The organism is Pseudomonas sp. PDM17 (assembly GCF_014851985.1).
Taxonomy (GTDB): Bacteria; Pseudomonadota; Gammaproteobacteria; order Pseudomonadales; family Pseudomonadaceae; genus Pseudomonas.
The window spans coordinates 224,654-669,823 of sequence record NZ_JACVAT010000001.1; the positions used below are offsets into that span (position 1 = coordinate 224,654).

General features: G+C 64.9%; 424 protein-coding genes, 5 tRNA genes, 4 pseudogenes and 1 riboswitch (2 of these 434 only partly in view). Of the genes and pseudogenes, 252 read left to right on the forward strand and 181 right to left on the reverse strand.

Annotated elements, in window-relative coordinates; genetic code table 11:
- The 4 genes from IB256_RS01085 to IB256_RS01100 form a co-directional block, all read left to right on the forward strand.
- Positions 1–117: the 3' end of an alpha/beta fold hydrolase gene (locus IB256_RS01085; protein WP_192401037.1), read on the forward strand. Its footprint begins 762 nt before the window's first position; the window shows 117 of its 879 coding nt (coding positions 763–879); its start codon lies off the left edge, out of view; the stop codon is at positions 115–117.
- 99 nt (positions 118–216) lie between these two features.
- A complete protein-coding gene (locus IB256_RS01090; RefSeq protein WP_192292006.1) occupies positions 217–510 on the forward strand; it encodes a hypothetical protein in 294 nt (97 codons plus the stop codon).
- Between the two features lie 112 nt (positions 511–622).
- Positions 623–1,534 (forward strand): SDR family oxidoreductase, encoded by a 912-nt coding sequence (locus IB256_RS01095; RefSeq protein WP_081516240.1) that lies wholly within the window; start codon positions 623–625, stop codon positions 1,532–1,534.
- Positions 1,535–1,659: 125 nt separating this feature from the next.
- Positions 1,660–2,427, forward strand: a complete 768-nt coding sequence (locus tag IB256_RS01100) for a crotonase/enoyl-CoA hydratase family protein (RefSeq protein WP_192292004.1) — start codon at positions 1,660–1,662, stop codon at positions 2,425–2,427.
- Positions 2,428–2,468: 41 nt separating this feature from the next.
- On the opposite strand, the gene IB256_RS01105 is transcribed toward IB256_RS01100, so the two are convergent.
- The 3 genes from IB256_RS01105 to IB256_RS01115 all read right to left on the reverse strand — a co-directional run bounded on the left by IB256_RS01105 (position 2,469) and on the right by IB256_RS01115 (position 5,241).
- Entirely contained in the window at positions 2,469–2,816 is a 348-nt protein-coding gene (locus tag IB256_RS01105) for a cupin domain-containing protein (RefSeq protein ID WP_081516238.1), read from the reverse strand.
- 74 nt (positions 2,817–2,890) lie between these two features.
- Positions 2,891–4,312, reverse strand: coding sequence for an NAD(P)/FAD-dependent oxidoreductase (locus tag IB256_RS01110; RefSeq protein ID WP_192401038.1), 1,422 nt, complete (start codon positions 4,310–4,312; stop codon positions 2,891–2,893).
- Positions 4,313–4,425: 113 nt separating this feature from the next.
- Positions 4,426–5,241 (reverse strand): AraC family transcriptional regulator, encoded by an 816-nt coding sequence (locus IB256_RS01115; RefSeq protein ID WP_192291998.1) that lies wholly within the window; start codon positions 5,239–5,241, stop codon positions 4,426–4,428.
- A 241-nt stretch (positions 5,242–5,482) separates the two neighbouring features.
- Between IB256_RS01115 and IB256_RS01120 the strand changes: the two genes are divergently transcribed.
- From IB256_RS01120 to IB256_RS01130, 3 genes are all read left to right on the forward strand, one after another.
- Positions 5,483–7,276, forward strand: a complete 1,794-nt coding sequence (locus tag IB256_RS01120; protein ID WP_192291995.1) for a DUF1302 domain-containing protein — start codon at positions 5,483–5,485, stop codon at positions 7,274–7,276.
- Positions 7,277–7,298: 22 nt separating this feature from the next.
- Positions 7,299–8,669, forward strand: a complete 1,371-nt coding sequence (locus tag IB256_RS01125; RefSeq protein ID WP_081516234.1) for a DUF1329 domain-containing protein — start codon at positions 7,299–7,301, stop codon at positions 8,667–8,669.
- A 195-nt stretch (positions 8,670–8,864) separates the two neighbouring features.
- Entirely contained in the window at positions 8,865–11,408 is a 2,544-nt protein-coding gene (locus IB256_RS01130) for a LuxR C-terminal-related transcriptional regulator (RefSeq protein WP_192291992.1), read from the forward strand.
- Between the two features lie 10 nt (positions 11,409–11,418).
- Here IB256_RS01130 and IB256_RS01135 read toward each other — a convergent pair whose 3' ends face one another.
- Entirely contained in the window at positions 11,419–12,228 is an 810-nt protein-coding gene (locus IB256_RS01135; protein ID WP_192291989.1) for a SirB1 family protein, read from the reverse strand.
- A gap of 155 nt (positions 12,229–12,383) precedes the next feature.
- On the opposite strand from IB256_RS01135, the gene IB256_RS01140 reads away from it, so the two are divergent.
- Positions 12,384–13,418, forward strand: a complete 1,035-nt coding sequence (locus IB256_RS01140; protein WP_192401039.1) for a Leu/Phe/Val dehydrogenase — start codon at positions 12,384–12,386, stop codon at positions 13,416–13,418.
- A gap of 60 nt (positions 13,419–13,478) precedes the next feature.
- Here the strand turns inward: IB256_RS01140 and IB256_RS01145 are convergent, their stop codons facing one another.
- Both IB256_RS01145 and IB256_RS01150 read right to left on the reverse strand, forming a co-directional pair.
- The gene (locus IB256_RS01145) at positions 13,479–13,745 is read right to left on the reverse strand and encodes a YebG family protein (RefSeq protein WP_081516223.1); all 267 of its coding nucleotides are present in this window, start codon (positions 13,743–13,745) and stop codon (positions 13,479–13,481) included.
- 270 nt (positions 13,746–14,015) lie between these two features.
- On the reverse strand, positions 14,016–14,297 hold the full coding sequence (locus tag IB256_RS01150; protein WP_192401040.1) for a DUF3509 domain-containing protein: 282 nt from the start codon (positions 14,295–14,297) through the stop codon (positions 14,016–14,018).
- 169 nt (positions 14,298–14,466) lie between these two features.
- Here IB256_RS01150 and IB256_RS01155 point away from each other — a divergent pair, with 169 nt between their 5' ends.
- The 5 genes from IB256_RS01155 to IB256_RS01175 all read left to right on the forward strand — a co-directional run bounded on the left by IB256_RS01155 (position 14,467) and on the right by IB256_RS01175 (position 19,147).
- Positions 14,467–14,946: a phosphate-starvation-inducible protein PsiE gene (locus IB256_RS01155; RefSeq protein WP_138216096.1), complete on the forward strand. Its 480-nt coding sequence runs from the start codon at positions 14,467–14,469 to the stop codon at positions 14,944–14,946.
- Positions 14,947–15,031: 85 nt separating this feature from the next.
- On the forward strand, positions 15,032–16,003 hold the full coding sequence (locus tag IB256_RS01160) for an HlyD family secretion protein (protein WP_192291980.1): 972 nt from the start codon (positions 15,032–15,034) through the stop codon (positions 16,001–16,003).
- Positions 15,985–17,157, forward strand: coding sequence for an ABC transporter permease (locus IB256_RS01165; RefSeq protein WP_192291977.1), 1,173 nt, complete (start codon positions 15,985–15,987; stop codon positions 17,155–17,157). The genes IB256_RS01160 and IB256_RS01165 overlap by 19 nt, the downstream gene beginning before the upstream one ends.
- A gap of 9 nt (positions 17,158–17,166) precedes the next feature.
- A complete protein-coding gene (locus IB256_RS01170) occupies positions 17,167–18,300 on the forward strand; it encodes an ABC transporter permease (protein WP_192291975.1) in 1,134 nt (377 codons plus the stop codon).
- A 61-nt stretch (positions 18,301–18,361) separates the two neighbouring features.
- Complete coding sequence (locus IB256_RS01175; protein ID WP_192401041.1) at positions 18,362–19,147, forward strand: 3-hydroxybutyrate dehydrogenase; 786 nt, start codon at positions 18,362–18,364, stop codon at positions 19,145–19,147.
- Positions 19,148–19,595: 448 nt separating this feature from the next.
- Here IB256_RS01175 and IB256_RS01180 read toward each other — a convergent pair whose 3' ends face one another.
- Positions 19,596–21,626, reverse strand: coding sequence for a DEAD/DEAH box helicase (locus IB256_RS01180; RefSeq protein ID WP_192401611.1), 2,031 nt, complete (start codon positions 21,624–21,626; stop codon positions 19,596–19,598).
- Between the two features lie 441 nt (positions 21,627–22,067).
- On the reverse strand, positions 22,068–22,964 hold the full coding sequence (locus tag IB256_RS01185; RefSeq protein ID WP_405307051.1) for a DMT family transporter: 897 nt from the start codon (positions 22,962–22,964) through the stop codon (positions 22,068–22,070).
- 128 nt (positions 22,965–23,092) lie between these two features.
- Here IB256_RS01185 and IB256_RS01190 point away from each other — a divergent pair, with 128 nt between their 5' ends.
- From IB256_RS01190 to IB256_RS01210, 5 genes are all read left to right on the forward strand, one after another.
- The gene (locus IB256_RS01190) at positions 23,093–24,490 is read left to right on the forward strand and encodes a PLP-dependent aminotransferase family protein (RefSeq protein ID WP_192291966.1); all 1,398 of its coding nucleotides are present in this window, start codon (positions 23,093–23,095) and stop codon (positions 24,488–24,490) included.
- A 295-nt stretch (positions 24,491–24,785) separates the two neighbouring features.
- Positions 24,786–25,373: a hypothetical protein gene (locus tag IB256_RS01195; protein ID WP_192291963.1), complete on the forward strand. Its 588-nt coding sequence runs from the start codon at positions 24,786–24,788 to the stop codon at positions 25,371–25,373.
- Between the two features lie 131 nt (positions 25,374–25,504).
- On the forward strand, positions 25,505–25,792 hold the full coding sequence (locus IB256_RS01200) for a DUF3649 domain-containing protein (RefSeq protein WP_192291961.1): 288 nt from the start codon (positions 25,505–25,507) through the stop codon (positions 25,790–25,792).
- A complete protein-coding gene (locus IB256_RS01205) occupies positions 25,789–27,312 on the forward strand; it encodes a PepSY-associated TM helix domain-containing protein (RefSeq protein WP_192401043.1) in 1,524 nt (507 codons plus the stop codon). Before IB256_RS01200 ends, IB256_RS01205 begins: the two co-directional genes overlap by 4 nt.
- A complete protein-coding gene (locus IB256_RS01210) occupies positions 27,312–27,635 on the forward strand; it encodes a DUF3325 domain-containing protein (RefSeq protein ID WP_192401044.1) in 324 nt (107 codons plus the stop codon). Before IB256_RS01205 ends, IB256_RS01210 begins: the two co-directional genes overlap by 1 nt.
- A gap of 295 nt (positions 27,636–27,930) precedes the next feature.
- Here the strand turns inward: IB256_RS01210 and IB256_RS01215 are convergent, their stop codons facing one another.
- Positions 27,931–28,806 carry a helix-turn-helix domain-containing protein gene (locus IB256_RS01215; RefSeq protein WP_081516207.1) on the reverse strand — a complete coding sequence of 292 codons (876 nt, stop codon included), beginning with the start codon at positions 28,804–28,806 and terminating at the stop codon, positions 27,931–27,933.
- 137 nt (positions 28,807–28,943) lie between these two features.
- On the opposite strand from IB256_RS01215, the gene IB256_RS01220 reads away from it, so the two are divergent.
- Entirely contained in the window at positions 28,944–29,837 is an 894-nt protein-coding gene (locus IB256_RS01220) for a DMT family transporter (RefSeq protein ID WP_081516206.1), read from the forward strand.
- Between the two features lie 132 nt (positions 29,838–29,969).
- Here IB256_RS01220 and IB256_RS01225 read toward each other — a convergent pair whose 3' ends face one another.
- A complete protein-coding gene (locus tag IB256_RS01225; protein ID WP_192401045.1) occupies positions 29,970–30,944 on the reverse strand; it encodes a 2-hydroxyacid dehydrogenase in 975 nt (324 codons plus the stop codon).
- A 206-nt stretch (positions 30,945–31,150) separates the two neighbouring features.
- Positions 31,151–32,086 (reverse strand): LysR family transcriptional regulator, encoded by a 936-nt coding sequence (locus tag IB256_RS01230; protein WP_081516204.1) that lies wholly within the window; start codon positions 32,084–32,086, stop codon positions 31,151–31,153.
- A gap of 310 nt (positions 32,087–32,396) precedes the next feature.
- Between IB256_RS01230 and IB256_RS01235 the strand changes: the two genes are divergently transcribed.
- From IB256_RS01235 to IB256_RS01250, 4 genes are read left to right on the forward strand one after another with little or no spacing between them, the layout of a single operon-like run.
- A complete protein-coding gene (locus IB256_RS01235) occupies positions 32,397–33,890 on the forward strand; it encodes an efflux transporter outer membrane subunit (protein ID WP_192291949.1) in 1,494 nt (497 codons plus the stop codon).
- 1 nt (position 33,891) lies between these two features.
- Complete coding sequence (locus IB256_RS01240; protein WP_192401046.1) at positions 33,892–36,093, forward strand: FUSC family protein; 2,202 nt, start codon at positions 33,892–33,894, stop codon at positions 36,091–36,093.
- 1 nt (position 36,094) lies between these two features.
- The gene (locus IB256_RS01245; RefSeq protein WP_151189733.1) at positions 36,095–36,295 is read left to right on the forward strand and encodes a DUF1656 domain-containing protein; all 201 of its coding nucleotides are present in this window, start codon (positions 36,095–36,097) and stop codon (positions 36,293–36,295) included.
- 13 nt (positions 36,296–36,308) lie between these two features.
- Positions 36,309–37,214: an HlyD family secretion protein gene (locus IB256_RS01250; RefSeq protein WP_192401047.1), complete on the forward strand. Its 906-nt coding sequence runs from the start codon at positions 36,309–36,311 to the stop codon at positions 37,212–37,214.
- 60 nt (positions 37,215–37,274) lie between these two features.
- Here IB256_RS01250 and IB256_RS01255 read toward each other — a convergent pair whose 3' ends face one another.
- From IB256_RS01255 to yaaA, 20 genes are all read right to left on the reverse strand, one after another.
- Positions 37,275–38,963 (reverse strand): SulP family inorganic anion transporter, encoded by a 1,689-nt coding sequence (locus IB256_RS01255; protein ID WP_192401048.1) that lies wholly within the window; start codon positions 38,961–38,963, stop codon positions 37,275–37,277.
- A 102-nt stretch (positions 38,964–39,065) separates the two neighbouring features.
- Positions 39,066–39,311: a hypothetical protein gene (locus tag IB256_RS01260; RefSeq protein WP_192291936.1), complete on the reverse strand. Its 246-nt coding sequence runs from the start codon at positions 39,309–39,311 to the stop codon at positions 39,066–39,068.
- Between the two features lie 31 nt (positions 39,312–39,342).
- A complete protein-coding gene (locus IB256_RS01265; RefSeq protein WP_192401049.1) occupies positions 39,343–40,230 on the reverse strand; it encodes a TIGR01459 family HAD-type hydrolase in 888 nt (295 codons plus the stop codon).
- A 74-nt stretch (positions 40,231–40,304) separates the two neighbouring features.
- Positions 40,305–40,961 carry a tyrosine-protein phosphatase gene (locus IB256_RS01270; protein WP_192401050.1) on the reverse strand — a complete coding sequence of 219 codons (657 nt, stop codon included), beginning with the start codon at positions 40,959–40,961 and terminating at the stop codon, positions 40,305–40,307.
- Between the two features lie 85 nt (positions 40,962–41,046).
- Complete coding sequence (locus IB256_RS01275) at positions 41,047–41,433, reverse strand: hypothetical protein (protein WP_192291927.1); 387 nt, start codon at positions 41,431–41,433, stop codon at positions 41,047–41,049.
- Positions 41,433–42,263 (reverse strand): SDR family oxidoreductase, encoded by an 831-nt coding sequence (locus IB256_RS01280; protein WP_192291924.1) that lies wholly within the window; start codon positions 42,261–42,263, stop codon positions 41,433–41,435. Before IB256_RS01280 ends, IB256_RS01275 begins: the two co-directional genes overlap by 1 nt.
- Positions 42,264–42,326: 63 nt before the next feature.
- Positions 42,327–42,791, reverse strand: a complete 465-nt coding sequence (locus IB256_RS01285) for a multidrug transporter (RefSeq protein WP_192291921.1) — start codon at positions 42,789–42,791, stop codon at positions 42,327–42,329.
- A gap of 266 nt (positions 42,792–43,057) precedes the next feature.
- Positions 43,058–44,500 carry a mannose-1-phosphate guanylyltransferase/mannose-6-phosphate isomerase gene (locus IB256_RS01290; protein ID WP_192291916.1) on the reverse strand — a complete coding sequence of 481 codons (1,443 nt, stop codon included), beginning with the start codon at positions 44,498–44,500 and terminating at the stop codon, positions 43,058–43,060.
- Between the two features lie 325 nt (positions 44,501–44,825).
- The gene (gene algF, locus IB256_RS01295) at positions 44,826–45,476 is read right to left on the reverse strand and encodes an alginate O-acetyltransferase AlgF (protein WP_192291913.1); all 651 of its coding nucleotides are present in this window, start codon (positions 45,474–45,476) and stop codon (positions 44,826–44,828) included.
- 80 nt (positions 45,477–45,556) lie between these two features.
- Positions 45,557–46,747: an alginate O-acetyltransferase gene (locus tag IB256_RS01300; protein WP_192291909.1), complete on the reverse strand. Its 1,191-nt coding sequence runs from the start codon at positions 46,745–46,747 to the stop codon at positions 45,557–45,559.
- An 11-nt stretch (positions 46,748–46,758) separates the two neighbouring features.
- A complete protein-coding gene (locus IB256_RS01305) occupies positions 46,759–48,321 on the reverse strand; it encodes an MBOAT family O-acyltransferase (RefSeq protein ID WP_192291905.1) in 1,563 nt (520 codons plus the stop codon).
- Positions 48,322–48,664: 343 nt separating this feature from the next.
- Complete coding sequence (locus IB256_RS01310) at positions 48,665–49,780, reverse strand: mannuronate-specific alginate lyase (RefSeq protein WP_192224501.1); 1,116 nt, start codon at positions 49,778–49,780, stop codon at positions 48,665–48,667.
- A gap of 36 nt (positions 49,781–49,816) precedes the next feature.
- Positions 49,817–51,229 carry an alginate O-acetyltransferase gene (locus IB256_RS01315; protein ID WP_192291901.1) on the reverse strand — a complete coding sequence of 471 codons (1,413 nt, stop codon included), beginning with the start codon at positions 51,227–51,229 and terminating at the stop codon, positions 49,817–49,819.
- A gap of 10 nt (positions 51,230–51,239) precedes the next feature.
- Complete coding sequence (algG, locus tag IB256_RS01320) at positions 51,240–52,922, reverse strand: mannuronan 5-epimerase AlgG (RefSeq protein ID WP_192401612.1); 1,683 nt, start codon at positions 52,920–52,922, stop codon at positions 51,240–51,242.
- Positions 52,923–53,026: 104 nt separating this feature from the next.
- Positions 53,027–54,460, reverse strand: coding sequence for an alginate export family protein (locus IB256_RS01325; RefSeq protein WP_192292545.1), 1,434 nt, complete (start codon positions 54,458–54,460; stop codon positions 53,027–53,029).
- Positions 54,461–54,561: 101 nt separating this feature from the next.
- Positions 54,562–55,971, reverse strand: a complete 1,410-nt coding sequence (gene algK / locus IB256_RS01330; protein WP_192401051.1) for an alginate biosynthesis TPR repeat lipoprotein AlgK — start codon at positions 55,969–55,971, stop codon at positions 54,562–54,564.
- Between the two features lie 13 nt (positions 55,972–55,984).
- Positions 55,985–57,157 carry an alginate biosynthesis protein Alg44 gene (locus tag IB256_RS01335; RefSeq protein ID WP_192291891.1) on the reverse strand — a complete coding sequence of 391 codons (1,173 nt, stop codon included), beginning with the start codon at positions 57,155–57,157 and terminating at the stop codon, positions 55,985–55,987.
- A gap of 49 nt (positions 57,158–57,206) precedes the next feature.
- The gene (gene alg8, locus IB256_RS01340; RefSeq protein ID WP_192291888.1) at positions 57,207–58,688 is read right to left on the reverse strand and encodes a mannuronan synthase; all 1,482 of its coding nucleotides are present in this window, start codon (positions 58,686–58,688) and stop codon (positions 57,207–57,209) included.
- Between the two features lie 213 nt (positions 58,689–58,901).
- Positions 58,902–60,212, reverse strand: coding sequence for a GDP-mannose 6-dehydrogenase (gene algD / locus IB256_RS01345; RefSeq protein WP_081516164.1), 1,311 nt, complete (start codon positions 60,210–60,212; stop codon positions 58,902–58,904).
- 1,187 nt (positions 60,213–61,399) lie between these two features.
- On the reverse strand, positions 61,400–62,179 hold the full coding sequence (gene yaaA / locus IB256_RS01350) for a peroxide stress protein YaaA (protein WP_192291885.1): 780 nt from the start codon (positions 62,177–62,179) through the stop codon (positions 61,400–61,402).
- Positions 62,180–62,685: 506 nt separating this feature from the next.
- Here yaaA and IB256_RS01355 point away from each other — a divergent pair.
- The 9 genes from IB256_RS01355 (at position 62,686) to ubiT (ending at position 69,860) form a co-directional block, all read left to right on the forward strand.
- Positions 62,686–64,077: a PhoH family protein gene (locus IB256_RS01355; protein ID WP_192291882.1), complete on the forward strand. Its 1,392-nt coding sequence runs from the start codon at positions 62,686–62,688 to the stop codon at positions 64,075–64,077.
- A 156-nt stretch (positions 64,078–64,233) separates the two neighbouring features.
- Positions 64,234–64,725, forward strand: a complete 492-nt coding sequence (gene moaC / locus IB256_RS01360; protein WP_192291879.1) for a cyclic pyranopterin monophosphate synthase MoaC — start codon at positions 64,234–64,236, stop codon at positions 64,723–64,725.
- On the forward strand, positions 64,722–64,970 hold the full coding sequence (locus IB256_RS01365) for a MoaD/ThiS family protein (RefSeq protein ID WP_138216131.1): 249 nt from the start codon (positions 64,722–64,724) through the stop codon (positions 64,968–64,970). Before moaC ends, IB256_RS01365 begins: the two co-directional genes overlap by 4 nt.
- Before the next feature lie 4 nt (positions 64,971–64,974).
- Positions 64,975–65,427, forward strand: coding sequence for a molybdopterin synthase catalytic subunit MoaE (gene moaE, locus IB256_RS01370; RefSeq protein ID WP_192401052.1), 453 nt, complete (start codon positions 64,975–64,977; stop codon positions 65,425–65,427).
- Between the two features lie 227 nt (positions 65,428–65,654).
- Positions 65,655–66,209, forward strand: coding sequence for a molybdenum cofactor biosynthesis protein B (gene moaB / locus IB256_RS01375; RefSeq protein WP_081516155.1), 555 nt, complete (start codon positions 65,655–65,657; stop codon positions 66,207–66,209).
- On the forward strand, positions 66,206–67,441 hold the full coding sequence (gene glp, locus IB256_RS01380) for a gephyrin-like molybdotransferase Glp (protein WP_192401053.1): 1,236 nt from the start codon (positions 66,206–66,208) through the stop codon (positions 67,439–67,441). Before moaB ends, glp begins: the two co-directional genes overlap by 4 nt.
- Before the next feature lie 55 nt (positions 67,442–67,496).
- A complete protein-coding gene (gene ubiU, locus IB256_RS01385; protein ID WP_138216134.1) occupies positions 67,497–68,492 on the forward strand; it encodes a ubiquinone anaerobic biosynthesis protein UbiU in 996 nt (331 codons plus the stop codon).
- Positions 68,493–68,502: 10 nt separating this feature from the next.
- Positions 68,503–69,393 (forward strand): U32 family peptidase, encoded by an 891-nt coding sequence (locus tag IB256_RS01390; protein WP_192401054.1) that lies wholly within the window; start codon positions 68,503–68,505, stop codon positions 69,391–69,393.
- A complete protein-coding gene (ubiT, locus tag IB256_RS01395; protein ID WP_192401055.1) occupies positions 69,387–69,860 on the forward strand; it encodes a ubiquinone anaerobic biosynthesis accessory factor UbiT in 474 nt (157 codons plus the stop codon). Before IB256_RS01390 ends, ubiT begins: the two co-directional genes overlap by 7 nt.
- A 127-nt stretch (positions 69,861–69,987) precedes the next feature.
- Here the strand turns inward: ubiT and IB256_RS01400 are convergent, their stop codons facing one another.
- From IB256_RS01400 to IB256_RS01410, 3 genes are all read right to left on the reverse strand, one after another.
- The gene (locus IB256_RS01400) at positions 69,988–70,356 is read right to left on the reverse strand and encodes a putative zinc-binding protein (protein ID WP_015478588.1); all 369 of its coding nucleotides are present in this window, start codon (positions 70,354–70,356) and stop codon (positions 69,988–69,990) included.
- Positions 70,357–70,565: 209 nt separating this feature from the next.
- The gene (gene narL / locus IB256_RS01405; RefSeq protein WP_081516145.1) at positions 70,566–71,219 is read right to left on the reverse strand and encodes a two-component system response regulator NarL; all 654 of its coding nucleotides are present in this window, start codon (positions 71,217–71,219) and stop codon (positions 70,566–70,568) included.
- Entirely contained in the window at positions 71,216–73,078 is a 1,863-nt protein-coding gene (locus tag IB256_RS01410; RefSeq protein WP_192291864.1) for a histidine kinase, read from the reverse strand. Before IB256_RS01410 ends, narL begins: the two co-directional genes overlap by 4 nt.
- A 173-nt stretch (positions 73,079–73,251) precedes the next feature.
- Here IB256_RS01410 and IB256_RS01415 point away from each other — a divergent pair, with 173 nt between their 5' ends.
- The 9 genes from IB256_RS01415 to IB256_RS01455 all read left to right on the forward strand — a co-directional run bounded on the left by IB256_RS01415 (position 73,252) and on the right by IB256_RS01455 (position 86,189).
- The gene (locus IB256_RS01415; RefSeq protein ID WP_192401056.1) at positions 73,252–74,553 is read left to right on the forward strand and encodes a nitrate/nitrite transporter; all 1,302 of its coding nucleotides are present in this window, start codon (positions 73,252–73,254) and stop codon (positions 74,551–74,553) included.
- Positions 74,554–74,565: 12 nt separating this feature from the next.
- The gene (locus IB256_RS01420; protein ID WP_192291861.1) at positions 74,566–75,969 is read left to right on the forward strand and encodes a NarK family nitrate/nitrite MFS transporter; all 1,404 of its coding nucleotides are present in this window, start codon (positions 74,566–74,568) and stop codon (positions 75,967–75,969) included.
- A 95-nt stretch (positions 75,970–76,064) separates the two neighbouring features.
- Positions 76,065–79,844: a nitrate reductase subunit alpha gene (locus IB256_RS01425; protein WP_192401057.1), complete on the forward strand. Its 3,780-nt coding sequence runs from the start codon at positions 76,065–76,067 to the stop codon at positions 79,842–79,844.
- An 11-nt stretch (positions 79,845–79,855) separates the two neighbouring features.
- On the forward strand, positions 79,856–81,391 hold the full coding sequence (narH, locus tag IB256_RS01430) for a nitrate reductase subunit beta (protein WP_138216141.1): 1,536 nt from the start codon (positions 79,856–79,858) through the stop codon (positions 81,389–81,391).
- Positions 81,392–81,396: 5 nt separating this feature from the next.
- Complete coding sequence (narJ, locus tag IB256_RS01435; RefSeq protein ID WP_192291855.1) at positions 81,397–82,137, forward strand: nitrate reductase molybdenum cofactor assembly chaperone; 741 nt, start codon at positions 81,397–81,399, stop codon at positions 82,135–82,137.
- Between the two features lie 2 nt (positions 82,138–82,139).
- A complete protein-coding gene (gene narI / locus IB256_RS01440; RefSeq protein WP_024765823.1) occupies positions 82,140–82,826 on the forward strand; it encodes a respiratory nitrate reductase subunit gamma in 687 nt (228 codons plus the stop codon).
- A 102-nt stretch (positions 82,827–82,928) separates the two neighbouring features.
- Complete coding sequence (locus IB256_RS01445; protein ID WP_192401058.1) at positions 82,929–83,747, forward strand: peptidylprolyl isomerase; 819 nt, start codon at positions 82,929–82,931, stop codon at positions 83,745–83,747.
- 116 nt (positions 83,748–83,863) lie between these two features.
- The gene (gene moaA, locus IB256_RS01450) at positions 83,864–84,850 is read left to right on the forward strand and encodes a GTP 3',8-cyclase MoaA (RefSeq protein WP_192291848.1); all 987 of its coding nucleotides are present in this window, start codon (positions 83,864–83,866) and stop codon (positions 84,848–84,850) included.
- Positions 84,851–85,412: 562 nt separating this feature from the next.
- Positions 85,413–86,189 (forward strand): ABC transporter substrate-binding protein, encoded by a 777-nt coding sequence (locus IB256_RS01455; protein WP_081516127.1) that lies wholly within the window; start codon positions 85,413–85,415, stop codon positions 86,187–86,189.
- Positions 86,190–86,572: 383 nt separating this feature from the next.
- On the opposite strand, the gene IB256_RS01460 is transcribed toward IB256_RS01455, so the two are convergent.
- The 9 genes from IB256_RS01460 to IB256_RS01500 form a co-directional block, all read right to left on the reverse strand.
- A complete protein-coding gene (locus tag IB256_RS01460; protein WP_192291845.1) occupies positions 86,573–87,196 on the reverse strand; it encodes a transcriptional regulator in 624 nt (207 codons plus the stop codon).
- An 89-nt stretch (positions 87,197–87,285) separates the two neighbouring features.
- The gene (locus tag IB256_RS01465; protein WP_192401059.1) at positions 87,286–88,416 is read right to left on the reverse strand and encodes an NAD(P)/FAD-dependent oxidoreductase; all 1,131 of its coding nucleotides are present in this window, start codon (positions 88,414–88,416) and stop codon (positions 87,286–87,288) included.
- A gap of 13 nt (positions 88,417–88,429) precedes the next feature.
- Positions 88,430–89,377: an ornithine cyclodeaminase family protein gene (locus tag IB256_RS01470; RefSeq protein ID WP_192291839.1), complete on the reverse strand. Its 948-nt coding sequence runs from the start codon at positions 89,375–89,377 to the stop codon at positions 88,430–88,432.
- Between the two features lie 180 nt (positions 89,378–89,557).
- Positions 89,558–91,516, reverse strand: coding sequence for a methyl-accepting chemotaxis protein (locus IB256_RS01475; protein ID WP_192318810.1), 1,959 nt, complete (start codon positions 91,514–91,516; stop codon positions 89,558–89,560).
- Between the two features lie 289 nt (positions 91,517–91,805).
- Positions 91,806–93,356 carry an ATP-dependent RNA helicase RhlB gene (gene rhlB, locus IB256_RS01480; protein ID WP_285886913.1) on the reverse strand — a complete coding sequence of 517 codons (1,551 nt, stop codon included), beginning with the start codon at positions 93,354–93,356 and terminating at the stop codon, positions 91,806–91,808.
- A 96-nt stretch (positions 93,357–93,452) separates the two neighbouring features.
- A complete protein-coding gene (locus IB256_RS01485; protein ID WP_192401060.1) occupies positions 93,453–94,610 on the reverse strand; it encodes a dipeptidase in 1,158 nt (385 codons plus the stop codon).
- A 76-nt stretch (positions 94,611–94,686) separates the two neighbouring features.
- On the reverse strand, positions 94,687–95,625 hold the full coding sequence (locus IB256_RS01490) for a GGDEF domain-containing protein (protein ID WP_081516115.1): 939 nt from the start codon (positions 95,623–95,625) through the stop codon (positions 94,687–94,689).
- A 151-nt stretch (positions 95,626–95,776) separates the two neighbouring features.
- Positions 95,777–97,669, reverse strand: coding sequence for an acyl-CoA synthetase (locus IB256_RS01495; protein ID WP_192401061.1), 1,893 nt, complete (start codon positions 97,667–97,669; stop codon positions 95,777–95,779).
- 31 nt (positions 97,670–97,700) lie between these two features.
- Positions 97,701–98,354 carry an alpha/beta hydrolase gene (locus tag IB256_RS01500; RefSeq protein ID WP_192401062.1) on the reverse strand — a complete coding sequence of 218 codons (654 nt, stop codon included), beginning with the start codon at positions 98,352–98,354 and terminating at the stop codon, positions 97,701–97,703.
- Positions 98,355–98,867: 513 nt separating this feature from the next.
- Between IB256_RS01500 and IB256_RS01505 the strand changes: the two genes are divergently transcribed.
- The 5 genes from IB256_RS01505 to pcsA all read left to right on the forward strand — a co-directional run bounded on the left by IB256_RS01505 (position 98,868) and on the right by pcsA (position 104,058).
- Positions 98,868–99,896: an amino acid ABC transporter substrate-binding protein gene (locus IB256_RS01505; protein ID WP_081516109.1), complete on the forward strand. Its 1,029-nt coding sequence runs from the start codon at positions 98,868–98,870 to the stop codon at positions 99,894–99,896.
- A gap of 118 nt (positions 99,897–100,014) precedes the next feature.
- Positions 100,015–101,199, forward strand: a complete 1,185-nt coding sequence (locus tag IB256_RS01510; protein ID WP_192291791.1) for an amino acid ABC transporter permease — start codon at positions 100,015–100,017, stop codon at positions 101,197–101,199.
- A 10-nt stretch (positions 101,200–101,209) separates the two neighbouring features.
- Entirely contained in the window at positions 101,210–102,307 is a 1,098-nt protein-coding gene (locus IB256_RS01515; RefSeq protein WP_192291789.1) for an amino acid ABC transporter permease, read from the forward strand.
- Positions 102,308–102,319: 12 nt separating this feature from the next.
- Positions 102,320–103,096 (forward strand): amino acid ABC transporter ATP-binding protein, encoded by a 777-nt coding sequence (locus tag IB256_RS01520; RefSeq protein ID WP_024767156.1) that lies wholly within the window; start codon positions 102,320–102,322, stop codon positions 103,094–103,096.
- Between the two features lie 245 nt (positions 103,097–103,341).
- A complete protein-coding gene (pcsA, locus tag IB256_RS01525) occupies positions 103,342–104,058 on the forward strand; it encodes a phosphatidylcholine synthase (RefSeq protein ID WP_081516103.1) in 717 nt (238 codons plus the stop codon).
- A gap of 132 nt (positions 104,059–104,190) precedes the next feature.
- Here the strand turns inward: pcsA and IB256_RS01530 are convergent, their stop codons facing one another.
- On the reverse strand, positions 104,191–105,147 hold the full coding sequence (locus IB256_RS01530; protein WP_192291787.1) for a GlxA family transcriptional regulator: 957 nt from the start codon (positions 105,145–105,147) through the stop codon (positions 104,191–104,193).
- A 123-nt stretch (positions 105,148–105,270) separates the two neighbouring features.
- On the opposite strand from IB256_RS01530, the gene IB256_RS01535 reads away from it, so the two are divergent.
- The 4 genes from IB256_RS01535 to IB256_RS01550 all read left to right on the forward strand — a co-directional run bounded on the left by IB256_RS01535 (position 105,271) and on the right by IB256_RS01550 (position 107,829).
- A complete protein-coding gene (locus IB256_RS01535; protein WP_192401063.1) occupies positions 105,271–105,753 on the forward strand; it encodes a nuclear transport factor 2 family protein in 483 nt (160 codons plus the stop codon).
- A 73-nt stretch (positions 105,754–105,826) separates the two neighbouring features.
- The gene (locus IB256_RS01540) at positions 105,827–106,528 is read left to right on the forward strand and encodes a glutathione S-transferase C-terminal domain-containing protein (RefSeq protein WP_192291784.1); all 702 of its coding nucleotides are present in this window, start codon (positions 105,827–105,829) and stop codon (positions 106,526–106,528) included.
- Entirely contained in the window at positions 106,525–106,830 is a 306-nt protein-coding gene (locus IB256_RS01545) for a GIY-YIG nuclease family protein (protein WP_192291782.1), read from the forward strand. The genes IB256_RS01540 and IB256_RS01545 overlap by 4 nt, the downstream gene beginning before the upstream one ends.
- A gap of 63 nt (positions 106,831–106,893) precedes the next feature.
- The gene (locus IB256_RS01550) at positions 106,894–107,829 is read left to right on the forward strand and encodes a glutathione S-transferase family protein (protein WP_192291747.1); all 936 of its coding nucleotides are present in this window, start codon (positions 106,894–106,896) and stop codon (positions 107,827–107,829) included.
- On the opposite strand, the gene IB256_RS01555 is transcribed toward IB256_RS01550, so the two are convergent.
- A complete protein-coding gene (locus IB256_RS01555; protein WP_192291744.1) occupies positions 107,810–108,580 on the reverse strand; it encodes a DUF4344 domain-containing metallopeptidase in 771 nt (256 codons plus the stop codon). The genes IB256_RS01550 and IB256_RS01555 overlap by 20 nt on opposite strands.
- 971 nt (positions 108,581–109,551) lie before the next feature.
- Between IB256_RS01555 and IB256_RS01560 the strand changes: the two genes are divergently transcribed.
- Positions 109,552–111,423 carry a sulfatase-like hydrolase/transferase gene (locus tag IB256_RS01560; RefSeq protein WP_192401064.1) on the forward strand — a complete coding sequence of 624 codons (1,872 nt, stop codon included), beginning with the start codon at positions 109,552–109,554 and terminating at the stop codon, positions 111,421–111,423.
- 174 nt (positions 111,424–111,597) lie between these two features.
- Here IB256_RS01560 and yejK read toward each other — a convergent pair whose 3' ends face one another.
- Complete coding sequence (gene yejK, locus IB256_RS01565) at positions 111,598–112,605, reverse strand: nucleoid-associated protein YejK (protein ID WP_192291739.1); 1,008 nt, start codon at positions 112,603–112,605, stop codon at positions 111,598–111,600.
- A 115-nt stretch (positions 112,606–112,720) separates the two neighbouring features.
- Positions 112,721–114,085 carry a TAXI family TRAP transporter solute-binding subunit gene (locus IB256_RS01570; protein ID WP_192291736.1) on the reverse strand — a complete coding sequence of 455 codons (1,365 nt, stop codon included), beginning with the start codon at positions 114,083–114,085 and terminating at the stop codon, positions 112,721–112,723.
- A gap of 133 nt (positions 114,086–114,218) precedes the next feature.
- On the opposite strand from IB256_RS01570, the gene sbcD reads away from it, so the two are divergent.
- From sbcD to IB256_RS01590, 4 genes are all read left to right on the forward strand, one after another.
- The gene (sbcD, locus tag IB256_RS01575; RefSeq protein WP_192401066.1) at positions 114,219–115,439 is read left to right on the forward strand and encodes an exonuclease subunit SbcD; all 1,221 of its coding nucleotides are present in this window, start codon (positions 114,219–114,221) and stop codon (positions 115,437–115,439) included.
- The gene (locus tag IB256_RS01580; protein WP_192401068.1) at positions 115,436–118,894 is read left to right on the forward strand and encodes an AAA family ATPase; all 3,459 of its coding nucleotides are present in this window, start codon (positions 115,436–115,438) and stop codon (positions 118,892–118,894) included. The genes sbcD and IB256_RS01580 overlap by 4 nt, the downstream gene beginning before the upstream one ends.
- Before the next feature lie 11 nt (positions 118,895–118,905).
- Positions 118,906–119,355, forward strand: a complete 450-nt coding sequence (aac(6'), locus tag IB256_RS01585) for an aminoglycoside 6'-N-acetyltransferase (protein WP_405307223.1) — start codon at positions 118,906–118,908, stop codon at positions 119,353–119,355.
- 391 nt (positions 119,356–119,746) lie between these two features.
- The gene (locus IB256_RS01590) at positions 119,747–120,238 is read left to right on the forward strand and encodes a Dps family protein (RefSeq protein WP_138216203.1); all 492 of its coding nucleotides are present in this window, start codon (positions 119,747–119,749) and stop codon (positions 120,236–120,238) included.
- Between the two features lie 46 nt (positions 120,239–120,284).
- Here the strand turns inward: IB256_RS01590 and IB256_RS01595 are convergent, their stop codons facing one another.
- Together IB256_RS01595 and IB256_RS01600 are read right to left on the reverse strand one after the other, a co-directional pair.
- A complete protein-coding gene (locus IB256_RS01595; RefSeq protein ID WP_192401070.1) occupies positions 120,285–121,100 on the reverse strand; it encodes a hypothetical protein in 816 nt (271 codons plus the stop codon).
- Between the two features lie 29 nt (positions 121,101–121,129).
- On the reverse strand, positions 121,130–122,365 hold the full coding sequence (locus tag IB256_RS01600; protein ID WP_192291714.1) for a dienelactone hydrolase family protein: 1,236 nt from the start codon (positions 122,363–122,365) through the stop codon (positions 121,130–121,132).
- Positions 122,366–122,535: 170 nt separating this feature from the next.
- On the opposite strand from IB256_RS01600, the gene IB256_RS01605 reads away from it, so the two are divergent.
- The gene (locus IB256_RS01605) at positions 122,536–123,078 is read left to right on the forward strand and encodes a hydrolase (protein ID WP_192401071.1); all 543 of its coding nucleotides are present in this window, start codon (positions 122,536–122,538) and stop codon (positions 123,076–123,078) included.
- 18 nt (positions 123,079–123,096) lie between these two features.
- Here the strand turns inward: IB256_RS01605 and IB256_RS01610 are convergent, their stop codons facing one another.
- Complete coding sequence (locus tag IB256_RS01610; RefSeq protein WP_151188154.1) at positions 123,097–123,987, reverse strand: LysR family transcriptional regulator; 891 nt, start codon at positions 123,985–123,987, stop codon at positions 123,097–123,099.
- A 158-nt stretch (positions 123,988–124,145) separates the two neighbouring features.
- On the opposite strand from IB256_RS01610, the gene IB256_RS01615 reads away from it, so the two are divergent.
- Positions 124,146–125,669: an MFS transporter gene (locus IB256_RS01615; RefSeq protein ID WP_192401072.1), complete on the forward strand. Its 1,524-nt coding sequence runs from the start codon at positions 124,146–124,148 to the stop codon at positions 125,667–125,669.
- Positions 125,670–125,729: 60 nt separating this feature from the next.
- Here the strand turns inward: IB256_RS01615 and rlmF are convergent, their stop codons facing one another.
- The 5 genes from rlmF to IB256_RS01640 all read right to left on the reverse strand — a co-directional run bounded on the left by rlmF (position 125,730) and on the right by IB256_RS01640 (position 131,300).
- Positions 125,730–126,731: a 23S rRNA (adenine(1618)-N(6))-methyltransferase RlmF gene (gene rlmF, locus IB256_RS01620; RefSeq protein WP_225601575.1), complete on the reverse strand. Its 1,002-nt coding sequence runs from the start codon at positions 126,729–126,731 to the stop codon at positions 125,730–125,732.
- Positions 126,732–126,783: 52 nt separating this feature from the next.
- Complete coding sequence (locus IB256_RS01625; protein ID WP_081516063.1) at positions 126,784–127,362, reverse strand: VTT domain-containing protein; 579 nt, start codon at positions 127,360–127,362, stop codon at positions 126,784–126,786.
- A gap of 10 nt (positions 127,363–127,372) precedes the next feature.
- The gene (locus IB256_RS01630) at positions 127,373–127,669 is read right to left on the reverse strand and encodes a winged helix-turn-helix domain-containing protein (RefSeq protein ID WP_024762881.1); all 297 of its coding nucleotides are present in this window, start codon (positions 127,667–127,669) and stop codon (positions 127,373–127,375) included.
- A gap of 34 nt (positions 127,670–127,703) precedes the next feature.
- Positions 127,704–129,533, reverse strand: a complete 1,830-nt coding sequence (locus tag IB256_RS01635) for an SLC13 family permease (protein ID WP_081516061.1) — start codon at positions 129,531–129,533, stop codon at positions 127,704–127,706.
- 111 nt (positions 129,534–129,644) lie between these two features.
- Positions 129,645–131,300 carry a thiamine pyrophosphate-binding protein gene (locus IB256_RS01640; RefSeq protein WP_192401073.1) on the reverse strand — a complete coding sequence of 552 codons (1,656 nt, stop codon included), beginning with the start codon at positions 131,298–131,300 and terminating at the stop codon, positions 129,645–129,647.
- 248 nt (positions 131,301–131,548) lie between these two features.
- Between IB256_RS01640 and IB256_RS01645 the strand changes: the two genes are divergently transcribed.
- A complete protein-coding gene (locus IB256_RS01645; RefSeq protein ID WP_192401074.1) occupies positions 131,549–133,453 on the forward strand; it encodes a M14 family metallopeptidase in 1,905 nt (634 codons plus the stop codon).
- A gap of 62 nt (positions 133,454–133,515) precedes the next feature.
- On the opposite strand, the gene IB256_RS01650 is transcribed toward IB256_RS01645, so the two are convergent.
- The 4 genes from IB256_RS01650 to IB256_RS01665 all read right to left on the reverse strand — a co-directional run bounded on the left by IB256_RS01650 (position 133,516) and on the right by IB256_RS01665 (position 138,832).
- Positions 133,516–136,365, reverse strand: coding sequence for a valine--tRNA ligase (locus tag IB256_RS01650; protein ID WP_192401080.1), 2,850 nt, complete (start codon positions 136,363–136,365; stop codon positions 133,516–133,518).
- Between the two features lie 132 nt (positions 136,366–136,497).
- Positions 136,498–136,857, reverse strand: a complete 360-nt coding sequence (locus tag IB256_RS01655; RefSeq protein ID WP_192291680.1) for a DNA polymerase III subunit chi — start codon at positions 136,855–136,857, stop codon at positions 136,498–136,500.
- Positions 136,858–136,878: 21 nt separating this feature from the next.
- On the reverse strand, positions 136,879–137,307 hold the full coding sequence (locus IB256_RS01660) for a DNA polymerase III subunit chi (protein WP_192291677.1): 429 nt from the start codon (positions 137,305–137,307) through the stop codon (positions 136,879–136,881).
- A gap of 34 nt (positions 137,308–137,341) precedes the next feature.
- On the reverse strand, positions 137,342–138,832 hold the full coding sequence (locus tag IB256_RS01665) for a leucyl aminopeptidase (RefSeq protein WP_192291675.1): 1,491 nt from the start codon (positions 138,830–138,832) through the stop codon (positions 137,342–137,344).
- A 190-nt stretch (positions 138,833–139,022) separates the two neighbouring features.
- On the opposite strand from IB256_RS01665, the gene lptF reads away from it, so the two are divergent.
- Positions 139,023–140,147 (forward strand): LPS export ABC transporter permease LptF, encoded by a 1,125-nt coding sequence (gene lptF / locus IB256_RS01670; RefSeq protein WP_151188145.1) that lies wholly within the window; start codon positions 139,023–139,025, stop codon positions 140,145–140,147.
- Positions 140,140–141,207 (forward strand): LPS export ABC transporter permease LptG, encoded by a 1,068-nt coding sequence (gene lptG, locus IB256_RS01675; RefSeq protein WP_081516041.1) that lies wholly within the window; start codon positions 140,140–140,142, stop codon positions 141,205–141,207. The genes lptF and lptG overlap by 8 nt, the downstream gene beginning before the upstream one ends.
- A 71-nt stretch (positions 141,208–141,278) precedes the next feature.
- Here the strand turns inward: lptG and IB256_RS01680 are convergent, their stop codons facing one another.
- On the reverse strand, positions 141,279–141,794 hold the full coding sequence (locus IB256_RS01680) for an RDD family protein (protein ID WP_081516039.1): 516 nt from the start codon (positions 141,792–141,794) through the stop codon (positions 141,279–141,281).
- Between the two features lie 161 nt (positions 141,795–141,955).
- Here IB256_RS01680 and IB256_RS01685 point away from each other — a divergent pair, with 161 nt between their 5' ends.
- From IB256_RS01685 to IB256_RS01715, 7 genes are all read left to right on the forward strand, one after another.
- On the forward strand, positions 141,956–143,503 hold the full coding sequence (locus tag IB256_RS01685) for a cyclic diguanylate phosphodiesterase (protein WP_192401082.1): 1,548 nt from the start codon (positions 141,956–141,958) through the stop codon (positions 143,501–143,503).
- 585 nt (positions 143,504–144,088) lie between these two features.
- Positions 144,089–144,478: a type IV pilin protein gene (locus tag IB256_RS01690; RefSeq protein ID WP_192223995.1), complete on the forward strand. Its 390-nt coding sequence runs from the start codon at positions 144,089–144,091 to the stop codon at positions 144,476–144,478.
- 5 nt (positions 144,479–144,483) lie between these two features.
- Positions 144,484–145,035, forward strand: coding sequence for a type IV pilus modification protein PilV (pilV, locus tag IB256_RS01695; protein ID WP_081516432.1), 552 nt, complete (start codon positions 144,484–144,486; stop codon positions 145,033–145,035).
- Entirely contained in the window at positions 145,032–146,150 is a 1,119-nt protein-coding gene (locus IB256_RS01700; RefSeq protein WP_192401083.1) for a PilW family protein, read from the forward strand. Before pilV ends, IB256_RS01700 begins: the two co-directional genes overlap by 4 nt.
- Positions 146,147–146,635 carry a PilX N-terminal domain-containing pilus assembly protein gene (locus IB256_RS01705; protein ID WP_192291669.1) on the forward strand — a complete coding sequence of 163 codons (489 nt, stop codon included), beginning with the start codon at positions 146,147–146,149 and terminating at the stop codon, positions 146,633–146,635. The genes IB256_RS01700 and IB256_RS01705 overlap by 4 nt, the downstream gene beginning before the upstream one ends.
- 2 nt (positions 146,636–146,637) lie before the next feature.
- Positions 146,638–149,688 (forward strand): pilus assembly protein, encoded by a 3,051-nt coding sequence (locus IB256_RS01710; protein ID WP_225601576.1) that lies wholly within the window; start codon positions 146,638–146,640, stop codon positions 149,686–149,688.
- Between the two features lie 11 nt (positions 149,689–149,699).
- A complete protein-coding gene (locus IB256_RS01715; RefSeq protein WP_192291667.1) occupies positions 149,700–150,200 on the forward strand; it encodes a GspH/FimT family pseudopilin in 501 nt (166 codons plus the stop codon).
- A 234-nt stretch (positions 150,201–150,434) separates the two neighbouring features.
- Here IB256_RS01715 and IB256_RS01720 read toward each other — a convergent pair whose 3' ends face one another.
- The 5 genes from IB256_RS01720 to IB256_RS01740 form a co-directional block, all read right to left on the reverse strand.
- Positions 150,435–151,151, reverse strand: a complete 717-nt coding sequence (locus IB256_RS01720; RefSeq protein WP_192291665.1) for a hypothetical protein — start codon at positions 151,149–151,151, stop codon at positions 150,435–150,437.
- 331 nt (positions 151,152–151,482) lie between these two features.
- Complete coding sequence (locus tag IB256_RS30920; RefSeq protein WP_192291663.1) at positions 151,483–152,349, reverse strand: AraC family transcriptional regulator; 867 nt, start codon at positions 152,347–152,349, stop codon at positions 151,483–151,485.
- A 189-nt stretch (positions 152,350–152,538) separates the two neighbouring features.
- The gene (locus IB256_RS01730; RefSeq protein ID WP_192291661.1) at positions 152,539–153,069 is read right to left on the reverse strand and encodes a hypothetical protein; all 531 of its coding nucleotides are present in this window, start codon (positions 153,067–153,069) and stop codon (positions 152,539–152,541) included.
- 59 nt (positions 153,070–153,128) lie between these two features.
- The gene (locus IB256_RS01735; RefSeq protein ID WP_192291659.1) at positions 153,129–154,184 is read right to left on the reverse strand and encodes a c-type cytochrome; all 1,056 of its coding nucleotides are present in this window, start codon (positions 154,182–154,184) and stop codon (positions 153,129–153,131) included.
- Positions 154,185–154,193: 9 nt separating this feature from the next.
- A complete protein-coding gene (locus IB256_RS01740) occupies positions 154,194–154,784 on the reverse strand; it encodes a c-type cytochrome (RefSeq protein ID WP_192291657.1) in 591 nt (196 codons plus the stop codon).
- Positions 154,785–155,215: 431 nt separating this feature from the next.
- Here IB256_RS01740 and IB256_RS01745 point away from each other — a divergent pair, with 431 nt between their 5' ends.
- On the forward strand, positions 155,216–155,620 hold the full coding sequence (locus tag IB256_RS01745) for a glycine zipper domain-containing protein (RefSeq protein ID WP_192291655.1): 405 nt from the start codon (positions 155,216–155,218) through the stop codon (positions 155,618–155,620).
- A gap of 29 nt (positions 155,621–155,649) precedes the next feature.
- Here the strand turns inward: IB256_RS01745 and aspT are convergent, their stop codons facing one another.
- The gene (gene aspT / locus IB256_RS01750; RefSeq protein ID WP_192291653.1) at positions 155,650–157,338 is read right to left on the reverse strand and encodes an aspartate-alanine antiporter; all 1,689 of its coding nucleotides are present in this window, start codon (positions 157,336–157,338) and stop codon (positions 155,650–155,652) included.
- Positions 157,339–157,550: 212 nt separating this feature from the next.
- Here aspT and IB256_RS01755 point away from each other — a divergent pair, with 212 nt between their 5' ends.
- From IB256_RS01755 to IB256_RS01775, 5 genes are all read left to right on the forward strand, one after another.
- Positions 157,551–158,147 (forward strand): paraquat-inducible protein A, encoded by a 597-nt coding sequence (locus IB256_RS01755; RefSeq protein WP_192291651.1) that lies wholly within the window; start codon positions 157,551–157,553, stop codon positions 158,145–158,147.
- Positions 158,144–158,779 (forward strand): paraquat-inducible protein A, encoded by a 636-nt coding sequence (locus tag IB256_RS01760; RefSeq protein WP_192291649.1) that lies wholly within the window; start codon positions 158,144–158,146, stop codon positions 158,777–158,779. Before IB256_RS01755 ends, IB256_RS01760 begins: the two co-directional genes overlap by 4 nt.
- On the forward strand, positions 158,760–160,400 hold the full coding sequence (locus IB256_RS01765) for an intermembrane transport protein PqiB (RefSeq protein ID WP_192291647.1): 1,641 nt from the start codon (positions 158,760–158,762) through the stop codon (positions 160,398–160,400). The genes IB256_RS01760 and IB256_RS01765 overlap by 20 nt, the downstream gene beginning before the upstream one ends.
- Positions 160,401–160,429: 29 nt before the next feature.
- Positions 160,430–160,963: a membrane integrity-associated transporter subunit PqiC gene (locus IB256_RS01770; RefSeq protein WP_192291645.1), complete on the forward strand. Its 534-nt coding sequence runs from the start codon at positions 160,430–160,432 to the stop codon at positions 160,961–160,963.
- A gap of 120 nt (positions 160,964–161,083) precedes the next feature.
- Complete coding sequence (locus tag IB256_RS01775) at positions 161,084–163,057, forward strand: BCCT family transporter (RefSeq protein WP_192291643.1); 1,974 nt, start codon at positions 161,084–161,086, stop codon at positions 163,055–163,057.
- A gap of 98 nt (positions 163,058–163,155) precedes the next feature.
- Here IB256_RS01775 and IB256_RS01780 read toward each other — a convergent pair whose 3' ends face one another.
- A complete protein-coding gene (locus tag IB256_RS01780; RefSeq protein WP_192291641.1) occupies positions 163,156–163,767 on the reverse strand; it encodes a hypothetical protein in 612 nt (203 codons plus the stop codon).
- A gap of 344 nt (positions 163,768–164,111) precedes the next feature.
- On the opposite strand from IB256_RS01780, the gene IB256_RS01785 reads away from it, so the two are divergent.
- The 4 genes and pseudogenes from IB256_RS01785 to IB256_RS30930 all read left to right on the forward strand — a co-directional run.
- On the forward strand, positions 164,112–166,007 hold the full coding sequence (locus IB256_RS01785) for a DUF1302 domain-containing protein (RefSeq protein WP_192291639.1): 1,896 nt from the start codon (positions 164,112–164,114) through the stop codon (positions 166,005–166,007).
- Between the two features lie 16 nt (positions 166,008–166,023).
- Positions 166,024–167,394, forward strand: coding sequence for a DUF1329 domain-containing protein (locus IB256_RS01790; RefSeq protein ID WP_192291637.1), 1,371 nt, complete (start codon positions 166,024–166,026; stop codon positions 167,392–167,394).
- Between the two features lie 1,230 nt (positions 167,395–168,624).
- Positions 168,625–169,764 (forward strand): annotated as a pseudogene (locus IB256_RS30925) (helix-turn-helix transcriptional regulator); the annotation flags it as partial.
- A gap of 111 nt (positions 169,765–169,875) precedes the next feature.
- A pseudogene (locus IB256_RS30930) lies at positions 169,876–170,064 on the forward strand (response regulator transcription factor); the annotation flags it as partial.
- Between the two features lie 12 nt (positions 170,065–170,076).
- Here IB256_RS30930 and IB256_RS01800 read toward each other — a convergent pair.
- On the reverse strand, positions 170,077–171,120 hold the full coding sequence (locus IB256_RS01800) for an AraC family transcriptional regulator (RefSeq protein WP_192291633.1): 1,044 nt from the start codon (positions 171,118–171,120) through the stop codon (positions 170,077–170,079).
- Between the two features lie 128 nt (positions 171,121–171,248).
- Here IB256_RS01800 and IB256_RS01805 point away from each other — a divergent pair, with 128 nt between their 5' ends.
- Entirely contained in the window at positions 171,249–172,832 is a 1,584-nt protein-coding gene (locus tag IB256_RS01805; RefSeq protein WP_192291631.1) for a GMC family oxidoreductase, read from the forward strand.
- A 113-nt stretch (positions 172,833–172,945) separates the two neighbouring features.
- Here the strand turns inward: IB256_RS01805 and IB256_RS01810 are convergent, their stop codons facing one another.
- The 6 genes from IB256_RS01810 to IB256_RS01835 all read right to left on the reverse strand — a co-directional run bounded on the left by IB256_RS01810 (position 172,946) and on the right by IB256_RS01835 (position 177,553).
- Entirely contained in the window at positions 172,946–173,491 is a 546-nt protein-coding gene (locus IB256_RS01810) for an arsinothricin resistance N-acetyltransferase ArsN1 family B (protein ID WP_192401084.1), read from the reverse strand.
- A gap of 7 nt (positions 173,492–173,498) precedes the next feature.
- Positions 173,499–174,200: an arsenical resistance protein ArsH gene (arsH, locus tag IB256_RS01815; protein WP_192401089.1), complete on the reverse strand. Its 702-nt coding sequence runs from the start codon at positions 174,198–174,200 to the stop codon at positions 173,499–173,501.
- Between the two features lie 12 nt (positions 174,201–174,212).
- Complete coding sequence (locus tag IB256_RS01820; RefSeq protein ID WP_192401091.1) at positions 174,213–174,683, reverse strand: arsenate reductase ArsC; 471 nt, start codon at positions 174,681–174,683, stop codon at positions 174,213–174,215.
- Positions 174,684–174,710: 27 nt separating this feature from the next.
- Positions 174,711–175,994, reverse strand: coding sequence for an arsenic transporter (locus IB256_RS01825; protein WP_192401093.1), 1,284 nt, complete (start codon positions 175,992–175,994; stop codon positions 174,711–174,713).
- A 20-nt stretch (positions 175,995–176,014) separates the two neighbouring features.
- Positions 176,015–176,362 carry a metalloregulator ArsR/SmtB family transcription factor gene (locus IB256_RS01830; protein WP_192401095.1) on the reverse strand — a complete coding sequence of 116 codons (348 nt, stop codon included), beginning with the start codon at positions 176,360–176,362 and terminating at the stop codon, positions 176,015–176,017.
- 303 nt (positions 176,363–176,665) lie between these two features.
- Positions 176,666–177,553, reverse strand: a complete 888-nt coding sequence (locus tag IB256_RS01835; RefSeq protein WP_192291617.1) for a LysR family transcriptional regulator — start codon at positions 177,551–177,553, stop codon at positions 176,666–176,668.
- 96 nt (positions 177,554–177,649) lie between these two features.
- On the opposite strand from IB256_RS01835, the gene IB256_RS01840 reads away from it, so the two are divergent.
- From IB256_RS01840 to IB256_RS01860, 5 genes are all read left to right on the forward strand, one after another.
- Positions 177,650–178,150: a lactoylglutathione lyase family protein gene (locus tag IB256_RS01840; protein WP_138216959.1), complete on the forward strand. Its 501-nt coding sequence runs from the start codon at positions 177,650–177,652 to the stop codon at positions 178,148–178,150.
- Positions 178,147–179,118: a zinc-binding dehydrogenase gene (locus tag IB256_RS01845; RefSeq protein WP_192291615.1), complete on the forward strand. Its 972-nt coding sequence runs from the start codon at positions 178,147–178,149 to the stop codon at positions 179,116–179,118. The genes IB256_RS01840 and IB256_RS01845 overlap by 4 nt, the downstream gene beginning before the upstream one ends.
- 11 nt (positions 179,119–179,129) lie before the next feature.
- Complete coding sequence (locus IB256_RS01850; protein ID WP_192291613.1) at positions 179,130–180,227, forward strand: NADH:flavin oxidoreductase/NADH oxidase; 1,098 nt, start codon at positions 179,130–179,132, stop codon at positions 180,225–180,227.
- A 24-nt stretch (positions 180,228–180,251) separates the two neighbouring features.
- The gene (locus IB256_RS01855) at positions 180,252–181,274 is read left to right on the forward strand and encodes a YncE family protein (protein ID WP_225601577.1); all 1,023 of its coding nucleotides are present in this window, start codon (positions 180,252–180,254) and stop codon (positions 181,272–181,274) included.
- A 147-nt stretch (positions 181,275–181,421) separates the two neighbouring features.
- Entirely contained in the window at positions 181,422–181,934 is a 513-nt protein-coding gene (locus tag IB256_RS01860) for an SRPBCC domain-containing protein (protein ID WP_192292536.1), read from the forward strand.
- Here the strand turns inward: IB256_RS01860 and IB256_RS01865 are convergent.
- The 5 genes from IB256_RS01865 to IB256_RS01890 all read right to left on the reverse strand — a co-directional run bounded on the left by IB256_RS01865 (position 181,931) and on the right by IB256_RS01890 (position 185,673).
- The gene (locus IB256_RS01865; protein WP_225601578.1) at positions 181,931–183,385 is read right to left on the reverse strand and encodes a DUF3631 domain-containing protein; all 1,455 of its coding nucleotides are present in this window, start codon (positions 183,383–183,385) and stop codon (positions 181,931–181,933) included. The genes IB256_RS01860 and IB256_RS01865 overlap by 4 nt on opposite strands.
- On the reverse strand, positions 183,382–184,305 hold the full coding sequence (locus IB256_RS01870) for a toprim domain-containing protein (protein WP_225601579.1): 924 nt from the start codon (positions 184,303–184,305) through the stop codon (positions 183,382–183,384). The genes IB256_RS01865 and IB256_RS01870 overlap by 4 nt, the downstream gene beginning before the upstream one ends.
- Before the next feature lie 362 nt (positions 184,306–184,667).
- Positions 184,668–184,913, reverse strand: a complete 246-nt coding sequence (locus IB256_RS01880; protein ID WP_192401101.1) for a helix-turn-helix transcriptional regulator — start codon at positions 184,911–184,913, stop codon at positions 184,668–184,670.
- Between the two features lie 112 nt (positions 184,914–185,025).
- Positions 185,026–185,412, reverse strand: coding sequence for an Arm DNA-binding domain-containing protein (locus tag IB256_RS01885; RefSeq protein ID WP_192401103.1), 387 nt, complete (start codon positions 185,410–185,412; stop codon positions 185,026–185,028).
- Between the two features lie 175 nt (positions 185,413–185,587).
- Positions 185,588–185,673: transfer RNA gene (locus tag IB256_RS01890), tRNA-Leu, on the reverse strand.
- 105 nt (positions 185,674–185,778) lie between these two features.
- Here IB256_RS01890 and queA point away from each other — a divergent pair.
- The 6 genes from queA to IB256_RS01920 all read left to right on the forward strand — a co-directional run bounded on the left by queA (position 185,779) and on the right by IB256_RS01920 (position 191,883).
- Positions 185,779–186,822 carry a tRNA preQ1(34) S-adenosylmethionine ribosyltransferase-isomerase QueA gene (queA, locus tag IB256_RS01895; protein ID WP_192291584.1) on the forward strand — a complete coding sequence of 348 codons (1,044 nt, stop codon included), beginning with the start codon at positions 185,779–185,781 and terminating at the stop codon, positions 186,820–186,822.
- A 12-nt stretch (positions 186,823–186,834) separates the two neighbouring features.
- Positions 186,835–187,953, forward strand: coding sequence for a tRNA guanosine(34) transglycosylase Tgt (gene tgt, locus IB256_RS01900; protein WP_138215487.1), 1,119 nt, complete (start codon positions 186,835–186,837; stop codon positions 187,951–187,953).
- 38 nt (positions 187,954–187,991) lie between these two features.
- Positions 187,992–188,333, forward strand: coding sequence for a preprotein translocase subunit YajC (gene yajC, locus IB256_RS01905; RefSeq protein ID WP_017522301.1), 342 nt, complete (start codon positions 187,992–187,994; stop codon positions 188,331–188,333).
- A 64-nt stretch (positions 188,334–188,397) separates the two neighbouring features.
- Positions 188,398–190,260: a protein translocase subunit SecD gene (gene secD / locus IB256_RS01910; protein WP_081515992.1), complete on the forward strand. Its 1,863-nt coding sequence runs from the start codon at positions 188,398–188,400 to the stop codon at positions 190,258–190,260.
- Between the two features lie 10 nt (positions 190,261–190,270).
- On the forward strand, positions 190,271–191,188 hold the full coding sequence (secF, locus tag IB256_RS01915; RefSeq protein WP_192291583.1) for a protein translocase subunit SecF: 918 nt from the start codon (positions 190,271–190,273) through the stop codon (positions 191,186–191,188).
- A gap of 158 nt (positions 191,189–191,346) precedes the next feature.
- Entirely contained in the window at positions 191,347–191,883 is a 537-nt protein-coding gene (locus IB256_RS01920; RefSeq protein ID WP_017522298.1) for a glycine zipper 2TM domain-containing protein, read from the forward strand.
- Between the two features lie 213 nt (positions 191,884–192,096).
- Here the strand turns inward: IB256_RS01920 and suhB are convergent, their stop codons facing one another.
- Positions 192,097–192,912, reverse strand: a complete 816-nt coding sequence (gene suhB / locus IB256_RS01925; RefSeq protein ID WP_192291579.1) for an inositol-phosphate phosphatase — start codon at positions 192,910–192,912, stop codon at positions 192,097–192,099.
- A gap of 146 nt (positions 192,913–193,058) precedes the next feature.
- Between suhB and trmJ the strand changes: the two genes are divergently transcribed.
- The 21 genes from trmJ (at position 193,059) to IB256_RS02030 (ending at position 211,729) form a co-directional block, all read left to right on the forward strand.
- Positions 193,059–193,838, forward strand: a complete 780-nt coding sequence (gene trmJ, locus IB256_RS01930) for a tRNA (cytosine(32)/uridine(32)-2'-O)-methyltransferase TrmJ (protein WP_017522296.1) — start codon at positions 193,059–193,061, stop codon at positions 193,836–193,838.
- Positions 193,831–194,610, forward strand: a complete 780-nt coding sequence (cysE, locus tag IB256_RS01935) for a serine O-acetyltransferase (RefSeq protein WP_192401105.1) — start codon at positions 193,831–193,833, stop codon at positions 194,608–194,610. Before trmJ ends, cysE begins: the two co-directional genes overlap by 8 nt.
- A 140-nt stretch (positions 194,611–194,750) precedes the next feature.
- Positions 194,751–195,245, forward strand: a complete 495-nt coding sequence (iscR, locus tag IB256_RS01940; protein ID WP_017522294.1) for a Fe-S cluster assembly transcriptional regulator IscR — start codon at positions 194,751–194,753, stop codon at positions 195,243–195,245.
- Positions 195,246–195,273: 28 nt separating this feature from the next.
- The gene (locus IB256_RS01945) at positions 195,274–196,488 is read left to right on the forward strand and encodes an IscS subfamily cysteine desulfurase (RefSeq protein WP_045210541.1); all 1,215 of its coding nucleotides are present in this window, start codon (positions 195,274–195,276) and stop codon (positions 196,486–196,488) included.
- Positions 196,489–196,515: 27 nt separating this feature from the next.
- The gene (gene iscU, locus IB256_RS01950; RefSeq protein ID WP_015478505.1) at positions 196,516–196,902 is read left to right on the forward strand and encodes a Fe-S cluster assembly scaffold IscU; all 387 of its coding nucleotides are present in this window, start codon (positions 196,516–196,518) and stop codon (positions 196,900–196,902) included.
- Between the two features lie 26 nt (positions 196,903–196,928).
- Positions 196,929–197,252, forward strand: a complete 324-nt coding sequence (gene iscA / locus IB256_RS01955) for an iron-sulfur cluster assembly protein IscA (RefSeq protein WP_017522292.1) — start codon at positions 196,929–196,931, stop codon at positions 197,250–197,252.
- A gap of 8 nt (positions 197,253–197,260) precedes the next feature.
- Entirely contained in the window at positions 197,261–197,782 is a 522-nt protein-coding gene (gene hscB, locus IB256_RS01960; RefSeq protein WP_192291575.1) for a co-chaperone HscB, read from the forward strand.
- Positions 197,783–197,826: 44 nt separating this feature from the next.
- Positions 197,827–199,686, forward strand: coding sequence for a Fe-S protein assembly chaperone HscA (gene hscA, locus IB256_RS01965; RefSeq protein ID WP_192401107.1), 1,860 nt, complete (start codon positions 197,827–197,829; stop codon positions 199,684–199,686).
- A gap of 6 nt (positions 199,687–199,692) precedes the next feature.
- The gene (fdx, locus tag IB256_RS01970) at positions 199,693–200,031 is read left to right on the forward strand and encodes an ISC system 2Fe-2S type ferredoxin (protein WP_081515975.1); all 339 of its coding nucleotides are present in this window, start codon (positions 199,693–199,695) and stop codon (positions 200,029–200,031) included.
- 14 nt (positions 200,032–200,045) lie between these two features.
- Positions 200,046–200,246, forward strand: a complete 201-nt coding sequence (iscX, locus tag IB256_RS01975) for a Fe-S cluster assembly protein IscX (protein ID WP_017522288.1) — start codon at positions 200,046–200,048, stop codon at positions 200,244–200,246.
- Positions 200,247–200,496: 250 nt separating this feature from the next.
- Positions 200,497–200,928, forward strand: a complete 432-nt coding sequence (ndk, locus tag IB256_RS01980) for a nucleoside-diphosphate kinase (RefSeq protein ID WP_024762960.1) — start codon at positions 200,497–200,499, stop codon at positions 200,926–200,928.
- 27 nt (positions 200,929–200,955) lie between these two features.
- Positions 200,956–202,104: a 23S rRNA (adenine(2503)-C(2))-methyltransferase RlmN gene (gene rlmN / locus IB256_RS01985; protein ID WP_138215443.1), complete on the forward strand. Its 1,149-nt coding sequence runs from the start codon at positions 200,956–200,958 to the stop codon at positions 202,102–202,104.
- A 16-nt stretch (positions 202,105–202,120) separates the two neighbouring features.
- Entirely contained in the window at positions 202,121–202,879 is a 759-nt protein-coding gene (gene pilW / locus IB256_RS01990; RefSeq protein ID WP_192291570.1) for a type IV pilus biogenesis/stability protein PilW, read from the forward strand.
- A complete protein-coding gene (locus tag IB256_RS01995) occupies positions 202,876–203,913 on the forward strand; it encodes a helix-turn-helix domain-containing protein (protein ID WP_192291568.1) in 1,038 nt (345 codons plus the stop codon). Before pilW ends, IB256_RS01995 begins: the two co-directional genes overlap by 4 nt.
- Before the next feature lies 1 nt (position 203,914).
- Complete coding sequence (ispG, locus tag IB256_RS02000) at positions 203,915–205,027, forward strand: flavodoxin-dependent (E)-4-hydroxy-3-methylbut-2-enyl-diphosphate synthase (RefSeq protein ID WP_192291566.1); 1,113 nt, start codon at positions 203,915–203,917, stop codon at positions 205,025–205,027.
- 18 nt (positions 205,028–205,045) lie between these two features.
- Positions 205,046–206,335 (forward strand): histidine--tRNA ligase, encoded by a 1,290-nt coding sequence (gene hisS, locus IB256_RS02005; RefSeq protein WP_081515967.1) that lies wholly within the window; start codon positions 205,046–205,048, stop codon positions 206,333–206,335.
- A 23-nt stretch (positions 206,336–206,358) separates the two neighbouring features.
- A complete protein-coding gene (locus IB256_RS02010) occupies positions 206,359–207,003 on the forward strand; it encodes a YfgM family protein (protein WP_192291564.1) in 645 nt (214 codons plus the stop codon).
- A gap of 1 nt (position 207,004) precedes the next feature.
- Positions 207,005–208,147, forward strand: coding sequence for an outer membrane protein assembly factor BamB (gene bamB / locus IB256_RS02015; protein ID WP_081515963.1), 1,143 nt, complete (start codon positions 207,005–207,007; stop codon positions 208,145–208,147).
- Between the two features lie 83 nt (positions 208,148–208,230).
- Positions 208,231–209,718 (forward strand): ribosome biogenesis GTPase Der, encoded by a 1,488-nt coding sequence (gene der, locus IB256_RS02020; RefSeq protein ID WP_192291562.1) that lies wholly within the window; start codon positions 208,231–208,233, stop codon positions 209,716–209,718.
- 80 nt (positions 209,719–209,798) lie between these two features.
- Positions 209,799–210,947, forward strand: coding sequence for a pyridoxal phosphate-dependent aminotransferase (locus tag IB256_RS02025; RefSeq protein ID WP_192291560.1), 1,149 nt, complete (start codon positions 209,799–209,801; stop codon positions 210,945–210,947).
- Positions 210,935–211,729, forward strand: a complete 795-nt coding sequence (locus tag IB256_RS02030) for an amidohydrolase (RefSeq protein WP_192401109.1) — start codon at positions 210,935–210,937, stop codon at positions 211,727–211,729. The genes IB256_RS02025 and IB256_RS02030 overlap by 13 nt, the downstream gene beginning before the upstream one ends.
- Before the next feature lie 153 nt (positions 211,730–211,882).
- On the opposite strand, the gene IB256_RS02035 is transcribed toward IB256_RS02030, so the two are convergent.
- A complete protein-coding gene (locus tag IB256_RS02035; RefSeq protein WP_192401111.1) occupies positions 211,883–212,836 on the reverse strand; it encodes an aldo/keto reductase in 954 nt (317 codons plus the stop codon).
- 129 nt (positions 212,837–212,965) lie between these two features.
- Between IB256_RS02035 and IB256_RS02040 the strand changes: the two genes are divergently transcribed.
- Positions 212,966–213,298, forward strand: coding sequence for a DUF5629 family protein (locus tag IB256_RS02040; protein ID WP_081515953.1), 333 nt, complete (start codon positions 212,966–212,968; stop codon positions 213,296–213,298).
- A 53-nt stretch (positions 213,299–213,351) separates the two neighbouring features.
- On the opposite strand, the gene IB256_RS02045 is transcribed toward IB256_RS02040, so the two are convergent.
- From IB256_RS02045 to leuA, 4 genes are all read right to left on the reverse strand, one after another.
- The gene (locus IB256_RS02045) at positions 213,352–214,590 is read right to left on the reverse strand and encodes an OprD family porin (RefSeq protein WP_192401113.1); all 1,239 of its coding nucleotides are present in this window, start codon (positions 214,588–214,590) and stop codon (positions 213,352–213,354) included.
- Positions 214,591–214,670: 80 nt separating this feature from the next.
- Positions 214,671–216,038, reverse strand: coding sequence for a spinster family MFS transporter (locus tag IB256_RS02050; protein WP_192401116.1), 1,368 nt, complete (start codon positions 216,036–216,038; stop codon positions 214,671–214,673).
- Positions 216,039–216,310: 272 nt separating this feature from the next.
- On the reverse strand, positions 216,311–216,787 hold the full coding sequence (locus IB256_RS02055) for a hypothetical protein (RefSeq protein ID WP_192401118.1): 477 nt from the start codon (positions 216,785–216,787) through the stop codon (positions 216,311–216,313).
- Positions 216,788–216,862: 75 nt separating this feature from the next.
- The gene (gene leuA / locus IB256_RS02060; RefSeq protein WP_081515945.1) at positions 216,863–218,533 is read right to left on the reverse strand and encodes a 2-isopropylmalate synthase; all 1,671 of its coding nucleotides are present in this window, start codon (positions 218,531–218,533) and stop codon (positions 216,863–216,865) included.
- 400 nt (positions 218,534–218,933) lie between these two features.
- Here leuA and IB256_RS02065 point away from each other — a divergent pair, with 400 nt between their 5' ends.
- The 5 genes from IB256_RS02065 (at position 218,934) to IB256_RS02085 (ending at position 224,207) form a co-directional block, all read left to right on the forward strand.
- Entirely contained in the window at positions 218,934–219,398 is a 465-nt protein-coding gene (locus IB256_RS02065) for a DUF2946 domain-containing protein (RefSeq protein WP_192291548.1), read from the forward strand.
- Between the two features lie 105 nt (positions 219,399–219,503).
- Complete coding sequence (locus IB256_RS02070) at positions 219,504–221,615, forward strand: TonB-dependent copper receptor (RefSeq protein ID WP_192401121.1); 2,112 nt, start codon at positions 219,504–219,506, stop codon at positions 221,613–221,615.
- Positions 221,616–221,667: 52 nt separating this feature from the next.
- Positions 221,668–223,038, forward strand: coding sequence for a PepSY-associated TM helix domain-containing protein (locus IB256_RS02075; RefSeq protein WP_192401123.1), 1,371 nt, complete (start codon positions 221,668–221,670; stop codon positions 223,036–223,038).
- 138 nt (positions 223,039–223,176) lie between these two features.
- Positions 223,177–223,665, forward strand: a complete 489-nt coding sequence (locus tag IB256_RS02080) for a copper chaperone PCu(A)C (protein WP_192291541.1) — start codon at positions 223,177–223,179, stop codon at positions 223,663–223,665.
- Positions 223,665–224,207 carry a GNAT family N-acetyltransferase gene (locus IB256_RS02085; RefSeq protein ID WP_192401125.1) on the forward strand — a complete coding sequence of 181 codons (543 nt, stop codon included), beginning with the start codon at positions 223,665–223,667 and terminating at the stop codon, positions 224,205–224,207. The genes IB256_RS02080 and IB256_RS02085 overlap by 1 nt, the downstream gene beginning before the upstream one ends.
- On the opposite strand, the gene IB256_RS02090 is transcribed toward IB256_RS02085, so the two are convergent.
- From IB256_RS02090 to xseA, 4 genes are all read right to left on the reverse strand, one after another.
- Complete coding sequence (locus tag IB256_RS02090; RefSeq protein ID WP_192291537.1) at positions 224,188–224,577, reverse strand: DUF2809 domain-containing protein; 390 nt, start codon at positions 224,575–224,577, stop codon at positions 224,188–224,190. The two genes, IB256_RS02085 and IB256_RS02090, sit on opposite strands and share 20 nt — an antisense overlap.
- Positions 224,577–225,413 (reverse strand): M23 family metallopeptidase, encoded by an 837-nt coding sequence (locus IB256_RS02095; protein WP_192291535.1) that lies wholly within the window; start codon positions 225,411–225,413, stop codon positions 224,577–224,579. Before IB256_RS02095 ends, IB256_RS02090 begins: the two co-directional genes overlap by 1 nt.
- Positions 225,414–225,630: 217 nt before the next feature.
- Entirely contained in the window at positions 225,631–226,386 is a 756-nt protein-coding gene (locus IB256_RS02100) for a M15 family metallopeptidase (protein WP_192401127.1), read from the reverse strand.
- 6 nt (positions 226,387–226,392) lie between these two features.
- On the reverse strand, positions 226,393–227,772 hold the full coding sequence (gene xseA, locus IB256_RS02105) for an exodeoxyribonuclease VII large subunit (protein ID WP_192291531.1): 1,380 nt from the start codon (positions 227,770–227,772) through the stop codon (positions 226,393–226,395).
- 148 nt (positions 227,773–227,920) lie between these two features.
- On the opposite strand from xseA, the gene guaB reads away from it, so the two are divergent.
- The 4 genes from guaB (at position 227,921) to tadA (ending at position 233,218) form a co-directional block, all read left to right on the forward strand.
- Positions 227,921–229,390 carry an IMP dehydrogenase gene (guaB, locus tag IB256_RS02110; protein WP_081515933.1) on the forward strand — a complete coding sequence of 490 codons (1,470 nt, stop codon included), beginning with the start codon at positions 227,921–227,923 and terminating at the stop codon, positions 229,388–229,390.
- Between the two features lie 82 nt (positions 229,391–229,472).
- Positions 229,473–231,050, forward strand: coding sequence for a glutamine-hydrolyzing GMP synthase (gene guaA, locus IB256_RS02115; protein ID WP_192291529.1), 1,578 nt, complete (start codon positions 229,473–229,475; stop codon positions 231,048–231,050).
- Between the two features lie 258 nt (positions 231,051–231,308).
- Positions 231,309–232,712, forward strand: coding sequence for a multicopper oxidase family protein (locus IB256_RS02120; RefSeq protein WP_192401129.1), 1,404 nt, complete (start codon positions 231,309–231,311; stop codon positions 232,710–232,712).
- A complete protein-coding gene (gene tadA, locus IB256_RS02125) occupies positions 232,700–233,218 on the forward strand; it encodes a tRNA adenosine(34) deaminase TadA (protein ID WP_225601580.1) in 519 nt (172 codons plus the stop codon). Before IB256_RS02120 ends, tadA begins: the two co-directional genes overlap by 13 nt.
- An 85-nt stretch (positions 233,219–233,303) precedes the next feature.
- On the opposite strand, the gene mltF is transcribed toward tadA, so the two are convergent.
- A complete protein-coding gene (mltF, locus tag IB256_RS02130; RefSeq protein WP_138215416.1) occupies positions 233,304–234,782 on the reverse strand; it encodes a membrane-bound lytic murein transglycosylase MltF in 1,479 nt (492 codons plus the stop codon).
- Between the two features lie 290 nt (positions 234,783–235,072).
- Between mltF and purL the strand changes: the two genes are divergently transcribed.
- The 3 genes from purL to IB256_RS02145 all read left to right on the forward strand — a co-directional run bounded on the left by purL (position 235,073) and on the right by IB256_RS02145 (position 239,811).
- Positions 235,073–238,969 (forward strand): phosphoribosylformylglycinamidine synthase, encoded by a 3,897-nt coding sequence (gene purL, locus IB256_RS02135; protein WP_192401131.1) that lies wholly within the window; start codon positions 235,073–235,075, stop codon positions 238,967–238,969.
- An 80-nt stretch (positions 238,970–239,049) separates the two neighbouring features.
- On the forward strand, positions 239,050–239,310 hold the full coding sequence (locus IB256_RS02140) for a CDGSH iron-sulfur domain-containing protein (protein ID WP_192291522.1): 261 nt from the start codon (positions 239,050–239,052) through the stop codon (positions 239,308–239,310).
- Positions 239,311–239,493: 183 nt separating this feature from the next.
- The gene (locus IB256_RS02145) at positions 239,494–239,811 is read left to right on the forward strand and encodes a YqfO family protein (RefSeq protein WP_045210478.1); all 318 of its coding nucleotides are present in this window, start codon (positions 239,494–239,496) and stop codon (positions 239,809–239,811) included.
- A 49-nt stretch (positions 239,812–239,860) separates the two neighbouring features.
- On the opposite strand, the gene IB256_RS02150 is transcribed toward IB256_RS02145, so the two are convergent.
- Together IB256_RS02150 and IB256_RS02155 are read right to left on the reverse strand one after the other, a co-directional pair.
- Positions 239,861–240,361: a L,D-transpeptidase family protein gene (locus IB256_RS02150; RefSeq protein ID WP_081515923.1), complete on the reverse strand. Its 501-nt coding sequence runs from the start codon at positions 240,359–240,361 to the stop codon at positions 239,861–239,863.
- A 53-nt stretch (positions 240,362–240,414) separates the two neighbouring features.
- On the reverse strand, positions 240,415–240,966 hold the full coding sequence (locus IB256_RS02155) for an NUDIX hydrolase (RefSeq protein WP_192291520.1): 552 nt from the start codon (positions 240,964–240,966) through the stop codon (positions 240,415–240,417).
- A gap of 135 nt (positions 240,967–241,101) precedes the next feature.
- Here IB256_RS02155 and IB256_RS02160 point away from each other — a divergent pair, with 135 nt between their 5' ends.
- From IB256_RS02160 to IB256_RS02180, 5 genes are read left to right on the forward strand one after another with little or no spacing between them, the layout of a single operon-like run.
- Entirely contained in the window at positions 241,102–241,698 is a 597-nt protein-coding gene (locus IB256_RS02160) for a CoA pyrophosphatase (RefSeq protein WP_017522246.1), read from the forward strand.
- A 41-nt stretch (positions 241,699–241,739) separates the two neighbouring features.
- Positions 241,740–242,267, forward strand: a complete 528-nt coding sequence (locus IB256_RS02165) for a gamma carbonic anhydrase family protein (RefSeq protein ID WP_192291518.1) — start codon at positions 241,740–241,742, stop codon at positions 242,265–242,267.
- Entirely contained in the window at positions 242,260–242,448 is a 189-nt protein-coding gene (locus IB256_RS02170; RefSeq protein ID WP_192291516.1) for a DUF1289 domain-containing protein, read from the forward strand. The genes IB256_RS02165 and IB256_RS02170 overlap by 8 nt, the downstream gene beginning before the upstream one ends.
- A 58-nt stretch (positions 242,449–242,506) precedes the next feature.
- Positions 242,507–243,688: a formate-dependent phosphoribosylglycinamide formyltransferase gene (gene purT / locus IB256_RS02175; protein WP_192291515.1), complete on the forward strand. Its 1,182-nt coding sequence runs from the start codon at positions 242,507–242,509 to the stop codon at positions 243,686–243,688.
- Positions 243,685–244,422 carry an SGNH/GDSL hydrolase family protein gene (locus IB256_RS02180; RefSeq protein WP_192291513.1) on the forward strand — a complete coding sequence of 246 codons (738 nt, stop codon included), beginning with the start codon at positions 243,685–243,687 and terminating at the stop codon, positions 244,420–244,422. Before purT ends, IB256_RS02180 begins: the two co-directional genes overlap by 4 nt.
- A 33-nt stretch (positions 244,423–244,455) precedes the next feature.
- On the opposite strand, the gene IB256_RS02185 is transcribed toward IB256_RS02180, so the two are convergent.
- From IB256_RS02185 to IB256_RS02195, 3 genes are all read right to left on the reverse strand, one after another.
- Entirely contained in the window at positions 244,456–245,769 is a 1,314-nt protein-coding gene (locus IB256_RS02185) for an MFS transporter (protein WP_192291511.1), read from the reverse strand.
- Positions 245,770–246,053: 284 nt separating this feature from the next.
- Positions 246,054–247,349, reverse strand: a complete 1,296-nt coding sequence (locus tag IB256_RS02190; RefSeq protein WP_081515916.1) for an HlyC/CorC family transporter — start codon at positions 247,347–247,349, stop codon at positions 246,054–246,056.
- A gap of 42 nt (positions 247,350–247,391) precedes the next feature.
- Entirely contained in the window at positions 247,392–248,192 is an 801-nt protein-coding gene (locus tag IB256_RS02195) for an inner membrane protein YpjD (protein WP_192291509.1), read from the reverse strand.
- A gap of 221 nt (positions 248,193–248,413) precedes the next feature.
- Here IB256_RS02195 and ffh point away from each other — a divergent pair, with 221 nt between their 5' ends.
- The 6 genes from ffh (at position 248,414) to IB256_RS02225 (ending at position 252,436) form a co-directional block, all read left to right on the forward strand.
- Positions 248,414–249,787: a signal recognition particle protein gene (gene ffh / locus IB256_RS02200; protein WP_081515914.1), complete on the forward strand. Its 1,374-nt coding sequence runs from the start codon at positions 248,414–248,416 to the stop codon at positions 249,785–249,787.
- Positions 249,788–249,931: 144 nt separating this feature from the next.
- On the forward strand, positions 249,932–250,180 hold the full coding sequence (rpsP, locus tag IB256_RS02205) for a 30S ribosomal protein S16 (RefSeq protein ID WP_192291507.1): 249 nt from the start codon (positions 249,932–249,934) through the stop codon (positions 250,178–250,180).
- Between the two features lie 5 nt (positions 250,181–250,185).
- Positions 250,186–250,722 carry a ribosome maturation factor RimM gene (rimM, locus tag IB256_RS02210; protein ID WP_192401133.1) on the forward strand — a complete coding sequence of 179 codons (537 nt, stop codon included), beginning with the start codon at positions 250,186–250,188 and terminating at the stop codon, positions 250,720–250,722.
- Between the two features lie 3 nt (positions 250,723–250,725).
- Positions 250,726–251,469, forward strand: coding sequence for a tRNA (guanosine(37)-N1)-methyltransferase TrmD (gene trmD / locus IB256_RS02215; RefSeq protein ID WP_024766884.1), 744 nt, complete (start codon positions 250,726–250,728; stop codon positions 251,467–251,469).
- A gap of 43 nt (positions 251,470–251,512) precedes the next feature.
- On the forward strand, positions 251,513–251,863 hold the full coding sequence (gene rplS, locus IB256_RS02220; RefSeq protein WP_017522234.1) for a 50S ribosomal protein L19: 351 nt from the start codon (positions 251,513–251,515) through the stop codon (positions 251,861–251,863).
- A gap of 159 nt (positions 251,864–252,022) precedes the next feature.
- The gene (locus tag IB256_RS02225) at positions 252,023–252,436 is read left to right on the forward strand and encodes an acyl-CoA thioesterase (protein ID WP_192291503.1); all 414 of its coding nucleotides are present in this window, start codon (positions 252,023–252,025) and stop codon (positions 252,434–252,436) included.
- A 47-nt stretch (positions 252,437–252,483) separates the two neighbouring features.
- On the opposite strand, the gene IB256_RS02230 is transcribed toward IB256_RS02225, so the two are convergent.
- Both IB256_RS02230 and IB256_RS02235 read right to left on the reverse strand, forming a co-directional pair.
- The gene (locus IB256_RS02230) at positions 252,484–253,161 is read right to left on the reverse strand and encodes a hypothetical protein (RefSeq protein WP_081515911.1); all 678 of its coding nucleotides are present in this window, start codon (positions 253,159–253,161) and stop codon (positions 252,484–252,486) included.
- A gap of 98 nt (positions 253,162–253,259) precedes the next feature.
- Complete coding sequence (locus IB256_RS02235) at positions 253,260–255,104, reverse strand: cation:proton antiporter (RefSeq protein WP_081515910.1); 1,845 nt, start codon at positions 255,102–255,104, stop codon at positions 253,260–253,262.
- Between the two features lie 89 nt (positions 255,105–255,193).
- On the opposite strand from IB256_RS02235, the gene xerD reads away from it, so the two are divergent.
- The 5 genes from xerD to IB256_RS02260 all read left to right on the forward strand — a co-directional run bounded on the left by xerD (position 255,194) and on the right by IB256_RS02260 (position 260,446).
- On the forward strand, positions 255,194–256,090 hold the full coding sequence (gene xerD / locus IB256_RS02240) for a site-specific tyrosine recombinase XerD (protein ID WP_192401136.1): 897 nt from the start codon (positions 255,194–255,196) through the stop codon (positions 256,088–256,090).
- Between the two features lie 224 nt (positions 256,091–256,314).
- On the forward strand, positions 256,315–257,043 hold the full coding sequence (locus IB256_RS02245) for a disulfide isomerase DsbC N-terminal domain-containing protein (protein ID WP_081515907.1): 729 nt from the start codon (positions 256,315–256,317) through the stop codon (positions 257,041–257,043).
- Between the two features lie 174 nt (positions 257,044–257,217).
- Complete coding sequence (locus IB256_RS02250) at positions 257,218–258,522, forward strand: homoserine dehydrogenase (protein WP_192401137.1); 1,305 nt, start codon at positions 257,218–257,220, stop codon at positions 258,520–258,522.
- Between the two features lie 51 nt (positions 258,523–258,573).
- Entirely contained in the window at positions 258,574–259,983 is a 1,410-nt protein-coding gene (gene thrC, locus IB256_RS02255) for a threonine synthase (protein ID WP_138525064.1), read from the forward strand.
- Positions 259,984–260,164: 181 nt separating this feature from the next.
- Entirely contained in the window at positions 260,165–260,446 is a 282-nt protein-coding gene (locus IB256_RS02260) for a DUF3509 domain-containing protein (RefSeq protein ID WP_192291497.1), read from the forward strand.
- 52 nt (positions 260,447–260,498) lie between these two features.
- Here IB256_RS02260 and IB256_RS02265 read toward each other — a convergent pair whose 3' ends face one another.
- From IB256_RS02265 to IB256_RS02290, 6 genes are all read right to left on the reverse strand, one after another.
- Entirely contained in the window at positions 260,499–260,831 is a 333-nt protein-coding gene (locus IB256_RS02265) for a hypothetical protein (protein ID WP_192291495.1), read from the reverse strand.
- Between the two features lie 188 nt (positions 260,832–261,019).
- Positions 261,020–261,721, reverse strand: a complete 702-nt coding sequence (locus IB256_RS02270) for an ABC transporter ATP-binding protein (RefSeq protein ID WP_045210454.1) — start codon at positions 261,719–261,721, stop codon at positions 261,020–261,022.
- A gap of 3 nt (positions 261,722–261,724) precedes the next feature.
- Entirely contained in the window at positions 261,725–262,492 is a 768-nt protein-coding gene (gene livG / locus IB256_RS02275; protein ID WP_081515899.1) for a high-affinity branched-chain amino acid ABC transporter ATP-binding protein LivG, read from the reverse strand.
- Complete coding sequence (locus IB256_RS02280) at positions 262,489–263,745, reverse strand: high-affinity branched-chain amino acid ABC transporter permease LivM (protein WP_192291493.1); 1,257 nt, start codon at positions 263,743–263,745, stop codon at positions 262,489–262,491. Before IB256_RS02280 ends, livG begins: the two co-directional genes overlap by 4 nt.
- Positions 263,742–264,665, reverse strand: coding sequence for a high-affinity branched-chain amino acid ABC transporter permease LivH (livH, locus tag IB256_RS02285; protein ID WP_138215390.1), 924 nt, complete (start codon positions 264,663–264,665; stop codon positions 263,742–263,744). The genes IB256_RS02280 and livH overlap by 4 nt, the downstream gene beginning before the upstream one ends.
- A 117-nt stretch (positions 264,666–264,782) precedes the next feature.
- Positions 264,783–265,904 carry a branched-chain amino acid ABC transporter substrate-binding protein gene (locus IB256_RS02290; protein ID WP_081515893.1) on the reverse strand — a complete coding sequence of 374 codons (1,122 nt, stop codon included), beginning with the start codon at positions 265,902–265,904 and terminating at the stop codon, positions 264,783–264,785.
- A 308-nt stretch (positions 265,905–266,212) separates the two neighbouring features.
- Between IB256_RS02290 and IB256_RS02295 the strand changes: the two genes are divergently transcribed.
- Together IB256_RS02295 and IB256_RS02300 are read left to right on the forward strand one after the other, a co-directional pair.
- Positions 266,213–266,530, forward strand: coding sequence for a DUF2288 domain-containing protein (locus IB256_RS02295; protein ID WP_192291491.1), 318 nt, complete (start codon positions 266,213–266,215; stop codon positions 266,528–266,530).
- Between the two features lie 66 nt (positions 266,531–266,596).
- A complete protein-coding gene (locus IB256_RS02300; protein ID WP_138215389.1) occupies positions 266,597–266,962 on the forward strand; it encodes a DUF5064 family protein in 366 nt (121 codons plus the stop codon).
- Between the two features lie 67 nt (positions 266,963–267,029).
- Here the strand turns inward: IB256_RS02300 and phnE are convergent, their stop codons facing one another.
- The 4 genes from phnE to IB256_RS02320 are packed head-to-tail and all read right to left on the reverse strand — an operon-like array spanning position 267,030 to position 270,293.
- On the reverse strand, positions 267,030–267,800 hold the full coding sequence (gene phnE / locus IB256_RS02305) for a phosphonate ABC transporter, permease protein PhnE (RefSeq protein ID WP_081515888.1): 771 nt from the start codon (positions 267,798–267,800) through the stop codon (positions 267,030–267,032).
- Complete coding sequence (locus IB256_RS02310; protein ID WP_151188062.1) at positions 267,797–268,639, reverse strand: PhnE/PtxC family ABC transporter permease; 843 nt, start codon at positions 268,637–268,639, stop codon at positions 267,797–267,799. The genes phnE and IB256_RS02310 overlap by 4 nt, the downstream gene beginning before the upstream one ends.
- Complete coding sequence (locus IB256_RS02315) at positions 268,633–269,439, reverse strand: phosphonate ABC transporter ATP-binding protein (RefSeq protein ID WP_081515884.1); 807 nt, start codon at positions 269,437–269,439, stop codon at positions 268,633–268,635. The genes IB256_RS02310 and IB256_RS02315 overlap by 7 nt, the downstream gene beginning before the upstream one ends.
- A complete protein-coding gene (locus IB256_RS02320; protein WP_081515883.1) occupies positions 269,436–270,293 on the reverse strand; it encodes a putative selenate ABC transporter substrate-binding protein in 858 nt (285 codons plus the stop codon). Before IB256_RS02320 ends, IB256_RS02315 begins: the two co-directional genes overlap by 4 nt.
- 156 nt (positions 270,294–270,449) lie before the next feature.
- Here IB256_RS02320 and IB256_RS02325 point away from each other — a divergent pair, with 156 nt between their 5' ends.
- Together IB256_RS02325 and IB256_RS02330 are read left to right on the forward strand one after the other, a co-directional pair.
- Entirely contained in the window at positions 270,450–271,349 is a 900-nt protein-coding gene (locus IB256_RS02325; RefSeq protein ID WP_192401139.1) for an NAD(P)-dependent oxidoreductase, read from the forward strand.
- Positions 271,346–272,137 (forward strand): hydroxypyruvate isomerase family protein, encoded by a 792-nt coding sequence (locus IB256_RS02330; RefSeq protein ID WP_192401142.1) that lies wholly within the window; start codon positions 271,346–271,348, stop codon positions 272,135–272,137. The genes IB256_RS02325 and IB256_RS02330 overlap by 4 nt, the downstream gene beginning before the upstream one ends.
- Before the next feature lie 16 nt (positions 272,138–272,153).
- On the opposite strand, the gene IB256_RS02335 is transcribed toward IB256_RS02330, so the two are convergent.
- A complete protein-coding gene (locus IB256_RS02335; protein ID WP_192401144.1) occupies positions 272,154–274,316 on the reverse strand; it encodes a putative bifunctional diguanylate cyclase/phosphodiesterase in 2,163 nt (720 codons plus the stop codon).
- 291 nt (positions 274,317–274,607) lie between these two features.
- Between IB256_RS02335 and IB256_RS02340 the strand changes: the two genes are divergently transcribed.
- Positions 274,608–276,266 carry a phosphoethanolamine transferase gene (locus IB256_RS02340; RefSeq protein ID WP_192291482.1) on the forward strand — a complete coding sequence of 553 codons (1,659 nt, stop codon included), beginning with the start codon at positions 274,608–274,610 and terminating at the stop codon, positions 276,264–276,266.
- An 80-nt stretch (positions 276,267–276,346) separates the two neighbouring features.
- Here IB256_RS02340 and IB256_RS02345 read toward each other — a convergent pair whose 3' ends face one another.
- Positions 276,347–276,799, reverse strand: a complete 453-nt coding sequence (locus IB256_RS02345; RefSeq protein ID WP_081515874.1) for a universal stress protein — start codon at positions 276,797–276,799, stop codon at positions 276,347–276,349.
- Positions 276,800–277,015: 216 nt separating this feature from the next.
- Positions 277,016–279,868: an RNA polymerase-associated protein RapA gene (rapA, locus tag IB256_RS02350; RefSeq protein ID WP_192291480.1), complete on the reverse strand. Its 2,853-nt coding sequence runs from the start codon at positions 279,866–279,868 to the stop codon at positions 277,016–277,018.
- Between the two features lie 226 nt (positions 279,869–280,094).
- Between rapA and IB256_RS02355 the strand changes: the two genes are divergently transcribed.
- The 7 genes from IB256_RS02355 (at position 280,095) to IB256_RS02380 (ending at position 284,755) form a co-directional block, all read left to right on the forward strand.
- The gene (locus IB256_RS02355; protein WP_081515872.1) at positions 280,095–280,400 is read left to right on the forward strand and encodes an aspartate-semialdehyde dehydrogenase; all 306 of its coding nucleotides are present in this window, start codon (positions 280,095–280,097) and stop codon (positions 280,398–280,400) included.
- A gap of 48 nt (positions 280,401–280,448) precedes the next feature.
- A complete protein-coding gene (locus tag IB256_RS02360) occupies positions 280,449–281,048 on the forward strand; it encodes an alpha-ketoglutarate-dependent dioxygenase AlkB family protein (RefSeq protein WP_192401146.1) in 600 nt (199 codons plus the stop codon).
- Positions 281,045–281,206 (forward strand): hypothetical protein, encoded by a 162-nt coding sequence (locus IB256_RS02365; protein WP_088419735.1) that lies wholly within the window; start codon positions 281,045–281,047, stop codon positions 281,204–281,206. The genes IB256_RS02360 and IB256_RS02365 overlap by 4 nt, the downstream gene beginning before the upstream one ends.
- Positions 281,207–281,409: 203 nt before the next feature.
- Positions 281,410–281,520, forward strand: a complete 111-nt coding sequence (ccoM, locus tag IB256_RS30850) for a cytochrome c oxidase subunit CcoM (RefSeq protein ID WP_277873429.1) — start codon at positions 281,410–281,412, stop codon at positions 281,518–281,520.
- A 182-nt stretch (positions 281,521–281,702) separates the two neighbouring features.
- Entirely contained in the window at positions 281,703–283,691 is a 1,989-nt protein-coding gene (locus IB256_RS02370; RefSeq protein ID WP_192401148.1) for an FUSC family protein, read from the forward strand.
- The gene (locus tag IB256_RS02375) at positions 283,678–283,887 is read left to right on the forward strand and encodes a DUF1656 domain-containing protein (protein WP_037010214.1); all 210 of its coding nucleotides are present in this window, start codon (positions 283,678–283,680) and stop codon (positions 283,885–283,887) included. Before IB256_RS02370 ends, IB256_RS02375 begins: the two co-directional genes overlap by 14 nt.
- A 13-nt stretch (positions 283,888–283,900) precedes the next feature.
- Positions 283,901–284,755, forward strand: coding sequence for an HlyD family secretion protein (locus IB256_RS02380; protein WP_192291474.1), 855 nt, complete (start codon positions 283,901–283,903; stop codon positions 284,753–284,755).
- On the opposite strand, the gene IB256_RS02385 is transcribed toward IB256_RS02380, so the two are convergent.
- From IB256_RS02385 to IB256_RS02395, 3 genes are all read right to left on the reverse strand, one after another.
- On the reverse strand, positions 284,739–285,914 hold the full coding sequence (locus tag IB256_RS02385; protein WP_192401150.1) for an MFS transporter: 1,176 nt from the start codon (positions 285,912–285,914) through the stop codon (positions 284,739–284,741). The genes IB256_RS02380 and IB256_RS02385 overlap by 17 nt on opposite strands.
- A 142-nt stretch (positions 285,915–286,056) precedes the next feature.
- Entirely contained in the window at positions 286,057–286,527 is a 471-nt protein-coding gene (locus tag IB256_RS02390; RefSeq protein WP_138215376.1) for a MaoC family dehydratase, read from the reverse strand.
- On the reverse strand, positions 286,524–287,477 hold the full coding sequence (locus tag IB256_RS02395) for an alpha/beta hydrolase (protein ID WP_192401152.1): 954 nt from the start codon (positions 287,475–287,477) through the stop codon (positions 286,524–286,526). Before IB256_RS02395 ends, IB256_RS02390 begins: the two co-directional genes overlap by 4 nt.
- 306 nt (positions 287,478–287,783) lie before the next feature.
- On the opposite strand from IB256_RS02395, the gene fadD2 reads away from it, so the two are divergent.
- Positions 287,784–289,472: a long-chain-fatty-acid--CoA ligase FadD2 gene (gene fadD2 / locus IB256_RS02400; protein WP_138215374.1), complete on the forward strand. Its 1,689-nt coding sequence runs from the start codon at positions 287,784–287,786 to the stop codon at positions 289,470–289,472.
- A gap of 79 nt (positions 289,473–289,551) precedes the next feature.
- Here the strand turns inward: fadD2 and IB256_RS02405 are convergent, their stop codons facing one another.
- Positions 289,552–289,788 carry a YdcH family protein gene (locus IB256_RS02405; RefSeq protein ID WP_192291468.1) on the reverse strand — a complete coding sequence of 79 codons (237 nt, stop codon included), beginning with the start codon at positions 289,786–289,788 and terminating at the stop codon, positions 289,552–289,554.
- Positions 289,789–290,232: 444 nt separating this feature from the next.
- Here IB256_RS02405 and fadD1 point away from each other — a divergent pair, with 444 nt between their 5' ends.
- The 4 genes and pseudogenes from fadD1 (at position 290,233) to hrpA (ending at position 297,871) form a co-directional block, all read left to right on the forward strand.
- Positions 290,233–291,918 carry a long-chain-fatty-acid--CoA ligase FadD1 gene (gene fadD1 / locus IB256_RS02410; RefSeq protein ID WP_192291466.1) on the forward strand — a complete coding sequence of 562 codons (1,686 nt, stop codon included), beginning with the start codon at positions 290,233–290,235 and terminating at the stop codon, positions 291,916–291,918.
- Between the two features lie 39 nt (positions 291,919–291,957).
- Positions 291,958–292,830, forward strand: a pseudogene (locus IB256_RS30935) (cache domain-containing protein); the annotation flags it as partial.
- Positions 292,831–293,088: 258 nt separating this feature from the next.
- Positions 293,089–293,688: pseudogene (locus tag IB256_RS30940) on the forward strand (methyl-accepting chemotaxis protein); the annotation flags it as partial.
- Positions 293,689–293,851: 163 nt separating this feature from the next.
- Positions 293,852–297,871, forward strand: a complete 4,020-nt coding sequence (gene hrpA / locus IB256_RS02420; RefSeq protein WP_192291462.1) for an ATP-dependent RNA helicase HrpA — start codon at positions 293,852–293,854, stop codon at positions 297,869–297,871.
- A 78-nt stretch (positions 297,872–297,949) separates the two neighbouring features.
- Here the strand turns inward: hrpA and IB256_RS02425 are convergent, their stop codons facing one another.
- Entirely contained in the window at positions 297,950–298,654 is a 705-nt protein-coding gene (locus IB256_RS02425) for a glutathione S-transferase N-terminal domain-containing protein (protein ID WP_192291460.1), read from the reverse strand.
- A gap of 153 nt (positions 298,655–298,807) precedes the next feature.
- On the opposite strand from IB256_RS02425, the gene IB256_RS02430 reads away from it, so the two are divergent.
- The gene (locus IB256_RS02430) at positions 298,808–299,245 is read left to right on the forward strand and encodes an HIT family protein (protein ID WP_192291458.1); all 438 of its coding nucleotides are present in this window, start codon (positions 298,808–298,810) and stop codon (positions 299,243–299,245) included.
- A 19-nt stretch (positions 299,246–299,264) separates the two neighbouring features.
- On the opposite strand, the gene IB256_RS02435 is transcribed toward IB256_RS02430, so the two are convergent.
- Complete coding sequence (locus tag IB256_RS02435) at positions 299,265–299,684, reverse strand: 3-isopropylmalate dehydratase (RefSeq protein ID WP_138215369.1); 420 nt, start codon at positions 299,682–299,684, stop codon at positions 299,265–299,267.
- Positions 299,685–299,859: 175 nt separating this feature from the next.
- On the opposite strand from IB256_RS02435, the gene IB256_RS02440 reads away from it, so the two are divergent.
- Positions 299,860–300,924 (forward strand): GGDEF domain-containing protein, encoded by a 1,065-nt coding sequence (locus tag IB256_RS02440; protein WP_081515850.1) that lies wholly within the window; start codon positions 299,860–299,862, stop codon positions 300,922–300,924.
- Here IB256_RS02440 and IB256_RS02445 read toward each other — a convergent pair.
- Entirely contained in the window at positions 300,906–301,949 is a 1,044-nt protein-coding gene (locus IB256_RS02445) for an acyltransferase family protein (RefSeq protein ID WP_192291456.1), read from the reverse strand. The two genes, IB256_RS02440 and IB256_RS02445, sit on opposite strands and share 19 nt — an antisense overlap.
- An 87-nt stretch (positions 301,950–302,036) precedes the next feature.
- Complete coding sequence (locus IB256_RS02450) at positions 302,037–303,221, reverse strand: MFS transporter (protein WP_192401156.1); 1,185 nt, start codon at positions 303,219–303,221, stop codon at positions 302,037–302,039.
- A 103-nt stretch (positions 303,222–303,324) separates the two neighbouring features.
- On the opposite strand from IB256_RS02450, the gene IB256_RS02455 reads away from it, so the two are divergent.
- Positions 303,325–304,227: a LysR family transcriptional regulator gene (locus IB256_RS02455; protein WP_192401158.1), complete on the forward strand. Its 903-nt coding sequence runs from the start codon at positions 303,325–303,327 to the stop codon at positions 304,225–304,227.
- A 10-nt stretch (positions 304,228–304,237) separates the two neighbouring features.
- Here IB256_RS02455 and IB256_RS02460 read toward each other — a convergent pair whose 3' ends face one another.
- Positions 304,238–304,741, reverse strand: a complete 504-nt coding sequence (locus tag IB256_RS02460) for an ankyrin repeat domain-containing protein (RefSeq protein ID WP_192401160.1) — start codon at positions 304,739–304,741, stop codon at positions 304,238–304,240.
- 424 nt (positions 304,742–305,165) lie between these two features.
- Here IB256_RS02460 and IB256_RS02465 point away from each other — a divergent pair, with 424 nt between their 5' ends.
- Genes IB256_RS02465 through IB256_RS02475 form a run of 3 tightly spaced genes read left to right on the forward strand, consistent with a single transcriptional unit; the run spans position 305,166 to position 307,131 of the window.
- The gene (locus IB256_RS02465) at positions 305,166–306,287 is read left to right on the forward strand and encodes a beta-ketoacyl-ACP synthase III (protein ID WP_138215363.1); all 1,122 of its coding nucleotides are present in this window, start codon (positions 305,166–305,168) and stop codon (positions 306,285–306,287) included.
- 2 nt (positions 306,288–306,289) lie between these two features.
- Positions 306,290–306,898 (forward strand): RNA polymerase sigma factor, encoded by a 609-nt coding sequence (locus IB256_RS02470; protein ID WP_192291448.1) that lies wholly within the window; start codon positions 306,290–306,292, stop codon positions 306,896–306,898.
- Positions 306,892–307,131, forward strand: coding sequence for a zf-HC2 domain-containing protein (locus tag IB256_RS02475; RefSeq protein ID WP_151188041.1), 240 nt, complete (start codon positions 306,892–306,894; stop codon positions 307,129–307,131). Before IB256_RS02470 ends, IB256_RS02475 begins: the two co-directional genes overlap by 7 nt.
- Before the next feature lie 90 nt (positions 307,132–307,221).
- Here IB256_RS02475 and IB256_RS02480 read toward each other — a convergent pair whose 3' ends face one another.
- The gene (locus IB256_RS02480) at positions 307,222–308,136 is read right to left on the reverse strand and encodes a DedA family protein/thiosulfate sulfurtransferase GlpE (protein WP_192381073.1); all 915 of its coding nucleotides are present in this window, start codon (positions 308,134–308,136) and stop codon (positions 307,222–307,224) included.
- 300 nt (positions 308,137–308,436) lie between these two features.
- Here IB256_RS02480 and IB256_RS02485 point away from each other — a divergent pair, with 300 nt between their 5' ends.
- The gene (locus tag IB256_RS02485; RefSeq protein ID WP_081515835.1) at positions 308,437–309,753 is read left to right on the forward strand and encodes an OprO/OprP family phosphate-selective porin; all 1,317 of its coding nucleotides are present in this window, start codon (positions 308,437–308,439) and stop codon (positions 309,751–309,753) included.
- Between the two features lie 113 nt (positions 309,754–309,866).
- Here the strand turns inward: IB256_RS02485 and IB256_RS02490 are convergent, their stop codons facing one another.
- Complete coding sequence (locus IB256_RS02490) at positions 309,867–310,331, reverse strand: GNAT family N-acetyltransferase (protein WP_192401162.1); 465 nt, start codon at positions 310,329–310,331, stop codon at positions 309,867–309,869.
- Between the two features lie 145 nt (positions 310,332–310,476).
- Here IB256_RS02490 and IB256_RS02495 point away from each other — a divergent pair, with 145 nt between their 5' ends.
- Complete coding sequence (locus IB256_RS02495) at positions 310,477–311,616, forward strand: acyl-CoA dehydrogenase family protein (protein WP_081515831.1); 1,140 nt, start codon at positions 310,477–310,479, stop codon at positions 311,614–311,616.
- A 42-nt stretch (positions 311,617–311,658) separates the two neighbouring features.
- Positions 311,659–312,840 (forward strand): CaiB/BaiF CoA transferase family protein, encoded by a 1,182-nt coding sequence (locus tag IB256_RS02500; protein ID WP_192291440.1) that lies wholly within the window; start codon positions 311,659–311,661, stop codon positions 312,838–312,840.
- A 6-nt stretch (positions 312,841–312,846) separates the two neighbouring features.
- Here the strand turns inward: IB256_RS02500 and IB256_RS02505 are convergent, their stop codons facing one another.
- The 3 genes from IB256_RS02505 to IB256_RS02515 form a co-directional block, all read right to left on the reverse strand.
- Positions 312,847–313,344: a SprT family zinc-dependent metalloprotease gene (locus IB256_RS02505; RefSeq protein WP_138525106.1), complete on the reverse strand. Its 498-nt coding sequence runs from the start codon at positions 313,342–313,344 to the stop codon at positions 312,847–312,849.
- A 169-nt stretch (positions 313,345–313,513) separates the two neighbouring features.
- Positions 313,514–314,110: a Yip1 family protein gene (locus tag IB256_RS02510; protein ID WP_138215354.1), complete on the reverse strand. Its 597-nt coding sequence runs from the start codon at positions 314,108–314,110 to the stop codon at positions 313,514–313,516.
- A 160-nt stretch (positions 314,111–314,270) separates the two neighbouring features.
- Positions 314,271–314,867, reverse strand: a complete 597-nt coding sequence (locus tag IB256_RS02515) for a DNA-J related domain-containing protein (protein WP_192291438.1) — start codon at positions 314,865–314,867, stop codon at positions 314,271–314,273.
- A 101-nt stretch (positions 314,868–314,968) separates the two neighbouring features.
- Between IB256_RS02515 and ttcA the strand changes: the two genes are divergently transcribed.
- The 9 genes from ttcA to IB256_RS02560 all read left to right on the forward strand — a co-directional run bounded on the left by ttcA (position 314,969) and on the right by IB256_RS02560 (position 322,985).
- Positions 314,969–315,796: a tRNA 2-thiocytidine(32) synthetase TtcA gene (gene ttcA / locus IB256_RS02520; RefSeq protein WP_054907441.1), complete on the forward strand. Its 828-nt coding sequence runs from the start codon at positions 314,969–314,971 to the stop codon at positions 315,794–315,796.
- Positions 315,797–315,815: 19 nt separating this feature from the next.
- Positions 315,816–316,487, forward strand: coding sequence for a DNA-3-methyladenine glycosylase I (locus IB256_RS02525; protein ID WP_192401164.1), 672 nt, complete (start codon positions 315,816–315,818; stop codon positions 316,485–316,487).
- A 29-nt stretch (positions 316,488–316,516) separates the two neighbouring features.
- Entirely contained in the window at positions 316,517–317,281 is a 765-nt protein-coding gene (locus tag IB256_RS02530; protein WP_192291434.1) for an NAD-dependent deacylase, read from the forward strand.
- 69 nt (positions 317,282–317,350) lie between these two features.
- A complete protein-coding gene (locus IB256_RS02535; protein ID WP_192291432.1) occupies positions 317,351–317,977 on the forward strand; it encodes a C40 family peptidase in 627 nt (208 codons plus the stop codon).
- 80 nt (positions 317,978–318,057) lie between these two features.
- Positions 318,058–318,588: a C40 family peptidase gene (locus tag IB256_RS02540; RefSeq protein WP_192401166.1), complete on the forward strand. Its 531-nt coding sequence runs from the start codon at positions 318,058–318,060 to the stop codon at positions 318,586–318,588.
- A gap of 15 nt (positions 318,589–318,603) precedes the next feature.
- Positions 318,604–319,269, forward strand: coding sequence for a class I SAM-dependent methyltransferase (locus tag IB256_RS02545; RefSeq protein ID WP_192401168.1), 666 nt, complete (start codon positions 318,604–318,606; stop codon positions 319,267–319,269).
- 236 nt (positions 319,270–319,505) lie between these two features.
- Positions 319,506–320,537, forward strand: coding sequence for a glycosyltransferase (locus IB256_RS02550; RefSeq protein ID WP_225601585.1), 1,032 nt, complete (start codon positions 319,506–319,508; stop codon positions 320,535–320,537).
- 22 nt (positions 320,538–320,559) lie between these two features.
- A complete protein-coding gene (locus tag IB256_RS02555; RefSeq protein WP_192401170.1) occupies positions 320,560–320,955 on the forward strand; it encodes a GtrA family protein in 396 nt (131 codons plus the stop codon).
- Positions 320,956–321,026: 71 nt separating this feature from the next.
- Positions 321,027–322,985: a DUF7024 domain-containing protein gene (locus IB256_RS02560; RefSeq protein ID WP_192401172.1), complete on the forward strand. Its 1,959-nt coding sequence runs from the start codon at positions 321,027–321,029 to the stop codon at positions 322,983–322,985.
- Positions 322,986–323,036: 51 nt separating this feature from the next.
- On the opposite strand, the gene IB256_RS02565 is transcribed toward IB256_RS02560, so the two are convergent.
- From IB256_RS02565 to IB256_RS02585, 5 genes are all read right to left on the reverse strand, one after another.
- Positions 323,037–323,735, reverse strand: a complete 699-nt coding sequence (locus IB256_RS02565) for a pirin family protein (protein ID WP_192401174.1) — start codon at positions 323,733–323,735, stop codon at positions 323,037–323,039.
- A 126-nt stretch (positions 323,736–323,861) separates the two neighbouring features.
- Complete coding sequence (gene tcyN / locus IB256_RS02570; protein ID WP_192401176.1) at positions 323,862–324,629, reverse strand: L-cystine ABC transporter ATP-binding protein TcyN; 768 nt, start codon at positions 324,627–324,629, stop codon at positions 323,862–323,864.
- Positions 324,626–325,297 (reverse strand): cystine ABC transporter permease, encoded by a 672-nt coding sequence (gene tcyL / locus IB256_RS02575; RefSeq protein WP_192401616.1) that lies wholly within the window; start codon positions 325,295–325,297, stop codon positions 324,626–324,628. The genes tcyN and tcyL overlap by 4 nt, the downstream gene beginning before the upstream one ends.
- A complete protein-coding gene (tcyJ, locus tag IB256_RS02580) occupies positions 325,297–326,097 on the reverse strand; it encodes a cystine ABC transporter substrate-binding protein (RefSeq protein WP_192401178.1) in 801 nt (266 codons plus the stop codon). The genes tcyL and tcyJ overlap by 1 nt, the downstream gene beginning before the upstream one ends.
- Positions 326,098–326,207: 110 nt before the next feature.
- Positions 326,208–327,218: a D-cysteine desulfhydrase gene (locus tag IB256_RS02585; RefSeq protein WP_192401180.1), complete on the reverse strand. Its 1,011-nt coding sequence runs from the start codon at positions 327,216–327,218 to the stop codon at positions 326,208–326,210.
- Positions 327,219–327,456: 238 nt separating this feature from the next.
- On the opposite strand from IB256_RS02585, the gene IB256_RS02590 reads away from it, so the two are divergent.
- The 7 genes from IB256_RS02590 to IB256_RS02620 all read left to right on the forward strand — a co-directional run bounded on the left by IB256_RS02590 (position 327,457) and on the right by IB256_RS02620 (position 333,695).
- Positions 327,457–328,422: a glycosyltransferase family 2 protein gene (locus IB256_RS02590; RefSeq protein WP_192401182.1), complete on the forward strand. Its 966-nt coding sequence runs from the start codon at positions 327,457–327,459 to the stop codon at positions 328,420–328,422.
- Positions 328,423–328,482: 60 nt separating this feature from the next.
- Positions 328,483–329,127 (forward strand): class I SAM-dependent methyltransferase, encoded by a 645-nt coding sequence (locus IB256_RS02595; RefSeq protein ID WP_225601587.1) that lies wholly within the window; start codon positions 328,483–328,485, stop codon positions 329,125–329,127.
- Between the two features lies 1 nt (position 329,128).
- Entirely contained in the window at positions 329,129–330,001 is an 873-nt protein-coding gene (locus IB256_RS02600) for a hypothetical protein (protein ID WP_192401184.1), read from the forward strand.
- On the forward strand, positions 330,001–332,313 hold the full coding sequence (locus IB256_RS02605) for a hypothetical protein (RefSeq protein WP_192401186.1): 2,313 nt from the start codon (positions 330,001–330,003) through the stop codon (positions 332,311–332,313). Before IB256_RS02600 ends, IB256_RS02605 begins: the two co-directional genes overlap by 1 nt.
- A gap of 175 nt (positions 332,314–332,488) precedes the next feature.
- Complete coding sequence (locus tag IB256_RS02610) at positions 332,489–332,923, forward strand: hypothetical protein (RefSeq protein WP_225601588.1); 435 nt, start codon at positions 332,489–332,491, stop codon at positions 332,921–332,923.
- Positions 332,924–333,040: 117 nt separating this feature from the next.
- Positions 333,041–333,247: a hypothetical protein gene (locus IB256_RS02615; protein ID WP_045210393.1), complete on the forward strand. Its 207-nt coding sequence runs from the start codon at positions 333,041–333,043 to the stop codon at positions 333,245–333,247.
- Between the two features lie 196 nt (positions 333,248–333,443).
- Positions 333,444–333,695 (forward strand): hypothetical protein, encoded by a 252-nt coding sequence (locus tag IB256_RS02620; protein ID WP_151188007.1) that lies wholly within the window; start codon positions 333,444–333,446, stop codon positions 333,693–333,695.
- 6 nt (positions 333,696–333,701) lie between these two features.
- Here IB256_RS02620 and IB256_RS02625 read toward each other — a convergent pair whose 3' ends face one another.
- From IB256_RS02625 to IB256_RS02640, 4 genes are read right to left on the reverse strand one after another with little or no spacing between them, the layout of a single operon-like run.
- Complete coding sequence (locus IB256_RS02625; protein WP_192291413.1) at positions 333,702–334,331, reverse strand: ABC-type transport auxiliary lipoprotein family protein; 630 nt, start codon at positions 334,329–334,331, stop codon at positions 333,702–333,704.
- A complete protein-coding gene (locus IB256_RS02630; RefSeq protein ID WP_081520119.1) occupies positions 334,328–335,266 on the reverse strand; it encodes an MlaD family protein in 939 nt (312 codons plus the stop codon). The genes IB256_RS02625 and IB256_RS02630 overlap by 4 nt, the downstream gene beginning before the upstream one ends.
- Complete coding sequence (locus IB256_RS02635; protein ID WP_192291411.1) at positions 335,267–336,052, reverse strand: ABC transporter ATP-binding protein; 786 nt, start codon at positions 336,050–336,052, stop codon at positions 335,267–335,269.
- Positions 336,049–337,194 (reverse strand): ABC transporter permease, encoded by a 1,146-nt coding sequence (locus tag IB256_RS02640; RefSeq protein ID WP_192291409.1) that lies wholly within the window; start codon positions 337,192–337,194, stop codon positions 336,049–336,051. Before IB256_RS02640 ends, IB256_RS02635 begins: the two co-directional genes overlap by 4 nt.
- 130 nt (positions 337,195–337,324) lie before the next feature.
- Positions 337,325–337,547: riboswitch (cobalamin riboswitch) on the forward strand.
- A 269-nt stretch (positions 337,548–337,816) separates the two neighbouring features.
- Here IB256_RS02640 and cobO point away from each other — a divergent pair.
- The 10 genes from cobO to IB256_RS02690 all read left to right on the forward strand — a co-directional run bounded on the left by cobO (position 337,817) and on the right by IB256_RS02690 (position 346,975).
- Positions 337,817–338,428, forward strand: coding sequence for a cob(I)yrinic acid a,c-diamide adenosyltransferase (cobO, locus tag IB256_RS02645; protein ID WP_081520122.1), 612 nt, complete (start codon positions 337,817–337,819; stop codon positions 338,426–338,428).
- 28 nt (positions 338,429–338,456) lie between these two features.
- Positions 338,457–339,749 carry a cobyrinate a,c-diamide synthase gene (locus IB256_RS02650; protein ID WP_192401187.1) on the forward strand — a complete coding sequence of 431 codons (1,293 nt, stop codon included), beginning with the start codon at positions 338,457–338,459 and terminating at the stop codon, positions 339,747–339,749.
- The gene (bluB, locus tag IB256_RS02655) at positions 339,746–340,396 is read left to right on the forward strand and encodes a 5,6-dimethylbenzimidazole synthase (protein WP_192291405.1); all 651 of its coding nucleotides are present in this window, start codon (positions 339,746–339,748) and stop codon (positions 340,394–340,396) included. The genes IB256_RS02650 and bluB overlap by 4 nt, the downstream gene beginning before the upstream one ends.
- A complete protein-coding gene (cbiB, locus tag IB256_RS02660) occupies positions 340,393–341,322 on the forward strand; it encodes an adenosylcobinamide-phosphate synthase CbiB (protein ID WP_192401189.1) in 930 nt (309 codons plus the stop codon). The genes bluB and cbiB overlap by 4 nt, the downstream gene beginning before the upstream one ends.
- Positions 341,322–342,323, forward strand: coding sequence for a threonine-phosphate decarboxylase CobD (gene cobD / locus IB256_RS02665; RefSeq protein ID WP_192401191.1), 1,002 nt, complete (start codon positions 341,322–341,324; stop codon positions 342,321–342,323). The genes cbiB and cobD overlap by 1 nt, the downstream gene beginning before the upstream one ends.
- Positions 342,324–342,331: 8 nt before the next feature.
- Positions 342,332–343,771: a cobyric acid synthase gene (locus tag IB256_RS02670; RefSeq protein ID WP_192401617.1), complete on the forward strand. Its 1,440-nt coding sequence runs from the start codon at positions 342,332–342,334 to the stop codon at positions 343,769–343,771.
- A gap of 231 nt (positions 343,772–344,002) precedes the next feature.
- On the forward strand, positions 344,003–344,524 hold the full coding sequence (gene cobU, locus IB256_RS02675) for a bifunctional adenosylcobinamide kinase/adenosylcobinamide-phosphate guanylyltransferase (RefSeq protein WP_192291399.1): 522 nt from the start codon (positions 344,003–344,005) through the stop codon (positions 344,522–344,524).
- Positions 344,521–345,576: a nicotinate-nucleotide--dimethylbenzimidazole phosphoribosyltransferase gene (cobT, locus tag IB256_RS02680; protein WP_192401193.1), complete on the forward strand. Its 1,056-nt coding sequence runs from the start codon at positions 344,521–344,523 to the stop codon at positions 345,574–345,576. Before cobU ends, cobT begins: the two co-directional genes overlap by 4 nt.
- On the forward strand, positions 345,573–346,160 hold the full coding sequence (locus IB256_RS02685; RefSeq protein WP_192291397.1) for a histidine phosphatase family protein: 588 nt from the start codon (positions 345,573–345,575) through the stop codon (positions 346,158–346,160). The genes cobT and IB256_RS02685 overlap by 4 nt, the downstream gene beginning before the upstream one ends.
- A 92-nt stretch (positions 346,161–346,252) precedes the next feature.
- Positions 346,253–346,975: an adenosylcobinamide-GDP ribazoletransferase gene (locus IB256_RS02690; protein ID WP_225601626.1), complete on the forward strand. Its 723-nt coding sequence runs from the start codon at positions 346,253–346,255 to the stop codon at positions 346,973–346,975.
- A gap of 189 nt (positions 346,976–347,164) precedes the next feature.
- Here the strand turns inward: IB256_RS02690 and IB256_RS02695 are convergent, their stop codons facing one another.
- On the reverse strand, positions 347,165–348,997 hold the full coding sequence (locus IB256_RS02695; RefSeq protein WP_192401195.1) for an acyl-CoA dehydrogenase C-terminal domain-containing protein: 1,833 nt from the start codon (positions 348,995–348,997) through the stop codon (positions 347,165–347,167).
- Between the two features lie 208 nt (positions 348,998–349,205).
- Between IB256_RS02695 and IB256_RS02700 the strand changes: the two genes are divergently transcribed.
- The 5 genes from IB256_RS02700 to IB256_RS02715 all read left to right on the forward strand — a co-directional run bounded on the left by IB256_RS02700 (position 349,206) and on the right by IB256_RS02715 (position 352,720).
- Positions 349,206–349,622, forward strand: coding sequence for a MarR family winged helix-turn-helix transcriptional regulator (locus tag IB256_RS02700; protein ID WP_192401197.1), 417 nt, complete (start codon positions 349,206–349,208; stop codon positions 349,620–349,622).
- A gap of 74 nt (positions 349,623–349,696) precedes the next feature.
- Complete coding sequence (locus IB256_RS02705; protein WP_192292518.1) at positions 349,697–350,890, forward strand: MFS transporter; 1,194 nt, start codon at positions 349,697–349,699, stop codon at positions 350,888–350,890.
- The gene (locus IB256_RS30755; protein ID WP_255302887.1) at positions 350,887–351,009 is read left to right on the forward strand and encodes a hypothetical protein; all 123 of its coding nucleotides are present in this window, start codon (positions 350,887–350,889) and stop codon (positions 351,007–351,009) included. Before IB256_RS02705 ends, IB256_RS30755 begins: the two co-directional genes overlap by 4 nt.
- A 48-nt stretch (positions 351,010–351,057) precedes the next feature.
- Positions 351,058–351,615, forward strand: coding sequence for a glutathione peroxidase (locus IB256_RS02710; protein ID WP_192224069.1), 558 nt, complete (start codon positions 351,058–351,060; stop codon positions 351,613–351,615).
- Between the two features lie 169 nt (positions 351,616–351,784).
- On the forward strand, positions 351,785–352,720 hold the full coding sequence (locus IB256_RS02715) for a DUF2167 domain-containing protein (protein ID WP_192291391.1): 936 nt from the start codon (positions 351,785–351,787) through the stop codon (positions 352,718–352,720).
- A gap of 69 nt (positions 352,721–352,789) precedes the next feature.
- On the opposite strand, the gene IB256_RS02720 is transcribed toward IB256_RS02715, so the two are convergent.
- Genes IB256_RS02720 through purM form a run of 3 tightly spaced genes read right to left on the reverse strand, consistent with a single transcriptional unit; the run spans position 352,790 to position 355,228 of the window.
- Entirely contained in the window at positions 352,790–353,506 is a 717-nt protein-coding gene (locus tag IB256_RS02720) for a DUF3108 domain-containing protein (protein ID WP_081520136.1), read from the reverse strand.
- Positions 353,507–353,516: 10 nt separating this feature from the next.
- Positions 353,517–354,167 (reverse strand): phosphoribosylglycinamide formyltransferase, encoded by a 651-nt coding sequence (purN, locus tag IB256_RS02725; protein WP_081520137.1) that lies wholly within the window; start codon positions 354,165–354,167, stop codon positions 353,517–353,519.
- Positions 354,167–355,228, reverse strand: a complete 1,062-nt coding sequence (gene purM / locus IB256_RS02730; RefSeq protein WP_192291389.1) for a phosphoribosylformylglycinamidine cyclo-ligase — start codon at positions 355,226–355,228, stop codon at positions 354,167–354,169. The genes purN and purM overlap by 1 nt, the downstream gene beginning before the upstream one ends.
- 212 nt (positions 355,229–355,440) lie before the next feature.
- On the opposite strand from purM, the gene IB256_RS02735 reads away from it, so the two are divergent.
- Positions 355,441–356,481 (forward strand): DUF2066 domain-containing protein, encoded by a 1,041-nt coding sequence (locus IB256_RS02735; RefSeq protein WP_192291388.1) that lies wholly within the window; start codon positions 355,441–355,443, stop codon positions 356,479–356,481.
- Positions 356,482–356,625: 144 nt separating this feature from the next.
- Positions 356,626–357,330, forward strand: coding sequence for a DnaA regulatory inactivator Hda (gene hda / locus IB256_RS02740; RefSeq protein WP_024764559.1), 705 nt, complete (start codon positions 356,626–356,628; stop codon positions 357,328–357,330).
- A 30-nt stretch (positions 357,331–357,360) separates the two neighbouring features.
- On the opposite strand, the gene IB256_RS02745 is transcribed toward hda, so the two are convergent.
- From IB256_RS02745 to arsC, 3 genes are read right to left on the reverse strand one after another with little or no spacing between them, the layout of a single operon-like run.
- On the reverse strand, positions 357,361–357,810 hold the full coding sequence (locus IB256_RS02745) for a DUF2069 domain-containing protein (RefSeq protein WP_151187994.1): 450 nt from the start codon (positions 357,808–357,810) through the stop codon (positions 357,361–357,363).
- Entirely contained in the window at positions 357,811–358,407 is a 597-nt protein-coding gene (wrbA, locus tag IB256_RS02750; protein WP_192224075.1) for an NAD(P)H:quinone oxidoreductase, read from the reverse strand.
- Positions 358,404–358,757: an arsenate reductase (glutaredoxin) gene (gene arsC, locus IB256_RS02755; protein ID WP_192401199.1), complete on the reverse strand. Its 354-nt coding sequence runs from the start codon at positions 358,755–358,757 to the stop codon at positions 358,404–358,406. Before arsC ends, wrbA begins: the two co-directional genes overlap by 4 nt.
- A gap of 125 nt (positions 358,758–358,882) precedes the next feature.
- On the opposite strand from arsC, the gene IB256_RS02760 reads away from it, so the two are divergent.
- Together IB256_RS02760 and IB256_RS02765 are read left to right on the forward strand one after the other, a co-directional pair.
- Positions 358,883–360,112 carry a YihY family inner membrane protein gene (locus IB256_RS02760; protein WP_081520143.1) on the forward strand — a complete coding sequence of 410 codons (1,230 nt, stop codon included), beginning with the start codon at positions 358,883–358,885 and terminating at the stop codon, positions 360,110–360,112.
- A gap of 157 nt (positions 360,113–360,269) precedes the next feature.
- The gene (locus IB256_RS02765; protein WP_081520144.1) at positions 360,270–360,467 is read left to right on the forward strand and encodes a hypothetical protein; all 198 of its coding nucleotides are present in this window, start codon (positions 360,270–360,272) and stop codon (positions 360,465–360,467) included.
- 4 nt (positions 360,468–360,471) lie between these two features.
- On the opposite strand, the gene IB256_RS02770 is transcribed toward IB256_RS02765, so the two are convergent.
- Entirely contained in the window at positions 360,472–360,867 is a 396-nt protein-coding gene (locus IB256_RS02770; RefSeq protein WP_151187992.1) for a hypothetical protein, read from the reverse strand.
- A 185-nt stretch (positions 360,868–361,052) separates the two neighbouring features.
- Positions 361,053–362,462, reverse strand: a complete 1,410-nt coding sequence (locus IB256_RS02775; protein WP_192401200.1) for a PilZ domain-containing protein — start codon at positions 362,460–362,462, stop codon at positions 361,053–361,055.
- Between the two features lie 30 nt (positions 362,463–362,492).
- Here IB256_RS02775 and IB256_RS02780 point away from each other — a divergent pair, with 30 nt between their 5' ends.
- On the forward strand, positions 362,493–362,963 hold the full coding sequence (locus IB256_RS02780; protein ID WP_138215301.1) for a TlpA disulfide reductase family protein: 471 nt from the start codon (positions 362,493–362,495) through the stop codon (positions 362,961–362,963).
- Positions 362,963–363,238: an acylphosphatase gene (locus IB256_RS02785; RefSeq protein WP_192291383.1), complete on the forward strand. Its 276-nt coding sequence runs from the start codon at positions 362,963–362,965 to the stop codon at positions 363,236–363,238. The genes IB256_RS02780 and IB256_RS02785 overlap by 1 nt, the downstream gene beginning before the upstream one ends.
- Before the next feature lie 3 nt (positions 363,239–363,241).
- Here the strand turns inward: IB256_RS02785 and IB256_RS02790 are convergent, their stop codons facing one another.
- Positions 363,242–364,198, reverse strand: a complete 957-nt coding sequence (locus IB256_RS02790; protein WP_138215299.1) for a hypothetical protein — start codon at positions 364,196–364,198, stop codon at positions 363,242–363,244.
- An 8-nt stretch (positions 364,199–364,206) separates the two neighbouring features.
- On the reverse strand, positions 364,207–365,922 hold the full coding sequence (locus IB256_RS02795; RefSeq protein ID WP_192401202.1) for a proline--tRNA ligase: 1,716 nt from the start codon (positions 365,920–365,922) through the stop codon (positions 364,207–364,209).
- Positions 365,923–366,033: 111 nt separating this feature from the next.
- Here IB256_RS02795 and IB256_RS02800 point away from each other — a divergent pair, with 111 nt between their 5' ends.
- Positions 366,034–366,441 (forward strand): PaaI family thioesterase, encoded by a 408-nt coding sequence (locus IB256_RS02800; RefSeq protein WP_139791665.1) that lies wholly within the window; start codon positions 366,034–366,036, stop codon positions 366,439–366,441.
- An 85-nt stretch (positions 366,442–366,526) separates the two neighbouring features.
- Here IB256_RS02800 and IB256_RS02805 read toward each other — a convergent pair whose 3' ends face one another.
- On the reverse strand, positions 366,527–367,849 hold the full coding sequence (locus IB256_RS02805; RefSeq protein WP_192401204.1) for an OprD family porin: 1,323 nt from the start codon (positions 367,847–367,849) through the stop codon (positions 366,527–366,529).
- Positions 367,850–368,565: 716 nt separating this feature from the next.
- Here IB256_RS02805 and IB256_RS02810 point away from each other — a divergent pair.
- A complete protein-coding gene (locus IB256_RS02810) occupies positions 368,566–368,991 on the forward strand; it encodes an HIT family protein (RefSeq protein WP_138215296.1) in 426 nt (141 codons plus the stop codon).
- A gap of 3 nt (positions 368,992–368,994) precedes the next feature.
- Positions 368,995–369,201: a SlyX family protein gene (locus IB256_RS02815; RefSeq protein WP_045210356.1), complete on the forward strand. Its 207-nt coding sequence runs from the start codon at positions 368,995–368,997 to the stop codon at positions 369,199–369,201.
- 69 nt (positions 369,202–369,270) lie between these two features.
- On the opposite strand, the gene IB256_RS30855 is transcribed toward IB256_RS02815, so the two are convergent.
- A complete protein-coding gene (locus IB256_RS30855) occupies positions 369,271–369,867 on the reverse strand; it encodes a cold-shock protein (RefSeq protein ID WP_192291381.1) in 597 nt (198 codons plus the stop codon).
- Between the two features lie 218 nt (positions 369,868–370,085).
- A complete protein-coding gene (locus IB256_RS02825; protein ID WP_192401206.1) occupies positions 370,086–370,556 on the reverse strand; it encodes a Dps family protein in 471 nt (156 codons plus the stop codon).
- A 245-nt stretch (positions 370,557–370,801) separates the two neighbouring features.
- Between IB256_RS02825 and IB256_RS02830 the strand changes: the two genes are divergently transcribed.
- From IB256_RS02830 to nadA, 17 genes are all read left to right on the forward strand, one after another.
- Positions 370,802–371,071, forward strand: a complete 270-nt coding sequence (locus tag IB256_RS02830; protein ID WP_192291379.1) for an FmdB family zinc ribbon protein — start codon at positions 370,802–370,804, stop codon at positions 371,069–371,071.
- Between the two features lie 43 nt (positions 371,072–371,114).
- Positions 371,115–372,893 (forward strand): aspartate--tRNA ligase, encoded by a 1,779-nt coding sequence (aspS, locus tag IB256_RS02835; RefSeq protein WP_192401208.1) that lies wholly within the window; start codon positions 371,115–371,117, stop codon positions 372,891–372,893.
- Between the two features lie 73 nt (positions 372,894–372,966).
- Complete coding sequence (locus IB256_RS02840; RefSeq protein ID WP_192291378.1) at positions 372,967–373,713, forward strand: YebC/PmpR family DNA-binding transcriptional regulator; 747 nt, start codon at positions 372,967–372,969, stop codon at positions 373,711–373,713.
- A 116-nt stretch (positions 373,714–373,829) separates the two neighbouring features.
- Positions 373,830–374,354 (forward strand): crossover junction endodeoxyribonuclease RuvC, encoded by a 525-nt coding sequence (gene ruvC, locus IB256_RS02845; RefSeq protein ID WP_081520158.1) that lies wholly within the window; start codon positions 373,830–373,832, stop codon positions 374,352–374,354.
- Between the two features lie 34 nt (positions 374,355–374,388).
- A complete protein-coding gene (ruvA, locus tag IB256_RS02850; protein ID WP_081520159.1) occupies positions 374,389–374,994 on the forward strand; it encodes a Holliday junction branch migration protein RuvA in 606 nt (201 codons plus the stop codon).
- A gap of 10 nt (positions 374,995–375,004) precedes the next feature.
- On the forward strand, positions 375,005–376,063 hold the full coding sequence (gene ruvB / locus IB256_RS02855) for a Holliday junction branch migration DNA helicase RuvB (RefSeq protein ID WP_138215289.1): 1,059 nt from the start codon (positions 375,005–375,007) through the stop codon (positions 376,061–376,063).
- A 52-nt stretch (positions 376,064–376,115) separates the two neighbouring features.
- On the forward strand, positions 376,116–376,562 hold the full coding sequence (gene ybgC / locus IB256_RS02860) for a tol-pal system-associated acyl-CoA thioesterase (protein ID WP_081520161.1): 447 nt from the start codon (positions 376,116–376,118) through the stop codon (positions 376,560–376,562).
- A gap of 1 nt (position 376,563) precedes the next feature.
- On the forward strand, positions 376,564–377,259 hold the full coding sequence (gene tolQ, locus IB256_RS02865; protein WP_045210353.1) for a protein TolQ: 696 nt from the start codon (positions 376,564–376,566) through the stop codon (positions 377,257–377,259).
- A 24-nt stretch (positions 377,260–377,283) separates the two neighbouring features.
- The gene (tolR, locus tag IB256_RS02870; protein ID WP_081520162.1) at positions 377,284–377,748 is read left to right on the forward strand and encodes a protein TolR; all 465 of its coding nucleotides are present in this window, start codon (positions 377,284–377,286) and stop codon (positions 377,746–377,748) included.
- Positions 377,745–378,797 (forward strand): cell envelope integrity protein TolA, encoded by a 1,053-nt coding sequence (gene tolA / locus IB256_RS02875; protein ID WP_192291376.1) that lies wholly within the window; start codon positions 377,745–377,747, stop codon positions 378,795–378,797. The genes tolR and tolA overlap by 4 nt, the downstream gene beginning before the upstream one ends.
- Complete coding sequence (tolB, locus tag IB256_RS02880; RefSeq protein WP_192291374.1) at positions 378,794–380,092, forward strand: Tol-Pal system beta propeller repeat protein TolB; 1,299 nt, start codon at positions 378,794–378,796, stop codon at positions 380,090–380,092. The genes tolA and tolB overlap by 4 nt, the downstream gene beginning before the upstream one ends.
- 52 nt (positions 380,093–380,144) lie before the next feature.
- Positions 380,145–380,651, forward strand: coding sequence for a peptidoglycan-associated lipoprotein Pal (gene pal / locus IB256_RS02885; protein ID WP_017522099.1), 507 nt, complete (start codon positions 380,145–380,147; stop codon positions 380,649–380,651).
- Positions 380,652–380,657: 6 nt separating this feature from the next.
- Positions 380,658–381,500, forward strand: coding sequence for a tol-pal system protein YbgF (gene ybgF, locus IB256_RS02890; RefSeq protein WP_192291372.1), 843 nt, complete (start codon positions 380,658–380,660; stop codon positions 381,498–381,500).
- Between the two features lie 196 nt (positions 381,501–381,696).
- Positions 381,697–382,344 carry a 7-carboxy-7-deazaguanine synthase QueE gene (gene queE / locus IB256_RS02895; protein ID WP_192291370.1) on the forward strand — a complete coding sequence of 216 codons (648 nt, stop codon included), beginning with the start codon at positions 381,697–381,699 and terminating at the stop codon, positions 382,342–382,344.
- A 37-nt stretch (positions 382,345–382,381) separates the two neighbouring features.
- On the forward strand, positions 382,382–383,056 hold the full coding sequence (gene queC / locus IB256_RS02900; protein ID WP_192401618.1) for a 7-cyano-7-deazaguanine synthase QueC: 675 nt from the start codon (positions 382,382–382,384) through the stop codon (positions 383,054–383,056).
- Between the two features lie 59 nt (positions 383,057–383,115).
- Positions 383,116–383,191 (forward strand) — tRNA-Lys (locus IB256_RS02905).
- A gap of 158 nt (positions 383,192–383,349) precedes the next feature.
- On the forward strand, positions 383,350–384,408 hold the full coding sequence (gene nadA / locus IB256_RS02910) for a quinolinate synthase NadA (protein ID WP_192401210.1): 1,059 nt from the start codon (positions 383,350–383,352) through the stop codon (positions 384,406–384,408).
- 62 nt (positions 384,409–384,470) lie between these two features.
- On the opposite strand, the gene IB256_RS02915 is transcribed toward nadA, so the two are convergent.
- A complete protein-coding gene (locus IB256_RS02915) occupies positions 384,471–385,907 on the reverse strand; it encodes a M48 family metalloprotease (RefSeq protein ID WP_192291366.1) in 1,437 nt (478 codons plus the stop codon).
- A gap of 227 nt (positions 385,908–386,134) precedes the next feature.
- Here IB256_RS02915 and IB256_RS02920 point away from each other — a divergent pair, with 227 nt between their 5' ends.
- A complete protein-coding gene (locus tag IB256_RS02920) occupies positions 386,135–386,386 on the forward strand; it encodes a sulfurtransferase TusA family protein (protein WP_192291364.1) in 252 nt (83 codons plus the stop codon).
- A gap of 54 nt (positions 386,387–386,440) precedes the next feature.
- Positions 386,441–387,520 carry an AI-2E family transporter gene (locus tag IB256_RS02925; RefSeq protein ID WP_192401212.1) on the forward strand — a complete coding sequence of 360 codons (1,080 nt, stop codon included), beginning with the start codon at positions 386,441–386,443 and terminating at the stop codon, positions 387,518–387,520.
- Positions 387,521–387,572: 52 nt separating this feature from the next.
- Here the strand turns inward: IB256_RS02925 and IB256_RS02930 are convergent, their stop codons facing one another.
- Positions 387,573–388,043, reverse strand: a complete 471-nt coding sequence (locus IB256_RS02930) for a peroxiredoxin (protein ID WP_192291360.1) — start codon at positions 388,041–388,043, stop codon at positions 387,573–387,575.
- A 25-nt stretch (positions 388,044–388,068) separates the two neighbouring features.
- Positions 388,069–388,626, reverse strand: a complete 558-nt coding sequence (locus tag IB256_RS02935; RefSeq protein WP_081520171.1) for a glycine cleavage system protein R — start codon at positions 388,624–388,626, stop codon at positions 388,069–388,071.
- Positions 388,627–388,797: 171 nt separating this feature from the next.
- Here IB256_RS02935 and dapA point away from each other — a divergent pair, with 171 nt between their 5' ends.
- The 5 genes from dapA (at position 388,798) to IB256_RS02960 (ending at position 392,502) form a co-directional block, all read left to right on the forward strand.
- Complete coding sequence (dapA, locus tag IB256_RS02940; protein ID WP_045210343.1) at positions 388,798–389,676, forward strand: 4-hydroxy-tetrahydrodipicolinate synthase; 879 nt, start codon at positions 388,798–388,800, stop codon at positions 389,674–389,676.
- Positions 389,677–389,689: 13 nt separating this feature from the next.
- On the forward strand, positions 389,690–390,880 hold the full coding sequence (bamC, locus tag IB256_RS02945) for an outer membrane protein assembly factor BamC (protein ID WP_192291356.1): 1,191 nt from the start codon (positions 389,690–389,692) through the stop codon (positions 390,878–390,880).
- Positions 390,819–391,577 (forward strand): MBL fold metallo-hydrolase, encoded by a 759-nt coding sequence (locus IB256_RS02950; protein ID WP_081520173.1) that lies wholly within the window; start codon positions 390,819–390,821, stop codon positions 391,575–391,577. Before bamC ends, IB256_RS02950 begins: the two co-directional genes overlap by 62 nt.
- A 29-nt stretch (positions 391,578–391,606) precedes the next feature.
- Positions 391,607–392,317, forward strand: coding sequence for a phosphoribosylaminoimidazolesuccinocarboxamide synthase (gene purC / locus IB256_RS02955; RefSeq protein ID WP_192291351.1), 711 nt, complete (start codon positions 391,607–391,609; stop codon positions 392,315–392,317).
- A 95-nt stretch (positions 392,318–392,412) separates the two neighbouring features.
- Positions 392,413–392,502, forward strand: a tRNA-Ser gene (locus tag IB256_RS02960).
- An 86-nt stretch (positions 392,503–392,588) separates the two neighbouring features.
- On the opposite strand, the gene IB256_RS02965 is transcribed toward IB256_RS02960, so the two are convergent.
- From IB256_RS02965 to IB256_RS02975, 3 genes are all read right to left on the reverse strand, one after another.
- Positions 392,589–392,957, reverse strand: coding sequence for a hypothetical protein (locus IB256_RS02965; RefSeq protein WP_192291349.1), 369 nt, complete (start codon positions 392,955–392,957; stop codon positions 392,589–392,591).
- 98 nt (positions 392,958–393,055) lie between these two features.
- Positions 393,056–393,403 (reverse strand): carboxymuconolactone decarboxylase family protein, encoded by a 348-nt coding sequence (locus tag IB256_RS02970; protein ID WP_017522075.1) that lies wholly within the window; start codon positions 393,401–393,403, stop codon positions 393,056–393,058.
- A gap of 143 nt (positions 393,404–393,546) precedes the next feature.
- On the reverse strand, positions 393,547–394,029 hold the full coding sequence (locus IB256_RS02975) for a GreA/GreB family elongation factor (protein WP_192291347.1): 483 nt from the start codon (positions 394,027–394,029) through the stop codon (positions 393,547–393,549).
- A 124-nt stretch (positions 394,030–394,153) separates the two neighbouring features.
- Between IB256_RS02975 and IB256_RS02980 the strand changes: the two genes are divergently transcribed.
- Positions 394,154–394,597: a hypothetical protein gene (locus IB256_RS02980; RefSeq protein WP_192224089.1), complete on the forward strand. Its 444-nt coding sequence runs from the start codon at positions 394,154–394,156 to the stop codon at positions 394,595–394,597.
- Between the two features lie 6 nt (positions 394,598–394,603).
- Here the strand turns inward: IB256_RS02980 and IB256_RS02985 are convergent, their stop codons facing one another.
- A complete protein-coding gene (locus IB256_RS02985; RefSeq protein WP_192224090.1) occupies positions 394,604–395,059 on the reverse strand; it encodes an RcnB family protein in 456 nt (151 codons plus the stop codon).
- A gap of 264 nt (positions 395,060–395,323) precedes the next feature.
- Between IB256_RS02985 and IB256_RS02990 the strand changes: the two genes are divergently transcribed.
- From IB256_RS02990 to rmuC, 4 genes are all read left to right on the forward strand, one after another.
- Positions 395,324–395,692, forward strand: a complete 369-nt coding sequence (locus IB256_RS02990) for an antitoxin Xre/MbcA/ParS toxin-binding domain-containing protein (RefSeq protein WP_045210335.1) — start codon at positions 395,324–395,326, stop codon at positions 395,690–395,692.
- Complete coding sequence (locus IB256_RS02995) at positions 395,693–396,457, forward strand: RES family NAD+ phosphorylase (protein ID WP_192401214.1); 765 nt, start codon at positions 395,693–395,695, stop codon at positions 396,455–396,457.
- A 77-nt stretch (positions 396,458–396,534) separates the two neighbouring features.
- Positions 396,535–396,744 carry a hypothetical protein gene (locus IB256_RS03000; RefSeq protein ID WP_139791670.1) on the forward strand — a complete coding sequence of 70 codons (210 nt, stop codon included), beginning with the start codon at positions 396,535–396,537 and terminating at the stop codon, positions 396,742–396,744.
- 570 nt (positions 396,745–397,314) lie between these two features.
- Complete coding sequence (gene rmuC / locus IB256_RS03005; protein ID WP_192401619.1) at positions 397,315–398,679, forward strand: DNA recombination protein RmuC; 1,365 nt, start codon at positions 397,315–397,317, stop codon at positions 398,677–398,679.
- Positions 398,680–398,805: 126 nt separating this feature from the next.
- Here the strand turns inward: rmuC and IB256_RS03010 are convergent, their stop codons facing one another.
- The 4 genes from IB256_RS03010 to IB256_RS03025 form a co-directional block, all read right to left on the reverse strand.
- Positions 398,806–400,152 (reverse strand): NAD(P)/FAD-dependent oxidoreductase, encoded by a 1,347-nt coding sequence (locus IB256_RS03010; protein WP_192401216.1) that lies wholly within the window; start codon positions 400,150–400,152, stop codon positions 398,806–398,808.
- Between the two features lie 87 nt (positions 400,153–400,239).
- A complete protein-coding gene (locus IB256_RS03015) occupies positions 400,240–401,130 on the reverse strand; it encodes a metal-dependent hydrolase (RefSeq protein WP_192291341.1) in 891 nt (296 codons plus the stop codon).
- An 8-nt stretch (positions 401,131–401,138) separates the two neighbouring features.
- A complete protein-coding gene (locus IB256_RS03020; RefSeq protein ID WP_192291339.1) occupies positions 401,139–402,911 on the reverse strand; it encodes an SDR family oxidoreductase in 1,773 nt (590 codons plus the stop codon).
- Positions 402,908–403,807, reverse strand: coding sequence for a M24 family metallopeptidase (locus IB256_RS03025; RefSeq protein WP_192291337.1), 900 nt, complete (start codon positions 403,805–403,807; stop codon positions 402,908–402,910). Before IB256_RS03025 ends, IB256_RS03020 begins: the two co-directional genes overlap by 4 nt.
- Before the next feature lie 392 nt (positions 403,808–404,199).
- On the opposite strand from IB256_RS03025, the gene IB256_RS03030 reads away from it, so the two are divergent.
- Positions 404,200–404,898 (forward strand): MerR family transcriptional regulator, encoded by a 699-nt coding sequence (locus tag IB256_RS03030; RefSeq protein ID WP_285887123.1) that lies wholly within the window; start codon positions 404,200–404,202, stop codon positions 404,896–404,898.
- 4 nt (positions 404,899–404,902) lie between these two features.
- Here IB256_RS03030 and IB256_RS03035 read toward each other — a convergent pair whose 3' ends face one another.
- The gene (locus IB256_RS03035) at positions 404,903–405,817 is read right to left on the reverse strand and encodes a LysR family transcriptional regulator (protein WP_192401620.1); all 915 of its coding nucleotides are present in this window, start codon (positions 405,815–405,817) and stop codon (positions 404,903–404,905) included.
- A gap of 82 nt (positions 405,818–405,899) precedes the next feature.
- On the opposite strand from IB256_RS03035, the gene IB256_RS03040 reads away from it, so the two are divergent.
- The gene (locus IB256_RS03040; RefSeq protein WP_192291335.1) at positions 405,900–406,358 is read left to right on the forward strand and encodes a DMT family transporter; all 459 of its coding nucleotides are present in this window, start codon (positions 405,900–405,902) and stop codon (positions 406,356–406,358) included.
- A 95-nt stretch (positions 406,359–406,453) separates the two neighbouring features.
- On the opposite strand, the gene IB256_RS03045 is transcribed toward IB256_RS03040, so the two are convergent.
- On the reverse strand, positions 406,454–409,930 hold the full coding sequence (locus IB256_RS03045; protein WP_192401224.1) for a PAS domain-containing hybrid sensor histidine kinase/response regulator: 3,477 nt from the start codon (positions 409,928–409,930) through the stop codon (positions 406,454–406,456).
- A 261-nt stretch (positions 409,931–410,191) separates the two neighbouring features.
- On the opposite strand from IB256_RS03045, the gene IB256_RS03050 reads away from it, so the two are divergent.
- From IB256_RS03050 to IB256_RS03065, 4 genes are all read left to right on the forward strand, one after another.
- Positions 410,192–410,761 carry a GNAT family N-acetyltransferase gene (locus IB256_RS03050; RefSeq protein ID WP_081520201.1) on the forward strand — a complete coding sequence of 190 codons (570 nt, stop codon included), beginning with the start codon at positions 410,192–410,194 and terminating at the stop codon, positions 410,759–410,761.
- A gap of 125 nt (positions 410,762–410,886) precedes the next feature.
- Complete coding sequence (locus IB256_RS03055) at positions 410,887–411,738, forward strand: helix-turn-helix transcriptional regulator (RefSeq protein WP_138215256.1); 852 nt, start codon at positions 410,887–410,889, stop codon at positions 411,736–411,738.
- Between the two features lie 205 nt (positions 411,739–411,943).
- The gene (locus IB256_RS03060) at positions 411,944–414,115 is read left to right on the forward strand and encodes a TonB-dependent receptor family protein (protein WP_192291331.1); all 2,172 of its coding nucleotides are present in this window, start codon (positions 411,944–411,946) and stop codon (positions 414,113–414,115) included.
- Between the two features lie 168 nt (positions 414,116–414,283).
- The gene (locus IB256_RS03065; RefSeq protein ID WP_192401226.1) at positions 414,284–416,158 is read left to right on the forward strand and encodes an MFS transporter; all 1,875 of its coding nucleotides are present in this window, start codon (positions 414,284–414,286) and stop codon (positions 416,156–416,158) included.
- A 63-nt stretch (positions 416,159–416,221) separates the two neighbouring features.
- Here IB256_RS03065 and IB256_RS03070 read toward each other — a convergent pair whose 3' ends face one another.
- From IB256_RS03070 to rdgC, 4 genes are all read right to left on the reverse strand, one after another.
- Positions 416,222–416,431 (reverse strand): cold-shock protein, encoded by a 210-nt coding sequence (locus IB256_RS03070; RefSeq protein WP_045210321.1) that lies wholly within the window; start codon positions 416,429–416,431, stop codon positions 416,222–416,224.
- Positions 416,432–416,636: 205 nt separating this feature from the next.
- A complete protein-coding gene (sugE, locus tag IB256_RS03075; RefSeq protein ID WP_017522056.1) occupies positions 416,637–416,951 on the reverse strand; it encodes a quaternary ammonium compound efflux SMR transporter SugE in 315 nt (104 codons plus the stop codon).
- Between the two features lie 134 nt (positions 416,952–417,085).
- Positions 417,086–418,042 carry a bile acid:sodium symporter family protein gene (locus IB256_RS03080; RefSeq protein ID WP_081520205.1) on the reverse strand — a complete coding sequence of 319 codons (957 nt, stop codon included), beginning with the start codon at positions 418,040–418,042 and terminating at the stop codon, positions 417,086–417,088.
- 72 nt (positions 418,043–418,114) lie between these two features.
- Positions 418,115–419,035, reverse strand: coding sequence for a recombination-associated protein RdgC (gene rdgC / locus IB256_RS03085; protein ID WP_017522054.1), 921 nt, complete (start codon positions 419,033–419,035; stop codon positions 418,115–418,117).
- A 177-nt stretch (positions 419,036–419,212) separates the two neighbouring features.
- Between rdgC and IB256_RS03090 the strand changes: the two genes are divergently transcribed.
- From IB256_RS03090 to IB256_RS03105, 4 genes are all read left to right on the forward strand, one after another.
- Positions 419,213–419,288, forward strand: a tRNA-Val gene (locus IB256_RS03090).
- A 13-nt stretch (positions 419,289–419,301) separates the two neighbouring features.
- Positions 419,302–419,378, forward strand: a tRNA-Asp gene (locus tag IB256_RS03095).
- A gap of 286 nt (positions 419,379–419,664) precedes the next feature.
- Positions 419,665–420,411 carry an FKBP-type peptidyl-prolyl cis-trans isomerase gene (locus tag IB256_RS03100; RefSeq protein WP_081520206.1) on the forward strand — a complete coding sequence of 249 codons (747 nt, stop codon included), beginning with the start codon at positions 419,665–419,667 and terminating at the stop codon, positions 420,409–420,411.
- 374 nt (positions 420,412–420,785) lie between these two features.
- Positions 420,786–421,211 (forward strand): YkvA family protein, encoded by a 426-nt coding sequence (locus IB256_RS03105; RefSeq protein ID WP_192291325.1) that lies wholly within the window; start codon positions 420,786–420,788, stop codon positions 421,209–421,211.
- On the opposite strand, the gene IB256_RS03110 is transcribed toward IB256_RS03105, so the two are convergent.
- Complete coding sequence (locus tag IB256_RS03110) at positions 421,199–421,957, reverse strand: substrate-binding periplasmic protein (RefSeq protein WP_192292501.1); 759 nt, start codon at positions 421,955–421,957, stop codon at positions 421,199–421,201. The two genes, IB256_RS03105 and IB256_RS03110, sit on opposite strands and share 13 nt — an antisense overlap.
- A gap of 85 nt (positions 421,958–422,042) precedes the next feature.
- On the opposite strand from IB256_RS03110, the gene IB256_RS03115 reads away from it, so the two are divergent.
- The 3 genes from IB256_RS03115 (at position 422,043) to IB256_RS03125 (ending at position 423,209) form a co-directional block, all read left to right on the forward strand.
- A complete protein-coding gene (locus IB256_RS03115) occupies positions 422,043–422,360 on the forward strand; it encodes a helix-turn-helix domain-containing protein (protein ID WP_192401228.1) in 318 nt (105 codons plus the stop codon).
- The gene (locus tag IB256_RS03120; protein ID WP_081520209.1) at positions 422,357–422,722 is read left to right on the forward strand and encodes a hypothetical protein; all 366 of its coding nucleotides are present in this window, start codon (positions 422,357–422,359) and stop codon (positions 422,720–422,722) included. Before IB256_RS03115 ends, IB256_RS03120 begins: the two co-directional genes overlap by 4 nt.
- 70 nt (positions 422,723–422,792) lie before the next feature.
- Positions 422,793–423,209, forward strand: a complete 417-nt coding sequence (locus IB256_RS03125; RefSeq protein WP_225594682.1) for a tetratricopeptide repeat protein — start codon at positions 422,793–422,795, stop codon at positions 423,207–423,209.
- Between the two features lies 1 nt (position 423,210).
- On the opposite strand, the gene IB256_RS03130 is transcribed toward IB256_RS03125, so the two are convergent.
- A complete protein-coding gene (locus tag IB256_RS03130; protein ID WP_192401230.1) occupies positions 423,211–424,959 on the reverse strand; it encodes a bifunctional diguanylate cyclase/phosphodiesterase in 1,749 nt (582 codons plus the stop codon).
- Between the two features lie 91 nt (positions 424,960–425,050).
- Positions 425,051–427,129, reverse strand: a complete 2,079-nt coding sequence (locus IB256_RS03135) for a carboxy terminal-processing peptidase (protein ID WP_081520212.1) — start codon at positions 427,127–427,129, stop codon at positions 425,051–425,053.
- Between the two features lie 138 nt (positions 427,130–427,267).
- Here IB256_RS03135 and IB256_RS03140 point away from each other — a divergent pair, with 138 nt between their 5' ends.
- Together IB256_RS03140 and IB256_RS03145 are read left to right on the forward strand one after the other, a co-directional pair.
- The gene (locus IB256_RS03140; protein ID WP_192401238.1) at positions 427,268–428,230 is read left to right on the forward strand and encodes an NAD(P)H-quinone oxidoreductase; all 963 of its coding nucleotides are present in this window, start codon (positions 427,268–427,270) and stop codon (positions 428,228–428,230) included.
- Positions 428,231–428,258: 28 nt separating this feature from the next.
- On the forward strand, positions 428,259–429,425 hold the full coding sequence (locus IB256_RS03145; protein ID WP_192401240.1) for a site-2 protease family protein: 1,167 nt from the start codon (positions 428,259–428,261) through the stop codon (positions 429,423–429,425).
- 27 nt (positions 429,426–429,452) lie between these two features.
- Here IB256_RS03145 and IB256_RS03150 read toward each other — a convergent pair whose 3' ends face one another.
- From IB256_RS03150 to IB256_RS03175, 6 genes are read right to left on the reverse strand one after another with little or no spacing between them, the layout of a single operon-like run.
- Positions 429,453–430,106 carry an HAD family hydrolase gene (locus IB256_RS03150; protein ID WP_192291317.1) on the reverse strand — a complete coding sequence of 218 codons (654 nt, stop codon included), beginning with the start codon at positions 430,104–430,106 and terminating at the stop codon, positions 429,453–429,455.
- Complete coding sequence (locus IB256_RS03155; protein ID WP_192381130.1) at positions 430,106–431,101, reverse strand: ABC transporter ATP-binding protein; 996 nt, start codon at positions 431,099–431,101, stop codon at positions 430,106–430,108. Before IB256_RS03155 ends, IB256_RS03150 begins: the two co-directional genes overlap by 1 nt.
- Positions 431,098–431,886, reverse strand: a complete 789-nt coding sequence (locus tag IB256_RS03160) for an ABC transporter permease (protein WP_045210308.1) — start codon at positions 431,884–431,886, stop codon at positions 431,098–431,100. Before IB256_RS03160 ends, IB256_RS03155 begins: the two co-directional genes overlap by 4 nt.
- Positions 431,870–432,712 (reverse strand): ABC transporter permease, encoded by an 843-nt coding sequence (locus tag IB256_RS03165; RefSeq protein ID WP_192291313.1) that lies wholly within the window; start codon positions 432,710–432,712, stop codon positions 431,870–431,872. The genes IB256_RS03160 and IB256_RS03165 overlap by 17 nt, the downstream gene beginning before the upstream one ends.
- On the reverse strand, positions 432,709–433,518 hold the full coding sequence (locus IB256_RS03170) for an alkaline phosphatase family protein (protein ID WP_151187962.1): 810 nt from the start codon (positions 433,516–433,518) through the stop codon (positions 432,709–432,711). The genes IB256_RS03165 and IB256_RS03170 overlap by 4 nt, the downstream gene beginning before the upstream one ends.
- Before the next feature lie 56 nt (positions 433,519–433,574).
- Positions 433,575–434,633 carry an ABC transporter substrate-binding protein gene (locus IB256_RS03175; protein ID WP_192401242.1) on the reverse strand — a complete coding sequence of 353 codons (1,059 nt, stop codon included), beginning with the start codon at positions 434,631–434,633 and terminating at the stop codon, positions 433,575–433,577.
- Between the two features lie 331 nt (positions 434,634–434,964).
- Between IB256_RS03175 and IB256_RS03180 the strand changes: the two genes are divergently transcribed.
- Positions 434,965–435,681 carry a UTRA domain-containing protein gene (locus tag IB256_RS03180; protein WP_081520219.1) on the forward strand — a complete coding sequence of 239 codons (717 nt, stop codon included), beginning with the start codon at positions 434,965–434,967 and terminating at the stop codon, positions 435,679–435,681.
- Positions 435,682–435,735: 54 nt separating this feature from the next.
- Here the strand turns inward: IB256_RS03180 and IB256_RS03185 are convergent, their stop codons facing one another.
- The 5 genes from IB256_RS03185 to minC form a co-directional block, all read right to left on the reverse strand.
- On the reverse strand, positions 435,736–437,025 hold the full coding sequence (locus IB256_RS03185) for a M18 family aminopeptidase (protein WP_192401244.1): 1,290 nt from the start codon (positions 437,023–437,025) through the stop codon (positions 435,736–435,738).
- 115 nt (positions 437,026–437,140) lie between these two features.
- The gene (locus IB256_RS03190) at positions 437,141–437,776 is read right to left on the reverse strand and encodes an RluA family pseudouridine synthase (RefSeq protein ID WP_017522036.1); all 636 of its coding nucleotides are present in this window, start codon (positions 437,774–437,776) and stop codon (positions 437,141–437,143) included.
- 77 nt (positions 437,777–437,853) lie between these two features.
- Positions 437,854–438,108 (reverse strand): cell division topological specificity factor MinE, encoded by a 255-nt coding sequence (gene minE / locus IB256_RS03195; protein WP_045210300.1) that lies wholly within the window; start codon positions 438,106–438,108, stop codon positions 437,854–437,856.
- The gene (gene minD / locus IB256_RS03200) at positions 438,105–438,920 is read right to left on the reverse strand and encodes a septum site-determining protein MinD (protein ID WP_017522034.1); all 816 of its coding nucleotides are present in this window, start codon (positions 438,918–438,920) and stop codon (positions 438,105–438,107) included. Before minD ends, minE begins: the two co-directional genes overlap by 4 nt.
- A 61-nt stretch (positions 438,921–438,981) precedes the next feature.
- Positions 438,982–439,929, reverse strand: coding sequence for a septum site-determining protein MinC (gene minC, locus IB256_RS03205; protein WP_192291309.1), 948 nt, complete (start codon positions 439,927–439,929; stop codon positions 438,982–438,984).
- Positions 439,930–440,073: 144 nt separating this feature from the next.
- Between minC and IB256_RS03210 the strand changes: the two genes are divergently transcribed.
- Positions 440,074–441,006, forward strand: a complete 933-nt coding sequence (locus IB256_RS03210; protein ID WP_192291307.1) for a lipid A biosynthesis lauroyl acyltransferase — start codon at positions 440,074–440,076, stop codon at positions 441,004–441,006.
- Positions 441,007–441,052: 46 nt separating this feature from the next.
- Complete coding sequence (locus IB256_RS03215) at positions 441,053–442,249, forward strand: patatin-like phospholipase family protein (protein ID WP_192291306.1); 1,197 nt, start codon at positions 441,053–441,055, stop codon at positions 442,247–442,249.
- 76 nt (positions 442,250–442,325) lie between these two features.
- On the opposite strand, the gene IB256_RS03220 is transcribed toward IB256_RS03215, so the two are convergent.
- The 3 genes from IB256_RS03220 to IB256_RS03230 form a co-directional block, all read right to left on the reverse strand.
- Positions 442,326–443,186, reverse strand: coding sequence for a pirin family protein (locus tag IB256_RS03220; protein WP_192401246.1), 861 nt, complete (start codon positions 443,184–443,186; stop codon positions 442,326–442,328).
- Positions 443,187–443,326: 140 nt separating this feature from the next.
- Positions 443,327–444,139 (reverse strand): VacJ family lipoprotein, encoded by an 813-nt coding sequence (locus tag IB256_RS03225; RefSeq protein WP_192209764.1) that lies wholly within the window; start codon positions 444,137–444,139, stop codon positions 443,327–443,329.
- Between the two features lie 4 nt (positions 444,140–444,143).
- On the reverse strand, positions 444,144–445,170 hold the 3' portion of the coding sequence (locus IB256_RS03230; protein ID WP_081520236.1) for a serine/threonine protein kinase. 323 nt of this gene lie beyond the right edge of the window; the window shows 1,027 of its 1,350 coding nt (coding positions 324–1,350); its start codon lies beyond the right edge, outside the window; it ends in the stop codon at positions 444,144–444,146.

Sequence of the window (445,170 nt, forward strand, 5' to 3'; positions counted from 1 at the left end):
CTGATCCCCCAACCGGACACCGTCGAACTGCCCGGCATCGGCCACTACCCGCAGGTCGAGGCGCCGGAACAGGTGCTACAGCACTATCTGGCGTTCCGACAGGAAAGAGTGTCGTAGCTACGGACCGATCTGGGCGAAGATTCGGAACTGACTGATAGATTGGCCCTGCGTGGCAGCGGTAGCTTCCCCGGCTTTGTCCAGCCGGAGGTCGCTGCCATGCCACTCAGATCCGTCATTCCCGTCCGCCAGCCGCAAGGGTCGCTGCTGTACCGGGCGCTGCTGCACCTGCGCCGTGACTTCGTCTTCGTCGCCATTCCGGTGCTGCTGGTACTGGGCGGAATCTGCGCGGCCGGCGGCTATTACGCCTGGCTTACCCAGGACTGGGTGCCCGCTGCCTTCGGCGCGCTGGCGCTGCTGCCGGCCTTCGGCCTGCTGCTGTTCTGGAGCGAGTACGACTGGTGGCTGTTCAAGCTCGGCCCGCGCTCGGAGCTGAACCTGCCGATGCGCTGACCGATCATCCCCTGGCCTTATCGAGCACCATTCAGCCTGGGTCGTCTTGGTTGTGACCGGATCGTGACTGCCGGACACTCGACGAAAAACCATCCTGCCTGGAGCCCCAATCATGAGTGATGCCCTGCGTTTCGACGGAAAAGTCGTGATCGTTACCGGAGCCGGTGGCGGTATCGGCCGCGCCCACGCCCTGCTGTTCGCCAAGCACGGCGCCAAGGTGGTGGTGAACGACCTGGGCGGCAGCACCCATGGCGAAGGCGCCAATGCCTCGGCTGCCGACCGCGTGGTCGCGGAAATCCGCGAAGCCGGCGGAACCGCCATCGCCAACCATGACTCGGTGACCGACGGCGAGAAGATCGTCCGCCAGGCCGTCGAGGAATTCGGTCGCATCGATGTGGTGGTGAACAACGCCGGCATCCTGCGCGACAAGACCTTCCACAAGATGGAAGATGCCGACTGGGACCTGGTCTACAAGGTCCACGTCGAAGGCGCCTACAAGGTGACCCGCGCCGCGTGGCCGTTCATGCGCGAGCAGGGCTACGGCCGGGTGATCTTCACCTCGTCCACCTCCGGCATCTACGGCAACTTTGGCCAGAGCAACTACGGCATGGCCAAGCTGGGCCTCTACGGCCTGACCCGCAACCTCGCCATCGAAGGCCGCAAGAACAACATCTTCGTCAACGCCATCGCCCCCACCGGCGGCACCCGCATGACCGAAGGCCTGATTCCGCCGCAGGTGTTCGAGGCGCTCAAGCCCGAACTGGTCAGCCCGCTGGTGGTGTACCTGGGCAGCGAAGCCTGCCAGGAAACCTCCGGCCTGTTCGAAGTCGGCGGCGGCTGGATCGGCAAGGTGCGCTGGGAGCGCAGCCTGGGCGTGGGCTTTGACCCGCGCGAAGGCTTCAGCGTTGAGGACGTGGCGGCCAACTTTGCGCAGATCTGCGACTTCGAGAACGCTGCACACCCCAAGGACAACGTCGAAGCGCTGCGCGAGATGATGGCCAACCTGCAGAAATACGCCGGTTGATCCGGCCAGCCTGACCGGTGGAACGGCCAGCAGGGCTGTTCCACGGCGGCGAACGCAGTAAGGTGAAAGGGCCGGCTCAATGCCGGCCCTTTTGCTTTTCCGCTTCCAGGCCCAAGGAGTTCGCCATGAGCGTGATAATCCAGAAGAACGGACCGGTGACCACCCTGGTCATCGCCCGACCTGCGGTGCGCAACGCCGTGGACTTGCCGACCGCCCAGGCGCTGGCCGATGCCCTGCGTGACTTCGAGCAGGACGAGGAAGCCCGTGTCGCCGTGCTCACCGGCGCCGGCGGGACCTTCTGCGCGGGCGCCGATCTGGCGGCGGTGGCCGAGGATGGCGAGCGGCGCAACCGTCTGGAAATGGAAGGCGATGGGCCCATGGGGCCGAGCCGTATGCAGCTGTCCAAACCACTGATCGCCGCCATCGAGGGCTATGCCGTGGCCGGCGGGCTGGAACTGGCGCTGCTGGCGGATCTGCGGGTGATGGCCGAGGACGCGGTTTGCGGGGTGTTCTGCCGTCGCTTCGGCGTGCCGCTGATCGACGGCGGCACCGTGCGCTTGCCGCGCATCGTCGGTCAGGGACGGGCGCTGGACCTGATCCTCACCGGTCGCCCGGTGGGCGCGCAGGAGGCATTGGCCATGGGCCTGGCCAATCGCGTGGTGCCCAGCGGGCAGGCGCTGGAGTCAGCGGAGGAGCTGGCGCGGGAGATTGCCGAGTTTCCGCAACGCTGCATGCTGGCCGATCGTGACAGTGTGTTCGCGCAGTGGAACCTGTCGTTCGACGTGGCGCTGGCCAACGAATTCCAGGGCGGGATGGCGGTGATCGAAAGCGGCGAGACGGTGGACGGGGCGAAGCGTTTCGCTGGCGGGGAAGGGCGGCACGGCCGCTTCTAGAAAGAGAAAAGCGGAGGCCTTGCGCCTCCGCTTTGCTTTGATCAGTCGCGCTCGATGATCACATAGGTCTTGCGCGTGGTTTCCTGGATGTCCCAGATGCCCAGGCTGTTCTGCGGCAGCAGGAAGGCGTCGCCTGCCTGGAAGGCGATCGGCTCGCCGCCGTCCGGAGTGAAGGTGCCGCGACCGGCGATGAAGTGGCAGAACTCCTGCTCGACGATCTGGCGGCGCCAGCGGCCGGGGGTGCATTCCCAGATGCCGGTTTCCACGCGGTCGGTGCGCTCGATGGATTCCACGCGGGTTTCCGAAATCGGCTCGCCCAGGGGCACGGCAACCGGGTTGGCTTCACCGAGTTCGGCGTGCAGGGTGTTCTTCAGGTGGGTCAGTTTCATACGGGGGGCTCCAGTGGGCTTTCTATTCGGGGCTGACTGTTCGGGGGCTGACTGTTCGCAAGCAGGTCAGCGTGTCAGCCGACCTTCCAGGTCATCAGGTTTTCCATGCTGGCGGCGACTTTCTCGGCCAGGCGGCGGCGCCAGGGCGCGCTGTGGGGGTTGGCCAGCACATCGTCCTCGTGCACGAAGCTGCGGATGATGGCGTTGTAGCCCAGCCAGCGGCAGGGTTCGGGTTCCCAGCCGCGCAGGCCGTCCTGCACGCTGCGATCATTGATGACCCAGGGCTGGCGGGTGAGGGCGCTGTCCTGGCCGAGGATCAGGTCGGCGAGGGTGCGGCCGCCCAGGTTAGTGGCGCCGACGCCTTCGCCGCCGTAGCCGCCGGCGAGGGCGATGCCGTTGCGACGGTCGATCAGCATGTGCGGGTGGAAGCGCCGCGACATGCCCAGGTTGCCGCCCCAGGTGTGGGTGATGCGCACGTCCTTGAGCTGCGGGAACAGTTCGCTGAACAGGTAGCGGCGCAGGCCGACTTCATCCTCGGTCAGACTGAAATCGTTGCGCAGCTTGCCGCCGAAGCGGTAGCCACCACGGGCGCCGAAGGCCAGACGGTTGTCCGGAGTGCGCTGGCCGTAGGTGACCTGGCGGCTGAATTCGCTGAAGGCCTGGCCCTTGTCGAGGCCGATTTCGGCCCACACCGATTCGGGTAGCGGCTCGGTGGCCACCAGCAGGCTCTGTACCGGCAGTTGGTAATTGCCCAGCGGCGGCAGGTCGGCGGCGTAGCCTTCGATGGCCGGCACCACCCAGTGAGCCTTCAGCTCTCCCCGGTCGGTGCGCAGCAGGCCGGGCGCCCAGTGGGTGACTCGGCTCTTCTCGAAAATCTGCGTGCCCTGGCGTTCCACGGCGCGGGCCAGGCCACGGACCAGCTTGGCCGGGTCGATGGTGGCGCAGTGCGGGGTGTGGATGGCGCCCAGCGAGCTGGGAATGCGCAGCTGCTCGTCCAGCTCGCTCTTGCTCAGCCAGCGGTAGTCATCCTCGGTCAGGCCTTCGGCGTGCAGGTGGGCGAGGTACTCGCGCAGGCGGGTTTCCTGCTCCGGGTAGCGCGCGGCGGTGTAGAGCACGCCGGCCTTGCGGTAGTCGCAGTCGATGCCTTCGCGGTCGAGCACGCGGGCCACTTCATCGGGGATGTCGTGCAGCAGGTCGTAGGACGCGCGGCGCTGATCGGGCGACAGGCCGGCGAGCAGGCGATCCTCGCCGAGCATGTTGCCCATCAGCCAGCCGCCGTTGCGGCCCGAAGCGCCGAAGCCGGCGGTCTCGGCCTCGACGATGGCGATCTTCAGCTGCGGTGCGCGCAGCTTCAGGTAATAGGCGGTCCACAGGCCGGTGTAACCGGCGCCGGCGATGGCCACATCGACGTCCAGGGTGCCCTGCAGGGACGGCCGCGGGACGAGATCATCGTCCAGCTGGTTCATCCACAGACTGATATGACGCCATGCCGACATAGACGACTCCGAAAGGAAGAAGGGGGAATGTCGGCAAGCCTAGATTTGGCGCGGGGTTCTGTCGTGCGCGCGGGTACGCGAGGATTGCTCGCGTACCCGCCGGCAGGGGCGCATCAGGCCTCCTGCTGTTCCTCGCGCAGGCGCTTGAGGTACTCGCGGGGAGACTGGCCGGTCTGTTGGCGGAAGCAGCGATAGAAGGCCGACAGCGAGTTGAAGCCGGCGGAGAAGGCCAGTTCGTCGATGCGCGAAGGCAGCGGCGGGCGCAGCTGGCTGAGCAGGTGGGTCAGGCGCGTCTGGTTGACGTACTGGTAGAAGCTCAGCCCCATCACCTGGTTGAGCAGGTAGGAAATCTGGTTGCGCGTGTAGCCGGTGGCGGTGGCTACCTGGGTCAGGTCCAGGTCCGGCGCAAGGTAAGGCTGGCTCTTGCTGAAGTAGTCTTCCAGGTCGCTGGCCAGCTGGCTGAGCTGGCGTGGCGAGAGGCCCAGGCGGCTGGTGGCCGGTCGCGGGTCGATGGCCTGCGGGCGGCTTTCACCGCCTTCGCGGACCACCGAGGCGTACTCGTTGATGCGCCAGATCAGGCCTTCGCGCACGGTGATCGCTTCGCTGGAATGGAAGGTCGCCAGGCGGCCGCTCAAGGTGACCGCGATGCGGTACTGGATGAAGGCGGTGTCGCCGTCCACGCGGATGCGGTCGATGTGGTCGAGGAACTCTTCCGGGCGACTGGGCATGGTGCCCTGCACGTAGTCGCGCAGGTCGGTATAGCCCAGTGTGCGGTTCTGGAAGAAGTCGTTGTACTGCACCTGCGGATGATACAGCGCGAGCACCGCTTCGAGGTCGCGTTGCTTCCAGCACTGGTGGTAGCGCAGCACCACCTCGCGGGTCTGCTCGGTCAGGTGACTGTCGGTCGGGCGTTGGTCGATGGCTTGCATAGGAAGCTAAGGATGCCCCAGACAGCGCTTCTCGGGTAGTGGCAAAGCACCTGTCGGGCTCAAGGCACTATCCATCGTCTCGATGATCCGTCATCGCCTGCACCAATATCGCCCGCCAGAGCCCGTTCCAGAGGGGGGATTCACTCTTTCGGGCGACACGCCAAATACCACCTTGGAGCGCTTACTCCCTGTCAGGTCGCTCAGTAGGGTAAGGCCACCTAGACACCGTCAGGAGAGCCGCATGACAACAAAAACAAGGCGCGGATTCTTCCAACCGCAACTTCTCGCCACTGCTGTCGCCCTGGGATGCGCCACCCAGGCTCAGGCAATCAACTTCAATATCGGGGAGATCGAAGGGCAGTTCGATTCCAGCCTGTCCGTGGGGGCCAGCTGGAGTACCCAGAGTCCGAAAGAGGATCTGATCGGCGCCGCCAACGGCGGCCACGGCATGACCCAGACCAACGACGACGGCCGGCTGAACTTCCGCAAGGGGCATACCTTTTCGAAGATCTTCAAGGGCATCCACGACCTGGAGCTGAAGTATGGGGACTTCGGCGTCTTCACCCGTGGCAAGTACTGGTACGACTTCCGCCTGAAGGACGAGAGTACCGAGTGGAAGCAGATTTCCGACGATGGCCGCAAGGAAGGCGCCAAGTCCTCCGGCGCCCAGTTGCTGGATGCCTTCGGTTACTACAACTACTCCATCGCCGAACTGCCAGGCACCGTGCGTCTGGGCAAGCAGGTGGTGAGCTGGGGTGAAAGCACCTTCATCGGCAACAGCATCAACACCATCAACCCCATCGACGTATCCGCCTTCCGCCGGCCCGGTTCGGAAATCAAGGAAGGCCTGATCCCGGTGAACATGGTCTACCTGTCGCAGAGCGTCACCGATGCGCTGTCCGTGGAGGGCTTCTACCAGCTGGAGTGGGACCAGACGGTGCTCGACAACTGCGGCACCTTCTTCTCCACCACCGACGTCGCCGCCGACGGTTGCAACACCAACTACAACATCCTCGATCCGGCCACCATCAATACGCTGAACTCGCCGGGCATCCACTCGCTGCTCAACTCCATGGGAGTCACCGTCACCCAGGAAGGCCTGATGGTGCCGCGTGGCGCCGACCGCGATGCCCGCGACTCCGGTCAGTGGGGCCTGGCCCTGCGCTGGCTGGGCGACGATGTGGAATACGGCGCCTATGCCATGAATTACCACAGCCGTACGCCGATCGTGAGCATGAAGAATGCCGGCAGCGCCGACATCATCAACGCGCTGCGCGTCTCGGCGCTGGCCCAGCCAATCCTGCTGGGACGTGGCAACTACTTCCTCGAATACCCCGAGGACATCCGCCTGTATGGTCTGAGCTTCTCCACCACCCTGCCCACCGGCACTGCGTGGAACGGCGAGATCAGCTACCGGCCGAACATGCCGCTGCAGCTCAACACCACCGACCTTACCCCGCTGCTCGCCACCACCGTGGCCGGTGGGTACGCCAGCGGTGGGGTCGCGGGCGCGCTGGCCCAGGCCAACCAGATCAACCATGGCTACATCCGCAAGGAAGTGACCCAGGCGCAGACTACCTTCACTCACTTCTTCGACCAGACCATGGGCGCGGACCGCGTCACCCTGGTGGGTGAAGTCGGTGTGACCTACGTCGGTGGCATGACCAACGAGGTCGGCGAGCGTTACGGCCGTGACTCGGTGTACGGCGTGCCGGAGAACGCCACTGCCGACGCCGAGTACGGCGACGGCGGCTTCTACACCTCGTCCTCCTGGGGTTACCGCGCCCGCGCGATCTGGGACTACAACAACGTTTTCGCCGGGGTGAACCTCAAGCCGAACCTGGCCTGGTCCCACGACGTGCACGGCTACGGCCCGGTCTTCAACGAAGGCAGCAAGGCCGCCAGCATTGGTCTGGATGCGGAGTACCAGAACACCTACACCGCGAGCCTGAACTACACGAACTTCTTCGGCGGCGACTACAACACCATCGTTGACCGTGACTTCGTTTCGCTCAGCTTCGGCGTGAACTTCTGACCTGCCTGCTCAAGGAATCGACATGAGAACGACAAGAATCCTCCAATGCGGCGCGCTGGCCCTGAGCCTGCTGTCCTGCGGCGTAATGGCGGCGGTGTCCGCCGACGAAGTGGCCAAGCTGGGCACCAGCCTGACGCCCATGGGCTCGCAGAAGGAAGGCAACGCCGACGGCAGCATCCCGGCCTGGACCGGCGGTATCTCCCGCACCGCCGGCAAGCTGGACGCCAAGGGCTTCCTCTCCAACCCGTTCGCCGACGAGAAGCCGCTGTTCACCATCACCGCGCAGAACGTCGACCAGTACAAGGACAAGCTCTCCGCCGGCCAGCTGGCGATGTTCAAGCGCTACCCGGATACCTACAAGATTCCGGTGTACAAGACCCACCGCACCTTCGCGCTGCCTGACGACATCTACGCCGCCATCAAGCGCAGCGCCGAGTTCGTCCAGCCGATCAACGACGGCAACGGCCTGGAGAACTTCGAGAAGAGCCGCTACTACGCCTTCCCGCTGCCCCAGAACGGTGTGCAGGCGCTGTGGAACCACCTGACCCGCTACCACGGCGGCAACATCTCCCGCTCGGTGGTGCAGGTCGTGCCGCAGACCAACGGCAGCTACACGCCGATCCGCTTCGAGGAATCGATCGCGGTGCCGCAGAACATGGGTGACCAGGATGTCAGCAAGACCGGCAACATCCTCACCTACTTCAAGCAGCAGGTAACGGCTCCGGCGCGCCTGGCCGGTAACGTCCTGCTGGTGCACGAGACCCTGGATCAGGTGAAGGAGCCGCGCCTGGCGTGGATCTACAACGCCGGCCAGCGTCGCGTGCGCCGTGCCCCGCAGGTTGCGTACGACGGCCCGGGCACCGCTTCGGATGGCCTGCGCACCTCGGACAACTACGACATGTTCTCCGGCGCCCCGGACCGTTACGACTGGAAACTGGTGGGCAAGCGCGAGATGTATATCCCGTACAACAGCTACCACCTGAACTCGCCGGAGCTCAAGTACGACGACATCGTCAAGCCGGGCCACATCAACCAGGACCTGACTCGTTACGAACTGCACCGCGTGTGGGAAGTGGTGGGCACCCTGAAGTCCGGCGAGCGCAATATCTACGGCCAGCGCCACTTCTACCTCGACGAGGACAGCTGGCAGATCGCGGTGTCCGAGCTGTATGACGGTCGCGGCCAACTGTGGCGCGTCGGCGAAGGCCACGAGATGACCTTCTACACCGAACTCGCCACCGGCTACGCCGCCGAGTCGCTGTACGACATCCTCGCCGGCCGCTACGTGACCTTCGGCCTGAACAACGAAGAGAAGCGTGGCTACCAGTTCGGCAACAAGGCCAGCATGGCCGATTTCACCCCGGCAGCACTGCGCAACACCGGCGTGCGCTGAAGCAACACTCCGCTCCTTGGCCCCGGCATCCCTCGTGGATGCCGGGTTTCTTTTTTTTAGCCGTCGGCAAGGCGTGCAGCCTCTGTTCCGGCCCGGGGGCGGCCTGCGCTATACCGTCCCATGAATCTGGCTGATGGTCCTTTGCCCGCTTCGCCCGGCGGCATAGTCTGGCCTGCAAATGGCCGGAAGAAGCCCATGTCGACAATCGCCCTGCACAGTCTTACAGAGCACGGTGCGGCGCTGCCTCGCCTGCCCCGCCAGCACCTGCCTCGCGAACGGCTGCATGCCAGCCTGAGCGCCACCGAGTGCCGCCTGCGCCTGCTGGTGGCGCCGCCTGGTTGCGGCAAGACGGTGCTGATGAGCGAGTGCGCGCGGCTGGCGCCAGCCGGCACCCGCGTGGTCTGGTTGGGCCTGGGCGGTCGGGCGCTCGAACCCGAACAGTTCTGCGAACGCCTGGGCGAGGCGCTGGGCGTGCCCTGGTCAGGCGAAGCGGCGCTGGCGGCCTGGCTGGAGAGCGCCAGCGAGCCGGTCTGGCTGATGCTCGACGACTATCCCCGTGCCCCCGATCCCGCCCTCGACGACTGCTTCGATCGCCTGCTCGCCGTAGCCTCGCCGCAGATCGGCTGGTGGCTGGCCAGCCGCCGTCGCCCTGCCTGCAACCTCACCCGCCTGCTGCTCGAAGGCGAACTGCTGGAGCTGGCCGCCAGCACCCTGGCGCTGACCCAGTGCGAGCTGGATGCCTACCTGCAGACCGCCGGCCTGGAATGGCCGCAGGCCCAGCGCCAGGCCCTGCAGGACGCCACCCATGGCTGGTTCGCCGGCGTGCGCCTGCGCCTGCTCAGCCTGGGCAGCGAGCCCGTCGCACCCTGCGCCACCCAGGTGGCCGAGACCGGCAATGGCCTGCTGCAGGACTACCTGCAACGCGAAGTCCTGGCGAGCCTGCCGGCGGAGCTGGCGGAAACCCTCTGCGGTCTGGCACAGATCGCCCGCTTTAACCGCGAACTCTGTGATTACCTGTTCGACGAACCCGGCCTTGGCCTGGATGGCCTGCAGGCCTGGGGCGTGTTGATCGAAGCGGTGGACAACACCCAGCACTGGTTCCAGGTGGCGCCGATGCTTGCGGCGGCGCTGGCGAGCCTGTCGCGCTGGCCAGCGGCGACCTTGCACCGGCGCGCCTGCCAGTGGTTCACCCAGTGCGGGGAAATCCACTCGGCTTTCGAACATTCCCTGTACGCCGAGCAGCCGGACGTGTCCGCCAGCCTGCTGCAACGCCTGACGGAGGAGCAGTTGCTGCACGGGCGCAATGTCGAGCGTGTACTGCAACTGCGCGAGTCGCTGCCCGAGGAGCTGCTGTGCAGCACACCACGCCTGCTCATCCTCAATGCCTGGACGCTGTTGTTCGTCGGCCGCCTGGATGACGTGGAAGCGCTGCTGACCGGCTTCGACCGCTTCCTGCCGATGCCCGGCGAACACCGCCAGCGCGCGCTGATCGCCCAGTGGCAAGGGCTGAACGGCATGCTCACTCACGCGCGCGGCCTGCCCGGCTCCCGCGAGCAGCTACGCGAGGCCTTGCAGCACCTGCCGGAGGAAGCCTGGTCGCAGACGCTGATCTGCCTGTCCGCGCTGACCCAGCAGGCCCAGGCCGAGGGGCGCCTGGCCGAGGCTCGACTGATCAACCGTGAAGCGCTGCGGCGCGCTCGCCTGCAAGGCAGCACCACCTTCGAAGCGCTGCTGGAACTGGACCGTGCCCAGTGGCTGGAGCAGCGCGGCGAATTGCAGCGCGCCGATGCGCTGCTGGCGCGGGTGCAGGAATACCTCGACGAGATGCGCATCACCTGCAATGCCATGGCCGGCCGCGTCGCGCTTCGTCGTGGCTGGCTATGCCTGCGCCAGGGACGTGACGAGGAGGCCCGCGAGCTGTTCATCGCCGGCCTCAACGAAACCCGCCGCAGCCACGACCCGAGCCTGATCTACGGTTTCACCGGCATGGCCTGGCTGGATGCACTGGACGGCGATACGGACGGCGCCTTCAGCCGCCTGCTGGAAGTCGAGCGGCTCATGCAGCTGCAGCATGTGCCCGAGCCGATCTACCGGGGGCCTCTGCTGCTGGCCAGCGGCGCGCTGAACTTGCGCCAGAATCGGGCGGGGCCGGCGCGGGAAGTCCTGCAGCGCGTGGCCTCGCGCTATCGCGTTGACCGTCTCAGCCCGCCCGCGGCGGCGCCGGACCAGATACTGCGCGTCGAACATCACCTGGCCCTGGCCGAACTCTATGACGGGGACGTTGACGCCGCCCTGCAGCGCTTGCTGGCGATGCTGCCGGACCTGCTGCGCCAGGGCCGCAACACCCTGGCCTGCGACGTCTGGCTGGCCCTGGCCGAGGCGCACTTCATCGATGGCAGCCTGGACGAAGCGCGCAGCGCGCTGGATGAGGGGGTATCCCTGGCCCAGCGCTTCGGGCTGCTCTCGACGCTGCGCGACACCCAGCGCCGCCAGCCCGGCCTGTTCGGCCTGCGCCCGCATGCCGGCGAGATGGCGCCGCACAACCTGCTGAGCCTGCGCGAACTCTCGGTGCTGGAACTGATCGCCCGTGGCTGTTCCAACCTGGAAATCGGCGAGCGGCTGTACATCTCCCTGCACACGGTGAAGACCCACGCACGCCGGATCAACGGCAAGCTCGGCGTGGAGCGGCGGACCCAGGCGGTCGCGCGGGCAAAAGAACTGGGCCTGCTGAAAGTCTGAACCGTGAGTATCAGTGCAGCGCCTTGGGCGGCAGACTGATCTCCGCCAGGCGCTGGGCCAGGCGCAGTTGCTCGGCGGCGTCGTCGCTGAGCAGCATGGCGCGCTCCAGGTCGTAGCGCTCCGCCTGCGGGCAATCCAGCACATGGTAGAGGTCGGCGCGGGCGAGGTGATCGCTGGCATTGGGCGGTCCCAGTTCCAGCACGCGCTGAGCATCCTTGAGCGCCCCCAGCGGTTCCCCGGCGGCCAGGTGCAGCTGGCGCAGATTGCGCGACAGGCGCTGCAGCATGTCGGCGGCGCTGGCGGTGCGCAGGTGCTCGGCGGACAGCTCGGCGCTGGCGCCCATCTGGCGCGCCAGCAGGTCGCGGCAGTCGCGTGTATAGAGGCGGCGGCCGGTGGCGGGGTCAAGCAGGTGGTCGGCGCCGGGTACGCGCAGCAGGAAGCGTCCGGGGAAGTTCACCCCGACCAGAGTGATGCCGTTGCGCCGTGCCATCTCCAGGGCGATCAGCGCCAGCGACAGCGGCTGGCCATGGCGGCGCTGCAGTACCTGGGGGAGCAGTGCGGCGCGCGGGTGCAGCGGGTATTCGTCGTCCTCGGCGAAGCCCAGCTCGCTCAGTCGGCGCAGCAGGAACTGCGCGCGCTCCGCATCGCCCGTGCCTTGCGGAAGGGCCACCGCGACCTGGTGCGCGAGCGAGTCGAACAAGCGCAGCGTCTGGTCCGGCGGCAGGTGCGGTTCGTGCTCGGCGGCGATCCACAGGGCCGCTTCGAACAGGGCGGGCGGGTCCTGGGCAAGACAGGCAAGACAGGCTTGACGCGGGTCCATGGCGTTCTCCGGCTGACTCTGCGGTTGTAACCGGAGCGCCGGGCGCTCGTCCAGTGGTGCAGTCGTCGCCCGTGAAGGTGTTGTGACAGGCGCTGCCTATACTGAAGAGGGTCCGCCTTCGGACCGCCGTCCACCCCCAGCAAGGGAGCGCCGCCATGTTCGACATGATGGAAGCCACCCGGCTCGAGTCGCTGCATCTCTTCCAGGACCCGGCCACGGGACTCAAGGCCATTATCGCCATCCACAATTCCCGGCTTGGCCCTGCACTGGGTGGTTGCCGCTACCTTCCGTACCCCAGCGACGATGCCGCGCTGCGCGATGCCTCGCGTCTGGCCCAGGGCATGAGCTACAAGGCGGCGCTGGCGGGACTGCGCCAGGGCGGCGGCAAGGCTGTGATCCTGCGCGCCCCGCACGTCAACAACCGTGGCGAACTCTTCGAAGCCTTCGGTCGTGCGATCGATTCTCTGGGCGGCGCGTACATTACGGCGGTAGACAGCGGTACCTCCAGCGCCGACATGGACTGTATCGCCCAGTTCACCCGCCATGTCACCAGCACCAGCAGTGGCGGCGATCCTTCACCGCACACCGCTCTGGGGGTGTTCTCCGGTATCCGCGCCAGCGCTCAGGCACGCCTGGGCAGCGATGATCTCGATGGCTTGCGTGTGGCGGTCCAGGGACTGGGCAATGTGGGCTATGCGCTGGCCGAACACCTGTCGGCCGCAGGGGCGGAATTGCTGGTCAGTGATATCGATGCCGGCAAGGTGCAACTCGCCGTCGAGCAACTGGGCGCCCGCCCCGTGCCCAACGAAGCGCTGCTCACTACGCCTTGCGACATCCTTGCGCCCTGCGGGCTGGGCGGTGTGCTGACCTCGCACGTGGTCGGCCACCTGCGCTGTGCCGCTGTCGCCGGGGCGGCCAATAATCAGTTGGCGCATCCGGAGGTCGCCGATGAGCTGGAGGGGAGGGGCATCCTTTATGCCCCGGACTACGTGATCAACTCCGGCGGGTTGATCTACGTCGCCCTGCAGCACCAGGGCGAGGCGCTGCCGATCATCACTGCGCACCTGTCACGCATCGCCGAGCGGCTGACCGAGGTCTACGCCCACGCCCAGGCCGATCACCTGTCGCCGGCGCGGGTCGCCGACAAGCTTGCCGAGCGAATTCTCTACGGCGAGTATTCGGGGCACTGACGCTGTTGCATCTTGCAGGAGCGAGCCATGGCGTGCCCCTGCATGCCTGGCCGCCGGGTGTCACTCCTCGGCGGCAGGCTCGCTGAAGATATCGCTCAACGCATCGGGCTGGTTCTTGAAGGCGCGGGCGAACGCATCGCGGTTCCTGGCCATGAAGATACCGATCTCCTCGACCTGATCCTCCTTCAGCGAAGGCACCGCCTTCTGCAGCACGTCGGCCAGCGTTTCCGCCAGCTCCAGCATCTTGTCGTGCCGGTCGGCTTCTGCCTTATCCATGAACAGGCGCTCCGGATCGCGGCTGCTGCGGTACACCACTTCGACGGCCATTCATCACCTCTGTGCCTTCTCTTTGATTGGGGGAGTTCGATATTACTGTTTATTTATACAGTAAAATGATTGCGCAATGCTACTGCTGCTGCGCGAATCGTTGCCAGCAGCGTAGACGCCGGAAAGGGATGTGCCTGTAGTTGGCCAGTATTGGCGGCGGCCCAAAGCAGTGCGCGCGCCCCGTCGGCGCGCGCAAAGCAGCCGCGTGACTGGCGCAATGAATCGTCAGTCAGATGGCTCTGTAGGAAGGAATTCTTGCAGAAGGGGGCGTCAGGACGCGATCGGCAGGCCGTTATCGCCGCGCGTCATGGCAGCCAGCAGCTGCGGCGCCGTGCCGCCTTGCTCGATGGCGATGCCGAAGCGGATGCTCTGGATGAAGCGCTGCAGCTGTTCCGGGTCCTGCAGCTGGGTATTGCGGATCAGACGGCGCGCGGCGACACCTGCCTCGGTGGAGAGGGTCAGGACAATGCTGCCGTCTGGCCGTTCAAGGCTGAAATTGACGCGGTATTGGTCCTGGAAGGCGTCGGTCAGCTTCTGAAAGGGACTTTCCATCACTCGTTCCTGCCTGTTTTGTGGCATGCCCCTGAATGGACTCGGGGCGGGCCGAAAAAGTTCGCAGTCATATTCGCGCAGCCCATCTGTGCCATGACTGCGCAAGATCAATGGCGTAGCACTTGCAGGCTTCACGCCAACAAAGCCTTGTATTGCGGAGAACCGACGAATGAAACAGAACTGGGCCGAGCGCCTGAGCGAACGGATGCACGGCTGTGCCGAATCCCTGGGCAACCTGCTGGTGGAGGGCTTCCACTACCTGGCACTGTTCGCCATTGGCGGCACGGTGTTCTGGTCGGCGGCGGTGGCCTTCGGCGAGATGGTCAGCAAGGGGCATGCGAGCATCGACGACATTTTGCTGCTGTTCATCTACCTCGAGCTGGGCGCCATGGTCGGCATCTACTTCAAGACCAACCACATGCCGGTGCGCTTCCTGATCTATGTGGCGATGACCGCGCTGACCCGCCTGATGATCGCCGACATCCAGCACAACCATGTGCCCGACGACGGCATCATCCTGGTCTCGGTGGCCCTGTTGCTGTTGGCGCTGGCAATCCTGGTGGTGCGTTATGCCTCCTCGCGCTTCCCTTCGCCCAGCGGCAAGCTGCGCGGTGGCGAGCACGACCTGATCAGCGACGACGAGCGCTGATCGCCCGGCGGCTTTGATCCAGAGCCGCCGCTTGGCCAGCGGATGCACTACCATCGGTGCATCCGCTGCCTGAGAAGACCGCTCCATGAAGGGATGGAAACTGTTCGCACCCCTGCTGATCCTGGTGATCATCGCCGTCACCCTTTACCTGCGCCTGCACACCCAGCCGCTGTTGCTGCAGGGTGAGGCGGACGCCACCAACGTCATCGTCGCGTCCAAGGCCAAGGGCCGGGTCGAAGTGTTGCACGTGCGGCGCGGCGACGACGTAAAGCAGGGCCAGGTGCTCATATCCCTCAGCAGCCCCGAGCTGCAGGCCCAGCTGGACTCCCTGCGCGCCGCGCGCAACCAGGTGCAGGCGAACCTCGACGAATCCCTGCATGGCACCCGCGAGGAAACCTTGCGCGCCCTGCAGGCCAGTCTGTCCCAGGCCCAGGCCGAGCTGCGCAACGCCGAGCTGGAGTACCAGCGCAACGAGGAACTGGCTGGCCGTGGCTTCGTGTCCCAGGCGCAGTTGGATCTGTCCCGCCGTGGTCGCGACGTGGCGCGCAACCGCGTCGCCGAGGCTCAGGCCAACCTCGATGAAGGCACCCAGGGCGACCGCGAGGAACGCCGCCGCGCGCTGGAAGCCGCCGTGCGCCGGGCCGATGCACAGATACTCGAACTCCAGGCGCAGACCGACGATCTCAACGTGGTCGCGCCGGTGGACGGCGAGGTCGGGCCGATCCCGGCAGAGCAGGGCGAGCTGGTCAACGCCTACAGCCCATTACTGACGCTGGTGCGGCTGTCCGACGCCTACTTCGTGTTCAACCTGCGCGAAGATATCCTCGCCGACGTGAAGAAGGGCGACGAAGTCTCCATCCAGGTGCCGGCGCTCAAGGGCGCTGAAGTGAAGTCCCGAGTCGCGTACATCGCGCCGCTCGGCGACTTCGCCACCAAGCGCGCCACCCGCGCCACCGGTGATTTCGACCTGAAGACCTTCGAGGTACGCCTGTATCCGGACCAGCCGGTGCAAGGCCTGCGCCCCGGCATGAGCGCGCTGTGGCAGTGGAAGCAGTAAGGCGCAACCTGCTGCGTTTCGCCCAGGCCTTCGGCAGCGAAACGCGGGTCGCCCTGCGCAGCTGGACCATCCACTGGCTCGGCTGGCTCTGGCCGTTGCTGTTGTTTGTGGTGATCAGTGGCGTCTACCAGGCTGGTACGCTGCTGGACATGCCGGTGGCCGTGGTCGATGCCGACCACAGCAGCCTGTCGCGGCGCATCGTCCGCGAGCTGGACGCCGGCTCCCACGCCAAGGTCGAGGTGCTCGGCGGCGGTCTGCAGGAGGGCTTGCGCCGCCTGCGCATGGCCGATGACTATGCGTTGCTCTACATCCCGCGTGACTTCGAGGCGGACGCGCTGTCCGGCCGCCAGCCGGTCGCCGAGCTGTACTACAACTCGCTGTTCTATTCCGCCGGCTTCTACTCGACCCAGGATTTCAGCGGCCTGATGAGTTCGCTCAACGCCGAGCTGCGCCCGCGCCTGGCCACCGGCATGGACCGCGCCGTGCCGGCGCTGGCCAGCATCAGCGTGTCCTATGAAAGCCTGTTCAATGCCAGCGGCAACTACATCTACTTCCAGCAGTTCGCCGCCATCGTGCACCTGCTGCAATTGTTCGTGATCGTCGCCACCGTGCATGTGCTGGCACGCGAAGCGCCGGAGCTGCGTGCGTCGTCGCCGCACATCCTGCGCGCCCAGGCCCTCGGTGCGCGGCTGCTGGGCAAGCTGGCGCCCTACACGTTGCTGTTCAGCACGCTGCTGATGGTCGAGCTGTTCCTGCTGGTGGAGCTCAATGGCGCGCGGATCAACGGCAATTCGTGGTGGATGCTGGCGATCACCGTCTGCTACGTAGCGGCGGCGCAGAGTGTCGGGCTGATGCTGTTCATCTTCACTGCCAACCGCTACAGCGCCTATTCCCTGATCGGCCTGCTGATCGGTGTGGCGCAGACTTATTCCGGTGTGCTGCTGCCGGAACTGGCGATGCCGCAGATCGCCCGGATCATCTCTGAAGCCGAACCGTTGACCCACACCCTGCACGGTCTGTTCGACCAGTTCCTGCGCCGGGCGCCGGCCGAGTCCGGGCTCTACACCTGCTGCAAGCTGCTGCTCTATCCGCTGATCGCCTACATGATCGCCAAGATGCGCCTGCGCCGGCGTCTCGACCTGAGTCCGGCGTAAGGAGCCGCCATGGAGAATTTCTGGAAGGTCTTCCGCGAGTCCCTCAGCAGCATGCTCGGCAAGCCGATGTGGTTGCTGATGGTGCTGTCCGTGGCGTTGACTACGTTGCCCTACGCCCATCGCACCATGGACGACCTGCCAGTGGCGGTGATCGACATGGACCACAGTGCGGTATCCCGCGAACTGGTGCGTCAGCTGGATGCCGCGCCGAAGATCGCCACCGTTGGCTACGACCAGTTGCCCGATGCCCAGCACGACCTGGCCTGGCGCAAGCTGTTCGCCATCGTGGTGATTCCGCTGGACTTCGAGAAGCGCGTGCTGCGCGGTGAGGCGGTGACCGTGCCGATCTTCGGCGACGCCACCAACCGCATGGCCAACGGGCAGATCCAGCAGGACATCAGTGCTACCTACACCGAGCTTTCACTGCGCTACAACCGCGAGCGGCTGATGCGCGGCGGCTTCTCCGAGGTGCAGGCGAACGTGTTGCTGCAGCCGGCCATCGGCCAACTGACTGATCTGTTCAACCCCGGCACCAGCTTCGCCGCCATCGTCCTGCCGGGGCTGGTGACGCTGATCCTGCAGCACAGCCTGCTGCTCTCCTGCACGCGGGTTAACCTCAACCTGCGCGGCGGCACTCCGCGCTCGCTGCGCCAGCCTACCTCCACGCGCTTCGGTCGTTACGCCGCGCAATTGCTGATCTGGACGGCGCTGGCGATGCTCTTCTACGTGATCTGGCCGTGGATCATGGGCTACCGGCAGACGGCCTCGTTCTTCATGCTGATGGGCCTGGTGCTGCCCTTCCTGCTGGCGGTGATCGCCATGAGCGAGTTCATCGCCGAGCTGCTGCCCTCGGAAGAGGCGGTGTACCTGACGATGACCTTCATCACCCTGCCGCTGTTCTACATGGCCGGCTTCACCTGGCCGCCCCAGGCCATGCCGCAGTGGGTGCAACTGTTGGCCGACGCGATTCCGTCCACCTGGGCGATCCGCGCGGTGGTGGAGATGAACCAGATGAACCTGCCGCTTTCCGCCGTGGCTGACCGCATCCTGATCCTTTTCGCCATGGCGGCAGCCTATGGACTGCTGGGTACGCTGATCTACCAGTACCGCAACTGGCGCTGGGACCAGCTCAAGGGCTGGTGACCGCGGCGCTCGGCTCCGGGCCGTCTAGAGTGAGAGTTCCAACTTCCCCGGGAGCTCTCTGATGAACGCATTGAACGGCAAGGTCGCGGTGGTCACCGGTGCGGCCAGCGGCATCGGCAAACAGATTGCCCTGACCCTGGCGCAGGCCGGTGCCGCAGTGGCCATCGCCGACCTGCAGCAGGACGCCGCCCAGCGCGTGGTGGCCGAGATCGAAGCCGCCGGCGGCAAGGCGCTGGCGGTGGCCATGGACGTGACCGACGAGCAGGCCGTGGACCGCGGCATTGAGCAAGTAATCGCCACCTTCGGCGGGCTCGACATCCTCGTCTCCAACGCTGGCATCCAGATCGTCAATCCATTGCAGGACTATGCCTTCGCCGACTGGAAGAAGATGCTCGCCATCCACCTCGACGGCGCTTTCCTCACTACCCGCGCAGCGCTACGCCACCTGTACCCGGCCGGGCGCGGCGGCGTGGTGATCTACATGGGCTCGGTGCACTCCCACGAAGCCTCGCCGCTCAAATCCGCCTACGTCACTGCCAAGCACGGCTTGCTCGGCTTGGCCCGTACCCTGGCCAAGGAAGGCGGGGCGTACGGCGTGCGCTCCCATGTGGTGTGCCCCGGTTTCGTGCGCACGCCCCTGGTGGAAAAGCAGATTCCCGAGCAGGCGAAGGAGCTGGGCATCAGCGAGGAGGCAGTGGTGAAGCAGGTGATGCTCGGCGGGACGGTGGATGGGGAGTTCACCACCGTGGAAGACGTGGCGCAGACGGTGCTGTTCCTGGCCAGTTTTCCCTCGGCGGCGCTCACCGGGCAGTCGGTGCTGGTCAGCCATGGCTGGGGCATGCGCTGACAAGGCGGCGCAAGAACAACGACCCCGTCTCGTAAGGGGACGAGCGGGGTCATTGGGTCGACTTGCTTGCGCCGGCTGGGGCCCCGGTGTGCCCGGGGCGTCTGCCTCTGCCGGGTCCGGGCTCGTTGCGTCGGTGCAGGGGTAGATTCCTACATGCCAGTGCTTGGCGATGTAGTGGATTTCCCCTTCGTGGTGTCAGGTGCTTCTTCAATGTCGGAACAACTGTCTTTTCTCGGCGACTGATCTCTGGCACCCGTAGGGCGAATAACCCGGAACCGGTTATCCGCCAGGACGGCAGATAACGCCGCGGGCGTTATGCGCCCTACACGGGATATCGAGGCATGGAGCTATTGAAGGGACGGGCCAAGCGGGTGATCGCCAGCATGGCCCGTACTTCGCAGTCAGGTGTGTTCGCGAGCAAGCTCGCTCCTACAGGGAGCGCGGCGGGTCAGACCGCCTTCGGCAGCGGCGCGAACAGCGCGTCGATATCCGCGTCGTCGAGCTGCCAGTCGCTGCCCGAGCCGTCGAGGATGCCGGCGGCCAGGGCAGCCTTGTCGCGCTGCAGCAGCTGGATCTTCTCTTCCACCGTGCCACGGGCGATCAGCTTGTAGACGAACACCGGCTTGTCCTGGCCGATACGATAGGCGCGGTCGCTGGCCTGGTTCTCGGCGGCCGGGTTCCACCAGGGGTCGTAGTGGATCACGGTGTCGGCGGCGGTGAGGTTCAGGCCTACGCCACCGGCCTTGAGGCTGATCAGGAACAGCGGCACGCGGCCTTCCTGGAAATCCTTAACCGGTGCGCGGCGGTCGCGGGTTTCACCGGTGAGCAGGGCGTACTCCAGGTTGCGCTCGGCCAGCGCCTCGCCGATCAGCGCGAGCATCGAGGTGAACTGCGAGAACACCAGCACCCGGCGGCCTTCGGAGAGCAGCTCTTCGAGCATGTCGAGCAGGTAGACCAGCTTGCCCGAGGTCACCGCACGCGCGGATTTGCCGGTGGGCGGCGGGGCTTCCTTGTTCACCAGGCGGATGTCGCAGCAGACCTGGCGCAGCTTGAGCAGCGCCTCGAGGATGATGATCCGGCTGCGCGCCAGGCCACGGCGGGCGATCTCGTCGCGCACCTTGCGGTCCAGCGCCAGGCGCACGGTCTCGTAGAGATCGCGCTGTGCCTCGCTGAGCTCGATATGCTGGATGAACTCGCTCTTGGGTGGCAGTTCCGAGGCCACCTGCTCCTTGGTGCGACGCAGCAGGAACGGGCGGATGCGCGCGGCCAGGTGTGCCAGGCGGCCCTGGTCGCCATGGCGTTCGATGGGGGTCCGGTAGTCCACGGCGAACTGCCGCGCATCGCCCAGCCAGCCCGGCAGCAGGAAGTGGAACAGCGACCACAGCTCGCCCAGGTGATTCTCCAGCGGCGTGCCGGTCAGGCACAACCGGTGGCGCGCCCGCAGGTGGCGCGCGGCCTGGGCGGCCTTGGTGGTGGCGTTCTTGATGTTCTGTGCCTCGTCGAGGATCAGCAGGTGATACTCGTGCTGCGCGAGCTTCTCGGCATCGCGCGGCAACAGGGCGTAGGTGGTGAGGATCAGGTCGTGCTCGGCAATCTTCGCAAATGCCTTGCGCCGCCCGGCGCCATGCAGGGCGAGCACGCGCAGGTCGGGCGTGAAGCGCTCGGCCTCGTCCAGCCAGTTGGGAATGAGGCTGGTGGGCATGATCACCAGGGCCGGGCTGGTCAGGCGCCCGGCCTGCTTTTCCAGCAGTACGTGGGCAAGGGACTGCAGCGTCTTGCCCAGCCCCATGTCGTCGGCGAGGATGCCGCTGGCGTCGACTTCGCGCAGGGTCTGCATCCAGCTCAGGCCTTCGTGCTGGTAGCCGCGCAACTCGGCGTTGAGGCCGGCGGGGATCTGCGCCGGCTGGGCGCGGTAGTCGCGCAAGCGATGGGCGATCTCGCGCAGCTGCTCGCCGCCCTGCCAGGTCAGCGGCAGTTCTTCCAGCTCGGTGAGGCGCGCAGCGTCCGGTGCGCCCATGCGCAGTCGGCGTACCGGCGGCTGTTCACCGATGTAGAACTCGGAGAGCGTGCCCAGCATTGGCTTGAGCTTGCCGAACGGCAGCGAGACGCGCAGCGGACGGTCGGAGGCGGTCTGCCAGGTGTGGACTGGGTTGCGCCCGGCATCCAGGCGCAGCACCAGTTGTTCATCGTCGGCATGGCGGGCGAGGGCGACCGGGTCGAGCAGCGCCGGCATGCGCCGGATCAGTTCGATCAGCGCTGGCAGCAGGCTGATGCGCCGGCCCTCCACTTCGATGCCCAGCTCCAGGTCGAACCACTGGCGGTCGTCGGTTTCCTCGATCTCGGCGTACCAGTTCTCCACTGGCGTGAGGTCGAAGACGAATTCGGGACGGATGTCGATTTCCCAACCCTGTTCGCGCAGGTGCGGCAGGCCTTCGCGCATGAACTCCTGCCAGGCACTGTCGTCGGGCAGTTCGAACATTTCCCCGGCACTGTCTTCCAGCGCGTCGCTACGGCGCATCGCCGGCTTGAAGCCCAACTCGCGAAGGTCCAGGCGCCAGGCGTGTTCCAGTTCGAGCTCACGGCTGACGCGGACGATCTGGTCATCGCGGAACACCCGGATCTCGCGGCCCGAGCGCGGCGTGACGCTGCCCGAGACCGGCATGTCCCCATACAGGAACGCCAGCGCGGCGCGGTGCCGGGAGATGTTCTGCATGCGCCCGCTGCGCAGGTCGAAGCCGCTATGCACGTGGCTGCCCAGGGTCAGCCGTGGCCGGGGCGCGAGTTCGTCGCGCTCCACGACGGGCAGTGGAGATTCGGCGGGTGGCTTCATCCGAGTGTCCTTCCGGCAGTCCAGCCGAGTACGCAAACGCCCGATCATACCGCGATTTTTCTCGGGCGGGACGCGGAAGGAAGCCGGCGGTCAGCGGGCGAAGCGTTTTGCCCCCGCGACGCACAGCACGACAGCGACGGTGGCGCCGGCCATCAGCGGGCTGATCTGCTCGTGGAGCAGAAGGCCGGCCAGCGCCAGGCCAAAGAATGGCTGCAGCAGTTGCAACTGGCCGACCGCGGCGATGCCGCCCGTGGCCAGGCCGTGGTACCAGAAGAAGAAGCCGATCAGCATGCTGAACAGCGAGACGTAGCCCAGGCTGATCCAGGCCGGCCAGCTGGCGCCGCTGAAGGATTCCGGCTGGGTGTACCACGCCAGCGGCAGCATCAGCGGCAGGGACAGCACCAGCACCCAGCAGATTACCTGCCAACTGCCCAGGTGGCGTGCGATGCGCCCGCCTTCGGCGTAGCCCAGGCCGCAGACCGCCACGGCGGCGAGCATCAGCAGGTCGCCGGTGAAGTTGCCCGCACCGCTCTGCGACAGGGCGAAGCCGGCGACGACGGTGCTGCCCAGCAGCGAGCAGATCCAGAACGCCGGACGCGGCTGTTCGCCGGCGCGGACCACGCCGAACAGCGCGGTGGCCAGCGGCAGCAGGCCGACGAAGACGATGGCGTGGGCCGAGTTGACGTGCTTGAGCGCCAGCGCGGTGAGCAGCGGGAAGCCCACCACCACGCCACCGGCGACCACCAGCAGGGGGATCAGGTCCCTGCGCGCCGGCAGCTTCTGCCGCAGCACGATGAGGATTGCCGCCGCCAGCAGGCCGGCGATGCTGGCGCGGGCCAGGGTGAGAAAGGTCGGGTCGAAGTCGGCCACTGCTACCCGCGTCGCCGGCAGCGAGCCGCTGAAGATGAGTACGCCGAGGAAGCCACTGAGCCAGCCACCGAGGTGGCTGTTCGTGGTCAGGGTGTGGGTGTTGTTCATGGTGGGCATCCGGTAGGAGAGCGAGCTTGCAGATTGCGCGTGGAGCCGCCGGACGGCCAGTGACAGGAAGGTACAATTCGAGCAAACTGTCCGTAAATTATATCGGTACACCTTATCCGGTCGCAGGCGAGGGCAGCATGGGCAGACCAAGGAGCACACGGGTCGATTCGGTGATGCACCACGTGCGCGAACGACTGGCTGCGCGGGCGCTGGTGCCCGGTGAACGGTTGCCGTCGATTCGCCAGTTGGCCGAGCAGCTGGAAGTGTCCAAGACCACCGTCGTGGAAGCCTATGACCGGCTGGCCGCCGACGGAGTGATCGCCGCACGCCGGGGCTCCGGCTTCTATGTCGCCGGTCATGCGCCGCCGCTGTCGCTGGCGGATGTCGGCCCGGCGCTGGACCGCAGCATCGATCCGCTGTGGATATCCCGGCAGTCGCTGGAAGCCGCGGATACTTCGCTCAAGCCCGGCTGCGGCTGGCTGCCGCCGTCCTGGCTGCCGGAGGAAGAGTTGCGCCGTGCGCTGCGGCAGATTGCCCGCGCGCCACAATCGAGCCTGCTGGAATACGGTCGCCCCTATGGCCACATCGGTCTGCGCGAACAGCTCGCACGCCGGCTGGCGGACTACGGCGTGCCGGTCGGCCCGCAACAGGTGGTACTTACCGACAACGGTACTCAGGCGATCGACCTGGTCTGTCGCTTCCTGCTGGAGCCGGGCGACTGCGTGCTGGTGGACGACCCCGGCTACTTCAACTTCCAGGCGCTGCTGCGTGCGCACCGCGTGCAGGTTGTGGGTGTGCCCTACACGCCGACCGGGCCGGACGTCGCCGCCATGGCAACCCTGCTGGAGCAGCACCGGCCGCGGCTGTACATCACCAATTCGGCCTTCCATAACCCCACCGGCGCAGTGCTCTCGCCGCTGGTTGCCCATCGCCTGCTGAAGCTCGCCGAGGCCCATGACCTGCTGATCGTCGAGGACGACATCTTCGGTGACTTCGAACACGAGAGCGCGCCGCGCCTGTCGGCCTTCGACGGGCTGGAGCGGGTGATCCAGGTCGGCAGCTTTTCCAAGACGCTGTCGGCTTCGGTGCGCTGTGGCTACATTGCCACCAGGCCCGAATGGTGTGAGCGCCTGGTGGATCTGAAGCTGGCCACCAGCTTCGGCAACAGCCCGTTCAGCGCGGAGATGCTCTACGAACTGCTGCGCAAGGGCAGCTATCGCCGCCACCTGGACAGCCTGCGCGGGCGTCTGGCGGACGCCATGGGCGAGACGCTGCTGCGCCTGCGCGCGCTGGATATCCAGCCCTGGCTGGAGCCGCGTGGCGGGGTGTTCGTCTGGGCCTGCCTGCCCGGTGGGCTGGATGCCGCCGAAGTCTCGCGGGCGGCGTTGGCGGACAATCTGGTGCTGGCGCCCGGCAATGTCTTCAGCCTGAGCCAGAGTGCCGCGGGCTACCTGCGCTTCAACGTCGCCCAGTGCCTGTCGCCGCGCATTTACGAGGGGTTGGAACGGGCCATGGGGCAGGCGCGCGGGCGCTGACAGAAAACAAGCTCAGAAATGACCGGCTTTTCGTTTTCTTCACGTGAATCCAGTGCGTTTCCCTCTCCTGGAACCGTCAGAAAAAGGGGAGGGAAGGACAATAAGCCCTGAGCCGACTGAAAAGCCTGCGGAAAGTTGAACAGCTGTACAACGCGATCTGAAAAATACCACCTCACGGTCGAAAAGGTAGGGCGAACCGCTCACAGGCCAAGCCTCTAGGATTATCGATTCAGCACCTCAGGCTCGCGACAAGTGATGCGAGGTGAATCGTTGGATCAGAAGAAGAGGACACTCTATGGCCGAGCCGTGCCAGCTGTACCTGAAGGTTTCCATCAGTCGTTCCAGACTCGAGGACTTTCTCTCCCGGGAGGCGGGTTCCGCCGCCTGCTTCAGGGATCTCGAACAGTGGCTGGACGGCAATCATCATCGACGAGGCGGCCTGACCTGGGGCGAACTGTGCGAATTGGGGCAGGGCACTACTGCGGCGGCCTGGGTGGCGGGCTGGAGCCAGCATCTGCGCTCGCCGGCCTGGAACCACTACGACGAGACAAGCCAGACCTGGAGCCTTGGCGTGCTGGAGTTCACCGAAAGCCGCGACTGGATACTGGGGTCGATCAACGTGCTGCGGCGCATCGCCGAATTCAAGGACAGGCCTGGTACGGACTACCTGTTGATCTACGAATACCTGTTCGGCAAGGGCAATGTAGTGGCTGCCGTCGAACTGACCTCCGGCGCTTCCCGCATCCTCGAGGAGCAACCGCCCCCGCGGGTTACGGCCGAGGCGGACCTGATGATGAACAGCTTGCTGCGCGCCATGGATGTGAGCGCTACCTATGCCGTTCAGCGAATTTACGACACAGATACTCACAAACGGCGTTGCTGAGTTCTTTTAATTGAGAATTAATATCATATAATTCCGCTTTTCAATCGCGTGCCTGGGCGATGCCCGGGCCGCCTCGCAGGACTCAACTCGATGTGCGTTTCCCCGCGCCAGATCCAACCGAGAGCCGACGCATGAGCGCGACCCAAGCCGGCGCCCTTGTGGCCCGCATCCTGAGTGCCGTGGTCGGCGGCTATGCGCTGGCCTACACGGCGACTGCGTTTCTCAGCGTCTACCTGCCGATGTCACGGCCGGACCGCGTCTCGCTGTCGAGCCTCGCCTGCTTCATCGTCTGGGTCGCGGCGATCATCTACGCCTTCGGCGCGAAGAGCCCTTGGCGTGCGGTCTGGATCCCGGTGGCAGTGAGTGTTGTGCTTGGCGTCGCGGCCTTCCTGCCGAGCGGCTACGGAGTGCGTCCATGAGCCTGCGTCAATCGATGTCCGGCCTGCACACCTGGGCCGGGCTTCTGGTCAGCTGGATTCTCTTCGTCGTGCTGTTCTCCGGCACCGTCGCGGTGTTCGACAAGGAGCTCACCCGCTGGATGACCCCGCAGTTGCACAAGCTGGAGCAGGTCAAGGTGGGCGCCGACCAGGTGCGCGAGCTGATCGTTGAGCGTGCGCCCAAGGCCCACGGCTACTGGATGCACCCGCCCACCGAGCGCATGCCCTACTGGACGGCGGGCTGGGAGCCGGCGGACTTCAGCGAGTTCCAGTCCTTCCTGGTGGATGCCCAGAGCGGCGAGGTGCTGCCCAAGACCGTTGGTGGCAACTTCTTCCTCGAACTGCATTACGAACTCCACGGCGGCATCCTCGGCCTTTACGTGGTCGGCGTGGCCGGCGTGTTCATGCTGGTGGCGCTGGTCAGCGGGGTGATCGTCCACCGACGCATCTTCAAGGATTTCTTCACCCTGCGCCCGCAGGCGGCCAAGCAGCGGGCCTGGCTGGACGCGCATAACGTGCTGGGCGTCCTTGGCCTGCCGTTCCACCTGCTGATGGCCTACACCGGCCTGGCAATCTTCATCACGTTCTACATGACCGCCGGCATCAAGGTGGCCTACAAGAACGACATGGAGCACTTCTTCCATGACGTGCAGGGCGCCTTCGAGCGCGAGGCGCTGGGCAAGCCGGCCAAGGCGACCAAATCCATCGACAACATGATCCTCAAGGCGCGCGAGGCCTGGGGAGACGACAGTCAGGTGGGCTGGATCAACATCGAGAACCCCGGCGATGCCGCGGCGATGGTGCAGATCCGCAGGGCGGTGGACAAGAGCATGGTCAACGACCAGCGCACCGTGTCCTTCGATTCCGGTACGGGGGCGCTGATCCACCTGCAGAAGCCCTACAGGCCGGGTTACAAGACCTACGCCTGGCTGACCGGCCTGCACATGGCGCAGTTCGGCAACGACCTGCTGCGGGTGATGTATTTCGTCCTCGGCCTGGTGGGTTGCGTGATGGTGTTCGGCGGCCTGCAGGTCTGGGTCAGCAAGCGTGAAACGCGCGGCCACCGTGGCGTGGCGCTGGTGCGAACACTCAACGGCGCGGTCTGCGGCGGTCTGCCGATTGCTTCCCTCGGTCTGCTGGCGGCGTCGCGCCTGCTGCCGGCCGACCTGCTCCAGCGCACCCGCTGGGAAGCCACGGCCTTCGTGGTCATCTGGCTGCTGGCGCTGGCCCACGCGCTGTTGCGTCGTGGCAGCCGTGCCATGGCTCGCGAGCAGTTCATCGCGCTGGCGGCACTGGCGCTGCTGCTGCCGGTGCTGAGCTTGTTCGGCCCCGAGCCGGGCCGGGTGACGACGCATGTCGCCAATGGCGACTGGATGATGGTCGGTATCGATCTCGGCTTGCTGCTGATCGGCGGTCTCTGCGTATTCCTCGGCTGGCGCCTGGGACAGGAGCGTGCCGAGCCGGCTCGCGCCCGTCGCGTCCGTAACGAGGAGTATGCCTGATGCTGCTGGTGTTCGGTCTCAACCTGCTGGCGCTGGCGGCGGCCTGTCTGTCGCTGTCCCGTCATCATCGCGATCTGTTCGGCAGCGCGCCCTCGCCGTCGCGGGTGCGTCTGCTGCGAGTCGCTGCGCTGGTGGATGGTGCGCTGGCGCTGGCGTTCTCGATTCACCGCATCGGCATCGAACTGGGCATCGTCTACTGGGCGTGCCTGCTGATGATTGCCTGTGCTGTGCTGGTCCTGCTGCTGGCCTGGCGGCCGCGCTGGGCGTTGCCGACAGCGGCGGCGATGCCGGTGATCGGTGGCGTGCTGGCGGTGCTGGGCTGAGGCTCCGGTAGGAGTCGTTCGGTCCTTGCTCGCGAACCATCCCGGCGCCGTGCCTGTGCTTTTGTCGGAGTGGCCCTGATCCAAGATCGGGGTTTCCATCCACATCGACATCACGGCGAAGCACGAACGTAGGATGGCGTGGAGCGCAGCGATACCTATCGATGGCGACGCGCAGGACAGCATGGGTATCGCAAGCTCCACCCATCCTACAAAGAGCTCGCTGAGGCGGGCGGCAGAATGCGGTGATGCGAGTCGCGAGCTAGCTCGTTCCTGCGAAGAAATGCCCCAGCTCTGGCTACTCCTCGAACGCCTGCCGGTATTCCCCCGGCGTCCCGCCTACCACTGACCTGAAGCGGTTGGCGAAGTGGCTGGCGCTGGAGAACCCGCAGGCCAGGGCAACCTGGCTCAGCGGCTGGCGGGTGTCGCGCAGCAGGCGCTGCGCCAGTGCCACGCGGCGGGCTAGTACGTACTGGTGCGGCGGCATGCCGAAGCTTTCGCGGAACATCCGCGCGAAGTGGTATTCCGACAGCGCTGTCTGCATCGCCAGCTCACCCAGCGACAGCGGCTGGTCGAGGCGCTGCTCGATGTAGTCGGCCACGCGCCGGCGCATGGTCGGCGCCAGTCCGCCCTTGAGCTTCAGGCCTTCGCGCATACCCACCTGGTTCAGCAGCAGGTGGTCGATCAGGTCATGGGCCAGTGTGCTGGTGCGGATACGTTCACCGGGCTCGTGCCAGTCGAGCTTCACCAGTTGGCGGAAGCGCGCGGCCTGCTGCGGGTCGTCGAGGAAGGTGCGTTCGTGCAGCTGCAGTTCGCGCGGCTCGCGGTCGAGCAGGCGGATGCAGCCGAGGGAGAACTGTTCCTGGCCGATGTAGAGGTGCGCCAGGCGAATGTCGCCGTTGACGATCCAGGCCGACTCGGCGCCGGCTGGCATCACGCAGAGCTTGTCCGGCGCGCCGGTGGTGCCGGGGGCGCCACGGCGGAAGGTGCCGGTGCCGTCGTTCAGGTAGCAGGACAGTGTGTGGTGGCTCGGCGCGTGGTAGTCGCGGGCGTCGTGGCTGTTGCTCCAGATCGCCGCGGACAGCCCGTCGCCCAGCTCCGCGCAACGCTCCAGGCGGGCGTTGGGCGAGGCGTTCATCGACTGAAAGACTTCGAGCTGCGAAATGGCTGACATGGGTGTTCCTCTGTTGCCTTCACTCTACCCGCGCGGGCGCGCCTTGCCAGCCCGGTTGTCGCAATAAGCGCAAGAATCTGCAAGCCGGCGCCGGGGGCGGGCGGGAGACTGTTTGCGTAGGATTTCCGGAGACCGCCATGAACCTCTCGCTCTACCTGCTCACCGTGCTCATCTGGGGCACGACCTGGATCGCCATCAAGTTGCAGGTCGGCGTGGTCGCCATTCCGCTGTCCATCGCCTATCGCTTCAGCCTGGCGGCGCTGGTGCTGTTCGCCCTGCTGCTGGTTTCGCGCCGGTTGCAGCCGCTGGGACGGCGTGGGCAGGCGATCTGCTTCGCCCAGGGACTGTGCCTGTTCTGCGTGAACTTCCTGTGCTTCTACACCGCCAGCCAGTGGATCCCCAGCGGGCTGGTCGCCGTGGTGTTCTCCACCGCGACGCTGTGGAACGCGCTGAATGCACGGGTTTTCTTCGGCCAGCGAATTGCACCCAACGTCCTGGGCGGCGGCGCATTCGGTCTGGCGGGGTTGGCGCTGCTGTTCTGGCCGGAGCTGTCCGGGCATCAGGCCTCGCGGGAAACCTTCTACGGCCTGGGGTTGGCGCTGCTCGGCACGCTGTGTTTCTCGGCGGGTAACCTGCTGTCGAGCCTGCAACAGAAAGCCGGGCTGCGGCCGCTGTCGACCAACGCCTGGGGCATGCTCTATGGCTCGCTGATCCTGCTGGTGATCTGTCTGGTGCAGGGTGTGCCACTGACTTTCGACAGCAGCCCGCAGTACGTCTGGTCGCTGCTGTACCTGGCGATCCCCGGCTCGGTGATCGGCTTCACCGCCTACCTGACGCTGGTCGGGCGCATGGGGCCGGAGCGCGCGGCCTACTGCACCGTGCTGTTCCCGGTGGTGGCGCTGAACGTCTCGGCCTTCGCCGAGGGCTACCAGTGGAGCCTGCCAGCGCTGGCCGGGCTTGGGCTGGTGATGGTGGGCAACGTGCTGGTGTTCCGCAAGCCCAGGCCGGTGTTGCAGCCGGCGCGGGCGTGAAGGTCCTTGTGGGAGCGAGTTTGCTCGCGAACCGCCCCGCAGCTATGTAGGGCGAATAACGCGCCAGCGTTATCCGCCGCCGAGATGCCGGCGGATAACCTGTTCCGGGTTATGCGCCCTAAGAAAAGTGCGTCAGGCTTTCCAGGTCTGCGGGTTGACCAGGTTCTTTGGCCGCTCGCCGCGCAGGGCGGCTTCGAAGTTGTCCAGCGCGCACTCGGCCATGGCCTGGCGGGTTTCGTGGGTGGCCGAGCCGATGTGCGGCAGGGTCACGGCGTTGGGCAGGGCGAACAGCGGCGACTCGGCCAGCGGTTCCTTCTCGTAGACGTCCAGGCCGGCGGCGAGGATGCGCTTCTCCTGCAGCGCTTCCACCAGCGCGGCTTCGTCGATCACCTGGCCGCGGGCGATATTCACCAGGATGCCGGTGGGCTTCATCAGCTCCAGCTCGCGCTTGCCGATCAGCTTGCGGGTCTTGTCCGACAGCGGCACCACCACACAGACGAAATCCGCCTCGCCCAGCAGTTCCTCGAAGCCGCAGAAGCGCGCGCCGAACTCCTGTTCCAGCTCCGGCTTGCGGCTGTTGCCGTGGTAGAGGATGTCCATGTTGAAGCCGAAGTGGCCGCGACGGGCGATGGCCGCGCCGATGCGGCCCAGGCCGAGGATGCCGAGCTTCTTGCCGTGCACGTCGACGCCGAAGTGCTGGGCATCCACGGTGCGCTTCCACTGCCCGGCCTTGGTCCAGGCATCCAGCTCGGCGGTGCGCCGGGCGGCAGCCATGATCAGGGCGAAGCCCAGGTCGGCGGTGGTTTCGGTCAGCACGTCCGGGGTATTGGTCAGCGGGATGCCGCGCTGGTTCAGGTAGTTCAGGTCGTAGTTGTCGTAGCCGACCGAAACGCTGGAGATGACCTCCAACTGGGTGGCCTGGGCCAGTTGCTTCTCGCTCAGCGGGCGGCCGACGCCGATCATGCCGTGGGTGGTCGGCAGGGCGGCGGCCAGCTGCGCTTCGACATCGCCCTGCTTGGGGTCGAGCACGGTAACGTTGAACTGGCTGCGCAGGCGGTCGAGGTGTTCCGCGGCAAGGCGGCTGAAGACGAACACATTCTTTTTCATGGCTCTCGGACGGCAGGGAGGCGGAGGGGGCTTAACCCTACCATTGCCGAGCCAGAGCGGCGCAAGGCCTGCGTGCGTGCCGGGCGATTATCGAACGTGGGGTGGTGTGCGGCGGGGAAGAAGATGGGTTCGCGGGCAAGCTCACTGAACACCGGGGTAAGGAGTTACACAGTGAGCTTGCCCGCGAAACACGACGAAAAGGGTGGTCAGGGTCCCACATCGGCGAGCCCGGCGCCATCGGCCTGGAGCACACCGGGGAGATTTTCTCGCAGGTACGCGACCCAGGTCTTGATCTTTGCGTCCAGGTACTGGCGAGACGGATACAGCGCGTAGACGTTGAGGATCTGCAGTTTGTAGTGCGGCAGCACGCGCACCAGCGAGCCGTCGCGCAGGCCGTCGATGGCCGAGTAGACGGGCAGGGCGCTGATACCCATGCCCGAGCCGATGGCCTCGGTCATGGCGTCGCCGACGTTCACCTGGAAGGGCGAGGGGCCGAGGGTGATCATTTCCTGGCCGTTGGGGCCGTCGAACAGCCACTTGTCCAGCGGCAGCACCGGGCTGATCAGGCGCAGGCAATCGTGGTCCATCAGCTCCGTCGGGGTTTTCGGCGTGCCGCGCCGGGCCAGGTAGTCGGGCGAGGCGCAGAGGATGCTGTAGGTCTCGCCGATGCGCTGGGATACCAGGCCCGAGTCGGGCAGTTCGGAGGCGACTACGATGGCCACGTCGAAACCTTCGTCGAGCAGGTCCGGCACGCGGTTGGCCATGGTCAGCTCGAAGGTCACGTCCGGGTGCAACTGGCGGTAGTTGGCGATGGCGCGGATCACGTAGTGCTGGCCGATGCCGGTCATCGAGTGTACGCGCAGGCGGCCGGCGGGGCGGGCATGGGCGTCGCTGGCCTCGGCTTCGGCTTCCTCGACGTAGGCGAGAATCTGCTCGCAGCGCAGCAGGTAGCGCTGGCCGGCCTCGGTGAGGGCGATCCGCCGGGTAGTGCGGTTGAGCAGGCGGGTCCGCAGGTGGGACTCCAGATTGGCGACCGCGCGGGATACGTAGGCGGTGGTGGTGTTCAGCTGCTGCGCGGCGGCGGTGAAACTGCCGGTTTCCGCAACGCAGGCGAACGCACGCATGGTCTGCAGTGTGTCCATTAGGGCCTCGTCAGTGGGGCGTCTGTCCCGGGTGGCGACGCCAGTGAAGCGATACGTCGCCGCCGGCGGCATGTCCTTGATGGGTGGCAATGCGCGGAGCAGAGCGGGGGCGGCCTATTGTCACATGGATGGCGACACACATTGTTTCATTATCGGTAATAAACAATCACAAATCAGCCGGCTTATCCGTTCCCTTCCCCATCCCTAGAATTCAATCGCCGCCATTGGCTTTGCCGGCATCTCCACGCTTAAAAGCCCCACGCTGAAAAGCTAGACCACTTCCAGGACCTCCACCGTGTCGCGTCACCTCATGAAAGGACTGACGTTCGTCGGCTCCTTTGTCATTTTTTCAACAATCGCCGGATGTATCAGCACCAACGGCATCGCCCCGCAGGAACAACGCCTGGGCGACACCGAGCTGGCCACCGACGCCGCCATCGCGCACGCCAACCAGGAAGCTGGCTGGCCGGCCGAGCAGTGGTGGCGCGCCTATGGCGATCCGCAGTTGAATGCCTGGGTGCAGACCGCGCTGGAGGGCAGCCCGACCCTGGCCCAGGCCGAGGCGCGGGTGCGCATGGCCATGGCCATGGCCGGCATAGCCGAGTCCGCCGAGTCGCCGCAGATCGGCGTGGACGCCTCGCTGACCCGCCACCGCTGGCCGACCGACTACTTCTACGGTCCGGGCGACCTGGCCGACAGCACCACGTTCAACAACAACGCCGCCCTGGGCTTCAATTATTCGCTGGACCTCTGGGGCCGCGAGCGCAGCAACACCGAGCGCTACGTGAACATCGCCAAGATGACTGCCGCCGAGGCGCGCATGGCCCAGCTGGAGCTGGAGGGCAATATCGTCCGCGCCTACATCCAGCTGTCGCTGCAGTACGCCAAGCTGGACATCGGCAAGGCCATGCTGGCGCAGCAGCAGGGCATCCTGGCCCTGGCCCAGCGCCGCCTCGACGGTGGCATCGGCACGCACTTCGAAGTCAGCCAGGCGGAAGTCCCGCTGCCGGAAACTGAACGCAAGATCGAGGCGGTGGACGAGGAAATCCAGCTTACCCGTAACCAGATCGCTGCCCTGGCCGGCAAGGGCCCCGGCGCCGGTGCCTCGATCCAGCGGCCGAGCCTGAAGCTCGCCGAAGGGCCGGGGCTGCCCAGCAAGCTGCCGATGGAATTGCTCGGCCACCGCCCGGACGTGGTCGCCAGCCGCTGGAAAGTCGCCGCGCAAGCCAAGGGTGTGGATGTCGCCCGCGCCGAGTTCTACCCCAACGTCGACCTGGTCGCGAGCATCGGCTACAGCGCCGTCGGTGGCGGCGTGCTGGAGTTCCTCAACGCCGAGAAATTCACCTACGGCGTCGGCCCGGCCATCTCCCTGCCGATCTTCGACGGGGGCCGCCGCCGTTCGCAGCTGAGCCAGGAATCCGCCGGCTACGACGCCGCCGTGGCGCAGTACAACCAGACCCTGGTCAATGCCCTCAAGGGCATCTCCGACCAACTGATCCGCATGCACTCCATGGAGCTGCAGGAAGGTTTCGCCGCCAAATCCGTGGCCTCGGCCCAGCGCACCTACGACATCGCCACCAAGGCCTATCGTGGCGGCCTGACCGACTACCTCAACGTGCTCAACGCGCAGACCCGGCTGTTCCAGCAGCAGTTGGTGGAGCAGCAGGTGCGCGCCGCGCGCCTGGCTACCCATGCCGGCCTCGTCGTCGCCCTGGGCGGCGGTCTGATGGACAAGCAGGAAGGCCCGAAAGAGGCGAAGATGGTCCCCGAGACCGTCGACGTCCGCGCGGCCAGCGAGCGCTGAGATGGCCGGCGACTCCTTCAACGGCAGCACCGCCACCCGCCAGCTGGCGCCGCTGGACGCCCTGCGTCGCGCGCTGCTGGAGTGGGGCCGCAGTGACGGCGTCACCTGGGTGTACATCGCCAAGGTGCTGCTCGCCGCGCTGCTGACCCTGTGGCTGGCGATGCGCCTGGAACTGCCGCAGCCGAGCACGGCGACCATCACCGTGTTCATCGTCATGCAGCCGCAGAGCGGCCAGGTGTTCGCCAAGAGCTTCTACCGGATTCTCGGCAGCCTGGTCGGGCTGACCGTGATGGTCGCGCTGATCGCCATCTTCGCCCAGCAGCGTGAGCTGTTCCTGCTCGTCTCGGCGCTGTGGATCGGCCTGTGCACCGTCGGCGCTGCGCGCTACCGAGACTTTCGCTCCTACGCCTGTGTCCTCGCCGGCTACACCGCCACGCTGATCGGCCTGCCAGCCACCCTGCACCCGGAAGCTGCCTTCATGTCGGCCATCTGGCGTGTGCTGGAAATCAGCCTCGGCATCCTCTGTTCCATGGTGGTCAGCGCCACGCTGTTCCCGCAGACCTCCAGCACCGCCATGCGCAGTGCGCTGTACCAGCGTTTCGGCGCTTTCGCCGGATTCGTCCTGGACAACCTCGGCGGCGGCGAGCGGCCGAAGTTCGAGGCCGCCAACGTGGCCTTCGCCGCCCAGGCCGTTGGTCTGGAAGCGCTGCGCAGCGTTACCCGTTTCGAAGACCCGCACATGCGCCTGCGCTCCGGCCGCCTGTCGCGGCTGAACAACGAGTTCATGGTCCTCACCACCCGCTACCACGCGCTGCACCAGTTGCTTTCGCGCCTGCGCGCGCAGGAAGCCGAGGCCGTGTTGCGTGCGCTGCAGCCGTGCCTGGACGAACTCGCCCAGGTGCTCGCTCCGTGGCGTGGCCAGTCGGTCACCGACCGCGACGCCGAACGCCTCGCCGCCCAGCTGGAAAGCCACCGCACGCGGATGATGCAACGCATACGCTCCGGTCGTGCGCAACTGCTGGATGAACAGGACGATCCGTCCGCGCTGCTGGACTACAACACCGCCGGCGAACTGCTCTACCGCCTGGCCGACGATCTCTACAACTACGCCCTGACCCACGCTTCCCTGGCCGCGCACAAGCACGAGCGGGAGAACTGGAAGCACGGCTTCTCGCCCAAGGCCAACCTGGTCGCCTCGCTGGTGGCCGGCGGGCGCACCGCGTTGATGGTGCTGGTGTTCGGCATCTTCTGGATCGAGACCGCCTGGCCCAGTGGCAGCACCTTCGTGCTCAACGCCGCCGCCGTCGCCGCTCTCGTATCGGCCGCGCCGGACCCGGCGAAGATGGCCATGCAGATGGCCGTGGGCACCTTCTTCGCCGCCATCCTCGGCTTCTCGGAAACCTTCTTCGTGTTCCCGCACCTGGACGGCTTCCCCCTGCTGGCCTTCGCCCTGGCGCCGGTGTTCGCGGTGGGCGCGTTCTTCTCGATCAAGCCCAAGTACGCCGGCTACGGCCTGGGCCTGCTGGTGTTCTTCAGCTTCGGCGCAATTCCGGCAAACCTCACCGTCTACGATCCGGGCCGTATGCTCAACGAGTACATCGCCCTGGTGATCTCGCAGAGCCTCGCGGCCGTGGTCGCCGCGGTGATCATGCCGCCCACCAGCGCCTGGCTGTGGCGCCGCCTGGAGAAGGACCTGCGCCTGCGCGTGGTGGAAGCCATCAGCGGCAAGCTCGACGGCCTCGTCTCGTCCTTCGAGAGCGGCACCCGCGACCTGCTCAACCAGGCTTACGGCGTCGCCGCGCGCAGCCCGCAGATGCAACGCCGCCTGCTGCGCTGGACCTTCGTGGTGCTGGAGATCGGCCATTCGATCATCGAGTTGCGCGTCGAGCAGGAAAACCTGCCGAACGAGCCCTGCTATGCGCAATCGTCGCCCTGGCGGCAGTCGATCCGCGCCATGGGCCGCGCGCTGATCCGCCTGTTCGTCAAGCCGTGCGAGGCCAACCGCGAGCGTGCCCTGGCCGCCGTCGAGCAGGCCATCGACTGCGTGAGGACCACCGACGAGCCTCGCGCCCCGGACTTCGAAAGCTCGCCGCTGCGCCGCGTGCTCAGCTACCTGCACTTCATCCGCAGCAGCCTGCTCGATGCGCAGTCGCCGCTGCGCGATGGCGAAACCTCTTCTGGAAGATCGACCCATGTTGCCTGACCTGCCCCGCGAGATCGCGTTCCACGGGGTCTACATGCCGACCCTGACCCTGATGTTCCTCGTTGCCGCGGTGATCTGCTGGGGCATCGACCGCGTCTTCGCCTCCATCGGCCTGTACCGCTTCACCTGGCACCCGGCGCTGTTCCGCGTGTGCCTGTTCGCCTGCCTGTTCGGCGGCCTGTCTCTCACTATCTATAAGTAACGAGCGTGCACCCATGACTCTCAAATCCATCATCAGCCTGCTGGCGACCCTGATCATCCTGGCGGTCGCCGCGTTGATCGGCCGCGCCCTCTGGGTGAACTACATGGATACGCCCTGGACCCGCGACGGCCGGGTGCGCGCCGACATCATCAACGTCGCCGCCGACGTCTCCGGCGTGGTGGTCGACGTGCCGGTGCGCGACAACCAGCAGGTGAAGAAGGGCGACCTGCTGATGCAGATCGATCCGGACCACTACCAGATCGCCGTGAAGCAGGCCCAGGCCCTGGTCGACTCGCGCAAGGCCACCCTGCAGATGCGCCTGCTCAACGCCAAGCGCCGCCGCGCCATGGACGAGGAAGTCGTCTCCCGCGAGAGCCTGGACGACGCCAGCAACACCGCCGCTGCCTCCGAGGCCGACTACCAGCAGGCCCTGGCCGCGCTGGACGCCGCCAAGCTGAACCTGGAACGCACCCAGGTGCGGGCCTCGGTGGACGGCTACGTGACCAACCTCAACGTGCACCGTGGCGACTACGCCCGCGTGGGCGAGGCGAAGATGGCCGTGGTCGACGAGAACTCCTACTGGATCTACGGCTACTTCGAAGAGACCAAGCTGCCGCACATCCGCGTCGGTGACCCGGCCGAGCTGCAACTGATGAGCGGCGAGCGCCTGAAAGGCCATGTCGAGAGCATCGCCCGCGCCATCTACGACCGCGACAACCCGGAAAGCCGCGAGCTGGTGGCCGATGTCAATCCGACCTTCAACTGGGTACGCCTGGCCCAGCGCGTGCCGGTGCGCATCCATATCGACGACGTGCCGGAAGGCGTGCTGCTGGCGGCAGGCATCACCGCTACCGTGATCGTCAACCCGCAGAGCCGCAACGCGGAACACTCCGACGGCGCGGCTGCGGCGGCGCAGTGATCGGAGCGGGTGAATGAAGAACGGGAGCTGCGGCTCCCGTTTTCATTTCCCGAGGTGGCCTCAGCGTGGGCCTGTGGATTCTTCCTGCGGTGCAACGCCAGTGAGTGCCAGAGCTTCATGCAGTGTCGGCAGCAGATAGCGAGACTCGACGACCTGATCGATGGCGTGCCTGGCCATGTCCGCGCGCAGGTAGCTATTGACCCGCCCGAACAGCAATTGCACACCCTGCTGCGAAAGGTTGCGATACAGCTCCAGCAAGGTGCGCGCAGCGGAGTAGTCCAGGCTGGTGATGGCGCCAGCATCCACCACGAACCAGCGCAGCCCGGCTGGCGCCTGGCTGGCCAGCTGCGCTACCTGGCTGGCGAAGAATGTGTCGTTGGCATAGAACAGGTCGGCGCCGAAACGAAACACGATCAGCCCCGGCGCCGTCTCCCGGCCCGGCTGCACGGCCAGGGGCTGCCAGCGGCCGCCGGCGTCCGGCGCCAGCATCAGGGTGTGCGGACGGTAACTATGGCGAACGTGGTGCAGCAGCGAGAGAGCCATGGCCAGCAGGATGCCCTGCTCCACGCCCACCAGCAGTACGGTGAGGGTGGTGGCCAGCGCCATGCGGAACTCCATCGGGCTTTCCTGGCGCATGGCCCGCAGGGTCTTTACGTCCACTAGCCCGATGGCGATGGCGAACACCACCGCCGCCAACACGCAGTGCGGCAGGTACTGCAGCCACTGGCAGAGGAACAGCAGCACCAGCGCCACCACCAGGACGAAGCCCAGCTGGGCGAACTGGCTGCGCGCGCCGGCCTGCTCGGCCATGGCGGTCTGGGTCGGGCTGCCGTTGACCACGAAGGCGCCGCTGAAGGCCGCCGCCGCGTTGGCCGTCGACAGGCCGAGGATATTGGCGTTCTGGTCATCGTGCTCATGGTGGCGGTCGGCGTAGACGCGGCTGGCCGCGGAGCTCTGGGCGATGATCATGACGAAACCGGCGCCGGCGGTCGGCAGCAGGGCGACGATGTCCTGCCAGCCAAGCCGGGGCAGAGTCAGCGATGGCAGACCGCCGGCCACCGGGCCGAGCACCTGGATTCCTTTTCCGGCGAAGTCGAACAGGGCACTGGCGGCGATGCAGCCGACCAGCACCAGCAGCGGAACGGGCAGACGCGGTGCCCAGCGCCTGGCGGCGAACAGTACCAGCAGCAACGACAGCGCCAGCGTGGCGGTCAGCACGTGGACCTGCGGCAGGTGACCGAGCACGTAAAGCAGTTTGCCCACCGAGGTGCGAGCGTCGACCGCAAGACCCAGCAGATCGCCGGACATCGCCAGTGCGACCTGCACGCCAACACCCGCGAGGAAACCGGTCAGCGCTGTGCGCGACAGGAAGTCGGCGAGGAAGCCCAGCCGCAGCAGGCGTGCAATCAACAGCAGCACGGCCGTGAGCAGCGCCACGGTGCCGGCGAGGGAGACGTACTCCGGGCTGCCGAGGCTGGCCATGCCGGACAGCTGGCTGGAGAAGATGGTGGCGGTGGCCGAATCCGCCGCCACCACCAGATGCCGTGAGGCGCCGAAGAAGGCGAAGGCCAGCAGCGGCAGCAGCGCGGTGTAGAGCCCGGTGACTGCCGGCATGCCGGCGATGCGTGCGTATCCGAGCAACTGGGGGATGTCCATCGCCGCCAGCGAGACGCCGGCCAGCGCATCGCGCAGCGCGCCTTTGTGGGTGATGGGGCGAATGCCCTGGAGGAGTTTTACGGGAGACGCCATGGGTGCTCTGCCTTGAATGTGGTAGGGCATTCGAGCAATGGCGCCGGCCGGCGAACAGCGGGCGACTTCCCAAGGGCCTATCGGAGTCTTCGCGGCAATCCGTCAGGCGTCACCGCGCTGGCGGTTCTTGTAGCTGCCGCGAATGTTCATCGCCGCCAGGCACAACTGCAGCAGCACCAGCGCGTAGGCCTTGGCCGGAATGCCCCAGGCGATCCACAGCGCATTGCTGGCGAGAAAGACCCAGAAACCGATCTCTCGCCGTTTGCGCGCACGCGAGCCGACCAGCCAGGCGGCGAGGACGGTAACCAGCATGGCTGGCCATTGCAGCAGGTCGATCAGCTCGTTCATCGGCGGTCGGGCTCAGAAGGGTGTCCTGAACTCAGACCAGCCCCGGCGCGGCAAAGTGCGGACGAACTGGGTAGCCATCGAGCAGTGCGTTGGTTTTTTCCGGGTCCAGTTCGCCGTTGAAGGCCACGCCCAGCGCCTGGCGATGGATACCGGTGGACGCCAGCCACAGGGTATCGATACGCGCGGCCAGTGCGCCGGGCACGTCGGTCACCAGCGAATCGCCGACGAACAGGATGTGCTTCGCGCCGCGCGCTTCCAGTTGCCGCTGGGCGATGCGGAAGGCCGACGGATCGGGTTTGCCGTACCAATGGACGCTGCCACCTTCCTCGGCGAAGGCTTCGGCCAGGCGACCGGCGCCGAATACTGTCTTGCCGCCGGACACCACCACGCGGTCCGGGTTGGCGCAGAGGAAGGGTTTGTCAGTGGCGCTGCGCAACGGGGCAAAGCGCTCTTCCAGCTCATCCTGCGGAAAGCTGCCGACGCCGAGGATCAGTGAAGCGGCGTGGATGTCGTCGCAGAAGCGCTCGCGGATCTCCGCCGGCCAGGTGGTCAGTGCATCGCCGACGCCGACGGTGTAGATGCCGCCGCGCTGGAATTCCCGCTCATGGGTGAAGGCGTCGATGGCCAACTGGCCGGAGGTGGTGATGCCGGCGAACAGCTCGCGGGAGACGCCCAGCCGCACCAGGGTGTCGGCCATTTCCGGGACGCTACGCGAGGCATTGCTGAGAAACCACACCGGCTTGCCTTCGGCGGCGCGGCGGGCAAGCCAGTCGAGGGCGCCGGGGAAAACGTCGACGCCGTCGATCAGCACGCCCCAGAGGTCGAGCAGGAAACCGTCGTAGTCGGCGCAGAAGGTATCCAGGCCGGCGTGGTCGATGTAGCGGGTGTGGGTGACGGCACTGAAGCGGGAGGTGGTCATGGCTTGCCTGTAAAGCGGTGGGAGTGCGCCCACGTTAGCGCACTCTCGCCATGACGGTGTGACAGATACGCCGATCAGTGCGCCGGGTGCGGCGGACGGTCCTCGCCGAAGGTGTCCGCCAGCCAGCCCTTGAGCTGGCAACCGGCGAAGGCCGAGGTGCTGCACTCGCCGCTGGCCAGGGCCTGTTGCAGCTTGCCGATGTCGGCCTTCTGTACGTAGGCAATAGCGTCCGTCATGTCGTCTTCGGCGCCGTAGCCGCCCTGGACCATCTCCTTGAGCGCGTCTTCCTTGCTCCAGCCCTGGATCACCGTGCGGTACATCGCGGCGAACAGGCCGGTGCGGTCGCGTCCGTGCTTGCAGTGCATCAGCACCGGGCCGTTCTGTTCGGCCTGCTGCAGGAGGCGCAGGACCTTCAGCACGTCGGCATCATCGACGCGGTCGGCGTGGGTCGGGAAGCTCACTGCCTGCATGTCGTGCTGGCCGATCCATTCGCGGTCGTCGTCCTTGATGAAGCTCACCACAGTCTTCACCTGCAGGCGCTGCAACTCGGGCAGGTTGGCGCTGCCGGGCAGGGCGCTGCGGTAGAGGGTCGGCGACATCTGGTAAAGGTTGAACGATTTGTCCACCGGCTTGGCCCAGTCGGTCGGCGTCTCGCCAGCGGCCAGGGCAAGCGGGCCGAAGGTCAGGAGGGCGGCAGCGATGGCGCCACGGAAAATCGAAGGCAGGGACATGGGGACTCCTCTAAGGTCCGCGTCACCTTAGGTGGGGGCCGGTTGTGCCCGGATGAAAAGCAGGTGAAGAAAGCGTGAATACCCGTCAGCGTGAGCCGCTTGGCAGGAAGCGCACGAGCACGCCGGGGCGGAAGAACCACCAGACGCACAGCGGGTAGCACAGGTAGTTCAGCGCGTAGATCAGCAGCGCTGCCGGGCTCGGGGTGTTCTTCCACGCGGCCATTCCGACAAGGATGGCGTAGAGCACTGCCAGCCCACCGCCGTACAGCGCAGTCAGCCGCCAGCGCTCGCCGGTTTCCGCCAGCCGCTCGTGCCGGCGGGCGAACCAGAAGGCCATGGCGGCGGCGATTACCGCGGCGACCAGCAAGGTCGCCGGAACACCGCCGACCCGTAGCAGGCCGCGTGCCACCACGTTGAGGAAGAAGGCGGCGAGGATGCCGGCGAGAGCGAGGTAGCGGACCTGGTAGGTCATCAGAGTTGCCCGTCGAGGCCGAAGCGCTTCTTCAGCACCTTGTCCAGCAGGCCGGTGGGCAGCCAGCGCGAGAGCAGCGGCAGGGCCCGGCTGCCGTTGCCGATGCGCAGCAGGCGCGGACGCGGGGATTTCTGCGCGGCGGCCAGCAGTTCGCGGGCGAAGTCGCTGGCCGGCGTGGGTTTGTCCTGGGAGGCCGCGGCGCGCGCCTGGATGAATTTACGCAACGGCCACCAGGCGGAGTCTTCGCTGACCACCGCGGCCATCTCGCGGCTGGCGTTGGCGCCGAAGTTGGAGGCGATGGCGCCGGGCTGCACCTCCATCACCCCGATGCCGAAGGGCGCCAGTTCCAGGCGCAGAGCGTCGTTGAGCGCGTGCACCGCCGCTTTCGATGCGCAGTAGGCACCGGCGAAGGGCGTGACCAGCACTCCGGACACGCTGCCGATGTTCACCACCAGCCCGCGCCGCGCGCGCAGCGCGGGGAACAGCGCGCGGGTGACGCCGACCACGGCGAACACGTTGGTTTCGAACTGACGGCGGATCGCCTGGCTGCCGCCGTCCAGCAGCGGGCCCATGGCGCCGTAGCCGGCGTTGTTGATCAGCACATCGAGGCCGCCGGCTTCGCGCTGCAGCAGCTCGGCGAGACGCTCGACGGCGGGCTCGTCGTTGACGTCCAGCAGCACGCCACGCAATCCCGCCTGGCCGAGGGCGGCGACGTCTTCATCGCGGCGGGCGGTGGCCCAGACCTGGTAGCCGGCGGCCTGGAAGGCATCGGCGAGGGCGCGGCCGATACCGCTGGAGCAACCGGTGATGAGGGCGACGGGTTGGGGCATGGTCTGGCAGTCCTTTGGGCTATGAGCGCGGACTACCGTACCGGATTGTGCGGGGCAGGTGAATCAGTTGCCGAAACGGCCGCTCACCCGTTCAGCGCGGAATTCCAGGGTGCTGGCGCGGTAGCCGGGGCGCACCGGCGGCAGCGGCAGGCAGTCGCTCCAGCTGTCGCCGGCGAGCAGCGCGCCGGGGCCGCGGTAACGCGGGGCTTCGTAAAGGTTTTCGGCGAGGTCGGTGGTATCGCCGGGACGGTAGGCGGCGACTTTCCAGCGCAGTTCCAGCAGAGGTCGGGAGGCGCCGTTCTTCAGGCTGACGGCCAATGGGCGGCCGGGCTGGCACTGGTCGGGCTGGTAAGTGATGCGCAGTTCCAGGTGCTGGAGTTGGCGGGCGTCGCTGTTGTCCTGCCAGATGGCGATGGCGATCACCGAGGCCAGCCCGACCAGCCCGGCGCCGGAGATCGGCAGGGCACGGGAGGGGTAGCGGATCAGCAGGATGATCCAGGTGACGATCAGCAGGATGCCGTACAGCATGGAGCGCTCCGCGCAGGGTATCGGGCATTACCTTAGCAGGCGGCGGGGTGGGGCGGGTTGATGTAGCGCGGGGAGCTTACTCGCGAACAGACCGTGGGGCGGACAACGCGTCAGCGTTATCCGCCGTCAGGGCATCGGCGGATAACCCGTTCCGGGTTATCCGCCCTACGCAGGTACCTCGGCAGGCGACCATAAAAAAGCCCCCGCACCGAAAGGTGCGGGGGCATTGGCGCTGATGGGGGGAAGCGCCGGATCCTCGCGTGGAATCAGCGCACGACCGCGCGCAGCTCCACGTTCTCGGTGGTACGGCCGTAGACGTCTTCCAGACGCTCGATGTCGTCTTCACCCAGATAGCTGCCCGATTGCACTTCGATGATCTCCAGCGGAATCTTGCCTGGGTTGGCCAGGCGGTGGACCGAGGCGATCGGGATGTAGGTGGACTGGTTCTCGGTGAGGAGGAAGGTATTGTCGTCACAGGTCACCTGGGCGGTGCCGGAGACGACGATCCAGTGCTCGGCGCGATGGTGGTGCATCTGCAGCGACAGGCGAGCGCCCGGCTTGACGGTGATGTGCTTGACCTGGAAACGGCCGCCCATGTCCACCGAGTCGTAGGAGCCCCACGGACGGTAGACCTGGCAGTGGTTCTGGGTCTCGCTGCGGCCAGCGGCGTCGAGCTGGTTGACCACCTTCTTGACGTCCTGCACGCGGTCCTTGTGGGCGATCATCATGGCGTCCTTGGTTTCGACCACCACGATGTCCTCCAGGCCGACCACAGAGACCAGCTTGCCGTTGCCGTGCACCAGGCAGTTGTGGCTGTCGTGCACCACCACGTCACCCATGGTGACGTTGCCGTCGGCGTCCTTTTCGTGGACTTCCCAGATCGAGGACCAGCTGCCCACGTCGTTCCAGCCGGCGGCCAGGGGCACCACGCAGGCGCGGCGGGTCTTTTCCATCACGGCGTAGTCGATGGAGTTGTCCGGGCAGCACTCGAAGGTGGCGGCGTCGATGTTGATCAGCTCACCGTCGTGCTGGCTACGCTCCAGGGCCAGCAGGCAGGTGTCGTAGATGTCGGCGTCGTGCTTCTTCAGTTCTTCCAGGAAGCGGCTGGCGCGGAACAGGAACATGCCGCTGTTCCAGAAGTAGCCGCCTTCCTCGACGAACTGCTGGGCGCGTGCTTCATCGGGTTTCTCGACGAAGCGCTCGACGCGGATGACGCCATCCGGCAGGCCGCGCTCGTCACCGGACTTGATGTAGCCGTAGCCGGTTTCCGGGCGGTCGGCGGGGATGCCGAAGAGCACCATCTCGCCCTTTTCGGCGGCGTTGGTGGCCAGTGCCAGGGCGCGCTGGAAGGCGCGCTGGTCTTCGATCACGTGGTCGGCCGGGAGGATCAGCAGCAGTTCGTCACGGCCTTCGGACATGAGCTTCATGGCGGCGATGGCGACCGCCGGGGCGGTGTTGCGGCCAAAGGGTTCGAGCAGGATCGACTGGGTCTTCAGGCTCAGCGCTTCGAGCTGTTCCTGGACGATGAAACGGTGTTCCTGGTTGCTCACCACCACCGGCGGCTCCATGCCTTCGAACACCAGGCGCTCCAGGGTCTGTTGGAACAGGGTGTGTTCGCCGGTCAGGGCCAGGAACTGCTTGGGATACTGTTTGCGCGAAAGAGGCCAGAGTCGCGAGCCGCTACCACCGGAAAGGATTACTGGGATCATCGGGTTTCTCCTAAAGCGTTTGCGTTCTGTCGGCCGGACCACGTCATGCGGGCCGGCGTGCGGTTTGGGTGACCTCTCCTGTGCTTGCCGTCGTTGCGGCGCACGGGTCTTGCTGCCGGTGTGGGGCCGGTCTTGTTGTTTTGCATATTTGTTTGGGAGCGGGGTGTAGCACCCTCTCCCCAGCCCTCTCCCTGAAGGGAGAGGGAGTTGTTCGTGCCGGCTGATGCCATGGTTTCCACCTGCGCCAATCCAGTCCCATCTCCCTTCAGGGAGAGGGTTAGGGAGAGGGCGAGTGGTACGCGTTGGCACGTCATCGTTGACTGACTCAGTCCGCCTTGACCGGGCGCTTGACCCACACCGGGTTCAGCTTGCCGCCGTCGCCGGTGACGTAGAGGCAGACCACTTCGCCGCGTTCGAGGGTGACGGGCTTGAGGTCGCTGACCTTCTTAGCGCCGTCGAACAGCGCCAGGTTCACCTTCACCGGGTTGATCTCGCGGTCGCCGTGGCTTTGCGGGGCGACGTTGCTGACCACTTCGGTCTTGCCGTCGGCGGTCTTCAGGGTGAGGGCCTTGCCGCTGAGGTTCTGTACGCGGACGAGGGCTTTCTGCTTGTTCTTGAACGGCGGCTCGGGCACCAGGCGCGGCTGGCCGCCGGGCTGGCTGACGAGGGTGTAGTAGGCGTCCGGATCGAGTTTCACCGGCAGGCTCTGGGTACCGACCTTGGCGGTGTAGTTGCCCGGCGGAAGGAACTTGAAGTCGCTGGAGCCCAGCGGCGAGATGTCGTTGAGGGTGGCGTTGCCGACGCTGACGGACAGCTCGCCGCTGCCGGCGTTGTAGGCCCGCACGAAGGTGGAGCCCTTGGGAGCCTGCGGGCCGTACAGCGCGCCTTCACCGCCGGCGAAGGCGCCGAAGGATGCGGCGCCCAGAGCCAGTGCGAGGGCGGACGACTTCAGGGTGCGAATGGTCAGTCGGTTCATGGGGTGTACCTCCGTCTACTTTCTCTTGTGGGCACGGGTGGTGCCCCGTTCAGCGCTCGGTGCGCCGTGGGTTCGTTGGATCAGTGTGCTGCGGCTTGGTTGGAAGCCAGGCGTTCGTCGCGGCTGCCCGCTGCCCGCAATTGCGCCACCCAGTCCGGGTTGAACTGGCTCAGGTCGCTGTGCATCGGCAGGTAGCGTTCGGGAAATTCCCAGACCAGCAGTTGTGCCGGCTTCTGCTTGAAGCCCTCGTCCTGCAGGAGTTCGAGCATCGGTTCCAGGGGGCCCTTGCCCTCCTTGGCGTAGTTGATGACATCCGCCGAGAGCGCCTGCTTGAGGGCGCCGGCGAAGTTCCAGCGCGCATTGGCGCTGTAGCTGGTGCCGACCAGGGCGACCTGCGGCTGGGCGCTGTCGCCGAACAGGTCGCCGCCACCGCTGTTGTCAGCGGAGCCGGCAGCGTCCTCGGCCGGATGGGTCTGGCGCTGCTGCAACTGGTCTTCTTCGGGCAGCAGGTTGGTGAACAGCGGGTCCAGGGGCAGGAAGGTCAGCAGGTCGCCCTTGTGCGCTCCGCTCTTGCCGGCTTCGGTGACGAAGCTCTGGGTCGGCAGGTCGGCACCTTGGCCGGCGCGGATGCTTTCGCCCAGTCGCTGGGCCACGGCTTCGGCGCCCAGCGGGGTCCAGTGGGTGTCGGTGCGCAGGAAGACCTGACCGTTGTCCTTGGCCTTTTCCATCGTCTCCAGCAGCTCGGGCGCGGCCATGCCGGCCTGGCGGGCGCGCTGCAGGAAGTCGGTGTAGAGCGAGGCGTGCAGGGCAGCCGGTTGCTCCTTGCCGACGTATTCGGGATACAGACGGGTCTTGGCCGGGATGATCGCCAGCACCAGCTTCACACCACGGCGCTCCAGCTCCTGCTGCACGCCGCGCACCAGCGCCCAGTTGTCTTCCAGTTGCTGCTGGGTGGGCGCGGGCTTGAACTCTTCATCGGTGAACAGCCAGCCGTCCTTGCCGATCACCACGCCGGGCCGGCCTTCGTCGAAGACGGTGTAGTCCAATGCGGCCCAGAGGTTGGTGCCCAGGCGCTTGATGGGGAATTCGTCGTCGTAGTGGCCTTCGAAGGCGTGGGCCAGCTTGCCGTTGAGTACGGTAGTACCCTCGGCGGCGGAGAAGCTGGGGAAGGCCTTCAGCGACCAGCCGGCGAGGCCCAGCAGCATCCCGCCGAAGGCGGCGATGTAGGCGTACTGGAGGGGCCTGGCGATTCTCTTGGTATCAACTGACATGATTGCCTCGCTCAGAACTGGAAGTAGAGGAACGGCGAGTAGCTCTGCGCCGAGAGCTTGAGCACCGAGGCGGCGAACAGCAGGAGCAGGGCGACGCGGGTGGCCACTACCGGCAGCTGGGTCATCCAGTGCGGCTGGTAGACGGCGGCGCCGCTGGGCGAATAGGCGATCGCCGCCGGGTCCTGCTGGGCCATGGCCGGGGTGCGCGGCTGGGCGCTGGCCGGGCCGTCGGCGTCGACCTGTTCGGTCTTCGCGGCGGCCTTGGGCGCCTTGCTCTGCATCGGCTGGTTGTAGAACTGGCGCAGGCCGAAGAAGGCGAGCACGAGGTAGGCGATTACCAGGGTGCCGACCTGCAGGCCGGTGAGGCTGGCGCGGTTGAGCTCGGAGAGCTTCCAGTCGCCGAAGCTGAACATGGCTTCGTACATGCGCCAGGCCACGTGCAGGTTCTCGGCGCGGAAGATCACCCAGCCGACGATCACCAGCAGGAAGGTGAACACCCACTTCAGCGGATTGAGCACGCGGGGTGCGGCGTTCACGCCCAGGGCGCGCTCGATGGCCAGCCACACGCCATGCCAGGCGCCCCAGATGATGTAGGTGACGTTGGCGCCGTGCCACAGGCCGCCCAGCAGCATGGTGAGGATCAGGTTGCGATAGGTCTGGAAGGTGGTGCCGCGGTTACCGCCCAGGCTGATGTACAGGTAGTCGCGTAGCCAGGTGGACAGGCTGATGTGCCAGCGCCGCCAGAACTCGGTGATGGACTGGCTGATGTAGGGCTGGTTGAAGTTCTCCATGAAGCGGAAGCCCATCATCAGGCCGAGGCCGATGGCCATGTCGCTGTAGCCGGAGAAGTCGAAGTACAGCTGCGCGGTGTAGGCCAGCGCGCCGAGCCAGGCATCGCCGGTGGTCGGGTCCTGCAGGGCGAAGCAGTGGTCGGCCACCGCCGCCAGGGTGTCGGCGATGAACACTTTCTTGACGAAGCCCTGCATGAAGCGGGTGCAGCCTTCGGCGAACTTGTCGACGGTGTGGGTGCGGTGGTTGAACTGGTCGACCAGGTCCTTGAAGCGCAGCACGGGGCCGGCGATCAGGTGCGGGAAGATCGCCACGAACGCCGCGAAGTCGATCAGGTTGTGCGTGGCCGGGGTGTCGCCGCGGTACACGTCGATGATGTAGCTGATCGATTCGAAGGTGTAGAAGCTGATGCCGATGGGCAGCAGGATGTGGGTCAGCACGAAGGGCTGCATGCCGAACGAGGTGATGATCTCGTTGAGGCTTTCCACGCCGAAGTTGGCGTACTTGAAGTAGCCCAGCACACACAGGTCGACCACCACGCCGAGCAGCAGCCAGCGCTGGGCAGCCTTGGTCCGGACACCGGCGGCGCCGATGCGCAGGCCGATCCAGTAGTTGAAGACGGTCACGCCGGCGAACAGCAGGAGGAAGTCCACCCGCCACCAGGCGTAGAAGATGTAGCTGGCGACCAGCAACAGGAGGTTCCGGTAGCGGTTCCCGCTCAGGTAGTACAGGCCGAGGAAGACCGGCAGGAACAGGAACAGGAACACGTTGGAAGAAAAGACCATTCCGCGTCTCTCTCTGGAGCTTCAAACCTTGAGTGGCTCCGGACCTTCCGGCGTCTTCGCGACGCCCTGAGGAAAGGCCGGGGCAACCCGCCAATTCCTCCCCATGTGATGCTCAATCTGTTGCGCCCGCCCGCGTCTTTATTGCGTGGGTCGGGTGGTGTTCATGCCGAAGGTTCGGCGTTGGGAGAACCCTCTCCCTAGCCCTCTCCCTGAAGGGAGAGGGGACATCCGTGCCGGCTGTTGTTTTCGTGCAAGCCGGCTGACTCAGTGCTTCCCGAACACTCGGAAAGCTCCCTCTCCCTTCAGGGAGAGGGCGGGGGAGAGGGGCTCTTGCCTTTCGGCTTCAGCTCCCCGCCCCCTGACGGTTGAAAACCTTGGTCACTTCACCCCCCAGGCGGAAGCTGTTGAACGGCTCCATCTTCTTCTTCCAGTCCTGGGTCTTCGGCGCGCAGCTGTAGAGCGCGCAGTAGGGTTCCAGCCAGGCGAACTTGCTGTTCTCCTTCAGGTCGCCCATGTCCTGGTCGTTGCCGGTCTTCTCGTCGAACGCGTCCTGGTCGTCCACGCCTTGCATCACGCGGTTGGCCAGGCGCTGCAGGGCGCCGTTGTTTTCCTGGCGCAGGTCGACGCCGTTCACCTGGGCGAAGGCGGCGATCATGGTCAGCGGCGGCAGCGAGTAGTTGTGGTACGACAGGGCGCGCTGACGGCGCTTGAGTTCGTTGGGCAGGTAGCCGTCGTTGTCCACCTGGTTGGCGGCGACCTTGAACTCCTGCACGGACCAGTCGAACAGGTCGCGGCGGTTGGTCACCACGGCGGTGGACATCACCGACCAGGCAGCCCAGTAGGAGTGGTTGTTGATCTTCTTCAGTGGCAGGTCGCTCCAGTCGCGCACCACCTGGCTGCCCAGGGTGCTGAACCAGTTCTCGATCTCCTTCGACTGCTCGGAGTAGGAGGCCAGCGGGCGGCTGCTGGAGAATTTCAGGCGCATGTAGGAGGACGACAGGCTGCCCAGTGCCCATTTGCGCATGGACTTGCCGGTGTGGTTGTAGTCGCTGCTCTCCAGCGCACCCGCCTTGGCCCAGCTATCCAGCCAGCTCATGGCGCAGTCCAGGTCGCCCTTGTTGCCGCTGCGCATGTACTGGGTGATGAGCTTGGTGGCGCCGCGCTCCATGTCGGTGATGTCCTTGATCTGGCTGCGGAACTCTTTCTCCGCATCCGCATTCAGGGTGGAGCGTGCCGAGTCCGAGCCCTTGTACTTGCTGGTGAACTGCAGGCTGCCGGTGTACGGCGTCGGTGCGGTGGGGCAGCGGTCGGCGTCCTTCTTGCTGCCCTTGTCGCCGACGGCGGAGAAGTAGCCCGGTGGCGGCATCAGGTCGGCCGCGTAGGTGGCGCTCTCGCCGCCGAACAGGGCGCCGAGCACGGCGATGGTCAGGCCGATGCGGGCGACCACGGGGGTCTTGATCTTGCGTAGGCTGGGCATGGAATTCACTCCCTCGCGTCAGTTGGCGGCCACGTCGGCCGACTTGGCTTTGGGCGTCTGACAGAGCTTGGCCTCGACTTCCAGGCCCGCCGGCATGTCGTCCGGCGCCTCGATCTCCAGGGAGAGGAACTGCTGGTTCGACCAGTCCTCGTCGTTGCGCAGTTCGAAGACGTAGCGTCCGCCGGTATCCACGGCCTTGGACTGCTCGATCTTCAGCTGCTCGCGACGACCGTTCATGTACCAGATGGTGTTCTTGAGCTCGTGCACGCCGGGGTCGGAATAGGTGACGTCGGCGGTGTAGCTGCCCGAACGGATCGGCAGGGCGCCGCTGTTGAGCAGCACCTCGTTGCTGCCCGCGTGCAGCTTGACCTTGCGACTGATGGCCGGCTTGCCGTCGGCGCAGCCGTTGTCCACCAGTGGCATGGCCTGGCGGTAGAAACTCTTCTGCGCCATGTCGTAGTGGGTGGCGAACTCCCAGACGAGGATCTTCGGCGGCTTGTCGTGGAATTCCTTGCTGGTCATGTAGGCCAGCAGGGAGCTGTCGAAGCCGCCGCCGGACACGGCGTTGTTGAGGATGTCGACCTTGCCGTACTGCTCCAGGAAGCCGGCGAAGTTGTAGGCCGGGCCGCTGTTGGAGGTGCCCACCAGCGCAACCTGGGCGTCGCCGCCCTCACCGAACAGGTCGCCGCCGCCGGAGTCGCCCACCGGCTCGGTCTCGAAGCGGTCGACGTACTGCGGTGCGTAGCTGCTGCCGCACAGTTGCGCGGCAGCCTTGTGGAAGGTGCCCAGCTTGGACAACAGGCCCACGCGCTTGCTCTCGAATTCCTTCTTGGGAATGTCGTTGTAGGCGGGGATCTCCTTCAGGGTCTCGGCGACGATCTTCGCGCTGCGCATGGCGCCGTACGGCGTCCAGTGGTGGTCGCCCTTGAAGTAGTACGGGTGCTCTTCCTTCTCGTCGAACAGCGGCGAGAAGTCCGGGGTGTAGATGCCGGCCTTGCGGAACTGGGCGATGGTCGCCTGGTAGTTCTGCTTGGCCAGGTCAAAGTTGAAGCTGGCCTTCTCCTGCGGGTTGAGCTTCTCGCGGTTCACCAGGCCACGGGTGGGCTGGTAGACGACGACCAGGTCGATGCCCTTGCGCTTGAGTTCGTCGCGCAGTTGCTTGAGCTCGCGCCAGCCTTCGGCGCTGGTGCCGAAGTCGGTGCGCAGGTCGTAGGTGGTACGGAACAGCCAGTCTTCCTGGGCCGGCACCAGATGGGTGAAGAAGCCCAGGTACTTGGTGTTGTACGCCGCGTTGTTGGCGGCGGTCGGGCACAGCCCGGCAGCCGGCTGCGCGGAGTAGCTCGGCGCGTCGGCGGCGCTGGCCTGGTGGGCGAGCAGCAGGGCGGCAGTGAGGCCCGACAGGCGCAGCAGGTTGATGGTCAGTTTGTTCATGTGTCGGTCCTCAATTCTGCAGTTCGGCCTGGCTTTCGACGGGGTCGATCAGCACCGCGCGTTGCTGGCGCACCAGCAGGTCCAGGATCTGGTCCTGCTTCTCGCCGAGCACGCCGTTGAAGGAGATGCCGGAGGATTTGGTCGGGCCGAGCATGGCCACCTTGTAGAGCTCCAGCGACAGCGGTGAATCCACCGACAGCGGGCCCGAGCCGTTGCCGGCCAGCTTGCCGCCGACCACGATCAGCGAGACCTTGGTGTCGAAGGGATCGAGGTCGATGTTGCGGTCGGTGTCGGACAGATCCTTGATGTGGCCGTAGACGCCGATCAGCTTGTTGCCGGCCGCGAGGTTCTCGTACAGGCGGATGTTCACGCTGTTACGGATGCGGATGCCGTGGCGCAGGTTGGCCAGCACCTGGTTGCCGTAGATGAGGTTGTCGCCCGACTCGTAGAGGGTGATGCCGTCGGAGTGGTTGCGATAAACCTCGTTGTAGGCCACCAGGTTGCGCTCGGAATTACGGTCGAGGACGATCCCGGAGAGGTGGTTGTCGTAGGTCTTGTTGTGGATGATCCAGCTGTCGTTGACCTCACGGGAAACGATGATGCCGTGCTTCTTCTTCGTCCCGTAGACGGTGTTCTCGGCGATGATCAGGCGATGCGAACGGTCATGCGGGTCGATGCCGTAGACGATGTTGTTCTTGTAGGTGTTGCCGCGCACCACCAGGTCGTCGGCCTCGTAGCAGTAGAAGCCGTACCAGGCGTCCTCGAAGGTCGAGCCGATCACCCAGCCTTTGGGGCGCGGGCGCTTCATGGTCTTGTCCATGCCCGGGCTGTACTGCGAGATGGAGATGCCGTAGGCCTTGGAGGCGTTGTAACCGAAGCTGGTGAAATGGCTGTTCACCAGGTAGGCCTCGGCGCCGCCCCAGGAGATCAGGAAGGGGCGGAACTCGTTGGGCGTCTTGTACCAGGCCGGTTCCTTCTTCGCCTCGTTCCAGGCGGTGACCTTGGTGTCACGCACGAACAGCTTGCCGTCGTTGACCAGGAACGCGCCGCGGTCCTGGGACAGGCGCAGTTCCTTGACCTTGCCGTCGATCTCCAGGGTCGCGCCCTGGCTGACAACGATGGGCAGGCGGGCGATGTAGACGCCCGGTTCGACCTGCTCCAGCGCGGTCTTGGGCAGCTTGCCGGCCAGCTCCGCGAGGTCGACGTAGCCGCCGTCGATGAAGATCGCCTGGGGCATCTGGCGCTGGCGCTTCACCCACTCGGCGAGACGGTTCTTGCCGCCGGTGAATTCCTTCAGCGGCTGCTGCTGGACCATGCGCTGGACCTGCGCCTTGCCGCGCTTGTTGCGCTCGATCTTCTTCTCCACCGCCTCGGCGGTATAGCCGGCGAGGTCGGGCAGCTTGGGCGGCTCCAGGTGCAGCGGCTCGCTGGGAGCGGCGGTCACGGTGTAGTTGCCGGACTCCTTCAGCGTCTGGGTATGGCCCGGCTCGTTGCCCGGTTGTTCTGCCGGTGCCTTTTCGCCCTCGGCGGTCTTGCCGGCTTCGGCTTTCGCGGCGTCGGCCTTCTTCGCATGGGCAGCGCTGGCTTCGGCCTTGGCCGCGGGTTGCGCCGCCCAGGCCGGTGCGCTGGCGCTGAGCAGGCCGCCGAGCAGCAGGGCGGTCAGCGGCAGGGCGTTTATCGGGTGGCGGTTCATGGCCGTGTCTCCTTGCGCGCGGGCCCCCACCGGATACCCGGCCACGCAGCGAGTGCGGCGCAGGGCGAGCTTGGGAATCGGGTGGAGGGTCATCGCTACAGTCCTCAGAAGTGCCAGATCACATCGACGAAGGCGTGGTGCATGGTCGAGTCGACGTGGCTGCCGTAGGCGTCGCCGGGCTTGAACACGCCGCCGCGGAAGCGGATCAGCGCCGACGGTTCGTCGATCGCCTGGCTCATGGAGGCCGGCAGCAGGCCCTGCTTGAAGTACTTGGTGACGACGAGGTCGACTTCCTGGCCGATGTCCTTGGAATCGTTGACCAGCGGAGCGGTGATGCCGCTGCTGCCGATGTCCGAGTCGCTGTCCACGCGGCGGAACTTGTTGTAGATGACGCTGGCGTCGTAGTCGTCGCGTAGCTGCCAGGAGCCGAACAGGGTGGCGGCCTCGAGGTTCGACAGCTCGCCACGGAATGCCTCGCCGAAGCGGTGCGCGCGGGCGCGGGTGCCAGTGAAGTTGGAGCGGTTGCTCTCAAGGCCGGTCTGTTCGAACTGGTCTTCACCGTTCTTGCCGCCGCCACTGCCTCGGGCATAGGCGCCGCCGACGCGCCATTGCTCGTCGATGTTCCAGCGCAGGCCGAGGTCGGCGCCGTAGGCATCCACGTCGCCACTCTGCTTGCCGGCAGCGACCCGCTCGCCGTTCACCGGGACGGTGGTCAGGCGGTCACGGTTGCCGGTCAGCCAGGTGGCGCTGGCCCAGTAGTTGATGGGCATCTGCGAGCGCCAGTTGTAGCCGTCGCCGTTGGCCTCGATGCCGACCCAGGTGAGGTCGCCGGTGGAACGCTTGTCCAGCGAGTCGACGGTGTCGCCCGGGTCCGGCAGGCTGCCGCTGTCGTCGGAGTGGTGCAGGCGCAGGCCGACCCAGTGCTGAGGCATCCACTGCGTGGAGATATCGCCGAACACATGGGTGCGGTCCTTGTCCTCCGGCGCGAGGTCGGTGATGTCGGTGCGGTAGTCGGAGAAGCGCTGGGCGGCGCCGAGGTGGGCACGCAGCAGGGTGGTGTCGAAGGTCCAGTTCAGCGCTTCGATGTTGGTGTCCTGCCACATCCCGCTGTCTTCGCGCAGGCGCTGGCGACCGAAGCGCAGGTGCTCGCCGGGGTACTGGGTGAGGCCGGCGTAGTCCACCCAGAACTCGCGCAGGGCGAGGTAGGCATCGTCGGGCTCACGCTTGTTGTCGTTGCCGCCGCTGCTGGTGTTGTTGACGTCGTCGTTCTGCAGGGTGTCGGTCTGGATGGTGTCGGTGGCGGCGACTGCCTGGCCCATCACGTAGGCGCTCCAGTCGCCCCACTGGCCGAAGGCCCAGGGGCGCACGTCCAGGCCGATACCGTTGAGATCGCCGCCGCGGGCGGTGCCCAGGTCGCGGTCGTCCTCGGATTCTGCGGTCACCTTGATGTCGAGGCCGAAGTTCTTCGGTGGCTCTTCCGCCGCGTGGGCGAGGCTGCCGAACAGGGTGCCGGCGAGGCTCAGGCCAACGCCGAGCATGGCGGGGAACAGGCGGGCGCGGCGGACAGCGGAAGCCAGAGCGCGCGGCTGAACTCCATCGACGAGAGCAAACAGCGGGGTGGTCATCGGGTCGGTGCGCTTCATAGATTTTCTTGTTCCTGGTTGTTCTGCAGAAGGCTGACGGTGGCTTGCCAGTTGGCGCCGCGAGCCTGTTCTTCACGCTTGAGCAACTGCTGGGCCGCACTGCGGTCGGCCGGCTGGATCTGCGGTTCGATCTGCGCCATCAGGTCGCTGGCGGTGGGCACCTGCTGGCGCTGCGCGAGCTCGCCGAAGACGTAGGCATTGACCAGGTTCGGGCGGATGCCGCGACCCTGCGAATAGAGCTGGGCGAGGGCCATGTCGGCGCTGGCCTGGCCGGCGCGGGCGGCGATGATCAGGTGGTCCACGGCCTTCTGCGGGTAGACCTGGCCGAGGAAGCCGCGGCGGTAGATCTGGCCCAGGTAGTAGTGCGCCTGGGGTTCGGTGGCGGCGGCCTTGAGCAGGTGCTGCTCGGCCTTCTGCGGCTCCTGCGGGGCCCACTTGCCGTCGTAGTAGAGGCGCCCGAGCAGCAGCTCGGCGCGGGGCTGGGCGGCGTCCTGGGCTTTCTTCAGGTAGTCGAGCATCTGGTCGAGGTCGCCCAGGTCGGGATTGTCGTACTGCAGCTTGGCGAGGCTGACCCAGGCGGCCGGGTAGGTCGGCGCGATCTCGTTGAGCAGCGTCTGTGCGGCCTGTGGGTCGGCGGTGCCGATGTTCGGATCGGCCAGCACGCCAGCCACCGATTCGACACGCTCGGACGGTACGCGGCCGGCCTTCCAGCCTGCCTTGAGCGCTTCGAGGTGGGCCTTCTGCTTATCCGCGTTGCCCTGCTTCTGGTACACGGTGGCCAGTTCCATCCAGCACACGTCCATGCGGTTCAGCCAACGCTGGCAGACCTGCTCGACTTCGGTGAGGTGCTGGTCGTAGGTGCCCTGGGTGCGGTACAGGATGATCTGCGCCAGGTCCGCCTGCGGCAGGCCCTGGGCGCGCCACTGGTCGATGCGCTGCTGCGGATTCACGTTCGGCCAGGCCTGCGGGTACTGCAGGTAGAGGACGATCAGCGGAACCAGCGCGCTGTCCTCGCCTTCGTTGAAGGCGCGGGTCAGCAGCTGCTCGGCTTCGCGGTGCTCGGCGTCGGTGCCGCCGGGCTTGGCCGCCAGCCATTTGCCCAGACGGGCGCGGGCGCGCGGGGAGCTCTCGGCTGCTTCGCGGTAGAGCTTCTCGGCGCGGGCCTGTTCATCGGGGTCGCCGGTGGCGGCCTGCATGTCGGCCAGTCCGACCTGTGCGTCGGCGTAACCCAGGGTGGCCAGGGCCTGGAAGTTGGCCTGGGCGGTGGCGATGTCACCGCGGTCCAGGGCCTCCTGGGCCAGGCGCTGGTCAGGCAGGCCGGCGCAACCGGCCGCTGCAGCGATGGCCAGTGCCAATCCAATGTGTCGGCCGAGGTGCGGGGCGTGTCGCAGGACAGGTCGATTCATGCGGGCGGTCCTCTTAGCGGGCGGTGGCCAGGGCCATCGCCTTGTTCAGCAGGGTGCGGCCCGGCAGGCCGCCGATGCTGACTTCAGTCGGGCGGCCAGCCATCTGGCTGTCGAGCGGCTGGTCGGGGGTGATCTGCACACGGATTTCCGAGGACAGGTCACCGTCCACCGGTGCAGTGCGCAGGATGCGGCCGCCGCGCACTTCACTGTCGCCGGCGACCTGGAAGTTCACGTGGGTGCCGGGGGAAAGCTCGGCGGCGTTGCGGTAGGGGAAGCGCGCCTCAACGGTGGCGGTGCTGTCGCGCGGGGTCAGGGTGAATATCACGTCGCCCTTGTTGGCGAACTGGCCGTTGGCGACGCGCTGCTCGACCACACGGCAGTCGCACGGACTGGTCAGGGTGCCCTTCATCTGGTGGCCGAAGAGCTTCTCGATGTTGCTCGGATTGAGCTGCTCTTCGGTCAGGTTGCCCTTGAGCAGGTCCAGCAGGTTGGCGGAGAAGGACGCGATCGGCGCGCCCTTGGCGACTTCCGCGCCCGGCTCCACCAGGCTTTCCACGGTGCCCTCGCGGGGCATGGTGATCTGCTGGTTGGCCACGCTGACCACGCCCGAGTCGGCGTGGGTGACGAAGTACAGGTTGTAGATCTGGTTGAGGATCACCGCGAAGGCGCCGACGCCGACCACGAAGATCGCGGTGCTCACGGTGACCGCGCGGAAGCGGCCGAAGAAGCCCATACCGCCAGAGCCTGCACCGTGCTTGCGGGCCTTGGTGAAGTTCTCGCGCTGCAGGGTGTTGAGCATGTCGCCAACGCTCACCACTTCACCGGCCAGGTAGGAGGTGATCAGGTAGCGCAGGGCGGCGATCTCGCGCGGCTTCAGGTGCTGGAATTCGCAGCCGACGCGGGCGCTTTCGCGGTCATAGGAGCGCACCTGGAATTCCACTTCGAGGGAGAAGCTGATGCTGTCGATCTGGAACAGCAGCTTGCCCTTGTGCAGGTCGCCGACCTGCACCGGCGTGTTGTTGGCGGAAGTGAACGCGAAGCCGCCGGCGGACAGGTCCAGCAGGCGGGCGTCGACGCCCTCGCGGTGGGATCCGATGTAGCGGATACGGGCGGGCAGCTTGACCCGGGCGTGCTGGCGCTGGGCTTCGGATTCATGCACGACATTGACGTTGACGGCGGTATTCATGAGGTCGAGTCCTGTTCGTAATTGGGAGATGCTTTGCCCAAGAGAGTCTTCAGACGATGGTCAGCAGTACGGCGACGAAAACGCTGGCCGCGGAAAAGGTCATGGCTCGCGAAGACCAGGTGTTGAACCAGCGCTGGAAGCTGGCTAGGCCGCGGTCGAGCTTGGTGTTCTGGCGGGTCCACGACTGCTGGTCGAGGCGGAAGAACACGTAGATTTTCACCAGGGCACCGACGATCTGGTTGTAATAGAGGATCGCGGGGTAGGCCGGCCCGATGTGGTGGCCCGAGAGCGACAGCAGAAGGGTCAGCACGAAGCGGGTGATGCCGATCCACAGCAGGTAGATGAGCAGGAAGGCAATGCTGTACTTGATGCTGGCGATGATCGCGGCGACCAGGCCGAGCAGGCAGGTCCACATCGACAGGCGCTGGTCGAACAGCACCACGCTGGTGAACCAGCCCAGGCGTTGCGGGCCCAGGGCGAGGGCGCGGGAGTTCTGCCGCAGGTTGTTGCCGTACCAGCGGAACATCAGTTTGCGGCTGGCCTTGATGAAGCTCTTCTCCGGCGGGTGCTCGACCGTGTTGATCGCCGCGTCGGGCACGTAGAAGGTGTCGTAGCCCAGGCGCATCAGGCTGTACCAGCTGGACTTGTCGTCACCGGTGAGGAACTGGAAGCGGCCCAGGCGCCAGTGGTCCAGGTGGTCGCTTTCCACGTCGGTGATGAAGTCCGGGTCGGTGACCACGGCGGCGCGGAACACCGACATGCGCCCGGTCATGGTCAGCACGCGCTTGGACAGGGCCATGGAGCACATGTTGATGTGGCGCTGGGCGAAGCGCAGCTTGTGCCACTCGCTCATCACGTAGCTGCCCTGCACTTCGCAGAATTCGTTGGTGGTCAGGCCGCCGACGTTGGGGAAGAGCTTGAACCAGGGCACGGTCTTTCTCACCACGCCCGGTTCGAGCACGGTGTCGCCATCGATCACCGCGACCACGGCGTCTTCGTCCGGGAGGTGGCGGGAGATGGCGCGGAAGCCGTGGGCCAGGCCGTCGCGCTTGCCGGTGCCGGGGATGCGCACGAAGTCGAGTTCGACGTGTTCTGGCGGGTTGAGCTTCTGCCACTGCTGCTTGATCAGCACCTCGTCGGACATCTCGACGATGGAGCACACCACGGTGGTGGGGTAGCCGCAGGCAATGGCTTCTTCGATGACCGAGCGATAGACCATCGAGGTGGTCAGCGCGTCGATACGGAAACTGGTGACCATCAGGTACACGTGGGACGGGTCGGCCGCGTCGCCGAGCTTGCGCATCCTGCGGCGGTAGTGCGGGTAGACCACGTAGAGGAACAGCATGCCGCGCAGGAAGTGCAGGCCGCCCATGGAATAGCGCCAGATGCCGACCGCGCCGATGAGCAGCAGGAAGTCCTTGGATTCGGCGTCGAATACGGTCGGCGGCACGAGCAGTGCCAGCAGCATCAGCAGGCCGAGAAAGACCAGCCAGCCGGTGGCCTCACCGATGATTCGTTTGTAGGTTTCCATCGTCGTCTATCCGTCTGGTTGGGCTTGGTCATCGGCCCGCCTGGGCGGGCCGGTGACCGGCGCTTTTAGGGTCTGAAGGCATGGACTCGATTGAGCGAGCTAGAGTCCGGTTAGGCGGAGAGGGACGAGGAAGCGGAGTTCACTGAAGTGAATGAGCATTTCCGAGTTCCTCTCCAACGACACCGGGCCGACGCGCAGCCAATCGAAACCCAATTACCAGCAGATGCCTTCGGCGCGCTCGTCTGTGACGCTCGGCATGAAGCCGATCAGGTCGACGACCTTCTTGCCTTCGGGCGCCTGCTTCACCACGTCGACGAACAGCTCGTCACCGTTGCCCAGGACCAGGACATCGGAGGACTTCACGACGGCGTCGAGGTCCGAGACCAGCAGCGAGGAGACGTGCGGGATCTTCGATTCGATGTACTCCTTGTTCGCGCCATGGACGCGGGCGTACTCGACGTTGCGGTCGAAGATCTGCAGCTCGTAGCCCTTGCCGATGAGCATCTCGGCCAGTTCCACCAGCGGGCTTTCGCGCAGGTCGTCGGTGCCGGACTTGAACGACAGGCCGAGCAGGCCGACCTTGCGGCTGCCGTGGGCGGCGATGATGTCGAAGGCCTTCTGCACCTGGTGCTGGTTGCTGCGCATGATCGAGCCGAGCATCGGGTGCTCGATGTCCAGCTGGCTGGCGCGGTAGGTGAGGGCGCGCACGTCCTTGGGCAGGCAGGAGCCGCCGAAGGCGAAGCCGGGCTTCATGTAGTAGCGCGACAGGTTCAGCTTGCGGTCCTGGCAGATCACATCCATCACTTCGCGGCCATCGACGCCGACGGCCTTGGCGATGTTGCCGATCTCGTTGGCGAAGGTGACCTTGGCGGCGTGCCAGACGTTGCAGGTGTACTTGATCATCTCGGCGACCTCGATGGTCTTGCGGATGATCGGCGCGTCCAGCTCGCGGTAGATCTCTTCCAGCAGGTCGCCGGTCTGGGCGTCCAGCTCACCGATGACGGTCATCGGCGGGAAGTCGTAGTCCTTGATCGCGGTGGATTCGCGCAGGAACTCAGGATTAGTACCCACGCCGAAGTCGGCGCCGGCTTTCTTGCCTGAGCAGTCTTCGATGATCGGGATCACCACGTTGTTCACGGTGCCCGGCAGCACGGTGCTGCGCACCACCACGGTGTGGCGCTCTTTCTTCTCGCGGATGGCGTAGCCGATCTCGCGGCAGACGGACTCGATGTAGCCCAGGTCCAGGTCGCCGTTCTTCTTGCTCGGGGTGCCGACGCAGATGAACGACACGTCGGTGTCCAGTACGGCCTTCTTGAAGTCGGTGGTGCCCGACAGGCGACCGGTGCGGATGCCCTGCTGCAGCAGAGGCTCCAGGCCCGGCTCGACGATGGGCGATTTCCCGTTGTTGATCAGATCGATCTTGGTGGTGGACACGTCCACCCCAACGACTTCATGGCCCCGTGCGGACAGGCAGCCGGCACATACTGCGCCAACATACCCAAGACCAAAGATGCTGATACGCATCGCATTCACCTCTTCAATGGTCGAACTGTTTAAAGTTGCCCGGTAGGGCGATTTATTCAGGTTGCAAGAGTCCCCGGAGTTCACTGTAAAAGTGTTCTCCGTACTTCCTTCCAGGCAGGCATGGGAATCGAGTGCTAAACTTTCGAGCACGGTATTGGCGCAAACTTTGGATGTTTGCCCTGTTATGTTTCAGGCAGATTGCAAAGTTGGTGCAGTGTCTGCCTGGCGTGCTCCAGTCTGGTTAGATGATTGCCTCGTCATCTGAAAAGTTCAGTTATTTCATTGGGTTGCGTTTCAAGGGTGAATCGACAAGAACTGATCGAAATAACCTTGGAAGCAAAACTCCAATTTCCATCGGGGCATTTCTGTTTTGCCAACGATGGTCGTTGCGCAAATAGGATTTATCCGAAATGCGGTTAGTTCCTTCCGCCCATCCCGCCCCTGAAAGAATGTGAAATATCCAATTGATATCACTTGATGCTGAGTTAATGGCAAATTGCACGGCGCTTTGCTTAGTGCAAAGTGCATGATTGAATAAAGTTCCATTGAATTTTTCGTTAAAAACGACCGTGTATCGTCGTCAAGACATTCGTTCAGCTGCCGTTCAGCTTTCTCTCTTGCAAAGTGCAATCGTGAAATGCATGTCATGGCCAAAGGCTGTTAATGGCCAATGGATTACAACGGAGAGGGCGAATCAGGACGATTTCCATCCTTCCGACCGGTCCGGGCGGTCGAAAAATTTTCTCACGATTAATCCTGAAGCAGACGAACGGTCATTTTGTCCATTTGGAAAGTGTGGTCTTCAGGGGGCGTTTTGGGCAGGAAACGTACAGATCCGCCACCCGTGACCGGGTAGTTCCATGGTCAATGGCTTACAGGCCACTTGGAATCAGCGGTGATTTTGGGACGAAACAGAGGCGAAGCGGTGCGGTTAATCGCCCCCTGTAGGAGCGGGCCGCGCCCGCGAACCGTCGGCAGGGCTGCCAGTTGCACCAGCTTCGGTCTTGCAGGGGCTTTCGTAGGAGCGAGCTTGCTTGCGAACCGCCCAACGCCGGACGTCCCGGCAGGACGAGCGGGGCGCCTGGCCCATGCCCGCAACCGCACCCATGGGGCGTTCCCGCAGGTTCTGCGCGGAAACGAAAACGGGAGCCCTCAGGGCTCCCGTTTGGTGCAGCAGAAAAGGCGATTCAGTCTTCGGCGTGGTCGCGCAGGAACACCAGCTGGTCAGCTTTGGAGTGCTCCGCGCTATACGCGTAGCCCGCGTAGTTGAAGTCCTTCAGGCCCTCGGGGTTGGTCAGGCGCTCCTTGATCACGTAGCGCGCCATCATCCCGCGGGCCTTCTTGGCGTAGAAGCTGATGATCTTGTACTGGCCGTTCTTCAGGTCCTTGAACTCGGTGTCGATCACCCGTGCGTTCAAGGCCTTGCGTTTGACTGCGCCGAAGTACTCGTTGGAGGCCAGGTTCAGCAGTACGTCGTCGCCCTGCTCGGCCAGGGATTCGTTCAGCCAGGCGCTGATGCGCTCGCCCCAGAAGGCATAGAGGTCCTTGCCACGGGTGTTGGCCAGCTTGGTGCCCATTTCCAGTCGGTACGGCTGCATCAGGTCCAGCGGGCGCAGCACGCCGTAGAGGCCGGAGAGCATGCGCAGGTGGCGCTGGGCGAAATCGAAGTCGTCTTCGCTGAAGTCCTCGGCCTGCATACCGGTGTAGACGTCGCCCTTGAAGGCCAGCAGTGCCTGCTTGGCGTTGGCGGGGGTGAAGTCCGGGTGCCAGCTCCCGAAGCGCGCGGCGTTGAGGCCGGCCAGCTTGTCCGACAGGTGCATCAGCTCGGCGATCTGCGCCGGGGCCAGTTCCCGCAGGATGCCGATCAGCTCCTGGGCGTCGTCCAGGTGCTCGGGCAGGGTAAAGCGCTGCGTCACCGGCGCGGTGTCGTAGTCCAGGGTCTTGGCGGGCGAAATCACCATCAGCATCGTGCGGTCTCCTACAAGCGAGCGGCGATTGTAAGGAGTCGCGGGCGTTGGCTCCACCTATGGGGACGATTAGCGTCGGGCCAGTGGCACAGGCGACATCTATATAGGCAGGCGAGGAAGCGGTGGCAGTCGGCGGCGAGTGCCGGTGCAGATGCGGCGTGCAGGGCTAAGGGACTGATCCTGCGAAAAAAGCGGAGGGCGTTACGAGGGGTAGGACTCCTAAAACTAGCGCTGTCCGGAGCCCCCGCCAAGGTATTTCGTCGTACGACGAAAAAAACTTTCGTAGGAAGGAAAAAGACTTTTTATCGTCATGTTTTTTCCTGTATTTGTTGAGTCGTAGACCGCCGAACCCTGCAGACAGGTGGCGGCCCCGGCCCGGCCAGTCCCTTGTATGCAGTGCTCTCGAATCCTGCCAATCCCAGGAATCCGAGAGCCGGTGGCTCACCGCACGGCGGAGCGCTGTAAAGGCATTCCGTCGTAACGCTCCTACAAGAGGTGACCTGCGTATGGATGACCACGGACGCTCCCGCCCCACCCAGCCCACCCTGTACGTCCTCGACACCAACGTCCTGATCCACGATCCCAACGCCTTGCTGAACTTCCAGGAGCACCACGTCGCGATACCGATGACGGTGCTGGAGGAACTGGACAAGCTCAAGACCGGAAAACACACCGTGGCTGCGGAATGCCGCCAGGCAATCCGCCTCATCGACCAGGTGCTGGGTGAGGCCTCGCCCGAGCAGGTAGAGGATGGCGTGCCCATCCAGCGCGGCAAGAGCGGGCCGTGCGGCAGCCTGTCGATCCTCATGAGCAAGCGCGCCGAGCCGATCACCTGGCTGCCCGAGCACCTCAACGACAACAAGATCATCAACCAGTTGGTGGAGCTGAAGAGTCGCCATAGCAGCAAGCGTGTGGTGCTGGTCACCAAGGACATCAACATGCGCCTGAAGGCGCGTGCCTGCGGGGTATTCGCCGAGGATTACCACACCGACCAGCTGGTCGATGACATCAACCTGCTGTCGCGTGGTTATCACTCGCTGAGCGGATCGTTCTGGGACCGCGTCAGCAAGGTGGAGACCCGCCAGGACCGCGGTCGCACCTGGCACCGCGTGCAACTCACCGACAACCTGCCGGCGGTGCACATCAACGAGTTCATCGTCGATGAGCAGGGTTTCGTCGGCTGGATCAAGGGCATCGACCAGGACGAGCTGACCATCCTCGACCTGCACCAGGAACCGCTGCTGCACCAGGAAGCCTGGGGCCTGCGTCCGCGTGACGTGTACCAGTCGCTGGCGCTGTACGCGCTGCTGGACCCGGACATCCACCTGGTCAACCTGTCCGGCGCCGCTGGTTCGGGCAAGACCATCCTCGCCCTGGCTGCCGCCATCGAGCAGACCATGGTCACCAAACGCTACAAACGCATCATCGCCACCCGCAGCGTGCAGGGCCTGGACGAGGACATCGGCTTCCTGCCCGGTACCGAGGCGGAGAAGATGGAGCCCTGGCTTGGCGCGATCACCGACAACCTCGAAGCGCTGCATTCGGATGATGAGTGTACCCATGGCAGCGTCGACTACATCCTCAGCAAGGTGCCGCTGCAGTTCAAATCGCTGAACTACATCCGCGGCCGCAGCTTCCAGCAGAGCCTGATCCTGATCGACGAGTGCCAGAACCTCACCCCGCACCAGATGAAGACCATCATCACCCGCGCGGGCAACGGTTCGAAGGTGGTCTGCCTGGGCAACCTGGCGCAGATCGATACCCCCTACCTGTCGGCCACCAGCTCCGGCCTGACCTACCTGACCGAACGCTTCAAGGACTTCCCCCACGGCGTGCACGTGACCCTGCAAGGGGTGCCGCGCTCGGTGCTGGCGGAGTTCGCCGAAGCCCACATGTAACACCAGCCAAGGCCCGCCATCCGGCGGGCCTTTTCTTTGCGCCCCGTCTACCTCTTCTTGTATACAATCCCCCCTCCAATGCGCCGTCCGCCGGCCTGCCGGCTGCGCGCACCGGGAGTACACTGTTCCCCCTGATCCACCGGAGAGTTCCCAGCCGTGCTGACCCATCTCGATTCTCAGGGCCGCGCCAACATGGTCGATGTCACCGAAAAAGCGGTGACGTCCCGTGAGGCCGTGGCCGAAGCCCGGGTGCGCATGCTCCCGTCCACCCTGCAACTGATCCAGGACGGCGGCCACCCTAAGGGTGACGTGTTCGCCGTGGCGCGCATCGCCGGCATCCAGGCGGCGAAGAAGACCCATGATCTGATCCCGCTTTGCCACCCGTTGCTGCTCACCAGTGTGAAGGTCGAGCTGGCCGCCGAGGGTGAAGACACCGTGCACATCGTCGCCCGTTGCAAACTGGCCGGGCAGACCGGTGTGGAGATGGAAGCCCTGACCGCCGCCAGCGTCGCCGCGCTGACCATCTACGACATGTGCAAGGCCGTGGACCGTGGCATGACCATCGACAGCGTGCGCGTGCTGGAGAAGCTCGGCGGCAAGAGCGGTCATTACATTGCTGCAGAAGGCGTAGCAGGAGACACCCCATGATCCGCGTGCAGTACTTCGCCCGCTACCGTGAAGCACTCGGCCTGGATGGTGAGCAGCTGAACTGGAGCCAGTCTCTGGCCAGCCTGGACGACCTGCGGCGCCTGCTGCTGGAGCGCGGCGGCGTCTGGGACGTGCTAGGCGAGCAGAACCTGATGTGCGCGCGCAACCAGGAGCTGTGCTCCCTGGACGAGCCCCTCGCCGACGGCGACGAGGTGGCGTTCTTCCCCACCGTTACCGGAGGCTGAGCCCATGGCGATCCGCGTCCAGCCGGCGGCGTTCGATCCGGGTGCCGAACTCAACGCGATGCACGCCGCCAACGTCGGCGTCGGAGCGGTGGTCGGCTTCGTCGGCTACGTGCGTGATTTCAACGATGGCCGCGAAGTGGGCGGCATGTTCCTCGAACACTACGCCGGCATGACCGAGAAGGCGCTGGCGAAGATCGAGGTCGAGGCCAATGAGCGCTGGCCGCTGCTGCGCCTGGAAATCCTCCACCGCATCGGCCGCCTGGAACCGGGCGAGCCCATCGTCTTCGTCGGTGCTGCCAGTGCACACCGCCAGGCGGCGTTCGATGCCTGCAACTTCGTCATGGACTACCTGAAGACCCGCGCGCCGTTCTGGAAGAAGGAAGACACCACCGAAGGCCCGCGCTGGGTCGAAGGGCGCTGCAGCGACCAGGCAGCCGCCGACCGCTGGAAGGGCTGATCCCCCCATTCACGGGATGGCGCATAACGCCGTAGGCGTTATGCGCCCTACGGGGTGTGCCAACGCTCAGCATAGGGCGCATAAAGCGGAACGCTTTATCCGCCGCCCCTGCAGAGCAGCGATGCCCCGCTCGCGCCGGGGCAGTACCTCCTAGGAGGAATGGGCGGTAGAGGGGAAGGGGCGCAGGCTGGCGCCAGCCCTTTTTGCTCCGAATCGGAGAGCCCCTCATGAGCCATCTCAGCACCCCGGAATTCCTGCCGCTGGAGATCGCTGTCCTCACCGTCAGCGATACCCGCAGCCTGCACAACGACACCTCCGGCCAGGCCCTGGTGACCTCGCTGCAACGCGCCGGCCACGCCCTCGCCGAACGCCAGCTGGTGATCGACGACATCTACCAGATCCGCGCCGTGGTTTCGGCCTGGATCGCCGACCCCAAGGTCCAGGTTGGCCTGATCACCGGCGGCACCGGCTTCACCGCCCGCGACAACACCCCGCAAGCCGTCGCTCCGTTGCTCGAACGCACCGTGGATGGCTTCGGCGAGCTGTTCCGGCAGATTTCCCGCGAGGAAATCGGTACCTCCACCATCCAGTCCCGTGCCATCGCCGGCATCACCAACGGCACGCTGATCTGCTGCCTGCCCGGTTCCACCGGTGCCTGCCTGACCGCCTGGGAAAAGATCCTCCTGCAGCAGCTCGACAGCCGTACCAAACCGTGCAATTTCGTTCCCCATCTCAAGCGCCTGCCCGAGCGCCCGGTGCTGGCCTGCGGTACACGCTCATGAGCGCCTGCGGCTGTTCCGGCTCCGGCCTGCGTCCGGTGGACGAAGCCATTGCCGCGTTGATGGACTTCGTTCCGCTGGCGCCGCCGACCGTGCGCGTCGATCTGGAGAAGGCCCTGGGCCGCATTCTGGCCGAGGACATCCATTCACCCATCGACCTGCCGCTGTGGGACAACAGCGCGATGGACGGCTACACGCTTCGCAGTGCCGACATGGGACCGGCGGGCGCACGGTTGCGAATCGCCGGCTATATCGCCGCCGGCGATGCCGCCCAGGTCGAACTGCAGCCTGGCCAGGCGATGCGCATCTTCACCGGCGCGCCGTTGCCGCCGGGGGCGGACAGCGTGATCGCTCAGGAAGACTGCGAGGTCGATGGCGACTGGCTGCAGGTGCCCGTGGTCGGGCATGGCAGCCATGTGCGTCGGCGCGGTGAAGAGCTGTGCGAAGGTGATGCCTTGATCAGTGCCGGGAAGAAACTGCGCGCCCAGGACCTCGGCCTGCTCGCCAGTGTCGGCCTGGACCGCGTCAGCGTCTATCGCCCGCTGCGTGTCTGTCTGCTGAGCAGCGGCGACGAGCTGCGCGAGCCCGGTGAGCCCCTGGCTCCGGGGCAGATCTACAACGCCAACCGCTTCAGCGTCGGCGCTTTGCTGCGCGGCTGGGGCATCGAAGTCCACGACTACGGCGTGCTCGCCGACACTCTGGCAGCCAGCCGCGATGCGCTGAGCCTCGCCGCGTCCGAATGGGACGTGCTGATCACCAGCGGCGGCGTGTCGGTGGGCGACCGCGACTACCTCAAGCAGGCGATCCGCGAACTGGGTGAGCTGCACTTGTGGAAGCTGAAGATGCAGCCGGGCAAGCCGCTGGCGTTCGGCAGCATCGCCGGCAAGCCGTGGATCGGCCTGCCGGGCAACCCGGCCGCCGCGCTGGTCACTGCACTGGTGGTGGCGCGGCCGTTCCTCTGGCGCGCCCAGGGGCGCAGCTCGGTCGAAACCTTGCCGGCCATGCTGCCGGCGGGCTTCGACTGGCCCACGGCCAACTCGCGGCGCCAGTACCTGCGCGCGCGCCTGGAGCTGGACAGCAGCGGCGTCGCCCGCATCTGTCTGCATCCGCAGCAGGGCTCGGCCATGCTGCGCGCAGCGAGCTGGGCCGATGGCCTGGCGGTGGTGGAGGCCGGGCGTACTCTGCACGCCGGCGAACCGCTGCCCTTCCTGTCTTTCAGCGAATTCGGCGCCTGACGCCGTTCCCGGCTGCCGGCGGGGGCCGGCAGCCACCGCAATGCCTGGGGGAAGCATGCAACTGGTCTGTCCGGCGGGGAGTCTGCCCGCCCTGAAATCGGCCCTGCGCGAGGGCGCCGACGCCATTTACGTCGGTTTTCGCGATGACACCAATGCCCGGCACTTCGCCGGCCTCAACCTCGATGACCGCCAGTTGCGCCAGGGCGTGGAGCTTATCCACAGCGCCGGCAAACAGATGTACGTGGCGGTCAACACCTATCCCGGCGCGGCCGGCTGGGCCCGCTGGCAACGCGCGGTGGACCACGCCGCCGACCTCGGCGTGGATGCACTGATCGCCGCCGACTGCGCGGTACTCGGCTACGCGGCCAGGCGCCACCCGAACCTCGCCCTGCACCTCTCAGTGCAGGGCTCGGCCACCAACGTCGCGGCGCTGGCCTTCTACCACGAGCGCTATGGCATCCGCCGCGCCGTGCTGCCGCGCGTGCTGTCCCTGGCGCAGGTACGCCAGGTGGCGGCGAACAGCCCGGTGCCCATCGAGGTCTTCGCCTTCGGCAGCCTGTGCATCATGGCCGAGGGGCGCTGTCACCTGTCGTCCTATGTCACCGGCGAGTCGCCCAACCTCTGTGGCGTCTGCTCGCCAGCCAAGGCGGTGCGCTGGAGCGAGGAGCCCGAGGGTCTGACCTCGCGCCTCAACGACGTGCTGATCGACCGTTACGCGCCGGATGAGCCGGCGGGCTACCCGACCCTGTGCAAGGGCCGCTTCGTGGTCAATGGCGAGCGCTTTCACGCCCTGGAAGAACCCACCAGCCTGAACACCATCGACCTGATTCCGCAGCTGGCGGAAATCGGTGTGGCGGCAGTGAAGATCGAGGGCCGGCAACGCAGCCCGGCCTATGTCGAGCAGGTCACCCGCGTCTGGCGCCAGGCGCTGGATGCGTGGCAGCGCGCACCCGAGAATTACCGCGCGCTGACCCAGTGGCAGGACGCCCTGGACAAGCTTTCCGAAGGCCACCAGACGACCCTGGGCGCCTACCATCGCTCCTGGCAGTGAGGACCTCGTGATGAAACTCAGCCTGGGACCGGTGCTGTTCTACTGGGACCGCCGGACACTCCTGGATTTTTATGCGCAGATGGCCGAACAGCCGCTGGACGCCATCTACATCGGCGAGACCGTCTGCTCCAAGCGGCGCGCCATGTCGCTCGACAACTGGCTGGGCCTGGGGCGCGAGCTGCAGCAGCAGAGCGGGGCGCAGATCCTCATCTCGGGCCTCGCGCTGATCGAAGCGGCCTCCGAGCTGTCGTCACTGCGCCGCCTCTGCGCCAACGGCGAGCTGCAGGTTGAAGCCAGTGACATGGGCGCGGTGCAGATTCTCGGCACCCTGGGCGTTGAATTCGTCGGCGGCCCGGCGCTCAACGTCTACAACGGCCACACGCTGGCCGAGCTGCACGCGGCTGGCTTGCGCCGCTGGGTGCCGCCGGTGGAATGCTCCGGCGAGCAGATCCACGCGGTGATCGAGCAGGCGCGCGAGCTGGGCATCAACGACGTGGAGACCGAGGTGTTCGCCTACGGTCATCTGCCGCTGGCCTACTCGGCACGTTGCTTCACCGCTCGGGCGGAGAACCGGCCCAAGGACGACTGCCAGTTCTGCTGCATGAACTACCCCGAAGGCATGTCAATGCTCAGCCAGGAAGGCATGCCGCTGTTCACCCTCAACGGCATCCAGACGATGTCCGGCGAGGCCAGCAACCTGCTGGCGGACTACGCCTCGCTGCGTGACTGCGGTGCCGATCTGCTGCGCCTGAGCCCCCGAGCCGAAGGCATGGTGGAAGTGGTGCGAGCCTTCGACCGCGTGCGCAAGGGCGCCACGCCGCCGCTGGCGGTGGAGGGTTGCAACGGATACTGGCATGGCCGCCCAGGCATGCTGCGCAGCGATGAGGTGAACCTGTGCTGACACTCGAAACCGGCGCCCTGCGCGTCGCCGACCGCCTGCTGCCCCTGGCCGCGCGCGTCCCCTCGGGGCTGCAGCGCGCGGTACTGCAGCGCGCCGCCAACCGCCTGTTCGCCGATCCGCTGGCGGACGGTGCCTTCGACATCCTCGACGGCCACTGGCTGCGCCTGGAAGTCAGCGATCTCGGTCTGGCCTGGAGCTTCACCCACGACCGTAATGGCTTGCGCTTTGCCGATGCCTGCACGCCGAGCGTGACCATCCGTGGCAGCTGGCGCGACTTCCTGCTGCTGGCGGGGCGGCAGGAGGACCCGGACACGCTGTTCTTCCGGCGTCGTCTGGTGATCGAGGGCGATACCGAGCTGGGCCTGGCGGTGAAGAACCTGATCGACAGCTTCGACCCGGACAGCCTGCCGGCGTGGTTGTGGAGCGCCATGCGCCGCGCCAGCCGGGTGGTGCAGGAGAGCGCCTGAGTCGCTCACCCTCTGCGATATCCATGCTGTTTTGGGGCGCCAATCGATGGGTATCGCTTCGCTCCACGCCATCCTACGCTGGAGCCGTCCTTCGGCTTTGAGCCGGGTCTGGGCGACTGACTAAGGCTCAGGCCGGGACGCGGACGAGGAACTGCAATTCCTCGTAGAGCATCTCGAAGTCCTGCACCGGCGCGTCCTGGCCGTAGCGCTTCTTCAGGCCGTACTCGGTCAGGGTGATCTCGTGCTCGGCCTTCACCCCGTGGCGCGCCAGGCAGTTCTGCACGCAGTGCAGGTGGCAACCGTCCACGGCGATGATCGGCCGGCCGGAGCAGGCCTTCTTCACCAGCGCCGGCACGTCGCCGCCCACTCCCGCGATGCAGGACATCTCCGCCAGGCCGTCACGGTCCAGGCGCAGGGCGAGGTCGTTGGCCAGCTGCGCGAGGTTCGAGCAGCCGGAACAGGAATAGACAAGGGGCAGGTGCGGCGAGGGCGGCATGGGGACCTCCAGGGTGAGTCCCGCAGTGTCCTGCCGCGACGGCTTGTCGCGACATGATCTGAATCAAGTCGGCGAGTGGACTACTACCTGGTAGGTAGGGCGAATAAAGCGGAACGCTTTATTCGCCGTCGCAGGCAGTTGGCGGATACCGCCTGGGGCGTTATCCGCCCTACGTACGGGATCAGCTTTTCGTAGGGGGGGAAGTGTGGTCAGACGAGGTGGTTCTCCACCGCCCACACCGCCGCCTCGACGCGCGAACGCATGCCCAGCTTGTGCAGCACGCGCTTGACGTGGACCTTCACGGTGCCTTCGGTGATGTCGAGTTTGCGCGCGATCATCTTGTTGCTGTAGCCGTGGGCGAGCTGGCGGAGGATCTGCCGCTCGCGATCGGTGAGCTCCTCGATGCCCTTGGGGCGGTCGTCGCCGCGCAGGGCCTGGGCCAGTACCTGGGTCAGCTGCGGGCTGATGGTGAGCTGGCCGGTGGCGGCCTGGCGGATGTGCTCGAGCAGGCGCTCGGGCTCCATGTCCTTGAGCAGGTAGCCGTCGGCGCCGGCGCGCAGCACGTTGATCACGTCGTTGCGGTCGTCGGAGACGGTGAACACCACGATGCGCGCATCTTCGCCGTTCTCGCGCATGGCGCGCAGGGTATCCAGACCGGTCATGCCCTTCATGTTGAGGTCGAGCAGGATCATGTCCGGCTCCAGCTCCGCGGCCATGCGCAGCGCTTCCTCACCGCTGCCGGCTTCGCCCACCACTTGCAGGTCCTCTTCGAACTCCAGCAACTGGACGACACCCTTGCGCATCATCGGGTGGTCGTCGACGAGCAGGATGCGTGCGCGGTCATCGGTGGGGGTGGCCGTCATGGGTGGGTCTCCGGGTGTTGCGACAGGGGTTTGTGGGTGAAGCGCACGCTGACACGGGTGCCCTTGGGCTCGCGCGGGGCGATGTTGAAGGTGGCTTCCAGGGTCTGACTGCGCTCCCGCATGATGCTAAGCCCATAGTGCCCATTGCGGCTCTGCGCTGGGTCAAAGCCGACTCCATCATCGTCCACGGTGATGCACACCTGGTCCTCGGCGTCCTCGAACAGGATGACCTTCGCGTGATGTGCCTGGGCGTGGCGCACCACATTGGACAGCGCCTCGCGGACGATCTGCAGGATGTGGATTTCCTCGTTGGGGTTGAGCGGGATGTGCGCCAGGCGGTTGTCCAGCTCGATGGACAGATCGCCGCGCTCGCCGAACTCCTCCACGGTTTTCACCAGTGCCGCTTCCAGGCTGGATTGCTCCAGGCTCAGGCGGAAGGTGGTGAGCAGCTCGCGCAGCTGGCGGTAGGCGCTGTTGAGGCCCTCGCGCAGCTCGTCGATTGTCTCGTCGATCTTCTCTGCTGGCACGTCTCGCTTGAGCAGGGTGGCCAGCCGGCTGACCTGGATCTTCAGGTAGGACAGCGACTGCGCCAGCGAATCATGCAGTTCGCGGGCGATGGTGCTGCGCTCGGCGAACAGCGCCAGGCGGTTCTCCTGTTCCTGCTGCAGTGACAGGGCGAAGGTGCGCGCGATGTTGTCGCAGAAGCCTTCGACGAACTGCTGCTGCCAGTCTTCCAGGTGGCCGTCGGGGGTCTCGATGAACAGCTCGCCGAAACGGTGCTCGCCGATGGACAGCGGCTGCATCAGCAGCGGGTTGATGCCGCGGATCGGGTTGTTGCAGTGGTCGGCCTGGGCGCGGCACTCGCCGCAGTTGCCCTGCAGGCAGAAACTGCCGGTGATGCCGTCGGTGGTCAGCGAGGAGTAAGCGCGCTCGACGCCGTCCTTGTTCAGGCACAGCGTCACCTTGCCGGCCTGCAGCACCCGTTCGAGCTGGTTCAGCAGCGGCTGCAGCGAGCGCTCGTCGTACGGATCCTGGCCCAGACGGCGGGCGCTGTCGTAGAGCAGCTCCAGGCGCTGGTGGCTGTTGGAGAGGTCGCGGGTCTTGTCCTCCACCCGCGCTTCCAGTTCGCGGTAGCTGGTCTGCAGTTCCGCGGCCATCTGGTTGAAGCGCTCGCCAAGCTGGCTCAGCTCGTCTTCGCCGCTGCTGCTGACGCGCGCGTCGAGGTCGCCTTCGCCCAGGCGGCGCGCGGTGGTGGTCAGTTCGCGCAGCGGGCCGACCACGTGGTAGCTCAGGTCGTAGAGGCTGATGAACACCACCAGCAGGCTGAGGAACAGGCACAGGCCCTGCACCGTGCTGAGCATCTGCGAACGGTACTCGGCGTTGCGTTGCAGGGTGCCGACGAAGCCGTCGATGTGCCCGACGAAGGTGTCCAGCGTCGCCAGGGCCGGGGCTTCGGAGAGGTCGAGGTTCTGCAGTTCCTCGCGCAAGCGGTCGTGCTGCTGGCGGATCGGCGCGTCGGCGTCGGAGCGGCGCAGCAGACGGGTGATCTCGTCGTTGTCCAGGCGCGCGGCGAGGGTCGATTGCAGGGCCTGGCGGTTGATCGGCGACGGGTCCAGCGCCAGGCGGTAGGTGAGCATCCGCAGCGAGCCGGCCTGGTTGATCACCGCCGCATCCTGGTGTGAATAGTCGGCGAACAGCAGGGCGCTGAACATCCCGGCCAGGGCCAGCGATACCAGTAGCGTGAGGTAGCAGCCGAAGCGCACGACGATGGATTTGCGCAGGGAAGGGCGTCCGGCAGGGGGACTACCCACAAAGAGTCGGTCGTTGCCGGCAGGGTCGGCAGTGCGTGCCGTATTCATAGAAAATGCCTTTTAAAACAATAAGTTAAGCATTCATTTCGGTGATACCCACAAGGAGGTAGCGGCGCGCATCTGCTCATGAATCGCCGTTTGGCTCATTGATGGCGATCAAGAGAAGGCGGCTAGTCCTTACCTAACGTGCGGGCAAAGGCCGTCAGGAAGTGAGCTTAGCCATGTTGTCCCACCGTCAGAAACAGTACTCCGTGCTCGGCATGAGCACACTGGCGTTCGCCGTGAACTTCGCGGTCTGGACGATGTTTTCGATCATCGGTATCCGCATCAAGGAAGAGCTGGGCCTGTCCGAGGCGCAGTTCGGCCTGATGGTGGCGCTGCCGATTCTGACCGGTTCGCTGGTGCGTCTGCCGCTGGGGCTGATCACCGACCGCTTCGGCGGTCGCATCGTGTTCTTCATCCATATGCTGCTGGTGGCCATCCCGATCTACGGCCTGGCCTTCGCCACCCTCTACTGGCACTACCTGGTGCTGGGCCTGTTCGTCGGCCTGGCCGGAGGCTCCTTCGCGGTGGGCATCGCCTACACCTCCTCGTGGTTCGAGAAGGAACGCCAGGGCACTGCCATGGGCATCTTCGGCGCCGGTAACGCGGGCGCGGCGATCACCAACCTGGTGGCGCCGATGATCGTGGTCGCCTTCGGCTGGCGCATGGTTCCGCAGATCTACTCGGTGGCCATGCTGGTGACCGCGCTGCTGTTCTGGTTCTGTACCTGGACCGACCCGGCCCACACCAAGGGCGGCGACGCCGACTCGAGCCGTCCGCGCCCGACCCTGGCCAAGCAGCTGGCGCCGCTGGGCGAGCTGCGCGTGTGGCGCTTCGGTCTGTACTACTTCTTCGTCTTCGGCGGCTTCGTCGCCCTGGCCCTGTGGCTGCCCAAGTACTACATCGCCGAGTACGGCCTGGACCTGCGCACCGCCTCCTTCATCACCATGCTGTTCACCCTGCCGTCGGGCCTGATCCGCGCCCTGGGCGGCTGGTTCAGCGACAACTACGGCGCCCGTGCGGTGAACTGGGGCGTGTTCTGGATCTGCCTGGTCTGCCTGTTCTTCCTCTCGTATCCGCCGACCACCATGACCATTCATGGCATCAAGGGCGACGTCAGCCTCGGCATCGGCCTGAACGTCTGGCTGTTCACCTTCCTGGTGTTCGTCGTGGGCATCGCCCAGGGCTTCGGCAAGGCCAGCGTGTACCGGATCATCCACGACTACTACCCGCAGAACATGGGCACCGTTGGCGGCATGGTCGGGGTCATCGGCGGCCTCGGCGGCTTCTGCCTGCCCATCCTGTTCGGCTACGCCGCCGACCACATCGGCGTGCGCTCCTCCTGCTTCATGTTGCTGTTCGGCCTGACCGTGATCTGCATGGTCTGGATGCACTACGCGATCAAACAGCAGCAACGCCTCGATGGCCAGGCTCACGCGGCTGACGTCGACGCTACCCCCATTCCTTCTCGTCAATCCTGAGGTAGTGCCGTCATGGGCATGATCAACTCCCAACTCAAAGCCGCCAGCGGTCCGCTGCTGATCGACTGGCGCCCCGAGGACTCCGAGTTCTGGGCGCGCAACGGCAAGCGCATTGCCGCGCGCAACCTGTGGATCTCGATCCCCGCGCTGCTGCTCGCCTTCGCCGTCTGGATGATCTGGAGCACCGTCACCGTGCGCCTGAACGCCGCCGGCTTCAGCTTCAGCAACGAGCAACTGTTCCTGCTTGCCGCGCTGCCGTCGATCTCCGGCGCCACGCTGCGGGTGTTCTACTCCTTCATGGTGCCGATGGTCGGTGGTCGTCGCTGGACGGCGCTGTCCACCGCGTCCCTGCTGATCCCCTGCCTCTGGCTGGGTTTCGCCGTGCAGGACCCGACCACCCCGTACTGGGTGTTCGCGACCATCGCTCTGCTGTGCGGTTTCGGTGGCGGCAACTTCGCATCGAGCATGTCCAACATCAGCTTCTTCTACCCGAAGAACCAGCAGGGAACCGCCCTGGGCCTGAATGCCGGCCTGGGTAACCTGGGCGTCTCGGTGATGCAGTTCGCCGTCCCCCTGGCCGTGGCCGGCGGCCTGTTCGGCGCCTTCGGTGGCGAGCCGCAGCAGCTGTCCGACGGTGGTCGGCTGTTCCTGCAGAACGCCGGCTGGATCTGGGTGCCCTTCATCGCCGTGGTGGCCATCGCTGCCTGGTTCGGCATGAACGATATCGCTGACTGCAAAGCCTCGTTCCGCGAGCAATCGGTGATCTTCAAGCGCAAGCACAACTGGCTGATGTGCTGGCTGTACGTGGCCACCTTCGGCTCGTTCATCGGCTTCTCCGCCGGCTTCGCCATGCTCAGCAAGACCCAGTTCCCGGACATCAACCCGCTGCAGTACGCCTTCCTCGGCCCGCTGGTGGGCGCCCTGAGCCGGCCGCTGGGCGGCTGGCTGGCAGACAAGTTCGGCGGCGCGCGCATCACCCTGTGGAACTACGCGGCGATGATCGCCGGCGTATTCGCAGTGATCAGCTTCCTGCCGGGTGCGAATGGCACGGGCAGCTTCTTCGGCTTCCTCGGCTCCTTCATCGGCCTGTTCTTCTTCGCCGGCATCGGCAACGGCAGCACCTTCCGCATGATCCCGGTGATCTTCCGCAACGAGTGGGCCGCACGCCTGAAGCAAGGCGGCTTCACCGAGGCCCAGGCGACCAAGAACGCCAGCATGGAATCGGCCGCGGTGATCGGCTTCTCCGCCGCCATCGGCGCCTTCGGCGGCTTCTTCATTCCCAAGGCGTTCGGCACCTCGCTGGCCATGACCGGAAGTGCCGAGGGCGCCCTCTACGTCTTCGTCGCGTACTACCTGAGCTGCATCGTCGCCACCTGGTGGTGGTACGCCCGCAAGGGCGCTGAAAGCCCCTGTTGATTGCTGCGGCGGGGCGCCCTGCGCCCGCCGCCAAACCGTTCCGCGAGCTTGATTAGCGTTTGAACGCCCGGCGCAGACCGGGTGAGGAGATACAGATGAGTTACCTGCTCGACCGCCTGCAATTCTTCAAGAAGAAGCAGGGTGAATTCGCCGATGGTCATGGCGAGGTCACCAACGAAAGCCGTGCCTGGGAAAACAGTTACCGGCAGCGCTGGCAGCACGACAAGATCGTTCGCTCTACCCACGGGGTGAACTGCACCGGCTCGTGCTCCTGGAAGATCTACGTGAAGAACGGCCTGATCACCTGGGAAACCCAGCAGACCGACTACCCGCGTACCCGCCCGGATCTGCCCAACCACGAGCCGCGCGGCTGCCCCCGTGGCGCCAGCTACTCCTGGTACATGTACAGCGCCAACCGCCTGAAGTACCCCAAGGTGCGCAAGCCCCTGCTCAAGCTCTGGCGTGAAGCCCGCGCCACCCACAACGACCCGGTGGACGCCTGGGCCAGCATCGTCGAGGACAAGGCCAAGGCCAAAAGCTACAAGAGCGAACGCGGCCTGGGCGGCTTCATCCGTTCGAGCTGGAGCGAGGTCACCGAGATCATCGCCGCGTCCAATGTCTACACCGCCAAGGTCTACGGCCCGGACCGCGTGGTCGGCTTCTCGCCGATCCCGGCCATGTCGATGGTCAGCTACGCCGCTGGCGCCCGTTACCTGTCGCTGATCGGCGGCGTGTGCCTGTCCTTCTACGACTGGTACTGCGACCTGCCGCCGGCCAGCCCGCAAATCTGGGGCGAGCAGACCGACGTGCCGGAGTCGGCCGACTGGTACAACTCCAGCTACATCATCGCCTGGGGCTCGAACGTCCCGCAGACCCGTACCCCCGACGCGCACTTCTTCACCGAAGTCCGCTACAAGGGCACCAAGACCGTGGCCGTTACCCCGGACTATTCCGAAGTGGCCAAGCTCACCGACCTCTGGCTCAACCCCAAGCAGGGCACCGACGCTGCGCTGGGCATGGCCTTTGGTCATGTCATCCTCAAGGAATTCCACCTCGAGAAACCCAGCGCTTACTTCGTCGACTACTGCCGCCAGTACACCGACATGCCGATGCTGGTGCTGCTCGAACCGCACACCGACGGCGTACTCAAGCCGACCCGCTACCTGCGCGCGGCAGACCTGGCGAACAACCTCGGCCAGGACAACAACCCCGAGTGGAAGACCATCGGCCTGGACGAAATCTCCGGCGAGCTGGTCTCCCCCACCGGCGCCATCGGCTATCGCTGGGGCGAGTCGGGCAAGTGGAACATCGAGGAAACCGAAGGCGGCGAGAAGCGTGAGACCCGCCTGGCCCTGACCCTCATCGACGGCCCGGAAAAAGCCTGCGACGTCGGCTTCCCGTACTTCGCCGGCCAGGAACACCCGCACTTCAAGGGCGTGGAGAACGACGAGGTGCTGGTGCGCCGCGTACCCTTCCGCGAAGTGACCGGTGCCGAGGGCCAGACCCTGCGCGTCGCCACCGTGTATGACCTGCAGATGGCCAACTACAGCGTCGACCGTGGCCTGGGTGGCCGCAACGTCGCTGCCTCCTACACCGACGCTGACGTGCCCTACACCCCGGCCTGGCAGGCCCGCATCACCGGCGTACCGGCTGCCCGCGCCATCCAGGTGGCCCGCGAGTTCGCCGACAGCGCCGACAAGACCCACGGCAAGGCCATGGTCATTATCGGCGCGGCGATGAACCACTGGTACCACATGGACATGAACTACCGCGCGGTCATCAACATGCTGATGATGTGCGGCTGCATCGGCCAGAGCGGTGGTGGCTGGGCGCACTACGTGGGCCAGGAGAAACTCCGCCCACAGACCGGCTGGGTCCCGCTGGCCTTCGGCACCGACTGGAGCCGTCCGCCGCGCCAGATGAACGGCACCAGCTTCTTCTACCTGCACAGCTCGCAGTGGCGCCACGAGAAGATCTCGATGCACGAGGTGCTGTCGCCGCTGGCCGACACCAGGCAGTTCCCCGAGCACGCGCTGGACTACAACATCCGCGCCGAACGCATGGGCTGGCTGCCGTCCGCCCCTCAGCTCAACCGCAACCCGCTGCACATCGCTGCCGACGCCGAGCGTGCCGGCATCCCGGTACAGGACTACGTGGTCCGCGAGCTCAAGTCCGGCAACCTGCGTATCGCCAGCGAGCAGCCGGATGATCCGCAGAACTTCCCGCGCAACATGTTCATCTGGCGTTCCAACCTGCTCGGCTCCTCGGGCAAGGGCCACGAGTACATGCTCAAGTACCTGCTGGGTGCTAAGAACGGCGTGATGAACGCCGACATCGGCAAGGACGGCGGTCCCTGCCCGGGCGAAGTGGACTGGGTCGACGAAGGCGCCGAAGGCAAGCTGGACCTGGTCACTACCCTGGACTTCCGCATGTCCTCCACCTGCATGTACTCGGACATCGTCCTGCCGACCGCGACCTGGTACGAGAAGGACGACCTCAACACCTCCGACATGCACCCCTTCATCCACCCGCTGTCGGCCGCCACTGACCCGGCCTGGGAAGCCAAGAGCGACTGGGAGATCTACAAGGCGATTGCCAAGAAGTTCTCCGAGGTCTCCGTCGGCCACCTGGGCGTGGAGAAGGACCTGGTCACCGTACCGCTGTTGCACGACACCGCCAACGAACTCGCGCAGCCGTTCGGCGGCAGCGACTGGAAGAAGGGCGAGTGCGAACCGGTTCCCGGCCGCACCATGCCGACCCTGCACGTGGTCGAGCGTGACTATCCCAACACCTACAAGAAGTTCACTTCCCTCGGCCCGCTGCTGGACAAGCTCGGCAACGGCGGCAAGGGCATCGGCTGGAACACCGACAAGGAAATCAAGCTGCTCGGCGAGCTGAACCACAAGGTTACCGAGACCGGCATCAGCGAAGGCCGCCCGCGTATCGAAAGCGCCATCGACGCCGCCGAGGTGATCCTCGCCCTGGCACCGGAAACCAATGGCCAAGTGGCCGTGAAGGCCTGGGATGCGCTGTCGAAGTTCACCGGTCGCGACCACACCCACCTGGCGCTGCCCAAGGAAGAAGAGAAGATCCGCTTCCGCGATGTCCAGGCGCAGCCGCGCAAGATCATCTCCAGCCCCACCTGGTCGGGCCTGGAAGATGAGCACGTGAGCTACAACGCCGGCTATACCAACGTCCACGAGATGATCCCGTGGCGCACCATCACCGGTCGCCAGCAGTTCTACCAGGATCACCCCTGGATGCAGGCCTTCGGCGAAGGCTTCGTCAGCTACCGGCCGCCGGTCAACACCCGCAGCACCGACAAACTGTTCAACAAGAAGCCCAACGGCCACGCCGAGATCACCCTGAACTGGATCACCCCGCACCAGAAGTGGGGCATCCACTCCACCTACAGCGACAACCTGCTGATGCTCACCCTGTCGCGCGGTGGCCCGATCATCTGGATGAGCGAGCACGACGCGAAAAGCGTAGGCATCGAGGACAACGACTGGGTCGAGGTCTTCAACGCCAACGGCGCCGCCACCTGCCGCGCGGTGGTCAGCCAGCGCGTGAAGGACGGCATGGTGATGATGTACCACGCCCAGGAACGCATCGTGAACCTGCCGGGCAGCGAGACCACCGGCACCCGCGGCGGCCACCACAATTCGGTGACCCGCGTGGTCCTCAAGCCCACCCACATGATCGGCGGCTACGCCCAGCAGGCGTGGGGCTTCAACTACTACGGCACCGTCGGCTGCAACCGCGACGAATTCGTCGTGGTGCGCAAGATGAACAAGGTCGACTGGCTCGACGGGCCGGAGCAGGGCGGACTGGGCGGTGACGCTCTGCCGCAACCGCTGCCCCAGGACATTTGAGGATTACTGCCATGAAAATTCGTTCGCAAGTCGGCATGGTGCTGAACCTCGACAAATGCATCGGTTGCCACACCTGCTCCATCACCTGCAAGAACGTCTGGACCAGCCGCGAAGGCGTCGAGTACGCCTGGTTCAACAACGTCGAAACCAAGCCCGGCATCGGTTACCCGAAAGAGTGGGAGAACCAGGAGAAGTGGAAAGGCGGCTGGAAGCGTAACGCCGACGGCTCCATCGTCCCGCGCATCGGCGGCAAGTTCCGCGTGCTGGCGAACATCTTCGCCAACCCGGACCTGCCGGAAATCGATGACTACTACGAGCCCTTCGACTTCGACTACCAGCACCTGCACACCGCGCCCAAGGCCCAGCACCAACCGGTTGCCCGTCCGCGCTCGCTGGTCTCCGGCCAGCGCATGCAGAAGATCGAGTGGGGCCCCAACTGGGAAGAAATCCTCGGCACCGAGTTCGCCAAGCGCCGCAAGGACAAGAACTTCGACCAGGTCCAGGCGGACATCTACGGTGAGTACGAAAACACCTTCATGATGTACCTGCCGCGCCTGTGCGAGCACTGCCTGAACCCGGCGTGCGTGGCGTCGTGCCCGAGCGGCGCGATCTACAAGCGCGAGGAAGACGGCATCGTCCTGATCGACCAGGACAAGTGCCGCGGCTGGCGCATGTGCATCAGCGGCTGCCCGTACAAGAAGATCTACTTCAACTGGAAGAGCGGCAAATCCGAGAAGTGCATCTTCTGCTACCCGCGCATCGAGGCCGGCCAGCCGACCGTTTGCTCGGAAACCTGCGTGGGCCGTATCCGCTACCTCGGCGTGCTGCTGTATGACGCCGACCGCATCCACGAAGTGGCCACCTGCGAGAACGAGCGCGACCTTTACCAGAAGCAGCTGGAGATCTTCCTCGATCCGTTCGACCCGAAAGTGATCGAGCAGGCCCGCAAGGACGGCGTACCGGACAGCGTCATCGAGTCCGCGCAGAAGTCGCCGGTGTACAAGCTGGCCATGGACTGGAAACTGGCCCTGCCGCTGCACCCGGAATACCGCACGCTGCCGATGGTGTGGTACGTGCCGCCGCTGTCGCCGATCCAGAACGCCGCTTCCGAAGGCCACATCGGCAACGACGGAGTGATCCCGGATGTCGAGTCCCTGCGCATTCCCGTGCAGTACCTGGCCAACCTGCTGACCGCCGGCGACACCGCCCCGGTGTTGCTGGCCCTCAAGCGCCTGCTGGCCATGCGTGCCTACAAGCGCTCCGAACACGTGGAAGGCAAGCAGGACCTGGAAGTGCTGAAGAAGGTCGGCCTGACCGTGAACCAGGTGGAAGAGATGTACCGCTACCTGGCGATCGCCAACTACGAAGACCGCTTCGTCATCCCCACTGCGCACCGTGAAGAGGCGCTGTCGGATGCCTTCGCCGAGCGTTCGGGTTGTGGCTTCAGCTTCGGCAACGGTTGCTCCAGCAACTCCGGCGTGAACCTGTTCGGCGGCAAGGCCGTGGACAAGCGCAACGTCATCCAGACCGTGCAGATACAGGAGTGATCGATATGGACACTCACAGCCAACTGCTCAAGCTCAGCGCGCTGATGCTCGACTATCCGCGCGTCGAACTGCGCGAGGAAAGCCTGGCGCTGCATGCCCTGATCCGCACCTGCGACCTGCCGGAAAAGCAGCGCGACGGCCTCGCCGCGCTGCTCAACGAGCTGTGCAAGGGCGACATCCTCGATGTCCAGGCCCGTTACGACGGGCTGTTCGAGCGCGGCCGCTCGGTCTCCCTGCTGCTGTTCGAACACGTGCACGGCGAAAGCCGTGACCGTGGCCAGGCGATGGTCGACCTGATGGACCGCTACACCCAGGCGGGCCTGGTCATCGACGTCAACGAGCTGCCGGACTACCTGCCGCTGTACCTGGAGTTTCTCGCTCTGCAGGACGCCGATTCGGCCCGCGTGGGTCTCGCCGAAGTCGCCCACATCCTCGCGCTGATCGCCCTGCGCCTGGAAGAGCGCGGCAGCAGCTATGCGGCGATCTTCAACAGCCTGCTGGAGCTGTCCGGCGAGCAGCCCGACCTCGGCGCGCTCAAGCGTGACCGTGAGCAGGAAGTGCGCGACGACAGCCTGGAAGCCATCGACAAGGCCTGGGAAGAAACCCCGGTGAGCTTTACCGAGCCCGCCGCCGGTTGCCCGTCCACCAGTGCCCGGCGGATTTCCTCCGCCGCAGAACAACCCATGCAGTGGGTCGCCCAGCCGGTGCCGCAGATGCAGTACCGGGCGGCCAGAGAAGGAGTCTGAACATGTCCCTCGATCTTCTAGCGTTCGGGATCTATCCCTACGTCGCGCTCGCCATCTGCCTGATCGGCAGCTGGGCGCGCTTCGACCTCTCGCAATACACCTGGAAAGCCGGCTCCAGCCAGATGCTGAGCAAGAAGGGCATGCGCGTCTACAGCAACCTGTTCCACGTCGGTGTGCTGTTCATCCTCGCCGGTCACTTCGTTGGCCTGCTGACCCCGCACTCGGTCTACGAGCACCTGATCAGCACCGAGCAGAAGCAACTGTTGGCGATGGTCTCCGGTGGCTTCTTCGGCATCCTCTGCTTCATCGGCCTGACCGGCCTGATCCTGCGCCGCCTGACCAATGAGCGCGTGCGCGCCACCGGCAATGCGTCGGACCTGATGATCCTGCTGGTGCTCTACGTCCAGCTGATCCTCGGCCTGTCCACCATCGTCGCCTCCACCCATCACCTGGATGGTTCGGTGATGGTCATGCTCGCCAACTGGGCGCAGTCCATCGTCACCTTCCAGCCGCTGGCCGCCGCCGAAGCGATCGCGCCGGTCTCGCTGGTCTACAAGCTGCACGTGACCCTCGGCCTGACCCTGTTCGTGCTGTTCCCCTTCACCCGCCTGGTGCACATCGTCAGCGCCCCGGTGTGGTACTTCGGCCGCCGCTACCAGGTGGTCCGCACCAAGCGTCGCGCAGCGTGATGAAGCGGCGGATGGCGCTGGTGCGTTATTCGCCCAACCCAACCTCGAACCCGTGGGGCGGATAACGCCATCGGCGTTATCCGCCATCCGGAGGTGATCGAAATGAGTTGCTCCCACTACGAAGCCAAGGTCGAACACGTCGACCTGCCGAAAATCGAAGTCAACGGCATCGCCATCGCCGAGGACGAACTGGCCCGCGAGCTGCAATACCATCCCGCGTCCAGCCACGCCGAGGCGCTTTACTCCGCCTGCCGCGCGCTGGTGGTACGCCAGCTGCTGGTGCAGCGCGCCGATGCGCTGGGCCTTGAGGCTGAAGCGGAAGAGGGCGAGGCCCTGGAAGAAGCGCGCATCCGCACCCTGATCGACCGTGAAGTCGGCGTGCCCGAAGCCGACGAAGCCAGTTGCCGCCAATGGTACAAAGCCAATCCCACCCGCCTGACCGCACCCTGGCGCATGCGCCTGCGCCATGTCCTGCTGGGCTGCGCGCCGGACGATCTGGAAGGCCGCGCCAAGGCCCGCGAACAGGCCGAGGAGCTGCTGGCCGAACTGCGTGAACATCCCGAACGTTTCGCCGAGAAGGCGATGCGCTTCTCCGACTGCCCGTCCAAGGACGACGGCGGTGAACTGGGCTGGATCGAACCGGGGCAGACCGTCCCCGAGTTCGAGAAACGCCTGCTGCAACAGCAACCCGGCCTGCTCGGCCATCCGCTGGAAAGTCGCTACGGCCTGCATGTGGTAGAGCTGATCGAGCGTGATGGCGGTGAGCCGCTGGACTTCGCGCAGGCGCGCCCGCGCATCGCCGCCTACCTGCGCGCCCAGGTGCTGCAGCGCGCGGTCAGCCAGTACATCAGCGTGCTGGCCGGCGAGGCCCGGATCGACGGCTTCGTCTTCGACGGGGCGGAGTCGCCGCTGGTGCAGTGAACCGGTTCCGGGCCCCTCTCTCCCAATTCCTCCCCCAGAGGAGGGAGGGGCTTCGGAAACGGCCATGAATTTCGGCTTTCACCGTGGATAGTGAAGGCCGGCCGGAGTGAAACACCATGTCCGAATGGATCGACGGCCAGGGCCGCAAGATCGACTACCTGCGCCTGTCCGTAACCGACCGCTGCGACTTCCGCTGCGTCTACTGCATGTCGGAGAACATGCGCTTCCTGCCGCGTCAGCAGGTGCTGACCCTGGAAGAGATCGAGCGGGTAGCGCGCCTCTTCGTCGAACGCGGCGTGAAGAAGCTGCGCCTCACCGGCGGCGAACCACTGGTGCGCCCCGGCATCGTCCATCTCTGTGAACGCCTCGCGGAGCTGCCCGGCCTGCGCGAACTGTGCATGACCAGCAACGGCTCGCAGCTTGGCAAACTGGCCGGCGACCTGCACGCCGCTGGCCTGACCCGCCTGAACATCAGCCTCGATACCCTCGATGCGCAGCGCTTCGCCGCCATCACCCGCACCGGGCGCCTGGAGCAAGTGCTGCGTGGAATAGACGCCGCCCAGCAAGCCGGGTTCGAGCACATCAAGCTGAACTGCGTGGTGATGAAGGGCCGCAATGCCGACGAAGTGCCGGCGCTGGTGGATTACGCCATCGCCCACGGGCTGGACATCAGCTTCATCGAGGAGATGCCGCTGGGGCAGGTCGGCCGCGAGCGCGAGGAGAGCTTCTGCTCCAGCGACGAAGTCCGCGCGCTGATCGCCGAGCACCACGAGCTGCTGGACAGCACCGAATACAGTGGCGGTCCGGCGCGCTACGTGCGTCTGGCGCAGCATCCGGGCACGCGCATCGGCTTCATCTCGCCGCACTCGCACAACTTCTGCTCCACCTGCAATCGCCTGCGCCTGACTGCCGAAGGCCGCCTGCTGCTGTGCCTGGGCCACGAGAACTCCCTGGACCTGCGCGGGCTGCTGCGCCGCCATCCGCTGCACGACGAACCCATCCTCGAAGCTCTGCGCGGCGCCCTGCAGCGCAAGCCGGCGCGCCACGAGTTCACCGTCGGCGACGTACAGGTGCTGCGCTTCATGAACCTCAGCGGCGGCTGAAGCCGACCTCCCTCGGCGGGCCTCGCGCCCGCCCTTTGCCTTGCCTGCCTTGCTCCCGGAAGCGGCAGATGATGCCCAGCGTCATCTGCCGCTTTCGCATCTTTCGCCAGGCAAAAGAAAAGCCCCTGCGACATGAGCGTATCGCGGGGGCTTCGGGCATCTGCCAAAGGTATAACCGTGGAAGCTACGGTAAATCATGCGAAAGAATCGTTTCGAATCCTCCTCGGATCGCTTCGGAACGCTTCCAGACTAAGGCGCCAGCCCGGTGCGAGACATTCCTCCGAAGGAGTAGCGCAGGGCGCGCAAAGGGGAGTGTGCCGTGCGGTCGCAGGGCGATTGACGTTGTGTACTTTTTAGTCCAGATTGGATTTTAAGTTTACGCGCGCCCGCGTGTGGACGGACCAGAACAAGCCAGAACAAGAAGTCGTTCGCCTGGGTCAGGGCAAGGCAATGCCGCCGCAACCTCCCGCGTTGCGCCCCGGACGAACCCAGACATGCCGTACTCACTGCCAGGACGTACCGGCCGGCGCTCGCCCCGGCGACCACACAACGGAGTTCATCGATGAATCGCAAAGCCCTGCTGGGCGGCCTGATGCTGGCCGCCTTCGCCACCTTCTCCCACGCCGACGACAAGCCGCTGCGCATCGGCATCGAGGCGGCCTACCCACCCTTCGCCTACAAGACCCCGGAAGGCGGCATCGCCGGCTTCGACTACGACATCGGCAATGCGCTGTGCGAAGAGATGAAGCGCAAGTGCCAGTGGGTCGAGCAGGAATACGATGGCCTGATCCCCTCGCTGAAGGTGCGCAAGATCGACGCCGCGCTGTCCTCCATCACCATCACCGAAGAGCGCAAGCACTCGGTGGACTTCACCCACAAGTACTACTTCACCCCAGGCCGCCTGGTGATGAAGGAAGGCTCGCAACTGGACGAGCAGTTCAGCCAGCTCAAGGGCAAGAACATCGGCGTGCAGCGCGGCTCCACGGCTGACCGCTTCGCCACCGAGGTGCTGGGCAAGGCCGGCGCCAACGTGGTGCGTTACACCAGCCAGGACGAGATCTATCTGGACCTGCTGGCGGGCCGCCTGGACGGCACCTTCGCCGACTCCATCCCGCTGGAGATCGGTTTCCTGGAAACCCCGCGCGGCAAGGGCTTCGCCTTCATCGGGCCGGAGTTCAAGGACCCGAAATACTTCGGCGAGGGCGCCGGGATCGCGGTACGCAAGGGCAATACCGAGCTGGTCGGCCAGCTCAACGCCGCCATCGACGCGCTGCGCGCCAATGGCAAGTACAAAGCCATCGAGGGCAAGTACTTCAAGAGTGATATCTACGGCGATTGATCTTCCGCCGAGTCGTCGAAAAGGCCGCCTTCGGGCGGCCTTTTTCGTTGGCGCTGGCGTCTTCCTGTAGGAGCGAACCATGCTCGCGAACCGAGCTCCCACCCACGCTAACCTCACGGCGGAGCACGAACGTAGGATGGTGTAGAGCGAAGCGATACCCATCATTTCCCCTGCCACGTCTGCATGGGTATCGCTGCGCTCCACCCATCCTGCGCAAGCGTTCGCCGGGGACGTCGGCAGGATGCGTTCCGCGAGCATCGCCAAGCTTCCTTGTAGGGGCGAACCCTGCACCCGATCCGCCAGCAGGGCCGGCGTTTCAGGTGAGTTCGGAGGCGGGGAGCGCCGTCCGCGATTGCGCGAGAAAGCAGAAGAAGAGAGTCCCCTCAGACCTCCTCCTTCAACTCCTTCAGGTGCTTGTACACCGTCGCGCGGCCCATGTTCAGCACGTTGGCCACATAGTTCGCCGCGCTCTTGCCCTTGAACGCGCCCTCGGCGTGCAGCGCCAGGACCAGTTCGCGCTTGTGGTCGCGGCTGAGGGTGGAGAGGCTCAGCTGGCGCTGCTGCAGCCAGCCGTGCAGGAAGGTGTTGATGCGCTCCTGCCAGTCGTCGCGGAACAGCGCGTCCGGTTGCGGGATGACCTTGCTGGAGGAGAGGAACAGGTCGAGCGCCGCCTTGGCGGTCTCGAACAGGGTGATGTTGAGGTTGATGCACAGCACCGCCAGGGGGTCGCCCTTGCCGTCGCGCAGCACGGTGCTGATGGAGCGGATCTTCTGGCCGTCCCAGTTGAGCTTTTCGTAGGGGCCGATGTTGCGCTCCTCGCTGCCGCCTTCGAGCATGTCTTCCAGCGCGGAGTCGTCGCCGATCTCGCGCTTGGAGATGTTGTTCGCCAGGTAGGCCACGCGCTGGTTGCGCAGGTCGTGGATGACCACTTCGGCGTGGGGGAAGAACAGCGCAGCGATGGCGTCGGCGATGGCCTTGTAGTTGTCCAGCGGATCAGCGGCGGTCATGGGCAAGGCTCTCGGGGCGATTAGGCGGGCGATGGCACGGGCGCTGGCGAGTGTGCCGCAAGCGCCCGCAGGCTGTCACGAACGACGGCTCACTCGGCCAGCAGGCGCGCGGGGGACAGCATTTCGGCGGTGAGGCCATGGCGGGTGAGGTGCTCGGGCAGGGCCTCGCGGCGGATCAGCGCGGCACTGGCCTCGCCCATCGCCGCCGAAGTCTGGATGCCATAACCGCCTTGCCCTGCGACCCAGTACAGGTTGGGCGTGGCCGGGTCATAGCCGGACACCAGGTCGCCATCAGCGAAGAACGAACGCAGGCCCGCCCAGGTGTGGCTCGGGCGGCGGATGCTGAGGGTGGTGTGCTCCTCGATCTGGTAGATGCCCAGGGCGATGTCCAGCTCTTCGGGCTGCACGTCGTGGGGCTCCACCGGGTCGGCGTTGGCCGGCGAGCCGAGCAGCAGGCCGGCATCGGGCTTGAAGTAGAAGGATTCATCCAGGCTCACCAGCACCGGCCAGGCGTGGCTGTCGACACCCTCCGGCGGGCTGAACAGGAAGGCGGCGCGACGCTTGGGCGTGAGGCCCAGGGGAGTGGCGCCGGCCAGTTCGGCGATCTTGTCGGACCAGCTGCCGGCGGCGTTGACCAGCACCGGCGCACGGTAGGTCTGCTGTGCGCAGCGTACTTCCCAGGCGTCATCGATGCGGCGGATTTCCAGCGCTTCGCTGTCCAGCTGCACGCTGCCGCCGTTTCGCCGGATGCCGCGCAGGTAGCCCTGCAGCAGGCCGTCGGTGTCGATGTCGGCCGCGCTGGGGTCGAGCATCGCGCCGTGGACTTTCTCGCGGCGCAGCACCGGGACGATGGCGCAGGCTTCGTCGGCATCCAGCAGGCGCATTTCCGGCACGCTGTCGCGGGCGCTGGCGAACTGGCGCTGGAGTTCTTCCGGGTTGCCTTCGAAGTCCACGGTCATCTCACCGCGCGGGGTGAGGATCGGGTGCTCGACGAAGCCCTCCGGAGGGTTGTCGAAGAAGGCGCGGCTGGCGGCGGTCAGGGCGCGCACCTGCGGCGTGCCATAGGCGACGGTGTAGAGCGCTGCCGAGCGTCCGGTGGAGTGGTAGCCGGCGTGGGACTCGCGCTCGAGCACGGCGACCTTGCCGTGGCGGGACAGAAAGTAGCCGGTGGAGGCGCCGGCAATACCGCCGCCAATGATGAGGAAGTCGACTTCGATCATGTTCGTCTCCGGCTCAGGCGTTGTCGCGTTGCAGATGGTAGAGCGCATTGGCCAGGGCGACGTCTTCCAGGCCCAGGCCGATGGAGCGGAAGAAGGCGTGGCGCTGGTAGTCCGGTTTGGCGGCCTGCCCGCTGACCAGCTCCGGCAGGTCACCGCGGATGGCGCCGTCCCAGCCGTGCTCGTCGCGGGCCAGGCGCATCTCGCCGGCGGAGGCCGGGGTGGTGGCGCGGTAGTCGCAGTACACGTCCATCTGCGCCAGCCACTGCGGCGGAACTTCGTGGGCGCGGGCGACGTTGGTGCTGATGGAGGTGATCAGCGCCGGTTTGGTCAGGATCGCCGGATCGAGCACCGGGGTGCCGGACGAGGTACACAGCAGCACCACATCGGCGTCTGCCACGGCGGCTTCGACACTGGTGGCCGGTTCGGCGCGGGAATCGATGGCGCCGAACTGGGCCAGTACGCCAGCGCTCAGGTTCGGCGAGTAGACGCGGATGCTCTGCCAGTCACGCAGGCCGGCTGCGTAGCGCAGGTGTGCACGGGCGATCGGGCCGCTGCCGACGATGGCCAGACGCCTGGCGTCCGGGCGGGCCAGCTCCTGCACAGCCAGGGCGGTGGTGGCGGCGGTGCGCGCGGTGGTCAGGCTGCCGGCGTCGCACAGCAGCAGCGGTTGGCCGCTGTCCATGGACATCAGCAGGCTCCACGCGGTGACCAGCGACTTGGGCTGGCGCACGATGTACGGCGAGGTCTTGACGCCGTAGACCTTCTGCGAGGCCAGCACGCCCAGGTAGTTGATGAAGTCGCCACCGCCGTTGGGGAATTCCACCAGTTGCTGTGCCGGCTGCACGGCGCTGCCAGCGGCCAGCTCGACGAACATGTCGCGCATCGCCTGGAGCACGTCGACCTGTGCCAGCAGGCGTTCGGCGTCAGCCTGATTGAGGGTGAAAGGCGTGGCGGCGGACATGGTGAGACTCCAGGTATGGATTTATTTTTCCATTCTGGACTCGATTGTCTTGATCGGCAAGGGTAGGTGGTCGGGTGGTGTATGTGTTTTCGCAGGGCTCAAACCGGTAGCGCTGGCCTGTAGGAGCGCCCCATGGGCGCGATCGCGGGCATGGCCCGCTCCTACAGGGAATGACGCAACTTACAGCTTGAACTGCGCCACCAGTTCTTCCTGGCTGCCGGCCACGCGGCGCAGGTGCTCGCCGCAGTCGCGGGTGTGCGCGGCGGTCTTGCGGTTTTCCACGGTCATGTCGCTCAGGCGGTGCATGTGCTGGTTCACTTCCTGGGTCGTGGCGGCCTGCTGTTCGGCGGCGGCGGCGATCTGGAAAGCCATGGCGTGTACGCCCTGCAGCGAATCGTCCAGCGCGCCGAGGGCTTCCAGCACGGCCTGGGTGTCCTGCTCCAGGGTATGGGCCTGTTCGCTGGCACCACTCATGCTCGACTGCGCCTGGACGGAGGAGTCGCCCAGGCTGCCAACGATGGCGACGATCTCGTCGGTGGCGCTGCGGGTGCGCTGGGCCAGACTGCGCACCTCGTCGGCGACTACGGCGAAACCACGGCCCGCCTCACCGGCGCGGGCGGCTTCGATGGCGGCGTTGAGGGCGAGCAGGTTGGTCTGTTCGGCGATGGAGCGGATCACGTCCAGCACCGAGCCGATCTGCTGGCTCTCGCCGGCCAGGGTCTGCACCACGCCGTCGGCCTGGCGCAGGCCGACCAGCAGTTGGTCCTGGCGGCCGATCATGTGCTGCAGGGTGCCCTGCATGGCGACGAAGGCTTGCCGCGCGGCGGCGCTGCCATCGGCGCTGCGGCTGGCGCTGCCGGCAATTTCCTGCACGGTGGCGGCCATCTGGTCGACGGCGCTGACCACCATTTCCAGTGCTTCCTGCTGCTGGTCGAGGTGGTGGCTGGTGCGCCCGGCGGCGTCGAGAATGTCGCCGCTGGCATCACCTACAGCCTCGCTGGCCTGGCGCAGGCGCTCGACCACCTGGCGCCAGGCCGTGGTCATCTCGCGCAGGGCCTGCATCAGGCCGCTGCTGGCGCTGGCGTCGTCGCTCAGGCGCAGCTCGCCGCTGGCCAGGCGCTGGGCCAGGGCGGCCATGCTGGCCGGCTCGCCACCCAGCGGGCGCATCACGCTGCGGCTGACCAGCCAGGTGCCGGCGGCGACGCCGAGCAGGGTCAGCACGCCGAGCACGAGGATCTGCCACATCAGCTTGCGCACCGGGGCGAAGGCCTGGGCCTGGTCCATTTCCGCCACCAGCGCCCAGTGCAGGCCGTCCAGGTTCAGCGGGACGAAGGACTTGAGCGCCGGCTCGTTGCTCAGGCCCGTCTCGGAGAGACGACCCTGCTCGCCGGCCAGGGCTTTCTCGATGGCCTGGCCGGGCAGGGCGGTGGGGCTTTCCTTGTCGCGGCGCACGTGGTGATCGGCAAAGCGCACCGAGTCCGAGCGCAGGCTGCCGTCGCCGCCGACCAGGTAGGTCTCGCCGTCGTCGCCCAGGCCCTGGCGGTTCTGCATCACTTCGTTGATCGAGGCGAGCGGCAGTTCCAGCACCAGCAGCAGTTGCAGCTTGCCATTGTCCTTGATCGGCGCGGCCAGCCATTGCACCGGTTGCTGGTCGTTGGGCGCCTGCTCCAGGTCGCTGATGCTGGCCTTGCCGCTGTCCAGAGCCTTGCGGATGAACTGGCCGAACGGCGTGTCGCGCCACTGCGGATCGCCGATGTTCTGCTGGTAGTCGACGCCACGGCCGAGGCTGAACACCACCTTGCCGTCGCCGGCCACCAGGCGCAGTTCGCGGTAGCCGAAGGTCTTGATGAAGTTCTCGAACACCGGGCGGTCGTAGTTGGCGGTGGTCACCAGGGATTCGCTGTCCAACCCGGCGTAGTTGCTGCCCAGGTTGGTGGCGAGGCTGCTGAGCTGGTCGTTACGGGCCTTCCAGGCGTCCATCAGCTGCCGCTGCTTGATGCTGGCGACCGCCTCCAGGGCGTTCAGGCTTTGTTCTTCGAGGGCACGGCTGGCCTGGAGATAGACCACGATGGCCATCACCAGCACGGGAATCAGGCCGACCGAGAGGAAACTCAGAGCAAGTTTGGCGCGCAAGGGCATGGGAGGATTCCGACGAGTTCTTGGAATTGTTCTCGCGTGCTTTGCAAGAAGCGTGCGAATTTTTTTACGTCTGTAAATAAAACTGAGCAGAAACGGCCGGGGGCAGGCCTATTGCGCGGATAATGGCGCGTGGCCATTGTTTGCGGGGGGATGCCGCACGGTCGTCCCAGCGGGTCCGGCAGGAGGAATGGCAGGCTCTAGGAAAGGGAATTCGTCACCCGCGGTAACGCCGGTGGAAACAAAAAAGGCGAAGCCATGTGGCTTCGCCTTCTTCTGGTGCAACAAGCGATCAGTGCTTGCGCGGTACCGGCTTGAGCAGCTCGGTGGGCGGCATTTCGCAGTTGATCTTGCGGCCCAGCAGTTCCTCGATCGGCGGCAGGGCAAAGGCATCGTCCTCGCCGGCGAAGCTGATGGAGGTGCCGGTACTGCCGGCGCGGCCGGTACGGCCGATGCGGTGCACGTAGTCGTCCGGGTCTTCGGGCAGGGTGAAGTTGATCACGTGGCTGATGCCGTCAACGTGGATGCCACGGCCGGCGACGTCGGTGGCGACCAGGACGCGGATCTTGCCTTCACGGAAGCCTTCCAGGACCTTGATGCGCTTGTGCTGCGGCACGTCGCCGGACATCTGGGCGGCACTGATGCCGTCCTTGGTCAGGCGTTCCTCGATGCGACGCACCTCGTCCTTGCGGTTGGCGAAGACCATCACGCGGGTCCAGTCGTTCTGCGCGATCAGGTTGTACAGCAGCTTGTACTTGTCGCTGCCGGCAACGGCATAGACGTGCTGCTCGACGGTATCGCTGGCAACGTTTTCCGGCTCGATCTCGACGATGGCCGGGTCGACGGTCCACTGCTTGGCCAGGTTCATCACGTCGTCGGTGAAGGTGGCGGAGAACAGCAGGGTCTGGCGCTCGCCCTTGTACGGGGTCTGGCGGATGATCTGGCGGACCTGCGGGATGAAGCCCATGTCGAGCATGCGGTCGGCTTCGTCCAGCACCATCACCTCGACCATGTCCAGGTGCACCTCGCCGCGCTGGTTGAAGTCCAGCAGGCGGCCGGGGGTGGCGACCAGGATGTCGCAGAAGCGCGATTCCAGGGTCTTGAGCTGCTTGTCGAAGTCCATGCCGCCGACGAAGCTCATGACGTTCAGGCCGGTGTACTTGGCCAGGCCCAGGGCGTCGTTGGCGATCTGCACCACCAGCTCGCGGGTCGGCGCGATGATCAGCGCACGCGGTTCGCCCATGTAGCGCTCTTTGGGCGGCGGGGTCTGCAGCAGCTGGGTGATGATCGAGATGAGGAACGCGGCGGTCTTGCCGGTGCCGGTCTGGGCGCGGCCGATGGCGTCCTGGCCACGCAGGGTGAAGCCCAGTACCTGTGCCTGGATCGGCGTGCAGTACGGGAAGCCCAGGTCATGGATGGCATGCATCAGGCGCGGGTCGAGGTTGAAGTCGTGGAAGCGCGTCTTGCCTTCGGCCGGTTCGACCACGAAGTCTTCCAGCTTCCAGTTGTCCACCACCGGCGGGCGCGGCTTGCGCTCGCGGCGCGGTTTCGGCTCGCGGGGCTTGTCGGCCCCCTCGGCCTTGGCATGCTCCTGCTTCGGCGCGTGCTCGCGTTTTTCGCCGCGTTCGCCTTTGTCGGAACGCTCGGTGCGGGGTTTGTCGCTTTTCGGACCGCGGGCCGGCTTCTCGCCGTTGTCGCCTTCGGGGCGCGGATTGCGCGGTTTGCGCGGACGCTTTTCGCCGCTCGGGGCGGGCTGGGAGGCAGCGGGTGCGGGGGCTGCCGGCGTGGTGACGGGCTGCTCGCCATCACCCTTGCTGAAGATTTTCTTGAGTGCTTTGAGCACGTTGGTCTCGTACTGGTTAAGGAATGAACGGCCGCCAGTGTAATGCAAGATGCCCGCAGGGCGAAGTGCCACGGGCATTCTGCCTATTGACTTGGGCTACGGAAGGTTCTCCAGCAGCAGCCGGCGGACGTTTCCGCCCATGATGGCGGCGATGTCCTGGTCGCTGAAGCCGGCTTTCGCCAGGCCCTGGGTCAGTTGCGCGAGGCCGGTGGTGTCGAAGGGCGCATTCACCGCGCCGTCGAAGTCCGAACCCAGCGCCACGTGCTCGACGCCTACTTTGTCGGCGGCGTAGCGCATGGCCTTGACGATGGCCTCCACCGAGGTTTCGCAGACCGCGCCGTCCCAGTAACCGATGCCGATCACCCCACCCGTGTTGGCGATGCCCCGCAGGTGGGCGTCGGTCAGGTTGCGCGGGCCGGGGCAGGTGCCGGCGACGCCGGTGTGGGAAACGATCACCGGGCGCCTGGCGATGGCCAGCACGTCGTCGATCAGCGGGCGAGAGGCGTGGGCCAGGTCGATCAGCATTTTCTTGTCTTCCAGGCGCGGGATGACCTCGCGGCCGAACGCGGTCAGGCCGCCTTTCTTCAGACCGTGGGCGGAGCCGCCGACCTCGTTGTCGAAGAAATGGGTCAGCCCCATGATGCGGAAGCCTGCGTCGTACATGCGGTCGATGTTCCCGAGCTTGCCTTCGAGCGGATGCAGGCCTTCGGTGGCGAGCACGGCGGCGAGCTGCTTCGGGTCTTTCTGCCAGGCGGCGAGGTAGCGGGTAAGGTCGTCGCGGCTGCGCACCAGGGTGAGCTTGCCCTGGCTGTCGGCGGCGGCCTTGTCCAGCAGTTCGCCCTGGTAGAGCGCGCGTTCGAGCAGGCTGTTCCAGGTGCGTGCCGGCCAGCGCTGGGCAATGACCAGCGGGGTGATGTTGTCGCTGTCGGCGCTGTTGCTTTCGTAGTTCAGGCCGCGCGGGGTCTTGGTGACGGTGGAGAAAACCTGCAGGCCGACATGGCCTTCGAGCAGACGCGGCAGGTCGGTGTGGCCGTGGTCGTGGCGTTCCAGCAGGTTGCGGTCCCAGAGCAGGGCGTCGTCATGAAGGTCGGCGACGAACAGGGTCTGATGTAGCGCCTGGGCCTGCGGCGAGGCGGGGTAGGGCGGCGGGCTGGCCACGGTGTTCATCTTGCGGTCCATGTAGCCCGGCAGGTTGAAGAAGATCCCCAGGCCAACGGCCAGCAGGACGAGCAGGATGATCAGCAGTTTGCGCATGTCAGCTTCCCAGCTTTGTTATTGGTTTTCTTGCTGGGGCGCAATCTAACAGAAGGGCAGGTGAAGGGAAGCGGCCTCAGCCGCAGAGGCAGTTGCGGCCCTTCTGCTTGGCTTGGTAGAGGGCGCCGTCTGCCCGCAGGATCAGGCTCGGCAGGTTTTCCTGGATGTCCATCTCGGCCAGCCCCAGGGACACGGTGACGCCGGGCAGCACGCCCACCGGCGAGTAGAAGGAGGCGACCTGCTCCAGGCTCTGACGCAGGCGATTGCCGATGCGCCGGGCCTCATCGATGGCGATTTCCGGCAGCAGGATGACGAACTCCTCGCCGCCATAGCGCGCCATGCTGTCTTTGGGCCGCAGCTGGCTGCGCAGTGTATGGGCGACCAGGCACAGCGCGTAGTCGCCGGCCAGGTGGCCGTGCTCGTCGTTGTAGTTCTTGAAGTGGTCGACATCGAGCATGAGCATGCACATGGGCTGCTCGTTGAAGGCACAGCGCGTGCTCTCGCGGTCGTAGATGTGCTCCAGCCAGCGCCGGTTGAACAGCCCGGTGAGGGTGTCGATGTTGGCGTTCTGCTCGGTGTCGAGAATGATCCGGTTGCCTTCGCGCACCCGTTCGCAAAGCACCGAGAGGAGGTTCTGCATCACCTGCGGGGAGTGCTCGAACAGGCCGATCAGCGCTTCGCGGTGCAGACGCAGGACGGTGGTCGGTTCACTGGCGACGACATAGGCAGAAGGATGGTCGCTGTCGATGAAGCTGATCTCGCCGGCGCAATCACCCGGATGCAGGGTGCTCACCGGCTGGTTGTCCAGCGACCCCAGGTACACCGTCAGGTGCCCGGAGAGGACCATATAAAGGAAGTGGTTGCGGTTGAAGGGCGACAACAGGATTTCGCCGCGCTCCAGTTCGCAGGCGCGGAAATCCTTGAGCAACTGCTGCAGGTTGGCCGCGGCCACGTTCTGGAACAGGCGCAAGTGCTGGAGTTGGCGGATGTCCTCTTTCCACTGCGCGGCTTTCATGGCACGGCGGACGTCGGGTGGCGGCTGATGATGTGCACGACTGACTCTCCCTGTAGTCCTCTTCGCACATTGAGCCATCAGTATTAGTCAGATTTGACTACTGGCAATTCGCACCCAGACCCGGCCGACCGGCGGTCGGCCGGGTGTTTCATCAGTGTTCCAGCAGCTCCACGTGCACCGCGTAACCGCCCAGACGGTCGACCAGGGCGGCGCGTGAGTCTAGGTCGAGGCCGCCAACGAAAAGACGCGCTTTCTGACCAAAGCGATCATCGGCGATCACCTCGACGCGCGGTGCCGGGGACAGGTGCCGGATCTCGTCCTCGAACACGCGACGAATGGCATCCAGCCGGAGCGCCGGCTTGAAGGTCTTGCCCACCGCGGTGACCGGGATGGCGTCCAGCAGCCAGACGTCCTTGGGCACCGCGGCGCGCTCGGGCACATGCTGCGCGGCGTGTTCCAGCAACTCCGCCTCGCTCGCCTGCATGCCCGGCTTGAGCTGGATGTACACCACCGGCAGCTCGCCGGCCTTCAGGCACGGCTTGCCCACGGCGGCGGCCATGGCTACGGCGGGGTGGCGGTGCAGGGCTTCCTCGATCATCTGCGGGTCGATGTTGTGCCCGCCCCGGATGATCAGGTCCTTGCTGCGGCCGGTGAGCCAGATGTAGCCGTCGGCGTCGATGCGGCCCAGGTCGCCGGTGTTGAACCAGTCGCCGTCGACCCAGATGTCCTTGTTCTTGCTGGCCTGCAGGTAGCCCTTGAAGACGGTGGGGCCGCGCAGGCAGATGTTGCCGATCTCGTCCACGGCCGCGTCGCGCAGGTACTGGCCGTCGCCGTCGAGGACCGCCGATTTGAGCTCGCAGTAGGGTAGGCGCAGGCCGATGGAGCCGGGGCGACGTTCGCCGCCGCGCGGGTTGCAGCTGGTACCGCAGGTGCCTTCGGTCATGCCATAGCCTTCGATGACTTTCAGGCCGGTCTTTGCCTCGAACTGGCGGATCAGCTCCACCGGCATGGGCGCCGCGCCGCACAGGGCGAAGCGCAGGCTGGAGAGGTCGCGGCCCTCGCTGGGCACCTGCAGCAGGGCGGCGTAGATGGTCGGCACGCCGCTGAAGCTGGTGACCTTGTAGCGCTCCACCAGCTTCCAGAAGTCCTGGATCAGCGTCGGGTTGCGATAGCCCTGGGTGCCGGCCAGCAGCACTTCGCCGCCGCGCATGAAGGGCGCAAGGCCGGTGACCATCACGCCGTTGACGTGGAACAGCGGCAGGCCGCAGAGCAGCACGTCGTTGCCGTCATAGTCGGAGTTCAGGCCCATGATCTCGGCCATCGCCACTTCATTGAAATGGCTGTGCGGCGCGAGCTTGGGGGTGCCGGTGGTGCCGCCGGTGTGGAAATAGGATGCGACTTCGTCCGGGCCGATCACCCGGCCGCTTTCCAGGTGGTCCGCCGGGCACTGGGCGAGCAGTTCGTCGAAGTCCAACACGCCTTCGGGTAGCGCGCCGCGAGCGGCCTTGACCGCCGAGCGCTGCGGCTCGGGCAGCAGGTTGGCGATGTCGACGGTGACGATGGCGTTCAATTCCGGCAGGTGCTCGCGCAGACCGGCGACCTTGTCCCATAGATCGGTACCGGGGAAGGGCGCCAGGGTGACGAGCACGCGGGAGTCGGCGGCGCGCACCAGTTCGGCGATGTGCTCGGGATCGAGCAGCGGGTTGATCGCGTTGACGATCCCCGCCGCTTCGCCGCCCCAGATCACGTAGTGGGTCTGCGGCAGGTTGGGTAGCAGGAACGACACCGAAGTGCCCGGCCGCACGCCAAGGCGGTGGAAGGCATTCGCCGCCTGGGTGACGCGGGCGAACAACTGCTCGTAGCTGACCTTGACCGGTTCCTCCTCCGCCGAACCCTGCAGCAGGAAGCTCAGGGCGGTGGACGGGCCGTACTGCTGCGCCGAACGGCGCAGCAGTTCATAGGTGCTGGGCGGCAGGTCGCGGTCTTGCAGGGGGACCTGTTCCAGGGCTTCGACGTCACGCAGGCTGCTGATCGGGGCGTTCATGCTTCTTCTTGTTCTCCGCAGGGTCAGGGGATCACAGGCGCTCCCGCAGCCAGGCGCCGATATCGCCAAGTTCCTCGTTGCTCACTTCGTGGCTCATCGGGTAGGTGCGCCACTGGGCGGGCACCTCGTTGGCCTGCAGGAAATCGTAGGCGGCGCGGCCCATGGCCGGCGTCACCACGTCATCGAAAGTGCCATGCAGGCAGAGGGCGGACAGTTGTCTTTTTGTAGCCGGCAGGCTTATGCCTTCGCTGAATGTCGGGCCATAGGTGGAGAGGGCCATGACCCCGCCCAGCTCGCCGTCCCAGCGCAGGTAGCCGGTGTGCAGCACCACCGCGCCACCCTGGGAGAAGCCGGCGAGGATGATGCGTCTGGGCGCGATGCCCTGGTCGATCTGCCCCTGGATCAGAGCGATCACGCTGTCGGCCGAGGCTTCCAGTTGCGCGTCGTCGATGGCGCGGGCAGGGGCCATGGCGAGGATGTCGTACCAACTGGGTGCGGGCATGCCGTTGAACACGGTGACCGGGCGGGTCGGTGCCTGGGGCAGGATGAAACGCGTCGAGGTGAAGCTACGCTGCAGCATCTGTGCTACCGGCTCGAAGTCGTAACGGTCGGCGCCCAGGCCGTGCAACCAAATGACGCAGGAGTCGGCGCTCAGGCTGGGTTCGAGGATCAGGGGCTGGGTCATGGAGGCTCCAGGATGGGGCAGGCGCTCTAGGAAGGGGCGCTGCGTGGGAAAAAGGGAGGAGGGGCGATGCAAGAAGATGTCGCATGGCCATAACTTGTGGGACTTGACTGCACGAAATTGCACGAACGTTCCTAGGCTGGTACGCCCCTTGCTATCGCTACTGGCAGGCTGTGCGGCCCCACTTCCGGTAACACTCTACCGACCCCATCCGGAAAGCTGTACCGGAAGTGGCGCCGCGACAGCCTTGGGCTGCTTCAGGGCCCGCCATGCCGGCTGCGGTCAACAGCCGGCATGGCGGGCCTTCGCCTTCACGCAATGATCCCTTGATGACCCGTTCCAGCGCGCAAGACCTGCGCGCTCGAAGGTGTGTTCGCGGCTTGCCGAAGGAAATTTCGCAAGCCGTCTAGACTCACTTTCAGGTCTCCATCCCGTTTGTTGTCTTGCTGGTGCCTCACGAGGGTACGGCGGTGGAACCGGGACTCCAAAACACTAAAAAAGCAACGGAGAAGATCGATGAAGATGGTGAAATCCACCCTGGCAGTGCTGACCACCGCCGCCGTGTTCGGCATCAGCGGCCTCGCGCATGCCGGCGCCACCCTGGATGCAGTGAAGAAGAAAGGCTACGTGCAGTGCGGTATCAGTGACGGTCTTCCCGGCTTCTCGTACGCCGACGCCAAGGGCCAGTACAAGGGCATCGACGTGGATGTCTGCCGCGCCGTGGCGGCGGCCGTGTTCGGCGACTCGACCAAGGTCAAGTACAGCCCGCTGACGGCCAAGGAGCGCTTCACCGCGCTGCAGTCCGGCGAGATCGACATCCTCTCGCGCAACACCACCTGGACCAGCTCCCGCGACAGCGCGATGGGCCTGAACTTCGTCGGCGTGACCTACTACGACGGCCAGGGCTTCCTGGTGAACAAGAAGCTCGGCGTCTCCAGCGCCAAGGAACTCGACGGCGCCACCGTGTGCATCCAGGCCGGCACCACCACCGAGCTCAACCTGTCCGACTACTTCCGCTCCAACAACCTCAAATACACCCCCATCACCTACGACACCTCCGACGAGAGCGCCAAGTCGCTGGAGTCCGGCCGTTGCGACGTGCTGACCTCCGACCAGTCGCAGCTCTATGCCCAGCGCATCAAGCTGGCGGCGCCGGATGACTACGTAGTGCTGCCCGAAGTGATCTCCAAGGAGCCCCTCGGCCCGGCCGTGCGCCAGGGTGACGAGGAGTGGTTCGACATCGCCCGTTGGACGCTCTTCGCGATGCTCAACGCCGAGGAACTGGGCATCAACTCGAAGAACGTCGAGGAACAGGCCAAGAGCACCAAGAACCCGGACGTCGCGCGCCTGCTCGGCGCCGAGGGTGACTACGGCAAGGACCTCAAGCTGCCCAAGGACTGGGCGGTACAGATCGTCAAGCAAGTGGGTAACTACGGCGAGATCTTTGACCGCAACGTCGGCGACGGCAGCGACCTGAAGATCAAGCGTGGCCTCAACGCCCAGTGGAACAAGGGTGGTCTGCAGTACGCACCGCCGGTGCGCTGACCTGACCCGCTCCGGCGCCCGGAGTGTGGGCGCCGGACTGTTTCGAACGACGTGAAGCCTTCCGGGCGATCTCGGGCGTAGCCCCCTGGTCGCCCGGCGGCCTTCCGAGAGGGCTTACATGCAGAATTCCGTCAAGGCCCAGCGTCCGCGGGGGGTATCGCTCAACGATCCCGTCGTGCGCGGCTGGGCATTCCAGGTCATCGCCGTCATCCTCGTCGTGGCGGTCGGCTGGTTCCTCTTCGACAACACCCAGACCAACCTCGCCCACCGTGGCATCCAGTCCGGTTTCGGCTTCCTCGACCATAGCGCCGGCTTCGGCATCTCCCAGCACCTGATCGACTACAGCGAAAGCGACACCTACGGACGGGTGTTCATGGTCGGCCTGCTGAACACCCTGCTGGTCACGGTGATCGGCATTGTCTTCGCCACCATCCTTGGCTTCATCCTCGGCGTGGCGCGGTTGTCGCCCAACTGGCTGATCCGCAAGCTGGCGACCCTGTACATCGAGACCTTTCGCAACATCCCGCCGCTGCTGCAGATCTTCTTCTGGTACTTCGCCGTGCTCGGCCCCCTGCCGAACCCGCGGCAGAGCATCAGCTTCGGCGACCTGTTCTTCATTAACAACCGCGGCCTGCAGATGCCCGCGCCGATCGCCGCCGACGGCCTCGGCCCGTTCATCGTCGCGGTGATCCTGGCGCTGGTCGGCTGGGCGGTGATCTGGAAGTGGGCCAAGGCCCGTCGCCATGCCACCGGAAAGGCCTTCCCGGTGTTCCTCAGTGGCCTGGCGTTGCTGGTCGTGCTGCCGGGCCTGGTGTCGCTGGTGGCCGGCGCGCCGTTCCACTGGGACATGCCGGTGCTGCAGGGATTCAACTTCCGTGGCGGCTGGGTGGTGATCCCGGAGCTGGTGTCCATCGTGCTCGCGCTGTCGGTCTACACCGCCGCCTTCATCGGTGAGACGGTGCGCGCTGGCATTCAGGCGGTCAGCCACGGCCAGACCGAGGCCGCGGGCTCCCTGGGCCTGCGTCCGGGACAGACGCTGCGCCTGGTGATCATCCCGCAGGCGCTGCGGGTGATCATTCCGCCGCTGACCAGCCAGTACCTGAACCTGGCGAAGAACTCCTCGCTGGCCGCCGCCATCGGCTACCCGGACATGGTCTCGCTGTTCGCCGGCACGGTGCTCAACCAGACCGGCCAGGCTATCGAGACCATGGCCATCACCATGAGCGTGTACCTGGCCATCAGCATCAGCATTTCGCTGCTGATGAACTGGTACAACAAGCACATCGCGCTGGTCGAGCGGTAAGGGGATATCCATGACAACTCATACCTTCAAGCCCGACCTGCCGCCCCCCGCGCGCAGCGTCGGCGTGCTCGCCTGGCTGCGCGGCAACCTGTTTTCCAGCTGGTTCAACACCCTGCTGACGCTGGTCGGCCTCTACCTGGTCTGGCTGATCCTGCCGCCGCTGCTGGAGTGGGCGATCATCAAGGCCGACTGGAGCGGTACCACCCGTGCCGACTGCTCCCGCGAGGGCGCCTGCTGGGTGTTCATCGGCTCGCGCTTCGGCCAGTTCATGTACGGCTTCTACCCCGAGGAACTGCGCTGGCGCGTGGACCTCACCGTGCTGTTCGTGGTGTTCGGCGCAGCGCCGCTGTTCCTCAAGCGCTTCGCCTACAAGGTGAAGTACGGCCTGGGCTTCCTCGTGGCGCTGCCGATCGTGGCCTACTGGCTGCTGCACGGCGGTTTCCTCGGCCTGGAAAGCGTGCCGACCAGTTCCTGGGGCGGACTGATGCTCACCGTGGTGATCGCCGCGGTCGGCATCTGCGGGGCGATGCCGCTGGGCATCCTGCTGGCGCTCGGGCGGCGTTCTAAGATGCCGGCGATCAAGGTCATCTGCGTCACCACCATCGAGTTCTGGCGCGGTGTGCCGCTGATCACCGTGCTGTTCATGTCCTCGGTGATGCTGCCGCTGTTCCTGCCCGAGGGGATGAACCTGGACAAGCTGCTGCGCGCGATGGTGATGGTGGTGCTGTTCGAGGCCGCGTACATCGCCGAGGTGGTGCGCGGCGGCATGCAGGCCATCCCGAAGGGGCAGTACGAAGCCGCGGCCGCCATGGGCCTGGGCTACTGGCGGACCATGGGCCTGGTGATCCTGCCACAGGCGCTCAAGCTGGTGATCCCCGGCATCGTCAACACCTTCATCGCGCTGTTCAAGGACACGAGCCTGGTGATCATCATCGGCCTGTTCGACTTCCTCAATAGCATCAAGCGCGCCACCGCGGACCCGGCCTGGCTGGGCATGGCCACCGAAGGCTATGTGTTCGCCGCGGTCGTCTACTGGATTTTCTGTTTCGGCATGTCCCGCTACTCCATGCACCTGGAGCACAAGCTGGACACGGGCCACAAGCGTTAGGAGCGATTCATCATGTCTGAAGCCACCAACAAGACCGCTCAGCCGGCCATCGGCGATCACGTGATGATCACCATGAAGGGTGTGAACAAGTGGTACGGCCAGTTCCACGTGCTCAAGGACATCAACCTGGAGGTCAAGCAGGGCGAGCGCATCGTGCTCTGCGGACCGTCCGGCTCGGGCAAGTCCACCACTATCCGCTGCATCAACCGTCTGGAGGAACACCAGCAGGGCAGCATCGTGGTCGACGGTACCGAGCTGACCAACGACCTCAAGCAGATCGAGGCGATCCGCAGCGAAGTCGGCATGGTGTTCCAGCACTTCAACCTGTTCCCCCACCTGACCGTGCTGCAGAACTGCATCCTGGCGCCCATGTGGGTGCGCAAGATGCCCAAGCGCCAGGCCGAGGAAGTCGCCATGCATTACCTGGAGCGCGTGCGCATCCCGGAGCAGGCCAACAAGTTCCCCGGCCAGCTCTCCGGCGGTCAGCAGCAGCGGGTGGCGATCGCCCGCGCGCTGTGCATGAAGCCGAAGATCATGCTGTTCGACGAACCCACCTCGGCGCTCGATCCGGAAATGGTCAAGGAGGTGCTCGACACCATGATCGGCCTGGCGCAGAGCGGCATGACCATGCTCTGTGTGACCCACGAGATGGGGTTTGCGCGCACCGTGGCGAACCGGGTGATCTTCATGGACAAGGGCGAGATCGTCGAGCAGGCGCCGCCGGACCAGTTCTTCGACAACCCACAGTCGGACCGCACCAAGCTGTTCCTCAGCCAGATCCTGCACTGATATCCGAACCTGCCCCTCTCCTTGGGGAGAGGGGCAGGTGATCGCTTGCAACGCTCGTCTCCCCCGATGGCAAGCCAGCGCCGCAACGGCGTATGCTGCCGATTCCACCGCAACAAGGTGCGCATCGGGAAAACCGGCTGAACTCGGCCGCCCCATCGGTGTTCCCATGTGCAGTGGTTTGCCAGGGATGGACTACCGTTTCAGGTAGCTCCCCTGCATCCGCCGTCCAAAGGAAGAGAGCCGACGTGAACCTGATCCTATCGCCATTGAACCTCAGCAAAGCCAAGGCCTGGGGCGCCCACGCGGTGACCTCCAGCGGTGTCATCCTCGCGCTGCTCGCGCTTCTCGCGCTGGTCGACAACAAGCCGCAGGCCTGCCTGCTGTGGTTGGGGGCAGCCTTGCTGGTGGACGGCCTGGACGGCACCCTGGCGCGCAAGTTCGACGTCAAGGCGGTGCTGCCGCACTTCGATGGCTCCACCCTGGACCTGGTGATCGACTACCTCACCTACGTCTTCATCCCCGCGATCTTCATCTACCGCTACGTGCCGCTTCCGGTGCACACCGAGCTGCTGGCGGTGGGGGTGATCCTGGTGTCCTCGCTGTTCTGCTTCTGCAACGTCAACATGAAGAGCAAGGACAACTACTTCGTCGGTTTCCCGGCCGCCTGGAACGTAGTGGCGGTGTATTTCTTCGTGCTCGACCTGAACCCCTGGGTGAGCTTCGTCACCGTGCTGGTGCTGGCAGCGCTGACCCTGACCCGCATGAAGTTCCTGCACCCCTTCCGCGTACGCCAGTTCATGCCGCTGAACATCGCCGTCACCTTCGTCTGGATGCTCAGCAGCGCGCTGCTGATCCTCCAGCACCCGGTGGACCAGCCCTGGCTGCTCGGCCTGTGGTTCGTGGCTTCGGCCTACTTCGTCGGCGTCTGCGTGTGGCGCACGGCGATGGAGTGGTTCAGCTGACCGAGCCGGAATCGCGGTTTGCTTCCACGTAGGATGGTGTGGAGCGAAGCGATACCCATCGATACCCATGCATCCAGCAGCATGGGTATCGCAAGCTCCACCCTTCCTACGTTCCTGCACCTCTCAGACGTCTTACGCCTGCCGCCCCATCAGCCGCTGCCGGAAAGCCCCCGGCGTCTCCCCGCACACCTGCTTGAACAAGCGCGCGAAGCTGGCCCGGTCGGCATAGCCGACATCGCTGGCGATGCGCTCCAGTGAACGCCCCGGATCACCCAGTGCCTCCTGCGCCGAAGCGATGCGCAGGCGTTGCACGTAATCGTTCGGCGACATCCCGACCTGCTCGCGGAAGCGCCGCAATAGCGTGCGCGTGGAGCAATGCACGCGCTGTGCCAGGCTGGCGAGGTCGAAGGGCTGCGCGTAGTTGTCCTCCAGCCAGGCCAGCAGTGGTTCCAGTGGCGAGCCAGCGGGCAGCGGGTCGGGCAGCAGCGGGGTGAAGCGCCGCTGGCGGCCGCGCCCGTGCTCGAACACCAGGGTCGCCGCCGCGCGACGCGCCAGTGCCGCGCCGGCATGGCGCTCGATCAGGTACAGGCACAGGTCCAGCCCGGCCTGAGCGCCGCCGGAGCAGAGCCGGCCATGGTCGTCGGTGCAAAGGGCGTCGATGTCCAGCCGTACCTGGGGATAACGTTCGCGGAACGCCGTTTCCAGCGCCCAGTGCGTGGTGGCGCGGCGGTCGTCGAGCACGCCGGCTTCGGCCAGCAGGAAGGCGCTGCTGCACAGGCTGCCCAGTTGCACGCTGGGGGGGGCGCGGCGCAACCAGTCCAGCAGCGGTTGATTGGCGGCGAAGGTGGTGTCGATATCCGCGCCCGTGGCGGGAATCAACAGCAGGTCGCAGCGCGCGGCGAGGTCGAGCCCGCCTTCCACTGCCACGTGGCCGAAGGGCAGCGCCACCGGCCGGCCGTCGGCGCTGACCCGCAGCACCTCGAAGCGTCGCTCACCGGCCAGGCGGTTGGCGAGGTGGAAACTGTCCATGGCCAGGCCAAGGCTGGAACACAGGGTTTGCGGGCAGACGAACAGGGCTATCCTGAACATGGCGTCTCGCTTTGCTCTGTCGATGGAAGTGGCGCTATTGATCATAATGTTGTCGATATTGCCAATCGTGTCCAGCCGATCCATCCCCGATACTGCGTCATCTCTCCTGACACGAGCTCTACCATGGCCCACCCCAACGCCCAGCTGATCGAACGTTTCTACCAGGCTTTCCAGCGTCGCGATGGCGAGGCCATGGCCGCTTGCTACAGCGCCGATGTGCAGTTCAGCGACCCGGTCTTCACCGACCTGCGCGGCGCCGAGGCGGGCGATATGTGGCGCATGCTCACCGCCCGCGCCCAGGATTTCTCGCTGACCTACGAAGGCGTCGAGGCCGATGAGACGCGCGGTTCGGCACGCTGGGTGGCGTCGTACACCTTCACCCAGACTGGTCGGAAAGTGATCAATCACATCCGGGCACATTTCCACTTCCGCGACGGATTGATCTGTCAGCACGTGGACAGCTTCGACCTGTGGGAATGGTCGCGCCAGGCCCTCGGCGCCAAGGGCGCCCTGTTGGGCTGGGCGCCGCCGGTGCAGGGTGCGATCCGTGCCCAGGCCGCCAAAGGCCTCGCGGCGTACCGCGCACATCGGGTGGCGAAGGCCTGATCGCGGGCTTTCGGGCTCGCCCGTAGCGGCCGGATAGGCTTAAATGACAGGCGACTGAGAGCCGGACGCCGCCATGATCACACTTTTCCAGTTCCCGCCCGCCTTCAACGTACCCAACGTCAGCCCCTTCTGCCTGAAGCTGGAGACCTTCCTGCGCCTCGCCGGGCTGGAGTATCAGATCAAGCACGTGATGGACCCCCGCAAGGGCCCCAAGGGCAAGCTGCCGTTCATTACGCTGGACGGCAAGTCCGTTGCCGATACAGCGATCATCATGCGCACGCTGCAGCAGTACTACGAATTCGACCTCGACGCCGGCCTCGATGCCCGCGGCCGTGGCTGGGCGGTGTCGATCACCCGCCTGTGCGACGAGCACCTGGTGCCGCTGCTGGTGTACTTCCGCTGGCTCGACGAGCAGGGCTTCCGCCAGGTGAAGGACGTGATGTTCCGCGGCGTGCCCGGGCCGCTGCGGCCGGTGGTAGGCGCGATGCTGCAGCGCAAGATTCGCGGCGACCTCAAGGGCCGCGGCCTGCTGCGCCACAGCCGCGACGAGCTGCTGAGTTTCGCCCGCGACGATCTCGAAGCCCTGGACGGCATGCTCGGCGACCTGCCGTACTTCGGCGGCGCCCAGCCGTGCAGCGCCGATGCGGCGACCTACGGCGTGCTGGCCAACCTGATCCTCAGCACCCTGGAAACCCCGCTCAACGATATGGCGCGCAGCTACGAGCGTCTGGTCGCCTATTGCGACCGCATGCAGGCGCGAGTCTGGGCGTCGTGACCGCCGCCGAGCCCAAACCCTGGTTCGTCTACCTGGTGCGCGCCGAGAACGGCGCGCTGTACTGCGGCATCAGCGACGACGCGCAACGGCGCTTCGAAACCCATCGCACCGGCAAGGGCGCGCGCTTCTTCCATTCCAGCCCGGCCCAGGCGCTGGTCTATGTGGAAGCCTGCCCCGGCAAGGGCGACGCCCTGCGCCGCGAGCGCGCAATCAAGGCGCTGACCAAGAAGGCCAAGGAGCGCCTGGTGCTGGCCAATCCCTTCACCATCAGCGCCGTGGATGTCGTCCTATCCGAGGGATGAGGTAGGACTCGTCCTACGTAAGGGTTAAGCTGCCGGACCACCTTCCGGCCGCTGGAGCCCACCATGTCCGAGCTGATCCTGCACCACTACCCGACTTCGCCCTTCGCCGAAAAGGCGCGTCTGATGCTGGGCTTCAAGCAGCTGTCCTGGCGCTCGGTGACCATTCCGCCGCTGATGCCCAAGCCGGACCTCATGGCCCTCACCGGTGGTTACCGCAAGACTCCGGTGCTGCAGGTCGGCGCCGACATCTACTGCGACACCGCGCTGATCGCCCGCCGTCTGGAGCAGGAAAAGGCCGTGCCGGCACTGTTCCCCGAAGGCCACGAATTCACCTCGGCCAGCTTCGCCCTGTGGGCCGACTCGGTAATCTTCCAGCATGCCGTCAGCCTGGTGTTCCAGCCCGAATCCATCGCCATGCGCTTCGGCAAGCTGCCGCCGCAGTTCCTCCAGGCCTTCGTCGCCGACCGCAGCCAGCTGTTCAGCGGCGGCACCGCCAGCAAGCTGCCGGCCGAGCAGGCCAAACACCAGTGGCCGGCCTTCATGGCTCGCGTCGAGGAGCAACTGGCCCGAGAAGAGGGCGACTTCCTGTTCGGCGAACCCTCCATCGCCGATTTCGCCCTGGCGCACTGCCTGTGGTTCCTCAAAGGCACGCCGGTCACCGCGCCGCTGGTGGACGATTACCCGTCGGTCGCTGCCTGGCTCGGCCGCGTCCTGGGCTTCGGCCACGGTGCCGCCAGCGAGATGAGTGCCGAGGAAGCCATCGCCGTGGCTCGAGACAGCCAACCGGCGGCACTGCCGGAAGAGGCCTTCGTCGATCCCAACGGCTTCAAGGCCGGCCAGCGCGTGGTAATCGCCGCCACCGACTACGGCTGCGACCCGGTGGAAGGCGAGCTGCTGCACGCCGGGCTGGAAAGCCTGATCCTGCGCCGCGAAGACCCGCGCGCCGGGACCGTCCACGTGCACTTCCCGCGTATCGGCTTCAGCATCCGCCCGGCCTGAGTCCTGCCGGGCCGGGGCACTGCCGCGTCACCGGCGTACGCAGACGCGGCAGGTTTTCGGCCATTTCGCGGAAGTGCTGCAGGCGCTCGTAACAGAGCGCCATTTCCCCGCTGTTGCTGTTGTACCAGGCGTCCGGTGCGCCACAGCTGACCAGCCGCAGGTTCAGCGGGCGCGGCGGGTGAAACAGGCGGAAGACCTCGTTGACCATCAGCTGCAGGTGATCGCCGTCGCGCAGCAGGGCGATCAGCGGCCCGACTTGCTCCAGGTTCATCGAGGGCGTGTCCCAGCTCAGGCGCCAGGCCGTGTGGTGCTGGATCGAGGACGTGCGCCGGGTGTGCCGGATCCATTCGAACGCCTTGCTCGCCTGGCGGAACTCCCGGTCGCAGTAAACCGCCCGCTCGTAAGGCAGGCCGGTGAGCGGCGGCAGCCAGTCCAGCCGCGCCATGTCGCTGCCATAAAGCAGGCAGGCGATGTTGTAGTAGCGCTGCTCGTCCAGCGGGTGGCTGTCCCAGGCCAGCACCTGGTCCGGCGGCAGCTTGGGCGTCTGCCATTCCAGCCGCCAGTAGTCGGCGATATCCAGCAGGCGTGCGTCCACCTCGTCGCGCGGCAACCGGGCGTAGAGGTGGAACAGCAGGATAAAGCCGAGCTGGTCCGCCGCATCCTCCTCACGCCCGAGCACCGGCAGGTCGTACTCGGCGATCAGTACATGCCCCATCTCGTGCATCACGCTGAACTCGGCGTTGGCCAGCACGAAGCGCGCGACGTTCGGTGTAAGTGCGGCGGACGGGGGGCCAGCGCCAGCGAAGTTGAAGCACAGCAGCAACAGAAGTGCGAGATACGAGAGGTGTGTCCGGAGGATCCCGGGGAGTGTTTCTGCGGCTCTTGCTGGGAATGGGCCGGACATAGCGGCCACCAAGAAGTGGGGCGGTTCTTTTGACTCTAGCATTCCGTTGCGGGGCAACCTGCGTTGAACCGACGGGGTTACTGTATGCCGTTGATTATATGCCTGTCTGATTGAGCGCTGAGGTGTATAAAACATCTGAGCCACCCCTGAAGCAGCTCATTTACTACGAAGAGACTCCCGGTCTTAGTAGCAATCGATTCCTGTTGTCGTTGATGCTGCGCTTATGAATCGGCACAGGGTTGCCGGTGATCACTTTGATCGCCGAGGCGAACCGCCGCTTCCTCTCTTTTGGCTGCTAGCAATGAAATTGATAGTTCATCGTGAAGGAGCGGCCCGCCTCAAGCAGGTCAATGGGTAAAAGAACGCCTCGTGACTAATTGCTTAGCCAGCTAAATAAAAAGGTGGAAAATTTCCGAGGTCGTCCGTGGCTTTGGTTGAGTGTGGGAAACGAGAGCACCGCCGAAAACTCGAATAATAGGATTTGCTTTTTTATCAGGAATAAAGAAAATCTCAAGGTTGCGAACAGGGTAAGTGGGCTTCTGGCTGCTGCTATTCTTGTAGTAAGAGCGCGTTCCTTGGGCAGTGGGTGCGTGTCGCTACGGGCAAAGGCGGAAATGGAAGGGTTGTTGATTAGGATGATTGTATAATGATTTGTATTAACTTAATGGAAGGCTCCTTTGTGCCTTTGCCGGAGTTGGAGTAGGGGCGGAGGAGGCCGGATTGGCTCAAATAAATATTTTGGCGGATTTATGAACGATTATCTCCAGGGGTGACCTGGTAGAGAGATTTAACCTGCCTTGTTGGGGTGTGTGCCAAGAATGTCCGTTTCCTTTTCTAAAAGTTGGCCGGAAATAGTGCGTCAGCTTGGTATTTCGACTGCTATTTTTCTGATGGTTCCGCTGCTTTTTCTCTTGGTGTATTTTGAGTGGCTACATGCGCCTTTGAGTGTGTTTGGTATTCATGTGCGCGTGGTCGCCTGGTTTGCAATGGCCTTGGCGGGGGTCCGCATTTTAATAAGCCTGTTACCAATTGAAACGGCTCTGAGGCGAATGTTGTCATCTTTGGCAGTCGGTTGCGTGTTTTTCGGATTTGTCGCTCTGTACAGTGGCGTTGTCGTCGGGGTGAAGCTATGGGGAAGGCCAGCTTCGTTGCAACTCGTTTCCATCTACTTTTCACAGGCTGCAGCTACTTTAAGGGTGATGGATATAAGTATTTACTGGGTGGTCGGTGTCGCCGGTTTGTTTGCTTTGATCGTTGTGGGTTCAGCATATTCTTATCTTAAAAAATATGATTGGGCTCTGAGATTTCGCGAGAGTATGTCACCTATTACTAGTGGGGTAGTGGCTGCCAGCCTTTTGTGTCTGTTCTCGGTTTATGCACTTTCCTTCGAGAACAGGGAGTGGGGGGCTCAAGGAGAACCACTGAGCCTTGCCCTTTTTCCTAATCAGGGTGACCTGGTGGCTCAGAGTCATCATGTTGGACTTTTACGCATGGCAGAGTTGCAGAGCAAGCACGATGCTGCTCGAGCTTCATACGTTCCCAGCGCAGGTGTGCACAAGAGCAACATTATTTTCATAGTCGTTGATGCATTGCGTGCGGACCATCTTTCCTTGTTCGGGTATAACCGAAAGACATCCCCGGGCCTGGAGCGCATCAGATCTGAAGGCGCCATGAGTGTGGCGACATCAGCGGTAGCAGTTTGCAATGAGTCATTTTGTGGCTTACGTGGGTTGGCAAGCTCTCAAACTGTAGCTAACCAGGCGGAGCACCCGTTCTCCGTATATGATGTTGTAAGAAAGTACGGGTACAAGGTCAACCTCGTCCTGTCTGGTGATCATACAAATTTCTACGGATTGGCGAATATGTATGGCCGGGTGGATAGCTATTTTGATGGTGCCAGCCAGAAGGGTCGCTATATAAATGATGATCGGATCCTGCTTGATCGTTTGAATGCTCAGCCGAAGTGGGATGGTACTCCCACAATGTTTCAGTTTCACCTGATGTCAGCGCATTTTCTTGGGCTGCGTTTAGATGAGACACCAGAGTTTGGTCCCGGGCGCCCTTATGGGGTGATTCGAGACTGGTCGACGAGTACAGTTGAATCAGCAAATAATTATTACGATAGAGGTGTACTCCAGGCTGACGCAGTTATTGGGAGTTTATTGGAAAGATTAAAGGCGCTTGGATATCTTGAGGACGCTCTGGTGGTCGTTACCGGGGATCACGGTGAGTCTTTGGGGGAGCGTGGTTTGTATGGCCATGTTCGAGGTGTTTGGGAAGAGTCTCTACGAGTTCCTTTTATAGTGATTGCCTTTGGCAAGGCTGATCCGGTTTTGCTTCGATCTTCCGAGGTAATCTCGCAGATTGATATTGCACCAACAGTGCTTCAGGCTCTTGGTATGAAGGTTCCAGATGTCTGGATGGGGGCTGCGCTGCAAACACCGTACAGTCGTCGATATATAGATTTTCAACAGGCAAAACTGCTGGGTTTGATAGATACTCAATCGCGTGAGCAATATAAGTTCTGGGTCGATACTCAGTCTGGTAATACTTTTACATATAGTCTTTTATCTGATCGCAAGGAGGAGTTTGATATTTCCGGTAAAATCGCGCCGGAGCTCATGAATGAGTGGCGTGAACATTTGAAGCAGCAGTCGGGGGCACTGCCTGCGGGTGTTCAGTATCGCTGAAGATGTCGTTGACAGGCGCCGTACAACGTCTTGGGAGAGCGTCGGTGATGTTGGACATTGTACGGCAGGCGTCACCCAATACGACTGGTAATGCCGGGATTTTGTACCTGTATCGGGTGAGACCCATACTGGGGATGCCCATTTCTCCAGGGGCATTCCCGTGGTAGCAGGCATTTAGTCCTTGCGGCGCTTGAGCTGGTCCTGCAACTGAGTCGGCAGGCCGCGGATGATCAGCATGTCGCGGGCCTCGTCGTACTCCACCTTGCTGCCCAGCAGGTGCGCCTCGAAACTGATCGACAGCCCCTCGGCGCGGCCGGTGAAACGGCGGAACTGGTTGAGGGTGCGCTTGTCCGCCGGGATCTCCGGCGACAGGCCGTAGTCCTTGTTGCGGATGTAGTCGTAGAAGGCGCGCGGCGCCTGGTCGTCCATCAGCTCGGAGAGCGCGTCCAGGGCCATCGGCTCGCCGATCTTGGCCTGGCTGGTGGCGTAGTCCACCAGCACGTCGGTCTTCTCGCGGGCCTGTTCTTCGGGCAGGTCTTCGCTCTCCACGAAGTCGCTGAAGGCCTTGAGCAGGGTGCGGGTTTCGCTCGGGCCGTCGACGCCCTCGGTGCAGCCGATGAAGTCGCGGAAGTAGTCGGAGACCTTCTTGCCGCCCTTGCCCTTGATGAACGAGATGTACTGCTTGGACGTCTTGTTGTTCTGCCACTCCGAGATATTGATCCGAGCGGCCATGTGCAGCTGGCCCAGGTCCAGGTGGCGCGACGGGGTCACTTCCAGCGCGTCGGTCACCGCCACACCTTCGCTGTGGTGCAGCAGGGCGATGGACAGGTAATCGGTCATGCCCTGCTGGTAATGGCAGAACAGCACGTGGCCGCCGGTGGAGAGGTTGGATTCTTCCATCAGCGTCTTCAGGTGCTCCACCGCCTGCTTGGAGAACGCGACGAAGTCCTTGCCGTTGTCCAGGTACTCGCTCAGCCAGCCGCTGAACGGGTAGGCGCCTGACTCGCTCTGGAACAGGCCCCAGGCCTTGTTCGGCTTGGCGTTGTAGCTCTCGTTGAGGTCGGCCATCAGGTTCTCGATGGCCTGGGAGTCGCCCAGCTCGGCGTCGCGCGCGTGCAGCGTCGCGGGATTGCCGTCGGGCTTCTTGTCGATCAGGTGGACGATGGCGTGACGAATCGGCATGGCGGACCCGGAAGTTCAGTGCCGGCGGCGCCGCAGGCGTCGAAGCGGCGGCGGGGCGGGCGGATTGGAAAACGCCAGAGTTTACCCGACCCGGCGCCGGGATGCGCGACGCCGATCAGTCCGCCGCCGGCACCAGCCCCTCGTCGCGCTCGCGGCGGTTGCGGCGCAGCTGGCGCAGTCGGCGGATCACGTAGTTCAGGTGCAGGTGCAGTTCGTATAGCTCGTTGTAGTAGGAGAGCGGCACCTCGACCTTGGCCAGTTCGGCCTCCAGCTGCTCCAGGCGTTCAATCTCGGTGCTCAGCTCGGCGCTGCCGGTGCGCTCGTCCAGGCGCCGGTCGATCTCGCGCAGGTAGCGGTACCAGCGGTAGATGCGCGCACGGATGCGCCAGCGATACAGCGGGCCAATGGACTTGAGCAGCGGGATGAGGATGGCGATGAAGGGGATCAGCAGGATGATGTAGCGGTCCGCCAGCGAGGCGATGCGGAACGGCAGGAAGCGCTGCAGCAGCGGCGGGCCGCTCTTGTAGTAGCGCTCGGCGTCTTCCTGCAGGGCCAGTGTGCGCGGCTCGGCGCTGGGGAAGGCGCCGGCTGCGTCGAGCAGGGTGCCGCTCTTCATCACCGCACGCGCGGCTTCGAGGATCAGCGGGGTGAGCGCCGGATGGAAGTCGCCGTTGACCACCAGGGTGGCGACCGGCGAGAGGGTCGCAAGGTCCTCGTCCGGCACGTTCTGCGCCAGGTTCAGCAGGCCCTCGCTGACCTCCACGCGCTTGAGGAAGGGAATCCGCGCCTCGTAGGCATGGGCGCGGCGAAATCCGGTGAGCTTGAGCTCGGGGCTCGCCGCCAGGCGCTGGATCAGCGGGTTCTCCGCCGGGCCGACGAAGAAGGCGGCGTCCAGTTCGCCGGCCAGCAACTGGTTGGCCACCGCGTTGCCGCCGTGCGCTTGCCAGCCGGCGGGCAGGGGATCGGTGGGAATCTCGTTGGCCTTGAGGATGGCCTCGGTCACCGCCTCGGTGCCGCTGCCGGAACCACCGATGGCGACGCGCAGGGCGAGCAGGTCGGCCAGTCGGTCGATCTTCGCTTCGCGGCGCTGAAACAGCCACAGCGGCTCCTGGAACACGGCGCCCAGTGTCTGCAGGTGCGCGCGTTGCTTGGGTTCGAGCTGTTGCTCCTGGCCGCTCTGCACCAGCGCCAGGTCCACGCCGCTCTTGCCGTCCAGCAGCTTGCCGAGGTTGTCGCGGGAACCTGCGGTGCGTACCAGCTGCAGGTCGAAGCCCTGCTTGGCCAGTTCCTCCTTCAGCCGTTGGCCGAACACCGCATAGCCGCCACCCGGCGCGCCGGTGGCCAAGGTGGCGCTCATCGGCGGCGGCGGCGCGACGAAGTAGAAGACCGCGGCGACCAGCGCGGCCAGCACCGGCACCAGCCAGAGGTTGGCGCGGACCAGGATGGCGAGGTCCTTGAGCATGTTCAGAAGGCGTTGCATGGGGAGTCCTTGTGACGACGTGCTGTCCTGAAAAGATAGCCAGCCTGCGCGACGGCGGCCGGCGAATCCGCCATCGGCAAGGCGCAAACCGCTATCATCGCAAGCCTCGAAACACGGCTGCGGACTTCACGGCATGCGCATTCTCCACACCTCCGACTGGCACCTGGGCCAGCATTTCATGGGCAAGAGCCGCGAGGCCGAGCACCAGGCGTTCTGCGCCTGGCTGGTCGAACAGGTGCGCGAGCAGGCCGTGGACGCGGTGATCATCGCCGGCGACGTGTTCGATACCGGCGCGCCGCCCAGCTACGCCCGCGAGCAGTACAACCGCTTCATCGTCGAGCTGCGCAGCACCGGCGCGCGCCTGGTGGTGCTGGGCGGCAACCACGACTCGGTGGCGATGCTGGAGGAGTCCCGCGACCTGCTGGCCTGCCTGGATACCCAGGTGATCGCCGCCGTCGGCACCGACCTCGACCGCCAGTTGCTGGTGCTGCCGCAACGTGACGGCCAGCCCGGCGCCATCCTCTGCGCGATCCCCTTCATTCGTCCGCGCGATGTGCTCACCAGCCAGGCCGGGCAGAGCGCGCAGGACAAGCAGCTGGCCCTGCAGCAGGCGATCCAGACACACTACCGCGAGCTGTTCGAGCGCGCCGAGGCACAACGTGCAGCCCTCGGCCGACACCTGCCGATCATCGCCACCGGCCATCTCACTACCGTCGGCGCCAGCGCCAGCGAGTCGGTGCGGGAAATCTACGTCGGCACCCTGGAAGCCTTCCCCACCAGCGCCTTCCCGGCGGCGGACTACATCGCCCTCGGCCACATCCACCGGCCGCAGAAGGTCGGCGGCCTGGAGCACATCCGCTACTGCGGCTCGCCCATCGCGCTGAGCTTCGACGAGGCGACCCAGGGCAAGGAAGTGCTGCTGGTGGACCTGGATGACGGCGGCCTGCGCAGCGTCACCGCGCTGCCGGTGCCGCGCTTCCAGCCGCTGAAGTCGGTGTCCGGCAGCCTCGCCGAGCTACCCGCCGAGCTGGCCCGCGTCGCCCGCGAAGGCAGCGCGGAGCAGCCGGTCTGGCTGGAAGTGATGGTGCACACCGACGACTACCTGACCGATATCCAGTTGCGCGTCGAGAAGCTCTGCGAAGAACTGCCGGTGATCGTCCTGCGCACCCGCCGCGAGCGCGGTACAGCACAGGCGGCGCTGTTCAGCGAGGCCAAGGAAACCCTCGACGAACTCAGCCCCGAGGACGTGTTCCGCCAGCGCCTGGACGCCGAGGACCTGGAGGCGCCGCTGCGCGAGCGCCTGACCGGGCTCTACCGGGAAGTCGTGGCCGAGCTGCAGGAGGAACGCCCGTGAGAATCCTCAGCCTGCGCCTGAAGAACCTCAACTCGCTCAAGGGTGAATGGAAGATCGACTTCACCGCCGAGCCCTTCGCCGGCAACGGCCTGTTCGCCATCACCGGGCCGACCGGGGCGGGCAAGACCACGCTGCTCGATGCCATCTGCCTCGCCCTGTACCACCGCACGCCGCGCATGAGCGTGCTGTCGCAGAGCGGCAACGAACTGATGACCCGGCACACCGCCGACTGCCTTGCCGAAGTGGAATTCGAGGTGAAGGGCCAGCCTTACCGCGCCTTCTGGAGCCAGCGCCGCGCCCGCGACAAGGCCGAGGGCGCATTGCAGGCGCCGAAGGTCGAACTGGTGCGTATCGACCGCGCCACCGGTGAAGGGCAGATTCTCACCGACAAGATCAACGACAAGCTGAAGCAGACCGAGACGCTCACCGGCCTCGACTTCGAGCGCTTCACCAAATCCATGCTGCTGGCCCAGGGCGGTTTCGCCGCCTTCCTCGAAGCCAACGCCAACCAGCGCGCGGAGCTGCTGGAGGAGCTCACCGGTACCGAAATCTACGGGCTGATTTCCCAGCGTGTATTCGAGCGCACTCGTGAAGTACGCGGCGCGCTGGACCAGTTGCGCGCCCGCGCCGAAGGCTTCGAGCTGCTCAGCGCCGAACAACGCGGCGAACTGGAACAGCAGGGCCGCGACGCCGCCGTGCAGGAAACCGCCTGGCAAGCACAGCACGCAGCACTCCAGGCACAACGCCGCTGGCGCGAAGACCTGACCCGCGCGCAGCAGCAGGTCGAGCAGGCCGGTGCGAAAGAGGCAGGCGCGCGCCAGGCGCTGGAGCAGGCGCAACCCGATCTGCAACGTCTGGCGGACAGCGAGCCCGCCGCACGACTGCAACCGTTGCACCACGCCTGGCGCAGCACCCACGAGAGCGTTGAACAGGGCCGCGCGGCGCTGGAGGACAACCGCACGCAGCAGGCGTCCAACCGCGAAGCGGTCGCCCAGGCGCTGTGGGAGGCCAGCCAATACGCGCAGCAGATGCTGGCTGCGCGCGAGGGCGAGCGCAAGGCTGTCAGCGAACAACACCAGGAGCTGCAGGCGCGTCTGGCGCAGCATCCGCAGCGCGCGAAACTGGGAGAACTGCTCGGCGGCTGGCGCGCGCTATTCGCCCAGCGCTCGCGTCTGGCCCAGACCATTGCCGATCTGCAGCGGCAGGCGCAGGCAGCCGACCAGGCATTGCAGAACGCGACCGCGCAGCGCCAGACGCTGCAGGGCACCGTCGCCTTCATGCAGCAGCAATTCGACGCGGCCGGTGCGCAGGAGCGTCAGCACGAGCAGCAGCTCGATGCCTTGCTGGGCGGCGTAACTGAAACGGGCCTGCGTGAACGTCTGCAACAGGCGCAACTGCAAAGCCGGGGGCTGGACCGTCTGGAGCAACTGGCTCAGGCCCGCGCTCAAGCGACTGCGCAGCTGTCACGCTGGCAGCCCGAACGGGATGCGCTGCGCCAGAAAAAAACCGAGCGCGACACGGCCATCGTCGCGCTGCGCGAGCGTTATCAGGTGACCAAGCAGCGGGTCGCCGACAAGGAAAAACTCCTGCAGCAGGAGCAGCGCATCCACCAGCTGGAGCATCTGCGCGCGCAGTTGCAGCCCGGCGAGGCCTGCCCGCTGTGCGGCTCGCCGGAGCACCCGGCGGTGGCGGCCTACCAGGCGCTGGATGTGTCCACTACTCAGCAGGCGCTGGAGCAGGCGCGCCAGCATTTGGCCGAGCTGGAAAGCCAGGGCATCGCCCTGCGTGGCGAGCTGGCAGAACTGGATGCGCAACTGCAGCAGGGTCAGCGTCAGCTGGACGAAGCCCAGGCCGCGCTGGCACAGCACCAGCAGGCTTGGCAGCAACAGTGTGCAGCGCAGGGCATTGTGCTGAAGGACGATCAGCAGCTCAGCGCCGAGCGCGAGCGCCATGAGTCGTCGCTGGATGCCTTGCAGCAGCAACTGAAGGCGCTGGAAGCGCTTCGGGTTCAGCTCCAGCAGGCGCAGCAGCAACGCCAGCGCGCCGAGCGCGATCACGCCGAAGCCGCACAGCAGCTGGCGCTCTTCGAGCAGCAACAGACCCACGAACACCAGCGCCAGGAAGAGCGCGCGCAGCAACTCGCGGTTCAGCGTACTGACCTGCAACAGCAGGACCAGACACTGGCCACCACGCTGGGCGAACTGGGCTACAGCGTGCCGGACGACGGAGAGCAATGGCTTGCCGAGCGCACCGCGCAATGGCAGCAATGGCAGCAGGACCAGCAGCGTGGCCAGGAACTGGCTGCGGCCGAGCGCGACGCCGAACAGGCTGCCCGCGCGGCGCAACAGATTGCCGCGCAATGGCAGCAGCGTTGGCAGACGGCTGGCTTCGATGCGCGCGAGCCGCTGGCGATTCACGCAACTCCACAACAGGCATTGGTACAGGCCGAGGAGCAGCTTGCTGCCGCCCAGCGTCAGGCCGATGCCTTGCAAGGGCGCGAGCAGTCGCTGGCGGAACGGCTGGAGCAGGAGCAGGCGCGCCTTGCCGAGCGCCTGGCGAGTTGGCAGCAGGCGCTGGCGGTGAGCCCGTTCGCCGATGAGGCGACCTACCTCGCCGCGCTGCTGGATGATGTGCGGCGCAGCGAACTCAGTGAACTGCGCCAGCGTCTGGAAACGGCCATCACCGAAGCCGTTACCCTGCGCACGGCCGCGAATCAGGACGTCGAGCGCCTGCAGGCCGAGCCCCATGGCGAACACGCGCTGGAAGAACTCGACCAGCAGTTGCAGGCACTCGCCACGCAGCTGCGCGAACTCGGCCAGCGCCAGGGCGAGATTCGTGCCCAGCTGCAAGGCGACGACAGCCGTCGCGCCAGCCAGCAGAGCCTGTTTGCGGAAATCGCCCGGCAAGAGGAAGAACACGATCTCTGGCAGCGCCTCAACAGCCTGATCGGCGCCTCCGACGGCGCGCGCTACCGACGCTTCGCCCAGGGCCTGACCCTCGACCACCTGGTGCACCTCGCCAACCGCCAGCTGCAGCGCCTGCACGGTCGCTACCAGCTGGCCCGACGCAGCGACGGCGAGCTGGAACTGGAAGTGGTGGACACCTGGCAGGGCGACACCGCGCGTGACTGCAAGACGCTGTCGGGCGGCGAGAGCTTCCTGGTCAGCCTGGCTTTGGCGCTGGCGCTGTCCGACCTGGTCAGCCACAAGACCAGCATCGATTCGCTGTTCCTCGACGAAGGCTTCGGTACCCTCGATGGCGAGACGCTGGAGGTTGCGCTGGACGCCCTCGACAGCCTCAACGCCACGGGCAAGACCATCGGCGTGATCAGCCACGTCGAGGCGCTGAAGGAGCGTATCCCGGTGCAGCTCAAGGTGCACAAGGGCGTCGGCATGGGCTACAGCCAGCTCGACGCACGCTTCCGCTTCAACCCGGAACGATTCGAGCCGGAGTAAGCCTGATGGACATGCCCGTGCGCCACTGCGAAGAGAACGATCTGGCCGACTGGATCGACCTGCGCCTGCAACTCTGGCCGGGCGACCACGCGGAAGCATTCTTCGAGGAAGCGCGCGACATACTTGCGCAGCCGCATCGCTTCGGCGCGTGGTTGGCTCGCGATGAACAGGGCAGGGCGCTCGGGTTGGCGGAAGCCTCGGTGCGCAGCGACTACGTGAATGGCACGGAAGGATCGCCCGTGCTGTTTCTCGAAGGCATCTACGTGCGTGAGGACGCACGCCGGCAAGGCGTGGCGCGGGCGCTGGTGCGTGCGGTGCAGGCCTGGGGTCTTGCGCGCGGCTGCGTGGATTTCGCCTCCGATGCGGCGCTGGACAACAGCGTCAGCCATGCCTTGCATCGTGCGCTGGGCTTCGTCGAAACCGAGCGGGTCGTGTACTTCCGCAAACCCCTCAACGATTGATTCACATCAGTCGGAACGCGTGCGCGGCACTGCGGTCAACTTGCAATCGACGTCAGGCGAGATAGGCTCAAGACCGCGTAAGTCAGCCGTTCCCGCCCGGGTCGGCATCCACAGGTATCGTGATCTTTCGTAGAGGTGATTTGTGATGAAGCAATCCGCATCGGCTCCGAAGAAACCCGCAGCGGCCAAACCCGCCGCGAAGCCGGCTGCGAAAGCGGCCAGCAAACCTGCCGCAAAACCTGCCGCTGCCAAGCCGGCCGCCAAGCCTGCTGCCAGCAAACCCGCTGCCGCCAAGACTGCCGCGGCCAAGCCCGCTACCAAGGCCGCTGCTGCCAAGCCAGCTGCTGCCAAACCGGCTGCCGCCAAGGCCGCGCCGCGCCGCGCCCCTGCGCTGGCCACGCCGTCGGACCTGAGCAAGAACGCCACCCGCGATCTGTCCGCGGCGCTGAACCGCCTGCTGGCGGATGTCTTCGCGCTGTACCTGAAGACCAAGAACTTCCACTGGCACGTGAGCGGTCCGCACTTCCGCGACTACCACCTGCTGCTGGATGACCACGCCACCGAAATCTTCGCGATGACCGACGCCATCGCCGAGCGCAACCGCAAGATCGGCGGCAATACCATCCGTTCCATCGGCCATATCTCGCGGCTGAAGCGCATCCTCGACAACGATGCCGAGTTCGTCCAGCCGCTGGACATGCTGGCCGAGCTGCAGGAGGACAACAAATCGCTGACCTCCTACATGCGCGAGGTCCATGACCTGTGCGACGAGTACCACGACATCGCCACCGCCAGCCTGATCGAGAACTGGATCGACGAGACCGAGCAGCGCACCTGGTTCCTCTTCGAGACCAGTCGCCGGGGTGACAACACCGGTCACTGATCCTGGTGCCGGCAATAGAAAAAGGCCCCGCGAGGGGCCTTTTTCGTTACTGCGCCGCCGCGGGCTGGCTCTGCCAGAAGGTGGAGAACTCCTCGAACGGATAGCGCGTGCCGTCGTAGCTGACGGTCTTGCGCACGGTCTTGGGCGCGCCGACGTTGTCGCCTTCGTGCTCGCGCTGCACCTTCGAAGTCACGATCAGGTCGGCATAGCCGTGATGACTGTCCTTGCCCATGGCCAGGGTGAGTTGCGAGCGCTCGATGACCAGCTTGTCGGCGCCCCCGCAGACCACACCCTCGAGCGTCGTCCACTGCCGCAGGTAGGTGCGGAACACTTCCCTGAGCTGGTCGCCCTGCGGCGCGTAGAGGCTGAAGTCGTCATAGGACCAGGCGTCCGGGCAGCTTGCGCCGCGCGCCACGCTGCCGATGATCAGGCCGAAGCCGCGCACCTCCGGCGCCAGGCGATAGCGTGCGGTGTCGAGCCACAGGCTGGAGCTGTCGATCTCCACCAGGGCGTCCTCGCCGATGCTGTCGTCGCTGCGCGTCACCAGCTTGCCGCTTTGTGTGTCGAGCTGGCCGACCAGCAGGTTCAGGTTGCGCTCGCCCGGTTCAGCCTTTTCGCCCGCCGCGCTGTAGGCGACCGCAACCACCTTCAGCTTCGGGTCGTCCGGCCAGGGCTTACACGCAGCGGCTACCACGGGTGTTGCCGCTCCTGACTCCGGTGCCTGCCAGCCCTGCTGGCCGAGCAGCCCCGCTAGCGTCTGCAGGGTGGCTGCGTCGCAGGGCTGCGCGGTGCGCTCCGCTGCGCCGGCGCTGGCGGCAAGGGTCAGCAGCGCGGCGCAGGTCCATTTCCCTATGGGGTACATCGGGTGCTCCTTGGGTTCTTCGAGGAGGATCAGCGGCCTTCGCTGTCCTTCCACTTGGTCATCAGGGTGTTCGACTCCAGGCTCTCATCGAGCAGCTTCTTCGCTGTCTCCACGCCGGCCACCGGCAGCCCGGCGGGGTCGAGCAGGCCGATCTGCACCAGCACGCTGGCCTGGTCCCAGTAGATGTGCTCGTGGCACAGCTTGTCGCCACGGAAGCGGATCACGCCGAGCATGGGGATCTCCACGTACTTGCCGGTGGGCGGCACGCCGGGAAGCATCCAGTCGATCTCGCTGGTGTGGGTGAAGCACATGACGAATTCGTCCACCACCTGCAGCGCGCCGACGGTGCGGGAGATCGGCACCAGCTTCATGTCCGGCGGGTTGCCGTGGACGAAGTGGTTGCGGTAGAAGCGCGCCAGTTCATCCTGGCCGACGCCGCCGGTCATGGTCGGGATGTGGTTGACGTAGGGCTGGGCGACCATGGTCGCCATGGTGGCGGGCACGTCGCGGGCAGCGAACTCGTGGTGGATGTGGTCTTCCCACAGCTGCGACAGGTCGAAGTCCGGGCCGATCTCGCGTTTCAGCGCGCCGATGCTGCGCTCGTGGGCCATCAGCGCGGCGGGCTTGTCGAAGTGCATGCCGTTGGGGCGGGCGAAGGCGTGGTCGACGCCGGGGTAGCTGTAGATTTCCGCCTTCGGCAGTTTGCCGAGGACTTCGCCGATGGCGTCGCGGGCGCTGGCGTCGCAGTACACGTCCTGCTCGGCGAAGTGCAGCACCAGGCGGCCCCGGATGTTCTGCGCCTCGTCGAGCATCTGCTCGATGCCCATGCCGTAGTAGCCCACCGAGCAGGCCGCGTCGGTACGCGCGGCGGTCAGGTAGGCGAGCTTGCCGCCCAGGCAGAAACCGACGTAGCCGATGCCGCGCTCCTCAACCTCCGAAAGGGCACGTAGCGCGTCCATGGCAGCGGCGATGTCATCCACGCCCTTGTCCACGTCGAAGCGCTGGAACAGGCCGATGGCCTGGCCGAACTCGGCTTCGCTGTAGCCCAGTTCCAGGTTCGGCTGCAGGCGCCAGAACAGGTCGGGCACCAGGGCGACATAGCCTTCCTCGGCATAGCTGTCGGCGATGCTGCGCATGTTGGCGTTGACGCCGAAGATCTCCTGGCCGATCACCACGCCGGGGCCGTGCCCGCTGGCCGGTACCGCGAGATAACCGCTGAAGCTGCCACTGCCGTCGCGTGCGGCGATGCTGATGTTCTTGCCCATGTTCCCTTTTCTCCCAGGCTCGTTGTTGTGTTGTTCTGGCGCCGCATAGGGTGCGTGCTGGAGCAGCGCCTGCCAAGTGGCCGATGGTGCGATGGCGGTTGACAGTGCGTCGCCGTGGGACCACAACTCGGGTTTGAATTCCCGCTCTCGAACGCAAGGAGGACACCCCGATGCTGCTGCGCGCCCAGGCCTCGACCCTGCTGATCATCGACATCCAGGAACGCCTGTTCCCGGCCATTCACGACAACGAGGCAGTGCTGGAGCACAGCGCCTGGCTGCTGGCGATCGCGCGGCGGCTGGGTGTGCCGGTGCTGGCCAGCGAGCAGTACCCCAAGGGCCTCGGCCCGACGTTACCGGCGCTGCGCGACGAGCTGGCCGAAGGCGAGGTGCTGGAGAAGATTGCCTTCTCGGCCGTCACCGATCCCGGCCTGTCACAGTTGCCCGGCGGTGATCGCCGGCAGTTCGTGGTGTGCGGCACCGAGGCCCATGTGTGCGTGCTGCAGACGGTATTGGGCCTGTTGGCGGAGGACCGCGAGGTGTTCGTGGTGGCGGAGGCCGTCGGCTCGCGCCGCCCGCAGGACAAGGAGCTGGCGCTGGAGCGGATGCGCCAGGCCGGCGCGGTGATCGTCTCGCGGGAGATGGTCGCCTTCGAGTGGATGGAGCGCGCCGGGACGGAAGTCTTCCGCGAGATCAGCAAGCAGTTCATCCGCTGAACCGCCCGTGAGTGCCCCTCAACGGGTGACGAACAGGCGGTCGCCGAGGAAGTCGAGGAACACCCGCAGCTTCAGCGGCATGCGCCGGCCCGCCGGCCACAGCGCGTGGAAGCTGCCCTGGTGCGTGGTGTGTTCGCTCAGCACCTGCACCAGCCGGCCGTCGTTGAGTGCGCTGCGCACTGCGAAATCCGGCAGGCAGGCGATGCCCATGCCCTGGCTGGCGACGTTGATCAGCATGTCGGCGGTGTTGCAGATCAGCCCGCCGTCCAGGCGTGGCTCCGTTTCGCCGGGTGCCAGCTTGAGCGGCCAGCGCTGCACCAGCCCGCTGCTCGGGTAGCGGTAGTGCAGGCACAGGTGCTGGTTGAGGTCCGCCGGCCGCCGCGGCGTGCCGTACTGCCTCAGGTAGCCGGGCGAGGCCACCAGCAGCAGGCTGAAGTCGCCCAGCTTGCGCGCCTTCAGCCGTGAGTCGCGAAGATCGCCACCGCGCACCACGAGGTCGAAGCCCTCTTCGATGACGTCCACCAGGCGGTCGGTGAAGTCGATGTCCAGCTGGATGCGCGGATAGCAGCGGAGGAACTCCGGGAGCACCTGCGGCAGCAGCCCGGCCACCAGCGGCATGCTGATCTTCAGCCGGCCGCGAGCCTGCTGGGTCGACAGCGCCAGTTCCTGCTCCGCTGCTTCCAGCTCGTCGAGGATGCGTCGGCAGCGTTCGAGGAACAGCTGGCCTTCGTTGGACAGGCTCAGGCTGCGCGTGCTGCGGTGGAACAGGCGCACGCCCAGGCGCTCTTCGAGGCGCGCGATGCTCTTGCCCACCGCCGAGGCGGAAAGGCCGAGCAGGCGCGCGGCCTGGGCGAAGCTCAGGGAGTCGGCGACCTGGAGGAAGACGCGCAGGCCGTTGAGGCTGTCCATGGAAAGGTGTCCGTGCGAGCGGGCAGCCATTGTGCCGCGCGATGGGGGGGCGATTGCGGACTCAAGCGTCCGTTTTGTTCGGAATCCTAGCCTGTTTTTCCGTAATGCCGGGTTGATTAGCTTTGGGCAGATCTTCCTCGACTCCTTGCGGACCCACCATGAAGTCTTCCCACGACACCCCTGAGAACCGATCCGAGGCCTCACGCTGGCTGCTATTGCTCGCTGCCAGCCTGACGGCGGTGCTGATTCCCCTGTGCTTCACCGGCCCGGCCGTGGTGCTGCCGGCCATTGCCCATGAGCTGGGCGGGTCGGCTGTGGCGCTGAACTGGATCGTCAACGGTTACGTGCTGGCCTACGGCGCGGCAATGATGGCGGCGGGCAGCCTGGCGGATGTCTACGGGCGCAAACGCGTCTGGCTGGTCGGCCTGGCGCTGTTCTGCGTGACCACCCTGGCGATCCCGCTGGCCGGCTCGGTGGCGGCCATCGATGTGTTGCGCCTGGTCCAGGGCGCGGGCGGTTCGGCCGCCTTCGCTGCTGCCATGGCGGCGCTGGCGCAGGAATTCGACGGGCCGATCCGCACACGGGTGTTCAGCCTGCTGGGCACTACTTTCGGCGTCGGCCTGGCGTTCGGCCCGCTGCTCGCCGGCTGGCTCACCGACGGGCCGGGTTGGCGTTGGGTGTTCCTGGTGCCGGCGGTGTGCGCGCTGGCCTCGGTGCCGGTGGTGGTGCGCTTCTGCCGCGAAACCCGTGACCCGCAGGCGTGCGGCCTGGACTGGCCCGGCGCGCTGAGCTTCACCGCCGCTCTCAGCCTGTTCACCTACGGCCTGCTGCTGGCGCCCGAGCAGGGCTGGGCAAGCGTCCCGGTAATCGCGACGCTGGTGCTGAGCGGCGTGTTGCTGGTTGTGTTCATTGCCGTCGAGCGCCGAGTGGAGCGGCCGTTGCTGGACCTGTCGCTGTTCCGTCAGTGGCGCTTCGTCGGCGTGCAGTTGCTGGGCGCGTCGCCGGCGTTCGCCTATGTGGTGCTGATCGTGCTGTTGCCGGGGCGCTTCATCGGCATCGAGGGGCAGGGCGCGCTGCAGGCGGGCTGGACCATGCTGGCGCTGTCGGCGCCGCTGCTGGTGGTGCCTTTCCTGGCGTCACTGCTGGCGAAGCACTTCAGTGCTGGCAGCCTGTCTGCCATTGGCCTGCTGATCGTCGCGGGTGGCTTGCTCTGGCTGGCGCGCAACCTGGCGGAAGGTGTCGCGCCGGATATTCCGCTGCTGGTGATCGGCATCGGTATCGGTCTGCCGTGGGGGTTGATGGACGGCCTGGCGGTAAGCGTGGTCGAGCGCGAACGCGCCGGTATGGCGACGGGCATCTTCAACACGGTGCGGGTGTCCGCCGATGCGGTGGCCATCGCCGTGGTCGGCGCCTTGCTGGCGACCCTGCTCGCGGCGCAACTGCAGCCGCTGGGCCTGGCCGCGGCGGAGCGCCTGATGAGTGCGAACCAGCTGGCCATCGGCAACCTGGCGGTGGTGGTCGAGCAACTGCCGCAGCTGGCGCCCGAGCAACTGCGCAGCGACTACGTGGCGGTGTTCAGCCGGGTGCTGGAGCTGCTGGCGGGGGTGACCTTCGTGGTCGCTGGGCTGGTGTTCCTGCTGCTGGGTCGGGAACGCGCGCCGGTGCTCGCCGCCGAAGCGTAGGTCGAACAACAGCTTGCGGTTATCCGCCGAGCCGTTGTGCGCGGTGTGTGGCGGCTTGATTCAGTAGCGGCGGTGTTCCGGCTCGAAGAAGGTCCAGGCGACGAAGCGGCTCTGCTTCTGCCCCTGGGCCATGTCCACGGTGCGGATGGAAATGGCGCCGGCCTTTTTCAGCGCGCGGCGGAAGTCGTCCAGGTTGCCGGCCTTGGACACCAGCGAGCTGAACCAGCGGACCTGCTGGCCGACCTCGGCGCTTTCCATCGCCAGCTTGCGCAGGAAGGCGATCTCGCCGCCTTCGCACCACAGCTCGTTGCTCTGCCCGCCGAAGTTCAGCTTGGGCAGCTGGCGCGACGGGTCGAGCTTGCCGAGGTTCTTCCATTTGCGCCGGCTGCCACTGCTGGCTTCCTCGGGCGAGGAGTGGAAGGGCGGGTTGCACAGGGTCGCGTCGAAGCGCTCGTCGGTACTGAGCAGGCCGCGGAAGATGTGTTTCGGATCGTGCTGCTGGCGCAGTTCGATGGCATCGCTCAGGCCCGGATTGCCGTTGACGATGGCGTGGGCGGAGGCCAGGGCAGCGGGTTCGATGTCCGAGCCGAGGAAGCGCCAGCCGTAGTCGCGGTGGCCGATCAACGGGTAGATGCAGTTGGCGCCGACGCCGATATCCAGCATGCGCACGTCCGGCCCGCGCGGCACGCTGCCGCCGTTTTCCTCGGCGAGCAGGTCGGCGAGGTAGTGCACGTAGTCCGCCCGGCCGGGGATCGGCGGGCAGAGGAAGCCGGCGGGGATGTCCCACTGGCCGATGCCGTACTGCGCTTTCAGCAGCGCGCGGTTGAACACCCGCACCGCCTCCGGGCTGGCGAAATCGATGCTCGGCTTGCCGTAGGGATTGGTGATGACGAAGCGACCCAGCTCCGGGCAGCCCTCGATCAGCGCGGGGAAGTCATAGTGCCCCTGGTGGCGGTTGCGCGGGTGCAGCAGGTTCGGCCGCTTGGCGGCAGGGTCGCGCAGCGGTTGGGCAGGCTTTGCCGGGGCGGCGGGGCGTTTGGGCGGTCTGGGTGCTTTCGACATGAGGGCGCGCGGGGCTGGGATGCGGTGGGCGATTTTCCCACAGTTGCGCGCTTCAGCCGAGCAGCACGTTGCCCAGGCGGTCGAACAGCAGGCAGCAGAGCAGCAGCGGAATCGGCAGGCCGAGCAGGGTGCCGAGCATGTAGGGCCAGAAACCGATGCCCGAAAGCGCGAGGCTGTAGTTCAGCGTCGGCGAGGTGATGAAGGCGTGGCGCAGCAGGAACACGCTGCTCGCCGGTCGCTGGTCGAGGTGGCTGAACACCGCGCGGGTCAGTTTGTTGTTCAGCAGGCGCAGGCCATTGCCGCCGACGGCGCGCACGATCAGGAAGGTGAAGCCGCAGGAGAATACCGCCGCGCAGTAGGTGATCAGCCCGCCCCACAGCTTGCCCATGGCCAGCACGGCGGCGGCGAGGAACAGCAGGCCGGGGATGTGCAGCAGGTTGCCCAGGGCGAACAGGCCGACGAACAGCAGCAGGCCGCGCAGGCGGTTGTCAGTCAGCTCGTTGCGCAGGTAGTCGAGGCTGAACTCCTCATGCAACCCGCTGGCGCGGTAGAGCAGCACCAGCACCACGGCGAAGGCGAGCAGCAGGATCAGTCGGCGAAAGCGCCAGAGGGTGGGGGGGACGGCAAGCATGCGGGCGGGCTCAGGGATACTGCAGAATGTCCTTGATCTTCGGCAGGTGCGCGGCGATCCAGCGCGGATCGATGGCGCCCCAGTCGCGGATGCGGTAGTGGCCGGCGTTGTTGCGCTCGCCGTCGTGCTGCTCGAAGGCGCAGTCGATGTCCAGGTCGGCCAGCGCGGCCAGGGTGTCCTGGGCGGTGCGCCGGGGCATGCCGGTGGCTTCCATCAGCGCCGGGACGCTGGTCGCAGTGCCGCTGTCGATCAGCCAGGCGACGTAGAGGCGGCGGTAGAAACTGCTTTTGGTCTTGCTCACTTCCATCGAGACGATTCCTTGGCGATCTTGTAATGGGCGGCTACAGCGGCAGCAGCCAGGGTACCAGCACAACGCTGACGATCATCACCAGAATCGTGAAGGGTACGCCAACCTTGACGAAATCGGCGAAACGATAGCGCCCCGGCCCCAGCACCAGGGTGTTCACCGGTGAGGAAATCGGCGTCATGAAGGCGGCCGACGCGGCCAGCGCGACGATCATCGCGAAGGCTTCGGGGGAGGCGCCCAGGGCCTTGGCCGTGGCGATGGCGACCGGCGCCATGAGCACGGCGGTGGCGGTGTTGGAGATGAACAGGCCGATCACCGCGGTCAGCACGAACAGGCTGGCGAGGATGGCGTAGGGGCCGGCGCCGCCGAGTGCACCGACCAGGCCGTTGACCGCCAGGGTGATGCCGCCGGTCTTCTGCAGCGCCAGGGCGAAGGGCAGCATGCCGACGATCAGCAGCAGGCTCTGCCAGTGGATGGCGCGGTAGGCGCTGTCCATGTCGATGCAGCGGAACGAACCCATCAGCAGGCAGGCGATCAGTGCGGCCATGACGTTGGGCACCAGCCCGCTGACCATCAGGACCACCATTACCGCCAGGCTGAACAGTGCGTGGGGCGCCTGACTGGCGGCAGGGGCGGCTTCGTCCACCTCGGCGGGCAGGCTGAGCACCAGGAAGTCGCGCGCGCGCGCCTGCAGCTGGCGGATTTCCTTCCAGCCGCCGATCACCAGCAGGGTGTCGCCGACCTTCAGCTTGGCGTCCAGCAGGCCTTCCACCAGGGCTTCGCGGTTGCGCCGCAGGCCGACCACGTTGAGGCCGAACTGGCTGCGGAACTCCAGGTCCAGTACGCTCTTGCCAAGCAGGACGGACTCCGGCGGCATCGTCACCTCGGCCATGCCCACTTCGTGGGCGCGTTCGGTGAAGTAGTCACCCTGCAGGCTCAATGGCTCGAGGCCGAACTCGTGGTACATGCCCAGCAGGTCGCTGCGCTCGCCGTAGATATCCACCAGCAGCACGTCGCCGGCGTGCAGCACGATATTGGCGCCGGGGCTCAGTATCTTCAGGCGGAAGTGCACCATGCGCTCGATGGCCACCACGTTGGTGCCGGCACGGGCGCGCAACTCGATGTCGCCCAGGCTCTTGCCCACCAATTGCGAATCGGGGCGGATGCGCAGGCGGCGCTCGCGGCCGGCGAGCTGGTAGTCGCGGATCAGGTCGCCCAGGGTTCGGCGCTTGACGCGCTGCCCGTCGTCGTCGCCGTCATCGCCCAGCCAGCGCCGCGCCACCAGCATATAGCCGACGCCGAGCACCAGCACCACCAGGCCGAACGGCGTGAAGCTGAAGAAGCCGAAACCCTTCGAACCTTCGCGCACCAGCTCGCTGTGGATCACCACGTTGGGCGCGGTGGCGACCAGGGTGAGCATGCCGCTGATCAGCCCGGCGAAGCTCAGCGGCATCATCAGCCGGCGCGGCGACACGTGCAGGCGCGCGGCGATGCTCAGCACCACGGGAATGAAGATGGCGACCACGCCGGTGGAACTCATCACCGAGCCGAGCCCAGCCACGGCGAGCATCAGCAGCACCAGCAGGCGCGTCTCGCTGGCGCCGGCGCGGCGGGTCAGCCATTCGCCGATGCGGTAGGCCACGCCGGTGCGCACCAGGCCTTCGCCGATGACGAACAGCGCGGCGATCAGAATGACGTTGGGATCGGCGAAGCCGGCCAGTGATTCCTGCACGCTGAGGATGCCCGACAGCGGCAGGGCGACCATCACCAGCAGGGCGACCACGTCCATGCGCGGACGGTTGATGACGAACAGCCCGACGGCGGTGGCGAGCAGGGCGAGGACCCAGATCAGTTGCAGACTCATGCGCTTCCCTAGCGATTTCCCGGCGCCATTGTGCCCGCAGGAGCGGGCGCAATGCCTTGACCCGGTGCAGCTTAGCGAAGCCTGCGCTGCTGCGGGGGAAGCGAAAGGTCCTCAGGGCAGCCGTGCGACCGGGGTGATCTGCTGTGGATCGGTGCGCAGTTCGATCAGCGCGGGCTTGCCGCTGGCCTGGGCACGCTCGAAGGCGGCGGCGAAGTCCTCGGTTCTCTCCACCAGCTCGCCATGGGCACCGAAGGCGCGGGCGAGGGCGACGAAGTCGGGGTTGCGCAGCTCGGTCGCGCTGATGCGGCCGGGGTATTCGCGCTCCTGGTGCATGCGGATGGTGCCGAGCATGCCGTTGTTCACCACGATGACGGTCAGCGCCGCGCCGTACTGCACGGCGGTGGCCAGCTCCTGCGGGTACATCATGAAGCAGCCGTCGCCGGCGAAGCACACCACGCTGCGCTGCGGGTCGCGCAGCTTGGCGGCGATGGCGGCGGGAAAGCCGTAGCCCATGGCGCCGTTTGTGGGGGCGAGCTGGCTGCGCGGCGAGCGATAGCGGTAGAAACGGTGCACCCAGACGGCGTAGTTGCCGGCGCCGTTGCTGATCACCGCGTCGTCCGGCAGGGTTTCGTTCAGGTACTGGACGACCCGGGTGAGGTCCACACCCTTCGGCGATTCTGCGTTCTGCGGCGGGGTGATATAGCTGAGGTAATCGGCGCGTGCCGCGGCGGTCCAGTCAGCCCAGGGCGTCTCGGCAAGGGGAGCGAGGTCGGCGAGGGCGGCGGCGATCTCCGGCATGCCGGCCTGGATGCTCTGGTCCGCCTGGTAGACGCGGCCCAGCTCGCTGGCGTCGGGGTAGACGTGGATCATGCCCTGCAGCGGGCGTGGGCTCTGGATCAGGCTGTAGCCGGCGCTGGGTGTTTCACTCAGGCGCGAGCCGAGCACCAGCAGCAGGTCGGCTTCCTGCACGCGCGCGGTGAGCCTGGGCGAGGCGCCGAAGCCGAGCTGGCCGGCGTACTGCTCGTCGCGGTTGTCGATCAGGTCCTGGCGGCGGAACGAGGCCACCAGCGGCAGGCGGTTGGCGTGGGCGAAGGCGCGCACCTGCGCGCAGGCCTCCGCTGTCCAGCCGGTGCCACCGACGATCAGCAGCGGGCGCCGGGCCTGGCCCAGGCGCTCGCGCAGTTCGGCCAGTGCGTCGGCGCTGGGGGCCGCACGCGTGATGGGCGTGGGCAGTACATCGGCGACCTGTGCTGCGCCGAACAGCACTTCCTCCGGCAGCCCGATCACCACCGGGCCGGGCCGCCCGGACTGGGCGACGCGGAAGGCGCGGGCGACGATCTCGGGCAGGCGACGGATGTCGTCGACCTCGGTGGCCCACTTGGCCAGGCCGCCGAACATCTGCCGGTAGTCCACTTCCTGGAAGGCTTCGCGGCCCTTGAAGGCGCTTTCCACCTGGCCGATGAAGAGAATCATCGGCGTCGAGTCCTGCATCGCCGTATGCACGCCGTTGGCTGCGTGGGTCGCGCCCGGCCCGCGGGTGACGAAGCAGATGCCGGGGCGGCCGGTGAGCTTGCCGTAGGCATCGGCCATGTTCGAGGCGGCGCCTTCGTGGCGGGTGACGATGGTCTGGATGGCGGCCGCGTCGTGCAGGGCATCGAGCACCGGCAGGTAGCTTTCGCCGGGGATGCAGTAGACGGTATCCACCGCGTGGCGCAGCAGGGCATCGACGAGGATCTGGCCGCCGTTGCGGGCCGGAGTATCGGACATGGGCGTGGGGTTCCTTGGCAGGGGAGCGGGTGCAGCTGTGCGCTGATCTTCGGCGAACCGGCGCGGTGATCCAAGCGAGCATTCTTCGCAAGGTCATTCCTCCGGGGAATGAACGGCATTTGAAGAAGGTGCATGCCAGAGCGGGCGCGACGACGAACCGCGCTGGCATTTCCCCATGGTTGTCTATGGTTGTTGCACGGGCGCGGACGCGTCCGCAGGACGATATTGCTGCAAAAGGAGAACCTCCCATGTACCACCTCTCGTCCCGAGCGCTGCTCGCCGGCCTCTTCGCCACCTCCAGCCTGCCCCTGTATGCCGCCCTGCCTTCGGCGCCGGGGTACGTCGATGACAGCGGTTACAGCGCCGCCGCGAAAAGCCGCATCCTCCCGGCGATGTTCGAGCAGAAGCTCACCAGCACGAAGTACATCGCCAAGACCGACAACCCGCTGATCACCCTGGCCGAATCCACGGGCTTCAAGCAGACCTCCGATTACCACCAGACCCGCGCCTGGCTGCAGAAGCTGGCCGATGCCTCCGGCGGCGCCATCACCCTCAGCGACCTGCCGGAGAACAGCGCCACCGGCGAGCCGATGCTGCTGGTGACCGCCAGCCGCGAGGCGGACAAGTCGGCAGCGGGGCTGAACAAGTCCGGCAAGCCGACGATCTTCGTCGAGGCGGAAATCCACCCCGGCGAGGCCAACGGCAAGGACGCCATGTTCATGCTGCTGCGCGACATGACCACCGGCGACAAGCCGCTGGCTGCTCTGCTGGACAAGGTCAACATCCTCTTCATCCCCACCGTGAACATCGACGGCGACCTGCGCCGCAGCCCCTACGGGCGGATCAACCAGAACGGCCCGGACGTCACCGGCTGGCGGGTCAACGGGCTGAACTACAACCTCAACCGCGACTTCACCAAGCTCGACAGCGCGGAGATCCGCAACGTTGCCTCGGTGTTCAACCAGTACGACCTGAGCTTCTTCGCCGACACCCATTCCACCGACGGCGCCATGTATCCCTACGACAGCTCCTATTGCCACAACGGCAACGGCTGGTCGCCGGCTTCCAGCGAGTGGATGGACAAGGTAATGCGCGGCCCGGTGTACAAGGAGCTGGAGGGCGACGGGCATGTGGTCCATGAGTGCATCAGCTTCAACGACAACCAGGACCCGACCCAGGGTTACTACCCGTACCGCACCGACCTGGCGCGCTTCTCGAATCAGTACGGCGATATTCGCAACGTGCCCTCGATCCTCATCGAGCAGCATGCCCTGCACCCCTATGAAACCCAGGTGCTGGGCAACTACGTGATGCTCAAGGCGATGCTCCAGGTGATCGGCGACAACGCCGACTCGCTGAAACAGGCCATTGGCAAGGACCGCGAACGGCTGGCGGCGCAGAAGGAGGTGATCCTCACCTGGAAGCCAGGCGATCCGCAGCACACGCCGTTCACCGTGGGTGATTACCGCTATGAGGTGTCACCGATCACCGGCAAGAAGACCATCGTCTGGAGCAACAAGCCCAAGCAGCTGAACGTGCCGGTCACCGACAACTCGGTGCCCGACCTGGTGGTGAAGCGGCCGAAGCAGTACGTGGTGCCGGTGCAGTGGAGCGAGGTGATCGCGCGCCTGAAGTCACACGGCATCCAGATGAAGACTCTGGACAAGGCCACGCCCATCGAAGTGACCCTGTACCGCATGGACGACATCAAGCTGGCCGGTGGATTCGAGCCCGACCGCGCCGCCACCAACGAGATTCCCGGTTATGAGGGGCATCTGCTGGTCAGTGGCGTCGGCAAGCCGTTCCAGCGCCTGCAGACCTACCCGGCAGGCTCGGTGGTGATCGATACCGACCAGCCGCTGGGCGTGCTGGCGGTCAACCTGCTGACGGCGGAGAGTCCGGATTCGTTCTGGTCCTGGGGCTTCTTCAACTCGACGCTGGTGGTGGCCGAGGAGCCAGAGGAGTACGTGATGGAGCCGATGGCGCGCAAGATGCTCGCCGAGGATCCGAAGCTCAAGGCCGAGTTCGAGAAGAAGCTCAGGGACGACAAGGCCTTCGCCAAGGACGCCCAGGCGCGGCTGCAGTGGTTCTTCGAGCGCACGCCGTTCCATGACGTGAATGCCTACGTGTACCCGGTGGGGGCGGTGTACTGAAGCCCGACCTGCAGAAATGACAACGGCGCCCTCGGGCGCCGTTGTTTATACCGTTCCAGGCCTTACAGGCTGGCGATCTTCTCGCGCTGCTGGATCAGGTTGGTCACGGCCTGCTCGGCTTCAGCCAGCTTGGCGCGCTCCTTCTCGATCACTTCCGGCGGGGCCTTGGCGACGAAGCCTTCATTGGACAGCTTGCCGCCCACGCGTTTGACTTCACCTTCCAGACGCTGGATTTCCTTGTCCAGGCGCGCCATCTCGGCGGCCTTGTCGATCAGGCCGGCCATCGGCACCAGCACCTGCAGGTCGCCGACCAGTGCGGTGGCGGACATTGGCGGCTCTTCGCCTTCGTCCAGCACGCGGATGGTCTCGAGCTTGGCCAGCTTCATCAGCAGCGGCTCGTTGTCGGCCAGGCGACGGTGGTCTTCGGGGGAAGCGTTGTTCAGCACCAGGTCGATGCGCTTGGCCATGGAAATGTTCATCTCGCCGCGGATCTGGCGGATGCCCAGCATCAGGGCCTTGACCCACTCGATGTCGCCTTCGGCGGCGGCGTCGATCTTCGCCTCGTCGGCGATCGGCCAGGGTTGCAGCATCAGGGTGTCACCGGACTTGCCAGCGGCGGTCTTGATGCGCTGCCAGATTTCCTCGGTGATGAATGGCATGAACGGGTGCGCCAGGCGCAGTGCGGTTTCCAGCACGCGCGCCAGGGTGCGGCGGGTGCCGCGCTGACGCTCGATCGGCGCGTTCTCGTCCCACAGTACCGGCTTGACCAGTTCCAGGTACCAGGCGCAGTACTCGTCCCAGATGAACTCGTAGAGGGCCTGGGTGGCGAGGTCGAAGCGGAAGGCGTCGAGCTGGCGCGCGACTTCGATCTCGGTGCGCTGCAGGGCGGAGATGATCCAGCGGTCCACCGAGGACAGCTCGACCGGCTCGCCATTCACGCCGGTGTCCTTGCCATCGGTGTTCTCGATGACGAAGTTGGCGGCGTTCCACAGCTTGTTGCAGAAGTTGCGGTAGCCCTCGACGCGGCCCATGTCGAACTTGATGTCGCGACCGGTGGAAGCCAGCGAGCAGAAAGTGAAGCGCAGGGCGTCGGTGCCGTAGCTGGCGATGCCTTCGGGGAACTCGGCTTTCGTCTGCTTGGCGATCTTCTCGGCGAGCTTGGGCTGCATCATGCCGCTGGTGCGTTTCTCCAGCAGCTCGTCCAAGGTAATGCCATCGACGATGTCCAGCGGGTCGAGCACGTTGCCCTTGGACTTGGACATCTTCTGGCCCTGGCCGTCGCGCACCAGACCGTGGACGTAGACGGTCTTGAACGGGATCTGCGCGGTGCCATCGCCATTCTTGATCAGGTGCATGGTCAGCATGATCATGCGCGCAACCCAGAAGAAGATGATGTCGAAGCCGGTCACCAGCACGTCGGTGGGGTGGAAGGTCTTCAGGTAGTCGGTCTGCTCCGGCCAGCCGAGGGTGGAGAAGGTCCACAGGCCCGAGCTGAACCAGGTGTCGAGGACGTCTTCGTCCTGGCGCAGGTTGGCGTCGCCCAGGTTGTGCTTGGCGCGCACTTCGGCTTCGTTGCGGCCGACGTAGACGTTGCCGGCATCGTCGTACCAGGCCGGGATGCGGTGGCCCCACCACAGCTGACGGCTGATGCACCAGTCCTGGATGTCGCGCATCCAGCTGAAGTACATGTTCTCGTACTGCTTGGGCACGAACTGGATGCTGCCGTCTTCCACGGCGGCGATGGCGGGTTCGGCCAGCGGCTTGGTGGAGACGTACCACTGGTCGGTCAGCCACGGCTCGATGACGGTGCCGGAGCGGTCGCCCTTGGGCACTTTCAGCGCGTGGTCGTCGATCTTCTCGAGCAGGCCGGCGGCTTCGAAGTCGGCAACGATCTGCTTGCGCGCGACGAAGCGGTCGAGACCGGCGTAGGCGGCCGGCAGGCTGGCGTCCAGCTCCGCGTTGACGCTGCCGTCGAGCTTGAACACCTGGGCGACGGCGAGGACGGCGGCGTCCTTGTCGAAGATGTTGATCAGCGGCAGGTCGTGGCGCTTGCCGACTTCGTAGTCGTTGAAGTCGTGGGCCGGGGTGATCTTCACGCAGCCGGTGCCGAATTCGCGGTCGACGTAGTCGTCGGCGATGATCGGGATGCGCCGGCCCACCAGCGGCAGGTCGATGAAGGTACCGATCAGCGCGGCGTAGCGCTCGTCTTCCGGGTGAACGGCGACGGCGCTGTCACCCAGCACGGTTTCCGGGCGGGTGGTGGCGACGACCAGGTAGTCCTTGCCGTCGGCGGTCTTGTTGCCGTCGGCCAGCGGGTAGCGCAGGTGCCAGAGGTGGCCCTTCTCGTCGTGGTTCTCCACTTCGAGGTCGGAGATGGCGGTGTGGAACTTGGTATCCCAGTTGACCAGGCGCTTGCCGCGGTAGATCAGGCCGTCCTCGTGCAGGCGCACGAAGGCTTCCTTCACGGCGTTGGACAGGCCTTCGTCCATGGTGAAGCGCTCGCGCGACCAGTCCACGGAGGAGCCCAGGCGGCGAATCTGGCGGGTGATGGTGCCGCCGGACTGATCCTTCCACTCCCAGACCTTCTCCAGGAACTTCTCGCGGCCCAGATCATGGCGGGCGATGCCCTGGGCGGCCAGCTGGCGCTCCACCACCATCTGGGTGGCGATGCCGGCGTGGTCGGTGCCCGGCTGCCACAGGGTGTTGCGGCCCTGCATGCGGCGGTAGCGGATCAGCGCGTCCATGATGGCGTTGTTGAAGCCGTGGCCCATGTGCAGGCTGCCGGTGACGTTCGGCGGCGGGATCATGATGGTGTACGGCTCGCCGGAACCTTGCGGGGCGAAGTAGTTCTCTCTCTCCCAGAGGGGGTACCAGTGGGATTCGATGGCGTGGGGCTGGTAGGTCTTGTCCATGAGCGCGGCGGGACCCTGATAAGGCTAGACGGAAAACCGCTGAGTATAACGGGAGGCGGGCAGTTCAGGCCACCGGGGCGGTTTTCCGTGTGGCCACTGGGCGGCTACAAAAAAGCGGAATGGTTTGGGGCGTCAGGTCTTGCGCTGGGCCAGCAGGCGCTGCATGCGCGCTTCGAGCCGGCGTTGCAGTTCGGCTTCGATCTGCGGGGCGAAGTCGTCGAGGACGTCCTGCAGGATCAGCTGGGCCGCGGCGCGCAGTTCGAGGTCCAGGCGGTTCAGCTCGCTGGCGGCGGGAGTGGCCGGCGGCGCGGCGGCAGGCTCCGGCGCCTGGGGCGCCGGCGTGACAACGTCGGAGAGCAGGGGAATGTTGTCCGGCTCGAAGGATTCAGTGAGGAGGGGCGGCTCGGCGCCCGACTCGTCCAGCAGGTCCTGGATCTTCTTCAGGTCTTCCAGCAGGTGGTCGGGGTCGTGCGGGGGCTTGTGGTTGTCCATGGTGTCTTGGCTGAGACGCTCTCAAGGGCGCGGCAGGCGGTGATCCTGCAAAGGATAGCCCTGCTCGCGGTAGCGACGGAAATTCTCCCGAGCGGCCTGACGAATCGCCGGTTCCTCGATCACCAGCTCGGCGACCCGGTTGAAGCGGTCGACGAAGTCGGGAATGGCCAGGGTCAGGTTGATCAGCAGGTCCCGGTGGCTTTCCGGCGGCTCGCCGAGGGCGAGAACGATCGGCGAGTCGGCATCTTCTTCCACCGCGTTGTGTGGGATGAAGGTTTCGCCCCGGAAGTTCCACAGCCGGGCATCCAGCGCATCGCGCTGGGCTTCGTCGCTGCACAGCACGAAGATACGCATGCCTTGCCGCCAGGCTTTTTCAGCCAGGCGGCAGGCGATGGTCAGGCGTGCGTCGGGATCGGCGCTGGGAATGACGTAGAAATCCACACGCGTCATGCGTTCGATCCCATCGGCAGGTTGCACTGTGCCATTACTTGGCGCGGTCCAGCAGGTACTGGGTCAGCAGCGGAACCGGGCGGCCCGTGGCGCCCTTGTCCTTGCCCCCGCTGATCCAGGCGGTGCCGGCGATGTCCAGGTGCGCCCAGTGGAACTTCTTCGCAAAGCGCGACAGGAAGCAGCCGGCGGTAATGGTGCCGGCCTTCGGCCCGCCGATGTTGGCGATGTCGGCGAACGGGCTGTCCAGCTGTTCCTGGTACTCGTCGAACAGCGGCAGCTGCCAGGCGCGGTCATCGGCGACTTCACCGGCCTTGAGCAGTTGCTTGACCAGTGCGTCGTTGTTGCCCATCAGGCCCGAGGTGTTGGAGCCCAGGGCGACGATGCAGGCGCCGGTCAGGGTGGCGATGTCCACCACCGACTGCGGTTTGAAGCGCTCGACGTAGGTCAGTGCGTCGCACAGCACCAGGCGGCCTTCGGCGTCGGTGTTGAGGATTTCGACGGTCTGGCCGCTCATGGTGGTGACGATGTCGCCCGGACGGGTGGCGCCGCCGCTGGGCATGTTCTCGGCGCAGGCCATCACGCCCACCAGGTTGATCGGCAGCTGCAGCTCCAGCACGGCGCGGAAGGTGCCGAACACGGAGGCAGCGCCGCACATGTCGAACTTCATCTCGTCCATGCCCAGGCCGGGCTTCAAGCTGATGCCACCGGTGTCGAAGGTGATGCCCTTGCCGACCAGTACGTGCGGGGCCTCGTCCTTCTTCTTCGCGCCGTTGTACTGCAGCACGATCAGGCGCGGCGGCTGGTCGCTGCCCTGGGCGACGGCGAGGAAAGAGCCCATGCCCAGCTCGCGCAGTTTCTTCTCGTCGAGAACCTCGACCTTCAGGCCCTTGTATTCCTTGCCCAGCGCCTTGGCCTGTTCGCCGAGGAAGGTCGGGTGGCAGAGGTTCGGCGGCAGGTTGCCCAGGTCACGGGTCAGGGCCATGCCGTTGGCGATGGCCTGGGCTTCTTTGGCGCCTTGTTCGACAGCGGTGGCGTCTGCCTTGTCGGCGAGCAGGGTGATTTTCTTCAGCTTCGGCGCTTCGGCCTTCTGGCTCTTGAAGCGATCGAAGACGTAGGTGCCGTCGGCCAGGGTTTCCACCTGCAGGCGGGCCTTGCCATGGGCATTGCGGCCTTTGACGGCCAGGTCGCCCAGGGCCAGGACGGCGTCGGCGCCACCCAGGTTCTTCAGATTGCCCAGGACGGCGGAAACCAGTTTGCGGTAGGCGCGGTCGGAGAGTTCGCGCTCTTTGCCGGCGCCGACCAGCAGGACGCGCTCAGCCTTAATGTTGGGTAAATCTTGCAGCAGTAGAGTCTGGCCCACCTTGCCTGCCAGATCGCCACGCTTGAGCAGGTTGGCGATGGCGCCGCCAGTGGCTTCGTCGACGGCCTTGGCGGTGGCGCCAAGCTTGCGGCCTTCGCCCACGGCGATGACCAGGGTGGCGGTCTTGAGAGTTTCCGGACGTACGCTTTTTACAAGGAATTCCATGGCTGAGTGTCCCCGGGACAAAGAGCAGAAGGGTCTGCGAATGAAGGTGGACTGCGCAGTGACAGGCCTGGCGAATCGCAGGATAATGCCGGCTATTTGCGCTGGGTCGCGTCCGCGCGCACCCGGCAATGCTTCACGGCGGCTAGTTTGAGCGTAGCCGCCTGAGCGTGACAACCCTGGAGTGTCCGGTTTGATTGTCTTCCGTTACCTGTCCCGTGAAGTGCTGATCACCATGAGCGCGGTGAGCGCCGTGCTGCTGGTCATCATCATGAGCGGCCGTTTCATCAAGTACCTGGCGCAGGCGGCCCAAGGCCTGCTCGATCCGGGTTCGCTGTTCATGATCATGGGCGTGCGCCTGCCGGGCTTCCTGCAGCTGATCCTGCCGCTGGGCCTGTTCCTCGGCATTCTGCTGGCCTATGGCCGCCTGTACCTGGACAGCGAGATGACCGTGCTCACCGCCACCGGCATGAGCCAGCAGCGCCTGCTGGCCATTACCCTGGCGCCGGCGCTGTTCATCGCCCTGCTGGTGGCCTGGCTGAGCCTGTGGCTGGCGCCCCAGGGCATCACCCAGATGCAGTTGCTGCTGAACAAGCAGGATGCGATGACCGAGTTCGACACCCTGGCGCCGGGGCGCTTCCAGTCGATGCGCGATGGCACGCGGGTGACCTATACCGAGACCCTGGCCAACGAGCGCACCGAGCTGGGCGGCGTGTTCATTTCGGACAAGAACCGCCCGCGCAATGGCAAGGACGGCGGCACTTCGGTGCTGGTCGGCACCACCGGCGTGCAGGAAATCCATGCGGACGGCAGCCGCTACCTGATTCTCAAGGACGGCTATCGCTACGACGGCACGCCCGGACAGGCCGATTACCGCGAGATCAAGTACGACACCTACGCCGCCCTGCTGCCCAAGCCGGAAGTGAGCAGCGAGATCGACGACCGCGACGCCATTCCCACCTCCGACCTGCTGGGCAGCGACGATCCTCGCATGAAGTCGGAGCTGCAGTGGCGCCTGTCCATCCCGCTGCTGGTCTTCGTGGTGACCGTGCTGGCCGTGCCGCTGTCGCGCGTCAACCCGCGCCAGGGCCGCTTCCTCAAGCTGCTGCCGGCCGTGCTGCTGTACATGGCCTACCTGGCGCTGCTGATCGCCGGGCGCGGCATGCTCGACAAGGGCAAGATTCCCATGGCCCTGGGCCTGTGGTGGATCCACGGGATATTCCTGGCCATCGGCCTGTTGTTGTTGTACTGGGAGCCGCTGCGTCTGAAGCTGGCCGCCAAGCGAGCGAAGTCGGGCGGAGTGCTGAAGCATGCGTAAGCTGGATCGTTACATCGGCACCACTGTCTTCGTTTCCATTCTCGCGGTACTCGGGGTGATCCTCGGGTTGGCCGAACTGTTCGCCTTCGTCGACCAGCTGGGGCAGATCAGCGACACCTACACCCTCGGCGAGGCGCTCAAGTTTGTCCTGCTGACCGCGCCGAGCCGTGGCTACGACATGCTCCCCATGGCCGCGCTGATTGGCTGCCTGGTGGGCCTGGGTACCCTGGCCAGCAACAGCGAGCTGACCATCATGCGCGCCGCTGGCGTGTCGCTGCAGCGCATCGTCTGGGCGGTGATGAAACCGATGCTGGTGCTGATGTTCGCCGGCATCCTGGTGGGCGAGTACGTGATTCCCTACACCGAAACCGCTGCCCAGAGCGGTCGCGCCCTGGCGCAGAGCGGCAATGGTTCGCAAAGCTCGAAGTCGGGCCTGTGGCACCGCCAGGGGCATGAATTCATCCATATCAACGTGGTGCGCCCGGATGGCGTGCTGCTGGGCGTGACCCGCTACAACTTCGACGACAACCGTCGCCTGCAGAGCGCGAGCTTCGCCCGTCAGGCGGTGTTCGAGAACGACCAGTGGCAGTTGCAGGATGTGACCACCTCGGTGCTGCACGCGGCTGAAAAGCGCAGCGAGGTCGTAAGCAAGCCCAGCGAGACCTGGAACATCCAGCTCAGCCCGCAACTGCTCAACACCGTGGTGATGGAGCCGGAGGCGCTGTCGATCACCGGCCTGTGGAACTACATCCATTACCTGCAGGACCAGGGCCTGAGCTCCAACCGCTACTGGCTGGCGTTCTGGACCAAGATCCTGCAGCCGCTGGTGACCGCTGCCCTGGTGCTGATGGCGATCTCGTTCATCTTCGGCCCGCTGCGCAGCGTGACCCTCGGCCAGCGCGTGTTCACCGGTGTGCTGGTGGGCTTCACCTTCCGCATCGCCCAGGACCTGCTTGGCCCGTCCAGCCAGGTGTTCAACTTCCCGCCGCTGCTGGCGGTGCTGGTGCCGGCGGCGATCTGCGCCTTCCTCGGCACCCTGTTGCTGAAACGAGCAGGCTGAGTCCCATCGCGGGGTAGAACCCGCGCCCGCAAAAAAGCCGGCAATCGCCGGCTTTTTTATTGCCCGGGGTTTCAGCCCCGCCCCTGCGATGCCTTGCGTACCGCCTTGGGGATCTGGATCACCACGCTTTCCGAGTAGCGGTCCTGCCAGGTGCGCTGGTCCTTGTCCCAGAGCATCCAGAGGAAGCCCAGGCCGGCGCAGCCCCAGGAGGCGATGGCGATCACAAAGCGCAGCAGCGCCTGCATCAGGGTGATGCGCGTGCCGTTGGCGTTCTGCACACGAACGCCCCAGACCTGCATGCCCAGGGTCTGGCCACTGTGGGTCCAGAACTTCGCGAAGAAGGCGAACACGCTGATGAACAGCAGGCTGGACAGCAGCGGGTCGCCGGTCAGAGCCCCCTGGTCGGCCAGCATCCGGAGCTTCTCGCTGCCGTAGATCAGGCGCAGGAAACCCTGCTGATAGGCCAGCGTCACCACCATCAGCAAGGCCACGCAGAGCAAGAAGTCATAGAACATCGCGGCAAAGCGACGGAGGAGCGTGGCGGGCGGGAAGTTACCCGCGGGCTGGAGCTGCTGCGGCTTGGACATGGGCGTCTTCTGTGGCGATCAGGATGGATGGGGCGGGGATTATACGGATTCCGCCGCGTGGCGCCCGGCGGCGGTGGCTGTTCTAAGCTCAAACCACGTCGCTGCCCATGGGGGAGTGGCAATGCGTCGCAGGTCGCGGCGCCGTCAAGCAAGGAACAAGGATGCCGCTTCGCAACTACACCCGGCGCCGGCTGCTGCCTCGCCTGGTCTTCTCCCTCTCCATGGCCCTGCTGCCGTTGCTGCTGGGCAGCGCCATCATCTATTGGCAGGCCTTGCGCACCCTGAGCGTCGAGGCGCGTACTGCCTCGAACGAGGCTGTTCGGCTGTTCGACGTGATGCTGAACAATGCGGCTGGGGCCGCCCAGGTGGCTCTGCTGCATGTGGATGAGGGCTGCGACGAGGCGACACTCGTCCTGCGCGAACAGGTGGCGGTGGTGCCGTTCGTCCGGTCGGTCAATCTGACTCGCGATGACCAAATCTATTGCACCTCGCTGTTCGGCGACTTCGAGGCGCCGCTGGATTCGAGCCTGTATGTCGCCGGCCGGCTGCGGATGATGGCCGGTAACGAGATCACGCCGAACTACGCGCTGTTGATCCTGCGGCGTGTCGAAGGACGCCACGCCGCGCTGGCGACGGTGGATGGACGTTACCTGAGCAACACGCTGCAACTGGTCGATCAACGCAGCGACCTGCAATTGCAGGTCGGCGGGCAGTGGATGGATGAGGAGGGCAGGGTGTTCGACGGCAAGCCTGTCCGCCTGCCGCTGGGGCATGTCGAGCTGACCTCCGAGCGATTCCCCTACAAGGTTATCGGCGGCTTCCCCGAAGGGGCGCAATGGCGGCACATCCACGAAGACGCGTTGCCGCTGGTGGCGTTGATGCTGATGCTGGGTGGTGCATCGGGCGTGGCCTGCTACTGGCTCTGGGGGCGTTCGGCGACGCCAAGCCTGGAGCTTGAGCGTGCCTTGCTCGCCGGGGAGTTCGTGCCGTACCTGCAGCCGCTGGTCGATGCCCGGGACGGCCGCTGGGTCGGCGCGGAAGTGCTGATGCGCTGGGTCCATCCGCGCGAAGGCATGGTCGGCCCGGACCTGTTCATCCCCATGGCCGAGCGCTCCGGGCTGATCGTGGCGATGACCCGCGAGCTGTTCCACCAGGTCGCCGATGGGCTGGCACCGCACGGGCACCTGCTGGGCGAGGGCTTCCATCTGAGCTTCAACATCAGCGCCCGGCATTGCACGGAGCCGGGGTTGTTCGGTGATTGCCGCGATTTCCAGGCGCGCTTCCTGCCCCATCGGCCGGAGCTGACCCTGGAGCTGACCGAGCGCGAGCTGATTGTTTCCAGCGAGGTGACCGACGAACTGTTCGACAACCTGCATGCTCTGGGCGTCAAGCTGGCCATCGATGACTTCGGCACCGGCAATTCCAGCCTCGCCTACCTGCATCGCTTCAAGGTGGACGCGCTGAAGATCGACAAGAGTTTCGTGGCGATGATTGGCGTGGATGCCCTGTCTTCGCACGTTCTGGACAGCATCGTCGAGCTGTGCGGCAAGCTGGATCTGATGATCATTGCCGAGGGCGTGGAAACCGAGGAGCAGCAGGATTACCTCGCCCTGCGCGGTGTGGAGGTGCTGCAAGGGTACCTCTTCGATCGACCCATGCCGCTGGCCGCATTTGTCCAGGCACTTCAGGGACGGTCACTCGGGGGCTGATGCCGGCTTGCCGTCCCTGTTGCGGTGAGGGGGCGGCGCGCTGGGAAGTTTTCCAGCCTGTGGAGTGGATGTGAACAGCCGGCTGTTCCTGTCTGGGAGCTGATTGACTCGATAGTTAGCTGATGAATAGTCGGATAAGCATAGTTTTAAAGATGTAATGGTTTCTCGTTCGTTATTGCGAGATGGCTACTTTTTAATAGGTTATCAGTGCTGATGTTATTAACTTGAAATGCACTATTGAGAGTTTGATTTTACGTTTTTTTCACAACTTCTTCATGTGTATTTCATGAATGGTGCGGTTGTTCTTTATATAGCTTTTCTGGCTGGCTGCCGGGTGTTTATTTTGATGCGTAAGTGACTGATTTTCAGGGATTTTGGCCCTGGCGATGTTTCGTTCTAATACCCCGGATTCAGCGGGTGTTGGTATTTTGGCGCTCCGGAATTGGCCCTCTTTTCGTTAGCTATTTTTATATATGGCGATACGTCGGCGACGACTGGTATTGAATTACTGTGTCGGCGGGGTGGCGATTCGCCATTTAACTAATAGAGTCTTTGAAAAAGGCCCCGGCAAAGAGAGTCTCGATAATGCCTGTTAGTTCCCGTGGTTTTACCCTGATCGAGTTGATGGTGGTGGCGGCGATAGTAGCGATCCTGGCTGCAATCGCTTACCCCAGCTATCAGCAGTACGTCATCCGGGGCAAGCGGTCCGCGGCCCAGGCGCAGATGATGGATATCGCCAACCGCCAGCAGCAGTACCTGCTGGCCAACCGCGCCTACGCCAGCAAGTCGGCGCTGGAAAGCGGTGGCTATGCGCTGCCCAGTGAGGTGTCGGGCAACTACAGCTACGACATCACCGTGGGCAGCGGCACACCGCCGACTTTCACCATTACCTTCACCCCGAGCGGCGGGCAGGCCAGCGACGGCAACCTGACCCTGGCCAGCGACGGCACTCGGACGCCATCGGCGAAGTGGTGATCAACATGATGACCTCCCGGCACCGCGGCTTCACCCTGATCGAGCTGCTTGTCAGCATCCTCATCATCTCGCTGGGCCTGCTCGGCCTGGCCAAGCTGCAGATGCGCATGCAGCTGTCGGACATGGAGTCCTACCAGCGCGCCCAGGCGCTGCTGCTGCTCAATGACATGTCCAGCCGGATGAACGCCAACGCGAAGAACTCCTCCAGCTATGTCACCGGCAGCAGCTCGCCGGTGGGAGCGGGCATGTCCTGTCCGACCAGCAGCGGGACCCGTCAGCAGGCGGACCTCGCTGACTGGTGCAACAGCCTGCAGGGCGCGGCGGAAGTGGGCGGCGGCAGCGTGAAGGCCGGCGCCATGCTCGGCGGGCGAGGCTGCATCGAGTCGCTGGGCAGCAATCAGTACCTGATCACCGTGGCCTGGCAGGGCATGTCGCCGATCTCGGCGCCGCCTTCGAGCGTGGCGTGTGGCAGTAACAGCTACAACGGCAGCTCCGGATGCAGCAGCGACCTGTGCCGGCGCGTGGTCACCACGGTTGTGCGGGTGGCCTCGCTATGAGGGGCGCATCCCGCCACAGGGGCTTCACCCTGGTAGAGATGATGATCGCAGTGACCATCAGCCTGCTGATCATGGTCGCGGTGCTGACGCTCTACCTGAACCTGCGCCGGACCAGTGACGACATGGCCCAGACCAACTCGCTGATCGAGAATGGGCGCTTCGCCGTGGGCCTGCTGCAGGAAGACCTCGCCCACGCCGGGTTCTGGAATGGCTATGTACCGCAGTTCGATGACCTGACCGCGACCGATCCGCCGGCCGATTACCCGACGGCGTTGCCGCCGGTGTGCTCGGCCTTCTCGACCTGGACGCAGCAGGACAGGATCAACTCCGTCGGCATCGCGGCACAGACCTTCTCCGCGGTGCCCCCCGGTTGCTCGGCGATAGTCACCAACCTGGCGAGCAACTCCGATGTGCTGGTGGTGCGGCATGTCGATACCTGCTCACCGGGCGTTGGCAATTGCGATGCACTGGCAGCCGGCAAGGTGTATTTCCAGTCGTCCTTCTGCAAGAACGAGACCCTCGGGGCCTTTGTGCTGGACACCACCGGGTTCACCCTGACGAGCCTCAATTGCCTGACCATCGCCGAGCGTCGCAAGTTCGTCATCGATCTGTATTACGTGCGCGATTACGCGGTGAGCGCAGGCGATGGCATACCGACCCTGATGCGCTCCACCTTCGATCTTTCCGGTGGGGCCACGCCGGCCAACGCGCTGCAGGCAGCAGTACCGCTGATCGAGGGGGTCGAGGCCTTCCGCGTCGAGCTGGGCCTGGACAGCCTCAGCAAGTCGAACGATCCGACCGATTACCTCGCGGCGCCGCACTGGGATGACCCCAACACCCGGGTCACTGTGACCAACCGCGGCGATGGTTCTCCCGACGGCAGCTTTGTCCATTGCGGGGCCAGTTCCTGCACGCTGGACCAACTGGCGAACGTGGTGGAGGCCCGGCTCTACGTTCTGGCCCGCGCCCGTACCCGGACGGCAGGCTACACCTCGGACAAGACCTATGCCCTGGGAGGCTCCACCCTGGGCCCGTTCACCGATGGCTATAAACGGCATCTGTTCACCTCCAGCGCCACGCTGGTGAACATATCCCGGCGGAGGCAGACGCCATGACGACGCAGCGCAATTCGAAAGCCCAGCGGGGCGCGACCCTGGTGGTCGCCCTGGTGATGTTGCTGATGCTGATGCTGATGGTCGGCAGCGCCTACACCCTCAGCGGCACCAATCTGAAGGCAGTGGGCAACATGCAGTTCCGAAACGAGGCCATCGCTGCGGCTGATGTGGGTATCCAGCGGGTCATCGGCTCGGCCTTCACTGCGGCGCCGACCGCCGAGCAGCTCAATGTCGACATCAATAACGACGGCACCACCGACTACCAGGTTTCCATGGCGTCGCCGGTGTGCATGAGCGCCAGGCCGAGTCCCTCCAATCTGGCTTGTGGTGGTGGTCAGGCAGCCATGTGTTCCACGGGGTGGGACACCGTCTGGGGGCTCAACGCCAATGTCACCGATGCCGTGACCGGCACCTCGGTAAGAGTGCGTTCCGGGGTGCGGGTGCACCTGACCGATTCGCAGAAGATCGCCGCGTGCGGAGCATGAACATGAACAAGAGCTGCCAGGCCGGAATGCTCCGGCGGATAGTTGCCCTCTGCCTTCTGTGCGTCGCCCAGTCGGCTGTACGCGCCGAGGACATCGACCTGTTCGTCGGCACTCCCACAGGCGCCACGGATGCGCCGAACGTCCTGATCATCCTGGACAACACCGCCAACTGGACCACGCCGTTCAGCAACGAGATGACTGCGCTGGCGTCGGTGGTCAACGGGCTGCAGGTGAACAAGTTCCGCGTCAGCCTGATGCTGTTCAGCGAGACCGGGAGCGGCAACAAGGGTGACGACGGCGCCTATGTGCGTGCCGCCATGCGTCTGCTCGACAGTTCGACCAAGCCCAAGTACCAGGCGCTGGTCAGCAGCCTGGATGTGGGGAGCGACAAGTCCAATGGCGGCAAGATCAGCAAGGCGATGGAGGAGGCCTGGCTGTATTACTCGGCGGGCACGCCCAACTCCGGCAACCAGAAGGTCAAGACCGATTTCACCGGCAATGCCAGCGGCACCACGGCGTCCAAAGCCATCTATGCCCTGGGTGGCAACGCCCTGGCATCGAAGGACGCCACCACCTACAACAATCCGATCGTCGCTGGCTGCGCGAAAAACTTCATCATCTACATCAGTAACGGCGCGGCGCAGGACAATACCAACGATATCAAGCAGGCTACCAGCGCATTGACTACTGCCGGGGGCAACACCACGGCGATCCCCATTTCCCCCAGCGGCTCGCAGGACAACATGGCCGACGAATGGGCGCGCTTCATGAAGAAGAGCACCCAGGCCATCACCACCTACACCGTGGATATCAACAAGGAAACCACCGGGCAGGGCCCGGGTTGGACCGCCCTGTTGAAGAGCATGGCCAACGTCAGCAGTGGCAAATATTTCGACGTGACGGCCAGTGGCACGCAGATCTCCGATGCGCTGAATGCGATCTTCTCCGAGATCCAGGCGACCAACAGCGTGTTCGCCTCCGTCACCCTGCCGATCAGCGTCAGTTCGCAGAGCACGTACCTGAACCAGGTGTTCGTCGGCATGTTCCGTCCGGATTCCGACTCCTTCCCGCGCTGGCCCGGCAACCTCAAGCAATACAAGGTGGGCGTGGTCAGCAGCCAGCTCACCACGGTGGACGCCAACGGCGACAGCGCAATCAACAGCGGTACCGGTTTCATCACTGAATGCGCCCGTAGCTTCTGGACGCCGACGTCGCTGGACAGCTACTGGGCGTTCAAGCCCCAGGGCAACTGCCTGACCGTGACCGGGTCCGACGTATCCAACTATCCCGACGGCAACATCGTCGAGAAGGGCGCCCAGGCCTATGTATTGCGCCAGGCCAGTTCGCGGACCATGAAGACCTGCAACCCCACGACCTGCACGGCGCTCACCAACTTCAACACCGCCAACACCGCAGTCACCCAGGCCCTGCTGGGCGCGGCAGACGCCACCGAGCGGACCAACCTGATCGGCTGGGCCATCGGCGCCGACAATCAGGATGAGAACCTCAACGCCAATGTCACCGAGATGCGCTCGTCGGTCCACGGCGACGTCGTGCATTCACGCCCCGCAGCGGTCAACTACGGCACCACGTCTTCACCGCTGGTGGTGGTCTACTACGGCGCCAACGACGGACTGCTGCACGCCATCAACGGCAACCGCAGCGGAACCGTCGCAGGCGTCTCGGCCGGCAGTGAAATCTGGTCGTTCATGCCGCCGGAGTTCTACCCGCGGATCAAGCGCCTGCGCGACAACACCACCACCATCAGCTTCCCCGGCCATACCACGGGTACGCCCACGCCGCAGCCCAAGGACTACGGCATGGACGGCTCGGTTTCCGTGGTGCAGCAGGGCACCAGCACCTGGATCTACTCCGCCATGCGCCGTGGCGGTCGCTCCATCTACGCGTTTGACGTAACCACCCCGGCCAGCCCGACTCTGAAGTGGAAGATCGGTTGTCCCAACATGGCCAATGACACCGGCTGCGGTACTGGCCTCAGCGGCATGGGGCAGACCTGGGCGACCCCAGTTCCTGTCCTGGCGCAAGGCTACGGCAGCGGTGCGTCGACGATCCTGGCCATGGGCGGTGGCTATGATAATTGCGAGGATGCCGACCCCAATACCTGCACGACGTCCTCCAAGGGCAATCACATCTATCTGCTGGATGCCGACACCGGCGCCTTGCTGAAGACCTTCGACACTGATCGCGGAGTCGTCGGCAGCGTCGCCCTGGTCACCAACAGCAGTGGCTTGATCGCCTACGGCTATGCCTCCGACCTGGGGGGTAACGTCTACCGGATCTCCGGCGTCGATGCCTACAGTGCCATCGGCAGCACCGCACCGGCCAACTGGACCATGACCAAGATCGCTTCCCTGGGGTGCGCGACGGCGACCTCCTGTACGGCCAACCGCAAGTTCCTCTACGGCCCGGAGGTGGCCTCCGTCAACGGCGAGTACGTGATCCTGCTGGGCTCCGGCGACCGCGAGAAGCCGCTGCTCACCTACACTTCCGCCGCCAGCGTGGCGAACCGCTTCTATGTCCTGCGCGACAAGCCCAGCGACGTCAACTGGCTGACCCTGGAGAACGCCACCTGCGCCGCCAACCTGATCTGCAACAACTCGCTGCTGCCCATTACCTCCACGGCCACGCCCACCAATACGCAGATCGCGGCCTACCCCAAAGGCTGGTACCTGGGCCTGCAGTCCACCGAACAGGTAGTGACTTCGGCGCTGCTGCTTTACAACAACATCACCTTCAGCACCCACCAGCCTGCCGTGGCCAGCCCCACCAGCTGCTCCAGCCTGGGCACCGCGCGCGTCTACAACATCAGCTACCTGAACGCCGCAGGCACCGGTGACCAGCGCTTCGGCGTCATCTCCGGCGGCGGCCTGCCTCCGTCGCCGGTGGCGGGGCGCGTGCAACTCGACGACGGCAGCCTGAGGGACTTCATCATCGGCGGTTCTTCCGACTCGCCGTTGAAGGTCTCCGAGCCGACTGCGCCGGGCACCAGTCCTCAGCCCAAATCCTGGGTGTTCTGGGATATCGAGCGATAGGAGGGCGAGCCATGAAAGCGACCAACAGACGCCCTGCCAACGGTTTCACCTTGCTGGAACTGATGGTGACACTCGCGGTGCTGGCAATCCTGGTCGGCATCGCCGTGCCTTCGCTTAGTGATGCGACCCTTGCCGGCAAGCTTGCCTCCAGTGCCAACGATCTGGTGGCGGGCGTCGCCGTGGGGCGCAGCGAGGCGATCAAGCGCAACACGGTGACCAGCCTGTGCGTATCCAGCAATGGCACCAGTTGCGGCTCGGGCGGCTGGGAACAGGGCTGGATTGTCATTTCCGGATCTACCGTGATCCAGAAGCATCCCGCCGCGCCGACGGGGTTCAAGGTTACTTCCAGTGTCGCCAAGATCGATTTCCAGCCCAGCGGCGTGGGCAATACCCAGGCAAGCGTCACCGTGTGCCGCTCCGCGCCGTCTGCTGGTGCCCAGGAGCGAGTCGTCAACGTCAGCGCCACGGGCCGTGCCTATGTCAGCAAGACGACGACAGGTTCCTGTTCCTGATGCGATGAAATGCTTCTGCCAGCACCCGGCAGGGCAAATCGCAGACAACAAAAAACCGGCCCGAAGGCCGGTTTTTCGTGGGTTTCGACAGTTCATCGGAACTGCCGGAACGATGTGGTGGTGCCCCGGGAGGGACTCGAACTTATTGATGGAAGGCTCGTGGCATCTGACTTATGTTGAGAGTGGTTCGGGTCAGTGCCCCCAATTATGCCCCCAAAGAGAATTGTGCCCTGGCTACTGAGGTTCGGTAACGGTGGCCATCGTCGAGTTGCGGTCCTCTCGGATGCCGCTGGGAATATGTTCTGGGGTGCTCGGCCCATTGTCTGTGGGTGCTTCATTGCGTTCCAGGTACTTGCGAACGTTGTTCGCGCACTTGGCGCTTAAAAAGTCCTCACCGAGTAGGCGCGCGAGAATAACCAGACCGCCGAATGCAAGCAGCCCAAGCGCCAAGCCGTATGGCATTGTCATAGACAGGGAGAGGTACGCAAAAAAGAAGATGCCGGCGGTGATGCAGTAGAAGAGCGAGAATAGGCCGATCGCGGCGCCAACCCAATCGAGTCGAGTGATCCGGATGACGGGCGCGGCATCTTGTGGCCCTTGCTCAAGGTGCTTTGCCACCCAGCGTAGCTGCGTGCGGTTCCACAGTCCTAGCGAGGCAAGCTCTACTAGAAAATCCATCTTCTGCTTGCTTGCTGTTACGCCAGAGGCGACGCGGAAAGCCTCAAGCTCGATGGCGTCATCCAGGTACTGGGCGAGTGGGCGGTCATCCTTCTTAACACCTGCCCGCAACTCGTTGAGCCGCTTGAAGCGCTTCTGTACGAAGTTCTTGTCGTGAAAGTCGAAGGCAGAGCCAAGTGTCGAGATGGTTTTGGCGAATACCAGCGCGGCTATTACCAGCACGCTGTAGCCGCTGCCTAAAACACTCTGCGCCTGCTGAAGTAACGCTTCCATACACGGACTCCCTTTTCTTCCCTGAGGGTGCTGCTTCTCTTGGGCCGCATCGTACCGCATCAGAGCTCATAAACCCCGGACGAGCACGGCCCATTCTGGCGACCGTTTCCGGTTGGTATAGTGCCGCGCGCCCAGTCATTGCGCGGGTTCCGCTTCAAACCGGAACCGGAAACGGCTTGCCCAGGAAAAGCTGGTATGTAGTCCGAATTCGGGGCTCGAATTACCCGCATCTGCTCCTAATACTCTAGGGACCCTCGTTCGATTCCGACGGCAGCTTCCGACCCATAGCGGACGTCTCAGGAGACAAACAACAGGAATCGATTCTTTCCCGTCAAGCTTGCCCCGCACTTACCAACTGTGCCGAGAACTGGCTGCGAAACTCCGCTGGAGAGACTCCAAACCATCGCTTATGAGCTCTACAGAAGGAGCCTGTACGCCTATAGCCAAGCGCGCTGGCGATCTCGTTAATTCCTATGTTCGTTTGCTGGAGCAAATGGAGCGCTTGGCTGCGACGCACATTGTCTAACAGTTGCTCGAAGTCGGTTCGCTCATCAGCGAGTCGTCGCTGCAGCGTTCGAGGGTTCATACCGAGAGCTTGGGAAACAAGGTCAAGCGTCCCTTGGTGAAGGGGCATGAGTCTCAGAATGTGGGCTGTGACTAGCTCCTGTATATGACCTGAATAACTGGTCTGCGATTCAATGTAGAAGCGCATGATGGAGTGAAGTGTGGGGTCTCGCTCCGTGCAGACCTCATCGAGCGTTGCTGAGGACAGTACCAGCGAATTATTTCTCTGCCTGAAAAGTGCTGGGCAACCGAATCTCTTGAGGTAGTTGCCACGGTCACCTAGGGGCCCGTGGCGAAAGGTAGTCTGTTGAGGAGAGAACGGCCGGCCGAGAAGTATCCCGATCAAGCGGGTTGTGTGGAGCATCCAGGTTTCGACCACCAGTCCATCACCTTGAGAGGGACAGGCGCACTCGAAATGCATCTGAGCATGAGACGGTACGCGCTCCAAACGGCATTGGACTGTCTTTATGCAGCTGCTCATGTATCGAGCGAGTGATTCAAGGGCATCGCCGACTGTCGGGGCAGAGGTCATCAGATAACGAAGCTCACCAAAATGAGCTAGTTGGGAGCCTTCTTTGTCGGAGCATCCGATTGATGGACGGTTGAGATTTACCTTCGTCAAAGAAATTCGCATTGGCCTGACCTTGAGCTGTTCAGAGTATGCCTCTCTTCGGAATCGAAGATGGCATATGTCTAGGCTAGACCATTGGCGCGCAGGTCTACTGTGCCTGCAGCAAGTCGCATCTGCTCAACACCTTATTGAAAAATCGCCATTCACCGCCCTTTGATAGCTGTTACCTGATTTGTTTGGAAGATGCGCCGCCTATGGGACTGGGTTGTCGTTGGCGGTACGAGGTGGAAGCGGGCCGAGGAACATCTTCCTCAGGCGCTCATGGCCGATCACCCGTGCCAGCTCCGAAATGACGCAGTACATAAAGATCAGGGTGATTAACAGTATCTGCACCGCCCAGAAGCGCGGCCAGTTCATGGACGTCCACAGCATGGAGTTGGCGTCCAGCAGGCTGGGCGCTTCCTTCCAATACTCGTAGAGCCGCTCCAGGTAGTGCACGAACAGGGCGACCAGTGCGTACATCAGGGTCTTCCAAGTGACGTTCCAGATCAGAGGCTTCTCGGGAAAGCGATTGATGAAGGGCAGCATGTCGGCCACCAGTACCGACTTGCCGAGCACCAGCGAGGCGATCAGAACCGAAGCCGTCACGGGAAGCGGAACGCCGGTTCCCTTGATCATCAGCGCGCGAATGGCTGCGACGATGTGCAGGATGACGAAGAAGAAAATGGTCGGCGGCAACGCCTTCATGAACTCGTGCTTTGCCTTCTTCAGTATCGATGACATGCGGTCCCCTATTGGTTGTGATCTCTTGAAATTCGCATGGGTGGCGCGGCCTGCGTGGTTCAGTGACCGACGCCTGCTGGGTAGGCCTTGCTGCCCAGCAGCACGCCGTCGACGGATTGGCCGTAGTAGCCCTGGTCGGAGCCGTGAAAGCGTTTGGCTGTGCTGGCGACATTGCCGTCGAAGCGCGGGTCTTGCGGTCGCTCCCGGCTGTTCAGGTAGGCCGCAACGTCCCAGGCCTGCTGGACGTTCAGTTGCACCGCCTTGCCCAGCGGCATGTTCTCGTAGATGAAGGTGGCCGCTGTGTTGACGCGGTGCATGCCGGCGCCCCAGTTGTACGAGTCGGCTCCCCACAACGCCGGGATCACCGGCACGTCGGCCATCTTGCGTCCTTCGCCTTGCGCGCCGTGGCAGACGGCGCAATATTGCGTGTAAACCTCTTCACCACGCTGCGGCGAATACGCCTGGGGCGGCTCGGGCAGGGCGGCGAAGGCGCGCCCAGGCATCCGTTCGCGGCCTTCCATCTTCACCTTGCCGGTCAGCGGTCCCGGCAGCTTGAAGGATTCGTCGCGACCACCGCGCTGCAAAGCTTCATCGCTGAGTTCGGGCACCGGCTTGTCCTGCATGCCGTACATGTCCAGCAGGCCGCCCATGAGCAGCCAGTAGGAGTAGGCGGAGATGGCCACCAGCTCGGGTGAGCCCAGCTCGGGGGCCTTGCCATTCATGGAGTAGTTGAAGCAGCCCTGCACGCGTTCGGCGAAGTTGTTCACCCGGTTGTCTTTCTTGCGGAACGCCGGGTAGGCCAGGTAGGCCGCCCACAGGGGGGCGGCATAGGCCTTGGTGCCCGCATCCAGGTGGCAATTGGTGCAGTTGAGCTGGTTGCCGACGTAGCGCCCCTTGAGCTGTTGGGTGTTGACGATCAGCTGATAGCCGCGGCGGATCTTGTCGCCGAAGGCACCGTCCGGGATTCGTGAAAGATCGCGTGGTGTGAAGTAGTGGGCGTCCCTGGCCTTGGGCTGCGCACTGATTTCTTCCATGGCGGTGGTCACTGCATCGGCGGCATGTGCCGGCAGCGCGATGCATCCCGCCAGCGACAGGTAGAGCAAGGGCCTGTTCATGAGCGCTCCTCAGCGAATCGCTGCCAGATAGCTGGCCAGCGCAGTGATGTCCTTGTCGTTCAGACGCTTGGCGATGGCCGCCATCATGCCGTCGGGATCGCCGCTGCGTTCGCCCTTGCGCCAGGCGTTCAGCTGGGCTTCAAGGTAACTCGCCTGCTGCCCGGCCAGCCTCGGGAAGGGGCCGCCGCCGATGGCCGAGGGGCCGTGACAGCTGAAGCAGGCCGGGATGTCGCGAGCCATGTCGCCCTCGTAATAGAGCTTCTCGGCCGGGGAGGCCGCCAGATTCTGCCCCCGCACCTGCAGCGCTGGGGCCTTGCCCTGGGCGGCAAAATAGGCAGCGGCAGGCTGCAGCAGATCGGCCGAGGCGTAGGCTTCGGCCATCGGCCCCATCAGCGCATTGCTGCGACGTCTTGAATTGAAGTTCGCGATCTGCGCGGAGATGTAGCTGGCCGACAGCCCGGCCAGCACCGGGCCTTGCGCGGTGCCCTCGCCATGCATGCCATGGCAGACGCCACAGGCTTGGACGGCATCCGGGATTTCGTCGGCGACGGCCGCTCCGGCAATACATGAAATCAGTACGACAGAAGGCCATCTGAGCATCGAGTTTCCCGCCTCTACATGCTGCGACTGCGCTGAGTGTAGACGGCGTGATCCAGCGTGGAAGGAGTCCGGTCCTGCGCGAGGACGGACCTTGCTCCGTGGGCGCTGATGCAATAGACCTCAGGGCGCCGGGGTTCAGATGCGCGGCTGCTCGGGTCGGTTGGTCAGGGCCAGTCTTTCAGAAACATCGAGACGGTCGACTGCGTGGCCCGCAAATTGGCAAAAGGCAAGAGTGGGTGCGTCCGGGGTGAGGCGCATGCGAGCCACTGAACGGCCCAGCGCAGATCCCCGTGGAGGGTTCGCCGAAGCGACGGGCGGGGGCAGGGTGGACCAATCCATTGACTCAGGTCCATGAACCGCGAAGGTCGATTTGTTCGTAGGTTTCGCATCCTGCAGACTGGTCGACTTGTATACAGTTTCTGGAGTCGATGATGCGGAAGTCCCTCTCAGCACTTGCTTTCACCATCCTGGCGTCACAAGGCGTCATGGCCGGCGAGAACACCACCACGGCTGTTGGTGGAGGTATCGGAGGCGCCTTGGGCAGCGTAGTGGGTAATGCAGTCGGCGGCAGCACTGGCGCTGCGATTGGCGCCGGAGTCGGCGGTGCGGCGGGCGGTGCGATGTCGGCGAAGGATGGGAAGAAGACCGAGGCAGCACTGGGTGGCGGCCTGGGGGCGGCGGGTGGCCAGGTCATCGGGAGCAAGGTGGGCGGGTCCACGGGCGGCCTGGTGGGTGCAGGGCTAGGCGGCGCGGCAGGCAGCGCCATCGGCAACAATCTGGCCGACGACAAGCACGACCACCACGACAATCACCACAAGCACAAGCATCATCACTGACGCGCTCGCGGGTTCCGGCCGGCGACCATTCAGGGCGCAGTGAAGGCCACGATGATGGGGCCGCAGACTGCCAGCAACACGTTCGAAATGGCGTAGCAGACGGTGAAGCCGATGACCGGGGTGTTGCTGCCGGACTGCTCGATGATCTTGTTCATCGATGCAGCTTCCGTCTGGGCGCCGGCCAGGGCGCCGAACAGGATCATCGGGTGCAGCCCGAGCACATAGCGGCCGAAGTAGAGCGTTACCAAGGGCGGGACGATCGTGACTATCGCGCCTGCGATCAGCAGGGCGGCGCCCTGTTCCTGGATGGCGGTGATCGCGGCAGGCCCGGCCAGTAAGCCGACAACGGCGCCGAACGCCGTCAGACCGAACTCGGAGAAGGCCCATTGAGCGGCCGGAGGCAGCGCACCGAGTTCGGGGTGCCGTGAGTTGAACCAGCCGATCAGCAGGCCCGCCAGCAGCACGCCGCCGCCAATTCCCAGTTCTATCGGAATCATGCCGATATGCGTTGAGAGCATGCCGGCCAGGGAGCCGATCACCATCCCCAGAGCGTGGATGGCGATGTCGCTCTTGTAGTTGCTCGTGCGGATGCGGCCAATCTGCTCTGCCAGCGCTTCCACGCTGGCGGTACGGCCGACCAGGGTAATCACATCGCCCCGGTGCAGGACGGTTTCGGGAAGCAGCGGCAGGTCCAGTCCCTGGCGGGTAATGGTGCGGATGTAGCAGCCCATGCGCTCGGAGCCGATCAGCAGGGTCTTGATCTGGTGAATGGTCTTGCCGGCCAGCCTGCGGGAGGTCAGCACGATGTCGGCATCACGGGTGGGAAAGGACATGCTTTCCGGATTGTCTATTTCCGGGCCGATCCACTGGTTCAGCTGCGGCACGGCCTCGCGCAATGCGTAGACGGCGAGTATGTCGCCGGCGCTGAGCGTCAGCTCCGGTGTGCGCTCCAGTATCCGCCCATCTCGAATGACCCGTTCGATGCTCAGCGATGCATGCAGCGCTTCGATGTCCTCGATGCGCTGGCCAATGGCGGCAGGCACGCTCAGGCAGTGGGCCCGCACGACGATACGGGTATAGGGGATGCTGATGGCGTTTTCTTCCCGCTCGATACCCAGTTGAAGTTCCAGTTCCCTGGCCGAGTCCTTCAGGTCGACCCGCAGCAGTCCGGGGGCGATGGTCCCGACGAAGACGACCAGTCCGATGGTGCCGAATACATAGGTAATGGCGTAGGCGACCGCCATGTGGCTGTTGAGTTGGGATTTTGCGGCTTCATCGATGGCCAGTTGGGCAATCGCGCTGCTGGCGGTCCCCATGATCGCGGTATCGGTCAACGCACCAGCCCCCAGCCCTGCGGTAAAGCCCGCGTCGAATCGGAACAGGCTGTTCATGATCAGGATGGTGGCCAGCGCGGTGCCGCACAGTACGACGGACAGCACGACGAGCTTCAGCGTGCCGCGGTTGAGGCTGCCGAAGAACTCCGGCCCGCTCTTGAATCCGACGGCGTAGATGAACAGGGCGAAAAACACCGATTTCAGGACGTGCGGCACCTCCAGGCCGATCTGGCCGATCAGCAAGCCCATCAGCAGGGCGCCGGCAACCGATCCCAGATGAAATTCCCCGATGCGGACTCGACCCAGCAACACGCCCAATGCGATAGCCAGAAAGACCGCTATCTCAGGGTTGGCGCGCAACGCATGCAACATGAAGTCGACCATCGACGAATCTCCCTCTCGTAATGGGCCGCTATCGGAAAGCCTGGGCTGCACTCAGTATGGCTGGCGATGCAGAAACCGTGAGGCAGCTCGCCAGGCATTCAGCCCGGCCATCTTTACGGGTTCCCCGGCGATTATTCGACTAGTCTTCCCCCGACCTAAGCGTGGCGCGAATCGGGGGCAGTAGCGCGCACACGGAAATATCGAGAGTTCGTATGTCGACCTCCGTAGATCTGATCATTTGCGAATACTGCGATGCGGTGTACCGGCGCGAGCCGCTCCAGCGCCATCAGCGCGCCCTGTGCGAGCGCTGTGGCGGAGTGCTTCACCGACACAACGCGCTGACTGTTCAGCAGCGGCTGGCCCTGGCGATTACCGGTGCGATCCTGCTGGCCTTCGCCCACAGCTACCCGGTGATGACCATCAGCATGCAGGGGCTGAGCAACTCCGCGACGCTGTGGGATTCGGTGATGATCCTCAGCAGCGGCAGCATCACTCTCATCGCGCTGGTCGTGGCGCTGGCAATCATCCTCGCCCCGTTATTGCAGATAGCACTGCTGATCTGGGTGCTGGCGTACGCCCAGGCCGGGCGCCGGGCGCCGGCTTTCGCCTTCAGCATGCGCTGGCTGGAGGCATTGCGCCCCTGGAGCATGCTGGAAGTCTGCCTGCTGGGGACCATGGTCGCGGTGATCAAGCTGGCAGGCCTGCTCGATGTTATTCCCGGTATCGGCCTGCTGGCCATGGCGGCCCTCAGCGTGCTGATCCTCTACATCGCGGGCAAGGACATCCGCGAACTCTGGGAGCGGGTATGAGCCGGCCACCCCTGGCGCCAGAGCTCAACCTGTGCCTTTGCCATGGTTGCGGGCTGGCCTGCGATGTCCGCGAGCACGGCCACCGCTGCGGGCGCTGCGGGGCGCCGCTGCATGTTCGAAAGGGCGACGCTGTCACGCGTGGCTGGGCGTTTCTCATGGCCGCGCTGATCTTCTACATACCCGCCAACCTGCTGCCCGTCATGCATACCGAAATGCTCGGCCAGGGCATCGACAGCACCATCGGCGGCGGCGTGCTGGAGTTCTGGGAAAGCGGTGCGTGGGACATCGCGCTGATCATCTTCATCGCCAGTATCGGTGTGCCGGCAATCAAGTTCCTGGCCATGGGAATGCTCCTGCTGACCGTGCAGCGGCGCAGCAACTGGGCGCAACGCCAGCGTTCCCAGCTGTACCGCTTCGTCGAACTGATCGGCTACTGGTCGATGCTCGATGTGCTGGTCGTCGCGCTGGTGGCGGCCCTGGTGCAGATGCGTGAGCTGGGCACCATCGAGCCGCGAGCCGGGATTCTTTTCTTCGGCCTGGTGGTTGTATTCACCATGCTTTCCGCCATGAGTTTCGATCCACGGCTTATCTGGGACGACGGAGAACCCAACGATGGAGCAGGACACCCCTAGGCCTGGCATTCCAGGACCGGCACCCGTGCGAACGCGGCGCTGGAATGTGTCGATGGTCTGGATCGTGCCGATCGTGGCGCTGCTGGTTGGCGCATCGCTGATCGTGCGCAACTGGATGGAGCAGGGCCCGAGCATCGAGATTTCCTTCAGGACCGGCGAAGGCCTGGTGGCGCACAAGACGCAGGTCAAGTACCGCAGCGTGGTCATCGGCGAGGTCGAGGCGGTCGAACTGGCCAAGGACAAGAACAGCGTCAATGCCACGGTGAAGCTCAACAAGGAGGCCGAATCCTTCGCCACTCAGGGCGCCAAGTTCTGGGTCGTTCGCCCGCGTATCGGCGCCGGTGGCGTCACGGGCGTGGATACCCTGCTGTCGGGCAACTTCATCGGCGCCGATGCCGGAGAGTCTAGCGCGCCGCAGAAGCGCTTCACCGGGCTGGAGGCTCCTCCGCCGATCACCTATGGGGAGAAGGGCAAGAGCTTCTTGCTGCGCGCAGACGACCTGGGCTCGCTGGATATCGGTTCGCCGATCTACTACCGCAAGATCCCGGTGGGGCAGGTGACCTCCTATGCCTTGCGCAGCGACGGCAAGGGCGTGGACCTGGGCATCTTCGTCGAGGCGCCGAACGATGCCTTCGTCACCCAGAACAGCCGCTTCTGGAACGCCAGCGGCGTGGACGTCGATGTCGGCGCCAACGGCCTGAAGGTGAATACCGAATCGCTCTCGGCACTGCTGGTGGGCGGGCTGGCGTTCGGCACGCCCGAAGGCAGTGCCGATGCCGCCGCTGCCAACGACAACCAGGCCTTCGACCTGTATGCCGACCGTGAAGGCGCCCTGGCGCCGCCGTCGGGTATCGCGCAGTACCTGCGCCTGCGCTTCGATCAGTCCATGCGCGGCCTCAGCGTCGGTGCGCCGGTCGAGTTCATGGGCGTCGAGTTCGGCAAGGTCACGGGCATCCAGCTGGACTATGACGAGAAGCGGCAAAGCTTCCCGGTGCTGGTCGATGCGGTGATCTATCCGCAGAGACTGGGGCCAGTGCACCAGAAGATGCTCCAGGCGTTCAACAGTACCAAGGGTGATGAGGCTGGTGTCAGTCGCGTGATCAGCAGCTTCGTCGAGCACGGTATGCGCGCCCAGGCGCGCAGCGGCAATCTGCTCACCGGCCAGCTGTACATTTCCCTGGACTTCTATCCCGATGCCAAGCCCGTGGCGTTCGATGCCAGCGCCCGGCCGCTGCTGATCCCCACCGTACCCAGCAGCCTGGAGAAACTCCAGGAGCAGTTGCAGGCCGTGGTGGAGCGCATCCGCAAGCTGCCGCTGGAGCGCATCGCCAACAATCTCGACGGCAACCTGCGCGAACTGCAGAGCGGCCTCAAGCAGTTCAATACCCAGACATTGCCGGGAGTGGCCAGCACCCTGGCCGAGGTGCGCTCGACCCTGGCTACGGCCAACTCGGCACTGGGTGAGAATTCGCCGCAGCGGGAGAAGCTCAGCGACACACTGAACGAGCTGGATCGCATGTCACGTTCGCTGCGCGATCTCTCCGACTACCTCGGACGCCACCCCGAGTCGCTCATTCGCGGCAAGCCCAAGGGTGCGGATGCGGACAACCTGCAGCCATGAGCCAGCACCGTACACAGGAGAGAAAGCCAATGCCGAAGTCATCCTTGCTGCTATTGGCAGGACTGTTCCCGCTGCTCTGGGGCTGCAGCAGCGCGCCCGTGCACTATCACACGCTGGTGCCGGCCCAGCCCGGCAGTCCCGCCAGCGCCCAGGTGCGCGTCGAGCGCGTCATCCTGCCACCGCAGGTGGATCGCTCGCAGATGGTGATCCGCCAGGGCGGCAGTGGCCTGGTCATCCTCGAGACCGAATGGTGGGGCGCCAACCTGGTGGACGAGTTCGGCAATGCCCTGCAGGACCTGCTCGGGGCGCCGGGGCCCGGCGCATCGCTGTTGCGGGTGGAGGTCCAGCGCTTCGACTCGGTGCCGGGGCAGTACTCACTGCTGGTCGCTCAATGGCGCCTGCAGAAGCGCGGTAGCGACAAGTCACTGACGTGCCGCAGCAGCCAGCAGACCCGCGCGGACAACAGCGTGGACAGCCTGGTCACCGCACATCAGAGCAATCTGCGCAAGCTGGCGGAGCAGGTGGCGCGGGCCAATACAGGGGGCGCGAGCGCCTGCCCCTGAGTTCTAGCGGGGGAGGGCAGCGCGGCCCGTCGAGAATCTTCGATGCCGAAAGAGGTTACCCTTGGCAGCGCTTGCGCAGATTCTGGGCGCAGGTTGACGCGTTACAGGAGATAACACTTGATGGAGACTTCGTCCCGACCCCGCAGCACCCTCAACCCACCGGTTTTCTATACCAGCGCCGCGCTGATCTTCCTGCTCGTGCTGTACGCCGTGGTTTTCCAGGCCCAGGCCCAGGCGCAGTTCGACAGCGTGCAGCGGTGGATCTTCGGCAATGCCAGCTGGTTCTACATCCTCGCTGTCGCGCTGATCCTGATCAGCGTGGTGTTCCTCGCCATCAGCCGCTACGGTGACATCAAGCTCGGCCCCGATCACAGCGAGCCGGAGTACCGCAGCAGCAGCTGGTTCGCCATGCTGTTTTCCGCCGGCATGGGCATCGGCCTGATGTTCTTCGGCGTCGCCGAGCCGATCATGCACTTCACCAGCCCGCCGGTGGGCGAGGCGGGCACCGTCGCTGCCGCCCGCGAGGCAATGAAGATAACCTTCTTCCACTGGGGCCTTCACGCTTGGGCGATCTACGCCATCGTCGGCCTGATCCTGGCGTATTTCAGCTTCCGCAAGGGCCTGCCGCTGACCCTGCGTTCGGCGCTCTACCCGCTGATCGGCGAGCGCATCTATGGCCCCATCGGCCACGCAGTGGATGTATTCGCCATCATCGGTACCGTATTCGGCGTCGCCACTTCCCTGGGCTACGGCGTACTGCAGATCAACAGTGGTTTCCACCACCTGTTCGGCCTGCCGGTGAATCCCACGGTGCAGATCATCCTCATCACGGTGACCTGCGGCCTGGCCACGCTTTCGGTCGCCAGCGGCCTGGACAAGGGAATCCGCATCCTTTCCGAGCTGAACCTGGCGCTGGCCGTGATCCTCATGCTCTTCGTGCTGCTGCTCGGTCCGACCGTCTTCCTGCTGCAGACCTATGTGCAGAACACCGGCGCCTACCTGTCGGACATCGTCAACAAGACCTTCAATCTCTATGCCTATCAACCGACTGACTGGATCGGAGGCTGGACGCTGCTCTACTGGGGCTGGTGGCTGTCCTGGTCGCCCTTCGTGGGGCTGTTCATCGCGCGCATCTCGCGCGGCAGGACGATCCGCGAGTTCGTTTGCGGCGTGCTCTTCGTGCCGGCCGGGTTCACCCTGCTGTGGATGACGGTGTTCGGTGATTCGGCCATCCACATGATCCTCAACGAGGGGGTGCGCGACCTGGCGACAATCGTCGACCAGGACAGCTCGCTGGCGTTGTTCGCCTTCCTGGAGCACTTCCCGCTGTCGAGTGTGGTGTCCATGGTAGCGGTGCTGATGGTGGTGGTGTTCTTCGTGACATCCGCCGATTCCGGCGCACTGGTGGTGGATATGCTGGCCTCTTCCGGGCATGCCCATTCGCCACTGTGGCAACGTATCTTCTGGTCGGTGAGCATCGGTGTGGTCGCCGTGGCGCTGCTGCTGGCTAACGGGCTCAAGGCACTGCAGACGGCGACCATCGCCAGTGCGCTGCCGTTCTCGATCATCCTGCTGGCGTCGATCTGGGGCTTGTTCCGCGCCCTGCACCTGGACGCCACGCGGCGCGGCTTGCGCAACCAGGCGTTGCCCGCACCGCGCCATGCCCCCCATCACGAAGGCGGTTGGCAGCGTCGTCTGCGCAGCATTGCCATGAAGCCACGCCGCGCCCACGTCACCCGCTTCATCAGCGAGGTGGTCCGCCCGGCCTGCGAGGAGGTGGCAGCAGAGCTGCGCAAGCAGGGTCAGGAGGTCTCGGTGGTGGAGCTGGACGATGGCCGTGTCAGCCTCGACCTCTCGCCTTCGGGTGAAGCGCACTTCCGCTATGAGGTTCGCCCGCGGGCCTTTACCAGCCCGAGCTTCATGGTGCTCGACGACAGCGATGTCGGTGAAGCCCGCAAGTACTTCCGCGCCGAGGTCCATCTGCGCGAGGGCGGCCAGGATTACGACATCATGGGCTGGAGCCGTGACGACGTGATTGCCGATATCCTGGATCAGTACGAGCGGCATCTGCACTACCTGCATGTAGTGCGCTGAAGTCCCGCGATGCAGACCACTGGCCTCTCCGTACGCCAGCCTTGCGGGCGCGGGCGGCGATGCCTGCCGGGTAGCTTGCACGCTGGCGCGGGAGATCGTCAGTCACGTGCGGGGAACGCTTTCCCGTCCAGATAGGGCGCTGCCAGCTCCAGTGCGCCGCGCCCACCCCGGCGAAGGCAGGCCAGCAGCGAAAGCCAGGGGATGTCGGTCATCACCACGGCATCCGCGGTCAGAGTCTGCACCTCGCCAGCGGTGCCGCCTGCGGGGCCGCCGTCAGGCATGTAGACCAGCAGCCAGTCTTCCCGGCTTTCCAGGCACAGGCCGAACCTGTAGCCACTTTCCTGGATGACCATCACGACTCGCGCTCCCTCGATGTTCTCCATGCCGGTGAAGCGGGCTGTCGCGTCCTTGAGCAGCTGGTAGCCCGGCAGATTGCCGAGTAGCCGGTCTTCCAGCGCCCGTAGCGCGCTGGATGCCGCGGCGGTCCTGGCCAGCAGGCCTGCCAGGAAGCAGAAGAGCAGCAGCACGAAGATGGCCGCCACGGTGACGGAGGTGGCACCCGCGACAGAGAAGCCCTCGAAGATCGGCAGCACCTTCTGCAGAGGGCCGCTGAGCAGGTGGATGGCCTTCTCGATGAGGATGAACAGCAGTACCAGTGGAAGAATGAAGAGCAGTCCGCCGGCAATGGTGGTCTTGATGAATCTGAACATGCGCAGTCTCCTTGGCTTTGCGGCCCGACTCCATGGGATCGCCCCGGGCCCCTTGTGTCGCAAGAGCTTAGACGCGCGGTGAGGAAGCACCCGGAGGATCTGCCCGCCAGTCAGTCGAAGCAAAGAGCATTTCACGACAGGGCATATGTCAGGCGAAGGCTTGGGCGAGGGGCTCTGCCGCTCTATTCCTGGTGGCCAGATTCGGCAATTGCTGTCGCCAGCGGGCAATGCGATGGGCTGCACTCATACCTAAGTATGAGTTTCTGAATCCCTACTTCGTCGCTTACGTCGCTGTCTCGTACTGATTAGTTTTCCCGGGCCAACACCAACCACGGGAAAGCCGCATGACAACAACAAAAGCGCGCGCCGGATTCGCCCCTAACGCCCTGGCGCTTGCCGTCGCGCTGGGCTGTGCCGCACAGGCCCAGGCCGTCACGTTCAATATCGGTGAAGTCGAGGGAACCTTCGACTCGTCTCTGTCCGTGGGGGCCAGCTGGGCACTGCGCGGCGGCGATCCGGACCTGATCGGCGTCAACAACGGCGGCAAGGGCCTGTCGCAGACCACCGATGACGGGCACCTGAACTTCAAGAAGGGCAAGACCTTCTCGAAGATCTTCAAGGGCATCCACGACCTCGAGCTGAAGTACGAAGACACCGGCGTGTTCCTGCGCGGCAAGTACTGGTACGACTTCGAGCTCAAGGATGAAAGCCGGCCGTTCAAGGACATCGACGACAGCGGTCGCAAGGAGGGCGCGAAGTCCGCCGGCGCGCAGATGCTCGATGCCTTCGTCTACCACAACTACACCATTGCCGATCAGCCGGGCTCGGTCCGCCTGGGCAAGCAGGTGGTGAGCTGGGGGGAGAGCACCTTCATCCTCAACAGTATCAACTCGATCAACCCGATCGACGTTGCCGCCTTCCGCCGCCCCGGCGCCGAGATCAAGGAAGGCCTGATCCCGGTGAACATGTTCTACGTGTCGCAGAGCCTGACCGACAGCCTCTCGGCAGAAGCCTTCTACCAGTTGGAGTGGGACCAGACGGTCGTCGACAACTGCGGCACCTTCTTCTCCCAGGCGGACGTGGTGGCCGACGGCTGCAGCAACAACCTGCGCCTGCTGACCAACAACCTCGCCGCCGGCAATGCCATCAACGCCGCGCTGCCTGGAACCACCATGGACATCGACCAGAACGGTGAAGGCACCCTGGTGCGCCGCAGTGGCGACCGCGATGCCCGTGACGGCGGCCAGTGGGGCCTGGCGCTGCGCTACATGTTCGACCCGTTGAACACCGAGTTCGGCGCGTACTTCATGAACTACCACAGCCGTGCGCCGTTCCTCAGCGTGACCGCACCTTCGCAAAGCCTCTACAACGTGGCTGGCCGCACCGGTGCAGCGGCCCCCCTGGTGGTGGCGGGGAACTCCAGTTACTTCATGGAGTATCCGGAAGACATTCACCTGTACGGCCTGAGCTTCTCGACCACGCTGCCCACCGGCACGGCCTGGAGCGGCGAAGTCAGCTACCGTCCCAACGCCCCGGTGCAGCTCAACACCACCGACCTGCTGTTCTCCGGCGTCGGCCCGCTCGCGGCGATCAACCCGGTGGCCTATGCGGCCTACGGTAATGCCTCGGTGCTCCAGGCCACACCGGGTGGCGACCTGCACGGCTACCGCCGCAAGGAAATCACCCAGTTCCAGACCACCCTGACGCACTTCTTCGATCAGGTCATGGGCGCCGAGCGCCTGACCCTGGTGGGCGAGGTGGGTGTGGTGCATGTCGGTGGGCTCGACTCGACCAGCGAGGCGCGTTACGGCCGCGACCCGGTCTACGGGCCGGGACCGCTGCCCGCTACCGGCTCGGTCAACACCTGCCGCGCGCTCAACCAGACCACCATCGCTGGTGCGGTGGGCAACAACGACTTCACCAACCTGACCACCAACTGCACCGATGACGGCTACGTCACCGCCACCTCCTGGGGTTACCGCGCCCGCGCGATCTGGGACTACAACAGCGTCTTCGCCGGAGTGAACCTGCGGCCGAACATCAGCTGGTCGCACGACGTCCACGGCTACGGTCCCAACGGCCTGTTCAACGAGGGCAGCAAGGCCGTCAGCTTCGGCCTCGATGCGGACTACGCCAACACCTACACCACCAGCCTTTCCTACACCGACTTCTTTGGCGGCGACTACAACACGTCGGTCGACAGGGACTTCGTCGCGCTCAGTTTCGGCGTGAACTTCTAACCCAGGGGACCCTGCCATGCAGACTCAGAAAACACTGTTGAAATCCGGCGTTCTGGCCCTCTCGCTACTGGCCAGCAGCGTGATGGCTGCCGCCCCGGCGGCCGAAGTGGCGCAGCTGGGTGGAACCCTGACGCCCATGGGCGCCGAGAAGGCCGGCAACGCCGACGGCAGCATTCCGGCCTGGACCGGCGGCCTGCCGGTGAATGCCGGGGCGGTCGACGGCAAAGGCTTCCTGGCCGACCCGTTCGCCAGCGAGAAGCCGCTGTTCGTCATCACGGCGGCCAACGCCGAGCAGTACAAGGGCAAGCTTACCGAAGGCCAGATGGCGATGTTCAAGCGCTATCCGGACAGCTACAGGATCCCGGTATACCCGACGCACCGCACCGCGGCGCTGCCCGATGACATCTATGCCGCGATCCGGACCAGTGCCCAGCACACCGCGCTGGTCGGGGGCGGTAACGGTCTGCAGAACTTCGACAGCCACTACTACGCCTTCCCGATCCCGAAGACCGGCGTTGAGCTGGTGTGGAACCACGAAACACGTTACCGCGGCGGTAACATCCATCGCTACATCACCCGCGTGCAGCCGCAGGTGGATGGCTCCTTCTCGATGGTGCACTTCGAGGATGAAGTGTCCTATCCCGCCAACCTGCCGGATTTCGACAAGGCCAAGGGCGACAACATCCTCTTCTACTTCATCCAGCGGGTGACCGCGCCGGCGCGTCTGGCGGGCAACGTGCTGCTGGTGCACGAGACCATCGATCAGGTGAAGGAACCGCGTCAGGCGTGGCTCTACAACGCCGGTCAGCGCCGCGTTCGGCGTGCTCCGCAAGTTGCCTACGACGGCCCGGCAACCGCTGCCGACGGCCTGGCTACCTCCGACAACTACGACATGTACAACGGCTCGCCCGATCGCTACGACTGGAAGCTGGTCGGCAAGAAGGAGCTGTACATCCCCTACAACAGCTACAAGCTCGACTCGCCGTCGCTCAAGTACGACGACATCATCAAGCCGGGGCACATCAACCAGGACCTGACCCGCTACGAGCTGCACCGGGTCTGGGAAGTGGTGGGTACGCTGAAGGACGGTGAGCGGCACATCTACGCCAAGCGCCACATGTTCTTCGACGAGGACACCTGGCAGCTGGCCGAGGTCGACCACTACGACGGTCGTGGCCAGCTTTGGCGTGTCGGCGAGGGCCACGCGCAGCAGTATTACAACCAGAAAGTGCCGGGCTACACCGCCGAGACTCTCTACGATGTCATCTCCGGCCGCTACTCGGTCATGGGCCTGAAGAACGAAGAGAAGCAGAGCATCGTGTTCGGCGCCAAGGCGCTTGCCGCGGACTACACCCCGGCAGCATTGCGCCAGACGGGCGTTCGCTGACGTCATCAGTTCACCGAGCAACTCCGTGTTGGGCGGCCGAACAGCCGCCCTTTTTTATGCCTGATCGTCGGCAAGCCCAATACAGCCTCAAGGGCAAGCCGTACCATGGCGGACTTTGTATCAGCGAGTAACGCCATGCCCACGGCGAACATCTATTCAGACCCGTGCCGCGTTCCCTCGTTGCCTACCGGCTTTCTGCCGCGCCCCCGACTCAGCAAGACCTTGCTCGCTGCGCGCTGCCGGCTGCGGCTGATCTGCGCTCCGGCGGGAAGCGGCAAGAGCGTGCTGCTGCGCGAGTGCGCCCTGGCCCGTCCCGAACAGACCCAGGTGCTGTGGCTCGACCTGAAAGGCCTGGTGCTGGATGACGTGGCCTTGCTGCGCCTGCTCGCTTCGGCGCTGGAGCTCGTCGACAGCGATCCCATCTCGGTGCTCAACTGCCTGGCGCAGCGCGAAGGTGCGCTCTGGATCATGCTCGATGACCTGCCGCGAGCGGCAGACGAGCGCATCGACCGTCTCCTCGAGCTCCTGCTGCGGGCGTCGGCGCCGACGGTGTCCTGGTGGATCGCCAGTCGTCGCAGGCCTGCCTGCAAGCTGGAGCGCCTGTTGCTCGACGGCGAACTGCTGGAGATCGGCGCAGAAGACCTGGCCATGACGGCCACCGAATTGAGCGAGCTGTTGGGCAGCCTGTATGGCGAGGTGCCGGTTACCAGCGTGCAGACCCTGATGATGCAGACCGATGGCTGGTTCGCCGGCATCCGTCTGCGCCTGCATGGTCGAGACCCCGGGCAGTTGCCGGAAGCGATGCAGGGCAACGCACTGGTGAGGCGCTACCTGGAGCAGGAAGTGCTGGCGGAGCTTTCGGCGGAGTTGCGGGATGCGTTGTGCAAGCTGTCTTGCCTACAGGACTTCGACGATTCCTTGTGCGATCACGTACTGGGCGCAGGCGAAGGCAAGCAGCTGCTTCAGCAACTGCTCGACGCGGGTGTGTTCATCGAGACGCTCGATGCGGACCTGGGATTGCATCGTGTTCGTCCGGCGGTGGGTAGCATTCTGGCGACGGAAGTTGCCCAGGGCCTGAAGCGTGCCTTGTACCGCCACGCCTGCCAGTGGTCCGCCGGGCGCGAGCAGGTTCGCCAGGCAATCGATTACGCGCTGCTCGCGGAGCAGCCCGAGATTGCCGCCAGCCTGTTGCAGCACTTCACCCGCGACCGACTGCTGCACGGCAGCCAGATGGCCCGAGTGCTCCGATGGCGCAACCTGCTGCCTGGCGAGCTGATCTCCAGTACGCCGCGCCTGCTGATCCTGAACTCCTGGGCGCTGCTCATCAGCGGCCGCCTCGACGAGGCGGAAGTCTGCGCGGCGCAATTGCAACGTTTCCTGCCGCAGCCGACGGCACAGCGTCAGCGCGAGCTGCTCGCGCAGTGCCAGGCGCTGTCCGGCAAGCTCGAATACCACCGGGGCAAGGCCGACGCACGGCATATGCGCGAGGCGCTGGATCATCTGCCGGAGTCCGCCTGGGCGCAGCATGTGATCGTGCTCACCGCGCTGATCGAAGTGGAAATCGTCGACGGGCGAATGGAGACGGCCGAGCAGTTTCACCGCGATGCCATCAAGATGGCGCGCCGCCATGGGAGCCGCATGCTCGAAGCAGTATTGCTGCTGCAGCAGGTGCAGTTGCTGGAAATGCGCGGCGAACTCGCTCAGGCGCTGCACCTGACCGAGCAGTTGCACCGGGAGTTGTGCGTTGAAGGCAAGGGCGAGGCCAACCCCCTGCGCGGCCGGACACGACTGCGCCTGGGTGCCTTGCTGGCGCGGCGCGGCGACTACGCCGTTGCCCGCGGGCATTATGAAGCCGGGTTGCAGGAATGCCTGGACTGCGAAGACCCGGCTGCCTCCTGGGGCTACATCGGCCTGGCCGAACTCGATGCGATGCACAAGTCGCTCGGCCAGGCTCACCAGCGTCTGGCCGATGCGGAGCGCCTGCTGCAATTCCGCAACATCACTGAGCCGCTGTACCAGAACCTGCTGCTGCTCGGCTACGCCCGCCTGTGGATTCAGGAAGGCCATGCCGGCCGCGCTCGTGCCGCGCTGGAAGAGGGGCTTCGGCAGTACAGCGGCGCTGAAGGCAACAGACCTCCGTACGGCAATCCCGAACTGGTCCAGCATCTGCAGGTAGCGCTGCTGCATGCACGACAGGCGATGGGTGAAGAGGTCAGCGATGCCTTCGAGGGCATGCTCAAGACGGCCCTGCGGCAGGAGCGTCGCAGTCTTGCCATAGAGTTGTGGTTCGGCATGGCCGAAGCACTCTATGCCAAGGGTCAGCAGGGCGGCGCGCAGCGGGCGTTGCTCGATGCGATGGCACTGTCCCGGCAGACTGGCATGCTCAGCGCCGAGTACCACTGCAGCCTGCGCAATCCCGGCCTGATTCGCTGGGGCAAGGACTCGCTCAGGCCGAAGGACCAGCAGGCCGCAGCGGTGTTGCTCAGCCCGCGCGAGCTCTCGGTGCTGAAGATGATTGCCCAAGGGTTGTCCAACCAGGACATCGCCGAGCAGCTGTTCATTTCACTGCACACCGTCAAGAGCCATGCGCAGAAGATCAACTTGAAACTGGGAGTGGCCCGGCGCACACAGGCCATTGTCCGGGCCAAGGAACTGGGGCTGGTGCGGTAGCCTCCAACTGCGCTAGCGGTAGGGCGGATCTTCAGGGTCAATTGCGGCGCTGCCGTCGAGCAATTGTCGCCGGATCGCGCGCGGCGTGTCATCGAACCAGCGGCGACAGGCTCGGTTGAACACGCTCTGTTCGCTGTAGCCCAACAAGCCCGCGACCTGGGACATCGGCATGTGGCGCTCGGCAAGGTAGCGTTGCGCGCAGGAACGTCGAGCCTGTTCGAGCACCTGCTCGAATCCCGTTCCCAGCTCCGCCAGGCGACGTTGCAGCACCCGCTCATGCAGACCGAGTTGCTCGGCGATCAGGCCGATTCGGCAGCGCTGGGTGGGCAGCGTCCGCAGGATCAGGTTCTCCACCTGACGTACCAGGCCGGCGGCGGCCTGGGCATCGAAGGGCCGCAGGTAGTCCAGCATCACCCGGTGCAGCTGCGGGTCCTGTTGTTCGATGCGCATGCCCAGTTGCTCATTGCTCAGGACCAGGGCATTGCAATCCTGGTTGAAGTAGGCCGCGGTCTTGAAGTAGCGCTTGTAGCGCGCGGGGGGCAGTGCGCCGGAGCCGCTGAGCAGCAGGGAGCGGGCGCTGAACTGGCTGCCGCACAGGAGTTTCAGGGTGTTGTGGCCAACCCCCAGTGCCAGCTCCTGCATCTGCCTCAGGCGCGTGGGGCCGGGCAGGCGAATCTCGATCAGCAGCCGCGGCGCCTGGCGATCACTGCGGTCGAGCTGCACATCGATGCCGGGACTGTGATAGCCGATGAACCGCGAGATTTCCTCCAGCGCCTGGCCTACCGTGGCCGAATTCCGCGCGATCAGCGCCACCGGCCCGAGCACCTGGAGGTCCTGGTACTCGGCCATTCGCAGGCCCAGGTCGGGGCAGTCCAGTTCGTTGGCGGCACATTCGAGCACGCCCACCAGGGCGCGCAGCGGTACCCGTGCCTCGTCGTCTTCGAGTGCGGCGGGGGCGATCTGGAAGCGGCGCAGCAAGTGCTCGCAATCCCCGCCCAACTGAGCGATCAGTTGCGGAAAGCCGATGAACGAGGTCGTGCGGATGAGGGCGGTCACAGTCGTCTAAAGTCAAAAACTAGTCGTTGAAAGTCAATTAATGTGCGCCTCGGCGGCGAAGAATTCCAGCGGTCTGCGCCGAGAACTGCTGCTCGGTGCGTATCGCCCGCAAACCGAGAAGAACAAGTATGGAATTCGACTACATCATCGTGGGTGCCGGCTCGGCCGGCTGCGTACTGGCCAATCGTCTGAGTGCCGACCCCTCGGTACGGGTGTGCCTGCTGGAGGCCGGTTCGGAAGATACTTCGCCGCTGATCCACACGCCGATCGGCGTCGCCGCCATCCTGCCGACCCGCCACGTCAACTGGGCCTTGCAGACGGTCCCGCAACCCGGCCTGGGCGGCCGCATTGGCTACCAGCCGCGCGGCAAGACCCTCGGCGGCAGCAGCTCGATCAACGGCATGATCTACATTCGCGGGCATCGTAGCGACTACGACGACTGGCAGGACCTGGGCAACACGGGTTGGGGCTATGACGACGTGCTGCCGTACTTCCGCAAGAGCGAAGGCCATCACCTGGGCGGCTGTGACTACCACGGTGGCGATGGCGAGTTGTATGTCGGCCGGGTGCAGCCGCATGCGGTTACCAATGCCTTCCTCGACGCAGCCCAGTTGGCCGGGCACTCGCGCAACGCCGACTTCAACGGTGCCGAGCAGGAAGGGGTAGGGCACTACGACGTGACCATCCGCGAGGGCCGGCGCTGGAGCACCGCTTCGGCCTTCCTCAAGCCCATCCGCGAGCTGCGCGGCAACCTCACGGTGATTACCGGAGCCACGGCCCAGCGCATCCTACTGCAAGGCAAGCGCGCCGCGGGCATGCAGGTGTCAGTCAAGGGCGAGCGCCTGGAGCTCAAGGCACGCAAGGAAGTCCTGCTCAGCGCGGGGGCGTTCGGTAGCCCGCAGCTGCTGATGCTGTCGGGTATCGGCGCAGAGGCCGATCTCAAGCCGCACGGTATCGCCCTGCAGCATGAGTTGCCCGGCGTGGGCAAGAACCTCCAGGACCACCCGGACTTCGTCGCATGCTACAAGAGCCATGACACCAGCCTGTTGGGGATCTCCGCCAGGGGCACCTTGCGCATGGGCAAGGCCTTCTTCGATTACACCCGCGAGCGCACCGGCCCCTTCGCCAGCAACTGCGCCGAAAGCGGTGGCTTCCTGAAAACCTCTGGGAACCTGTCGCGCCCGGATATCCAGCTGCACGCGGTGATCGGCCCGATCGACGACCACGGCCGCAAGCTGCACTGGGGACACGGCTTCAGCTGCCATGTCTGCGTGCTGCGGCCGAAAAGTATTGGCAACGTAGGCCTGAACTCGGCCGACCCTTTCGCCGCGCCGCGTATCGACCCCAACTTCCTCGGCCATGACGATGACGTCAGCACGCTGCTCAAGGGCTATCGCATGGTCCAGGACATCGCCGGCCAGGCGCCGCTGGCCAGGTATGGCCTGAAGGACCTGTACGGCCAGAACCTCTCCAGCGACGAGCAACTGATCGAGCTGCTGCGCAAGCGCACCGATACCGTCTACCACCCGGTCGGTACCTGCAAGATGGGCAGCGACGAGATGGCCGTAGTGGACGGGCAACTGCGCGTGCACGGCATCGAAGGCTTGCGCGTCGTCGACGCCTCGATCATGCCCACCCTGGTCGGCGGCAACACCAACGCCCCGTCGATCATGATCGCCGAGCGCGCTGCGGAGTGGATCATCGCAGCGTGAGCGTCATTTGCCGAGCTGGAAGCTTAGGGAGCATGGAGAACGGCAGCCTTGCGCTGGCGTTCTATCGCTTGCCGTTCTGCTGGTTCAGGCAGCTACCGACCCATAGCGGACGCTCAGCGAGTGATTTCCGGATATCGACGGGGATCGTTGGGCGAGTTGCTCGGCGTACCGAGTTCCAGTCGCCAATAGCCCACGTCGTGCCACCGGCCCAGCTTGAAACCGACCTGCGGGAAGGTGCCGATGTGCCGGAACCCGAGCTGCTCGTGCAAACCGACGCTTCCAGCGTTGGGTAGCGCAATACCGGCGTAGGCCGCGTTGAATCCCTGCTTGGCAAGAATGGGAAGCAGCGCGGCGTAGAGACTGCGACCCACTCCAGCACGACGCTCACCCTCTGCGATGTAGACGGTCACATCTACTGCCCATCGGTATGCGGCGCGTGCCCTGTGCTGGCTGGCGTAGGCGTAGCCAACTAAGCGCCCATCGCGCTCTGCAACAAGGTACGGGTAGTTCTGCAGCGTCGAGACAATGCGCTGCCGCATCTCCTCGATGGTCGGCGGTACCTCCTCGAAGGAGATTGCCGTGCCAGCCACTATGGGAGCGTAGATGAGCTGGACTGCCGGTGCGTCTTCGGGGCGTGCTTGTCGGATTTCGATGGGCATGGCGACCTCAAATCGAGCGCTGGTTCACGCGGGCGGAAAGCTGCTCGGCACTTTCCTTTCGTTCCGAATAACGATCCACCAGGAAGTCTTGGCGATCGCGTAGCAGCAAGGTGAACTTCACCAGCTCCTCCATCACATCCACCACACGGTCGTAGTACGCCGACGGCTTCATGCGCCCCGCGTCGTCGAACTCCAGGTAAGCCTTGGGCACCGAGGACTGGTTGGGGATGGTGAACATGCGCATCCAGCGGCCGAGCACGCGCAGCTGGTTGACCACGTTGAACGACTGCGAACCGCCGCAGACCTGCATCACAGCGAGCGTCTTGCCCTGGGTGGGGCGCACGGCGCCGAGCGCCAGGGGAATCCAGTCGATCTGCGCCTTGAAGACGGCCGATAGCGCTCCGTGCCGCTCCGGCGAGCACCACACCTGGCCTTCCGACCACTGCACAAGATCGCGCAGCTCCTGCACCTTGGGATGCTCCACCGGCACGTCGTCAGGTAGAGGCAGGCCCGAAGGATTGAAGATGCGCGTCTCGGCGCCGAAGTGCTCCAGCAGGCGCGAGGCTTCCTCCACCAGCAGGCGGCTGAAGGAGCGTTCGCGGGTCGATCCATAGAGCAGCAAGATGCGTGGCTTGTGCTCACTGGTGCGGGTTGCCGCTGGCGGCAGGTCGAACAGCGAAAGGTCGAGATTGGGCAGTTGCTCGGACATGGTTCCTCCTGCTCAGAGAGCGCCGATGCGATCCAGCTCGCGCTTGAGTTCGTCGCGGCCGAGGGTGGCGAAAGGAAGGGCGAAGAAGTCCCGGCAGCGCAGCTCAATGCGGGCCAGCGTGGCGCGGAATGCGGCGTCGATGGCGGGCTCATCACCCACCACATCGGATGGGTCTTCCAGCCCCCAGTGGGACTTCAGTGCCGGCCCGAAGTACACCGGGCAGGCTTCGCCGGCGGCCTTGTCGCAGACGGTGATGACGATGTCCGGCGGATTGCCTTCGAACGCGTCGTTACCCTTGCTGCTCAGGCCTGCGGTGGAGATACCGGCCTGCTGCAGGGTGGTGAGGCTGCGCGGCAGCACCTGGCCCTTGGGGAAGCTGCCGGAGCTGACCGCCTCGAAGCCTTCCGGCGCCAGGTGGTTGAACAGCGCTTCGGAGAGGATGCTGCGGCAGCTGTTGGCCGTGCACATGAACAGGACTCGCATGGAGGTCTCCTCCGCTTGACGCGGACTTCAGAGGCTCAGGCGCAGCGCCAGGGCCGAAAGGGTGATCAGCAGGACGGGCAGGGTCAGCAGGATGCCGACCTTGAAGTAGTAGCCCCAGGTGATGCGCATGCCTTTGCGCTCCAGCACATGCAGCCAGAGCAGCGTGGCGAGGCTGCCGATGGGAGTGATCTTCGGGCCGAGGTCGCAGCCGATCACGTTGGCGTAGATCATCGCCTCGCGTACCAGGCCGTCCGCGCCACTGGCCTGGATCGACAGGGCGCCGACCAGCACGCTGGGCATGTTGTTCATCACCGAGGACAGCAGCGCCGAGAGCAGGCCGGTGCCGATGGCCGCGCTCCACAAACCCTGTTCGGCAAGGCGGTCGAGCAGGTAGGTGAGGAAGTCCGTGAGGCCGGCATTCTTCAGGCCGTACACCACCAGGTACATGCCGAGGGAGAAGATCACCACCTGCCAGGGCGCTTCGCGCAGCACGCGGCGGGTGGAGATGCGGTGCCCGCGAGCGGCGACGGCAAACAGAATGGCCGCACAGGCAGCGGCCACCGCGCTGACCGGAATGCCCAGCGGTTCCAGGGCGAACAGGCCGACCAGCAGCACCAGCAACGTCCACCAGCCGACGATGAAGGTAGCGCGGTCGTGGATCGCCGCCTTCGGCTCTTTCAGCGCATCGAGCGCGTACTGCCTCGGGATGTCGCGACGGAAGAACAGGAACAGCACCAGCAGGGTGGCGGCAACACTGGCGAGGTTCACCGGCACCATCACCGAGGCGTACTCGGCGAAGCCCAGGCCGAAGTAATCAGCCGAGACGATATTCACCAGGTTGGAGACAACCAGCGGCAGGCTCGCTGTGTCGGCGATGAAGCCCGCAGCCATGACGAAGGCCAAGGTTGCGGCGGGCGAGAAGCGCAGGGCGAGCAGCATCGACATGACGATGGGCGTGAGGATCAGTGCCGCACCATCGTTGGCGAACAGCGCCGAGACGGCAGCACCGAGCAGTATGCAGAAGGCAAACAGCCGGTAGCCGCTGCCATTCGCCCAACGCGCGACGTGTAATGCGGCCCACTCGAAGAACCCGGCCTCATCCAGCAGCAGGCTGATGATGATGACCGCGATGAAGGTGGCGGTGGCGTTCCAGACGATGGCCCACACGGTCGGGATGTCATGCAGCGAAACCGCGCCGGCGGCCAGGGCAATGATCGCACCCAGTGCGGCACTCCAGCCGACGCCGAGGCCCTTGGGTTGCCAGACGACCAGAACGAGGGTGAAGACGAAGACAGCAACGGCGACCAGCATGGAGGACTCGCTCGAAGGGATCAGCAGCAGGCGGCATCACGGACCGGGCGACCGTCCATGTTCTGCAGGCGGAGGGTGTTGTCGGCCAACCATTGCGCGTTGGCCAGCAGGGTGACCTGCAGCATCTCGTGCACCCAGGCGGGCAGCTCGGGGTTGAGGCGGTAATAGACCCACTGGCCCTGGCGGCGATCCAGCAGCAGCCCGGTGCTGCGCAGTTGCGCCAGGTGGCGGCTGATCTTCGGCTGGCTGTCGTCCAGCGCGCACATCAGCTCGCAGACGCAGAGTTCGCCCAGACTGGCGATGAGCAGGGTGGCGCGAACACGGGTCTCGTCGGCCAGGCTCTTGAAGACTTCGGGTGGAGTGATCATGGCTTCACCTTGCATATGGAAAATCGAATATACGGATTTCCATATGTTTTGCGCAAGCCTCATTGTACTTGAGCGTCCGCTTCTGGCCGATCTCAGACGGCGGCGCCGTAGTGCCCACGACCATGTGGGTCGAGTTCATCCAGCCTCTAAATGCATGTGGAATTGGGTGATTGCTGCTTCTGACCGCTTGCGGCCAACGGTGATGGGCAGCTGCCGACCAATAGCAGACATAGACGGCAAAGCTTCCACGCCTCGTTTGCGGTTCCAGCCGATAATTAATGCGATTGAGAGGTGCTAACTGCTTCAACTCGGCCGAGTAAGCGAGGAAATATGAAGAGTGAGTCTTTCGATCGATTTAGCTGCCCGCCGTGAGAGGGGCCACTCCGCTCGATGGATCAGCCAGAGTTTGTCCACCACCGGGGCGCCACATTCCATTACGGCGATCTCGTCCTGCCGGACGAATGCCTGTCGGGCGTAGCGCGGCAAGACGGTGAAGCCGAGGCCGCGGGCGACCGGCTCGAGGATCAGCCCGATCTGGTTGCTGAAGCCGTGCAGCGGCAGATTACGGAGCCCAGGGTTGCCGGGGAAACGGCGGCTCAGCAGGCGGCCAGCCATGGCCTGGCCGTCGGGGTGGTCGATGAAACCCAAGCGCTCCAGGCTTTGCCAGTCGTGCACCTCGATTCCCGCCGGCACCACCAGTTCCAGCGGTTCCTCGGCAAATAGCCTCGCGCTCAGGCGCGGGTCGTCAGGCTTGAAGCTGAGCAGGCCCAGTTCATAGTGGTTTTCCAGCACAGCGCTCAGCACCTCGCTGTCAGGTGCGAAACGGTGGCGTACGACCAGCCCAGGCGTGGCCTTCTGCATCTCCAGTAGCAGCGGATAGAGGAACAGGCCGATGCTGCCGGGGCTGATCAGAGCGATTTCTCCGTGTTCGGCATCGGCGCCTTCCAGCTCTTGGCGCAGGCGGCGATCCGCCTGGTTCACCTCGGCGCAGTAACGCAGCAGTGCCTGACCGGCAGGCGTCAATTCCAGCAGGCGCGGCCGGCGGATCAACAAAGGGCCGAGTTGTTCTTCCAGATGGCGGATGTGCTGGCTGACGGCGGCCTGGGTGAGGTCTAGGCGGTCGGCGCTGCGCGTGAAGCTGCCGACCTCAGCCAGAGTGGAAAAAGTGCGCAGCCACTGGGGATTAAGCATAACGATCTCTTATTGGTTCAATAACATCTGCGTTGTTTTCATTATAGCGGTTCGTCCCTAGGCTGGTGATACATCCGTATCATCGAGGCCTGAGCCATGAGCGCCACCTATCCCCGCAGCTTTTCCCACATCGGCCTGGCCGTCACCGACCTGGACGCCGCCGTTGAGTTTTACACCCAAGTCCTGGGTTGGTACTTGATCATGCCGCCCACCACCATCAGCGAAGACGACTCTGCCATTGGCGTGATGTGCACCGATGTGTTCGGCGCTGGCTGGGGCTCGTTCCGCATCGCCCACCTGTCCACTGGTGACCGCGTTGGCGTGGAGATATTTCAGTTTCCCAATGCCGAGCGTCCGCAGAACAACTTCGAGTACTGGAAGACCGGCGTCTTCCATTTCTGCGTGCAGGATCCGGACGTCGAGGGCTTGGCCGCCCGCATCGTCGCCGCCGGCGGCAAGCAGCGAATGCCGGTGCGTGAGTACTTCCCCGGCGAGAAGCCCTTCCGCATGGTTTACATGGAAGACCCCTTCGGCAACATCCTGGAGATATACAGCCACAGCTACGAGCTGACCTATTCGGCTGGTGCCTACCAATGAGTTCATCCCGGGCCTGGACTTGGCAAGGCGGTGCGCAGGCGCAGCAGTTGCAGTTGCAAAGCCGCGCGTTGCCCGTTCCTGCGCCGGGTGAAGTGCTGGTGCGCAACGCTGCCATCGGCCTGAACCCCGTGGATTGGAAGGTTCTAGGCGGTGAGCTGGTGGATTGGCAGCCGGGGAAAATCCCCGGCGTTGATGGCGCTGGCACCGTAATAGCGGTCGGTCAGGGTATCGATGAAGACTGGCTGGGGCGGCGCGTGGCCTATCACCAGGATCTGAACAAGCCGGGTAGTTTTGCCGAGCACACGCCCGTTGCCGCGCGAGTGCTGATGTGTCTGCCGGATGCGCTGGATTTCGCCCGTGCCGCCGGCTTTCCTTGCCCGGCACTGACCGCCTGGCAGGCCCTCGACAAGCTGCCGCTGCACGAAGATGACCTTCTGCTAATCAGCGGGGCCGGCGGCGCCGTCGGCCAGTACCTGGTGCAGTTCGCCAGCGAACGCTGTGTGCAGGTCAGCGTCATGTGCCATTCGCGACACTGGCAGCGGCTGCAGCGGTTGGGCGCCGCCCAGGTGCTACCCGGCCCGCTGGCCGATGACGAAGTCTGGGCCGCCGGTGAGCGATTCCATGCCTTGATCGACTGCATCGGCAGCGACCATGCGCAGCGATTGGCGCCAGCTCTGCGCGCCAATGGCCATCTGCTGTGCATCCAGGGGCGCGTCAGCGATTGGCCTAACCCGCCATTCGGTCGCGCGCTATCGATGCATGAGGTGGCCCTGGGAGCACTACACCGGCACGGCGACGACGTCGACTGGGCGCGCCTGGTAGCCGCCGGTGAGCGATTGCTGCTGGCCGCCTCCGAGGGACAACTGCAAACCGAACCGCTGGTCATCGGCGAATTCGAATCGTTGCCCGAGCGCCTTGCAGACCTGCGGCAGCGCAGTTTCTCCGGCAAACCTGTCATTCTTTTCTGAGCGAGAAGTCCATGTCCGCCCTGTTCTCTCCGTTCCGCCTCAAAGACGTCGAACTGCGCAACCGCATCGCCGTACCGCCCATGTGCCAATACATGGCCCGCAACGGTTTCACCAATGACTGGCACCCAGCCCACTACGCCGGTATAGCCCGCGGCGGCGCCGGACTGGTTATTGTCGAGGCGACCGCGGTGTCGCCCGAAGGACGCATCACACCAGCCTGCACCGGCCTGTGGAATGATCAGCAGGCCGAGGGCATGGCGCAGATCGCCGCCTCGATCAAGGCCGCTGGCGCAGTGCCGGGCATCCAGATTGCCCACGCGGGACGAAAAGCCAGCGCACACCGACCTTGGGAAGGCGACGATCACATCGCCGAAGGCGACCCCAGCGGCTGGCAGACTATCGCACCGTCTGCTTTGGCCTTCGGCGCTAATCTGCCGAAAGTGCCGCGCACCATGACCAGGGAAGACATCGAGCGCGTCCAGCGCGATTTCGTTGCCGCTGCAAGGCGGGCCCGTGACGCAGGCTTCGAATGGCTGGAGTTGCATTTCGCCCACGGTTACCTGGCGCAAAGCTTCTTCAGCGTCCACGCCAACCAGCGCAATGACGAATACGGCGGGGACTTCGCTGGACGCAGCCGCTTCCTCTTGGAAACCCTGCGTGCGGTACGCAAGGTCTGGCCCGAATACCTGCCGCTGACCGCACGGTTCGGAGTCATCGAGTTCGACGGCCGTGACGAGCAGACCCTCGCCGAATCCATCGAGCTGACCCGCCTGATGCGCGATGAAGGTCTAGACCTGCTCAATGTCAGCGTCGGCTTCTCCATCCCGCAGACCGACATCCCTTGGGGGCCGGCCTTCCTCGCCCCGATTGCCGAGCGCGTGCGCCGTGAAGCGCGGCTTCCCGTAGCATCGTCCTGGGGCATCGAGCGGCCGGCGGATGCCGAGCGCGTCGTCGCTCAAGAGCAGATGGACTTGGTAATGGTGGGGCGCATGCACCTGGCAGATCCGCATTGGCCGTTGCGTGCGGCGCAGGCGTTGGAGATCGAGCGGTCAACGTGGGTGTTACCGGCGCCATACGCACACTGGCTGGAACGCTACCAGAGCCGCTGAAATACACCCCAGGAGATGCGCTCGATGAAGCTGAGTGAACTACTGCTGTCGGCTCTGCTGGTGGTGCTACCTGTCGCCGCCATGGCAGCGGAAACGCCTAAGCAGTTGCTGCTGATTGCCTCCAAGACCGACCACCAGCTCCAGCTCCGTGATCCACTCAACTTCGAGCTGATCGCGCAGGTTGCGCTAGGGCCTGACCCGCACGAAGTGGAAGTCACGACTGATGGGCGTGTGGCCTACGTTTCCAATCCGGGGTACGGGGCCTTCCACGAAATCGATGTGATCGACCTGGCTCATGCCGTCGCCCAGACGCCGATCAGCACCTTGCCGCTGATCGGCCCGCATGGACTGGCCTACGTGGGCGGAAAGCTCTGGTTCACCGCTCAGGGCTCAAAGGCCGTGGGGCGCTTCGATCCGGCGCAGGGACGCGTGGACTGGGTCATGGGCACAGGACAAGACACGACGCACATGCTGTACGTGAGTCCGGACGCTAAGCATATGTACGCCACCAACGTCGGTTCCGGTACGGTCAGCCTGCTCGAGCAGCGCATGGTAGCCCCGGCCATGCCGCCAACAGGAGTCCTACCGCCAGCGGCAAAGCCGCGGCTGGACTGGGTGCAGACCTTGGTGTCGGTGGGCAAGGGCGCCGAAGGATTCGACGTCTCTCCCGATGGTCGGGAGCTTTGGACTGTTACGCCCGGCGGCATCTTGTCTATCGTCGATGTGCAGGCGGAAAGGCTAACGTCACAGATTTCTACCGGGCTGGACGGCGCCCATCGATTGAAGTTCACACCCGATGGCAAGCAGGTATTGGTGGTCAGTGTGAAAACCGGCGCGCTGGTGTTCTATGACAGAGCCACTCGCAAGCCGCTCAAGCGTCTGCAAATCGGGCGCGGCGCCGGAATCTTCATCGATGCAGCGACAGGACGCGCGTTCATTTCCTGTACGCCCGACAGCGTGGTTTCGGTGATTGATCTGGCAAGTCAAGAAGAGGTAGGACGCATCCCTGTCGGACGCCCTGACGGTGTCGGGATAGCCCGGCGTTGAAACCCGGCTGATTCGCAGCGGGTATTAGTAATGACTATGCCTGGTGTTAGAAGTGATCATTGGTGCTAATGGCTGTGTGTCGTCATCCTTTTGCCATGAGCTACCCATACCCGGCGGTTCAATCCTCACAGGAGCAAAAGCGTGACCATGAATTCGATCCATTGGCCGGAAGGATTCGTCCCCGGCTTCACCGAAAATTTCGCCTCCAACGAGGTGATAGTCACCGGCCTCAGCGCTCAGGACATCTGGCCGCTGCTCAGCGTACCGTCGCGCTGGCCTAGCTATTACGCCAACTCCGCCAATGTGCGCTTCTACGACGACAAGGGCCCCGAACTGGCGGATGGTGTGCGCTTCTACTTCGAGACCTTCGGCTTCCCTGTCGAGGCGCAGTGCAACGAGTACGTCCCGCCGGCGAACGGCCGGCCAGGGCGGGTTGCCTGGCACGGCTGGGCGGGAGAAGGCGAGACGCGCCTGGACGTTCATCATGCCTGGCTGGTGGAAGACCTCGAAGGCGGTCGCGTGCGCATCCTCACCCAAGAAACACAGAAGGGTAAGCCGGCTGAGGAACTGCACCGGACTAAGCCCAACCCTATGATCAACGGTCACCAGGATTGGCTGGATGGCCTTGTCATAGCCGCTAGCAACGAACAGAGCAGTTAAGTCGGTTGAAAGGGCAAAGGTGAGATAAGGAGCTTGGTCAGACGGGCGGACATCTGGTTCAGTGCCCGCTTCTGGCCGGTTGCGGCCATAGGATAGGCGTGTCGCGTTGTCGCGGATGGAGAGGGGGTGTCAGCCGAAAGGTAGCGGTCGAAGGCGTCGCGGAAGTCGCTCTTGTCGTACCCCTTTTTGTTGATCGAGCCGAGCCGAATGTCCTTCGACTTGATGCCGAAGTCGGCCAGCCTCGCGGACAGCTGACGGGCTGACATTGCCTTGCCACGGTTCCAGGTCGCCCAAGGCGCTTCGTCATCCGCGACCAGTTGTTCCAGCAGATCAGCGCTGAACATTTTGGAGGCGCTGCGAGCTTCGAACGCGGCCTTCACATCGGCCAGCAGCTCGACGCCGACACTGGGCGCATCACCCTCCAGACCGTGCAATGCGATTGCGGCAGTGCGTGCGGACTTAGGCCAATGCGCGCCGGCCTGGTCAGCGATCGCCAGCAGCGGTTCCCAGGAGTCGTTGGCGCGATCGTTCAGGCCTTCGATGGGCGTTGGACGTGCCTTGCCGATGGCCTCGGAGTTGTCCAGAGCGAAGCGCGCCAGCCGCGACCGCAGTTGCTCCCACAGAGCAGGGTCAGAGTGGCGTAGGTTCTCCACGCTCTCGCCGGGTGTGCGACGGCGAAGGCGCAGAGGCACGCTCCGATCTGCCAGCGTGTCGGCGATGCGGCCGATGCCACAAAGGGCCTTCGCGCCCCATACGTTGAACGGGGTGGGTATGTGGTCGTCACCCACGCAGCGGATGACCACTGCGCTGTCTCTGGTGAAGCCGGCGTTGAGGATGCCGCGTGCGTCCTCGTGTGCTGCGAGGAACGCGTCCACCTCATCGATCAGCAGCGTCGGCGACCACAGTTCGATGGAACGGAACAGCGCGGCTGGCCCGATGTTCGACACCTGCAGCGGGCGGTTGACCAGCTTGCCCAAGGCCGTGAGCAGGACCGACTTACCACAGCGCTTCTCCGGTGCCGTGATGTTGGCGATCGGCGCTATCTGCACCACGTCGACCAACCAGGTGAAGGTGGCCCACAGTGCTGCCGCGCGTAGCGTCTCCTTCTCCGCTATCACGTGGCGGGCGAGTGCTTGCGTGACGTCGTCCAGCAGCTCGGCGCCATCCACCGGTTTCGACCATGGCTCCACGTCGGCAAAGATGCTTTGCCCTGCAGCGGCTCCTGCCTCCGACTCGGCCGAGACGGTCAGGCGATCGAACTCCGCCATGCTCAGCATCTTGGTTTCCTTCACCTGGATGCGCAGGCGGGCGAAGGCTGCAGGGTCCTTACTGCGCATCGAGCGCAGCTCTTCGAGCACGGCAGGTGCGTACAAGGCGCCAGCGTCTTCGGACAGGTTGTGGATGGCTTCCTGTATTGGGCTCTTGGCCTTCAGGGTGATGGGGCTACTCATGCGCCAGCCCTCCACACGTGCAGATCGTTGAAGTCTGTGAGCGATGGCGGCGCGTCGTCGGGCCACTCAGGGAAAGTCACCAGCGCGCCGGCGGCGAGTGCTGCAGCGGTGGCCGCAGTGCGTCCCGGGTTGCCGGGTGTATTGCGGTCGTCGTCGCCGGCAATCACCAACTGAACCTGGTCCCCGTAGCGGGCCTTCAGCGCCAGCGCCACGGGCATCAGGTTGCCGGCGTTCATCGCGCACGCGACGGCCATGCCGGAGCTCTCGTGGATGGTCGCGCCAGTGGCCCAGCCTTCGCAGATGTACAGCGGCTTGCCGGTGGTGATCTGGCCGAGTGGCGAGTAGCAGCCGGTGACACGGCCACCGAAGAGGAAGCGCTTGCGGCCGCAGGCGCCTATGCGCTGCAGGTTGACCAGTTCGCCGGAGTGGTAGAGCGGCACTAGTAGCTCACCGGCTCGTTGCCGCAGCGCGTATGAGCGGATGTGCTTGCCGGCCAAGTAGGCGTGAGCGGGATCTGCGCGACGGGCACTTTCCCACCAGCGGTGAGAAAGCACTGCTGCGGTCTGTTGGCGTTCCTGCTGTTCGGCCTGCCGCTGTGCCCGAGCCTGCTCGATACGCTGCCGGCTTTCCTCAAGTTCAGTGGCGGACAGTTCGCCGGCGCTGCTCCAGTGATGTACTTGGGCGCTCTTCCATGTGCCGAAGGCGCCAGCCGCAACCCCGTCCGCGAACAATACGTACCAGCCATTGCGGCTGCCGACCCGATCCCCCGGCACGTGGAAGCGGTGAATGCTCCCGTCACCCTCAGGCAGCCAATCCAACGGCCCGAAGATGCCCTGCAGGGCCTCGCGGAAAGCGTGTTCCACTTTCTGCAGGTAAGCCGATCCCGTCAGCGCTACGCGGCGCTGTTGAAAAGTCGTCATGGGTTTACTCCTTGGTCAGGCCGTTGAATGCCTGGGCAGTGGGAGTGGGCGCCTGCAGCATGGCGCTCAGTTCATCGCGCGCTCGCAGTCGGGCCCGGGTCATCGCTTCAGAGGTCTGCGCGATGCCGAACACCGTTCCGCCGTAAACGCTCAGCACGCTTTCGGGACGGACGCCCCGCAGCTTGCTCGCGGCCTTCTTCGCTTCTCGGCGCTTAGCCGCGGTCGCGGATGTCTTGGATGCCTGCGGCGGGGTGGAGGATGTCGAACTCGGTTCGCTCGCTCAAGGTGTCGATGGGGCTTTCCTGGACCCGGGCCAAGAGGCGAGCGCGTTGCGCTTCAGTCGTGCTGTCGGAGGGCTGCATTTAGACAACCTCCCCGCGGCTCTCCGCGATGCGTGCCTCGCACCACTGGATGATCTCGCCCTCGATCCATACCGCGGACTTGGGACCGAGCATGATCTGTTGGGGGAATTTTCCAGCGCCGATTCGGCGGTAAATTTCGGAGGTGGAGAGAGTGGTCAGGGATTTGACCGACGCCAGTTTGATGAAGCGACGCTGAGTCGCGGACTGCACTTGGGAAGTAGCGGAGAGCTTGCTTGCAGTAGCCATCGTTCGTGCCTCCTTGGGCGTGATTGGTAACGATGGCTACGGATTGAATCTCCCCTGGAGTAGTGACATACAACACTGACATGCTGACGTGTCAGTACGTCACGATCTACTGTCACCTCTCGTTTGGCGCGTCTGAAGGTGCCCAGCGTGGCTTGCGGTACGCGTGCCACTCCCGAGCGATCGCTTCGAAGCTTTGACCATCGAGTTGGAGGGCAAGCCGGGAAGCGTCGCGTTCGGCCGCTGGGTTCTTGCCAAGCGCCAGCAACTGCCGGGCATCCTCTCGCCGTTTGCGCGCTTGTTGTAGGGGCACGGTCGGATATGTCCCTAACGCGAGACGGTTTTCCTTCCCGTTGAAGCGGAACTTGAGGCGCCACAGTTTGGAGCCATTGGGCATGACTTCCAGGTAAAGCCCTTCGCCGTCGCTGAGCTTGTACGGCCTGTCCTTGGGCTTCGCCACCTTCAGTGCAGAGTCTGTAAGCGGTGCGGTCTTACGCGGCATATCCCTACCCTCGTAGGGGCATGAAGCGATATCGAACTCACGCTGCCCCTAAGCTTGCCCCCAAAACGTGAGGCTTACCTGAAATGGTACGGGAATTTTGGGCAACAAAAAACCGGCCAGAGGGCCGGTTCTTCGTGGGTTTCGGGACTTCTTGGGAAGTCCTGAAACAATGTGGTGGTGCCCCGGGAGAGACTCGAACTCTCACTCTGTCGCCAGAAACGGATTTTGAATCCGCCGCGTCTACCATTCCGCCACCGAGGCAATGGCGCGGCAGTATAGGGAGGCGCTCTGCGCCGGTCAATCGGCTCGCATGGTCAGAAATCGGCATATCCAGTAAGATGTGCGCCCCTTCGAGAAAGCTCCCCCATGCGCGTCGCTGACTTTCATTTCGACCTGCCCGAGGCGCTGATCGCCCGCCATCCGCTACCTGAACGCCGCTCCAGCCGTCTGCTGGTGCTGGACGGTCCGAGCGGCGAGCTCAGCCACCGGCAATTCGCTGACATCCTCGGCTTCCTCAAGCCGGGTGACCTGATGGTGTTCAACAACACCCGGGTAATCCCTGCCCGCCTGTTCGGCCAGAAGGCTTCCGGCGGCAAACTGGAAATCCTCGTGGAGCGCGTGCTGGACAGCCATCGCGTGCTGGCACACGTGCGCTCCAGCAAATCGCCCAAGCCGGGATCGAAGATCCTCATCGACGGCGGTGGCGAGGCCGAGATGCTGCAGCGCCATGACGCGCTGTTCGAACTGGGCTTCAGCGAGGACGTGTTGCCGCTGCTGGAGCGCGTCGGCCACATGCCGCTGCCGCCCTATATAGACCGCCCGGATGAAGACGCTGACCGCGAGCGTTACCAGACCGTCTATGCCGAGCGCGCGGGCGCCGTGGCGGCACCGACCGCCGGCCTGCACTTCGACGAGGCGCTGCTGGAGTCGATCCGCGCCAAGGGCGTGGATACCGCGTTCGTCACCCTGCACGTCGGCGCCGGCACCTTCCAGCCGGTACGCGTGGAGCGCATCGAAGACCACCACATGCACAACGAATGGCTGGAAGTCAGCCAGGATGTGGTCGACGCCGTGGCCGCCTGCAAGGCACGCGGCGGTCGCGTGGTCGCCGTCGGCACCACCAGCGTGCGTTCGCTGGAAAGCGCGGCCCGTGACGGCGTGCTCAAGCCGTTCAGTGGCGACACCGATATCTTCATCTTTCCCGGGCGGCCGTTCCATGTGATCGACGCCCTGGTCACCAACTTCCACCTGCCCGAATCCACCCTGCTGATGCTGGTCTCCGCCTTCGCCGGCTACCCCGAAACCATGGCCGCCTATGCGGCGGCGGTGGAGCAGGGCTATCGCTTCTTCAGTTACGGCGATGCCATGTTCATCACCCGCAACCCGGCACCGCGCGGCCCCGAGGACTGATCCATGAGCTTCATGAAATTCGAACTGCTGGCCACCGAGGGCAAGGCCCGTCGCGGCCGCCTGACCTTCCCCCGTGGCGTGGTGGAAACCCCGGCGTTCATGCCGGTGGGTACCTACGGCACCGTGAAGGGCATGCTACCGCACGATATCGAGGGCATCGGCGCGCAGATCATCCTCGGCAACACCTTCCACCTGTGGCTGCGTCCGGGCACCGAAGTGATCCAGAAGCACGGCGACCTGCATGACTTCATGCAGTGGAAGGGGCCGATCCTCACCGACTCGGGCGGCTTCCAGGTGTTCAGCCTGGGCGCGCTGCGCAAGATCAAGGAGGAGGGCGTGTACTTCGCCTCGCCGGTGGACGGCGCCAAGGTCTTCATGGGCCCGGAAGAGTCCATGGCCGTGCAGCGTGCGCTGGGCTCGGACATCGTGATGATCTTCGACGAGTGCACCCCGTACCCGGCCGAGTTCGACGTCGCCAAACGCTCCATGGAGCTGTCCCTGCGTTGGGCCAAGCGCTCGAAAACCGCCCACGGCGACAGCCCGTCGGCGCTGTTCGGCATCGTCCAGGGCGGCATGCACGAAGAGCTGCGCATGCGCTCGCTCGAAGGTCTGCAGGAAATCGGCTTCGACGGCCTGGCCATCGGCGGCCTGTCGGTGGGCGAGCCCAAGGAAGAGATGATCCGCGTACTGGACTTCCTGCCGCGGCACATGCCGGCTGACAAACCTCGTTACCTGATGGGTGTGGGCAAACCCGAAGACCTCGTGGAAGGTGTGCGCCGGGGCGTCGACATGTTCGACTGCGTCATGCCCACCCGCAATGCGCGCAATGGCCACCTTTTCGTTGACACCGGGGTGATCAAGATCCGCAACGCGGTGCACAAGCACGATGAGTCTCCGCTGGACCCGACCTGCGATTGCTACACCTGCAAGCACTTCTCCCGCGCCTACCTCTACCACCTGGACAAGTGCGGCGAAATGCTCGGCAGCATGCTCAATACCATCCATAACTTGCGGCATTATCAGCGGCTTATGGCTGGTTTGCGCGAGGCAATCCAACAGGGTACATTGGCGAACTTTGTCGACGCCTTCTACGCCAAGCGCGGCCTTCCCGTGCCGCCGCTGGCGGACTGACCTTATTCATCGAAAAAGCTTTGAGACAGGAGTTTCCAATGAGTTTTCTGATTCCCGCTGCCTACGCTGACGCCGCAGCTCCCGCCGCTGCTGCAGGCCCGGCCGGCACTGGCTTCGAGTGGATTTTCCTGGTCGGTTTCCTGGTCATCTTCTACCTGATGATCTGGCGTCCCCAGGCCAAGCGCTCGAAAGAGCACAAGAACCTGCTGTCCGGCCTGCAGAAGGGCGATGAAGTCGTCACTTCCGCCGGTATCGCCGGCAAGGTGACCAAGGTCGCCGAGGACTTCGTCGTCGTCGAGGTTTCCGACAACGTCGAGCTGAAGTTCCAGAAGGCCGCGATCGCCGCGACCCTGCCGAAAGGCACCCTGAAGGCGATCTGATCCTCCACCTAGAAACCCAACCGACGGGGCGCAAGATGCGCCCCGCGTCATAACGGGCGGTGTCATGCTCAACAAGTATCCCCTGTGGAAGTATCTGCTGATCCTGGCGGTCCTGGCCGTCGGTTTCATCTATTCCGCACCCAACCTCTATCCGGACGATCCGGCCGTCCAGATCAGTGGCGCGAGCACCGCGTTGCAGGTCACCCAGGCCGACGTCGACAAGGCCAGCAAAGCGCTCGCCGATGCGGGCATCGCCGTCAAGGCCGGCTCGCTGGGCAAGAACAGCGGCCTGATCCGTCTGGTCAAGCAGGAAGATCAGTTGCCGGCCAAGGACATCGTCCGCCGCGCGCTGGGTGACGACTATGTGGTCGCCCTGAACCTCGCCCAGACCACGCCGAACTGGCTGCGCAACATTGCCGCCCACCCGATGAAGCTGGGCCTCGACCTGTCCGGTGGTGTGCACTTCCTGCTGGAAGTGGACATGGAAAAGGCAGTCGACGCTCGTATGAAGGTGTATGAGAACGAGGTCAAGAGCGCCCTGCGTAAGGAGCGCGTGCGCTACCGCAGCCTGCCTGTGCAGGACGGCGGCATCCAGCTGGGCTTCACCGAAGAAGCCGACCTGGACAAGGCCAAGTCGATCATCGCCAAGGATTTCCGCGATTTCGAAACCGCCCAGAGCGAGCGTAATGGCATGCAGGTCCTGCGTCTGGCCATGACCGCCACCAAGCTGGCCGAAATCCGCGAATACTCGATCAAGCAGAACCTCACCACCGTTCGCAATCGCGTGAACGAGCTGGGCGTGTCCGAGCCGCTGGTACAGCGCCAGGGCGCCAACCGCATCGTCGTCGAGCTGCCGGGCGTGCAGGACACCGCTGAAGCCAAGCGCATCCTCGGCAAGACCGCCAACCTGGAGTTCCGCCTGGCCGCCGAGCCGGATGCGATCAAGTCCTCCACCGAGACCTTCGATTTCCGCGAGCCGCGTCGCCCGCCGGCGAGCCTGGAGCGTGGCGTGATCATCACCGGTGACCAGGTCACCGACGCCAGCGCCAGCTTCGACGAGAACGGCCGTCCGCAGGTGAACATCCGTCTGGATGGCCACGGTGGCGAGCTGATGAACCGCGCGACCCGCAACAACGTCGGCCGCAGCATGGCTGTGGTGTTCATCGAGCAGAAGCCGATCACCCGCTACACCAAGCAGGTCGTCGACGGCGTCGAGCAGGAAGTTGCTGTTCCGGCGTTCAAGGAAGAGAAACAGATCATCAGCCTGGCGACCATCCAGTCGCCGCTGGGCAACCAGTTCCGCATCACCGGCCTGGATGCCCCGGGCGAGTCCTCGGAACTGGCCCTGTTGCTGCGCGCCGGTGGCCTGGCTGCGCCGATGTACTTCGCTGAAGAACGCACCATCGGCCCGAGCCTGGGTGCTGACAACATCGCCAAGGGTATCGACGCTTCCCTGTGGGGCATGGTCTTCGTTTCCCTGTTCATCATCGTCATCTACCGCTTCTTCGGCGTGATCGCCACCGTCGCCCTGGCCTTCAACATGGTCATGCTGGTGGCGCTGATGTCGATCCTTGGCGCGACCCTGACCCTGCCGGGTATCGCGGGTATCGTGCTGACCATGGGTATGGCGGTGGACGCCAACGTGCTGATCTTCTCGCGGATACGAGAAGAGCTGGCGGCGGGCATGTCGACACAGCGGGCGATCCATGAAGGCTTCAACCGTGCCTTTACCGCGATCATCGACGCCAACCTGACTTCGCTGCTGGTCGGCGGCATCCTCTACGCCATGGGCACCGGCCCGGTGAAGGGCTTCGCCGTGACCATGTCCCTGGGTATTCTCACCTCGATGTTCACTGCCATCATGGTCACCCGCGCAATGGTGAACCTGATCTACGGCGGCCGCGACGTTAAGAAGCTGTGGATCTAAGGGGTCAGAGATGAATATCAAGATCGGTACTATCAACTTCATGGGCGTGCGCAACATTGCGTTCGCCGCGACCCTGATCCTGACCCTGATCGCCCTCGGCAGCTGGGTCTTCAAAGGCATCAACTTCGGCCTGGACTTCACCGGCGGTACGTCGATCAAGCTGACCTACGAGCAGCCTGCCGACCTCTCCAAGGTGCGTGAGCAACTGGTCGCCGCCGGTTACAGCGAAGCCGTGGTGCAGAGCTTCGGTGACACCCGTGACGTCCTGGTGCGCATGCCCAGCGAAGACCCGGAACTGGGCAAGAAGGTCGCCACTGCGCTGCAGAAAGCCGATGCTTCCAACCCGGCCAAGGTCAACGGCGTCGAGTATGTCGGTCCGCAGGTGGGTGAAGAGCTGCGCGACCAGGGCGGCCTCGGCATGCTCCTGGCGCTGGGCGGCATCCTCCTGTACGTAGGCTTCCGCTTCCAGTGGAAGTTCGCCCTGGGTGCGATCCTCTCGCTGATCCACGACGCCATCATCGTGATGGGCGTGCTGTCGTTCTTCCAGATCACCTTCGACCTGACCGTGCTCGCCGCAGTACTGGCGGTGGTGGGTTACTCGCTGAACGACACCATCGTGATCTTCGACCGGGTGCGCGAGAACTTCCGCGTACTGCGCAAGGCCAGCCTGATCGACAACATCAACATCTCGACCAGCCAGACCCTGCTGCGGACCATCGCCACCTCGGTGTCGACCCTGCTGGCGATCGCCGCTCTGCTGTTCTTCGGCGGCGATAACCTGTTCGGTTTCTCCATTGCCCTGTTCGTCGGTGTGATGGCGGGTACCTACTCGTCGATCTACATCGCCAACGTGGTACTGATCTGGCTGAACCTGTCCACCGAGGACCTGATTCCGCCGCCGAGCAAGGAAGTCGACGAGCGCCCGTAATAGAGCGTTTCCGGTCTTCCAGAGAAAACTCCCGCTTCGGCGGGAGTTTTCATTTGTAGGTGCTGTGTCACGGAATGGTCGGAACTTCTTACAAATCGATTGCTCCAAGGCAAGGTAAAGGGCGAGGCCCGAATGAGAAGAAAGACCAGGAGAACCCTATGAACAAGTCGTTGCTAATCGGTACCGTGCTGGGCGCTGTAGGCGTGACTGCCGGTGGCGCCGTGGCTACCTACAGTCTGGTGGACCGCGCGCCGCAATACGCCGAGGTGCTCGCCGTTCAACCGGTCAAGGAAACCATCAAGAATCCGCGCCAGGTCTGCAAGGACGTGGCAGTGACCCATCAGCGCCCGGTCAAGGATACCCACCAGATTGCCGGTACGGCGATCGGCGCCATCGCTGGCGGCCTGCTGGGCAATCAGATCGGCGGCGGTAACGGCAAGAAGATCGCCACCGTGGCAGGCGCCATCGGTGGCGGTTACGCGGGCAACAAGGTGCAGGAAGGCATGCAGGAGCGTGACACCTACACCACCACTGAGACCCGCTGCAGCACCGTCAACGACACCAGCGAGAAGGTTGTCGGCTATGACGTGAAGTACCTGCTCGATGGCAAGGCCGGTCAGGTCCGCATGGACCGCGATCCGGGCTCGCAGATTCCGGTCGACAAGAGCGGCCGACTGATCCTGGGTCAGCAATAAGCAGTCGCCAGGTGTGGAGCGAGGAGGGCGCCCGATGGGCGCCTTTTTCTTTTGCTCTTTGTGGGAGTGAGCTTGCTCGCGAATCGGCCAAGGCTGTGGCTACGGATGGAAGGATGGAAAGGCTTCGCGAACAAGCTCGCCGCCTCAGGATTTGGATTATTGCAGGCACAAAAAAGCCCGGCATTGCCGGGCTTTTTCTGTCGTGGCTCTGGCTCAGCGCTTGAGCGACGGCGGCAGGTGCGGCTGGATGCTGGTCAGCAGCGCCTTGAAGCACTTGGTGTTGCCGGCGACGATCTGGCCTTTCTCGAGGAACTCGTGACCGCCGGTGAAATCGCTCACCAGGCCGCCCGCTTCCTGGATCAGCAGGGCGCCAGCGGCCATGTCCCACTCGGACAGACCGAACTCCCAGAAGGCGTCGTAGCGGCCGGCGGCAACGTAGGCCAGGTCCAGGCTGGCGGCGCCGGCGCGGCGGATGCCGGCGGTCTGGCCGACCAGGCTGCGGAACATGCCCAGGTAGGCGTCCAGGTTATCCATCTGGCTGTCGCGGAACGGGAAGCCGGTGCCGAGCAGGGCGCCTTCCAGGCTCTTGCGGTTGCTGACGCGCAGGCGACGGCCGTTCAGTGCGGCGCCACGGCCACGGCTGGCGGTGAACTCTTCCTGGCGGACCGGGTCGAGGACCACGGCGTGCTCGAGGCGGCCGCGGTATTTGCAGGCGATGCTGACGGCGTAGTGCGGAACGCCGTGGATGAAGTTGGTGGTGCCATCCAGCGGGTCGATGATCCACAGGTAGTCGGCGCCTTCGCCGCTGCCTTCGAGCACGCCGCCTTCTTCGCCCATGATCCCGTGGTTCGGGTAGGCCTTGCGCAGGGCGGTGACGATGGAGAGCTCGGCCGCGCGGTCGACTTCGGTGACGTAGTCGTTGGCTTCTTTCTCGTTGACCGACAGGGTATCCAGGCGTTCGATGGAGCGGAAGATCAGTTCACCGGCGCTGCGAGCGGCGCGCAGGGCGATATTCAGCATAGGCTGCATGGAGAGGTCACCTGGGTCGTTAAAGAAAGCCGGACATTCTAGCAGAAAGCCATGGAGTTAATAGAGCGACCTGTCGCCTGCGTGGCGCAAGCCCCACTGCTGCGGTAGGATTCTCTCCCTTTTTCGCTTTTGTGTGGAGTCGCGCGTTGCTCGACAAAATTCGCGTGGTGCTGGTCAACACCAGCCATCCCGGCAATATCGGCGGTACGGCCCGTGCGATGAAGAACATGGGCCTGTCGCGCCTGGTCCTGGTTGATCCGATGGATTTCCCCAGTGGCGAAGCGCGCGCCCGTGCCTCCGGTGCCGATGACATCCTTGATGCGGCCGTGGTCGTGCCCACGCTGGAAGATGCCCTGGCTGGCTGCAGCCTGGTGCTCGGCACCAGTGCGCGCGATCGCCGCATCCCCTGGCCGTTGCTCGACCCCCGCGAGTGCGCCACCACCAGCCTGGAACACGTCCAGCAGGGCGGTGAGGTTGCGCTGGTGTTCGGTCGCGAGTACGCCGGTCTGACCAATGAGGAACTGCAGCGATGTCAGTTCCACGTGCACATCCCGGCCAATCCCGAGTTCAGCTCGCTGAACCTGGCGACGGCGGTGCAGGTGCTGGTCTATGAGGTGCGCATGGCCTGGCTGGCCGTTCAGGGGCAGCCCACCAAGCAGGAGAAGGTCGAGTCCACTGCCATGCTCAACAGCGTTCCGGTGACGTCGGACGAGCTGGAGCGCTTTTACGCGCATCTGGAGTCGACCCTGGTGGACATTCAGTTCCTTGACCCGCAGAAGCCGCGCCACCTGATGTCGCGCCTGCGCCGCCTGTATGGCCGTGCCGGTGTCAGCAAGCTGGAGATGAATATCCTGCGGGGTATTCTCACCGAGACACAGAAAGCTGCCCGCGGGGAGCTTTCCAAGCGGAGTGATGAAGATGTTTGAGCGTGTACGCGAAGATATCCAGAGCGTATTCCATCGTGACCCGGCGGCGCGCAATGCCTTCGAGGTGCTCACCTGCTATCCGGGTCTGCATGCCGTCTGGCTGCATCGCCTGGCTCATGGTCTTTGGGCGTCCGGCTGGAAGTGGCTGGCGCGCATGGTGTCGAATTTCGGTCGCTGGATGACCGGCATCGAGATCCATCCGGGTGCGAAGATCGGTCGCCGCTTCTTCATCGATCACGGTTTGGGCATCGTCATCGGCGAAACCGCCGAGATCGGCGACGATGTGACCATCTATCAGGGCGTCACGCTGGGCGGCACCAGCTGGAACAAGGGCAAGCGTCACCCGACCCTGGCCGACGGCGTGGTGGTGGGGGCGGGCGCCAAGGTGCTCGGTCCGTTCACCGTCGGTGCTGGCGCCAAGGTGGGTTCCAATGCCGTGGTTACCAAAGAGGTGCCGCCTGGTGCCACTGTGGTGGGTATTCCCGGCCGCATCATCGTCAAGGATGACGCGGATCAGGCCGCCAAGCGCCAGGCCATGGCAGAAAGGCTCGGGTTCGATGCCTACGGGGTCAGCCAGGACATGCCCGACCCGGTGGCCCGTGCCATCGGTCAGTTGCTCGATCACCTGCAGGCGGTCGATGGCCGACTGGAGGGCATGTGCAAGGCTCTGACAGCTCTGGGTAGCGACTACTGTGCGAAAGATCTTCCGGTTCTGCGGGAAGAGGACTTCGCCGGCGTCAAGGACGAGGAGAGCAGCAAGTCGGCGCAGTGATGCGCCGGCCCTTGCATTGCTGCTACAATATGTCGCCGTTCGCTGGCTAATTCCGACTAAAGTAATAGGTCTTATAGTTGACTTAAATAGTCGGAAAAGAGCATACTCCCGCCATACCAGCGATTCTTCCGGATTTCCCCATGCGATTGACCACCAAAGGCCGCTATGCCGTCACCGCCATGCTCGATCTGGCGTTGCACGCCCAGCGTGGCCCGGTTTCTCTCGCCGATATCTCCGAGCGCCAGGGTATCTCCCTGTCCTACCTGGAACAGCTGTTCGCCAAGTTGCGCCGTGGCAACCTGGTGGTCAGCGTGCGTGGTCCGGGCGGTGGCTACCAGCTGTCCCGCGACATGACCGGCATCCACGTCGCCCAGGTGATCGATGCGGTCAACGAGTCGGTCGACGCCACCCGCTGCCAGGGGCAGGGCGACTGCCACTCCGGCGATACCTGCCTGACCCACCACCTGTGGTGCGACCTCAGCCAGCAGATTCATGAGTTCCTCAGCGGCATCAGCCTGGCCGACCTGGTCGAGCGCCGCGAAGTTCAAGAGGTCGCCCAGCGCCAGGACGAGCGTCGCTGCTCGGGTACCAAGCCGCTGCGCCTCGATAAGATTGAAGCGTCCGCCATCGATTGAGCGAACGCCCGCCTGTAGGAGTTACCTGATGAGATTGCCGATTTACCTCGACTACTCCGCTACCACCCCGGTGGATCCGCGTGTCGCTCAGAAAATGGCCGACTGCCTGCTGGTTGACGGCAATTTCGGCAACCCGGCTTCGCGTTCCCACCTCTTCGGCTGGAAGGCCGAGGAAGCGGCTGAGAACGCCCGTCGCCAGGTCGCCGAGCTGGTCAATGCCGACCCCCGCGAGATCGTCTGGACTTCCGGTGCCACCGAGTCCGACAACCTTGCCGTCAAGGGCGTCGCGCACTTCTACGCGACCAAGGGCAAGCACATCATCACCTCGAAGATCGAGCACAAGGCGGTCCTGGATACCTGCCGCCAGCTGGAGCGCGAAGGCTTTGAAGTGACCTACCTGGAGCCGACTCCCGAGGGCATCATCACCCCGGCGATGGTCGAGGCCGCCCTGCGTGACGACACCATTCTGGTCTCGGTCATGCATGTGAACAACGAAGTCGGCAGCATCAACGACATCGCCGCCATCGGTGAGCTGACCCGCGCCCGCGGCATCCTGCTGCACGTCGACGCTGCTCAGTCGGCCGGCAAGGTGGACATCGACCTGGAGAAACTCAAGGTCGACCTGATGTCCTTCTCTGCCCACAAGGTCTACGGCCCCAAAGGCATGGGCGCTCTTTACGTGCGCCGCAAGCCGCGCGTACGCCTGGAAGCCCAGATGCACGGTGGCGGCCACGAGCGCGGCATGCGTTCGGGCACCCTGGCGACCCATCAGATCGTCGGCATGGGCGAAGCCTTCCGCATCGCCAAGGAAGAAATGCACCAGGAAATGGCCCGCATCGAAGGCCTGCGCAAGCGCTTCTTCGATCAGGTGCAGGACCTGGAAGAGCTGTACCTCAACGGCAGCCCGACTTCCTACGCGCCGAACATCCTCAACGTCAGCTTCAACTACGTCGAAGGCGAGTCGCTGATGATGTCGCTCAAGGACCTGGCTGTCTCGTCCGGTTCCGCCTGCACCTCCGCCTCGCTGGAGCCGTCCTACGTGCTCCGCGCCCTGGGTCGCAACGACGAGCTGGCGCACAGCTCCATCCGTTTCAGCTTCGGTCGCTTCACCACCGAAGAAGAGGTCGATTACGCCGCCAAGAAGGTGGTGGAAGCCGTTTCCAAGCTGCGTGAACTCTCGCCGCTGTGGGATATGTTCAAAGAGGGTGTCGACCTGTCCAAGGTCGAATGGCAGGCCCACTGACCCGCCCCATAGAAGTGAGGATTAGCCATGGCTTACAGTGACAAGGTCATCGACCACTACGAAAACCCGCGCAACGTCGGCAAGCTCAATGCCGAAGACCCGGATGTCGGTACCGGCATGGTCGGTGCTCCGGCCTGCGGCGACGTGATGCGCCTGCAGATCAAGGTCAACGAGCAGGGCGTCATCGAAGATGCCAAGTTCAAGACCTACGGCTGCGGTTCGGCCATCGCCTCCAGCTCCCTCGCCACCGAGTGGATGAAGGGCAAGACCCTGGACGAAGCCGAATCCATCAAGAACACCACCATCGCCGAAGAACTGGCCCTGCCGCCGGTGAAGATCCACTGCTCTGTACTCGCCGAGGACGCCATCAAGGCGGCCGTGCGCGACTACAAGCAGAAGAAAGGTCTGCTCTGAAGCGATTCGTTGAGTAAGGAGTTCCCATGGCCATCAGCATGACCGAATCCGCCGCCAACCACGTTCGCCGCTCCCTTGAAGGGCGTGGCAAAGGCGAGGGCATTCGTCTTGGCGTGCGCACCACCGGGTGTTCCGGTCTGGCCTACGTGCTGGAGTTCGTCGACGAGCTGGCAGCCGAGGATCAGGTCTTCGAGAGCCACGGCGTGAAGGTCATCATCGACCCGAAAAGCCTGGTCTACCTCGACGGCACCGAGTTGGACTTCACCAAGGAAGGCCTCAACGAGGGCTTCAAGTTCAACAACCCGAACGTGCGCGGTGAGTGTGGCTGCGGCGAAAGCTTCAACGTCTGAGGCTGGGTGTGGGTAGTCCCTGTCACTTCGCGCTGTTCGACCTGCAGCCGGGCTTCCGGATCGATCTGGAAGCCCTTGGCAATCGCTACCGTGAGCTGGTGCGAACCGTCCACCCGGACCGTTTCGCCGATGCTTCCGAGCGCGAGCAGCGACTGGCGCAGGCCAAGGCCGCTGAACTCAACGATGCCTACCAGACGCTGAAGAGCGTTCCGCGTCGTGCCCTGTACCTGCTGGCCCTGCGCGGCGATTCGCTGCCGCTGGAAGCCACGGTGCAGGACCCGGAGTTCCTCCTGCAGCAGATGCAGCTGCGCGAGGACCTGGAAGACCTGCAGGAAAGCGCCGATCTCGACGGCGTGGCGCAGTTCAAGCGTCAGCTGAAGTCCGCCCAGCAACGGCTGGAAGAGGATTTCGCCGATTGCTGGGATGACGCCGCCCGCCGCGACCTGGCCGAACGCCTGGTGCGTCGCATGCAGTTCCTCGACAAGCTGGCGCAGGAAGTGCGACAGCTGGAAGAGCGACTCGACGATTAATCCGCGCGGCCCGCGCCGCGCCCGATAGCCTGATTAGAAACCGCATGGCCCTACTGCAGATCGCCGAGCCCGGACAAACCCCCCAGCCGCACCAGCGTCGCCTGGCCGTGGGGATCGACCTGGGCACCACGAATTCCCTGGTCGCTGCCGTGCGCAGCGGCGTCGCGGCTCCGTTGCCGGACGACCGCGGCGAAGTGATCCTGCCTTCGGCGGTGCGTTACCTCGCCGATCGCATCGAGGTGGGTGAGAGCGTTCGCGCCACCGCCTCGCAAGACCCGCTGAACTCCATCATCTCGGTCAAGCGCTTCATGGGTCGCGGCCTGGAAGATGTGAAACAGCTTGGCGGCCAGTTGCCGTACCGCTTCACCCAGGGCGAATCGCACATGCCCTTCATCGAGACCGTCCAGGGCGCCAAGAGCCCGGTGGAAGTCTCCGCCGAAATCCTCCGTGTCCTGCGTCAGCGCGCCGAATCCACCCTGGGTGGCGAGCTGGTGGGTGCGGTGATCACGGTTCCCGCCTACTTCGACGACGCCCAGCGTCAGGCCACCAAGGATGCTGCGCGTCTGGCCGGCCTGCACGTGCTGCGCCTGCTCAATGAGCCGACCGCAGCCGCCGTTGCCTACGGCCTGGACAAGAACGCCGAAGGCCTGGTCGCCATCTACGATCTGGGCGGCGGTACCTTCGATATCTCCATTCTGCGCCTGACCCGTGGCGTCTTCGAAGTCCTGGCTACCGGCGGCGACACCGCCCTGGGTGGCGACGACTTCGACCATGCCATTGCTGGCTGGATCATCGAGCAGGCCGGCATCTCGGCCGACCTCGATCCGGGCGCCCAGCGCCGTCTGCTGCAGACCGCCTGTGCCGCCAAGGAAGCCCTGACCGATAGCGCCAGCGTTACCGTCGCCTACGACAGCTGGGCCGGCGAGCTGACCCGCGCCCAGATGGATTCCCTGATCGACCCGATGATCCAACGCAGCCTCAAGTCCTGCCGCCGTGCGGTGCGTGATTCCGGCATCGAGCTGGAAGAGGTCAGCGCCGTGGTCATGGTCGGTGGTTCCACCCGCGTGCCGCGCGTTCGCGAGCTGGTGGGTGAGCTGTTCGGTCGCGAGCCGTTGACCGATATCGACCCGGACCAGGTGGTCGCCATCGGCGCCGCCATCCAGGCCGATGCCCTCGCCGGCAACAAGCGCGGTGAAGAGCTGCTGCTGCTGGATGTGATTCCTCTGTCGCTCGGCCTGGAAACCATGGGCGGGCTGATGGAGAAGGTGATTCCGCGCAACACCACCATCCCGGTGGCACGTGCCCAGGAGTTCACCACCTACAAGGATGGCCAGACGGCCATGATGATTCATGTGCTGCAAGGCGAGCGTGAGCTGGTCAAGGACTGCCGGTCCCTGGCGCGCTTCGAGCTGCGTGGCATTCCGCCGATGGTGGCGGGCTCGGCGAAAATCCGCGTCAGCTTCCAGGTCGATGCCGATGGCCTGTTGGGTGTTTCCGCCCGCGAGCTGTCCTCCGGCGTCGAGGCGAGCATCCAGGTCAAGCCGTCCTACGGCCTGACCGACGGCGAGATCGCCCGCATGCTGCAGGATTCCTTCCAGTACGCCGGCGACGACATGGCTGCCCGCACGTTGCGCGAGCAGCAGGTCGAGGCTCAGCGCCTGCTGGAGGCCGTGCAGTCCGCGCTGGACGCCGATGGCGAGCGCCTGCTCGACGCTGATGAGCGCCTGGTCATCGATGCCGGCATGGATTCGCTGCGCGAGCTGGCTACCGGCAGCGATGCCACTGCCATCGAACTACAGATCAAGCGTCTGTCCCAGCTGACCGACGCCTTTGCCGCGCGCCGTATGGACGCCACCGTCAAAGCCGCACTGGCCGGTCGCCGGCTCAATGAACTCGAGGAATAAGCGAAGATGCCGCAGATTGTCTTTCTGCCCCACGCCGAACACTGCCCCGAAGGCGCGGTGATCGAAGCCCAGCCGGGCGAAACCATCATGAAGGCGGCGCTGCGCAACGGCATCGAGATCGAGCATGCCTGCGAGATGTCCTGTGCCTGCACCACCTGCCATGTGGTCGTGCGCGAAGGCTTCAACTCCATGGAAGCCTCCGACGAGCTGGAAGACGACATGCTGGACAAGGCATGGGGTCTGGAACCGGATTCGCGCCTGTCCTGCCAGGCCGTGGTCGGCGAGACCGATCTGGTGGTGGAAATTCCGAAATACACCATCAACCAGGTGTCCGAAGGTCACTGAGGCGGAGCGCTCACATGAGTCTGAAATGGGTTGATGTGCTCGAAATCGCCATCCAGCTGGCCGAATCCAAGCCGGACGTCGATCCGCGCTACGTGAATTTCGTCGATCTGCATCGCTGGGTGCTGGCATTGCCGGAGTTCAGCGACGATCCCTCCCGCGGTGGGGAGAAGGTGCTGGAAGCCATCCAGGCCGCCTGGATCGAAGAAGCCGACTGAGGGTGCGGCTCACCAGAGCCGCGTACCCATTTTTCATGAACCCGCGTATAATTCGCGGGTTTTATCTTTAGGTGAGCTGTCGAAAATTTCCCCGGGGGAATTTTCCAGTCGCCGGCCCTGTCGCAGTCGGGCCGGTTTCGCGGCTTCCGCCCCACGGGCGCAGCGCGCGGCAAACCCTAGAATCGCAGGAGCTCCTGGCCACGCCAGGGGCTTCTTGGCATTACCAACCTTGCTTTTCGGAGTTATTTCCATGGCCCTGCAACGTACCTTCTCCATCATCAAGCCCGACGCCGTTTCCAAGAACGTCATCGGCGAAATCCTGACCCGCTTCGAGAAAGCCGGCCTGCGCGTTGTCGCTTCCAAGATGGTTCAGCTGTCCGAGCGCGAAGCTGGCGGTTTCTACGCCGAGCACAAAGAGCGTCCCTTCTTCAAGGACCTGGTTTCCTTCATGACCTCCGGTCCGGTCGTTGTTCAGGTTCTGGAAGGCGAAGACGCCATCCTGCGCAACCGTGAACTGATGGGCGCTACCGATCCGAAGAAAGCCGACGCTGGCACCATCCGCGCCGACTTCGCCGTCTCCATCGACGAGAACGCCGTACACGGTTCCGACTCGGAAGCTTCGGCTGCCCGCGAAATCGCTTACTTCTTCTCCAGCACCGAGGTGTGCGAGCGCATTCGCTAATCCAGGCGAATGAGCGAGGGTGAATCCATGACTGATACCGCTGTAAAGGCCAACCTGCTGGGCATGACCAAGCCCCAGCTCGAGGAATTCTTCGAGTCCATCGGTGAAAAGCGCTTCCGCGCCGGCCAGGTGATGCAATGGATTCACCACTTTGGCGCCGTCGACTTCGGCGCCATGACGAACGTCGGCAAGGCCTTGCGCGAAAAGCTCGAGGCCGTTGCCGAAATTCGCCCTCCGGAAATCGTCAGCCAGGACATTTCCGCTGACGGTACCCGCAAGTGGGTGGTGCGTGTGGCCTCGGGCAGTTGCGTCGAGACCGTGTACATCCCGCAAGGCGGCCGCGGCACCCTGTGCGTGTCGTCGCAGGCCGGTTGCGCGCTGGACTGCAGCTTCTGCTCCACCGGCAAGCAAGGCTTCAACAGCGACCTGACCTCCGCCGAGATCATCGGCCAGGTGTGGATCGCCAACCAGTCGTTCGGGACCATCCCGGGCAAGATCGACCGTGCCATCACCAACGTGGTGATGATGGGCATGGGCGAGCCGCTGCTGAACTTCGACAACGTCGTGACCGCCATGAGCATCATGATGGAAGACCTCGGCTACGGTATTTCCAAGCGCAAGGTGACCCTGTCCACCTCAGGCGTGGTGCCGATGATCGACAAGCTCGCCGAGGTGACCGACGTGTCCCTGGCCCTGTCGCTGCACGCACCCAACGACGAACTGCGCAACAAGCTGGTGCCGATCAACAAGAAGTACCCGCTCGAGATGCTGCTCGATTCCTGCTACCGCTACATCACGCGCCTGGGCAAGGAGCGCGTGCTGACGATCGAGTACACCCTGCTGGCCGGCGTCAACGACCAGCCCGAGCATGCTGAGCAGCTGATCGCACTGCTCAAGGATTTCCCTTGCAAGATCAACCTGATTCCGTTTAATCCGTTCCCGCATTCCGGTTACGAGCGTCCGAGCAACAATGCCATTCGCCGTTTCCAGGACATGCTGCACAAGAGCGGCTTCAACGTGACCGTTCGTACCACCCGTGGCGATGATATCGATGCCGCCTGTGGTCAGCTGGTAGGCCAGGTGATGGACCGCACCCGCCGCAGCGAACGCTATATTGCCGTACGTCAGCTGGCGGCCGATGCCGACCAGACCGCGCCTGCTACCAACCGAAACTGAACTAGGGAGGATTCCGATGACCCTGCGCGCCGCGCTGTGCTTACTGTTGGCAACCGTGCTGACGGGTTGCGTGACGACTGGTAAACAGGATCCTCTGAAGACCGAGAAGGGCCGGGACGAGGCGCGTGACGCCTATATCCAGCTCGGCATCGGTTACCTGCAGATGGGCAACACCGAGCAGGCCAAGGTGCCGCTGCGCCAGGCCCTGGATCTCGACTCTTCCAGCGCCGATGCCCATGCTGCCCTGGCCGTGGTCTATCAGGTCGAGAAAGAGCCCAAGCTCGCCGAGAGCGAGTTCCGCAAGGCGTTGTCCTCGCGCTCGGGCGATGCGCGCATCCTGAACAACTACGCGGGTTTCCTGTTCGAGCAGAAGCGTTACCAGGAAGCCTACGACACCTACATGAAGGCCACCGAAGACGGCCTCTATTCCGAGCGTTCGCGCATCTTCGAGAACCTCGGCCTGGTGAGCATGAAGCTCAACAACCGCGCTCAGGCCAAGGAATACTTCGAGAAGGCCATTCGCCTGAACCGCAATTCGACGGGTGCGCTGCTCGAACTGGCTGACCTGACCTACCAGGACCGCGAGTACGTGCCGGCTCGCGGCTATTACGAGGAATACCTCAAGCGGGGCCCGCAGACCGCGCGCAGCCTGCTGCTGGGGATTCGACTGGCCAAGATCTACGACGACCGGGATACCGCTGCCAGCTACGGGCTGCAACTCAAGCGCCTGTATCCCGCTTCTCCTGAATACCAGGCATACCAGGCGGATAAATGATGAATACGTCGCAGTCCGATGTCATCGGCACGACCCGCGCCAACCCTGGCGAAACGCTGCGCCAGGCGCGCGAGAACAAGGGCTGGAGCACCGCTCAGGTCGCCGGCCAGCTCAACCTGACCGAAAACGCCCTGCGTTCGCTGGAACAGGGCTCGTTCGAGCAGTTGCCGGGTCACACCTTCGCCCGTGGTTACATCCGTGCCTACGCCAAGCTGCTGGGTATGGACCAGGCCCAGATGGTTACCGCCTTCGACCAGTACACCGGCACCGACGCCACTGGCAGCAACGTCCAGGCACTCGGCCGTGTCGTCGAGCCGGTACGCCTGTCGCGTAACCTGCTGCGCCTGTTCAGCCTGGCGCTGCTGGCCGTACTCATCGGCTTCGGCTACTTCTGGTGGCAGGAGCGTTCTGCGCGCCCGGCCGAGACTGGCAGCCTGAACATGGAGCATGTCGAGGTCGAGAGCGCCGACGGCACCACCGAAATCCACACCCTCGACGAGCCGGAAGACCAGGCTGTCGCCGAGGACCAGGCTAACACTCCGGCGGTTCCCAGTGAGCCGGCCGGCGACAACGGCAGTGCCGAGGTTCCGGCCGAAGGCACTCCGCCGCTCGCTGCAAGCCCGTCAGTACCCGGCGCCCCGACCGCTGCCGAAACCGCTCCGGCGCAGGCGCCCGCGGTTCCGGCTCAGCAACCGGCTGCGCAGCAGCCCGTCGCTCCGGCCAGCCCGGTTGCTCCGGTTGCCCCTGTGGCTCCGACCGAGGCGCCTGCCGCCCCGGTGGTCGCTTCCGCAGGACAGGGCGTGGTCAAGGTTCAATTCAGCGCCGATTGCTGGACCCAGGTGACCGATGCCGACGGCAAGGTTGTCCTTGAGGGCCTCAAGCGCAAGGGAGATTCACTGGAAGTCGCCGCCAAGGCGCCAGTCCAGCTGCGACTGGGCTTCGCCCAGGGCGCCCAGGTCAGCTACAACGGCCAGCCGGTCGAAGTCACGCCGGCGCGCGGTGGCACCGCTCGCCTGAAGTTGGGTGGACAGTAAGATGCATTGCGAGTCTCCGATCAAACGCCGCCTGTCCCGCAAGATCTGGGTAGGTAACGTGCCGGTGGGTGGGGATGCTCCCATCGCCGTGCAGAGCATGACCAACACCGATACCCTCGATGTGGCCGCCACCGTGGCCCAGATCCGTCGTCTGGAAGACGCAGGCGCCGACATTGTCCGCGTCTCCGTGCCAGACATGGACGCCGCCGAGGCGTTCGGCAAGATCAAGCAGCAGGTCAAGGTGCCGCTGGTTGCCGACATCCACTTCGACTACAAGATCGCCCTGCGCGTGGCCGAACTGGGCGTCGACTGCCTGCGCATCAACCCCGGCAACATCGGTCGCGAAGACCGCGTTAGGGCCGTGGTGGATGCCGCCCGCGAGCGCAATATCCCGATCCGCATCGGCGTCAACGCCGGCTCCCTGGAGAAGGACCTGCAGAAGAAGTACGGCGAGCCGACCCCTGAGGCGCTGCTGGAATCGGCCATGCGTCATGTCGATCACCTCGACCGTCTGGACTTCCAGAACTTCAAGGTCAGCGTGAAGGCCTCCGACGTGTTCATGGCCGTCGCCGCCTACCGCCTGCTGGCCAAGCAGATCGAACAACCCCTGCACCTGGGTATCACCGAAGCCGGTGGCCTGCGTTCGGGCACCGTGAAGTCGGCCGTCGGCCTGGGCATGCTGCTCGCCGAGGGCATCGGCGACACCATTCGCATCTCGCTGGCCGCCGACCCGGTGGAAGAGATCAAGGTCGGCTTCGACATCCTCAAATCACTGCGCCTGCGCTCCCGTGGCATCAACTTCATCGCCTGCCCGAGCTGCTCGCGGCAGAACTTTGATGTGGTCAAGACCATGAACGAGCTGGAAGGCCGTCTGGAGGACCTGCTGGTGCCGCTGGACGTCGCCGTGATCGGCTGCGTGGTCAACGGTCCGGGTGAAGCCAAGGAGGCCCACATCGGCCTCACCGGTGGCACGCCGAGCAACCTGATCTACATCGACGGCAAGCCGGCGCAGAAGCTGCAGAACGATAACCTGGTGGATGAGCTGGAACGGCTGATCCGCGAAAAAGCGGCCGAGAAGGCCGAGGCCGACGCCGCACTCATCGTGCGCGGCTGACCGCAACAAGGATCCTAAGTGAGCAAGTCCCTGCAAGCCATCCGTGGCATGAACGACATCCTGCCGGACCAGACCCCGGCCTGGCGCTATCTGGAACGCACCTTCGCCGGCCTGCTGGACCGCTACGGCTACAGCGAGATCCGCCTGCCGATCCTCGAGTTCACCGAACTCTTCGCCCGCGGCATCGGCGAAGGCACCGACGTGGTCGACAAGGAGATGTACACCTTCCTAGACCGCAACGGCGAATCTCTGACCATGCGTCCGGAAGGCACTGCGGGCTGCGTGCGCGCCGTGCTGGAGCATGGCCTGTCGGGCGGTGGCCAGGTACAGAAGCTGTGGTACACCGGCCCGATGTTCCGCTACGAGAAGCCGCAGAAAGGCCGCTACCGCCAGTTCCACCAGATCGGCGTGGAAGTCTTCAACCTGCCCGGTCCGGACATCGACGCCGAGCTGATCATCCTCACCTGGCGCTTGTGGCAGAAGCTGGGCATGGCCGACGCCGTGACCCTGCAGCTGAACACCCTGGGCTCCAGCGAAGCCCGCGCGCGCTATCGCGACGACCTGGTGGCCTACCTGCAGGAGCGCTTCGAGCAGCTGGACGAAGACAGCCAGCGCCGCATGACCACCAACCCGCTGCGCATCCTCGACAGCAAGGTCGAGAGCACCCAGGCCCTGCTGGTCGGCGCGCCGAGCCTGCACGACTACCTGGACGAAGAGTCGATCGCCCACTTCGAGGGCCTGAAGGCCCGCCTGGACGCGGTCGGCCTGCGCTACGAGATCAACCAGAAGCTGGTGCGTGGCCTGGACTACTACTGCCGCACCGCTTTCGAGTGGGTCACCGACAAGCTCGGCGCCCAGGGCACTGTCTGCGGCGGGGGCCGCTACGACGGCCTGGTCAGCCAGTTCGGCGGCAAGCCGACTCCGGGCGTGGGCTTCGCCATGGGCGTGGAACGCCTGGTCCTGCTGCTGGAAACCCTGGGCGTGGTGCCCGCCGAGCTGAACCGCCCAGCCGATCTCTACGTCTGCGCCTTCGGCGAGCCGGCGGAGCTGGCTGCACTGACCCTGGCCGAACAGCTGCGCGAGGCCATTCCGGGCCTGCGCCTGCTGGTCAACGCCGGCGCCGGCAGCTTCAAGAGCCAGTTCAAGAAGGCCGACAAGAGCGGTGCACAGTTCGCAATGATTCTGGGTGACGACGAACTGGCCAACCGCGTGGTAGGTTTCAAGCCCCTGCGTGGCGAGGGCGAACAACAGAATATCGCCTGGGATGCTCTGCCCGAGCACCTGGCTGCCTGCCTCAAGCAGGCCTGAATCGAGCGGATAGGAGTATTGGGGTGAGTAACCGTACCGAAGAAGAACAGATCGCTGACATCAAGGACTGGTGGCAGCGTAACGGCATGCCCCTGCTGACCGGCGCCGCTCTGGCGCTGATCGTGGTGTTTGGCTGGCAGGCCTGGAAAAAGTACCAGAGCAACCAGTCCCAGGGTGCCTCGATCATTTACCAGGCCCTGCTGGAAACCGCGCTGAACCCGGCCGGCAAGCCCGACACCGCCAAGGTCGCCGAGCTCGCTGGCAAGCTGAACACCGATTTCGCCGGCACACCGTACGCCCAGTACGGCCGCCTGTTCGTCGCCAAGGTTGCGGTGGACAGCGGCAAGCTGGATGACGCCGTCCTCGAACTCAAGGCCGTGGTCGACAAGCCGGTTGACGCCACCCTCGGCGAGCTGGCGCGCCAGCGCCTGGCACGTGTCCTGGCTGCCCAGGGCAAGGCCGAAGACGGTCTGAAGCTGCTCGACGGCAACGTCGACAAGGCCTACGTCGCCACTCGCGAAGAACTGCGCGGCGACCTGCTGCTGCAGCTCAAGCGCAACGACGACGCCCGTGTCGCCTACGAAAAGGCCAAGGCTGCCCTGCCGGAAGACGCCGCCGTTGGCGCCCTGCAGATGAAACTCGACGACCTGGCCAAGGGAGACGCCTGAGATGTTGCGTTGGAAACACGTTGCACTGCTGGCACTGACCCTTATGGCTGTGGGTTGCAGCAGTAATAGCAAGAAAGAACTGCCGCCGGCCGAGCTGACCGATTTCAAGGAAGAGGTCCGCCTGGAGAAACAGTGGAGCCGTTCGGTCGGTGACGGCCAGGGCGACCTGTACAACCTGCTCGAGCCCGCCGTGGATGGCCAGACCATCTACGCCGCGTCTGCCGAAGGCCGCGTCATGGCCATGCAGCGCGAAACCGGCGAAGTGCTGTGGAAGAAAGACCTCGATCTGCCGATCTCCGGCGCCGTCGGTGTGGGCAGCGGCATGGTCCTGCTGGGCACCCTGCGTGGCGACGTGATTGCCCTGGATTCCGGTTCGGGCGAGCAGAAGTGGCGCGCCAAGGTCACCAGCGAAGTGCTGGCTGCTCCGGCTACCAACGGTGACGTGGTGGTGGTGCAGACCCAGGACGACAAGCTGATCGGCTTCGATGCTTCTACCGGCAACCAGCGCTGGATCTACGAAGGCACCGTACCCGTGCTGACCCTGCGCGGCACTGGCGCTCCGTTGATCGCGGGCCGACTGGCCCTGGCCGGTCTGGCCAGCGGCAAGGTCGTTGCGGTAGACGTGGAGCGTGGCTTGCCGGTCTGGGAAGCGCGCGTTGCGATTCCGCAAGGCCGTTCCGAGCTGGACCGCGTCGTCGATATCGACGGCGGCCTGCTGCTGGTCGATAACGTGCTCTATGTCGCCAGCTACCAGGGCCGCGCCGCGGCACTGGACGTAGGCACCGGCCGCGTACTCTGGCAGCGTGAAGCTTCCAGCTACGTCGGCGTCGCCGAAGGTACCGGCAGCGTGTTCATCAGCCAGTCCAGCGGCACCGTGGAAAGCCTCGACTCCCGTGGTTCGTCCTCGCTGTGGAGCAACGACGCCCTGGCTCGCCGCCAGTTGTCCGCTCCGGCCGTGCTGTCGAGCAACGTGGTCGTTGGTGACCTGGAAGGTTACGTGCACCTGCTGAGTCAGGTGGACGGTCGTTTCGTTGGCCGCGAGAAGGTCGACGGTGACGGCGTGCGGGTTCGCCCGCTGGTAGTCGGCAGCTGGATGTACGTGTTCGGCAACAGCGGTAAGCTGGCCGCCTACACGATTCGCTAAGCTGAGTGTTACTGCCGGCCGCTGCCGTGAAAAACGGCAGCGGCCGTCGTGTTTTCTGAAAATCAAATTTCCTGGAGAGCCGCATGGTTCCCGTAATAGCCCTGGTGGGCCGCCCGAACGTCGGCAAGTCCACCCTGTTCAACCGCCTGACCCGCACCCGTGACGCCATCGTCGCCGAGTACGCAGGTCTGACCCGAGACCGCCAGTACGGCGAGGCCAAGTGGCAGGGCAAGAAATTCATCGTCATCGATACCGGTGGTATTTCCGGTGACGAAGAGGGTATCGACGCCAAGATGGCCGAGCAGTCGCTGCAGGCCATCGAAGAGGCCGATGCCGTCCTGTTCATGGTTGACTCCCGCGCCGGCCTCACCGCCGCTGACGAGATGATCGGCGAGCACCTGCGCAAGAAGAACAAGCGCACCTACCTGGTGGCCAACAAGGTCGACACCGTCGATCCGGACATCGCCCGCGCCGAGTTCAGCCCGCTGGCCCTGGGGCATGCGATCCCGATCGCCGCCGCCCACGGCCGTGGCATCACCCAGATGCTTCAGGAAGCCCTGGGCGAGATGTTCGCCCCGGAGCCGGAAGCGCCGGAAGACAACGACCTGCCCGGCGAGCTGGAAGAAGTCGCCGAGGGCGAGGAAGCCAAGCGCATCCCTGGTCCGAGCGAGAAGGATGGCATCAAGATCGCCATCATCGGTCGCCCCAACGTCGGCAAGTCCACGCTCGTGAACCGCATGCTCGGTGAAGAGCGGGTGATCGTCTACGACCAGGCCGGCACCACCCGCGACAGCATCTACATTCCCTTCGAGCGCAACGAAGAGAAGTACACCCTGATCGACACCGCCGGCGTGCGCCGCCGCGGCAAGATCTTCGAGGCGGTCGAAAAGTTCTCCGTGGTGAAGACCCTGCAGGCGATTCAGGACGCCAACGTGGTCATCTTCGTCATGGACGCCCGCGAGGGCGTGGTCGAACACGACCTCAACCTGCTCGGCTTCGTGCTGGAGACCGGTCGTGCGCTGGTCATCGCGCTGAACAAGTGGGACGGCATGGAATCGGCCGAGCGCGACTACGTGAAGACCGAGCTCGAGCGCCGGCTGATGTTCGCCGACTTCGCCGACATCCACTTCATCTCGGCGCTGCACGGCACCGGCGTTGGCCACCTGTACAAGTCGGTGCAGGACTCCTTCCGTTCCGCCGTGACCCGCTGGCCCACCAGCAAGCTCACGCAGATCCTCGAGGACGCCATCCAGGTTCACCAGCCGCCGATGGTCAACGGCCGCCGCATCAAGCTGCGCTACGCGCACCTGGGGGGCGCCAACCCGCCGCTGATCGTGATCCACGGCAACCAGGTGGATGCGGTGCCCAAGGCCTATACCCGCTACCTGGAGAAGACCTTCCGCCGCGTGCTGAAGCTGGTCGGTACGCCGATCCGCATCGAGTACAAGGGCGGTGACAACCCGTTCGAGGGCAAGAAGACCCAGCTCACCGATCGCCAGGTCAACAAGAAGCGCCGCCTGATGTCGCACCACAAGAAGGCGGAGAAGAAGAAGAAGGACAAACGTAAATAACGTCTGTCAGTCTTTAGACCGCAAGCCGCAGGCGATAGAGTAGGGACTTCCTCTCATCGCCTGCAGCCTGTAGTCACGCCATGCTTACCAGCAAACTGCCGAATGTCGGCACCACCATCTTCACCCGCATGTCCCAGCTCGCCGCGCAAAGCGGAGCGCTGAATCTCTCCCAGGGCTTCCCGGACTTCCCCGGCCCCGCACCGCTGCTCGAAGCGGTCGCCCGCCACGTCATGGCCGGGCAGAACCAGTACAGCCCGATGACCGGCCTGCCGGCGCTGCGCGAACAGGTCGCGATCAAGGTCGCGAGCCTGTATGGCCGCAACGTCAGCTCCGACACCGAAGTGACCATCGTTCCCGGCGCGACCGAAGGGATCTTCTGCGCGGTACAGGCGCTGATCCGCCCCGGCGACGAAGCCATCGTCCTCGATCCCTGCTACGACAGCTACGAGCCTTCGGTTGAACTGGCCGGTGGCCATTGCGTGCACGTTGCGCTGAGCCAGCCGGGCTTCCGCATCGACTGGCAGCGCCTGAGCGATGCCATCACCCCGCGCACGCGCCTGATCTTCCTCAACAGCCCGCACAACCCCAGCGGCGCGTTGATCGACCGTGCCGACCTGGATCGCCTGGCCGAGCTGATCCGCGACCGCGAGATCTACGTGATCAGCGACGAGGTCTACGAGCACCTGATCTACGACGGCGTACAGCACGCCAGCGTGCTGGCCCATGACGAGCTGTATCCGCGCGCCTTCGTCATCAGCTCCTTCGGCAAGACCTACCACGTCACCGGCTGGAAGACCGGCTACGTGGTGGCGCCACCGGCGCTGTCGGCGGAGATGCGCAAGATCCACCAGTACGTGAACTTCTGCGGCGTGACTCCGCTGCAATGGGCGCTGGCCGACTTCATGGCCGCGCACCCCGAGCACTTGCGCGAGCTGCCGGGCTTCTACCAGGCCAAGCGCGATCTGTTCTGCAATCTGCTGGAAGGCTCGCGTTTCACCTTCCAGCGTGCCGCCGGAACTTACTTCCAGGTGGTCGATTACTCGGCGATTCGCCCGGACCTCGATGATGTCGCCATGTCCGAATGGCTGACCACCGAGCATGGCGTGGCGGCCATTCCGGTCTCGGTGTTCTACCAGCAGCCGCCGGCGGACATGCGCCTGGTGCGCTTCTGCTTCGCCAAGAAAGAGGAGACGCTGCGTCAGGCAGCGGAACGACTATGCGCGATCTGACTCAACTGGCCGACCTCAAGCTCGCCCTCGTGCAGACCACCCTGGTCTGGCACGACGCCAAGGCCAACCGCGAGCGCTTCGAGGCGCTGCTGGAAAGCGCCCGTGGCGCCGACGTGGTGATCCTGCCGGAGATGTTCACCACCGGTTTTTCCATGGATTCCGAGACGCTGGCCGAGGCGGAGGAGGGCGCGACCTACGCCTGGCTGCGCGAGCAGGCTTCGAGGCTCGATGCCGTGGTCTGCGGCAGCGTGATCATCCGCGCCGCCGATGGCAGCCATCGCAACCGGTTGCTCTGGGCGCGCCCGGACGGCGAGATGCAGCATTACGACAAGCGCCACCTGTTCCGCATGGCCGGCGAGCACAAGCACTACACGCCCGGCGACCAGCAGGTGCTGCTGGAATGGAAGGGTTGGCGGATTCGCCCGCTGGTCTGCTACGACCTGCGCTTCCCGGTCTGGAGCCGCGATCCCCAGGATACCGACCTGCTGCTCTACACCGCCAACTGGCCGGCTGCGCGCCGCCAGCACTGGAATCGCCTGCTGCCGGCACGGGCTATCGAGAACCTCTGTTATGTCGCGGCGGTCAACCGCGTCGGTGAAGATGGCAAGGGCCACGCCTACTCCGGCGACAGCCAGGTGCTCGACTTCCAGGGTGACAACCTGCTGGCCGCCGGCAATGCCGACGGGGTCTTCCAGGTTGCCCTGAGCGCAGCGGAGCTCGCGGCCTACCGCGAGCGATTCCCGGCAAACCTCGACGCCGACGAGTTCGATATCCGGGCGTAACGGATTTCCCTGGAGGGCGGGCTTTGGCGCGCTCCTGCAGGGAGTCTCCAAGTAGGATGGTGTGGAGCGAAGCGATACCCATCAATTGCAGCGCTGACTGCATGGGTATCGCTGCGCTCCACCCATCCTACGGTCAGATTTCCCGTGACTTCCTCAGTAGGCGCTGGCGGTATCCAACCGCTGGATCGCCTCGTCACTGAGCTTCAGCTCCACCGCTGCGATCAGGTCGGGCAACTGCTCCAGCTTCGACGCACTGGCAATCGGTGCGGTGATGCTCGGGCGGGCCATCAGCCAGGCGAGTGCGACCTGGGTCGGCGTGGCGTGCAGTTCGCCGGCCACTTCCTCCAGCGCATCGAGGAGCGCGAAGCCGCGCTCGTTCATGAAGTTCTTCACCTTGTAGCCGCGCACGCTGCTCTTGCCCAGGTCGTCCTCGCGACGGTACTTGCCGGTGAGGAAGCCCGCCGCCAGGGAGTAGAAGTTGATCACGCCCAGGCCCAGCTGTTGCACCGTGGGCTCCAGTTGCGTCTCGTAGTTGGCGCGGTCGTACAGGTTGTAGTTGGGTTGCAGGCTCTGGTATTGCGGGAGCTTCAAGCGGGTGCAGAGCTCCTGGGCTTCGCGCAGGCGCTTGGCGTCGAAGTTGGAGGCGCCGATCACCTGCACCTTGCCGCGCTCCACGGCCTCGGCGAAGGCGCCCATGGTTTCCTCCATCGAGGTGTGCGGGTCGTCGCAGTGGGACTGGTAGAGATCGATGTAGTCGGTCTGCAGGCGCTTGAGCGAGCGCTCCAGTGCCTGCTCGATGTACACCGCCGACAGCCCCTTGTGGCCGTTGCCCATGTCCATGCCGACCTTGGTCGCGATGATCACCTGGTTGCGCTTGCCGGTTTTCTTCAGCCACTTGCCGATCAGGGTTTCCGACTCACCGCCCTCGTGGCCCGGCACCCAGCGCGAGTAAACGTCGGCGGTGTCGATGCAGTTCAGCCCCGCGTCGAGCAGCGCGTCCAGCAAGCGAAACGAGGTCGCCTCGTCGGAGGACCAGCCGAACACATTGCCGCCGAAGACCAGCGCCGGAATCTTCAGGCCCGATTGTCCGAGTTCGCGTGTACGCATCTGCTTTGACTCCTGAGGGGCGGGAACCCTCAGTGTAGACGCGCTGCCTTGCGCCGCGGGGCGGATTGGCCGGCAGCGGTACGCCAGCTGGTCTATCATGGCGGCCAGCCCAATTGCCGAGTGCCCGTCATGACCACGACTCCCTACCTGCTGGACCAGCTGGAAACCGCCGACATGCTGTTGATCGACGGTCTGCACGCCTGGCAGTTCGAGCTCAACGAGGCATTGCTGGACCAGGCCGACGCCGCCGCCCACGCCGACCAGCCCTTCGCCAGCGAAGACGTGGTGCTGCAGATCGAGTCCATCGATGGCCGCGACCGCCGCGAGTGGCGCTTCAGCTACAACCAGGTGATGGAGGCCAGCTACCAGGCCGAAGACGAGACCTGGCTGCTGCAGGCCGGCGACCAGCAGCACCGACTGTGCTGCCTTGGCGCAGTCGCCGCCAGCGGCGACGACGAGTAAGCGTCCCCTGACAATGAAGAAGGCCCCGTGAGGGGCCTTCTTCGTTTCTGGCTTCAGAATGCCAGCGGGTAGCTGGTGATGAAGCGCACCTCGTCGTAGTCGCTGGCATAGCTGCTGCGCACTGTGGAGGTGCGCATGAGGAACGACAGCGTCTTCAGCGGGCCGCTCTGAATGGTGTAGCCCACATCGGTATCGCGCTCGTATTCGTGGCCGTCGCTCTGGCCCGGCCGCGAGATGTCGGTGCCCTTGGTGTAGCGCGTCATCAGGGTCAGGCCCGGCAGTCCGAGGCTGGCGAAGTCATAGTCGTAGCGCAGCTGGTAGGAGCGCTCCTGCGCCCAGAAGAACCCGCCGTTGGTGACCCAGTTGACCAGGTACGGCTGTGGTGTGTTGCCCAGCAGCATGGGGAACATGTCTTCGCCGAGCATGCGCTGGTAGGTGGCGGAAAGCATGTGGCTGCCGTGCTTCACGCCGAGTCGCGCGCCATAGGCGCGGTTGTCGATGCGCCCGGCCAGCGCCTGCCCGGATTCCTCGTTGTGGAAGTAGCTCAGGGTGCCGAGCAGCGCGGTGTTCTCGCCGATCGGTTGCTTGAGGTTGGCACCGACGTAGTGCTGGTCGTAGATGTCCTCGAGCTGGGCGAAGTAGTAGCTGGTGGACAGGCCGGACGTCCACTGCGCATCGACGCCCCCCAGGTTCAGCTTGTTGCTGTCCTGGCTGGCGGGGCGGGTAGCCAGATAGAACGACTCGCGGTCGCTGGAGGCGCGGGTACTGGTGTTCCACAGTTGCGCGGCGGTGAACCTGAAGCGCTCCGACTCCTTCGACTCCAGCATCACGCCCTGGAACGTCTGCGGCAGCACGCGCACGTCATCCTGGAAGATTACCGGTAGGCGCGGCTCCAGCAGGCCGACCTTCAGCGTGGTCTTCGAATAGCGCAGCTTGAGCGTGGCGCCGCCCCGGCTGAAGTCATCCACCGGCTCACCCGTCGTGCGGTCGTAGGGCAGGTTGCTGTCGTTGCTGGTGCCTGCGCCGCCGTCGAGCTTCAGGGCGTAGAAGCCGGTGAAGTCCACACCGACACCGATGGTGCCTTCGCTGAAGCCGGAGCTGAAGCGCGCCAGCACGGCCTGGGACCAGCTGCCGGCCTGGGATTGCGGGGCATTGTCCTGGCGGTAGTCGCGCAGCATGTAGAAGTTGCGCAGGGTGGTGTCCAGGCGGCTGTCGTCGATCAGGTCGGCCTGGGCGCAGAGGGGCATCAGCGCGCTGCACAGCAGCGCACCGGTAAAGCGATTACGGAACATCGTCATCTCCTGGGCGCCGTTCGCCGGGGCGCGGGGCGCCACGCCGGCGAACGGGCGTAAATCTTGTCGAGGCGGCGCGATCAGTTCGCGGTGGCGGTGCTGTCCAGCGGTGCGGCTTCAGGCTGGGCTGTCTGCTCCTGGCCCAGGCTGCGACGGAAGTGCTTGCGTCCGTTGCCGAGCAGCCACAGGCAGAGCAGGCCGGCGAGGGTGACGATGATGCCGATGGACGAGCCGACGGCCTTCGGGTCCTTGAAGTACTGGTCGGTGAGCAGCGCCACCAGTGTGGTGCCGACACCCAGGCCGATCAGGTTGGAGACCAGCAGGAACAGCGCCGACACCTGCGCGCGCAGGCGGTTGGGCGTGAGCACCTGCATGGCGGCCGCCGAGGTGGAGATGCAGAAGGCGCAGAAGAACATCGCCGGGCCCATCAGCAGCACCGACAGCTGCAGGCTGCTCGCTGTCACCGAACCGATGACGAAGGGAATGGTGCAGGCCACGCCGAGCATGCCGCTGATCATCGCGGCGTCGCTGCGCCCGCGCTTCTGCAGCACATCCACCAGCCAGCCGGCGCAGAACACCCCGGCGGTGTTGAGCACCAGCAGGATGCCGCCGAGGATGTAGCCCACCTCCAGCGGCGTCAGGCCGTACTGGCGGATGTACATGGCCGGCGCCCAGCCCATCAGCGCGTACTGGCACATGGCGAAGAACGAGAAGCCGAGGTAGTGGCAGGTGAAGGTCGCGCGGTGGCGGCGCAGGAAGCGCAGGCCGTCGCCGATGGTCGCCTTGTGCTGCGGGTTCGCCTCCTTGCGCGCCGGGTCGCGGATGGTCAGCGCGATCAGCAGCGCCACCAGCACGCCGGGCAGGCCGACGATGAAGAATGCGATCTGCCAGGAGCGCACCTGGCCCAGCCAGCCCAGGTCGATGGCCGGCACGTCGCGCAGCGCCTCTATCACATAGCCGCCGACCAGGAAGGCCAGGCCGCCGCCGAGGAACGCCCCCATGGAGTACAACCCCAGCGCGCGGCCGAGTTTCTCCCTGGGGAACAGGTCGGCGAGCATCGAGTAGGTCGCCGGCGTCAGCGCGGCCTCGCCGACGCCAACGCTCATGCGTGCCAGGAACATCTGCAGGAAGTTCTTCGACAGGCCGCAGGCGGCCGTGGCAAAGCTCCAGAACGCCACGCCGATGGCGATGATCTTCACCCGCGAGGAACGGTCGGCGAGATAGGCGATAGGCAGGCCCATGAAGGCGTAGAACAGCGAGAAGGCCAGCCCGCTGAGCAGGCTGAACTGGGTATCGCTGATCTGAAGGTCGGCCTTGATCGGCTCGATCATCAGCGAAAGGATCTGCCGGTCAACGAAGGAGAAGATGTACGCCACCATGCACAGCACGACGACATACCAGGAATAACGCGAGGTCTGGACGGATTTCGGGTGGGATTGCGGGTTCACGGTTACTGGCTCCTGAAGCGGGTGAAGGCAGATGGCCAAGCACGTCGAGCTCGTTGTTGTTGTAGGTAACCAGGCGCCTCTGTACGCAAGGCAGGGGCAGCCGAATGTGTCTGATTGCGTGACACGGTTTTTTGTTTGCCTGCCGCTTTCACGGCAGTGCACGCAAGACTAGGGAAGGGGCGAGGCAGGGGTAATCGGGGCGAGTACCAGCATTGCGGAGACTGCCCCCTAGGGGACTAGGGGGAATCTTTAGGCGGTGCGAGGAGGTTGGGTCAGATCAGGCCGAGCAAGGAAAGGATCACTGTGCCGACGAAGAGCACGGCCAGGACGCCGAGCAGAAACAGCAGGCTGACGCCGAAGGCGCGCCAGTTCGAGGCGAACCGGCCTGCGGCAGCGGCATGCTCCTTGAGTGCTGATTCGCAGCGCTGCTTGGCAAGGCCGACCATGAAAACCAACCTGGCTATCGCCATCGGCATGCCGGACATGTTGGCGGGCAGGAGTTGGCCGATGACGAATATGGCCGCGGTCAGCGCTATGCCGGTAAACCAGATGTTCCTCGCTTCCTGCGGCCGACCGAGCCGTTTGAGGTGCTGGGTGATGACCCAGGCCCCGGCGACGGGCAGGCCAAAGAAGGTCGCGATGCCGACGGCACTGATCTTGTAGAGGGAGGCGCCTGCAGCGATGGAGGGTAAGTCGTGAAGGGGCGCAGCGGGCGTCTGGAAGGGATTGTCCTGCGGGGTGTCCGTCATGTTTTCGCTCCTTCGAAAACAGCCCCGGACGCACGAGGCGTCCGGGGCAAAGGGACTTTCAGGTTAGCTTAAGGTTTACGCGGCTTTCGCGTGGCCCAGCGTCACGGCGCGGTTCAGGGCGCTGAACAGCGCACGGAAGCTCGCGGTGGTGATGTTTTCATCGATGCCGATGCCGTGCAGCGAACGACCACCCTCGACGCGCAGTTCGATATAGGCGGCCGCGCGGGCATTGGTGCCGGCGCCAATGGCGTGCTCGTTGTAGTCCATGATCTCGACGTCCACCGGCAGCGAGGCGACCAGGGCTTCCAGGGTGCCCTTGCCCTTGCCGTGCCAGCGATGCTGCTCGCCCTTGTGGGTCACGTCGATGTCGATGGCGCAGACGCCGTTCTCTTCCTGCAGGCGGTAGTTCTTCAGGCCGAACGGGGAGACGGCCTGCAGGTACTCGGTCTGCAGCAGGGTGTAGATCTGCTCGGCGGTCATCTCCAGGCCGAGACGGTCGGTCTCGTTCTGCACCACCTGGCTGAACTCGATCTGCATGCGGCGCGGCAGGCTGATGCCGTACTCCTGCTCGAGCAGGAAAGTGATGCCGCCCTTGCCGGACTGGCTGTTCACACGGATCACCGCTTCGTAGCTGCGGCCGATGTCCGCGGGGTCGATCGGCAGGTACGGCACTTCCCACACGGCATCGTCCTTCTGCTGGGCGAAGCCCTTGCGGATGGCGTCCTGGTGGGAGCCGGAGAAGGCGGTGTGGACCAGGTCGCCGACGTAGGGGTGACGCGGGTGCACCGGAATCTGGTTGCACTCTTCCACCACCTTGCGCACGGCGTCGATGTCGGAGAAGTCCAGCTCGGGGTCGATGCCCTGGGTGTACATGTTCAGCGCCATGGTCACCAGGCAGAGGTTGCCGGTGCGCTCGCCGTTGCCGAACAGGCAGCCTTCGACGCGGTCGGCGCCGGCCATCAGGGCCAGTTCCGAAGCAGCCACGCCAGTACCACGGTCGTTGTGGGTGTGCAGGCTGAGCAATACGCTGTCGCGCTTGTTGATCTGGCGGCCGAACCACTCGATCTGGTCGGCGTAGTTGTTCGGGGTGGCGCACTCGACGGTGGCGGGCAGGTTGAGGATCAGGCGGTTGGCCGGGGTCGGCTGGAACACGTCGATCACCGCATTGCACACCTCGACGGCGAAATCGGTCTCGGTGGAGCTGAACACTTCCGGCGAGTACTCGAAGCCCCACTGGGTTTCCGGCGCGGCTTCGGCCAGGCGCTTGATGGTCTGGCCGGCGGCCACGGCGATGGCTTTCACGCCAGCCTTGTCCTGGTTGAAGACGATCTTGCGGAAGCTCGGTGCGCAGGCGTTGTAGTAGTGGACGATGGCCTTCTTCGCGCCCTTGAGGGACTCGAAGGTGCGCTCGATGAGGTCGTCACGGGCCTGGGTCAGTACCTGGATGGTGACGTCATCGGGAATGTGGTCGTTCTCGATCAGCTCACGAACGAAGTCGAAGTCGGTCTGCGAGGCGGACGGGAAGCCCACTTCGATTTCCTTCAGGCCGACCTGAACCAGGCACTTGAAGAAGCGCATCTTCTTCTCGGCGTCCATCGGCTCGATCAGCGACTGGTTGCCGTCGCGCAGGTCGGTGGACAGCCAGATCGGCGCCTTGTCGATGATCTTGTCCGGCCAGGTGCGGTCGGGCAGGGTGATCTGGGTGAAGGCGCGGTATTTCTTCGACGGGTCTTTCAACATGCTCATGAGCGGAATCCTTGTTCTCTGCGGCCTGCGGGGCCTGCGCATAAAAATCTGAATGAGGCGGAACCGGGGAGGGGGGGCTCAGCCACGCAGTCGCGGGCTGACCAGGCGCAGGCAGGCGTGTTGGCGAAGCAGAATGAGGGTGTGTGCGGTTTTCATGAGTGCCAAGCTAAAGGTCTGGGAGACCAATGGCAAGCATTTGGAAAAATTTGGTAGGAATAGTCTTTCAAGTCTATTTATCGAGAAATAATTGTCGGAAATATGCCATTTCAGCAATTTATCCTGAAGCTTGTCGCTGTGCTTAACTGATTCTGCGTCTTCGTGCCGCAGCGAAGCTTTGTAACTCCGTGCGATCATTGCGCACCCGCCCCAGGTGGGAACTCTCCATCCGCAAGGACATTTCGTGACCCGTCGTACACGACAAGGCGTAGGTACCTGGCTGGCGTTGTTCGCCATGCTGATGATCTATGTCGGCCCGCTGGTCTCCCAGTCGATGCCGATGGATCACGCCATGCCCATGTCCATGCCGATGGACCACGTCATGCCGATGGAGCATGGCAAGGCCATGTCCCACGACATGGCCGGCATGGAGGACATGCACTGCTCCGACAGCCAGCGTGCTGCGGACCATCAAGCCGCCCAGGTTTCCCACGGCGAGCAGCCGCTTACCGCCGACGCCTTCATGGAGAAGTGCGGCTATTGCAGCCTGCTGATCCACAGCCCGCCGCTGACGCCGCCACCGGTCGTGCTCGACCACGGCCTGCCCGCTGTCGGCGCGCCCGTTGCCCTGTTCGTTGCTTCCCGCATTCCCGCCTCGCCGGTCTTCCCCGGCGCCCGCTCCCGCGCACCCCCGTTCCTGATCGGCTGACCCGCAATCCCGACTCCCCGACCCCGGCGCGGATGCCTGCATTGGTATGCGCGCCGTGCGAGTACGCGTGGAGCGGGCGTCATCATCGATCATGGAACTCATGGAATGACCCGCATGCCCCTGCGCCGTCGGCAAACTGCCGTCGGCCTGCGCGCCCTGTGCGCGCTGACCGCCCTTGGCGGTCTCACTGCCGTTCCGGTACTGGCCGAGGAAGAAGATCACTCGGCCCACGCCACCAATGCTTCGGTCACCGAGCTGTCGCCCAGCGTCATCACCGCCGTGGCGCAGAGTTCGCCGCTGACCGTGGTCACCGACCCCAAGCAGCCGCGGCAGCCGATCCCCGCCAGCGACGGCGCCGACTACCTCAAGACCATCCCCGGCTTCTCCGCCATCCGAAACGGCGGCACCAATGGCGACCCGGTGCTGCGCGGCATGTTCGGCTCGCGCCTGAACATCCTCACCAACGGCAGCACCATGCTCGGCGCCTGCCCGGCACGGATGGACGCGCCCACCTCTTATATCTCGCCGGAAACCTACGACAAGCTCACCGTGGTCAAGGGCCCGGAGACCGTGATCTGGGGCCCCGGCGCCTCGGCCGGGACCATCCGCTTCGACCGTGAGCCGGAGCGCTTCGGCGAACTGGGCATGCGCGTCAACGGCAGCCTAACCGCCGGCTCCAACGGCCGCTTCGACCGCGTGCTGGACGCCGCCGCCGGTGGCCCCGAGGGCTACCTGCGTTTCACCGGCAACAAGTCGCAGTCCGATGACTACGAAGACGGCAGCGGCAACACCGTGCCTTCGCGCTGGAACAAATGGAACGGCGACGTGGCCGTGGGCTGGACGCCGGACGCCGACACCCTGGTCGAACTCACCGCCGGCAAGGGCGATGGCGAGGCGCGCTACGCCGGGCGTGGCATGGACGGCTCGCAGTTCAAGCGAGAAAGCCTCGGCCTGCGCTTCGAGAAGTCCAACATCGGTGGCGTGCTCGACAAGCTGGAGGCGCAGGTCTACTACAACTACGCCGACCACGTGATGGACAACTACAGCCTGCGCACGCCCTCGGGCACCGGCATGATGGCCGGCCCCATGGCCTCCAACGTCGACCGCCGTACCCTCGGCGGGCGCCTGGCCGCCACCTGGCGCTGGGACGATTTCAAGCTGATCACCGGCGTCGATGCGCAGACCAACGAGCACCGCGAACGCAGCGGCATGGGCATCAACACCTATGACGAGCAGCCGTGGGACAAGGACGCCGTGTTCCACAACTACGGCGCCTTTGGTGAGCTGACCTGGTACGCCGCCGACCGCGACCGCGTGATCACCGGTGCGCGCCTGGACCGCGCCTCGGTCAAGGATTACCGGCAGAGCACCGGCTCGGGGATGATGGCGATGCCCAATCCCACCGCCGACGACACCCGCGCCGACACCCTGCCCAGCGGTTTCGCCCGCTACGAGCACGACCTGGCCGACACGCCGACCACCCTTTATGTCGGCCTCGGCCACGTGCAGCGCTTCCCCGACTACTGGGAGCTGTTCTCCCCGGACAAGGGCCCGAGCGGCTCGGTCAACGCCTTCGACAGCATCAAGCCGGAGAAGACCACCCAACTGGACTTCGGCGCGCAGTACGAGGACGAGAAGCTCAAGGCCTGGGCTTCGGGCTACGTCGGCGTGATCCGCGACTACATCCTGTTCGACTACATGCCCGGCGGCATGATGGGACGCACCTCCCAGGCGCGGAACGTCGACGCCCGCATCATGGGTGGCGAACTGGGCGCGGCCTACGCGCTGACCAGTAACTGGACCGCCGACGGCACCCTGGCCTACGCCTGGGGCAAGAACACCACCGACGACACTGCGCTGCCGCAGATGCCGCCGCTGGAAGCGCGTTTCGGCCTGACCTACGTGGAAGGCGACTGGAGCGCCGGCGGACTCTGGCGCGTGGTCGCGCACCAGGGGCGGATCGCCGAGAACCAGGGCAACGTGGTCGGTTACGACTTCGACGAAAGCCCCGGCTTCGCGGTGTTCTCGCTCAATGGCGCGTACAAGCTGAGCAAGAACCTCAAGGTCAGTACCGGCGTCGACAACCTGTTCGACAAGGACTACGCCGAGCACCTGAACCTGGCGGGCAACGCCGGCTTCGGCTACCCGGCCAACGACCCCGAATCGATCCACGAGCCGGGACGTACGTTCTGGACCAAAGTGGACTTCAGCTTCTAAGCCCGACCGGCCCCCGCCGGACGGGGGCCTCCTTGCGTGAGGAGACCAACGAATGCAGAAGAAGACATTCGATTTCTACAACCTGGCCTGGCGCTGGCACTTCTATGCCGGGCTGTTCGTCGCGCCGTTCATGATCCTGCTGTCGATCACCGGGATCATCTACCTGTTCAAGCCGCAGCTCGACCCGCTGATGTACAGCGACCTGCTGCAGGTGAAACCCGGAGAGGTGCGGCTGTCCGCCGACGAGCAACTGATGCACCTGCATCACCAGAACCCGCAGTTGCAGGTCAGCCAGTACCTGCCGGCGCCGGCCGCCGACCGCAGCGCGCAGTTCGTCGCGCAGCTGGATGGACGCGAGGTGAACGCCTTCGTCGACCCCTACAGCGGCAAGCTGCTCGGTGTGCAGGACGGCAAGTCCAACCTGCAGGCGATGGCCCGCGCGCTGCACGGCGAACTGATGATCGGCACCGTCGGTGACCGGTTGATCGAGCTGGCCGCCGGCTGGGGCATCGTGCTGGTGGTGTCCGGCCTGTACCTGTGGTGGCCGCGCCAGCGCTCGCTGCGGGTGCTGCTGTGGCCGGACCTGTCGCGTCGCGGCCGCGCGCTGTGGCGCGAGGTGCATGTGGTGGTCGGCTTCTGGGGCTCGCTGCTGATGCTGTTCATGCTGCTCACCGGGATGACCTGGACCGGTTTCTGGGGCAAGACCTTCGCCGACGTGTGGAACCGCTTCCCGGCGCCCATGTGGAACGAAGTGCCCAAGTCGGACCTGGAGGCGCGCACGCTCAATGACGCGCACCGCCAGACCATCCCCTGGGCCATGGAAAACACCCCGATGCCGATGTCCGGCGGCGCCCACGCCGAGCACATGGCTCACGCCTCCGGCGGTATGGCGATGCCGCAGATCAGCCTGCAGCAGGTGGTCGATACCGCCGACCAGGCCGGTGTGACGCCGGGCTACGCCATCGCCCTGCCCAAGGGCGAGCAGGGCGTGTTCACCGTCTCGGTGTTTGCTGACGACTCGCGCAACGACGCCACCCTGCACATCGACCAGTACACCGGCAAGGTACTCGCCGACGTGCGCTGGAAGGACTACGGGCTGGTGGCCAAAGGCGTCGAATCCGGCGTGATGCTGCACGAAGGCAAGATGTTCGGTCTGTTCAACCAGCTGCTCATGCTCGCTGTCTGCCTGATGATCCTGCTCAGCGCGGTCAGCGGCCTGTGGATCTGGTGGAAGCGCCGCCCGCAGGGTCGCCTCGGTGTGCCGCCGATGCCCCATGCGATGCCGGTGTGGAAGGGCGGGGTGGCGATCATGGTCATCCTCGGCGTTGCCTTCCCGCTGGTGGGCGCTTCGCTGCTGCTGGTGCTGGCGCTGGATTGGGCTGTGCTGTCGCGGATCAAGCCGCGCAGCCCTGCCTTGAGTTGAGCGTTGCGGGTGGGACGTGCTTCCACCCTGACGCCTGCCGCGAGGCAGGCTATGCTGCGGCGCGATCGTTGCGCCCGCGGCCCGATGGATTCCCGCCGTTGCGGCGGACCTGATCACAAGCCAACTGGAGTCTCGAACATGCGTAAAACCCTGCTCGCTTTCGCTGTCCTGCTGGGCTTCTCCGGCGCCGCCATGGCCCACGAATACGAGGCCGGCAACCTGCACATCGACCACCCGTGGTCGCTGCTGCTGCCGGCCAACTCGGTGAACGGCGCCGCCTACTTCATCGTGCAGAACCACGGCAAGGAGGCCGACCGCCTGCTCGGCGCCGACACCGAGCGCGCCGCCAGCGCCGAGGTGCACCAGCACATCGAGAAGGACGGCATGATGAAGATGGTGAAGGTCGAGGGCGTGGACATCCCCGCCGGCGGCAAGATCGTCTTCGCGCCCGGCCAGTATCACCTGATGCTGTTCGGCCTGAAGAAGCCGCTGGCCGATGGCGAGCGCTTCCCGTTGACCCTGCACTTTCAGAAGGCCGGCGACGTGAAGGTCGAGGTCGCGGTGCAGAAGGAAGCACCGAAAGGTACGGATATGGGCCACGACATGCACGGCATGCAGATGAACTGATGAGCGACCGGCTCCTGCGCCCGCTGGTGTGGGCGCAAGACGGCGAGTGGCTGCTGGGCTTCGACGGCAGCTACTCGAGCGACTCGATCCTGCGCATCGAGAGCGCCGCCGATGGTTTCATCCTGCGCGAGGAGCGTCTGACCGAGCCGCAGACCAAGCGCTATCCCTTCGCCGACCTGAAGGATGACGTCACGGCGGCCGACTGGACCGCCTTGGCCGTCGACGAGGAGGGCGAGCGCCTGGGCTTCGCCATCGCCCGCTACGAAATCTGGAATCGCCGCGCGGTGCTGGACGACCTTTTCGTCCTCGCCGATGCGCGCGGCCAGGGCGTCGGCCGGCAACTCCTGGAAGGCTGCGTGGACTGGGCCCGGAGCACCGAGGCGCGTCACCTGTGGCTGGAGACCCAGAACCTCAACCTGCCGGCGGTGGGTTTCTACCGCTCCCGTGGCTTCGCCCTCAGCGGGCTGTCCACGGACCTCTACGACCCGGCGCAGGTGCTGCCCGGGGAAATGGCGCTGTTCTTCAGTTACCCGCTGGCCTGAGGGCCAGGCGCGTCTGCCGTGCCGCGAGGATCAGCACGAAGCCGATGCAGTAGGCCAGCACATCCAGCCAATCCGGCGTGGCGCCGAGCACGATGCGCAGAGCGCGGTTGCCGATCTGCCAGTGGAAAGTCGCGGCGAGGTACTGGCCGAATTCGATGATCAATCCACAGCCCAGCGCCGCAGCAGCCAGCCAGTGGGCAGGCGCATCGATAGCTGCGCGCAGCAGGCAGTACAGCCAGATCACCGCCAGCACATCGCCGCCGAAGCCGCGCAGCCAGCCGAGGTGCGCCCCGGCCGTGGCCAGCCAGACCAGTACGGCGAACCAGAGCAGCGCGAAGAGGGCGCTGCGTCCATCGAAGCGAAGCCGCATCAGGGCTTGAACGCGCCGATGAAGATCGCCGGGTCGACGCGGGCGTCGTTCAGGCTGACGTTCCAGTGCATGTGCGGCCCGGTGGCGCGGCCGGTGGCGCCGACGCGGCCGACCACGCCGCCGCGCGGGACCGCATCGCCGACTCTCACGTCGATCTTCGACATATGGCAGAACATGCTGATGAAGCCCTGGCCGTGGTCGACGAACACGGTGTTGCCGTTGAAGAAGTAGTTGCCGATCAGGATTACCTTGCCGGCGGCCGGTGACTTGATCGGGGTGCCGGCGGGCACGGCGAAGTCCAGCCCGGAGTGCGGATTGCGCTCCTCGCCGTTGAAGAAGCGGCGCAGGCCGAAGGGGCTGGAGAGCGGGCCGTTGACCGGTTTGTCCAGTACCAGGTTGCTCGGCGTGCCGGGGCTGAAGCTGCGGTAGGCGGCGGTCTGCTCGGCCAGCTCGCGGTTGATGCGCTTGAGGTCTTCGGGCAGCGGATTCACCTGGCGGGTGTTCTTCAGGGTGATGCGCTGCTCCTTGTAGTGCTTGCTGCCCACGTTGAAGCCGAGGTTGCGGCTGGCGCCGGCCTGCTTCACGACGATCTGCTGGTTGCCGGCCTTGGCGGTCAGCGGGATGCCGACCACAGCGATCCAGTCGCGGCCTTCCTCGCGCACCACCAGCACCTGCTTGCCCTGGTAGGTGGCGGTCGGCACGGCGGCGCCCTGGCCCAGTTGCACCACGGCAACGCCGCCGGGTACGGGTTTGTTCAGCGTGCGGCTGATGAAGCCTTCGGCGTGGGCAGTCAGGGTGAAGAGTGAGGCGATGAGCAGGCAGGAAAGTCGGAACATTGCGCTATCCGTGGACGTGTCGGCGGATGAAACGGGCAGTCTACACGGGCGGCTCCGGCGGGCGCGGCGATTTCGTCGAGAGCGGAACCCAGTTGTGCTGCGGACTAGTCCAGGAGCACGAACGTAGGATGGGTGGGGCGCAGTGATACCCATCGATAATCCAGCTGCGCCATTGATGAGTATCGCTGCGCTCCACGCCATCCTACAAAAGCAGTTGCTAGCGGCGCAGCCCTTCCAGCTGCTGGCGCCACAGCTGCTCCAGCGACTGCACCTGCGCCGGGCCGTAGATGGCGTGCGGCTTGCCCAAGTGCGCGGCCCACAGCTGGTCGCCGTAGTCGTAGTGCCACCACTCGCTGGAGAGGTTGCTGAAACCCGCCGCCAGCATGGCGTTGAACAGCATCCGGCGGTTGTCGCGGACATGGCGCTGGGCTCCGTCGGGCTGGGCGATCTCTTCGTAATGGCGGGTGTAGGAGCGCGGCGTCGCCTCGTCGAACAGGCTGCCCATGTCCAGCCAGCGACCTTCGCTGTCGCACAGGGTCAGGTCGATGGCGCCGCCGGTGAGGTGCGGACTGGGCGACTCGGCGCGAGTGCTGGGGGGCGCGACGAATTCACGGGTGCGCCGGGTCAGCTCGCGCGGATCGGCGTCCGGCTCGTGCTGGCGGAGGATCTCGTAGAGCGTGTCGTACAGGTGCTGCTGCACCGCGAAGGGCCGCCAGGCATCGAGGATCACCAGGCGGATGCCATCGGGCAGCAGGCTCGCGGCGTGCAGCAGGCGCTCGAAGACTTCGGTACGCGCATAGCATTCCGGCTGCGCGTTCGGCACGCCGAGGCGGTGGTAGGCCGGCCACACCGCGAAGCCGGTGGCGATGCCCAGCGCCTGCAGCGGCTGTTCGCATTCGACGATGGGCACGCGGAAGGCCTCGGCCCAGTCAGGATCGGGCTGCGGCAGGATCGGCGCGAGCAGGTCGGTCATCGGCCGTCAGTCCAGCAGGGAAAGGGTCACGGGCGCCTGGTGGTTGTCCTCCACCCGCACTTCCAGTTCGCCGTCGCCCAGCTTGGCCTTGAGGCGCTGGCCGTTCTTCGTCTGCGCGGCGCTGCGGATGGCCTGGCCCTTGTCGTCCAGCAGGATGCTGTAGCCACGGCCGAGTGTCGCCAGCGGGCTGACGATGTGCAGCGTCTGCATCAGGCTGTCGAGGCGCTGGCGCTGTTCGCGCAGGATGGCGTTGGTGGCGCGCGGCAGGCGGGCGCTGAGGTTGTCCAGGCGCTGGCGCAGCAGGGCCAGGTTGCGGCCGGGGTGCTGCGCGGCGAGACGGGTGTCCAGCCGTACGACGCGCTCGTGGCGAATCTGCAACTGGCGCTCGAAGGCGCGGCGCAGGCGCATGTCCAGGTCATCCAGGCGCTGGGATTGCTGGCGCAGGCGTTCGCCGGGGTGGCGCAGGCGCCGGGCGGTGCCTTCCAGGCGCAGGCGCTCGCGAGTCAGACGGTCCTGGATGCGCAGGATCAGCCGGCGGCGCAGGCTGTCCAGGCGCTGTTGCAGGTCGCCGCTGTGGGGCGCCAGCAGCTCCGCGGCGGCGGAGGGCGTGGGCGCGCGCACGTCGGCGACGAAATCGCTGATGGACACGTCGGTCTCATGGCCCACGGCGCTGACGATGGGCGTCACGCAGGCGGCGATGGCGCGGGCCACCGGTTCCTCGTTGAAACACCAGAGGTCTTCCAGCGAGCCGCCGCCACGGGCCAGGATCAGCGCGTCGAAGCCCTGCGCGTCGGCCAGCTTGAGTGCGCGGACGATCTGCCCGATGGCCTCGCGGCCCTGCACGGCGGTCGGGATCAGGGTCAGCTCGATCTGCGGCGCGCGGCGGCGGAATACGCTGATGATGTCGCGGATCACCGCGCCGGTGGGCGAGCTGACGATGCCGATGCGCCGTGGGTGCGCGGGCAGTTCCTGCTTGCGCTCGGCGGCGAACAGGCCCTCGGTGGCGAGCTTTTCCTTCAGCGCCTCGAAGGCCAGGCGCAGCGCACCATCACCGGCCGGCTCGACGGTATCGGCGATCAGCTGGTAGTCGCCACGCCCCTCGAACAGCGAAACCTTGCCGCGCACCCGCACCGCGAGACCGTCGCGCAGGGCCTGGCGCACGCGCAGGGCGTTCTGCCGGAACAGCGCGCAGCGCACCTGGGCGTTGCTGTCCTTGAGGGTGAAATACATATGGCCGGACGCCGGGCGGGCGAGGTTGGAGATTTCGCCCTCGACCCAGACCTGCGGGAACACGTCCTCCAGCAGGTGGCGGGCGCGCTGGTTGAGCTGGCTGACGGTCAGAACCTCGCGGTCGAGGCCCAGCCGTTGGAAGGGATCTTTCTGCATGGCGAAGGATGATAAGCGGGCCTGCGGACAGGGGCCAGCGCGCGAGGTTCATAAAGGCTTCATTCAGATCGTCCGGTTGCGTTGAGCCCGACCCCCTGACTGAGATATAATGCCGCGCTTCCATTTTTCCCGATCGGGAGCCCCCGCCATGCTGCGCATCAGCCAAGAAGCCCTCACTTTCGACGACGTCCTCCTGATTCCAGGTTATTCGGAAGTCCTGCCCAAGGACGTGAGTCTCAAAACTCGCCTGACCCGTGGCATCGAACTGAACATCCCGCTGGTGTCCGCCGCGATGGATACCGTGACCGAAGCCCGCCTGGCCATCGCCATGGCACAGGAAGGCGGCATCGGCATCATCCACAAGAACATGAGCATCGAGCAGCAGGCCGCCGAGGTCCGCAAGGTCAAGAAGCACGAGACCGCCATCGTTCGTGATCCGGTCACCGTGACCCCGTCGACCAAGATCATCGAGCTGCTGCAGATCGCCCGCGAGTACGGCTTCTCCGGCTTCCCGGTGGTGGAAGAGGGTGAGCTGGTCGGTATCGTCACCGGTCGCGACCTGCGCGTGAAGCCGAACGTCGGCGACAGCGTTTCCGCGATCATGACCCCGAAGGAAAAACTGGTCACCGCCCGTGAAGGCACTGCCCTGGAAGAGATCAAGGCTGCTCTCTACGAGAACCGCATCGAGAAGATGCTGGTGGTCGACGAGAAGTTCCGCCTGACCGGTCTGGTGACCTTCCGTGACATCGAGAAGGCCAAGACCTACCCGCTGGCTTCCAAGGACGACGAAGGTCGTCTGCGCGTCGGCGCGGCTGTCGGCACCGGTGCCGACACCGGCGAGCGGGTTTCCGCCCTGGTTGCCGCCGGCGTTGACGTCGTTGTCGTCGACACCGCCCACGGCCACTCCAAAGGCGTGATCGACCGCGTGCGCTGGGTGAAGGAAACCTTCCCGCAGGTACAGGTCATCGGCGGCAACATCGCTACCGGCGAGGCCGCCAAGGCACTGGCTGACGCCGGCGCCGACGCCGTGAAAGTCGGTATCGGCCCGGGCTCCATCTGCACCACCCGTATCGTCGCTGGCGTCGGTGTACCGCAGATCTCCGCCATCGCCAACGTCGCCGCTGCCCTGGAAGGCACCGGCGTTCCGCTGATCGCCGACGGCGGCATCCGCTTCTCCGGCGACCTGGCCAAGGCCATGGTGGCTGGCGCCTACTGCGTGATGATGGGGTCGATGTTCGCCGGTACCGAAGAAGCGCCGGGCGAGATCGAACTGTTCCAGGGTCGTTCCTACAAGTCCTACCGTGGCATGGGCTCGCTGGGCGCCATGGCTGGCTCCACCGGTTCCTCCGACCGCTACTTCCAGGACGCCTCCGCTGGCGCCGAGAAGCTGGTACCCGAAGGCATCGAAGGCCGCGTGCCCTATAAGGGCCAACTGACCGCCATCGTCCACCAGCTGATGGGTGGCCTGCGCGCCGCCATGGGCTACACCGGCAGCGCCGATATCCAGGACATGCGCACCAAGCCGCAGTTCGTCCGCATCACCGGCGCCGGCATGGCCGAGTCCCACGTTCACGATGTGCAGATCACCAAGGAAGCCCCGAACTACCGCGTAGGTTGAGGGTTCTTCGGTAAATGAGTCGGACACGGGGCTGGTTGATACAGCCCCGTGTCGTTTAAGAATTTCGCTACGAGAGATGGCCATGGCCCAAGACATTCACGCTCACCGGATCCTGATCCTCGACTTCGGCTCCCAGTACACCCAGCTGATCGCCCGCCGCGTCCGCGAGATCGGCGTGTACTGCGAAATCCATCCGTTCGACATGAGCGACGACGACGTTCGCGCCTTCGCCCCTCGCGGTGTCATCCTGGCCGGCGGCCCGGAATCGGTGCACGAAGCCAACAGCCCGCGCGCGCCGCAGGCCGTGTTCGACCTGAAGGTGCCGCTGTTCGGCATCTGCTACGGCATGCAGACCATGGCCGAGCAGATGGGCGGCAAGGTACTGGGCTCTGACCTGCGCGAGTTCGGCTACGCCCGCGTCGACGTGGTCGCCAAGGCCCGCCTGCTGGACGGCATCGAAGATTGCGTCAGCGAAGACGGCGTATTCGGCCTCGACGTGTGGATGAGCCACGGCGACAAGGTCACCGAAATCCCGGCCGGCTTCCACATCCTCGCCAGCACCCCGAGCTGCCCGATCGCCGCCATGGCCGACGATGCCCGCGGCTACTATGGCGTGCAGTTCCACCCGGAAGTGACCCACACCAAGCAGGGCGGTCGCATCCTATCCCGCTTCGTGCTGGACATCTGCGGCTGCGAAGCCCTGTGGACCCCGTCCAACATCGTCAACGACGCCATCGCCACCGTTCGCGCCCAGGTCGGCAACTCCAAGGTGCTGCTCGGCCTGTCCGGCGGTGTCGACTCCTCGGTGGTCGCGGCCCTGCTGCACAAGGCCATCGGCGACCAGCTGACCTGCGTCTTCGTCGACAACGGCCTGCTGCGCCTGCACGAAGGTGACCAGGTGATGGCCATGTTCGCCGAGAACATGGGCGTCAAGGTGATCCGCGCCAACGCCGAAGAGCTGTTCCTCGGCCGCCTGACCGGCGTCAGCGATCCTGAGCAGAAGCGCAAGATCATCGGCGGCAGCTTCATCGAAGTCTTCGATCAGGAAGCCACCAAGCTGCAGGACGTGAAGTTCCTCGCCCAGGGCACCATCTACCCCGACGTGATCGAGTCGGCCGGCGCCAAGACCGGCAAGGCCCACGTGATCAAGTCGCACCACAACGTCGGCGGCCTGCCCGAAGACATGCAGTTCGAACTGGTCGAGCCGCTGCGCGAGCTGTTCAAGGACGAAGTCCGCAAGATCGGCCTGGAGCTGGGCCTGCCCTACGACATGGTCTATCGCCACCCGTTCCCGGGCCCGGGTCTGGGCGTGCGCATCCTCGGCGAAGTGAAGAAGGAATACGCCGACCTGCTGCGTCGCGCGGACCACATCTTCATCGAAGAGCTGCGCAACTTTGACTGGTACCACAAGACCAGCCAGGCCTTCGTGGTGTTCCAGCCGGTGAAATCCGTCGGCGTGGTTGGTGATGGCCGTCGCTACGCCTGGGTCGTGGCCCTGCGCGCGGTAGAAACCATCGACTTCATGACCGCTCGCTGGGCGCACCTGCCGTACGAGCTGCTGGAGAAGGTCTCGAACCGCATCATCAACGAGATCGAAGGCATCTCCCGCGTCACCTACGACGTGTCGAGCAAGCCGCCAGCCACCATCGAGTGGGAATGATCGGAGACGTTTAACGTTTCCTTAACGGAGAAGGCGGCAATCTCGCCGCCGTCTTCGACAGGCAAGGGTGGGAATACCTGCCCTTGACCTGGCGCATGAGAGGCATTTGCCTCTTCATGCACAGTTGCTTTCTGCTTCTGTGTCACACAGGGCAGAGCCGTGCAGCCGGCCGCAAGAGCCAGGCGCCAGGCGCGAAACGCGCCAACCTCCGTGAAAACCGATGGGGTCGCAAGTCCCTTGTTCTAGGAGTCTGGACCCATGTCGTTTACCCGTAGACAAGTACTCGGCGGCATCGCCGGCCTGGCCGTGCTCGGCCTGGGCGCCGGTGGCGCGCGCATCTGGCTGGCGCGCCCGGAAGTCGCCGCCGAGCACGATTACGAACTGATCGCCGCCCCGCTGGACCTGGAGCTGGTGCCCGGCCACAAGACCCCCGGCCTGGGCTATGGCGGCCAGGCTCCCGGTGTGGAAATCCGCGCGCGCCAAGGCGACTGGCTGCGGGTGCGCTTCACCAACAAGCTGGACGAGCCGACCACCATCCACTGGCACGGCATCCGCCTGCCCATCGAGATGGACGGCGTGCCCTACATCTCGCAGCCGCCGGTGCAGCCGGGCGAGAGCTTCGTCTATCAGTTCAAGACGCCGGACGCCGGCAGCTACTGGTACCACCCCCACCTGATGAGCAGTGAGCAACTGGGCCGTGGCCTGGTCGGGCCGCTGATCATCGACGAGCGCGAGCCGAGCGAGTTCACCAGCGAGAAGATTCTCAATCTGAAGACCTGGCACGTGGACGAAGAGGGCAATTTCACCGCCTTCAGCGTTCCCCGTGAGGCCGCGCGCGAGGGCACTCGTGGACGCCTGTCGACCATCAATGGCGAGCGCACGCCGGTGATCGAACTGCCGGCCGGTGAGATCGTCCGGGTGCGTATCCTGAACGTCGACAACACCGTGACCTACCGTCTCAACCTGCCGGACGCCGAGGCGAAGATCTACGCCATCGACGGCCATCCGGTGGAGCCGCGCGACTTCGGCAAGGGCCCCAACGACCAGTACTGGATCGGTCCGGGCATGCGCCTGGAACTGGGTATCCGTGGTCCGGCGGAAGGCGCCGAACTGTCGCTGCGCAACGGCCCGGTGCGCCTGGCGACCATCCGTGGTGTCGCGAATCCCAAGGCGCCGACCGCCAGGTGGCCGGCACCGCTGCCGCGCAACCCGGTGGCCGAACCGGACCTGAAGAACGCGGAGACCATCAACTTCAAGTTCGAGTGGGTCGGTGCCATGTCCGACTACTCCAAGGGCCAGTCGGCGCCTTCGCTGTGGCAGATCAACGGCGTGGCCTGGCAGGGTGGCGAGGAGCACAAGCACAACTCGCCGCCGCTGGCGAAGCTCAAGGAAGGCAACAGCTATATCTTCGTGCTGCGCAACATGACCCAGTACCAGCACCCGATCCACCTGCACGGCATGGCCTTCAAGGTGCTGGATTCCGATCGTCGGGAGATCATCCCGTATTTCACCGATACCTACCTGCTGGGCAAGAATGAGACGGCACGCGTGGCGCTGGTGGCGGATAACCCCGGCCTGTGGATGTTCCACTGCCACGTGATCGATCACATGGAGACCGGGCTGATGGGAACCATCGCGGTGGGCGAGGCATGGTGCGGCTGACCAACAGCAAGGGGCACCCGACGGTGAAGGGGCTGGCGCCGGTCATCGACCGTAGCCGGGACATCCCCTTCATGCGCGAGGCCATGGTGCTGGCCGAGCAGGGCGCGGCCCTGGGCGAAGTGCCGGTGGGCGCCGTGCTGGTGCTGGATGGGCAGGTCATCGGGCGTGGCTTCAACCAGCCGATCACCTCCCATGATCCCAGCGCCCACGCCGAGATGGTCGCCATCCGCGAAGCCGCCGCCGCCGCGCAAAACTACCGCCTGCCCGGCAGTACCCTCTACGTGACCCTCGAACCCTGCAGCATGTGCGCCGGCCTGCTGGTGCACTCGCGCATTCAGCGCGTGGTGTTCGGCGCCACCGAGCCAAAGTCCGGCGTGGTGGTCAGCCGAGGCAACTTCTTCGAACAGGACTTCCTCAACCACCGGGTGCTGGTGGAAGGAGGGGTACTGGGGGAGGAGTGCAGCGCGATGTTGTCGGCCTTCTTCAAAGCGCGGCGCAAGGGCTGAGTTCTTCTGCCGTTGCAGAGGGGAGTGGGCGCCCGGTCCTTGCTGGCGAACTAGGCCGCGCCCTGCCTATCGCGGACGGTGGACCTCAGAGCTTCTGATCCCGCCCGTCGTCATCGTCGTTGGGCTTGGTCTTGTTCACGCCCGGCAGGTGCAGGCCGCTTTCGGCGAGCTGGCCGCCTTCCATCTGCGGCTGGGTCACCCAGGTGAGAATGTCGTAGTAACGGCGCACGTTCTGCACGAAGTGCACGGTCTCGCCGCCTCGCGCATAGCCGTAGCGCGTCTTGCGGTAGTACTGCTTCTGCGCCAGGCGCGGCAGCATCTTCTTTACGTCGAGCCACTTGTTCGGGTTCAGGCCTTCCTGCTCGGCCATCTTGCGCGCGTCGTCCAGGTGGGCGCCGCCGATGTTGTAGGCCGCCAGGGCGAACCACATGCGGTCCGGGTCCTTGATGCTGTCGGGCAGCTCGTCCTTGATCTGCACGTAGTACTTGCTACCGCCCTGGATGCTCTGCTTCGGGTCGAGGCGGTTGGCCACGCCCATGGCCTGGGCGGTGCGGTTGGTCAGCATCATCAGGCCGCGCACGCCGGTCTTGGAGGTCGCGTCGGGCTGCCACATGGATTCCTGGTAGCCGATGGCGGCCAGCAGGCGCCAGTCGGCCTCGAGCTTGGTGCCGCTCTGGCGGAAGTGTGGTTCGTACTTGGGCAGACGCTGCTGCAGGTGCTGGGCGAAGGTGTAGGCACCGACGTAACCCAGGACGTCCACGTGGCCGTAGTAACGGTCCTTCAGACGTTGCAGCAGGCCGTCCTGCTTGGCCTTGTCGAGGAAGGCGTTGACCTTCTCGATCAGGCTGTTGTCATCGCCGGCGGGCAGCGCCCAGGCCAGGCCCTTGGCATCGCCGAGGTCGAAGGCGACGCGCACGTTGGGGAAGTACACCTGGTTCATCGCCAGTTCGTTGGAATCCACCAGCGTCAGGTCGATCTCGCCGACGTCCACCATGCGCAGCAGGTCGACCATCTCGTCGGCGTCGGATTCGCGGTATTCCAGCTTGGGGTACTGCTTCTTCAGTTCGGCCAGCTGCGAGGCATGGCTGCTGCCTTTCAACACGACGATGCGCTTGCCCACCAGGTCGTCGGGGCGGGTAGGGCGCTGCGCGCCGTTGCGGTAGACGACCTGTGGGGTGACGTCGAGGTAGGAGTGCGAGTAGCGCACCTGGGTATCGCGCTCGCCACCCGGCGTCAGGCCAGCGGCAGCCAGGTTCGGTCCGCCGTCGCGGCCGATGCGGTCATAGAGGTCGTCGATGTTGTCGGCGGTTTCGATCTGCAGCTGCACACCCAGGCTGTCGGCGAAGCGCTTGGCCAGCTCGTACTCGAAGCCGGTATCGCCGTTGCGGTCCTGGAAGTAGGTGGCCGGACTGTTGCGGGTGATCACGCGCAGCACGCCGTCCTTCTGCACGCGCTCAAGGGCCGTCGGGGCTTTCGCCTCGCTACAGCCGGAAAGCAGCAGAAAGATACAGGTCGCCAAGATCCAGGCGGTGCAGCGCACACGGGACACAGTCAGGGCAAGCATCAGGGCAGTATACGCAAAGGCCGTTGTGCGCCATATCTCGACAGCTCGAAGCTTCTCTGCTAGCTGGGGCACCGTTCGTCGGCATTTTTCCTGCTGAAGGCCGCAGGGCCGGGATTTTTCCTAGGCCGCTCGAAGGCCTTCGAAGATGAATGGCGATTTCCGCCGGAGCCGCGGCAAGGAAGGTACTTGAAAGCTGCCGCCGGGCTGCGCTTTACGGTAGAATGCACGGCCTCTGTGGGCCGGCGCGTCCGGCCCCACACACTTCCCCGTCTCCAGAGGCTGTTCCGACAATGCTGATCCTGCGCGGTGCTCCCGCCCTTTCCGCTTTCCGCCACGGCAAACTGCTCGACCTGCTGACCCAGCATGTGCCCGCCGTCACCGGGCTGTATGCCGAGTTTGCGCACTTCGCCGAGGTCACCGGAGCCCTCAACGCCGAGGAAGAACAAGTCCTGGCGCGCCTGCTGAAATACGGTCCGAGCGTTCCCGTGCAGGAGCCCGCCGGCCGCCTGTTCCTGGTTCTCCCGCGCTTCGGCACCATCTCGCCCTGGTCGAGCAAGGCCTCTGACATCGCCCGCAACTGCGGCCTGGCGAAGATCGAGCGCCTCGAGCGCGGCATCGCCTACTATGTCACCGGCGAGCTGAGCGAGGCCGACGCGCAAGCCGTCGCCGCCCGCCTGCACGACCGCATGACCCAGCTGGTCCTGAACCAGCTCGAAGATGCTTCGGCCCTGTTCAGCCACGCCCAGCCCAAGCCGCTGACCGTGGTCGACATCCTCGCCGGCGGTCGCGCGGCGCTGGAGAAGGCCAACCTTGAGCTGGGCCTGGCCCTGGCCGAAGACGAGATCGACTACCTGGTGAAGAGCTTCGTCGAGATGGGCCGCAACCCACACGACGTCGAGCTGATGATGTTCGCCCAGGCCAACTCCGAACACTGCCGTCACAAGATCTTCAACGCCAGTTGGGACATCGACGGCCAGGCTCAGGACAAGAGCCTGTTCGGCATGATCAAGAACACCTATGAAATGCACCGCGAAGGCGTGCTGTCCGCTTACAAGGACAATGCCGCGGTCATGAAGGGCTACGTCGCCGGCCGCTTCTACCCGAACGCCGAGACTCGCCAGTACGGCGCCAGCGAAGAGCCGGTGCACATCCTGATGAAGGTGGAGACCCACAACCACCCGACCGCCATCGCTCCCTTCCCCGGCGCCTCCACCGGCTCCGGCGGCGAGATCCGCGACGAAGGCGCGACCGGTCGTGGCGCCAAGCCGAAGGCCGGCCTGGTCGGCTTCACCGTCTCCAACCTGAACATCCCCGGTTTCGAGCAGCCCTGGGAAGTGCCCTACGGCAAGCCCGAGCGCATCGTCACCCCGCTGGACATCATGATCGAAGGCCCGCTCGGCGGCGCCGCGTTCAACAACGAATTCGGCCGCCCGAACCTGGCTGGCTACTTCCGCACCTTCGAGCAGGCCATCGCTACCCCGCGTGGTGAGGAAGTCCGCGGTTACCACAAGCCGATCATGATCGCCGGCGGCCTGGGCAACATCCGCGAAGACCACGTGCAGAAAGGCGAGATCTCGGTCGGCGCCAAGCTGATCGTGCTCGGCGGCCCGGCCATGCTGATCGGCCTGGGCGGCGGCGCCGCTTCTTCCATGGCCACCGGCGCTTCCGCCGCTGACCTGGACTTCGCCTCGGTGCAGCGCGAGAACCCGGAAATGGAACGCCGCTGCCAGGAGGTCATCGACCGCTGCTGGCAGATGGGCGAGAACAACCCGATCAAGTTCATCCACGACGTGGGCGCGGGCGGCATCTCCAACGCCCTGCCGGAACTGATCAACGACGGTGGCCGTGGCGGCCGCTTCGAGCTGCGCAACGTGCCCAACGACGAGCCGGGCATGAGCCCGCTGGAAATCTGGTGCAACGAGTCACAGGAACGCTACGTGATGTCGGTGGACGCCGCCGACTTCGAGACCTTCAAGGCCATCTGCGAACGCGAGCGCTGCCCGTTCGCCGTGGTCGGTGAAGCCACCGAAGAGCTGCAGCTGACCGTCGCCGACAGCCACTTCGGCAACAAGCCGGTGGACATGCCGCTCGAAGTGCTGCTCGGCAAGCCGCCGCGCATGCACCGTTCGGTCACCCGCGAAGCCGAACTGGGCGATGACTTCGCCGCTGCCGGCCTGGACCTCACCGAGTCCACCGAGCGCGTGCTGCGCCACCCGGCTGTGGCCAGCAAGAACTTCCTGATCACCATCGGCGACCGCACCATCACCGGCCTGGTTGCCCGCGACCAGCTGGTCGGCCCGTGGCAGGTCCCGGTGGCCGATTGCGCCGTCACCGCCACCAGCTTCGACGTCTACACCGGTGAAGCCATGGCCATGGGCGAGCGTACTCCGCTGGCCGTGATCGACGCGCCGGCTTCCGGCCGCATGGCGATCGGCGAGACCATCACCAACCTCGCCGCCGCGAGCATCGACAAGATTTCCGAGATCAAGCTCTCCGCCAACTGGATGGCCGCTGCCGGCCACCCGGGCGAGGACGCGCGCCTGTACGACACCGTCAAGGCTGTCGGCATGGAGCTGTGCCCGGCGCTGGGCATCACCATCCCGGTGGGCAAGGACTCCATGTCCATGAAGACCCGCTGGCAGGATGGCGACGCCGAGAAGAGCGTCACCTCGCCGATGTCGCTGATCATCTCCGGCTTCGCTCCGGTCAACGACGTGCGCAAGACCCTGACCCCGCAGCTGCGCCTGGACAAGGGCGAGAGCGACCTGATCGTCATCGACCTCGGCCGCGGCAAGAACCGCATGGGCGGCTCGATCCTCGCCCAGGTCAACGGCCAGATCGGCCGCGCCGCTCCGGACGTCGATGACGCCGAAGACCTGAAAGCCTTCTTCGCCGTGATCCAGGGCCTGAACGCCGACGGCCACCTGCTGGCCTACCACGACCGTTCCGACGGCGGCCTGATGGCCACCGTGGTGGAAATGGCCTTCGCCGGTCATTGCGGCCTGGACCTGAACCTCGACGCGCTGGCTGACAGCCGTGACGAGCTGACCGCCGCCCTGTTCAACGAAGAGCTGGGTGCGGTGATTCAGGTGCGCTCCGCCGCCACCCCGGAAGTGCTGGCACAGTTCAGCGCCGCCGGCCTGGAAGACTGCGTCGCGGTCATCGGCCAGCCGGCCAGTGGCGCCGACATCGAGCTGTCCTTCAATGGCGAGCGCGTCTTCAATGCCCAGCGCCGCAACCTGCAGCGCATCTGGAGCGAAACCAGCTACCGCATCCAGCGCATGCGTGACAACGCCGACTGCGCCGACCAGGAATTCGACGGCCTGCTGGAAGAAGACAATCCCGGCCTGTCGGTGAAACTGAGCTTCGACGTCAACGACAACATCGCTGCGCCCTACATCAAGAAAGGCGTGCGTCCGCAGATCGCCATCCTGCGCGAGCAGGGCGTCAACGGTCAGGTGGAAATGGCCGCGGCCTTCGACCGCGCCGGCTTCGCCGCCGTCGACGTGCACATGAGCGACATCCTCTCCGGTCGCGTCAGCCTGGAGCAGTTCAAGGGCCTGGTGGCCTGCGGCGGCTTCTCCTACGGCGACGTACTGGGCGCCGGCGAAGGCTGGGCCAAGTCGATCCTGTTCAACGCCCGTGCCCGCGATGGCTTCCAGGCCTTCTTCGAGCGCAAGGACAGCTTCGCCCTCGGTGTGTGCAACGGTTGCCAGATGATGTCCAACCTGCACGAGCTGATCCCCGGCACCGAGTTCTGGCCGCACTTCGTGCGCAACCGCTCCGAGCAGTTCGAAGCGCGCGTGGCGATGGTCCAGGTGCAGGAGTCGCAGTCGATCTTCCTGCAGGGCATGGCCGGTTCGCGACTGCCGATCGCCATCGCCCACGGCGAAGGCCATGCGGAGTTCGAGAGCGAGGAAGCGCTGCTGGAGTCCGATCTGTCCGGCACCGTGGCCCTGCGTTTCGTCGACAACCTGGGCAAGGTCACCGAGAGCTACCCGGCCAACCCGAACGGCTCGCCGCGTGGCATCACCGGCCTGACCAGCCGCGACGGCCGCGTCACCATCATGATGCCGCACCCGGAGCGTGTGTTCCGCGCGGTGCAGAACTCCTGGCGTCCGGACGAGTGGGAAGAGGACGGCGGCTGGATGCGTATGTTCCGCAACGCCCGCGTCTGGGTCGGCTGAGTCCGGTCTGATGCGACACGGGAAAGGGGAAAGCTTCGGCTTTCCCCTTTTTCTTTGTCCGGCCATTGAGGAGGGGCGCGTTGGCTGACGACGAGAGGCTTCCTGAGGTTCGCGCAGTCACGCCGGGACAGGTCCTGCGCCTGTGCCGTTGCGGGCAGTGCGCCAGCCTGCCGGATGCCGCGGCGAGTTGTACCGACTCGCTGCAACTGACGGTCGGGCGGGAGCGACATCTGCTGCTGTGCTGTTGCGGGCTGTCGGCGAAGTTGCCGTTCTGCGACGGCTCCCACGCTCCTGCGGCGCCAGGTCTGAAAGAGCGCTGGCGGCGCTTCACCGGTCGGTGAGCTCGAAGTCCGTCACAGATTTCGTACAAAGTCGTTCCCAGGCGAACAAGCCCGGAACCGGACGGTCGAACTTCCACGATGACCTGCAAGTCATAAGAGGCAAAGTGCCACTATTTGTGGCAGGATTTGTCACCCGTGGCGCTCTTTGTCACGGCTGTGTCCCTGTTTCGATCGGAGCCTCCGATGTACAAACTGTGTTTCTACGTTCCGGAAAGCCATCTGGAACCGGTCAAGAAAGCGGTGTTCGCCGCCGGTGCAGGACGCATCGGTGCCTATGACAGCTGTTGCTGGCAGGCGCTCGGACAGGGACAGTTTCGCCCCTTGCAGGGCAGCAACCCCTATATCGGCCAGGCCGGCAGCGTCGAGCAGGTCGCCGAATGGAAGGTGGAGATGGTGGTGGCCGATGAGTTGATCCATGACTCGGTCAAGGCCCTCAAGCAGGCCCACCCGTACGAGACGCCGGCTTTCGAGGTCTGGCGGCTGTCGGACATGGTCTTCTGAGCAGGTATGAAAAAGGCGCCCTCGGGCGCCTTTTTTCTTTCCGAACCGCTTACGGGCGGATCTCGATCAGCGTGCCGTCCTTGACCAGGCTCCAGACCTCGCGCATGTCGGCGTTGGTCATGGCGATGCAGCCATTGGTCCAGTCCAGGGTCGAGAAGTACCACTCCGGGTAGTCGTCATCCATCGGCGTGCCATGGATCATGATCATGCCGCCGGGCGACAGGCTCTTTTCCCGTGCCTTGGCCACGTCGCGGGCGTTGGGGTAGGAGATGTGCATGGAGAGGTTGTACTTGTCGCTGGTCTTGCGCCAGTCGACCCAGTAGAAGCCTTCCGGCGTGCGGTTGTCGCCTTCGGCCAGCTTCGGGCCCTGTGGGCGCTTGCCCAGGGACACGCGATAGCTCTTGAGAACCTTGCCGTTGCTGATGAGGTTCAGTTTGCGCTCGGACTTGAGCACGAGAATCTTGTCGATACGACCGTCGAGCGTGGGCATCGCGTTGGCATGCGAGAACGCTGCGAAGGTCAGACAAAGTACGGCAATCAACCAGCGCATCGAGTGGTGTTCCCCGGTAGTTCCTAAAGCCTTAGAGGCGGTATATGAGCTTATTAGTTCTTTTTCTGTGCAAGCATTGGGAGAATCCCTTCATTGCGTATCGGGAAGCTCTGAACGATCCGATCCGTCAGGAAATATTCTAAGGTACGGCCCACGGTGGGGAAAGCCAGCTCGTCCCACGGAATGTCGGATTCTTCGAAGAGTTGTACCTCCAGGCTTTCCTCGCCAGCGAAGAAGTCCAGGTCAGCCAGTTCCGCGCGGAAGAAGATATAAACCTGGCTGATATGCGGTAGATCAAAGACCGTATAAAGCTGCAGGTCGTGGACGCGGGCATTGGCCTCTTCGAGGGTCTCGCGGGCGGCGGCCTGTTCCAGGGTCTCGCCGTTCTCCATGAAGCCCGCCGGCAGTGTCCAGAAGCCCTGGCGCGGCTGGATGGCGCGGCGGCAGAGGAGAATTTTCCCCTCCCAGACCGGCAGGCAGCCGGCGACGATGCGTGGGTTCTGGTAATGCACGGTCTGGCACTGGTCGCAGACGAAGCGCGGGCGGTTGTCGCCGCTGGGGATGCGCAGGCTCACGCTGGCGCCGCACTGGCTGCAGAATTTCATGCCGCTTCCTTGTTATTGAATGGAACAATCTTGCGCGCTGCGCGGTGCGCCCAGCAAGGGGCGGGGGTTGGGCAGGGGCGTCTTTCGTGCCATGATCCTTCAATTAGAAGAATCGGCCCCCGCAGGATGTTCGGCATGCTGGACCAGCTGCGCCAACGCATACAGACGCACACGCCAAGCGACCTTGAAACGGACCACAGCTTCCCGGAAGCAGCGGTCCTGCTACCCATCACTCCCCAGGAAGAGCTCGTGCTCACCCTGCGCGCGACCGGGCTTTCAACCCATAGCGGCGAAGTCGCCTTCCCCGGTGGGCGCCGTGACCCGGAGGACGTGGACCTGATCCACACCGCCCTGCGCGAGGCTCAGGAGGAGATCGCCCTGCCACCGGGACTGGTGGAGGTCGTCGGACCGTTGAGCACCCTGGTGTCGCGGCACGGTATCCTGGTCAAGCCATTCGTCGGCTTCGTCCCCGATTTCGTGGAGTACCGCCCCAACGACGGCGAGATCGACGCCGTGTTCAAGGTGCCGCTGGAGTTCTTCCGCGGCGACCCGCGGGAAACCACCCACCGCATCGATTACTTCGGCCGCAGCTGGTACGTCCCGAGCTATCTGTTCGAGGGCTACAAGATCTGGGGCCTGTCCGCGATCATGCTGGTCGAGTTGCTGAACCTGCTGTACGACGCTCGCATCGACCTGCACCAGCCGCCGTCGAAGTTCATCAAGTTGAGCTGAGACCCGATAACAAAGAGCGGCCCCCGCCTGAGGAGAAACCCATGAAGTACCGCCTGGGCTCGTCCCGAGTCGAAACCCATCCGGAAAGCTGGATCGCCCCCAATGCCACGGTAGTCGGCAAGGTGCGCCTCGACGCCGGCGCCAGCGTGTGGTTCAACGCCGTGCTGCGCGGCGACAACGAGCTGATCCATATCGGCGAGCACAGCAACGTGCAGGACGGCACCGTCATGCACACCGACATGGGCTTCCCGCTGACCCTGGGCAAGGGCGTGACCATCGGCCACAACGCCATGCTGCACGGCTGTACGGTGGGCGATTACAGCCTCATCGGCATCAACGCGGTGATCCTCAACGGCGCGAAGATCGGCAAGTACTGCATCATCGGCGCCAACGCGCTGATCCCTGAGGGCAAGGAAATCCCCGACGGCTCCCTGGTCATGGGTTCCCCCGGCAAGGTGGTGCGAGAGCTGACCGAGCCGCAGAAGAAGATGCTCGAAGCCAGCGCCGCCCATTATGTCCACAACGCCCAGCGCTACGCCCGCGATCTGGCCGAGCAGGAAGATGACTGAAGAACGTCCCGTCGCTTCGCCCTGTGTGCACGTCTGCGCGCTGGACGATGCCGATATCTGTCTGGGCTGCCAGCGCAGCGCCGCCGAAATCACCCGCTGGGGCCTGATGGACAATGCCGAGCGCCGTGAGGTGCTCCTGCGTTGCGACCAGCGCGCCCGCGAGCAGGGGGTGCTGGTCTAGCGCCTGCACGCCTGAGAGCTACCCCGTTTCGAACTTTCCCTTCCTGAGGTTTCCCGCAATGCCCCGTATTGGAACTCCCCTGTCGCCGAGCGCGACCCGCGTACTGCTCTGTGGCTCCGGCGAGCTGGGCAAGGAAGTGGCGATCGAGCTGCAGCGCCTGGGCTGCGAAGTGATTGCCGTCGACCGCTACGAGAATGCGCCGGCCATGCAGGTCGCGCATCGCAGCCACGTGATCAGCATGCTCGACGGTGTCGCCCTGCGCGCGGTGATCGAGCAGGAGAAACCGCACTACATTGTGCCGGAGATCGAAGCCATCGCCACCGCGACCCTGGTCGAGCTGGAGAGCGAAGGCTACACCGTCATCCCCACCGCCCGTGCTGCCCAGCTGACCATGAACCGTGAGGGCATCCGGCGCCTGGCCGCTGAAGAGCTGGGCCTGCCGACCTCGCCGTACCACTTCGCCGACACCTACGAGGACTACGCCGCTGGTGTCGCCGCCGTGGGCTATCCGTGCGTGGTGAAGCCGATCATGAGCTCCTCGGGCAAGGGTCAGAGCGTGCTCAAGTCCGACGCCGACCTGAAGACCGCCTGGGATTACGCCCAGGAAGGTGGCCGCGCCGGCAAGGGCCGCGTCATAGTCGAAGGCTTCATCGACTTCGACTATGAAATCACCCTGCTGACCGTGCGCCACATCGGCGGCACCACCTTCTGCGCGCCCATCGGCCACCGTCAGGTGAAGGGCGACTACCACGAGTCCTGGCAGCCCCAGGCGATGAGCCCGAAGGCGCTGGCCGAGTCCGAGCGCGTGGCCAGGGCGGTCACCGAAGCCCTCGGCGGTCGCGGCCTGTTCGGCGTGGAGCTGTTCGTGAAGGGCGATGAAGTGTGGTTCAGCGAAGTCTCCCCGCGCCCTCACGACACCGGCCTGGTCACCCTGATTTCCCAGGACCTCTCCGAGTTCGCCCTGCACGCCCGCGCCATCCTCGGCCTGCCGATCCCGGTGATCCGCCAGCTGGGTGACTCCGCCTCGGCGGTGATCCTGGTAGAAGGCAAGTCGCAGCAGGTGTCCTTCGGCAATCTCGGCGCCGCGCTGAGCGAACCGGACACCGCGCTGCGCCTGTTCGGCAAGCCGGAAGTGGACGGCCAGCGACGCATGGGTGTCGCCCTGGCGCGCGACGAGTCGATCGACGCCGCTCGCGCCAAGGCCACCCGTTCGGCCCAGGCGGTCAAAGTCGAGCTGTGAGCCGCTGGGCGGGGCTGATGTGGTGGGCAGCGGCGTTGCCGCTGCTGCCGCTGGCCCTGCCCTTGGCCGTGCGCACCCGGCGCACGGCCTTGCGCCTGGCACCCGCCGCCGGCGCCTGCGAAGGCATCGCAGGGACGGAATTTGCCGGCGACCCCTTTCGTCTGTTGTTGTTGGGCGAGTCCACCGTCGCCGGTGTCGGCGCTTCCTGCCTGGATTTCGCCTTGGCCGGCCGGCTGGCTTTGGCACTTTCAGATCGTCTCCAGCGCCCCGTCGCCTGGCATGCGGTGGGGGAGAACGGCATCACCGTCGGTGAGGCCTGCGAACGCCTGCTGCCGCTGGCCGGAGAGGCCTACGACCTTGTGGCGCTGGTCTTCGGCGTCAACGACACCACGCACTTCAGCTCCAGCCAGCGTTGGCTGGGCTCCCTCGGGCAGTTGATCGAGCACTTCCGTGGCCGTGGCGCACGGGTGGTGTGCACGGCGGTGCCTCCGTTGCAGCACTTCACGGCCTTGCCCTGGTTATTGCGACAATTGCTGGGTTGGCGCGCGATGCTGCTGGATCGCCAGCTCAGTGCCCTGGCGCTGGCGCAGGGGGCGGGCTATTGCGGGGTGAGCCTGGAGATGCAGCCGCAGTTCCTCGCCATCGATGGCTATCACCCGTCGGCGCTGGGCTATCAGGTCTGGGGCGAGCATCTGGCGCAGTGGCTGGTTGCCCAGCCCAGCCCTGACCTGTAGGAGCAAGCTCGCTCCTACAGAAGAGATCGGGCCTCAGCGAATGTCGTTCAGATCTGCCTCGCGGGTCTCGCGCAGGCACAGCACGGCCAGCAGGCTGAGTGCGGCCGCGACCGACACGTAACCGCCCACCCAGCTCAATCCACCCATGCCCACCAGTTTCTGCGCGATGTACGGCGCTACCGAGGCACCGAGGATGCCGCCCAGGTTGTAGGCCGCCGAAGCGCCGGTGTAGCGCACGTGGGTGGGGAAGAGTTCCGGTAGGAGTGCGCCCATGGGGGCGAAGGTCACGCCCATGAGGAACAGTTCCAGCGACAGGAATACCGCCACTTCCACCGAGGAGCCCTGGCTCAGCAGCGGCTCCATGGCGAAGCCCGAGGCGATGGCGGCGAGGGTGCCGACGATCAGTACCGGCTTGCGCCCGAAGCGGTCGCTCAGCCAGGCCGAGACCGGTGTGGCGGCGGCCATGAAGAGCACGGCAATGCACAGCAGGCCGAGGAAGTCCTCGCGGCTGTAGCCCAGGGTGCTGACGCCGTAGCTCAGCGAGAACACCGTGGAGATATAGAAGAGTGCGTAGCACACCACCATCGCCAGGGCGCCCAGCAGGGTCGGTCGCCAGTGTTTGCTCAGCAGTTCGGCGATCGGCAGGCTGGAGCGCTCGTGGCGTTCCATGGCCTTGGCGAACACTGGCGTTTCTACCAGCTTCAGGCGCACGTACAGGCCGACCAAGACCAGCACGGCACTGAGCACGAACGGGATGCGCCAGCCCCAGGCGCGGAACTGCTCTTCGCTGAGGAACATGGCCAGGCAGAGGAACAGGCCGTTGGCGGCGAGGAAGCCAATCGACGGGCCCATCTGTGGGAACATGCCGAACCAGGCGCGACGGCCCTTGGGCGCGTTCTCCGTGGCCAGCAGCGCAGCACCGCCCCATTCACCACCCAGCCCGAGGCCCTGGCCGAAGCGAAGCACGCAGAGCAGGATCGGCGCCCAGGCGCCAATGCTGTCGTAGCCCGGCAGCAGGCCGATCAGGGTGGTGGAGATGCCCATCAGCAGCAACGAGGCCACCAGGGTCGATTTGCGCCCGATGCGGTCGCCGAAATGGCCGAACAGCGCCGAGCCCAGCGGGCGGGCAAGGAAGGCGATGCCGAAGGTGATGAAGGCGCTGAGCGCCTGGGCGGTACCGGAGGTCTGCGGGAAGAACACCGGGCCGATCACCAGCGCGGCGGCGGTAGCGTAGACGTAGAAGTCGTAGAACTCGATGGCGGTGCCGATGAAGCTGGCCACCGCGACGCGGGTGGTGGAGTTGGTCTGTTCGGCCGGCTGTGCGGCTTCGAGGGTGGCGCTGGTCATACGGGGAATATCCCTGACAGTCACGGCTGGCGACGACTCTCTGATCGTGTCCAGCGTCATAGGAGGCATCGCCATGGCGCGAGTGCGAGCGCGGCCCGGGATCGGGGCAGGGTGGGCGCGGCTCGCGGCGGGTCAGGGCGAGTCCGGCTGCTTCGCAAGGCAACGACGCGGGTCGAGGCTCGGCGGGGCGTGCGATTGACTGGCCGGCGCGGCGTCGCGGGTAACGACGGGCACAGGCGGGAGGCTGGGTAAGCCGTCCGGATTATAGGGGCGGGCGGGGCGGCTCAGGCAAGCTCGTCGGTGTAGGGCGCTTCCCTGGGCGGCGCGCCGGGCAGCCAGGCGCGCACACTTTTCACCCGGTTTTCGCCGGACTGGAGGATTTCCAGGCGGTAGCGGCCGATCTTCAGGCATACCGCGCAGTCGGGAATCTGTTCCAGCGCTTCGGTGACCAGGCCGTTGAGGGTCTTGGGGCCGTCGCTGGGCAGTTGCCAGCCCAGGGCTCGGTTGACGTCGCGCAAGTTGGCCGAGCCGTCGATGACGTAGGTGCCGTCGGCCTGGGGATGGATGTCCGGGTTGCGCAGGGTGTTCTGGTTGCTGAACTCGCCGACGATTTCTTCGAGGATGTCTTCCAGGGTGATGATGCCGATCACCTCGCCGTACTCGTCGACGACGATGCCGATGCGCCGCTTCTGCTTCTGGAAGTTGATCAGCTGGGTCGACAGCGGCGTGCTCTCGGGCACGAAGTAGGGCTCCAGGCACGCGGCCTTGAGGCTTTCCTTGGTCAACTGGTTATGGGTCAGCAGCCGGGCGATCTGGCGCATGTGCACCACGCCCTCGACCTGGTTGATGTCGTTGCGGAACACCGGCAGGCGGGTGTGAGTGGTGTTGCGCAGCTGGCCGATGATGGTTTCCAGCTCATCGTCCAGGTCGATGCCCTGAACTTCGTTGCGCGGCACCATCAGGTCGTTCACCGTGATCTTTTCCAGGTCGAGGATGCTCAGCAGCATGTCCTGGCGGTTGTTGGTGAGCTTCTCGCTGGAGTCGGTGACCACGCTGCGCAGCTCGTCATTGCTCAGCGGCTTGTTGCCACGCTGGGTCGGGTCGAGGCCGCCCAGGCGCAGCAGAAGGTTGCTGATGCCGGTCATCAGCCAGAGCAGCGGGCTGAACAGCTTCTGCATCCAGATCAGCGGCAGGCTGGCAGGGAAGGCGACGCGCTCGGGGCGCAGGGCGGCGTAGGTCTTGGGGGTGATTTCGCCGAAGATCAGCAGGATCAGCGTCAGTGCCACGGTGGCGATGGCCACGCCGGCCTCGCCCCACAGGCGCAGGGCCAGCAGGGTCGCCAGGGACGAAGCGATGATGTTGACGAAGTTGTTGCCGATCAGGATGGTGCCCAGCAGCCGGTCGGTGCGCAGCAGCAGCCAGCTGGTGCGCCGTGCGCCGCGGTTGCCCTTCTTGGACAGGTGGCGCAGGCGGTAGCGGTCGAGGCTGAGCATGCCGGTCTCGACGCTGGAGAAGAACGCCGAGCAGAGGATCAGGAAGACCAGCAGGCCGATCAGGTAGCCGGGGTGGATCTCTTCCATGCGCGCAGGTCCTTCAGCGGCGCTCGGGCGCCGCCGTTAGCGTCAGATGTGCAGGATGAATTCCTTGACCAGCTTGCTGCCGAAGTAGGCCAGCATCAGCAGGCAGAAACCCGCGAGGGTCCAGCGGATCGCCTTGTGGCCGCGCCAGCCGAGCTGGTGGCGGCCCCACAGCAGTACGCCGAATACCACCCAGGCGAAGCAGGAGAGGATGGTCTTGTGCGCCAGATGCTGGGCGAACAGGTTGTCGACGAACAGCCAGCCGGAGATCAGCGACAGCGAGAGCAGCGACCAGCCGCCCCAGAGGAAGCCGAAGAGCAGGCTTTCCATGGTCTGCAGCGGCGGGAAGTTGCGGATCAGGCCCGACGGGTGCTTGTGCTTGAGCTGATGGTCCTGCACCAGCAGGAGCAGCGCCTGGACCACGGCGATGGTCAGCAGGCCATAGGCCAGGATCGACAGCAGGATGTGGGCGAGGATGCCGGGCTGCTCGTTGATCGGCTCGATGGTGCCGTGGGGCATCAGCACGGCCAGCAGGGTGGTCAGCGCGCCGAGCGGATAAAGGAAGATCAGCAGGTTGTGCACCGGGATGCGCAGGCACGCCAGCAGGGTCAGGGCGGTAACCGCGGCGGAGATCAGGCTGGCGGCGTTGAAGAAGTCCAGCGCCAGGCCCGCGGGCGTCAGCAGCTCCTGGCTCAGGCTGTACGCCTGGCAGAGCAGGGCGACCAGGCCCAGCAGGAGGAGCAGCGGTTTCTGCGGCGGGGTGCGGCGGGCCAGGCTTGCGCCCTGGTAGGCGGTGGTGCCGATATAAAGGACGGCGGCGATCAGGCTGGGCAGCAGAGGTTGCATAAGTCCTTGGAACAGTCCTTCGACGGGGGACCCGAAAGGTGCTGAGTTTGGCACAGATCGCCCGCGCCTAGAAAGCCGCTGAGAACAGTTCGCTACTGGCCTGCGAAGCGGTCCGTCACATCGGGATCATCGGCGGTGTTGGCGTTGGCCGCACTTGGTTATAATCGGCGGCTTGCTGACAAGCCAAACCCTGGTCCGACCGGGCCTGATTAGGAACGCGCATGTTCGAAAACCTTACAGATCGCCTCTCGCAAACGCTGCGCCACGTCACCGGCAAGGCCAAGCTGACCGAGGACAACATCAAGGACACGCTCCGCGAAGTGCGGATGGCCCTGCTGGAAGCCGACGTGGCCCTGCCGGTGGTCAAGGACTTCGTCGCCAAGATCAAGGATCGCGCGGTCGGCACCGAAGTTTCCAAGAGCCTGACCCCGGGCCAGGCCTTCGTGAAGATCGTCCAGGCAGAACTGGTCGAGCTGATGGGCGCGGCCAACGAGGACCTCGACCTCGCAGCAGCCCCGCCGGCGGTCATCCTGATGGCCGGCCTGCAGGGCGCGGGCAAGACCACCACCGCCGGCAAGCTGGCGCGCTTCCTGAAAGAGCGCAAGAAAAAGTCCGTGCTGCTGGTGTCCGCCGACGTCTACCGTCCGGCGGCGATCAAACAGCTGGAAACCCTGGCCAACGACCTGGACGTGACCTTCTTCCCGTCCGACACCAGCCAGAAGCCGGTCGCCATCGCCGAAGCGGCGATCCGCGAAGCCAAGCTGAAGTTCATCGACGTGGTGATCGTCGACACCGCCGGCCGTCTGCACATCGACGCCGACATGATGGACGAGATCAAGCAGGTCCACGCGGCGATCAAGCCGGTGGAAACCCTGTTCGTGGTCGACGCCATGACCGGCCAGGACGCCGCCAATACCGCCAAGGCCTTCAATGATGCGCTGCCGCTGACCGGCGTGGTGCTGACCAAGGTCGACGGCGATGCCCGTGGCGGTGCTGCGTTGTCCGTGCGCGCCATCACCGGCAAGCCGATCAAGTTCCTTGGCATGGGCGAGAAGAGCGAGGCGCTCGATCCGTTCCACCCCGATCGCGTGGCCTCGCGCATCCTCGGCATGGGTGACGTGCTCAGCCTGATCGAGCAGGCCGAGCAGAGCATGGACCGCGAGAAGGCCGAGAAGCTCGCGAAGAAGATCAAGAAGGGCAAGGGCTTCGACCTGGAAGACTTCCGCGATCAGCTGCAACAGATGAAGAACATGGGCGGCCTGGGCAGCCTCATGGACAAGCTGCCGATGCTCGGCGGCGTCAACCTGTCGCAGATGGGCAACGCGCAGAACGCGGCGGAGAAGCAGTTCAAGCAGATGGAGGCGATCATCAACTCCATGACTCCTGCCGAGCGCCGTGATCCGGAAGTGATCAGCGGCTCGCGCAAGCGCCGCATCGCCATGGGTTCGGGTACCCAGGTGCAGGACGTTGGTCGCCTCATCAAGCAGCACAAGCAGATGCAGAAAATGATGAAGAAGGTCACCGCCAAGGGCGGCATGGCCAAGATGATGCGCGGCATGGGGAGCATGTTCCCCGGCGGCATGCCCAAGATGTGAGGCCAGACGGCTCGCCGCCTGGCGGGCCGGACGCGCTGCGGCTTGCGGCGCGTGGCTTTAGCTCATAGAATATGCGGCCTTTCGGGCTATGTGCCCGAGGGCTGCATTTCTTTTTTGCAAGCAAACCATAGGAACAACGTACGCATGGTAACCATTCGTCTGGCTCGTGGCGGCTCCAAGAAGCGCCCGTTCTATCACCTGACCGTGACCAACAGCCGCAACGCTCGTGACGGCCGTTTCGTCGAGCGCGTCGGCTTCTTCAACCCGGTCGCCACTGGCGCCGAAGTCAAGTTCTCGGTCAACCAGGAGCGTCTGAACTACTGGCTGAGCCAAGGCGCTCAACCGTCTGAGCGTGTTGCTCAGCTGATCAAGGAAGCCGCCAAGGCTGCCTGAGATCGATGAACACGAATACTGCTCCCGCCGAGGAGATGGTTGTTCTCGGCAAGATCGTATCGGTGCACGGTATTCGTGGTGAGGTGAAGGTGTATTCCTTTACCGATCCGTTGGACAACCTGCTGGACTATCGCCGCTGGACGCTCAAGCGTGGCAACGAAGTTCGACAGGCTGAGCTGGTCCAAGGTCGCGTGCAGGGCAATGTCCTGGTCGCGAAGCTGAAGGGACTGGATGATCGCGAGATCGCCCGCACCTTCGCTGAATTCGAAATCCTGGTTCCGCGCAGCGAGCTGCCGGTGCTGGACGATGGCGAGTTCTACTGGAGCCAGTTGGAAGGTCTCAAGGTGATCGACCAGAACGGGCAACTGTTCGGGATTCTCGACCACATGCTGGAGACCGGCGCCAACGATGTGATGGTAGTCAAGCCCTGCGCAGGCAGCCTGGACGACCGTGAACGCCTGCTCCCGTATACGGATCAGTGCGTGAAATCGGTAGACCTGGAAGCCGGCGAGATGCGGGTGGACTGGGACGCGGACTTCTAGCCCATGTGGATAGGGGTTATCAGCATCTTTCCCGAGATGTTTCGCGCCATCAGCGACTATGGCATCACGAGTCGCGCGGTCAAGCAGGAGCTGATTCAGCTTCAGTGCTTCAACCCGCGAAGCAACACCGAGGACCGTCACCAGACGGTGGACGACAGGCCTTTCGGCGGTGGTCCCGGCATGGTGATGAAAATCAAGCCGCTCGAAGGCGCACTGGGCGATGCCCGGCAAGCCGCAGGCGGACCGGTGAAGGTGATCTACCTCTCGCCGCAAGGTCGCAAGCTCACGCAGGCGGCCGTGAAAGAACTGGCGAACGAGGAACGACTGATCCTGATCGCCGGGCGTTACGAAGGCATCGACGAGCGTTTCATTGAAGAGCATGTCGATGAGGAATGGTCAGTTGGCGATTACGTCCTGTCCGGGGGTGAGCTTCCGGCCATGGTGCTGATTGACGCGGTCACGCGGTTGTTGCCCGGTGCACTGGGCCACGTGGACTCCGCCGAGGAGGACTCCTTCACGGATGGCCTGCTCGACTGTCCGCACTACACCCGACCCGAGGTGTACGCAGACAAACGTGTTCCTGAGGTGCTGCTCAGCGGCAACCACGAACACATCCGGCGCTGGCGTTTGCAGCAGTCCTTAGGCAGGACCTGGGAACGACGTGCCGATCTTCTGGATTGCCGCTCGCTTTCTGGAGAAGAGAAAAAGCTGCTGGAGGAATACATCCGCCAGCGGAACGATAGTTAACGTATCGATGGCCCGCGCCGTGCGCAGGTCTTAGGAGCACGAAATGACCAACAAGATCATTCAGCAGATCGAAGCTGAACAGATGAGCAAAGAGATTCCGGCGTTCGCCCCCGGCGACACCGTGATCGTCCAGGTTAAAGTGAAGGAAGGCGACCGTCAGCGTCTGCAGGCCTTCGAAGGCGTTGTCATCGGCAAGCGTAACCGCGGCCTGAACAGTGCTTTCACCGTTCGCAAGATCTCCAACGGCGTAGGCGTTGAGCGTACCTTCCAGACCTACAGCCCGCTGGTTGACAGCATCTCCGTCAAGCGTCGCGGCGACGTGCGCAAGGCCAAGCTGTACTACCTCCGCGAACTGTCCGGCAAGGCAGCTCGTATCAAGGAAAAACTGGCCTAATTCGCCGGTTGGTCCCGAAAAAAGCAGCCCACGGGCTGCTTTTTTCTTGCCCGTGATTTTTCGCTCTTGAATTGGATGTCCCATCTGCCCCGGCAGCGCATTAGAAACACAACATCCGCAGCACCGGCAGCCACCCTTATTGCATCAGGTAGCAGTGGCATGAGCCCCAGAGACCAGGAAATCCTCCGTCGTACGGAGCTTTCCGAAACCCGCGTGACCAAGGCGATCTTCCCGCCCACCACCAACCATCACAACACCCTGTTCGGCGGCACCGCGCTGGCCTGGATGGACGAAGTCTCGTTCATCGCCGCGACGCGCTTCTGCCGTTTGCCGCTGGTGACCGTGTCCACCGACCGCATCGACTTCAAGCACCCGATCCCCGCCGGCTCCATCGTCGAGCTGATCGGCCGGGTAGTGAAGGTCGGCAACACCAGCCTCAAGGTCGAGGTGGAAGTGTTCGTCGAGAGCATGTCCGCCGACGGCCGCGAGAAGGCCATCCACGGGCTGTTCAGCTTCGTCGCTATCGACGACGAGAAGCGCCCGGTACCGGTCCTGCCCGGTTTCGAGGCCTGAAACGCAAGAAGGCGCCCGCGGGCGCCTTCTTGCGTGATGGCTCGCCTTCAGTGACGCAGGCTGATCTTCAGCGAAGCCTGGGACAGGTCGATGTTCTGCAGGCTCAGGCTGCCCATGCTCTGGGTCTTGGGTGCGCCGGCGACGCGGATGTTGTCGAAGCGTACCTCGCCGATGGAGCTGGGCAGGCGTACGTTGATCGAGCCATCCGGGTTCAGGGACGAGGAAGCGTGCGCGGTGTCGTACTGCACGTCATGCAGCGAGGTCTCGGCATCGAGGCTGTCGACCACCGGCATCACGAGGCGCGACAGCTGCTTGATGGCGCCGACGCCATCGCCGCTCTCGGCACTGACCAGCAGGCTCTGCAGGGTGTCGTCGAAACCCTGGGCGCTGACGTCGCTCATCTCGCGGTCGCTCAGGGGCTTGAGGCCCTTGGGCGCTTCGTGGCGGGTGATGCTCGTCGGTGCCTGGCGCTGCACGTCGGCGCTGGCCAGCTGGAACGGGCTGAGCAGGGCGGCGACCAATGTCGCCGCCAGGCGCAGGTTGTTCTGCTTCTTCAGCGCGCGGCCGAGCTGGCGCTCGCTGATCCAGCCCTGCTGGATCAGGGTTTCGCCCAGGCGCAGTCCGTTGGTGAGCTGGAGCTGGATGGCCTTATCCAGCTGATGGGAGGTGATCAGGCCCTTGGTGACAAGGATCTGACCGAGGCGGGAGTTCTGTTGGCTAGGCATGGCATGGGCTTCGTGGGGCGCTATGATGGCGTGGTGCAATCATTGTCTTTCGGACACATTCTGTCACCAGCCTAAAGATAGGCTGACATGGCCGGTCGTCAGGTTGTCAGAGCCTGCACGGTGTCGTTCTTACTCACGGCGGTCTCCGCCTCTTCTTCGATCAGCGCGATCACCGTCCAGCCGCTGGCAGGGGCAAGCGGTTGCTCGGGGCTGGCTATGTGCAGCCGGCCACTGGGGTCACGGGCGAACAGCAGCAGGGCACGCTGGCCATGCTGCGCCTGGTATTCGTCCCAGCCGAAGTTGTCGCTGAGCAGTGTCGAGCGGACTTCCGCGCCGCGGGCGATCAGCCCGGCCATCTGCGGGTAGGTGACGAGACTCTGGCCCAGCGGATGACCGCGATGGCGGTCGCTGACCCGGTGCTTCTCGCTGCGACGGCTGTCCTGGCTGGAGGGCAGGATGAAGCGGTGGCGCGGACTGAATTCGTGGCGGAAGCTCATGCACATCAGGGCGTTCAGTTCGGCGTTGGGCGACAGTGCCAGCAGATGGCCCAGGCCGATCAGGTCGAGATGGGCCTCCGCGTGCTGCGAGGCGGGGTTGCCGAAGTAGGTCGGCAGGTGCTCCATGCGTGCCGCGCGGGTGTTCTCCCAGCTGGAGTCGGTGAGCAGCACCTTCACCCCGGCATTCTGCAGCCCGGTGCCGACGGCGCGGGCCACGGGGTTGGCGCCGATGATGAGGAACCCGGTGGGCACCGGCTCGGCCACCTTCAACAGGCGCGCCAGGGGGCGGGCGGTCGCGCTTTGCAGGATCACCGTGCCGATGATCACCAGGAAAGTCAGCGGCACCAGCACGCCGGCCTGGGCGTGGCCGGCTTCCTGCAGGCGAATCGCGAAGATCGCCGAGACGGCCGCTGCGACGATGCCGCGCGGAGCTATCCAGCTGAGCAGTGCGCGCTCGCGCCAGTTGAGTGATGAGCCTGCGGTGGAAACCAGTACGTTCAGCGGTCGGGCGACGAACTGGATCAGCGCCAGTACCAGCAGGGCGATCGGACCCAGCCCCAGCAGTGCCGAGAGGTCCAGTCGCGCGGCGAGCAGCACGAAGAGGCCGGAGATCAGCAGCACGCTGAGGTTTTCCTTGAAGTGCAGGATCTGGCGAACGTCGACGCCCTTCATATTGGCCAGGCGCAGGCCCATGACGGTCACCGCCAGCAGCCCGGATTCGGACATCAGCGTGTTGGAGAGCACGAACAGGCCCAGCACCACGGACAGCGACGCCAGGTTGTGCAGGTAGTCCGGCAGCCAGTGGCGGCGCAGCGCCACGCCCAGGGTCTGGCCGCCCAGCAGGCCGGCGACGATGCCGGTGCCGATCACGCTGAAGAAGGTCAGCAGGCTGTCGGTCCAGCCCGAGCCACTGTCGCTGGCGGCGATGAAGGTGTAGACCACCACCGCGAGCAGGGCGCCGATGGGGTCGATGACGATGCCTTCCCAGCGCAGGATGTTGGCGATGGTGGCGTTGGGGCGCACCACGCGCAGCATGGGGACGATCACCGTCGGGCCTGTGACCAGGGTGAGGGTGCCGAACAGCAGCGCCATCTCCCAGGTGAAGTCCAGCAGATAGTGGGTCGCCAGGGCGATCACGCCCCAGGTGAGCAGGGCGCCGACGGTGACCATGCGTCGCACCACCGTGCCGATTTCCTTCCACTCGTCCAGGTGCAGGGTCAGGCTGCCTTCGAACAGCACGAGGGCGACCGCCAGCGACACCAGCGGAAACAGCAGTGGGCCGAACAGCATCTCCGGCGATAGCAGGTGAAGGACTGGCCCCACCAGGATGCCGGTCAGCAGCAGGAACAGGATCGCCGGCAGGCGAAGTCTCCAGGCCAGCCACTGGCTGGCGAGGGAGGCGGCGCCGATGCCGGCGAGGGCGTAGTAGGTGCTGTGTTCATCCATGGAGCGGCGACATCCTGCGCAAGAGTGGTGAGGGTGATGGAGTCTATGAAAGACTACTCGCGCCGTAATTTCCTTAGCTCTGGCCTGAAATGACCCCGGTTCCCCATATTCTGATCGACCGCTTCCTCGATGCCCTCTGGTTGGAGAAGGGCCTGTCCGACAACACCCGCAGTGCCTATGGCAGTGACCTTGCGCTGTTCAATGGCTGGCTCGACGAGCGCAGCGTTGCGCTGGAGTCGGCCGGTCGCGATGTGATTCTCGATCACTTGGCCTGGCGCCTGGGTGAGGGCTACAAGGCACGTTCCACGGCCCGTTTCCTGTCCGGGTTGCGCGGTTTCTACCGTTATTGCCTGCGCGAGAACCTGATTACCGAGGACCCGACCCTGCTGGTGGAGTTGCCGCAGTTGGGCAAGCCGCTGCCCAAGTCGCTGTCGGAATCGGACGTCGAAGCCCTGCTGGCGGCGCCGGAGACCGACGACCCGCTCGGCCTGCGCGACCGCACCATGCTCGAGGTCCTGTACGCCTGCGGGCTGCGCGTGAGCGAGCTGGTCGGGTTGACCCTGGAGCAGGTGAATCTGCGTCAGGGTGTGGTGCGCGTGCTCGGCAAGGGCAGCAAGGAGCGCCTGGTGCCGCTGGGCGAGGAGGCGATCCGCTGGATCGAGCGCTACGTGCGCGAGGCCCGCGGTGATCTGCTGGCTGGCCGGCCGAGCGATGTGCTGTTCCCCAGCCTGCGCGGCGAGCAGATGACCCGACAGACCTTCTGGCACCGCATCAAGCTTCACGCAAAGGTCGCCGGCATCGGCAAGAGCCTGTCGCCTCACACCCTGCGCCACGCCTTCGCCACCCATCTGCTCAATCACGGCGCCGACCTGCGTGTGGTGCAGATGCTGCTGGGGCACAGCGACCTCTCCACCACGCAGATCTACACGCACATTGCCCGTGCCCGTCTGCAGGACCTGCATGCCCAGCACCACCCGCGTGGGTGAGTGGCGCTGGCAACGCATGCGTTGCCCCGCGAACGCCCGGCCATGGATGGCCGGGCTGGGGCTGAACCTGGGCAGGCTGTACCGACAGGGACGTCTACACCTTGTTCGATCTTTGCGGCCCAGGCCTTAACCTCTACTCCCGCCGAAGCTTCCGGCTACAGCCTTTGGCTCGGTCTTGCCGGTCCGGTGTGATAGTCTTCGCCGACTGACATCAGGAGCTTTCCATGCGTTTGTCCCGACTTCTGACTGCCGCGGCTTTTGGCCTCGTCAGCACCCTCGCTCTGGCGGCCGAGCCGGACCAGGCGATCCGCACCACCCTGCAGTCCCTGCAGCCTGACCTGCCCATCGAGAACATCTCCAAGGGCCCCCTGGAAGGCATCTACCAGGTGCAGCTCAAGGGCGGTCGCATTCTCTATGCCAGCGCCGACGGCCAGTTCGTCGTACAGGGCAACATCTACCAGGTGAAGGACGGCAAGCCGACCAACCTGACCGAGAAGGCCGAGAGCGCCGGTGTGGCCAAGACCATCAACGCCATCGCCGCCAAGGACATGGTGGTGTTCCCGGCCAAGGGCGAAACCAAGGCGCACATCACCGTCTTCACCGACACCACCTGCCCGTACTGCCAGAAGCTGCACGCCGAAGTGCCGGAACTGCAGAAGCGCGGCATCGAAGTGCGCTACCTGGCCTTCCCGCGCCAGGGCCCGAACTCGCCGGGTGACGCCCAGCTCCAGGCCGTGTGGTGCTCCAAGGACCGCCAGGCGGCCATGAGCGACATGTTCCACGAGAAGGAAGTGAAGGCCGCCAAGTGCGAAAACCCGGTGGACGCGCAGTTCGCTCTGGGTCAGATGGTCGGTGTGCAGGGAACCCCGGCGATCATCCTCGCCGATGGCACCCTGCTGCCGGGCTACCAGCCGGCCGGCCAGATCGCCAAGCTGGCTCTGGAAGCCAAGTAAGGCGCGGCTTGCGCACTGATTGACTAATGCGGAACCGCTTCGTAATGTTCGGTTCCTTTTGACTAGGGAGCAGGCAGTCCGCCTGTTCTGACATGGTGCCTGCTCCCATGCCCGCCTCGTTGCGGGCATCGGCGTCTCAGGCGCCCCGATGCTGTAATCATGGGGAGTTTCAGCGTGAAACCGGTGAAAGTGGGAATCTGTGGGTTGGGGACCGTCGGTGGCGGTACCTTCAATGTACTCAAACGCAACGCCGAGGAGATTGCCCGCCGTGCCGGGCGTGGTATCGAGGTTGCGCAGATTGCCGCCCGTCGCCCCAATCCGAAGTGTGAAACCGGCAGTACCCCCATTACTGCCGACATCTTCGACGTGGCGAACAACCCGGAAATCGACGTGGTCATCGAGCTGATCGGTGGCTACACCCTGGCTCACGAGCTGGTGCTCAAGGCCATCGAGAACGGCAAGCACGTGGTCACCGCCAACAAGGCGCTGATCGCCGTGCACGGCAACGAAATCTTCGCCAAGGCCCGCGAAAAGGGCGTCATCGTCGCCTTCGAGGCCGCGGTGGCCGGCGGCATCCCGGTGATCAAGGCGATCCGCGAGGGCCTGGCCGCCAACCGCATCAACTGGCTGGCCGGCATCATCAACGGCACCGGCAACTTCATCCTCACCGAAATGCGTGAGAAGGGCCGCGCCTTTGCCGACGTGCTCAAGGAAGCCCAGGCGCTGGGCTACGCCGAAGCCGACCCGACCTTCGACGTCGAAGGCATCGACGCCGCGCACAAGCTGACCATCCTGGCGTCCATCGCTTTCGGTATTCCGCTGCAGTTCGACAAGGCCTACACCGAAGGCATCACCCAGCTGACCACCGCCGACGTGAACTACGCCGAGGCCCTGGGCTATCGCATCAAGCACCTGGGCGTCGCCCGCCGTACCGACAAGGGCATCGAGCTGCGCGTACACCCGACCCTGATCCCGGCCGACCGCCTGATCGCCAACGTGAACGGCGTGATGAACGCTGTCATGGTCAATGGCGACGCTGCTGGCTCCACGCTGTTCTACGGCGCTGGCGCCGGCATGGAGCCCACCGCTTCCTCGGTGGTCGCCGACCTGGTGGACGTGGTTCGCGCCATGACCGCCGACCCGGAGAACCGCGTACCGCACCTGGCCTTCCAGCCGGACTCGCTCTCCGACCACCCGATCCTGACGATCGATGCCTGCGAAAGCGCCTACTACCTGCGCATCCAGGCCAAGGACCATCCGGGCGTACTGGCCCAGGTGGCGACCATCCTCTCCGAGCGCGGCATCAACATCGAATCGATCATGCAGATGGAAGTCGAAGAGCATGACGGTCTGGTGCCGATGATCCTGGTTACCCACCGCGTGCTCGAGTCCCGCATCATCGAAGCCATCGCCGCGCTGGAAGCGCTGGATGACGTCGTCGGCAATGTCGTACGCATCCGCGTCGAACAACTGAACTGAATCGAACGCGGCGGCGCCTGTGCGCCGCCGCCAACCCGAAGGTTTCACACCATGCGTTACATCAGTACCCGCGGCCAGGCGCCCGCGCTGAACTTCGAAGACGTCCTGCTCGCCGGCCTCGCCAGCGATGGCGGCCTCTACGTGCCGGAAAACCTGCCGCGCTTCACCGTGGAAGAGATTGCCTCCTGGGCCGGCCTGCCGTACCACGAACTGGCCTTCCGCGTGATGCGCCCGTTCGTTGCCGGCAGCATCTCCGATGCCGACTTCAAGAAGATCCTCGAAGAGACCTACGGTGTCTTCGCCCACAACGCCGTGGCGCCGCTGCGTCAGCTCAACGGCAACGAGTGGGTGCTGGAGCTGTTCCACGGTCCGACCCTGGCCTTCAAGGACTTCGCCCTGCAACTGCTGGGCCGCCTGCTCGACCATGTGCTGACCAAGCGCGGAGAGCGCGTGGTGATCATGGGCGCCACCTCCGGCGACACCGGCTCGGCCGCCATCGAAGGCTGCAAGGCCTGCGAGAACGTCGACATCTTCATCATGCACCCGCACAACCGTGTGTCCGAGGTGCAGCGCCGTCAGATGACCACCATCCTCGGCGAGAACATCCACAACATCGCCATCGAAGGCAACTTCGACGACTGCCAGGAGATGGTCAAGGCTAGCTTCGCCGACCAGGGCTTCCTGAAAGGCACCCGTCTGGTGGCGGTGAACTCGATCAACTGGGCACGGATCATGGCCCAGATCGTCTACTACTTCCACGCCGCCCTGCAGCTCGGCGCGCCAGCCCGCTCCGTGGCCTTCTCGGTGCCCACCGGCAACTTCGGCGACATCTTCGCCGGCTACCTGGCGCGGAACATGGGCCTGCCGGTCAGCCAACTGATCGTCGCGACCAACCGCAACGACATCCTGCACCGCTTCATGTCCGGCAACCGCTACGACAAGGACACCCTGCACGCGTCGCTGTCGCCGTCCATGGACATCATGGTCTCGTCCAATTTCGAGCGCCTGCTGTTCGACCTGCACGGTCGCAACGGCAAGGCAGTCGCCGAGCTGATGGACAACTTCAAGGCCACCGGCAAGCTGGCCGTCGAGGATGACCGCTGGACCGAAGCGCGCCGCCTGTTCGATTCGCTGGCGGTGAGCGACGAGGAAACCTGCGAGACCATCGCCCAGGTCTTCGCCGAGTCGGGCGAGCTGCTGGACCCGCACACCGCTATCGGCGTACGTGCTGCCCGCGAGTGCCGCCGCAGCCTGTCCGTGCCCATGGTCACCCTGGGTACCGCGCATCCGGTCAAGTTCCCGGAAGCTGTGGAAAAGGCCGGTATCGAGGCCGTTCCGGCACTGCCGGCGCACCTGACCGACCTCTTCCAGCGTGAAGAACGCTGCACCGTGCTGCCGAACGAACTGGCCAAGGTCCAGGCCTTCGTCAGCGCCCACGGCAACCGCGGCAAACCGCTCTAAAGCGCGGATCGCCGTTCGAAGAAGCCCGCCTCCTGGCGGGCTTTTTCATGCCTGCGATCTGGATTCGGCCAGGGCCATGAAACATGCCGTCATGACCAACGGTACTGAGAGCGGCGAACTTTATCGCCGATCGTGCGGTCTTTTTCTGCGTGTTTTTCATTTCGCAACAAGGAGATACGACATGGACCGGCTGAGCGCCCTGCTGACCGAGACCTTCGCTCCCTACGCTCCCTCCCTGGGCCCGGCACGCCCCGATGGCGGCCGTATTCTGACCCTCACCAACGACGATGGAGACGTAATTCTGCGGCGTGTCATCGAAGGCCAGCACCTGTCCGACCATGAGCAGAGCGAAGAGGCGGTGCAGACCATCCGGCGCGACCTGCTGATCTCCGAAGGCCGCATGGAGGACGATGTCGTTTCCCAATTGCGCCAGCGTGCGCAGGTGCTGAGCTACGGCACCTGATCGACCTTGCAACGAAAACGCCGCCCCAGGGGCGGCGTTTTCGTTTCCGTGCCTACAGCTTGCCGAGGTACTTCAGGCGTGAGCGGATGCCGCCTGTGGTTCGGCCATGTTCGCGGGCGATGGCTGCGACGGTCTCCCCGGCCTCGAATCGCTCCAGCAAAGCGGCTTCCTCCGCTGTTTGCCAGGGTTTGCCGGCCTGCTGGGGCAGGGCACGGGGCTTCGGGGCGGGCACCTCCAGCGCGTGGATGGCGTGGAACAGGGCACGGATCACTTCCGGTGCCTGGCACGGGTCGTCGATGGCCAGGGGCGCGTCGTGGCGCGGGTCGATGCCCTGGGCGAGCTTGCGCAACACGGCGAGGGTGTCGGCGAGATGGTCGGCGTTCATGGCGGCTCTCCTTGTTGAATCCGCAGATGCTTGGTGAGCCCTGAACGATTGTCTGTCGGATGCAGCGGGAGATGCGGCAGAAATGGCGGAGCCGCTGTAGGAGCAATCTCGCTCCTACAAGAACGGTGCGGACCGCTCGCCAATAAAAAACGGCCCCGAAGGGCCGTTTCTCATCGCAGCGGGAAGGATCAGCCGCCGAGGTACGCGTCACGCACCTTGGGGTTCACCAGCAGGTTGGCACCGGTGTCCTGCATGACGATGCGACCGTTCTCCAGCACATAGCCGCGGTCGGCGAGCTTGAGCGCCTGGTTGGCGTTCTGCTCGACGAGGAACACGGTCACGCCTTCCTGGCGCAGCTGTTCGACGATGTCGAAGATCTGCTGGATGATGATCGGCGCCAGGCCCAGCGACGGCTCGTCGAGCAGCAGCAGCTTGGGCTTGCTCATCAGCGCGCGGCCGATGGCGAGCATCTGCTGTTCGCCGCCGGACATGGTGCCGCCGCGCTGGTTGAAGCGTTCCTTCAGGCGCGGGAAGAGCCCCAGGACCTTGTCCATCTGCTCCTGGTAGTCACCCTTGCTGGTGAAGAAGCCGCCCATGGCGAGGTTCTCTTCCACGGTCAGGCGGGCGAACACGCGACGGCCTTCAGGCACGACGGCGATGCTCTTGCGCATGATCACAGAGGATTCCTTGCCGACCAGCTCTTCGCCCATGTAGGTGATGCTGCCGGAGGAGGCGCGCGGCGAACCGCACAGGGTCATCAGCAAGGTCGACTTGCCGGCGCCATTGGCGCCGATCAGGGTGACGATCTCACCCTGCTGGACTTCCATGCTGACGTCGTGCAGCGCCTGAATCTTGCCGTAGAAGGTGGAAACCTTGTCGAACTTCAGCATGACTCAGGACTCCCCCAGATAGGCTTTGATCACATCCGGGTTGCCGCGGATTTCCTCCGGGGTGCCGTCCGCAAGCGGGGTGCCCTGGTTGATCACGTAGATGTGGTCGGAAATGCTCATCACCAGCTTCATGTCGTGCTCGATGAGCAGGACGGTGACGCCGTGCTCGGAGCGCAGCATGGCGATCAGCGCCTTGAGGTCCTCGGTTTCCCGCGGGTTCAGGCCGGCCGCCGGCTCGTCCAGCATCAGCAGCTGCGGACGGGTCATCATGCAGCGGGCGATCTCCAGGCGGCGCTGCTGGCCGTAGGCGAGGGTGCCCGCCGGGCGGTTGGCGATGTCCTTGAGGTTGACGATTTCCAGCCAGTGCGAGGCGTAGTCCAGGGCCTCGGCTTCCGCGCGACGGAAGGCCGGGGTCTTGAGAAGGCCGGCGAGGAAGTTGGTGTTGATGTGCCGGTGTTGCGCCACCAGCAGGTTCTCCACCGCGGTCATCTCCTTGAACAGACGCACGTTCTGGAAGGTCCGCACCACGCCCTTGTGGGCGATCTTGTGGCCCGGCAGGCCCTGGATGGGCTCGCCGCGCAGCAGGATTTCGCCGCCGGTGGGCGCGTAGAAGCCGGTCAGGCAGTTGAACACGGTGGTCTTGCCGGCGCCGTTGGGGCCGATCATCGAGATCACCTGTTTTTCCTGGACCTTCAGGGCCACGTTGTTGACGGCCAGCAGCCCGCCGAAGCGCATGGTGAGGCCGGCTACTTCAAGAATCGGTCGGCTCATTTTCGCAACTCCAGGTGCGGGCGCTGCATGGGCAGGAGCCCCTGCGGACGCCAGATCATCATCAGCACCATGAGGGCGCCGAACATCAGCATGCGGTACTCGCTGAACTCACGCATCAGTTCGGGCAGCAGGATCATCACCACGGCGGCCAGGATGACGCCGAGTTGGGAACCCATGCCACCCAGCACCACGATGGCGAGGATGATGGCCGATTCGATGAAGGTGAACGACTCCGGCGTGACCAGGCCCTGGCGCGCGGCGAAGAAGCTGCCGGCGAAACCGGCGAAGCAGGCGCCGAGGGTGAAGGCGGAGAGCTTGATCAGCGTCGGGTTCAGCCCCAGCGCGCGGCAGGCGATCTCGTCTTCGCGCAGGGCTTCCCAGGCTCGGCCCAGGGGCATGCGCAGCAGACGGTTGATCACGAACAGCACCAGCAGCACCAGCAGCAGCGCGACCAGGTAGAGGAATACGACCTTGTAGTTCGAGTTGTAGGCGATGCCGAAGAACTCGTGGAAGGTCTGCATTCCCTCGGGGGCGCGGCGCTCGAAAGTGAGGCCGAACAGCGTCGGCTTCTCGATGTTGCTGATGCCGTTGGGGCCGCCGGTGAGCCAGGTCATGTTGCGCAGCAGGATGCGGATGATCTCGCCGAAGCCCAGGGTCACGATCGCGAGGTAGTCACCGCGCAACCTCAACACCGGGAAGCCGAGGATGAAGCCGAAGAACGCGGCCATCAGGCCGGCGATCGGCAGGCACACCCAGAAGCCCAGGCCGTAGTAGTGCGACAGCAGCGCGTAGCTGTAGGCGCCCACGGCGTAGAAGCCGACGTAGCCGAGGTCGAGCAGGCCGGCCAGGCCCACGACGATGTTCAGGCCCAGGCCCAGCAGCACGTAGATCAGGATCAGGGTGGCGATGTCCACCGCGCCGCGCGAGCCGAAGAACGGCCAGGCGAGGGCGACGAGAATCAGCACCATGATGATCTTGCGTTGCACGGAGGCGTGGGTCAGACGTTCGGCCAGCCTGGTGTGCGGGTGCGACAGCGCCTGTTTCACGCTGCCGCCGAAGGCGAAGCGATCACGCACCAGTTGCCAGACGAACATCAGCACGGCGCAGGCGGCGATGGTCCACAGGCGGGTGGGGCTGACGTTCTCCAACTGCAGGCCGATGCCGATCACGCTGAGCTTGATGCCCAGCACCGGATAGGCGACGGCCATCACCAGCAGGGCGCTGAAGAAGGCGGTCTTGAGTTTCTGGCTCATACCTTTTCCACCTCCGGGCGACCGAGAAGGCCAGTGGGGCGGAAGAGCAGCACGAGCACCAACAGGGTGAACGCCACCACGTCCTTGTACTGGTCACCGAACACGTCGGCGCCAAAGGCTTCGGCAACGCCCAGCACCAGCCCGCCGAGCATGGCGCCCGGAATGCTGCCGATGCCACCCAGCACCGCGGCGGTGAACGCCTTGATGCCGGCGAGGAAGCCGATATGCGGGTTGATCACGCCATACTGCAGGCCCAGCAGCACCGCGGCCACGGCGGCCAGGGTGGCGCCGATGACGAAGGTCAGGGCGATGATGTTGTTGGTGTTAATGCCCAGCAGGTTGGCCATCTTCAGGTCCTCCGCGCAGGCGCGGCAGGCGCGGCCCAGGCGGGAGCGGGAAATGAACATGGACAGGCCGTACATGGTCAGCAGGGTGACGATGAAGATCAGCACCTGCATGTACGAGATGGTGACGCCGCTCATCTCGTCCGGGCCGATGATGAAGTTACCCGGCAGCAGGTTGGGGATTGCCTTGTCCTTGGAATCCTGGGCCAGCAGAACCTCGTTCTGCAGGAAGATCGACATGCCGATCGCGGAGATCAGCGGAATCAGCCGGTTGCTTCCACGCAGGGGCCTATAGGCGATCCGTTCGATGGTGTAGCCGTAGGCGCTGGTGACGATGATCGCCGCGGCGAAGGTGCAGATGATAACGACAGGGAGACTAACGATCCCCATCATGGCCAGCCCCGTGATCACGATGAAGGCTACGTACGAGCCAATCATGTACACCTCGCCATGGGCGAAGTTGATCATGCCGATGATGCCGTAGACCATGGTGTAGCCGATGGCGATCAGGGCATAGGTGCTGCCGACGGTGAGGCCGTTGATCAGCTGTTGCAGGTAGTGATAGAGCTCAGGCATTACCTAACTCCTCGGGCGTCGCGTGAAGCGGCGCTTGTGGCGCGACGGACCCCCGGAATACTCGGATAAACAAAGCCCACTGCTGTGGGCAGTGGGCTTTGTGTGGCGGCGGGTGGCTTACTTGGCTTCGGTCTTGGTGCCGTCCTTGTGCCACTGGTAGACCACGAAGTTGAAGTTCTTCAGGTCGCCCTTCTCGTCGAAGCCCAGGTCACCGGTCGGAGTCGCGAAGGTGTTGGCGCGCAGCGCGGCTGCCACCTTGTCGGTGTCTTCGCTGCCGGCTTTCTTGATGCCTTCGGCGATGACCTGGACAGCGGCGTAGGCCGGGAACACGAACGGACCGCTCGGGTCTTCGTTCTTGGCCTTGAAGGCGTCAACCAGAGCCTGGTTCTTCGGATCCTGGTCGAAGGACTTCGGCAGGGTCACGTAGAGGCCTTCGGAAGCCGGGCCGGCGATGGCGGAGATCTCTTTGTTACCCACGCCTTCCGGGCCCATGAAGCCGACTTTAAGACCTTTCTCGGAAGCCTGGCGCAGGATCAGGCCCAGCTCCGGGTGGTAGCCGCCGTAGTAGACGAAGTCAACCTTGGCCTGCTTGAGCTTGGCGATCATCGCGGAGAAGTCCTTGTCGCCGGCGTTGATACCTTCGAACAGGGCGACCTTGATGCCAGCGTCTTCCAGGGTCTTCTTCACGGCAGTGGCGATGCCTTCGCCGTACTGCTGCTTGTCGTGGATCACGGCCACGGTCTTGGGTTTGATGTGCTCGGCGATGAACTTACCGGCAGTCGGGCCCTGCAGGCTGTCCAGACCGATGGTGCGGAAGATCAGCTTGTAGCCACGGGAAGTGATATCCGGGCTGGTGGAGGCGGCGGTGATCATCATCACGCCTTCGTCTTCGTAGATGTCCGAAGCCGGTTGAGTGGAGCTGGAGCACAGGTGGCCAACGACGAACTTGACGCCATCGTTGACGATCTTGTTGGCAACGGCCACGGCTTGTTTCGGATCGCAAGCGTCGTCGTAGACCACGCCTTCGAGTTGCTTGCCGTCGACGCCGCCGGCCTTGTTGATCTGCTCAATGGCCATCTTCGCGCCAATGAACTGCATCTCCCCATACTGGGCGACTGCGCCGGTCACCGGGCCGGCCAGAGCAATCTTGATGGTGTCGGCGGCCATGGAGAAGCTGGCAACGCCGGCGAGGGCCATGGCGGTGAACAGCTGGGAAAGACGCTGAGTACCCTTTTTCATAATGCTCCACTCTTCTTGTGTTTTCGTTTTTGTAGTCCTGGTCGCCAGCGGCTCACCGGACCGGGATTGCCCCGGACAGACCCACCGGCAACTGTACCGGTACAGTGTAGAGTGCCGCCGGACCGCTTGAAAAGCGGGTGGCGGGCAGCCGATTGTGGGCATGTCGCAAGATTGAAACAAACGTACAGAAAAACGGCGCTGTATGACTTTTCCTTGTGGGTTTCCGTCTCCAGCGAAAACGCCGTCCGAACCTTGCCTGGCGCGGTCCCGGCGCTATCATGGCGCCGTTCGTATACCAGGTGAGATTCATGACTGAACAAGCTAGCACCCTCTATGCCAAGTTGCTTGGCGAAACCGCGAAGATTTCCTGGCAGGAGCTCGCGCCCTTCTTCGCCCGCGGCAACCTGCTCAAGGTCGCGGCTTGCGCCGATCTGGTGGAGGTCGCGATGGGCGTTGCCGAGGACGACCGGACCAAGGTTGCCGGCTGGCTGGCCAGTGGTGATCTGAGCAAGGTCGACGAAAAGCTGGCGCAGGATTTCCACGATCGTGACCCGGAACTCTGGGCGGTGGTGATCGCGCCCTGGGTGCTGGTTCAAGAAAGAGTTCGAAAAGAGTCCGTGCACTGACACAGGGCGATTTCCAATTCGAAAAGGCCGGCTAGACTGTCGGGATTCCATAGAAGGAGATTCGCCATGTTCGAACCGGGCCATCTGCATCTCCAGTCCCTGCCGGGGCTGGGGGCGCAGGAGATCGACGCTCACATCAACTATGAAGTCCGCAAGGATGTGGAAAAAGGCACCATCGTCCACTTCACCATGAAGGGCGAGATCGACGGTAATTCCTTTACCGAAGAGTGGGACATGCCCAAGGAGCAGGCCTTCAACTTTGCCAGCGATGCCACCCGCATTGCGCAGAAGCACGGCCTGCACCCGCGCTTTGGCTCGATGGTGCGCAACCACAAGGAGTACGACGCGATGTTCGAGGACATCCGCCAGAAACTCGGCACCAACCCTGGCGACCCGATCGACCTCGACAAGGTGATCCACGGCGACTCGTAAGCGACGCATTCCGTAAAAAGCCCGGCCATGAGCCGGGCTTTTTATTGCGCCTCATCTGCCGCAGGACTCAGTGGCTCACCCAGCGCTGCCGCGCCCAGGCGCTGAGGCTGTCGACGCACAGCACCAGCAGCAGCATGGCGATGATCACTGTGGCCGCCTGGGCCTGCTGGAACAGGCTGAGGCTGAAATACAGCATCTGCCCCAGGCCGCCTGCACCGACGAAGCCGAGCACGCTGGCCATGCGGATGTTGTTCTCCCAGCGATAGAGCATGTACGCCACCAACTGCGGCCAGACCGCCGGAAGGGTGCCGTAGGCGAAGGCGGCGACGCGTCCGCCGCCGGCCAGGCGCACGGCTTCCGCCGGGGCGGTCGGGGTATTTTCCAGCGCCTCGGCGAACAGCCGGCCGAGCACGCCGCCGGTGTGCAGTGCCAGCGCGAGCGTGCCGGCGTTCGGGCCGAGCCCGGCGGCCAGCACCATCAGCGCGCCCCAGACCAGCTCCGGCACCGCGCGCAGGGCATTCAGGAACAGCCGCGAAAGACTTTGGGCGATACGCCCGAAACGCCCGGCCGCCGGTAGCGCGAGCAACATGCCCAGCAGCGCCGCAAGCAGGGTGCCGATGGCGGACATCGCCAGGGTTTCCAGGGCGCCGCGACCGACTGCCGTGAGGTGCGTGGCGCTCAGGTCCGGCGCGAGGAAGTCGCGGCCGTAGTCGAGCATCTGGCCGAGGCCGCGCGCGTCGAACAGTCCGCCGGTGTCCATTTCCAGGTAGGCAAAGGACGCGCCGATGGCGAGCAGGATCAGCAGCAGCCAGCCCAGGCTGCGCAGCAGGCCGGTCATTCGAGCCTCCCGCGCAGGAAGCGGCTGAGCAGGTCGGCGCCCAGCACCAGCACCAGGAAGGTCAGCAGGATGCTTGCCACCTCGCCCCCGGCGAACATGCGCAGCGACAGGTCGATCTGCTGGCCGAGGCCGCCGGCGCCGACGAAGCCCATCACCACCGAGGCGCGGATCGCGCACTCCCAGCGGTAGACGGTGTAGGAGATGAGTTCCGGCGCGGCCGAGGGCAGTACGCCGTAGGCGAAGGCCTGCAGCCGCGAACTGCCACCCAGCAGCAGGGCGCGGGTCGGGCGCGGGTCCACCGATTCGAAGATTTCCGCGTAGACCTTGCCGAGCATGCCGCCATAGGTGATGGCGATGGCCAGCACGCCAGCGGTGGGGCCCAGACCCACGGCGCGGACGAACAGCAGCGCCCAGACGATTTCCGGCACGCTGCGCAGCACGATGAGCAACCCGCGCACCGGCCAGCGCAGCGCCCGCGCCCACCAGGCCGGCAGGCCACCGCGGGGCAGGGCGGATATTGACAGCGCGCGCGTCGCCAGCAACGCGGCAGGGAATGCGATCAGCCAGGCCAGCGCCATGCCGGCGGTGGCGATGGCCAGGGTTTCCAGGGTGGCGCGGCCGAGCAGGGCGAGGAATTCCTCGTCGTGGGCCGGCGGCCAGAAACCGCCGAGGAAGTTGGCCATGGTCCGCGCGTTGTCGCCGCTGAACAGGCCGCCGATATCCAGCTCGGACAGGCGCAGGCCCGGCCACAGCAAGGCCAGGGCGAGCAGGGTGAGCAGCAGGCGCGGCAGCGCCGCCGGGTCGCGCGGCGGGCTCTTGGAAAGCGCGGGGTTCAGCATCGCGGAATCTGCACCACCAGCGGTTTGCCCACCGGCGAGGATGCGTCCTGCTGGCCGAGCTGCTCGTTGGCGTAGAGGGCGCGCAGGTCCTCGGGAGTGACGTTCTCCGCCGCCTTGTCGAAGGCGATGCGACCGTCGCGCACGCCGACTATGCGCGGGAAATGCTCCAGTGCCAGGTCCACCGCGTGCAGGCTGGCGAGCAGTGTCACGCCACGGTTCTGCGCTTCACGGGTGAGTACGCCGAGGGTATGGCCGGCGAGCACCGGGTCCATGGCCGAGACGGGTTCATCGGCCAGCAGCACTTCGGCCTGCTGGTACAGCGCGCGGGCGATGCCGACGCGTTGCAACTGGCCGCCGGAGAGCTGGTCGCAGCGCTCGAAGAGCTTGTCGCCAAGGTCCAGGCGCTGCAATTCGCTGCGGGCGCCAGCGCTGTCGACGGGGTAGAGCAGGCTGGCCAGGCTTTTCCACAGCGGCCACTGGCCTAGGCGGCCGGCGAGCACGGCGGTGACCACCCGCTGGCGCGGTGGCAGCGGCGGAGCCTGGTGCACCAGGGCAATGCGCGAGCGCAGGCGCTGGCGCGCAGGACCACTCAGCGCCCAGGGCTGGGTGCCGAGCAGGTCGAAATTGCCGGAAGCGGGTTTCAGTGCGGTGGCGAGGATGCGCAGCAGCGTGGTCTTGCCGGCACCCGACGGGCCGATGATCGCCACCCGTTCACCGGCAGCGACGCTGAGGTCGATACCGGCGAGCGAGCGCTGGCCGTTGGCGTGGATGTGCTCCACGCCGGTCAGTTTCAGGGTCACTTCAGCAGGCCGGCGGCGCGCGCCGATTCCTCGATGCCCTTGTAGTTGTCAGGCTGGGTCTCGATGAAGCGGCTGGCCGCCTGCAGGTCGAGGATTTCCTTGTCGCGCGGCTTGCTCGGGTCAAGGGCGAGGAAGGCCTTCCTGATCTTCTCGGCCAGGGCCGGGTCGAGGTTGCCGCGCACGGTCCAGTTGTAGTCGTAGTAGGTCGGGGTGGTGGCGAAGACCTTCACCTTGTTGGTGTCGACCTTGCCGCTGTCCACCAGCTTCTGCCAGACGGAGGCGTTCAGCACGCCGGCGTCGACCTTGCCGGCCTGGACCCAGGCGACGGTGGCGTCGTGGGCGCCGGAATAGGCCACGCGGGAGAAGAACTGCTCGGGCACCACGCCGTCCTTCTGCATGAAGTAGCGCGGCATCAGGCTGCCGGAAGTGGACGACACGGAACCGAAGGCGAAGGTCTTGCCCTTGAGGTCCTGGATCGATTTCACGTTCGGGTCGGCAGTGATGAATTTGCTGGTGAACTGCTGGTCCTGCTCGCGCTGTACCAGCGGGATGGCGTTGCCGGTCTTCAGGCGCGCCTGGACGAAGGTGAAGCCGCCCAGCCAGGCCATGTCGAGGCGATCCGAAGCCAGGGCTTCGACCACGCCGGCATAGTCGGACACCGGGATGAACTTCACCGGCATGCCCAGTTGCTCTTCCAGATAGGCACCCAGCGGCTTGAACTTGCGCAGCAGTTCGGTGGGGGCTTCATCGGGAATGGCCGAGACTTTCAGTTCTTTCGGCGTGTCGGCGTGGGCGAAAACGGCGGACAGGGACAGGGCAAAACCGGCGGCGAGCGCCAGGGAGCGTTTCAGCATGGGGAGAGTTCTCCGGTTCAATGGCGGAAAAAACTCCGGGAGTATAGTGGCGGCGCATCTGTTTGGCAGCTGGCACGTCGTCCGCCGGGTCAACTTCGCGCCTGTTAGAATGCCGCCTCCCCGTGCCCGTCCTGCTGTCGAACTGGAGATCACCCCATGTCGTCCCCTTTGCCATCCCTCGCCTTTGCCGGTCTCGGCCTGATGGGGCTCCCCATGACGCGCCGCCTGCTCGCCGCGGGCTATCCGCTGGCCGTGTGGAACCGCTCCGCCGGCAAGCGTCAGCTGCTGGCCACCGAAGGCGCTACGGCCGTGGAAACACCCGCGCAGCTGGGCGCCAACGCCGAGGTGGTGATGCTCTGTCTGGCCGATACCGCCGCCGTGCGCGAAGTGGTGTTCGGCGCCGGCGGCATTGTCGAGAGCGCCCGCGCCGGCCAGGTGCTGGTGGACTTCTCCAGCCTCGAACCGGCCGCCACCCGCGAGATGGCCGCCGAGCTGGAAGCGCGCACCGGCATGCGCTGGGTCGATGCGCCGGTTTCCGGCGGCACGCCAGGCGCCGAGGCCGGCACCCTGGCGATCATGGCCGGCGGTCGCGTCGAGGATATCGAGCGCGTGCGGCCGATCCTCGCCCACCTCGGCCAGCGCCTGACGCGCATGGGGGATGTAGGCGCCGGGCAGGTGACTAAGGTGTGCAACCAGATGATCGTCGCCTGCAATGCCCTGGTGATCGCCGAAGTGGTGGCGCTGGCGGAGCAGTCCGGCGTCGATGCCAGCCTGATCGCCCCAGCACTGGCCGGCGGTTTCGCCGATTCCAAGCCCCTGCAGATCCTTGCCCCGCAGATGGCCGAGAGCCGCTTCGAACCGGTGAAATGGCACGTGCGCACATTGCTCAAGGACCTGGATACCGCCGTCAGGCTTTCCCGCGAGGAAGGCTCGGCCACGCCCATGAGCGGCCTTGCCGCGCAGCTGATGCGCCTGCATGGCAGTCAGGGCAATCTCGAACGCGACCCGGCTACCCTGGTCGAGCAATACCGTCAGCCAAAGGAATTCCCCGCATGAAACTCTGCGCCAACCTGTCCCTGCTGTTCACCGAAGTCCCGCTGCTGCAGCGTATCGACGCCGCCGCCAAGGCCGGTTTCGAGGGCGTGGAGATCCAGTTTCCCTACGACGTCCCCGCACAGGACCTGAAAGCTGCACTGGACGAAGCCGGCCTGCCGCTGGTGCTGATCAACCTGCCGGCTGGTGACTTGATGCAGGGAGGTCCCGGCATCGCCGCCGTGCCGGAACGTGCGGCGGAGTTCGAAGCGGCGCTGGCCAAGGCGCTGGACTATGCGCGCATCGTCAAGCCGCAGCACATCAACGTGCTGGCCGGCCGGCTGGTCGAGGGGCAGGAGCGCGAGGTCGCGCTGCAGACCCTCGCCGAGCGCCTGCGCACCACCTGCGATGCCTTCGCCGGCAGCGGCACCGACGTGCTGATGGAAGCCATCAACTGCCACGACATGAAGGACTTCCTGCTCAACACCCCCGAGCACCTGCAGGACATGCTCGAACGCGTGGCGCGGGAAAACCTGCGCGCGCAGCTGGACCTCTACCACATGACACGCATGGGCCTGGAACTGGTCGATTGCATCTACGCGCTGATGGGGCAGATCGGCCACGTGCAGTTCGCCGACTACCCCGAGCGCGGCGAGCCGGGCTCGGGCGAGATGGAGTTCGCAGTACCGCTGCAGGTACTCGACGATGTCGGCTACGACGGCTGGCTGGGCGCCGAGTACCGCCCCACCGGCACCACCGCCGACTCCCTGCGCTGGCTGCCGCGCTGGCGCGCCGGCAAGTTCGACTTCTGAGCCTGGATCACGGCCCTCAGGCCTGGCTGCGCAGCAGCGCCGAGTCGCTGTCTTCGCGGTAGGCGTCGAGGAACTCCACCAGTGCGGAGAGGGGCAAGGGCCGGCTGAACAGGTAGCCCTGGGCGAGCTCGCAATGGTTGTCGCGCAGGAACGCCAGTTGTTGCGCGTGCTCCACGCCCTCGGCGATCACCTTAAGGTGCAGCTTCTGCGCCATGGCAATGATGGCCTGGGCGATCTCGCTGTCACGCCGTGATTGCGGCACGTCGCGGATGAAGGAACGGTCCACCTTCAGCGCATCCAGCGGCAGCTGGCGCAGGTAGGACAGTGACGAATAGCCGGTGCCGAAGTCGTCGATGGACAGGCTCACGCCCAGATCGCGCAGGCGATTGAGCAGCGGGATGGCCTGGCTGATGTTTGACATCACGGCGTTCTCGGTGACTTCCATCTCCAGGTAATGCGCGGCGAGGCCGGTGTCGGCGAGGGTCTGCTGGACCTCATCGACCAGCCCCTCGCGGCCCAGGTTGCTGGCGCAGCAGTTCACCGCCACCCGCAGGTCCTTGTAGCCCAGGTCGTGCAGGCGGCGCAGGTCCTCGCAGGCGCGGCGCAGCACCCAGGCATCCAGCGCGCCGATCAGCCCGTTGGCAGTCGCCAGCCCGATGAAGCGATCCGGTGCCAGCAGGCCGTGGGTCGGGTGCTTCCAGCGCACCAGGGCTTCGAGCTGCTCCACTTCGCCGTGGTCGATGCGCAGGATGGGTTGGTAGTAGAGCACCAGTTCGTCGTCCCACAGTGCCTTGCGCAATTCCTCTTCCAGCTGAAGTTCCTGGGTCGCCTTGGTTTTCAGGTGCGGACTGAAGAAATGCGTGGCATTGCGGCCGTTGCCCTTGGACTGGTACAGCGCTAGGTCGGCGTGCTTGAGCAGTTCCTCGGGCTGCTCGCTGTCGTTGGGGAAGAGGCTGATACCGACGCTCATGGTCATCACCAGGCTGCGCCCGGCAATGCTGATCGGCTCCTTCATGCGTTGCATCAGACGCTGGGCGAGGATGCGCGCTTCGTGATCTTCGCCAAGGTCCGCGAGGATGCAGAACTCGTCGCCACCAAAGCGCGCCAGCAGGTCTGTGCTGCGCAGCGCGCTGCGGATGCGCTCGGAGACGATGCACAGCAGTTCATCGCCAGCGGCGTGGCCGAGGGAGTCGTTGACCCGCTTGAAGTGGTCCAGGTCCAGCAGGATGACTGCCATCCCCTGGGCCTTCTGCCGGTTGCGTTGCAGGCGGGCCTCGAACTCGTCATTGAGTGCGTTGCGGTTATGCAGGCCGGTGAGGCCGTCGAAGCGCGCCAGTTTCTGCAGCGAGGCGTTGGCACTGTCCAACTGGTTGAGCAGTGCGTTGACCCGGCTCAGCTCGCTCACCTTGCTTTCCAGGCTGTCCTCGATCCAGGCCGCCCAGAGCCCGGCCAGCACCACGGCCAGCGCCAGCAGGCCGACCATCAGTCCGAGCTGGATGGCGTTGTTGCGCCCCAGGTCTGCTACCGGCGCTACCCAGCTGGGCAGGGTCAGGGTCAGTGCGGCCATGCCGGTGAAGTGCATGCTGGAGATGGCTCCGCCCAGCAGCAGGCTGGCGAGTATCTGGTAGATCCACTGGCGGCCTGCCGGCTGGCGATTGAGCACCGGCGCCAGTACCAGCGCGACGAAGGCCACCAGCACGGCCATCAGCACCGAGAGGGTGACCAGCAGCGGATCGTAGTGCTGCATCGGTGGTGACTCGATGGCGGCCATGCCGGTGTAGTGCATGCCGGCGATGCTGGCGCCGATGCAGCAGGCGGCCAGCAGATACTGCAGCGGGCTCAGCCCGGCGTGGGCGAGCAGGCGCATGGCAATCACGCAGATGGCGACGGCGATGAGCAGCGAAAGCAGCGTCAGGCCGCCTGAGAAATGCAGTGGCACCGAAGCGTGGAAGGCCAGCATGGAAACGAAGTGCATCGACCAGATGCCGCTGCCCAGACAGATGCCGCCGACCCATTGCCAGCGGTGTGCGTGTTGCGGAGCCCGGACCATCCTCGCCGTGATGTTCAACGCGACGAAGCTGGCGACGCAGGCAATCAGGATGGCCAGCAGGACCAGTCCGGGGTTGTGAGAACACTCCAGCAGCACAGCATCGGGTACGGCGTCCTGGTGCCAGTCCATGGGCGGGATGCTCCGGATGTCGGGGAGGAGGCAGATTGATATCACTTTGCTTCAAGTCTAGGAAGCCAGGATGACGCTGCAAGGAACTCGTTGAATTTTCGGTGTAATGCCGGAAGGTGCGCGACGTACGGTAGTACCAGGTGGTCTGCCTGTCCCGGATTCGACCACTGGCCGAAAGCTTGTAGCCAACTTGACACTTTTTTGACTAACTGCCCGCTAGAGTTGCGCCGCCGGCCGGCAGGGTCGGCCATCCCATTTCCTATCCGACTATCGATGTAAGGAGTGCGCTCGATGTCCGAGGGCAAGCGCCGCCTCTTCCCCCAGGTCAGTTCCGCGCGGCTGGTCCTGCTGTTCTCGCTGGCACTGGTGCTGTTCTACAACTTCGCCACCTGGCGGGCGCTGAACAGCCTGGTGCCCATGGAAGGCCTCTGGGGCGTGGCGTTCTTCGCCTCGTTCGGCTTCTTCCTGTGGGCGGCCTTCACCCTGCTGCTGACCCTGGTGTCTTTCCGCCCGCTGCTCAAGCCGGCATTGACCCTGGTGGCGCTGGTGTCGGCGGCCGCGGCGTACTTCATGAACTCCTACGGTGTCGTGATTGATACCGTGATGGTGCAGAACGTGGTCGAGACCAACCCCGGCGAAGCCGCTGCGTTGTTCAGTGCACGCATGTTCGGTTACCTGCTGGTGCTCGGCGTGCTCCCGGCGGCGATCATCTGGCTGACGCCGGTGCGCTACAGCCCGTTCTTCCGTGGCCTGCTGAACAAGGTGCTGGTGATCTTCGGCTGCCTGGTGGTGGTCGCCGTCTGCGTGGGGACGTTCTATTCCACCTACGCCCCGGTGTTCCGCCAGGAAGAGAAGCTGACCCACTTCATCAACCCGACCAACTACATCTACGCGGTGAGCAAGTTCACCAAGCAGCGCCTGGGCATCAAGGAAAACCTGGTGGTGCAGCCCATCGGCGAGGACGCAGTGATGCCGCGCAAGGTGAGTGCCGATGGCCGCAAGTCGCTGATGATCTTCGTAGTCGGTGAAACCGCCCGCGCGGACCACTTTTCCCTCAACGGCTACGCCCGCGACACCAACCCGGAACTGAAGAAACTCGACATCCTCAACTTCACCAACGTCAGCTCCTGCGGCACTTCTACCGCGGTGTCGGTGCCCTGCATGTTCTCCAGGTTCCCCCGCGAGGACTACAGCGACAAGAAGGGCAAGACCAACCAGGGCCTGCTGGACATCCTCCAGCGCGTCGGCGTGTCGGTGCTCTGGCTGGACAACAACAGCGACTGCAAGGGCACCTGCCTGCGCGTGCCCAATCGCGATATTCCGAAGGACCAGCCCGGCCCGTTCTGCGACGGCAAGAACTGCCTGGACGAAGCCCTGCTGCAGAACCTGCAGGCCTACATCGACGGCCTGAAGGACAACGCCATCATCGTCCTGCACGCCGACGGCAGCCACGGCCCGGAATACTACGAGCGCTATCCCAAGTCGCTGGAGCGCTTCACCCCGGTGTGCCGCACCAACCAGCTGGGCAGTTGCAGCAGCGAGGAGCTGGTGAACGTCTACGACAACACCATCCTCTACACCGACTTCTTCCTGTCCAGGGTGGTCGAGTTGCTCAAGCAGAACCAGGAGCGCTTCGACACCTCGATGGTCTATGTGTCGGACCACGGCGAGTCGCTGGGCGAGAATGGCGTCTACCTGCATGCCGCGCCCTATGCCATCGCCCCGAAGGCGCAGACCCACGTGCCCATGGTGATGTGGTTCGGCAGCGGTGCGCTGGGTGGCATGGGCGTGGATCGCGGTTGCCTGGAGAAGAAGGCCGACGGTGCCGAGCTGAGCCACGACAACCTGTTCCACTCGGTGCTCGGTCTCTACGGCGTGCACACCAGCCTGTACCAGCCGGACCTGGATATCTTCCACTCCTGCAAGCGCGACATGACTGCCGCGCAATGACTTGAGGGCCGGCCTGAACGGCGGCCATGAAAAAGGCCCTGCGGCGAGAACCGCAGGGCCTTTTGTCTTTGCGTGGGCTGTTACTTCTCGCGAACCAGCAGCACCGGGCGGTTGCTGACGCGCAGCAGGCCTTCGGCCACGCTGCCCAGCATCAGTCGGCGCACGCCACGGCGGCCGTGGGTGCCCATGACGATGATGTCGGCCTTGGAAGCTTCGGCCTCGACCTCGATGCGCTCGGCGATCTCTTCGCTGGCGCGTTCCTGGCAGACCCGCTCGAAGCTGGTTTTCACCGGGAACTCGGCGACCTTGTCCTTCGCCTTGGCGAGGATGTCATCGGCAGCCTTCAGCGCGGCTTCGCGCAGCGGCTCCGGGTTGTAGTACACGGCGTAGTCGGGCAGATGGCGCAGCGGGCTGTCGACGATGGTGATGACCCGCAGCTCGCCGCCGCTCAGCTGGGCCAGCTTGGCCGCTTCGACCAGGGCACGGTCGGAAACCGGGCTGCCGTCCACCGCTACCAGAATGCGCTCGTACATGATGTGTTCCCTCAATGAGTGGCTTGGTAAGGAAACTCTATCCCCCCATGGGTGAGATTCCCTTGCGCAGCGTCAATGGTAGTCGGTGTGTCCGATCGTGCCGGGAATAGAGCGGCGTAACGGGGTGTTTCGAAGTCGGCCGGCGCGCCGGCCAGGCATGAAAAAAGCCGCCACCGGTTGCCCGGTGGCGGCTTCTTCATGGCGCGATGGCGGGGATCAGCCTGCGACCAGTACGCGGATCGCTTCCAGGCGCAGGGAGGCCTTGTCCAGCAGCGCCAGGCTGTCGTCGCGCTGCTTGCGCAGGGCGTCCAGCTCGCTGTCGCGGACGCTGGGGTTGACGGCCTTGAGCGCGGTCAGGCGCGCCAGTTCCTCGTCCAGGGTCGCGGTCAGCTGCTGGCGGGCCGCTTCGACGCGCTCGGCATGGCGCGGGGTGATCTTGGTCTCGGCCTGGGCGAACTGCTTGGCCAGCACATCACGCTGCGCCTGCACGAACTTGTTGGCGCTGGCGCGCGGCACGCTTTCCAGCTGGTCGTTCAGGGTCTCGAAGGACACACGCGAGGACAGGTCGTTGCCGTTGGCGTCCATCAGGCAGCGCAGCGCCACCGGCGGCAGGAAGCGGCCAAGCTGCAGCTTGCGCGGCGCCACGGCTTCGCTGACGAACAGGAGTTCCAGCAGCACGGTGCCGGGCTTGAGCGCCTTGTTCTTGATCAGCGCCACCGAGGTGTTGCCCAGCGAGCCGGACAGCACCAGGTCCATGCCGCCCTGCACCATGGGGTGTTCCCAGGTGAGGAACTGCATGTCTTCGCGGGCCAGGGCCTGGGCGCGGTCGTAGGTGACGGTCACGCCTTCGTCGTCGCCCAGTGGGAAGCTGGCGTCGAGCATCTTCTCGCTCGGGCGCAGGATCAGCGCGTTCTCGGAGTGGTCCTCGCTGTCGATGCCGTAGGTGTCGAACAGGCGCTCCATGTAGATCGGCAGGGCGAACTGGTCGTCCTGCTCCTCGATTTCTTCCACCAGCGCCTCGCCCTCGCCAGCGCCGCCGGAGTTCAGCTCCAGCAGGCGGTCGCGGCCGTTGTGCATTTCGGCTTCCAACGCTTCGCGGGCGGCGGTGCCTTCGGCCAGCAGGGCCTCGAAGGCGTCGTCGTCGCCGCCGTCCAGCAGTTCCACCAGACGCGGGCCGAAGCGATGCTGCAGGGCGTTGCCGGTGGGGCAGGTATTGAGGAAGGCGTTGAGTGCCTGGTGGTACCACTGGAACAGGCGTTCCTGCGGACTGTTCTCCAGGTGCGGCACGTGGATCTGGATGGTGTGCTTCTGGCCGATCCGGTCGAGGCGGCCGATGCGCTGCTCCAGCTGGTCCGGGTGGGCCGGCAGGTCGAACAGCACCAGGTGATGGGCGAACTGGAAGTTGCGGCCTTCGCTGCCGATTTCCGAACAGATCAGCACCTGAGCGCCGAATTCTTCATCGGCGAAGTAGGCGGCGGAGCGGTCGCGCTCGAGGATGCTCATGCCCTCGTGGAACGCGCTGGCCGGGATGCCGGACTTCACGCGCAGCGCGTCGCCCAGGTCCAGGGCGGTCTCGGCGTGGGCGCAGATCACCAGCACCTTGTACTGCTTGAGCATCTTCAGGGTGTCGATCAGCCAGTCGACGCGCGGGTCGAAGCGCCACCAGCGGGCGTTCTCGTCGCCGTCCTCGGCCTGGGCCTGGAAGCTGACTTCCGGGTAGAGGTCCGGGTGCTCGCCCAGCGGCAGTTCCATGTACTCGATCGGGTTGGTCAGCACGTAGGGATGCAGCTGGCGCTCCGGGAAGCCCTGCACGGCGGCGCGGGTGTTGCGGAACAGCACGCGGCCGGTGCCGTGGCGGTCGAGCAGCTCGCGTACCAGGCGGGCGCGGGCGTCTTCATTGCCGGCCTCGACGCTGGCCAGCAGCTCGTCGCCCGCGCTGCCGAGGAAGCCGTGGATGGCCTGGCGAGCGGCGGGGGAGAGGCTGCCCTGGTCCACCAGCTCCTGCACCGCTTCGGCGACCGGGCGGTACTGGGTGCTTTCGGTGCGGAAGGCTTCCAGGTCGTGGAAACGGTCCGGGTCGAGCAGGCGCAGACGGGCGAAGTGGCTGTCCAGGCCGAGCTGTTCCGGGGTCGCAGTGAGCAGCAGCACGCCGGGGATGACCTGGGACAGTTGCTCGACCAGTTGGTATTCGGGGCTGGCCTGTTCCGGATGCCACACGAGGTGATGGGCTTCGTCGACCACCAGCAGGTCCCACTCGGCGGCGAACAGCGCGTCCTGGGCCTTCTCGTCCTCGCGCAGCCACTCCAGTGCCACCAGGGCCAGCTGGGTGTCTTCGAAGGGGTTGCTGGCATCGCTCTCGACGAAACGCTCGCGGTCGAACAGCGCGACTTCCAGGTTGAAGCGCCGACGCATTTCCACCAGCCACTGGTGCTGCAGGTTTTCCGGCACCAGGATCAGTACGCGGCTGGCGCGGCCGGAGAGCAGCTGGCGATGGATCACCAGGCCCGCTTCGATGGTCTTGCCCAGGCCCACTTCGTCGGCCAGCAGGACGCGCGGCGCCATGCGGTCGGCGACTTCACGGGCGATGTGCAGCTGGTGCGCGATGGGTTGCGCGCGGGCGCCACCCAGGCCCCAGAGGGATGACTGCAGCAGACGGGTACGGTGTTCCAGGGTGTGGTAGCGCAGGCCGAACCAGGACATCGGGTCGATCTGCCCGGCGAACAGGCGGTCGCTGGCCAGGCGGAACTGGATGAAGTTCGACAGCTGGGTTTCCGGGACGGTGTGCTGCTCGTTCTGCGCGGTGATGCCGTGGTAGATCAGCAGGCCGTCGATCTCGTCCACTTCGCGGACGGTCATCTTCCAGCCTTCGAAATGGGTGATCTGATCGCCCGGGGCGAAGCGCACACGGGTCAGCGGCGCATTGCGCTCGGCGTACTGGCGGGTATCACCGGTGGCGGGATAGAGCACCGTGAGCATGCGGCCGTCCAGCGCCAGGATGGTCCCCAGCCCGAGTTCCGCTTCACTGTCGCTGATCCAGCGTTGACCGGGTTGATACTGCGCCATGGACACCTCCCAAAAAAAGCCGGCTATGGTACCGGAACGCGCAGCGTTCAGCGATGGCCGTCGGCACCTCCGGTCGCCCGAATCATCGGCAAGAGCAGTTGGAGGCACGCACTCATCGCGAATCGTGGAAAGTGTAGCGAGGCGCACTCAAGTCTGTAGTGCTCCGGCCGATAGCCTGACCAGAGGACTTGTCAGCGCACTTCTCCACAGGGCTTGCCCCCAGGAACCATCGATGCTGCCGCCCATTCCCCATAGTCTGGCACCCGTCACTGCCCAGCAGGACGTGCCCAAGCCGCGACCGGATGTCGCTCCGGTGACGCCGCCTGCACCCAGCGCGGGTAATGCCGGCGTGGAGCTGGAGCGTCGCCCTGACGAGCAGGCGCTGCGCGAGGAATACCAGCGCCGGCGCAAGCGTCGCCAGCTCGCTGACGGTACACCCGAGGGCGAGGCGCTGGAGGAACTGGAGGAAGTCGAGGAACTGGGCGAAGACGTGCAGGCCGCCCAGCGCAAGGGGCTGTGGATCGATGTCGAGGTCTGACGCGGCGGGGGAGTAGACTGGCCCCATTGCTGAGTACCTGAGCTTTCCATGCTGTTCGACGACGCCCCGATCCTTCTCCCCGATGCCGAGCTGCGCCTGGTCCCCGACTGGTGCCCGCCGTCGCGCGCGGCCCAGTGGCTGGAGCAATTGCTCGAACAGACGCCCTGGGAACAGACCATCGTGCACCTGCACGGGCGCGATTACCCGGTGCCGCGCCTGGTCAACTGGTACGGCGATCCCGAGGCTTTCTATACCTATTCCGGCCAGACCCACGTGCCGCTGCCCTGGACGCCGCTGCTGGCGGAAATCCGCTCGGCGGTGGAACAGGCCGCCGGCCAGCGTTTCAACGGCGTGCTGCTCAACTACTACCGCGATGGCCAGGACTCCATGGGCTGGCACAGCGACGACGAGCCGGAACTGGGGCGCAACCCGGTGGTGGCCTCGCTGAACCTTGGCGGTACGCGGCGCTTCGATCTGCGGCGCAAGGGGCGAAACACAATCGAACACTCCATCGAGTTGTCCGGCGGATCGCTGCTGGTCATGTCTGGCGCGACACAGCATTATTGGCAACATCAGGTTGCCAAGACGCGCCGTCCGGTTGCTCCGCGCCTGAATCTGACTTTCCGCCTGGTGCACGCCCTGCCATGAGCAACGACGACAAGCTGATCGACTTCACCGCCGAGCGCGACAAGCGCATCCACGACGTGCACGAAAAGCGTCTGCAGGACGTGCGCAAGGCCTTCGAGCAGGCGCTGCCGCTGGGCAAGCCGCGCAAGAAGGGCAAGAGCAAGCCCAAGAAACGCTGATTTACCCCCTCCCAGGGCCGCAAGGCCCCGCTCTGCGCGGCTTCCCGCCGCACCCGACACCCTCCGGAACTTGACCTGCGTCAGTGCTCCGGCCCTCCCCGGAAAGCGCCTGGTCGACCATTGATCCAGGTCAATTGGTCCCGCCCGGCCGCCGGTAATCTGCACACATCCCCAGACGATGTAGGCAACAGGAGGCCAGCATCATGTTCATCGACGAAGTGGTTCTCGCAGGCGTCCTTACCGTTGGCCTCATGGTTCTGTTCTTCGGTGGGGTCGGAATTTTCATCTGGAAGGACAGCCACAAGAAGGGCTGATCCTTACGGATACACAGAGCACGCAAGGCACTTCGGGCGACTTAGGTCGCCCGTTTTTTTTGCCTCGACGAAAGTCGGGATGACATATTGTTAGCCTGCTAATAATATTATCGACAACGATTCCGTCATCCCCGTTGCCGGCTATCTTTAAGCGATAGATCCGGATCCTTTCGAGAGACCGCGTGCGACCTACGCTACAGGCATTCCTCGCGCCGGATACGCTGGCGCTGAAATTCGCGATCAAGACCCTCCTGGCCGGCGGCCTGGCGCTCTGGTGCGCCTTCCGTTTCGACCTGGAGCAGCCGCAGTGGGCGCTGATGACGGTGTTCATCGTGTCCCAGCCGTTGTCGGGGATGGTCGTGGCCAAGGGCATCTTCCGGCTGATCGGGACCCTGATCGGCACGGTCATGTCGGTGGTGATGCTCGCGCTGTTCGCCCAGACGCCCTGGCTGTTCCTGCTGGCCATCTCGCTTTGGCTCGGCCTCTGTACCGCCGCTTCCACTTCCCTGCGCAACCACGTCTCTTACGCGTTCGTGCTATCGGGCTATACCGTGGCGATCATCGGTCTGCCGGCAATCAGTCACCCGCTGGATGTCTTCGACCAGGCTGTGGCGCGCAGTACGGAAATCTGCCTGGGGATTCTCTGCGCTTCGGCGGTCAGCGCCATCCTCTGGCCGCGCCGCGTCGAGGCCAACCTGGACAAGCAGGCCCACGCCACCTGGCTCACCGGCATGCAGGCCGCGCGCAGTGAGATCGATGCCGACGCGCGGCAGATAAAGGGACTGCTGCAGGCGCTGGGCAAGATCGTCGAAGTCGATGTGCAGCGTGACCACGCCTGGTTCGAGGGCTACCGCGGGCGGATGCGTTCGCGTGCGCTGCGGATTCTTTCCCGCGACCTGCTCAGCCTGCTGCGCACCGCACGCGGTGTGGCCCGCCAGCGCAGCGTGCTGGATGCCGAGGACCGCGCGCGCCTGCAACCCTGGTACGAGGAGCTGCGCGCTACCCTGGAGGACCCGCAAGTCGACGCCATGCGCTCGCTGCAGGAACGGTTGCAGGAGGCCGGCCTGAATGAAAGCTACTCCAACGACCTGCGCTACTGCCTGACCCGCTGCGCGCTGCTGCTGCTCAAGGCGCTGAACTCGGAGAAGACCATGCGCGCGGTGGCGGACGGGCGGGTGGACGATGTCGCCACCGGCACCCTGTCCTGGCACCGCGACTGGCTCATGGCGCTGTTCTATGGCCTGCGCAGCGCGCTGGCGCTGCTGGGCATGTCGGCCTTCTGGATGGCCACCGCCTGGCCGGCGGCTACCGGCGGCATGTTGCTCGCGGCGGTAATCTGCAGCCTGTTCGCCAACCGCGACAACGCCGTCACCATCGGCCTGGGCTTCCTGCGCGGCATCCTCTACGCGATTCCGGCGGCCGCCATCGTCAGCCAATGGCTGCTGCCACAGTGGAACGGTTTCCCGCTGCTCTGCCTGGCGCTGGGCGTGCCGCTGTTCTTCGCCCTGCTGGGCATGGCCACGCCGGCGCTGGCGGGTACGGCGACATCCTTCTCGATCCACTTCATCACCCTGGTGGCGCCGAGCAACGTGATGAAGTACGACCTGGCCAACCTCCTCAATTCGGCGCAGGGCATCGTCATCGGCGTCGGCTTCGCCGTGCTGGTGTTCCGCCTGCTCACGCTGCCGGCGGACTGGCTCAACCGGCGGCTGATCCAGGCCACCTGCGAAGACCTCGGACGCCTGACCCGGCGGCCGCTGGCCGAAGCCGAGAGCTGGTTCGGCGGGCGCATGGCCGACCGCCTGATCCGCCTGGCGCGGCACTACACCCTGTTGCCGAAGGAGGAGCAGCGGCGCTGGCAGGATGGTCTGTTGGCGCTGGACCTGGGCAACGAGCTGATCCATCTGCGTTCCTGCCTCAGCGGCGCCCAGGGGCAGTTGCGCAAGCGGCGCGACCAGTTCCTCGGCGCGCTGGGCAGCGTGCTGGAAAAAGGCCCCGGAGGCGGGCGCGAGCAGCGCCTGGAAAGCCTCTGCCCGCCTCTGGAAGAAGCCCTCGCGCACGATCTGCAGGGCGACAACGAACCCAACCGCCTGGCCCGTGCCGCGCTGGCGCAATTGCGCCATACCTGGCGCCAGTGGTGCCGTCTGGAGGACGCCAATGGGACTGCATGAGTTCGGCTGGGGCGGAGTGTTCCTGAGCCCGCTGTTCATCTATGCGGTGCTTGCCCTGGGCCTGACGGTCGTATTGCGCCTGCTGCTGCAGGCCACCCCCTTCGGGCGCTGGATCTGGCACGAGGCGCTGTTCGACTGCGCGTTGTTCGTGCTGATTCTCTGCGCCATCACCTGGGCGCTCAGCGCAGCGCCTTGAGAGGAGAAGCTGTATGCGCGGATACCTTCGCGTAACCGTCACCATCGTCCTGGTCATTGCCGCCGTCCTGGCCGGTACCTGGCTGTGGCGCTACTACATGCTGTCGCCCTGGACCCGAGATGCGCGCGTGCGTGCCGACGTGGTGGTGATAGCTCCGGACGTTTCCGGCTGGGTCACCGACCTCGCCGTGCAGGACAACCAGCAGGTCAAGGCTGGCGACCTGATCATGCGCATTGACCACGAGCGCTACGCGGCGAACCTGGAGCAGGCCAAGGCCCTGGCCGAGACCCGGCACCAGCAGTACCTGCTGCGCGTGAGCGAGGCTTCGCGGCGCAGCAAGCTGGGCATCGCGGCGATCAGCGCGGAGGACAAGGAAACCGCGCAGATCAATGCTTCCATCGCCAAGAGCGAATACGACGAGGCACAGGCCCAGGTGCGCCTGGCACAACTGAACCTGACTCGCAGCGAGATGCGCGCCCCGCGCGACGGGCAGATCACCAACCTGCGGCTGGCCCAGGGCAACTATGTGCAGGCCGGCCAGGCGATGATGGCGCTGGTGGATCAGAAGTCCTTCTATGTCACCGCCTACTTCGAGGAAACCAAGTTGCCCGGCATTCGCATCGGCCAGCCGGCGCGGGTGGTGCTGATGAGCGGCGACATCGCCATCGAAGGCACGGTGGAAAGCATCAGCAGCGGCATCACCGACCGCAACGCGATCCCCGACAGCCAGCTGCTGGCCAACGTCGAACCGACCTTCAACTGGGTGCGCCTGGCCCAGCGCATCCCGGTGCGTATCCACCTCGACAAGGTGCCCGAGGGCGTACATCTGAGCGCCGGCATGACCGCCAGCGTCACCGTAAAACCGTGAGCGGGGCGTCTGCCCGCTCGCGCTGCAGCCAGCAGGACAAGGACGCGCAGAAGATCGACGCGGTGACCAGCGAGACGCCCACCCAGGGCGTCCAGGCGATGCCGGCCAGGCTGATCACCGCACCGCCCAGCGCTGCGCCGAGGGCCACGCCCAGGTGCATGGCCGAGGTGTTCAGCGCCACCCCGGCGCTGCCGCTGACCGGGTCGCTGGCCAGCAGGTAGCTCTGCACCGCCGGCGAGATCATCCAGCTGATGGTGCTCCAGACCATCAGCGCACCGAGCAGCAGCCACGGGTGGCCGAGGCTCAGCGGGATTGCCAGCATCGCCAGGGCGAACAGCGCCGGCACCACCAGCAGCGCGCGGCGATGGCCGAGGTGGTCGCTCAGCCAGCCGCCCAGGTAGCCGCCACCGATGGCCGCCAGGCCGATCAGCAGCAGGGTGAGCGCGATGCCCTGGCTGTCGGTGATCCCGGCGACCTGCTGGAACCACGGGGTGATGTAGGCGAACAGGGTGAAGTGCCCGCCCAGCAGCAGGATCGACACCAGTTGTGCCAGGTTCAGCGCCGGGTTGCGCAGCTGGCGCTGGTAGGCCGCGCCATTGGCCGGGCTATCCAGTGTGCGGCGGGGCAGGGCGATCCGCAGCAGCGCGGCCAGCGGCAGCGAGTAGAGGGCAATGGCGGCGAAGATCCAGCGCCAGCCGAACCCGTCATTGACCAGCACGCCGGCCGGCACGCCGAACACCAGCGAGCCGCTGATGCCCATGAAGATCAGGCCGATGGCGCGCCCGCGCTGGACCGGCGGCGCCAGCTCCACCGCCAGCAGGCTGGCCTGCATGATCAGCAGCCCGCAGCAGGCGGCCATGCCGATGCGCATCAGCAGCAGCGAAACGTAGCCGGGACTCAGCGCAGCGCCCGCGTTGAACGCGGCGAATACCAGCAGGGTGATGACCAGCAGCCGGCGGCAGTCGGCGCCACGGGTGAGCCAGCCGAGCAAGGGCGCGGCGATGGCGAAGCTCAGGGAGAACAGGCTGGTGAGCTGCCCGGCGAGACTGAGGGAGACGTGCAGATCGGCGGCGAGCGAGGGCAGGATGCCGGTGAGGATGGCCTCGGCGAGGCCCGCGGCGAAGGTGCAGAAGGACAGCAACAGCAGTCGAAGGTCCATGGCGGCTCCGATTCCCGGTGAGGGGTTTCGGGCACGAAGCCTTCGGTTATCCCAAATGGATGTGGTGTGACGGGGGCAGGGTAGTCGAGGGAGAAACTGTATACAAGTTTCCGGGGCCGGACGGCCGGCCCCGGAACGCGCCTCAGCCGATGGTGATCGGCGGCAGGGCGGGCAGTTCGATGTTGAGCTTCTCGGTCGGCGCCATGACTTCGGCCTCGCCTTTGACCACGGCCTTGCCGTCCTGATTGAGCACGGTGGTGCTGATGCGCACGCGGTTCTTCGGCAGTTTCTCCAGCACTTCCAGCTCTACTGTCAGTTCGTCGCCGAGCTTCACCGGGCGGGTGAAGCTCAAGTTCTGGCCGAGGTAGATGGTGCCCGGGCCGGGCAGGGTGGTGGCGATCGCTGCGCTGATCAGCGCGCCGGTGAGCATGCCGTGGGCGATGCGCTCCTTGAACTGGGTGGTGGCGGCGTACTCGGCGTCCAGGTGTACCGGGTTGCGGTCGCCGGAGACCTCGGCGAACAACTGGATGTCACGCTCGGTGACGCTGCGCTGGAAGTTGGCCTTCTGGCCGACTTCGAGTTCTTCGTAAGGGACGTTCTGCACGGAAGTCATAGGGGCTCCTCGGTTCTCTCGACCTGCGGGACGGGGCAGTGCGCCGCCAGCCAGTCGATCAGGTTGCGGGTGACCTCGTCGCGGTTGCTCTCGTTGAACAACTCGTGGCGAGCGTCGGGATAAATCTTCAGTTGGACGTCACGAACCCCGGCCCGGGTCATCGCCTGGGCAAGATCGTTCAGGCGCTTGCCCTGGCTCACGGGGTCGCGCTCACCGCCGATCACCATCACCGGCAGGTCGCTGCGGATGCGCGACAGGTGCTCGACGGGCGTTATATCCGCCAGACCGCCGAGCAGGTCCACCCATAGCTGGTTGCTGCAGCGGAAGCCGCAGAGCGGATCGGCGACGTATTTGTCGACTTCAACGGGGTCTCGGCTGAGCCAGTCAAAGGCGGTGCGGTTGGGTTTGAAGGCCTTGTTGAACGAGCCGAAGGACAGGAAGTCGATCACCGCGCTGCGCCCCAGCGGGCCCTGGCGCCAGCGCTCGAAGCGGGCGATCACGCGGGCGCTCTTGTACAGCCCTACCGGCTGGTAGTTGGAACCGGACAGCACCGCCGCCTTCACGCTGGCGCTGTGTTGCATCAGGTAGGCGCTGCCGATGTAGCTGCCCATGCTGTGGCCGAGCAGGATGATCGGCAGGTCCGGGTGTTCCTCGCGCACATGCTGATTCAGGGTATGCAGGTCGCCGATCACCTTGCCCCAGCCCCCACGGTCGGCGTAGTGGCCCAGCTCGCCGTTCTCGGCGGTGCGGCCGTGGCCGCGCTGGTCGATGGCGTAGAGGTGGTAGCCGGCTGCGTTCAGCGCAAGCCCCAGGCGCTCGTAGCGGCCGGCGTGCTCGGCCATGCCGTGGGACAGCATCAGGGCGCCGCGGGACGGGCCTTCCGGCGCCCAGTGGCGGGTGTAGAGCGGTGTCTCGTCGCTGGCGGCAAGCCAGTAGGCGGCGTAGGGCATGGGGTCCATCCTGTTTCTTGTTCGTCGATTCTTATTGGAATGGGGCCATGGAGCGGGCCAGACGGGGCGATTCTGCCACGCCGGGACATCTCCTGTATGGATTGCCGACAGCACACGGTCGTTGTCGTGTAAGTCCCGTCCTAGGCGGCCGTCGGCTCTATCCCGCGCCATGCCGGGATGGTGGCGCAAGATTCACGCAGTCTATGACGCCGCCTGGAGTCTTTGCGATGACCAAAGGAACTGCTAGCTTCCGTCGAATGACCGCAATGACGGTTCGGTTTCGCTCAGGTATGAGGACAAGAATAAATGCAACCTGATTTCTGGAACGACAAACGCCCGGCCGGCGTGCCCAGCGACATTGACCTGACCGCCTACAAATCGGTGGTGGAAGTCTTCGAGCGCTCCTGCAAGAAATTCGCCGACCGTCCGGCCTTCAGCAACATGGGCGTGACCCTGACCTACGCCGAGCTGGACCGCCTGTCCGCCGCCTTCGGCGCCTACCTGCAGAAGCACACCGATCTCAAGCCCGGCGACCGCATCGCCGTGCAGATGCCGAACATCCTGCAATACCCCATCGCCGTGTTCGGCGCCCTGCGCGCCGGCCTCATTGTGGTCAACACCAACCCGCTCTACACCGCCCGCGAAATGCGCCACCAGTTCAAGGATTCCGGCGCCCGTGCGCTGGTCTACGTGAACCTGTTCGGCAAGCTGGTGCAGGAAGTGCTGCCCGATACCGGCATCGAATACCTGATCGAGGCGCAGATGGGCGACCTGCAGCCCGCGCTCAAAGGGCTGCTGGTCAACACCGTGGTCAAGCACGTGAAGAAGATGGTGCCGGAGTACAACCTGCCCCAGGCCGTCTCCTTCAAGGCCGCCCTGCGCCAGGGCCGTGGCCATGGCCTGCAGCCGGTCAAGGTCGGCCTGGAAGACATCGCGGTGTTGCAGTACACCGGCGGCACCACCGGCGTGGCCAAGGGCGCCATGCTTACCCACGGCAACCTGGTGGCGAACATGCAGCAGGTGCACGCCTGTCTGCAGCAGCACGGCCCGGACGGCAAGCCGCTGATGCAGGTCGGCAACGAGGTGATGATCGCGCCGCTGCCGCTGTACCACATCTATGCCTTCACCGCGAACTGCATGTGCATGATGGTCAACGGCAACCACAACGTGCTGATCAGCAACCCGCGCGACATTCCCGGCTTCATCAAGGAGCTGAAGAAGTGGCGCTTCTCCGCGCTGCTGGGCCTGAACACCCTGTTCGTCGCCCTGATGGACCGCCCGGAATTCAAGGAGCTGGACTTCTCCAACCTGAAGGTCACCAACTCCGGCGGCACCGCGCTGGTCACCGCCACCGCTGAGCGCTGGAAGGCCATGACTGGTTGCACCGTGGTGGAAGGCTACGGCCTCACCGAAACTTCCCCGGTGGTCAGCACCAACCCCTACGGTGATGCCGCGCGCCTGGGCACCGTCGGCCTGCCGGTGCCGGGCACCGCGCTGAAAGTCATCGACGACGACGGCAACGACGTCGGTCTGGGCGAGCGCGGCGAGCTGTGCGTGAAGGGCCCGCAGGTCATGAAGGGCTACTGGCAGCGCCCGGACGCCACCGCCGAGGTCCTGGATGCCGAAGGTTGGCTGCGCACCGGCGACATCGCGGTGATCGACCCGGACGGCTTCACCCGCATCGTCGACCGCAAGAAGGACCTGATCATCGTCTCCGGCTTCAACGTCTACCCCAACGAGATCGAGGACGTGGTCATGGCCCACCCGAAAGTCGCCAACTGCGCGGCCGTCGGCGTGCCGGACGAGAAATCCGGCGAGGCCGTGAAGCTGTTCGTGGTGGCCCGCGAGGGCGGTGTGACCGTCGAGGAGCTCAAGGCCTACTGCAAGGAAAACTTCACCGGCTACAAGGTGCCCAAGCACATCGTGCTCAAGGATGCCTTGCCGATGACGCCGGTGGGCAAGATCCTGCGCCGCGAGCTGCGCGAAACCGCCTGAGGCGAGCGTGAATGAAAAAGGGGGCTGATCCACGATCAGCCCCCTTTTTTATGGGTGACGGATTGTTGGCCGGGGCCGCTCAACCACCACAGCCGCCGCAGCAGCCGTCTTTCTTGCGCAGGATTTCGTAGAGATCGTCCTTGAGCTGCAGCTTCTGCTTCTTCAGCGCCTCGATGGCGTCGTGGGAGGCAGGGGTGATGCCGGCTTCCATGTTCTTGATCTCCTGGTCGAGATCGTTGTGGCTATGGAAGAGCCTGGCGAAATGCGGGTCTTCAGCTTTCAGGCGGGTAATCTTTTCGCGGTATTCGGGAAACATGAGGGTTCTCCAGGAGAGTGCACCAGCACTTTGCGAGATCCCGACCCGGAGAGTGTTGAGGCAGATCATTGAAGACGCCGCGTGGGGCAGGGCGAAATCGCCTGATCGAACTCCGACGATATACCCTGTCACGGCGACCGGTCCGAGGAGCACTTTCCGTTCTTTTTTCCGGTTTCATTTCTCTGAAATCCACTTTGTCGGACAATCCAACAAGGCTGCGAGCCTTCTGGCACGGGCTTTTCCGACGAGTGGAGCGATGGTGACCAGAAAGCCTGTCTCTGGTCATTTTTCTTACTGACAAGGCTGTGTTTGGTGCTGGTCGCTGTTTCTCAAAGCTGATAATCTCGGCCCGCTTTTCGCTCCCCGAGCAGGGGAAAGCGACATAAACACAACAAAGAACCGCGAACGCGGTAAAGATGAGCTGTTGCTTAGGAGTGGGCTTCCATGACCGACAATTTCTGGAAGGACAAATACCCAGTGGGGATCGCTGCCGAGATCAACGCTGACCAGTACCCGAACATCCTCGCGGTACTCAAAGAATCCTGCCAACGTTTTGCAGACAAGCCTGCCTTCAGCAACCTGGGCAAGACCCTGACCTACGGTGAGATGTACAAGCTCTCCGGGGACTTCGCCGCCTACCTGCAACAGAACACCGATCTCAAGCCCGGCGACCGCATCGCCGTGCAGCTGCCCAACGTGCTCCAGTACCCGGTCGTGGTCTTCGGCGCCATGCGCGCCGGCCTGGTCGTGGTCAACACCAACCCGCTTTACACCGCGCGGGAAATGGAGCACCAGTTCAACGACTCCGGCGCCAAGGCGCTGGTGTGCCTGGCGAACATGGCGCACCTGGCCGAGGAAGTGCTGCCCAAGACCGGCATCCGCAACGTCATCGTCACCGAAGTGGGTGACATGCTGCCGCCGCTCAAGCGCTTCATCGTCAATTTCGTGGTCAAGAACATCAAGAAGATGGTTCCGGCCTACAACATCCCCAATGCGCAGAAGCTCACCGATGTCCTGGCCAAGGGCCGTGGCAAGGCGGTGAAGGAAGTCTCGCCGCACAACGACGACGTCGCCGTGCTGCAGTACACCGGTGGCACCACCGGCGTGGCCAAGGGCGCGATGCTGACCCACCGCAACCTGGTCGCCAACATGCTGCAGTGCAAGGCACTGATGGGCGCCAACCTCAATGAAGGTTGCGAGATCCTCATCACCCCGCTGCCGCTGTACCACATCTACGCCTTCACCTTCCATTGCATGGCGATGATGCTCACCGGCAACCACAACATCCTGGTGACCAACCCGCGCGACCTGGCCAGCATGGTCAAGGAACTCTCGCAGTGGAAGTTCACCGGCTTCGTCGGCCTGAACACCCTGTTCGTCGGCCTGTGCAACAACGAAGGCTTCCGCAAGCTGGACTTCTCCGCACTGAAGCTGACCCTCTCCGGCGGCATGGCCCTGCAACAGGCCGCTGCCGAGCGCTGGAAGGACGTCACCGGCTGCGCCATCTGCGAAGGTTACGGCATGACCGAAACCAGCCCGGTGGTCTCGGTGAACCCGTTCCAGAACATCCAGATCGGCACCATCGGCATCCCGGTTCCGTCGACCCAGTGCAAGGTCATCAGCGATGACGGCCAGGACCTGCCGCTGGGCGAGCGCGGCGAGCTGTGCGTCAAGGGCCCGCAGGTGATGAAGGGCTACTGGCAGCGCCAGGAAGCCACCGACGAGATCCTCGACAAGGCCGGCTGGCTGCGTACCGGCGACATCGCGATCATCCAGGAAGACGGCTACATGCGTATCGTCGACCGCAAGAAGGACATGATCCTGGTGTCGGGCTTCAACGTGTACCCCAACGAGCTGGAAGACGTGCTCGCCACCCTGCCGGGCGTGCTGCAGTGCGCCGCCATTGGCATCCCGGACGAGAAGTCCGGCGAGGCGATCAAGGTCTTCGTGGTGTCCAAGCCGGGCGTCACCCTGACCAAGGAGCAAGTCATGCAGCACATGCACGACAACCTCACCGGCTACAAGCGTCCCAAGTCCGTGGAGTTCCGCGACAGCCTGCCGACCACCAACGTCGGCAAGATCCTGCGCCGCGAATTGCGCGACGAAGAGCTCAAGAAGATCAGGGCCTGAGCCGATAGATAAGAAACCCGCCGCAAGGCGGGTTTTTTGATGGGGCAAGGAAGCCATGTCCCTTATCTGCCTGAGGTGAACGCCTTGAACACTGCCCTCCGTTTGCGCGCCAAGGTCCTGCTCCTGGCCATCGTGCCGATCCTCCTCCTGACCCTGCTGTTGTGTGCCATTTCCACCGTTGCCCTGAAGCAGCTGGCGAGCCAGCAGGAAGCGCAGATCCGCGAGAACCTCACCCAGGACCGCGAAGCCCAGTTGAAGAACTTCGTCGACGTGGCGCTGGCTGCCGTCGGCCCGGTCTACCAGGCCGCTACCCAGGGTGATGCCCAGGCGCGCGAACAGGGCATCGCGATCCTCAAACGTCTCGAATACGGCAAGGGCGGCTACTTCTGGGGCTACGACACCCGCTCCGTTCGCGTCTTCCAGGGCACCAGCGACGAGCGCCTGGGCGAGGACTTCAGCACCTATCGCGATCCCAATGGCGTCTACGCCATCCGCGAACTGGTGGCGGCGGGCCAGAGTGGCCAGCATTACGTGCGCTACAGCTTCACGCTGCCGGGCGGCAACGCCATCGTGCCGAAGATCGGCTATGCGCACTTCCTGCCCAAGTGGAACCTGGTGTTCGGCACCTCGCTTAACCTCGACGACGTCGAGCGTGAAGTGAAGGAGGCCGGCGCCGCCTTCGACGCCAAGATCGACAACCTGCTGCTGCTCATGGGCGGCGCGGCGCTGGCGCTGCTGGTGGTGATCGGCGTGCTCGCCGGGCTGTTCAGCCGCACCATCGTCCAGCCCATCGTGCAGGTGCGCGACAACCTCGACGACATGGCCGCCGGAGACGGCAACCTGACTCACCGCCTGAACCTCGGTCGCCATGACGAGCTGGGCGAGCTGGCCGGCTCGTTCAACCGCTTCGTCGAGAAGATCCATGTGCTGGTCCAGCAGGTCGCCGGTACCACCCAGCAGTTGTCCGGGCTGGTGGGCGACGTGGCCCACCAGGCGCAGCGCTCCGAGCGCGCGATGGATGGCCAGCGCCACGAGACCGACCAGGTCGCCACCGCCATCAACGAGATGACCGCCGCCGCCCAGGAAGTGGCGCGCAGCGCGCAACAGGCGGCCGATGCCGCCCAGCAGACCGATCGCGAAGGCCAGGCGGCCAAGCGAGAAGTGGACCTGTGCGTCGCGCAGATCAACGACCTGGCGGGCGAGGTGCGCAGCAGCAGCGACTCCCTCGACACCCTGCGCCAGGATGTTCAGGGCATCGTCGGCGTGCTGGAAGTGATCCGCTCCATTGCCGAGCAGACCAACCTGCTGGCGCTCAACGCCGCCATCGAAGCCGCCCGTGCCGGCGAGGCCGGACGTGGTTTCGCCGTGGTCGCCGACGAAGTCCGCGCCCTGGCCAGCCGCACCCAGCAGAGCACCGGGGAAATCCAGCAGATGATCGACCGCCTGCGCGGCACCACGGAAGGCTCGGTGAGTGCCATGCAGCGCGCCAGCGACATGGCCGAGCGCACCCGTGGCCAGGCGAACCAGGCCGGCCAGTCGCTGGATGCCATCGCCCAGCTGATCGGCACCATCAACTCGATGAACGCGCAGATCGCCAGCGCCGCCGAGGAGCAGACCGCGGTGGCCGAGGAGATCAACCGCAGCGTGCACCAGATTGCCGGGGGCGTGGACAGCGTGGCGGACGACGCGGCCAAGGGCGCGCGCACCGCGACCGAACTGAACGGACTGGGAGAGCGCCTGCGCCAGCTGGTCGGCCAGTTCCGCATCTGATCCGGCGGGGCGCAACGCCCCGCCAAACCGGGTCGCCAAGCAATCGGATTGGCGGCCCGTGCCGGTCTTTTGCGACAATTCCCGAATTGTCGCCATGACAGCCCATTCCAGGGACCGGCTCCGCACCTGCTCGCGCCGCTCCCGCCTGATGCCCGCGAAGCCGATGACCACAGACAGTACGCCGACCCCCGAACAGCTCCTGCAGCGCATGGATCACGCGATGATCCGCGACCGCCATCGCCTGCGCCGGCAGCTCCACGAACTGCGCAAGCACCCCGACGAGGCCAAGCTCGCCCAGTGGGCCGAGCGCTTCCAGGCCTCCTGCGCCAAGGCCGAGGCGCGTCGTGCGAGCATCCCGAAGATCCGCTACGACGACAGCCTGCCCATCGCCGCCAAGCGCGACGAGATCAAGGCCGCGCTGGAAAAGAGCCAGGTGGTGGTAATCGCCGGCGAGACCGGCTCGGGCAAGACCACCCAGCTGCCGAAGATCTGCCTGGAGCTGGGCCGCGGCACCCACGGCCTGATCGGCCACACCCAGCCGCGCCGGCTGGCCGCGCGCAGCGTGGCCACCCGCGTCGCCGAGGAGATCGGCACGCCGCTGGGTTCGCTGGTTGGCTACCAGGTGCGTTTCGAAGACCAGAGCGACGACAGCACACTGATCAAGCTGATGACCGACGGCATCCTGCTGGCCGAGACCCAACATGACCGTTACCTCGAGCGCTACGACACGATCATCGTCGACGAAGCCCACGAACGCAGCCTGAACATCGACTTCCTGCTCGGCTTCCTGAAGACCCTGCTGCACCGCCGGCCGGACCTGAAGCTGATCATCACCTCGGCGACCATCGACCTGGAACGCTTCTCCAAGCACTTTGGCGATGCGCCCATCGTCGAGGTCTCGGGGCGCACCTACCCGGTGGACACCTGGTACCGTCCGCTGGCGGCGGAAGTGGACGAGGACGGCGAAGCGCTGTTCGACGACCTCTCCGTGGACCAGGGCATCCTCCGCGCGCTGGACGAGATCGCCGCCCACGAGCGCGAAATCGGCAAGCGCCCCGGCGACGTGCTGGTGTTCCTCCCCGGCGAGCGCGAGATTCGCGACGCTGCCGACATGCTGCGCAAGGCCAACCTGCGCCATACCGAGGTGCTGCCGCTCTATGCGCGGCTGACGCCGGCCGAGCAGCAGAAGATCTTCGCGCCGATGCCGGGGCGCAAGATCGTGCTCGCCACCAACGTCGCGGAAACCTCGCTGACGGTGCCGGGCATCCGCTACGTGATCGACAGCGGCACCGCGCGGATCAGCCGCTACAGCTACCGCGCCAAGGTCCAGCGCCTGCCCATCGAAGCCGTTTCGCAAGCCAGCGCCAATCAGCGCAAGGGCCGTTGCGGCCGGGTCGAACCGGGCATCTGCGTGCGCCTGTACAGCGAGGAAGACTTCAACGGGCGCCCGGCCTTCACCGATCCGGAAATCCTGCGTACCAACCTCGCGGCGGTGATCCTGCAGATGCTGCACCTGCGCCTGGGTGACATCGAGGCCTTCCCCTTCATCGAGCCGCCGGACGGCAAGGCGATCAACGACGGCTTCACCCTGCTGCAGGAGCTCTCGGCGGTGAACCGCGAGGGCCAGCTGACGCCGCTGGGCCGCCAGCTGGCGCGCCTGCCCATCGACCCGCGGCTGGGCCGCATGCTGCTGGAAGCGGCGCAACTGGGCAGCTTGCCGGAAGTGCTCACCGTGGCCAGCGCGCTGTCCGTGCAGGACCCGCGCGAGCGGCCGATGGACCGCCAGCAGGCCGCCGACCAGGCACACGCGCAGTGGAAGGACCCGGACTCGGACTTCGCCGCGCTGATCAACCTCTGGCGCGGCTTCGAGGAGCAGCGCCAGGCGCTGGGCTCCAACCCGCTGCGCAACTGGTGCCGGAAGAACTTCCTGAATTACCTGCGCCTTCGCGAGTGGCGTGATGCGCACCGCCAGCTGACGCTGATCTGCCGTGAGCTGCAGCTGCCCTTCGGCTCCAAGTCGGAAGGCGCCCAGCGCAAGAGCGAGCCCGCTCGCGAACAGCCCAGGCAGCACGACAACCGTGGCCGCCAGCCGGTCGCCAAGGCGGACGAGCCAAAGGCCCGCGACATCGACTACGCCGCCGTGCACAAGGCGATCCTCTCCGGCCTGCTCAGCCAGATAGGCCAGAAGGCGGAGGAGGGCGATTACCTCGGCGCGCGCCAGAGGCGTTTCTGGATTCACCCCTCCAGCGTGATCGGCCGTAAGAAGCCGCAGTGGATCATGGCCGCCGAGCTGGTGGAGACCACCAAGCTGTTTGCCCGCATGGTCGCGAAGATCGAGCCGGACTGGCTGGAGCCGCTGGCCGGGCACCTGGTGAAGAAAAACTACCTGGAGCCGCACTGGGAAAAACGCCGTGGCCAGGTGGTGGCCTACGAGCAGGTCACCCTCTACGGCCTGATCATCATCGGCCGTCGCCCGGTGAACTACGGCCCGATCGACGCGCCGGTGTCCCGCGAGATGTTCATCCGCGAGGCGCTGGTGCGCGGCGAGATCAACAGCCGCGCCAAGTGCCTGGCAGCCAACCGCCAGTTGCTGGAGAAGCTCGACGAGCTGGAAGCCAAGGCACGCCGGCGCGACATCCTCGCCGACGAGGAAACCCTGTTCGCCTATTACGACGAGCGCCTGCCGGCAGACATCTACCAGTCCGCCAGCTTCGAGAAGTGGTACGAGCGTGAGCACAGGCAGCAGCCGGACCTGCTGATCATGCGCGAGGAAGACGTCCTCGCCCGCGACGCCAGCGAAGTCACCGCCGGCCTCTACCCGGACCGCCTGCGCCTGGGCGACCTGCAGCTGCCGCTCACCTACCACTTCGAGCCCGGCCACGTGCGGGACGGCGTGACCGTGCGCGTGCCGGCTCCGCTGCTGCCGCAGCTGCCCGCCGAACGCCTGGAATGGCTGGTGCCGGGGCTGCTGGAGGCCAAGTGCATCGAGCTGGTGCGCAGCCTGCCGAAGGCGATCCGCAAGAATTTCGTGCCGGTGCCGGACTTCGTCCGCGCCGCGCTGGGCAAGATGGTCTTCGCCGAGGGCGGGTTGTCCGAATCCCTCGGCCGCGAGCTGCAGCGCATGACCGGCAGCCGCGTACCGGAAGAAGCCTGGGCGGAGGCCGAGACTCAGGTGGAAAGCCACCTGCGGATGAACATCGAAGTGGTCGACGCCCGTGGCAAGTTCCTCGGCGAAGGCCGCGACCTCGTTGAACTCACCGCGCGCTTCGCCGAGGCCAGCCAGGCCGCGCTGGCGATCCCGCAGGCGGACAAGCCGCAGAAGCCGGTGGAAGCCAAGGGCTTTGGCGAAGTCGCGGAGAAGCTCCAGCAGAAGGTCGCCGGGCTGTCGATGACGGTCTACCCGGCGCTGGTGGAAGAGGCCGGCGTGGTGAAGGAAAACCGTTTCCCGACCCAGGCCGAGGCCGACTACCAGCACCGCCGCGCCCTGCAGCGCCTGCTGCTGCAACAGCTCGCGGAGCCGGCCAAGTTCCTGCGCAGCAAGCTGCCGGGCCAGACCGACATGGGCCTGCTCTACCGCGAACTGGGCCGCGTCGAGTCGCTGGTGGAGGACATCCTGCTGGCCAGCCTGGAGAGCGCCATTCTCGACGGCGAAAGCAACCTGCCGCGCGATGGCGCCGGGCTCGCGTCGCTGGCCGAGAAGAAGCGCGGCGCCTGGACCGAACACGCCGAGCGCATCGCCCGTCTGACCCTGGAAATCCTCAAGCTCTGGCACGGCCTGCAGAAGCGCTTCAAAGGCAAGGTCGACCTAGCCATGACGGTGCCGCTGAACGACGTGAAGGGGCAGCTGGCCAAGCTGGTCTACCCAGGCTTCGTCCGCGATACGCCGCTGGAATGGCTGAAGGAATACCCGCGCTACCTGAAGGCGGTCGAGCAGCGTCTGGACAAGGTCGCCGGGCAGGTCCAGCGCGACCGCGTGTGGAGCGGCGAGATGGCCGGCTACTGGGAACAGTACTCGGCGCGCCTGGCCAAGCACGCCCAGGAAGGCAAGCGCGACCCGGAACTGGTGATGTACCGCTGGATGCTGGAGGAATACCGCGTCTCGCTGTTCGCCCAGCAATTGGGGACGAAGGTGCCGGTGTCGGACAAGCGCCTGTCGAAGCAGTGGAGCCAGGTCGAGGCCTGACCTGTGGAGTCCCCTGTAGGAGCGCGCCATGCCCGCGATTCGCGCGCATGGCGCGCTCCTACAGGAAATATTCCGAGGTCAGTCGCGCTTGGGGATGTTCAGCCCGCGCTGCACCGCCGGCCGTGCGAGGAATTTCTCCAGCACACGCTTCACGTTGTGGAAGCTGTCGAAACCCACCAGATCGCCGGCCTCGTAGAAACCGACCAGGTTGCGGATCCACGGGAAGGTGGCGATGTCGGCGATGGTGTAGCGTTCGCCCATGATCCAGTCGCGGCCTTCGAGGTGGCGGTCGAGCACGCTCAGCAGGCGCTTGGACTCGTCCACGTAGCGCTGCAGCGGGCGCTTGTCCTCGTAGTCCTTGCCGGCGAATTTGTTGAAGAAGCCGATCTGGCCGAACATCGGGCCGATCCCGCCCATCTGGAACATCAGCCATTGCAGGGTTTCATAGCGGCCGCTGGCGCCGGGGGCGATCAGCGAGTCGGTCTTGTCGGCGAGGTAGACCAGGATCGCGCCGGACTCGAACAACGCCAGGGGTTTTCCGTCCGGGCCGTTGGGGTCGAGGATCGCCGGGATCTTGTTGTTCGGGTTCAGCGAGAGGAATTCCGGGGACATCTGGTCGTTGCGCTCGAAGCTGACCAGGTGCGGCTCGTAGGGCAGGCCGAGCTCTTCCAGCATGATCGACACCTTCACGCCGTTGGGCGTGGGCAGCGAGTACAGCTGCAGGCGGTCAGGGTGTTCGGCGGGCCATTTGCGGGTGATGAGGAACGCGGAAAGGTCTGACATGCATACTCCGGTCAGGTGAGCGGGATCTTGAGTCGGCCCTCAGGATAGCCCTCCGCGCGGCCACGGTCATGACCCGTGCGCGACAAACCGGTATGGTGCGGCCCTTAGACAAGCAACCGGCCCCCGACGCGGTCACCAGACAAGGAACCCAGCATGAGCCTGCAAGGCACTTACGATCCGCAGAACATCTTCGCCCAGATCATTCGTGGCGAGGCCCCCTGCTTCAAGCTGTACGAGGACGACGACGTGCTCGCCTTCCTCGACCTGTTCCCGCAGTCCTACGGCCATGCCCTGGTGATTCCGAAGAATTCCCCGGCGCGCAACATCCTCGAAGTCGACCCCGATGCACTGGCCAAGGTGATGCGCGTGGTGCAGCGCCTGACCGGTGTGATCGTCGAGGAGCTCAATCCCGATGGCGTGCAGGTCGCCCAGTTCAACGGCGCGCCGGCCGGCCAGACGGTGTTCCACATCCACGTGCACATCGTCCCGCGCTATGCCGGCGAGGGCCTGGGCATCCACGCGGCGAACAAGGCCGATGCGGGGGAGCTGGAGAAGCTGCAGGCGCGCCTCGTTGCCCGCCTGAACGGCTGAGGCGCACCCGGGCTGGCGGTTACTCGACCGCCGGCTTGATGTCGAAACCGGTGCGGTTGTCGCTGACGATGCGGAAGGCGTTGTTGCCGCCCGGCTCGAGCGGCACCAGCAATTCACGGCGCAGCATGGCCTTGCTACAAAGGCCGTCGCCGTCCTTGTCGCCGATGATGCCGACCACGTGCTTGCCCACCGGCACGTGGAAGCTGGCCGACTCACCCTTGCCGATGCGCGCGGCTATCTCATGGTCGATGGTGAGGGCGACGAAGCAGCCGCCGCCAATGTAGCCCACGTCGCGGGTGACATCGACCTGGACGCTGTCCTTGCCCGGTTGCTGGTAGGCCAGCAGGCGGTCGGTGGGGACGGGTTGGACTTCATCGCTCTGGTACGAAGCACAGCCGGAAAGCGCGAGCAGGGACAGGACGGCAAGGATCGAACGCATAGACTTCCTCCATGGACAATGCAGCCTAGGCTAGCCCATCCGACCGGTTTCCGTCGGCTGGGCTACGCGCTGTGGGAAATTGGAGTAGTCTTCAGCACATGTGATTCGGGCTGGAGTGCCCGAGTGCCGCCATTCAGGCCGATCCGCCGGGCGGTCGAGCCAAGGAGCAGGGCTGATGCACCGCAACAGCGATCCCGACCATCTGTTCGACTCCAGTGCCGGACCTACCGGGCTGGAAGAGGCAGACCATCGCCTGCTGATGCGGCTGATCTTCGGTTGCACCGGGGCGACCCTGGGGCTGTTCTCGATCCTGCAGTACCTCGCTGGCAATCTCTGGTTGGCTGGCGCTGAACTGGTCACCTGCGGGCTGCTGCTGTGGGCGGCGCACCGGCTGCAGCGTGTGCGTCGGCTGGTGCCGTGGATCATCGCCTACCTGCTGCCGACCTTCTGTTTCATCCTCTACATCATCGTCATGCCCAACGCCTCGGCGTCGGCCTTCGTTTGGGTCTACCTGATGCCGGTGATGGCCTACCTGCTGCTGGGCAAATGGCGTGGCTTCCTGCTCGCCGTGCCGTTCATGCTGATCGCCACGCTGATGTACCTGCACGCCAACCACCTGCGCCTGGATGCACCGGGGCTGATCGACATCGGCAACGGCATCTTCTGTGGCGTGCTGGTGATTGCCTTCATGCACGTCTATGAAGAGCGCCGCGCTGCCGCCTACAAGCAACTACGGCACCTGGCGCTGACCGATGCGCTGACCGGCGTGGCCAGCCGCGAGAGCTTCCAGCGTGCGCTGAGGCGCTGTATCCAGGAGGCGGCCCGCTATGAGACACGGCTGGTGCTGGTGGTGCTGGACGTCGACCACTTCAAGAACATCAACGACCAGTGGGGCCACGATGCCGGCGACAAGGCATTGCAGCACCTGTGCAACCGCCTGCGCCACCGCCTGCGCGCCACCGACCTGATCGGCCGGCTGGGTGGCGAGGAGTTCGGCCTGTTGCTGCCCTTCACCGATCGCTTCGACGCCAAGCCGCTGGTGGAATCCCTGCGCCGCGACATTGACGAGGCGCCGCTGATGTACCACGGAGAGCGCATCGAGATTTCCGCCACCTTCGGCCTTGCCGAGTGGCCGGGCGACGGTCTGGATGCCGATGAGCTTTACCGCTGCACCGACCGCCGCCTATATCGCGGCAAGGCCGAGGGGCGCAACCGGCTGGTCTACAGCGACCCCGCCTGAGCGCGCTTCGCTACCAGCGGCTCGGTGAGGCGCGCATAGGCCGTGCGTACCTGGCGCGCCATCTTCCGCTCCACCCATTCGTAGCTCAGCCAGGACAGCAGCAGGATCGCCGGTACGGCGACGCTCAGCGTCTGGTAGGGAGTCAGGCCCAGCCGCTCATGCAGCCAGTAGGCGGCCAGCCAGAGCACGATCACGTGCAGCAGGTACACCGAATAGGACCAGTCGCCCAGCGCATGCAGCACTTTGCTGCGCTCGAACAGCGGCTCCAGTGCCACGCACGCGGCCAGCAGAGCGGCGGCGGGCAGGCCCCAGGTCAGCAGGCGCCAGGGGTGATCGGCGGGGAACGCCGCGATAGTCGTCACCGCCAGGGCTGCCGTCACCAGTGCCAGCGGGCGTGGCCAGTTCAGCCAGCCACGCCGGTACAGCGCCGCCAGGCCCAGGCCGAGGAGGAACTCGAAGATGATCGGATTGCGGTAGAAGTTGCTGAGCCAGGGTTCGCGCGCCAGCACCTGCGCCACCAGCAGCACCAGGGCGGTCACCAGCCAGGGCCGCCAGCGCTCGGCGACCAGGAAGGAGAGGGCGAACAGGCCGTAGAAAAGCATCTCGAAATTCAGCGTCCAGCCCACCGGCAGCACCGGGTACAGGCCGAAACCACCGGGATTTTCGCTGGGGATGAACAGCAGCGAGAGCAGCAACGACTTGCCGCCGACGCCGTAGATCGGCATCACGTCGGCGAAGGCGTAGATGATCAGGGCGGTGATCGCCGTGTACAGCCAGTACGCCGGGGCGACACGGGCCAGGCGCTGGACCAGGAAGGTCACTGGTGACATCGGCCGGCCGGCACTGGAGAGGTGGATCACGAAGCCGCTGAGGACGAAGAAGATGTCCACCCCGACCTGGCCACGGGTGGAAAGGAGCTTGCCGCCGAGGCTGTCGGCGCGGAAGTCGAAGAACACTTGCATGAAGTGATGGAACACCACCAGCCAGGCGGCCAGTGCCCGCAGTGCCTGAAGCGAAACCAGCATGGGTGGGCGAGTCCTCCGTCGGTGGATAAAAGAAAGAGGCGCGACTTTGCGCGCCCCTTTCCTCGACAGTCGGGTGTCGCCGATCGTTCACCGGGCCTGCTGGACGGTCGCGGCCGGCATCGCCGGCTCACGTTCCAGGCGCAGGCACAGCAGCGCCGTGATGATGGCCGCCACCGGCAGCGCGGCGCCGACCCAGGGCAGCGCGGCGAGGCCGGGCCCGTGGTCGATGGTCATGCCGCCGAGCCAGGCACCCAGCGCATTGCCCAGGTTGAAGGCAGCGATATTGAAACTGGCCGCGACACTCTGGCCGGCGCCGTGGGCCTTCTCCAGCACCCACATCTGCAGAGGCGGCACGGTGGCGAACCCGGCGGCGCCGAGCAGAGCGATGAAGATGACCACGGCAACCCGGTTTTCCAGCGCGAAGCTCATCAGCCCCATGACCACCGCCAGCGCGACCAGGCTGCCGAGCAGGGCGGGCACCAGTTTGCGGTCGGCGAGCTTGCCGCCCAGCAGGTTGCCCAGCACCAGGCCGCCGCCGAACACCAGTAGCACCGGCGACACCGCACTTTCGGAGAAGCCGGCGAGACGGGTCAGCAGCGGCGACACGTAGCTGAACACGGTGAACACGCCGCCGAAGCCGAGCACGGTCGTCAGCAGGCCGAGCAGCACGGCCGGGCGCTTCAGCACGCGGAAGTCATCGCGCAGCTTGCCGGCGGCCGGCGGTGCGCTTTGGCGCGGCAGGTAGATCGCCAGGATCGCCAGGGCCAGCACGCCGATTCCGGTTACCACCCAGAACGCCGCACGCCAGCCATAGAGCTGACCGAGCCAGGTGCCCAGCGGTACGCCGAGGATGGTGGCGACAGTGAGGCCGGTGAACATCAGCGCGATGGCCGAGGCGCGGCGTTCGGCCGGCACCAGGCTGGTGGCGACCACCGAGCCGACGCCGAAGAAAGTGCCATGGGCGAAGGAGGTCAGCACCCGCGCTGCCATCAGCGTGGCGTAATCCGGCGCCAGGGCACAGGCGAGGTTGCCGAGGGTGAAGATCACCATCAGCCCGAGCAGGGTGCGGCGTTGCGGCCAGCGCGCGGTGAGAGCTGTGAGCAGCGGCGCGCCGAGCACTACGCCCAGCGCGTAGCCGGAAATCAGCAGGCCGGCGGCGGAGATGGACACGCCGAAATCATGGCCAACCTCCAGCAGCAATCCCATGATCACGAATTCGGTAACGCCGATGCCAAAGGCACCGGCGGTCAAGGCATACAAGGCAATGGGCACGTGGGCTCTCCCGGATGATTCGTAGAATGGCTGCCACCTTATCCCCGTGCGAATTACTGATATAGACTGCTTGTAAGCAAATCACCTATGAATTGAATTCAATATGGCCCGCCCTGACGTCAACCGCTTCGGCGAAATGGAAGTGTTCATCCGCGTGGTGGAAACCGGGGGTTTTACCGCCGCCGCGCAGCAGTGCGGGATGACGCCCTCGGCAGTGAGCAAGCTGGTGGCGCGCCTGGAAGATCGCCTTGGTGCGCGGCTGTTCAACCGTTCCACCCGGCGCCAGCAACTAACGGCTGAAGGCGCGGCGTTCTACGAACGCAGCCTGCGCATCCTCGCCGATCTGGACGAAGCCGAGCGCGAGGCTTCGGTCAGCGCCGAGCCGCAGGGCAGGGTGCGCATCAGTTGCAACCTGCCGGTGGGCCGGCAGTTCCTGATCCCGGCACTGCCGCTGTTCTTCGAGCGCTATCCGGGCGTCAGTCTCGACCTGCAACTGACCGATGAAGTGGTGGACCTGCTGGAAGTGCGTGCTGATGTCGCTGTGCGCAGCGGCCCACTGCGGGACTCGCGGTTGGTGGCGCGTTCGCTGGGGGAGTCCGGACACAAGATAGTCGCCGCGCCCGAGTATCTGGCGCGGCACGGTGCGCCGCAGCATCCGCGCGAGCTGGGCGAGCACAACTGCGTGGGTTTCAGCTACCGCCGCGTCGAGCCGGACTGGCCATTCCTGGACAAGCCGGCGGATGCCCCCGAACCCAGCGGCAACCTGCTGGCCAGCGACGGCGACAGCGTGCGCCACCTGGCGCTGGCCGGGTTGGGCCTGGCGCGTCTGGCAGAATTCCAGGTACGCGAGGATATCGCTGCCGGACGGCTGGTGGCGGTGCTGGAGGACTTCAATCCTGGCGACCGCAAACCCATGCACGCGCTCTACCTGGGCAAGCCGGGTCACCTGCCGGCGCGAGTGCGCGCGGTGCTCGACTTCCTCGCCGAGCACGTGCGCATCGACTGACTCAGGCGGCTTAGAGCAGCGCCAGGGTGTCTGCCGCGCCCATCATCTTTGCCGCGGCCAGCGCCGTCAGGCCGCTGGCGTCGCGGGCCTCGCGGTCGGCGCCGTGTTCCAGAAGGCAGCGCACGATCTCCGGGCGATTGAACATCGCCGCCATCATCAATGCGGTCTTGCCATCGGGGGAGACGCCTTCCACCTGCGCGCCCCGGCTGAGCAGCAGGCGCACCATCTCCAGATCGCCCTTGAAAGCGGCCCCGGCCAGCGGCGTCTGCCCGGCGTTGTTGCGCAGGTCCGGGTCGGCGCCGTGGTCGAGCAGCACGCCAACGGTGTCGTGGTGGCCGTAATAGCTGGCCAGCATCAGCAGGCTGTCGCCCTTGTGGTTGCGCAGGTTGGCCGGCAGGCCCTGCTGCAGCAGTTCGGTCAGGCGCGGGGTATCACCCTGGCGGGCCAGGTCGATCACCTGGTTGGCGAATTCCAGGGTCTGTTCGTCCATTTCCGGGCGGTTCGCGGCACTCATCCTGAAGTCTCCTTGGCAAAGTCGGGAATGCACTGAAGGATAAGGACTGGCGCGCTTCGGCGCGCCAACACTGTGCCTATGGTGACGGTGGAAAATTTCAATCCGTTGCTCCAGGGCAGGCGTGGCGTGATTTATGTCCATGATCTTGCGCAAATGCCGCCCTCGCACGGCGACTTTTCGGCGAAAATTGCAGCATAATCAGCGATCAGCGGTTGCACCTGGGGTGAAACCGCAAACCGCCGGGCGGGCAAAGGTGCCCACCGTCGGTGGGAGTGGCACACTGCCCTGTTGCGGGGATCGCCATCCCTAAGCCTTCGCGCCAGGACGCGGAGCGACGAATATCCAGTGCCGGCCAATGGGCGGGCACCTTGATGCCTAACCTTGCCGCCCGGCCCGGCGGCGCAGATTGAGAAGAGGATTGACCGTGCATAAAGTCGTGATCAGCGGAACCGGCCTGTATACCCCGCCGTTCAGCATCTCCAACGATGAACTGGTGGAATCCTTCAACAGCTACGTCCGCAGTCACAACGAGCAGAATGCCGAAGCCATCGCCAGGGGCGAAGTCGAAGCGCTGTCCGAGTCCAGCTCGGCGTTCATCGAAAAGGCTTCCGGTATCAAGAGCCGCTTCGTGGTGAACAAGGAAGGCATCCTCGATCCGCAGCGCATGGCGCCGCGCATTCCGGAGCGCTCCAACGAAGACTGGGGCATCCTCTGCGAGATGGCGACTGCCGCCGCCAAGCAGGCCCTGCAGCGTGCCGGCCGCACCCCCGAAGACATCGACGGGGTGATCGTCGCCTGCTCCAACCTGCAGCGCGCCTACCCGGCCGTGGCCATCGAAGTGCAGGCTGCCCTCGGCATCCAGGGCTTCGGCTACGACATGAACGTCGCCTGCTCCTCGGCCACCTTCGGCATCCAGGCCGCCGTGAACAGCGTGCAACTGGGCCAGGCCCGCGCGATCCTCATGGTCAACCCGGAGATCTGCACCGGCCACCTGAACTTCCGCGATCGCGACAGCCACTTCATCTTCGGCGACGCCGCCACCGCCGTGGTCATCGAGCGTGCCGACCAGGCCACCAGCGAGCACCAGTTCGACGTGGTCAGCACCAAGCTGCTGACCCAGTTCTCCAACAACATCCGCAACAACTTCGGCTTCCTCAACCGCGCCGCGGAAGAGGGCATCGGCAGCCGTGACAAGCTGTTCGTGCAGGAAGGCCGCAAGGTGTTCAAGGACGTCTGCCCGATGGTGGCCGAGCTGATCGGCGAGCACCTGGCGCAGAACGACATCCCGGTCAGCGACGTGAAGCGCTACTGGCTGCACCAGGCCAACCTGAACATGAACCTGCTGATCACCCGCAAGCTGATCGGCCGCGATGCCGAGGCCCACGAAGCACCGGTGATCCTCGATACCTACGCCAACACCAGCTCCGCCGGTTCGGTCATCGCCTTCCACAAGTACCAGGACGACCTGCCCGCCGGCTCCATCGGCGTGCTGAGCTCCTTCGGCGCCGGCTACTCCATCGGCAGCGTGATCCTGCGCAAGCGCTGATCGTGCCCGCCGACGACAGCGAGCTGTTGTCGCGCCTGCTGGCCGGTGACCAGCAGGCCTTCCGCACCCTGGTAGCCACCTACCAGGGTGCGATGCGCGCCGTGGCCATTGCCATCATCGGCGCCGCCCATGCCGATGAAGTGGTGCAGGATGCCTGGCTGGCCGCCGTGCGCAACCTCGATGGCTTCCAGGGGCGCTCCAGCCTCAAGACCTGGCTGCTGACCATCACCGCCAATACCGCCAAATCGCGCCTGCGCAAGGTCCGCCGCGACGTTTCGCTTGACGACCTGCCCGCGCCCCACGGCAGCCTCGACGAAACCCGCTTCGCCGCCGACGGCCACTGGAGCCCGGCGCCGCTGGCCTGGCACGAGGACTCGCCCGAAGCCCTGCTGGCCGAGGACGAACTGCGCCTGTGCCTGGAAAAGACCCTGCTCAGCCTCTCCGAACTGCAGCGCAGCGTATTGCTGCTGCGCGAACGCCAGGGACTGGAGTTGGAAGAGATCTGTAATCTGCTGGAGGTTTCGCTCTCTAATGTCCGGGTGCTGCTGCACCGTGCGCGACTGAAGGTGTTTGCCACCGTGGAGCACTTCGAGGAGACCGGGGAATGCTGACCTGCAAGGAACTGGTGGCACGCTCCAGCGACCTGCTGGACGAACAGCTGGGCTGGCGCGAGAAGTTGGCGCTGCGCCGGCACCTCCTGCTGTGCCGCAACTGCCGGCGCTATCTGCGACAGATGCGTCTGGCCCAGGCCACCCTGCGCCTGCTGCCGGACCCGCCGCGCCCCGACTCGGAACGCCTGGCCGACCACCTCGCCGAGCTGCGCCGCGACAGCTCGCGGCGCTGAATCATTCGGACCTGTGCAGTCGGCGCGGGATGAACACCTCGTAGCGTTTGCCGGATACGTCCGTGCGATGACGGTCCTGCAGCCGAATCCTCAGCCCAGACTTTGCGCTCGCCACGCATCCAACCCGCCCGACAGTGCCCACGTCCGCGGGTGTCCGAACGCCTGCAGCCGCTCCGCCAGCATCGCCGCGGAAAGCTCGTGGGGACAGGCGCAATAGATCACCACGTCCTTGTCCTCCAGGCTGCCACGCAGTTCGTCCAGCGCCCCGTCCAGGCGGAAGGCGATGGAGCCGGGAATCGCCTCGTCATCGAACTGCGCACGCACATCGAGAATCAGCGGCGGCTCGCCAGCGTCCAGGCGCGCGCGCAGCTCGTCGACGCTGATGCGCGGAATCCGCGAGGTGCGTTTGAGCAGGCTGAAGCGCTGCCAGAGCTTCCAGACGATGAACAGCGCGAAGGCGCCGAGCAACGCCGCGACGCCGACGCTGGCGTACTCGGTGAGCAGGTCGAGGATGCGGTCCACCGCGCTGCTGAAAATACTCCCGAGCAGCAGCGCGGAGCCCGCCCAGAGTGCCGCTCCGGCGCAGTCGTAGGCGAGGAAGCGCGGCAGCGGCGTACGCGTCATGCCGGCCATGGTGGTGGTCAGCGCGCTGGCCCCGGGGAGGAAGCGCGAGATCAGCAGCGCGCGCGGGCCGACGCGCAGATAGAAGCTCTGGCTCTGACGAATGCAGCTGTCCGGCGACAGCGAAACCTTGCACACGCTGCGCAGCATGAAGCCGCCATAGTGCCGCCCGGCGCAGAACCAGATCAGGTCGGCGATCAGGCAGGCGCAGACGGCCACTGCCAGTGCCTGGCCCAGCGGCACGCCGCTGCCTTGCAGCGCCAGGGCGCCGGCGACGATCAGCGCCGGGTAGGCCGGGATCGGCAGGCCCAACTGCTCGAGCAGGACGTTGAAGAACAGCAAGGTGAGGCCGTGCTGCTGGATCAGGGGTTGCAGTTCGTGCATGGGAAAGCCTGAGCGGGAACGGTCTTCCTGGGGAAGTCGACAGCATACCGGTAAAGCGGACTTCAGAAAGGCCTGAAGGCCTAGTGGGACATGGCTTAGGATCTTTATGCCATAAGGAAATCAAAAGTTCCTTTGTAATAAAAGTTTTATCTACGAGCAACTGATCTGAAATAACCCCTCGCCAAGATTCCCAGCAACACAAACGGGGGCCGCCAGAACGGCCTGTGCGAGTCCTTGGGGGGCGCGCAGCAGCCAGGCACTCGGCGTGTTCAACGCAAATACCATTAAGGGGAATCTTCGATGATCCGTAAGCACTTCGCCGGTTACGCCGCCACTGCCCTGGCACTGGCCGTTTCCGCCCAGGCTTTCGCAGGCACAGTCACCACCGATGGCGCCGATATCGTAATCAAGACCAAAGGCGGTCTTGAAGTCGGCACCACCGACAAGGAATTCAGCTTCAAGCTTGGTGGCCGTCTGCAAGCGGATTACAGCCGCTTCGATGGTTTCTACACCAAGAACGGCAACAACGGTGACGGCGCCTACTTCCGCCGCGCCTACCTGGAACTGGGCGGCACTGTCTACAAAGACTGGAAATACCAGATCAACTACGACATGTCCCACAACTCCGGTAACGCTGACAACGGTTACTTCGACGAAGCTTCCTTCAGCTACACCGGCTTCAGCCCGGTCACCCTGAAGTTCGGCCGCTTCGACCCGGACTTCGGTCTGGAAAAAGCTACCAGCTCCAAGTGGGTCACCGCCACCGAGCGTACCAGCGCCTACGAACTGGCTGACTGGATCAACACCCACCAGGACGGCATGGGTGCCCAGGTTGGCGGCGTCGTCGCCAACATGGCTTACCTGGACGCCGGCGTTTACGCCAAGGACGCCGACGACACCGACGGCGACAGCGTCAAGCAGTTCAACTTCCGCGGCGTGTTCGCTCCGCTGAACACCGACGGCAACGTCCTGCACGTTGGCGTGGACTACGCCTACCGTGACCTGGATGACACCGCCTTCGACTCCCGCATCCGTCCGCGTCTGGGCATGCGTGGCATCGCCACCAACGGCGGTAACGACGCTGGCGACAACGGCAACCGCGCTACCTTCGGCGGCGCCACCCTGAGCCCGGCCGGTTCCTACAAGGACGACTCCACCTGGGGTGCTGAATTCGCCTACGCCATCGGCCCGTTCTCCGCTCAGGCCGAATACCTGAAGCGCAAGCTGAAGGCTGATGCCGACGCTTACGAAGACATCAAGGCTGACGGTTACTACGGCCAGCTGGCCTACACCATCACCGGTGAATCCCGCGTGTACAAGCTCGATGGCGCCAAGTTCGACACCATCAAGCCGTCCAACAAGGAAATCGGTGCCTGGGAAGTCTTCTACCGTTACGACCACATCAAGGTTGATGACCCGAACGTGGTCGTGGCTACCGCCACCCGCGACGTGGGCGACACCAAGGCCAGCACCAACACCATCGGTGTGAACTGGTACGCCAACGAAGCCGTGAAGGTCTCCCTGGACTACGTTCACGTCAGCACCGACGGCATCCGCAATGCCAACGGCGACGACGACGGCAACGGTGTCGTGACCCGTCTGCAGTACGTGTTCTAAGAACGACCGCTCTACCGTTTGACTCCTTTGTGTAAACCCCGCCTCGGCGGGGTTTTTTTATGGGAGTTGGACAGTCAATCTGTAGGAGCGAGCTTGCTCCTGCAGGGGTTGCCTCAGCGGAAACCGGGCCCCGCTGGCCGTCGGCGGAATTCGAACTCGAGCAGTTCATCGAACGGATTGCCCATTTCCAGCCGCGTCCAGCCCAGCTTGATGAGGAAAGCCAGTGCCGTCGGGTTGTCCGGCCTCACGCTGGCCCGCCACAAGGGGCTGCCCTGCAGTTCCGGCCGGCTCATCACCAGCGTCATCACCGCGCGCCCGACACCCGAGCCGCGTAACTCCGGGCGCACGGCAAGATCGGTGACGAAGTAGTACGGATGCGCCGCGGTGGGCAGGCAAACCCCCACCACCGCGATCAGTTGGCCGCCACGCAGAATGCTGTACTGGGCCTTGTCCGCATCCTTCAGCACCTGTTCCAGCCAATAGCGATCCATCGGGCCCAGTTGTGCATCGAGCAGCGGATCCTTGAACCAGCTTTCGTACGGCGGGATGTCACCCAGCTGGAAAGGGCGAATCTGCATGCGGGCGCTCTCCGGTGCAGCTTTGGGAAGTTTCACACTCGCATCTGCTGGGCGATTGCGTCAATCGACCCTGAGCGCTCGCGTCATTGAGGCCGCGCGCAGCCAGCACCTACCCTGCGGGCACTCAACCCACCGGGAGTCGACCATGCTGCGCAATCACTTCGAGACCGAGCACAACCTGTTCCGCGATGCCTTCCGATCCTTCCTCAACAAGGAGGTGGTGCCTCACCAGGAGGAATGGGAGGAAGCCGGCGTGGTGGACCGCAGTGTCTGGCGCAAGGCGGGGGAGATGGGCTTCCTGCTGCCCTGGGCGGAAGAGGAGTACGGCGGAACCGCTCTGAAGGATTTCCGCTACGAACAGATCATGTGTGAGGAACTGGCCGCCATCAACGAGCCGGGCTTCATGATCCCGCTGCACTCGGCGCTGTGCGGTCCCTACATCGCCGAGTACGGCAACGCCGAGCAGAAGGCCCGCTGGCTGCCGGGGATCATCCGTGGCGAAAGCATCCTGGCGGTGGCGATGACCGAGCCGTCCGCTGGCTCCGACCTGGCCGGCATGCGCACCACGGCGGTGGACAAGGGCGACCACTTCGTCCTCAACGGTTCCAAGGTGTTCATCTCCAACGGCCTGCTGGCGGACCTGGTGATAGTCGCGGCCAAGACCGACCCGGCGAACAAGCACGCCATGGGCCTGTTCGTGGTCGAGCGTGGCATGGAAGGCTTCGAGCGAGGGCGCAACCTGAAGAAGCTGGGCATGAAGAGCCAGGACACCGCCGAACTGTTCTTCAACAACGTGAAAGTGCCGAAGGAGAACCTGCTGGGTGATGCCAAGGGCGGCTTCTTCTACCTGATGAACATGCTGGCCCAGGAGCGCCTGACCAACGCCTGCGGCGCGGTGGCCGGCGCCGAGGCGGCGCTGAACGCGACCGTCGACTACGTGAAGGAGCGCAAGGCCTTCGACCGCCCGGTGGCGCACTTCCAGAACACCCGCTTCAAGCTCGCCGAGATGCGCACGCAGATCGACGTGGCACAGGTCTTCACCGATCGCTGCGTGATGGACCACAACCAGAAGAAGCTCACCCCCGAAGTGGCCGCGGAGGCCAAGCTGTTCACCACCGAGCTGCTGTGCAAGGTGGTCGATGAAGGCGTGCAACTGCACGGCGGCTGGGGTTACATGTGGGAGTATCCGATCTGCAAGATGTACGCGAACGCGCGCATCCAGCGCATCTTCGCCGGTACGTCGGAGATCATGAAAGAGATCATCAGCCGCGGCATGAAGCTCTGAGGCGCGGCGCCCACGCATCGTTTGAGCGAAACAGGAGTACCCATGAACGGCCCGCTCGCCTCACTGAAGATCCTCGATTTTTCCACCCTGCTGCCGGGGCCGTTCGCCTCGCTGCTGCTGGCCGACATGGGCGCCCAGGTGCTGCGCGTGGAATCCCCTTCACGCATGGATCTGGTCCGCGTTCTGCCGCCGCATGTGGACGGTACCTCCGCCAGTCACGCCTACCTCAACCGCAACAAGCGCTGCATCGCGCTGGACCTGAAGCAGGCCGAGGCGGTGGAGGTGGTGAAGCAACTGGTGCAGGAATACGACATCGTCCTGGAGCAGTTCCGCCCCGGCGTGATGGACAAGCTGGGCGTGGGCTACGAGGCGCTCAAGGCGATCAACCCGAAGCTGATCTACGTATCGATCACCGGCTACGGCCAGACCGGGCCGCTGCGCGACCGCGCCGGGCATGACATCAACTACCTGGCCCTGGCCGGCGTCGCCAGCTACACTGGCCGCCGCGAGAGCGGCCCGCTGCCGCTGGGCGTGCAACTGGCGGACATCGGCGGCGGGTCGCTGCACGGCGTGATGGGCTTGCTCGCGGCGGTCATCCAACGGCAGCAGACGGGGGAGGGGCAGCAGGTCGATGTGAGCATGACCGACTGCGCCTTCAGTCTGCATGGCATGGCTGGCGCGGGCTATCTCGCGGCGGGGGTGGAGCCGGAGATGGAAGGCCTCGCGCTCAATGGCGGCAGCTTCTACGACTACTATCGGACCCGCGATGGCCGCTGGTTCTCGGTGGGTAGCCTGGAGCCGCAATTCATGCAGCAGTTCTGCGCCGCCATCGGTCGCCCGGAGCTGGCTGCGCGTGGATTGTCGCCCAGGCCGGAAGAGCAGCAGGCGCTCAAGCGCGAGATTGCCATCGAGTTCGAGAAGCACGATTTCGCCCAGTGGCAGGAGCGCTTCGCCGCGCTGGATGCCTGCGTCGAGCCGATGCTGTCGCTGGCCGAGGCGGTGGAGCATCCGCAATTGATCGAGCGCGGCGTGGTCACCCGGGTGCCCAACGGCATGGGTGGCGAGCAACGGCAGATGGCTTGCCCGATCCGTTTCTCCGCTGGCCTGCCCGAGCCGCGCCATATTGGCGCTGCGCTGGGGGCGCATACGGCAGAAGTGATGGCGGAACTGGGTTATACCGACGAGCAGGTCGCAGCGCTAAAGGTCGCGAAGGTCATTGCCTGAACCACCTCACTCGCGGCGGGTTTCACCGGTGAAGATCAGCGTCGCTCGGCAGCGCCGACAGTAGTAGCGGCGGCCCTGGGCGACCAGGTTGTGGCGCTGGGCGGAGAAGGGGAATTCATTGCCTTCGCCGCAGTGGCAGCGATACAGGTAGCGGGTGGAGCGGCGGCGCTTGATCTCGTAGGTATGGCAGCGATCGGGGGGCAGGCCGTAGATGCCGCGCATGATCAGCTGCCATTCCTCGCCATGCGGGCGAATGCGCGGGCCGAACATCTGGTGGGCAATCAGGTGCGCCACTTCATGGGCCACGGTCTGCTGCAGGAAGTGTTCGTGGTTTTCCCGGTACAGCTGCGGGTTGAAGCGCAGCAGGTTTTCATCCAGGTGGGCGACGCCGGCCTTCTGGCCGCGTAGCCGGAAGCTGACTTCCGGGCGGGGAAAGCGCCGCTGGAAGAAGGCTTCGGCCTGCTGGTAGCAGGCTTCGACGCGAGCGTTGAGCTGTTCAGGCATACAGTAGTTCTCCGACGGGGGCAGATTATGCCGCAGTCGGAGCACGGGTGGAGGATTTCTCGCGGCCACTCGTCCGGGGTGCAGGTTCAGGCAAGCCGGGCGAGTTTCAGGCAAGCACGCAAAAGAAAACCGGGCCGCTGGGGCCCGGTTTTCCGTTCGTGTCGCGCAATCAGGTGTATTCCGGGCCGACGCCGCTGCCCCAGAGGATGACCGACAGGGCCATCATCGCCACCAGCACCACCAGTCCCACCGCCAGCACCGAGCTGGAGAACAGGAACCCTTCATCCTTGTGAATGTTCATGAAGGTCGGGATGCCGACGTAGAGCAGGTAGACGGTGTAGCAGATCGCGGCGGTGCCGATGATCATGCCCAGCCACAGGTGCGGGTAGAGCGCCGCCAGGCCGCCGATGAACAGCGGGGTAGCGGTGTACGCGGCGAAAACTATGCATTGGGTCAGCGATGGCGATGCGTCGTAGGTACGTGCCATCCAGTGAATGAAAGCGCCCATGATGGCGACGCCGGCGAGCATGGCGATGTAGGTCATGATGGTCAGCTGGATCGCACTGGCAGCCGTCAGCTTGACCGGTCCCGCATTGCCTAGAACCCAGCCGACCTGCGTGGTGCCGATGTAGGCGGAAATGACCGGGATGGCAGCGAGGATCAGGACGTGCGTCAGGTACATGTGGCTGATGGATTCTTCTTCGCCACGGATGTCCTGCCATTCCTGATCGGGATGGGTGAAGAGCCCCCACACATGATGGATCATGTCAGCATTCTCCTCTTCTTATAGAAGGTCGCCCCCCAGCGAGGCGCCGAATGCGCGTAGCCAGCGTCATCCGGTGCCCGGCCGACCTATGCGACCTTAAGTCGCAGTATAGGAATGGCTGCAGACCACGTCGTCCGTGGGGTTAGAGCAAATGGAAGTTTCACGGGCGGCTGTAATAGCGCTCCAGAATTTCCATGGCCTTGTTGATCGACTGCAGGCGCGTCGTGCTGCCGCCCCGGTCGGGGTGGTGCTGGCTGACCAACTGGCGGTAGCGCAGCTTGATCAGCGCGTAGTCCACCGGGCCGTCTTCCAGTTCGAACAGGGCCAGCGCTGCGGCCTTTTCCTCGTTGCCCTGCATGCGCGTCCAGAAGCTTTCCAGCAACTTCTCCACGTCGCGCTCGGTGGTTTCCTTCAGGTGTTTCTCGTCGAGGTAGTAGGCGCGCAGGGTGTCTTGCTCGCCGAGTGCCTGCACACCGCTCACATAAGGAGAGAGACGAATCTGCAACGGGCCGATCTCCAGGTGCGCGGCGTTTTCCTCCCAGAGCCGGTCGCGCAGACGATACAGCGCGTTGAACACCAGGAAATGGGTGCGGAACAGCACCAGCTTGTCGGTCAGTGGCAGGTTGGGCACATGGGTGGAATGCCGAGCCTTCAATTGCTGGATCAGCAGGAACTCGGAGATTCCTTCAGGCGCTTCCCGCAGCAGTTGCAAGAGCTGGTCTGTCAGGTCGAGGGAAGGGTCGAGATCGGGTGTCATGCTGTCAGATTAGCAGTAGCCCGATAGAGGGGCTGGGGTACGCGTCGCTTTGCGCGTAAAATGACCGGCTTTTCGTCTTGCCCTTCGGATTCCAGAGCACCATGGCCAGCACCCTTTCGGTCAACCAGAACAAACTGCAGAAACGCCTGCGCCGCCAGGTTGGCGAAGCGGTCACCGACTTCAACATGATCGAGGACGGTGACAAGGTGATGGTCTGCCTGTCCGGCGGCAAGGACAGCTACACGCTGCTGGACATCCTGCTGTACCTGCAGAAGGTGGCGCCGATCCAGTTCGAGATCGTCGCGGTGAACATGGACCAGAAGCAGCCGGGCTTCCCCGAGCACGTGCTGCCGGCGTACCTGGAGTCCGTCGGCGTGCAGTACCACATCATCGAGAAGGACACCTACTCGGTGGTGAAGGAGAAGATCCCGGAGGGCAAGACCACCTGCTCGCTGTGCTCGCGCCTGCGCCGTGGCACCCTCTATACCTACGCCGACGAGATCGGCGCGACCAAGATGGCGCTGGGGCACCACCGCGACGACATCCTGGAAACCTTCTTCCTTAATATGTTCTACGGCGGCACCCTCAAGGCCATGCCTCCCAAGCTGCTGTCCGACGATGGCCGCAACGTGGTGATCCGTCCGCTGGCGTACTGCAATGAGAAGGACATCGAGGCCTACTCGGTGCTCAAGGAATTTCCGATCATCCCGTGCAACCTGTGCGGCTCGCAGGAAAATCTGCAGCGGCAGGTGGTCAAGGAAATGTTGCTGGACTGGGAGCGCAAGTCGCCGGGCCGCACCGAAATCATGTTCCGCGCCCTGCAGAACGTGGTGCCGTCGCAACTGGCCGATCGTAACCTGTTTGACTTCAACAGCCTGCGCATCGACGAGAGCGCCACCCCGCGCTTCCTCGACGTGATGAACCTGTAAGACCTTGCAAGGACGCTCGATGCGCGATTACCAGTGGCTGTACGAATACTGCCTGAATCGCTTCGGCTCGGTCGAAGCGCTGGAAGCTCGCCTGCCACACGCCAGGTCGCCAGCGGAGCTGGCGGCGGTCGGCGATGATCGTTATCTGTCGCTGATCAGCCTGCGCATCTTCCGCGCCGGGCTCAAGCACAGTCTGGTGGACGCCAAGTGGCCGGCCTTCGAGGAAGCCTTCTTCGGCTTCGATCCGGAGAAGGTCGTGCTGATGGGCGGCGAGCGCCTGGAAAACCTGATGCAGGACACCCGGCTGATCCGTCACCTGGGCAAGCTCAAGAGCGTGCCGCGCAATGCCCAGTTCGTCCTCGACATCGCCCGCGAACACGGCAGCTTCGGCAGACTGATGGCCGACTGGCCCTCCTGCGACATCGTTGGTCTGTGGAAGCTGCTGGCCAAGCGGGGCAATCAGTTGGGTGGCATGTCCGCGCCGAGATTCCTGCGCATGGCCGGCAAGGACACCTTCGTTCTGAGCAATGATGTGGTCGCGGCGCTCAAGGCCCAGGAAATCGTCGACAAGACGCCGACCAGCCTGAAGGACCTGGCGCTGGTACAAACTGCGTTCAATACGTGGCAGGAACAAAGTGGCCGTCCGCTGTGCCATATCTCGATGATGCTGTCGTACACGGTCAACCACTGACGCGCGGCCCGGCCGCGGAGGAAGGGCGCATGGATTCGGCCATCGAACGCACCGGCGCGGCACTGGCTCGCGCCGAGCGCATCCTGGTGATCACCGGTGCAGGGCTCTCCGCCGATTCGGGAATGCCGACCTATCGCGGCCTGGGCGGTCTTTACAATGGACGCACGGCAGAAGGGATACCCATCGAGGTGGCGATCTCCGGTCCAATGCTGCGAAAGGATCCCGCGCTGTGCTGGAAATACCTGGCGGAACTGGGCAAGGCCTGCCTGAATGCGCAACCCAACGCCGGCCACGATGCCATCGCGGAACTGCAACGGCTCAAGCCGGAGTGCTGGGTGCTGACGCAGAACATTGATGGCTTCCACCGCCGCGCCGGCTCGCCCCCGGAGCGGCTGATCGAGATCCATGGCGAGCTGGCGCCGCTGTACTGCCAGTCGTGCGGATTGGAGAGCACCGAACTGGCCGGACATCTGGATGCCCCGCTACCACCGAAATGCGCGCGCTGTGCAGGCGTATTGCGCCCGCCGGTCGTGCTGTTCGAAGAGATGCTGCCGGAAGAGGCGATCGACACGCTCTATGCGCAATTGCGCAAGGGATTCGACGCCGTTCTGCTGGTAGGAACCACTGCGAGCTTTCCCTATATCATCGAGCCGGTGCTGCGCACGCGGGATGCGGGAGGCTTTACCGCCGAGGTAAATCCGGGTCTGACCGACCTCAGTTCGGTGGTCGAAGAAAGAATGGTTGGTCGAGCCTTAGACATTATGCCGCGCCTGCTAAGTCACATTCCTCGATAAAAAACTTGCATTGCCCCCATTGAGCGGGCAAATTAGCCCGCTAATAAATGGAGCTAATGAGACACGGTCGTGCCCATGCTTAAACGCTTAGCACCCCTCGTGCCCATGAGTTTCGTTCTGCTGCTGGCAGCTTGTGCCAGCCATTCGCCGGAATCGCAGCCGAACCAGGTCGCTTCAGTGCCTGCTACTCGAGCAGCGTTCCAGGTCAATCAGCACAACATAGCGCTGATGAATGAGTCGCAGGACGAGGGGGCCAAAAACGATAACGGCAGTTCGACTGCCCATGTATCCGACATTCTGGACCGCGCGTTTTCGCTGATCGGTACTCCCTACCGCTTTGGTGGGAAGTCGGAGCGGACCGGCTTCGACTGCAGCGGCTTCGTGGGCTATCTGTTCCGCGAAGAAGCAGGCATCAGCCTGCCGCGCTCCACGCGTGAGATGATCAACATGGACGTCCCGCTGGTCTCGAAAGCAGACCTGCAGCCGGGCGACCTGATCTTCTTCAACAACCGTGGTCGTGGTCGAGTCAGCCACGCCGGCATCTACATCGGTGACGGACAGTTCATCCACTCCGCCAGCCGCCGTGGCGGTGGTGTGCGGGTGGATAGCCTGGACGAGAGCTACTGGCGCTTGAGCTACATGGAAGCCAAGCGTGTACTCGAGCCCGGCTACGAGCCGAAGACGGTGACCCGCTGAACTTAAAGTTTCACTTTAAGTATTGCGCTCAAGTTACTGTTGGTACAAAGTGATGGCACTCCTTGACGGGATGCCATCACATGCTCGTTCCTCAGCGCATCATTCTCCTTGCTGCTCTCGCTTCGCTGGCCGCCTGCGCCAGTCGCACTCCGCCGTCGCCGCCTCCGGTGGTGAGCGCGCCCGCTGCTCCCGTCTACAACACGCAGGCTGCTGACGATGTCCTGATCCGTGCCATTGGCCTGGTCGGTACTCCGTATCGCTGGGGCGGCAACACGCCCGACGGCGGATTCGATTGCAGCGGTCTGATCGGCTACGTCTACCGCGATGCCACCGGCCTGATGCTGCCGCGTTCTACCCGCGAGATGATCACCCTGCGCGCGCCCACCGTCGGCCGCGAGTCCCTACAGAGTGGCGATTTGGTGTTCTTTGCCACCAGCGGTGGACGTGGCGTCAGCCATGCGGGTATCTATGTCGGGGAAGGGCGCTTCGTTCATGCGCCCAGAACGGGCGGGACCGTACGCCTGGACAGCCTCGACAGCGCCTATTGGCAGAAAGCCTTCCTGGAAGCCAAGCGCGTCCTTGCCGTGCAGAGTCTCGCCCTCCATCCCTGATCCTCAGGAGGGCCCATGACCACCCGCACGCTGAACCTGGACGACTCGCTTTACCAATACCTTCTCGACGTTTCCCTGCGTGATACACCCGTCAAGGCGCGCCTGCGCGCCGAGACCGCCAGTCTGCCGATGTCCCGTTGGCAGGTCGCCCCGGAGCAGGGGCAGTTCCTCGCCCTGCTGGTCAGTCTGACCAACGCCAGGCGCGTCCTCGAGATCGGCACCTTCACCGGCTATAGCGCTCTGTGCATGGCCGAGGCTTTACCTGAGGGTGGCCATATCCTCTGCTGTGATCTTCCCGGTGAGTACAACGATATCGCCCGAGGCTACTGGCGTGACGCTGGCGTCGATTCGCGCATCGAACTGCGCGTCGGGCCGGCGCTGGCCACGCTGGAAGCCCTGGTGGCAGGCGACCAGCAAGGCAGCTTCGACCTGGTCTTCATCGATGCCGACAAGGCCAATTACCCTATCTACCTGGAGCATGCCCTGACCCTGCTGCGTGAGGGTGGCCTGGCCGTCTTCGATAACGTGCTGTGGAGTGGTCGGGTGCTGGAGACGAATCCGGAAAGCGCGGACACGCGGGCGATCCAGCAACTCAACCTGGCGCTGAAGATGGATGAGCGTGTGGATTACTCGCTGGTGCCGATTGGCGATGGCATGAGCCTCTGCCGCAAGCGCAAATGATATTCCTTGAGTGTTGAGTTGCTGCGTCTCGCCATCACCTGTCTGGGCGTTCCGAGTGAGTGGCTCTGTCGTCTTCGCGAAGTGGCGGATTGCGGTGCCTTTGGAACTGCAGGTGATTCGGGTATCCTCTGCTGTTTTCTGGCGTCATGCCGGATGGATAGCGGTCGTCTGATCCTGTGTAGGTTGGACGAGGCGTAGCCCTCTCGAGGGATCATTTGCGAATTGCAGGGGCAGGGATGGAACATTTCAGTGGGGCACCGGGTTTTGCGGTTTCCTCTAATAGCAAAGAGCCAGCGGTGACCGGAACTGGTATGGATTACAGCTTGAGCAAAGTGGTAGTGATACTGCCTGCCTACAACGAAGAACAAACAATTGCAGGCACTATCGCGGACTTTCATGATGCCATGCCAAGTGCAGAAATATGGGTGATCAATAATCGATCTAAAGACGCCACTGAGTCTATTGCCAGAAAAGCACTAGCAGACCGCAACTGCCGTGGTGGTGTGATAAACGAAGTTCGCCCAGGGAAAGGTAATGCGGTAAGACGTGCCTTCCTGGAAGTCGACGCCGATGTTTATGTTCTTGCAGATGCTGATCTCACCTATCCCGCCTCGCATATATCGGATCTGATTGCTCCGATTCTCAATGGCGATGCCGATATGGTTGTAGGCGACCGGCATACTTCCGGTCACTACGCGGCGGAGAATAAACGGGCATTCCATGGATTTGGGAATAGGTTGGTTCGTGACCTGGTAAACAAGTTATTCAATGGGGATCTTGCGGATATCATGAGTGGATATCGCGCTTTCAGTCGTCGCTTCGTCAAGAGCTATCCAATTCTTGTCGAAGGATTCGAGATTGAAACTGATATGACGCTGCATGCGCTTGATAAGCGCTTCCGTATTCTGGAAATTCCGGTCGACTATCGTGATCGTCCCGAAGGGAGTTTTTCTAAGCTAAGCACGTTCAGAGACGGATTGCGGGTGTTGAATACTATCAGCAGTATCTTGCGATATTACAAGCCGCTCACGTTCTTTGGGTTCGCTGCACTGTTCTTCATGGTAATGGGCCTTGTGTGTGGAATCCCGGTCCTGCAGGACTGGATAAGCATGCGCTACATCGAACATGTTCCATTGGCAATTCTTGCAACGGGGCTTGAAATGGTAGCGCTGCTTTTGGCTGCCATCGGTCTGATTCTCGACTCTATCAATCATCAGGATAAGCGGAATTTCGAGCGGGAAATGTTAATGCAGAGCAGAAAGAACTGAATCGACGTCTGGTGATCGTGTGATGATTGTCAATCGTCTGGAGATCATGCGCTTTGTCGTGGTCGGTGGATTCGGTTTCTGTATTGATGGTGGACTGCTGACGCTGTTGATGTCGCAGGGAATGGATGTAATGCCAGCGAGGGCCATATCGTTCTCGTTGGCAGTGAGTTTTACCTGGTTGCTGAATAGAGTTTGGACGTTCTCGAGTCCAGAGCGGATGAGTAGCAGATTTGAGTATGTCCTGTACTTTTCCGTTCAGGTTCTGGGGGCGCTGATCAATCTGTCGGTCTTCTTTGTGCTCATGCGAGAGTTTCCTGGTTTGAAGGCGATTCCGATACTTCCATTTGCAGTTGCGTCCGGCATTGCCATGTTTTTCAACTTCTTTGCCTCGAAGTTCATTGTTTTCAAGGTTCGATAATTTTCGTTGATGACCCCAGAACGTGTGCTGGTGCTTGCGGCGGTTTCAGGAAGTGCTAAAGGAGATAGAGTTTGAAACGTTTTGCCCGAAGTATGGATGTCTGGCTGCTGCTGCTTTTTTCAGGTGCTGCTGCGCTTTACACGGCTTGGAGAGGGCAGGATCAGAACTGGGACCTGCTCAATTACCATTTCTTCACCGGGTATTCGTATTTTTCTGGCCGAGCTTCCGATATAGCAGCTGCAGGGCTTCAGACCTTTTTCCATCCGGCAGTCAATGTAATTGCATACCTGGCTTTCTCCGGCCTTCCATTCCCCTATAGCGCGTGGGTTGTGTTGTTGGTGCAACTGCTCAGCTTGCCGGCAGTTGTTGTTATTTCCAGACAGCTGTCCACTGCGATTGGTCTGCGCAAGGAGTCTGCTAGCCGATATCTCGCGTTGCTATTGTGCTTTCTTTCTCCTGTCTGGATTAGTGAGCTGGGGACGTCGTTTTTCTCGTCCACGACGACGCCCCTGATACTCTGGGGGATGTGTCTGCTTCTATCTGAGGGTCAAAGACCAGTACTTCGGTGGTTGCTCGCTGGTGTGATGTTGGGGCTGGCTGTTGGGCTGAAGCTGACCAATGCTCCGTTTGTGATTGCGGCCACCGCATCTGTCATGATTCTTGCTGGCGGCATGGGGCGGGCATGTCTTCGTCCATTTCTGGCGTATTCGGTCGGTGGGATAGCGGGCTTCCTGCTGACCGCTGGATGGTACTGGCACTTGTGGGTGACTTGGGGGAGTCCCGTCTTCCCCTTGTACAACAATATCTTTCACTCGCCCTATTACGATTTAGTCAGCTTTCGCGATATGCGCTGGATTTTCAATAGCTTTGGGGAGTTCCTTCGTTTCCTCTACCAAGCGGCGTTTGGGACCGGCAAGACCTCAGAGGTTCCATTCGCAGATGCGCGCTTTTTGATCGCAGCCTTGTTGTTGCCCCTTGCTTTGTGGCGTCGCGCAGGTGGACCTATAAAGGCTCCCGGCAAGGCAGTGTTGATATTCTTCCTGGTTGGTTTCGCACTTTGGGCTTTTGCTTTCGCCTATCAGCGTTACCTGATTCCGGCAGAACTTCTTTTCGGCTTGGTTATTTGGGTGCTAGTGGTTCAGGTGGTGCGAGGAGAGCGAAATGTTCTGATTGTGATGTGCTTGCTGTTTGTTGGCACTATCGCCTTGGTCAAGGTCCCGAACTGGGGGCACGGGCATATTGAGAATGACGCAGCTCGCCCTTTCGACGTAAGCATTCCTGAGTCGATCACGGCAACACCAGCCCGCTATCTGGTTCGAGGGGTGCCCGTTTCATACATCCTGCCTTCATTGAACCCGCAGAGCCGCTTCTTTGGCCTCTCGTTCTCTCCACAAGTGGACGAACTGATTTCAAGCGAACTGCAGAAGCCATCCGCTCTCCCTGTGCGTGTCCTGATGAATGCGCAAGCGGCGGGATTTGGGCGTGAATGGTTGAACAGTCTCAATCCGAGCAAGGAGCCGGGCTGGTTGGACTGCACAGACTTTTGGACCCGCATTGATCGATATTTCATCTGCGAATTCAAGCCGAAGGACGTTGTCCCTATGGCAAGGGTTTTGGTTGCCGATATCGATTACGCCAATCTGCGAAACTCCCATGTTCGAGGTGTTCTTTCGGAGAAGGGGCTCAGCATCTACGAGCCTTGGGGGCGATGGAGCGATGGTCAGCAGGTGCAATGGGGGCTGGCTAATTGCGTTCCCAAAGGGAGAGTTCGGGTGGAACTGGAGGCAAACGCTTTCGGGCCTAATGTTGATCAGCGTTTCCAGGCCTTCCTTGGGGAGCAGGTAGCCAATTTCACTCTGAAAGAAGCCAGGCAGAATGTAGTTATCGAGTTCGATAACGAACAGGATTGCGCCACTACGCTGAGCGTGACTATTCCGAAAAGTACTTCGCCGCAGGAGTTGGGGATGGGCGGCGATGGGCGGAAACTAGGGATGGCAATTGTTCGTGTGCGGGTGTCTGCTGCGCAGTGAAAGACGGAGCCAAAGGTAGGCTTCGCTTACCTTTGGCTCGCCCACTTTAGATCAGGCAACATCCACCAGGATCACTTCGCTGTCTTCCAGCGCCGTGACCTTCACCACCACCTCGTCGGCGATGGCGGCACCGTCGCGGGCCAGCAGTTCGACGCCATTGACCTCGACCTTGCCGGTTGCCGGTACCAGGTAGGCGCGGCGACCGTCGCCCAGTTCATACTCGGCGGTCTGGCCGGCCTTCAGGGTGGCGGCGACCATACGGCCTTCGGCACGGATGCGCAGGGCGTCGGCGTCGTTCTCATAGCCGCTGGCCAGGGTCACGAAGCGCCCGGCGCGGTCGCCCTTCGGGAAGGGTTTGGCGCCCCAGGACGGCGTGCCCCCGCGTACCGAGGGGATGATCCAGATCTGGAAGATCTTGGTGACATCCTTCTCCAGGTTGTACTCGGAGTGCACGATGCCCGAGCCAGCGCTCATCACCTGCACATCGCCCGCTTCAGTACGGCCCTTGTTGCCCAGGCTGTCCTGGTGGGTGATCGCACCCTGGCGGACGTAGGTGATGATTTCCATCTCGCGGTGCGGGTGTGGCGGGAAGCCGGTGCCGGCGGCGATTTCGTCATCGTTCCAGACGCGGAGGTTGCCCCAGTCCATGCGCTCGGCGTCGTAGTATTCGGCGAAGGAGAAGTGGTGCTTGGCGTTGAGCCAGCCGTGGTTGGCGCCGCCGAGTTGCTGGAAGGGTCTGCGTTCGATCATGACTTAGTCCTCGTGGGGCGCGGCTGGCCGGTGGGCCAGTCCGCGCGGTTCATGGGACTATCTTCTCTCGCACCTGATCGATAAAAAAGCGCAAATATCGGCGTATATTGATCGAATAATTTGATTTTATTCGGCTGCGCGCTTCTCGCCTTGATCGAGGAACTTGCTGAGGAACTGGCGGGTGCGTTCTTCCCTGGGGTGAGCGAACAGCGCCTTGGCGTCGCCCTGTTCGACGATCACGCCCTTGTCGATGAAGATCGCCCGGTTCGCGACGTCGCGGGCGAAGCTCATCTCGTGGGTGACGATGACCATGGTGCGCTTTTCCTGGGCCAGGCCTCGGATGGTGGCCAGGACCTCACCGACCAGTTCCGGGTCCAGCGCCGAGGTGGGTTCGTCGAACAGGATGACGTCTGGTTGCATGGCCAGGGCGCGGGCGATGGCGACGCGCTGTTGCTGGCCGCCGGAGAGACGCTTGGGGTACGAGTCCTCCTTGCCGGCCAGGCCGACTTTCGCCAGCAGCTGGCGGGCGCGCTCGATGGCCTGGGCGCGCGGCTCCTTCTTCACGATGATCGGACCTTCCACCACGTTCTCCAGCGCGGTGCGGTGGGGGAACAGGTTGAAGTTCTGGAAGACGAAGCCCACGTGCTGGCGCAGCTTGCGGATCAGCCCCTGCTGGCCGCTGAGCGGCCTGGATGCGTCGATGAGGATCTCTCCGACCTTGATGGTGCCTCCATTGGGCGCCTCCAGCAGGTTCAGGCAGCGCAGCAGGGTGGTCTTGCCCGAGCCGCTGGGGCCGATGATCGCGACCACTTCGCCGGCCTCGACGGTCAGGTCGATGCCCTTGAGCACCTCCTGGCCGCGGAACTGCTTGGTCAGCTGGCGTACTTCGATCATGCGTCGTGCTCCTGGTCATGACGGTTGACCCGGTCTTCCAGGCGGTTCTGCAGGTGCGACAGGATGCTCGCAAGGATCCAGTAGATCAGCGCGGCAGCGAGGTACATGGTGAAGACCTCGAAGGTGCGTGCAGTAATCAGCTGGGCCTGGCGGAACAGTTCCGGGACCTGGATGGTGGCGGCCAGGGCGGTGTCCTTGACCAGCGAGATAAAGCTGTTGCCCAGCGGCGGCAAGGCAGTGCGCGCGGCCTGCGGCAGGATCACCCGGCGCAGAGTCTCGGCGCGGGTCATGCCGATACTGGCGGCAGCTTCCCACTGGCCCTTGTCGATTGAGCCGATGGCGGCGCGGAGGATTTCGCAGACGTAGGCGGCCATGTTCAGCGAGAAGCCGATCAGCGCCGCCGGCAGCGGGTCAAGTTCGATGCCGGCCTGGGGCAGGCCGTAATAGATCATGAAGAGCTGGACCAGCAACGGCGTGCCGCGGAAGAACGACACATAGATGCGCGCGATCCAGCGTATGGGGGTGAAACCGTACAGACGCATCAGCGCCAGAACGAATCCGAGCAGCAGTCCGAAGAACATGCCGCCTACGCTGAGGACTACCGTGAAGACCGCGCCCTTCAACAGGAAGGGCGCGGAATCCAGCGCAAGCTGCAGGCTTTCTTCGATCATTGGGTGACGTCAGCCTGGAACCACTTCTCCGACAGTTTTTTCAGCGTGCCGTCGGCCCGGAACTTCTCGATGGCCTTGTTCAGCGCCGCGAGCAATTCGGGGTTGCCCTTGCGCAGGGCGATGCCGGCTTCCTGGCGGGCGAAGGGGGCGCCGGTCAGCACCATGGCGCCCTTGGTCTTGTTGACCATGTCGAAGGCCGCCAGGCGGTCCACCAGGATCACGTCGATGCGGCCGCTGCGCAGGTCCTGGAACTTGGTCGGGTCGTCTTCGTAGGTACGCACGTCAGCCTGCGGCACGTGTTCGCGCAGCCACTGTTCGTAGTTGGTGCCCAGACCCACGCCGACTTTCACGCCTGCCAGTTTCTCCGGCGCGTCGTACTTGCCTTCGTCACCCTTGCGCACCAGCGCCTGGATGCCGGAAACGGTGTAGGCGTCGGAGAAGTCGTACTTCTTCTTGCGCTCCTCGGAGATGGTCACCTGGTTGATCACCAGGTCCAGGCGCTTGGATTCCAGCGCGGCGAGGATGCCGTCCCACTTGGTGGGCTGGAGCTTGGCGGTGACACCCAGTTCCTTGGCGATCAGGTGGGAGAGGTCCACTTCGAAGCCGGCAAGTTGGCCGTTCTCGTCCTGGAAGCTGAAGGGTGGGTAGGTGCCCTCGAGGCCGACGCGGACTTCGCCTTTTGACTTGATCTGGGCGAGCAGGTCGTCGGCGGCCTGGGCCTGGCCGAAGAGGCTGGCGCCGAGGGAGAGGGTCAGGCTGGCAAGCAGGAAATGACGTCGTAGTGCGGAGAAGGTCATGGTGGTCCCCGTTTTTGGTGTTTTAAGCAGGTTAGTCAACGTGTGGCGACTATATGGGCAGAATCGTTATGCAATAAAATAATAAAAAATTACATACCTAGTTCTGATTATCAGCCTGTCCACTTTGCCGGATGGTAAGCAAATAGCGCCGGCGAACCGCCGGTGTGCAGGAACAGGATAGGCCCGGGTTTTACGAAGCGATCACGGCGAATGCCGTCGAGCAATCCGGCCATGGCCTTGCCGGTGTAAACCGGGTCCAGCAGCAGGCCTTCCTGGCTTGCCAGCAGTTGCACCGCCTCCAGCGTGCCGGCATTGGGTTCGCCGTAGCGCGGGCCGAAGTACTCGTCCCACAGTTGTACCTTCGGCAGGGCCTGCGAGTCGCGGCCGAGCAGTTCCAGCGTGCGCTCGACGAGCCCTTCGACCTTCGGCCGTTGAGTCGCGTCGGTCCGCGAGACGGTTACGCCGATGACGTCCAGTTCCGGCAGGGCGTCGGCCAGGGCGATCGCCAGGCCCGCATGGGTGCCGGCGCTACCGGAGGCGAGCACCACGGCGGAGAATTCCTGGCCACTGCCATGAATTTGCTCCGCCAGTTCCAGCCCGGCGCGCACGTAACCCAGGGCGCCCAATGCATTGGAACCGCCGATGGGCACGATGTAGGGTTTGCGACCTTCGTGGCGCAGGCGCTCGCCGGTTTGCGCCAGCATCTCGTCCGCGGTATCGAGGTTGGGTACGAGTTCGACTTCGGTGCCGAACAGGTCCAGCAGCAGGCGGTTGCCGTTGCTCAGGTAGTTGCGGTCATCGGTGCCGATGGGGTTTTCCAGCAAGGCCACGCAGCGCAGGCCGAGCTTCGCCGCGACGGCGGCGGTCTGGCGTACATGGTTGGACTGGATCGCCCCGGCGGTAACCAGCGTGTCGGCGCCGGCCTTCAGGGCATCGGCGGCGAGGAATTCCAGCTTGCGTACCTTGTTGCCGCCCAGGGCGAAGGGCGTCGTGTCGTCGCGCTTCACGTACAGCTCGCGGCCCAAGAGTGTGGACAGCCGCTCCAGCTTGTCCAGTGGGGTTGGGCCACCCACGAGGTCGAGGCGGGGGAGGCGGGCGAGGGCGTTGCGAATACCGTTCATGGAACTCCTCACGTGGAAGGTGGCGAGAATAATCGTTTGATTCTGGGCGTGTCAGTGCTGAATCAGCGGCCGTTCCAAAAAATACGCCGCGATGGGTGGTGGCCTTTTAGCACCCCTGTTGGCTCTGGATTTTTGCTGTACCAAATAGGGCACGGTGTGTCGGATTAAGGTGAAATTCGGTGTAGCATCAAGAGCTTCGCCCTCCATGAGGGAGGCTCGCTTTCTTCCAAGGGTACACATGGTTTCCACGACTGAGCCGCAGCGAAAACTGATCATTCAGATTCCCTGCTTCAATGAGGCAGACTCCCTGCCGGTCTGCCTGGCCGAGCTGCCGCGTGAAGTGAGTGGGTTCACCCAGGTCGAATGGCTGATCATCGATGATGGCAGCAGCGATGCGACGATCGAGGTAGCGCGGGCTCACGGTGTCGATCATGTAGTGCGGCATGCCGGCAACAAGGGCCTGGCGCGTGCGTTCATGTCCGGATTGGACGCCTGCCTGCGTCTCGGGGCGGATGTGATCGTCAATACGGATGCCGACAATCAATACTGCGCGGCCGATATCCCCGCCTTGACCTTGCCGATTCTCGAACATCAGGCCGATCTCGTCATCGGCGCAAGGCCAATCAGTGCGATCGAGCATTTCTCCCCGGTGAAAAAGGCCCTGCAACGGTTGGGCAGCTGGGTGGTGCGTGTCGCCAGCAAGACCGATGTTCCGGATGCCCCGAGCGGTTTCCGGGCGATCAGCCGGGCCGCTGCGCAACGGATGATGGTGTTCAGCGATTACACCTATACGCTGGAAACAATCATCCAGGCGGGGCAGAAGAACCTGACGGTGGTCTCGGTGCCGATCCGGGTCAATGCGGACCTGAGGCCGTCCCGACTGGTAAAGAGTATTCCGTCGTACATTCAGCGCAGCATTGTCACCATCATCCGGATTTTCATCGTCTACCGTCCTTTCCGGTTCTTCGGCAGCATTGGCATCGCACTCTTTTCGGTGGGCGTGCTGATTGGCCTGAGGTTCCTCTGGAAGTATGTTTCCGGCGACGGAGAGGGGCATGTTCAATCGCTGATCCTGGCCGGGGCGTTGTTGGGAATGGGGTTCCAGACCCTGCTGATCGCTTTCGTGGCGGACCTGCTGTCGGCCAACAGAAAGCTCCTGGAAGATGTGCGCGTCAAGGTAGCCGAGCTGAGCAAAGATGACTGACGAGACGGGTTTCAAGGCGCTGCGCGGAGCGCTGGCGGCAGGCCTCCAGAAGGAGACCTCATGGGCATCAAGGTAGCTGGCGGCGTTCGGGAGAACGGCGTTGTCGTTGGTAATGCCTATGACAAGTACGGTTCCCGGAACTGGCTGGTCAAGCGGATCATGGCCGGTTTCGAATTCGCCCTGTCCGGCCTGGTGGAGCGGGCGGCGCCAAAGTCGATCCACGAAATCGGCTGCGGTGAGGGGTACTGGGTCTTGCGCTGGCTCGAGGAGGGGCGTCAGGCCAGGGGGTGCGACTTTTCCACCCATGCTATCGACCTTGCCAGACAGAATGCCGACGCGCGGGCGCTCGATTCCGAGCGTGTCTTCGACGTCAGAAGCATCTATGACTTGCAGTCCGCGGAGGATTCCGCCGATCTGGTTGTCTGTTGTGAAGTGCTTGAGCATCTGGAGGATCCCGACGCCGGCATGCGCGCTCTGCAGCGCGTGGCGACGGGCCACCTGATTCTGAGCGTGCCCCGGGAGCCGCTCTGGTGCGTTTTGAATCTTGCTCGTGGAAAGTACATCGGTAGCCTGGGCAATACGCCGGGCCATCTGCAGCACTGGTCCGCCCGTGGTTTCGTGAGATGGGTCGAGCAGTATTTCGAGGTCATCGAGGTCCGCTCGCCATTGCCCTGGACCATGCTGCTCTGCCGTCCCCGCCGCTGAGATGGCGTTCTCCTGGCGCAAGCTGCTGCACTGGGGCGGCAGTTTCCTGGCTGTGCTCAGCCTGCTGTTCGTGGCTCTGCGCCTCAGGCAGTACGGTACTCAGTTCGATCCGGCGGCAATCTCTTTCTCGCACTGGTTGATCATTGCCGGGCTGGCTCTGACCTACGCGCTGGCCAATGGGCCGCTCGTGCTGGCCTGGCACTGCCTGTTGCGGCGCTTTGATATCCGCGCGTCCCGGCGCTGGGCGGTCAGGGCTTACGGGCTCTCGCAACTGGCCAAGTATCTGCCGGGGAACATCCTCCATGTCGCTGGCCGACAGGCGCTGGGGATGGCCGCGGGTTGGCCGGGCCGCGGGCTGGCCAAGTCCATCGCTTTTGAGCTTGCGCTACTGGCGGGGGCGGGCGGGTTGTTCGTTGTCTTGCTGGTCCCGGTACTTTTACCCGCGCTGCCCTGGCTGCTGGGGCCGGTGATCTGGTGCCTGGCCGTTGTGCTCGGAATGTACGGCGTGTATCGCTTCCTGGGCCGGGACGGAGTCCTGGCGCTGGCATGGCAGATTCTGTTTTTGCTGATCTCCGCGTCGATCTTCGTGGCGCTGGTGGAGCTGACCGCTTTGCAGACCGTACTCCCTGCCCATGAATGGCCCATTGTTGCGGGGGCCTTCGTCGTAGCCTGGCTGGTCGGGCTGGTCACGCCTGGCGCACCGGCCGGCGTCGGCGTGCGGGAGTTGGTCCTGCTGGTCGTACTCAAGTCTATGGTGGCTGAAGCGGACTTGCTCCTGGCGGTGGTGCTGGGGCGAGTGGTGACGGTCTGCGGGGATCTGCTGTTCTTCTGCGCTGCGTTGGTCGTGCGGGATCTGGATTCAGGAAAGCATTGATGAACTGGTTGTCCAAGAGTGGTTTCAGTCGGTACCTGGTGCTGTGCCTTGCAATAGCCTTTGTGTGCCTGTTGAACAATGCCGTGCCGGGCCTTCTGACCCCGACGCTGGGCCAGGCTGTCTGGACCACGGGGTTCGCCCAGTCGTTGGCCAATCATGGGCTGGGCTCGCTATATGCCCAGGACATTGGTGTACCCAGCAGCGCTGCCATTGCCTTCGGTCTGGCCGGCGCCTGGCCGGTGAACATCCTGTTGCGGCTCGGGCTGCAGCCCGCCGATGCCTATTCGATGATGGTCGCGCTCTGGCTGATCGTGGCGTTTCTGGCCGCGCGACAGATTGCGCTGCGATTGGGTTGCACGCCAAACCTGGCCACACTGGGCGCGGTGGTGTGGGCGACCCAGCCGGTCATTTGGGCACATGCCGGCTATAGCATGCTCTCCCTGGGAATCGCGCTGCTTCCTTTCTATTTCTGGTCGCTGATGCGCCTGCTAGATACCACAGTCAAGCCTTTGGCCGGTGCTGCGGGGTATCTGGTTGCGGCCTTCATTGCGGTGTTCATGGACGGATACACCTTTGTGATGTTCGCCGTCGGCTCCAGCCTCGCACTGTGCTACGCCTTGGTTTTCCAGGTGCTGCCGCGCGCCAGGGTACTCTTCTGGGCGATGCCTGTTCATCTCGCAGGCTTCGCGTTGGCCTATTGGTCCTACACCCGCTACGTCGGAGTTGCCGAGTTTTCCAAGTCGCCGCTTGAATTCTTCCGGGGGTGGGGGCTGGATCTGAGCTACCTTGTCGCGCCCAGTCGAGGCGTCTTGTGGATTCCGGATCTCCTGGGCCTCAGTGAGTATCGTTCTGCCGAGCGCTTCTATGGCGATGTATCGACCTGGCAGACCACCTTCGCCTTGCCATTGCTGTTGGCCGCAGGAGTGGCAACAGCTCTGTCTCGTCGTCGCCGGGCATTGACCGTGACGCTGATTGGCGCACTGCTGTTGGCCTACTATCTGGCGCTCGGGCCTTCGCTCAAGGTTCACTCGATCAAGCCGCAGGGTGTGCCGGACCAGCGCGCCGAAACACTTGCGCCCTTGATGCCGGCAGAGCGCGCACTCGCTCCGACGGGGACCGCCTGGGTCTGGGAGCATTTGCCGGGCTTCAATTCCATGCGCGCGGTTTATCGCTGGGCTGCGCTGGGTGTTTTTGCTGCCTGGCTTCTCCTCATGCTGCACGCGCCAGGCATGCATAGGCGCCGCCTTGGCTGGGTATTGTTGGGCAGCCTGACCCTGCTCAACCTTCCGCACATGATTGCGCATTGGCGATGGGGAGAGGACTCTCGCTCTATGTTCGCCCTCATGGACGGGCAGATGGTCGAGCCGCTGGGCAAACAGCTGCGTCCAGGGGAGTTGGTGGCCTTTGTCCCCTGGGGCAACGATTTCATGGCGAATTACGTGGCGTCCAGACTCAAGGTTCGCACTTTCAACATTGGCGGCGACAAGAACCTTGAAAAGGCCTACCAGCGGTGGCCCCCGGCGTTTCAGGGCATGGGCGCAGGGGCTCCAGCCGCTGTGGATGTCGAATCGCTGACTCGCCTGCTGCTGACAAAAGATGCGGACGCGCTCGTATTCCCCTACATCGACATGCTCTGGGCGGCGCATCTCTGGCCCTGTCTCGAGCAGACCAGCATGCGCCTTGCTGTGGAGCAGAGGGCGGACCTCGAACTGGCCCCCCACTTCTCCTGCCCTGCGGATATCCGACAGCAAAGGCATGATCTCGTGCAGCGGCTGGCCCAATCGCCCTGGCTGCAGGTCGAGGACGGTGAATGGTTCGCCACCGTACGCCTGAAGTCTCCCGCTCAGATGCAGCAGGCGCTCGGCCAATGGGCAGAGAAGATCCAGTTCCCCATCGTGATTCGTCAGGGATTCAGTGAGCTGGATTCCATGCTCGCCGCGGGATGGTATCCGGTGGAGTCCGGACATGTCTGGTCCGGGAGCAAGGCTCGCTTGCAGCTGCCGATTCCCCGCGGTTGTCAGGACCGTCTTTGTGAATTCCAGCTCACCCTGGGGGCATTCGCCGCCAGTGCGGACAGGCACGTAGGAGTCAGCTTGAGGCAGAGTTGCCGTGGTATCGACTGGAGCGAGTCGCACCGGAGCGTCACTCCTGACCCGCGGATCTACAGTGTGCCGGTTTGCACCGAAGGTTCCGTGCAGAGTGTCTGGGTCGAGGTCGACAAGCCTGAGTCGCCTCAGCGGCTTTACGGCTCCCAGGACGTCCGGGTGCTGGGCGTCTCCCTGACGCGCATCGAATTGCATGAAGTGAAGTAAAGGCGTAACGGAGTTTTCCACCGCGGCGCCTCCCTGCAGCAGTAGGTGCCGTTGTCTGCAAGGGCTGTGAATCAATGTGCGGACAGCGGCGCGGCGAACCGCTACGCTCCACGCTCAGATCCGGAAGCCATAACCGGGCGATAACGAAAACAGGAAAACCAGGGCGGGAAATCCGATGACATCAGCAGTACCTTCACGCGCTTCGCTGCAACGCTGGACGCTTCAGCTGCTCGGCGCACTGGCCCTGATACTGGGGCTGAGTAGCCCGGCGCTGGCCGACCGGGTGATTCCTTCGGGGATGATGGTGGGTTTCGTCGACAGTGCGGTTTATCCGGTGATCACCCTCAAGCGGCCGAAGCCGAGCCTGCTGCGCCAGGTGATCACCATCGGGTTGTACCAGAAGACCATCAGCTATCCGCTGTCGGTCAGCATCCGCATCCGTGATGAGGACAACCGCTTCATGGTCTACGGCATGCTGCCGAAGATCGCCGGCAAGTTCGTCGGTATCAAGATGGGCCTGGATAGCCGAATCAGCCAGATCTGGGTGATGACCGAAGCCGAAGCGACCGAGTACGTGACCCGCCCGGACACGCTGTTCCCGCCGAGCTGATGGCTTTGCGTGCCGGTTGAAGGCCCGGCCCGCGCCGTTCGTGCGGGCGGGCAGCCGGCAGAGGGCGACTTCGGCTATCATGTGCACCGATTCAAACCTTTCAGAACCGGTCTACCCATGACGTCCTCTCAGCAGCCGCCCCGCGACGAAAGCGCCGACAACGCGCAGGAACAACCCAAACTCTCCCTGGCCGAGCTGGCCAAGGCCGCACTGGCTGCGCAGCAGCAGGCGAAAACCGCCTACCAGCATCGCAAGCCTCACGACCAGGCCGAGTACCGCCCGCCGCACCCGCGCGGCTCGCGTCGCTCGATGGGCAAGCGCTGAAGTAGCCTCTCGTCTGAAACACCGTCAGCCGGCGCTCTTGTGGGGGCGCTGGCTGAACTGCGGCGACCGGTATCGGTCGTATCCGCATCGGCCTTGCCATGCTGGCTGGCCATTCCCGCTCTCGCGAACCCGTCACGGATAGACACCTGCGCCCTATGCCCCGGCAGAAGGGGCGCCTCGCGTCCAAGGAGAATCCATGAAAGTCCTCGTTCCCGTCCTTTCCCTGCTGGCCCTCGCCGGCTGCATCACCATGACCGGCAATTACGAAGTCAGTGCCCGTGACGAATCCGGCAAGGCCCTGAGCAACGGCAAGTTCCTCGCCCATGGCAGCGGCATCTATACGGTGCGCAACTCACTCTGCTCGGTCTATCCGAAGGCCATCGTCACCATCAAGGACGTGGAAACGGATCAGGAGCTGGAAGGCGAAAGCCCCTACCACTGTCGCTGAGCCCTCTTACGGGGCAGGCGGCGTGAACTTTTGCTGCTGCCCCTGCTGCAACGTCCACTCCACCACCTGCGCGGAAAGCTGGTCGGCCGCCTTGCCGAAGGCGCTGACCACTTCGGGCACCTGCTTGCCGTCAACCGGCTGGCGGACCTCGAAGGTGTGCGAGGCAACGATGCGCTGGCCGAGGGTGCGCACCAGGCGCGCGTCGTAGCGGATGTGGATCACCGGCTGGCCGTTCTGGTACTCGCTCTGGAAGGCGCGCAGCTCGCCGGTCAGGTCGAGGTCGGCCTGCAGGCTGGCTTCGTCGCTGCTCAGGGCGTGTACGCTGCTGTTGGCGGTGAAGGCGTCGAGCAGACGGTCACGCAGCAGGCCCGGTGCACGGTTGCTCCAGCGCGCGCCCTGGTAGCTGCTCAGCTGGTTGCCCTGCGGGACCACGGCGATGCGGTTGCTGTCCAGTGCCAGGCTGGCGTTGGGGGCGCTGACGCGCAGCGACCAGTTGACCGCCGCATTGCTGCGCGCGGGTTGCTGGGTGGCGGGCAGCAGGTAGAAGTCCGGGCTCTCCGCTTCCGGGAGGATCGAGCAGGCGCCCAGCAGGCTGACCAGGGCGGCGACACCGAGCAGGCGGGGAAGGGCGGTCATGGCTGGAACTCCTTGTTGCGCTCGCGGCCGAGCAGGTAGCCGGTGGGGTTCTCCTGCAGGCGGCGGGTGACGCCGCGCAGGTCTTCCAGGGTGGAGCGCAGTTCGCGGATCGCCGGGCCGATCTCGCCCAGGCCATTGAGGCCGCCATTCACCGAGTCGTAGTTGCTGCCCAGCAGTTGTTCCACGCGCTCGCTGCTGGTGCGCAGGGAGGCGAGGGTCTTCTGGGTGTCGTCGAGGATGTCCTGGCCCTTGCCGCCCAGGGTCTGGTTGGCCCGTTCGAGCAGCTGGCTGGCGTTGGCCAGGGTGATGCGCGCCTGCTCGCTGGCGGCGGCCAGTTCCTTGAAGGTCTGGCGGATGTCGTCGCGTTGCTCGGCTACCACGCCGGTGGCCTGGTCGATGTGGTCCAGGGTGCGGCTGATGCGGTCGACATTCTCCTGGGAGAACATGCGGTTCACGTTGTTGATCAGGTTGTTGATGTTGGTCGCGATGTCCTCGCCGTTGGCCAGCAGTTTGGCGAAAGGCGAAGGGATGGTCTTAATCACCGGCACCTCGCCGTCCTTGCTGGCCAGCGGTGGGCTGTCCTGGGCGGCGCTGGAGAGCTGGATGATGGCCTGGCCGGTGACGCCGGTGAGGGCCAGCTTGGCGCGCGTGTCTTCGCGGATCGGTGTGCTGTCGTAGACGCGGATGCGTGCGCGGACCTTGCGCGGGTCGTTCGGGTCCAGGCGCAGGGACACCACGTCACCCACGCGGATGCCGCTGTACTGCACGGTGCCGCCCTCGGACAGGCCGGTCACCGCCTCGTTGAAGATCACGTCGTAGATCTTGTACTTCTGGTCGTTGCTCGACTGCGCCAGCCACAGAGCGAAGAGCAGCGCGCCGATCGACACGACCAGGGTGAACAGGCCGATCAGCACGTGATGGGCACGGGTTTCCATTCAGTTTTCCTCCCGCAGGTGTTCGGTGGCCTGCAGCGCAGCACGGCCGCGCGGGCCGTGGAAGTAGTCCTGCACCCAGGCGTCGTCGGTCCGGGCGACCTGCTCCAGCGGCCCCACCACCAGCACGCGCTTCTGCGAGAGCACGGCGACGCGGTCGCAGATGGTGTAGAGAGTGTCCAGGTCGTGGGTGACCAGGAACACCGTGAGGCCGAAGGCGTCGCGCAGGGTCAGGATGAGTTGGTCGAAAGCCGCCGCGCCGATGGGGTCGAGGCCGGCGGTGGGTTCATCGAGGAACAGGATGTCCGGGTCCAGCGCCAGGGCGCGGGCCAGGGCCGCGCGCTTGACCATGCCGCCGGAAAGCTCGGCGGGGTATTTGCCGCCGGCGTCCGGCGGCAGGCCGGCGAGGGAAATCTTCACCTTGGCCATGAACTGCGCATCGGCGCGGGACAACCCGGCATGCTCGATCAGCGGCAGGCAGATGTTTTCGCTCACGGTCAGCGAAGAGAACAGCGCGCCATTCTGGAACAGTACGCCGAAGCGCCTTTCCAGCTTCGAACGCTCGAGCGTGGACAGCGCTGGCAGGTTCTGCCCGAACACATGCACGCTGCCTTCGCTGGGCTGGCGCAGGCCGATGATGCTGCGCAGCAGCACTGACTTGCCGGTGCCCGAACCGCCGACCACGCCGAGGATCTCGCCCTTCATCACGTCGAGGTCCAGATGCTCGTGCACGGCATGGGTGCCGAAGCGGTTGGCGAGGTCGCGGACGACGATGATCGGTTCGCTCACCAGCCCATCTCCATGAAGAACAGTGCGAAGACCGCATCCAGCAGGATCACCACGAAGATCGACTGGACGACGCTGGAGGTCGTGTGCTCTCCCACCGACTGCGCACTGCCGCTGACGCGGAAGCCTTCCAGGCAGCCGATCACGGCGATGATGAAGGCGAACACCGGGGCTTTGACGATGCCGACCAGGAAGTGCTGCACGGCGATATCGTTCTGCAGCATGTAGAGGAACATGCGCGGCGAGATATCCAGGGCGAGGGCACAGACCACGCCGCCGCCGAAGATGCCGGAGATCATCGCCAGGAAGGTCAGCATTGGCAGGGTCAGCAGCAGGGCCAGCACCCGCGGTAACACCAGCAGTTCCACAGGGTCCAGGCCCAGGGCCTGGATGGCGTCGATTTCCTGGTTGGCTTTCATCGAGCCGATCTGCGCGGTGAAGGCACTGGCGGTACGGCCGGCAAGCAGGATCGCGGTGAGCAGCACGCCGAATTCGCGCAGGAAGGAGAAGCCCACCAGGTCGACGGTGTAGATCTGTGCGCCGAATTTCTGCAGCACCGTGGCGCCAAGGAAGGCCACCACCGCGCCGACCATGAAGGTCAGCAGGGCGACGATGGGCACGGCGTCCAGCCCGGTTTCCTCCATGTGCGCGGCCAGCGAGGTGAGCCGCCAGCGTCTTGGGCGCAGCAGGTTGCGCAGGAGCGTCTGCAGGGTCAGGCCGATGAAGCCGAGCAGGCCGACCAGGTGCTCGCGGAAGGTCAGGGTGGCGATGCCGATGCGTTCCAGCACGTCGACCAGCGCGTTGCCCGGCTCCGGCGCCTTTTCGTCCAGGCGGCACTGGGTGATGGCGCTGCCGACGGCGCGCAGCAATGCCTGGCGTTCGGCGGAGAGGTTGCGGGCGATCTGTTCCAGCTGGCTCATGCGCGCGCCGCCGATGATCTCGGCGAGCAGGGCGGCGCCGGCGGTGTCCAGCGCGCCGAGGCCGGCGAAGTCCAGCGCGGCGGGGGACTCGGCGTGACGCTGGGCGGCTACCTGGGCTTCCAGCGCGGAGAAATGCGCGAGCGTCCAGTCGCCGCTGACGTGCATCAGCGGTGGGCTGGCGGAGGTGTCGAGCTGAAGCTGGCCGGGCTGGGCGGTCATCGTCATGGTTCGCATTCTAGCGGAGTTACACAGTGCCATGATTGGACAGGTGTGTCGCATTGTAGAGCGGCCGCCTGCTGCTGGGACAAGCCCGGCGATATCCTGTTCAATTGACGCCCCAGGTCGCCAGCCACTAAGCTGCGCGCCTGCTTCAGGTGCTCCCGGCGCAAGCCGCGAGTGAAACAGGGAAGCCGGTGAAATCGATGCGCAATCGACCATTCCGGCGCTGCCCCCGCAACGGTAAGCGAGCTTCGAACCGCAGACAGCCACTGTGCCACGGCATGGGAAGGCGCGGTTCATCGACAGCCTCACGGCGTCACTCGCAAGCCCGGAGACCGGCCTGCTGCATCGCATGGCATCGCGGGAGGCGCTGCCGACGTCGGCGCTGCGCGCCGCGCGTTGCCGTCCTCCGCCTGCCCCGACTGGTCAGTGCCGCGCGGGTGAGAGCGGCGGAGAATCCTTCAGGTGAAATCCCTATTCCCCAGGTCGACAGCCTCTGTGCTGGGCGACCTCTGCCGCATGGCGCTTCTGCGCGCCTGTGGTTCATCCCTGCCTGTTCCATTCCTCGTTCGCTGCCACCCGGCCGGCAGCCTGACGCCTGCGCAATTCGTTTCAGGAGCAACCACCCATGACTGAATCCCCGGAAAAGGACGAGCGCCATCGCTCGCGCATGCAGCGCAAGAAGGCAGTGATCGACGAGAAGATCGCCCAGGCCCAGGGGGAGCGCGGCGTGTTCCTGGTCAACAGCGGCAACGGCAAGGGCAAGAGCAGCTCGGCCTTCGGCATGGTCGCCCGCGCACTGGGCCACGGCATGAAGGTGGGCGTGGTGCAGTTCATCAAGGGTGCCGCGACCACGGGCGAGGAGGCGTTCTTCCGCCGTTTCCCCGAGGAAGTCAGCTTCCATGTGATGGGCGAAGGCTTTACCTGGGAAACCCAGGACCGCCAGCGCGACATCGCCAAGGCGCAGTTCGCCTGGGACGTGGCGCGCCAGCTGCTGGCCGACCCCGAAGTCGGCCTGGTGGTGCTGGACGAGGTGAATATCGCCCTCAAGCACGGCTACCTGGAGCTGGACACCGTGCTGGCCGATATCGCCGCCCGTCCGCCCATGCAGCATGTGGTCGCCACCGGCCGTGGCGCGCAGCCGGCGATGCTCGAGGCCGCCGACACCGTGACCGAGATGGGCCTGGTGAAACACGCCTTCAAAGCCGGCATCAAGGCGCAGAAAGGGGTGGAGTTCTGATGCATCCCGTTGTGGCGGAGCGCGTCGTATGACCTCGCGCCAATGCCCCGCATTGCTGATCGCCGCCCCCGCTTCCGGGCAGGGCAAGACCACCGTGACCGCCGCCCTGGCACGCCTGCACACACGCCTCGGGCGCAAGGTGCGGGTGTTCAAGTGCGGCCCGGACTTCCTCGACCCGATGATCCTCGCCCGAGCCAGTGACGCGCCTGTCTACCAGCTGGACCTGTGGATGGTCGGCGAGGAAGAGAGCCGTCGGCTGCTGTGGGAGGCCGCCGGCGAGGCCGACCTGATCCTCATCGAAGGCGTGATGGGCCTGTTCGACGGCTCGCCGTCTGCGGCCGACCTGGCGCGGCGCTTCAATGTGCCGGTGATGGCGGTGATCAACGGCCAGTCCATGGCGCAGACCTTCGGCGCCATGGCCGTTGGCATGGCGACCTACCAGAGCGACCTGCCGTTCTCCGGCGTGCTCGCCAACCGTATCGGCAGCCAGCGTCACCGCGACCTGGTGCGCGACAGCCTGCCGGAGTGGATTCGCTGGTATGGCGCGCTGCCGCGCGATACCGAAGTGGAACTGCCCAGCCGACACCTCGGCCTGGTGCAGGCCGACGAGCTGGCTGACCTCGACGCCCGCCTGGACGCCGCCGCCGATGCCCTGGCGGCCAGCGCCAGTACCGAGCTGCCGCTGCCGGTGAGCTTTGCCGCGCCCGAGCCGCGCGGCGAATCCTCCCGCCTCGATGACGTGCGCATCGGCGTGGCGCGGGACAACGCCTTTGCGTTCCTCTACCAGGCCAATCTCGACCTGCTGCGTGCGCTGGGTGCCGAGCTGGTGTTCTTCTCGCCGCTGCGTGATGACGCGTTGCCGGAAGTGGACAGCCTCTACCTGCCCGGCGGCTACCCGGAACTGCACCTGCAGGCGCTGGCCGGGAACCGCGCCATGGCCCAGGCCATCCACGCGCATCACGAGATGGGCAAGCCGATCCTCGCCGAGTGCGGCGGCATGCTCTATCTGCTCGATGCGCTGACCGATGTGGCTGGTGAACGCGCCGCACTGCTCGGCCTGCTGCCGGGCGAAGCGCGCATGCAGAAGCGCCTCGCCGCGCTGGCGCTGCAAGCGGTGACGCTGCCCGAAGGCACCCTGCGCGGGCACACCTTCCACCATTCGTTGCTGGACAGCAGCGAGGAGCCGCTGGCCCGTGGCGTCTGCCCCAACGACAAGCCGGTGGCCGAAGCGGTGTTTCGCCGCGGCCGGCTCACCGCCTCCTACATCCATTTCTACCTGCCGTCCGACCCGGACGCCGCAGCCGCCCTGCTGAGACCATGACCGAGCACGCCTACAGCCTTGAGGAGCGCGCCGCGCTCTATCGCGCCATTGCCGAGCGCCGCGACATGCGTCATTTCAGCGGCGGCGAGGTGGCGCCCGAACTGCTCGCGCGCCTGCTCGAAGCCGCGCACCAGGCACCCAGCGTCGGGCTTATGCAGCCGTGGCGGTTCATCCGCGTCACCTCGCGGGATCTGCGCGAAGCGATCCATGGGCTGGTGGAGGCGGAGCGCGTGCGCACCGCCGAGGCACTGGGCGAGCGTTCCGACGAGTTCATGCGTCTCAAGGTCGAGGGCGTGCTCGACTGCGCCGAAGTGCTGGTGGCCGCGCTGATGGATGGCCGCGAAGCGCACGTCTTTGGTCGCCGTACCTTGCCGAACATGGACCTGGCCTCGTTGTCCTGTGCCATCCAGAACCTCTGGCTGGCCTCGCGCGCCGAGGGCCTGGGCATGGGCTGGGTATCGCTGTTCGACCCCGCCGCGCTGGGTGAACTGCTCGGCCTGCCAGTGGGCGCCGAGGCGGTGGCGGTGATCTGCCTTGGCCCGGTCAGCGAGTTCTACCCGGCGCCGATGCTGGCCCTGGAAGGCTGGCGCCAACCGCGCGCGCTCAGCGAGCTGCTGTACGAGAACCACTGGGGAGAACAGCCATGAGCCTGGCCCTGCTGAGCGTCCTCGGCGTGGTGCTGGATGCCCTGTTCGGCGAGCCGAAACGCTGGCACCCGCTGGTGGCCTTCGGGCATCTGGCGGACCGGCTGGAGCGGCGCTTCAACCGCTCCCGCGCCGACGCCGGCAAGGACACCCCCGGCCTCGGCTGGCGCAGCCACGGCGTCACCGCCTGGATCATCGCCGTCATCCCGCTGACCCTGCTCGCGCTGCTGCTCAGCCTGCTGCCCTATGTCGGCTGGGTCGTGCAGGCGCTCGCGCTGTACGCCGCGCTGGGCCTGCGTAGCCTGGACGAACATGCCGAGCCGGTGGCACTGGCCCTGCGCGCCGGAGACCTGAACGAAGCGCGCCTGCGCGTGGGCTACATGGTCAGCCGCGAAACCGCCGAACTGGACGACACCGCCGTGGCCCGCGCCGCCACCGAGTCGGTGCTGGAGAACGGTAGCGATGCGGTCTATGCCGCGCTGTTCTGGTTTGCCGTGGCCGGTGCGCCGGGCGTGGTGCTCTATCGCCTGAGCAATACTCTCGACGCCATGTGGGGCTACCGCAACGCGCGCTTCGAACGCTTTGGCTGGGCCGCGGCGAAGATCGACGATGTGCTCAACTACATCCCGGCGCGCCTGGTGGCGTTCACCTACGCGCTGCTCGGCCACACCCGTCTCGCCCTGCGTTGCTGGCGCGCACAAGCGCCGCAGTGGGACAGCCCCAACGCCGGCCCGGTGATGGCGACCGGTGCGGGCGCCCTGGGGGTATCGCTCGGTGGTTCCGCCCGTTACCACGGCGAACTCCATGAGCGCCCACAGCTGGGCGAAGGCCCGGCGCCGACCGCCGCGGACATCTGGCGCGCGCTGGCCCTGGTACGTCAGGGCGTGCTGCTGTGGCTGGTGGTCATCTTCATCCTGGGAGTGCTCTGATGCTCGAACATGGCGGCCGGTTGCGCAAAGCGGCGCAGCAATACGGCATTCCGCTCTCCGAGTGGCTCGACCTGTCCACCGGTATTTCGCCCTGGCCCTGGGCGCTGCCCAGCGTGCCGGCAGCCGCCTGGATGCGCCTGCCCGAAGACAGCGACGGCCTGGAAGCCGCTGCGCGCCGCTACTACGGTGCCGAGAAGCTGCTGCCGCTGCCCGGCAGCCAGGCGGCGATCCAGTTGCTGCCGCGCCTGCGCCGGCCGGGCAAGGTCGGCGTGATCTCACCCTGTTATGCCGAGCACGCCGAGTCCTGGCGCGCCGCCGGACACATCCTGCGCGAGGTCAGCGACCAGGAGGTCCCTCATCACCTGGAGCGCTTCGACGTGCTGGTGGTGGTCAACCCGAACAACCCTACCGGTCGGCGCATCGAGGCCGGCGTGCTGCTGGAGTGGCACGCGCGTCTGCAGGAACGCGGCGGTTGGCTGGTGGTGGACGAAGCCTTCATGGACTGCACGCCCGAGCATAGCCTGGCGCCCAGCTGCGCGAGCCGTCCGGGATTGATTGTGCTGCGCTCCTTCGGCAAGTTCTTCGGCCTCGCCGGGGCACGGCTGGGCTTCGCCTTCGCCGAACCGCGCCTGCTGGATAGTCTGGCGAAACTGCTCGGCCCCTGGTCGGTGAACGGCCCGACGCGCTGGGTCGCGCAGGCCGTGCTGGGCGAGTTCCAGGAGCAGATCCAGCGGCGCCGCGATCTGCATGAGGCGAGCCGGCATCTGGCCGGGTTGCTCGGCGAACATGGGTTCGCCCCGCAGGGCGGCACGGCCTTGTTCCAGTGGGTGGTCTCCATGCGCGCCCACGCGCTGCGCGATCACCTGGCGCGCCAGGGCATCCTCGTGCGCCTGTTCGAGACGCCCGGCAGCCTGCGCTTCGGCCTGCCGCCGGACGAGAAGGACTGGGAACGCCTGGAGCATGGCCTGCGCACCTTCAACCAGATGGAGAGCCTGCGTTGAGCACGCTGATGGTGCAGGGCACGACGTCCGATGCAGGCAAGAGCACGCTGGTGACGGCGCTGTGCCGCTGGCTGCGCCGTCAGGGCGTGGCCGTGGCGCCGTTCAAGCCGCAGAACATGGCGCTGAACAGCGCGGTGACCGCCGACGGCGGCGAGATCGGCCGCGCCCAGGCGGTTCAGGCGCAGGCCTGCCACCTGGCGCCGCACACCGACATGAACCCGGTGCTGCTCAAGCCCAACAGCGACACCGGCGCCCAGGTGATCATCCACGGCCGCGCGGTGACCAGCATGAACGCCGTGGCCTACCACGACTACAAGCGCGTGGCGATGCAGGCGGTGCTTGAATCCCACCAGCGCCTCAGCGCGCAGTACCCGGTGGTGATGGTGGAGGGCGCGGGGTCGCCGGCGGAGATCAACCTGCGCGCCAACGACATCGCCAACATGGGCTTCGCCGAGGCGGTGGACTGCCCGGTGATCCTGATTGCCGACATCGATCGTGGCGGCGTGTTCGCCCATCTGGTCGGCACCCTGGAGCTGCTCTCCGAGAGCGAGCGGGCGCGGGTAAAAGGCTTCGTCATCAACCGTTTTCGCGGCGACATCGCGTTGCTGCAGAACGGCCTCGACTGGCTGGAAGAACGCACCGGCGTGCCGGTACTCGGCGTGCTGCCGTACCTGATGGACTTCCACCTGGAAGCCGAGGACGCCATCGATACCCGTCAGGCCGCCAAGACCGGCGAGCACCTGCGCGTGGTGGTGCCGGTGCTGCCGCGAATCAGCAACCACACCGACTTCGACCCTCTGCGCCTGCACCCGCAGGTCGAACTGACCTTCGTCGGCCCCGGCCAGCCGATCCCGCCGGCGGACCTGATCATCCTGCCCGGCTCCAAGAGCGTGCGGCCGGACCTGGCCTACCTCCGTGCCCAGGGCTGGGAAGAGGCGATCCGCCGTCACCTGCGCTACGGCGGCAAGCTGTTGGGCATCTGCGGCGGCTTGCAGATGCTCGGCCGCAGCCTGGCCGACCCGCACGGCCTGGAAGGCGCGGCGGGGGAGAGCGACGGTCTCGGCCTGCTGAACTTCTGCACGGTGCTGGAGCCGGAGAAGCAACTGCGCAACGTCAGCGGCCAGCTGGCGCTGGAAGAGGCTGCGGTGAGTGGTTACGAGATTCATGCCGGCGTCAGCGAAGGCCCGGCGCTGGCGAACCCGGCCGTGCGCCTGAGCGATGGCCGCAGTGACGGCGCGTTGAGTGCCGACGGCCAGGTGATGGGGACTTATCTGCACGGGCTGTTCGAGTCCAGCGCATCCAGCTCGGCGCTGCTGCGCTGGGCGGGGCTGCGCGAGGTGCAGAGCATCGATTACCACGCCCTGCGCGAACGCGACATCGAGCGCCTGGCCGATCAGGTCGAGGCGCATCTGGATACGGAAAAATTGAGTCGGCTGTGCGGACTGTAGGGCGGATGACCGTTCGCGGTTATCCGCCGTTTCGTCTTGCCAATGTTTCGGCGGATAACGCCGGGGGCGTTATGCGCCCTACGGCTGAGGCGGAGGTGCGCGATCCGAACGCCACCATCGCTCCGCGTAGGATGGGTGGAGCGGAGCGATACCCATCAATTCCCTGCTGCGATGCGATGGGTATCGCAGGCTCCACCCATCCTACAGGGACGTCGTCATTGCGGAGAGTCCATGCTTGAACTGATCCTCGGCGGCGCCCGTTCGGGCAAGAGCCGCCTGGCCGAACGCCTGGCGGCGGAAAGCGGACTGCCGGTCACCTACATCGCCACGGCCCAGGCCGGCGACGGTGAGATGTCCACGCGTATTCTCCAGCACCGCGAGCGCCGCCCCGAACACTGGGGCCTGGTGGAAGAACCGCTGGCTCTGGCCGACACGCTGGAGCGCCTGGCGGCGCCGCAGCAGTGCGTGCTGGTGGACTGCCTGACCCTGTGGGTCACCAATCTGCTGATCCATGAAAACGGCTGGCGCCTGCGCGGCGAGATCGACGCGCTGCTGGAAACACTGCCGCAACTGCCCGGACGCATCATTCTGGTCAGCAACGAAACCGGGCTGGGCGTGGTGCCGATGGGCGAACTCAGCCGCCGATATGTCGACGAGGCCGGCTGGCTGCACCAGTCCCTGGCCGAGGTCAGCGAGCGTGTAGTGTTCACCGTCGCCGGCCTGCCCATGGTGTTAAAGGGGGAAGCGTTATGAGTCTGCAATGGTGGCTGCAAGGCACCCAGCCGATCGACCGTGTGGCGCAGGACAAGGCCGCCGCGCGCCAGGACCAACTGACCAAGCCGCGCGGCGCGCTGGGCCGGCTGGAAGTTGAAACCATTCGCCTGGCCGGCCTGCAGGGCCGCGAGCGGCCAACTCTGGAACACATCTGGATCGCCCTGTTCGCCGGTGACCACGGCGTGGTCGCCGAAGGCGTGTCGGCCTACCCGCAGGCGGTGACCGTCGAGATGCTGCGCAACTTCGTGCGCGGCGGTGCGGCGATCAGCGTGCTGGCCCGCGACCTCGACGCGCGCCTGGAGGTGATCGACCTCGGTACTGCCACGCCGCTGGAGCCGCTGCCGGGTGTGCTGCATGTGATGGTCGGAGCCGGCACCGCGAACTTCACCAGGGAACCGGCGATGACCGCCGCCCAGTGCCTGATCGCCCTGGAGTCCGGCCGCGAGTCCGTGCGCCGAGCGCAGCAGGCCGGTGCGGAGCTGTTCATCGGTGGCGAAATGGGCATCGGCAATACCAGCTCGGCGGCGGCTCTGGCCTGCGCCCTGCTGGACGAACCGGCGCAGGTGTTGGTCGGCCCCGGTACCGGGCTGGATTCGCGGGGCGTTGTGCGCAAGGTCGAGGTGATCGACCGCGCGCTGGCGCTGCACCGCGCCCACTGCGACGAGCCCTTCGAGGCCCTGTGCCGTCTCGGCGGTTTCGAGATCGCCGCGCTGGTGGGCGCCTACCTCGCCTGCGCACAGAAAGGTATTCCGGTGCTGGTGGACGGCTTCATCTGCACCACCGCCGCGCTGTGCGCCACTCACCTCAACCCCGGTTGCCGGGACTGGCTGCTGTTCGCTCACGCTGGCGCCGAGACGGGGCACAATCGCGTGCTGGCCGCGCTCGACGCGCAGCCATTGCTCGACCTCGGCCTTCGCCTGGGCGAGGGCAGCGGTGCTGCGCTGGCAGTGCCGCTGCTGCGTCAGGCGTGCCGGTTGCACAGCGGCATGGCGACTTTCGCCGAGGCAGCGGTGTCGGATCGTCCAGCATGACACTGCGCCTGGAATTGCTGCGTCACGGCGAGACCGAACTTGGCGGTGGCTTTCGCGGCCGCCTGGACGATGCGCTGACCGAAACCGGCTGGGCGCAGATGCGCGGCGCGCTGGGCGATGAGTGCCGCTGGTCGGTGCTGGTCAGCTCGCCTTTGCAGCGTTGCGCGGCTTTCGCCGAGGAGTTGGCGGCGCGCCATGGCTTGCCGCTGGGCTTCGAGCCGGGCCTGCAGGAGCTGGATTTCGGCCAGTGGGAAGGCCTTTCGCCAGCTAAGCTGATGGAGAGCGATGCCGCGGCGCTGGAGCAGTTCTGGAACGATCCGTACGCCTTCCCTCCGCCCGGTGGCGAGGCCATGGGCGACTTCGAATCCCGCGTCTTCGCGGCGCTGCAGCGCCTCTACCAAGCCCACGCCGGATCGTCCGTGCTGGTCGTCACCCACGGCGGTGTGATGCGCCTGCTCGGCGCGCTGGCCAGCGGCCTGCCGGCCAGGCGTCTGCTGGAAGTGGTGGTGGCCCACGGCGAATGCATGGCGCTGGACGTGACCCGCGACGGCGACGGCTGGCGCATCCACAAGGCAAGCAATTGATGAACGACCCGCACCGGGACCGCGAGCAAGAGGCACCCGAGCCCGCCGAGCAGAGCGGGGCGGACGTGCACGCCGCCCACCTCAGCGACTGGCTGCTGCCGCTGGTGGCATTGCAGTTCCTCACCCGACTGCCGGTGCGCCTGGGGCATATGCCGACGCCCGAACAGTTTGGCCGTGCCACCTTGTATTACCCGCTGGTGGGGCTGCTGATCGGTGCCGTCTTGTTCGCCATGGGCGAGTTGCTCAGTGGCGTGCACCTGCTGTTGCAGGCGGCGCTGATCCTGCTGGTGTGGGTAGCTTTCAGCGGCGCTCTGCACCTGGACGGCCTGGCCGATTCGGCCGACGCCTGGATCGGCGGCCTGGGTGATCGCGAACGTACCCTGGCGATCATGAAGGACCCGCGCTGCGGCCCGGCGGCGGTGGTCGCGCTGGTGCTGTTGCTGCTGCTGAAGTTCGCCGCGATCACCGCGATCCTTGGCAATCACCAGCACTGGGGTTTGCTGCTGGCGCCCTGGCTGGGGCGTTGTGCGCTGCCGCTGCTGTTCTTCACCACCGGCTATGCGCGCAAGGGCGGGTTGGGCCAGGCGCTGGCCGATCACCTGCCGCGCGGCGCGATGCCGTGGATGCTGGCGGCCAACGCGGCGCTGATGGTGCTGGTGGGCCTCACCGGCCTGCTGGCGCTGGTGGTCGCGCTGGTGGTGTTCGTCTGGTTGCGCAGCCGCTTCATCGCCCGCCTGGGCGGTACCACCGGGGATACCGCCGGGGCGATGCTGGAGATGATCGAGTGCGCCGTGCTGGTGGCCTTGGCGCTCTGATCTCGCCTTGTCACGAGCCTGGCCTGGACATCCTTGTAGGATGGCGTGGAGAGCAGCGATACCCATCACTGCTCATGCGCCGACCACGTGGGTATCGCAAGCTCCACTCATCCTACGTTCTCGATACCCTGCGCCGCCGGAGCAACCCTGTAGGAGCGAGCTTGCTCGCTCCTACAAAAAGCGCATGCGTCAGTCGAAGGCGAAATGCTCCGTCTTAAGCCCCATGATCGACCGCACCGGCTTCGCCATCGCTGCCGCATGGCCCTTGGCGCGGGGCAGCAGGCGGGCGAAGTAGAAGTCGCTGGTGGCGATCTTGGCCTTGTAGAAGTCGCTCGACTCGCTGCCGCCCTGACGCAGGCGCTTGCGAGCGGCAGCTTCCTGCAGCGCCCAGGAATACGCCAGCGCGGCGTAGCCGGAGAACATCAGGTAGTCGTGGCTGGCGGTGCTCACCAGGTCGCGCTGCTTGCGGGCGGTCAGGGCGATGCGCAGGGTCAGCAGGTTCCACTGCGCGCAGAGCTTGAGCAGCGTGAGCGCGCGGCCGCGCATGGCCGGCTCCTGCTTGAGCAGTTCGACGGCAAACTTCGCCACCTGCCGGGTGAAGTCGCGCACGGCCTTGCCCTGGGTCATCAGCAGCACCTTGCGGCCGAGCAGGTCCAGCGCCTGGATGCCGGTGGTGCCCTCGTAGAGCGTGGCGATGCGCGCGTCGCGGACGATCTGCTCCATGCCGTGTTCCTTGATGTAGCCGTGGCCGCCGAACACCTGCATGCCGAGGTTGGCGCTCTCCAGGCCCAGCTCGGTCAGGCAGCCCTTGAGGATCGGCGTGAGGAAGCCGAGCTTGTCGTCCCAGCGGTCGTACTCGGCGTTGTCGTTGGTCAGCAGGCCCTGGATCATCTTGTCGGCGTACTGGGTGGCCAGGTAGATCAGCGCGCGGCCGCCCTCGGCCACGGCCTTCTGGGTCAGCAGCATGCGGCGTACGTCGCCGTGGTGCATCAGGCTGTCGGCGATCTCGCCCGGCTCCTTGGTGCCGGAGAGGGCGCGCATGGAACGGCGCTCACGGGCATAGGCCAGTGCGCCCTGGTAGGCCAGTTCGGCGGTGGCGACGCCTTGGATGGCGGTGCCGATGCGCGCGCTGTTCATGAAGGTGAACATGCACTCCAGGCCCTTGTTCGGCTCGCCGATCAGGTAGCCGGTGGCGCCGTCGAAGTTCATCACGCAGGTCGCCGAGGCCTTGATGCCCATCTTCTTTTCCAGCGCGCCGCAGGTCACGCCGTTGCGCGGGCCGAGCGCGCCGGCAGACCCGCTGCTTTGGGAGGGTAGAAATTTCGGCACGATGAACAGCGAGATGCCGCGCGTGCCTTTCGGCGCATCGGGCAGTCGCGCGAGGACGATGTGCACGATGTTCTCGGTGAGGTCGTGCTCGCCGGAGGAGATGAAGATCTTGGTACCGGTGATCGCGTAGCTGCCGTCGGCGTTGGTTTCCGCGCGGGTCTTCACCTGGCCCAGGTCGGTGCCGCACTGTGGCTCGGTCAGGCACATGGTGCCGCCCCAGCGGCCTTCGGTGAGCGGGGTGAGGTAGGTGTGTTTCTGTTCCTCGGTGCCGTGCTGCATGACGGTGTTCATCGCGCCCAGCGACAGGCCCGGGTACATCGAGAACGGCCAGTTGGCGGTGCCCAGCATCTCCTGCTTGAGCGCGCCCAGGCTCATCGGCAGGCCCTGGCCGCCATATTCCACCGGGTGCGACAGGCCCTGCCAACCGCCGGCGACATAGGCGTCGTAGGCTTCCTTGAAACCCGCAGGCGTGCGTACTTCGCCGTTCTCCAGGTGGCAGCCTTCCTCGTCGCCGCTGTGGTAGAGCGGGGCGATCACTTCCTCGCAGAGCTTGGCGCACTCGCCGAGGATGGCGTCGACCATGTCCGGCGTGGCTTCGCCGCCGTTGACCAGGTTCTGGTAGTGGCTGGGGAAATCGAAGACCTCGTTGAGCAGGAATCGGGTGTCGCGCAGCGGAGCTTTGTAGACGGGCATCGGGGACCTCGGACCGTGATGCGCCCCGTCGAAAGCGCGGGGCTGGCTGGTCGCAGTTATACGGCCGGCTCCGCAGGATGCCCTTGGCTGCACCAACGCCTCGCACTGGCAGTTGGGACAATAGGCCAGATGGGGCAATCGACCAGAAGGGACAATCAGTCGCGCTGGCCATTGACCGAGCAGGAGTTGCGGGTATATACACGTATCCATGCTGACGACCCAATGCCTCTGCACCAAGCTGCGCCGCTCGGCCCGCGCCGTGACCCGCGTCTACGACGATGCCCTGAGGGGCGTCGGGCTGACCACTGCGCAATTCTCCCTGCTGCGGCACCTGTCGCGGCTGGAGCAGCCGAGCATCTCCGAGCTGGCCGATGCCATGGGCCTGGACCGCAGTACGCTGGGGCGCAACCTCAAGCCGCTGGAGGCCGATGGCCTGGTGAAGCTGGAAGAGGGCGAGGACCTGCGCAACCGTATCGTGGCGCTGACGCCAGCCGGGCTCGAGCGCATCGTGCGCGGTCGCGATGCCTGGGATGCGGCGCAGCAGGATGTGGCGGCGCACCTGGGCGATGAAAAGCGCCGTCAGCTGGAAGCCTTGCTGGATGAACTGGCCGCGCTGGAGAGCTAGCGGCGGCCTGCGTGCTGTTTAGAAGAACGAACAAAAGCGGGTATATACCCGTGCAGGAGCAACTGATGTCGAAGCTGTCGCGCACAGGGTTCTGGATACTGCTATCCGGCGCCCTGATCCTCGCCCTGTCCCTGGGCATCCGCCATGGCTTCGGCCTGTTCCTCGCGCCGATGAGCGCCGAATTCGGCTGGGGGCGCGAGACCTTCGCCTTCGCCATCGCCCTGCAGAACCTGATCTGGGGCATCGCCCAGCCGTTCACCGGGGCCATCGCCGACCGCTTCGGCGCCATGCGCACCGTGCTGGTGGGCGGCATCCTCTACGCCGTCGGCCTGGTGCTGATGGGCTATTCCGACTCGGCCTTCAGCCTTTCCATGAGTGCCGGCCTGCTGATCGGCATCGGCCTGTCGGGCACGTCGTTCTCGGTGATCCTCGGTGCAGTCGGCCGCGCGGTGCCGCTGGAGCGCCGCAGCATGGCCATGGGCATCTCGGCCGCCGCCGGTTCCTTCGGCCAGTTCATCATGCTGCCGGGCACCCTCGGGCTGATCGGCTGGCTGGGCTGGTCCGCTGCGCTGCTGGCGCTGGGCCTGCTGGTGGCCTTCATCGTGCCGCTGGCGGCGCTGATGCGCGACAAGCCGCTGCCCATGCAGGGGCACGAGCAGACTCTCGGCGAGGCGCTGCGCGAGGCGGCCGGGCATTCCGGGTTCTGGCTGCTGTCCCTGGGCTTCTTCGTCTGCGGCTTCCAGGTCGTGTTCATCGGCGTGCACCTGCCGGCCTACCTGGTGGACCGCCACCTGCCCGCCACCGTCGGCACTACGGTGCTGGCGCTGGTCGGGCTGTTCAACGTATTCGGCACCTACCTCGCCGGCTGGCTCGGCGGACGCATGAGCAAGCCCCGGTTGCTCACCGGCCTGTACCTGCTGCGCGCGGTGGTGATCGTCGCCTTCATCTGGGCGCCGCTGAGCGTCTGGACGGCCTACGCCTTCGGCATCGCCATGGGGCTGCTGTGGCTGTCCACCGTGCCGCTCACCAACGGCACGGTCGCCACGCTGTTCGGCGTGCGCAACCTGTCGATGCTCGGCGGCATCACGTTCCTGTTCCACCAGATTGGCGCCTTCCTCGGCGGCTGGCTGGGTGGCTACGTGTATGACCACACCGGCAATTACGACCTGGTCTGGCAGGTTTCCATCCTTCTCAGCCTGCTGGCCGGCCTGCTCAACTGGCCGGTACGCGAGCGCCCGGTCGAGCGCCCGGCACTGGGGGCTGCGTGAAGCGCCCGGTGGTGATCGCACTGGTGCTGGGCCTCGGCCTGGCCCTGGCCGGTCTCGCCTGGTGGGGCTGGCAGCGTGGCGGGCTGGCGCTGATGCAGCTCGGAATGGGCAGTTGCTGATGTCCGGCGCGCGGGGTAGCGTGGCCTGATCACCGGAGGATTCCCACGATGCGCCCACGTCTTTCCCTGCTCGCCCTGACCCTGCTGCTGCCGATGGCCGCACAGGCCGCCGACTGCCCGGCGCTGCTCAAGACCCAGGGCGAGTTGCCCAAGCTGCGCTCCAAGGACAGCCTCGATCTCTGCGAACTGTACGCCGGCAAGCCGCTGCTGGTGGTGAACACCGCCAGCCACTGCGGCTTCACTCCGCAGTTCAAGGGCCTCGAGGCGGTCTACCAGCAGTACAAGGGGCAGGGCCTGGAAGTGCTAGGCGTGCCCTCCGACGACTTCAAGCAGGAAGACGCCGATGCCGCCGAGACCGCCAAGGTCTGTTACGGCAACTACGGCGTCACCTTCAACATGACCTCGGTGCAGCATGTCAGCGGTGACGAGGCGATCCCGCTGTTCAAGGACCTCGCCCAGCAGGCCGACCAGGTGCCGCGCTGGAACTTCTTCAAGTACGTGGTGGACCGCCAGGGCAAGGTGGTGGCCCAGTTTTCCAGCCTGACCAAACCGGACGATCCGCAGTTGCAGGCGGCGATCGAGAAGGCTATCGCCAGCCAGCCCTGAGGCGGAGCGACGCGCCATGAAGCCGGGCCCATGCCCGGCTTTTCCTTGCGCCAGAGCGGCGGAAGTGAAATTTCCTGTTACAGGTTCGACGCTGGAGTGCGACAATTCGGGCCCGGCGGCACTGCAATTGGCCGTCGATGTCATGGATACGATTCAGGAGATTCACCCTATGGATGGCAAAGCCCTCTTCCTGGCTGCCTTGCTCGCACAGGCTGTCGCCGCCCCGGCGTTCGCCGCTCCCGCCACCTCCAACCAGAGCGAAGCCCCCGCGGCTGCCGCTGCTCCCGCCGCCGCCGAGTCGGACGAGGAGATGTCGCCCGAGACCTTCGTCGCCAGCCTGCACTTCCAGAAGGGCAAGGTGGTGGTCGGCGACAACCTCGCGACCTTCGACCTGCCGGACAATTTCGTCTTCCTCGACGGCAAGGATGCCGAGCGCGTCCTCGAAGCCTGGGGCAACCCACCCAACGACGAGCCGCCGCTGGGCATGCTGATGCCGGCCGGCGTGTCGCCCTTCGACGCCGAGTCCTGGGCGGTGACCGTGCAGTACGAGGAGAGCGGCTATGTCTCCGACGAGGATGCGGCGAAGATCGACTACGCCGAGATGCTCAAGGACATGCAGGACGACCTCAAGGAAGCCAACCCGCAGCGCGAGCAGCAGGGCTTCGAGGCCATCCAGCTGATCGGCTGGGCCGCGCCGCCGCGCTATGACGCCGCAGAGAAGAAGCTGTACTGGGCCAAGGAGCTGCAGTTCGGCGACGCCAAGGAACACACGCTGAACTACAACATCCGCGCGCTGGGCCGCAAAGGCGTGCTGGTGCTGAACTTCGTCGCGGGCATGGAGCAGCTGCCGGAAATCGAGAAGAACGTCAGCAAGGTGCTGGCGATGACCGAGTTCAACCCGGGAAGCCGCTATGTCGACTTCAACCCCAGCGTTGACAAGGTCGCCGCCTATGGCCTGGGCGCGCTGATTGCCGGCAAGGTCGCCGCCAAGGTCGGCCTGTTCGCCACCCTGCTGGTCCTGCTGAAGAAGCTGTGGATTCTGCCGGCGCTGGCCATCGGCTGGATCGCCCGCCGCTTCAAGCGCAAGCCGTCGAGCGAGGGCTGATTCGACGGCCCGGGTTTCGAGGCATAAAAAAGCCGGGCATTGCCCGGCTTTTTCTTTGGTCCTGAAGGATCAGCCTTTCTCGCCCTGGACGGCCTTGCCGCCCACGGTGCCTTCCTTGAGCATGATCTGGTATTCCTTGCCGTCGGACTCCTGCTGGTACAGGCGCACGAGGAGGAAGTCCCAATCCTTGGCGAACCAGAGGATGGTCTTGCGGTTGCTCTTGGTGGGGTCGCGCACGCGCTCCACCTTGATCGCGGTGATCAGGCCGGCCTGGGTGCGGACCTTTTCTTCGCCGAGCACGCGGAAGTCGTAGGTATCGGTATCGGTACCCTCGATCACCTGGTAGCTCATGGCCTTCTTGCCGACGGCCACGTCATGCTGCAGCGCGAGCTGGTAGGTGGACTTGTCCAGCTGGCCCTTGTTCAGCGGCTGGCGTACCTGGTCGCCACGGTCGCTGCCCAGCACCTGCTTCTCGGCCCAGTCGAAATCGAGCTCGGTCTGCTTGTTCTTGCCCAGGCCTTCGCGGGCCCAGCGGTAGGTCAGTGGCAGGTAGGTGTCGTTCTCGACCTTGAACGTGCTGGTCTCGGTGAGGCTGGCAAGCAGCATGGACGCCTTGAAATCCAGTTCCCAGCGGCCGCCGTCGCCTTGCTTGAGGCTGCGGGAAGCGGTCCCGCTGATCGGCATCTGTTTCCAGTCGGCGGTGTAGCTGGCCTCGAACGGCTTCAGCTCGAAAGCCTGGGCCGGCAGGGTCAGTACAGCCATCAGGAACAGCAGGGCTCTACGCATCACGAATCTCCTAGGTTCGGTACGAATGGCCGGATGCGGGCAGAAGCTCCCCATCCAGCGTGGCGCCATGTTCACCCAGCCTGACTCGGCCTTCGGCGAACCAGCGCATGGCCAGCGGATAGATCACATGTTCCTGCACGTGAACGCGCTGCGCCAGCGTTTCCGGCGTGTCGTCAGACTCTACCGGGATTGCCGCCTGTACGACCAGCGGACCGCCATCAAGTTCCTCGGTGACGAAGTGCACGCTGCAGCCGTGCTCGGCGTCGCCAGCCTCCAGCGCACGCTGGTGGGTGTGCAGGCCCTTGTACTTGGGCAGCAGGGACGGATGGATGTTCAGCAGACGCCCCTGGTAGTGACGCACGAAGTCCGCGCTGAGGATGCGCATGAAGCCGGCGAGCAGCACCAGATCGGCGTCGAAGCCGTCGATGGCCTGGATCAGCGCGGCGTCGAAGCTTTCGCGGTCGGCGTAGGACTTGTGGTCGAGGAAGCGAGTCTCGATGTTGGCCTTTCGCGCACGCTCCAGGCCATAGGCGTCCGCGCGGTTGGAGATCACCGCGCGGATCACCGCCGGCGTATCAGCGCCGGCGAGACTGTCGATCAGGGCTTGCAGGTTGCTGCCGGAGCCGGAAATCAGCACCACGACATTGCAAGGTGTGGACATCAGTGGCCTTTCAGGTTGTTCAGGACCACGCGCTCGGCGTCAGCGGCGCAAGCGTCGATGCGGCCGATGACCCACGGCTGCTCGCCGGCGTCACGCAGGGCCTTCAGGGAAGCCTCGACCTGATCCTGTGCAACGCAGATGACCATGCCCACGCCGCAGTTCAGCACGCGGTGCATTTCGGTCTCGTCGACGTTGCCTTTTTCCTGCAGCCAGTCGAAGACCGCCGGGCGCTGCCAGCTGGCCACGTCAACCACGGCCTGGGCGTTGTCCGGCAGAACGCGCGGGATGTTGTCCAGCAGGCCGCCGCCGGTGATGTGGGCCATGGCCTTGACCGCGCCGGTCTGCTTGATCAGCTGCAGCAGCGGCTTCACGTAGATGCGGGTCGGGGCCATCAGTAGATCGGCCAGGGGCTGGCCGTTCAGCTGGGTGGATTCGATGTCGGCACCGGAGACTTCGATGATCTTGCGGATCAGCGAGTAGCCGTTGGAGTGCGGGCCGGAGGAGGGCAGGGCGATCAGGGCGTCGCCGGCGATCACTTTCGAGCCGTCGATGATCTCGGACTTCTCTACCACGCCGACGCAGAAGCCGGCCAGGTCGTAGTCTTCGCCTTCGTACATGCCCGGCATCTCGGCGGTCTCACCGCCGACCAGGGAACAACCGGCCAACTCGCAACCGGCGCCGATGCCGGTAACCACGGTGGCGGCCACGTCGACATTGAGCTTACCGGTGGCGTAGTAGTCGAGGAAGAACAGCGGCTCGGCGCCGCACACGACCAGGTCGTTGACGCACATGGCGACCAGGTCCTGGCCGATGCTGTCGTGCTTGTTCAGGTTCAGCGCCAGGCGCAGCTTGGTGCCGACGCCGTCGGTACCGGAGACCAGTACGGGCTGCTTGTAACCGGCCGGGATTTCGCACAGAGCGCCAAAGCCACCCAGGCCGCCCATGACTTCCGGACGCGCGGTGCGCTTGGCGACGCCTTTGATGCGTTCGACCAGGGCTTCGCCGGCGTCGATGTCCACACCGGCGTCCTTGTAGCTCAACGAGGGTTGCTTGTTGCTCATAAATCCAGGCCTATAGAAGGGATGATTCGTCTTGCCGCCGGGTGCGCCGTTCGCGCTTCCCGGCCTGCGCGGGAGGCGCGGGATTTTATCAGGCTTGCCCGGCAGCGGCCATCTCGCGCTGTTGCCGCTGGCCGGACGGCTGTTTAAGGTATAGGCCTTCCTTGCCAGCTCGTTGCACGCTGGCATCTTCGTTTTTGCCGCGAGAGCCCGCCATGCGCCTGACCGCCCGCCTGTTGATCCTCTGCCTGTCGCTGTTCAGCCTGCCGTCCTTCGCTGAAACGCTGGGCAACCTGTACCAGGTGCACGAACCGGTCGCTTCCCAGCAGCCGGACGAGCGCAATGCCGGCCTGACCCGTGCCCTGCAGACCCTGGTGCTGCGCCTGACCGGCAACGCCAGCGCCGCACAGAGCCCGGCGCTGGCCGGCTACTTCAAGGACCCGCAGCAACTGATCAGCCAGTACGGCTTCGAGAACGGCCCGCCCATGGCGCTGGTCGTGGACTTCGATCCGACCGCCACCGACAACGCCCTGCGCCAGGCCGGTCTGCCGGTCTGGGGTGCGAGCCGGCCGAGCGTGCTGGCCTGGTGGCTGAATGAAAGCGCCAACGGCAGCAGCCTGGTGGGCGACAGCCAGGAAGCCTCCGCCCCGCTGAACCGTGCGGCCCAGCGCCGCGGACTGCCGCTGCGCCTGCCGATGGCCGACCTCAGCGAGCAGCAGGTCGGCACTGCCGAGAACCTCAATGCCGCCCAGCCTGACGCTCTGAAAGCTGCCTCCGAGCGCTACGGCGCCGATGCCCTGCTGGCGGTGGACGCCAAGGAAGCCGACGGCAAGTGGACCGCCACCTGGCGTGTGTGGATGGGCGACGGCCGTGAACAGGGCCAGGCCCAGGGCGATACCCCGGACGCGCTGGCCGATGCGGTGATGCTCGGTGTTTCGCAGCGCCTGTCGCAGCGTTTCGTCGGTTCGGCAGGCACGGCTTCTGCCCAGGTCCTGCAGATCGAGGGCGCCGACCTGGCCCGTTACGCCGAAGTCTCGCGCCTGCTGGAGCCGATGGGCGCCAAGCTGGTGGAAGTCCAGGGTAACAAGCTCGTCTACCGCGTGACTGCCAGCGCCGAGCAACTGCGTGCGCAACTGGCGCTGGCCCGCCTGCAGGAAGCCCCGGCCGAGCCGGCGCAACCCGCGGTCGACGCCAATGGCCAGCCGGTGCCGAACGCAGCCGTTCCGGCCCAGAACACCCTGCGCTTCCACTGGTGACGAGCGCTACGGGGGCGGGCAAAGTCCCGCTTCCTGGCGTCGGTGGCTCTGAGTCGCACGTGGTAGCTGCGTTATCCTTCTGATTTGGATAAACTTTCAGTCACCAAGGCCCACCCCAAGCGATTGAAGAAACGCCGGCCCGGCATGACTCCTATGCAGCTCCCACTCAGCGTACGTCTGCGCGATGACGCAACGTTCGCCAACTACTACCCCGGTGCCAACGCCGCGGCGCTCGGCTATGTCGAGCGACTGTGCGAGCCCGAGGCGGGGTGGACGGAAAGCCTGATCTATCTCTGGGGCGCCGAGGGCGTGGGCCGCAGCCACCTGCTGCAGGCTGCCTGCATTCGCTCCGAGCAGCTGGGTGAGCCGTCGGTCTACCTGCCGATGGCGGACCTCGTGGCCTACGGTCCGGAAATCTTCGACAACCTGGAACAGCGCGAGCTGGTTTGCCTGGACGATCTTGATGCCCTGGCCGGCAAGCGTGAGTGGGAAGAGGCGCTGTTTCACCTGTTCAACCGCCTGCGCGATTCTGGCCGCAAGTTGCTGCTGTCTGCCTCGGTGTCGCCGCGCGAGCTGGGGGTGAAGCTGCCGGACCTGAAATCCCGCCTGACCCTCTCGCTGATCTTCCAGCTGCACCCGCTGACCGACGACGAGAAGCTGCGCGCCCTGCAGCTGCGCGCTTCGCGCCGGGGTCTGCACCTGACCGACGAAGTGGGACGCTTTATCCTTACTCGCGGCGCGCGCAGCATGCAGTTCCTCTTCGACCTGCTGGACGAACTGGACAAGGCCTCGCTGCAGGCCCAGCGCAAGCTGACCATTCCCTTCCTCAAGGAAACCATGGGCTGGTAAGCCCCGGTTTCCTCGATTCGCGGTTTCCGATCAGGCGCTCGTCGCTTCCTGTTGTGGCTCCTGGCCTTCGCCCGCCAGTTTGCGGTCGTACTGGAAGCGCCAGCGCGTGTACATCAGCGCCGAACAGAACAGCGACACGCTGAGGATGATCTCTGCCCAGCCGAAGATGGCGTGGTTGGGATCGAAGGCGTTGAGCACGCCGAGGATGAAGTACAGGTTGATCACGTAGCACGCCCAGGCGTGGCCACGCGCGCTGCCAATCAGGATCCCCGGCGCCACCACCAGCAGCGGCAGCAGCTTGAAGCCGAGGAAGGCCCACGGTACCCAGTGCGCGCCACCGTGGGCGTCGGCAAACAGCACGTCCCAGATGACGATGAGCAGAATCAGCCCGATGAAGCTGCCGAGGGCGACCGCGCGGCTGGCGGCCAGCCGGGGTTTGAGCCATTCCATGGGCGGCAGCGGTTTGTTCTTGCGGGCCATTCAGCTCTCCAGTTTGCGGGCAACTTCGGCCAGGCGCTTGCCCAGCGCGCGGCACAGGGTGATTTCGTGTTCGTCCAGGCTGCGCTTACCGTCGGCTGTGGCGAAGTGGCTGGCGCCGTAGGGCGTGCCGCCGCCGCGGGTTTCCAGCAGGGCGGGCTCGCTGTAGGGGATGCCGGTGATGAGCATGCCGTGGTGCAGCAGTGGCAGCATCATCGACAGCTGGGTGGTCTCCTGGCCGCCGTGCAGGCTGGCGGTGGAGGTGAACACAGCCGCCGGCTTGCCCACCAGGCCACCGGTCAGCCACAGGCTGCTGGTGCCGTCGAGGAAGTACTTGAGCGGCGCGGCCATATTGCCGAAGCGGGTCGGGCTGCCGAGGACGAGGCCGGAGCAGTCCTTCAGGTCATCCAGGTTGGCGTAGAGCGCGCCTTCGGCCGGGATATCCGGGGCGACGGCTTCGCATTCGGTGGAAACCGCCGGCACCGTGCGCACGCGCGCTTCCAGTCCGCCCTGCTCGACGCCACGGGCGATCTGCCGCGCCATTTCGGCGGTGGCGCCGTGGCGGCTGTAGTACAGGACCAGGATATAGGGAGTGCTCAAGGCAGGATCTCCAGTACCTTCTCCGGCGGACGGCCGATCACTGCCTTGTCGCCAACGATGACGATCGGGCGCTCGATCAGCTTGGGATGGCTGGCCATCGCCGCGATCAGCTGGTCATCGCCCAGTGCCGGGTTGGCCAGGTCCAGTTCCTTGTATTCGTCCTCGCCGGTGCGCAGCAGCTGGCGTGCGCCGATGCCCAGCTTGCCGAGCAGCGCCTTGAGTTCGGCGGCGCTGGGCGGGGTTTCCAGGTAGCGCACGATGGTCGGCTGGAGACCGCGCTCTTCTAGCAATTCGAGGGCGCCGCGGGATTTGGAGCAGCGCGGATTGTGGAAAATTGAAATCTGGCTCATGTGCCGGGACTCGCAAGGCCGATGAAGTGGCGGCTATTCTAACCGCCTCCTCGGACTGGACTGAACCGCTGTCGTTCGCCGCGATCTACGAGGACGGATTTTTCAGTGCAGCCAAAGGACACTTCATGCACGAACGCTTGCAGGGCCTGGTCGAATTCGGCCGCTATCTGGTCCAGCGCTTCCTGGCCGACAAGGCGCCCAACAGCGCAGCAGCCTTGACCTACACCACGCTGTTCGCGGTCGTTCCGATGATGACTGTGACTTTTGCCATGCTCTCGGCAGTTCCGGCCTTCGAGGGCATGGGGGAGCGCATCCAGCTGTTCGTGTTCCGCAACTTCGTGCCATCCACCGGCGAGGCGGTCGAGGCCTACCTGCGCAACTTCACCGTGCAGGCGCGGCATCTGACGTGGCTGGGCGTGGCTTTCCTCGCGGTCACGGCCTTCACCATGCTGGTGACCATCGAGAAGGCTTTCAATGCCATCTGGCGTGTGCGTCAGCCGCGCCGGGGCGTGACTCGTTTCCTGCTGTACTGGGCGATTCTCAGCCTGGGCCCACTGTTGCTGGGCACCGGTTTCGCCGTGTCCACCTACATCACTTCGCTGTCGCTGCTCTCCGGCCCCCATGCGCTGCCGGGCGCGGCGATGCTGCTGAAGTTCATGCCGCTGCTGGCCAGCGTGGCGGCCTTCACCCTGATCTACGCGGCAGTACCCAATGCGCGGGTGCCGTTCCTTCACGCGCTGGCGGGAGGCGTCTTCACCTCGATCCTGTTCGAGGCGGCCAAGTCGCTGTTCGGCTTCTATGTGAGCTTCTTCCCTGGCTACAAGCTGATCTACGGCGCCTTCGCCACCGTGCCGCTGTTCCTGCTCTGGGTGTACCTGTCGTGGCTGATCGTGCTGTTTGGTGCCGAGCTCGTCTGCAACCTGTCCTCGACCCGGCTCTGGCGCCGCCGCGCCCTGCCGCGCCTGCTGGTGATCCTTGGCGTGCTGCGGGTGTTCTTCGACCGTCAGCGCCACGGCCTGCCGACGCGCCTGGTGCATCTGCACCGCGCCGGTTGGCTGCTGCCTGAAGACGAGTGGGAAGAAGTGCTGGATTTCCTCGAGGGCGAGCAACTGGTCTGCCGTGCCGGCTCGACCACCGCGGCCTGGGTGCTGTGCCGCGACCTGGGCAGCTACAGCCTGCATCACCTGCTCAACCGCAGCCCCTGGCCGCTGCCTTGCCTGGAGGCGCTGCCGGCGGAGCTGGATGAGCCCTGGTACCCGGAATTACGGGAAACGCTGGCGCGCTACCAGGCGGATCGTCAGGCGCTTTTCGGTGACAGTCTGGCGAAATGGTTGAAGCCGTCACATTCCGAGTGACGCAAAACGTCAGTTTGCGGCGAATCTGATGCTTTGACAGCTTTGTACCACTTCAGAAATGCGCCATTTCTGGCTATTTCAGAATTGGCACAGTTCTGGCTATGGAGGATTCAGGACACAGGAGTCCTTCAGAAGTTCCTCCAAGGCCAGCGAATCCATGAAAAAAGACCAGAACAACGTAGTGCACCTGCATCAGCGCGATCTGACGAGCGCCCTGGAGCGGTTGAATAGAATCACTGGTCTGCAGTTCAGCAGCTGGCCCGAATCGCTCCTGCCGTCCGTCTCGCAAGAGGCCGCCGAACCCGCTGCAGCCGAGTCGTCGGACGACGACACGCTGGTACGTCAGCTGGGCTGAATCTTCACAGGCTGGTGGCTACCGGACGTGTTGCGCCGGCCTGCTGTTCCACCGCCTGCATGAAGACTTCCTCGGCGATTACCCGCGACAGGGGAATGGCCGCGCGCAGCTTGATCTGCGCGTCCTCGATCCGCTGGGAGAACACCAGGCGCGCCACGCCAGACAGCAGGATGCGGCTCTGCTTGTTGATCGTGCCATGGTCGATCACCACTTCCCGGCTGCGCTCGCCATCGCGGTAGCTGAGCAGCAGCGTCACCGGCAGGTCCGCCACGCCGGGCAAATGCAGCCAGACCGCGACATTGAAGTCGGCCAGGCGTCCCCCGTTGGCCGCATTGGCCGGCCGTGCGCTGGCGACAATATGGCTGGGAACCTTGCTGACAAGCTGGTCTGTAGGCTGCATCGGGCTGTCCTGTCGATGGAGGCTGGCGTACTTGGCGCCAGTCGCATTCTGAAGGCCGCTGAATAGTCGGCGAACGAGAGTCGTCCCGGAAGTCAGGACGAACGTTCGAATTATAGGGAGGAGGCTCCCAGGCATTCCGGGCTTACTGCCGATCTTGCCTGTGACATTTCTCCCAAAATCGACAATCAGGCCAGGCGCAGCGGGTGGCGAGCTACCAATGGCGTGCTGAGGTTGGCGACGGGCAGCGGCAGGATGGTCTGGTTGTCGAAGCTGGCCAGTTGCAGCCACAGGTTCTCACCTTCGACGAACTGCCCCTGGGCTACCCAGAGCCCGTGATACCAGCCGTTGCCCGGTTCCGGCGTACTCTGCAGGACGCCGGGGTGACGCTGTGCGTCAGGCGCGCGGCGCAGCCAGACCGGACGGGGAAGTCCCTTCAGGTAGCGCAGGCCGAGGTGCAGTCCATCGTTGTTGAGGTGCCGCCAGCGCACCACCGCAAGGGTTGGCGTGCCGCCGTTGCCGGGAATCAGCAGCAACTGGCCGACCGGCAGCTGCCCGGCCTGCTGGCCGGTGCAGAGGATGCGGGCACCGCCTGCGCTGGCGTCCATCAGTGCCGCTTCACGGCAGGGACTGGTCGAACTGTCCAGCAGGTGCTGCTGAATAGCCGGAAGGCCGACGACTACGCGGCAGGTGCCCTTCTGTTCGGCACGCTCATGACGGCGCGTCTGGTGTCCAAGCCAATGCTGGCGGACGCGCTCCAGCAGCACGGCCTGGTCCAGGCGACGCAGTGGCGCCGGGTCGTGCAGGGCAATCAGCAGGGCGCCCAGTTCCAGTCGGCGCAGTTGATCGGCCGGCGCGTCAGCAGCCTGTTCGACTGCAAGGCAGGGCTCGTCCGAGCCAAGGTCGACGACGAAGCCTTCCTGTTCCTCATCGTCCCAGGGCAGCAGGCGGCCCAGCGCGGCCAGCGGCGCCAGGGCTGAGAACAGCTGGGGGGCTTCGCCTTCAGTCAGGTGGAACGGGTTGCTCAGGGCCAGCAGCAGGATCTGCTGGTACAGCCCGCGCAAGGTGCCGGCAGGAATCGGGTCGAAAGCCGCCGCCACCGGTTCGTCCAGGCACTCCTGATGCTCACCGATCCAGTACAGAAGGTGGCTGTCGCGCCACAGGCTGCCCGGTGGCTGCTGGTATTGCTGGTAGTGACGCAGCAGGGCCTGGGCGAGGAAGTGCTGGGCCATGTATAGGCACCAGGCCATGTGCGGCCGCGACGGCTTGCGGCCGTGCAGGATCTGCAGCAGCAGGCGCTTGAAGCCGGCGGCGAGTTCGCTGCAGAAGTGTACGAAGAGCGCTGGCGGCACCTTTTCCTGGCGAATCAACCGTTCGTAATGCCGGTATTCTTCGCTGAGGCTTTGCAGGGCGCGTTGTCTTTCCAGTAAGGTCAGCGCGCATCGGTTGAGGCGGAACAGCGTGCCCAGCGCCTTCTGCAGACCTTCCTGCAGGGGCTGTTGCCGCGATTCCTGGAGCCTGACCGCCAGGTTGCTCATTGCCTCGGCGTCTTCTTCGAGGATGTCCGGCACCTCCAGGCGCAGGGCATCGAGCATCATGACCACCCCGCATACACGAGGATTGAAGGCATGGGAGTGCGGCTCCGTATTGTGATTGGCTTGATGGCCGGCCTGATCCTGGCCGGCTGCTCGGCGGACTATGGCACCGATCAGCATGGACAGAAAGTACCCGCTGCGAGCGTAGATGGCCAGTGGCTAGTTATTAATTACTGGGCGGAATGGTGTGCGCCGTGTCGCAAGGAGATTCCCGAGCTGAATCATCTGGCGCAAGAGGGCAAGGCGAAGGGCTTCCGGGTGCTGGGGGTGAACTTCGACGGGCTGCGCGACGCGGACCTGGCGAAGGCCTCGCAGGACCTGGGCGTGCAGTACACCGTACTGGCCGACGACCCCGCGCCGCGCTACAGCCTGCCGCGCAGCGAAGCGCTGCCTGTAACCTACATCATCGACCCTGAGGGCAAGATGCGCGAGCAGTTGCTCGGCGAGCAGACCGCCGCCGGCCTGCAGGCGCGACTGAGCGCATTGCGAGAGGAGAAACAGTGATGGCGAGGGTCTGTCTGCACGGCTACATCAGCGGCAAGGTGCAGGGCGTCTATTACCGCCAGAGCACCCAGGAACAGGCAGATCGACTGGAGATCGATGGCTGGGTGCGCAACCTCGAGGACGGGCGCGTCGAGCTGTTGATCGAAGGTGAGGAGGATGCGGTGCGCGAGCTGGAGAAGTGGCTGGCGCGCGGCCCGGTGAAAGCCAAGGTGACTGCGGTGGAGCTGCAGCCGATGACACCCCAGGGCATCACCGGCTTCATCGTTCGCCGCTAGCCGTCAGTTGCTGACGCCGGGGTCCGCCGCCAGGCGACCGGCGTCGGTCATCAGGCTGTGGAGGAATTCCTTCTGCAGCTCCGGATCGTTGCGGGTCAGCTCGATCAGGCTCTGTTCCAGTTCGCTCGCCTCCTCTTCCAGGCCGAGGTCGGAGAGGCGCTTCACCCGGTGTACCCAGTGGTGCACGTCGTCACCTTCCAGGTCGTCGTAGATCAGTGCGTGGGCTTCCTGCAGCTTGCCGCGCAGGGAGCGGCTGACCAGCAGGCTGGCATCGGCGCGGGTATCGTCCGAAGGGTCCTGGACGCTGAACTGCAGGCGGCCGATGCGGCTGACTTCGTCGTCGCTGAAAGGGCCTTCCAGCAGGTTCAGGCGCAGCACGCCATGGCGGTCGGTGAGCAGCTCCTGGGAGTTCTTCCCAGCCGTGACGGTCACCGGGCGCTCCGACCAGGGCAGGCTGGAGTATTCGGTGCGCTTGTCGCGCTGCTTCTCGTCGATCGATGCCAGGTTCTGCTCGGCGCGGCCGTTGGATTCGACGTTCATGAATGGGTTCATGCCGTCTATGCCATAGCGAATCCAGCCGCGGGTGACGCTTTCGGGCAGGTTGCCGAGAGCGAACACGTTGACCACGTTGGCGCCGATGCCGCCGACGAAGGCGACGATGCCGAGCGGCATTTCGTACACCTTGCGCCAGCCTTGGTACGGCGTGTAGCGGTCGTAGCGACGGGTGACCTCGAACTCGGTGACTTCAAAGGTCTTCTGTTCCTGCACGCGAATGCGGCGCTGCGGCAGTTCCAGGGTGCCCGGCGTGCCCACGTCGATCTGCAGGCTGTGGTCGAGCAGTTTCCGCTCGACTCGCTCTTCATGCTCGCTGCGTTGCGACAACTGGTTGGCGCAGCCGCTCAGCAGGAGGCTGCCGCACAGGGCGGCAGCCGCGAGGCTTGTGGTACTTCCGGTGGACATCGCTCTGCTCAGTTGCGGATCTTGGCCGTGATGAAGGCTTGCAGGTCGGACAAGGCGACAGGCTGCGACTCGGTGTCACGGCGGCCCTTGTATTCCAGGGCGCCTTCGTCCAGGCCGCGCTCGCTGACGACGATGCGGTGCGGGATACCGATCAGCTCCATGTCGGCGAACTTCACGCCGGGGCTGGTCTTCTTGTCGCGGTCGTCCAGCAGCACTTCGAAGCCAGCGGCGGTGAGGTCTGCGTAGAGCTTGTCGGTGGCGGCGCGCACGGCTTCGTTCTCGTACTTCATCGGCACGATGGCGATCTGGAAGGGCGCCAGGGCGGCCGGCCAGAGGATGCCGCGGTCGTCATAGTTCTGCTCGATGGCGGCGGCGACCACGCGGGATACGCCGATGCCGTAGCAGCCCATGATCAGGGTGACCGGCTTGCCGCTCTCGCCCAGTACGGAGAGCTTCATGGCTTCGCTGTACTTGGTGCCGAGCTGGAAGATGTGACCGACTTCGATGCCGCGACGGATGATCAGCGTGCCCTTGCCGTCCGGGCTCGGGTCACCCTCGACGACGTTACGCAGGTCGGCGACTTCCGGTACCGGCAGGTCGCGTTCCCAGTTCACGCCGAAGTAGTGCTTGTCGTCGACGTTGGCGCCGGCGGCGAAGTCGCTCATCAGGGCGACGGAACGGTCGATGATGCAGGGCAGCGGCAGGTTCAGCGGGCCGAGTGAGCCGGGAGCGGCGCCGATGGCGGCCTTGATGTCCGCTTCGCTGGCCATCTGCAGGGGGCTGGCCACCAGCGGGTGGTTGCCGGCCTTGATTTCGTTGAGCTCGTGGTCGCCACGGACGATCAGGGCGATCAGCTTGCCTTCCTCGGCGGCGTGCACCACCAGGGTCTTGATGGTCTTCTCGATCGGCAGGCCGAACTTCTCCACCAGGGCGGCGATGGTCTTGGTCTCGGGGGTGTCGACCAGGCGCAGCTCTTCGCTGGCGGCGCCACGAGCGGTTTCGCGTGGCAGGGCCTCGGCCTTCTCGATGTTGGCGGCGTAGTCGGTGGATTCGCCGAAGACGATGTCGTCCTCGCCGGAGCCGGCCAGTACGTGGAATTCATGGGAGCCGCTGCCGCCGATGGAGCCGTTGTCGGCCTGCACGGCGCGGAAATCCAGGCCCAGGCGGGTGAAGATCTTGCTGTACGCGCCGTACATGACGTCGTAGGTCGCCTGCAGCGAGTCCTGGCTGGCGTGGAAGGAGTAGGCGTCCTTCATGATGAACTCGCGGCCGCGCATCAGGCCGAAGCGCGGACGGATCTCGTCACGGAACTTGGTCTGGATCTGGTACATGTTGATCGGCAGCTGCTTGTAGCTGTTCAGCTCGTTGCGCGCGAGGTCGGTGATCACCTCCTCGTGGGTCGGGCCGACGCAGAAGTCGCGGTCATGGCGATCCTTCAGGCGCAGCAGCTCGGGGCCGTACTGCTGCCAGCGGCCGGATTCCTGCCACAGCTCGGCGGGCTGGATGGCGGGCATCAGCACTTCCAGGGCGCCGGCGGCATTCATCTCTTCGCGAACGATGGTCTCCACCTTGCGCAGTACCCGCAGACCCATTGGCAGCCAGGTGTAGAGACCGGACGCCAGCTTGCGGATCATGCCGGCGCGCAGCATCAGCTGATGGCTGATGACGACCGCATCGGAAGGGGTTTCTTTCAGGGTGGACAGCAGGTACTGACTGGTACGCATCTTTGGCCGTTTTGTCGGTTGCGAAGGGGAATATAGGCTGGGCATTGTACGGTGCAGGTCTGGCTGCGTACAGGGCGCGGCGGGCGGAGACGGAGGAGTGGCGTGAGTCGATTGAATGCAGCCCAGGTACAGGCGTTCATCCGTGCGGGATTGCCCATGGCGGACGAGATGGATTTCCGCATCGATGCCCTGGAGGGGCGCAGTGCCTTCGCGCGGATCCCCTTTCATGGAAAGCTGGTGAGGCCGGGCGGAACGGTGTCCGGGCCGACCATCATGGCGCTGGCGGACGCGGCGATGTACGCGGTGATCCTGGCGCAGCTGGATAACGTCGAGATGGCCGTTACTTCCAACCTGAATATCAACTTTCTCAGCAAGCCGAAGCCGGAAGACCTGTTGGCCGAGGCGAAGATATTGAAACTGGGGCGGCGGCAGGTGGTTTGCGAAGTAGCTGTCTACTCGGTCAGCAATCCGCAGGAGTTGGTCGCCCATGTCACCGGCACTTATGTATTGCCGATGTAACAGATACGTTCAAAGTTGTAGGTAAGTTGCAATAAAAAAGCCCGGCAGAAGCCGGGCTTTTTAGTTACCTGCAGTTCGTTCTGGATTACAGAACGGACAGCGGGTAGTCGATGATCAGGCGGAATTCATCAACGTTGCCTTCAGCCTGGTCGGCGTTGGCGCGGTGCCAAGCCTGACGAGCGCGGAAGGACAGGTCTTTTGCCGGGCCGCTCTGGATAACGTATTTGGCTTCCAGGTTGGTCTCGCGATGTTTGCCGTCCGGACCATAGCCGTAGTTGGCGTAGGGGCTGGTCGGATCGATCTTGTCGCCGTCGATGTCCTTACCGTAGATGTAGCGGCCCATGAAGGTCAGGCCCGGAACACCGTACTCGGCCATGTTCAGGTCGTAACGGCCTTGCAGGGATTTTTCACCCGGGCCGTTGAAGTCGGAGTACTGAACGGAGTTGGCGAGGAAGATCGAGTCGCCGCCGGCGTTGTTGTCGCCGATGCCGATGTAGTCGAACGGAGTGTTGCCGTTCACCTTCTGGAAGGCCAGGGTCAGGGTGTGCGCGCTGATGGTGTAAGCAGCGGCCAGCGAGAAGGTGTTGTTGCTGATGTCACCCAGCTTGGCGGAGCCAGCATCGGTAGTGCGGTAGTAGTTGAAGTCCAGGCCGAGGGACTGATTGTCAGCGATCGGCAGGGTGTAGTTCAGGTTGACGTAGTACTGGTTCCACAGGTCTTCGACCTTGGCGCCGTACAGAGAAGCCGAGAGTTGGTCATTGATGGCGTATTTGCCACCCAGGAAGTCAGCGCTGTTGGCGGTAACGCCACCGTACTGGGACCAGATCTCACCGTCACGGTTGGTGGTGTCCTGGCCAGTACCGGAGTAGAAGTGACCGCCTTCCAGATCCAGGCCGTCGATTTCGCTGCTCATCAGGCTGAAGCCGCTGGCGGTTTGCGGCAGCAGGCGGGTGCCGCCTACAGCGAACACCGGAGCGGTGGGCTGCATGTCGCCGAATTTCAGTTCGGTCTTGGAGATGCGGATCTTGACAGCTGCGCCGGCCTTGCCGAAGTCGTCAGCCTTGTCGCCGTCATCGTGAACCGGCAGGTTGCCAGTGCCGCCGTAGCCGCTGCCACCATCGAGTTTCAGACCCAGGTAGCCGAAGGCGTCAACACCGAAACCAACGGTGCCTTGGGTGAAGCCGGAGTTGTAATTGGCCCAGAAACCTTGGGTCCAGTCACGGGCATCGGTGGCGCCGTCTTTCTTGTTGCGATTGAAGTAGTAGTTGCGAACCAGGAAGTTCAGGCTGCTGTCTTCGACAAAGCCTTTAGCGTCAGCCTGATTGCCTACGAAGGGCTCGGCCATTGCCAGTTGTGTGCTGCCTGCAGAAACGGCCAGGGCGATGGCGCTCCACTTCATCACTTTCATTGTGATTGCTCCTTTGGTTTTGAAATTATTCGCCATCACTAATGCCGCGGTGACGGCTCTTTCTTTTTTTGTCGGCGCTAACTTATAGCACGCGTGTTCAGTTGGCGATAGTTGCCCAAATGAACACACAAAATCTTTACGGGACTGTCGCAAAGCTGCATGACGCATGTCGCATTCAAGCAGTTCTCATGTTGCAAAAAGAGATTGCCCCCTGATTGCTTCATTGATGCTTCAGTCCTTGTGGTTCTCTATTCCATTGACCACGTCTTAAGTTCCCTCGCCTCCGCGTCCACTTCTCGAGTTGGGGTGGCCGTCGGTGCGTTGTCCTTGCCTCTAGCAACAACCGTGCACAAATGCCCGGTGCTGCCTTCACAGTGTTCGTCTTGCGACGCGTTGACGCATTTCACGGCTTCCGTTGGGGATTTGCAACATCCGCGAGCACGCATGTCGTTTTCTGGCATCCCGTAGTTGTAGCTGTTTAAACGATTTTTCGCTGCGGATTGCCGTGATTGCCGTGCAGATTCCTGCACGCGCCTGTTGTCGGGATATGCCAATCCGCGTCATGCGCGATCCTGGTGCGGCGCTGCAAAGGGCGTGCTCCGGGACGATGCGTCGGTCGGGCATGTTCGCCGGAAGGGCTCTCTAGTATTCTTCGCGCCCTTCGGCTCCCCCGTGGAGCTAGGCTTAAACAAGGCTCGTCGAACAGGAGAGGTCTTATGTTCGCCCTGGATTCCCGTCTCCAGCAGGACACCGTTGCGCTGGGTGATTTCCCGCTGAGCAGCCTGCTGTTGATGAATGACTCGCAGTACCCGTGGTTCATCCTGGTTCCGCGTCGCGAAGACGTCAGTGAGATCTTCCAGCTGGATTCTGCCGATCAGCAGCAGTTGTGGCGCGAGGCGACTCAACTGGCGGAAGTGCTCAAGGATACTTTCGACGCGGACAAGATGAACGTGGCCAATCTTGGCAACGTCGTCAGCCAACTGCATGTGCATGTGATTGTGCGCAAGCAGGATGATGTCGCCTGGCCGGGACCAGTCTGGGGCAAGCACCCGGCGGTTCCCTATAAAGAAGAAGAACTGGCGCGGGTGCGCGAGAAACTGCGCATGGCGCTGGGCGATGGCTTTCGCTTCAGTCAGGAGTGAATGATGGATCTGGAGACTCGAGTGATGGACCTGGAGAGCCGGCTGGCCTTCCAGGATGACGCATTGCAGACCTTGAGCGACGTGGTCTACGAGCAGGAGCGGGTGATCGAGCGCACCCGCCTGCAGATGCAGGCGCTGCTCAAGCGCCTGGAAGACCTGCAGGGCCAGGTTGGCGTCGCGGAAGATGACGCTCCGCCGCCGCACTATTGAGCCGCGCTGTTAATAGGTGCAGAAATGAAGAAGCCCGCCGATTGGCGGGCTTTTTCATGGAGCTGTGAATCAGCGGCGGTTGGGCAGGGCGGCGATCACGTCTTCCGCCTGCAGGCCCTTGTCGCGCTGGACTACCGAGAACTCCACGCGCTGCCCTTCGATCAGGATGCGGTGGCCCTCGCCGCGAATGGCGCGGAAGTGGACGAAGATGTCCTCGCCCGAGTCGCGGGAAATGAAGCCGAAGCCCTTGGAGGTGTTGAACCATTTCACGGTGCCGGTTTCGCGGTTCTCGCCGAGGAAGGTTTCGATGGGGGCGTGGGGACGTGTCGGGTTCAGGTTGGCGGCCCATTGCAGCACGACTGCGCCGGCCAGGCTCAGCAGTGGCAGCACGATGGCTGGCTGTTCGCCGATGAAAGGCAGCGGCGCGAGCAGGATAAGCACCTGCAGCACCACGGCCAGGACCACCAGGGCGGTGGCCAAGCCTTGCAGGGCTGAAGGCTGTTTCAGGTGGCTGCCCGGCGCGAGCAGGAGGCTGGTCAGGCCGAGCAGGGCCAGATAGATGGCATCGCTCTGTTGCAGATAGGGCAGGGCATCACTGCGCAGACTCGGGATAAGGGACAGCACGAGTGCGGCGACGCCCGTCACGAGATGGACGATCTTGAGCATGGCTACGGATTCACCTTGAGCGGGTAACGAAAAAAGAAGCAGCCGTCCCCAGGTGCGACGCCGGAAAGGAAAATGAAAGCGTGCTGGGCGGCCTATGCGCGAAACGCACGGCGGTTATTTAACAGCAAACCACTTGCCTTCTCAAATCAACCGCTTAGGCCATTCGTAGAGTGAGAGAAGCCCGTCGGGAGTGGCGGGCCTCCTTATATAAGGAGAGTTCACTCGGCGAGCAGGCTGCGCAGCATCCAGGCGGTCTTCTCGTGTACCTGCATGCGCTGGGTCAGCAGGTCGGCGGTCGGCTCGTCCGCCGCCTTGTCGGCCAGCGGGAAGATGCTGCGTGCGGTGCGCACCACCGCTTCCTGGCCTTGTACCAGCAGGCGGATCATCTCCTGGGCGTCCGGCACGCCTTCCTCTTCCTTGATCGAGGACAGGCGCGCGTAAGCGGCGTAAGTGCCCGGCGCCGGGAAGCCCAGGGCGCGGATGCGTTCGGCGATGCTGTCCACGGCCAGGGCCAGTTCCGTGTACTGCCCCTCGAACATCAGGTGCAGGGTGTTGAACATCGGTCCGGTGACGTTCCAGTGGAAGTTGTGGGTTTTCAGGTACAGCGTGTAGGTGTCGGCCAGCAGTCGGGACAGGCCTTCGGCGATGGCGGCGCGATCCTGTTCGGCGATTCCGATGTTGATTTCCATGGTGATCTCCTCATCGTTGGCAGGGGTGATTCAAAAGCATTGGATTCGAGGCTAACACCGGGGTGGGGGCGAAGCTCTTGGTCTATATCAAGGCAATCGATTGAGCTTTTCTATTAAAGGGCTGTGCGCCTGGCTGGCTTTTACGTCGCCGGAGCCTGGCTGCAACCTGCGGATTTTTCAGGCTATAATCCGCGTCTTTGCCGCGGGACGCGGGCCCGTGGCAGTGTGATCAGTCAAGGTGCCCCATGCCGATTTACGAGTACCAGTGCCAGTCCTGCGCGCATCAGCTGGAATCGCTGCAGAAGATCAGCGATGCGCCGTTGGTCGATTGTCCGGCCTGCAAGGCTCCCGAATTGAAGAAGATGTTGTCGGCTCCGGGTTTCCGCCTGGGCGGCAGCGGTTGGTACGAGACTGACTTCAAGACCGGAGCGAAGAAGAACCTCGCCTCCGGCGATGCCTCAGCGGCCTCTCCGGCCACCGGTTGCGGTGGTGGCGGCTGCTCCGCCAGCGAATGAGCGGTTCCCTAGAATTCAAGACTTTCGAGAAGCGAAACACACCATGATGCGCAGCCACTATTGCGGCCAGTTGAACGAGAGCCTGGACGGCCAGGTAGTCACTCTTTGCGGTTGGGTTCACCGTCGCCGCGACCACGGCGGGGTGATCTTCCTCGACGTGCGTGATCGTGAAGGTCTGGCCCAGGTGGTATTCGACCCGGATCGCCTCGAGACCTTCGCCAAGGCCGACCGTGTGCGCAGCGAGTACGTCGTGAAGATCACCGGCAAGGTGCGCCTGCGCCCTGAAGGCGCGCGCAACTCGAACATGGCTTCCGGCGCCATCGAAGTGCTGGGTCACGAACTGGAAGTGCTGAACCAGGCCGAAACCCCGCCGTTCCCGCTGGACGAGTACTCCGACGTGGGCGAGGAAACCCGCCTGCGCTACCGCTTCATCGACCTGCGTCGCCCGGAGATGGCCGCCAAGCTGAAGCTGCGTGCGCGCATCACCAGCAGCATCCGCCGCTACCTGGACGACAACGGCTTCCTCGACGTGGAAACCCCGATCCTCGGTCGCCCGACTCCTGAAGGCGCGCGTGACTACCTGGTGCCGAGCCGCACCTACCCGGGGCACTTCTTCGCCCTGCCGCAGTCGCCCCAACTGTTCAAGCAGCTGCTGATGGTGGCCGGCTTCGACCGCTACTACCAGATCGCCAAGTGCTTCCGCGATGAAGACCTGCGTGCCGACCGTCAGCCGGAATTCACCCAGATCGACATCGAAACCAGCTTCCTCGAAGAAAGCGACATCATCGAGATCACCGAGAAGATGGTTCGCCAACTGTTCAAGGAAGTGCTGAACGTCGAGTTCGATGAATTCCCGCACATGCCGTTCGAAGAGGCCATGCGCCGCTACGGTTCGGACAAGCCCGACCTGCGGATTCCGCTGGAACTGGTCGACGTGGCCGATCAGCTGAAGGACGTCGAGTTCAAGGTCTTCTCCGGCCCGGCCAACGATCCGAAGGGCCGCGTTGCCGCCCTGCGCGTTCCGGGCGGTGCGAGCATGCCGCGCAAGCAGATCGACGACTACACCAAGTTCGTCGGCATCTACGGCGCCAAGGGCCTGGCCTACATCAAGGTCAACGAACGCGCCAAGGGCGTGGAAGGCCTGCAGTCGCCGATCGTGAAGAACATCGCCGAGCCGAACCTGAACGAGATCCTCGATCGCGTTGGCGCGGTCGATGGCGACATCGTGTTCTTCGGCGCCGACAAGGCCAAGATCGTCTGCGACGCCCTGGGCGCGCTGCGCATCAAGGTCGGCCATGACCTCAACCTGCTCACCAAGGAGTGGGCTCCGATGTGGGTCGTGGACTTCCCGATGTTCGAAGAGAACGACGACGGCAGCCTGACTTCCCTGCATCACCCGTTCACCGCGCCCAAGTGCACCCCGGAAGAGCTCGAGGCCAACCCGGCCGGCAAGCTGTCCCGTGCCTACGACATGGTGCTCAACGGCACCGAGCTGGGCGGCGGTTCCATCCGTATCCACGACAAGTCCATGCAGCAGGCGGTATTCCGCGTGCTGGGCATCGACGATGCGGAGCAGGAAGAGAAGTTCGGCTTCCTGCTGGACGCCCTGAAGTACGGCGCACCGCCGCACGGTGGCCTGGCCTTCGGTCTGGACCGTCTGGTGATGCTGATGACCGGCGCGGCCTCTATCCGCGAAGTCATCGCCTTCCCGAAAACCCAGAGCGCCGGCGACGTCATGACCCAGGCTCCGGGCACTGTGGATGCCAAGGCCCTGCGCGAGCTGAATATCCGTTTGCGCGAGCAGCAGAAAGCCGCCGAGTAAGTCGATCCAGATTGCCGTGGCGCCCGCAAGCCGGGCGCCGCGTGCGAAGCAAACAAGCGATACGGAGTGAGTTATGGCTGGTCATTCCAAATGGGCCAACATCAAGCACCGCAAGGAACGTCAGGACGCCAAGAAGGGCAAGATCTTCACCAAGCTCATCCGTGAGCTGACCGTCGCTGCCAAGCAGGGCGGGGGGATTCCGGCGGACAACCCGCGTCTGCGCCTGGCCGTGGACAAGGCGCTGACTGCCAACATGACCCGCGACACCATTGATCGCGCCATCCAGCGCGGCGTGGGCTCCAGCGAAGCGGACAACATGGCCGAGCTGACCTACGAAGGTTATGCACCCAGCGGCGTGGCGATCATCGTCGAAGCGATGACCGACAACCGCAACCGCACCGCGGCCGAAGTGCGTCATGCCTTCAGCAAGTGCGGCGGTAACCTGGGTACCGATGGTTCGGTGGCCTACATGTTCGAGCGCAAGGGCCAGATCAGCTATGCGCCGGGCGTGAACGAGGAAGCCCTGATGGATGCCGCGCTGGAAGCCGGCGCCGACGACGTGGTGGTCAACGATGACGGTTCCATCGATGTTTTCACCACCTTCGCCGACTTCATCTCGGTCAATGAAGCGCTGACCGAAGCCGGTTTCAAGGGCGACGACGCCGAGATCACCATGATCCCGTCGACCACCGCGACCCTGGACCTGGACACCGCACAGAAGGTCCTCAAGCTGATCGACATGCTCGAGGACCTGGACGACGTGCAGAACGTCTACTCCAATGCGGATATCCCGGACGAGGTGATGGCCCAGCTGGGCTGATCCCTCCACCGGCGCTGGTCTGAAGCCGGAAGCGGGAGTGGTCGTCAGCGGCGCCTCCCGCTTCCGGTTTTTGTTATCTGAAGTACAGGTTACGGAAAAGGTTTGATCGGACGGACATGACCCTGATTCTCGGTATCGACCCAGGTTCACGAATAACCGGCTTCGGCGTGGTGCGCGACACCGGTCGTGGCTGCGAGTACGTGGCATCGGGCTGCATCCGTACCGGCAACGGCGAACTGTTCGAGCGCCTGCAGATCGTCTTCCGTGGCGTGCGCGAGGTCATCCAGACCTATCAGCCGACCATGATGGGCATCGAGCAGGTGTTCATGGCGCGCAACGCCGACTCGGCGTTGAAGCTGGGGCAGGCGCGCGGCGCGGCGATAGTCGCTGCGGCGGAAGAGGGCTTGCAGATCGCCGAGTACACGGCGAGCCAGGTCAAGCAGGCGATTGCCGGCACCGGTGGTGCGGACAAGCAGCAGGTCCAGATGATGGTCATGCACTTGCTCAAGCTTGTGCAGAAGCCGCAGATCGACGCCTCCGACGCCCTGGCCATCGCCCTGTGCCACGCGCACACCCGGCAGAGCCTGGTGCCGCACGGCCTGGTAGGCGCCCGCCGGCGTGGCGGACGCTTGCGCCTGTGATATCCGGAAAAACATTGAGCAAGGACAAACACCCGTGATTGGACGCCTGCGTGGCACCCTGGCGGAAAAACAACCGCCGCACCTGATCGTCGATGTGAATGGCGTGGGCTACGAGCTCGAAGTGCCGATGACCACCCTGTATCGCTTGCCGAGCCTGGGCGAGCCGGTGACCCTGCACACCCACCTCGTGGTGCGCGAGGATGCCCACCTGCTCTACGGCTTTGCCGAGAAGCGCGAGCGCGAGCTGTTTCGCGAGCTGATCCGCCTCAATGGCGTGGGCCCGAAGCTGGCGCTGGCGCTGATGTCGGGGCTGGAAGTCGATGAGCTGGTGCGTTGCGTGCAGGCGCAGGATACTTCCACCCTGGTGAAGATTCCGGGCGTGGGCAAGAAGACTGCCGAGCGACTGCTGGTGGAGCTGAAAGATCGCTTCAAGGCGTGGGAAAATATTCCTTCCATCGCGCCACTGGTGGTGGAACCCCGACTGGTTGCCGCAGTCTCAAGCGCCGAGTCCGATGCGGTCAGTGCGCTGATCGCCCTGGGCTTCAAACCCCAGGAGGCGAGCCGCGCCGTGGCCGCCGTGCAGGAGGAAGGCTTGTCCAGCGAAGAACTCATCCGTCGTGCCCTCAAGGGCATGGTCTAGGTAGCCATCGATGATCGAAGCCGATCGCCTGATCTCCTCTGTAACCGGTCGTGACCGCGAAGAGCAGCTCGACCGTGCCATCCGCCCGCTGAAGCTGGCCGACTACGTCGGTCAGCCGGTGGTGCGTGAACAGATGGAGTTGTTCATCCAGGCGGCCCGTGGGCGCCAGGAGGCCCTCGATCACACGCTGATCTTCGGCCCGCCCGGCCTGGGCAAGACCACCCTGGCGAATATCATCGCCCAGGAGATGGGGGTTTCGATCAAGAGCACCTCCGGCCCGGTGCTGGAGCGCCCTGGTGATCTGGCGGCGCTGCTGACCAACCTCGAACCCAACGACGTGCTGTTCGTGGACGAGATTCACCGCCTCTCGCCCATCGTCGAGGAAGTGCTGTATCCGGCCATGGAAGACTTCCAGCTGGACATCATGATCGGCGAGGGCCCGGCTGCGCGTTCGATCAAGCTCGATCTGCCGCCCTTCACTCTGGTGGGGGCGACCACTCGCGCCGGCATGCTAACCAACCCGCTGCGTGACCGCTTCGGTATCGTGCAGCGTCTGGAGTTCTACGGTGTGGACGACCTGTCCAGCATCGTCGCCCGTTCGGCGGGCATCCTCGGTCTGGAGATCGAGCCGGCGGGCGCCTACGAGATTGCCCGGCGCGCGCGCGGTACGCCGCGGATCGCCAACCGCCTGCTGCGGCGGGTGCGGGATTTCGCCGAGGTGCGCGGCACCGGCCACATCAGCAGCGATATCGCCGACAAGGCGCTGAACCTGCTGGACGTGGATGAAAGAGGCTTCGATCACCAGGATCGCCGCCTGCTGCTGACCATGATCGACAAGTTCGACGGTGGCCCGGTGGGGATCGACAACCTCGCGGCGGCCATCAGCGAAGAAAGACACACGATTGAAGACGTGCTGGAGCCCTATCTGATCCAGCAAGGCTATATCATGCGCACACCTCGGGGGCGTGTAGTGACCCGGCATGCGTACCTGCATTTCGGCCTGAATGTGCCGAAGCGGATGGGGGAGGGGACGACATCGGATCTGTTTGTCCCTGAAGATGGTAATTAATTGCATTTGTAGACGATTGCCGATTGGCAAAGTCTTTACTTGGTTCTAGAGTATGCGCGCGCAACACGGGGGTCAGCCGTTCCAGCAGCGGTATCGGGTCTATTACGAGGACACCGATGCCGGCGGCATCGTCTACTACGTCAACTACCTCAAGTTCATGGAGCGGGCTCGTACCGAGCGGCTGCGTGATCTGGGCTTCGCCCAGTCACAGCTGGCGGGGGAGAACCTGCTTTTCGTCGTTCATTCGGCTGAGGCGCGCTATCACGCGCCGGCCCGCCTGGATGACGAGCTGCTTGTCAGCGTCGAGGTGGAGGAGTTGAACCGTGCGAGCCTGAAGTTTCGTCAACAGGTTCGACGGGCGTCGGATTCGACCTTGCTCTGCGAGGGGCGATTCCTGGTGGCGTGCGTGCGGGCGGACAACCTGAAACCCCGCGCTATCCCAGATGTGTTGCGTGCGGCATTTGCCGGCAGTCCGGACACCCTTTCAGCAGGAGATTAACGTGGAACCGAACGTCGTCGACCATACTTCCATGTGGAGCTTGATCAGTAACGCCAGCGTCGTGGTACAGCTGGTGATGCTGACCCTGGTGGCCGCATCGGTCACTTCCTGGATCATGATTTTCCAGCGCAGCAACATGATGCGCTCGGCGAAGAAGGCCCTGGAAACTTTCGAAGAGCGCTTCTGGTCGGGCATTGACCTGTCCAAGCTCTATCGTCAGGCGGGCAGCAACCCCGATCCGGATTCGGGGGTCGAGCAGATCTTCCGTGCCGGCTTCAAGGAGTTCTCCCGTCTGCGCCAGCAGGCTGGCGTTGACCCGGATGCGGTGATGGAAGGCGTATCCCGCGCGATGCGCGTCGCCATTTCCCGTGAGGAAGAGAAGCTGGAAACCAGCCTGCCGTTCCTCGCCACTGTTGGTTCCACCAGCCCGTACATCGGTCTGTTCGGCACCGTGTGGGGCATCATGAACTCCTTCCGTGGCCTGGCCACCGTGCAGCAGGCCACCCTCGCCACCGTGGCGCCGGGTATTGCCGAAGCACTGATCGCCACCGCCATCGGCCTGTTCGCGGCCATCCCCGCGGTCATCGCCTACAACCGTTTCGCCGCCCGCTCGGAAATGCTCATCGGTCGCTACTACACCTTCGCCGACGAGTTCCAGGCGATCCTGCACCGCAAAGTGCACACCAGCGACGATTGATCGACGACCAAGAGGTAAGCCGTCATGGCAAGAGTTCGTCACAAGCGCAAGCCGGTCGCGGAAATGAACGTGGTGCCCTACATCGACGTGATGTTGGTACTGCTGGTCATTTTCATGGTGACCGCGCCCATGCTCAACCAGGGCGTCAAGGTCGACCTGCCCAAGGTTTCCAGCGAAGCGCTGCCGCAGGATAACGATTCCCGCGTGCTCACCATCTCCATCAAGGCCGACAAGACCTACTACTGGAACATGGGCTCCGAAGTGGACCCGGATCAGGGCAAGGCCAGCCAGACTGCCGTTGACCTCGACCAGCTGGTGACTGCGGCTACCGCGATCATGGCGCAGAACAGCAGTCAGGGTAAGAAAGTCCAGGTCTTCGTCCGTGGGGACAAGGCAGTCGACTATGGCTCTGTCATGGCCGTCATGGGCGGTCTGCAGAAAGCCGGAGTCGGCAACGTCGGTCTGATTACCGAGGCACCAGGTAGTTGATGCACCAGCTCGAGCGCTCTCAATCGGAAGGCTACTTCTGGCCAACGGTCCTGGCCGTGGCCCTGCATGTCCTGATCTTCGCCATGCTGTTCGTCAGCTGGGCCAGTACGCCTGAACTGCCGCCTTCGCGGCCGATCGTCCAGGCTACGCTGTACCAGCTGAAGTCCAAGAGCCAGGCGACCCAGCAGACCAACCAGAAGATAGCCGGCGAGGCGAAGAAGACTTCGGCCAAGCAGTACGAGCAGGAGCAGCTCGAGCAGAAGAAGGCTGAGCAGCAGGCATTGGCTGCTGCGAAAGCCGAGGAACAAAAGAAGGCCGATGCAGCTCAAAAGGCTGCAGATGCCGCCGAGAAAGCCGCTGAAGCCAAGAAGGCAGACGACGCCAAGAAGGTGGCCGATGCTGCCGCAGCCGCCAAGAAAGCGGCTGAGGCCAAGGCTGCCGAGCAGAAACAGCAGGCGGATATCGCCAAGAAGAAAGCCGAGGAAGAGGCCAAGAAAGAGGCCGCTGAAGAGGCGAAGAAGAAAGCTGCCGAGGAGGCCAAGAAGAAGGCCGCCGAGGACGCGAAGAAAAAAGCCGCCGCGGATGATGCCAAGAAGAAGGCTGCCGCGGTCGAGGCTGCGAAGAAGAAGGCTGCTGCAGCCGCTGCCGCAGCCCGCAAGGCCACGGAAGACAAGAAGGCCCAGGCGCTGGCCGACCTGCTGTCCAACGACACGCAACGGCAACAGGCCCTGGCCGACGAGCAAGGTGACGAGGTGGCGGGCAACTTCGACGATCTGATCGTCAGCCTGGTGAGCCAGCAGTGGAGTCGTCCTCCTTCAGCTCGTAACGGAATGAGCGTAGAAGTGCTGATTCAGATGCTGCCGAGCGGAGCCATCACCGGCGTAAGCGTAACCCGCTCCAGTGGTGACAAGCCGTTCGACGATTCGGCGGTGGCAGCGGTCAAAAACGTGGGCCGTGTTCCCGAACTGCAAAAACTGGATCGTGCCACTTTCGATAGCCTGTATCGTCAGCGCCGAATGGTCTTCAAACCGGAGGATTTAGATCTGTGAGTACCCTGATTCGCTTCGCGCTCTTCGCCCTGGCCCTGGTGGCCGGCGCAGCGCAGGCCGCCGACCCGCTGGTGATCTCCAGCGGTCGTGACTCGGCCGTCCCGATTGCCGTGGTTCCGTTCGGCTGGCAGGGCGGCAACGTCCTGCCCGAAGACATGTCGAACATCATCGGCAGCGACCTGCGCAACTCCGGTTACTTCGAGCCGATCCCGCGCCAGAACATGATCAGCCAGCCGGCCCAGGCCAGCGAAGTGATCTATCGCGACTGGCAGGCCCTCGGTGCGCAGTACGTCCTGGTCGGCAGCATCGTCCCCAGTGGCGGCCGCCTGCAGATCCAGTACGCCCTGCTCAACGTGGCGACCCAGGAACAAGTGCTGACTGGCAGTGTGGGTGGCACCACCGACCAGCTGCGCGACATGTCGCACTATATCGCCGACCAGTCGTTCGAGAAGCTCACCGGCATCAAGGGGGCGTTCTCCACCAAAATGCTCTACGTGACCGCAGAGCGCTTCTCGGTGGACAACACCCGCTACACCCTGCAGCGCTCCGACTATGACGGCGCCCGCCCGGTGACCCTGCTGCAGTCGCGCGAGCCGATCCTCTCGCCGCGCTTCTCGCCCGATGGCCGTCGCATCGCCTACGTGTCCTTCGAGCAGAAGCGTCCGCGCATCTTCATGCAGTACGTCGACACCGGGCGCCGCGAGCAGATTTCCAACTTCGAAGGCCTCAATGGCGCCCCGGCCTTCTCGCCGGACGGCAATCGCCTGGCCTTCGTGCTGTCGCGTGACGGCAACCCGGAAATCTACGTGATGGACCTGGGCAGCCGCCAGCTGCGTCGCCTGACCAACAACTCGGCGATCGACACTGAACCCTTCTGGGGCGCGGACGGCTCGACCCTGTACTTCACCTCGGACCGGGGCGGCAAGCCGCAGATCTACAAGATGAACGTGAACTCGGGCGCTACCGACCGCGTGACCTTCATCGGCAACTACAACGCCAACCCGAAACTGTCGGCGGACGAGAAGACCCTGGTCATGGTTCACCGCCAGGACGGTTTCACCAACTTCCAGATCGCGGCGCAGGACCTTCAGCGCGGTAATCTCCGGGTACTTTCCAACACCAACCTGGATGATTCGCCCACTGTTGCGCCAAATGGCACGATGCTAATATATGCCACCCGCCAGCAGGACCGGGGCGTGTTGATGCTCGTGAGCATCAACGGACGTGTTCGGTTACCGCTACCCACCGCTCAAGGCGACGTGCGCGAGCCTTCCTGGTCCCCTTACCTGAACTGACGGTTGCCAACTGTTTCAAATTTATACACTGGGGTTCATTAGGAGTTACATGATGGAAATGCTGAAATTCGGCAAATTTGCCGTTATCGCCCTCGCCATGGCTGTTGCCGTCGGCTGTTCGTCCAAGAAAGGCGATGCTACTGGCGAAGGCGCCAATGGCGGCGTTGATCCGAACGCTGGCTACGGCGCAAACAGCGGTGCCGTTGACGGCTCCCTGAGCGACGAAGCCGCTCTGCGCGCTATCACTACCTTCTACTTCGAGTACGACAGCTCCGACCTGAAGCCGGAAGCCATGCGTGCCCTGGACGTACACGCCAAGGACCTGAAAGGTTCCGGCCAGCGCGTAGTCCTGGAAGGTCACACTGACGAGCGCGGCACCCGCGAGTACAACATGGCTCTGGGCGAGCGTCGTGCCAAGGCCGTTCAGCGCTACCTGGTACTGCAGGGCGTTTCCCCTGCTCAGCTGGAACTGGTTTCCTATGGCAAAGAGCGTCCGGTTGCCACTGGCCACGACGAGCAGTCCTGGGCCCAGAACCGCCGCGTTGAGCTGAAGAAGTAAGACCTGATGCCGATGCGCCTGCGTTTTCTGACCTTGATCGCATGCGGACTGCCCCTCATGGCGGCAGCCGCGGTTCCGGTACAGGACGGTAATGGTGGCTACGCCAGCACACCGCCCTCGGGTTATGGCACCGCAGGCGCCGATGGCGCCTACGCCGGAGGCGGGATGACTACTCCCGTCTCCGGTCAGGCTCAGCTGTTCATGCAGCTGCAGCAGATGCAGGACGAGATGTCCCGTCTGCGCGGTATGCTCGAAGAGCAGCAGAACCAGATCCAGCAAATGAAGCAGGAAAACCAGGAACGCTTCCAGGACATCGACAGCCGCCTTTCCAGCGGTGCAGGTGCGGGAGCGGCCGGTGCTGCTGTTCAACAGGATTCCTCCGCTGCCGGCGCCAGTGCCGGAGCTGCCGCTGGAGCTGGTGTTGCTGCCGCCCAGCAACAGCAGCCCGCTGCCAGCAGCGAGCCGGGTGACCCGGCAAAAGAAAAGCTTTACTACGACGCCTCCTTCGACCTGATCAAGGCGAAGGACTTCGACAAGGCCAGCCAGGCCTTCGGCGCCTTCCTGCGCAAGTACCCGAACAGCCAGTACGCTGGCAACGCACAGTACTGGCTCGGTGAAGTGAACCTCGCCAAGGGCGACCTGCAGGGCGCAGGCCAGGCTTTCGCACGTGTCAGCCAGGCTTACCCGAGCAGCGCCAAGGTGCCGGATTCGCTGTACAAGCTCGCCGATGTCGAGCGTCGCCTGGGCAATACCGACAAGGCCCGTGGCATCCTTCAGCAGGTCGTGGCCCAATATCCGGGTACTTCCGCCGCCCAGTTGTCCCAGCGTGATCTGAAGAATCTGAAGTAAGCTCCCGTTCCATCTTGTGAAAACCCGCGCTAGTCGCGGGTTTTTTCGTTAGAATTCCCGCCCCCGGAAAGCAACAGTGGTTTCAGCTCGGCTGATGTCTGCTGTGTCCGGGATTGCCGGGCGCCCAGCGAGCGCGCCCACGACTCCAACGCAACGGAGGCGGATGGTCTGTGTAGCCGTCACGCCCGTGGCTGATATGCAACAGACCCTGCGCATTACCGAGATTTTCTACTCGTTGCAGGGGGAGACGCGCACCGCCGGCTTGCCGACTGTGTTCGTTCGCCTGACCGGCTGTCCCCTGCGCTGCAATTACTGCGATACCGCCTATGCCTTCAGTGGCGGCGAAATCCTGTCCCTCGACGCCATCCTTGACCAGGTTGCCCGGTACCGCCCGCGCTACGTCTGCGTGACCGGCGGCGAACCCTTGGCCCAGCCCAATTGCATCCCGCTGCTCGAGCGCCTGTGCGATGCCGGCTATGAGGTTTCGCTGGAAACCAGTGGTGCGCTGGACATTGCCGCCACCGACCGCCGTGTCAGCCGCATCCTCGACCTGAAGACTCCGGGCTCCGGGGAAGGGGCGCGCAATCGCTACGAGAACATCGGTGAGCTGACTTCCAACGATCAGGTGAAGTTCGTTATCTGCTCCCGCGAGGACTATGACTGGGCGGTGTCCAAGCTGATCGAGTACCGCCTGGAGCAACGGGCCGGCGAGGTGCTGTTCTCGCCCAGCCACCGCGAAGTGAACGCGCGTGCGCTGGCCGACTGGATCGTCAGCGACAACTTGCCGGTGCGCCTGCAGCTGCAGTTGCACAAGATTCTCTGGAACGACGAGCCGGGCCATTGAGCGCGGAGGAGACCTTCTCATGTCCATCAATCCATCCATGACCGACAAGAAAGCCGTAATCCTGCTCTCCGGTGGCCTGGATTCCGCGACCGTGGTCGCCATGGCCAGGGCCGAAGGGTACGACTGCTACACCATGAGCTTCGACTACGGCCAGCGTCACCGTGCCGAGCTGCAGGCAGCCGAGCGCGTGGCGCGCCAGCAGGGAGTGATCGAGCACAAGGTTATCGGCCTCAACCTGAATGGCATTGGCGGCTCGGCGCTGACTGACAGCAGCATCGACGTGCCCGAGGCACCGGGCGAAGGGATTCCGGTGACCTACGTGCCGGCGCGCAACACCGTGTTCCTGTCCCTCGCTCTGGGTTGGGCGGAGGTGCTGGGCGCTCGGGATATCTTCATCGGCGTGAACGCCGTGGACTATTCCGGCTACCCGGATTGCCGCCCGGAGTTCGTCGAAGCCTTCGAGCGCATGGCCAATCTGGCGACCAAGGCCGGCGTGGAGGGTGACGGCTTCCGTATCCAGGCGCCACTGCAGTTCCTTTCCAAGGCGCAGATCATCGAGGCGGGCATCGCCCGGGGCGTGGATTACGGCCTGACGGTTTCCTGCTATCAGGCCGATGATGAGGGGCGTGCGTGCGGTAAATGCGACAGCTGCCGACTGCGTTCCGAGGGCTTTTTGGCCGCGGGAATTTCCGACCCTACGCGGTATTTCTGAAAAAAGTTTTCGAAGGGTGTTGTTTTTGCGTTAGAAATCAGTATTATACGCCCCACGTTGGGTCGTTAGCTCAGTCGGTAGAGCAGTTGGCTTTTAACCAATTGGTCGTAGGTTCGAATCCCACACGACCCACCAACATGTAAGACAAAAGCCCCGTGATCGAAAGGTCACGGGGCTTTTGCCATGTGCCGGAAAAAGTCCGCCATATGGCCATCCACGGTGCACCGCGTCGTAAGGTGGTGGTGATAAAATCGCCGGCATAATCAGACCGTGCCTGTTGAGGTTTTCACACGATGTCCCAGATTTCCGAACGCCTGCTGGTCCAGGCCCATCTGTCGGCGAAGCAGCCGCGGGTGTTGAGTGCGCAGGAAGAGGCTGACTACCGTGCGGCCATCGCCGCCGAGCTGAAGGCGCAGAACGCCGTGCTCGTTGCGCACTACTACTGCGACCCGGTGATCCAGGCGCTGGCCGAAGAGACCGGCGGCTGCGTTTCCGACTCGCTGGAAATGGCCCGCTTCGGCAACCAGCATTCGGCGCAGACCGTGGTGGTGGCTGGTGTTCGCTTCATGGGCGAGACCGCAAAGATCCTCAACCCGGAAAAGCGCGTGCTGATGCCGACCCTGGAGGCGACCTGCTCGCTGGACCTGGGTTGCCCGGTGGAAGAGTTCTCCGCTTTCTGCGACCAGCACCCCGAGCGCACCGTGGTGGTTTACGCGAATACCTCGGCGGCTGTGAAGGCGCGCGCCGACTGGGTGGTGACGTCCAGTTGCGCGGTGGAAATCGTCGAGCACCTGATGGATAACGGCGAGCCGATCCTCTGGGCGCCGGACCAGCACCTGGGCCGCTACATCCAGCGCGAGACCGGCGCCGATATGCTGCTCTGGGACGGTGCCTGCATCGTTCACGAGGAGTTCAAGGCCAAGCAACTGGAGGACCTCAAGGCGATCTACCCGGACGCCGCGATTCTGGTGCACCCGGAGTCGCCGGAAGCGGTGGTGGACCTGGCCGATGCCGTGGGCTCCACCAGCCAGCTGATCAAGGCCGCACAAACGCTGCCGAACAAACGCTTCATCGTCGCCACCGACCGCGGCATTTTCTACAAGATGCAGCAGCTGTGCCCGGACAAGGAGTTCATCGAAGCGCCCACTGCCGGCAACGGCGCGGCTTGCCGCAGCTGTGCGCACTGCCCTTGGATGGCCATGAACACCCTGGAGCGTACCCTGGCGTGCCTGAAGGAAAGCTCGGGTGAAATCTTCGTCGACCCGGCGTTGATTCCCAAGGCGATCAAGCCGCTCAAGCGCATGCTCGACTTCACCCAGGCGGCGAAGCTGAAGCTGGCGGGCAATGCCTGATGCGCTGGCGTAAATGAAAAAGCCCGGCCAATGCCGGGCTTTTTCATGGGTGGGAGAAGGGCTCAGCGGCCCATCATTTCCTTGAGGACACGCTCCTGGTCGCGGAACTCCTGCTGGCGGGCATCCAGGCGTGCGGCCAGGGTGAAGTTGCCGCCGGCGCGACGCTTGGCGAAGTCCAGCTGCTCGATCGCCTGCTTGTAGTCGCCGGTGAGCGCGTAGTACTCCGCGCGGGCCTGGTACACGCCAATGGCGTTGCCGCTCAGGGTGCAGGCATCGGCGAGGCGGTTCCACACGTCCGGGTCCAGCGGGCGGCGCTGGGACAGCTTGAACAGTGTCTTCTCGGCGTCGGCGGCGCGGTTGGTCTTCATCATCAGGTCGGCGTTGGCCTGGATCAGCGGGTAGCTGTCAGGGTACTGGCCGAGCATCTTCTGCACCCGCGCCTGGGCGTCGGGCAGCTTGTTGGCGGTGATGTCGAGATCGGACATGGCCAGGTTGTAGCTGATGTCGTTGGGCGCCTTGGCCAGCAGTTGCTGGAGGTTGCTGCGGGCCTCGTTCAGCTGGCCGATCTTGGTCTGCGACAGGGCAAGGCCGTAGCGAGCGGCGTCGTTCTTCGGGTCTTCGTCGAGCTGCGCGCGGAACTGCTTGCTGGCCATGCCCGGGGTGTCCTCGAACATCTGCTGGACGCGGGCGCGCATCAGCTCATAGCGCAGCGAGTCTTCCTTGCCGCCCTTGGGGTATTGCTCGGCGCGGTTGCGGGTGTCGGCGATACGAGATTCGGTGACCGGGTGAGTCAGCAGGAATTCCGGCGGCTTGCCCTCGTAGCGGTACTGGCGGGCCAGGCGCTCGAACATGTTGGGCATGGAGCGCGGGTCGTAGCCGGCGCGGACCATGGTGGCAACCCCGACCCGGTCGGCTTCCTGTTCGTTCTGCCGGGAGAAGCGCAGCTGGTTCTGGATGGCCGCGGCCTGGGTGCCGGCGATGGCGGCGATACCGGCGTCACCGGCGCCTGCGGCGGCGGCGACGATGCCGGCCAGCATGGCGGCCATCACCGGAATCTGCATGCGCTGCTGCGCCTCGATGCCGCGGGCGAAGTGACGCTGGCTCAGGTGGCCGAGTTCGTGCGCCAGTACTGCGATGTACTCGCCTTCGGTCTGGGCATAGATGAACAGGCCGCCGTTGACGCCGACCACGCCGCCAGGGGCGGCGAAGGCGTTGATCTGTTTGTCTCGGATCAGGATGAACGCCAGGCGGTGGTCCTGCAGTTCGCTGGACTCGGCCAGGCGGTAGACGCTGGACTCGACATAGTCCTTGAGTTGCGGATCGTTGAGCGTGTCGACCTGATTGCGCAGCATGCTCAGCCAGGCGCGGCCGAGCTGGAATTCCTGCTCCGGGGAGACGATGGACGAGCTGGCGTCCCCCAGGGAAGGCAGGTCGTCCGCCAGGGCCGGCATGGCGAAGGCGATAGCGAGCGACAGCAGGGCAGGGCGGAGTACTTTCATGTACACGAGGCTCGTTCCGAGAAAGGCTCTACTTTAGCCGCAGGCTAACGCCTATGCCTAGTTTGCAGGGCGGAAGTGCGGCGCAATTCGAAACGGGTATTTCCGCTTCGCTTCCGTTTTAACCCCCCGAGGCTGACGGCTTGATTAATGATCGACGTCCTGGCCGGGCCTGGTTACTTTTCCAACGCTTTCGGTATTCTTGGGCGCCCTGACTGGAGTTCGTTTCGATGTCCGATACCACGCCATCCGTCCCCGTCTGTGACGCGGAGCTGGACGCCAGCGGTCTCAATTGTCCGTTGCCGCTGCTCAAGGCCAAGCTCGAGCTGAATCGCCTTCCCAGCGGCGCGGTGCTCAAGGTGATCGCCACCGATGCTGGCTCCCAGCGCGACTTCCGCGTTTTCGCCGATCTTGCCGGGCACTCGCTGCTGCATGAAGAGGTCGAAGCCGGCGTCTATCGCTACTGGCTGCGCAAGAAGTAGCCCCCGATCGCGGGTAACCGCGACGTTACCCCATTCGTTTCGCAGGTTTCGTTGATGCTCAAGGTTTTGCAGGACTGGATGCAGCGCTATTTCTCCGACGAGGAGGCGATAGTGCTGGCGGTCATTCTCGGACTGGGATTCACCGTCATCCTGGCCTTCGGCGGGATGCTCGCGCCGGTGCTGGCGGCGATGGTCATTGCCTTCCTGATCCAGGGCATGGTCGGCGTGCTGGAGCGCCTGCGCGTGCCACACCTGTTCGCGGTGTGGCTGGTCTATTCGTTGTTCCTCGGGCTGCTCGCGGTGTTCCTGCTGGTGCTGGTGCCGCTGCTGTGGAAGCAGCTGTTCACTCTGTTCAACGAGCTGCCTGGCATGCTCGGCGAGTGGCAGGCGACCCTGCTGATGCTGCCCGAGCGCTACCCGGACATGGTCACCGAGGAGCAGGTGCTGCACACCGTCGAGGCGGCGCGCAGCGAGCTTGGACAGTTGGGCCAGTGGGCACTGACCTTTTCCCTGTCGGGGCTGCCGGTGGTGGTCAACATCATGATCTACCTGGTGCTGGTGCCGATCCTGGTGTTCTTCTTCCTCAAGGATCGCCGCCGGTTCTACCACTGGTTCCGTCGCTACCTGCCGCGCGAGCGCGGGCTGATGAAGCAGGTGTGGAACGAGATGAACCAGCAGATCGCCAACTACATCCGTGGCAAGGTCATCGAGATATTCATAACCGGCGTGGCGACCTACATCGCTTTCGCGGTGCTGGGGCTCAACTACGCGGCGCTGCTCGCGCTGCTGGTCGGCCTGTCGGTGGTGGTGCCTTACATCGGCGCGGTGGTGGTCACCGTGCCAGTGGCGATGATCGCGCTGTTCCAGTGGGGCTGGAGCGACCAGTTCATCTACCTGATGGCCGCCCACGCGATCATCCAGGCGCTGGATGGCAACGTGCTGGTGCCGCTGCTGTTCTCCGAAGCGGTGAACCTGCACCCGGTGGCAATCATCTGCGCGGTGCTGCTGTTCGGGGGGCTGTGGGGCTTCTGGGGCGTGTTCTTTGCCATCCCGCTGGCGACCCTGGTGAAGGCCGTGCTGGATGCCTGGCCGCGACAGCCGCCTTTGGAACCGCAAGTCAGCCCGATGATGTAAACGAAAAAGGCCGCTGATCAGCGGCCTTTTTCATTGAAGCTGGCTCAGCGGATTACGGGTTCAGCTCTTGAGCGGCGGCGAGCACGGCGTCCACGTGCCCAGGCACTTTCACGCCGCGCCACTCCTGGCGCAGCACTCCCTTGGCGTCGATCAGGAAGGTGCTGCGGTCTACGCCCATGTATTCCTTGCCGTAGAGCTTCTTCAGCTTGATTACGTCGAACAGCTGGCAGACAGCCTCATCCTTGTCGCTGATCAGCTCGAAGGGGAAGCACTGCTTGGCCTTGAAGTTCTCATGGGACTTGATGCCATCGCGGGAGACGCCGAACACCAGGGTGTTGGCCTTGGCGAAGTCCTCGATCTTGTCGCGGAAGCCCTGGCCTTCGGTGGTACAGCCGGGGGTGCTGTCCTTGGGGTAGAAGTACAGGACGATCTGCTTGCCCTTGAGTTCGGACAGGCGGAATTCGACGCCGCTGGTGGCCGGGGCCTGGAAATCGGCGACGGGCTTGTTCAGTTCGACTGCCATTGGGATTTTCTCCTTGGGAGCATCCTTACGGATGCTGCGGACGCCAGGGTTCGATCAGCGCATCCAGGTTCAGCGCATCGGCGAAGTCGAGGAACTGATCGCGCAGCCAGCTGATCTGGGTGCCGGCCGGCAGCGTCACGGTAATGGTGGCGTTGAGCATGCTGGTGTTGGTGTGCGGCGCCTGGTAGGTGTCGCAGGTGAGGTTCTCCAGCTCGATGTTGTGGTCGATGAAGAACTGGCACAGCTCGTTGAGGATGTCCGGGCGATAGACGGCGCTGACATAGGCCACGTAGGGCAGGGCCTGGGCGCGGGTAACGTGGACATTGCTGCGGGTGACGCTGAGGGTGAAGCCGTGGCGCTTGGCCAGGGGCGGCAGGCCGCCTTCCAGACGGGCCAGTGCGTCCCAGCTGCCGGAGATCTGCAGGATCAGTGCGCTGAACTCGCCGTGACGGGTCAGGCGGCTGCTGACCACCGAGCAGCGGTTGTCGACGCAGGTGCGGCACAGCACGCTGGTCAACTCCATCGGGTTCGGGCCCAGAGCACTGATCAGAAGGAATTGTTCACGAGGGTGAGAGGTGGACATGCAGCTTTCCTGGGAGTGGCGGCCAAGCGGGCCGCATCGACAAAGGAGAAAGGGTAGCGAAAAGCGCCGATGAGGGGAATGTCTGACCGCTCGCGGGTCGCTGCGTCACCTTGTGCGTGGCCGGTGGCGACAGTACCATTACGGCTTTCTTTTTCCGGCAGGAGCGGTTGCATGATTGCGGGCAGTATGGTGGCGCTGGTCACCCCCTTCGATGCTCAGGGTCGACTGGATTGGGACAGCCTCGCCAAGCTGGTGGACTTCCACCTGCAGGAAGGCACCAATGCCATCGTAGCGGTCGGCACCACGGGTGAATCGGCCACTCTGGACGTGAACGAACACCTGGACGTCATCCGTCGCGTCGTCGACCAGGTCAACGGCCGTATCCCGGTCATCGCCGGTACCGGCGCCAACTCCACCCGCGAAGCCGTCGAGCTGACCGAGGCTGCCAAGTCTGGCGGTGCCGACGCCTGCCTGCTGGTGACCCCGTACTACAACAAGCCGACCCAGGAAGGCCTGTACCAGCACTTCCGCCACATCGCCGAAGCCGTGGCCATCCCGCAGATCCTCTACAACGTGCCGGGCCGTACCGCCTGCGACATGCTGCCCGAGACCGTCGAGCGCCTGTCCAAGGTACCGAACATCGTCGGCATCAAGGAAGCCACCGGCGACCTGCAGCGCGGCAAGGAAGTACTGGATCGCGTCGGCAAGGACTTCCTCGTCTATTCCGGTGACGACGCCACCGCCGTCGAGCTGATGCTGATGGGCGGCAAGGGCAACATCTCGGTGACCGCCAACGTCGCCCCGCGCGCCATGAGCGACCTCTGTGCCGCCGCCATGCGTGGCGATGCCGCCGCTGCCCGCGCCATCAACGATCGCCTGATGCCACTGCACAAGTCGCTGTTCATCGAATCCAACCCCATCCCGGTCAAGTTCGCCCTGCACGAAATGGGGCTGATTCCAGAGGGCATCCGCCTGCCTCTGACCTGGCTCAGCCCGCGCTGCCACGAACCGCTGCGTCAGGCCATGCGCCAGACCGGCGTCCTGGCTTAAGGAGCTCCCTCGCATGAAGCGACTGGCAGGACTGACTGCGCTCGCCCTGGTTATCGGCAACACCTCCGGCTGCGGCTGGCTGTGGGGCCCGGAAGGCTACTTCCGCGACCGGGGTGACGATTACCTCAACGCCCGCGAAACCGCACCGATGAAGGTGCCCGAGGGCATGCAGAGCAAGCAGCTCGACCCGCTGCTGCCGATTCCGATGAACGTCGCCACCAGCACCGAGAAGGAAGGCGAGTTCGAAGTGCCGCGTCCGCAGCCGCTGTCCGGCGCCGGCGAAGTCAGCGACTTCAGCCTGCAGAAGAGCGGCGACTCGCGCTGGCTGGTTGCCCAGCGTCCGCCGGCCGAAGTCTGGCCGGTCGCTCACCAGTTCTTCCAGGACAACGGCTTCTCCATCGCCAACGAACGTCCGCAGACTGGCGAATTCAGCACCAACTGGCAGCCGCTGTCGCAGCTCTCCGCGCCCCTGGCGCGTCGCCTGAGCAGCCGTGTGTCGGGCGTCGAGCCTGACAGCGAAGCGCGCGTTCGCGTGCGTATCGAGCCAGGCGTGCAGACCAACACCAGTGAAGTCTACGTGCTGAGTGAAACCCGCCCGGCCGGCAGCACCGCCACTGGCGATTGGCCGACCAAGCCGGCCGTGCCGAGCCTGGACGCCGCGCTGCTCGACGAAATGATCGCCAGCATGGCCACCAGCGCCGAGAAGGGCGGCTCCGTCTCCCTGCTCGCCGCGCACTCGGACTACGACACCCCTGGCGCTGTCCAGCTGAACAATGACGGCAGCGGCAACCCGGTGTTGACCGTCGATTCCGATTTCGACCGTGCCTGGGTCAGCGTCGGCCGTGCGCTGGATCGTGCCGACATCCGTGTCGACGACCTCAACCGCAGCCTGGGCGTGTACTACGTCAACATCGCCGAAGGCGCGAAGAAGAAGGACGAAGACAAGCCTGGCTTCTTCAGCCGCCTGTTCGGCGGTGGTGAGAAGACCAAGGAAGAAGAGGACGCCAAGGCCCAGCGCTACCAGGTTCGCCTGACCAGCGTGAGCAACACCGTCCAGATCACCGTCGACAAAGACATCAACACCTCCGCACCGGCTGACGTGGCGCAGGGTGTGTTGGAAAAACTCCAGGAGAGTATGCGGAATGCACTTCGCGGTCCTGGGGAGCGGAAGCCGGGGCAATTCGGCCTTGGTGAGCAGTTCTGACACCCGGATACTGATCGATTGCGGCTTCCCGCTGCGTGAAACCATCCGCCGTCTGGCACGCCTGGGCGTAGAGCCCGGGCAGCTGGACGCGGTACTGGTCACGCACGAGCACTCCGATCACATCAACGGCGTCGAACTGCTGGCCCGGCACCATCGAATACCCGTGTACCTCAGCGCCGGCACCCTGCAGGGAATGCGCAAGCCGGTGACACCGGCGGGGCTGCTCAAATGCGGCGACCGCCTGGTACTGAAAGACCTGGAAGTCACTGCGGTGAGCGTCTCCCACGATGCGCGGGAACCCCTGCAGTACGTGTTTTCCGATGGCCGGAAGCGCTTTGGCCAGCTCACCGATCTGGGAGCCGCCACGGCGCAGGTGCTGGAATGCTATCGTGGCCTCGATGCGTTGATCATCGAGGCGAATCACGATACCGACATGCTGGCCCGCGGTCCGTATCCCTACCCACTCAAGGTCCGTGTAGGCGGCCAGTGGGGACATTTGAACAACCGGCAGGCCGCCGAACTCGTGGCCCAGCTGGGCTGGGAAAGCTTGCAGCACCTGGTGCTGGCGCATCTCAGCGAAAAGAACAACTCGCCGCAGCTGGCCCGGCAAAGCTTCGTCGACACCCTCGGGTGCGACCCGGACTGGCTGCAGGTAGCCGATCAGCATTCTGGACTCGACTGGCGCACCATCGCCTGAGCCCACCCCTTAAGCAAGCGGAGCCCATCATGGAAAAACGCGAAGAACTCTATCGCGGCAAGGCCAAGTCGGTTTACACCACCGATGACGCCGACCGCCTCGTCCTGCTGTTCCGCAACGACACCTCGGCGTTCGACGGCAAGCGCATCGAGCAGCTTGATCGCAAAGGCATGGTGAACAACAAGTTCAACGCCTTCATCATGCAGAAGCTCGAGGCCGCCGGCATTCCGACCCAGTTCGACGCCCTGCTGTCGGACAACGAAGTGCTGGTCAAGAAGCTCGCCATGATTCCGGTCGAGTGCGTCGTGCGCAACTACGCTGCGGGCAGCCTGGTGCGCCGTCTGGGTGTGGAAGAGGGCCTGCAGCTCACTCCGCCGACCTTCGAACTGTTCCTGAAGAACGACGCCCTGGGTGACCCGTTCATCAACGAATCCCACGTCCAGGCCTTCGGCTGGGCGACCCTGGAGCAACTGGCCGAAATGAAGGCCTATTCCTTCAAGGTCAACGAAGTGCTGAACAAGCTATTCGACGACGCCGGCCTGCTGCTGGTGGACTTCAAGCTCGAGTTCGGCCTGTTCCACGGCAAGATCGTTCTGGGCGACGAGTTCAGCCCGGACGGCTGCCGCCTGTGGGACAAAGAGACCCGCAAGAAGATGGACAAAGACCGCTTCCGCCAGGGTCTGGGTGACGTCATCGAAGCCTACGAAGAAGTCGCCCAGCGCCTCGGCGTACCGCTCTGATCCCACCCGTGCACGCAAGCGTCTGATACCACGCGAAAAAATCCTGAATAAGGGCTTCGCCTTCAGGCTTCAAGCTGGTATCATGCGCGCCGCACGGAGAGATGCCGGAGTGGCCGAACGGGACGGATTCGAAATCCGTTGAACTGGCAACAGTTCCTAGGGTTCAAATCCCTATCTCTCCGCCATTACATATGGCCGAAGCCCCTGAAATTCCTAGAATTTCAGGGGCTTTGTCTTTTCTGCGTCCGGAAAATCCCCGCCCTTCGCTCCATTACCCGCAATACCCATCCATCTTCTGCCGATTCCCCTCCGTGGGGTTCGCCTGGTACTGCTGCCGCCAGAACTGGCACGGCGCGCTGTTGAAGCGCTTTTCCTGCTCCGATTTCTCCACTTGTCGATTCTGCTGTTCCTGCGTGGCCTGCTGGCGTTGCAGGTACTGCCGGAACATCTCTTCGTTACTGCGCGCTGGCGGGGGACTGGTCGAAGTTTCCGCAGATGGTTGCGCGAGGCGGGTGACGACGGCGGTCGGAAGGTCGGGCCAGATCAGCCAGGCGGTGGCGGCGACGGCCAGGCAGCCGAGCCAGATGCCGGCGGCTATGGCGAGGGTGAGTTTCCAGAATCCGAGGGTGGGCTGCGACATGGGCTGAGGCATTGGCTGGCTATGCCCCACTGATAACTCATCCGAGCCCTGAAGGGAAAGGGGCAAGCCCGCGGCGCTGGGGCGTCGCGGGCGGGTGCTCACTTCGGAGCGGCGGCAGACTCGTAGGCTTCCAGGGCGCGCAGGGAGTAGATGTAAGCGGCGCCGGCATTAAGGGAAATGGCGGTGGCCAGGGTCTGGGCGATCTCGGCTTCGGTGGCGCCGGCCTTGCGCGCGGCTTCGGCATGCACGCCGATGCAGCCGTCGCAGCGGGTGGTGATGGCCACGGCGATGGCGATCAGTTCGCGGGTCTTGGCATCCAGAGCGTCGCCGTCAGCGGCAGCAGCTTCCAGGGCCTGGTAGGCAGCGATCATCTTCGGGTGTTTCTTGCCCAGGGCGCCGAAGGCTTTCTTCACGGCGGGGACGTACTCGGACCAGTTGAACAGCATGGTGCTTCTCCTTGAGGCCGGGAGGGATGGGGTGTGGCCTTGAAGCTTAGTCTGTGTCAGCCGGCGTGCGGTGTATTGTCTGTTCCGCTCAGATTTTTCATCGATGCGCTCGGTTTCTACAGAGCTTTCGCGCGCATGGCCTGTCAACAGGCGTCGAGGATTTCGTAGCGTTGGCGGGCGCTGCCGGTGCCCACTTCCACCTCGTCTCCGGGATGGCGGTGGAGCAGGGCGTTACCCAGCGGTGCGCGGGTAGTGATGACGAGGATTTCGCAGCCTTCGAAGTGCACCTTGAGGCCGGCGCCATCCGGGCCGATGAAGACCCAGCGCTGCTGGTCGTGCTCGTTGACCAGCTGCACCAGAGCGCTGGTCTGTATGCCCTGTTCTTCGTCGAAGTCGCGCAGTTGCAGGTTCTCGAACAGCGCCAGGGCGTGGCGGATCTCCTCCACGCGGCGCGACTGGCCGGCGGCGAGGTAGGCCGCTTCCAGGCCGAGGGTGTCGTACTTGTTCTCGGCGATGTTCTCCTCATGGGTCGCGGTTTCGTGGGCCGTCTGTGCGGCGCGCACGGCGATCTCCAGGTCTTCGGCGAGGCGGGCGAGGATCAGTTGGTAGGCGCGTTTCTTGTCCATGGCGACAGGCTGGAAATAAAGGCGCCTATCCTAGGGGCTTTGCCAGGCCGTGCGAAGGAGCTTTCAAGATTTTCCTGTGGTGGCCGATACATCGGCTGAATTCCCGGAACAAAGGACATCCGGCATGAGTCTTTCCATCACCCCTGCCATCCAGACTTTTGCCACCCAGCTACGGGTGGCAAGCGATGCTGGTGCATCGGCTGGAACTGCCAATGAAAGCGCCGGCAGCAATACCGAAAGCCCGCGTCTGCAGGCTGGCGGCACGGCACCGAGCGGCAAGAGCAGCAAGAGTTCCGGCAGTTCCGGAAGCTCCAGCACGGCGGTCGAGCAATTACAGAAGCGCCTTAAGGAATTGCAGAAGCAGTTGCAGCAGGAGCAGCGCGAGCTGGCCGAGGCGCAGCAGCGTCATTACTCCTCGGAGGCCGAGCGGACCGCTGCGCTGATGGCGCTGCAAAGCCGCATCGCCAGCACCAGCGCCGCCATGCAGCAGACTGCTGCTGCGCTGGCCGAGGCGATCCGCAAGGCCGGTGGCAGTGGCGCCGGCTCGATGGTCAGTGCCAGCGCCTGAGGTGAATCAGTAACCGCTGAGGATGTTGACGATCACGCCGCTGGCAATGGCGACCAGAATGTAGTCGCCGTTGACGTACAGCCAGCGATGGTCGCGCGGCGGGGCGTACAGGTGGCGAGCGTGCCAGTCGGTGACCCAGTAGCGGTCGCCGCGATAGTTCGGCTCCACGACCACACCGCGGCGCCAGTCGCGATGAGGCACCGGCATGCCGGCCTGCGGACGGAAGTCCGGGTTGCGATAGGCATGGGCGTTGTGCTGGACGGGGCGTGCCTGCTGGTTGTAGCCGCCCTGTGGCGCGCGCTGCGGCTGCGGCTGCTGGTGCTGCTGTTGCGGCCCGCGGTTGTCCTGCCGGTTCGAGCCGTTGTTCGGGCCATTGTCCGGACCAGGGCCGGGCTGGGCGAAACTGGCCAGCGGGCTGCCAAGCATCAGGGCAGCACAGAGCAGGGCGACGGACTTCTTCATGGTGTTCTCCTGGCGCAACCGCAACGGCGGTGCGTATTTCAGCTTTCATCGTCCCGGACGATCCGGGTATTTCATCTGACCGCAGTGCTGCGTCAATGAGTGCCAAGGCTAAGTAAATGTCTGGTAAAGAGTTTTTCCAGTTTGTCAGCTTGTGGATACAAAGCCGGGCATGAGTCGCCGGCAGACGGCTGCGTCCTTTCGTCTTTGTGCGTCTTCAGCATTTAATGGTATGTTTGCAGCAAATGCACTGGATGGAGTTTCGCCATGAGCGCTCTGCTGAAGGAAAACCCGGTCGCCGATGCCGTCCTGGCGAAGGCAGTACTGACTGCCCGCGAACACCTGGCAATGACCCAGCAGGAACTGGCTGCCATCGTCGGTGTGGACCGCAGCGCAGTGAGTCGCTGGAAGCAGAACGGCCTGCGCGTGGACAGCAAGACCGGCGAACTGGCGCTGCTGCTGGTGCGCATTTACCGCGCTCTGTTCGCTCTGTTCGGCGGCAACCATGAAGACATGCGCCACTTCCTGCGCACCGAGAACCGCCACCTGGGTGGCGTGCCGTTGCAGTTGATGGAGCAGGTGCAGGGCCTGGTCGCGGTGGTCGAATACCTGGACGCCATCCGGGGCAAGGTCTGAATGTCCTTCGCAGCCGGCGCCCGTCTCTGGGCGAAGTATGAGGATTGGGTCGTCGCTCCCATTCGTGGGCGACTGGTACGTCTGGTGGAGAGCCAGGGCCAGGTCGCGACGTTGCAACTGGTGGACACCCTGGAGGAGCAGGCGCTGCTCGAGGAGTTGCTGGAGACCAGCAAACCGCGCATGCCGCCACCCGCCGAGCCGCTGCACTATCTATTGAAGACACCGTTCCGCTATCCACCGCTGCGCTGGGGCTCGCGCTTCGGCCGGCGGCATGAGCCGAGCCTGTTCTATGGCGCGCTCAAGCTGGAAACGGCCATGGCGGAGTCAGCCTTTTACCGCTTCGTCCTCTGGGAAGGGATGGCGACGCCGCCGCCCAGTGGGCGAATCCTTTCCGAGCATGCTTCGTTCGAGGCGCGTTTCCAGGTGCAGAAAGGCGTGCGCCTTCATCTGCCGCCGTTCCGTGAGCACGAGGCGCTGCTCGACCCGCAGGATTACAGCGTCACCCAAGGGTTGGGTAGCGCCATGCGCGATGCGGGTGTGGAAGCGTTCGAGTATCGCTCGGCGCGTTGCCCGCAAGGCGGTATCAATGTGGCGTTGTTCGTTCCTGCGGCGTTTACCGAGAAGCGTCCGCGGAACCTGATGCCGTGGCTGTGCGAGACGACTTCCGAGTACGTCGCCTTCAAGCATGCCCAGGTGCCCGACAGCCCGCGACTGTACCGGCGTGAGCAATACCTGGTGGATGGCAGGCTGCCGCATCCGGCCTGACCGTTCATCGTTTTGCCACTGTCGTGTCATGGTGAGCGGTGTATGTTTCGGGATGGCCAAGCAGGGAGCGCCAGACCATGGATATACGGATAGCCGTCCATCCCAGCGATGATCGTCGCTGGCGCGTGTACCTCAACCAGTTCTTCTACGACTGCAACAGCCGCAGTGCTGCCGAGCGCATTTATGCGCGGGTCAGCGCCGCCGAGCGGCAGTCGATTCAGCTTCCCGAACCACCCCGCATCGTCCGGCCGCAGCGACTGCCGCGCCGGCAGGTTCAGATCGCATGAAATTCTCCGGGTAACGGCGTCGGAAGACGGAGCTTCCGGCGCGCGCGTCGCCTGTGTTGAATGCACTGTCTGCCTGAGAATACTTCCTATCCACTGCCCTGAAACGGGGCGGTCGGCTGCTGCGTGGCGCGCACTTGTGCACAATGCTGACGCACTCTGTCAAGTCCCCGAAACATTGCAGTTGGCCACCCCGTGAATTTCCTTGCGTTTTTTAACTTATTGAAAAATAAAGGAAATTTCTATTGGTGAAAAAATCACCAATCTGTCACACGGCCCCAGTTCACTGGGGGTATGGGCTGTTTTAAGCAAGTTCTCCACTGAGTTATCCACAGCTTCTGTGGATTGTCCCGAGCGCTTGCTCAGGAGCCTTGTTCCAGGGCCTTTACAGCGGACGAGGGCTCATCGCGCGGGTGACTGTTAGACTGGCGCGATCCATTGCCACACCCGGAGCTCTGCATGCCCCTCGATCTTTCCGCTCTGTTGCTCGGTGCGCTCGCCGGATTGCTGCCCATGGCGGCGCTTGCCTGGCGTCTGCAGGCGCGCAGGGTGGAGGTGGAGCAGGAGGCAACCCTGTTGCGCGAGCGCCTGGCCACCGCGCAACTGGCACAGGACGGGCTGTCCGCCCAGGCCGAGGCGGATCGCGAGGCCTTCCAGCGCCTGAGCGGCCGGCATGGTGAGCTCTCCGCCGAGGCAGCGGCATTGCGTCGTGAGGTCGAACTGGGCAAGGACGAGCGCGCGCGCCTGGGTAACGCCGAGCAGGACTGGCAGGCCGAGCGTGCCGACAAGGAAGTCGAACTGCGCCGACTCTCCGCCGAGCATGCGGCACTCTCGGCCGAATTGCGTGAGCAGCAGGAGAACCACCAGCAGCGCCTGGGCGACCTGCAAGCGGCGAAGGATGACCTGCGTGCGCAGTTCGCCGAGCTGGCCGGGAAGATCTTCGACGAGCGCGAGCAGCGCTTTGCCGAGTCCAGCCAGCAGCGCCTCGGGCAGTTGCTCGACCCGCTGAAGGAGCGCATCCAGTCCTTCGAGAAACGCGTGGAGGAGAGCTACCAGGCCGAGGCCCGCGAGCGCTTCTCGCTGACCAGGGAGCTGGAGCGCCTGCAGCAGCTGAACCTGCGCCTGGGCGAGGAAGCCACCAACCTGACCCGCGCACTGAAGGGCCAGAAGACCCAGGGCAACTGGGGCGAACTGGTGCTCGAGCGGGTGCTGGAGCATGCCGGCCTGGAAAAGGGCCGCGAGTACGAAACCCAGGTCAGCCTGCGTGCGCCGGACGGCGAGCGCTTCCAGCCTGACGTGCTGATCCGCCTGCCTGGCGACAAGCAGGTGGTGGTGGACGCCAAGGTCAGCCTGACGGCCTACCAGCAGTTCATCGCCGCTGATGACGACGTGATTCGCCAGCAGGCGCTCAAGGCGCACGTGCTGTCGCTGCGCAGTCACGTGAAGGGCCTGTCCGACAAGGATTACCGTCGCCTGGAGGGCCTGCACAGCCTCGATTTCGTGCTGCTGTTCATGCCGATCGAAGCGGCCTTCTCGGCGGCGCTGCAGGCCGAGCCGAACCTGTTCCAGGAGGCCTTCGAGCGCAACATCGTGATCGTCAGCCCGACCACCCTGCTCGCGACCCTGCGGGTGATCGACAGCCTGTGGCGCCAGGAGCGGCAGAACCAGAACGCCCGCGAGATCGCCGAGCGTGCCGGCGCGCTGTACGACAAGTTCGTGCTCTTCGTGCAGGACCTCGACGAGATGGGCACCCGCCTGCAGCAGCTGGACAAGACCTACGCGGCGGCGCGCAACAAGCTCTGCGAGGGGCGTGGCAACCTGATCAGCCGCGCCGAGCAGGTGAAACTGCTTGGCGCACGGGCCAGCAAGAGCCTGCCGACAGACTGGCTGGAGCGGGCACTGAGCGATGATGCGCCGCTGGTGGAAGAGGGCGAGTAACGCGGGCCTGCGTTATCGCCTGAACACTTGATCCTCCCTGCTGCAGGAGCGGCCTTGCCTGCGATCGCGCGCATGGAGCGTTCCTGTGGGGATAGCCGGTCACGAATATGCGCCGCAGGCAGCCCCTCAGAACAGCGAGTAGGGCTTGCCCGCCGTTCCATCAGCGAAGCGCCGCAGCCGGAAGGCATGCAGGTCCATTCCGGCTTCGCCCTTGTGAATCCACTGGCTCATCAACTGACCGACGATGGGCCCCATGGCGAAGCCATGGCCGCAGAAGCCGGTGGCGATCAGCAGGCCGGGCACTTCCGGCGGAGCGTCGAGCACCGGGATGCCGTCGGGCAGCACGTCGATCAGGCCGGCCCAGCTTTCCACCACCTTCACATCGCGCAGCGCCGGGAATGCCTTGGCGAGATTGGTCTGTGCCTGGAAGACGCGCGAGGTGTTCGCTTTCACCTGCGGATCACGCTCGCCGAGGACCGGGCCGTTCACGCTTCTTTCCGAGCCGGGCAGGCGCTGGCGCAGGTCGTGGAACAGCGCGCCATTGAGCTTGAAGGAGAAGCCCGCGCGGTGTTCCGGCAGGTGCGGCAGGTAATGTCTGGCATCGCGCAGATAGTCGAGATTCAGGTCGATGTCGGCCTGGGTTTCGTCGGCGAGGTTGATGCTGCCGTCGGCACGCTGGCGGAAGCCGATGCCGTGGCCGATGAAGCTCTGCGCGCCGACATCCGGGCCGGGGCTGGTGCGCGAGACGGTGCAGCGCACGGCCTGTTGCGGCAATGTCAGTCCTAGGCTCTGCACCAGGCGCCAACTGCTGGCACCGGCGCAAACCAGCAGCTGTCGGGTTTTCACATAGCCGCGCTCGGTCTGCACACCGCAGATGGCGCCGGCTGCGCGATCGATTCCAGTGACGCCGCAGCCTTCGACGAACACGGCACCGCGCTCGATGGCCCGCAGTGCATAACCCGGAGCGACGCGGCGTGGCTCGGCCTGGCCGTCGTTGGCGGTATAGAGCGCGCCGCGGGCGGGATCGCTCAAGGCTGGCATCAGTTGTGCGACTTCCGCGCGGCCCAGCAGCCGGGTGCCGAGCCCGAAGTTGGCGGCGACCTTCAGCCAGTCCTCGTACTTGTGCTGCTGCTCCGGCGTTTCAGCCAGGTACAGACAGCCACCCTGACGCCATTCCAGCGGCAGTTGCAGCTCCTCTTCAAGACGTTCCCACAGCGGGATCGCCGCCATCATCAGCGGCACTTCCGCCGGATCGCGCGCCTGCTGGCGGACGAAGCCCCAGGCGCGGGTGGACTGCTGGCTGGCGAGGCCGGTCTTGTCCAGCACCAGCACGCTCAGGCCAAGGCCGGCGAGCTGCCAGGCGGTGGCGCAACCCATGATGCCGCTGCCGGCGATGATCACGTCCACCTGCTCCGGCAGACGCTCCACGCGGGAGGACAGGGCGGAGTGAAGCGGGTAGGTTCCCATTGGCATACGCGGCATCCCTGAATCGAGTAACGGATGCCGCAGTATGCGATCGGCGCGCGCCGCGCATCCACTGCGCGGGCGCGCCGGCAGGCCTTACGAAGCGCGCGCGGCCCGGTTGGCTGCCGGCGAGCGGGCGAGGTAGTCCAGCGCTTCCTGGGTATTGGCCTCGTGGTCCGGGTGGTACCAGGGCTTGAAGTAGCGCAGGAAACTGGTGGCTACCGAGCTGATCTTCGGCAGCACGCCGGACTTCGAGCCGTCGCGCCAGATCGCCGCAAAGGAACGCGGCCGGGCGAGGCTCGGGTCCTGGCGCGACAGGGTTCGGGTGCCGAAGGCGAACAGGTAGATGATCAGCGGCCAGACCACGAACATCCACAGCTGGCGGCTGACGAAGGTCCCGCCCAGGTGTACGTGCAGGTCGTGCGCAACGTTGCGGTGCTCCACCTCTTCGGCGCCGTGCCAGCGGAACAGGTCCAGCAGCACCGGGTCGGCCTTGGCGCGGTCCAGCGCGTCGGCCTCCAGGATCCACTTGCCGAGTACGCAGGTGAAGTGCTCCACCGCCGCGACGATGGCGCAGCGCTGGCCGATCCACCAGCGCTTGAGCCAGGCCGTGCGATTGAACAGGGTAAGGCCCAGCGGCGTATCGCTGAGCAACTGCTCGAACAGGTAGTCCATGACCTTCAGGTAGCGCGTCGAGTCGATGCCGTGGTGGCTCAGGTAGCGTTCCAGCGCGCCGTTGTGGGCGCGGGCATGCATCGCCTCCTGGCGGATGAAACCCTGCACGTCGTCGCGCAGACGGCCTTCCTTCACGAAGGGCAGGGCCTTGTTGTACAGCCGGCAGAACCACAGCTCGCCGGCCGGCAACATCATGTGGATGACGTTGACCACGTGCGAAGCCTCGGGCTCGCCGGGAATCCAGTGCAGGGGCGAGTCGCTGTAGTCGAACTGCACCTTGCGTTGCACCAGCTTGTGATGAGGGTTGTTCATGGGGATTCTCAGGCAGTCAGGTTGAGGCGGGCGAACAGGCGCGACAGCCAGGGCATGAAGCGCCATTGCAGGGCGCCCAGATGCACTTCGCTGCCAACCTTCACCACCGGCTGGTTGCGTTCCACTGCGCGGGTGATGCGTTCGCCGACGGTGTCCGGGCTGAGCCGGCGCCGACGGTAGAAGCGCTGTACCTTGGCGCGGTGTTTCGCCTGTTGTTCGTCATCCAGTCCGGCGAAGCGCGTGGCCTGGACGATGCCGGTATCGACGAAGCCCGGGCACGCCGCGCTGACGCCGATGCCATTGCCCGCCAGCTCGGCGCGCAGGCACTCGCTGAGCATCAGCACCGCCGCCTTGCTGGTGGCGTAGGCCGGGTAGTTGCGTGACGGCGCGAAAGCCACACCGGAAGCGACGTTGACCAGGTGCCCCGGCTTGCCGCTCTCCACCATCTGCTTGCCGAACAGCCGGCAGCCGTCGATCACGCTCCACAGGTTGATGCGCAGCAGGCGCTCCCATTCCTCCGGGGTGGTCTTGAGCATCGGCCCGGCCATGCCGATGCCGGCGTTGCTGACCACCACGTCGGGCACGCCGAGGCTGCTCTTCACCCACTGTGCGAAGCGTTCCATGGCGGCGCTGTCGCCCACGTCCACGTAGTAGCTGTAGGCGCTGGCCCCCACCGCGCGGGCCAGTTCGGCGCTGCGCTCGGCGGCGGCCGGGTCGATGTCCGCTGCCAGTACGCTGGCGCCGCGTTCGGCGAAGCTCAGCAGGGTCGACCGCCCGATGCCGCCGCCGGCGCCGGTGACCACCACCAGCTTGCCGGCGAACGGGCCGGCGCCAGGTTTCAGCGCGGCGCGCTGCAGTTCCGGCGTGGCTTCGCCGCCTTCGATGTGGCTGACGAATTCGTCGATCCAGCCGCCCAGGCGGGCTGGTTCGGCGAGCAGTTGCCAGTGCCCGGCAGTGACGTCACGGCGCCACAGGCGCGGCGCCCACAGCGAGAGTTGTTGGAACAGTTGCTGGCCGACATAGCGGTCGCGGGTCGGCACGATGAGTTGCACCGGCACCTCGGTATGGCGCTTGCGCGGCTTGAAGATCGAGGTGATGAAGTTGGCTCGGTAGAGCTTCACGCCGTGCTCGCCGTCGCTGGCCTGGTGCGGGTTGCGTGCCGGGTTGCGGATGCCTTCGACCTTGCGCAGGTACTGCGGCCAGGCCTTGGCCGCGCCGAAGCGCCACGACAGAGACGGCAGCAACGGCAGATGGAAGTAGTAGATGTACCAGGAGTGCAGCAGTTGGCTGGCCATCTGCAGCAGCGCGCGCGGCGTCTTGCGGCGCAGGCGGTCGCGCATCCAGAAGCCGACGTGATCCAGGCAGGGGCCGGAGACGCTGGTATAGGACGCGATACGGGCGCGCAGCTGCGGATCGGTGACGCTCTCCCAGGTCTGGATCGAGCCCCAGTCATGGGCCACCAGGTGCACCGCGCGCTGCGGGCTGACCGCATCGAGCACGGCCTTGAGGTCCTGGCTGAGCAGTTCCAGGCGGTAGTCGCGGGTCTTGCGCGGCTTGTCCGATTCGCCCGCGCCACGCACATCGTAGGCGACCAGCTGGTAGCGCCCGGACAGGCGGCGGATCAGAGGCAGCCAGACTTCATGGTTGTCGGGATAGCCATGGACGAACAACACCATCGGCAGGTGCGGCTCACCCCAGCGCCATACGGCCAGGCGTACGTTGCCCGATTGCACGTCGAGGCGCTCCGGCGTCGGCAGCGTTTTTTCCAGCATCGCGTTCATGCCACCTCCTGCCGCGCCGGGGCGCTTATCAGACCGCGGGCGATCCAGCGGCGCACGTGAGGCAGGTCGTCGTCCAGCCAGTAGACGTCGTCGTCGGTGACCACCAGCAGCTCTTCGAACTTGGCGCCCACGCCGCGCAGGCCCAGGTGCGGCTCGACCGCCCAGAGGCCAGGTGTCGGGGCGTGTTGCGAGCGGTCGTTGCTCGACCACAGCGGCGACCAGCCTTCGCGGCGGCCGGTGATCAGGGCGTTCTTCATCAGCGTGGCGATGTTGCGTACGCCGAAGCGCGCCAGCGACGGGCCGCTGTCCCGCGCGCCGAGTTTTTCTACGCGGTGGGCCAGTACTTCGAAGGGGTAGGCCTTGTGCCGCGGCAGGGTACCCTGGCGCTGGCAGAGACGGTCCACCGACTGGCTGACTTCGGCCAGGGGCAGGCGTTGGCGCACCTGTTCGACGATCAGGTTGCGGTGCGCCAGCAGGTCGTCCATCAGACGCTCCACCAGCAGGTTGTGGCCCAGCGCGCCGGAGTAGCCGACGTCGGCGGTGTAGGCGCCCAGGGTCGGCGCGCAGTCGAGGATGAAGGGCATACCTTCCTCCAGGCGCTGCTTGCCGGGGTAGAAGGCCAGGTTGAAGCCGCCCAGGTGGCGCAGGCCGTCGAAGCCCTTGAACGAGGTGCGCGGGCCGAACCAGGCGAAGGGCTGGTGGAACCAGTCGCGTACGCCGTGATCGAGCAGCCAGGTTTTCATCAGGGCGGCGGTCTCGCGCTCGCTGATGCCCGGGCGCAGTTCGCCGGCAATGGTTTCGCAGCAGCGGTAGGCCAGTTGCTGAGTCTCGCGGAAGTGCCGCAGGTCTTCGGGGGTCAGATCTTCGGGAGTAGACCCCCACGCGCCTTGGGACATGACTTTCTCCAGGCTGGTTATTGTTATCGTGACATTGAACAATGTCACAATCGATGCTGACCCATCGGCGGGCGTTGCGCCATGCCGTGCGCGCCGGACCCTGAGTGTTACCGGAGCGCGGAGCCGCTGGCGGCGCGGGTTGTGGAAGGGCGGAGGATTTGCGGTGGGTGCAGGTCCCGTCTTTGGTTGGGCTGCCGGGCTGTGCGGCGGATCACTTTGGGACTAGTGCTTTCGATTGTTCTGAGGGCGCAACGGTGACTATCATCCGCGCCATGAGCACACCCCTGAATCTGCTGCAGCGCCTGCTGCAACGCCCGGACGACGCGCCCTCCGCGGTGGAGGAAGAGCGCGAGTACACGGTGGATGAGCTGGCCCGCGAGGGCGGCACCACGGTGCGCAACCTGCGCGCGTATCAGGATCGCGGCCTGCTGCCGCCGCCCGAGCGCCGTGGCCGCGCCGGGGTGTATTTCGCCAGCCACCTGCGCCGGCTACGGCTAATCAACCGCCTGCTGGAGCGCGGCTACAACATAGCCAATATCAAGGAGCTGCTGCAGAGCTGGGAGCATGGCCACGACCTGGACCATGTGCTCGGCCTCGACGAAGCCATCGTCGGCCCGTGGAACCTGGAGTCCGCTGGCAGCATCGAGTTCAGCGACTTGCAGGCGCTGTTCGGCGATGAGCTCAATGACGCGGTGATCGATCAGGCGCTGGCGCAGGGCCTGCTGGCCTTCGATGGCGAGCGCATCAGCATTCCCAGCCCGCGTCTGTTCAATGCCGGCGTCGAGCTGTACCGCGCCGGTATTCCGCTGGCGTCGCTGCTGGATCATCTGGCGGTCTTGCGGACCGACACCGAACACCTGGCCGCCGGAATCGTGCAACTGGTGGTGACCCATCTGGTAGACAAGCCCGGCGCCGACCTGCTGCCCGGCGCGGCGGACCTCGAGCGCCTCGCCGAAGTCTTCCAGCGCCTGCGGCCGGTGGCCGAACAGGTGGTGCTGGTGGAGCTCGCGCGCGGCCTGAAGCGCTCGGCCAACGAGATGCTCGGCGAGCGCGTTGGGGAGATCCTCCGGCGGCTGGAAACGCCGGAGTAACGCCTCAGGTCCGGCCGGCCACCTCGGCCAGTTTTCCACGTAGCCAGCGCCGCGCGGGCTCGTCCTCGCTGGTTTCCGACCAGATCTGCACGAAGTCGAAAGGCGCCAGTTTCAGCGGCGGCTCGAAGCTCGCCAGGCCATGGCTTTCGAGATCATCCGGGAGCATCCGCGCGGCGATGGTCAGCACCAGGTCGGTGCCCGCCAGCAGGCTGGGCGCGACGCTGAAGTGCGGCACGGTGGCGGCCACCTGACGGCGCCGGCCGAGTTTTTCCAGGTGACTGTCGATCTCTTCCGCCGGGCTCTGTTGCAGGGCGACCCGCAGGTGCGGGGCAGCCAGGTAGTCGTCCAGATCCAGGCGCTGTCTTTCGCCCAGGGTTTCCCTCGAGCACAGGCAGACGAAGCGTTCCTCGAACAACTGCTGCACACGCAGCCCTTCGGGCAGCATCGGGAAAACCCCGAGAGCGCCATCCAGCTCGCCGCTCGCCACCTGCTCAGCCATGCCCACCCGCGAGGCCTGGCGCACGTCCAGGCGAATGCCCGGCGCTTCTCGGCGCAGGAGCGGCAGCAGGACCGGCAGTACCACCCAGGTGCCGTAGTCGGACATCCCCAGGCGTAGTTCCAGCTCGGCGCTGGTCGGGTCGAAGTCGTCGCCCAGCACCAGCCGGCGCACGCCGCCGAGGATTTCCCGCAGCGGCCCGGCCAGCTCGAACGCGCGGCGGGTCAGTTGCATCTGGTTGCCGGCGCGCACCAGCAACGGGTCGTCGAGGAGGTTGCGCAGGCGGTTGAGCGCATGGCTCACCGCCGGCTGCGTCATCGCCAGCCGATCGGCCGCGCGGGAGACGTGGCGCTCGTCCAGCAGCGCATCGAGGATCACCAGCAGGTTGAGGTCGATGCGGCGCAAGTCATGAATCGAGCGCATCTGTGCTGTACCGTTCATTCATTTCCATGCGCAGGATGGATAGCAGAAGCTTAAGGCACCGACAAGAAACGGAGGAAAGTCGATGTCGAAACTGCTTCTTCTGCTGCCTGCCATTGGTGTGGGCGCGCTGGTCGCCCTGCAGGCCGGCAGCAATTCCCTGCTAGGTCGCCAACTGGGTCATCCACTGAGTGCCAGCCTGACGTCCCTGGGCGTAAGCCTGGCGGCGGTGATCATCGCGCTGCTGGCCTTCCGCGTGCCGCTGCCGCCGGCGGCAGGCATTGCCGCCACCCCCTGGTGGGGCTGGCTGGGTGGGCTGTTTGGCGCGGCTTACCTGACGGTCGCGGTAATGCTGGCGCCGCAGCTGGGTGCGGCGACTTTCCTGGCCTGCGTGGTGGCGGGGCAGATGCTGATGTCGGCGTTGTGCGACCAGTTCGGCTGGGCCGGTTTCCCGGTGCGGCGGCTGTCACCCGAGGGCCTGCTGGCCGTCGGGCTGATCATCGCCGGGGTGGTGTTGTTGCAGTGGCGGGGGAGGGTGGTTTGAGGCTAACTCGGAGCTGGCCGGCAGGACCCTCTCCCCAGCCCTCTCCCTTCAGGGAGAGGGTTAGGGAGAGGGAACTAAGCCAGCGCCGAGAACCATCACCGCAGGCTCAAATGCCGACTCAGCAACGCCCGCAGCGCCGCCGGCTTCACCGGCTTGGGCAGGAAGTCCAGCCCCGCCGCGTGGATCTGCGCCACCAGTTCGGGGCGGGCGTCCGCGCTGATCACTACGCCTGGAACCGGCTCACCCAGGCGGGTGCGCAACCAGGCCATGAGGTCGGTGCCCAGCTCGCCGTCGTCCAGGTGGTAGTCGATCAGAGCCAGTTGCGGGCGTGCATCGCCTTCAAGCAACGCTTGGCATTCTTCTCGGCTACGCGCGGTGAGCACGCGACAGCCCCAGCGGGTCAGCAGGCTGTTCATGCCGGTGAGGATGCTGTCTTCGTTGTCGACGCAGAGCACCTGCGCGCCATTGAGCTGTTCCGGGGTTTCCACCTTGTGCCCGTTGAGCGGCGCCGGAGCCGGCTGGCGCGCCAGCGGCACGCTGACGCTGAACACGCTGCCCTTGCCCGGCCAGGAGCGTACTTCCAGGCGGTGGCCGAGCACCTTGCACAGTCGATCGGCGATCGCCAGGCCGAGGCCCAGGCCTTTCTCGGCGCGAGTCTGGTGGCTGTCCAGGCGTTTGAATTCCTCGAAGATCACCTGCAGCTTGTCCGGCGGGATGCCCGGACCGTGGTCCCAGACTTCCAGGCGCAGGTGCCCGGCCTCGCGGCGAACGCCGAGCAGCACGTGGCCCTTGGCGTAGCGGAAGGCGTTGGTGAGGAAGTTCTGCAACACGCGGCGCAGCAGTTTGATGTCGCTTTCCACGCGCAGCTTGCTGCCGCGCACATGAAAGTCGATGCCGTGCTCCTGGGCCAGGACGCGGAACTCCACGCCCAGGGTGTCGTACAGGTTGCTCAGCGGGAAGGCCGCGACGTCGGCGCTGACACGCCCTCCCTCAAGACGCGAGATATCCAGCAGGTCGGTGATCAGGTCTTCCGCCGAGCGCAGCGACGAGTCCAGGTGGCGCACCAGTTCGGTGGCCTCCTCGGGCAGTTTTTCCTGGTGGGCGAGAGCGGCGGAGAATAGCCGCGCGGCGTTCAGTGGCTGCATCAGGTCGTGGCTGACCGCAGCGAGGAAGCGCGATTTCGACTGGTTCGCCGCCTCGGCCGTGCCCTTGGCCTCGGTGAGCGCCTGGTTGAGCTGCGACAGCTCGAAGGTGCGCTCCTGCACGCGCTGTTCCAGACCTTCGTTGGCGTCCTTCAGGCCCTGTTCGGCGTCGCGGTAGTTGGTGATGTCGGTGAAGCTCATGACGAAGCCGCCGCCGGGCATGGGGTTGCCGATCAGCTCGATCACCCGGCCGTTGGGGAACAGCCGCTCGGAAGTGTGCGGCGTGCCCTGGCGCATCCAGTACAGGCGCTTGGCGACGTGCAGGTCCGGATCACCCGGCCCGCAGAGGTTGCGCTCGGCGTTGTAGCGGATGATGTCGGCGATCGGGCGGCCGACGTAGATCAGCCCGTCCGGATACTCGAACAACTCGATGTAGCGGTGGTTCCAGGCCACCAGGCGCAGCGACTGGTCGACCACGCTGATGCCCTGGGTGATGTTCTCAATGGCGCCCTGCAGCAGCGCGCGGTTGAACTGCAGCACCTCGGAGGCTTCGTCGGCGATCTTCACCACGTCCTCCACCTGCATCTCGCGGCCTTCGATGGCGGCCTTCACCACGGCGCGCGCGGAGGAGGCGCCGAGTACGCCGGCGAGCAGGCGCTCGGTATGGGCGATCCACTCGTCGTTGGCGTTCTGGCTGGGGGTGAAGCCCTTGCCCTGGCGGTAGGCGAAGCGGATGAAGCTCTGCCGCGCGCGCTCCTCGCCGACGAAGCGGGCAGCGAGCATCAGCAGGTCTTCCAGCTGTACCGCGAGCATCGAGCGCGAGCTGAGTTTCTGGGAGATTTCCTGGCCGATGAAGCGGCTGGCCTGCCAGTGCTCGGAGACGCGGGTGCGGGAGAACACCGAGACCAGCCCGAACAGCGCGAAGTTGCCGATCAGCGAGAGCAGCACGCCCAGGGTCAGTGGCTCGATGGACAGGCCGAACGGGCGGCCGGCGAGCCACGCCAGGCCGGGGAAGGTCTGCAGCGGCCAGCCCAGGCCCTTGGCGACTACCGGCAGTACCAGGGTGTAGGCCCACAATAGCGAGCCGGCGGCCAGGCCGGCGAACACGCCTCGGCGGTTGGCCTGCTTCCAGTACAGCGCGCCGATCATCGCCGGGCCGAGCTGGGCGATGGCGGCGAAGGCGATCTGGCCGATGGTGGCCAGGCTCGCGGTGGAGCCCAGCAGGCGGTAGCTGACGTAGGCCAGCAGAAGGATCAGCGCGATGCTCACCCGGCGCACGGTCAGCAGCCAGTGGCGGAACACCTCGAAAGGCTGCTCGGCTTCGCCTTTGCGGCGCAACAGCCAGGGCAGCAGCATGTCGTTGGAGACCATGGTGGACAGCGCCACGCTGGCCACGATCACCATGCCGGTGGCCGCCGAAGCGCCGCCGATGAAGGCCAGCAGCGCCAGCGCCGGATGCGCCTCGGCCAGCGGCAGGCTGATCACGAAGGAGTCGGGCATCACGCCGGCGGGCAGGTGCATCTGCCCGGCGAGGGCGATGGGCACCACGAACAGCGCGGCCAGCACCAGGTAGATCGGGAACACCCAGCGCGCCAGGTTGAGGTCGCGCGGCTCGATGTTCTCCACCACCAGCACGTGGAACTGGCGCGGCAGGCACATGATGGCGGTCATCGCCACACCGGTCTGCAGCAGCATCGCCGGCCAGTGCACGGTCTCCTTCCAGTACTCGTTGAGCTGCGGGGCGACGCGCGCCTGGTCGACCAGGTCGCCGAAGCCGTCGTAGAGACCGTAGGTGACGAAGATGCCGACGGCGATGAAGGCGGTGAGCTTGACCAGCGACTCGAAGGCGATCGCCAGCACCATGCCGCGGTGGTGCTCGGTGACGTCCAGGTTGCGGGTACCGAAGACGATGGTGAACAGCGCGAGGATCAGCGACACGATCAGCGCCGTGTCCTGGGCGCGGATGCCGGTGGAGTCGGGGCCGGCGCCGATCAGCAGGTTGACGCCCAGGACGATGCCCTTGAGCTGCAGGGCGATGTAGGGCAGCACGCAGACCACGCAGATCAGCGCCACCACGACCGCCAGCGCCTGGGACTTGCCGTAGCGCGCGGCGATGAAGTCGGCGATGGAGGTGATGTTCTCCTGCTTGCTGATCATGATCATCTTCTGCAGCACCCACGGCGCGAAGAGCATCAGCAGCACGGGGCCGACATAGATCGGCAGGAAGGACCACAGCTGGTCGGCGGCCTGGCCGACGGCACCGAAGAAGGTCCAGCTGGTGCAGTAGACCGCCAGGGACAGGCTGTAGACCCAGGCGCGGACGCGCGGCGAAAGTGGGGCGCGACGGCGGTCGCCATAGAACGCGATGGCGAACAGGACCGCCATGTAGAGCAGGGCGACCGTTGCGATCAACCCACTGGACAACGACATGCTGACTCCGGAAGTGAACTGGCTCCCCCGCAGGAGCACTGGCAGCAGTTTCGCACCAAAGTCCGGAACTGTCAGACGCCTGCTACCAATGTCTCAGTGGTGCTGTGTCGCGGCTCACACTTGAGGGCGGAGCGCCGGGCTGGTAGCTTGCCGGCCTTTTCGCGGTCCGTCTGTCGTGCGCCTGCCGGCGCGCGGCACTTCAGCGGGCCGCTACGCTCTGATGTGAGCGAAGATTTCGCGTCGTGTTTCGAGGAGGACGCCATGTTCAGACCGTTACCCATCACCTTGCAGCGCGGGGCCCTGCGCCTGGAGCCGATGGTGGAGGCCGACGTGCCGGACCTGGTGACGCTGGCGGAGCAGAACCGCGACGTCCTGCAGTTCATGAGCGCGCCGGGGCGCCCGGACTGGTACCGCCAGGGCCTGGCCGATCAGCGCGAGGGCCGTGCCCTGCCGCTGGTGGTACGCCTGGGCAACCAGATCGTCGGCACCACGCGCTTCATGGATTTTCTCCCGGCGCTGCCGGCCTGCGAGATCGGCGCCACCTGGCTGGATCAGGCCCAGCACGGCAGTGGTCTCAACGCCACCATGAAGTACCTGATGCTGCGCCACGCCTTCGACAGCTGGAAGATGGTCCGCGTGCAGTTCAAGACCGCCGCCAGCAACGAGCGCTCCCAGCGTGCCATCGAGAAGCTCGGCGCGGTGCGCGAGGGCGTACTGCGTAACCACCGGCGCCTGGCCGGCGGGCGGCTGGACGACACCATCCTCTACAGCATCACCGACCAGGAATGGCCGCAGGTGAAGGCCGCACTGGAAGCCGGTTTCAACGGCTGAGTGATACTCTGTTCGCGGCTTCAAAACCCCTCTCCCCATGGGATAGGGCTGGGGTGAGGGCGCGCACAGGCACAGAGGTGCCAGCAATGGCTCGGCGTTTAGATCATTCCAGGGCGGAGTAGTGCATGGCAGAACACGACGCGAGCGGCGAACGCACCCGCTTCTGGCGCGCCCAGGAGCTGGGCGGCGTCGAGCTGCTGCACGCGCGCTACATCGAGCAGGTGTTCTCGCCCCACGTCCATGAAGGCTTCGCTTTCGTCATGATCGAGCAGGGCGCACAGCGCTTTCACCATCGCGGCGCCGAGCACTTCGCCCCGGCCGGCAGCGTGGTGTTGATCAACCCCGACGAGGTGCACACCGGTTCCAAGGCCGACGAGGCCGGCTGGCGCTACCGCGGCTTCTACCCGGAGCTGGCGCAGGTGTCGGGCGTGCTGGAGGAGCTGGAACTGGGCGGAGGCGGTACGCCGTCGTTCGATGCCAGCGTGGTGTTCGATCCGGAGCTGGTGCAGGCGCTGTTCGCTGCCCACCGCCTGGTGGATTCCGACGCCACTGTGCTGCAGCGCCAGACCTGCTGGCGCGAGGCGCTGTTGCTACTGTTCCAGCGCCATGCGCGGATTCCCGAGGCACCGCCAGCGGGCAAAGAGCCCGTGGCTGTGGCTCGCGCCCGCGAGCTGCTCGGCTCGCGATTGATGGAGCCGCCGTCGCTGGAAGAACTGGCCGCCGCCGTCGGGCTGTCGCCTTTCCATTTCGCCCGCGTGTTCCGCAAGGCCACCGGCTTGCCGCCCCATGCCTGGCTCAAGCAGCGCCGGCTGGAGCAGGCGAGGGCGTTGCTCAAGCAGGGCTGCATGCCGGTGAACGTGGCGATGCAGCTGGGCTTCGCCGACCAGAGTCACCTCAGCCGGCAGTTCAAGCAGGCCTATGGCGTCGGCCCCGGCGAATACCGCCAGGCCTGTGCGCGGTCTTTCCGTCCCGTCTGATTTTTCCGGCGTCGTTATCGGCCAGAGCCCGCCACCGAAGGGCTGCTGGCCTATTGCCGTGGCTGATGAACAGTCGTTCGAGATGCCGAAAAGAGAATCTGAGTCAACCGGAATATTTTGTCATTTGCGATACATTTGCATTTACAAAATTTACAATCAGTTCTAATTTCCCGCCCCTTCACGAAGTACCCGGGGAGGGGGAAGCATGTCGCACGTTCGTTCGTGGTCGCGCCTGGCGATCGCCGTAGCCCTGGCCACGCCGCTGCTGCCAGCGCAGGCCGAGGAAGAGACCAAGGAGCTGGAGACCGTCACCGTGGTCGGTGACTGGCTTGGCGAGGCCGATCAGCAGGTGGTGCAGAACCACCCCGGCGCACGCACCGTGGTGCGTCGCGAGCAGATGATCGAGGAAGGCGCGCAGAACGTGCGCGACGTGCTGCGCGGCATTCCCGGCGTGCAGGTGCAGGACAACAACGGCACCGGCGGCAGCGATGTTTCCCTCAACGTCGGCGTGCGCGGCCTGACCTCGCGCCTGTCGCCGCGCTCCACCGTGCTCATCGATGGCGTCCCCGCCGCCGTGGCACCCTACGGCCAGCCGCAGCTGTCGATGTTCCCGCTGTCGGTGGGCAACCTCGACAGCGTCGACGTCGTGCGTGGCGCCGGTTCCGTGCGTTATGGACCGCAGAACGTCGGCGGGGTGATCAACTTCGTCACCCGCGCGATTCCCAAGGAATTCTCCGGCGATGTCGGCAGCACCGTGGAAACCGCTTCCCACGGCGGCTGGAAGAAGCTCTACAACGCCTTCCTCGGCGGCACCGCCGACAACGGCATGGGCGCTGCGCTGCTGTACTCGGGCGTGAAAGGCGCGGGCTACCGCGACAGCAACGACGCCACCGATATCGACGACGTGATGTTCAAGACCCACTGGGCACCCACCGACGCCGACGAGTTCTCCGCCAACTTCCACTACTACGACGGCAGCGCCGACATGCCCGGCGGCCTGACCCAGGCGCAGTTCGACAAGGACCCGTACCAGTCGGTGCGCGACTACGACAACTTCACCGGCCGTCGCAAGGACGTCTCGTTCAAGTACAAGCGGCAGATCGACGACCTCACCCAGGTCGAAGTGCTGACCTACTACAGCGACAGCTTCCGCGGCAGCACCATCGCCAACCGTGACCTCAAGACCCTGGCGTCGTACCCGCGCGACTACCACACCTTCGGTATCGAGCCGCGCGTGTCGAAGATCTTCATGGTCGGCCCGACCACCCAGGAAGCGAGCATCGGCTACCGCTATCTGAAGGAAGCGATGCACGAGCGCGCCAGCCAGGTCGCCCTGATCAACAACATCCCGACCACGCTGCCGACTCCCGGCGGCGACGGCCACACCTACCAGGACCGCACCGGCGGCACCGAGGCGAACTCCATCTACCTCGACGACAAGATCGACGTGGGCAACTGGACCGTCACCCCGGGCATCCGCTTCGAGCGCATCTCCACCGACTGGCACGAGCGCCCGGTGATCGACAACAAGGGCAAGCCGGTCCAGGAAAAGAACCGCAGCAAGGACTACAACGAGCCGCTGCCGGCGCTGGCGGTGATGTATCACCTGTCGGACGAGTGGAAGCTGTTCGCCAACTACGAGACCTCCTTCGGCAGCCTGCAGTACTTCCAGCTCGGCCAGGGCGGCAGCGGCAACGACACTGCCAGCGGCCTGCAGCCGGAGAAGGCGAAGACCTACGAAGTGGGCACCCGCTACGACAACGGCACCTGGGGTGGCGAGGTCACGCTGTTTTACATCGACTTCGACGACGAGTTGCAGTACATCAGCAACGACGTGGGCTGGACCAACCTGGGCGCCACCAAGCATCAGGGCATCGAGACCTCGGCGCACTACGACATGGCTGCGCTCGACCCGGTCCTTGCCGGCCTGACCGCCTACGGCACCCTGACCTACACCCGCGCGACCTACGAAGGCGAGATCCCCGGCTTCAAAGGCCGTGACCTGCCGCTCTACTCGCGCCAGGTGGCGACCATCGGCCTGCGCTACGAGCATGACCGCTGGACCTACAACTTCGACGGCTTCGCCCAGTCGAAGCAGCGTGCGCCCGGCCCGACCACCAACTCCAACGGCAGCTTCACCGGCGACTACATCACCGAGCCAACTGCCGACGGCCAGTACGGCAACATCCCCGGCTACGTGCTGTGGAACGCCCGCGTGGGCTACGACTTCGGCCCGCAGGCGTCGAACCTTAAGGTTGCCGCCGGGGTGAAGAACCTCTTCGACCAGATGAACTACACCCGCTCCAGCGACAACAACGCCGGTATCTACCTCGGCGAGCCGCGCACCTTCTACGTGCAGGGCAGCGTCGGCTTCTGAGGTCATCCCGGTTGATTGAAAAGCCCGTCCTTCGAGACGGGCTTTTTCTTGCACGGATTGCACGGTTCGAATGGATTTGTGCGGGAAATGTGGCTTTTCTTCACGCTGTTGCCGTCATATCCGTGCTGTCATTCCGGCTCAAGGCCGCTACGCAGGTATACAAGGACGATGTCTCAACACTCGCAATTCGCCCTGCTGGGCACCAAGCGATTCCTGCCCTTCTTCATCACCCAGCTGCTGGGTGCGTTCAACGACAACATCTTCAAGCAGTCGCTGATCCTGGCGATCCTCTACCACCTCACCGTCGGCGGTGACCGCAACCTGCTGGTCAACCTCTGTGCGTTGTTGTTCATCCTGCCGTTCTTCCTGTTTTCCGCCCTGGGCGGACAGTTCGGCGAGAAGTTCAACAAGGACGCGCTGATGCGCGCGCTGAAGCTGGCCGAGATCGTGATCATGGCGGTGGGCGCCGCGGGCTTCGTGTTCGGCAGCCTGCCGCTGCTGTTCCTCGCGCTGTTTGCCATGGGCACCCACTCGGCGCTGTTCGGTCCGGTGAAGTATTCGATCCTGCCGCAGCACCTGCGCGAGGACGAACTGGTCGGCGGCAACGCCCTGGTGGAAATGGGGACCTTCCTCGCCATCCTCTGCGGCACCATCGGCGCCGGCGTGCTGATGTCGCGGCAGGACTACGCCGCCGGCGTCGGCATTGCGGTGGTGCTGGTCGCCGTCTGCGGTTTCCTTGCTAGCCGCAACATCCCCCGGGCGGCCGCTGCACTGCCGGACCTGAAGGTCGACTGGAACATCTTCCGCCAGTCCTGGAGCATTCTCCTGCTCGGCCTGCGCCAGCGTCCGGCAGTGTCGCGCTCGCTGGTGGGCAACTCCTGGTTCTGGTTCCTCGGCGCGGTCTACCTGACGCAGATCCCGACCTATGCCAAGGAGCTGCTGCACGGCGACGAAAGTGTGGTGACGCTGATCCTCACCGTGTTCTCGGTGGGTATCGCGCTGGGCTCGATGCTGTGCGAAAAGCTCTCCGGCAAGAAGGTGGAGATCGGTCTGGTGCCCTTCGGCTCCATCGGCCTGAGCCTGTTCGGCATCCTGTTGTGGTGGCATTCAGGCGGTTTCCCGCAGGGTGAGCAGCCCTACAACTGGCTGGCGGTGCTGGAGCATTCGCAGTCCTGGGCGGTGCTGGCGGATATCCTTGGCATCGGCATCTTCGGTGGCTTCTATATCGTGCCGCTGTACGCGTTGATCCAGGCACGCACCGAGGAGGACAAGCGTGCACGGGTGATAGCCGCCAACAACATCCTCAACGCGCTGTTCATGGTGGTCGCGGCGATCGTCTCGATCCTGCTGCTGTCGGTGGCGAAGCTGACGATCCCCGAGCTGTTCCTCGTGCTCTCGCTGATGAACGTCGCGGTGAACGTGTACATCTTCAAGATCGTGCCCGAATTCACCATGCGCTTCCTGGTTTGGCTGCTGACCCACTCGATGTACCGGGTCGACCACCGCAACCTCGAAGCCATCCCCGACGAAGGCCCGGCCGTGCTGGTGTGCAACCACGTATCGTTCGTCGACGCGCTACTGATCGCCGGTTCCGTGCGTCGCCCGGTGCGCTTCGTCATGTACTACAAGATCTTCCGCATCCCGGTGCTCAACTTCATCTTCCGCACCGCGGGCGCGGTGCCTATCGCTGGGCGTAACGAAGACGCCGAGACCTACGAGAAGGCGTTCGCCAAGGTCGCCGAGTACCTGCGGGAAGGGGAATTGGTATGCATCTTCCCCGAGGGCATGCTGACCCTGGACGGCGAGATGAACGAGTTCCGTGGCGGCGTGGAGCGCATCATCGAGGAAACCCCGGTGCCGGTGATTCCGATGGCGCTGCAGGGGCTGTGGGGCAGCTTCTTCAGCCGCGATCCGCAGAAGGGCTTCTTCCGTCGCCTGTGGTCGCGTGTCTGCCTGGTGGCCGGCCAGCCGGTGGCGCCGGAGGAGGCCCAGCGCCTGGCGCTGCAGGAGCAGGTCGCCGTGCTGCGTGGTGCGGCGCGCTGATCCTGCTCGCCGCAAAGAAAAAGCCCCGGCAATGCCGGGGCTTTTTCATGGGCGTGTCGCGGTTCAGATAACCTGAACTTCGTCAGCCTGCAGGCCCTTCTGGCCTTCAACCACAACGAAGGAGACCTTCTGGCCTTCCTGCAGCGATTTGAAGCCGGTGCCCTGGATGGAGCGGAAGTGCACGAAGACATCGTTGCCGCTTTCCGGAGTGATGAAGCCGAAGCCCTTGGCGTCATTGAACCACTTGACGGTGCCGGTCTGACGATTCGACATGGAAATACACCTTGAACAATTGAATATTGTTTTGCGGAAAAGTCCGCGCTCGTCCTGAGTTGCAAGGTGCAGTCGAAGCCGGTTGGCGGGGCGTGGCCCCGCCTGGTCACGAGCCACAGTGACCCAAGCAAACACAGTGGCCCGCAGCATACCGACAAATTTTCGGGAAAGCGACAGCCCGCCGGTATCGAGAACCGATACAGCGTCAGTGGCTCAATTTCAGGCCGACCAGTCCGCACAGGATCAGCGCAACGCTGAGCAGGCGTACCGGCGCCATGGACTCGCCGAACAGCACGATGCCGACGATGACGGTGCCCACTGCGCCGACGCCGGTCCAGATGGCGTAGGCGGTGCCCAGCGGCAGATTTCTCATGGCCAGGCCAAGCAGGCCCATGCTGGTGATGATCGCCAGCACGGTCAGAGCGGTCGGTATCGGACGGGTGAAACCTTCGGTGTATTTCAATCCGACGGCCCAGGCGACTTCGAACAGGCCGGCGACGAACAGAATGATCCAGGACATGGAGCTCTCCAGACGGTGGATGGTATGGAGGGCCGTCCCCGCTGGAGCACCGGAAGGTGGTGAGGTCGTCCTCACAATGTGCAGTATTTTGCACAAAACCGGTGCGCCGGGCAAGCCGGCGCCGGTTTTCTGCCCTATTGCGGGGCTTTTTCCCGGACCGATGGCTCGTCGGTCATGCGGCGGAACCAGGTGGAAAGCGTCGCGCCGGAGATGTTGTGCCAGACGCTGAACAGTGCGCTGGGCACTGCCGCCAAAGGCGAGAAGTGTGCGCTGGCCAGGGCCGCGCCAAGGCCGGAGTTCTGCATGCCGACTTCCAGCGCCAGAGACTTGCGCTGCGCCAGCGGCAGGCCGAAGACCTTGGCGGTGAAGTAGCCGAGCAGGAAGCCGAAGCCATTGTGCAGGATCACCACTGCCATGATCAGCAGGCCGGATTCGGCGATCTTCGCCTGGCTGGCGGCGACCACGGCGGCGACGATGATCACGATGGATATCACCGAAATCAGCGGTAGCACGTCCACCACGTGACGCACCCGCGCGCCGAGCAGGCGCTGGGCAGCGAGGCCTAGGACGATGGGCACCACGACGACCTGCAGGATCGACCAGAACAGTGCGCCGAAGGAGACCGGCAGCCACGCCGAGGCCAGCAGCCAGATCAGTGCCGGGGTGAGCAGCGGGGCGAGGAGGGTGGTCACGCCAGCGATGGCCACCGACAGCGCCAGGTCACCGCGCGACAGCCAGGTCATCACGTTGGACGCGGTGCCGCTGGGGCAGCAGCCGACCAGGATGACGCCGACGGCGATTTCCGGCGGCAGGTGCATCAACTGGCAGAGCAGCCAGGCCATGCCGGGCATGATGACGAAATGGGCAATCACCCCGAGGGTGACGCGCCAGGGATGCCGGGCGACTTCGGCGAAGTCCTCGACCTTGAGCGTCAGGCCCATGCCGAACATCACCACGCCGAGCATGGGCACGATGGCGACGGTGAGCGGGGTGAACAGGGAGGGAACGAAGAACGCCAGGATGGCGAAGAGCAGCACCCAGAGGGCGAAGGTGTTGCCCATGAAGCGGCTGAGCAGGATGAGAGCACGCATGGGCCGTCCTTCTTTTTATGTGGGCCTTGTTGTGTTGTCAGGCGCCGCGCGGACGCGGCGCCTGCCGGGGCATCAGATGCCTTCGGGCATCGCCTCGCCACCGAGTGCTTCGATCAGCGCCGGGATGAACTCGGCGAAGGTCAGCATCATCAGGGTGAAGCTGGCGTCGAGCTGGCCGAGGGCATCTTCGCCACCGTCCTGTTCAGCCTTCTCCTGCAGCATGTCTTCGAAGCGCAGGCGCTTGATCGCGACCTTGTCGTCGAGGACGAAGGACAGCTTGTCCGACCAGGCCAGGGACAGCTGGGTGACCAGCTTGCCGGAGGTCAGGTGCAGCTGGATTTCCTCGCTGGTCAGGTCCTGGCGCTTGCAGCGCACCACACCGCCGTCTTCGTGGGTATCACGCAGCTCGCACTCATCGAGGACGAAGAAGTCGCCGGCGGCTTCCTGGGTCTTCACCCAGTCGGTCAGGGTGGCGGTCGGCGCGGTCTTCACGGTCAGCGGGCGAACCGGCAGCGAGCCCAGGGCTTCGCGCAGGGTCGACAGCAGGTCTTCGGCCTTCTTCGCGCTGGAGGTGTCGACCAGGATCAGGCCGAGGCTCGGGGCGATGGCGGCGAAGGTCACCGAACGGCGGATGAAGGCGCGCGGCAGCAGGGTCTGGACGATCTCGTCCTTGAGCTGGTCGCGTTCCTTCTTGTAGACCTTGCGCATCTGCGCAGCTTCGATCTCGTCGACCTTCTCCTTGAGCGCGTCACGCACGACGCTGCCGGGGAGGATGCGCTCTTCCTTGCGCGCGCTGACCAGGAAGAAGCCCTCGCTGGCATGCACCAGCGGGGCGTCCGGGCCCTTGCCGAAAGGCGCGGAGAAACCGTAGGTAGTCAGTTCCTGGCTGGCGCAGGAGCGCGCCGGCTTGCTGGCCAGGGCTTTCTCCAGGGCATCGGCGTCGATCTGCAGATCCTGGGTGAGGCGGTATACGAGCAGGTTGCGGAACCACATGAGGGGCTAACTCCTGGACACAAAGGATGCATTATTCCGTTCGGCGCGGTTCAGGCCAACCCCGTTTCGTCATTCGCACTCTTCATCTAAGCCTTTGGAACATCTGAAAATTTTTTTCATCCGGGGGCTTGTCAGGTGCAAATGTCCTCCGTAGAATGCGCCCCACTTCGAGACGAAGGGTGATTAGCTCAGCCGGGAGAGCATCTGCCTTACAAGCAGAGGGTCGGCGGTTCGATCCCGTCATCACCCACCACTCGAGGTCCGACGCAGCGGTAGTTCAGTCGGTTAGAATACCGGCCTGTCACGCCGGGGGTCGCGGGTTCGAGTCCCGTCCGCTGCGCCACAATTCGAAAAGCCCTCAGGTAGCAATACCTGAGGGCTTTTTCTTTGCCTGCCTTTTTTATCGGCAACGGGCTTTCCTGTGAAGCTTCCCGTCGAAAGTTGCTCGTTTCGATCACAGCGATTCCGTGCTGGCCGTCTGACTTATCCTGTTAATTTTCTTATAAGTTTGCTGTGGGAACTTCTCCCCCGGTAGTGGTTCCTATTGCCCATAGCCACTGGCCACGAGCGCCTGATAAGCTCGCGGCTTCATTACTTCAGCCATGACGGCGCAAAGACAAGGATTCAGCATGAAACAACATCGGTTGGCGGCAGCGATCGCGCTGGTCGGCCTGGTTCTCGCGGGCTGCGACAAACAGGCCGCCGAAGTGGAACTCAAGACTCCTGCGCAGAAAGCCTCCTACGGCATCGGCCTGAACATGGGCAAGAGCCTCGCCCAGGAAGGCATGAATGACCTGGATTCGAAAGCCGTCGCCCTGGGTATCGAAGACGCCGTTGGCAAGCAGAAGCAGAAGCTGACCGACGAAGAGCTGACCGAAGCCTTCACCGCCCTGCAGAAGCGCGCTGAAGAGCAGGTCGCCAAGAAGAATTCCGAGGCCCTGGAAGCCGGCAAGAAATTCCTCGAGGAAAACGGCAAGCGTGAGGGCGTGGTCACCACCAAGTCCGGCCTGCAGTATGAAGTCGTGAAGAAAGCCGACGGCGCGCAGCCCAAGGCCACCGACGTCGTCACCGTTCACTACGAAGGCAAGCTGGTCGATGGTACGGTCTTCGACAGCTCCATCCAGCGTGGCAGCCCGATCGACCTGCCGGTTGGCGGCGTGATTCCGGGTTGGGTCGAAGCCCTGCAACTGATGCACGTCGGCGAGAAGATCAAGCTCTTCATCCCGAGCGAGCTGGCCTACGGCGCCCAGAGCCCGAGCCCGACCATCCCGGCCAACTCGGTCCTGGTGTTCGACCTGGAACTGCTGGCCATCAAGGACCCGAACCAGCCTGAAGCCGAAGCTCCTGCCCCGGCCGCGGAAGCGCCCAAGCAGTAACTGAGTACCTTCGTACCAGAGAAAACGCCCCGTTACCCACGGGGCGTTTTCATTTGTGCTGGAAGCGCTCTGGAACGCTGCGCTGACCGCCGGGTCTGAAAGGGAGTAACCTTGGGGCCGGTGTTACCCTTATGCACATATTTGACGCAGATGAAACAATGTCCTCCCCTTGACATTGGTAAGCCCATCGCTTAGCTGCAACTGCATGATTTTTAACGCATTTACAGGGCTGAACAAAAAATCGCCGATCTGTCTGCAGCCCTCATGGCTCGGGCGTTTTGGCGATATCGAGGGTGGCTTTCAACAGAGTTATCCACAGGAAAGGTGGATAACCTGAACCTGCTTTGTACGAACTTTCCTATCGAGGTGAATCGATGAAAAAGCCTCCGGGATTTGACCGTTTCCTGAAGCTCGCCAGCCGTTTCATCGCTGGTGGGAGATTGCCGGCGCTGCTGTTCGCGGTGTCGCGCAAGAGTGGCCGTGTCAAGCTGGCCAAGACCGATCTGAAGCTGCTGCAGGAGTTGCTGGTGGCCTGGGTACGCGGCGATTACCGCGGCATCAGCTCCCAGGCGCTGGTCTCGGTAGTGGCGGCGCTGTTGTACTTTCTCTCGCCGGTGGATCTGGTGCCCGATTGGCTACTGGGCGTCGGTTTCCTCGACGACCTGGCGGTGCTGGCCTGGGTGATCCGCCGCTGGCAATCGGAAATCGACGCCTTCAAGGTCTGGCGCGATGCGCAAGGCGTGGAAGCCCGCGAAGCCCTGAAGCAACTACCGCCGCCGGAAGCGATTCAGCGTCTCTGACGCAACCGCGCAGTCTGTTGGCCAAGCAGGCGCTGGATCGAGCCGTCACTGACCATCGCCTGCAGTACGGCATCCAGTCGCTCGGCGGGTAGCGGTAACGCCGGGCCGTACGAGCAGTAGATCGAGTAGCGTTGCACATTGCTGCTATTGATCGCCACGGGCAGTTCATGGTGCTGCGCGAGGAGGAATTCCAGCGGGCGGCGCATCTCGATCAGTGCGTCCAGGCGATGGGCTTCGAGCATGTGCAGGCGGGTATCCAGGTCGCGCACGTCGGCGCGCTTCACACGGCCTTCGGCGAAGGCCTGCATGAGCGGGGCGGGGTAGACGTAGCCCAGGCTGGTGCCGATGCGGATGTCGTGCAGCTGCGCGAGATTCTCCACCGGTGGCGCGTCCGCACGCTGGGCCAGGGCGTCTTCTTCCTCGAACAGGCTCGGCGACCAGTGCAGCCTTTCCGGCGCCTTCATCCACTGCGGATTGTTGATGCACAGCAGGTGGATCGCGCCCTGGGCGAGGGCCGGTTCTGCGCGCTTGTCCGGCGTTTCAACGAAGCGAACCTCGAGCCCCAGGCGCTGTCCGACGCTTTCGCCCAGATCGCGGATGAAGCCAGGAGCCAATTCATGGTCGATACTTTCTGCGTAGGGCATGCCGTTGCTTGGCGAATAGCCCCAGCGCAGTTCCTCGGCGCCACACAGGGCGCTGGCCAGGCATAGGCAGAACGGAAGGAAGCGCTGCAAGTCGGTCCCCATGTCTGGTGGCGAGAAGCGGTGCGCAGTATAGCCGGCACAGGCACGCATCAGGCTGTTAAGATGGCCGCCTGCAAGGAGTGTTGTCATGAACGTTCAAGTCATCATGCGTGACGGCGAAGCGGAGTACGCCGTGGTTCCCTGGGGCGAGTACCAGGCCCTGCTGGCTGCCGCCGGCCGGGGAGTCGCCCAGGTCGTCAAACCCGTTGCCCCCCCGGCATTCGACGAGAAGCCGGACTGGAAAGCACTGCGTGAAGCTCGAGGCTTGTCCATTGAGACGCTGGCGCGTTCGGTGGGTATCAGCCCGTCCTACCTGGGACAGATCGAGAACGGCGAACGCGAAGCCAGCGACGCCATCCAGCATGGCCTGCGTCGTGCCCTGGGCACTGGGGAGTCCGCTTCTTGAGCGTGCAGATCAGTCGCAAGCATTGGGAAGGCCTGCTCGGCGAGCTGGAAGACGCCCGCCGCCAGCGCCATCTGCTCACCTACCGCGCGCTTATCGAGCGCCTGCAATTGCCGACCCCGGCGATGACCGTGCTGACCGCCGCGCTGGAACACCTGGCTGCGCTGGATGCCCGCGGTGGTCGTCCGCTGCGCAGCTCGCTGGTGATCAGTCAGGGCGCCAGCCGCCTGCCTCGCACCGGTTTCTTCGAGTATGTCGAGCGCCTGGGGCGTTTCTCCGGCGCCCCGGACGGCCCCGCTGCCGCCGGCTGGCATGCGGCGGAAGTCGCGCGCGTCTTCGAGTTCGAGTACCCCGAGGAACTCTGACGTGGCGACACCCCGCGAGCTGTTCTGGCGCCTGCGAGCGCGGTTGAGTTACGCCCTGGCGCGACGCCTGATGGGCTGGCCGTGGATGGTTCGCCAGCCGCGTTCCTGGGCCTGGATGCAGGGCCAGTTTTCGCGCATGGCCGCTCTGGGAGATGTTGGGGCGCAGAGCTTCTACGGACATCTGCTGCTGTTCCGCGGACAGGGTTTTGGCGCTCGCGAGGAAGGGTTGCGTCTGCTGCGTCTCGCTGCGGCAGAGGGTGACCACAAGGCGGCCTACCAGGTAGGTGTGCAAGCGCTCAAGGGTGATACCCGCCATGCCGCTGATGCGCAGGAAGCCGCACGTTACTGGGGTCAGGCAGCCGAGGCGGGCCACCCGCTGGCGGCGCGCAAGCTCGGCGAGTTGTATCGCAGCGGCGGCCCCGGGCTGGAGCCCGATGATGCCCAGGCCGAGCACTACGAAACGCGCGCCCGAGAGCTGGGCCTCTGATTCACTCGGCCGTGAGGATGTGCAGGCTGTAGCCGGGCATGTTCTTCGCGTGGCGCTTGGCCTCCGAGGCCAGCCCGGCCAACTGGCTGGCATCCAGGCGCTGCCCGGCGCCGCTCTTCACGTGCACCACGCCAATCGACAGTGACAGCAAGGGATATTCCTCGCGCCGCCCCTGGCGGTTGTGCGCGACGAAGCAGCCTGCGTCCAGATGCTCGCGGCTATAGAAGCGCCGGCACTGTCCCTGGAAATCCTCCAGCAGGTGATTGAGGCGTTCGCGCCAGTCCTGCGTGCCCAGCACCAGCATGAAGTCGTCGCCGCCGATGTGGCCGACGAAGTCCCGCGTCGGGTCCACCCGCTCGCCCAGGCACTGCGCCAGGCACAGCAGGACTTCGTCGCCGCGCGCGTAGCCGTAGAGATCGTTGAAGGGCTTGAAGCTGTCGATGTCGACGTAGCACACCACGGCCTCGCGGCCCTGTTGCAGCAGGCGCGCCAGGCACTGCTGGATGGGCACGTTACCCGGCAACAGGGTCAGTGGGTTGGCATGCCGGGCCTGGCGGATCTTCTGCTCGGTAATCAGCTTGAGCACGTCGATCACCCGACCCAGGCCGAGGTAGCGGCCGTTCAGGGTGATGATGAAGTCTTCCTCGATGCGCTGCCGCGCGCGGCTGGTGAGCAGGCGGCTGACCTGCTGCAGTGACTGGCTGCGCTCCACGGCGAGGAAGTCGTCGCTCATCAATCGGCTGATCGGCTTGCGCGCATACAGCTCCGGCGCGAAGGGCTTGAGCAGCGCGTCGGCCAGCGCGTGCCGGTGGACGATGCCTACCGGCTGGTCATCGCGGTCCAGCACGGCCAGGGAGTTCAGGTTGGCCTGGGCGCGGAACGCTTCCAGCACATCGCCGATGGGCGTGCTGTCGCGCACGGCCGGTTGCTCCAGCAGCAGCGGCTCGAGGTCGGATTGATCCTCGGCGAGCAGCGTGCCGGCGTTGTCGACTTCCGGAAGCAGGCCGCGGGCGTCACGCGGCGGTGTTTCGTTGGGTCGCCCGAGCAGGTAGCCCTGCACCAGGTCGACGCCCATCTCCGAGAGTACGGCCAGCTCTTCCGGAATCTCGATGCCTTCGGCAATCACCTGGGCACGGGAGGCATGGGCCATCTTCAGGATCGAGCCGACGAACTCGCGCTTCACCGCATCCAGGTGGATGCCTTCGATGAAGTGGCGGTCGATCTTCACGTAATCGGGGCGTAGTTCGGACCACAGGCGCAGGCTGGAATAGCCGGCGCCCAGGTCGTCCAGGGCAATGGAGAAGCCCATGGCGCGGTAGTGGTGCAGCGCGGTATCGAGGAGGCTGAAGTCTTCGATGGGCGTCTGCTCGGTCAGCTCGATCACCACGTCGCTGGGCGAGATGCCGAAGGTCTGCAGCAACTGCAGTGTGCGGCCGGGCTGGTGGGTCGGTTCCAGCAGGGACTCCGGGGACACGTTGAGGAACAGCTTGCCCTCCAGCTTCAGGTCGCGGAAGCGTGCGCAGGCCTTGCGCCGGCAGAGCAGCTCCAGCTGGCTGAGGCGGCCGCTGCTGCGGGCGATGCTGAACAGCGGCAGGGGCGAGTGCAGGGGGCCGTTGGACGGGCCGCGGGTGAGGGCTTCATAGCCCACCAGACGCCTTTCCGAAAGCGACAGGATGGGCTGGAACAGGCAGTGCAGGTCGCCGTGAGCGAGGATCTGGTCCAGCGCGCTCAACTGCTCGGTGACGGTCATGACGGTTCTCGGTGGCTGTAAAAAGCAAAAGGGCCGGTTTCCCGGCCCTGTGCATTTCACGACAGCGTCATGACTGTTTGATTACATCCGATCAGTGTTTGGCGACCTGGGAGTCCAGATTAAGGTAGTCGATCAGGATGTGCCCGGACTCGGTGAGGTAGGCGTCGTCCTGCGGCTTGGTCTTGTCCTCTTCCGGCAGGGCGTTCTCGTCTTCCTTTTTCAGCTCCTTGAGCGGCTCCTGGCCCTTGGATTTGCGCAGGGCATTCTCCATGGCCAACTGGCGGTTCTCGATGCTGGTCTGCTGGGCGCGACGTTTGGCTTCGTTGAGGCTGACAGTCTTCTCCTTCATCAGCTCCTGGGCCAGGGCGAGACGCTCGCGGGCGTAGACGAAGTCCGCGTTGTGCTCGGTGCGCGCGTCGTGACGGGTGCGCAACTGATCGAGGAACGGCTTGAACGGGTCGGCCTGGGCCTTCAGCGCGGGCTTGATGGTGTCCCACGGCATGGAGTCGGGCAGGGCGCTTTCGCCGATTTCCTTGTCGTCGACGATGGACGGGTAGGCGATGTCCGGGATCACGCCCTGGTGCTGGGTGCTCTGGCCGGAGACGCGGTAGAACTTGGCCAGGGTCAGCTTCAGCTCGCCATGATTGAGCGGCTGGATGGTCTGCACGGTGCCCTTGCCGAAGGTCTGGCCACCGACGATGAGCGCGCGGTGGTAGTCCTGCATGGCGCCGGCGAAGATCTCCGAAGCCGAGGCGGACAGGCGGTTGACCAGCACGGTCATCGGGCCGGTGTAGAAGGCCTTGCCCTCGTCATCGTTGAGCACGTCGACACGGCCGTCGCTGTTGCGCACCAGCACGGTCGGACCCTGGTCGATGAACAGGCCGGTCAGCTCGGTGGCTTCCTGCAGGGAGCCGCCGCCGTTGTTGCGCAGGTCGATGACGATACCGTCGACCTTGTCCTTCTGCAGTTCGGCGATGAGCTTCTTCACGTCGCGGGTGGTGGACTTGTAGTCCGGGTCGCCAGCGCGGTAGGCCTTGAAGTCGAGGTAGAACGCCGGCACGTCGATGATGCCCAGCTTGTAGTTCTTGCCTTCGTGGTCGATGGTGATTTCCGACTTCTTCGCTGCCTGGTCTTCCAGCTTCACCGCCTCGCGGGTGATGGTGACGATCTTGCTGGTCTGGTCGTTCGGCGCGTTGGTGGACGGGATCACTTCCAGGCGGACCTGCGAGCCTTTCGGGCCGCGGATCAGCTTGACCACTTCATCCAGACGCCAGCCGACCACGTCGACCATCTCGCCCTTGCCCTGGGCGACGCCGATGATCTTGTCGGAGGTGGCGATCTGCTTGCTCTTCTCGGCGGGGCCGGCCGGTACCAGGCGCACGACCTTGACGTAGTCGTTGTCGCTCTGCAGCACGGCGCCGATGCCTTCCAGCGAGAGGCTCATGTTGATGTCGAAGTTTTCCGCGCTGTCCGGCGACAGGTACTGGGTGTGCGGATCGTAGGTCTGGGCGAAGGCGTTGATGTAGGCCTGGAAGATGTCTTCGCTGCGGGTCTGCTCAAGGCGCATCAGCTGGTTCTTGTAGCGCTTGGTCAGCTGTTCCTGGATGGCCTTGTTGTCCTTGCCGGCGATCTTCAGGCGCAGGACTTCGTCCTTCACCTTCTTGCGCCACAGGTCGTCGAGCGCGGCGCTGTCTTTCGCCCAGGGCGATTTCTCGCGGTCGATTTCCAGCGATTCGTCGGTGTTGAAGTCCATCTTGTCGACGCCCTTGTTCAGGGTGGCCAGGGCGAAGTCCAGGCGCTCCTTCAGGCGGTCGAGGTGACGCTTGTAGATGGTGAAGCCGGGCTCCAGTTCGCCGCTTTTCAGGAAGTCGTCGAACTGGGTGCGCCAGGGCGCGAACTGGTCGATGTCGGCGGCGGTGAAGTACATGCGCGCCGGGTCGAGTGTCTTCAGGTAGCTGTCGTAGATTTTCGCCGAGCGCTCGTCGTTCAGCGGCGGCTTGTTGTAGTGATGGCGCTTGAGCAGCTCAACGATGTTGAGGCTGGCGATCACTTGATCCCGGTCGGGCTGCAGGCCGTCCCAGACGTTCGGGCTGGTGGTCGCCGCGAACGAGGAAAAGGCAGTTGCGCCGAGGATGAACAACAGGGCGGTACGGGGCAAAAATCGCTTCATGCTGATTCGACTGATCGCGGAGTTATGACGCATATTAGGCCTTAATTGGCGGCGCCGGGTTCAATCGCAGGTGAATTCGGCGCGAAGAAAGGGCCCGACCTTACGGATCGGGCCCTGCGAAGTCACTATGGAGGCAGCGTGAACGCATTGCAAGGCATCGAAGGGCGAGTGGAGTGGGCCGAGCGCCCGAACCCGACTTGCGCACAGGGACAGATCCGCATCCAGGTCGCCGCCGCGGGACTCAACCGCGCCGACCTGTTGCAGGTGGCCGGTCTCTACCCACCGCCGCCGGGGGCGAGCGACATCATTGGCCTGGAATGTTCGGGTGTGGTGACCGAGGTCGGCGCGGGCAGCACCTGGCAGGTGGGCGACCGCGTCTGTGCCTTGCTGGCTGGTGGTGGCATGGCTGAGGAAGTGGTGGTGGACGAGCGTCATGCGCTGCCGGTGCCTGCGAGCCTGAGCCTGGCCGAGGCCGCCGCGCTGCCGGAGGTGTACGCCACGGCGTGGCTGAACCTGTTCATGCTCGGTGCGCTGCAGCCCGGTGAGAAAGTCCTGCTGCACGCGGGCGCCAGCGGCGTAGGCTCGGCCGGTATCCAGCTGTGCAAGGCCTTTGGCAGCCCGTGCTGGGTGAGCGTCGGTTCGGCCGACCGTCTCGCCTATTGCGAGGGCCTCGGCGCCGAGGGCGGCGCCCTGCGCGGCGAGAGCCTCGAATCGCTTCGGGATTTCGCTCCCTTCGATGTGATCCTCGACCCTGTTGGGGCGAACTACGCCAAGCTGGACCTGGAAATCCTCGGCCGCGACGGTCGATGGGTGGTCATTGGCCTGATGGGCGGTCGCAAGGCTGAACTGGACCTGGCCCTGCTGCTGGGCAAGCGTGTCCAGCTGATCGGCTCGACCCTGCGTTCGCGCGACGCCGACTACAAGGCGCAGCTGATCGCCGAGCTGGGGCAGAAGGTCTGGCCTCTGTTCGAATCCGGCAAGTTGAGCCCGCAACTGGAGCGCACCTTCCCGGTCCGCGACGCGCAGAGCGCGTTCGATGCCCTGGCGAGCAACCAGGTGCAGGGCAAGGTGGTGGTGCTGATCGACGAAAGCCTGAGCTGATCAGGCGCTTGGCGCAGGGAGCGCAGCCATGAGCGAGACAGGGATGTCGCAAAGCAGGATCGGCAATGCTGCCGGTCTCTGGTCATTGCCCGAGTGGCTCAACACGCCCCTGCGGATGCTGACGGTTATCCTCGGTGGCGCGACGGGCGCGCTGGGCATGGCCCTGAGCATGCTCTCGATGCCCGCCGAGCCGGTGTGGATCGTCCCCGGTCTGCTGCTCGGCTTCGTGGCCATCTACCAGTCCATTTTCGTGCATGAATTCGGACATCTCTTGGGCGCCCGCCTGGGGGGAATGACGGTGATGCGCCTGCGCGTCGGCCGCTGGGATTTCCGCATGCGGCGCCGAGGCTGGACATTCAGCCGGCAGCCGAAGCACCCGCAGAAGCTCGCTGGCTATGTGATGGCTTTCGCCGACCCGCGTGGTCCCTGGCGGCGCCAGCATGTCTGGTTCAACGCCGGGGGGCCGTTGGCGAACCTGCTCGTGGCAGGGCTCGCAGGACTGGTTTCGCTGGCGCTGAAGGACGGCCCTGTGCAGGGCCTCCTGCTCGCGGTGGCGGCGACCAATGCCTGCATGGGCGTCGCCAATCTGTTGCCGGTACAGGGCAAGCTCAGGCAGGTCAGCGATGGCTTGTGGATGCTGCGCTGGTGGCGCGGGATGGATGCGGCGCACCCGCAACTGGCCTTCGCGCGCCTGATGGGGCTGTCCTGCTCGGGGCTGTGTGCGGATCAGATGCCCGAGGCGGAGCTGCAGCTGCTGGAATCCCAGGAGTCACCGATGCCGCTGGTGGCACTCTACATCCGTCTGCGTGCGCTGCAGATCCAGGGCCGCTGGCAGGAGGCCGCCGCGCTGGATTCATCCTTCCAGGTGCAGCGCAATGCACTTCCTGATGCGCTGCAGAAGGTGCTGTACGACATGCTCAGGTTGATCAGCGCCGAGCTGGCATTCGCTCAGGCCGTTGCGTCTGGAAGTGTGCTCGGCCTGTTCGACGAGTTGTTGCCACAGCGCCTGCAGCGCGAGTACGCGAGCATCTGGGCGCGCTGTCTGGCAGTACGCGCTGCGGCGGCGGGGGATCAACAGGAGTTTCGCCACCAGCTTGAGCGAGCAGTGGCCTTTGCCCGGCTATCACCGGATCTCTCGCAGGAGACGGAAGAGCTGCGCATGCAGAAGCATCTGCTGGAGCTGTTGCCGGCCTGACGGTTCAGGCAGACCGGCGCGCCGGGTTCACTTCCAGTTCAGAACGTCCCAGCCCATCTTCTGCGCGTGCTCCAGCAGCACCGGGTCGGCGTTCACCACGTGCGGTTTGCCCACCAGCTTGAGCAGCGGCAGGTCGTTGCGCGAGTCGGAGTAGAAGTGCGCTTCGGCCAGCGGGCTGTCGTCGCCCTCCAGCAGGTCGAGCAGGCGCAGCACCTTGCCTTCGCGGTAGGTCAGCACGCCCTCGGTGCGGCCGGTATAGTGGCCGTTGAGCACTTCCAGGTCGATGGCCAGCACTTCGTCGATGCCGATGCGTTCGGCGATGGGCTGCACCAGGTGCACGCCCGAGGCGGAGATCACCAGCGGACGGTCGCCAGCCTCGCGGTGGCGGGCGAGGCTGGCGCAGGCATCGGTGTGGATCAGGGGCTCGATCACGTCCTCGACGAAGGTTGCCACTTCCCGCTCGATCTCATCCACGCTGCGCCCGGCCATCGGTTCCAGGGCGAAGGCCATGTAGTCCTCCATGGGCAGTTTGCCCTGCGCGTACAGCGCCATCAGTTCGGCGTCGCGCTTGAGGAACGACTCCGCGTCCACCCAGCCGAGATCGGCCATGCGCTGGCTCCACAGGCTCGCGCAGTCGCCGTCGATCAGGGTGTCGTCGAGGTCGAATATCACCAGGGCCATCAGGCCACCTCCCGAATGCTTTCAAGGTCGATTTGCAGGCCGAGCTGGGTGCCGGCCGGGTACAGCCGCTCGGCGCTGCGATTGAGGACGTCCACGGTCAGCTCGACGCCACTGGCGTCGACCCGGTAGCGGATCACGTTGCCCAGCAGGCTGTGGGAGAGTACCCGAACCGGGATGCCTTCGCCCGGCTCCACGCTCAGGCGCAGGGACTCGGGGCGGATCGCCACCTGCTGGCGGAACGGCCGGTCGAGCAGCTTGGTTGCCTGGGCGGCGTCGAGCAGGTTGTAGTTGCCGATGAAACCGGCGGCAAAGGCGTTTTCCGGCGCGGTGTAGAGCGTCTCGGCGTCGCCGCTCTGGACGATGCGCCCGGCGTTCATCAGCACGATGCGGTCGGACAGCGTCAGGGCTTCTTCCTGGTCGTGGGTGACGAACACCGTGGTCAGTTTCAGCTCCTGCTGGATGCGGCGGATCTGCTCGCGCAGGTGCTTGCGGATGCGCGCGTCCAGCGCTGACAGCGGCTCGTCGAGCAGCAGCAGGCGCGGGCGGGTGACCAGCGAGCGGGCCAGGGCGACGCGCTGGCACTGACCGCCGGACAGCTGGTGCGGATAGCGCGCCGCCAGCGGGCCGAGCTCGACCATCTCCAGCGCCTCGCGCACGCGCTGGGTTGACTCCGCAGCCGGCACCTTCTGCATGCGCAGGCCAAAGGCGACGTTCTGCTCCACGGTCATGTTGGGGAACAGCGCGTAGCTCTGGAACACCATGGCGATGCCGCGCTTCTGCGGGCTCCTGGGCACGATGTCCTCGCCGTCCAGCAGGATGCGCCCGCTGTCCACCGCAGTGAGGCCGGCGATGCAGCGCAGCAGGGTGGATTTGCCGCAGCCGCTGGGGCCGAGCAGGGTGACGAACTCACCGCGTTCGGCGGCAAAGTCGATGTCCTGGAATACTGTGGTGCTGCCGTAGCTCTTGTTCAGTGTCTCGACGCTGAGGAAGCTCATGTCTTGTCCTTGTTAAGTCTGTTCGCCGCCCAGGTGAGCAGCAGGACGAAGAGGAAGTAGGAGACCACCACCGCGCTGGTGTAGTGGCCGCTGCTGTTGCGCATGTTGTTGAGGAACACCTGCAGCGTCTCGTAGCGGGTGCCCACCAGCAGGTTGGCGAAGACGAACTCGCCGATGAGGAAGCTGAAGGACAGGAACAGCGCGACCATCAGGCCCTTGCGCAGGTTCGGCAGCACCACCAGCAGGGCGGCCTGCCAGGTGCTGGCGCCGAGCAGGTGGGCGGCGTCCATCAGGTCGTGCAGGTTGATCGCCTGCAGGTTGTTGCTGATCGCCCGGTACATGAAGGGCAGGGCGATGGTGAAGTAGCAGCCGATGAGGATCCACGGCGTGCCGACGATGGGCACCGGGCCCGAGGCGTAGAGCTGCAGCAGGCCGACCGACGACACTACCGGCGGCACCGCGAAGGGCAGCAGGATCAGCACGTTCATCAGCGCGTCCAGGCGCGGGAAGTAGTAGTGGATGACGAACATCAGCGGCAGCACCAGCACCACGCTGAGGATCAGCGCGCCGAAGCACACCAGCAGCGACTGGCCGAAGGCGACGAGGAAGCGCGGGTCGCTCCACAGGGTCAGGAACCACTTCAGGGTCAGCCCGTCCGGCAACACGCTGGCGCTCCACGAGGTGGCCAGCGAGTAGAGCAGGGTGGCGGCCAGCGGCACCAGCAGGATCAGGAACAGCGCATAGACCACCACGCGGTGGTACAGCGGACTAGCGTTTCTCGACATGGTAGCTCCGGCGCAGCAGCCACTGGTGGGCCAGGGTAATGATGCTCATCAGGCCGACCAGCACCATTGCCAGCGCGCTGGCCATGTTCGGGTCGAGGAACACGTCGCCCGAGACCAGCCCGGCGATGCGGATCGGCACCACGTTGAAGTTGCCGGTGGTCAGCGAGTAGACCGTGGCGTAGGCGCCCAGCGCGTTGGCCAGCAGGATGACGAAGGTGCCCAGCAGCGCAGGCGTCAGCACCGGGATGCCGATGTGCCGCCAGAACTCCCACTGGCTGGCGCCCAGCAGCGCGGCGGACTCGCGCCAGTCTTCGCGCAGGGCGTCGAAGGCCGGGTAGAGCAGCATCACCCCCAGAGGAATCTGGAAGTAGGTGTAGAGGATGATCAGGCCGGTCTTCGAATAGAGGTTGAAGTCCTCGATGATCCCCGCCTGTTTCAGCAGCAGCGTGATGGCACCGTTGAAGCCCAGGATGATGATGAAGGCGAAGGCCAGCGGCACACCGGCGAAGTTGCTGGTCATGTTGGCGAAGGCCATCACGAAGTCGCGCAGCTTGCTGTCCACCTGGCGCAGCGAGTAGCTGCCGAGGATGGCGATGGCCAGCCCGATCAGGCTCGACCAGACCGAAATCTCCAGGCTGTAGCGGATCGCCTGCAGGTAGAACGGCGAACCGAAGATTTCGCTGAAGTTGCCCAGGCCCCAGCCGTCGCCGGTGCGCACGCTGTTGATCATCACCCACAGCAGTGGCGCGAGCTGGAAGGCGAAGAAGAACAGCGCGAAGGGCAGCAGGCAGAGCAGGGCGAAGAGTTTTCCGGTGTTCGATCTCATGCCTTGAGCAACTCCCGGCAGACCGGTTTGTCGTGGGCGGCGCCGAGGATCTCGCACAGCGTGCCGCAGAGTTCGATCTGGCGCGGGCGCGCCTGGTCATCGAGGCTGAACGCCTCGCCGAAGACGAACAGTGGCACTTCGCGCTCCTCGGGGAGGATGCCGCCGTGGCTGCGGTCGTCGTTCATGCCGTGGTCGGCGGTGACCATCACCTGGTGGCCGGCGGCCAGCCACTGGTGCAGGTACTCGGAGAGGATGATGTCGACGTGCCGCGCGCTGTTGCGGTACTGCGGCGTGCCCAGGCCATGCTTGTGGCCGGCGTCGTCGATGTTCATCGGGTGCACCAGCAGGCAGTTCGGCGCATGTCGGCGGCGCAGCGACTCGGCATCGGTGAACAGGTGCGAGTCGGGGTAATGGTCCGTCCAGTAGAAGTGGCCGTGCTGGATCGGCAGGGACTCGTCGTCGGTATGACGGTCGCGCGCTGGGTCGAAGGGCGTGCGGTTGTACAACTCGCTGACCCAGTTGTACGCCGCGGCGGCAGTCGTCAGGCCGGCATCGCGGGCGTAGTGGAACAGGCTGCGCTGGTTGGACAGGCGCGACACGTCGTTGTGCAGAATACCGCTGTCGATGGGGCGCACGCCGGTGAGGATGCATTCGTACAACGGGCGGGACAGCGAAGGCAGCTCGCATTCGAGCCGGTAGAGCTGGCCGCGTCCGGCGTTGCACAGGGCCTGCAGGTGGCCCATGCAGTCGTGGGCGACGCTGTAGTTGAGGCCGTCGAGGACGACCAGGATGACGTCGTGGCGCATGGGCGGGGCCTTCGTTGGAACGCGGCCGCCCCGGTGCGAGCCGGGGCGGCTGGGCGTCATTGCATGTTGATGATGACGTTTTCCTGCCACAGGCGCGGCAGACGCTTGGAGGTCTCTTCCCAGGCCTTGGGGTCCTTGATCGGCTGGGCTTTGGCGTACTGCTCGTTGGGCAGCAGCTTGGCCTTCACGTCATCCGGCAGGGTCAGGTGCTCGGCGCGGATCGGCCGAGCGTTGCCCTTGGCCAGGTTGATCTGCCCGGCATCGCTGAAGATGTACTCGCGGGCCAGCTTGGCGGCGTTCGGGTTCTTCGCGTATTTGTTGATGATGGTGGTGTAGCCGGAGATCACCGAGCCGTCGGAGGGAATCAGCACCTCGAAGCGCGACGGGTCGATCTGGTCGCGGTAGCTCAGACCGTTGAAGTCCCAGACGATGCCGACTTCCACTTCACCCTTCTCCAGGGTGTTGATCACCGGGTTGGTCAGCGACAGGCGGCCCTGCTTGGCGAGCTGGGCGAAGAATTCCATGCCCGGCTTGATGTTCTTCTCGTCGCCGCCGTTGGCGATGCTCGCGGCCAGCACGCCGTTGACGGCCTGGGCGGCAGCGCTGACGTCACCGATGGTGACTTTGTACTTGCCCTTGAGCAGGTCGGCCCAACTGTGCGGGACGTCCTTGACCAACTGCTTGTTGACGATGAAGGCGATGGTGCCGGTGTAGGCGAGCGCCCAGTGGCCGTCCTTGTCCTTGGCCCAATCCGGCACCTGGTCCCAGGTGCTGGGCTTGTACGGTTGGCTGACGTCCATCTGCATGGCGATGGGGCCGAAGGCGGCGCCGACGTCGCCGATATCGGCGCTGGCGTTTTCCTTCTCGGCCTTGAATTTGGCCAGCTCCTGGGCCGAGCTCATGTCGGTATCCATGTGCTTGAGACCGTACTTGCTTTCCAGATCCTTCCAGGTGTCCTTCCAGTTCGCCCAGCTGTCGGGCATGCCCACGCTGTTGACCTGGCCTTCCTTGCGGGCGGCGGCTTCCAGCGATTGCAGATCGGCGGTGGCCGCCATGGCGAGGCCGCTGCCCAAGGCAATGGCCGATCCCAGCAGTGAAGCAAGCAAGCGTTTCATTCGGTGCTCCTTCGGATGACGTTCAGTGTTTTCAAGCGTGGTCTAGATCAGCAAGACGCAGGCCAATCTAAGCGGGGCGGATGACAGTTTGATGTAAGCCCCAGGCGCGCCGGCCCGGCCTTGAGCTGCCGGCAGGTCGTAGGGGAAAAGCGTAGACCATCGCCAATGCGTTGATCCGCCTGGTCTACGCTGGTGTCGTTAACTGGCATGGGCACTGCTTGCAAAGGCATTGTCACGGGACGGTCATCGGGCTTTCCTAGGATGGCCGCACCCCGTCGAGGGAAAGAAATGCCCTGTTCTGGGGCTGGACTAGTCCAAAAGAGGGAAACGAATGCGCGATACGGCGCTACCCACGGTTACTGCGATCTGCCGCGCACTGATCGAGCAGATCGACAGCGGCCTGCTCAGCGCCGGCGGCAAGCTGCCGGCCGAACGCAAGCTGAGCGAGCTGTTCGACACCACGCGGATCACCCTGCGCGAGGCGCTGGGGCAACTGGAGGCCCAGGGGCTGATCTACCGCGAGGAGCGTCGTGGCTGGTTCGTCTCGCCGCCGCGGCTGCTGTACAACCCGCTGGTGCGCAGCCACTACCACGCCATGGTGGAAGGGCAGGGCCGGGTGCCGGAAACCGAGGTGCTGTCGGCCCGGCAGATTCCTGCCAGCGCGGCGATCTGCGAGCTGCTGGAGCTGCCGGCGCTGTCCAGCGTCTACCAGGTCCGCCGGCTGCGGCGGGTGGATGGACGGTTGGTGCTCTATGTCGAGCACTACCTCAACCCGGCATACTTCCCCGGCATTCTCGACAGCGACCTGACCTGCTCACTCACCGAGTTGTATGCCAGTCGCTATGACATCCGTTACGGCCGCGTGCGCTTCGACATGGTGCCCACGGCCCTGCACGGCGAGGCAGCCAGCGTGCTGCGCGTCGCCGAGGGCAGCCCGGCGCTGCGCATCACCCGCATCAATGGCGACCAGCATGGGCGCATCATCGATTGTGACCTGGAGTTCTGGCGACACGATGCGATCCACGTCAGCGTGGAAGTGCCGGATTGATTGCAGGAGCGGATCGCTGGAAGAAGAACGCCCGGCTTTTGCCGGGCGTTCGGGTCAGGGCAGGTCGGCGCTGTCGTAGAAGGCGCTGAGCACCTTGGCCAGATAGTGCAGGTCCTGGCTGCCGGCCAGCTCACGGATGGAGTGCATGGCGAAGGTGGGCAGGCCGATGTCCACGGTGCGCACACCGATCTGGCTGGCGGTGATCGGGCCGATGGTGGAGCCGCAACCCATGTCGCTGCGGGTCACGAAGCTCTGTACCGGCACCTCGTTCTCCAGGCACAGATGGCGGAAGAAACCGGCGGTCTCGCTGTTGGTCGCGTAGCGCTGGTTGCTGTTGATCTTGATCACCGGCCCGCCGTTGAGCTTCGGGCCGTGGTTGCCGTCGTGCTTGTCGGCATAGTTCGGGTGTACGCCGTGGGCGTTGTCGGCAGAGACCAACAGCGAGCGCTGCACGGTGCGGGTGAAGGCGTCGCCCTCTGGTAGCAGGCGGCGTAGAACCTGCTCCAGGAACGGGCCGTCGGCGCCGCAGGCGGAGCAGGAGCCAACTTCCTCATGGTCGGTGCAGACCAGCACGCCGCTCTGCTCGTCGTTGCTGCCCAGCAGGGCCTGCAGGCCGGCGAAGCAGGACAGCAGGTTGTCCAGGCGCGCGCCGGCGATGAAGGCCTGGTCGAGGCCGATCACGGCGGCGCGCTGGGTGTCGTAGAAGCTCAGCTCGTAATCGAGGATGGCGTCGGCGGTGATGCCGTGCTCCAGCTGCAGCTGTTCACCGAGCAGGTCGCGGAAGTCACGGGTCTCGCCGGCGGCGACCTGGGCGAGGATCGGTGGCAGTTCGGTCTGCGCGTTGATCGACCAGCCCATGTTGGCTTCGCGGTTGAGGTGGATCGCCAGGTTCGGGATCACCGCGATGGGAGCCCTGAAATCGATCAGCTTGCTCTCGACCTTGCCGGCCAGGCGGAAGGTGACGCGGCCGGCCAGGGACAGGTCGCGGTCGAACCAGGGGGCGAACAGCGCGCCGCCATAGACTTCGACGCCCAGCTGCCAGTAGCCGTTGCGCACCAGCTCGGGGTTCGGCTTGACGCGCAGGCAGGGGCTGTCGGTGTGCGCGCCGACCAGGCGCAGGCCGTTCTCCAGCAGGGGCGCAGTGCCGAGCTTGAAGGCGATCAGCGAGGAGTCGTTGCGGGTGACGTAATAGCGACCACCGGCTTCGGTGCGCCAGGCGTCGCGCTCGTCCAGGCGCTGGTAGCCGGCCTCTTCGAGACGAAGGGCGAGGGCCTGGGTGGCGTGGAAGGGGGTGGGGGAGGCCGCGAGGAAATCGATCAGGCCCTGGTTGAGTTCTGTACGCATGGGTAACTCCGGACAGCGAATGGCCGGAAGTTTAACGTAAATGCACGAATCTGCGGCCTGGGGACGGGGTGTCGGGCGTACAACCGTTTACGGTTGCACGCCGATCAGAGAGCGGTCAGAACGGCGCGGGCGACTCGAAGCGCAGGCGCTCGCCGGTCTGCGGATGGGTCAACGCCAGCATGCTGGCGTGCAGGCACAGGCGGTCGCGCAGCTCCAGGGCTTCGCCTTCGGCATACAGGCGATCACCCAGCAGCGGGTGGCCGATGCTCAGCATGTGCACGCGCAGTTGGTGCGAGCGGCCAGTGATCGGCGTGAGCTCGACGCGGCTCCAGTTGCCGTGGCGCTCCATGACGCGCCAGAAGGTCAGCGCATGGCGGCCCTGCTCGAAGTCCACCACGTGGCGCGGCTTGGTCGGCGGGTCGTAGCGCAGCGGCGCTTCGATGCGACCGCTGTCCAGCTCGGGTTCGCCCCAGCACAGTGCGGTATAGGCCTTCTCGGTCTCGCGGTCGTGGAACTGGCGGGACAGCTCGCGGTGGCTGTCGGCGTCGCGGGCCAGCACGATCAGGCCGGAGGTTTCCCAGTCCAGGCGGTGGACGATGCGCGCTTCGGGGTAGCCGTTCTCCTGCAGGCGGGTGATCAGGCAGTCCTTGTTGTCGTCCGCGCGGCCGGGCACGGAGAGCAGCAGGGTGGGCTTGTTCACCACCAGGAGGGCGGCGTCCTCATGGACGAATTCGATCTGGGAAAGCGGCATGGAAGCTCGTACGCGAAAGTAAGTGGGACAGAAACGACTGCGGCGGCCGAAGCCGCCGCAGATTCACCCGGGCCGGATCAACGCTCCGGCAGGGTGATGTTGAGTTCCAGGATCGAACAGCTGCCCTGGTTGGCCAGCTCGACCTGGACTTGTTCCTGGTCGATGGGCACGTATTTGCGGATCACTTCCAGCAGGTCTTTCTGCAGCTGCGGGAGGTAGTCCGGTTGCGAACGGTTGCCGCGCTCATGGGCGACGATGATCTGGAGTCTTTCTTTCGCGATCGAGGCGCTGTTTTGCGCTTTCCGGCTGCGGAAGAAATCTAAAAGGCTCATTCACGTCCTCCGAACAGTCGTTGCAGGAATCCTTTCTTCTGCACGTCGAGGAAACGGTGGGGCATTTCTTTGCCCAGCAGTCGCTCGACGGCGTCGCTGTACGCCTGGCCGGCATCGCTTTCTTCGTCGAGGATGACCGGTACGCCCTGGTTGGATGCCTTGAGCACCGCCTGGGATTCCGGGATCACGCCGAGCAGACGGATGGCCAGGATTTCCTCGACGTCCTCGACGCCGAGCATTTCGCCCTTGGTGACACGCTCGGGGTTGTAGCGGGTCAGCAGCAGGTGTTCCTTGATCGCGTCCTCGCCTTTCTCGGCGCGGGCGGATTTGCTGGCCAGCAGGCCGAGCATGCGGTCGGAGTCGCGGACCGAGGACACTTCCGGGTTGGTCACGACAATCGCCTCATCGGCGTAGTACATGGCCAGGTGGGCACCTTTCTCGATGCCGGCCGGGGAGTCGCAGATCACGTAGTCGAAGGACTGCTTGAGTTCTTCGATGACCTTGCCGACGCCTTCCTGGGTGAGCGCGTCCTTGTCGCGGGTCTGGCTGGCGGCCAGCACGAACAGGTTCTCGAGGCGCTTGTCCTTGATCAGGGCCTGGGTGAGGGTCGCTTCGCCGTTGATGACGTTGACGAAGTCGTAAACCACGCGGCGTTCGCAGCCCATGATCAGGTCGAGGTTACGCAGGCCTACGTCGAAGTCGACGATGACGGTCTTGTGGCCGCGCAGGGCCAGGCCGGTGCCGATGGCTGCGCTGGTGGTGGTTTTACCGACGCCACCCTTACCGGAAGTGACTACGAGGATCTTGGCCAAGGTGATTCACCCCAAAGAAAAAACGAAGAATTCTGGTCCCTGAAAGTCGCGGCAGTATCCGTTAAAGGCGGGTGATGTTCAACACGTCACCCGACAGGCTGACGTGCACCGCCTGCCCCCATTGCGGACTGCGTCGAAGGTCTTCGGCGACCTTGTAATTACCAGCGATGGACACGAGTTCCGCGGCCAGTTGCTGGCAGAAAATCCGCGCGCTGGTGTCGCCCTTGACACCGGCCAGGGCACGACCGCGCATCGGACCGTACACATGGATATTTCCGTCGGCGAGAAGTTCCGCACCGGGGCTGACGGGAGCCAGAACGATCAGGTCGCCGCCGGCGGCATAGATCTGCACGCCGCCGCGTACCGGGGTGGTCACCAGCTTGGTCGGGCGGACGACCGGCGCCGGCGGCTCGGCAGGCTTTTCCGGGGCCGCTTGCGCAGCGGCTTCCTGCGCTTCGGCTGTTGCCTCTGCAGCGTCGTCGACCGTCTTCTCGGGTTTGGTCTCGGCGGGTTGCTCAGCCGGCTTCTCCACGCTTTTGTCGGCCTGCACGCCAGCGCCGGCGGCCTGCTCGACCACCTTCTCGGAGAGCTTCTCGCCACGCGGGCGACGGACTGGCGCGGCGCCGGTCACCTGCGGGACGGCGTCCTTGGGTTCGACCGCTCGCTCGCGGGATGAGCCCGACGGCGGCAGCACGGGAATGTCGAACATGGTGGCCAGGCGGATATCTTCCTCGCGGCTGGCGCGCACTGCCAGGGTGCGCAGGCCGTGGCGGCGGCAGATGTCCAGCACGCCTTGCAGGTCGAGCTGGCCTTCGCCGTCGGGCAACTTGTCCAGCGCCAGCACCAGCGGGGTGTCGCGGAAGAAGTTGGGCGCCTGGGCGACCTTGTCGGCGAGCTGGCGGTCCAGACGAGGCAGGTCATTGTGGGCCAGTTCCAGAACGGTGACGGCCAGCATGCTGCCCTTGAGCTGGAATACGGGATCGTGGTCGAGAAGGTCAGCTTGGCTCATGGTCGGACTGCGTCATCAAAATGGTTGGACTTATAGCGGACCGCCCCGGCAGCCGCAAGCGTGGCCGATTGCTAGGCCACGCGGGAGGCGCGGGACGTATCGGCAAGGTAGAATGTCGGGCTTTGATCGTCACCGGAAAGTTCCATGGACCGCCCCACCTTTCGCCGTGAGTTCCTTCATCCCCGCCACTGGCCGCTCTGGCTCGGTCTCGGCGTGCTCTGGCTGGTGGTGCAGCTGCCGTACCCGGCGCTGCTGTCTCTGGGTCGTGCGCTGGGCGCGCTGATGTACCGCGTGGTCGGCAGCCGCCGGGCGATTGCCGCGCGCAACCTGGAGCTGTGCTTCCCGGATCTCTCCGCCGCCGAGCGCAAGCGCCTGCTCAAGGCAAACTTCGCTTCCACCGGCATCGCCTTCTTCGAGATGGCCATGAGCTGGTGGTGGCCGAAGGCGCGGTTGGCCAGGCTCGCCCATATCGAAGGCATCGAGCACCTGAAGAAGGCCGAGGCCGAAGGCAAGGGTGTGATCCTGATGGCCATGCACTTCACCACCCTGGAGATCGGCGCGGCATTGCTCGGCCAGGTGCAGACCATCGACGGCATGTACCGCGAGCACGACAACCCGGTGTTCGACTTCGTCCAGCGCACCGGCCGCGAGCGGCATAACGCCGACGCCACCGCCATCGAGCGCGAAGATGTGCGCGCCATGCTCAAGGTGCTGCGCGCCGGCCGCGCCATCTGGTACGCGCCGGACCAGGACTACGGCGCCAAGCAGAGCCTGTTCGTGCCGCTTTTCGGCATCCAGGCGGCCACCGTTACCGCCACCACCAAGTTCGCCCGCCTGGGCCGCGCGCTGGTGCTGCCGTTTACCCAGTCGCGCCTGGCCGATGGTTCCGGCTACCGCCTGACCATCCACCCGCCGCTGGAAGACTTCCCCGGCGAGAGCGAAGAGGCCGACTGCATCCGCATCAACCAGTGGGTAGAGAGCGAGATTCGTCGCCAGCCCGAGCAGTACCTCTGGGCGCACCGCCGCTTCAAGAGCCGCCCCGAGGGCGAGCCCAAGCTCTACGACAAGAAGAAGTAACGCTCCGGCGGGCTACGCTGGAAACGACGCGACAAGGACTTCTGCCGTGACCGACTCCGCCACTCCTCCCGCCACTCCCGCAAGATCATCGGCCGTCACCGGCCTGATCCTCTCCGGCGGCGGCGCGCGGGCGGCCTACCAGGTCGGCGTGCTGGCTGCCATCGCCGAACTGTTGCCGGAGGGGGCGGAGAATCCCTTTCCGGTGATCGTCGGCACCTCCGCCGGCGCCATCAATGCCGTCGGCTTGGCCTGCGGGGCGTTGTCCTTTACCGGTGCGGTGGAGCGGCTGACCAAGGTCTGGAAGGGCTTCCGCACCGGGCAGGTGTACCGCGCCGACTGGCCCGGCGTGTTCAGCCAGGCCTTCAAGTTCCTTGGCCACAGCCTGCTGGGGCTGGGCAAGCGCGAGCCGGTGGCGCTGCTGGACAGCACGCCGCTGCGCTATCTGCTCGAACGTGAGCTGGACCTGTCCGGCATCGCCGCCGCTGTGCGTCGGCGCAATCTGCGTGCGGTGGCGGTTACTGCCTTCGGCTACGAGTCCGGCCAGGCGGTGACTTTCTACCAGGGCCGCGCCACCATCGATCCCTGGCTGCGCCACCGCCGCATCGGCGTGCCGACGCGGTTGCAGATCGAGCACCTGCTGGCCAGTTCGGCGATACCGCTGCTGTTCCGCCCGGTGAAGATTCTCCGCGAGTTCTTCGGCGACGGTGCGGTGCGCCAGCAGGCGCCGATCAGCCCGGCGCTGCACCTGGGTGCCAATCGTGTGCTGGTGATCGGTGTCAGTGGCAACCCCACGGTCGGCAGCGCCAACGAGCTGGTGGCCAACTACCGCACGGGCCAGCCGCCGAGCCTGGCGCAGGTGGGCATCCACCTGTTGAACAGTACCTTCATCGACAGCCTCGAAGGCGATATCGAGCTGCTGCACCGGATCAACTTCCTCAGTTCACTGGTGCCCGAGGAAGCTCGCCGTGCAACGCTGGGGCTGGCACCGGTGGATGTGCTGCTGATTTCACCGAGTCGGCCGCTGGACGAGATCGCCGCGCAGTACCGCCACGAACTGCCCAGGCCGCTGCGCCTGTTTCTGCGTGGGCCGGGCGCGACCAAGGCGAGCGGGGCGGGTGTGCTCAGCTACCTGCTGTTCGAGCCAGGGTACTGCAACGCTCTGATCGAACTGGGGTACCGCGACGCCATGGAAAAGCGCGCGGAAATCGCGCGCTTTCTGGGAATGGAAGACTGGTCGCTGTAAACCGCAGACGTCTGTAACAGCGGACCTTGTCCGCTGATCGCGGGCATGGCCCGCTCCTGCAGGGGCCGGCGAGGCTTCAGACGGCGAAGACACCATCGCGGTAATCGCGCAGGGCCTGCTCGATCTCCTCGCGGCTGTTCATCACGAACGGGCCGTACTGCACGATCGGTTCATTGAGCGGTTTGCCGGCCAGCAGCAGGACGCGTGCGCCCTCGTCGCTGGACAGCTGGATCTCGTCGCCCTGACCGAGGCGCACCAGGCGGTTGGTGGCGACGGTTTCGTCACCGCGCTCACCAGGCACCTTGAGTGATCCTTCGTAGACGTACAGCATCACCCGATGGCCCGCCGGAATGCGCGGAGCCACGGAGGCGCCTGCCGGCAGCACCAGGTCGTAGTAGTGCGGTTCGGTGCCCGGTCGTTGCACGGCACCCTCGGTGACGGTCTGGCCGTCGTCGAAGCGCCCGGCGATCACGGTCACACCAACGCCTTGCGCGGTGGTCACGCGGGGCACGTCCTCGGGTTCGATGTCGCGGTAGCCGGCCGGGGAAAGCTTGTCCTTCGCCGGCAGGTTCAGCCACAGCTGGAAGCCGCGCATGGCGCCTTCCACCTGCTCGGGCATCTCGCTGTGGATGATGCCGTGGGCCGCCGTCATCCACTGCACGCCGCCGGGCTTGAGCAGGCCGGTGTTGCCCAGGTGGTCTTCGTGACGCATGCGCCCTTCGAGCATGTAGGTGACGGTCTCGAAGCCACGGTGCGGGTGGGCCGGGAAGCCGGCGATGTAGTCGTCGGGATTCTGCGTGTCGAACTGGTCGAGCATCAGGAACGGATCGAAGCGTTCGATGCCGGGGCCGCCGATCACCCGGGTCAGGCGCACGCCGGCGCCGTCGGAGGCCGGGTGGCCGATGTGCTGGTCGATCACGGTACGTAAGCGGGTCATGGGGACCTCCTTGATCTGTGAATGGAGATCATCCTAGTCCCAATTGATGGATAAATGGTTGCGAGTTTTTCAGTCTAACTATCGATGAATTCGATGCTTATTCGGAAAGAAAACCGCCGCCCGAAGGCGGCGGTTCCGGCTTACTCCTGGATCTGCAGGCGCCGGGCTTCGGTGTAGAAGTAGCGCAGCTTTTCGTACTCGAACGGCGTATTCATCTGCCCGTAGCGGAAGCTGTTGCTGTAGCGTTTGTTGACGATCTCCAGCACCGGCAGCTCCCAGTACTCGCGACTGAGGTCGGAGTAGTCCAGGTAATTCACTTCGCGGGCGGCGATGAAGTCGGTGACCAGGCCGCCGGTGTCGCGCAGGTTGGACGGGCCGAGGATCGGCAGCATCAGGTACGGGCCGTCCGGTACGCCCCAGTAGCCCAGGGTCTGGCCGAAGTCTTCGCTGACCTTGGGCAGGCCCATGGCCGTGGCCGGGTCCCACAGGCCGCCGATGCCCAGGATGGTGTTGAACAGCAGTCGCGCGGTGCTGTTCGCCGCGCGCTCGGGCTTGAGTTGGGCGACGCTGTTGAGCAGGGTCGGCACCTCGCCCAGGTTGCTGAAGAAGTTGCTCACGCCGGTGCGTACGAAGCGCGGGGTGACGTACTCGTAGCCGTTCACCACGGGCAGGAACACCCACTCGTCGAAGCGGTAGTTGAAGTGGTAGACCCGGCGGTTCCACGACTCCCAGGGGTCGTAGACGTTGAGGGCGTCGAAGGTGGCGCGCTCGAACTCGCGCTGGTCGAGGCCGGGGTTGAACTTCAGCGCGTCCAGCGGGTGCTTGAAGCCGTCCTCGTCCGGCACCATGTCGAAGGCGGTGGACGTCGGGGTCTTTATGGGTTGCGGCGTCTCGGCCTGGGCGAGGCCGCAGGCCAGCAGCAGGGCGAGAGTCCAGGAATGGCGAAGTGGCATGGAGTCAGTTCCCTGTCTGCGCGGTGGCGATGCCGGTGGCCGTGGCATCCTGTCCCTTGAAGAAGTCGAGCATGTCCTGGGCGTTCACGCGGTAGTTGAGGTTGCCGCAATGGCCGCCGCGCGGATAGAGCGTCAGGCGGTCGCCGAAGGTGCGACGCAGGAAGCCGATGTCGCCCGGACCGAGGATGACGTCGTCGGCGTTGTGCATGACGGCGATCTTCGGGCTCTCCTTCAGGTAATCCTGGACGCCGTACAGGCTGACCTGGTCAACCAGCTGCGGCAGGCTGCCGCCGTCGTACTTGGCGCGCCACAGCGGCATCAGCTGGTCGGTCATGTAGCACTCGAAGTCGCACTGCATGGCGCGCTTGAAGAAGGGCGTCAGGCTGGTGCCTTCGGTGATCGGGTACTTGGGCGGGGTGATCAGGCCGCGGCGGTTGATCAAGTCCGAGGTGAAGGCGATGTCGGCTGAGGAGAAGCGGAACACCGCGCCGATCAGCATGGCCATCTCTTCGTTGGAGAGGTGCTGCTTGGACTGTTGCAGGTCGAAGAGGAAGGCGTCGTTGAGGTCGACATAGCCTTTCTGCTCGAAGTAGCGCGTCAGCTTGGCCAGCACCACCTGGTAGAAGGTGTTGGTGTCGTTGATGCCCTTGACGTGGGTCTGCACCAGCTTGTCGAGGTTGCTCACCGAGGTATAGAGGTTCACCGGCGGGTTGAGCAGCAGCACGCGCTTGAAGTTGAAGCTGCGGCGGGTTTCGTCGAGCTTGCTGACGAAGGCCGCGTGCAGCGCGCCGAGGCTGTAGCCGGTCAGGTAGTAGTCGCTGACGGGCAGGTCCGGATGCTGCGCGCGCACGGCCTGCATGACCCGGTACAGGTCATCGGCGTCGTCGGGCGTGTAGCCGGGCGTGGCGACGCGGGAGGCGCCGACCATGAAGTCCCAGCTGGTCGGCGAGGACAGTTGCACCACGTGGTAGCCGGCGTTGTAGAACAGGCGCTTGAGGTACTCCGGCGTAGTGCTGGAGTAGTGGGCGCCG

Excerpts from the sequence above, each read along its gene's own strand:
- IB256_RS01090 (WP_192292006.1), top strand. The coding sequence starts at position 217 with ATGCCACTCAGATCCGTCATTCCCGTCCGCCAGCCGCAAGGGTCGCTG.
- IB256_RS01095 (WP_081516240.1), top strand. The coding sequence starts at position 623 with ATGAGTGATGCCCTGCGTTTCGACGGAAAAGTCGTGATCGTTACCGGA.
- IB256_RS01100 (WP_192292004.1), top strand. The coding sequence starts at position 1,660 with ATGAGCGTGATAATCCAGAAGAACGGACCGGTGACCACCCTGGTCATC.
- IB256_RS01105 (WP_081516238.1), bottom strand. The coding sequence starts at position 2,816 with ATGAAACTGACCCACCTGAAGAACACCCTGCACGCCGAACTCGGTGAA.
- IB256_RS01110 (WP_192401038.1), bottom strand. The coding sequence starts at position 4,312 with ATGTCGGCATGGCGTCATATCAGTCTGTGGATGAACCAGCTGGACGAT.
- IB256_RS01115 (WP_192291998.1), bottom strand. The coding sequence starts at position 5,241 with ATGCAAGCCATCGACCAACGCCCGACCGACAGTCACCTGACCGAGCAG.
- IB256_RS01120 (WP_192291995.1), top strand. The coding sequence starts at position 5,483 with ATGACAACAAAAACAAGGCGCGGATTCTTCCAACCGCAACTTCTCGCC.
- IB256_RS01125 (WP_081516234.1), top strand. The coding sequence starts at position 7,299 with ATGAGAACGACAAGAATCCTCCAATGCGGCGCGCTGGCCCTGAGCCTG.
- IB256_RS01130 (WP_192291992.1), top strand. The coding sequence starts at position 8,865 with ATGTCGACAATCGCCCTGCACAGTCTTACAGAGCACGGTGCGGCGCTG.
- IB256_RS01135 (WP_192291989.1), bottom strand. The coding sequence starts at position 12,228 with ATGGACCCGCGTCAAGCCTGTCTTGCCTGTCTTGCCCAGGACCCGCCC.
- IB256_RS01140 (WP_192401039.1), top strand. The coding sequence starts at position 12,384 with ATGTTCGACATGATGGAAGCCACCCGGCTCGAGTCGCTGCATCTCTTC.
- IB256_RS01145 (WP_081516223.1), bottom strand. The coding sequence starts at position 13,745 with ATGGCCGTCGAAGTGGTGTACCGCAGCAGCCGCGATCCGGAGCGCCTG.
- IB256_RS01150 (WP_192401040.1), bottom strand. The coding sequence starts at position 14,297 with ATGGAAAGTCCCTTTCAGAAGCTGACCGACGCCTTCCAGGACCAATAC.
- IB256_RS01155 (WP_138216096.1), top strand. The coding sequence starts at position 14,467 with ATGAAACAGAACTGGGCCGAGCGCCTGAGCGAACGGATGCACGGCTGT.
- IB256_RS01160 (WP_192291980.1), top strand. The coding sequence starts at position 15,032 with ATGAAGGGATGGAAACTGTTCGCACCCCTGCTGATCCTGGTGATCATC.
- IB256_RS01170 (WP_192291975.1), top strand. The coding sequence starts at position 17,167 with ATGGAGAATTTCTGGAAGGTCTTCCGCGAGTCCCTCAGCAGCATGCTC.
- IB256_RS01175 (WP_192401041.1), top strand. The coding sequence starts at position 18,362 with ATGAACGCATTGAACGGCAAGGTCGCGGTGGTCACCGGTGCGGCCAGC.
- IB256_RS01180 (WP_192401611.1), bottom strand. The coding sequence starts at position 21,626 with ATGTTCGAACTGCCCGACGACAGTGCCTGGCAGGAGTTCATGCGCGAA.
- IB256_RS01185 (WP_405307051.1), bottom strand. The coding sequence starts at position 22,964 with ATGCCCACCATGAACAACACCCACACCCTGACCACGAACAGCCACCTC.
- IB256_RS01190 (WP_192291966.1), top strand. The coding sequence starts at position 23,093 with ATGGGCAGACCAAGGAGCACACGGGTCGATTCGGTGATGCACCACGTG.
- IB256_RS01195 (WP_192291963.1), top strand. The coding sequence starts at position 24,786 with ATGGCCGAGCCGTGCCAGCTGTACCTGAAGGTTTCCATCAGTCGTTCC.
- IB256_RS01200 (WP_192291961.1), top strand. The coding sequence starts at position 25,505 with ATGAGCGCGACCCAAGCCGGCGCCCTTGTGGCCCGCATCCTGAGTGCC.
- IB256_RS01205 (WP_192401043.1), top strand. The coding sequence starts at position 25,789 with ATGAGCCTGCGTCAATCGATGTCCGGCCTGCACACCTGGGCCGGGCTT.
- IB256_RS01210 (WP_192401044.1), top strand. The coding sequence starts at position 27,312 with ATGCTGCTGGTGTTCGGTCTCAACCTGCTGGCGCTGGCGGCGGCCTGT.
- IB256_RS01215 (WP_081516207.1), bottom strand. The coding sequence starts at position 28,806 with ATGTCAGCCATTTCGCAGCTCGAAGTCTTTCAGTCGATGAACGCCTCG.
- IB256_RS01220 (WP_081516206.1), top strand. The coding sequence starts at position 28,944 with ATGAACCTCTCGCTCTACCTGCTCACCGTGCTCATCTGGGGCACGACC.
- IB256_RS01225 (WP_192401045.1), bottom strand. The coding sequence starts at position 30,944 with ATGAAAAAGAATGTGTTCGTCTTCAGCCGCCTTGCCGCGGAACACCTC.
- IB256_RS01230 (WP_081516204.1), bottom strand. The coding sequence starts at position 32,086 with ATGGACACACTGCAGACCATGCGTGCGTTCGCCTGCGTTGCGGAAACC.
- IB256_RS01235 (WP_192291949.1), top strand. The coding sequence starts at position 32,397 with ATGAAAGGACTGACGTTCGTCGGCTCCTTTGTCATTTTTTCAACAATC.
- IB256_RS01240 (WP_192401046.1), top strand. The coding sequence starts at position 33,892 with ATGGCCGGCGACTCCTTCAACGGCAGCACCGCCACCCGCCAGCTGGCG.
- IB256_RS01250 (WP_192401047.1), top strand. The coding sequence starts at position 36,309 with ATGACTCTCAAATCCATCATCAGCCTGCTGGCGACCCTGATCATCCTG.
- IB256_RS01255 (WP_192401048.1), bottom strand. The coding sequence starts at position 38,963 with ATGGCGTCTCCCGTAAAACTCCTCCAGGGCATTCGCCCCATCACCCAC.
- IB256_RS01260 (WP_192291936.1), bottom strand. The coding sequence starts at position 39,311 with ATGAACGAGCTGATCGACCTGCTGCAATGGCCAGCCATGCTGGTTACC.
- IB256_RS01265 (WP_192401049.1), bottom strand. The coding sequence starts at position 40,230 with ATGACCACCTCCCGCTTCAGTGCCGTCACCCACACCCGCTACATCGAC.
- IB256_RS01270 (WP_192401050.1), bottom strand. The coding sequence starts at position 40,961 with ATGTCCCTGCCTTCGATTTTCCGTGGCGCCATCGCTGCCGCCCTCCTG.
- IB256_RS01275 (WP_192291927.1), bottom strand. The coding sequence starts at position 41,433 with ATGACCTACCAGGTCCGCTACCTCGCTCTCGCCGGCATCCTCGCCGCC.
- IB256_RS01280 (WP_192291924.1), bottom strand. The coding sequence starts at position 42,263 with ATGCCCCAACCCGTCGCCCTCATCACCGGTTGCTCCAGCGGTATCGGC.
- IB256_RS01285 (WP_192291921.1), bottom strand. The coding sequence starts at position 42,791 with ATGCTGTACGGCATCCTGCTGATCGTCACCTGGATCATCCTGCTGATC.
- IB256_RS01290 (WP_192291916.1), bottom strand. The coding sequence starts at position 44,500 with ATGATCCCAGTAATCCTTTCCGGTGGTAGCGGCTCGCGACTCTGGCCT.
- algF (WP_192291913.1), bottom strand. The coding sequence starts at position 45,476 with ATGAACCGACTGACCATTCGCACCCTGAAGTCGTCCGCCCTCGCACTG.
- IB256_RS01300 (WP_192291909.1), bottom strand. The coding sequence starts at position 46,747 with ATGTCAGTTGATACCAAGAGAATCGCCAGGCCCCTCCAGTACGCCTAC.
- IB256_RS01305 (WP_192291905.1), bottom strand. The coding sequence starts at position 48,321 with ATGGTCTTTTCTTCCAACGTGTTCCTGTTCCTGTTCCTGCCGGTCTTC.
- IB256_RS01315 (WP_192291901.1), bottom strand. The coding sequence starts at position 51,229 with ATGAACAAACTGACCATCAACCTGCTGCGCCTGTCGGGCCTCACTGCC.
- algG (WP_192401612.1), bottom strand. The coding sequence starts at position 52,922 with ATGAACCGCCACCCGATAAACGCCCTGCCGCTGACCGCCCTGCTGCTC.
- IB256_RS01325 (WP_192292545.1), bottom strand. The coding sequence starts at position 54,460 with ATGCTCGGCGTTGGCCTGAGCCTCGCCGGCACCCTGTTCGGCAGCCTC.
- algK (WP_192401051.1), bottom strand. The coding sequence starts at position 55,971 with ATGAATCGACCTGTCCTGCGACACGCCCCGCACCTCGGCCGACACATT.
- IB256_RS01335 (WP_192291891.1), bottom strand. The coding sequence starts at position 57,157 with ATGAATACCGCCGTCAACGTCAATGTCGTGCATGAATCCGAAGCCCAG.
- alg8 (WP_192291888.1), bottom strand. The coding sequence starts at position 58,688 with ATGGAAACCTACAAACGAATCATCGGTGAGGCCACCGGCTGGCTGGTC.
- algD (WP_081516164.1), bottom strand. The coding sequence starts at position 60,212 with ATGCGTATCAGCATCTTTGGTCTTGGGTATGTTGGCGCAGTATGTGCC.
- yaaA (WP_192291885.1), bottom strand. The coding sequence starts at position 62,179 with ATGCTGATGGTGATTTCGCCCGCCAAGACCCTGGACTACGACACCGCG.
- IB256_RS01355 (WP_192291882.1), top strand. The coding sequence starts at position 62,686 with ATGGATGACCACGGACGCTCCCGCCCCACCCAGCCCACCCTGTACGTC.
- IB256_RS01365 (WP_138216131.1), top strand. The coding sequence starts at position 64,722 with ATGATCCGCGTGCAGTACTTCGCCCGCTACCGTGAAGCACTCGGCCTG.
- moaE (WP_192401052.1), top strand. The coding sequence starts at position 64,975 with ATGGCGATCCGCGTCCAGCCGGCGGCGTTCGATCCGGGTGCCGAACTC.
- moaB (WP_081516155.1), top strand. The coding sequence starts at position 65,655 with ATGAGCCATCTCAGCACCCCGGAATTCCTGCCGCTGGAGATCGCTGTC.
- glp (WP_192401053.1), top strand. The coding sequence starts at position 66,206 with ATGAGCGCCTGCGGCTGTTCCGGCTCCGGCCTGCGTCCGGTGGACGAA.
- ubiU (WP_138216134.1), top strand. The coding sequence starts at position 67,497 with ATGCAACTGGTCTGTCCGGCGGGGAGTCTGCCCGCCCTGAAATCGGCC.
- IB256_RS01390 (WP_192401054.1), top strand. The coding sequence starts at position 68,503 with ATGAAACTCAGCCTGGGACCGGTGCTGTTCTACTGGGACCGCCGGACA.
- IB256_RS01400 (WP_015478588.1), bottom strand. The coding sequence starts at position 70,356 with ATGCCGCCCTCGCCGCACCTGCCCCTTGTCTATTCCTGTTCCGGCTGC.
- narL (WP_081516145.1), bottom strand. The coding sequence starts at position 71,219 with ATGACGGCCACCCCCACCGATGACCGCGCACGCATCCTGCTCGTCGAC.
- IB256_RS01410 (WP_192291864.1), bottom strand. The coding sequence starts at position 73,078 with ATGAATACGGCACGCACTGCCGACCCTGCCGGCAACGACCGACTCTTT.
- IB256_RS01415 (WP_192401056.1), top strand. The coding sequence starts at position 73,252 with ATGTTGTCCCACCGTCAGAAACAGTACTCCGTGCTCGGCATGAGCACA.
- IB256_RS01420 (WP_192291861.1), top strand. The coding sequence starts at position 74,566 with ATGGGCATGATCAACTCCCAACTCAAAGCCGCCAGCGGTCCGCTGCTG.
- IB256_RS01425 (WP_192401057.1), top strand. The coding sequence starts at position 76,065 with ATGAGTTACCTGCTCGACCGCCTGCAATTCTTCAAGAAGAAGCAGGGT.
- narH (WP_138216141.1), top strand. The coding sequence starts at position 79,856 with ATGAAAATTCGTTCGCAAGTCGGCATGGTGCTGAACCTCGACAAATGC.
- narJ (WP_192291855.1), top strand. The coding sequence starts at position 81,397 with ATGGACACTCACAGCCAACTGCTCAAGCTCAGCGCGCTGATGCTCGAC.
- narI (WP_024765823.1), top strand. The coding sequence starts at position 82,140 with ATGTCCCTCGATCTTCTAGCGTTCGGGATCTATCCCTACGTCGCGCTC.
- IB256_RS01445 (WP_192401058.1), top strand. The coding sequence starts at position 82,929 with ATGAGTTGCTCCCACTACGAAGCCAAGGTCGAACACGTCGACCTGCCG.
- moaA (WP_192291848.1), top strand. The coding sequence starts at position 83,864 with ATGTCCGAATGGATCGACGGCCAGGGCCGCAAGATCGACTACCTGCGC.
- IB256_RS01455 (WP_081516127.1), top strand. The coding sequence starts at position 85,413 with ATGAATCGCAAAGCCCTGCTGGGCGGCCTGATGCTGGCCGCCTTCGCC.
- IB256_RS01460 (WP_192291845.1), bottom strand. The coding sequence starts at position 87,196 with ATGACCGCCGCTGATCCGCTGGACAACTACAAGGCCATCGCCGACGCC.
- IB256_RS01465 (WP_192401059.1), bottom strand. The coding sequence starts at position 88,416 with ATGATCGAAGTCGACTTCCTCATCATTGGCGGCGGTATTGCCGGCGCC.
- IB256_RS01470 (WP_192291839.1), bottom strand. The coding sequence starts at position 89,377 with ATGTCCGCCGCCACGCCTTTCACCCTCAATCAGGCTGACGCCGAACGC.
- IB256_RS01475 (WP_192318810.1), bottom strand. The coding sequence starts at position 91,516 with ATGCCCTTGCGCGCCAAACTTGCTCTGAGTTTCCTCTCGGTCGGCCTG.
- IB256_RS01485 (WP_192401060.1), bottom strand. The coding sequence starts at position 94,610 with ATGCGCAAACTGCTGATCATCCTGCTCGTCCTGCTGGCCGTTGGCCTG.
- IB256_RS01490 (WP_081516115.1), bottom strand. The coding sequence starts at position 95,625 with ATGAAAGCCGCGCAGTGGAAAGAGGACATCCGCCAACTCCAGCACTTG.
- IB256_RS01495 (WP_192401061.1), bottom strand. The coding sequence starts at position 97,669 with ATGAACGCCCCGATCAGCAGCCTGCGTGACGTCGAAGCCCTGGAACAG.
- IB256_RS01500 (WP_192401062.1), bottom strand. The coding sequence starts at position 98,354 with ATGACCCAGCCCCTGATCCTCGAACCCAGCCTGAGCGCCGACTCCTGC.
- IB256_RS01505 (WP_081516109.1), top strand. The coding sequence starts at position 98,868 with ATGAAGATGGTGAAATCCACCCTGGCAGTGCTGACCACCGCCGCCGTG.
- IB256_RS01510 (WP_192291791.1), top strand. The coding sequence starts at position 100,015 with ATGCAGAATTCCGTCAAGGCCCAGCGTCCGCGGGGGGTATCGCTCAAC.
- IB256_RS01515 (WP_192291789.1), top strand. The coding sequence starts at position 101,210 with ATGACAACTCATACCTTCAAGCCCGACCTGCCGCCCCCCGCGCGCAGC.
- IB256_RS01520 (WP_024767156.1), top strand. The coding sequence starts at position 102,320 with ATGTCTGAAGCCACCAACAAGACCGCTCAGCCGGCCATCGGCGATCAC.
- IB256_RS01530 (WP_192291787.1), bottom strand. The coding sequence starts at position 105,147 with ATGTTCAGGATAGCCCTGTTCGTCTGCCCGCAAACCCTGTGTTCCAGC.
- IB256_RS01535 (WP_192401063.1), top strand. The coding sequence starts at position 105,271 with ATGGCCCACCCCAACGCCCAGCTGATCGAACGTTTCTACCAGGCTTTC.
- IB256_RS01540 (WP_192291784.1), top strand. The coding sequence starts at position 105,827 with ATGATCACACTTTTCCAGTTCCCGCCCGCCTTCAACGTACCCAACGTC.
- IB256_RS01550 (WP_192291747.1), top strand. The coding sequence starts at position 106,894 with ATGTCCGAGCTGATCCTGCACCACTACCCGACTTCGCCCTTCGCCGAA.
- IB256_RS01560 (WP_192401064.1), top strand. The coding sequence starts at position 109,552 with ATGTCCGTTTCCTTTTCTAAAAGTTGGCCGGAAATAGTGCGTCAGCTT.
- yejK (WP_192291739.1), bottom strand. The coding sequence starts at position 112,605 with ATGCCGATTCGTCACGCCATCGTCCACCTGATCGACAAGAAGCCCGAC.
- IB256_RS01570 (WP_192291736.1), bottom strand. The coding sequence starts at position 114,085 with ATGCAACGCCTTCTGAACATGCTCAAGGACCTCGCCATCCTGGTCCGC.
- sbcD (WP_192401066.1), top strand. The coding sequence starts at position 114,219 with ATGCGCATTCTCCACACCTCCGACTGGCACCTGGGCCAGCATTTCATG.
- IB256_RS01595 (WP_192401070.1), bottom strand. The coding sequence starts at position 121,100 with ATGTACCCCATAGGGAAATGGACCTGCGCCGCGCTGCTGACCCTTGCC.
- IB256_RS01600 (WP_192291714.1), bottom strand. The coding sequence starts at position 122,365 with ATGGGCAAGAACATCAGCATCGCCGCACGCGACGGCAGTGGCAGCTTC.
- IB256_RS01605 (WP_192401071.1), top strand. The coding sequence starts at position 122,536 with ATGCTGCTGCGCGCCCAGGCCTCGACCCTGCTGATCATCGACATCCAG.
- IB256_RS01610 (WP_151188154.1), bottom strand. The coding sequence starts at position 123,987 with ATGGACAGCCTCAACGGCCTGCGCGTCTTCCTCCAGGTCGCCGACTCC.
- IB256_RS01615 (WP_192401072.1), top strand. The coding sequence starts at position 124,146 with ATGAAGTCTTCCCACGACACCCCTGAGAACCGATCCGAGGCCTCACGC.
- rlmF (WP_225601575.1), bottom strand. The coding sequence starts at position 126,731 with ATGTCGAAAGCACCCAGACCGCCCAAACGCCCCGCCGCCCCGGCAAAG.
- IB256_RS01625 (WP_081516063.1), bottom strand. The coding sequence starts at position 127,362 with ATGCTTGCCGTCCCCCCCACCCTCTGGCGCTTTCGCCGACTGATCCTG.
- IB256_RS01630 (WP_024762881.1), bottom strand. The coding sequence starts at position 127,669 with ATGGAAGTGAGCAAGACCAAAAGCAGTTTCTACCGCCGCCTCTACGTC.
- IB256_RS01635 (WP_081516061.1), bottom strand. The coding sequence starts at position 129,533 with ATGAGTCTGCAACTGATCTGGGTCCTCGCCCTGCTCGCCACCGCCGTC.
- IB256_RS01640 (WP_192401073.1), bottom strand. The coding sequence starts at position 131,300 with ATGTCCGATACTCCGGCCCGCAACGGCGGCCAGATCCTCGTCGATGCC.
- IB256_RS01645 (WP_192401074.1), top strand. The coding sequence starts at position 131,549 with ATGTACCACCTCTCGTCCCGAGCGCTGCTCGCCGGCCTCTTCGCCACC.
- IB256_RS01650 (WP_192401080.1), bottom strand. The coding sequence starts at position 136,365 with ATGGACAAGACCTACCAGCCCCACGCCATCGAATCCCACTGGTACCCC.
- IB256_RS01655 (WP_192291680.1), bottom strand. The coding sequence starts at position 136,857 with ATGGACAACCACAAGCCCCCGCACGACCCCGACCACCTGCTGGAAGAC.
- IB256_RS01660 (WP_192291677.1), bottom strand. The coding sequence starts at position 137,307 with ATGACGCGTGTGGATTTCTACGTCATTCCCAGCGCCGATCCCGACGCA.
- IB256_RS01665 (WP_192291675.1), bottom strand. The coding sequence starts at position 138,832 with ATGGAATTCCTTGTAAAAAGCGTACGTCCGGAAACTCTCAAGACCGCC.
- lptG (WP_081516041.1), top strand. The coding sequence starts at position 140,140 with ATGCGTAAGCTGGATCGTTACATCGGCACCACTGTCTTCGTTTCCATT.
- IB256_RS01680 (WP_081516039.1), bottom strand. The coding sequence starts at position 141,794 with ATGTCCAAGCCGCAGCAGCTCCAGCCCGCGGGTAACTTCCCGCCCGCC.
- IB256_RS01685 (WP_192401082.1), top strand. The coding sequence starts at position 141,956 with ATGCCGCTTCGCAACTACACCCGGCGCCGGCTGCTGCCTCGCCTGGTC.
- IB256_RS01690 (WP_192223995.1), top strand. The coding sequence starts at position 144,089 with ATGCCTGTTAGTTCCCGTGGTTTTACCCTGATCGAGTTGATGGTGGTG.
- pilV (WP_081516432.1), top strand. The coding sequence starts at position 144,484 with ATGATGACCTCCCGGCACCGCGGCTTCACCCTGATCGAGCTGCTTGTC.
- IB256_RS01700 (WP_192401083.1), top strand. The coding sequence starts at position 145,032 with ATGAGGGGCGCATCCCGCCACAGGGGCTTCACCCTGGTAGAGATGATG.
- IB256_RS01705 (WP_192291669.1), top strand. The coding sequence starts at position 146,147 with ATGACGACGCAGCGCAATTCGAAAGCCCAGCGGGGCGCGACCCTGGTG.
- IB256_RS01710 (WP_225601576.1), top strand. The coding sequence starts at position 146,638 with ATGAACAAGAGCTGCCAGGCCGGAATGCTCCGGCGGATAGTTGCCCTC.
- IB256_RS01715 (WP_192291667.1), top strand. The coding sequence starts at position 149,700 with ATGAAAGCGACCAACAGACGCCCTGCCAACGGTTTCACCTTGCTGGAA.
- IB256_RS01720 (WP_192291665.1), bottom strand. The coding sequence starts at position 151,151 with ATGGAAGCGTTACTTCAGCAGGCGCAGAGTGTTTTAGGCAGCGGCTAC.
- IB256_RS30920 (WP_192291663.1), bottom strand. The coding sequence starts at position 152,349 with ATGCGAATTTCTTTGACGAAGGTAAATCTCAACCGTCCATCAATCGGA.
- IB256_RS01730 (WP_192291661.1), bottom strand. The coding sequence starts at position 153,069 with ATGTCATCGATACTGAAGAAGGCAAAGCACGAGTTCATGAAGGCGTTG.
- IB256_RS01735 (WP_192291659.1), bottom strand. The coding sequence starts at position 154,184 with ATGAACAGGCCCTTGCTCTACCTGTCGCTGGCGGGATGCATCGCGCTG.
- IB256_RS01740 (WP_192291657.1), bottom strand. The coding sequence starts at position 154,784 with ATGCTCAGATGGCCTTCTGTCGTACTGATTTCATGTATTGCCGGAGCG.
- IB256_RS01745 (WP_192291655.1), top strand. The coding sequence starts at position 155,216 with ATGCGGAAGTCCCTCTCAGCACTTGCTTTCACCATCCTGGCGTCACAA.
- aspT (WP_192291653.1), bottom strand. The coding sequence starts at position 157,338 with ATGGTCGACTTCATGTTGCATGCGTTGCGCGCCAACCCTGAGATAGCG.
- IB256_RS01755 (WP_192291651.1), top strand. The coding sequence starts at position 157,551 with ATGTCGACCTCCGTAGATCTGATCATTTGCGAATACTGCGATGCGGTG.
- IB256_RS01760 (WP_192291649.1), top strand. The coding sequence starts at position 158,144 with ATGAGCCGGCCACCCCTGGCGCCAGAGCTCAACCTGTGCCTTTGCCAT.
- IB256_RS01765 (WP_192291647.1), top strand. The coding sequence starts at position 158,760 with ATGGAGCAGGACACCCCTAGGCCTGGCATTCCAGGACCGGCACCCGTG.
- IB256_RS01770 (WP_192291645.1), top strand. The coding sequence starts at position 160,430 with ATGCCGAAGTCATCCTTGCTGCTATTGGCAGGACTGTTCCCGCTGCTC.
- IB256_RS01775 (WP_192291643.1), top strand. The coding sequence starts at position 161,084 with ATGGAGACTTCGTCCCGACCCCGCAGCACCCTCAACCCACCGGTTTTC.
- IB256_RS01780 (WP_192291641.1), bottom strand. The coding sequence starts at position 163,767 with ATGTTCAGATTCATCAAGACCACCATTGCCGGCGGACTGCTCTTCATT.
- IB256_RS01785 (WP_192291639.1), top strand. The coding sequence starts at position 164,112 with ATGACAACAACAAAAGCGCGCGCCGGATTCGCCCCTAACGCCCTGGCG.
- IB256_RS01790 (WP_192291637.1), top strand. The coding sequence starts at position 166,024 with ATGCAGACTCAGAAAACACTGTTGAAATCCGGCGTTCTGGCCCTCTCG.
- IB256_RS01805 (WP_192291631.1), top strand. The coding sequence starts at position 171,249 with ATGGAATTCGACTACATCATCGTGGGTGCCGGCTCGGCCGGCTGCGTA.
- IB256_RS01810 (WP_192401084.1), bottom strand. The coding sequence starts at position 173,491 with ATGCCCATCGAAATCCGACAAGCACGCCCCGAAGACGCACCGGCAGTC.
- arsH (WP_192401089.1), bottom strand. The coding sequence starts at position 174,200 with ATGTCCGAGCAACTGCCCAATCTCGACCTTTCGCTGTTCGACCTGCCG.
- IB256_RS01820 (WP_192401091.1), bottom strand. The coding sequence starts at position 174,683 with ATGCGAGTCCTGTTCATGTGCACGGCCAACAGCTGCCGCAGCATCCTC.
- IB256_RS01825 (WP_192401093.1), bottom strand. The coding sequence starts at position 175,994 with ATGCTGGTCGCCGTTGCTGTCTTCGTCTTCACCCTCGTTCTGGTCGTC.
- IB256_RS01830 (WP_192401095.1), bottom strand. The coding sequence starts at position 176,362 with ATGATCACTCCACCCGAAGTCTTCAAGAGCCTGGCCGACGAGACCCGT.
- IB256_RS01835 (WP_192291617.1), bottom strand. The coding sequence starts at position 177,553 with ATGCTTAATCCCCAGTGGCTGCGCACTTTTTCCACTCTGGCTGAGGTC.
- IB256_RS01840 (WP_138216959.1), top strand. The coding sequence starts at position 177,650 with ATGAGCGCCACCTATCCCCGCAGCTTTTCCCACATCGGCCTGGCCGTC.
- IB256_RS01845 (WP_192291615.1), top strand. The coding sequence starts at position 178,147 with ATGAGTTCATCCCGGGCCTGGACTTGGCAAGGCGGTGCGCAGGCGCAG.
- IB256_RS01850 (WP_192291613.1), top strand. The coding sequence starts at position 179,130 with ATGTCCGCCCTGTTCTCTCCGTTCCGCCTCAAAGACGTCGAACTGCGC.
- IB256_RS01855 (WP_225601577.1), top strand. The coding sequence starts at position 180,252 with ATGAAGCTGAGTGAACTACTGCTGTCGGCTCTGCTGGTGGTGCTACCT.
- IB256_RS01860 (WP_192292536.1), top strand. The coding sequence starts at position 181,422 with ATGAATTCGATCCATTGGCCGGAAGGATTCGTCCCCGGCTTCACCGAA.
- IB256_RS01865 (WP_225601578.1), bottom strand. The coding sequence starts at position 183,385 with ATGAGTAGCCCCATCACCCTGAAGGCCAAGAGCCCAATACAGGAAGCC.
- IB256_RS01870 (WP_225601579.1), bottom strand. The coding sequence starts at position 184,305 with ATGACGACTTTTCAACAGCGCCGCGTAGCGCTGACGGGATCGGCTTAC.
- IB256_RS01880 (WP_192401101.1), bottom strand. The coding sequence starts at position 184,913 with ATGGCTACTGCAAGCAAGCTCTCCGCTACTTCCCAAGTGCAGTCCGCG.
- IB256_RS01885 (WP_192401103.1), bottom strand. The coding sequence starts at position 185,412 with ATGCCGCGTAAGACCGCACCGCTTACAGACTCTGCACTGAAGGTGGCG.
- queA (WP_192291584.1), top strand. The coding sequence starts at position 185,779 with ATGCGCGTCGCTGACTTTCATTTCGACCTGCCCGAGGCGCTGATCGCC.
- tgt (WP_138215487.1), top strand. The coding sequence starts at position 186,835 with ATGAAATTCGAACTGCTGGCCACCGAGGGCAAGGCCCGTCGCGGCCGC.
- yajC (WP_017522301.1), top strand. The coding sequence starts at position 187,992 with ATGAGTTTTCTGATTCCCGCTGCCTACGCTGACGCCGCAGCTCCCGCC.
- secD (WP_081515992.1), top strand. The coding sequence starts at position 188,398 with ATGCTCAACAAGTATCCCCTGTGGAAGTATCTGCTGATCCTGGCGGTC.
- secF (WP_192291583.1), top strand. The coding sequence starts at position 190,271 with ATGAATATCAAGATCGGTACTATCAACTTCATGGGCGTGCGCAACATT.
- IB256_RS01920 (WP_017522298.1), top strand. The coding sequence starts at position 191,347 with ATGAACAAGTCGTTGCTAATCGGTACCGTGCTGGGCGCTGTAGGCGTG.
- suhB (WP_192291579.1), bottom strand. The coding sequence starts at position 192,912 with ATGCAGCCTATGCTGAATATCGCCCTGCGCGCCGCTCGCAGCGCCGGT.
- cysE (WP_192401105.1), top strand. The coding sequence starts at position 193,831 with ATGTTTGAGCGTGTACGCGAAGATATCCAGAGCGTATTCCATCGTGAC.
- iscR (WP_017522294.1), top strand. The coding sequence starts at position 194,751 with ATGCGATTGACCACCAAAGGCCGCTATGCCGTCACCGCCATGCTCGAT.
- IB256_RS01945 (WP_045210541.1), top strand. The coding sequence starts at position 195,274 with ATGAGATTGCCGATTTACCTCGACTACTCCGCTACCACCCCGGTGGAT.
- iscU (WP_015478505.1), top strand. The coding sequence starts at position 196,516 with ATGGCTTACAGTGACAAGGTCATCGACCACTACGAAAACCCGCGCAAC.
- iscA (WP_017522292.1), top strand. The coding sequence starts at position 196,929 with ATGGCCATCAGCATGACCGAATCCGCCGCCAACCACGTTCGCCGCTCC.
- hscA (WP_192401107.1), top strand. The coding sequence starts at position 197,827 with ATGGCCCTACTGCAGATCGCCGAGCCCGGACAAACCCCCCAGCCGCAC.
- fdx (WP_081515975.1), top strand. The coding sequence starts at position 199,693 with ATGCCGCAGATTGTCTTTCTGCCCCACGCCGAACACTGCCCCGAAGGC.
- iscX (WP_017522288.1), top strand. The coding sequence starts at position 200,046 with ATGAGTCTGAAATGGGTTGATGTGCTCGAAATCGCCATCCAGCTGGCC.
- ndk (WP_024762960.1), top strand. The coding sequence starts at position 200,497 with ATGGCCCTGCAACGTACCTTCTCCATCATCAAGCCCGACGCCGTTTCC.
- rlmN (WP_138215443.1), top strand. The coding sequence starts at position 200,956 with ATGACTGATACCGCTGTAAAGGCCAACCTGCTGGGCATGACCAAGCCC.
- pilW (WP_192291570.1), top strand. The coding sequence starts at position 202,121 with ATGACCCTGCGCGCCGCGCTGTGCTTACTGTTGGCAACCGTGCTGACG.
- IB256_RS01995 (WP_192291568.1), top strand. The coding sequence starts at position 202,876 with ATGATGAATACGTCGCAGTCCGATGTCATCGGCACGACCCGCGCCAAC.
- ispG (WP_192291566.1), top strand. The coding sequence starts at position 203,915 with ATGCATTGCGAGTCTCCGATCAAACGCCGCCTGTCCCGCAAGATCTGG.
- bamB (WP_081515963.1), top strand. The coding sequence starts at position 207,005 with ATGTTGCGTTGGAAACACGTTGCACTGCTGGCACTGACCCTTATGGCT.
- der (WP_192291562.1), top strand. The coding sequence starts at position 208,231 with ATGGTTCCCGTAATAGCCCTGGTGGGCCGCCCGAACGTCGGCAAGTCC.
- IB256_RS02025 (WP_192291560.1), top strand. The coding sequence starts at position 209,799 with ATGCTTACCAGCAAACTGCCGAATGTCGGCACCACCATCTTCACCCGC.
- IB256_RS02030 (WP_192401109.1), top strand. The coding sequence starts at position 210,935 with ATGCGCGATCTGACTCAACTGGCCGACCTCAAGCTCGCCCTCGTGCAG.
- IB256_RS02035 (WP_192401111.1), bottom strand. The coding sequence starts at position 212,836 with ATGCGTACACGCGAACTCGGACAATCGGGCCTGAAGATTCCGGCGCTG.
- IB256_RS02040 (WP_081515953.1), top strand. The coding sequence starts at position 212,966 with ATGACCACGACTCCCTACCTGCTGGACCAGCTGGAAACCGCCGACATG.
- IB256_RS02045 (WP_192401113.1), bottom strand. The coding sequence starts at position 214,590 with ATGTTCCGTAATCGCTTTACCGGTGCGCTGCTGTGCAGCGCGCTGATG.
- IB256_RS02055 (WP_192401118.1), bottom strand. The coding sequence starts at position 216,787 with ATGACGGACACCCCGCAGGACAATCCCTTCCAGACGCCCGCTGCGCCC.
- leuA (WP_081515945.1), bottom strand. The coding sequence starts at position 218,533 with ATGAGCATGTTGAAAGACCCGTCGAAGAAATACCGCGCCTTCACCCAG.
- IB256_RS02070 (WP_192401121.1), top strand. The coding sequence starts at position 219,504 with ATGACCCGCATGCCCCTGCGCCGTCGGCAAACTGCCGTCGGCCTGCGC.
- IB256_RS02075 (WP_192401123.1), top strand. The coding sequence starts at position 221,668 with ATGCAGAAGAAGACATTCGATTTCTACAACCTGGCCTGGCGCTGGCAC.
- IB256_RS02080 (WP_192291541.1), top strand. The coding sequence starts at position 223,177 with ATGCGTAAAACCCTGCTCGCTTTCGCTGTCCTGCTGGGCTTCTCCGGC.
- IB256_RS02085 (WP_192401125.1), top strand. The coding sequence starts at position 223,665 with ATGAGCGACCGGCTCCTGCGCCCGCTGGTGTGGGCGCAAGACGGCGAG.
- IB256_RS02090 (WP_192291537.1), bottom strand. The coding sequence starts at position 224,577 with ATGCGGCTTCGCTTCGATGGACGCAGCGCCCTCTTCGCGCTGCTCTGG.
- IB256_RS02095 (WP_192291535.1), bottom strand. The coding sequence starts at position 225,413 with ATGTTCCGACTTTCCTGCCTGCTCATCGCCTCACTCTTCACCCTGACT.
- IB256_RS02100 (WP_192401127.1), bottom strand. The coding sequence starts at position 226,386 with ATGACCGACCTGCTCGCGCCGATCCTGCCGCAGCCCGATCCTGACTGG.
- xseA (WP_192291531.1), bottom strand. The coding sequence starts at position 227,772 with ATGCAGAAAGATCCCTTCCAACGGCTGGGCCTCGACCGCGAGGTTCTG.
- guaB (WP_081515933.1), top strand. The coding sequence starts at position 227,921 with ATGCTGCGCATCAGCCAAGAAGCCCTCACTTTCGACGACGTCCTCCTG.
- guaA (WP_192291529.1), top strand. The coding sequence starts at position 229,473 with ATGGCCCAAGACATTCACGCTCACCGGATCCTGATCCTCGACTTCGGC.
- IB256_RS02120 (WP_192401129.1), top strand. The coding sequence starts at position 231,309 with ATGTCGTTTACCCGTAGACAAGTACTCGGCGGCATCGCCGGCCTGGCC.
- tadA (WP_225601580.1), top strand. The coding sequence starts at position 232,700 with ATGGTGCGGCTGACCAACAGCAAGGGGCACCCGACGGTGAAGGGGCTG.
- mltF (WP_138215416.1), bottom strand. The coding sequence starts at position 234,782 with ATGCTTGCCCTGACTGTGTCCCGTGTGCGCTGCACCGCCTGGATCTTG.
- purL (WP_192401131.1), top strand. The coding sequence starts at position 235,073 with ATGCTGATCCTGCGCGGTGCTCCCGCCCTTTCCGCTTTCCGCCACGGC.
- IB256_RS02145 (WP_045210478.1), top strand. The coding sequence starts at position 239,494 with ATGTACAAACTGTGTTTCTACGTTCCGGAAAGCCATCTGGAACCGGTC.
- IB256_RS02150 (WP_081515923.1), bottom strand. The coding sequence starts at position 240,361 with ATGCGCTGGTTGATTGCCGTACTTTGTCTGACCTTCGCAGCGTTCTCG.
- IB256_RS02155 (WP_192291520.1), bottom strand. The coding sequence starts at position 240,966 with ATGAAATTCTGCAGCCAGTGCGGCGCCAGCGTGAGCCTGCGCATCCCC.
- IB256_RS02160 (WP_017522246.1), top strand. The coding sequence starts at position 241,102 with ATGCTGGACCAGCTGCGCCAACGCATACAGACGCACACGCCAAGCGAC.
- IB256_RS02165 (WP_192291518.1), top strand. The coding sequence starts at position 241,740 with ATGAAGTACCGCCTGGGCTCGTCCCGAGTCGAAACCCATCCGGAAAGC.
- IB256_RS02170 (WP_192291516.1), top strand. The coding sequence starts at position 242,260 with ATGACTGAAGAACGTCCCGTCGCTTCGCCCTGTGTGCACGTCTGCGCG.
- purT (WP_192291515.1), top strand. The coding sequence starts at position 242,507 with ATGCCCCGTATTGGAACTCCCCTGTCGCCGAGCGCGACCCGCGTACTG.
- IB256_RS02185 (WP_192291511.1), bottom strand. The coding sequence starts at position 245,769 with ATGACCAGCGCCACCCTCGAAGCCGCACAGCCGGCCGAACAGACCAAC.
- IB256_RS02190 (WP_081515916.1), bottom strand. The coding sequence starts at position 247,349 with ATGGAAGAGATCCACCCCGGCTACCTGATCGGCCTGCTGGTCTTCCTG.
- IB256_RS02195 (WP_192291509.1), bottom strand. The coding sequence starts at position 248,192 with ATGCAACCTCTGCTGCCCAGCCTGATCGCCGCCGTCCTTTATATCGGC.
- ffh (WP_081515914.1), top strand. The coding sequence starts at position 248,414 with ATGTTCGAAAACCTTACAGATCGCCTCTCGCAAACGCTGCGCCACGTC.
- rpsP (WP_192291507.1), top strand. The coding sequence starts at position 249,932 with ATGGTAACCATTCGTCTGGCTCGTGGCGGCTCCAAGAAGCGCCCGTTC.
- rimM (WP_192401133.1), top strand. The coding sequence starts at position 250,186 with ATGAACACGAATACTGCTCCCGCCGAGGAGATGGTTGTTCTCGGCAAG.
- trmD (WP_024766884.1), top strand. The coding sequence starts at position 250,726 with ATGTGGATAGGGGTTATCAGCATCTTTCCCGAGATGTTTCGCGCCATC.
- rplS (WP_017522234.1), top strand. The coding sequence starts at position 251,513 with ATGACCAACAAGATCATTCAGCAGATCGAAGCTGAACAGATGAGCAAA.
- IB256_RS02225 (WP_192291503.1), top strand. The coding sequence starts at position 252,023 with ATGAGCCCCAGAGACCAGGAAATCCTCCGTCGTACGGAGCTTTCCGAA.
- IB256_RS02230 (WP_081515911.1), bottom strand. The coding sequence starts at position 253,161 with ATGCCTAGCCAACAGAACTCCCGCCTCGGTCAGATCCTTGTCACCAAG.
- IB256_RS02235 (WP_081515910.1), bottom strand. The coding sequence starts at position 255,104 with ATGGATGAACACAGCACCTACTACGCCCTCGCCGGCATCGGCGCCGCC.
- xerD (WP_192401136.1), top strand. The coding sequence starts at position 255,194 with ATGACCCCGGTTCCCCATATTCTGATCGACCGCTTCCTCGATGCCCTC.
- IB256_RS02245 (WP_081515907.1), top strand. The coding sequence starts at position 256,315 with ATGCGTTTGTCCCGACTTCTGACTGCCGCGGCTTTTGGCCTCGTCAGC.
- thrC (WP_138525064.1), top strand. The coding sequence starts at position 258,574 with ATGCGTTACATCAGTACCCGCGGCCAGGCGCCCGCGCTGAACTTCGAA.
- IB256_RS02260 (WP_192291497.1), top strand. The coding sequence starts at position 260,165 with ATGGACCGGCTGAGCGCCCTGCTGACCGAGACCTTCGCTCCCTACGCT.
- IB256_RS02265 (WP_192291495.1), bottom strand. The coding sequence starts at position 260,831 with ATGAACGCCGACCATCTCGCCGACACCCTCGCCGTGTTGCGCAAGCTC.
- IB256_RS02270 (WP_045210454.1), bottom strand. The coding sequence starts at position 261,721 with ATGCTGAAGTTCGACAAGGTTTCCACCTTCTACGGCAAGATTCAGGCG.
- livG (WP_081515899.1), bottom strand. The coding sequence starts at position 262,492 with ATGAGCCGACCGATTCTTGAAGTAGCCGGCCTCACCATGCGCTTCGGC.
- IB256_RS02280 (WP_192291493.1), bottom strand. The coding sequence starts at position 263,745 with ATGAGCCAGAAACTCAAGACCGCCTTCTTCAGCGCCCTGCTGGTGATG.
- livH (WP_138215390.1), bottom strand. The coding sequence starts at position 264,665 with ATGCCTGAGCTCTATCACTACCTGCAACAGCTGATCAACGGCCTCACC.
- IB256_RS02290 (WP_081515893.1), bottom strand. The coding sequence starts at position 265,904 with ATGAAAAAGGGTACTCAGCGTCTTTCCCAGCTGTTCACCGCCATGGCC.
- IB256_RS02295 (WP_192291491.1), top strand. The coding sequence starts at position 266,213 with ATGACTGAACAAGCTAGCACCCTCTATGCCAAGTTGCTTGGCGAAACC.
- IB256_RS02300 (WP_138215389.1), top strand. The coding sequence starts at position 266,597 with ATGTTCGAACCGGGCCATCTGCATCTCCAGTCCCTGCCGGGGCTGGGG.
- phnE (WP_081515888.1), bottom strand. The coding sequence starts at position 267,800 with ATGACCGGCCTGCTGCGCAGCCTGGGCTGGCTGCTGCTGATCCTGCTC.
- IB256_RS02310 (WP_151188062.1), bottom strand. The coding sequence starts at position 268,639 with ATGCTGAACCCCGCGCTTTCCAAGAGCCCGCCGCGCGACCCGGCGGCG.
- IB256_RS02320 (WP_081515883.1), bottom strand. The coding sequence starts at position 270,293 with ATGCTGAAACGCTCCCTGGCGCTCGCCGCCGGTTTTGCCCTGTCCCTG.
- IB256_RS02325 (WP_192401139.1), top strand. The coding sequence starts at position 270,450 with ATGTCGTCCCCTTTGCCATCCCTCGCCTTTGCCGGTCTCGGCCTGATG.
- IB256_RS02330 (WP_192401142.1), top strand. The coding sequence starts at position 271,346 with ATGAAACTCTGCGCCAACCTGTCCCTGCTGTTCACCGAAGTCCCGCTG.
- IB256_RS02335 (WP_192401144.1), bottom strand. The coding sequence starts at position 274,316 with ATGGACTGGCACCAGGACGCCGTACCCGATGCTGTGCTGCTGGAGTGT.
- IB256_RS02340 (WP_192291482.1), top strand. The coding sequence starts at position 274,608 with ATGTCCGAGGGCAAGCGCCGCCTCTTCCCCCAGGTCAGTTCCGCGCGG.
- IB256_RS02345 (WP_081515874.1), bottom strand. The coding sequence starts at position 276,799 with ATGTACGAGCGCATTCTGGTAGCGGTGGACGGCAGCCCGGTTTCCGAC.
- IB256_RS02355 (WP_081515872.1), top strand. The coding sequence starts at position 280,095 with ATGCTGCCGCCCATTCCCCATAGTCTGGCACCCGTCACTGCCCAGCAG.
- IB256_RS02360 (WP_192401146.1), top strand. The coding sequence starts at position 280,449 with ATGCTGTTCGACGACGCCCCGATCCTTCTCCCCGATGCCGAGCTGCGC.
- IB256_RS02365 (WP_088419735.1), top strand. The coding sequence starts at position 281,045 with ATGAGCAACGACGACAAGCTGATCGACTTCACCGCCGAGCGCGACAAG.
- ccoM (WP_277873429.1), top strand. The coding sequence starts at position 281,410 with ATGTTCATCGACGAAGTGGTTCTCGCAGGCGTCCTTACCGTTGGCCTC.
- IB256_RS02375 (WP_037010214.1), top strand. The coding sequence starts at position 283,678 with ATGGGACTGCATGAGTTCGGCTGGGGCGGAGTGTTCCTGAGCCCGCTG.
- IB256_RS02380 (WP_192291474.1), top strand. The coding sequence starts at position 283,901 with ATGCGCGGATACCTTCGCGTAACCGTCACCATCGTCCTGGTCATTGCC.
- IB256_RS02385 (WP_192401150.1), bottom strand. The coding sequence starts at position 285,914 with ATGGACCTTCGACTGCTGTTGCTGTCCTTCTGCACCTTCGCCGCGGGC.
- IB256_RS02390 (WP_138215376.1), bottom strand. The coding sequence starts at position 286,527 with ATGACTTCCGTGCAGAACGTCCCTTACGAAGAACTCGAAGTCGGCCAG.
- IB256_RS02395 (WP_192401152.1), bottom strand. The coding sequence starts at position 287,477 with ATGCCCTACGCCGCCTACTGGCTTGCCGCCAGCGACGAGACACCGCTC.
- fadD2 (WP_138215374.1), top strand. The coding sequence starts at position 287,784 with ATGCAACCTGATTTCTGGAACGACAAACGCCCGGCCGGCGTGCCCAGC.
- IB256_RS02405 (WP_192291468.1), bottom strand. The coding sequence starts at position 289,788 with ATGTTTCCCGAATACCGCGAAAAGATTACCCGCCTGAAAGCTGAAGAC.
- fadD1 (WP_192291466.1), top strand. The coding sequence starts at position 290,233 with ATGACCGACAATTTCTGGAAGGACAAATACCCAGTGGGGATCGCTGCC.
- hrpA (WP_192291462.1), top strand. The coding sequence starts at position 293,852 with ATGACCACAGACAGTACGCCGACCCCCGAACAGCTCCTGCAGCGCATG.
- IB256_RS02425 (WP_192291460.1), bottom strand. The coding sequence starts at position 298,654 with ATGTCAGACCTTTCCGCGTTCCTCATCACCCGCAAATGGCCCGCCGAA.
- IB256_RS02430 (WP_192291458.1), top strand. The coding sequence starts at position 298,808 with ATGAGCCTGCAAGGCACTTACGATCCGCAGAACATCTTCGCCCAGATC.
- IB256_RS02435 (WP_138215369.1), bottom strand. The coding sequence starts at position 299,684 with ATGCGTTCGATCCTTGCCGTCCTGTCCCTGCTCGCGCTTTCCGGCTGT.
- IB256_RS02440 (WP_081515850.1), top strand. The coding sequence starts at position 299,860 with ATGCACCGCAACAGCGATCCCGACCATCTGTTCGACTCCAGTGCCGGA.
- IB256_RS02445 (WP_192291456.1), bottom strand. The coding sequence starts at position 301,949 with ATGCTGGTTTCGCTTCAGGCACTGCGGGCACTGGCCGCCTGGCTGGTG.
- IB256_RS02455 (WP_192401158.1), top strand. The coding sequence starts at position 303,325 with ATGGCCCGCCCTGACGTCAACCGCTTCGGCGAAATGGAAGTGTTCATC.
- IB256_RS02460 (WP_192401160.1), bottom strand. The coding sequence starts at position 304,741 with ATGAGTGCCGCGAACCGCCCGGAAATGGACGAACAGACCCTGGAATTC.
- IB256_RS02475 (WP_151188041.1), top strand. The coding sequence starts at position 306,892 with ATGCTGACCTGCAAGGAACTGGTGGCACGCTCCAGCGACCTGCTGGAC.
- IB256_RS02480 (WP_192381073.1), bottom strand. The coding sequence starts at position 308,136 with ATGCACGAACTGCAACCCCTGATCCAGCAGCACGGCCTCACCTTGCTG.
- IB256_RS02485 (WP_081515835.1), top strand. The coding sequence starts at position 308,437 with ATGATCCGTAAGCACTTCGCCGGTTACGCCGCCACTGCCCTGGCACTG.
- IB256_RS02490 (WP_192401162.1), bottom strand. The coding sequence starts at position 310,331 with ATGCAGATTCGCCCTTTCCAGCTGGGTGACATCCCGCCGTACGAAAGC.
- IB256_RS02495 (WP_081515831.1), top strand. The coding sequence starts at position 310,477 with ATGCTGCGCAATCACTTCGAGACCGAGCACAACCTGTTCCGCGATGCC.
- IB256_RS02500 (WP_192291440.1), top strand. The coding sequence starts at position 311,659 with ATGAACGGCCCGCTCGCCTCACTGAAGATCCTCGATTTTTCCACCCTG.
- IB256_RS02505 (WP_138525106.1), bottom strand. The coding sequence starts at position 313,344 with ATGCCTGAACAGCTCAACGCTCGCGTCGAAGCCTGCTACCAGCAGGCC.
- IB256_RS02510 (WP_138215354.1), bottom strand. The coding sequence starts at position 314,110 with ATGATCCATCATGTGTGGGGGCTCTTCACCCATCCCGATCAGGAATGG.
- IB256_RS02515 (WP_192291438.1), bottom strand. The coding sequence starts at position 314,867 with ATGACACCCGATCTCGACCCTTCCCTCGACCTGACAGACCAGCTCTTG.
- ttcA (WP_054907441.1), top strand. The coding sequence starts at position 314,969 with ATGGCCAGCACCCTTTCGGTCAACCAGAACAAACTGCAGAAACGCCTG.
- IB256_RS02525 (WP_192401164.1), top strand. The coding sequence starts at position 315,816 with ATGCGCGATTACCAGTGGCTGTACGAATACTGCCTGAATCGCTTCGGC.
- IB256_RS02530 (WP_192291434.1), top strand. The coding sequence starts at position 316,517 with ATGGATTCGGCCATCGAACGCACCGGCGCGGCACTGGCTCGCGCCGAG.
- IB256_RS02540 (WP_192401166.1), top strand. The coding sequence starts at position 318,058 with ATGCTCGTTCCTCAGCGCATCATTCTCCTTGCTGCTCTCGCTTCGCTG.
- IB256_RS02545 (WP_192401168.1), top strand. The coding sequence starts at position 318,604 with ATGACCACCCGCACGCTGAACCTGGACGACTCGCTTTACCAATACCTT.
- IB256_RS02550 (WP_225601585.1), top strand. The coding sequence starts at position 319,506 with ATGGAACATTTCAGTGGGGCACCGGGTTTTGCGGTTTCCTCTAATAGC.
- IB256_RS02555 (WP_192401170.1), top strand. The coding sequence starts at position 320,560 with ATGATTGTCAATCGTCTGGAGATCATGCGCTTTGTCGTGGTCGGTGGA.
- IB256_RS02565 (WP_192401174.1), bottom strand. The coding sequence starts at position 323,735 with ATGATCGAACGCAGACCCTTCCAGCAACTCGGCGGCGCCAACCACGGC.
- tcyN (WP_192401176.1), bottom strand. The coding sequence starts at position 324,629 with ATGATCGAAGTACGCCAGCTGACCAAGCAGTTCCGCGGCCAGGAGGTG.
- tcyJ (WP_192401178.1), bottom strand. The coding sequence starts at position 326,097 with ATGACCTTCTCCGCACTACGACGTCATTTCCTGCTTGCCAGCCTGACC.
- IB256_RS02585 (WP_192401180.1), bottom strand. The coding sequence starts at position 327,218 with ATGAACGGTATTCGCAACGCCCTCGCCCGCCTCCCCCGCCTCGACCTC.
- IB256_RS02590 (WP_192401182.1), top strand. The coding sequence starts at position 327,457 with ATGGTTTCCACGACTGAGCCGCAGCGAAAACTGATCATTCAGATTCCC.
- IB256_RS02595 (WP_225601587.1), top strand. The coding sequence starts at position 328,483 with ATGGGCATCAAGGTAGCTGGCGGCGTTCGGGAGAACGGCGTTGTCGTT.
- IB256_RS02600 (WP_192401184.1), top strand. The coding sequence starts at position 329,129 with ATGGCGTTCTCCTGGCGCAAGCTGCTGCACTGGGGCGGCAGTTTCCTG.
- IB256_RS02605 (WP_192401186.1), top strand. The coding sequence starts at position 330,001 with ATGAACTGGTTGTCCAAGAGTGGTTTCAGTCGGTACCTGGTGCTGTGC.
- IB256_RS02610 (WP_225601588.1), top strand. The coding sequence starts at position 332,489 with ATGACATCAGCAGTACCTTCACGCGCTTCGCTGCAACGCTGGACGCTT.
- IB256_RS02615 (WP_045210393.1), top strand. The coding sequence starts at position 333,041 with ATGACGTCCTCTCAGCAGCCGCCCCGCGACGAAAGCGCCGACAACGCG.
- IB256_RS02620 (WP_151188007.1), top strand. The coding sequence starts at position 333,444 with ATGAAAGTCCTCGTTCCCGTCCTTTCCCTGCTGGCCCTCGCCGGCTGC.
- IB256_RS02625 (WP_192291413.1), bottom strand. The coding sequence starts at position 334,331 with ATGACCGCCCTTCCCCGCCTGCTCGGTGTCGCCGCCCTGGTCAGCCTG.
- IB256_RS02630 (WP_081520119.1), bottom strand. The coding sequence starts at position 335,266 with ATGGAAACCCGTGCCCATCACGTGCTGATCGGCCTGTTCACCCTGGTC.
- IB256_RS02640 (WP_192291409.1), bottom strand. The coding sequence starts at position 337,194 with ATGACGATGACCGCCCAGCCCGGCCAGCTTCAGCTCGACACCTCCGCC.
- cobO (WP_081520122.1), top strand. The coding sequence starts at position 337,817 with ATGACTGAATCCCCGGAAAAGGACGAGCGCCATCGCTCGCGCATGCAG.
- IB256_RS02650 (WP_192401187.1), top strand. The coding sequence starts at position 338,457 with ATGACCTCGCGCCAATGCCCCGCATTGCTGATCGCCGCCCCCGCTTCC.
- bluB (WP_192291405.1), top strand. The coding sequence starts at position 339,746 with ATGACCGAGCACGCCTACAGCCTTGAGGAGCGCGCCGCGCTCTATCGC.
- cbiB (WP_192401189.1), top strand. The coding sequence starts at position 340,393 with ATGAGCCTGGCCCTGCTGAGCGTCCTCGGCGTGGTGCTGGATGCCCTG.
- cobD (WP_192401191.1), top strand. The coding sequence starts at position 341,322 with ATGCTCGAACATGGCGGCCGGTTGCGCAAAGCGGCGCAGCAATACGGC.
- IB256_RS02670 (WP_192401617.1), top strand. The coding sequence starts at position 342,332 with ATGGTGCAGGGCACGACGTCCGATGCAGGCAAGAGCACGCTGGTGACG.
- cobU (WP_192291399.1), top strand. The coding sequence starts at position 344,003 with ATGCTTGAACTGATCCTCGGCGGCGCCCGTTCGGGCAAGAGCCGCCTG.
- cobT (WP_192401193.1), top strand. The coding sequence starts at position 344,521 with ATGAGTCTGCAATGGTGGCTGCAAGGCACCCAGCCGATCGACCGTGTG.
- IB256_RS02685 (WP_192291397.1), top strand. The coding sequence starts at position 345,573 with ATGACACTGCGCCTGGAATTGCTGCGTCACGGCGAGACCGAACTTGGC.
- IB256_RS02695 (WP_192401195.1), bottom strand. The coding sequence starts at position 348,997 with ATGCCCGTCTACAAAGCTCCGCTGCGCGACACCCGATTCCTGCTCAAC.
- IB256_RS02700 (WP_192401197.1), top strand. The coding sequence starts at position 349,206 with ATGCTGACGACCCAATGCCTCTGCACCAAGCTGCGCCGCTCGGCCCGC.
- IB256_RS02710 (WP_192224069.1), top strand. The coding sequence starts at position 351,058 with ATGCGCCCACGTCTTTCCCTGCTCGCCCTGACCCTGCTGCTGCCGATG.
- IB256_RS02715 (WP_192291391.1), top strand. The coding sequence starts at position 351,785 with ATGGATGGCAAAGCCCTCTTCCTGGCTGCCTTGCTCGCACAGGCTGTC.
- IB256_RS02720 (WP_081520136.1), bottom strand. The coding sequence starts at position 353,506 with ATGCGTAGAGCCCTGCTGTTCCTGATGGCTGTACTGACCCTGCCGGCC.
- purN (WP_081520137.1), bottom strand. The coding sequence starts at position 354,167 with ATGTCCACACCTTGCAATGTCGTGGTGCTGATTTCCGGCTCCGGCAGC.
- purM (WP_192291389.1), bottom strand. The coding sequence starts at position 355,228 with ATGAGCAACAAGCAACCCTCGTTGAGCTACAAGGACGCCGGTGTGGAC.
- IB256_RS02735 (WP_192291388.1), top strand. The coding sequence starts at position 355,441 with ATGCGCCTGACCGCCCGCCTGTTGATCCTCTGCCTGTCGCTGTTCAGC.
- hda (WP_024764559.1), top strand. The coding sequence starts at position 356,626 with ATGACTCCTATGCAGCTCCCACTCAGCGTACGTCTGCGCGATGACGCA.
- IB256_RS02745 (WP_151187994.1), bottom strand. The coding sequence starts at position 357,810 with ATGGCCCGCAAGAACAAACCGCTGCCGCCCATGGAATGGCTCAAACCC.
- arsC (WP_192401199.1), bottom strand. The coding sequence starts at position 358,757 with ATGAGCCAGATTTCAATTTTCCACAATCCGCGCTGCTCCAAATCCCGC.
- IB256_RS02760 (WP_081520143.1), top strand. The coding sequence starts at position 358,883 with ATGCACGAACGCTTGCAGGGCCTGGTCGAATTCGGCCGCTATCTGGTC.
- IB256_RS02765 (WP_081520144.1), top strand. The coding sequence starts at position 360,270 with ATGAAAAAAGACCAGAACAACGTAGTGCACCTGCATCAGCGCGATCTG.
- IB256_RS02770 (WP_151187992.1), bottom strand. The coding sequence starts at position 360,867 with ATGCAGCCTACAGACCAGCTTGTCAGCAAGGTTCCCAGCCATATTGTC.
- IB256_RS02775 (WP_192401200.1), bottom strand. The coding sequence starts at position 362,462 with ATGATGCTCGATGCCCTGCGCCTGGAGGTGCCGGACATCCTCGAAGAA.
- IB256_RS02780 (WP_138215301.1), top strand. The coding sequence starts at position 362,493 with ATGGGAGTGCGGCTCCGTATTGTGATTGGCTTGATGGCCGGCCTGATC.
- IB256_RS02785 (WP_192291383.1), top strand. The coding sequence starts at position 362,963 with ATGGCGAGGGTCTGTCTGCACGGCTACATCAGCGGCAAGGTGCAGGGC.
- IB256_RS02790 (WP_138215299.1), bottom strand. The coding sequence starts at position 364,198 with ATGTCCACCGGAAGTACCACAAGCCTCGCGGCTGCCGCCCTGTGCGGC.
- IB256_RS02795 (WP_192401202.1), bottom strand. The coding sequence starts at position 365,922 with ATGCGTACCAGTCAGTACCTGCTGTCCACCCTGAAAGAAACCCCTTCC.
- IB256_RS02805 (WP_192401204.1), bottom strand. The coding sequence starts at position 367,849 with ATGAAAGTGATGAAGTGGAGCGCCATCGCCCTGGCCGTTTCTGCAGGC.
- IB256_RS02810 (WP_138215296.1), top strand. The coding sequence starts at position 368,566 with ATGTTCGCCCTGGATTCCCGTCTCCAGCAGGACACCGTTGCGCTGGGT.
- IB256_RS02815 (WP_045210356.1), top strand. The coding sequence starts at position 368,995 with ATGGATCTGGAGACTCGAGTGATGGACCTGGAGAGCCGGCTGGCCTTC.
- IB256_RS30855 (WP_192291381.1), bottom strand. The coding sequence starts at position 369,867 with ATGCTCAAGATCGTCCATCTCGTGACGGGCGTCGCCGCACTCGTGCTG.
- IB256_RS02825 (WP_192401206.1), bottom strand. The coding sequence starts at position 370,556 with ATGGAAATCAACATCGGAATCGCCGAACAGGATCGCGCCGCCATCGCC.
- IB256_RS02830 (WP_192291379.1), top strand. The coding sequence starts at position 370,802 with ATGCCGATTTACGAGTACCAGTGCCAGTCCTGCGCGCATCAGCTGGAA.
- aspS (WP_192401208.1), top strand. The coding sequence starts at position 371,115 with ATGATGCGCAGCCACTATTGCGGCCAGTTGAACGAGAGCCTGGACGGC.
- IB256_RS02840 (WP_192291378.1), top strand. The coding sequence starts at position 372,967 with ATGGCTGGTCATTCCAAATGGGCCAACATCAAGCACCGCAAGGAACGT.
- ruvC (WP_081520158.1), top strand. The coding sequence starts at position 373,830 with ATGACCCTGATTCTCGGTATCGACCCAGGTTCACGAATAACCGGCTTC.
- ruvB (WP_138215289.1), top strand. The coding sequence starts at position 375,005 with ATGATCGAAGCCGATCGCCTGATCTCCTCTGTAACCGGTCGTGACCGC.
- ybgC (WP_081520161.1), top strand. The coding sequence starts at position 376,116 with ATGCGCGCGCAACACGGGGGTCAGCCGTTCCAGCAGCGGTATCGGGTC.
- tolR (WP_081520162.1), top strand. The coding sequence starts at position 377,284 with ATGGCAAGAGTTCGTCACAAGCGCAAGCCGGTCGCGGAAATGAACGTG.
- pal (WP_017522099.1), top strand. The coding sequence starts at position 380,145 with ATGGAAATGCTGAAATTCGGCAAATTTGCCGTTATCGCCCTCGCCATG.
- ybgF (WP_192291372.1), top strand. The coding sequence starts at position 380,658 with ATGCCGATGCGCCTGCGTTTTCTGACCTTGATCGCATGCGGACTGCCC.
- queE (WP_192291370.1), top strand. The coding sequence starts at position 381,697 with ATGCAACAGACCCTGCGCATTACCGAGATTTTCTACTCGTTGCAGGGG.
- queC (WP_192401618.1), top strand. The coding sequence starts at position 382,382 with ATGACCGACAAGAAAGCCGTAATCCTGCTCTCCGGTGGCCTGGATTCC.
- nadA (WP_192401210.1), top strand. The coding sequence starts at position 383,350 with ATGTCCCAGATTTCCGAACGCCTGCTGGTCCAGGCCCATCTGTCGGCG.
- IB256_RS02915 (WP_192291366.1), bottom strand. The coding sequence starts at position 385,907 with ATGAAAGTACTCCGCCCTGCCCTGCTGTCGCTCGCTATCGCCTTCGCC.
- IB256_RS02920 (WP_192291364.1), top strand. The coding sequence starts at position 386,135 with ATGTCCGATACCACGCCATCCGTCCCCGTCTGTGACGCGGAGCTGGAC.
- IB256_RS02925 (WP_192401212.1), top strand. The coding sequence starts at position 386,441 with ATGCTCAAGGTTTTGCAGGACTGGATGCAGCGCTATTTCTCCGACGAG.
- IB256_RS02930 (WP_192291360.1), bottom strand. The coding sequence starts at position 388,043 with ATGGCAGTCGAACTGAACAAGCCCGTCGCCGATTTCCAGGCCCCGGCC.
- IB256_RS02935 (WP_081520171.1), bottom strand. The coding sequence starts at position 388,626 with ATGTCCACCTCTCACCCTCGTGAACAATTCCTTCTGATCAGTGCTCTG.
- dapA (WP_045210343.1), top strand. The coding sequence starts at position 388,798 with ATGATTGCGGGCAGTATGGTGGCGCTGGTCACCCCCTTCGATGCTCAG.
- bamC (WP_192291356.1), top strand. The coding sequence starts at position 389,690 with ATGAAGCGACTGGCAGGACTGACTGCGCTCGCCCTGGTTATCGGCAAC.
- IB256_RS02950 (WP_081520173.1), top strand. The coding sequence starts at position 390,819 with ATGCACTTCGCGGTCCTGGGGAGCGGAAGCCGGGGCAATTCGGCCTTG.
- purC (WP_192291351.1), top strand. The coding sequence starts at position 391,607 with ATGGAAAAACGCGAAGAACTCTATCGCGGCAAGGCCAAGTCGGTTTAC.
- IB256_RS02965 (WP_192291349.1), bottom strand. The coding sequence starts at position 392,957 with ATGTCGCAGCCCACCCTCGGATTCTGGAAACTCACCCTCGCCATAGCC.
- IB256_RS02970 (WP_017522075.1), bottom strand. The coding sequence starts at position 393,403 with ATGCTGTTCAACTGGTCCGAGTACGTCCCCGCCGTGAAGAAAGCCTTC.
- IB256_RS02975 (WP_192291347.1), bottom strand. The coding sequence starts at position 394,029 with ATGGACAAGAAACGCGCCTACCAACTGATCCTCGCCCGCCTCGCCGAA.
- IB256_RS02980 (WP_192224089.1), top strand. The coding sequence starts at position 394,154 with ATGAGTCTTTCCATCACCCCTGCCATCCAGACTTTTGCCACCCAGCTA.
- IB256_RS02985 (WP_192224090.1), bottom strand. The coding sequence starts at position 395,059 with ATGAAGAAGTCCGTCGCCCTGCTCTGTGCTGCCCTGATGCTTGGCAGC.
- IB256_RS02990 (WP_045210335.1), top strand. The coding sequence starts at position 395,324 with ATGAGCGCTCTGCTGAAGGAAAACCCGGTCGCCGATGCCGTCCTGGCG.
- IB256_RS02995 (WP_192401214.1), top strand. The coding sequence starts at position 395,693 with ATGTCCTTCGCAGCCGGCGCCCGTCTCTGGGCGAAGTATGAGGATTGG.
- IB256_RS03000 (WP_139791670.1), top strand. The coding sequence starts at position 396,535 with ATGGATATACGGATAGCCGTCCATCCCAGCGATGATCGTCGCTGGCGC.
- IB256_RS03010 (WP_192401216.1), bottom strand. The coding sequence starts at position 400,152 with ATGCCAATGGGAACCTACCCGCTTCACTCCGCCCTGTCCTCCCGCGTG.
- IB256_RS03015 (WP_192291341.1), bottom strand. The coding sequence starts at position 401,130 with ATGAACAACCCTCATCACAAGCTGGTGCAACGCAAGGTGCAGTTCGAC.
- IB256_RS03020 (WP_192291339.1), bottom strand. The coding sequence starts at position 402,911 with ATGAACGCGATGCTGGAAAAAACGCTGCCGACGCCGGAGCGCCTCGAC.
- IB256_RS03025 (WP_192291337.1), bottom strand. The coding sequence starts at position 403,807 with ATGTCCCAAGGCGCGTGGGGGTCTACTCCCGAAGATCTGACCCCCGAA.
- IB256_RS03035 (WP_192401620.1), bottom strand. The coding sequence starts at position 405,817 with ATGCGCTCGATTCATGACTTGCGCCGCATCGACCTCAACCTGCTGGTG.
- IB256_RS03040 (WP_192291335.1), top strand. The coding sequence starts at position 405,900 with ATGTCGAAACTGCTTCTTCTGCTGCCTGCCATTGGTGTGGGCGCGCTG.
- IB256_RS03045 (WP_192401224.1), bottom strand. The coding sequence starts at position 409,930 with ATGTCGTTGTCCAGTGGGTTGATCGCAACGGTCGCCCTGCTCTACATG.
- IB256_RS03050 (WP_081520201.1), top strand. The coding sequence starts at position 410,192 with ATGTTCAGACCGTTACCCATCACCTTGCAGCGCGGGGCCCTGCGCCTG.
- IB256_RS03055 (WP_138215256.1), top strand. The coding sequence starts at position 410,887 with ATGGCAGAACACGACGCGAGCGGCGAACGCACCCGCTTCTGGCGCGCC.
- IB256_RS03060 (WP_192291331.1), top strand. The coding sequence starts at position 411,944 with ATGTCGCACGTTCGTTCGTGGTCGCGCCTGGCGATCGCCGTAGCCCTG.
- IB256_RS03065 (WP_192401226.1), top strand. The coding sequence starts at position 414,284 with ATGTCTCAACACTCGCAATTCGCCCTGCTGGGCACCAAGCGATTCCTG.
- IB256_RS03070 (WP_045210321.1), bottom strand. The coding sequence starts at position 416,431 with ATGTCGAATCGTCAGACCGGCACCGTCAAGTGGTTCAATGACGCCAAG.
- sugE (WP_017522056.1), bottom strand. The coding sequence starts at position 416,951 with ATGTCCTGGATCATTCTGTTCGTCGCCGGCCTGTTCGAAGTCGCCTGG.
- IB256_RS03080 (WP_081520205.1), bottom strand. The coding sequence starts at position 418,042 with ATGCGTGCTCTCATCCTGCTCAGCCGCTTCATGGGCAACACCTTCGCC.
- rdgC (WP_017522054.1), bottom strand. The coding sequence starts at position 419,035 with ATGTGGTTCCGCAACCTGCTCGTATACCGCCTCACCCAGGATCTGCAG.
- IB256_RS03100 (WP_081520206.1), top strand. The coding sequence starts at position 419,665 with ATGAAACAACATCGGTTGGCGGCAGCGATCGCGCTGGTCGGCCTGGTT.
- IB256_RS03105 (WP_192291325.1), top strand. The coding sequence starts at position 420,786 with ATGAAAAAGCCTCCGGGATTTGACCGTTTCCTGAAGCTCGCCAGCCGT.
- IB256_RS03110 (WP_192292501.1), bottom strand. The coding sequence starts at position 421,957 with ATGGGGACCGACTTGCAGCGCTTCCTTCCGTTCTGCCTATGCCTGGCC.
- IB256_RS03115 (WP_192401228.1), top strand. The coding sequence starts at position 422,043 with ATGAACGTTCAAGTCATCATGCGTGACGGCGAAGCGGAGTACGCCGTG.
- IB256_RS03125 (WP_225594682.1), top strand. The coding sequence starts at position 422,793 with ATGGGCTGGCCGTGGATGGTTCGCCAGCCGCGTTCCTGGGCCTGGATG.
- IB256_RS03130 (WP_192401230.1), bottom strand. The coding sequence starts at position 424,959 with ATGACCGTCACCGAGCAGTTGAGCGCGCTGGACCAGATCCTCGCTCAC.
- IB256_RS03135 (WP_081520212.1), bottom strand. The coding sequence starts at position 427,129 with ATGAAGCGATTTTTGCCCCGTACCGCCCTGTTGTTCATCCTCGGCGCA.
- IB256_RS03145 (WP_192401240.1), top strand. The coding sequence starts at position 428,259 with ATGAGCGAGACAGGGATGTCGCAAAGCAGGATCGGCAATGCTGCCGGT.
- IB256_RS03150 (WP_192291317.1), bottom strand. The coding sequence starts at position 430,106 with ATGGCCCTGGTGATATTCGACCTCGACGACACCCTGATCGACGGCGAC.
- IB256_RS03155 (WP_192381130.1), bottom strand. The coding sequence starts at position 431,101 with ATGAGCTTCCTCAGCGTCGAGACACTGAACAAGAGCTACGGCAGCACC.
- IB256_RS03160 (WP_045210308.1), bottom strand. The coding sequence starts at position 431,886 with ATGTCGAGAAACGCTAGTCCGCTGTACCACCGCGTGGTGGTCTATGCG.
- IB256_RS03165 (WP_192291313.1), bottom strand. The coding sequence starts at position 432,712 with ATGAGATCGAACACCGGAAAACTCTTCGCCCTGCTCTGCCTGCTGCCC.
- IB256_RS03170 (WP_151187962.1), bottom strand. The coding sequence starts at position 433,518 with ATGCGCCACGACGTCATCCTGGTCGTCCTCGACGGCCTCAACTACAGC.
- IB256_RS03175 (WP_192401242.1), bottom strand. The coding sequence starts at position 434,633 with ATGAAACGCTTGCTTGCTTCACTGCTGGGATCGGCCATTGCCTTGGGC.
- IB256_RS03180 (WP_081520219.1), top strand. The coding sequence starts at position 434,965 with ATGCGCGATACGGCGCTACCCACGGTTACTGCGATCTGCCGCGCACTG.
- IB256_RS03185 (WP_192401244.1), bottom strand. The coding sequence starts at position 437,025 with ATGCGTACAGAACTCAACCAGGGCCTGATCGATTTCCTCGCGGCCTCC.
- IB256_RS03190 (WP_017522036.1), bottom strand. The coding sequence starts at position 437,776 with ATGCCGCTTTCCCAGATCGAATTCGTCCATGAGGACGCCGCCCTCCTG.
- minE (WP_045210300.1), bottom strand. The coding sequence starts at position 438,108 with ATGAGCCTTTTAGATTTCTTCCGCAGCCGGAAAGCGCAAAACAGCGCC.
- minC (WP_192291309.1), bottom strand. The coding sequence starts at position 439,929 with ATGAGCCAAGCTGACCTTCTCGACCACGATCCCGTATTCCAGCTCAAG.
- IB256_RS03210 (WP_192291307.1), top strand. The coding sequence starts at position 440,074 with ATGGACCGCCCCACCTTTCGCCGTGAGTTCCTTCATCCCCGCCACTGG.
- IB256_RS03220 (WP_192401246.1), bottom strand. The coding sequence starts at position 443,186 with ATGACCCGCTTACGTACCGTGATCGACCAGCACATCGGCCACCCGGCC.
- IB256_RS03225 (WP_192209764.1), bottom strand. The coding sequence starts at position 444,139 with ATGCCACTTCGCCATTCCTGGACTCTCGCCCTGCTGCTGGCCTGCGGC.